370 protein-coding genes, 4 tRNA genes, 4 pseudogenes and 2 riboswitches are annotated in these 366,857 nt (G+C 65.7%); of the genes and pseudogenes, 195 read left to right on the top strand and 183 right to left on the bottom strand.

Features of this window, described 5'->3' with window-relative positions:
• Positions 1–364: 364 nt before the first annotated feature.
• On the bottom strand, positions 365–2,185 hold the full coding sequence (locus tag AR323_RS11480) for a serine hydrolase domain-containing protein (RefSeq protein ID WP_057884094.1): 1,821 nt from the start codon (positions 2,183–2,185) through the stop codon (positions 365–367).
• Positions 2,186–2,413: 228 nt separating this feature from the next.
• Between AR323_RS11480 and AR323_RS11475 the strand changes: the two genes are divergently transcribed.
• Genes AR323_RS11475 through AR323_RS11465 form a run of 3 tightly spaced genes read left to right on the top strand, consistent with a single transcriptional unit; the run spans position 2,414 to position 6,398 of the window.
• On the top strand, positions 2,414–4,501 hold the full coding sequence (locus AR323_RS11475) for a TonB-dependent siderophore receptor (protein ID WP_057884093.1): 2,088 nt from the start codon (positions 2,414–2,416) through the stop codon (positions 4,499–4,501).
• Positions 4,501–5,079, top strand: coding sequence for a hypothetical protein (locus AR323_RS11470; protein WP_057884092.1), 579 nt, complete (start codon positions 4,501–4,503; stop codon positions 5,077–5,079). The genes AR323_RS11475 and AR323_RS11470 overlap by 1 nt, the downstream gene beginning before the upstream one ends.
• Positions 5,076–6,398: a PepSY-associated TM helix domain-containing protein gene (locus AR323_RS11465; protein WP_057884091.1), complete on the top strand. Its 1,323-nt coding sequence runs from the start codon at positions 5,076–5,078 to the stop codon at positions 6,396–6,398. Before AR323_RS11470 ends, AR323_RS11465 begins: the two co-directional genes overlap by 4 nt.
• 39 nt (positions 6,399–6,437) lie before the next feature.
• Here AR323_RS11465 and AR323_RS11460 read toward each other — a convergent pair whose 3' ends face one another.
• From AR323_RS11460 to AR323_RS11435, 6 genes are all read right to left on the bottom strand, one after another.
• Entirely contained in the window at positions 6,438–7,853 is a 1,416-nt protein-coding gene (locus tag AR323_RS11460; RefSeq protein ID WP_057884090.1) for an alpha,alpha-trehalose-phosphate synthase (UDP-forming), read from the bottom strand.
• Positions 7,854–7,862: 9 nt separating this feature from the next.
• The gene (locus tag AR323_RS11455) at positions 7,863–9,662 is read right to left on the bottom strand and encodes a glycoside hydrolase family 15 protein (RefSeq protein ID WP_057884089.1); all 1,800 of its coding nucleotides are present in this window, start codon (positions 9,660–9,662) and stop codon (positions 7,863–7,865) included.
• Positions 9,659–10,402 (bottom strand): trehalose-phosphatase, encoded by a 744-nt coding sequence (otsB, locus tag AR323_RS11450; protein ID WP_057884088.1) that lies wholly within the window; start codon positions 10,400–10,402, stop codon positions 9,659–9,661. The genes AR323_RS11455 and otsB overlap by 4 nt, the downstream gene beginning before the upstream one ends.
• Before the next feature lie 63 nt (positions 10,403–10,465).
• Positions 10,466–11,626, bottom strand: coding sequence for a thiolase family protein (locus AR323_RS11445; RefSeq protein WP_235510581.1), 1,161 nt, complete (start codon positions 11,624–11,626; stop codon positions 10,466–10,468).
• Positions 11,627–11,633: 7 nt separating this feature from the next.
• A complete protein-coding gene (locus AR323_RS11440) occupies positions 11,634–12,863 on the bottom strand; it encodes an acetyl-CoA acetyltransferase (RefSeq protein WP_057884086.1) in 1,230 nt (409 codons plus the stop codon).
• Between the two features lies 1 nt (position 12,864).
• The gene (locus AR323_RS11435; protein WP_083495388.1) at positions 12,865–13,494 is read right to left on the bottom strand and encodes a class I adenylate-forming enzyme family protein; all 630 of its coding nucleotides are present in this window, start codon (positions 13,492–13,494) and stop codon (positions 12,865–12,867) included.
• Here AR323_RS11435 and AR323_RS11430 point away from each other — a divergent pair.
• The 3 genes from AR323_RS11430 to AR323_RS11420 are packed head-to-tail and all read left to right on the top strand — an operon-like array spanning position 13,452 to position 17,753.
• Positions 13,452–15,533, top strand: coding sequence for a TonB-dependent receptor (locus AR323_RS11430; protein ID WP_235510575.1), 2,082 nt, complete (start codon positions 13,452–13,454; stop codon positions 15,531–15,533). The two genes, AR323_RS11435 and AR323_RS11430, sit on opposite strands and share 43 nt — an antisense overlap.
• Before the next feature lie 4 nt (positions 15,534–15,537).
• Entirely contained in the window at positions 15,538–16,848 is a 1,311-nt protein-coding gene (locus AR323_RS11425; RefSeq protein ID WP_057884084.1) for a serine hydrolase domain-containing protein, read from the top strand.
• Positions 16,845–17,753 carry a winged helix-turn-helix transcriptional regulator gene (locus tag AR323_RS11420; protein ID WP_057884083.1) on the top strand — a complete coding sequence of 303 codons (909 nt, stop codon included), beginning with the start codon at positions 16,845–16,847 and terminating at the stop codon, positions 17,751–17,753. Before AR323_RS11425 ends, AR323_RS11420 begins: the two co-directional genes overlap by 4 nt.
• Here the strand turns inward: AR323_RS11420 and AR323_RS11415 are convergent.
• Together AR323_RS11415 and AR323_RS11410 are read right to left on the bottom strand one after the other, a co-directional pair.
• On the bottom strand, positions 17,750–19,783 hold the full coding sequence (locus AR323_RS11415; RefSeq protein ID WP_057884082.1) for a TonB-dependent receptor plug domain-containing protein: 2,034 nt from the start codon (positions 19,781–19,783) through the stop codon (positions 17,750–17,752). The two genes, AR323_RS11420 and AR323_RS11415, sit on opposite strands and share 4 nt — an antisense overlap.
• Complete coding sequence (locus tag AR323_RS11410) at positions 19,780–21,066, bottom strand: acyl-CoA dehydrogenase family protein (RefSeq protein ID WP_057884081.1); 1,287 nt, start codon at positions 21,064–21,066, stop codon at positions 19,780–19,782. Before AR323_RS11410 ends, AR323_RS11415 begins: the two co-directional genes overlap by 4 nt.
• A gap of 58 nt (positions 21,067–21,124) precedes the next feature.
• On the opposite strand from AR323_RS11410, the gene AR323_RS11405 reads away from it, so the two are divergent.
• The 6 genes from AR323_RS11405 (at position 21,125) to metH (ending at position 28,227) form a co-directional block, all read left to right on the top strand.
• A complete protein-coding gene (locus AR323_RS11405) occupies positions 21,125–22,195 on the top strand; it encodes a phosphotransferase family protein (protein WP_057884080.1) in 1,071 nt (356 codons plus the stop codon).
• On the top strand, positions 22,185–22,535 hold the full coding sequence (locus AR323_RS11400) for a DUF6285 domain-containing protein (RefSeq protein ID WP_057884079.1): 351 nt from the start codon (positions 22,185–22,187) through the stop codon (positions 22,533–22,535). Before AR323_RS11405 ends, AR323_RS11400 begins: the two co-directional genes overlap by 11 nt.
• 79 nt (positions 22,536–22,614) lie before the next feature.
• Positions 22,615–23,628: an ArsR/SmtB family transcription factor gene (locus tag AR323_RS11395; RefSeq protein WP_057884078.1), complete on the top strand. Its 1,014-nt coding sequence runs from the start codon at positions 22,615–22,617 to the stop codon at positions 23,626–23,628.
• Positions 23,625–24,530 carry a methylenetetrahydrofolate reductase [NAD(P)H] gene (gene metF, locus AR323_RS11390; protein WP_057884077.1) on the top strand — a complete coding sequence of 302 codons (906 nt, stop codon included), beginning with the start codon at positions 23,625–23,627 and terminating at the stop codon, positions 24,528–24,530. Before AR323_RS11395 ends, metF begins: the two co-directional genes overlap by 4 nt.
• Positions 24,527–25,573 carry a homocysteine S-methyltransferase family protein gene (locus AR323_RS11385; RefSeq protein ID WP_057884076.1) on the top strand — a complete coding sequence of 349 codons (1,047 nt, stop codon included), beginning with the start codon at positions 24,527–24,529 and terminating at the stop codon, positions 25,571–25,573. The genes metF and AR323_RS11385 overlap by 4 nt, the downstream gene beginning before the upstream one ends.
• A 20-nt stretch (positions 25,574–25,593) precedes the next feature.
• Complete coding sequence (metH, locus tag AR323_RS11380) at positions 25,594–28,227, top strand: methionine synthase (protein ID WP_057884075.1); 2,634 nt, start codon at positions 25,594–25,596, stop codon at positions 28,225–28,227.
• A gap of 9 nt (positions 28,228–28,236) precedes the next feature.
• Here metH and AR323_RS11375 read toward each other — a convergent pair whose 3' ends face one another.
• Entirely contained in the window at positions 28,237–29,790 is a 1,554-nt protein-coding gene (locus AR323_RS11375) for an MFS transporter (protein ID WP_057884074.1), read from the bottom strand.
• A 152-nt stretch (positions 29,791–29,942) separates the two neighbouring features.
• Positions 29,943–30,038: riboswitch (glycine riboswitch) on the top strand.
• A 148-nt stretch (positions 30,039–30,186) separates the two neighbouring features.
• Here AR323_RS11375 and gcvT point away from each other — a divergent pair.
• From gcvT to AR323_RS11350, 5 genes are read left to right on the top strand one after another with little or no spacing between them, the layout of a single operon-like run.
• A complete protein-coding gene (gcvT, locus tag AR323_RS11370; RefSeq protein ID WP_083495378.1) occupies positions 30,187–31,326 on the top strand; it encodes a glycine cleavage system aminomethyltransferase GcvT in 1,140 nt (379 codons plus the stop codon).
• Positions 31,323–31,694, top strand: a complete 372-nt coding sequence (gene gcvH, locus AR323_RS11365) for a glycine cleavage system protein GcvH (RefSeq protein WP_057884073.1) — start codon at positions 31,323–31,325, stop codon at positions 31,692–31,694. Before gcvT ends, gcvH begins: the two co-directional genes overlap by 4 nt.
• An 11-nt stretch (positions 31,695–31,705) precedes the next feature.
• Positions 31,706–33,067 carry an aminomethyl-transferring glycine dehydrogenase subunit GcvPA gene (gcvPA, locus tag AR323_RS11360; RefSeq protein ID WP_057884072.1) on the top strand — a complete coding sequence of 454 codons (1,362 nt, stop codon included), beginning with the start codon at positions 31,706–31,708 and terminating at the stop codon, positions 33,065–33,067.
• Positions 33,064–34,671: an aminomethyl-transferring glycine dehydrogenase subunit GcvPB gene (gcvPB, locus tag AR323_RS11355; RefSeq protein WP_057884071.1), complete on the top strand. Its 1,608-nt coding sequence runs from the start codon at positions 33,064–33,066 to the stop codon at positions 34,669–34,671. The genes gcvPA and gcvPB overlap by 4 nt, the downstream gene beginning before the upstream one ends.
• Before the next feature lie 5 nt (positions 34,672–34,676).
• Complete coding sequence (locus AR323_RS11350) at positions 34,677–35,132, top strand: ABA4-like family protein (protein WP_057884070.1); 456 nt, start codon at positions 34,677–34,679, stop codon at positions 35,130–35,132.
• A 49-nt stretch (positions 35,133–35,181) separates the two neighbouring features.
• Here the strand turns inward: AR323_RS11350 and AR323_RS11345 are convergent, their stop codons facing one another.
• Together AR323_RS11345 and AR323_RS11340 are read right to left on the bottom strand one after the other, a co-directional pair.
• Positions 35,182–35,310 carry an entericidin A/B family lipoprotein gene (locus tag AR323_RS11345; protein WP_057884069.1) on the bottom strand — a complete coding sequence of 43 codons (129 nt, stop codon included), beginning with the start codon at positions 35,308–35,310 and terminating at the stop codon, positions 35,182–35,184.
• A gap of 92 nt (positions 35,311–35,402) precedes the next feature.
• Positions 35,403–36,329 carry a DMT family transporter gene (locus tag AR323_RS11340; RefSeq protein ID WP_057884068.1) on the bottom strand — a complete coding sequence of 309 codons (927 nt, stop codon included), beginning with the start codon at positions 36,327–36,329 and terminating at the stop codon, positions 35,403–35,405.
• Positions 36,330–36,383: 54 nt separating this feature from the next.
• Between AR323_RS11340 and AR323_RS11335 the strand changes: the two genes are divergently transcribed.
• Complete coding sequence (locus AR323_RS11335) at positions 36,384–36,617, top strand: hypothetical protein (RefSeq protein ID WP_057884067.1); 234 nt, start codon at positions 36,384–36,386, stop codon at positions 36,615–36,617.
• A gap of 1 nt (position 36,618) precedes the next feature.
• On the opposite strand, the gene AR323_RS14995 is transcribed toward AR323_RS11335, so the two are convergent.
• On the bottom strand, positions 36,619–37,239 hold the full coding sequence (locus AR323_RS14995; protein ID WP_057884066.1) for a hypothetical protein: 621 nt from the start codon (positions 37,237–37,239) through the stop codon (positions 36,619–36,621).
• Between the two features lie 194 nt (positions 37,240–37,433).
• Between AR323_RS14995 and AR323_RS14480 the strand changes: the two are divergent.
• The 36 genes and pseudogenes from AR323_RS14480 to AR323_RS11160 all read left to right on the top strand — a co-directional run.
• A pseudogene (locus AR323_RS14480) lies at positions 37,434–38,132 on the top strand (DUF5131 family protein); the annotation flags it as partial.
• Positions 38,132–39,265 carry a three-Cys-motif partner protein TcmP gene (tcmP, locus tag AR323_RS14475; RefSeq protein ID WP_083495376.1) on the top strand — a complete coding sequence of 378 codons (1,134 nt, stop codon included), beginning with the start codon at positions 38,132–38,134 and terminating at the stop codon, positions 39,263–39,265. The pseudogene AR323_RS14480 and the gene tcmP, both read left to right, overlap by 1 nt.
• Positions 39,266–39,754: 489 nt before the next feature.
• Positions 39,755–40,126 (top strand): 30S ribosomal protein S12, encoded by a 372-nt coding sequence (rpsL, locus tag AR323_RS11325; RefSeq protein WP_006831873.1) that lies wholly within the window; start codon positions 39,755–39,757, stop codon positions 40,124–40,126.
• 69 nt (positions 40,127–40,195) lie between these two features.
• A complete protein-coding gene (rpsG, locus tag AR323_RS11320; protein WP_057884065.1) occupies positions 40,196–40,666 on the top strand; it encodes a 30S ribosomal protein S7 in 471 nt (156 codons plus the stop codon).
• Positions 40,667–40,757: 91 nt separating this feature from the next.
• Complete coding sequence (gene fusA / locus AR323_RS11315; protein ID WP_057884064.1) at positions 40,758–42,890, top strand: elongation factor G; 2,133 nt, start codon at positions 40,758–40,760, stop codon at positions 42,888–42,890.
• 92 nt (positions 42,891–42,982) lie between these two features.
• Positions 42,983–44,173, top strand: coding sequence for an elongation factor Tu (gene tuf, locus AR323_RS11310; RefSeq protein WP_057884063.1), 1,191 nt, complete (start codon positions 42,983–42,985; stop codon positions 44,171–44,173).
• A gap of 332 nt (positions 44,174–44,505) precedes the next feature.
• A complete protein-coding gene (rpsJ, locus tag AR323_RS11305) occupies positions 44,506–44,817 on the top strand; it encodes a 30S ribosomal protein S10 (protein WP_034905023.1) in 312 nt (103 codons plus the stop codon).
• A 177-nt stretch (positions 44,818–44,994) separates the two neighbouring features.
• Positions 44,995–45,873, top strand: a complete 879-nt coding sequence (gene rplC / locus AR323_RS11300) for a 50S ribosomal protein L3 (protein ID WP_057884062.1) — start codon at positions 44,995–44,997, stop codon at positions 45,871–45,873.
• 3 nt (positions 45,874–45,876) lie between these two features.
• Entirely contained in the window at positions 45,877–46,500 is a 624-nt protein-coding gene (rplD, locus tag AR323_RS11295) for a 50S ribosomal protein L4 (RefSeq protein WP_057884061.1), read from the top strand.
• Positions 46,493–46,807 (top strand): 50S ribosomal protein L23, encoded by a 315-nt coding sequence (locus AR323_RS11290; RefSeq protein WP_057884060.1) that lies wholly within the window; start codon positions 46,493–46,495, stop codon positions 46,805–46,807. The genes rplD and AR323_RS11290 overlap by 8 nt, the downstream gene beginning before the upstream one ends.
• Before the next feature lie 4 nt (positions 46,808–46,811).
• On the top strand, positions 46,812–47,648 hold the full coding sequence (rplB, locus tag AR323_RS11285; protein WP_057884059.1) for a 50S ribosomal protein L2: 837 nt from the start codon (positions 46,812–46,814) through the stop codon (positions 47,646–47,648).
• Between the two features lie 5 nt (positions 47,649–47,653).
• Positions 47,654–47,929, top strand: a complete 276-nt coding sequence (gene rpsS, locus AR323_RS11280; RefSeq protein ID WP_057884058.1) for a 30S ribosomal protein S19 — start codon at positions 47,654–47,656, stop codon at positions 47,927–47,929.
• Complete coding sequence (gene rplV, locus AR323_RS11275; RefSeq protein WP_057884057.1) at positions 47,929–48,306, top strand: 50S ribosomal protein L22; 378 nt, start codon at positions 47,929–47,931, stop codon at positions 48,304–48,306. Before rpsS ends, rplV begins: the two co-directional genes overlap by 1 nt.
• 3 nt (positions 48,307–48,309) lie before the next feature.
• Positions 48,310–49,014, top strand: a complete 705-nt coding sequence (rpsC, locus tag AR323_RS11270) for a 30S ribosomal protein S3 (RefSeq protein WP_057884056.1) — start codon at positions 48,310–48,312, stop codon at positions 49,012–49,014.
• 15 nt (positions 49,015–49,029) lie between these two features.
• Positions 49,030–49,464: a 50S ribosomal protein L16 gene (rplP, locus tag AR323_RS11265; protein ID WP_057884055.1), complete on the top strand. Its 435-nt coding sequence runs from the start codon at positions 49,030–49,032 to the stop codon at positions 49,462–49,464.
• A gap of 65 nt (positions 49,465–49,529) precedes the next feature.
• Positions 49,530–49,718: a 50S ribosomal protein L29 gene (gene rpmC / locus AR323_RS11260; protein ID WP_123321856.1), complete on the top strand. Its 189-nt coding sequence runs from the start codon at positions 49,530–49,532 to the stop codon at positions 49,716–49,718.
• A gap of 10 nt (positions 49,719–49,728) precedes the next feature.
• Complete coding sequence (gene rpsQ / locus AR323_RS11255) at positions 49,729–50,019, top strand: 30S ribosomal protein S17 (protein ID WP_057884053.1); 291 nt, start codon at positions 49,729–49,731, stop codon at positions 50,017–50,019.
• 63 nt (positions 50,020–50,082) lie between these two features.
• Complete coding sequence (gene rplN, locus AR323_RS11250) at positions 50,083–50,451, top strand: 50S ribosomal protein L14 (protein WP_057884052.1); 369 nt, start codon at positions 50,083–50,085, stop codon at positions 50,449–50,451.
• Positions 50,451–50,771: a 50S ribosomal protein L24 gene (gene rplX, locus AR323_RS11245; protein ID WP_057884051.1), complete on the top strand. Its 321-nt coding sequence runs from the start codon at positions 50,451–50,453 to the stop codon at positions 50,769–50,771. Before rplN ends, rplX begins: the two co-directional genes overlap by 1 nt.
• A complete protein-coding gene (rplE, locus tag AR323_RS11240; protein ID WP_057884050.1) occupies positions 50,764–51,354 on the top strand; it encodes a 50S ribosomal protein L5 in 591 nt (196 codons plus the stop codon). Before rplX ends, rplE begins: the two co-directional genes overlap by 8 nt.
• A gap of 29 nt (positions 51,355–51,383) precedes the next feature.
• Positions 51,384–51,689: a 30S ribosomal protein S14 gene (gene rpsN / locus AR323_RS11235; protein ID WP_057884049.1), complete on the top strand. Its 306-nt coding sequence runs from the start codon at positions 51,384–51,386 to the stop codon at positions 51,687–51,689.
• An 11-nt stretch (positions 51,690–51,700) separates the two neighbouring features.
• Positions 51,701–52,096, top strand: coding sequence for a 30S ribosomal protein S8 (rpsH, locus tag AR323_RS11230; RefSeq protein ID WP_057884048.1), 396 nt, complete (start codon positions 51,701–51,703; stop codon positions 52,094–52,096).
• A complete protein-coding gene (gene rplF / locus AR323_RS11225; protein WP_057884047.1) occupies positions 52,096–52,629 on the top strand; it encodes a 50S ribosomal protein L6 in 534 nt (177 codons plus the stop codon). Before rpsH ends, rplF begins: the two co-directional genes overlap by 1 nt.
• A gap of 1 nt (position 52,630) precedes the next feature.
• The gene (rplR, locus tag AR323_RS11220; protein WP_057884046.1) at positions 52,631–52,975 is read left to right on the top strand and encodes a 50S ribosomal protein L18; all 345 of its coding nucleotides are present in this window, start codon (positions 52,631–52,633) and stop codon (positions 52,973–52,975) included.
• 2 nt (positions 52,976–52,977) lie between these two features.
• Positions 52,978–53,763 (top strand): 30S ribosomal protein S5, encoded by a 786-nt coding sequence (rpsE, locus tag AR323_RS11215; RefSeq protein WP_407701076.1) that lies wholly within the window; start codon positions 52,978–52,980, stop codon positions 53,761–53,763.
• Between the two features lie 5 nt (positions 53,764–53,768).
• Positions 53,769–53,954, top strand: a complete 186-nt coding sequence (gene rpmD, locus AR323_RS11210) for a 50S ribosomal protein L30 (RefSeq protein ID WP_057884045.1) — start codon at positions 53,769–53,771, stop codon at positions 53,952–53,954.
• 68 nt (positions 53,955–54,022) lie between these two features.
• Complete coding sequence (gene rplO, locus AR323_RS11205; RefSeq protein ID WP_057884044.1) at positions 54,023–54,547, top strand: 50S ribosomal protein L15; 525 nt, start codon at positions 54,023–54,025, stop codon at positions 54,545–54,547.
• A 103-nt stretch (positions 54,548–54,650) separates the two neighbouring features.
• Positions 54,651–56,015 carry a preprotein translocase subunit SecY gene (secY, locus tag AR323_RS11200; protein ID WP_057884043.1) on the top strand — a complete coding sequence of 455 codons (1,365 nt, stop codon included), beginning with the start codon at positions 54,651–54,653 and terminating at the stop codon, positions 56,013–56,015.
• 28 nt (positions 56,016–56,043) lie between these two features.
• Positions 56,044–56,691 carry an adenylate kinase gene (locus tag AR323_RS11195; protein WP_057884042.1) on the top strand — a complete coding sequence of 216 codons (648 nt, stop codon included), beginning with the start codon at positions 56,044–56,046 and terminating at the stop codon, positions 56,689–56,691.
• 52 nt (positions 56,692–56,743) lie between these two features.
• Positions 56,744–57,439 (top strand): SRPBCC family protein, encoded by a 696-nt coding sequence (locus tag AR323_RS11190; protein WP_200956701.1) that lies wholly within the window; start codon positions 56,744–56,746, stop codon positions 57,437–57,439.
• 305 nt (positions 57,440–57,744) lie between these two features.
• Complete coding sequence (rpsM, locus tag AR323_RS11185; protein ID WP_057884136.1) at positions 57,745–58,113, top strand: 30S ribosomal protein S13; 369 nt, start codon at positions 57,745–57,747, stop codon at positions 58,111–58,113.
• Positions 58,114–58,189: 76 nt separating this feature from the next.
• Positions 58,190–58,579, top strand: a complete 390-nt coding sequence (gene rpsK, locus AR323_RS11180; protein WP_057884041.1) for a 30S ribosomal protein S11 — start codon at positions 58,190–58,192, stop codon at positions 58,577–58,579.
• 101 nt (positions 58,580–58,680) lie between these two features.
• A complete protein-coding gene (locus AR323_RS11175) occupies positions 58,681–59,733 on the top strand; it encodes a DNA-directed RNA polymerase subunit alpha (RefSeq protein ID WP_057884040.1) in 1,053 nt (350 codons plus the stop codon).
• Between the two features lie 80 nt (positions 59,734–59,813).
• Complete coding sequence (rplQ, locus tag AR323_RS11170) at positions 59,814–60,239, top strand: 50S ribosomal protein L17 (protein ID WP_057884039.1); 426 nt, start codon at positions 59,814–59,816, stop codon at positions 60,237–60,239.
• 206 nt (positions 60,240–60,445) lie between these two features.
• Entirely contained in the window at positions 60,446–60,994 is a 549-nt protein-coding gene (locus AR323_RS11165; protein ID WP_057884038.1) for a hypothetical protein, read from the top strand.
• 122 nt (positions 60,995–61,116) lie between these two features.
• Positions 61,117–61,857: a hypothetical protein gene (locus tag AR323_RS11160; RefSeq protein WP_057884037.1), complete on the top strand. Its 741-nt coding sequence runs from the start codon at positions 61,117–61,119 to the stop codon at positions 61,855–61,857.
• Positions 61,858–61,860: 3 nt separating this feature from the next.
• On the opposite strand, the gene AR323_RS11155 is transcribed toward AR323_RS11160, so the two are convergent.
• From AR323_RS11155 to AR323_RS11085, 16 genes are all read right to left on the bottom strand, one after another.
• Entirely contained in the window at positions 61,861–62,475 is a 615-nt protein-coding gene (locus AR323_RS11155; protein ID WP_057884036.1) for a trimeric intracellular cation channel family protein, read from the bottom strand.
• A 10-nt stretch (positions 62,476–62,485) separates the two neighbouring features.
• Positions 62,486–62,938, bottom strand: a complete 453-nt coding sequence (locus AR323_RS11150; protein ID WP_057884035.1) for a hypothetical protein — start codon at positions 62,936–62,938, stop codon at positions 62,486–62,488.
• Complete coding sequence (locus AR323_RS11145) at positions 62,935–63,636, bottom strand: PepSY domain-containing protein (protein WP_235510572.1); 702 nt, start codon at positions 63,634–63,636, stop codon at positions 62,935–62,937. Before AR323_RS11145 ends, AR323_RS11150 begins: the two co-directional genes overlap by 4 nt.
• 3 nt (positions 63,637–63,639) lie before the next feature.
• Positions 63,640–64,971 carry an amidase family protein gene (locus tag AR323_RS11140; RefSeq protein WP_057884034.1) on the bottom strand — a complete coding sequence of 444 codons (1,332 nt, stop codon included), beginning with the start codon at positions 64,969–64,971 and terminating at the stop codon, positions 63,640–63,642.
• A gap of 39 nt (positions 64,972–65,010) precedes the next feature.
• Entirely contained in the window at positions 65,011–66,489 is a 1,479-nt protein-coding gene (locus AR323_RS11135) for a DUF4403 family protein (RefSeq protein WP_057884033.1), read from the bottom strand.
• A gap of 68 nt (positions 66,490–66,557) precedes the next feature.
• Positions 66,558–67,961, bottom strand: a complete 1,404-nt coding sequence (gene lpdA / locus AR323_RS11130) for a dihydrolipoyl dehydrogenase (protein WP_057884032.1) — start codon at positions 67,959–67,961, stop codon at positions 66,558–66,560.
• Positions 67,954–68,295 carry a hypothetical protein gene (locus tag AR323_RS11125; protein WP_152980330.1) on the bottom strand — a complete coding sequence of 114 codons (342 nt, stop codon included), beginning with the start codon at positions 68,293–68,295 and terminating at the stop codon, positions 67,954–67,956. Before AR323_RS11125 ends, lpdA begins: the two co-directional genes overlap by 8 nt.
• A gap of 14 nt (positions 68,296–68,309) precedes the next feature.
• On the bottom strand, positions 68,310–69,563 hold the full coding sequence (gene odhB, locus AR323_RS11120) for a 2-oxoglutarate dehydrogenase complex dihydrolipoyllysine-residue succinyltransferase (protein ID WP_057884030.1): 1,254 nt from the start codon (positions 69,561–69,563) through the stop codon (positions 68,310–68,312).
• 11 nt (positions 69,564–69,574) lie between these two features.
• Positions 69,575–72,418: a 2-oxoglutarate dehydrogenase E1 component gene (locus tag AR323_RS11115; protein WP_057884029.1), complete on the bottom strand. Its 2,844-nt coding sequence runs from the start codon at positions 72,416–72,418 to the stop codon at positions 69,575–69,577.
• A 76-nt stretch (positions 72,419–72,494) separates the two neighbouring features.
• The gene (gene sucD, locus AR323_RS11110; protein WP_057884028.1) at positions 72,495–73,385 is read right to left on the bottom strand and encodes a succinate--CoA ligase subunit alpha; all 891 of its coding nucleotides are present in this window, start codon (positions 73,383–73,385) and stop codon (positions 72,495–72,497) included.
• Between the two features lie 74 nt (positions 73,386–73,459).
• The gene (locus AR323_RS11105) at positions 73,460–73,945 is read right to left on the bottom strand and encodes a hypothetical protein (RefSeq protein ID WP_057884027.1); all 486 of its coding nucleotides are present in this window, start codon (positions 73,943–73,945) and stop codon (positions 73,460–73,462) included.
• 1 nt (position 73,946) lies between these two features.
• Positions 73,947–74,909 carry a malate dehydrogenase gene (gene mdh / locus AR323_RS11100; protein ID WP_057884026.1) on the bottom strand — a complete coding sequence of 321 codons (963 nt, stop codon included), beginning with the start codon at positions 74,907–74,909 and terminating at the stop codon, positions 73,947–73,949.
• Between the two features lie 179 nt (positions 74,910–75,088).
• Positions 75,089–75,247: a hypothetical protein gene (locus tag AR323_RS14840; protein ID WP_161808739.1), complete on the bottom strand. Its 159-nt coding sequence runs from the start codon at positions 75,245–75,247 to the stop codon at positions 75,089–75,091.
• An 85-nt stretch (positions 75,248–75,332) separates the two neighbouring features.
• Positions 75,333–77,288 (bottom strand): putative bifunctional diguanylate cyclase/phosphodiesterase, encoded by a 1,956-nt coding sequence (locus AR323_RS11095; protein WP_164461530.1) that lies wholly within the window; start codon positions 77,286–77,288, stop codon positions 75,333–75,335.
• 27 nt (positions 77,289–77,315) lie between these two features.
• Positions 77,316–77,654, bottom strand: coding sequence for a hypothetical protein (locus tag AR323_RS11090; protein WP_057884025.1), 339 nt, complete (start codon positions 77,652–77,654; stop codon positions 77,316–77,318).
• Positions 77,655–77,757: 103 nt separating this feature from the next.
• The gene (locus AR323_RS11085; protein ID WP_235510570.1) at positions 77,758–78,867 is read right to left on the bottom strand and encodes a cell wall hydrolase; all 1,110 of its coding nucleotides are present in this window, start codon (positions 78,865–78,867) and stop codon (positions 77,758–77,760) included.
• 191 nt (positions 78,868–79,058) lie between these two features.
• A riboswitch (cobalamin riboswitch) is annotated at positions 79,059–79,255 on the top strand.
• Positions 79,256–79,349: 94 nt separating this feature from the next.
• Here AR323_RS11085 and AR323_RS11080 point away from each other — a divergent pair.
• From AR323_RS11080 to AR323_RS11065, 4 genes are read left to right on the top strand one after another with little or no spacing between them, the layout of a single operon-like run.
• Positions 79,350–81,200 carry a TonB-dependent receptor plug domain-containing protein gene (locus tag AR323_RS11080; protein WP_057884024.1) on the top strand — a complete coding sequence of 617 codons (1,851 nt, stop codon included), beginning with the start codon at positions 79,350–79,352 and terminating at the stop codon, positions 81,198–81,200.
• The gene (locus tag AR323_RS11075; protein ID WP_235510568.1) at positions 81,197–82,033 is read left to right on the top strand and encodes an ABC transporter substrate-binding protein; all 837 of its coding nucleotides are present in this window, start codon (positions 81,197–81,199) and stop codon (positions 82,031–82,033) included. Before AR323_RS11080 ends, AR323_RS11075 begins: the two co-directional genes overlap by 4 nt.
• Position 82,034: 1 nt before the next feature.
• The gene (locus tag AR323_RS11070) at positions 82,035–82,988 is read left to right on the top strand and encodes a FecCD family ABC transporter permease (protein WP_057884023.1); all 954 of its coding nucleotides are present in this window, start codon (positions 82,035–82,037) and stop codon (positions 82,986–82,988) included.
• Positions 82,988–83,713 (top strand): ABC transporter ATP-binding protein, encoded by a 726-nt coding sequence (locus AR323_RS11065; protein ID WP_057884022.1) that lies wholly within the window; start codon positions 82,988–82,990, stop codon positions 83,711–83,713. Before AR323_RS11070 ends, AR323_RS11065 begins: the two co-directional genes overlap by 1 nt.
• Here AR323_RS11065 and thpR read toward each other — a convergent pair.
• A complete protein-coding gene (gene thpR, locus AR323_RS11060) occupies positions 83,710–84,255 on the bottom strand; it encodes an RNA 2',3'-cyclic phosphodiesterase (RefSeq protein WP_057884021.1) in 546 nt (181 codons plus the stop codon). The two genes, AR323_RS11065 and thpR, sit on opposite strands and share 4 nt — an antisense overlap.
• Positions 84,256–84,292: 37 nt before the next feature.
• The gene (locus AR323_RS11055; RefSeq protein ID WP_057884020.1) at positions 84,293–86,359 is read right to left on the bottom strand and encodes a M13 family metallopeptidase; all 2,067 of its coding nucleotides are present in this window, start codon (positions 86,357–86,359) and stop codon (positions 84,293–84,295) included.
• 200 nt (positions 86,360–86,559) lie between these two features.
• Between AR323_RS11055 and AR323_RS11050 the strand changes: the two genes are divergently transcribed.
• Together AR323_RS11050 and uvrA are read left to right on the top strand one after the other, a co-directional pair.
• Positions 86,560–87,279 (top strand): VIT1/CCC1 transporter family protein, encoded by a 720-nt coding sequence (locus AR323_RS11050; protein ID WP_057884131.1) that lies wholly within the window; start codon positions 86,560–86,562, stop codon positions 87,277–87,279.
• 125 nt (positions 87,280–87,404) lie between these two features.
• A complete protein-coding gene (uvrA, locus tag AR323_RS11045; RefSeq protein ID WP_057884019.1) occupies positions 87,405–90,332 on the top strand; it encodes an excinuclease ABC subunit UvrA in 2,928 nt (975 codons plus the stop codon).
• Between the two features lie 183 nt (positions 90,333–90,515).
• Here the strand turns inward: uvrA and AR323_RS14470 are convergent, their stop codons facing one another.
• Positions 90,516–92,120 carry a reverse transcriptase domain-containing protein gene (locus tag AR323_RS14470; protein WP_083495373.1) on the bottom strand — a complete coding sequence of 535 codons (1,605 nt, stop codon included), beginning with the start codon at positions 92,118–92,120 and terminating at the stop codon, positions 90,516–90,518.
• Positions 92,121–92,462: 342 nt separating this feature from the next.
• Here AR323_RS14470 and AR323_RS11040 point away from each other — a divergent pair, with 342 nt between their 5' ends.
• Complete coding sequence (locus tag AR323_RS11040; protein WP_057884018.1) at positions 92,463–93,530, top strand: hypothetical protein; 1,068 nt, start codon at positions 92,463–92,465, stop codon at positions 93,528–93,530.
• A gap of 231 nt (positions 93,531–93,761) precedes the next feature.
• On the opposite strand, the gene AR323_RS11035 is transcribed toward AR323_RS11040, so the two are convergent.
• Together AR323_RS11035 and AR323_RS11030 are read right to left on the bottom strand one after the other, a co-directional pair.
• Positions 93,762–94,298, bottom strand: a complete 537-nt coding sequence (locus AR323_RS11035; RefSeq protein ID WP_057884017.1) for a septal ring lytic transglycosylase RlpA family protein — start codon at positions 94,296–94,298, stop codon at positions 93,762–93,764.
• Between the two features lie 868 nt (positions 94,299–95,166).
• On the bottom strand, positions 95,167–96,381 hold the full coding sequence (locus tag AR323_RS11030) for an argininosuccinate synthase (protein WP_057884016.1): 1,215 nt from the start codon (positions 96,379–96,381) through the stop codon (positions 95,167–95,169).
• A 14-nt stretch (positions 96,382–96,395) separates the two neighbouring features.
• On the opposite strand from AR323_RS11030, the gene AR323_RS11025 reads away from it, so the two are divergent.
• Entirely contained in the window at positions 96,396–96,887 is a 492-nt protein-coding gene (locus AR323_RS11025; protein ID WP_321164549.1) for a DUF1801 domain-containing protein, read from the top strand.
• Here AR323_RS11025 and AR323_RS11020 read toward each other — a convergent pair.
• The 9 genes from AR323_RS11020 to rlmN all read right to left on the bottom strand — a co-directional run bounded on the left by AR323_RS11020 (position 96,875) and on the right by rlmN (position 104,549).
• Positions 96,875–97,780 carry a haloalkane dehalogenase gene (locus AR323_RS11020; protein ID WP_057884015.1) on the bottom strand — a complete coding sequence of 302 codons (906 nt, stop codon included), beginning with the start codon at positions 97,778–97,780 and terminating at the stop codon, positions 96,875–96,877. The genes AR323_RS11025 and AR323_RS11020 overlap by 13 nt on opposite strands.
• A 26-nt stretch (positions 97,781–97,806) precedes the next feature.
• Positions 97,807–98,649, bottom strand: a complete 843-nt coding sequence (locus tag AR323_RS11015; RefSeq protein WP_057884014.1) for a phytanoyl-CoA dioxygenase family protein — start codon at positions 98,647–98,649, stop codon at positions 97,807–97,809.
• A gap of 95 nt (positions 98,650–98,744) precedes the next feature.
• The gene (locus tag AR323_RS11010) at positions 98,745–100,028 is read right to left on the bottom strand and encodes an SAM-dependent methyltransferase (protein ID WP_057884013.1); all 1,284 of its coding nucleotides are present in this window, start codon (positions 100,026–100,028) and stop codon (positions 98,745–98,747) included.
• A 19-nt stretch (positions 100,029–100,047) separates the two neighbouring features.
• Positions 100,048–100,782 (bottom strand): molybdopterin-dependent oxidoreductase, encoded by a 735-nt coding sequence (locus tag AR323_RS11005; RefSeq protein WP_057884012.1) that lies wholly within the window; start codon positions 100,780–100,782, stop codon positions 100,048–100,050.
• Positions 100,772–101,440 (bottom strand): cytochrome b/b6 domain-containing protein, encoded by a 669-nt coding sequence (locus AR323_RS11000; RefSeq protein ID WP_057884011.1) that lies wholly within the window; start codon positions 101,438–101,440, stop codon positions 100,772–100,774. The genes AR323_RS11005 and AR323_RS11000 overlap by 11 nt, the downstream gene beginning before the upstream one ends.
• Positions 101,437–102,216: an SDR family oxidoreductase gene (locus AR323_RS10995; RefSeq protein WP_057884010.1), complete on the bottom strand. Its 780-nt coding sequence runs from the start codon at positions 102,214–102,216 to the stop codon at positions 101,437–101,439. Before AR323_RS10995 ends, AR323_RS11000 begins: the two co-directional genes overlap by 4 nt.
• Positions 102,217–102,309: 93 nt before the next feature.
• Positions 102,310–102,630, bottom strand: coding sequence for a glycine zipper 2TM domain-containing protein (locus AR323_RS10990; RefSeq protein ID WP_083495372.1), 321 nt, complete (start codon positions 102,628–102,630; stop codon positions 102,310–102,312).
• A gap of 225 nt (positions 102,631–102,855) precedes the next feature.
• Entirely contained in the window at positions 102,856–103,209 is a 354-nt protein-coding gene (locus tag AR323_RS10985) for a glycine zipper 2TM domain-containing protein (protein ID WP_057884009.1), read from the bottom strand.
• A gap of 104 nt (positions 103,210–103,313) precedes the next feature.
• Positions 103,314–104,549 carry a 23S rRNA (adenine(2503)-C(2))-methyltransferase RlmN gene (gene rlmN / locus AR323_RS10980; protein WP_057884008.1) on the bottom strand — a complete coding sequence of 412 codons (1,236 nt, stop codon included), beginning with the start codon at positions 104,547–104,549 and terminating at the stop codon, positions 103,314–103,316.
• 296 nt (positions 104,550–104,845) lie between these two features.
• On the opposite strand from rlmN, the gene AR323_RS10975 reads away from it, so the two are divergent.
• A complete protein-coding gene (locus tag AR323_RS10975; RefSeq protein ID WP_057884007.1) occupies positions 104,846–105,514 on the top strand; it encodes an outer membrane protein in 669 nt (222 codons plus the stop codon).
• A gap of 55 nt (positions 105,515–105,569) precedes the next feature.
• Here the strand turns inward: AR323_RS10975 and AR323_RS10970 are convergent, their stop codons facing one another.
• From AR323_RS10970 to AR323_RS10960, 3 genes are read right to left on the bottom strand one after another with little or no spacing between them, the layout of a single operon-like run.
• Positions 105,570–106,064, bottom strand: coding sequence for an invasion associated locus B family protein (locus AR323_RS10970; protein ID WP_057884006.1), 495 nt, complete (start codon positions 106,062–106,064; stop codon positions 105,570–105,572).
• Positions 106,057–106,533 carry a GreA/GreB family elongation factor gene (locus AR323_RS10965; RefSeq protein WP_057884005.1) on the bottom strand — a complete coding sequence of 159 codons (477 nt, stop codon included), beginning with the start codon at positions 106,531–106,533 and terminating at the stop codon, positions 106,057–106,059. The genes AR323_RS10970 and AR323_RS10965 overlap by 8 nt, the downstream gene beginning before the upstream one ends.
• 33 nt (positions 106,534–106,566) lie before the next feature.
• Positions 106,567–108,543, bottom strand: a complete 1,977-nt coding sequence (locus tag AR323_RS10960) for a lytic transglycosylase domain-containing protein (protein WP_057884004.1) — start codon at positions 108,541–108,543, stop codon at positions 106,567–106,569.
• A gap of 101 nt (positions 108,544–108,644) precedes the next feature.
• Here AR323_RS10960 and dapA point away from each other — a divergent pair, with 101 nt between their 5' ends.
• From dapA to alaS, 10 genes are all read left to right on the top strand, one after another.
• The gene (gene dapA, locus AR323_RS10955) at positions 108,645–109,526 is read left to right on the top strand and encodes a 4-hydroxy-tetrahydrodipicolinate synthase (RefSeq protein WP_057884128.1); all 882 of its coding nucleotides are present in this window, start codon (positions 108,645–108,647) and stop codon (positions 109,524–109,526) included.
• 29 nt (positions 109,527–109,555) lie between these two features.
• Positions 109,556–110,827, top strand: coding sequence for a hypothetical protein (locus AR323_RS10950; protein WP_235510567.1), 1,272 nt, complete (start codon positions 109,556–109,558; stop codon positions 110,825–110,827).
• Positions 110,828–110,872: 45 nt separating this feature from the next.
• Entirely contained in the window at positions 110,873–111,355 is a 483-nt protein-coding gene (smpB, locus tag AR323_RS10945; RefSeq protein ID WP_057884002.1) for an SsrA-binding protein SmpB, read from the top strand.
• Positions 111,356–111,394: 39 nt separating this feature from the next.
• Entirely contained in the window at positions 111,395–111,994 is a 600-nt protein-coding gene (locus tag AR323_RS10940; protein WP_057884001.1) for a DUF2062 domain-containing protein, read from the top strand.
• A complete protein-coding gene (locus AR323_RS10935) occupies positions 111,991–114,450 on the top strand; it encodes a hybrid sensor histidine kinase/response regulator (RefSeq protein ID WP_057884000.1) in 2,460 nt (819 codons plus the stop codon). Before AR323_RS10940 ends, AR323_RS10935 begins: the two co-directional genes overlap by 4 nt.
• A gap of 81 nt (positions 114,451–114,531) precedes the next feature.
• Entirely contained in the window at positions 114,532–116,049 is a 1,518-nt protein-coding gene (locus tag AR323_RS10930; RefSeq protein WP_200956700.1) for a DUF4139 domain-containing protein, read from the top strand.
• 11 nt (positions 116,050–116,060) lie between these two features.
• On the top strand, positions 116,061–117,653 hold the full coding sequence (locus AR323_RS10925) for a DUF4139 domain-containing protein (protein ID WP_152980328.1): 1,593 nt from the start codon (positions 116,061–116,063) through the stop codon (positions 117,651–117,653).
• Between the two features lie 123 nt (positions 117,654–117,776).
• The gene (recA, locus tag AR323_RS10920; protein WP_057883998.1) at positions 117,777–118,847 is read left to right on the top strand and encodes a recombinase RecA; all 1,071 of its coding nucleotides are present in this window, start codon (positions 117,777–117,779) and stop codon (positions 118,845–118,847) included.
• A 156-nt stretch (positions 118,848–119,003) separates the two neighbouring features.
• Positions 119,004–119,828 (top strand): class I SAM-dependent methyltransferase, encoded by an 825-nt coding sequence (locus AR323_RS10915; RefSeq protein WP_057883997.1) that lies wholly within the window; start codon positions 119,004–119,006, stop codon positions 119,826–119,828.
• 72 nt (positions 119,829–119,900) lie between these two features.
• Positions 119,901–122,570: an alanine--tRNA ligase gene (alaS, locus tag AR323_RS10910; protein ID WP_057884126.1), complete on the top strand. Its 2,670-nt coding sequence runs from the start codon at positions 119,901–119,903 to the stop codon at positions 122,568–122,570.
• A 9-nt stretch (positions 122,571–122,579) separates the two neighbouring features.
• Here the strand turns inward: alaS and AR323_RS14835 are convergent, their stop codons facing one another.
• From AR323_RS14835 to cpdR, 6 genes are all read right to left on the bottom strand, one after another.
• Positions 122,580–122,744 (bottom strand): hypothetical protein, encoded by a 165-nt coding sequence (locus tag AR323_RS14835; protein ID WP_161808738.1) that lies wholly within the window; start codon positions 122,742–122,744, stop codon positions 122,580–122,582.
• A gap of 40 nt (positions 122,745–122,784) precedes the next feature.
• Positions 122,785–124,548, bottom strand: a complete 1,764-nt coding sequence (locus AR323_RS10905) for a cation:proton antiporter domain-containing protein (RefSeq protein ID WP_057883996.1) — start codon at positions 124,546–124,548, stop codon at positions 122,785–122,787.
• A 276-nt stretch (positions 124,549–124,824) separates the two neighbouring features.
• Positions 124,825–126,504 (bottom strand): bifunctional GNAT family N-acetyltransferase/carbon-nitrogen hydrolase family protein, encoded by a 1,680-nt coding sequence (locus tag AR323_RS10900; RefSeq protein ID WP_083495371.1) that lies wholly within the window; start codon positions 126,502–126,504, stop codon positions 124,825–124,827.
• 120 nt (positions 126,505–126,624) lie between these two features.
• Entirely contained in the window at positions 126,625–127,848 is a 1,224-nt protein-coding gene (locus tag AR323_RS10895; protein ID WP_057883995.1) for an NADP-dependent isocitrate dehydrogenase, read from the bottom strand.
• A 137-nt stretch (positions 127,849–127,985) separates the two neighbouring features.
• A tRNA-Val gene (locus AR323_RS10890) sits at positions 127,986–128,060 on the bottom strand.
• Between the two features lie 54 nt (positions 128,061–128,114).
• A complete protein-coding gene (gene cpdR / locus AR323_RS10885) occupies positions 128,115–128,504 on the bottom strand; it encodes a cell cycle two-component system response regulator CpdR (protein WP_057883994.1) in 390 nt (129 codons plus the stop codon).
• Positions 128,505–128,599: 95 nt separating this feature from the next.
• Here cpdR and AR323_RS10880 point away from each other — a divergent pair, with 95 nt between their 5' ends.
• Positions 128,600–129,541, top strand: coding sequence for an N-formylglutamate amidohydrolase (locus tag AR323_RS10880; RefSeq protein ID WP_057883993.1), 942 nt, complete (start codon positions 128,600–128,602; stop codon positions 129,539–129,541).
• A 184-nt stretch (positions 129,542–129,725) separates the two neighbouring features.
• On the opposite strand, the gene AR323_RS10875 is transcribed toward AR323_RS10880, so the two are convergent.
• Together AR323_RS10875 and AR323_RS10870 are read right to left on the bottom strand one after the other, a co-directional pair.
• Positions 129,726–130,508: a SapC family protein gene (locus tag AR323_RS10875; protein WP_057883992.1), complete on the bottom strand. Its 783-nt coding sequence runs from the start codon at positions 130,506–130,508 to the stop codon at positions 129,726–129,728.
• A gap of 67 nt (positions 130,509–130,575) precedes the next feature.
• Positions 130,576–132,027: an FAD-binding oxidoreductase gene (locus tag AR323_RS10870; protein ID WP_057883991.1), complete on the bottom strand. Its 1,452-nt coding sequence runs from the start codon at positions 132,025–132,027 to the stop codon at positions 130,576–130,578.
• A gap of 117 nt (positions 132,028–132,144) precedes the next feature.
• Here AR323_RS10870 and AR323_RS10865 point away from each other — a divergent pair, with 117 nt between their 5' ends.
• From AR323_RS10865 to AR323_RS10855, 3 genes are all read left to right on the top strand, one after another.
• Positions 132,145–132,702: a hypothetical protein gene (locus AR323_RS10865; RefSeq protein ID WP_057883990.1), complete on the top strand. Its 558-nt coding sequence runs from the start codon at positions 132,145–132,147 to the stop codon at positions 132,700–132,702.
• 146 nt (positions 132,703–132,848) lie between these two features.
• Entirely contained in the window at positions 132,849–134,258 is a 1,410-nt protein-coding gene (locus AR323_RS10860; RefSeq protein ID WP_057883989.1) for a DEAD/DEAH box helicase, read from the top strand.
• Positions 134,259–134,390: 132 nt separating this feature from the next.
• Complete coding sequence (locus AR323_RS10855) at positions 134,391–135,407, top strand: sensor histidine kinase (protein ID WP_057883988.1); 1,017 nt, start codon at positions 134,391–134,393, stop codon at positions 135,405–135,407.
• On the opposite strand, the gene AR323_RS10850 is transcribed toward AR323_RS10855, so the two are convergent.
• Complete coding sequence (locus AR323_RS10850; protein ID WP_057883987.1) at positions 135,408–135,812, bottom strand: response regulator; 405 nt, start codon at positions 135,810–135,812, stop codon at positions 135,408–135,410.
• A 91-nt stretch (positions 135,813–135,903) separates the two neighbouring features.
• On the bottom strand, positions 135,904–138,210 hold the full coding sequence (locus AR323_RS10845; protein ID WP_057883986.1) for an ATP-dependent helicase: 2,307 nt from the start codon (positions 138,208–138,210) through the stop codon (positions 135,904–135,906).
• Positions 138,211–138,319: 109 nt separating this feature from the next.
• On the opposite strand from AR323_RS10845, the gene AR323_RS10840 reads away from it, so the two are divergent.
• Complete coding sequence (locus tag AR323_RS10840) at positions 138,320–138,907, top strand: hypothetical protein (RefSeq protein WP_057883985.1); 588 nt, start codon at positions 138,320–138,322, stop codon at positions 138,905–138,907.
• Positions 138,908–138,968: 61 nt separating this feature from the next.
• Here AR323_RS10840 and rsmD read toward each other — a convergent pair whose 3' ends face one another.
• From rsmD to AR323_RS10825, 3 genes are read right to left on the bottom strand one after another with little or no spacing between them, the layout of a single operon-like run.
• Entirely contained in the window at positions 138,969–139,517 is a 549-nt protein-coding gene (gene rsmD, locus AR323_RS10835) for a 16S rRNA (guanine(966)-N(2))-methyltransferase RsmD (RefSeq protein WP_057883984.1), read from the bottom strand.
• Positions 139,514–140,311 (bottom strand): pseudouridine synthase, encoded by a 798-nt coding sequence (locus AR323_RS15155; protein ID WP_057883983.1) that lies wholly within the window; start codon positions 140,309–140,311, stop codon positions 139,514–139,516. Before AR323_RS15155 ends, rsmD begins: the two co-directional genes overlap by 4 nt.
• Positions 140,312–140,329: 18 nt before the next feature.
• Positions 140,330–141,487, bottom strand: coding sequence for an aromatic ring-hydroxylating oxygenase subunit alpha (locus AR323_RS10825; RefSeq protein WP_057883982.1), 1,158 nt, complete (start codon positions 141,485–141,487; stop codon positions 140,330–140,332).
• A 73-nt stretch (positions 141,488–141,560) separates the two neighbouring features.
• On the opposite strand from AR323_RS10825, the gene AR323_RS10820 reads away from it, so the two are divergent.
• Entirely contained in the window at positions 141,561–143,327 is a 1,767-nt protein-coding gene (locus AR323_RS10820; protein ID WP_057883981.1) for an AmpG family muropeptide MFS transporter, read from the top strand.
• Between the two features lie 66 nt (positions 143,328–143,393).
• Here the strand turns inward: AR323_RS10820 and AR323_RS10815 are convergent, their stop codons facing one another.
• The 9 genes from AR323_RS10815 to purB form a co-directional block, all read right to left on the bottom strand.
• Positions 143,394–144,719 carry a bifunctional folylpolyglutamate synthase/dihydrofolate synthase gene (locus AR323_RS10815; RefSeq protein ID WP_057883980.1) on the bottom strand — a complete coding sequence of 442 codons (1,326 nt, stop codon included), beginning with the start codon at positions 144,717–144,719 and terminating at the stop codon, positions 143,394–143,396.
• A 28-nt stretch (positions 144,720–144,747) separates the two neighbouring features.
• Positions 144,748–145,596 carry an acetyl-CoA carboxylase, carboxyltransferase subunit beta gene (gene accD / locus AR323_RS10810; protein ID WP_057883979.1) on the bottom strand — a complete coding sequence of 283 codons (849 nt, stop codon included), beginning with the start codon at positions 145,594–145,596 and terminating at the stop codon, positions 144,748–144,750.
• Complete coding sequence (trpA, locus tag AR323_RS10805) at positions 145,593–146,387, bottom strand: tryptophan synthase subunit alpha (protein ID WP_057883978.1); 795 nt, start codon at positions 146,385–146,387, stop codon at positions 145,593–145,595. Before trpA ends, accD begins: the two co-directional genes overlap by 4 nt.
• Complete coding sequence (locus AR323_RS10800; protein WP_057883977.1) at positions 146,384–146,581, bottom strand: hypothetical protein; 198 nt, start codon at positions 146,579–146,581, stop codon at positions 146,384–146,386. Before AR323_RS10800 ends, trpA begins: the two co-directional genes overlap by 4 nt.
• Complete coding sequence (trpB, locus tag AR323_RS10795; protein WP_057883976.1) at positions 146,578–147,789, bottom strand: tryptophan synthase subunit beta; 1,212 nt, start codon at positions 147,787–147,789, stop codon at positions 146,578–146,580. The genes AR323_RS10800 and trpB overlap by 4 nt, the downstream gene beginning before the upstream one ends.
• 50 nt (positions 147,790–147,839) lie before the next feature.
• Complete coding sequence (locus AR323_RS10790; RefSeq protein WP_057883975.1) at positions 147,840–148,475, bottom strand: phosphoribosylanthranilate isomerase; 636 nt, start codon at positions 148,473–148,475, stop codon at positions 147,840–147,842.
• Positions 148,476–148,479: 4 nt separating this feature from the next.
• Positions 148,480–149,154 carry an orotidine-5'-phosphate decarboxylase gene (gene pyrF / locus AR323_RS10785; protein ID WP_057883974.1) on the bottom strand — a complete coding sequence of 225 codons (675 nt, stop codon included), beginning with the start codon at positions 149,152–149,154 and terminating at the stop codon, positions 148,480–148,482.
• Positions 149,151–149,525 (bottom strand): DUF1049 domain-containing protein, encoded by a 375-nt coding sequence (locus AR323_RS10780; RefSeq protein WP_123321834.1) that lies wholly within the window; start codon positions 149,523–149,525, stop codon positions 149,151–149,153. The genes pyrF and AR323_RS10780 overlap by 4 nt, the downstream gene beginning before the upstream one ends.
• A 74-nt stretch (positions 149,526–149,599) precedes the next feature.
• A complete protein-coding gene (purB, locus tag AR323_RS10775) occupies positions 149,600–150,910 on the bottom strand; it encodes an adenylosuccinate lyase (RefSeq protein ID WP_057884124.1) in 1,311 nt (436 codons plus the stop codon).
• 186 nt (positions 150,911–151,096) lie between these two features.
• Between purB and AR323_RS10770 the strand changes: the two genes are divergently transcribed.
• Entirely contained in the window at positions 151,097–153,871 is a 2,775-nt protein-coding gene (locus AR323_RS10770) for a DUF3857 domain-containing protein (RefSeq protein ID WP_057883973.1), read from the top strand.
• On the opposite strand, the pseudogene AR323_RS10765 reads toward AR323_RS10770, so the two are convergent.
• The 4 genes and pseudogenes from AR323_RS10765 to AR323_RS10750 form a co-directional block, all read right to left on the bottom strand.
• Positions 153,864–154,223 (bottom strand): annotated as a pseudogene (locus AR323_RS10765) (JAB domain-containing protein); the annotation flags it as partial. The gene AR323_RS10770 and the pseudogene AR323_RS10765 overlap by 8 nt on opposite strands.
• A 64-nt stretch (positions 154,224–154,287) precedes the next feature.
• The gene (locus AR323_RS10760; RefSeq protein ID WP_057883972.1) at positions 154,288–154,818 is read right to left on the bottom strand and encodes a hypothetical protein; all 531 of its coding nucleotides are present in this window, start codon (positions 154,816–154,818) and stop codon (positions 154,288–154,290) included.
• A 620-nt stretch (positions 154,819–155,438) separates the two neighbouring features.
• On the bottom strand, positions 155,439–155,801 hold the full coding sequence (locus AR323_RS10755) for a hypothetical protein (protein ID WP_152980327.1): 363 nt from the start codon (positions 155,799–155,801) through the stop codon (positions 155,439–155,441).
• Positions 155,802–155,900: 99 nt separating this feature from the next.
• Positions 155,901–156,350: pseudogene (locus tag AR323_RS10750) on the bottom strand (JAB domain-containing protein); the annotation flags it as partial.
• 56 nt (positions 156,351–156,406) lie between these two features.
• Between AR323_RS10750 and AR323_RS10745 the strand changes: the two are divergent.
• From AR323_RS10745 to AR323_RS10710, 8 genes are all read left to right on the top strand, one after another.
• A complete protein-coding gene (locus tag AR323_RS10745; protein WP_057883970.1) occupies positions 156,407–159,616 on the top strand; it encodes a YdbH domain-containing protein in 3,210 nt (1,069 codons plus the stop codon).
• 47 nt (positions 159,617–159,663) lie between these two features.
• Entirely contained in the window at positions 159,664–159,882 is a 219-nt protein-coding gene (locus AR323_RS14990; RefSeq protein WP_057883969.1) for a YnbE family lipoprotein, read from the top strand.
• The gene (locus AR323_RS10735) at positions 159,882–160,265 is read left to right on the top strand and encodes a YdbL family protein (RefSeq protein WP_123321833.1); all 384 of its coding nucleotides are present in this window, start codon (positions 159,882–159,884) and stop codon (positions 160,263–160,265) included. The genes AR323_RS14990 and AR323_RS10735 overlap by 1 nt, the downstream gene beginning before the upstream one ends.
• Before the next feature lie 187 nt (positions 160,266–160,452).
• Positions 160,453–161,811, top strand: a complete 1,359-nt coding sequence (locus tag AR323_RS10730) for a glycosyl transferase family protein (protein ID WP_235510562.1) — start codon at positions 160,453–160,455, stop codon at positions 161,809–161,811.
• 401 nt (positions 161,812–162,212) lie between these two features.
• Positions 162,213–162,914, top strand: a complete 702-nt coding sequence (locus AR323_RS10725) for a hypothetical protein (protein WP_057883966.1) — start codon at positions 162,213–162,215, stop codon at positions 162,912–162,914.
• Positions 162,915–162,961: 47 nt separating this feature from the next.
• Positions 162,962–163,876 (top strand): sulfite exporter TauE/SafE family protein, encoded by a 915-nt coding sequence (locus AR323_RS10720; protein ID WP_057883965.1) that lies wholly within the window; start codon positions 162,962–162,964, stop codon positions 163,874–163,876.
• On the top strand, positions 163,873–164,643 hold the full coding sequence (locus AR323_RS10715; protein ID WP_057883964.1) for a TIGR02186 family protein: 771 nt from the start codon (positions 163,873–163,875) through the stop codon (positions 164,641–164,643). Before AR323_RS10720 ends, AR323_RS10715 begins: the two co-directional genes overlap by 4 nt.
• An 84-nt stretch (positions 164,644–164,727) precedes the next feature.
• Complete coding sequence (locus tag AR323_RS10710) at positions 164,728–166,413, top strand: ATP-binding protein (protein WP_057883963.1); 1,686 nt, start codon at positions 164,728–164,730, stop codon at positions 166,411–166,413.
• A gap of 24 nt (positions 166,414–166,437) precedes the next feature.
• Here AR323_RS10710 and AR323_RS10705 read toward each other — a convergent pair whose 3' ends face one another.
• The 3 genes from AR323_RS10705 to AR323_RS10695 form a co-directional block, all read right to left on the bottom strand.
• Positions 166,438–166,737, bottom strand: coding sequence for a putative quinol monooxygenase (locus AR323_RS10705; RefSeq protein WP_057883962.1), 300 nt, complete (start codon positions 166,735–166,737; stop codon positions 166,438–166,440).
• Between the two features lie 57 nt (positions 166,738–166,794).
• Complete coding sequence (locus AR323_RS10700; RefSeq protein WP_057883961.1) at positions 166,795–167,529, bottom strand: 7-carboxy-7-deazaguanine synthase QueE; 735 nt, start codon at positions 167,527–167,529, stop codon at positions 166,795–166,797.
• Between the two features lie 174 nt (positions 167,530–167,703).
• Positions 167,704–170,469, bottom strand: a complete 2,766-nt coding sequence (locus AR323_RS10695) for a valine--tRNA ligase (RefSeq protein WP_057884123.1) — start codon at positions 170,467–170,469, stop codon at positions 167,704–167,706.
• A gap of 97 nt (positions 170,470–170,566) precedes the next feature.
• Here AR323_RS10695 and AR323_RS10690 point away from each other — a divergent pair, with 97 nt between their 5' ends.
• From AR323_RS10690 to AR323_RS10670, 5 genes are read left to right on the top strand one after another with little or no spacing between them, the layout of a single operon-like run.
• Positions 170,567–171,679, top strand: coding sequence for an MlaE family ABC transporter permease (locus AR323_RS10690; RefSeq protein ID WP_057883960.1), 1,113 nt, complete (start codon positions 170,567–170,569; stop codon positions 171,677–171,679).
• Positions 171,679–172,635, top strand: a complete 957-nt coding sequence (locus AR323_RS10685; RefSeq protein WP_083495368.1) for an ABC transporter ATP-binding protein — start codon at positions 171,679–171,681, stop codon at positions 172,633–172,635. The genes AR323_RS10690 and AR323_RS10685 overlap by 1 nt, the downstream gene beginning before the upstream one ends.
• Before the next feature lie 9 nt (positions 172,636–172,644).
• Positions 172,645–173,610, top strand: a complete 966-nt coding sequence (locus tag AR323_RS10680) for an MlaD family protein (RefSeq protein ID WP_057883959.1) — start codon at positions 172,645–172,647, stop codon at positions 173,608–173,610.
• A gap of 19 nt (positions 173,611–173,629) precedes the next feature.
• A complete protein-coding gene (locus AR323_RS10675) occupies positions 173,630–174,217 on the top strand; it encodes an ABC-type transport auxiliary lipoprotein family protein (protein ID WP_083495367.1) in 588 nt (195 codons plus the stop codon).
• A gap of 36 nt (positions 174,218–174,253) precedes the next feature.
• Complete coding sequence (locus AR323_RS10670; protein ID WP_057883957.1) at positions 174,254–174,589, top strand: hypothetical protein; 336 nt, start codon at positions 174,254–174,256, stop codon at positions 174,587–174,589.
• A gap of 30 nt (positions 174,590–174,619) precedes the next feature.
• Here AR323_RS10670 and AR323_RS10665 read toward each other — a convergent pair whose 3' ends face one another.
• The 10 genes from AR323_RS10665 to crcB form a co-directional block, all read right to left on the bottom strand.
• Positions 174,620–175,300 (bottom strand): aquaporin, encoded by a 681-nt coding sequence (locus tag AR323_RS10665; RefSeq protein WP_200956699.1) that lies wholly within the window; start codon positions 175,298–175,300, stop codon positions 174,620–174,622.
• Positions 175,297–175,800, bottom strand: a complete 504-nt coding sequence (locus tag AR323_RS10660; protein WP_057883956.1) for an arsenate reductase ArsC — start codon at positions 175,798–175,800, stop codon at positions 175,297–175,299. The genes AR323_RS10665 and AR323_RS10660 overlap by 4 nt, the downstream gene beginning before the upstream one ends.
• Positions 175,797–176,246, bottom strand: coding sequence for an ArsI/CadI family heavy metal resistance metalloenzyme (locus AR323_RS10655; protein ID WP_057883955.1), 450 nt, complete (start codon positions 176,244–176,246; stop codon positions 175,797–175,799). The genes AR323_RS10660 and AR323_RS10655 overlap by 4 nt, the downstream gene beginning before the upstream one ends.
• On the bottom strand, positions 176,243–176,584 hold the full coding sequence (locus AR323_RS10650; RefSeq protein WP_057883954.1) for an ArsR/SmtB family transcription factor: 342 nt from the start codon (positions 176,582–176,584) through the stop codon (positions 176,243–176,245). The genes AR323_RS10655 and AR323_RS10650 overlap by 4 nt, the downstream gene beginning before the upstream one ends.
• Before the next feature lie 143 nt (positions 176,585–176,727).
• The gene (locus tag AR323_RS10645) at positions 176,728–177,429 is read right to left on the bottom strand and encodes an ATP12 family chaperone protein (RefSeq protein WP_057884120.1); all 702 of its coding nucleotides are present in this window, start codon (positions 177,427–177,429) and stop codon (positions 176,728–176,730) included.
• Positions 177,426–177,662, bottom strand: a complete 237-nt coding sequence (locus AR323_RS10640) for a hypothetical protein (protein WP_057883953.1) — start codon at positions 177,660–177,662, stop codon at positions 177,426–177,428. Before AR323_RS10640 ends, AR323_RS10645 begins: the two co-directional genes overlap by 4 nt.
• Positions 177,655–178,305: an HAD-IA family hydrolase gene (locus AR323_RS10635; RefSeq protein ID WP_057883952.1), complete on the bottom strand. Its 651-nt coding sequence runs from the start codon at positions 178,303–178,305 to the stop codon at positions 177,655–177,657. The genes AR323_RS10640 and AR323_RS10635 overlap by 8 nt, the downstream gene beginning before the upstream one ends.
• Positions 178,302–178,913 carry an FMN-binding negative transcriptional regulator gene (locus tag AR323_RS10630; RefSeq protein WP_057883951.1) on the bottom strand — a complete coding sequence of 204 codons (612 nt, stop codon included), beginning with the start codon at positions 178,911–178,913 and terminating at the stop codon, positions 178,302–178,304. Before AR323_RS10630 ends, AR323_RS10635 begins: the two co-directional genes overlap by 4 nt.
• A complete protein-coding gene (locus AR323_RS10625) occupies positions 178,913–180,094 on the bottom strand; it encodes an RluA family pseudouridine synthase (RefSeq protein ID WP_057883950.1) in 1,182 nt (393 codons plus the stop codon). The genes AR323_RS10630 and AR323_RS10625 overlap by 1 nt, the downstream gene beginning before the upstream one ends.
• Positions 180,091–180,495, bottom strand: a complete 405-nt coding sequence (gene crcB / locus AR323_RS10620; protein WP_057883949.1) for a fluoride efflux transporter CrcB — start codon at positions 180,493–180,495, stop codon at positions 180,091–180,093. The genes AR323_RS10625 and crcB overlap by 4 nt, the downstream gene beginning before the upstream one ends.
• Before the next feature lie 198 nt (positions 180,496–180,693).
• Between crcB and rpsU the strand changes: the two genes are divergently transcribed.
• From rpsU to gatB, 6 genes are all read left to right on the top strand, one after another.
• Positions 180,694–180,900, top strand: coding sequence for a 30S ribosomal protein S21 (rpsU, locus tag AR323_RS10615; protein ID WP_057883948.1), 207 nt, complete (start codon positions 180,694–180,696; stop codon positions 180,898–180,900).
• 104 nt (positions 180,901–181,004) lie between these two features.
• Positions 181,005–181,604, top strand: coding sequence for an FKBP-type peptidyl-prolyl cis-trans isomerase (locus AR323_RS10610; RefSeq protein WP_057883947.1), 600 nt, complete (start codon positions 181,005–181,007; stop codon positions 181,602–181,604).
• An 85-nt stretch (positions 181,605–181,689) separates the two neighbouring features.
• Complete coding sequence (locus AR323_RS10605) at positions 181,690–183,384, top strand: DUF4153 domain-containing protein (protein ID WP_057883946.1); 1,695 nt, start codon at positions 181,690–181,692, stop codon at positions 183,382–183,384.
• A gap of 9 nt (positions 183,385–183,393) precedes the next feature.
• A complete protein-coding gene (gene gatC / locus AR323_RS10600) occupies positions 183,394–183,696 on the top strand; it encodes an Asp-tRNA(Asn)/Glu-tRNA(Gln) amidotransferase subunit GatC (protein WP_057883945.1) in 303 nt (100 codons plus the stop codon).
• Between the two features lies 1 nt (position 183,697).
• A complete protein-coding gene (gene gatA / locus AR323_RS10595; RefSeq protein WP_057883944.1) occupies positions 183,698–185,182 on the top strand; it encodes an Asp-tRNA(Asn)/Glu-tRNA(Gln) amidotransferase subunit GatA in 1,485 nt (494 codons plus the stop codon).
• The gene (gatB, locus tag AR323_RS10590) at positions 185,179–186,678 is read left to right on the top strand and encodes an Asp-tRNA(Asn)/Glu-tRNA(Gln) amidotransferase subunit GatB (RefSeq protein WP_057884119.1); all 1,500 of its coding nucleotides are present in this window, start codon (positions 185,179–185,181) and stop codon (positions 186,676–186,678) included. Before gatA ends, gatB begins: the two co-directional genes overlap by 4 nt.
• A gap of 24 nt (positions 186,679–186,702) precedes the next feature.
• Here the strand turns inward: gatB and AR323_RS10585 are convergent, their stop codons facing one another.
• The 10 genes from AR323_RS10585 to hisG all read right to left on the bottom strand — a co-directional run bounded on the left by AR323_RS10585 (position 186,703) and on the right by hisG (position 197,187).
• A complete protein-coding gene (locus tag AR323_RS10585; protein ID WP_083495366.1) occupies positions 186,703–187,575 on the bottom strand; it encodes a GGDEF domain-containing protein in 873 nt (290 codons plus the stop codon).
• A gap of 263 nt (positions 187,576–187,838) precedes the next feature.
• A complete protein-coding gene (locus tag AR323_RS10580; protein WP_235510557.1) occupies positions 187,839–188,486 on the bottom strand; it encodes a helix-turn-helix domain-containing protein in 648 nt (215 codons plus the stop codon).
• Between the two features lie 74 nt (positions 188,487–188,560).
• Entirely contained in the window at positions 188,561–189,466 is a 906-nt protein-coding gene (locus AR323_RS10575) for an acyl-CoA thioesterase (RefSeq protein ID WP_057884118.1), read from the bottom strand.
• A 33-nt stretch (positions 189,467–189,499) separates the two neighbouring features.
• Entirely contained in the window at positions 189,500–190,384 is an 885-nt protein-coding gene (locus AR323_RS10570; RefSeq protein ID WP_057883941.1) for a hypothetical protein, read from the bottom strand.
• A gap of 5 nt (positions 190,385–190,389) precedes the next feature.
• Positions 190,390–191,523 (bottom strand): GNAT family N-acetyltransferase, encoded by a 1,134-nt coding sequence (locus tag AR323_RS10565; protein ID WP_057883940.1) that lies wholly within the window; start codon positions 191,521–191,523, stop codon positions 190,390–190,392.
• Between the two features lie 112 nt (positions 191,524–191,635).
• Positions 191,636–193,804, bottom strand: a complete 2,169-nt coding sequence (locus tag AR323_RS10560) for a sodium-translocating pyrophosphatase (protein WP_057883939.1) — start codon at positions 193,802–193,804, stop codon at positions 191,636–191,638.
• A 134-nt stretch (positions 193,805–193,938) separates the two neighbouring features.
• Positions 193,939–194,817: a thiamine-phosphate kinase gene (gene thiL / locus AR323_RS10555; protein WP_057884117.1), complete on the bottom strand. Its 879-nt coding sequence runs from the start codon at positions 194,815–194,817 to the stop codon at positions 193,939–193,941.
• On the bottom strand, positions 194,814–195,263 hold the full coding sequence (nusB, locus tag AR323_RS10550) for a transcription antitermination factor NusB (protein ID WP_057883938.1): 450 nt from the start codon (positions 195,261–195,263) through the stop codon (positions 194,814–194,816). The genes thiL and nusB overlap by 4 nt, the downstream gene beginning before the upstream one ends.
• A complete protein-coding gene (gene hisD, locus AR323_RS10545; RefSeq protein WP_057883937.1) occupies positions 195,260–196,549 on the bottom strand; it encodes a histidinol dehydrogenase in 1,290 nt (429 codons plus the stop codon). The genes nusB and hisD overlap by 4 nt, the downstream gene beginning before the upstream one ends.
• On the bottom strand, positions 196,546–197,187 hold the full coding sequence (gene hisG / locus AR323_RS10540; protein WP_057883936.1) for an ATP phosphoribosyltransferase: 642 nt from the start codon (positions 197,185–197,187) through the stop codon (positions 196,546–196,548). The genes hisD and hisG overlap by 4 nt, the downstream gene beginning before the upstream one ends.
• A 44-nt stretch (positions 197,188–197,231) precedes the next feature.
• Between hisG and AR323_RS10535 the strand changes: the two genes are divergently transcribed.
• On the top strand, positions 197,232–198,326 hold the full coding sequence (locus AR323_RS10535) for a DUF2332 domain-containing protein (protein WP_057883935.1): 1,095 nt from the start codon (positions 197,232–197,234) through the stop codon (positions 198,324–198,326).
• Here AR323_RS10535 and AR323_RS10530 read toward each other — a convergent pair.
• The 4 genes from AR323_RS10530 to AR323_RS10515 are packed head-to-tail and all read right to left on the bottom strand — an operon-like array spanning position 198,323 to position 201,181.
• Positions 198,323–199,213: an alpha/beta fold hydrolase gene (locus AR323_RS10530; RefSeq protein WP_057884116.1), complete on the bottom strand. Its 891-nt coding sequence runs from the start codon at positions 199,211–199,213 to the stop codon at positions 198,323–198,325. The genes AR323_RS10535 and AR323_RS10530 overlap by 4 nt on opposite strands.
• A gap of 2 nt (positions 199,214–199,215) precedes the next feature.
• Positions 199,216–200,028 (bottom strand): SDR family NAD(P)-dependent oxidoreductase, encoded by an 813-nt coding sequence (locus AR323_RS10525; RefSeq protein WP_057883934.1) that lies wholly within the window; start codon positions 200,026–200,028, stop codon positions 199,216–199,218.
• A complete protein-coding gene (locus tag AR323_RS10520) occupies positions 200,025–200,906 on the bottom strand; it encodes a pirin family protein (RefSeq protein ID WP_057883933.1) in 882 nt (293 codons plus the stop codon). The genes AR323_RS10525 and AR323_RS10520 overlap by 4 nt, the downstream gene beginning before the upstream one ends.
• Positions 200,903–201,181 (bottom strand): BolA family protein, encoded by a 279-nt coding sequence (locus AR323_RS10515; protein WP_057884115.1) that lies wholly within the window; start codon positions 201,179–201,181, stop codon positions 200,903–200,905. Before AR323_RS10515 ends, AR323_RS10520 begins: the two co-directional genes overlap by 4 nt.
• A 52-nt stretch (positions 201,182–201,233) precedes the next feature.
• On the opposite strand from AR323_RS10515, the gene AR323_RS10510 reads away from it, so the two are divergent.
• Entirely contained in the window at positions 201,234–201,824 is a 591-nt protein-coding gene (locus AR323_RS10510; protein WP_057883932.1) for a J domain-containing protein, read from the top strand.
• A 6-nt stretch (positions 201,825–201,830) separates the two neighbouring features.
• On the opposite strand, the gene AR323_RS10505 is transcribed toward AR323_RS10510, so the two are convergent.
• Genes AR323_RS10505 through AR323_RS10465 form a run of 9 tightly spaced genes read right to left on the bottom strand, consistent with a single transcriptional unit; the run spans position 201,831 to position 207,142 of the window.
• Entirely contained in the window at positions 201,831–202,460 is a 630-nt protein-coding gene (locus tag AR323_RS10505; RefSeq protein ID WP_057883931.1) for a glutathione S-transferase family protein, read from the bottom strand.
• Between the two features lies 1 nt (position 202,461).
• Complete coding sequence (locus AR323_RS10500; protein ID WP_057883930.1) at positions 202,462–202,941, bottom strand: GFA family protein; 480 nt, start codon at positions 202,939–202,941, stop codon at positions 202,462–202,464.
• Positions 202,942–202,997: 56 nt separating this feature from the next.
• Positions 202,998–203,669: a glutathione S-transferase family protein gene (locus AR323_RS10495; protein WP_321164547.1), complete on the bottom strand. Its 672-nt coding sequence runs from the start codon at positions 203,667–203,669 to the stop codon at positions 202,998–203,000.
• Positions 203,669–204,346 (bottom strand): dihydrofolate reductase family protein, encoded by a 678-nt coding sequence (locus tag AR323_RS10490; RefSeq protein ID WP_057883928.1) that lies wholly within the window; start codon positions 204,344–204,346, stop codon positions 203,669–203,671. Before AR323_RS10490 ends, AR323_RS10495 begins: the two co-directional genes overlap by 1 nt.
• 4 nt (positions 204,347–204,350) lie before the next feature.
• The gene (locus tag AR323_RS10485) at positions 204,351–204,830 is read right to left on the bottom strand and encodes a VOC family protein (protein ID WP_057883927.1); all 480 of its coding nucleotides are present in this window, start codon (positions 204,828–204,830) and stop codon (positions 204,351–204,353) included.
• Between the two features lie 4 nt (positions 204,831–204,834).
• Positions 204,835–205,644: a VOC family protein gene (locus tag AR323_RS10480; RefSeq protein WP_057883926.1), complete on the bottom strand. Its 810-nt coding sequence runs from the start codon at positions 205,642–205,644 to the stop codon at positions 204,835–204,837.
• 3 nt (positions 205,645–205,647) lie between these two features.
• Positions 205,648–206,010, bottom strand: coding sequence for a DUF1428 domain-containing protein (locus AR323_RS10475; RefSeq protein ID WP_057883925.1), 363 nt, complete (start codon positions 206,008–206,010; stop codon positions 205,648–205,650).
• Between the two features lie 3 nt (positions 206,011–206,013).
• Positions 206,014–206,691: a glutathione S-transferase family protein gene (locus AR323_RS10470; protein WP_057884114.1), complete on the bottom strand. Its 678-nt coding sequence runs from the start codon at positions 206,689–206,691 to the stop codon at positions 206,014–206,016.
• Between the two features lie 10 nt (positions 206,692–206,701).
• Positions 206,702–207,142, bottom strand: a complete 441-nt coding sequence (locus AR323_RS10465; RefSeq protein WP_057883924.1) for a VOC family protein — start codon at positions 207,140–207,142, stop codon at positions 206,702–206,704.
• Between the two features lie 72 nt (positions 207,143–207,214).
• On the opposite strand from AR323_RS10465, the gene AR323_RS10460 reads away from it, so the two are divergent.
• Positions 207,215–207,907, top strand: a complete 693-nt coding sequence (locus AR323_RS10460; protein WP_057883923.1) for a winged helix-turn-helix transcriptional regulator — start codon at positions 207,215–207,217, stop codon at positions 207,905–207,907.
• Positions 207,908–207,916: 9 nt separating this feature from the next.
• On the opposite strand, the gene AR323_RS10455 is transcribed toward AR323_RS10460, so the two are convergent.
• Positions 207,917–208,762: an oxygenase MpaB family protein gene (locus AR323_RS10455; protein WP_235510555.1), complete on the bottom strand. Its 846-nt coding sequence runs from the start codon at positions 208,760–208,762 to the stop codon at positions 207,917–207,919.
• Positions 208,763–208,794: 32 nt separating this feature from the next.
• Positions 208,795–209,364, bottom strand: coding sequence for a TetR/AcrR family transcriptional regulator (locus AR323_RS10450; RefSeq protein WP_057883921.1), 570 nt, complete (start codon positions 209,362–209,364; stop codon positions 208,795–208,797).
• Between the two features lie 155 nt (positions 209,365–209,519).
• On the opposite strand from AR323_RS10450, the gene cobS reads away from it, so the two are divergent.
• A complete protein-coding gene (gene cobS, locus AR323_RS10445; RefSeq protein WP_200956698.1) occupies positions 209,520–210,509 on the top strand; it encodes a cobaltochelatase subunit CobS in 990 nt (329 codons plus the stop codon).
• A gap of 33 nt (positions 210,510–210,542) precedes the next feature.
• On the top strand, positions 210,543–212,687 hold the full coding sequence (locus AR323_RS10440; RefSeq protein WP_057883920.1) for a transglycosylase domain-containing protein: 2,145 nt from the start codon (positions 210,543–210,545) through the stop codon (positions 212,685–212,687).
• Between the two features lie 4 nt (positions 212,688–212,691).
• On the opposite strand, the gene AR323_RS10435 is transcribed toward AR323_RS10440, so the two are convergent.
• From AR323_RS10435 to AR323_RS10420, 4 genes are all read right to left on the bottom strand, one after another.
• Positions 212,692–213,087: a PaaI family thioesterase gene (locus AR323_RS10435; protein WP_235510549.1), complete on the bottom strand. Its 396-nt coding sequence runs from the start codon at positions 213,085–213,087 to the stop codon at positions 212,692–212,694.
• Positions 213,084–213,536 carry a PaaI family thioesterase gene (locus AR323_RS10430; RefSeq protein WP_057883919.1) on the bottom strand — a complete coding sequence of 151 codons (453 nt, stop codon included), beginning with the start codon at positions 213,534–213,536 and terminating at the stop codon, positions 213,084–213,086. The genes AR323_RS10435 and AR323_RS10430 overlap by 4 nt, the downstream gene beginning before the upstream one ends.
• Positions 213,537–213,664: 128 nt before the next feature.
• Complete coding sequence (locus AR323_RS10425) at positions 213,665–213,880, bottom strand: hypothetical protein (protein WP_057883918.1); 216 nt, start codon at positions 213,878–213,880, stop codon at positions 213,665–213,667.
• Between the two features lie 286 nt (positions 213,881–214,166).
• Positions 214,167–215,849, bottom strand: coding sequence for an amidohydrolase (locus AR323_RS10420; protein ID WP_057883917.1), 1,683 nt, complete (start codon positions 215,847–215,849; stop codon positions 214,167–214,169).
• Between the two features lie 90 nt (positions 215,850–215,939).
• On the opposite strand from AR323_RS10420, the gene AR323_RS10415 reads away from it, so the two are divergent.
• The 4 genes from AR323_RS10415 to AR323_RS10400 all read left to right on the top strand — a co-directional run bounded on the left by AR323_RS10415 (position 215,940) and on the right by AR323_RS10400 (position 224,564).
• Complete coding sequence (locus AR323_RS10415) at positions 215,940–217,193, top strand: threonine ammonia-lyase (RefSeq protein ID WP_057883916.1); 1,254 nt, start codon at positions 215,940–215,942, stop codon at positions 217,191–217,193.
• Between the two features lie 183 nt (positions 217,194–217,376).
• Positions 217,377–218,219 carry an arginyltransferase gene (locus tag AR323_RS10410; RefSeq protein ID WP_057883915.1) on the top strand — a complete coding sequence of 281 codons (843 nt, stop codon included), beginning with the start codon at positions 217,377–217,379 and terminating at the stop codon, positions 218,217–218,219.
• A 22-nt stretch (positions 218,220–218,241) separates the two neighbouring features.
• Positions 218,242–220,365, top strand: a complete 2,124-nt coding sequence (locus tag AR323_RS10405; RefSeq protein WP_235510547.1) for an autotransporter assembly complex protein TamA — start codon at positions 218,242–218,244, stop codon at positions 220,363–220,365.
• Positions 220,365–224,564 carry a translocation/assembly module TamB domain-containing protein gene (locus AR323_RS10400; protein ID WP_057883914.1) on the top strand — a complete coding sequence of 1,400 codons (4,200 nt, stop codon included), beginning with the start codon at positions 220,365–220,367 and terminating at the stop codon, positions 224,562–224,564. Before AR323_RS10405 ends, AR323_RS10400 begins: the two co-directional genes overlap by 1 nt.
• Before the next feature lie 54 nt (positions 224,565–224,618).
• Here AR323_RS10400 and AR323_RS10395 read toward each other — a convergent pair whose 3' ends face one another.
• The 3 genes from AR323_RS10395 to AR323_RS10385 form a co-directional block, all read right to left on the bottom strand.
• Complete coding sequence (locus AR323_RS10395) at positions 224,619–225,179, bottom strand: fasciclin domain-containing protein (protein ID WP_057883913.1); 561 nt, start codon at positions 225,177–225,179, stop codon at positions 224,619–224,621.
• Between the two features lie 11 nt (positions 225,180–225,190).
• Positions 225,191–226,204 carry a hypothetical protein gene (locus tag AR323_RS10390; RefSeq protein WP_057883912.1) on the bottom strand — a complete coding sequence of 338 codons (1,014 nt, stop codon included), beginning with the start codon at positions 226,202–226,204 and terminating at the stop codon, positions 225,191–225,193.
• A gap of 104 nt (positions 226,205–226,308) precedes the next feature.
• Positions 226,309–226,932 (bottom strand): lysozyme, encoded by a 624-nt coding sequence (locus AR323_RS10385; RefSeq protein ID WP_057883911.1) that lies wholly within the window; start codon positions 226,930–226,932, stop codon positions 226,309–226,311.
• Positions 226,933–227,102: 170 nt separating this feature from the next.
• Here AR323_RS10385 and AR323_RS10380 point away from each other — a divergent pair, with 170 nt between their 5' ends.
• From AR323_RS10380 to AR323_RS10370, 3 genes are all read left to right on the top strand, one after another.
• Positions 227,103–228,341, top strand: a complete 1,239-nt coding sequence (locus AR323_RS10380; protein ID WP_057883910.1) for a hypothetical protein — start codon at positions 227,103–227,105, stop codon at positions 228,339–228,341.
• A gap of 117 nt (positions 228,342–228,458) precedes the next feature.
• Complete coding sequence (locus AR323_RS10375) at positions 228,459–228,665, top strand: helix-turn-helix transcriptional regulator (protein WP_057883909.1); 207 nt, start codon at positions 228,459–228,461, stop codon at positions 228,663–228,665.
• Positions 228,662–229,324 carry a hypothetical protein gene (locus AR323_RS10370; RefSeq protein WP_057883908.1) on the top strand — a complete coding sequence of 221 codons (663 nt, stop codon included), beginning with the start codon at positions 228,662–228,664 and terminating at the stop codon, positions 229,322–229,324. The genes AR323_RS10375 and AR323_RS10370 overlap by 4 nt, the downstream gene beginning before the upstream one ends.
• A 63-nt stretch (positions 229,325–229,387) precedes the next feature.
• Here AR323_RS10370 and glnA read toward each other — a convergent pair whose 3' ends face one another.
• The 5 genes from glnA to AR323_RS10345 form a co-directional block, all read right to left on the bottom strand.
• Positions 229,388–230,797 carry a type I glutamate--ammonia ligase gene (gene glnA, locus AR323_RS10365; RefSeq protein WP_057883907.1) on the bottom strand — a complete coding sequence of 470 codons (1,410 nt, stop codon included), beginning with the start codon at positions 230,795–230,797 and terminating at the stop codon, positions 229,388–229,390.
• Between the two features lie 49 nt (positions 230,798–230,846).
• Positions 230,847–231,185: a P-II family nitrogen regulator gene (locus tag AR323_RS10360; RefSeq protein ID WP_057883906.1), complete on the bottom strand. Its 339-nt coding sequence runs from the start codon at positions 231,183–231,185 to the stop codon at positions 230,847–230,849.
• Between the two features lie 272 nt (positions 231,186–231,457).
• Complete coding sequence (gene argC / locus AR323_RS10355; RefSeq protein ID WP_057883905.1) at positions 231,458–232,396, bottom strand: N-acetyl-gamma-glutamyl-phosphate reductase; 939 nt, start codon at positions 232,394–232,396, stop codon at positions 231,458–231,460.
• A 4-nt stretch (positions 232,397–232,400) separates the two neighbouring features.
• The gene (locus AR323_RS10350) at positions 232,401–232,748 is read right to left on the bottom strand and encodes a hypothetical protein (protein WP_057883904.1); all 348 of its coding nucleotides are present in this window, start codon (positions 232,746–232,748) and stop codon (positions 232,401–232,403) included.
• A gap of 64 nt (positions 232,749–232,812) precedes the next feature.
• A complete protein-coding gene (locus tag AR323_RS10345) occupies positions 232,813–234,195 on the bottom strand; it encodes a leucyl aminopeptidase family protein (RefSeq protein ID WP_057883903.1) in 1,383 nt (460 codons plus the stop codon).
• A gap of 36 nt (positions 234,196–234,231) precedes the next feature.
• Here AR323_RS10345 and AR323_RS10340 point away from each other — a divergent pair, with 36 nt between their 5' ends.
• Genes AR323_RS10340 through AR323_RS10330 form a run of 3 tightly spaced genes read left to right on the top strand, consistent with a single transcriptional unit; the run spans position 234,232 to position 236,415 of the window.
• Positions 234,232–235,035 carry a DUF4163 domain-containing protein gene (locus tag AR323_RS10340; RefSeq protein ID WP_057883902.1) on the top strand — a complete coding sequence of 268 codons (804 nt, stop codon included), beginning with the start codon at positions 234,232–234,234 and terminating at the stop codon, positions 235,033–235,035.
• 44 nt (positions 235,036–235,079) lie between these two features.
• Entirely contained in the window at positions 235,080–235,904 is an 825-nt protein-coding gene (gene map, locus AR323_RS10335) for a type I methionyl aminopeptidase (RefSeq protein ID WP_057883901.1), read from the top strand.
• 25 nt (positions 235,905–235,929) lie between these two features.
• Positions 235,930–236,415 (top strand): TspO/MBR family protein, encoded by a 486-nt coding sequence (locus AR323_RS10330; protein WP_057883900.1) that lies wholly within the window; start codon positions 235,930–235,932, stop codon positions 236,413–236,415.
• Here the strand turns inward: AR323_RS10330 and AR323_RS10325 are convergent.
• Both AR323_RS10325 and ccmA read right to left on the bottom strand, forming a co-directional pair.
• A complete protein-coding gene (locus AR323_RS10325) occupies positions 236,412–237,068 on the bottom strand; it encodes a heme exporter protein CcmB (protein WP_057883899.1) in 657 nt (218 codons plus the stop codon). The genes AR323_RS10330 and AR323_RS10325 overlap by 4 nt on opposite strands.
• A complete protein-coding gene (gene ccmA, locus AR323_RS10320; protein ID WP_057883898.1) occupies positions 237,065–237,640 on the bottom strand; it encodes a heme ABC exporter ATP-binding protein CcmA in 576 nt (191 codons plus the stop codon). Before ccmA ends, AR323_RS10325 begins: the two co-directional genes overlap by 4 nt.
• Before the next feature lie 102 nt (positions 237,641–237,742).
• Between ccmA and AR323_RS10315 the strand changes: the two genes are divergently transcribed.
• The gene (locus AR323_RS10315) at positions 237,743–239,089 is read left to right on the top strand and encodes an APC family permease (RefSeq protein ID WP_057883897.1); all 1,347 of its coding nucleotides are present in this window, start codon (positions 237,743–237,745) and stop codon (positions 239,087–239,089) included.
• Complete coding sequence (locus tag AR323_RS10310) at positions 239,071–239,364, top strand: 4a-hydroxytetrahydrobiopterin dehydratase (RefSeq protein ID WP_057883896.1); 294 nt, start codon at positions 239,071–239,073, stop codon at positions 239,362–239,364. Before AR323_RS10315 ends, AR323_RS10310 begins: the two co-directional genes overlap by 19 nt.
• Here AR323_RS10310 and AR323_RS10305 read toward each other — a convergent pair.
• From AR323_RS10305 to AR323_RS10290, 4 genes are all read right to left on the bottom strand, one after another.
• Positions 239,353–240,159: an SDR family oxidoreductase gene (locus tag AR323_RS10305; RefSeq protein ID WP_057883895.1), complete on the bottom strand. Its 807-nt coding sequence runs from the start codon at positions 240,157–240,159 to the stop codon at positions 239,353–239,355. The two genes, AR323_RS10310 and AR323_RS10305, sit on opposite strands and share 12 nt — an antisense overlap.
• 84 nt (positions 240,160–240,243) lie before the next feature.
• The gene (locus AR323_RS10300; RefSeq protein WP_057883894.1) at positions 240,244–240,975 is read right to left on the bottom strand and encodes a 2OG-Fe(II) oxygenase; all 732 of its coding nucleotides are present in this window, start codon (positions 240,973–240,975) and stop codon (positions 240,244–240,246) included.
• A gap of 218 nt (positions 240,976–241,193) precedes the next feature.
• Positions 241,194–241,694: a hypothetical protein gene (locus tag AR323_RS10295; RefSeq protein WP_152980326.1), complete on the bottom strand. Its 501-nt coding sequence runs from the start codon at positions 241,692–241,694 to the stop codon at positions 241,194–241,196.
• Between the two features lie 60 nt (positions 241,695–241,754).
• Entirely contained in the window at positions 241,755–242,372 is a 618-nt protein-coding gene (locus AR323_RS10290) for a DNA-3-methyladenine glycosylase family protein (protein ID WP_057883892.1), read from the bottom strand.
• 92 nt (positions 242,373–242,464) lie between these two features.
• Here AR323_RS10290 and AR323_RS10285 point away from each other — a divergent pair, with 92 nt between their 5' ends.
• The 30 genes from AR323_RS10285 to AR323_RS10140 all read left to right on the top strand — a co-directional run bounded on the left by AR323_RS10285 (position 242,465) and on the right by AR323_RS10140 (position 273,385).
• A complete protein-coding gene (locus AR323_RS10285) occupies positions 242,465–242,782 on the top strand; it encodes a 2Fe-2S iron-sulfur cluster-binding protein (protein ID WP_057883891.1) in 318 nt (105 codons plus the stop codon).
• A 100-nt stretch (positions 242,783–242,882) separates the two neighbouring features.
• On the top strand, positions 242,883–243,881 hold the full coding sequence (locus AR323_RS10280; protein ID WP_057883890.1) for a cysteine synthase A: 999 nt from the start codon (positions 242,883–242,885) through the stop codon (positions 243,879–243,881).
• A 47-nt stretch (positions 243,882–243,928) separates the two neighbouring features.
• Positions 243,929–244,267, top strand: coding sequence for a hypothetical protein (locus tag AR323_RS10275; protein ID WP_057883889.1), 339 nt, complete (start codon positions 243,929–243,931; stop codon positions 244,265–244,267).
• Positions 244,257–245,003: a DUF4350 domain-containing protein gene (locus tag AR323_RS10270; protein WP_057883888.1), complete on the top strand. Its 747-nt coding sequence runs from the start codon at positions 244,257–244,259 to the stop codon at positions 245,001–245,003. The genes AR323_RS10275 and AR323_RS10270 overlap by 11 nt, the downstream gene beginning before the upstream one ends.
• Before the next feature lie 324 nt (positions 245,004–245,327).
• Positions 245,328–245,807, top strand: coding sequence for a division/cell wall cluster transcriptional repressor MraZ (locus AR323_RS10265; RefSeq protein WP_235510546.1), 480 nt, complete (start codon positions 245,328–245,330; stop codon positions 245,805–245,807).
• Positions 245,804–246,739, top strand: a complete 936-nt coding sequence (rsmH, locus tag AR323_RS10260) for a 16S rRNA (cytosine(1402)-N(4))-methyltransferase RsmH (protein WP_057883887.1) — start codon at positions 245,804–245,806, stop codon at positions 246,737–246,739. Before AR323_RS10265 ends, rsmH begins: the two co-directional genes overlap by 4 nt.
• On the top strand, positions 246,739–247,230 hold the full coding sequence (locus AR323_RS10255) for a hypothetical protein (protein WP_057883886.1): 492 nt from the start codon (positions 246,739–246,741) through the stop codon (positions 247,228–247,230). The genes rsmH and AR323_RS10255 overlap by 1 nt, the downstream gene beginning before the upstream one ends.
• Positions 247,227–248,948: a peptidoglycan D,D-transpeptidase FtsI family protein gene (locus tag AR323_RS10250; RefSeq protein ID WP_057883885.1), complete on the top strand. Its 1,722-nt coding sequence runs from the start codon at positions 247,227–247,229 to the stop codon at positions 248,946–248,948. Before AR323_RS10255 ends, AR323_RS10250 begins: the two co-directional genes overlap by 4 nt.
• Entirely contained in the window at positions 248,945–250,474 is a 1,530-nt protein-coding gene (locus AR323_RS10245) for a UDP-N-acetylmuramoyl-L-alanyl-D-glutamate--2,6-diaminopimelate ligase (protein ID WP_057883884.1), read from the top strand. The genes AR323_RS10250 and AR323_RS10245 overlap by 4 nt, the downstream gene beginning before the upstream one ends.
• A complete protein-coding gene (locus tag AR323_RS10240) occupies positions 250,471–251,928 on the top strand; it encodes a UDP-N-acetylmuramoyl-tripeptide--D-alanyl-D-alanine ligase (RefSeq protein WP_057883883.1) in 1,458 nt (485 codons plus the stop codon). Before AR323_RS10245 ends, AR323_RS10240 begins: the two co-directional genes overlap by 4 nt.
• 16 nt (positions 251,929–251,944) lie before the next feature.
• Positions 251,945–253,015, top strand: a complete 1,071-nt coding sequence (gene mraY, locus AR323_RS10235) for a phospho-N-acetylmuramoyl-pentapeptide-transferase (RefSeq protein WP_057883882.1) — start codon at positions 251,945–251,947, stop codon at positions 253,013–253,015.
• Positions 253,012–254,283 (top strand): Mur ligase family protein, encoded by a 1,272-nt coding sequence (locus AR323_RS10230; RefSeq protein ID WP_057883881.1) that lies wholly within the window; start codon positions 253,012–253,014, stop codon positions 254,281–254,283. The genes mraY and AR323_RS10230 overlap by 4 nt, the downstream gene beginning before the upstream one ends.
• Positions 254,280–255,503 (top strand): FtsW/RodA/SpoVE family cell cycle protein, encoded by a 1,224-nt coding sequence (locus AR323_RS10225; RefSeq protein WP_057883880.1) that lies wholly within the window; start codon positions 254,280–254,282, stop codon positions 255,501–255,503. The genes AR323_RS10230 and AR323_RS10225 overlap by 4 nt, the downstream gene beginning before the upstream one ends.
• Positions 255,500–256,708: an undecaprenyldiphospho-muramoylpentapeptide beta-N-acetylglucosaminyltransferase gene (murG, locus tag AR323_RS10220; RefSeq protein WP_057883879.1), complete on the top strand. Its 1,209-nt coding sequence runs from the start codon at positions 255,500–255,502 to the stop codon at positions 256,706–256,708. Before AR323_RS10225 ends, murG begins: the two co-directional genes overlap by 4 nt.
• Positions 256,705–258,120: a UDP-N-acetylmuramate--L-alanine ligase gene (gene murC, locus AR323_RS10215; protein ID WP_057883878.1), complete on the top strand. Its 1,416-nt coding sequence runs from the start codon at positions 256,705–256,707 to the stop codon at positions 258,118–258,120. Before murG ends, murC begins: the two co-directional genes overlap by 4 nt.
• A 68-nt stretch (positions 258,121–258,188) precedes the next feature.
• Complete coding sequence (murB, locus tag AR323_RS10210) at positions 258,189–259,085, top strand: UDP-N-acetylmuramate dehydrogenase (protein WP_057884109.1); 897 nt, start codon at positions 258,189–258,191, stop codon at positions 259,083–259,085.
• The gene (locus tag AR323_RS10205; protein WP_057883877.1) at positions 259,082–260,044 is read left to right on the top strand and encodes a D-alanine--D-alanine ligase; all 963 of its coding nucleotides are present in this window, start codon (positions 259,082–259,084) and stop codon (positions 260,042–260,044) included. The genes murB and AR323_RS10205 overlap by 4 nt, the downstream gene beginning before the upstream one ends.
• On the top strand, positions 260,037–260,960 hold the full coding sequence (locus AR323_RS10200; RefSeq protein ID WP_057883876.1) for a cell division protein FtsQ/DivIB: 924 nt from the start codon (positions 260,037–260,039) through the stop codon (positions 260,958–260,960). The genes AR323_RS10205 and AR323_RS10200 overlap by 8 nt, the downstream gene beginning before the upstream one ends.
• Entirely contained in the window at positions 260,960–262,240 is a 1,281-nt protein-coding gene (ftsA, locus tag AR323_RS10195; protein WP_057883875.1) for a cell division protein FtsA, read from the top strand. Before AR323_RS10200 ends, ftsA begins: the two co-directional genes overlap by 1 nt.
• Positions 262,241–262,341: 101 nt before the next feature.
• Positions 262,342–264,027 (top strand): cell division protein FtsZ, encoded by a 1,686-nt coding sequence (ftsZ, locus tag AR323_RS10190; RefSeq protein WP_057883874.1) that lies wholly within the window; start codon positions 262,342–262,344, stop codon positions 264,025–264,027.
• 70 nt (positions 264,028–264,097) lie between these two features.
• Positions 264,098–265,855 (top strand): tetratricopeptide repeat protein, encoded by a 1,758-nt coding sequence (locus tag AR323_RS14670; RefSeq protein WP_057883873.1) that lies wholly within the window; start codon positions 264,098–264,100, stop codon positions 265,853–265,855.
• A gap of 140 nt (positions 265,856–265,995) precedes the next feature.
• The gene (locus AR323_RS10180; protein ID WP_057884108.1) at positions 265,996–266,505 is read left to right on the top strand and encodes a type III secretion system chaperone family protein; all 510 of its coding nucleotides are present in this window, start codon (positions 265,996–265,998) and stop codon (positions 266,503–266,505) included.
• Between the two features lie 33 nt (positions 266,506–266,538).
• Positions 266,539–267,348, top strand: a complete 810-nt coding sequence (locus AR323_RS10175; RefSeq protein WP_057883872.1) for a pyrroline-5-carboxylate reductase family protein — start codon at positions 266,539–266,541, stop codon at positions 267,346–267,348.
• Positions 267,349–267,442: 94 nt separating this feature from the next.
• Positions 267,443–268,174 carry a Bax inhibitor-1/YccA family protein gene (locus AR323_RS10170; protein WP_057883871.1) on the top strand — a complete coding sequence of 244 codons (732 nt, stop codon included), beginning with the start codon at positions 267,443–267,445 and terminating at the stop codon, positions 268,172–268,174.
• A 181-nt stretch (positions 268,175–268,355) separates the two neighbouring features.
• Positions 268,356–269,219 carry a hypothetical protein gene (locus tag AR323_RS10165; RefSeq protein ID WP_161808736.1) on the top strand — a complete coding sequence of 288 codons (864 nt, stop codon included), beginning with the start codon at positions 268,356–268,358 and terminating at the stop codon, positions 269,217–269,219.
• An 88-nt stretch (positions 269,220–269,307) separates the two neighbouring features.
• Positions 269,308–269,383, top strand: a tRNA-Ala gene (locus AR323_RS10160).
• 312 nt (positions 269,384–269,695) lie between these two features.
• A complete protein-coding gene (obgE, locus tag AR323_RS10155; protein WP_057883869.1) occupies positions 269,696–270,766 on the top strand; it encodes a GTPase ObgE in 1,071 nt (356 codons plus the stop codon).
• Between the two features lie 37 nt (positions 270,767–270,803).
• On the top strand, positions 270,804–271,937 hold the full coding sequence (gene proB / locus AR323_RS10150; protein WP_057883868.1) for a glutamate 5-kinase: 1,134 nt from the start codon (positions 270,804–270,806) through the stop codon (positions 271,935–271,937).
• Positions 271,934–272,866: an NAD-dependent epimerase/dehydratase family protein gene (locus AR323_RS10145; protein WP_057883867.1), complete on the top strand. Its 933-nt coding sequence runs from the start codon at positions 271,934–271,936 to the stop codon at positions 272,864–272,866. The genes proB and AR323_RS10145 overlap by 4 nt, the downstream gene beginning before the upstream one ends.
• 105 nt (positions 272,867–272,971) lie before the next feature.
• On the top strand, positions 272,972–273,385 hold the full coding sequence (locus tag AR323_RS10140; RefSeq protein WP_057883866.1) for a hypothetical protein: 414 nt from the start codon (positions 272,972–272,974) through the stop codon (positions 273,383–273,385).
• A gap of 55 nt (positions 273,386–273,440) precedes the next feature.
• On the opposite strand, the gene AR323_RS10135 is transcribed toward AR323_RS10140, so the two are convergent.
• The 9 genes from AR323_RS10135 to AR323_RS14985 form a co-directional block, all read right to left on the bottom strand.
• Positions 273,441–274,241 carry a phosphoadenylyl-sulfate reductase gene (locus tag AR323_RS10135; protein ID WP_057883865.1) on the bottom strand — a complete coding sequence of 267 codons (801 nt, stop codon included), beginning with the start codon at positions 274,239–274,241 and terminating at the stop codon, positions 273,441–273,443.
• Positions 274,234–274,683, bottom strand: coding sequence for a DUF934 domain-containing protein (locus tag AR323_RS10130; RefSeq protein WP_057883864.1), 450 nt, complete (start codon positions 274,681–274,683; stop codon positions 274,234–274,236). Before AR323_RS10130 ends, AR323_RS10135 begins: the two co-directional genes overlap by 8 nt.
• A complete protein-coding gene (locus tag AR323_RS10125; protein WP_057883863.1) occupies positions 274,676–276,310 on the bottom strand; it encodes a nitrite/sulfite reductase in 1,635 nt (544 codons plus the stop codon). The genes AR323_RS10130 and AR323_RS10125 overlap by 8 nt, the downstream gene beginning before the upstream one ends.
• Entirely contained in the window at positions 276,310–276,609 is a 300-nt protein-coding gene (locus AR323_RS10120) for a DUF2849 domain-containing protein (RefSeq protein ID WP_057883862.1), read from the bottom strand. The genes AR323_RS10125 and AR323_RS10120 overlap by 1 nt, the downstream gene beginning before the upstream one ends.
• Entirely contained in the window at positions 276,606–277,361 is a 756-nt protein-coding gene (gene cobA, locus AR323_RS10115) for a uroporphyrinogen-III C-methyltransferase (protein ID WP_057883861.1), read from the bottom strand. The genes AR323_RS10120 and cobA overlap by 4 nt, the downstream gene beginning before the upstream one ends.
• A 97-nt stretch (positions 277,362–277,458) precedes the next feature.
• Positions 277,459–278,505, bottom strand: a complete 1,047-nt coding sequence (locus AR323_RS10110; protein WP_057883860.1) for a mechanosensitive ion channel family protein — start codon at positions 278,503–278,505, stop codon at positions 277,459–277,461.
• A complete protein-coding gene (gene metC / locus AR323_RS10105; protein WP_057884107.1) occupies positions 278,502–279,701 on the bottom strand; it encodes a cystathionine beta-lyase in 1,200 nt (399 codons plus the stop codon). The genes AR323_RS10110 and metC overlap by 4 nt, the downstream gene beginning before the upstream one ends.
• Positions 279,702–279,703: 2 nt before the next feature.
• Positions 279,704–280,573 (bottom strand): 3-mercaptopyruvate sulfurtransferase, encoded by an 870-nt coding sequence (sseA, locus tag AR323_RS10100; protein WP_321164546.1) that lies wholly within the window; start codon positions 280,571–280,573, stop codon positions 279,704–279,706.
• Between the two features lie 29 nt (positions 280,574–280,602).
• Positions 280,603–281,736: a hypothetical protein gene (locus AR323_RS14985; RefSeq protein ID WP_057883858.1), complete on the bottom strand. Its 1,134-nt coding sequence runs from the start codon at positions 281,734–281,736 to the stop codon at positions 280,603–280,605.
• A 106-nt stretch (positions 281,737–281,842) separates the two neighbouring features.
• On the opposite strand from AR323_RS14985, the gene queF reads away from it, so the two are divergent.
• Both queF and AR323_RS14980 read left to right on the top strand, forming a co-directional pair.
• Positions 281,843–282,301, top strand: a complete 459-nt coding sequence (gene queF / locus AR323_RS10090) for a preQ(1) synthase (RefSeq protein ID WP_057884106.1) — start codon at positions 281,843–281,845, stop codon at positions 282,299–282,301.
• Positions 282,302–282,432: 131 nt separating this feature from the next.
• Positions 282,433–282,606, top strand: a complete 174-nt coding sequence (locus AR323_RS14980) for a hypothetical protein (protein ID WP_164461528.1) — start codon at positions 282,433–282,435, stop codon at positions 282,604–282,606.
• A gap of 122 nt (positions 282,607–282,728) precedes the next feature.
• Here the strand turns inward: AR323_RS14980 and AR323_RS14450 are convergent, their stop codons facing one another.
• Entirely contained in the window at positions 282,729–283,268 is a 540-nt protein-coding gene (locus AR323_RS14450) for an ArsC/Spx/MgsR family protein (protein ID WP_235510545.1), read from the bottom strand.
• Between the two features lie 536 nt (positions 283,269–283,804).
• Between AR323_RS14450 and fumC the strand changes: the two genes are divergently transcribed.
• Positions 283,805–285,193 carry a class II fumarate hydratase gene (gene fumC / locus AR323_RS10080; RefSeq protein WP_057883856.1) on the top strand — a complete coding sequence of 463 codons (1,389 nt, stop codon included), beginning with the start codon at positions 283,805–283,807 and terminating at the stop codon, positions 285,191–285,193.
• A gap of 75 nt (positions 285,194–285,268) precedes the next feature.
• On the opposite strand, the gene AR323_RS10075 is transcribed toward fumC, so the two are convergent.
• The 3 genes from AR323_RS10075 to AR323_RS10065 form a co-directional block, all read right to left on the bottom strand.
• A tRNA-Thr gene (locus AR323_RS10075) sits at positions 285,269–285,344 on the bottom strand.
• A 101-nt stretch (positions 285,345–285,445) separates the two neighbouring features.
• Positions 285,446–286,321, bottom strand: a complete 876-nt coding sequence (locus tag AR323_RS10070; RefSeq protein ID WP_057883855.1) for a hypothetical protein — start codon at positions 286,319–286,321, stop codon at positions 285,446–285,448.
• Positions 286,318–287,637, bottom strand: coding sequence for a replication-associated recombination protein A (locus tag AR323_RS10065; RefSeq protein ID WP_057883854.1), 1,320 nt, complete (start codon positions 287,635–287,637; stop codon positions 286,318–286,320). The genes AR323_RS10070 and AR323_RS10065 overlap by 4 nt, the downstream gene beginning before the upstream one ends.
• A gap of 101 nt (positions 287,638–287,738) precedes the next feature.
• Between AR323_RS10065 and AR323_RS10060 the strand changes: the two genes are divergently transcribed.
• Positions 287,739–288,410 carry a PadR family transcriptional regulator gene (locus AR323_RS10060; protein ID WP_235510544.1) on the top strand — a complete coding sequence of 224 codons (672 nt, stop codon included), beginning with the start codon at positions 287,739–287,741 and terminating at the stop codon, positions 288,408–288,410.
• Between the two features lie 70 nt (positions 288,411–288,480).
• Positions 288,481–288,954 (top strand): hypothetical protein, encoded by a 474-nt coding sequence (locus AR323_RS10055; RefSeq protein ID WP_057883853.1) that lies wholly within the window; start codon positions 288,481–288,483, stop codon positions 288,952–288,954.
• Position 288,955: 1 nt separating this feature from the next.
• Here the strand turns inward: AR323_RS10055 and AR323_RS10050 are convergent, their stop codons facing one another.
• A complete protein-coding gene (locus AR323_RS10050) occupies positions 288,956–290,104 on the bottom strand; it encodes a glycosyltransferase family 4 protein (protein ID WP_057883852.1) in 1,149 nt (382 codons plus the stop codon).
• Positions 290,105–290,276: 172 nt separating this feature from the next.
• Between AR323_RS10050 and AR323_RS10045 the strand changes: the two genes are divergently transcribed.
• The 3 genes from AR323_RS10045 to AR323_RS10035 all read left to right on the top strand — a co-directional run bounded on the left by AR323_RS10045 (position 290,277) and on the right by AR323_RS10035 (position 294,270).
• Positions 290,277–291,407, top strand: a complete 1,131-nt coding sequence (locus tag AR323_RS10045; RefSeq protein WP_057883851.1) for a phosphoserine transaminase — start codon at positions 290,277–290,279, stop codon at positions 291,405–291,407.
• 61 nt (positions 291,408–291,468) lie between these two features.
• Positions 291,469–293,064: a phosphoglycerate dehydrogenase gene (serA, locus tag AR323_RS10040; RefSeq protein WP_057883850.1), complete on the top strand. Its 1,596-nt coding sequence runs from the start codon at positions 291,469–291,471 to the stop codon at positions 293,062–293,064.
• Between the two features lie 99 nt (positions 293,065–293,163).
• Complete coding sequence (locus tag AR323_RS10035; protein ID WP_057883849.1) at positions 293,164–294,270, top strand: ATP phosphoribosyltransferase regulatory subunit; 1,107 nt, start codon at positions 293,164–293,166, stop codon at positions 294,268–294,270.
• Here AR323_RS10035 and trhO read toward each other — a convergent pair.
• Positions 294,267–295,310, bottom strand: a complete 1,044-nt coding sequence (gene trhO, locus AR323_RS10030; RefSeq protein ID WP_083495359.1) for an oxygen-dependent tRNA uridine(34) hydroxylase TrhO — start codon at positions 295,308–295,310, stop codon at positions 294,267–294,269. The two genes, AR323_RS10035 and trhO, sit on opposite strands and share 4 nt — an antisense overlap.
• Positions 295,311–295,407: 97 nt before the next feature.
• Here trhO and AR323_RS10025 point away from each other — a divergent pair, with 97 nt between their 5' ends.
• The 6 genes from AR323_RS10025 to AR323_RS10000 all read left to right on the top strand — a co-directional run bounded on the left by AR323_RS10025 (position 295,408) and on the right by AR323_RS10000 (position 299,670).
• Complete coding sequence (locus tag AR323_RS10025; RefSeq protein ID WP_057883848.1) at positions 295,408–296,697, top strand: adenylosuccinate synthase; 1,290 nt, start codon at positions 295,408–295,410, stop codon at positions 296,695–296,697.
• A 2-nt stretch (positions 296,698–296,699) separates the two neighbouring features.
• The gene (locus tag AR323_RS10020) at positions 296,700–297,188 is read left to right on the top strand and encodes a L,D-transpeptidase family protein (protein ID WP_057883847.1); all 489 of its coding nucleotides are present in this window, start codon (positions 296,700–296,702) and stop codon (positions 297,186–297,188) included.
• Between the two features lie 65 nt (positions 297,189–297,253).
• Positions 297,254–298,213, top strand: coding sequence for a winged helix DNA-binding protein (locus AR323_RS10015; protein ID WP_057883846.1), 960 nt, complete (start codon positions 297,254–297,256; stop codon positions 298,211–298,213).
• 85 nt (positions 298,214–298,298) lie between these two features.
• Positions 298,299–298,619, top strand: a complete 321-nt coding sequence (locus AR323_RS10010; protein WP_235510542.1) for a hypothetical protein — start codon at positions 298,299–298,301, stop codon at positions 298,617–298,619.
• Positions 298,616–299,074 (top strand): response regulator, encoded by a 459-nt coding sequence (locus AR323_RS10005; protein ID WP_321164545.1) that lies wholly within the window; start codon positions 298,616–298,618, stop codon positions 299,072–299,074. The genes AR323_RS10010 and AR323_RS10005 overlap by 4 nt, the downstream gene beginning before the upstream one ends.
• Before the next feature lie 221 nt (positions 299,075–299,295).
• The gene (locus AR323_RS10000; protein ID WP_057883845.1) at positions 299,296–299,670 is read left to right on the top strand and encodes a hypothetical protein; all 375 of its coding nucleotides are present in this window, start codon (positions 299,296–299,298) and stop codon (positions 299,668–299,670) included.
• Here the strand turns inward: AR323_RS10000 and AR323_RS09995 are convergent.
• The 4 genes from AR323_RS09995 to argH all read right to left on the bottom strand — a co-directional run bounded on the left by AR323_RS09995 (position 299,631) and on the right by argH (position 303,394).
• Positions 299,631–300,449, bottom strand: coding sequence for a precorrin-2 dehydrogenase/sirohydrochlorin ferrochelatase family protein (locus tag AR323_RS09995; RefSeq protein WP_057883844.1), 819 nt, complete (start codon positions 300,447–300,449; stop codon positions 299,631–299,633). The two genes, AR323_RS10000 and AR323_RS09995, sit on opposite strands and share 40 nt — an antisense overlap.
• Positions 300,440–301,699 carry a diaminopimelate decarboxylase gene (gene lysA / locus AR323_RS09990; RefSeq protein WP_057883843.1) on the bottom strand — a complete coding sequence of 420 codons (1,260 nt, stop codon included), beginning with the start codon at positions 301,697–301,699 and terminating at the stop codon, positions 300,440–300,442. The genes AR323_RS09995 and lysA overlap by 10 nt, the downstream gene beginning before the upstream one ends.
• Before the next feature lie 82 nt (positions 301,700–301,781).
• Entirely contained in the window at positions 301,782–302,018 is a 237-nt protein-coding gene (locus tag AR323_RS09985; RefSeq protein ID WP_057883842.1) for a hypothetical protein, read from the bottom strand.
• Entirely contained in the window at positions 302,015–303,394 is a 1,380-nt protein-coding gene (gene argH / locus AR323_RS09980) for an argininosuccinate lyase (protein ID WP_057883841.1), read from the bottom strand. Before argH ends, AR323_RS09985 begins: the two co-directional genes overlap by 4 nt.
• Between argH and AR323_RS09975 the strand changes: the two genes are divergently transcribed.
• Complete coding sequence (locus AR323_RS09975; RefSeq protein WP_083495358.1) at positions 303,393–303,989, top strand: TlpA family protein disulfide reductase; 597 nt, start codon at positions 303,393–303,395, stop codon at positions 303,987–303,989. The two genes, argH and AR323_RS09975, sit on opposite strands and share 2 nt — an antisense overlap.
• 17 nt (positions 303,990–304,006) lie before the next feature.
• Here AR323_RS09975 and AR323_RS09970 read toward each other — a convergent pair whose 3' ends face one another.
• A complete protein-coding gene (locus AR323_RS09970; protein WP_057883840.1) occupies positions 304,007–305,206 on the bottom strand; it encodes a pyrophosphate--fructose-6-phosphate 1-phosphotransferase in 1,200 nt (399 codons plus the stop codon).
• An 81-nt stretch (positions 305,207–305,287) separates the two neighbouring features.
• A tRNA-Val gene (locus AR323_RS09965) sits at positions 305,288–305,363 on the bottom strand.
• A gap of 73 nt (positions 305,364–305,436) precedes the next feature.
• On the opposite strand from AR323_RS09965, the gene AR323_RS09960 reads away from it, so the two are divergent.
• Complete coding sequence (locus tag AR323_RS09960) at positions 305,437–306,414, top strand: asparaginase (RefSeq protein ID WP_057883839.1); 978 nt, start codon at positions 305,437–305,439, stop codon at positions 306,412–306,414.
• A 12-nt stretch (positions 306,415–306,426) separates the two neighbouring features.
• Here the strand turns inward: AR323_RS09960 and AR323_RS09955 are convergent, their stop codons facing one another.
• From AR323_RS09955 to fmt, 3 genes are all read right to left on the bottom strand, one after another.
• On the bottom strand, positions 306,427–307,539 hold the full coding sequence (locus AR323_RS09955) for a zinc-binding dehydrogenase (RefSeq protein ID WP_057883838.1): 1,113 nt from the start codon (positions 307,537–307,539) through the stop codon (positions 306,427–306,429).
• 73 nt (positions 307,540–307,612) lie between these two features.
• The gene (gene truA, locus AR323_RS09950; RefSeq protein WP_057883837.1) at positions 307,613–308,362 is read right to left on the bottom strand and encodes a tRNA pseudouridine(38-40) synthase TruA; all 750 of its coding nucleotides are present in this window, start codon (positions 308,360–308,362) and stop codon (positions 307,613–307,615) included.
• Positions 308,359–309,276 carry a methionyl-tRNA formyltransferase gene (gene fmt / locus AR323_RS09945; RefSeq protein ID WP_057883836.1) on the bottom strand — a complete coding sequence of 306 codons (918 nt, stop codon included), beginning with the start codon at positions 309,274–309,276 and terminating at the stop codon, positions 308,359–308,361. Before fmt ends, truA begins: the two co-directional genes overlap by 4 nt.
• Positions 309,277–309,329: 53 nt before the next feature.
• Here fmt and recR point away from each other — a divergent pair, with 53 nt between their 5' ends.
• Positions 309,330–309,926, top strand: coding sequence for a recombination mediator RecR (gene recR, locus AR323_RS09940; protein WP_057883835.1), 597 nt, complete (start codon positions 309,330–309,332; stop codon positions 309,924–309,926).
• A gap of 45 nt (positions 309,927–309,971) precedes the next feature.
• The gene (locus AR323_RS09935; RefSeq protein WP_057883834.1) at positions 309,972–310,535 is read left to right on the top strand and encodes a peptide deformylase; all 564 of its coding nucleotides are present in this window, start codon (positions 309,972–309,974) and stop codon (positions 310,533–310,535) included.
• Positions 310,536–310,577: 42 nt separating this feature from the next.
• Here AR323_RS09935 and AR323_RS09930 read toward each other — a convergent pair whose 3' ends face one another.
• Positions 310,578–310,982 carry a four-helix bundle copper-binding protein gene (locus AR323_RS09930; protein WP_057883833.1) on the bottom strand — a complete coding sequence of 135 codons (405 nt, stop codon included), beginning with the start codon at positions 310,980–310,982 and terminating at the stop codon, positions 310,578–310,580.
• A gap of 93 nt (positions 310,983–311,075) precedes the next feature.
• Between AR323_RS09930 and AR323_RS09925 the strand changes: the two genes are divergently transcribed.
• Together AR323_RS09925 and AR323_RS09920 are read left to right on the top strand one after the other, a co-directional pair.
• Positions 311,076–312,449, top strand: coding sequence for a DNA recombination protein RmuC (locus AR323_RS09925; protein WP_057883832.1), 1,374 nt, complete (start codon positions 311,076–311,078; stop codon positions 312,447–312,449).
• Between the two features lie 37 nt (positions 312,450–312,486).
• The gene (locus AR323_RS09920; RefSeq protein ID WP_057883831.1) at positions 312,487–313,203 is read left to right on the top strand and encodes an SH3 domain-containing protein; all 717 of its coding nucleotides are present in this window, start codon (positions 312,487–312,489) and stop codon (positions 313,201–313,203) included.
• On the opposite strand, the gene AR323_RS09915 is transcribed toward AR323_RS09920, so the two are convergent.
• The 7 genes from AR323_RS09915 to AR323_RS09885 form a co-directional block, all read right to left on the bottom strand.
• Positions 313,200–314,015, bottom strand: a complete 816-nt coding sequence (locus tag AR323_RS09915; RefSeq protein ID WP_057883830.1) for a TrmH family RNA methyltransferase — start codon at positions 314,013–314,015, stop codon at positions 313,200–313,202. The genes AR323_RS09920 and AR323_RS09915 overlap by 4 nt on opposite strands.
• A 13-nt stretch (positions 314,016–314,028) precedes the next feature.
• Positions 314,029–314,307 (bottom strand): HPr family phosphocarrier protein, encoded by a 279-nt coding sequence (locus AR323_RS09910; RefSeq protein WP_057884101.1) that lies wholly within the window; start codon positions 314,305–314,307, stop codon positions 314,029–314,031.
• A complete protein-coding gene (locus tag AR323_RS09905) occupies positions 314,304–314,732 on the bottom strand; it encodes a PTS sugar transporter subunit IIA (protein ID WP_057883829.1) in 429 nt (142 codons plus the stop codon). The genes AR323_RS09910 and AR323_RS09905 overlap by 4 nt, the downstream gene beginning before the upstream one ends.
• Before the next feature lie 76 nt (positions 314,733–314,808).
• Complete coding sequence (gene rapZ, locus AR323_RS09900; protein ID WP_057883828.1) at positions 314,809–315,735, bottom strand: RNase adapter RapZ; 927 nt, start codon at positions 315,733–315,735, stop codon at positions 314,809–314,811.
• 28 nt (positions 315,736–315,763) lie between these two features.
• Complete coding sequence (locus AR323_RS09895; protein ID WP_057883827.1) at positions 315,764–316,210, bottom strand: HPr kinase/phosphorylase; 447 nt, start codon at positions 316,208–316,210, stop codon at positions 315,764–315,766.
• Positions 316,211–316,220: 10 nt separating this feature from the next.
• Positions 316,221–317,780: a sensor histidine kinase gene (locus AR323_RS09890; RefSeq protein WP_235510539.1), complete on the bottom strand. Its 1,560-nt coding sequence runs from the start codon at positions 317,778–317,780 to the stop codon at positions 316,221–316,223.
• 8 nt (positions 317,781–317,788) lie between these two features.
• Entirely contained in the window at positions 317,789–318,556 is a 768-nt protein-coding gene (locus AR323_RS09885) for a response regulator transcription factor (RefSeq protein ID WP_057883825.1), read from the bottom strand.
• 206 nt (positions 318,557–318,762) lie between these two features.
• Here AR323_RS09885 and AR323_RS09880 point away from each other — a divergent pair, with 206 nt between their 5' ends.
• From AR323_RS09880 to AR323_RS09870, 3 genes are all read left to right on the top strand, one after another.
• Positions 318,763–320,376: a phosphoenolpyruvate carboxykinase gene (locus AR323_RS09880; RefSeq protein WP_057884100.1), complete on the top strand. Its 1,614-nt coding sequence runs from the start codon at positions 318,763–318,765 to the stop codon at positions 320,374–320,376.
• 112 nt (positions 320,377–320,488) lie between these two features.
• On the top strand, positions 320,489–320,809 hold the full coding sequence (locus AR323_RS09875; protein ID WP_057883824.1) for a hypothetical protein: 321 nt from the start codon (positions 320,489–320,491) through the stop codon (positions 320,807–320,809).
• Between the two features lies 1 nt (position 320,810).
• On the top strand, positions 320,811–321,353 hold the full coding sequence (locus AR323_RS09870) for a DUF937 domain-containing protein (RefSeq protein ID WP_057883823.1): 543 nt from the start codon (positions 320,811–320,813) through the stop codon (positions 321,351–321,353).
• A 111-nt stretch (positions 321,354–321,464) separates the two neighbouring features.
• Here AR323_RS09870 and AR323_RS09865 read toward each other — a convergent pair whose 3' ends face one another.
• Positions 321,465–321,854, bottom strand: coding sequence for a DUF3597 domain-containing protein (locus tag AR323_RS09865; RefSeq protein ID WP_057883822.1), 390 nt, complete (start codon positions 321,852–321,854; stop codon positions 321,465–321,467).
• A gap of 107 nt (positions 321,855–321,961) precedes the next feature.
• Here AR323_RS09865 and AR323_RS09860 point away from each other — a divergent pair, with 107 nt between their 5' ends.
• Positions 321,962–322,165 carry a hypothetical protein gene (locus AR323_RS09860; protein WP_057883821.1) on the top strand — a complete coding sequence of 68 codons (204 nt, stop codon included), beginning with the start codon at positions 321,962–321,964 and terminating at the stop codon, positions 322,163–322,165.
• 21 nt (positions 322,166–322,186) lie between these two features.
• Here AR323_RS09860 and AR323_RS09855 read toward each other — a convergent pair whose 3' ends face one another.
• On the bottom strand, positions 322,187–322,858 hold the full coding sequence (locus tag AR323_RS09855) for an energy transducer TonB (protein ID WP_057883820.1): 672 nt from the start codon (positions 322,856–322,858) through the stop codon (positions 322,187–322,189).
• An 88-nt stretch (positions 322,859–322,946) separates the two neighbouring features.
• A complete protein-coding gene (locus tag AR323_RS09850; RefSeq protein ID WP_057883819.1) occupies positions 322,947–323,603 on the bottom strand; it encodes an alpha/beta hydrolase in 657 nt (218 codons plus the stop codon).
• 98 nt (positions 323,604–323,701) lie between these two features.
• On the opposite strand from AR323_RS09850, the gene AR323_RS09845 reads away from it, so the two are divergent.
• The 4 genes from AR323_RS09845 to AR323_RS09830 all read left to right on the top strand — a co-directional run bounded on the left by AR323_RS09845 (position 323,702) and on the right by AR323_RS09830 (position 328,138).
• Positions 323,702–324,793: a cysteine desulfurase family protein gene (locus AR323_RS09845; RefSeq protein ID WP_057884099.1), complete on the top strand. Its 1,092-nt coding sequence runs from the start codon at positions 323,702–323,704 to the stop codon at positions 324,791–324,793.
• Positions 324,790–325,863, top strand: coding sequence for a cysteine desulfurase family protein (locus tag AR323_RS09840; RefSeq protein ID WP_057883818.1), 1,074 nt, complete (start codon positions 324,790–324,792; stop codon positions 325,861–325,863). Before AR323_RS09845 ends, AR323_RS09840 begins: the two co-directional genes overlap by 4 nt.
• Entirely contained in the window at positions 325,860–326,189 is a 330-nt protein-coding gene (locus AR323_RS09835; protein WP_057883817.1) for a 2Fe-2S iron-sulfur cluster-binding protein, read from the top strand. The genes AR323_RS09840 and AR323_RS09835 overlap by 4 nt, the downstream gene beginning before the upstream one ends.
• A 101-nt stretch (positions 326,190–326,290) precedes the next feature.
• Entirely contained in the window at positions 326,291–328,138 is a 1,848-nt protein-coding gene (locus tag AR323_RS09830; protein ID WP_057883816.1) for a DUF885 domain-containing protein, read from the top strand.
• Between the two features lie 57 nt (positions 328,139–328,195).
• Here AR323_RS09830 and AR323_RS09825 read toward each other — a convergent pair whose 3' ends face one another.
• A complete protein-coding gene (locus AR323_RS09825; RefSeq protein WP_057883815.1) occupies positions 328,196–328,741 on the bottom strand; it encodes a type 1 glutamine amidotransferase domain-containing protein in 546 nt (181 codons plus the stop codon).
• A gap of 89 nt (positions 328,742–328,830) precedes the next feature.
• On the opposite strand from AR323_RS09825, the gene parC reads away from it, so the two are divergent.
• Positions 328,831–331,131, top strand: a complete 2,301-nt coding sequence (gene parC, locus AR323_RS09820; RefSeq protein ID WP_057883814.1) for a DNA topoisomerase IV subunit A — start codon at positions 328,831–328,833, stop codon at positions 331,129–331,131.
• An 83-nt stretch (positions 331,132–331,214) separates the two neighbouring features.
• Here parC and AR323_RS09815 read toward each other — a convergent pair whose 3' ends face one another.
• The 6 genes from AR323_RS09815 to AR323_RS09790 all read right to left on the bottom strand — a co-directional run bounded on the left by AR323_RS09815 (position 331,215) and on the right by AR323_RS09790 (position 336,052).
• Entirely contained in the window at positions 331,215–331,727 is a 513-nt protein-coding gene (locus AR323_RS09815; protein WP_057883813.1) for a hypothetical protein, read from the bottom strand.
• Between the two features lie 214 nt (positions 331,728–331,941).
• Positions 331,942–333,138: a CCA tRNA nucleotidyltransferase gene (locus AR323_RS09810; protein WP_057883812.1), complete on the bottom strand. Its 1,197-nt coding sequence runs from the start codon at positions 333,136–333,138 to the stop codon at positions 331,942–331,944.
• The gene (locus AR323_RS09805; RefSeq protein ID WP_057883811.1) at positions 333,131–333,730 is read right to left on the bottom strand and encodes a CoA pyrophosphatase; all 600 of its coding nucleotides are present in this window, start codon (positions 333,728–333,730) and stop codon (positions 333,131–333,133) included. Before AR323_RS09805 ends, AR323_RS09810 begins: the two co-directional genes overlap by 8 nt.
• Positions 333,727–334,272 (bottom strand): DUF1285 domain-containing protein, encoded by a 546-nt coding sequence (locus AR323_RS09800; RefSeq protein ID WP_057883810.1) that lies wholly within the window; start codon positions 334,270–334,272, stop codon positions 333,727–333,729. The genes AR323_RS09805 and AR323_RS09800 overlap by 4 nt, the downstream gene beginning before the upstream one ends.
• Positions 334,273–334,297: 25 nt before the next feature.
• Positions 334,298–334,825 (bottom strand): GNAT family N-acetyltransferase, encoded by a 528-nt coding sequence (locus AR323_RS09795; RefSeq protein WP_057883809.1) that lies wholly within the window; start codon positions 334,823–334,825, stop codon positions 334,298–334,300.
• A 42-nt stretch (positions 334,826–334,867) separates the two neighbouring features.
• Positions 334,868–336,052 carry a PQQ-dependent sugar dehydrogenase gene (locus AR323_RS09790; RefSeq protein ID WP_057883808.1) on the bottom strand — a complete coding sequence of 395 codons (1,185 nt, stop codon included), beginning with the start codon at positions 336,050–336,052 and terminating at the stop codon, positions 334,868–334,870.
• Between AR323_RS09790 and AR323_RS09785 the strand changes: the two genes are divergently transcribed.
• The gene (locus tag AR323_RS09785; RefSeq protein WP_057883807.1) at positions 336,051–336,680 is read left to right on the top strand and encodes a ribonuclease HII; all 630 of its coding nucleotides are present in this window, start codon (positions 336,051–336,053) and stop codon (positions 336,678–336,680) included. The two genes, AR323_RS09790 and AR323_RS09785, sit on opposite strands and share 2 nt — an antisense overlap.
• Here the strand turns inward: AR323_RS09785 and AR323_RS09780 are convergent.
• Entirely contained in the window at positions 336,677–337,372 is a 696-nt protein-coding gene (locus AR323_RS09780; protein ID WP_057883806.1) for a sulfotransferase family protein, read from the bottom strand. The genes AR323_RS09785 and AR323_RS09780 overlap by 4 nt on opposite strands.
• Positions 337,373–337,632: 260 nt before the next feature.
• On the opposite strand from AR323_RS09780, the gene AR323_RS09775 reads away from it, so the two are divergent.
• Together AR323_RS09775 and folP are read left to right on the top strand one after the other, a co-directional pair.
• Positions 337,633–338,769, top strand: coding sequence for a site-specific DNA-methyltransferase (locus AR323_RS09775; protein WP_057883805.1), 1,137 nt, complete (start codon positions 337,633–337,635; stop codon positions 338,767–338,769).
• Positions 338,770–338,800: 31 nt separating this feature from the next.
• Positions 338,801–339,913 carry a dihydropteroate synthase gene (gene folP / locus AR323_RS09770; protein ID WP_057884098.1) on the top strand — a complete coding sequence of 371 codons (1,113 nt, stop codon included), beginning with the start codon at positions 338,801–338,803 and terminating at the stop codon, positions 339,911–339,913.
• Positions 339,914–339,930: 17 nt separating this feature from the next.
• On the opposite strand, the gene AR323_RS09765 is transcribed toward folP, so the two are convergent.
• Genes AR323_RS09765 through AR323_RS09755 form a run of 3 tightly spaced genes read right to left on the bottom strand, consistent with a single transcriptional unit; the run spans position 339,931 to position 342,701 of the window.
• Positions 339,931–340,440, bottom strand: coding sequence for a hemerythrin domain-containing protein (locus tag AR323_RS09765; protein WP_057883804.1), 510 nt, complete (start codon positions 340,438–340,440; stop codon positions 339,931–339,933).
• A gap of 59 nt (positions 340,441–340,499) precedes the next feature.
• Positions 340,500–341,264, bottom strand: a complete 765-nt coding sequence (locus AR323_RS09760; RefSeq protein ID WP_057883803.1) for an SDR family NAD(P)-dependent oxidoreductase — start codon at positions 341,262–341,264, stop codon at positions 340,500–340,502.
• 18 nt (positions 341,265–341,282) lie between these two features.
• Complete coding sequence (locus tag AR323_RS09755) at positions 341,283–342,701, bottom strand: sigma-54-dependent transcriptional regulator (protein WP_057883802.1); 1,419 nt, start codon at positions 342,699–342,701, stop codon at positions 341,283–341,285.
• 145 nt (positions 342,702–342,846) lie between these two features.
• Between AR323_RS09755 and AR323_RS14445 the strand changes: the two genes are divergently transcribed.
• The 5 genes from AR323_RS14445 to AR323_RS09735 are packed head-to-tail and all read left to right on the top strand — an operon-like array spanning position 342,847 to position 346,352.
• Positions 342,847–342,972, top strand: a complete 126-nt coding sequence (locus tag AR323_RS14445) for an aa3-type cytochrome c oxidase subunit IV (RefSeq protein WP_083495356.1) — start codon at positions 342,847–342,849, stop codon at positions 342,970–342,972.
• An 11-nt stretch (positions 342,973–342,983) separates the two neighbouring features.
• On the top strand, positions 342,984–344,114 hold the full coding sequence (locus AR323_RS09750) for an NAD(P) transhydrogenase subunit alpha (RefSeq protein ID WP_057884097.1): 1,131 nt from the start codon (positions 342,984–342,986) through the stop codon (positions 344,112–344,114).
• The gene (locus AR323_RS09745; protein WP_057883801.1) at positions 344,111–344,485 is read left to right on the top strand and encodes a hypothetical protein; all 375 of its coding nucleotides are present in this window, start codon (positions 344,111–344,113) and stop codon (positions 344,483–344,485) included. Before AR323_RS09750 ends, AR323_RS09745 begins: the two co-directional genes overlap by 4 nt.
• Positions 344,485–344,793, top strand: coding sequence for an NAD(P) transhydrogenase subunit alpha (locus tag AR323_RS09740; RefSeq protein ID WP_057883800.1), 309 nt, complete (start codon positions 344,485–344,487; stop codon positions 344,791–344,793). The genes AR323_RS09745 and AR323_RS09740 overlap by 1 nt, the downstream gene beginning before the upstream one ends.
• Complete coding sequence (locus AR323_RS09735) at positions 344,790–346,352, top strand: NAD(P)(+) transhydrogenase (Re/Si-specific) subunit beta (protein WP_057883799.1); 1,563 nt, start codon at positions 344,790–344,792, stop codon at positions 346,350–346,352. Before AR323_RS09740 ends, AR323_RS09735 begins: the two co-directional genes overlap by 4 nt.
• Before the next feature lie 12 nt (positions 346,353–346,364).
• Here AR323_RS09735 and AR323_RS15150 read toward each other — a convergent pair.
• Positions 346,365–347,138 (bottom strand): annotated as a pseudogene (locus tag AR323_RS15150) (SDR family NAD(P)-dependent oxidoreductase).
• Between the two features lie 129 nt (positions 347,139–347,267).
• Positions 347,268–347,633, bottom strand: a complete 366-nt coding sequence (locus AR323_RS09720) for a hypothetical protein (protein WP_057883796.1) — start codon at positions 347,631–347,633, stop codon at positions 347,268–347,270.
• Positions 347,634–347,742: 109 nt separating this feature from the next.
• Between AR323_RS09720 and AR323_RS09715 the strand changes: the two genes are divergently transcribed.
• The 8 genes from AR323_RS09715 (at position 347,743) to ribB (ending at position 356,225) form a co-directional block, all read left to right on the top strand.
• The gene (locus tag AR323_RS09715; protein WP_057883795.1) at positions 347,743–348,939 is read left to right on the top strand and encodes a parallel beta-helix domain-containing protein; all 1,197 of its coding nucleotides are present in this window, start codon (positions 347,743–347,745) and stop codon (positions 348,937–348,939) included.
• On the top strand, positions 348,936–349,943 hold the full coding sequence (locus AR323_RS09710) for an SO2930 family diheme c-type cytochrome (protein ID WP_057883794.1): 1,008 nt from the start codon (positions 348,936–348,938) through the stop codon (positions 349,941–349,943). Before AR323_RS09715 ends, AR323_RS09710 begins: the two co-directional genes overlap by 4 nt.
• Positions 349,940–350,920, top strand: a complete 981-nt coding sequence (locus AR323_RS09705; RefSeq protein WP_057883793.1) for an alpha/beta fold hydrolase — start codon at positions 349,940–349,942, stop codon at positions 350,918–350,920. Before AR323_RS09710 ends, AR323_RS09705 begins: the two co-directional genes overlap by 4 nt.
• 44 nt (positions 350,921–350,964) lie before the next feature.
• Positions 350,965–351,660 carry an aspartate/glutamate racemase family protein gene (locus AR323_RS09700; protein WP_057883792.1) on the top strand — a complete coding sequence of 232 codons (696 nt, stop codon included), beginning with the start codon at positions 350,965–350,967 and terminating at the stop codon, positions 351,658–351,660.
• A 110-nt stretch (positions 351,661–351,770) separates the two neighbouring features.
• Complete coding sequence (locus AR323_RS09695) at positions 351,771–352,898, top strand: S8 family serine peptidase (protein WP_083495354.1); 1,128 nt, start codon at positions 351,771–351,773, stop codon at positions 352,896–352,898.
• A gap of 140 nt (positions 352,899–353,038) precedes the next feature.
• Positions 353,039–354,199 carry a deoxyguanosinetriphosphate triphosphohydrolase gene (locus AR323_RS09690; RefSeq protein WP_057883791.1) on the top strand — a complete coding sequence of 387 codons (1,161 nt, stop codon included), beginning with the start codon at positions 353,039–353,041 and terminating at the stop codon, positions 354,197–354,199.
• The gene (locus AR323_RS09685) at positions 354,192–354,887 is read left to right on the top strand and encodes an NAD(P)H-binding protein (protein WP_057883790.1); all 696 of its coding nucleotides are present in this window, start codon (positions 354,192–354,194) and stop codon (positions 354,885–354,887) included. Before AR323_RS09690 ends, AR323_RS09685 begins: the two co-directional genes overlap by 8 nt.
• A 48-nt stretch (positions 354,888–354,935) precedes the next feature.
• Complete coding sequence (ribB, locus tag AR323_RS09680) at positions 354,936–356,225, top strand: 3,4-dihydroxy-2-butanone-4-phosphate synthase (RefSeq protein WP_057883789.1); 1,290 nt, start codon at positions 354,936–354,938, stop codon at positions 356,223–356,225.
• Here the strand turns inward: ribB and ruvX are convergent.
• Genes ruvX through pyrE form a run of 7 tightly spaced genes read right to left on the bottom strand, consistent with a single transcriptional unit; the run spans position 356,222 to position 361,583 of the window.
• Entirely contained in the window at positions 356,222–356,737 is a 516-nt protein-coding gene (gene ruvX / locus AR323_RS09675) for a Holliday junction resolvase RuvX (RefSeq protein ID WP_407701075.1), read from the bottom strand. The two genes, ribB and ruvX, sit on opposite strands and share 4 nt — an antisense overlap.
• Complete coding sequence (locus AR323_RS09670; protein ID WP_057883788.1) at positions 356,719–357,873, bottom strand: DUF3089 domain-containing protein; 1,155 nt, start codon at positions 357,871–357,873, stop codon at positions 356,719–356,721. Before AR323_RS09670 ends, ruvX begins: the two co-directional genes overlap by 19 nt.
• Positions 357,873–358,994 carry an AI-2E family transporter gene (locus AR323_RS09665; protein ID WP_057883787.1) on the bottom strand — a complete coding sequence of 374 codons (1,122 nt, stop codon included), beginning with the start codon at positions 358,992–358,994 and terminating at the stop codon, positions 357,873–357,875. The genes AR323_RS09670 and AR323_RS09665 overlap by 1 nt, the downstream gene beginning before the upstream one ends.
• Positions 358,987–359,865, bottom strand: coding sequence for a signal peptidase I (gene lepB / locus AR323_RS09660; protein WP_083495353.1), 879 nt, complete (start codon positions 359,863–359,865; stop codon positions 358,987–358,989). The genes AR323_RS09665 and lepB overlap by 8 nt, the downstream gene beginning before the upstream one ends.
• Complete coding sequence (acpS, locus tag AR323_RS09655) at positions 359,862–360,263, bottom strand: holo-ACP synthase (RefSeq protein ID WP_057883785.1); 402 nt, start codon at positions 360,261–360,263, stop codon at positions 359,862–359,864. The genes lepB and acpS overlap by 4 nt, the downstream gene beginning before the upstream one ends.
• Positions 360,260–361,003 (bottom strand): pyridoxine 5'-phosphate synthase, encoded by a 744-nt coding sequence (locus tag AR323_RS09650; RefSeq protein WP_057883784.1) that lies wholly within the window; start codon positions 361,001–361,003, stop codon positions 360,260–360,262. The genes acpS and AR323_RS09650 overlap by 4 nt, the downstream gene beginning before the upstream one ends.
• A gap of 1 nt (position 361,004) precedes the next feature.
• A complete protein-coding gene (gene pyrE, locus AR323_RS09645; RefSeq protein WP_057883783.1) occupies positions 361,005–361,583 on the bottom strand; it encodes an orotate phosphoribosyltransferase in 579 nt (192 codons plus the stop codon).
• Between the two features lie 187 nt (positions 361,584–361,770).
• Between pyrE and coxB the strand changes: the two genes are divergently transcribed.
• The 4 genes from coxB (at position 361,771) to AR323_RS09625 (ending at position 366,812) form a co-directional block, all read left to right on the top strand.
• Positions 361,771–362,856 (top strand): cytochrome c oxidase subunit II, encoded by a 1,086-nt coding sequence (gene coxB / locus AR323_RS09640; protein WP_057883782.1) that lies wholly within the window; start codon positions 361,771–361,773, stop codon positions 362,854–362,856.
• Positions 362,857–362,887: 31 nt separating this feature from the next.
• Positions 362,888–364,609, top strand: coding sequence for a cytochrome c oxidase subunit I (gene ctaD / locus AR323_RS09635; RefSeq protein ID WP_057883781.1), 1,722 nt, complete (start codon positions 362,888–362,890; stop codon positions 364,607–364,609).
• A 74-nt stretch (positions 364,610–364,683) separates the two neighbouring features.
• Entirely contained in the window at positions 364,684–365,643 is a 960-nt protein-coding gene (locus tag AR323_RS09630) for an alpha/beta fold hydrolase (RefSeq protein WP_057883780.1), read from the top strand.
• A 215-nt stretch (positions 365,644–365,858) separates the two neighbouring features.
• Positions 365,859–366,812 carry a VOC family protein gene (locus tag AR323_RS09625; RefSeq protein ID WP_057882603.1) on the top strand — a complete coding sequence of 318 codons (954 nt, stop codon included), beginning with the start codon at positions 365,859–365,861 and terminating at the stop codon, positions 366,810–366,812.
• Positions 366,813–366,857 lie beyond the last annotated feature (45 nt).

The following is a 366,857-nucleotide window of genomic DNA, read 5'->3' as shown; positions in this document are numbered from 1 at the left end:
GGTGGGTGAATTCCCTGTTCCGGGCGCAGGGAATTGGCATCAGGAAATGGCGGAATTCCGCGGGTTATAGGCGATCTACATTGACCGGATCAGCCCGGAAAATGTCAATTTCCCTGTAGATTCCCTGTATTTCAGGGAAAACAGCGTAGAGACCGGTTCGCTCGCGACTGCGTCGCGCACCAGTCTTTCAGCAGGGAAGTCCAGTGGGTTAAGCGCAAGGGACTCTCGGCTAGGTCTGCCGCTTGGGGCCTGTTTGGGGCAATTTGCGTAGGAAATTCGGCTTTACCCACAGTATACCCACATTAGGTTGGATGACCTGCGTTCTCCCAGCACAATCATGTCGTGACGAGAGGTCCATGAAAGATCATCGACGCTTTGCATAGCGCACGCCTTTGACCCTTGAATCGTCCAGAACGAGTCCTGTGATCTCGCCGGCTTCATTCCGCTCAAACTTCGCGACATATGTGCCGGGGAGGCGAAGTTCGTCCTTGTTTGCCGTGGGGGTAATTGCTTCCTCGGGAAAGCCGGAACTCGCGAGCAGCAGGCGCTCGTTTTCGGCACGAAGGTACAGGGTCGCCTCGACCCTCTCGCCGACATACACGCCAGAATAAGGCTGCAGATCTGCGGCAGTTAGTTGCGCGGGGATCGTAAGTCTCAGATCTGGCCCACCCGACTCCCCGGTGGGCGCGTCCCACGAGGACAGGACGACCTCATCGCCGTCACGCTTGAAAGCGACGATAAACTGAACATCTTCTACATAGGTTTCGAATAGGCCTTCCCCGATCGGTCTCAGCGCCGGAAAGGCGGCCCTTCCACGAGGGGTCACAACCAAACTCCCATCAACGAGAGAAACGTCCACGGGACCAATTCCCGGTGCGCGGTAGTCGCCAGTAAGGGCTGCAAGTTCAGAAGCCGGCACTGTGACCGTGGGCTGGCCGGGAGGAATTATTGGCCGATCCGTTGAAGCCGACCTTTGTCCTTCTTGGCTGTCAGGGCTCCCGGCAAACATCCAGACGAGCTCCGGTCCGAATTGCCACATATCGTCGTAAGCATTGCATAACGTCGCTACGGATATGTCGTGGTCTGGTGCTTGGACGAGATAGTTGAAGTCGCCCACTCCGCGATATTCAATGAGTGGGATGCCCTTGTGCGTTCGCCGATACTTACCGAACACAAACCCGCTCGTGCCGTCGTCGTCGGCCTTGGCGGTAGCTGCCCCATCCTCGAGCGGTTGCAGAAGCTCCCGTATGGACAGCTGGTTCTCTCTCAGCGCCCGATCCCAAACGATCAGATCGTCGAGGCTTGTCGTAACTGAAATGCCTCCGACGGGGGAGACCCGGTAGCGCAGCACCTTTCGAGAACCCCCGGCTGAAAATTCATGGAAAAGGGCATGGTTCGGGACGACTTGGGACTGGTCGAAGCCCATGCGGGTCGACTTCATTCCCAAAGGCGAAAAAAGGCGGTCACGCAGAAACCCATCGAGGGACTTTCCGCTAACCCGTTCTACGACTATCTTCAACAGCGCATAGTCGGTGTTGGAGTACATCTCTCCCTTGCCGGGTTCGAAGCCTAGCTGTCCCCAATGCGAAAGCATCCGGAAGAATTCGTCCTCCGAAAGCCGGTCGCGAATGTCGAAGCCCGGTCCTGCCAGCACCCCGTAATCTGCAAGCCCGCTGGTGTGGTGGATCAGGTTCCGAATTGTGACGTCGCGCGCATATTCGGGGACATCCGGCACGTAGCGGCGGACCGTCGAGTCGAGCGATATAGCCTGATCTCGCGCCAGCATCCCGATCGCTACGGCCAGGAACACTCGAGCCTCAGAATAGGGTATCCACGAGCTTGTGGTGCTTTTCATGGGCACGCCCAATGCAGGGTCGGCCATGCCGTAACTCTTCAGGAAAGCCACTTTTCCGGACTGGATGACTGCCACGCTGCATCCTGGCGTGGTCTCGCTGTCATATCGCTTGAAGAGTGCGTCGATGTCCTTCGCCGAGGGCGCGGGCAACGGTGTTTGAGCACTCCCTGAGACGCTGGCATACGCCGTGATCTGCGTCGCATTCCGAGCGCGATCTGCGCCTTCATCCGCCGCACTCTCCATATCCTGGGCGACAGCGTTGGTGCCGCAGGCAAGGAGTAGTGCTGCGCCGATGCAGGGAATCATCGATTTCGAAAAACTGATCGCCATTCCGGAATATCCCTTCGTTCGCTTGCACGATGGCCGGGTGACACGATGCCGAGCCCAGGCTTGTACTTCCAATGCGCGACCGTGTGATTTTCCGGCGTCCAGAGTGCCCCAAGCTTCGAGAATTGGCACCCATCATTTTTCTTAGCCCGAAAAAATCTCATTGAGACTTGCGAATGCGAATGATTCGCAATAGCGACGGACTATCGATCGTGATGGGGTGTCCAGACAATGCGAGTTCTCAAGTCCGCTTTCCTTTGTGCCGGTGCCCTCGTTCCGGTCGCGGCCCATGCCGAAAATGCTTCGGCGGACGCAGAGCAGCGGGTCATCGTCGTGACGGGCGCGCGGGAAGAAACCACCACCGCGACCAAGACCGACACGCCGATTCTCGAAACGCCGCAGCCGATTACGGTGATCGACGACGAGCTTTTCCTGGCGCAGGGTGCGGTCAGCGTGGGCGACACGCTCAACTACGTGTCCGGTGTCACCGCCAATCCTTATGGCCCCGACAGCCGGGTCGACGGAGCGTTCGTGCGTGGGATCAACGCACTCCAGTTCCGTGACGGAATGCGCGACATCTTCAGTTTCTACGCGAGCATTCGCGCCGACCTCTACAACTTCGACCAAGTCGAACTCGTCCGCGGTCCGGCCTCGGTCCTGTTTGGACAGGGCGCGCTCGGCGGGATCGTCAACCTCGTGTCGAAGCGACCCGAGTTCGAATCCGAGGGCGAGATTTCAATGCGATACGGGTCGTTTGATCGCAAGGAAGCGCTCGTCGACCTCACCGGCCCTCTGGGTGATGCGGTCGCAGGTCGGATCGTTGCGCGCGTGCGCGATTCCGACACGCAGACCGATTTCGTGCCCGACGACCGCGTGATGGTGTCGCCGTCGATCACGTTCAGGCCTTCGCCCGACACCGATTTCACGCTGATCGGCCTCTACCAGGAAGACGACGGCGGCTCGACGTCGCAATTCCTCCCGCTGGTCGGCACAATCCTGCCCAATCCCAATGGACGGCTGCCCAACGACTTGTTCGTCGGCAAGCCCGGATGGGATCGCTACGACGGCCGCCTGCTGCAGGGTACCGCGCTGTTCGAGCACCGTTTCGGGGACACGGCGCGGCTCAATCTGAAGGCGCGCTACATCGACAGCGACCTGACGTATTTCACGCACTACCCAGACAATTACACCAATCCTGCCAATCCCTTCCTAGACGCCGACCAGCGCATCATGGGTCTCTACGTCGACGGAAGTATCGCGCGGATGGAGATATTCTCTACCGACAACAACGTAGAATTCGACTTCAACACAGGGTCGGAGGTGAAGCACAGCGTGCTGGCCGGGGTAGACTACAGCTTCAACTCGGTCCGCAAGACCGGCGGGTTCGCGTACGAGACGTTCGACATCTACGATATCGATTACGCCGCATTGTCGGACTACGGCGGCGGCCTGCCGACCCCGACCTATGTTGCCGAAGACGTCGATCAGGATCAGGTCGGCGTGTACCTGCAGGACCAGATTCGTTTCTTCGACCGCTTTTCGGTCGTGCTGGGTGCGCGCCGCGACTGGACGAGCGCGCAGAGCATGGGCGGTCCCACCCGGTACGATGCGGCGACGACCTTCCGCGCAGGCATCATCGGCGAAGTCGTGCGCGGCGTGTCGCCGTTCTTCAGCTATACCGAAAGCTTCGAACCCATCGCCGGGACCGCGAGCGACGGCAGCGCCTTCATCCCCAAGGCCGGCCACCAGTTCGAAGCCGGGGTGAAATTCCACCCGGCGGATTCCATCCTGCTGACGGTTACCGGATACCGGATCAGGGAGACCAACCGCCCGGTTTCGGACGACACCACTCCCGACCCCTTCGACCAAGTGCAATTGGGATCGCTGACCTCGAAAGGCATTGAGTTCGAGGGGACGGCCGCGCTTCCCGGCGACCTCAACGTGATCGCTGCCGCCAGCTACAACGAGGCGGAGCTCGACGGCACGGGTCGCCAGCTCGACAACGTGCCCAAGTTCAATGCGTCGCTCTGGGCCACGAAGGGCATCCCGCTCGGGCCCGACACTTCGCTGCTGCTGGGCGGCGGGGTGCGCCATGTGGGTGCCAACCGATCCTACGGCCCGGCGTTTCCGGACGGTATCGTCACGCCGGCGTTCACCCTGGTCGATGCGCTGGCCGAGGTGGCGTATGCCAACTGGAGCCTCGCCCTCAACGCGACCAACCTGTTCGACAAGCGCTACTACTCGGCCTGCCTGGCGCGCGGCGACTGCTTCATGGGCAGCGAGCGCAACATCATGGGCACCGTGAGCTACCGGTTCTGATGGCGCAGGAGGGTCTCCTTCTGACGGGTGCGATCGCGGCGATCGCCGCGATCGGAGTGCTGCGCCTGTCGTGGGGCCGGGATCACCGGTCGGCGACGCTCAACACCGCGGGATGGGCGTTGCTCGGCGGCGGGACGGTCGCGGGCTGGCTGGCTGCCGGTGCCTGGGGAGCGACCGTCGTGTCGTTGTGGGCGATGGGCGCGGCGCTCGTCTGCCTTGCTGCAGCCGCGTGGATTTCACCGCCGGCCCGGCGCGCTGCGTCGAAGCGCCGTGCAGGCGTGCTTCCCGAAGGCGACGAGCCGCTGGGGCTGGGGCGGCGCGCAGCCACGTTCCTGCTTGTCGCCGGCGCAGGGCTGGTGTCGTCGATCGCGCTGGGGATCGCGGCGCACTGGCTGGCGCTGGCAATGGGTGCGAGCGAGGCCGATGCGAACGTGATCGCGCTGTTCACCGTCCCGGTCGCCTGGACGATCCTGGCCTTCGCCGTTCTGATGTCGACGACCCGCAAGCGCCAGGTTGCCATCCTTGTTGCGCCCCTGATCGCCGCCCTGCCATCCATCGCCAGCGGGAGCCTGCTGTGACCCGACCAATCGAAGCCACTACCGTCAAGAAATCGCTCTCCGCCCATGCAGCCATCGGCCTGCTCGCCAGCGCGCTGCTCTACATCGTGTCGTTAACCGGATCGGTGGCGGTCTTCTATCAGGAGCTGCAGCGGATCGAGCAGCCCGGCGCGCCGGAAATGGCGACGCTTACCCCCCAGGCCGCGCAGCGCGGGGTGGAAGCCGTGCTGGCGACCGAAGCCGGAAAGCCGACCACGACGCACCTCTACGTCCATATGCCGATCGAGGACCTGCCGCGTGCAACCGTCACGACCGACACGCAGGCGTTCCATCTCGATGCCGATGGAGCGATCGCGGGCCCGGAGCAGATCGCCTGGTCCGATTTCCTCGTCAAACTGCACTACACGCTGAACCTGCCGGCGTTGTGGGGTATTACGATCGTCGGCATTCTGGGCGTGATGATGCTTGCGCTGACGGTCAGCGGCGTCGGCGCGCACCCCCGCATCTTCCGGGACGCATTCCGGCTCCGCGCGCGTAGCGGCAACGGCGCGGGCATCACCGACTGGCACAATCGTCTGAGCGTGTGGACGCTGCCGTTTTCGGTCGCGATCGCGTTCACGGGCGCGATGATCGGGCTGGCCACGGTGACCGCCTATGCACTCGCGGAAACGCGCTACGATGGCGAAGTCGAAGCGGTCTACGGTCCGATCTTCGGTGAGGAGGGAGCGGCCGATCCGGCCCCCGCGCCGGTGCCCAATGTCGCCGCCGCACTACAGCACATGCGTAGCGAATATCCGCATGTCCGCGTCACCTATGCGATCCTCCACGATCCGTTGACGAAGGGCCAGCACGTCCAGATCGTGGGCGAGCATGACAAGCGCCTCATCTTCGGCGAGTACTACGGTTTCGACGCGCAAGGGCGTTTCCATCATACCGCGGGCATGGCGGACGGCACGCTTGGTCAGCAGGCGGCCGCCTCGACCTACAAGCTGCATTTCGGAACCTTCGGCGGCTTGCCGGTGAAGCTGGCCTACCTCGTGTTCGGGATCGCGCTGACGGCGATCTGCGCGACGGGGACCTACATGTGGCTGGGCAAGCGCGCCCGGCGCGGAATCCATTCGCCGCGAATGACGCGTGCGTGGCACGGTGTCGTGGTCGGAACGCCGGTGGCCCTGCTGGCCACGGCGACTGCGCGGATCGTCGCGGGCAACGACTTCCCGTTCGCGCTTGGATTTTGGGTCGTCTTCGCGGCCATCGTGACGGTCGCCGCCTTGAGCGCGAAGGGCAGCAACGCTCGGGCACAGCACTGGGAGGCAGGGGTTCCGGGCACCGTTCGCTGATGCGGGATTTGCGGCGACGCAACGCGTGCCACGGATCCGTCAATGCACCGCGGTAAGTCCCTTCGAGGCGCCGGAGGGCGCGGCCGACAAGTCGGCGAGGATATCGCGCGTCCAGGTCTGCACGTTCTCGTCCCGAACGCATTCGAACATGGGTTTCCAGCGGGCCTTGCGCTCGTCCAGCGGCATGTCGAGCGCAAGGCGGATGTTGTGCGCGATATCGTCGGGGCTGTGGGGATTAACCAGCAAAGCCCCTTTCAGCTGCTGTGCCGCTCCCGCGAACCGGCTCAGGATCAGAACCCCCGGGTCGGCGGGATCCTGCGCCGCGACGTATTCCTTCGCGACCAGGTTCATGCCGTCGCGTAGCGGCGTGACCAGCCCGATCTTGCACGCGTGGAACGCCCCGTAGAGTTCCGCGGGCGAATGCCCCTGGTTGACGTACCTTACCGGAACCAGGTCGATACTGCTGTGTGCGCCGTTGATCTGGCCGGCCTTCTGCTCGAGCAGCGCGCGTATCTGCTGGTAGCTGTCGATATCCTCGCGGCTCGGCGGGGCGATCTGGATGAACACGAGGTCGCGGACCCTGTCGGGATGCCTCTCGAAGAAGCGACTGATCCCATCGAGACGTTCGGGCAGACCCTTCGAATAATCGAGCCGGTCCACCCCGATCATTGCGGTCCGGCGGCGCGTGCTCGATAGCACGCGCTGGGCGGTCTGGCGCGCTTCGCCGGTCCGGCCCTGCGACGTGAAGTGGTCGAAATCGATTCCGATCGGATAAGCCTTGGCAATGACCGAGCGACCATCGATCGAAATCCGGTTCGTCGACGGGTCGACATCGGCCCCAAGTTCCGTGCGGCAGTAATCCAGAAAGCTGTCGAGCCATTCGTCGCACTGGAAGCCGATGACATCGTACGACAGCAGCGATCGGACCAAACGCTGGTGGTAGGGAAGCGAAACGAACAGCTGCGTCGGCGGCCAGGGGATATGGAGGAAGAAGCCCATCCGGTTCCGACAGCGGCGCCTGCGCAACGCGTCTCCCAATGGGATGAGATGATAGTCGTGGACCCAGATCTGATCGTCCGCAGCGATCAGTGGCGCGACGCTATCTGCGAACCGCTCGTTCACGCGTTCGTACCCGATCGCGGTCAGTCGCTCGTATTCGGTAAGGTCCATCCGGTAGTGGAACAGCGGCCAGAGCGTCGAATTGGCGTAACCGTAATAGTATTCGGCAACGTCCTGCGGGGTGAGATCGATGGTCGCCATCGTGACACCATCGGCCTCGATCAGGTGGGGCTCCGTCGAGGGTTGCTCGCTTTCCTTGCCGGACCACCCGAACCACAGTCCGCCCGCATCCTTCAACGCAGCATTGAGAGCCCCTGCCAGACCGCCTTGAGCCCCGGCGGCACCCCGAGCTGTCGGGATGGCGACGCGGTTCGATATGACGACGAGGCGGCTCACGGTAAAACCCTATCGGAGGGTGTTCCAGCTTCTGGACAACAGCACGGCGCAGTTGATCACTCCAACCAGCGAATAGGTCTGAGGAAAGTTCCCCCATAGCTCGCCAGTCTCGAAATCCATGTCTTCCGACAGGAGGCCCGACGATGTCGAATGGTCGAGCATGCGTTCGAAAAGGGCGCGCGCCTCGTCGTCTCGCCGCGCCAGATGCAACGCCTCGATGAGCCAGAACGTGCAGACATTGAACGCGGTCTCGGGCGTACCGAAGTCGTCCTCGGCGGCATATCGCAGCATGTGTTCGCCGCGGCGCAGTTCGCTCTCCACCGCCCACAGGGTCGATTGGAACTTCGGGTCTTCGGCGGCGATATAGCGGACCTCGGCCAGTTGCAGGAGGCTGGCGTCGAGATAGTCGCTCTCGAAGCTGGCCTTGTAGTGCCCGCCGTCCGGCCCATCGACCCAGGCGCGTGCCTCGATCGTGGTGCGGATCGCATCGGCACGCTCGGCCCACAGCGCGAACCGGTCGGCCAGGTCGAGTTCGCGGGCGACGTTCGCGAGCCGCTGGCAGGCCGCCCAGCTCATCACGGCCGAATAGGTGTGCACTTCGGTGCGGGTGCGGAATTCCCACAGGCCGGCGTCGGGCTGGTCGTGCATCTTCCACGCCATCTCGCCCACTTCTTCGAGGCTGGCGAAATCACCCGCGTCGCTCATCCGCAGCAGGCGGCGGTCGAAAAAGGCGTGCGCGCTGGGCAGGACGATCTGGCCGTAGCAATCGTACTGCCGCTGGAGATAGGCGGCATTGCCGACCCTGACAGGGCCAGTGCCCCGATATCCGGCGAGATCGGGGGCAATGCGCTCGTCCAGGCGCCCTTCGCCCATGACCGAATAGAGCGGCTGGATGTCCCCGTCGCTTGCGTTGGCGACCACGTTTCGCAGGAATCCCAGGTATTTCTCGAGCACGTCGAGCGCGCCCAACCTGTTGAGCGCCTGGATCGTGTAATAGCTGTCGCGGATCCAGCAGTAGCGGTAATCCCAGTTCCGCTCGCTGCCCGGCGCCTCGGGAACCGATGTCGTCAGCGCGGCAACGATCGCACCGGTTTCCTCGTGCTGGCACAGTTTGAGCGCGATCGCGCAGCGGATGACCTCGTCCTGCCATTCCAGGGGTATCGCGAGGCCGCGGACCCACATCTGCCAGTACTTCCTCGTCAGTTCTTCCATGTGGCGGATTTCGGCCCGCAGGTTGCCGCTGAACGGCTCGTCCGGACCGAGGAAGAAATGCTGGTCGCTTTCGACCCGGTAGGCCCGGCCCTCCAGCACGTGTCCCACCGGCGCATCCGTCGACAGGCGCAGCCCTTCGCCGACGCCAAGGAAACGCACATGGTTGGTCCCGCGAACGGTTTCGGGTTCGCTTGCGCCATATCCGCGCATCGGACGCATGGTCACCTTCAGCCGGGGAGCGCCAGCGACAGGGCGCACGGTGCGGGCGTAGGCCACGGGGCGGTACATCCGCCCCGAGCGCTCGAAGCGGGGGCAGAAGTCGGTTATCTCGACCGCGCTGCCGTCGGCTGCCTCGAGCCGGGTGACCAAGATCGGCGTATTGCGGACGTACGACTGGCTTGCGCCGACCTGGCCTTCGAGCTCGAAACGCCAGACGCCGCGGTCCTGCACGTCGCCGCCCAACAGGCTGCAGAACACCGGGTCACCGTCGACCTGGGGCACACAGCCCCAGACCAACCCGGCATTGTCGTCTATCAGGCCGGAAACCTGGCAGTTGCCGATGGGCCAGAGGTCGAGTGTCGATTGGGAAACAGTCACAAGCCCAGCCAATGGTGGACCGCAGCTGGATCGGCAAGGCCATAGGCGGCAAGCCGGCTGTCTCGCGGGCCGACCGTGACGGCATGGCCCCCATGGCGCATGGCTTCGGCAAAGCCGTCTTCGTCGGTCACGTCGTCGCCGACGAACACCGGCATCGCTCCTGCAAATGGTGGTGCCGACATGAAGGCACGTACCGCTGCGCCCTTGTCTGCCCCCGGACGCACCAGTTCCGCCACGAATTTGCCCCGCTTGACGGCAAGACCGTGGCGCGCGGCGAGGTCGTCCAAAAACAGCGCGCAGTGCTCCTCGATCGGGGGATTGGCGCGCGAATGCAGCGCGGCGCCGTGCGCCTTGGGTTCGAAATCGGCGCCGGTTTTCGCCGCGAACGCCTGAACCTCGCGAACGACCGCGTCATCGAGCGGAACCGCCGGCTCACCGAATCCCGTACCGTCCGCACCTCTCAGCGCAGCTCCATGCGAACCTGCGCTGGCCAGATGCAAGGGGCCGAGATGCAACTCCAGATCGTCGAGCGATCGCCCGCTAACCAATGCGAGCCGCCCGCCGATACGGTTCGATACTGCGGCGAGCCGGCTGGCCAGGCCCGGCGATACCGTGATCGCGTCCGGCGTGTCGGCGATTTCGATCAGTGTCCCGTCGAAATCCAGGAACAGGGCAACCGGGCCGGCATCGACGATCGCGTCGAGCGACGGGGGCGGCGGAAGATCGACAGCGCGAGCCATTGGTGCCGCGATGTAGGGTCCGGGCGATCCGGGTCAACCGCAAGCAGCGGTTGTGATCGCAGACTAGCGAGCGATCCGCTCAACCACCATCGCTGCGCCGATGCCCATCGCCCCCGTGGCGACGACGAGGCCATATCGCCCCTCGCAGGCGTCGAGGGCGTCGAGCAGCGTAGAAGTGAGGATGGCGCCGGTCGCTCCCATCGGGTGGCCTTTGGCCAGGTGGCCGCCGCTCACGTTGACGCGGACAGGGTCGGGCGTGCGATCGCGCATGAACTTTGCGATCGTGACCGCGAACGCTTCCATGAACTCGATCCGGTCCATCGCATCGAGCGACAGGTCGGCGCGGGCGAGAGCCTTGTCCATCGCGAGCAACCCGGCGGTGAGGGATGCCGCCGGGTCTCCGCCGCTTTCCGCATAGGCCACGACCCTGGCACGCGGCGCGGCTCCGAATCCTTCCGTCGCTATGACTGCCAGACCGGCGCCATCGCAGACGGGCGGGGCGTGGGCGAGGGTATGGAGCGGCTCGAACGTCGTGCCCTCAAGCGCGGAGATATGCGCTTGCTGGAGCGCGCCGAACGCAGCCGGCATGGCTGCGAGTCCTTCGCGCGTGGTGCCCGGTCGTATGCATTCCTCGCCTGCGAGCGAACCTGCGGCGATCCGGGATGCCTGCAATGCCGGATCGAGATCGCTTGCTGCAGCGCGATGCTGCGACACGAGCGCACAGGCATCGAGCTCGTCGCGGCCGATCGCCTCGGCATAGGCGAGCCGGTCGGCGGCGAGAACGGGCGGCACGAAGCGCTGGCGTGGCGGCAGGTCTTCTGCCGAATAATAGGCCGCCCGATCGCTGAGGAACGGGGCGCGGCTCATCATCTCGACCCCGCCGGCCAGTACGGCGGCCTCCTGGCCGGAGACGACCTTGGCAACCGCGTGGCCGATCGCGCTGAGTCCCGAGGCGCAGTAGTTGTTGAGCGAGTGCGCGACGCAGCTATCGGGCAGGCCTGCCGCGAACTTCGAAGCGAGCGCGATATGGCCGCCCTGGTCCTCCGCCTGCGTGACGCAGCCGAGGTAGAGCGCCCCGATCCGGTCCAGCCTGTCGTCGCGCCTGTCGCGCAAGGCGTCCGTGAGATTGGCGACCAGGGCGGCCGGGGTCAGCGCGGCCAGCCCGCCATCGGGGCGCGCCTTGCCCCTGGGGGTGCGGATGGCATCGTAGATGAAGGCGTCCACCACGTGGTCAGACGCCGACTACGAAGCTCACCGAAGTCGTCGCGCTGCCGCCGACATTGAAGGTGGCGAAGTTCCGCGCACCTTCGACCTGGTAATCCCCGGCATTGCCGGTCACCTGCCGCCAGGCGTCGAGGGTCATGCGCACACCGGTCGCGCCGACCGGATGGCCCAGGCCGATCAGGCCGCCGGACGGGTTGACCGGAAGCCTGCCGCCGAGCGCGATCGTGCCGTCCTCGACCGCGCGCCAGCTTTCGCCCGGCGGCGTGATTCCGAAGTGATCGATCGCCATGTATTCGGTGATCGAGAAGCAATCGTGCACCTCGACCCCGTCGCAGGCGTAGATGCCGTCCATCCCGGCGCGGGTGAGTGCGTCCATCATCGCCTTGCGGACGGTGGGGAAGACGTAAGGCTGGCCGCGGCTGGCGGCGACCTTCGTCGAATAGAGCAGCGGCGCGGTTGCGTGGCCCCAGCCCTTGAGCCGCGGGATGCTGTCGATCGAGATGCCCAGCCGCTTTGCGTGGCGTTCGGCCACCTCGCGCGACGCGAGGAAGATCGCCGCCGCGCCGTCGGTCACCTGCCCGCAATCGGCCTTGCGCAGGGTGCCTTCGATCGGCGGATTCAAGTCGTCATTGTCGCCGAAGTGATCGGGCGTGATGGCCCAGTTGCGGGTCTGGGAGTTGGGATTGCGTTTGGCGTTGGCAAAAGCAATTTCCGAAATGCCGCGCAGGTGGGCGCGGTCGAGGCCGAAGCGTTCCTCGTACTCCGCGGCGAGGTTCGAAAACATATGCGGCCACAGGTACCGGGCGCCTTGCGCCTCGCGTCCCGCCCAGGCGGCCGAACCCAGGTATTCGGCGGCGCGCTGTCCGGGCACGTTACGCATGAGCTCGATGCCGAGAACCAGCGCGAGGCCGTAGCGCTCGGCCTCGATCTCGGCGCTCGCGGCCAGGATCGCAACGCTGCCTGAGGCGCAGGCGGCTTCGTGGCGAGAGGTCGGGATGCCGGCAAGGTCGGGGTGGACGTGCCCGAAGAAGCCGCCAAGCTGACCCTGGCCCGCGAACAGTTCGCCCACGAAATTGCCGACGTGCGCGGTTTCGACGTCCGCCGGCGCGATGCCGGTCGCTTCGAAAGCGGCCTCTGCTACATCGCGGAACAGTTCGAACATGCCGCCGCCCTCGCGGTCGATATTGCGGGCGAAATCGGTCTGGGCGCCGCCCAGGATGAACACCTCTCGGGCCACGTCAGGCTCCTTCCTCGATCATCGCGAGCGCCATGTCGCGCACTTCGCTGCGCATGACCTTGTTGGTTACGTTGCGCGGCAGGCTGTCGAACACGAACAGGCGTTCGGGCAGCTTGAACACTGCAAGGTCCTGTTCGCGCAGGTATGCGGTGACGGCATCCAGGGTCGCCTCCGAGCCGGGCCGCGGCACCGCTGCGACACCGATGCGCTCTCCCATGACGGGGTCGGGCAGGGCGAACACGCAGGCTTCGGCAAGGTTCGGATGGCCGCCGAGAAGCTGGTCGATCTCTTCGGGCGAAATGTTGACCCCGCCGCGGATGATCAGGTCCTTGCAACGCCCGACAAAGCGATAGAAGCGTCCGCCCTGTTCGATCTGGAACAGGTCTCCGGTCTTGAAGAAGCCGTCGTCGGTAAATGCCTCTTCGGTCCGGTCGGGCGCGCGCCAGTATCCCTCGAATACCGCCGGGCCCCGTATTTGCAGTTCGCCCGGCACGCCTTCCTCGGTAATCGTGTCGCCGCCGCCCGGCGGAACGAGGCGCGATTCCATGATCAGTGCGGGTGCGCCGCCGTGGTATGGCGGCAGGTGTAATGCGCCCGGAAAGAAGCTCGCCCGCTCGACCGGATCGGGCACGTCGTCGGGCCCGGTGGATCGCGATCCGCGGCATCGCGTCGGGCGACAACAAGGGTTTCGAGCAGTCGGTCGCGATGTTCGTCGACGGCATCTATTATGGCCGCGACCAGCTCAGCCGCATGCCGCTGGTCGATCTGGAGCGCGTCGAAGTCCTGCGCGGGCCGCAGCCGACGCTGTTCGGCAAGAATGCGATCGCCGGCGCGGTGAACGTCGTCAGCCGGCGACCGGGCAACGAGCTCGAGGGTTCGGTCAACGCGATGTACGAATTCAACCACGACGAGGCGAAGGTCACTGCCGTCCTGTCCTCGCCCCTGACCGAGAGCGGCCTCGGCGCGCGGGTGGTGGGTTACTACCGGACGATGGAGGGGTATTTCTTCAACACGCGGCAGAATCGACGCGAGCCCAACGTGCGCGAAATCTTCACGCGTGGCATCCTCGCGTTCGAGGGCGATTCCGCGCTCTCGGCCGATCTCAAGCTCGAATACGCGGACTTCAAGACGAAGGGCCAGCCGCGCGAGATCTTCGGCGCATTCGGCAGTTACAACACGATTTTCGCCGGACCGCTGTTCGTCGACACCAAGGAAGATTACGTCCGGGCCGACGGCGGTTACGAAAGCCGGAACAAGATTTTCAACGCGGTGATGACCGCCAATCTCGAGCTTGGCGCCCATACGCTCACCTCGGTCAGCGGCTATCTCGACTACGATGTCACCGAGCAGGTCGACGTCGACTTCGTGGCACCCGTCTTCCTCGACGGCACGGTCCAGACCGAGGATTATCGCCAGCTCTCGCAGGAATTGCGCATTGCATCGCCCGGCGACCAGGCGTTCAACTACATCGCCGGCGTCTATTACCAGAACACCAAGCTCGGCGTGACCGACGTGGTGCGCTTCAACCCGACGTTCTTGGGCTTCGGCCCTCCGTTCAACGCGCTCGGCGATACCACCAACGACCGCGATTACAGTCAGAGTTCGGACCTGATATCGGTCTTCGCGCAGGGCGAGCTGTCGCTGACCGAGGCGATCAGGCTGACGCTGGGCGCACGCTTCAATCATGAAACGAAAGAGGGCAGCCGGGTTCTGACGGTCAATCGCGGCTCGCTTAACACGTTTCCGCTTCCCGTGGTCGTGGGCACGTTCCGCGCGCTCAACATCGAGGCGCATTCGATCTCGGGCAAGTTGAGCGAGGATTCGTTCAACCCGATGGCCAACATCCAGTTCGACGTGACCGACGACCTGATGGTCTATGCCTCGTTCGCGCGGGGCACCAAGGCGGGCGGTTTCGACGTGCGTTCGAACTCGCTGCCCAATTCCACCACCGTCGCGCGGCCCGGTGCCTTCCAGTTCGATTCCGAACGGGCGGACAACATCGAGGCCGGCCTGAAGTACAAAGGCCGCGATCTGGCGCTGAACGTCTCGCTCTACCGGACCAAGTACAAGGACCTGCAGACCAACGTGTTCGACGGCACGCTGAACTTCAACGTTCGCAACGCGGCCGGTGCGACGACGCAGGGGGTCGAGGGCGACTTCCGCTGGGCGGTCGACCGCCACTTCACCCTGAGCGGGGCGCTCGCCTATCTCGACTTCAAGTTCACGAACTTCACCGACGGGCAGTGCTATTTCCAGCAGGTGCCCGATGTTCCAGGCGGCTTCTGCAACTATTCGGGTAAGCGTAACACGCTGAGTCCGGAGTGGTCGGGCAACCTAAATGCCGACTTCAGCCACGAGATCGGCCGGTCGCTGAAGTTCGGCGCCAACCTGAACTTCGACTACTCGTCGAGCTATATCGCCGCCGCCAACCTCGATCCGCGCACCACGCAAGACGCTTACCTGAAGGTCGGCGCGCGTGTATCGATCGGCGACATCGACGACCGCTGGGCGCTCTCGTTCATCGGTCGCAATCTCACCAGCGAACGGATCATGCAGACCGCCGGCGCGGTCCCGCTGGCGACCACCATCACCCGCAACACCGGGATCGCCTACAATGCCGTATACGACCGTCCTGCAAGCGTCGCGCTCGCCTTCGATTTCCGGTTCTAGGCGGATGAGGGCAATCTATCCGGCACTGCTTTCGGCTGTCATGGCCCTGTGCGCCTGCCCGGTGCTGGCGCAGCAGGCGCCGGCCAGCCCCGCCGAAAGCGACCCCGCGGCGATGGGCTGGATGGAAGGCAGCCCGCCGCCACCGGACAAGCGCGTACTGTTCCGCGACGGGGGCAGCAGCCAGTTCCCCAAGACCCGGTGGTCGTTCGCGCATATCCGCGAGCTGGCGCCGACCGCGCGGGTATCGCGGGGAACCGGGCCGGTGGCGAACCTGCCGGTCGCATTGCGCGACGACCTCGATGCGGTGACATTCACCCCGCTGGGCGGGACCGGCACGATGACCTGGGCCAAGGCGTTCGAGGATGTCTACGGCGATGCAGTGCTCGTGCTGCACAAGGGGCGCATCGTCTACGAACGGTACGCGGGCGTGATGGACCCCGATCAGCCGCACATCGCCTTTTCCGTGACCAAATCCTATGTCGGCACGCTCATGGAAATGCTCATCGCCGAAGGGCTGGTCGACGAACAGGCGCCCGTCAGCCGTTACGTGCCGGAACTGGCCGCCAGCGGTTTCGGCGATGCGACGGTGCGCCAAGTGCTCGACATGACCACGGCGCTCGATTTTTCCGAAGTCTACACCGATCCGCAGTCGGGCATCGCGCGGTTCGCGGTCGCGGCCGGAGTATCTCCTGCGCCTCCGGGATACGACGGCCCGCGCGCATCGTACGATTACCTGCCGACCATCGCGAAGTCCGGTCGGCACGGAGAGGGTTTCACCTATCGCTCGGTCAACACCGAAGTCCTCAGCTGGATCATCGCCAGGGTCACCGGCAAACGCGCGCACGCCGTGCTGAGCGAGCGCATCTGGTCGAAACTCGGCGCCGATCACGATGCCGATATCGTCGTCGACACGGCCGGCGCGCCCTTCACCGCAGGGGGCCTCAACCTGACGCTGCGCGACATGGCCCGCTTCGGCGAGATGATGCGGCAGGGCGGACGGTTCAACGGACAGCAGATCGTCCCCGTCGCCGTCGTCGAGAAGATCGCGGGCGGCGCAAGCAAGGCGGATTTCGCCAAGGCCGGATACGGCACGCTGCCTGGCTGGAGCTACAAGAGCCAGTGGTGGGTCTCCCACAACGCGCACGGGGCCTACACGGCACGCGGCATCCACGGCCAGGCGATCTACATCGATCCCAGGGCCGAGATGGTCATCGTGCGGTTCGCGTCCAATCCATCGGCGTCCAACGCGCGGTTCGATGCGATCTCGTTGCCCGCCTATCAGGCGATGGCCGAGAGGCTGATGCAGCAGCCGTGATCCACCAGACCATCCGGGCCTGCTCGATCTGGCGCGCGCTCGACGTGGTGGGCGACGTGCCCGTGTTGCTGATCCTCGAGCAGGCGTTCCTCGGCCAGCACCGTTTCGACGAGTTCGTCGAGGGGACCGGACTGGCACGATCGGTGGTCAGCAACCGGCTGACCAAGCTGGTCGAAGCGGGCGTGCTGGCCAAGGCCGCCCAGCGCCAGAAGGGCTATGCATTGACCGGAATGGGTCGGACCCTGTTCCCGGTCGCGCTGATGATCCTGCGCTGGCAGCACCGGTGGGAACCGGCGGGCCGCGGTTTCAGCGTCCGGCTGGTGCATCGCGATTGCGGCCATGCGATGGAGCCCGTTCCGAACTGCAGCGCCTGCCATCGCGAGATCGACCCGCGCGAGGTGGACTGGGCCCCGGGCCCGGGCCTGGCGCAGGTTACCCCTGCCTACACCCGCCGCCGGCAACAGACTGCCGCCGCCAGCGCCAAGCGGGGCAATCGCACGATGGTCGATTCGGTGATTGAACTGTTCGGCGACCGGTGGGCGACGCTGGTCGTGCGCGCGTGCTTCACCGGCATCCATCGCTTCGACGACATCCAGCGCGATACGCTGATGGCGACGAACATCCTCGCGGGACGGATCGAACGCCTGCTGGCGCAGGACATCATCAGGGCCGTCCCCTATTCCGCACACCAGGATCGCTTCGAATATCGCCTGACACGCAAGGGCCGCGACCTTTATCCCGTGCTGCTCGCTCTTTTGCAGTGGGGCGACGCCTGGTTCGCCGATGACAAGGGGCCGCCGCTGCTGCTGACGCACCGGACCTGCGGCCATTCGCTCGACCTCGCGCCGAGCTGCAGCGCGTGCGGCGGCGCTCTGTCGATCGCGAATACCGCTTTCGAGGTCTAGCGGCCGAGCTTCAGGCCGATCCAGAGTGTCCGGGGCGCGCCGAGGTCGATCGAGCCGCTCTGGTTGCGGGTCACCACATTCTCGTCGGTCAGGTTTTCGCCGCGCATGACCACCGCGAGCCGGCTTCCCAGCGGCAACTGGGCATAGGCATCCAGCGTGGTCGCTGCCGGCAGCACATCGCTTTCCAGATCGTCCTCGAACTGTGCGCCGACGTGCCGCAGCGTCGCGGAGAGCAGCCACCGCTCGCCCGGTCTCCAGCCAAGGGTCGCCGACGCCGCGATGCGGGGCGTCTGCGCGGGTCGCAGACCGTCGAGTGCCGCCGCCATCCCGGTTCCGCGCGCCTCTGCGTCGGTCCAGGCGAGCGAACCGTCGAGCCGCACCGGGCCTATGCCGACCCCGGCCGACGCCTCGATCCCGCGCGCCCGGATCGCATCGATGTTCTGCCGCTGGCGCAGGTTCGGGCCCACCGTCACGTTGGCGATCGCATCGCTCACGCGGTCGTCGAATGCGGTGAGGGACACCTCGATGGCGGGCGAGGGCGCGTAGTCGATCCCGGCTTCAAACCCTTCGAGCCGTTCGTTGCGCAGGGCGGCGTTGGCCTGCGTCGTCACCGGGAAGACCACGAACGGACGATAGAGTTCGTTGAGGGTCGGCAGGCGCAGGCCGGTGTAGCCCGCCGCGCGAAGCCGCAGGCCGCCGCCCGCATCGAAGGCTGCGCCGCCTCTCACCGAGGTTTCCCATCCCGCGCGATCCGGATAGCGCTCGTCGGTGATCGCCGCCCCCGCGGCGGTGCCTGCCCGGTAGAACCCGTCGCGGATCGTGAACCGGTCTGCCCGAACCCCTCCGGTCAACACCAGCTGCCCGATCGTCCGATCGAGTTCGGCGAACAGGCCGAGGTCGTCGTTCGTCCCCCCGGCCGTGCGGCGCTCGGTCACCGCGCCGGTGGCGGTCGAGATCGCGTCCTCGTAGAGCGTCCCCAATGCGCGGCGGTAGTCCATCCCAAGCCTGAGCACGCTGTCATCGCCGACCGGCGGGCGCACTTCGATCTTCCCGCCGATACCGGTCGCCGGGGTGTTTCGCTGGTCGAGCGTGGGCACGAAGCGGGTCGAGCTCACGACGACGTTCGTGAAATTGCGCGACTGGACATGGGCCAGTGCATCGAACTGCCATGCGCCGCGACCGACGAGCCGAACCGACGCGTCCTGCCCCTCGGTCGTGCTGTCCGCCCCGGCGAAGCGCAGGGTGCGCGCATCGTGCCAGGCGCTCATCCGCGCCTGCAGTTCGATCGCACTCCCGATCGGTGCCACGCCGCGCGCCTCGACCGACCACGCGTCGTAAGCCGCGCGCACGCTGGCGGGGACGCGCTGGGCCTCGGGCGTGGTCCAGAAACCCTGGCCCCGGTCCCAGCGACCGGAAACGCTTGCGAAGCCCTCGCCCAGCGGCGCGGCCAGCGTGGCGCTCGCTTCGCTTTCGCCCCGGTCGTTGACGAGCGCGCTGCCGCTGACCGAACCCAAGTCGGCCGCTCCCGCGCTGGCAAGCTCGATCGTGCCGGCGAGGGCGCCCGCGCCGAACGGCCCCGATCCCCCACCCCGCGTTACCCGCGCGCTCGCCAGCCGCTCGGGCGCGATCGCGCTGAAAGGCAGGTGCCCGAAGAACGGATCGGCGAGCGGCACGCCGTCGAGCAGGACCAGCGCCCTGCTCGAAGCGTTGCCGCCCAGCGCCCTCAGGGTGGCCCCTTGTGCGCTTGGGTTGGCCGACCGGCTGTCGGATCGCCGGAACTGCTGGAAGCCCGCGACCGATGCCAGCGCATCCTCGATCCGGCCCGATGCCACCGTCGTCAACCGCTCGCGGTCGATCACCTGCGTGCCGTAAGCCGACGCGGCCGGCGTATCGGGCAGGCCCGTGCCGGTGACCACGATTTCGGCCTCTTCCGCGCCTTCGTCTTCCGGTGCCGGCTCCTGGGCGGCAAGCGGGGCAGCAGATGCTAAAAGGACAGCGAGGGTGGGAAAATATCGCAGGCGTTGGCTCAACCGTATTTCCCTTTTCGCGGGCCGAGATAGCCGAACAGGTAGGCCCCGACCTTGCGCATCTGGATCTCCTCCGCGCCTTCGGTGATCCGGTAGCGGCGGTGGTGGCGATAGATATGTTCGAAGGGCTTGTGGCGCGAGTACCCGATCCCTCCATGCACCTGCATGGCGCGGTCGGCGGCCTCGCACACCAGGCGGTTCGCCCAGTAATTGCACATCGATACCTTGTCGGAGATCATCCGCTCGATGTCCTCGTGGGGCATGTTGTCCATCTCCCACGCGGTCTTGTAGATCAGCAGGCGCAGCATTTCGCACTGGGTGGCCAGTTCCACCAGCGGGAACTGGATGCCCTGGTTCCGTGCCAGCTCTTCACCGAACGGCTTGCGGGCACGGGCATAGCGCACGCTCTCCTCGATGCAGAACGTCGCCGCGCCCAGGCTCGATGCAGCCTGCCGGATGCGGTTCTGGTGAACGAAGCTCTGCGCCAGCGCGAGGCCGCGACCCTCGGCGCCCAGCATTGCGCTGTCCGGTACCCAGACGTCGGTGAGCGACAGGCGGGGGTGGTCGGTGGGCATGTTGAACGTCCACATCCATTCCTCGATTTCGAGGCCGGGGGTGGGATTGGGGACGAGGAAACAGGTGATCCCGCGCGCGTCGCCGTCCGCCCCGCTCGTGCGTGCGAACGTGGCGCAATGAGTGGCGACGTGCATCCCGGTGATCCACATCTTCTGCCCGTCGATGCGCCAGCCGGAGACGCCGTCGCGGGTCTCGCGCACCGCGCGGGTTTCCATCCACGTCGCGTCCGATCCGTGGTCCGGCTCGGTCAGGCCGAAGGCGACCCGGCGCGTGCCTTCGAACCCGCCGAGAATGTATTCCTGTTTCTGCTCCTCGGTGCCGAACGTCTCGAACATCGCGACGAACGGGAAGTTGCCGACGATCGAATGCTCGTTCTGCAGGTCGTTGTGCAGGCCCAGGCCGCGCTGGGCGAAGCGATCGCGGATGACCGCCATCGCGAGGTTCGACCCGTCCTGCCCGCCGTATGTCTTCGGTGCCGAAAAGCGCCAGTGGCCGGCCTTGTCCGCCGCCTTGCGCGCGGCACGCAAAAGGTCTTCCCAGTCGTGCCGCGGCAAGCCCCCGCGATCCCAATCGGTCCGCGCGTGTTCGCGCCGGTGGTCGAAGAAACGCACGTTGTCGTCCGCCGCGACGAGCGGCTCGATCTCGGCTTCGATGAACCGATCGAGGTCGGCGTAGTAGTCCTCGATTTCGCGCGGAACGGTGAAATCCATGCCAGTCTCCTCTTCCCGACGGGTGGACCGGACGCGGAAATTACGCAAGGTGTGCGGCATGGCAGATACCGCTTCCCCGCCGCCGCCCGCCGCCCTCGGCAGCGCAGGCGTCGCGCCGGTCGACGGTCTGGCCTTGCTGCAGGCGGCGCGCGATTCCGGGATGGCCGCTCTCGCGGTCGAGAACCTTGCCAGGCTCGGCGGCGGTGCCAGCAAGGACATGTGGCGGTTCGACCTTGTGCTGGAGCGCGGGGAGCGGCGCGCGCTGGTGCTCAGGCGCCAACCGCCGGGCCGCCCGCGTTCGACGCAGGGTCTGCCGAGCGTTGCCGCCGAGGCGGCGCTGGTGCGGCTGGCCGACGCCGCCGGGGTTCCGGTGCCGCAGGTGGCGTTCGAACTGCCCGAAAGCTCGCCGGCGGGCGACGGCTACGCGATGGAGCAGGTTGCGGGTGAGACCGTGGGCAGCCGCGTTTTGCGCCTGCCCGAACTGGCCGCTGCCCGCGCCGGGCTCGCCCGGACCTGCGGCGAGGTGCTTGCCCGGCTGCATGGGGTGAAGGGACACGAAGCGCTCGGCCTCCGCTCGCAGGGACCGGTCGAGGCGCTCGATGCGCTGGAGGCGCGACACCGGCAGACGGGGCAGGACCGCCCGGTCTTCGAATACGCGCTGCGCTGGCTGCGCTCCGCGATGCCCAACGAAGCGACGCGCGTTCTGCTGCACGGCGACTTTCGCACCGGCAACCTGGTGGTCGGGCCGAAAGGTCTTGTCGCCGTGCTCGATTGGGAACTGGCGCACGTCGGCCCGCCCGAATACGACCTCGCGTGGCTGTGCGTGCCGAGCTGGCGATTCCAGCGGCCCGATCTTCCCGTGGGCGGTTTCGGTGCGCGCGAGGACCTGCTCGCCGGCTACGAGGCGGCTGGCGGCACCCCGGTCGATCCGGGCGCTCTCCACTGGTGGGAGGTGTTCCAGACGATGAACTGGGGCGTGATGTGCGCCGGTGCCGCCAAGGCGTTCATGGACGGCGCGCGCAGCGTCGAAGGCGCGGTGATCGCGCGCCGCGCTTCGGAAACCGAATTCGACCTGATGCGAATGCTCGCCGCGGACCACCCGGCCTGGGAGACCGTACATGCTGGATGATCCGCCGGCCCGGCTGATCGAGGACGAGGTGCGCAAGGCTCGCGGTGCGGGGCAGACGTCGGCTTTCGCCGAGAAGGTCGCGGAAAACGCCCTCGGCATCGCCCGGCGAGAGCGCGAGTTGGGTCCGATCCTGGCCGCAGAGGAACGAGCCCGGTTGGGCGAACTATTGGGCGGGGAGGACGATCTGCCCACCCTCAATTGGGCGCTGGCAACGGCGCTGCGCGAGGGAACGCTCGATCTTCACGATGACGCGGTCACGGACCACCTGATCCGCACCGCTATCGCCAAGCTGCAAGTCGACCAGCCGACCTACCCGGGCTTTCGTGCTCTGTGCGATTGACATGAGGCTGGGAAATCCAGGGCATTTCGAATAGCGAATACGGTTGACATTCGGATATAAAGATACCTTTATATGTCGAATGACAATCGAAGCGATCATGCGCGCGCTAAGCGATTCCACGCGGCTCCGCATCATGCGGTTGATCGGAACGATGGAGCTTGCCGTGGGCGAGCTTGCGCACGTCCTCGGGCAAAGCCAGCCGCGCGTTTCGCGGCACGTCGCGATCCTGGCGGATTCGGGTCTTGCCGAACGGCGACGCGAAGGAAGCTGGGTGTTCCTGCGTCAGTCCGTCGCTGCGGGGGAACAGGTTTCGCGCGCAGTCGCGCGTTTGCTCGCCGCCGCGGAAGAAGAGGACGAAAGCTTCGCGCGCACCTGCGCCGACGATCGCCGGCACCTCGCCGCTATCCGTGAGGCACGCGAGGCGAGCGCGGCCGAATTCTTCGCCCGCCATGCCGGCGAATGGGACCGGCTGCGCGCACTGCTCGCCCCGGCCGAGGCGGTCGAGGCGGCTTTGCTCGCCACGCTCGGCGGAGATGGCCTGGGCGAATTGCTCGATATCGGCACGGGTACCGGCCGGATCGCCGAACTTCTCGAGCCTGCTTCGTCGCATGTCACCGGGTTGGACAAGAGCCCCGAGATGCTTCGCCTTGCAAGGGCGCGTCTGCAGAACCTGCCGACTGGCCGTGTGGAGCTTATCCAGGGCGATTTTGCCGCGCTTCCGTTCGCTGCGCAAAGCTTCGACACCGTCGTGTTTCACCAGGTGCTGCACTACGCGCACCAGCCCGACTACGCCTTGGCAGAGGCCGCTCGGGTATGCCGCGAGGGTGGACGCATAGCGATCGTCGATCTGGCGGCACACGACCGCGAGGACCTGCGCCGCACCCATGCCCATGCGCGGCTGGGTTTCGACGATGCCCAGATCGAAGCGATGCTGGGCCGGCAGGGCTTCGTCGCCGAGCCGGGCGCAACCGTCGACGGGGGCGAACTGGCGGTAAAGGTCTGGACCGGGCGGCGGATCGCGCCTGCCGTGCCGCAGATCGGACGAAAGTCCGCCGGCACCCGATCCTCCGCTACCAGGGCAGCTACACGATGAACGCCGAAATCGCTCACGCCGAACCGCTCTATGCCTCGCTTCCTGGCGACATCGGCGTCAGCTTCGAATTCTTCCCGCCCAAGACCGAGAAGATGGCCGAGACCTTGTGGGACAGCGTCCAGACGCTCGCCCCCTTGCGTCCCGAGTTCGTGTCGGTGACGTATGGCGCGGGCGGCTCGACCCGCGAACGCACGCACGCGGCGGTCGAACGGATCATCCGCGAAACGGGCATTCCCGCGGCCGCACACCTCACCTGCGTCGATGCGACGCGGGACGAGATTGATGCAATCGCTCGCGAATACTGGGACATCGGCGTGCGGCACATCGTGGCGCTGCGCGGCGACGTTGCCGAACCGGGAGCAGCCTATGCGCCGCACCCGCAGGGCTATGCCAATGCCGCAGAACTCGTGGCGGGCCTCAAGCGGATCGCCCCGTTCGAGATCTCGGTCGGCGCCTACCCTGAAAAGCACCCCGACAGCGCCGACGAAGTCGCCGATCTCGACAACCTCAAGCGCAAGGTCGATGCCGGTGCCAGCCGCGCGATCACCCAGTTCTTCTTCGAACCGGAATGCTTCTTCCGTTTCCGCGACAAGGCTGCAGCCGCAGGGATCGAGGCCGAGATTGTACCCGGGATCATGCCGGTGATGAGCTTCGCATCGGTGCAGCGGATGAGCGGGCTGTGCGGCACGGCGATACCCCCATGGATGGAACGTTTGTTCGACGGCCTCGACGAGCGGCCTGCCGCACGCCAGCTCGTGTCCGCGACCGTCGCGGCCGAACTGTGCCGCCGCCTCTACGCCGGCGACGTACGCAATTTCCATTTCTACACCCTCAACCGGGCCGAACTGAGCTACGCGATCTGCCACCTGCTCGGTCGCCGCCCGTCGGGAGACCCGGCATGACCAAGCGCGAACAGTTCCTCGCCGAGTGCGCCAAGCGCATCCTCATCACCGACGGGGCGTTCGGCACCGAAATCCAGAACTGGAAGCTGTCCGAGGCCGATTATGCGGGAACGCTCGACCTCGGCCACGACCAGAAGGGCAACAACGACATCCTCGCGTTGACCAAGCCGTCGGTGCCGGAATCGATCCACCGCGCCTATTTCGAGGCGGGCGCCGATATCGCCGAGACCAACACGTTCTCGGCGAACCGCATCAGCCAGGCCGATTATGGCGCGGAGCACCTCGTGCGCGATATCAATGTCGAGAGCGCGAAGCTGGCGCGCAAACTGGCCGACGAGTTCGCGGCAAAGGATGGGCGCCCCCGTTTCGTCGCAGGCGCGATCGGGCCGACCAACAAGACGCTGTCGCTGTCGCCCGACGTCGAAGACCCGGGCTATCGCGAGATCGACTGGGACACGCTGGTCGACGTCTATCGCGAGCAGGCCGAGGCGCTGGTCGCGGGCGGGGCAGACTTCATCCTGGTCGAAACGATCTTCGATACGCTCAACGCCAAGGCCGCGATCATGGCGGTGAAGCTGCTCGAGCGCGCCCTGGGACGCGAGGTGCCGATCATGCTGTCGATGACGCTGACCGACCTGTCGGGGCGCAACCTGTCCGGTCACACGGTCGAGGCGTTCTGGCACGCCGTCCGCCACGCAAAGCCGCTGACGATCGGCCTCAACTGCTCGTTCGGCGCAACCCAGTTGCGGCCGCACGTGAAGGCCTTGGCGGCGATCGCCGACGTGCCGATCATGGTCTATCCCAACGCCGGCCTGCCGAACGAACTGGGTGCCTACGACGAGCGGCCCGACCAGACGGCGGCATTCGTGCGCGAGTGGGCGGATCACGGCCAGGTCAACGTACTGGGCGGCTGCTGCGGTTCGACCCCCGCGCATATCCGCGCGATCGCCGACGCGGTGAAGGCGCTGACGCCGCGCGCATTGCCCACACCGCCTGTCGTCACCCGCCTCGCCGGCCTTGAACCCTTTACGCTGGCCGCCTGAGCCACATCCGGGAATTCCAATTGAACGCCGCTGCATCCTCGCGTTTCGTCAATATCGGCGAGCGGACCAACGTCACCGGATCGGCGGCGTTCAAGAAGCTCGTCATGGCCGGAGACTACGCCGCCGCCGTCGAAGTCGCGCGCCAGCAGGTCGAGAACGGCGCGCAGGTGATCGACGTCAACATGGACGAAGGGCTGCTAGACGCGGTCCACGCCATGACCACGTTCCTGAAATTGATCGCGGCGGAACCCGACATCGCCCGCGTTCCGGTGATGATCGACAGTTCCAAGTGGGAGGTTATCGAGGCCGGCCTCAAGTGCGTATCGGGTAAGCCGATCGTCAACTCGATCAGCATGAAGGAAGGCGAAGCGGCGTTCCTGGAACAGGCGCGGCTTTGCATGGATTACGGCGCGGCCGCCGTCGTCATGGCCTTCGACGAAACCGGGCAGGCCGATACCAGGCAGCGCAAGGTCGAAATCTGCAAGCGGGCCTACGACCTTCTGACCGGCATCGGTTTCCCGCCGGAAGACATCATCTTCGATCCCAACGTCTTTGCCGTCGCGACCGGAATCGAGGAGCACGATCGTTATGCGCTCGATTTCATCGAGGCGGTGGCGACCTTGCGCCAATTGTGCCCGCACGCGCATTTTTCCGGCGGGTTGTCGAACCTCAGTTTCAGCTTCCGCGGCAACGAAACCGTCCGCCGCGCGATGCATTCGGTGTTTCTCTACCATGCGATCCCGGCCGGGCTCGACATGGCCATCGTCAACGCCGGCCAGCTCGACATCTACGACCAGATAGATCCCGTGCTGCGCGAGGCGTGTGAGGACGTGATCCTCATGCGCCGTCCCCCCGCGGGCAGCGAGTTCGAATCGGCGACCGAACGGCTCATCGCCCTTGCCGAAAGCTACAAGGGCAAGACCAAGGAAGACGAAAAGGCCGCCGAGGAATGGCGCGGCTGGGACGTCTCGCGGCGGATCGAACATGCTTTGGTAAAGGGCATGGACGCCTTCGTGGTCGAGGATACCGAGGAGGCGCGCCAAGCCTTCGCGCGGCCGATCGAGGTGATCGAGGGGCCGTTGATGGACGGCATGAACGTGGTCGGCGACCTTTTCGGATCGGGCAAGATGTTCCTTCCGCAGGTGGTAAAATCGGCGCGCGTGATGAAAAAGGCGGTGGCGCACCTGATTCCGTTCATCGAGGCGGAGAAGGAGGCCTCGGGCCTCGCCGACACGTCGAAGGGCCGGATCGTGATGGCGACCGTAAAGGGCGACGTCCACGACATCGGCAAGAACATCGTCGGCGTGGTCCTGCAGTGCAACGGATACGAGGTCATCGACCTCGGCGTCATGGTCCCATGGTCGAAAATCATCGAGACGGCGAAGGAGCAGCAGGCCGACATGATCGGTCTGTCGGGTCTGATCACGCCCTCGCTCGACGAGATGGTGACCGTGGCCGAGGAAATGGCCCGCGCCGGGATGACCATGCCGCTGCTGATCGGCGGAGCGACGACGAGCAAGGTCCACACCGCGCTGCGGATCGATCCCAAATACGATGGGCCGGTGGTCCACGTGCTCGATGCCAGCCGAGCGGTCGGCGTGGCGAGCCGGCTGCTGTCGGACACCCAGCGCGACGATTTCGTCGCCGACACCGCCGCCGAATACGCCAAGGTGCGCGAGGCGCGCGAGGGCAAGGCGCAGAGCGTGCTGCTCACGCTCGAGGAGGCGCGGGCGAACTTCTACGATCCCAACTACGCCGACAAGCCGGCGCCTCCGGTGGCGCCCGGTGTTCACGCCTTTCCTGAATGGTCGCTCGCGGACTTGCGCGGCTACATCGACTGGACGCCGTTCTTCCGCGCATGGGAACTGCACGGCAACTATCCCTCGATCCTGAACGACGAGGTGGTGGGCGAGACCGCGCGGAGCCTCAAGGCGGACGCCGACGCGATGCTCGACCAGATGATCGCGGAGAACTGGCTCGTGGCAAAGGGCGTCGCCGGACTGTGGCCCTGCGCCCGCGACGGGGACGACGTGACCGTCCACCTCGTGGAGGAAGAGCGGCACGTCCTGTTCCCCTTCCTCCGCCAGCAGGTGAAGAAGAGCCGCGACCGGGCGAACATGTGCCTGGCGGATTTCATCGATCCGGCAGGCGACTGGATCGGTGGCTTCGCGGTCGGCATCCACGGGATCGAGCCGCACTCGGCGCGCTTCAAGGCCGACCGGGACGACTATTCGGACATCCTGCTCAAGGCCCTGGCGGACCGCCTGGCCGAAGCGTTCGCGGAGCGTTTGCACCTGCACGTCCGAACCGATTTGTGGGGCTATGCTCCGGGCGAACAACTCACCAACGAAGCGCTGGTGAAAGAGGAATACCGCGGCATCCGTCCGGCGCCCGGCTATCCGGCCTGCCCCGACCACAGCCTGAAGCCGATCCTTTTCGACTTGCTGGACGCGCCGCGCAACGCGGGTCTGACCCTGACCGAAAGCTTCGCCATGCTGCCGACCGCGGCGGTGAGCGGGTTCTACTTCGGCCACCCCGAAAGCCAGTATTTCGGTGTGGCGCGGATCGGCAGCGACCAGGTCGAGGATTATGCCGCGCGGCGCGGGGTCTCGATCGAGCAGGCCGAACGCTGGCTGCGGCCGAACCTCGACTAGCGGCGCGCGCTACGCCTCCAGTTCGCGCAGGCTCCGGCCGCGGGTTTCGCGTCCCGCCCAGGCGATCAGCGCTGCCGACAGGCCCATGGGCACCAGCAGCGCGAGCGCCGCGCCGCCGAGGGTCGGGATCAGCCCGAACAGGGCTAGGCCCTGTACCGCGACGCCGCCGAACTTGCTGCTCCCCGCGACGAGGCCGGTTGCCCTTCCGCGCACGCCGAGCGCGTAGTTTTCCGCCGTATACGGCAGGAGGGCCGCGATCATGCCGTTGGTCCCGACGATCAGCATGGCGATGACCGTCACCAGGACGGGAGGCGATGCGAGTATCCCGGCCGGCAGCAGGGCACCGACCAGGCCGAGCAACGTCAGCACGACGGTGCCCACCAAAGTCCATTTGCTGCTCCAGGCACTGTAGAGCCACGCTGCTAGCGCGACGGTGGGCAAGGCGAGAAGCGCCGAACTGGCAAGGATTCCGCTGGCGATCTCCGAACTGTACCCACGCGCCTGCAAGTCGGTCGGCAACCACAGGAGCAGCCCGAAATTGACGAAGCTCCACGATAGCGCAGCGATCACGAGCGCGGCGGTAAGGCGGGAATGCCGCGTGTGCGCCACGGGCGCATCGACGGGCGCCTCGACCCTGGGGATGGGCACGATACCGAAGCGCTCGCGCATCCGGTCGATTTCTTCGGTGCGACCCTGTTCGGCCAGGAAGCGCGGCGATTCGGGGATGAAGCGCGCCAGTGCGAGCAACAGCAAGGCACTCGGGAAGCCCTGCAGCCAGAGCACGCGCCAACCGTATTCGGGCTCGAACGCATGCGCGGCGGCGCTGGCGGCAAGGTATCCGCCCACAAGGCCCGTCCCGCCGACCAGCACCAGCACCCACGATCGGTGCCGGGGCGGCATGACTTCGGCAAGCAGGGTGTAGACGACCGGCAGCATCCCGCCCGCGGATGCGCCCATCAGGAAGCACATGACCAGGTTCCAGCCGAATGTCGGCATGGCACCGCAGATCGCGGTTGCCGCGAACAGGATCGTGGACAACAGGATCGACACCCGGCGGCCGTAGACGTCGGCCAGCCAGCCCCACAGGAAGGAGCCCACGGTCGTCCCTGCCAGCGCGACGAACGGCAGAAACGCGGCGGTCGATTTCGGGATGCCGTATTCTGCGGTGAGGCCGGGCAATACGAAGCCCAGCGTGGCGGGCTTCATCACGTCGATCACCAGACCCATCGTCAGCACCAAAAGGACGGCGGCGTGCCACCGTCCGAGCGGGGTCGTGTCGGGCGCCTCGTAATTGGTGCCGGCCGCATCGCCGTGAGGGGTGCGCTGCCCGGGCAACGCGCCCCAGCAGGCGAGCGGAACGCCCAGCGCGATGAGAGCCATGCCGAGGTACATCCACGGATCCATCGGCATGCCGGCGAGCCGATTGCCAGCCATGTGATGGGCATGGCCCAGCATGGGGAGGTGGAGCAGCACGCCCGCGCTGATCGCGGCGCATCCGGCCCAGAAATACGGTGCCCTGTCGCCGATGATCGAATTGCGCTGGCGCGGGAGGGCTGCTGTCATTCGCGTCGTCTATCCGTGCCGCCAAAGCCGCGCAATCGGGCCGGGCGAAATGTCCGTGTGGGAGTGAAATACACGCTGCCTCCGATCGCCCATTGACCGCCGCGCCGCGATGCAGCATCGCGCAGTCGTCGGCCGCAGAAGCGATTCCGCGGCAAGCGCACATGGGAGAGCCTGCGGGGGGAAACCCTCGCGGCGCCGAAGGAGCAACCGCCCCGGAAACTCTCAGGCCAAGGGACCGTGTGCCGCTATCGACACTCTGGAAAGCGCTCCGCCGCGGTGGCGGAGCCACCGACGGTGTAAGCCGGGTGCAATGCCCGGCCAAACTCTCAGGTTTCCCGACAGAGGGGGCAGCGGTTTCGAGGTGTCCCAGCCGGGCATCGGCCGCGCTGTCGGGATATGCGCGTGAGCGAAGACGAAGAGCAGATCGAACCCGAAGTCCTGCCGCTCGACGGCTGGCACCGCGCACGCGGCGCACGGATGGTGCCGTTCGCCGGCTACGACATGCCCATCCAGTATGAGGGCATCCTGGCCGAACACGAATGGACCCGTAACCACGCGGGCCTGTTCGACGTCAGCCACATGGGCCAGTTGCTGCTGACGGGAGAGGGCCTAGACGCCGCGATCGAGGCGCTGCTCCCGATCGACCTCGCCACCCTCAAGGTCGGCCAGCAGCGCTATTCGCTGCTGCTCGACGACAACGGCGGCGTGCTCGACGACTTGATGGTCCAGCGCTGGCCGGATGCGATCTATCTCGTCGTCAACGGCGCGACCAAGTGGGACGACATCGGCCACTTGCGCGAGCATCTGCCCGACGAGATCGGCCTCAATCACCTCGACGATCAGGCCTTGCTCGCATTGCAGGGACCGGAAGCTGCGACGGCGCTGGCGCGCCATGCAGTGGGCGACCATTCGCTCGACACGCTGACGTTCATGCAATTCGGGTCCTTCACCATCGCCGGACATCCGGCAACGATCAGCCGATCGGGCTATACCGGCGAGGACGGGTTCGAAATCTCGATCCCCGCCGAAGCGGCCGAGACCGTCGCCGATCTGCTTTGCGCCGAGCCCCAGGTGAAGCCGATCGGACTGGGCGCGCGCGATTCCCTGCGGCTCGAGGCGGGGCTTCCGCTCTACGGCCACGACCTGTCGCCCGAGACGTCGCCGATCGAGGCCGGGCTGACTTTCGGCATCAACAAGCGGCGACGGATCGAGGGCGGTTTTCCCGGAGCCGACCGCATCCTGCGCGAAATCGCCGAAGGGACCGCGCGCAAGTGGGTCGGCTTGGCGCTCGACGGCCGGCAGGCCGCGCGCGAAGGGGCCGAAGTGTTCGCCGGTAGCAACGCGGTCGGCAGCGTCACCAGCGGCGGCTTCTCGCCCACGCTCGGCCACCCCGTCGCGGTCGCCTATGTCGACGTCGGCCACGCCGCCGAAGGCACCGCGCTCGAAATCGAAGTCCGCGGCAAACCGCTGCCCGCACGGGTGGTCCCGCTGCCGTTCGTCCAACACCGATACCGCCGCAAGGGAACGACCCAATGACCCGCTATTTCACCCAGGATCACGAATGGGTCGAAGTCGACGGCGATACCGCCACCGTTGGCATCACCGATTATGCGCAAGGGCAGCTCGGCGACATCGTGTTCGTCGAAGTGCCCGCCGAGGGCACCGCACTGGCGAAGGGCGGGGAAGCGGCCGTCGTCGAGAGCGTCAAGGCCGCGAGCGACGTCTATTCGCCCGTCAGCGGCACCGTGACCGAGGGCAACCCTTCGCTGGAAGACGACCCCGCGTTGGTGAACACCGCGCCCGAGGGCGACGGCTGGTTCTTCAAGCTGACGATCTCGGATGTCGGCGAACTCGACGGGCTGATGGACGAAGCCGCCTACAAGGCATTCTGCGACACCCTCTGACGGGAAATCCCATGCGCTATCTTCCCCTGACCGACGCCGACCGTTCGGCCATGCTCAACGTAATCGGCGCTCCGTCGATCGACGCGCTGTTCGTCGATGTGCCGGACGGACTCCACCTCGACGGACCGATCGCGGGTCTGCCGCTGCACGCCAGCGAGATGGCGGTCGAAAAGCACATGCGGCGCCTGTCGAAGAAGAACCTGGCCGCGGCGGACGCGGCCTTCTTCTGCGGGGCGGGGGCCTATCGCCACCACGTTCCGGCGACCGTCGACCACGTGATCCAGCGCGGCGAGTTCCTGACGGCCTACACGCCGTACCAGCCCGAGATCGCGCAGGGCACGCTGCAGATGCTGTTCGAATTCCAGAGCCAGGTCGCCCGCCTCTATGGCTGCGCGGTCGCGAACGCCTCGATGTACGACGGCTCCACGGCTTGCTGGGAAGCGGTAGCGATGGCCGGACGGGTCACGAAGCGCGATCGCGTGGTGCTGTCGGGCGCATTGCACCCGCACTATGCCGAAACGATCCGCACGATGGCCAAGTTCACCGCCGACGAGATCGCCGATGCACTGCCTTCGATCCAGGGGGCACCCGACATCGAGGGGCTGATCGCACGGATCGACGACACGACCAGCTGCGTTGTCGTCCAGTATCCCGACATCCTGGGGCGCGTATTCGACCTGGCCCCGATCGCTGAGGCGGCGCATGCGAAGGGCGCGCTGCTGATTGCGGTCAATACCGAGCCGGTGGCGCTCGGCGCGATCAGATCGCCGGGCGAGATGGGCGCGGACATCGTGGTCGGCGAGGGCCAGTCCATTGGCGTCGGCCTGCAGTTCGGTGGTCCTTATCTTGGGCTTTTCGCCGTTCGCGATCCCAAGCACGTGCGGCAGATGCCGGGGCGGCTGTGCGGCGAAACGGTCGACGCAGAGGGCAAGCGCGGCTTCGTCCTGACGCTGTCCACCCGCGAACAGCACATTCGCCGCGAAAAGGCGACCAGCAACATCTGCACCAATTCGGGCCTGTGTGCGCTGGCGTTCACCGTTCACCTCACCCTGCTGGGGGAGGCCGGATTGCGCCGGCTTGCAGCGGAAAATCACAGGCTTGCCTGTCTGGCCGCCGATTGCCTGGCGCAGGTTCCGGGCGTCACGGTGCTGAACGATGCGTTCTTCAACGAATTCACGGTGATGCTGCCGGTCGATGCACGCACGGTGGTTCGTACTCTTGCAGATCGAAAAATCCTCGCCGGTGTGTCGCTCGGCCGTCTGTTCCCCGGCGTCGAAGCCCTGTCGAAGGGCCTCGTGATCGCGGTAACCGAAACCACGACCGAGGAGGACATCGAAATCCTCTGCTCCGCACTGAAGGAGGTGCTGGCATGAACGCGCCGAACAAGAGCGGCTGGCGGCCGGCACTCAATCTCGACCGTCGCGGCGGTGCCGGAACCGCCACGGGCAACAAGGCCCTGATGCTCGAAGAGCCGCTGATTTTCGAGATCGGCACTTTCGAGACGACCGGTGTCGACCTGCCCGACGTGCCGGATGATTTCGTTGGGGGTGCCAACCGCCTCGGCGGACTTGCCAGGTCCACCCCGATCGGGCTGCCGGGTCTGTCCGAACCCGAGACCGTGCGCCACTACACGCGCCTCAGCCGCCAGAACTACGCGATCGACCTGGGGCTATTCCCGCTCGGCAGTTGCACGATGAAGCACAATCCGCGCCTGAACGAAAAGGTCGCGCGGATGCCGGGCTTCCTCGACGTGCACCCGCTGCAGCCGGTCGATACCGTTCGCGGCGCGCTGGAAGTCATCAACGAACTGGCGTTCTGGCTGATCGAACTGACCGGAATGCACGGCGTCGCGATGACGCCGAAGGCGGGCGCGCACGGCGAACTGTGCGGCATCCTCTGCATCCGCGCCGCGCTCGAGGCGAAGGGCGATGCGCGCGAGGTCATCCTCGTTCCCGAAAGCGCCCACGGCACAAACCCGGCCACCGCGGCTTTCGCGGGCTACCGGGTCGAGAACATTCCCGCCACGAGCGAGGGCAGGGTGGACCTGGAAGCGCTGAAGGCGCGGCTCGGCCCCGACGTTGCAGGGGTGATGATTACCAACCCCAACACCTGCGGCTTGTTCGAGCGCGACATGAAGGCGATCTCCGACGCCGTCCATGCCGTGGGCGGATACGTCTATTGCGACGGGGCGAACTTCAACGCGATCGTCGGCCGGGTGCGTCCGGGCGACCTGGGCGTCGATGCGATGCACATCAACCTGCACAAGACGTTCTCCACCCCGCACGGCGGCGGCGGACCCGGGTCCGGCCCGGTCGTGCTGAGCGAGGCGCTGAGCCCGTATGGTCCGCTGCCGTTCACCGCGCGCCGCGCCGATGGCACCGTGGACCTGATCGAGGAGGAAAACGCCGGCGCCGAGCATCCGCACACTTTCGGCCGGATGAGTGCGTTCCACGGCCAGATGGGCATGTTCACGCGCGCGCTCGCCTACATCCTCAGCCACGGAGCGGACGGGTTGCGGCAGGTGTCGGGCGACGCGGTGCTGAACGCGAACTACCTGCTGCGCAGCCTGGACGACGTGCTCGACGCGCCGTTCGGTCACAGCGGGCCGTGCATGCACGAGGCGCTGTTCAGCGACAAGGAGTTCGCGGGCGGGCTCTCCACCCTCGACCTGGCGAAGGGCATGATCGACGAGGGCTTCCACCCGATGACGATGTACTTCCCGCTGGTGGTCCACGGCGCGATGCTCGTCGAGCCGACCGAGACCGAGAGCAAGGCGGGACTAGACCAGCTGATCGTCGCGCTGCGTTCGCTTGCCGAGCGCGCCCGGGCGGGTGACGAAACGCTGAAGAACGCGCCGATTCACGCCCCGCGGCGGCGGCTCGACGAAACGCTGGCCGCGCGCAAGCCGGTGCTGGCGTGGAGCGAGCCAGAGGTGCCCGGCGGCCCGCCGACGCGCAGCGAGCAGGGCGGGGCGTAACGCCCGTGTGGCAGGCGGTCTTCAGCCTGGCGAACCTCGTCGCGCTCGCGGCTTGGGTCGTGCTGATCGCCCTGCCGCGCAAGCCGCTCGCGCTGGCGAGCGTGCTCTATGCCGGGGTGGCGCTGCTGTGCCTCTTCTACACCGTCGGCCTGGTCACGGTCCTGACGCGCGGCGGGGGTGGGGGCGTGGATTTCACCACGGTAGAGGGCGTGCGATCGATCTTCGCGACCGACGCGGGGGTGGCGATCGGGTGGACGCACTACCTGGCGCTGGACCTGTTCGCCGGGCTGTGGATCGCCCGCGATGCCGACGCCAAGGGATTCTCCCGCGTGTTCCAGGCGCCGTTCCTGGTCGCCACGTTCATGGCGGGCCCGCTCGGCCTGCTCGCCTGGCTGATCGTGCGCGAGCGGCGCGCGCGCGCGGGCGGCTGGACCAGCAAACGAAAAACGCCCGCCGGCTAGGCCGACGAGCGCTCCTTGCGACCCTTGCGGGCTTGGTTATCGCAGTGAATTAGATCGCGCGGTCGCCCGCTTCGCCGACCGACTCGATGTCGCGGCCGACACCCTTCACGGTGTTGCAGGCGGTGGCGGTGAGCGTGATGGCGGCAGCACCTAGGGCGATGAGCAGCTTCTTGGCCATGGTCGATTTCCCTTTTCGAATGGATGGATGGGCGGCTGAATGTGTAAAGCTGAATGTCGAGTTGCTGAACGCGCCTGCGTTCCCCCGGTTCCCTACTCCCCCACCAGCGATCGCGCACGCTCGATCGACAGGCGATGCTCGCGCCACGCGATGACGAGGCCGGCCGCGACGATCAGCGGCGCGCCGAGCCAGGTCGCGGCGGGCGGCAGCCGGTCGAAGACCCACCAGCCCAGCAGGGTCGCCCAGATCAGCGACGAGTAATCCATCACGATCACGCTCGCCACCGCGCCGTATCGCAGCGCGGCGGTCAGCAGGAACTGGCCGAGCAGCCCGAACAGGCCGAGCCCGGCGAGCAGCGACCACTGGTACGGCGTGTGAGCGGTGGCCACGAACGGCATCGCCAGCGCGAGCAGCGGCAGGCTGAAGGCGGAGAACCAGAACACGATGGTCAGCGAAGGCTCGGTCCGCGAAAGGTCGCGGATCTGGATCGAGATCAGCGCGATCGTGAACGCCGCCGCCAGCGCCACCGCCGCGCCGAACAGGGGAATGTTCCCCTGCCCCGGCTGGGCGATCACGATCACCCCGGCAAAGCCCAGCAGCACCGCCGACCAGCGCCACAGCCCCACCCGCTCGCGCAGGATCAGCGCCGACAGGATCACCGCCCAGATCGCGGTGGTGAAATTCAGCGTCGTCGCCTCGGCCAGCGGAAGCAGGGTCACCGCGCCGAAGTTCAGGAACATGCCCAGCAGGCCCAGCGCCGCGCGGCGAAAGTGCGCGCCCAGCCGCCGCGTCTTCAGCGTGCCCAACTCACGGCGCATCGCGAACCACAGCAGCAGCACCGGCACCGTCGGCAGTTGCCGCCAGAACAGCGTCTCGGTCAGCGTCACGCCGGATTCGGTCACCAGCTTCACGAACACCAGCATGATCGTCAGCACGAATGCCGCGCCGAGCCGGATGAGCAGGGCGAGCTGCGGACGCTGGGCCTGTTGCGAGGGATTGGCGGAGGGCGACTGGCTCACGCCGCCGCCATACCCCCACTGGCGGGGGGCGCAACGCATCCCATATTGCCCGCCATGAAGTTGCCCGATGAACTGATGTTCGCCAGCGATGCCGAAATGGCGGTGATCACCGGAGGGGCTTTCCTGCTGCTGGCGATCGGCTGCCTGCTGATGGAGCGGCGCCGCGTGCGCCGCGCGGCGATCGACCGCGTGGGCTGGGTGCCGTGGACCGGGCTGTTCCTGATGTGCATGATCGTCGCCGGAGGACTGATCGCCCTCGGCCTGCCCGCCTGGATCGCGGGCCGCTAGGTCACTCCGCGCCCGGTGCGCCCTGCGCGGCCAGCACTTCGGCTCGGATGCGCTCGTAGACCGGATGGCCCGGCACGATCTCGCGCTCGTCGATGCGGAAGGCGCTGCGCAGGCGGATGAGGTAGATGAGCAGCCCGTCCGCGCGCCCCTTCCACCCGTCGAAGTCCCACTCCTCGCGCATCGCCCGTTCGAGCGCGCAATCCTCCAGCCGGTCGGCCCCCCACGCCAGCGCATCGTCCCACGCGGCGGCAAACCCTTCCGCGCCGGGGCGCGCCCGCAGCTTGTAGAGCGCCTCCAGCGACTTGCCGATCGATCGCGCCGCCTGGTTCACGATCCCCGTCGCCGCGAGCGTGGCGACGAACCGCCGCTGGAGACCGGGCGTGATCGAATTGCGCCGCGGCTGCGGGTGCAGGAACGGCGCGAAGGCGAGGAGGGGATCGTCGGCGGGCGGCTCGGGCGCGGGGGTGAAGGCGAGGGCGGACGTCGCCTGGCGCGCCACCCGCCGGGTGCTCACCGGCCGCGGTGCACGGGGAGCGAGGGGAGGCAGAGTGGAGGGAGCGGCTTCAGGGAGACGGTCCGCGGCGGGATCATCGAACGCATCGGCGCGGGTGGGGCGGGTCATTGCGTGCGGGTAGGTTGCAGATTTGGGGGGTGTAGGAAAATGGATCCAAATTTCTCCACCTGTTACCAACCCTTTGCAAAGACTCCCGAAATCAATCTCTTGTTGTAGGATTTCTCTTTTCGATTCATACCTTTGAATGAACCGGAGGAACTAACTTGGCCGACCAAAGTGCAATTGAATAGACGGACGCAACTTGGAACCCAGTGACAGGGTGCACCAAAATCACGGCCGGATGTGACAACTGCTATGCTGAACGATTTGCTGAGAGATGGCGCGGCGTCAAAGGGCATCCCTTTGAAAGCGGCTTCGACCTTACTCTCAGACCAGAGCGACTTGGCCAACCGATCCGGTGGAAAAGGCCGCGCATAATCTTCGTAAATTCGATGAGCGACTTGTTTCACAAAGAGGTGCCCGCGGTATTCATCGATCAAGTTTTTGATGCGATGGAGGAAGCGCATTGGCACACATTTCAAGTGCTCACCAAACGAAGCTCAAGGATGCGTGATTATCTGAATCGCCGCTACGCGAGGTCTGAGGCTCCGCCAAATATCTGGACAGGAGTATCCGTTGAGGATCGGAGAGGAGCAGCGAGGATCAATCATTTGAGACAGGCCAAATCAGCAGTTAGGTTTTTGTCTGTTGAGCCCCTTATAGGGCCGCTGGGCGCAATTGATCTCGACGGCGTCCATTGGGTGATCGCTGGCGGTGAAAGCGGACCAAATGCTCGAATTATGAACATCGAGTGGGCGCGCGAAATACGAGATGCTTGTCGTTCTCAAGGCGTACCCTTTTTCTTCAAGCAGTGGGGTGGTTTTCGACCCAAATCTGGAGGTCGCGAGTTAGACGGAAAAGAGTGGAATGAGTATCCAAAGGACATTAAGATCGCTGTTTAATGGCGATACAGATCGAGCACTACGCGGGACGTGAGCAAGCTTATGTCAAGCACACCTTCCTGGACAAATACCTCCCATCGTTAATCGGGAAGGTTTGTTCGCGTTACGACGAATTCGTTTATATCGATGGGTTCGCAGGACCTTGGAAGTCGAACGCGGGTGAGACGTTTGACGACACATCTTTCGGGATAGCGCTCAACCATATGACCGCAATTCGTCTGCGCTATTTAGCGCAAGGGCGAGACGTTCGAATGCGCGCGATATTGGTCGAGAAGGACCCAGGAGCTTTCGCGCAACTTACTGAAGCGATAAAAAGATTCCCGAAAGTAGACACTTTTCCCATTTGTGGCGAATTTGAATCAAAAGTGACCGGTATTTCGGCACTTGTTCCACATAATGCATTTGTCTTTTCACTAATCGATCCGAAAGGGTTCCCGGATATCGAGAAGTTGTTGCCGTTATTCGGTTTTGCGCATTGCGAGTTGCTCATAAATTTTATGTTCGATCACGCAAATCGTTTTGCCGAGACAGGCCTAATCAGTCGACTGGAGCGATGGCTGGCTGTTGGTGGCGGTCCCAATTGGGAAGCTCGACTCAAGGGACTTTCCGGCGCAGAGCGAGAAGCCGAAATAGAAAGTTTGGCTGTTGAAGGGCTCAGGAAAATTGGCAGGTTTACTTATTCGCCTGTGATCTCAATCGACAAGCCCTCGCAGGACCGAACGCTCTATAAACTGATTTACTTTTCACGACATGAGAAGGGGCTAGAAGTGTTTCGGTCTTCCGAAGCCAAGGCTCTGGAAGTACAGGCTCAAGTGCGGACATCATTGCGGGATAGAAAGCGGGAAGAGCGTTCCGGCATGGCAGATATGTTTCCCGGAAACGCCGACATTGATCGAAGTGCAAGAGCGTTGGCAGACGGGGCGGTCGAAGGACGGAGGCATCTCCTGCAAATTCTGGATAATTGCGGCACCGATGGCCAAAATTGGGGCCGATTGTGGCCGGTAATTTTGAACGAGGTTTCGATCACCAAATCGCGATTAGGTTTGATCATCAATGAGGCTAGGAAATCCACGCCATTGAAACGCCGAATTGGCCCAGTGAGCGGCATTCCCAGCCGGGTGACGCACAACTAATTCGCCGCTTATCGTGAAGCCACTCCACCTTGACCCCCCACCCGAATCCAACTAAGGGCGCCCCCATCCAAGGGCGGCTTCGGCTTTCCTCGGGCAGATAGAGCTGAACATTGCCGGTGTCGTCCCGGGGGCCTTGCGCGATTCGCAGAGGCCTTTTTCTATTGGAGCGCGGTCCCTCGTGGAAGCGCTTCGGGGCGGCCGACAAAGTAACCCGGTGTCCTGTGGCACGGGTGGAGTGTTTCAGGCTCGTACCTCATCCAGGCGGTCGCCTTCGGCGGCGTCCTGGTCAAGCTGGACCCCGGATCAAGTCCGGGGTGACGGTTTGGAGTTAGGCGCGAACCTTTCCCTCCACCTTCACCATCGATGCCAGCCCTGACCGGCAGAGCCGCGCCCCTTCAGGAAAAGTGGGCACCGGTTTTCCGCCCGGAAGGGGCGCCCCGGGCGCGCAGTGCGCGCGCACGGATAAACAGGTGAAGAGAGAAAGTCTTAATGCCGACGATCAACCAGCTGGTCCGCAAGGGCCGCGTTCCGCAGAAGGCCAAGTCCAAGGTCCCTGCGATGGAGCAGAACCCGCAGAAGCGCGGCGTCTGCACCCGCGTCTACACGACGACCCCGAAGAAGCCGAACTCGGCGCTGCGCAAGGTGGCCAAGGTCCGCCTGACCAACCAGCGCGAAGTCATCAGCTACATCCCGGGCGAAGGGCACAACCTGCAGGAGCACTCCGTGGTCCTCATCCGTGGCGGCCGCGTGCGCGACCTTCCGGGCGTGCGCTACCACGTGCTGCGCGGCGTGCTCGACACCCAGGGCGTCAAGGACCGCAAGCAGAGCCGCTCGAAGTACGGCGCCAAGCGTCCGAAGTAAGCACTCGCTTATCGAGGTTTCCGGTCGCGCGCGCACTGTCGCCGCGGCCCAGATGAAGGAATTAGCGACATGAGTCGTCGTCGTCGTCCCGAGAAGCGGGAAATCCTGCCTGATCCCAAGTTCGGTGATCAGGTGCTGTCCAAGTTCATGAACAACCTGATGCTCGACGGAAAGAAGTCCGTCGCCGAGAGCATCGTCTACGGTGCGCTCGACACGGTCGAGAACCGGGCGAAGGCCAACCCGATCGAGGTGTTCCACACCGCGCTCGAGAACATCAAGCCGCAGATCGAGGTGCGTTCGCGCCGCGTCGGCGGTGCGACGTACCAGGTGCCGGTCGAGGTTCGCCCCGAGCGTGCCCAGGCGCTGGCCATCCGCTGGCTCATCACCGCCGCGCGCGGCCGGGCCGAGACCACCATGGCCGCCCGCCTCTCGGGCGAACTGATGGACGCCGCCAACAACCGCGGCAACGCGGTCAAGAAGCGCGAAGACACGCACCGCATGGCGGACGCGAACCGCGCCTTCTCGCACTACCGTTGGTAACAGCGGGGCACTGGCAACGCCGCTGGTAACACCCATATGGGGGGCGCGCTCCTTCGCCGGAGCGGCCCCCTGACTACCCGAGGAATTTGAAATGGCCCGCGAATATCCGCTGGAGCGCTACCGCAACATCGGCATCATGGCGCACATCGATGCCGGCAAGACGACCACGACCGAGCGTATTCTCTACTACACCGGCAAGTCCTACAAGATCGGCGAAGTCCACGACGGCGCCGCGACCATGGACTGGATGGAGCAGGAGCAGGAGCGCGGGATCACCATCACCTCGGCTGCGACGACCACCTTCTGGACGCCCGAGGATCCCGCGATGGATCCGCGCTCGGACCCCGAAGCCCTCCGTGCCGACATGCCCAAGTACCGCGTCAACATCATCGACACCCCCGGCCACGTCGACTTCACCATCGAAGTCGAACGCTCGCTGCGCGTGCTCGACGGCGCGGTCGCAGTCTTCGACGGCGTAGCCGGCGTCGAACCCCAGTCCGAAACCGTATGGCGCCAGGCCGACAAGTACGGCGTACCTCGGATGTGCTTCATCAATAAGTTGGACCGTACCGGCGCCGACTTTTATTACTGCGTCCAGTCGATCATTGATCGCCTCGGTGCCAAGCCGCTCGTGCTCTACATTCCGATCGGCGCGGAAAGCCAGCTCAAGGGCGTGGTGGACCTCGTGAACAATCGCGGCATCGTGTGGCAGGCCGAAGACCTGGGCGCCAAGTACGAGTTCATCGACATCCCGGTCGACCTTGCGGACAAGGCCGCCGAGTATCGCGAGCAGCTGATCGAGACCGTCGTCGAGCAGGACGACGATGTCATGGAAGCCTATCTCGAAGGCAATATCCCCGACGTCGCGACCATCAAGAAGCTCATCCGCAAGGGAACCATGGCGCGCGACTTCGTGCCCGTGACCTGCGGCTCGGCGTTCAAGAACAAGGGCGTCCAGCCCCTGCTCGACGCGGTCGTGGACTACATGCCGAGCCCGCTCGACGTGCCCGCGATCAAGGGCGTCCTGCCCGACAGCGACGAGGAAGCCGAGCGTCCGTCGAGCGACGACGCGCCATTCGCGGCGCTGGCGTTCAAGATCATGAACGACCCGTTCGTCGGCAGCCTCACCTTCACCCGCATCTATTCGGGCAAGCTCACCAAGGGGCAGGTCCTGAACTCGGTGAAGGACAAGAAGGAAAAGATCGGCCGCATGCTGCTGATGCACTCGAACAACCGCGAGGACATCGAAGAGGCATTCGCGGGCGATATCGTCGCGCTGGCCGGCATGAAGGACACCACGACCGGCGACACGCTGTGCGACATGCAGAAGCCGATCATCCTCGAGCGGATGGAATTCCCCGAGCCGGTGATCGAGCTCTCGGTGGAGCCGAAGACGAAGGCCGACCAGGAAAAGATGGGCATCGCCCTCAACCGCCTGGCGCAGGAGGATCCGTCCTTCCGTGTGTCGACCGACCACGAGAGCGGGCAGACGATCATCAAGGGGATGGGCGAGCTTCACCTCGACATCATCGTCGATCGTATGAAGCGCGAGTTCAAGGTCGAGGCCAACGTCGGCGCGCCGCAGGTGGCCTATCGCGAATACCTCGCGAAGCCGGTGGACGTGGACTACACCCACAAGAAGCAGTCGGGTGGCTCGGGTCAATTCGGCCGCGTGAAGGTCAAGGTCACTCCGGGTGAGCGCGGCCAGGGCGTATTGTTCGAAGACAACGTCAAGGGCGGCAATATTCCGAAGGAATACATCCCGGCGATCGAAAAGGGCTTCCGCGAGCAGGCTGCCAGCGGCCACCTCGTCGGCTTCCCGATCATCGACTTCACGATCGAGCTTTATGACGGTGCGTACCACGACGTCGACTCGAGCGCGATCGCGTTCGAAATCGCCGGTCGCGGCGCGATGCGCGAAGTTGCCAGCAAGTCCGGCATCAAGCTGCTCGAGCCGATCATGAAGGTGGAAGTCGTCACTCCCGAGGATTATCTCGGCGACGTGATCGGCGACCTCAACAGCCGTCGTGGTCAGATCCAGGGCACCGACACCCGCGGTAACGCGCAGGCGGTCGAGGCCATGGTGCCGCTTGCGAACATGTTCGGCTACGTCAACGAACTGCGCTCGTTCACGCAGGGCCGGGCGAACTATTCGATGCAGTTCTCGCACTACGACGAAGTACCCGCGAACGTCGCGGCCGAGGTCAAGGAGAAGCTTGCCTAAGCAGGGGTGAGCGTCTAGGGGCGGCACCCGATTCACCGGGTGCCGCAGCCTGACTTGGTGAAATTCAAATCCAGACAGAGGTTAGAGTCAAAATGGCTAAGGAAAAATTCCAGCGGAACAAGCCGCACTGCAACATCGGCACCATCGGTCACGTCGACCACGGCAAGACCACGCTGACCGCCGCGATCACCAAGGTCATGGCCGAAGTGTACGGCGGCACCGCCGTGGACTTCGCGAACATCGACAAGGCGCCGGAAGAGCGCGAGCGCGGCATCACGATCTCGACCGCACACGTCGAGTACGAGTCGGACGCGCGCCACTACGCGCACGTCGATTGCCCGGGCCACGCCGACTACGTGAAGAACATGATCACCGGTGCCGCCCAGATGGACGGCGCGATCCTGGTCGTGAACGCTGCCGACGGCCCGATGCCGCAAACCCGCGAGCACATCCTGCTCGCTCGTCAGGTCGGCGTGCCGGCGCTCGTCGTGTACATGAACAAGGTCGACCAGGTCGATGACGAGGAAATCCTCGAACTCGTCGAGCTGGAAGTCCGCGAGCTCCTCTCGAGCTACGACTTCGACGGCGACAACATTCCGATCATCAAGGGTTCGGCACTTGCCGCTCTCGAAGGTCGTGATGACGCGATCGGCAAGGATTCGGTCGTTGCCCTGATCAAGGCCGTCGACGAGTACATCCCGCAGCCCGACCGTCCGGTCGACAAGCCGTTCCTGATGCCGATCGAGGACGTGTTCTCGATCTCGGGTCGCGGCACGGTCGTCACGGGTCGTATCGAGACCGGCATCGTGAACGTTGGTGACGAAGTCGAGATCGTCGGCATCAAGGACACCAAGAAGACGACCGTCACCGGCGTCGAGATGTTCCGCAAGCTGCTCGATCGTGGTGAAGCCGGCGACAACGTCGGTGCGCTGATCCGCGGCGTGGCGCGTGAAGAGGTCGAGCGTGGCCAGGTTCTCTGCAAGCCGGGTTCGGTCAAGCCGCACACCGACTTCGAGGCCGAGGTTTACGTGCTGTCGAAGGACGAAGGTGGCCGTCACACGCCGTTCTTCGCCAACTACCGGCCGCAGTTCTACTTCCGCACCACCGACGTGACCGGCGAAGTTGTCCTCCCCGAGGGCACCGAGATGGTCATGCCGGGCGACAACGTAACGATCGGCGTCAAGCTGATCGCTCCGATCGCCATGGACGAAGGCCTGCGCTTCGCGATCCGCGAAGGCGGTCGTACCGTCGGTTCGGGCGTCGTGTCGAAGATCACCAAGTAATCCTGGCGATCTGACAAGGGTTCAGGGCCCGGTCCTCCTCGCGAGGACCGGGCCCTTCTCCTTTTAATGAGGGCGTTAATCTCCCTCGGTTCGCCGCATGGACGGCCCGCCCGGCAAAATCCCCGATCGCCCAGCGATTCTAGGGGTTGCGCGGTCCCGGTCCTATCCGTATAGGCGCGCCACCGGATGGAGATTCGTCTCCTTCCAACGAAATTCGGGGAGGCCGCCCGTTTCCGGGAAACCGGATGCAGCGGGGCGCGCCTTTCTTTTTTGCGGGTCGTGAGGCGGAAACGTCGATAGCTCGCTTGGCTCTTTCGCATCGGTAGTAGGACATGGAAGCCCAGAATATCCGCATTCGCCTCAAGGCGTTTGACCATCGCGTACTCGACCAGGCCACTGGCGAGATCGCGGACACCGCCCGTCGTACGGGCGCGCTGATCCGGGGTCCCATTCCTCTTCCGACGCGCATCGAGAAGTTCACCGTGAACCGCGGCCCGCACATCGACAAGAAGTCGCGCGAGCAGTTCGAGGTGCGCACCTACAAGCGGTTGCTCGACATCGTGCAGCCCAACGCCCAGACCGTGGACGCGCTCATGAAGCTCGACCTCGCGGCTGGCGTAAACGTCGAGATCAAGCTCGCTTGATTTCGGCGCGGGGCCGCAGGGCTCCGCGGACAAGGGATACCTCCGGCAAGTTGCCGGGCAGCGTCCCCCGTCTCGCCTCTTCGGAGGCACTTTGGCCCGGACGGGGCGACGCATGACAATCTGGGCCAAGCAAGCACGAGGGAATGGTCCCTTGTGCCTCTGTAAGGAGAACGGATCATGCGCTCCGGCGTGATCGCTAAGAAAGTCGGGATGACCCGCCTGTTCCAGGAGGACGGCCGCCACGTGCCGGTTACCGTGCTGTCGCTGGAAGATTGCCAGGTCGTATCGCACCGTACCGATGACCGCGACGGCTACTATGCCGTCCAGCTCGGCGCGGGCGAGGCCAAGCACAAGAACGTCAACAAGCCGCAGCGCGAGCAGTTCGCCAAGGCGCAGGTTGGCCTGAAGATGCGCGTCGCGGAATTCCGCGTCGACGGCGAGGATGCTCTCATCCCCGTCGGCTCGACCATCTCGGCCGAACACTTCGTCGCCGGGCAGAAGGTCGACATCACCGGCCACACGCAGGGCAAGGGCTTTGCCGGCGCCATGAAGCGCTGGGGCTTCGGCGGCATGCGCGCGACGCACGGCGTCTCGATCAGCCACCGTGCCCACGGTTCGACCGGCAACCGCCAGGATCCGGGCCGCGTGTTCAAGAACAAGAAGATGGCCGGCCACATGGGCGACCGTCAGCGGACCCAGCAGAACCTCGAGGTTGTCCGCACCGACGCGGATCGCGGCCTGATCTTCGTGAAGGGCTCGGTTCCCGGCTCGAAGAACGGCTGGCTGCTCGTGCGCGACGCAGTGAAGATTTCGCTGCCCGAGGGTCTGCCGTTCCCCGGCGCGATCCTCGAGAAGAAGAACACCGCTCCCGAGCACGAGGAAGCGCCGGCCGGCATGGTCGAAGCTGCCGCCGAGCACGAAGTGGTCGAGCAGGTCACCCCCGAGATGCAGGAGCAGCTTGCTGAAGAGCAGCAGGCGGGCGCCGAAACTCCGGCCGAAGCAACCGACACCGCCGAGGGCACCGCGCCCGAAGGCGATGCGAACAAGGAGGGCTGATCCGTGAAGGTGAAGGTCCAGAAACTCGACGGCAAGGCCTCGGGCGACATCGAACTGAACGATGACGTCTTCGGCGTCGAACCGCGCCAGGACATCCTGCACCGCGTCGTCACGTGGCAGCTGTGGAATCGTCGTGCGACCGCGCGGCCGACCCGCGAGCGCAGCGACGTTTCGCGCACCGGCAAGAAGTTCGGCCGCCAGAAGGGCGGCGGTACGGCTCGTCACGGCGACCGCGCGGCCCCGATCTTCATCGGCGGCGGCAAGGCCCACGGTGCCAAGAAGCGCGATTTCAACATCTCGCTGAACAAGAAGATCCGCTCGCTCGGTCTGCGCATGGCGCTGTCGAGCAAGGCGAAGGACGGTCTCATCATCGTCGATACGCTGGAGCTGAAGGACGCCAAGACCAAGGCGCTCAAGGGTGCGTTCGACAAGAACGGCTGGAGCGGCAAGGTCTTGGTGATCGACGGCGACGCGGTCGAAGGTTCGTTCGCGAAGGCCGCAGGCAACCTGCCCGGCGTCAACGTGATGCCGGCGGTGGGTGCCAACGTCTACGACATCCTGAAGCACGACACGCTGGTCCTTACCAAGGCTGCGGTCGAGAAGCTGGAGGCGCGCTTCAATGGCTAAGTCAGCAAAGCCGGTCGACGCGCGTCACTACGACGTGATCGTCGCCCCGCACATCACCGAAAAGTCGACGCTCGCGAGCGAATACAACGCGATCGTCTTCAAGGTCGCGAACGACGCGACCAAGAGCCAGATCAAGGAGGCCGTCGAGGCCATCTACGATCGTAAGGTGGCGAAGGTGAACACCATCGTCGTCAAGGGCAAGACGAAGCGCTGGAAGGGCAAGCCCTACACGCGCACCGACATGAAGAAGGCGATCGTGACGCTGGCCGAGGGCCAGGACTCGATCGACGTCACGAGCGGGATCTGAGGCCATGGCACTCAAGAACTACAAGCCGACCAGCCCGGCCCGCCGCGGCCTGATCCTGGTCGACAAGTCCGGCCTCCACAAGGGCAAGCCGGTCAAGGCGCTTACCGAAGGCAAGCGCAAGACCGGTGGACGCAACAACAAGGGCCACGTGACCAGCCGCGGTATCGCGGGCGGGCACAAGCAGAAGTACCGCTACATCGACTTCAAGCGTCGCAAGTGGGACATGCCGGCCACCGTCGAGCGGATGGAATACGATCCCAACCGCACCGCGTTCATCGCGCTGGTGAAGTACGAGGACGGCGAGCTCGCCTACATCCTCGCACCGCAGCGCTTGGCCGTGGGCGACAGCGTCGTTGCGGGCGAGAAGACCGACACCAAGCCGGGCAACGCGATGCTGCTGGGCCAGATGCCGGTCGGCACCATCTGCCACAACGTGGAGATGAAGCCGGGCAAGGGTGGTCAGATCGCCCGTTCGGCAGGCACCTACGTCCAAGTCGTCGGTCGTGACCGCGGCATGGTGATCGTGCGCCTCAACAGCGGCGAACAGCGTTACCTGCGCGCCGACTGCATGGGCACCGTGGGCGCTGTGTCGAACCCCGACAACCAGAACCAGAACTTCGCGAAGGCCGGCCGTACGCGCTGGAAGGGCCGTCGTCCGCTTACCCGCGGTGTCGCGAAGAACCCGGTCGATCACCCGCACGGCGGCGGCGAAGGCCGCACCTCGGGCGGCCGCCACCCGGTCACCCCGTGGGGCAAGCCGACCAAGGGCGCCCGCACCCGCCACAACAAGGCGACCGACAAGATGATCATCCGTTCGCGTCACGCGAAGAAGAAGAGGTAATCGAGATGGCTCGTTCCGTCTGGAAAGGTCCGTTCGTCGACCTCCACCTGCTGAAGAAGGCCGAAGACGCTCAGGAGAAGAGCGCACGCGGTGCGATCAAGACCTGGTCGCGTCGCAGCACCATTCTCCCGCAGTTCGTCGGGCTGACCTTCAGTGTCTACAACGGCCAGAAGTTCATTCCGGTCTCCGTCAACGAAGACATGGTCGGCCATAAGCTCGGCGAGTTTGCGCCCACGCGCAGCTTCCCCGGCCACGCCGCCGACAAGAAGGGCAAGCGCTGATGGGCAAGGCAAAGTCCCCCCGCCGCGTAGGCGACAACGAGGCGCTGGCCGTCGGCACCACGATCCGTGGTTCGGCGCAGAAGCTCAACCTCGTTGCCGGTCTCATTCGCGGCAAGAAGGCCGAAGAGGCTCTGAACATCCTCGCCTTCTCGAAGAAGGCGATGGCCCGCGACGCATCGAAGGTGCTCGCGAGCGCGATTGCCAACGCCGAGAACAACCATAACCTCGACGTCGACGCGCTCGTCGTTGCCGAGGCGTCGGTCGGCAAGTCGGTCACCATGAAGCGCTTCCACACGCGCGGACGCGGCAAGAGCACCCGCATCCTCAAGCCGTTCAGCCGGCTGCGCATCGTGGTCCGTGAAAGCGAGGAGGCCTGAGTCATGGGTCACAAGAGCAATCCGATCGGCCTGCGCCTGCAGATCAACCGCACCTGGGACAGCCGCTGGTACGCCGAAGGGCGCGACTATGCCAAGCTGCTCAGCGAGGACATCGAGATCCGCAAGTACATCGTCGAGAACCTGCCGCAGGCGGCGATCTCGAAGGTGGTCATTGAGCGTCCGGCCAAGCTGTGCCGCGTGTCGATCTATGCCGCCCGTCCGGGTGTCATCATCGGCAAGAAGGGCGCCGACATCGAGAAGCTTCGTTCGAAGCTTGCGACGATGACCGCCAGTGAGGTGAAGCTGAACATCGTCGAGATCCGCAAGCCGGAAATCGATTCGAAGCTCGTCGCGCAGGGCATTGCCGACCAGCTGATCCGCCGCGTGGCGTTCCGCCGGGCGATGAAGCGTGCGATGCAGTCCGCCATGCGCCTGGGTGCCGAAGGTATCAAGGTGATGTGCGGCGGACGTCTCGGCGGCGCCGAAATCGCGCGTGTCGAACAGTACCGCGAAGGTCGGGTTCCGCTGCACACGCTGCGTGCGAACGTCGACTATGCCGAAGCCGAGGCCCTGACCGCCTATGGCATCATCGGCATCAAGGTTTGGATCTTCAAGGGTGAGATTCTCGGCCACGATCCGACCGCGCAGGACCGCTTGATGATGGAGGCCCAGACCTCCGGCGTCCGCCCCGCCGGCGACCGGCGCTAAGGTAGAGCTAGAGCAATGCTGCAACCGAAAAAGACCAAGTTTCGCAAGGCTTTCAAGGGCCGGATCAAGGGCGAGGCCAAGGGTGGCACCGACCTGAACTTCGGCTCCTACGGCCTCAAGGCGCTCGAGCCGGAGCGGGTCACCGCTCGCCAGATCGAAGCCGCTCGTCGTGCGATCACGCGTCACATCAAGCGCCAGGGGCGCCTGTGGATCCGCGTGTTCCCCGACGTGCCGGTGTCGAAGAAGCCTGCCGAAGTCCGTCAGGGCAAGGGCAAGGGTTCGATCGAATACTGGGCCGCCCGCGTGAAGCCGGGCCGGATCCTGTTCGAGCTCGACGGCGTTCCCGGCCCGCTTGCGGCCGAGGCGTTCAGCCGGGCAGCGATGAAGCTGCCGATCAAGACCAAGGTCGTTGCCCGTCTGGGCGACACCAGCCACCTGGGAGGCGAGTAATGGCCAAGGCTGCTACTAAGAAAGCCGCTGCGAAGCCGAATACCGGCAACGCGAAGGCTGCCGACATGCGCACCAAGACCGACGATCAGCTTTCCGAAGCGCTCGTCGATCTCAAGCGCGAGGCGTTCAACCTGCGCTTCCAGGCCGCCACCAACCAGCTGGAGCGCCCCGCGCGCATCCGCGAGGTGCGCCGCGACATCGCGCGCATCAAGACGCTGCAGGGCGAGCGCACTCGCACTGCCGAAGCGAAGTAAGGAAGGCCTGATGCCAAAGCGTATCCTCACCGGGACTGTCGTTTCGGACAAGACCGACAAGACCGTGACCGTGCTGGTCGAGCGCAAGGTTAAGCACCCGCTCTACGGCAAGATCATCCGTCGTTCGAAGAAGTACCACGCCCACGACGAGGGCAACGAGTACAAGCCGGGCGACGTCGTGCGGATCGAGGAGACCCGCCCGATTTCGAAGACCAAGACCTGGGCCGTGAAGGACCGGGTCGTCGCAGGTGGCGTGCAGGCGGTGGAAGCCGATCTGGACGTGGCCGAAGCCGGCAACTGAGCCAGTTGATTTAGGAACTGCCGGACTGGTTCCGGCAAGCCGAACGAGAAGGAAGACGGATCAATGATCCAGATGCAATCCAATCTCGACGTCGCGGACAACAGCGGCGCCAAGCGCGTCCAGTGCATCAAGGTACTGGGCGGCTCGAAGCGCCGCACCGCAGGCGTCGGCGACGTCATCGTCGTGTCCGTCAAGGAGGCGCAGCCGCGCACCCGCGTCAAAAAGGGCGACGTTCACCGTGCGGTGATCGTACGCACCAAGAAGGACGTCCGCCGTCCCGATGGCAGCGTGATCCGCTTCGACAGCAACGCTGCCGTGCTGGTGAACAAGAACGAGGAGCCGATCGGCACCCGTATCTTCGGACCCGTGGTGCGCGAACTGCGCGGCCGCGGCTTCATGAAGATCATCAGCCTCGCTCCGGAGGTGTTGTGATGGCTGGTGCGAAGATCAAGAAGGGCGACAGCGTCGTCGTACTCTCGGGCAAGGACAAGGGCCGCACCGGCACCGTCCAGGCCGTGATGCCGAAGGACGCCAAGGTCCTGGTTGACGGGATCAACGTGATCGCCCGTCACCGCAAGCCGACGCAGCAGAACCCGCAGGGCGGGATCGACCGCAAGCCGGCTCCGATGCACATCAGTAAGGTTGCGCTGGCCGATCCCAAGGACGGCAAGCCGACCCGCGTGCGCTTCGAAACCAAGGACGGCAAGAAGGTCCGCGTGGCCGTGAAGTCCGGGGAGACCATCGATGGCTGACACCAAGTACACCCCGCGCATGAAAGCCAAGTACGAATCCGATATCGCCAAGGCGATGACGGAGAAGTTCGGCTACAAGAACGCGATGGAAGTGCCCCGGATCGAGAAGATCACGCTCAACATGGGCGTGGGCGAGGCGAGCCAGGACAAGAAGAAGGTCCAGACCGCCGCCGAGGAAATGGCGCTGATCGCCGGCCAGAAGCCGGTCATCACGAAGGCGAAGAAGTCGATCGCGCAGTTCAAGCTGCGTGAGGGCATGCCGATCGGTGCGAAGGTGACCCTTCGCCGCGAACGCATGTACGAATTCCTCGACCGCCTGGTGACTATCGCCATGCCCCGCATCCGCGACTTCCGCGGGCTGAACCCGAAGAGCTTCGACGGGCGCGGCAACTATGCGATGGGCCTGAAGGAACAGATCATCTTTCCGGAAATCTCGTACGACAAGATCGAGAAGGTCCGGGGGATGGACATCATCGTAACCACCACCGCGAAGACCGACGACGAAGCGCGCGAACTGCTGCGCCTGTTCGGTTTCCCGTTCCCCCGCGAGGAAGCTGCTGAAGAGCAGCAGGCCGCGGCGTGATCCAGATTTGAGGAAGAGAGCTTAAGTCCATGGCGAAACTGAGTTCCATCAATAAGAACGAGCGGCGCAAGAAGCTCGTGAAGAAGTACGCGGGCAAGTACGCCCGGCTGAAGGCCATTGCCGACGACGAGTCGAAGGACGATGGCGAGCGCCTGATCGCGCGCCTGAAGCTGGCCGAAATCCCGCGGAACGCGAACCCGACCCGGGTGCGCAACCGTTGTTCCACCACCGGCCGCCCGCGCGGCTATTACCGCAAGTTCGGCCTTTGCCGCATCGAGCTCCGGGACCTTGGCAACAAGGGCATGATCCCGGGTCTCACGAAGTCGAGCTGGTGAGGATCTGACCGATGGCTATGACCGATCCCCTGGGTGACATGCTCACCCGCATCCGCAACGGCCAGCAGGCGAAGAAGGACTCCGTCCTGACTCCCGCCAGCAAGCTGCGCGCGAACGTGCTCGAAGTGCTCCAGCGCGAAGGCTACATCCGTGGCTACAGCGAAGACGCCTCGGGCAAGCATCCCGCACTGCGGATCGAACTGAAGTATTTCGAAGGCGAGCCCGCGATCAAGCACGTGGCCCGCGTTTCGAAGCCCGGCCGCCGCGTCTACTCGGGTTCCAAGGAACTGCCGACGATCCGCAACGGCCTCGGCATCACCATCGTCTCGACGCCCAAGGGCGTGCTCTCGGATGCCGAAGCACGTGTCCAGAACGTCGGCGGCGAAGTGCTGGCGGAGGTATTCTGATGAGCCGCATCGGCAAGCGTCCGGTGGCGATCCCCAGCGGGGTCACCGCGGACATCGACAATGGTACGCTCAGCGTGAAGGGTCCCAAGGGCACCCTTTCGATGGGCATGTCCGACCTCATCGACTACAAGGTCGAGGACGGTCAGATCGCGGTCAAGCCGGCCAACGATTCCAAGCAGGCGCGTGCCTTCTGGGGCATGCAGCGCACGTTGGTTTCGAACCTGGTCGAAGGCGTCACCGACGGTTTCACCAAGACGCTCGTCATCAAGGGCGTCGGTTACCGTGCACAGGCGCAGGGCAAGAAGCTCAAGCTGCAGCTCGGCTACTCGCACGACGTCGATCTCGACGTTCCCGAGGGGCTCGAGGTGAAGACGCCGGACCAGACCACCGTCGAGGTTTCGGGCATCGACAAGCAGGCCGTCGGCCAGTTTGCCGCCGAAATCCGCCGCTGGCGCAAGCCCGAGCCGTACAAGGGCAAGGGTATCGCCTATCGCGGCGAGTACATCTTCCGCAAGGAAGGAAAGAAGAAGTAAGATGGCCAAGCTTTCCCTCTTCGAGCGCCGCCGCCGCCGCGTGCGCACCGCGATCAAGTCGCGCGCCGGTACCCGTCCGCGCCTGTCGGTGCATCGCACCGGCAAGCACATCTACGCGCAGATCATCGACGACGCCGCCGGCAAGACCGTTGCCGCGGCCAGCACTCTTGGCAGCGATGCCAGCGGTGCGAACATCGATGCCGCCGCGAAGGTGGGCAAGGATATCGCCGCCGCTGCCAAGAAGGCCGGCGTTTCCGCCGTCGTGTTCGATCGCGGCGGGTTCCTGTTTCACGGCCGCGTCAAAGCGCTGGCCGACGCCGCCCGCGAAGGTGGGCTGGAGTTCTGATGATGGCTGACGAAAACAACAACGAAGCGACTGCCGCGACCGAAAACGCGGTCACCACCGAGCAGCCGGCAATCGCCGACACTCCGTCGGAAGCCGGTGCCACCCAGAGCGCGGAAGGCGGCGATCCGTCGCAGCCGCGCGGACGCGGTGCCCGTGGCGGCGATCGCGGTGGCCGGGGCGGTGGCAATCGTGACGGACGCGGCGGTGGCCGCGGTCGTGACGGCCGTCGCGACAACCGTCGCGAGGAAGAAGACGACGGCATCATCGAGAAGCTCGTCCACATCAACCGGGTGTCCAAGACGGTGAAGGGCGGCAAGCGCTTCGGCTTCGCGGCGCTGGTCGTCGTGGGCGACGGCGCGGGCCGCGTGGGCTTCGGTCATGGCAAGGCGCGCGAAGTGCCCGAAGCCATCACCAAGGCGACCGCTGCCGCCAAGAAGAAGATGATCCGCGTTCCGCTCAAGGAAGGCCGGACCCTGCACCATGACGGCAAGGGCCGCTTCGGTGCCGGCAAGGTCAACGTCCGCAGCGCGCCTGCGGGTACCGGCATCATCGCCGGCGGCCCGATGCGCGCCGTGTTCGAAAGCCTGGGCGTGGCCGACGTGGTGACCAAGTCGGTCGGCACCAGCAACCCCTACAACATGATCCGCGCCACGTTCGACGCGCTCACCAACCAGACTTCGCCGAAGTCGGTGGCGCAGCGTCGCGGCAAGAAGGTCGCCGACCTTCTGGGTCGTGGCGGCGCCAGCGCAGCCGAGGCGGAAGCCGACGCCGCGGCGATTGCGGAGTAATCCAGATGGCCAAGAAGAGCACCATCAAGATCAAGCAGATCGGCAGCCCGATCCGTCGTCCGGAAAGCCAGAAGAAGATTCTGGTCGGTCTCGGCCTGGGCAAGATGCACCGCGTGGTGGAACTGGAAGACAGCGCCGAAGTACGCGGCGCCATCGCCAAGCTACCCCACATGGTCGAAATCGTCGACTGACAACCTCTCGGCTCCGGGCTTCGGCCAGGGCCAATTAGCGCGACAAAAGCGAAAGCGAGTGCATTGACATGAAACTGAACGACATCCGCGACAACGAAGGCGCCCGCCACCGCAAGATGCGGGTCGGCCGGGGCATCGGTTCGGGCAAGGGCAAGACCGCCGGACGCGGCCAGAAGGGCCAGAAGGCTCGCTCCGGCGTGGCCGTCAAAGGCTTCGAGGGCGGCCAGATGCCGCTCCACATGCGCCTGCCGAAGCGCGGCTTCAACAACCCCAACGGCAAGGACTATGCCGAGGTGAATCTGGGTATGATCCAGAAGTTCATCGACGCCGGCAAGCTGGACGCCAAGGGCACTCTCGACCACGACGCGCTCAAGGCCGCTGGCCTCGCACGCGGCGGCAAGCACGGCGTGCGCCTGCTCGGCAAGGGCGAGATCACCGCCAAGATCAGCCTGAGGGTCGCAGGTGCGTCGAAGGGCGCGATCGAAGCGGTCGAGAAGGCCGGCGGCAAGGTCGAAGTCATCGAGGCAGGCAAGCCAGAGGCCGAAAAGAAGGCCGAACGCGCCGCCGCCAACAAGGCGAAGAAGACCAAGTAAGCGAAAAGTGTGGGCGCGGGGTTCGACATCGGACCCCGCGCTTCCTATGTAGCCTCCCTGTGCCGGGAGGGACCGGCGCGATAAAGGATTTTCGGGTAATCCCATGGCATCACGCGCCGACAACATTGCGAGCAGCCTCAGCCTCGCGAACTTCTCCAAGGCAACCGAGCTCAAGAACCGCATCTGGTTCACGATCGGCGCACTTATCGTGTTCCGCTTCCTGAGCTTCGTGCCGCTTCCGGGTGTGAACCCGCTGATCCTGGAGTCGCTCTACGAGCAGACCCGCGGCGGTATCCTCGACCTGTTCAACACCTTTTCGGGCGGCAGCCTCGAACGCATGAGCCTCATCGCGCTCGGCGTCATGCCGTACATCACAGCTTCGATCGTGATCCAGTTGGCCGCATCGCTTCACCCGGCGCTTGCCGCGCTGAAGAAGGAAGGCGCCACCGGGCGGCAGAAGCTCAACCAGTACACCCGCTACGGCACGGTGTTCCTGTGCGCGATCCAGGGCTGGTTCCTGGCTTCGGGTCTCGAAGCCTACGGCGCGTCGAGCGGCCTGCAGGCCGTGGTGATACCTGGCCTGACCTTCCGCATTACCGCCGTCATCAGCCTCGTGGGCGGAACGATGTTCCTGCTGTGGCTGGGTGAGCAGATCACCAGCCGCGGCATCGGCAACGGTGTATCGCTGATCATCATGGCGGGCATCGTGGCCCAGTTCCCCAGCTTCGGCGCGAACCTGTTCGAAGGCGCACGGTCGGGATCGATCAGCGGCTTCGTGATCGTCGGCCTGATCCTGATGATCGTCGGCCTGATCCTGTTCATCTGCTTCATGGAGCGCGCGCAGCGCCGCCTGCTGATCCAGTACCCCAAGCGTGCGAGCGCGAAGGGCATGATGCAGGCCGACCGCAGCCACCTTCCGCTGAAGCTGAACACCGCGGGCGTCATCCCGCCGATCTTTGCCAGCTCGCTGCTGCTGCTGCCGCTGACGATCAGCCAGTTCGCCGGTCAGTCGATCGATACCGAAAGCACCGCAGGCGGGATCATCACGTCGATGAACTTCTACCTGCAGCACGGGCAGCCGCTCTACCTGGCGCTTTACGCCATCGGCATCATCTTCTTCTGCTTCTTCTATACCGCGGTCGTCTTCAACCCCGAGGAAACCGCCGAGAATCTCAAGAAGAACGGCGGCTTCATTCCCGGCATCCGGCCGGGCAAGCGGACGCAGGACTATCTCGATTACGTGCTGACCCGCATTACCGTCATCGGCGCGATCTACCTGACGCTCGTCTGCGTGATCCCGGAATACATGTTCAGCCAGACCGGCGTCGCGATGGTCATGGGTGGCACCAGCCTCCTTATCGTCGTCAACGTGACGGTGGACACGATCAGCCAGATCCAGTCGCATTTGCTGGCTCACCAGTATGGCGACCTGATCAAGAAGGCGAAGCTCAAGGGTCGCCTGCGCTAACCTGACCAGACCCCGGGGGGACTCTGCCGTGAACATCATTTTGTTGGGTCCGCCGGGGGCGGGCAAGGGTACCCAGGCGCAGCGCCTCGTCGAGCATCGCGGCATGCGTCAGCTTTCGACCGGCGACATGCTGCGCGCCGCAGTAAAGGCGGGCACGCCTGTGGGTCTCGAAGCCAAGGCGGTGATGGAGCGCGGCGAACTCGTCTCGGACGAGATCGTCAGCAAGCTGATCGATGCGGAGCTGACCGCAATGGGTGCAGACGCCGGCGCGATCTTCGACGGTTATCCCCGCACCGAAGCGCAGGCGCACGCGCTCGACGCGCTACTCGCCCAGCACGGCCGCAGTCTCGATTACGTGATCGAACTCGAGGTGAACGAGGACGCGCTGGTCGAACGGATCACGGGCCGCTTCACCTGCGCCAATTGCGGCGAGGGCTATCACGACGTCTTCAAGCAGCCTGCGGTCGAAGCGACCTGCGACAAGTGCGGATCGCGCGAATTCAAGCGCCGGCTCGACGACAACGAAGATACGGTCCGCACGCGCATGGGCGAATACCGCGCCAAGACCGCGCCGATCCTCCCGGTGTATGAGGCTCGCGGCATCGTTCGCCGGGTCGATGGCATGGCCGACATCGGTACCGTGACCGACGCGATCGAGGCGATCCTCGCCGCTTAGCCCTTTTCCCCATTGCGCTGCCGTGGAATAGGGGGCGCAGGGGAGGGATGACATGATGAAATCGGCAATAGGCGCGATGGCGCTGCTGGCTGTTGCGGCACCGGCTAGTGCCGAGGTGGTGCAGAGTTCTGCCACCCACTTCGTGACGCGCGACAGCGTTACGGTCAAAGCGGCACCAAAGGCCGCCTGGCTCGCCCTCATTACGCCCGGCGACTGGTGGGCCGACGATCACACCTGGTCGGGCAAGGCGGCGAACCTGATGCTATCGCCCCAGGGCGGCGGCTGCTTCTGCGAGCGGATTCCCGAAAAGGACAGCGCGAGCGAGGTCGGTCTTGCTGGCAGCGCGCATCACATGACGGTCGTGATGGCGGAGCCGATGAAAGTGCTGCGGATGCGCGGCGGGCTCGGCCCGCTCCAGTCGGAACCGGTGGACGGCGTGCTGACGATAACGATGCAGGCAGACAAGGCTTCGGGCGGGACACGCATCGTCATGGAATACGTCGTCGGCGGCCACATGCGCTACGAAGTGCCGACGATCTCGAAGGCCGTTGACGGCGTGATGAGCCTGCAACTCGGACGTCTCGCCGACAAGCTCGGCCGCGTCGCGGAGCCTTCCACCGCAACTCCATCCAAGGCCGACCCGAAGCCGGCAGCGAAAGCGCCCGCAAAGGTCGAACCGCTTAAGGAGGAAGATGTCGGAGCCGCACTCGACGCGATGGACAAGCCGACCGAAAGGCCGGACGACTGACGTTGCCACGGGCTTTGACGCTGCGCTGAAACGGGTGTAACGCAAGTCCATCGATCGGGAAGCGGGGCCTACGGGGCTCTCGCGCTCGTTTTCGCGCGCTCGGGCATTGACGGCGCAGCCGAATCGCCTTAAGCGCGCGCACATTCGACAGAGCGGGTTCGGTCCGGCAGGCGACAGCCATTGTGCGCGCCATCCGGGCCTTTTGCCGTAAGGGCACCCGCCCGCGTCGAATGCAAGCGATGAGATGGGGACCGGCGTCCTTCGCGAAGATGGCGCCTTCGTCCCTGTGGAGCATGGAGAATAAAGTGGCTCGTATTGCCGGGGTAAATCTCCCCACCAACAAGCGCGTTATCATCGCGCTGACCTACATCCACGGGATCGGCCGTACGACGGCCGTGAAGATCGCCGACAAGCTCGGCCTCGATCACAGCCGCCGCGTGCAGGACCTGTCCGACGCCGAAGTGCTGCAGATCCGCGAGACGATCGATGCCGAGCATCAGGTCGAGGGCGACCTTCGCCGCGAAACCGCGATGAACATCAAGCGTCTGATGGACCTCGCCAGCTATCGCGGCCTGCGTCACCGCAAGGGCCTTCCGGTCCGCGGCCAGCGCACCCACACCAACGCCCGCACCCGCAAGGGCAAGGCCAAGCCGATCGCCGGCAAGAAGAAGTAAGCCTCTTTCGGCAAGCTCTCCGCGAGCGGACCCGATCGAGCAGCTGCTTTCTTGGATTTAGGACAGGAATTCCCACATGGCACGCGAACCCCAGCGCATTAAGCGCCGCGAACGCAAGAATATCTCGAGCGGCGTCGCGCACGTGAACGCCAGCTTCAACAACACCATGATCACCATCACCGACGCACAAGGCAACGCCATTTCGTGGTCGTCGGCCGGCATGATGGGCTTCAAGGGCAGCCGCAAGTCGACTCCCTATGCCGCCCAGGTCGCCGCCGACGATGCCGGCAAGAAGGCCGCCGAACACGGCGTCCGCACGCTCGAAGTCGAGGTCAAGGGCCCCGGCTCCGGCCGCGAAAGCGCGCTGCGGGCACTGCAGGCGGTCGGCTTCACGATCACCTCGATCCGCGACGTGACGCCGATCCCGCACAATGGCGTGCGGCCCTCCAAGCGCCGCCGCGTCTGACACCTGCCCGGCGGCAGGGTCGCTCCCCGCCGCCGTTTTTCCGCAGGATCGGACGCCACCAGGCGCCGGTCCCGTGACCATTTGAACCCCAGGGGATATCCATGGCCGTCAACACCAAGAACTGGCAGGAACTCAAGAAGCCCAACACCCTCGAGGTCAAGGACGCAGCGAAGGGCCGCAAGGCGACTTTCGTTGCCGAGCCGCTCGAGCGCGGATATGGCCTGACCCTCGGCAACGCATTGCGCCGGGTCCTTCTGTCCAGCCTTCAGGGCGCTGCGATCACCTCGATCAAGATCGAGAACGTGCTGCACGAATTCTCTTCGCTCGCCGGCGTGCGCGAAGACGTCACGGACATCGTGCTCAACGTCAAGCAGATCGCTCTCAAGATGGAAGGCGAAGGGCCCAAGCGCCTTCAGCTTGCGGCCACCGGACCGGGCAAGGTTACCGCCGGTGATATCGCCGTGTCGGGCGACATCGAGGTGATGAACAAGGATCTCGTGATCTGCCACCTCGACGAAGGTGCGAACCTCAACATGGAACTGACCGCCGACACCGGCAAGGGCTATGTCCCGGCCGTCGGCAACCGCCCGGTGGATGCACCGATCGGCCTGGTCCCGGTCGACTCGCTCTACTCGCCGGTCCGCCAGGTCAGCTACAAGGTCGAAAACGCCCGCGTCGGGCAGGAACTCGATTTCGACAAGCTGAGCCTTACGGTCGAGACCGACGGCACCGTGACCCCCGAAGATGCCGTGGCCTATGCCGCGCGCATCCTGCAGGACCAGCTCGCGCTGTTTGTCCACTTCGAGGACGGTGTGCCGGTTTCTTCGAGCCCGATGATCGGCATGGCTGCCCCGACCGAGGAAAGCGACGCCAACCAGCTCAACCGCTACCTTCTCAAGAAGGTCGACGAGCTCGAACTGTCGGTGCGTTCGGCCAACTGCCTCAAGAACGACAACATCATTTACATCGGTGACCTGGTCCAGAAGACCGAGGCCGAGATGCTCCGCACGCCGAACTTCGGCCGCAAGTCGCTCAACGAGATCAAGGAAGTCCTGAGCTCGATGGGTCTGCGCCTCGGCATGGATATCCCCGGCTGGCCGCCGGAGAACATCGAGGAAATGGCGAAGAAGCTCGAACAAGAGCTTCTGGGCTGAACGGGATTGGGCGGCGCCCGCTAACGCCGCCTGCATCGGGCTACCTGACACGGGCCCCCTACGAACGAAGGAACTGAGAAATGCGTCACGGAATCAAGGGCCGCAAGCTGCAGCGCAAGAGCGGCCACCGCGCCGCGCTGCTGCGCAACCTCGCCGCCGCGCTCATCAAACACGAGCAGATCCTCACCACCACGCCCAAGGCGAAGGAGCTGCGTCCCTACGTCGAGAAGCTGATCACCCTCGCCAAGCGCGGCGGGCTCAGCAATCGCCGCCTGGCGATGAGCCGCCTCGGCGACGACACCCAGCTCAAGAAGCTGTTCGACGTCCTGGCCGAGCGTTACGCTGGACGCGATGGCGGCTACACCCGCATCGTCAAGGCGGGCTTCCGCGAGAGCGATGCTGCTCCGATCGCGATCATCGAACTGGTCGACCGCGACGTTTCGGCCAAGGGCCAGGATTCGGGTCCGGTGATGAACCAGGACGAGGACGAGTTCGAAGACGCCTGATAGCGCCTTACAATACCAGACAAGCGAAGGGCCGGGGGGAGACTTCCGGCTCTTTTCGTTTGCACTGAGTGGCGATCATTCAGCGGAACGGCACTTTTCCTGAACGCCAGCTAACGTGCCAATTCAGCCTTCTCTCAAGCCGAATCGGCCAGAAGGGTGCCACGAAGCAGGGAAAACGCTTCCCTTAGACTGAATTGAGGTGAGCCATGAAGACCATTTCCAACGCCTTCGCCAAAGGCACTCTTGCCACCGTCGCGGCTGGCGCGATGGCTCTGGCTTCGGCATCCCCCGCCATGGCGCAGGATCGCTACCGCGACCGTGACGGCGGCATCAGTGCGGGCGAAATCATCGCCGGCGCGCTCGTGATTGGCGGCATCGCCGCCGTGGCGAGTTCGATCGGCAAGGACCGCAACTATCGCGGCACCTACGGCGAGCCGTATTACAACGGCAACTACAACAGCCGCTATGGTTACAACAACTATGGCAACCCGCGTCAGGCGGTCGAGCAGTGCGTCCGTGCCGCCCAGCGCGGTGCCTACGGCGCCCGCGTGACCGACATCCGCGACGTCGATCGCAAGAACTACGGCTACCGCGTCAAGGGTACGGTTGTCGTGAACGAGCGTGGCGGCGGCTGGGGCCGGGACTACAACTACCGCTACAGCGGCCGGAACTACGACCAGGGTCGTTTCACCTGCGACGTGCAGGGTAACCGGGTCGTCGGCCTCGATTACAGCGGCCTGCGTGGTTACCGCTAAGCGCGGGTCTGCGTAGACAATAGGCAAAGGGCGGTTCAGGCTGTTGCAAGCCTGGGCCGCCTAGTCGCATATGCACGATGCGGCATTTTCGCCGCACGATCTGTCTTGAGGGAACACAGGTCATGCTCTTCCGCTTCGCTTCCGCCGCCGCATTGGCCGCCAGTCTGTCGATGGCCGCGACGCCACTGTCAGCGGCAGAGTTGCCGCAGCTTGCCGGACATCGCGCGGTCGAGGCGCCGGGCGTTTTCGACGCCGATGCGGTCAATGCCGACGGTTATCGCCGCTGGCATCGCCGCGACCGGGTCGACGCGGGAGACGTGATCGGCGGCATCCTGGTGCTCGGCACGATCGCCGCGGTCGCAAGCGCGGCAAGCAAGGCCAGCCGCGATCGCGCCTATCGCACGCGCGGTTATCCCTATCCCAATCGCGACTACGACTATCAGCGCGATTACCGCAGCCGCCCCTACAATTCGCGCATGGACGACAGCCGCGGGATCGACCGCGCAGTTGACATGTGCGCGCGCGAAGTTGAGCGCAATGCGCAGGTCGAGACGGTCGATAGCGTGAGCCGCACCGGACAGGGCTGGGCCGTCACCGGCCAGCTTCTCACCGGGGCACCGTTCACCTGCTCGATCGGTCCCGATGGACGGATCGAGGGTGTCGATTTCGGCGCTCGCGGGGCGCAGGTCGAAGATCGCCAGTGGGACGACGATCGATACGCCGCAGCGCGTGCTGCCCAAGATGGGACGGGCACTCCAGCCTATCCGGGCGGTCCGCTGCCTGGCGACGAACCAGTGCCTTCGAATGACGATGGCGACGACGGCCGTTACCAGACCGCAGAGGCGCCCGACTTTCCGGGCTGAGAGCTAGCGTCCCTCGCGGTACGAGGGCAGCGCGAGCTTCCAGCGGATCGCCGCGCCGCGGGTGCCGAACCCGGCGGCCCACGCCAGCGTCCATGTGATTGCCGAGGGCAGCTCCGCTAGCGAACCTGCAACCGTGACCACCGCAGCGAGCGCGGCTGCGGTGACGTAAATCTCCGGCCGCATGATGATGGACGGAACGCCCGCGATCACGTCGCGCGCCACGCCGCCCGCGCAGCCGGTCACCACGCCCAGCACGGCCGCGGGCACCGGAGCCACGCCATAGGCGAGCGCCTTGGCCGTACCCAGCACCGCGAATGCCGCAAGGCCGGCGGCGTCGGCCCATTCCAGCAGTTCGTTCTCCCACCAGCGTCGCGGCGTGAACCAGGCGACCAGCGCCGTGCCAAATATCACCGGCGCGACCCACGGGTCGTGCAGCCAGAACGCTGGCGCGCCGAGCAGCATGTCGCGCAGCGATCCGCCACCGACCCCGGTCACCAGCGCGAAGAATGCCATCGTCACGAACGTCTGGTGAAGCCGAGCGGCGAGCAGGGCGCCAGTCAGCGCGAAGACCGCCGTTCCGGCAAGGTCGAGAACGGGGGGAAGGGCAGCCGGATTCATCGCTGCGCTTCTAGCCCTCTTCGCCATTCTGAGCGAGAGGCGGCCAAGGTAGCGGCGAGAGATCGGGCTCCAGCCACGACCTGCGCGCCTCGACGCTCATCAACCGGGCTTCGCTCCAGTAGGCGAGCGGCCAGCGTTTGTCGCCCAAGGGACCGGACATCAGCTTATCCAGGACGTCTGCTAAGCACCCGCCGGGGTTGGCAGCCAACATCGCCGCCGCCCCTCGCAGCGAGGCCTGCGTGATCGTCTCGTGATAGCCGCCGCTATCGGTGTTCCAAACGCCCGTCGCCTCGTTGTACCGCCGGATGACCGGCGCCATCCCGCCCGCTTTCACCAGCACGTCGGGATGGGAGAGCAACCAGAGCGCAGCGGCGAAATGCGCGCGGTGGGTCCACTCCTGCTTGGGCAGGGTGCGGTCGATCAGGCCGCATGCGATCCGTTCGATGCCCGCATCGTCGGTCACGCCCGGACCCGCCTTTTGCGGCGACGGAACAGTAGGATACTGCCCAGCACCGCTCCCGCCAACGCTAGGATGCCGAACGTGATCGTGAATGGATTGTGCGGCTGCTCGCGGGTTTCGAGGTCCATGATGTGCAGCCCCCACATTAGGTCGTAGAACCGCCACCAGCGGGTGCGCACCGCGTCGACCTCGCCGGTGGCGCGGTTGACGTAGACGCGGGTCCCGTCGGCAAGCGTCGCTTGCCACACCGCTTCGAGACGCCGGTAATCGAATGGCGTATCGTCCCCGTCGAATGCGCGCATCTCTGCGATGCGGTCACCGCCCCTGATCGAGGCGGCAACGACCGCGCGGGCCTCAGCCTCGTCGAGCGGCGGGAGGGACGCGCCCGTCTCGGCATCGTAGCGGGTTATCGTGCCGTCCGGTGCAGTGGCGAGCGTGATCGCGCGGCCCCGCTGAACGAAGCTGCGCAGCTCGACCACTCGAGGAGAGCCATCGAGCCGAAAAGCGATCGGGCGCGGATTGCCGCGAAGGGGTTCGCGCTCGTCCGGCTCGAGGCGTAGCGTGGTTCCGCGCACTTCCTCGATCGGCTTGGCCACCATGATCAGGCCGCTCGCCGTCCACAGGACCAGCGGGATCGCGATCAGCCAGCCCAGCCAGATGTGCCAGCGGGCAAAGCGCTGCATCCACTTGCCGTTTGCCAAGGCTCAGCGATCCATCAGCGCGCCGATCGCGCCCGCGGCGGCGATGCAGTCGAGGTCCGCCCATTCCGCGCCCATGACCTGCATGCCGCACGGCAATCCGCCGCTCTCTCCGACAGGGACGACCGTGGACGGCAGGTTGGGAAATGTGGCGAGACCGGCCCAGGCCAGCGCGTCGCCGAAGGCGCTGTCCTTGCCGTTGATCGCGATGCGCCGGTCGCGCAGCGGCGTATCGTCGTGGGTGTAGGCGACGAAGGGCAAGGGCGGCGCAAGGACGAAATCGTAGGCCGCGAACAGATCGGCCCAGGCGTAGCGATTGCGCGCCTGGCTATCGAGCAGCAGGTAATAGTCCGCCAGCGGCATCGCGTGGCCTCCCGGTCCCGCGTGTCCTCGCGCCATCGCGACGTTGAGCAGTCGCAAGTAATCGGCGTGCTGCGCGGCGAGATCGGGCAACAGGTCGCTCGTGCGGTCGACCCGCGCGCCGGCTTTTTCGATCTCGACCAGCGCCGCCTCCATCGGGCCGCGTACCGAAGCGTCCACCTCACTTGAGGGGTGATCGAGCACGGCGAGGAACCGCATCTGTCCGATCGACTTTCCGGTCCGACGGATCGGCTTGTCGGCGGTGACTTCGAGCAGGGTGGCGAGATCGTCCGCGCTCCTCGCGAGCGGCCCGACCACCGACAGCGGGCCGTCGTGAACGTCGCGGCCGCCAGCCATCGGATGGGTGTGTCCGCGCCGGCTGACCAGGCCGAACGTGGTCTTGTGGCCGTAGATCCCGTTGAAGTGGGCGGGGTTGCGGATCGAGCTGCCGATATCGCTGCCGTATTCGGCGGGGACCATCCCGCTCGCCACGGCGACCGCCGAACCGCCCGACGAGCCCCCCGACACGCGCGAGAGGTCGTGTGGGTTGTTGGTCCGGCCATAGACCGGGTTGTTGCTCTGCAGGTCGGCAAGATCCGGAGGGACGTTCGTCTTGCCCAGGATCACCGCACCGGCTGCCTTCAGGAGCGTGACGACGCGCGCATCGCGGTTCGGTCGGTGGTCTTTGAACTGCAGGTGCCCGAACGTGGTGGGAAGGCCCGCGACGTCGAAGCTTTCCTTGACCGTCATCGGCACGCCGAACAGCAGCCGCCCGGTCGGCGACACTCCGTCGAGCGCCTTCGCGGCGTCACGCGCCCGATCAAAATCGCGCACCACCACCGCATTCAGGGGGCCGTCGAGCGCCTCGATCCGCGCGATCGCGGCATCGACAGCCTCGATCGGCGACAGCTCGCCTGCTGCGATTCGGGCAGCGAGCGCGTTTGCGCCGAGTTCGTCGGTCAGGCGAGGTATCGTCATCGACAAGGCTCCTGAATAAGGCGTTCTGATCGGGGGGATCTAGCGCGGGGACAGCGTGATCGCGGCATTCCCGGTTCCCTCGACGGGCAGGTAAAGGCCCTGTCCGGCAGCCTTCAACCGACCGGTGCGGACATCGTCGATCGTCGCACGGATCATCAGGTCGCCTTCACGCTTGCTGGCGATCGCGCGGGTGATCTTGATCATCAGTTCGTCGTAATCCCGCTCGAAGTTCTGGGCCAGCGCGGCGCCGATCGTCTGCGCGAATCCAGGCGAGTTGGCCATGCTGAGCAGCAGGTCGGCCCCCGGACGGTCGGTATCACCGGTGATCTGCACGCCGTCGAAGGCGATCTTGCGCGAATTCTCGGCATTGACCGGTATGCCGGTCAGCCACACCTGTCCCTGCGCCTCGCCCAGAGAACCCTCCAGTTGCGTGGCCCTGAACGTGACGCCGACCGCTACCCGACCGCCTTCGGTTCCATAGACATCCACCGCGCCGAACTCGGCCCTGATCGGGCCAAGGCCTGGCACCTCGAACGGTCGCTCCGACCGGCGCACCAGCGCGCGCTGCACGACCGGCTCCAACTGGGCGTAGTCGGCGATCACCGGGATATAGAACAGCAGCTTGCCCGGCGCTGCGTCGAGGGGCGATAGCTGCGGCAAAGGCGTGGTCGGCGGATTGGGCGGGCGGTCTCCGACGAACGTCTCGGTCTGCGCCTTCAGCCCCAGCCGGAACGTCGCGGTGCGTCCGCTCAGGCTGTAGCCCCCATACTGCAGTTCCTTGGGCGTGATGCGCATCCACACGGGCGGGTTTGCGCGATTGAGTTCGAGCGATGTGAACGCCTTGCTCCAGAGCTGCTCGATCTCCCTGCGCAGGCCGAGCTTGGCGAGTTCGCGCGGCAGCGAGCGTTCGAACGAACTTATCGCGCCGCGCAATTCCTTGTCGGCGGCCTCGGTGAATTCGATCCGCTGGCCGAGGAAATCGACATGCGGTTCGTCCGACCAGGTATAGCGGATGTCGACCTTCCCGGTCGGGCTCCAGTCGCGATTGAGCGAAAGCCGCGCGACGATGCGGACATTGGCCGCCGCGGTTGCGGTTTCGCGCTTGAGGATCCCGCCGATATCGCGCGCCTCCACCGTAGCCCGAACGGGCAGGGTGATAACGAAATCCTGCCCGCGCCCGTCGAAGCGCATCGGACCCCGGGTGACCGTTCCGACGATGTCGCACTTGAGGCGCGGGGTCTTCAGCTTGACGAAGGCCACCTTCAACCGCTTCGGGGCGACGCACGTCTCTCCCTTGCGATTGATGCGCGCCAGCGTCCGGGGCACCTCACGTTCGAGTTGCCGGGTCAGCGCGGTGAGATCGGCCGTCACCGGAACGGCGATGACCGAATTCTGGACCGGAACCTCGATCTTGTCGTTCGCACGAGGCGGCGGGGCGAATGGCGCTTGCTGACGGCAACCTGCTATCGCCAGCAGGGCAGCAGCCACCAACGCCAGTTTGTGCACCGTGCCCCGCATCCACTTTCCCCCCGCGATCCGAGCTATGTGCCGGGAGACACGCGGCGAGGAAAGCGCAAGATCGCCAATCAGATGTGGATGGGCTTGCCCGTCACCGCCATCGCCGCTTCCTTGATCGCTTCCGAATGCGTCGGGTGGGCGTGGCAGGTATATGCGATATCCTCGCTGGTCGCACCGAACTCCATCGCCTGGGCTGCCTGCGCGATCATCGTGCCGGCCACGCTGGCGATGCACCAGACGCCAAGAACGCGATCGGTCTCGGCATCGGCAATGACTTTCACGAAGCCGTCCGGTTCGTGGTTGGTCTTCGCGCGGCTGTTGGCCAGCATGGGGAACTTGCCGACCCTGACCGGGCCTTTTTCCTTGGCTTCGTCCTCGGTCAAACCGACGCCGGCGAATTCGGGCCAGGTATAGACCACTCCAGGGATCACCGCGTGGTTTACGATGCCGGTCTGTCCGGCGACGTTCTCCGCGCAGGCGATGCCTTCGTCCTCTGCCTTGTGGGCCAGCATCGGGCCCGGGATAACATCGCCGATCGCCCAGACACCGTCGACCTTGGTGCGGAAATCGTGGTCTGTCTCGATCTGGCCGCGCTTGTTGGTTTCCAGCCCGATCTTGTCGAGGCCAAGGCCTTCGGTGTTGGGTCGCCGCCCGATCGACACGAGCACGCAATCGGCTTCCAGCGCCGTCGCATCGCCGCCGGCAGCGGGCTCGATCGACAACGTCGCCTTGTCGCCCTTCACGGTGCAGCCGGTCACCTTCGTGCCGAGCATCAGCGTCATGCCCTGCTTCTTGAAGATTTTCGCGGCTTCCTTGCGGATGTCCATGTCCATGCCGGGCAATAGCTGGTCGAGGAATTCGACCACCGTGACCTCGGCTCCCAGGCGCCGCCAGACCGAGCCGAGTTCCAGCCCGATCACGCCGCCGCCGATGACGACCATCTTTTTCGGCACCTTGCGCAGTTCGAGCGCGCCGGTGCTGTCGACCACGACCTGCTTGTCGTTGTCGACTTCGACGCCGGGAAGCGGCGTGACCGACGAGCCGGTCGCGATGATGACGTTCTTCGCGGTGATCTTTTCGCCGCCGACATCGACCGTGTGCGCATCGACGAAGGTCCCGCGGCCCTTTTTCCAGTCGACCTTGTTCTTCTTGAACAGGAACGCGATCCCGCCGGTAAGCTGCTTGACCGCGTCGATCCGCTGCGCGTGCATCGTGTCGAGGTCGAGCTTGGGCTCCACCACGACGCCCATCTTGGCCATGGTGCCGTTCGCGGCCGCGTCGAAGAACTCGCTTGCGTGGAGCATGGCCTTCGACGGGATGCACCCGACGTTGAGGCAGGTGCCGCCCAGCGTCTCGCGGCTTTCGACGCAGGCGGTCTTGAGGCCGAGCTGCGCGGCGCGAATCGCGGCGACGTAGCCGCCCGGGCCGGAGCCGATGATCAGGACGTCGTAGTCATAGGTCTGGTCAGCCACCGGCTTCCTCCGTGGGCAAAATCTGGTTGTCGACGGTCGCGGCGCCGATGCTGCGGGCGCAGCCGTTGACGATTTCCTCGACCCGGGCGCGGCTGATGTCCGCCACCGAGAAGTCGCGCGTGGCCAGCAGGGTTTCGGCGCTGCAGGCACACACTTCGGCGACCCGCGCCGCGACGATGCCCGCGCCTTCGGCCACCTGGCGGCACTGCGCGTCGATCGCATTGCGCGCTTCGCCTTCGACGGCTTCGCCCGCGATCTGGGTTGCTGCATCGCAGCCTACCAGCGCTAAAGCGCCTGCGCCGACGAGGAAAAGCCGCCCGATCGCGATTTTCATCTGCCCGCTCCGCATCACAGGTCGATCAGCATCCGCATCGGATCCTCGATCGCTTCCTTGATCGTCTTCAATGCGGTGACCGCCTCGCGCCCGTCGATCAAGCGGTGGTCGTAGGACAGCGCGATGTACATCATCGGACGGATGACGATCTCGCCGTCGCGGACAACGGGACGGTCCTCGATGCGGTGCAGGCCCAGCACGGCGCTCTGCGGCGGATTGATGATCGGCGTGGACATGAGCCCGCCGAACACGCCGCCGTTGGAGATCGTGAAGGTGCCGCCCGCCATATCGGCCATCGTCAGCGTGCCATCCTTGGCGCGCTTGCCGAAGTCGGCGATGTCCTTTTCGATCTGCGCGAAGGACTTGGCGTGCGCATCGCGCACCACCGGTACGACGAGACCGTTCGGCGCGCTGACCGCCACCGAAATGTCGACGTAATCGTGATAGACGATCTCGTCGCCGTCGATCTGTGCGTTGACCGCGGGAATGTCCTTGAGCGCGAGGCAGGCGGCCTTCGCGAAGAAGGACATGAAACCCAGCTTGATGTCGTGCTTCTTGGCGAACGTGTCCTTGTAGGCCTCGCGCGCGGCGATCACCGCGCTCATGTCGACGTCGTTGAAGGTCGTGAGCAGAGCGGCGGTATCCTGCGCGCTCTTGAGCCGCTTGGCGATCGTCTGGCGCATCCGGGTCATCTTGACCCGCTCCTCGCGGCGTTCGCCGGTCGAGGGTGCAGGGGATGGTGCAGGGGTGGCGCCAGGAGCCGGCGCCGGGGCGGGTTCGGCACTTTTCGCTTGCGCCGCGGCGAGCACGTCTTCCTTGGTCAGCCGGCCGTCCTTGCCGCTGCCCTTGATGCTGGAGGGATCGACGCCGTGCTCAAGAACCGCGCGGCGGACCGCGGGGCTGAGTGTCTGGGCGTCGCCCGCTTCTGCGGCCTTCGGTGCGGCAGGTGCAGGCGCAGCGGCGGGGACCGGCGTTTCCTTGGGTGCGGCAGCTTCGCGCGGTTCGACGCTGGTGGATTCGCCCGCGGCGACATCGTCCTCGATCGTCGCGATGACCGCGCCGACCTCGACCGTGTCGCCCACCGCGACCCGCTGCGTGCCCATCACGCCGGCGACCGGGCTGGGCACTTCGACCGCGACCTTGTCGGTTTCGAGGCTGGCGATCGGCTCGTCGACCGCGACCGGGTCACCGGGCTTCTTCAGCCATTCGCCGATGGTCGCTTCGGTGACCGATTCACCCAGCGTGGGGACTTTGACTTCCTTGGACATCTATCGCTTCCTCAGGCGGGTTTCTTCTTGGCCGGGCGACCGGCATTGCTGCGCAGCACGTCGCCGCCATCGTCTATGCCGAGCGCCAGCCCGACGAGCGCGCGCTGCTGCTCCTCGTGACGCTTGGCGAAGCCGGTGGCGGGCGATGCGGCCGCTTCGCGTCCGGCGTATATCGGCCGCATCCCGGACTTGCCCGCGGTCTCGGCGGCCTGCTCGATCAGGCGATCGACGAAGAACCATGCGCCGTTGTTGCGCGGCTCTTCCTGACACCAGACGATTTCCTGCAGGTTCGTCATGCGGCCCAAGCGGACCGCGAGCGGCTCTCCCGGGAACGGATAGAGCTGCTCGATCCGCACGACGGACACGTCGTCCAGCTTTTCCTCGTCGCGCCGCGTCATCAGGTCGTAGGCCACCTTGCCGCTGCACAGCACGAGCCGACGGACCTTGGCATCGGCGATCTCGGCATTGTCCGAAACGATCCGGCGGAAGTGGCTGTCGCCGGTGAATTCCTCGACGCCGCTCTTCGCCATCGGGTGCCGCAGCAGGCTCTTGGGCGTCATGATGACCATCGGCTTGCGGAACGGACGCAGCATCTGCCGCCGCAGGACGTGGAAGTAGTTTGCCGGAACGGTGATGTTGCACACCTGCAGGTTGTCGTTCGCGCAGAGCTGCAGGAACCGCTCGAGCCGGGCGGAGGAGTGCTCCGGCCCCTGGCCCTCGTACCCGTGCGGCAGCAGCATCACCAGGCCGTTGGCGCGCAACCATTTGGCTTCGCCCGCGGCGATGAACTGGTCGATGATGATCTGCGCGCCGTTGGCGAAGTCGCCGAACTGGGCTTCCCACAGTACAAGCGACTTGGGATCGGCCATCGCGAACCCGTATTCGAAGCCGAGCACGCCGTATTCGGACAGCGGGCTGTCGTAGACCTCGAACTTGCCGTGCGGCAGCTGGGTGAGCGGGATGTACTTGCGCTCGGTCGTCTGATCGACCCAGACCGCGTGACGCTGGCTGAAGGTGCCGCGACCCGAATCCTGCCCCGACAGGCGTACGCCGTGCCCTTCGGTGACGAGGCTGCCGAAGGCGAGGGCCTCGGCAGTCGCCCAGTCGAAGCCTTCGCCGTTCGCGAACATCGTCCGCTTGGCTTCGAGCACGCGTTCGAGCGTCTTGTGGACCGTCAGGTCGTCCGGCACGGTCGTCAGCGTGCGGCCGAGGCTGTCGAGCAGCTTCTTCGAGATGGCCGTGTCGACGTTGCGGCGCGCTTCTTCCGGATCGGCCGGCTTGTTCAGGCCCGCCCAGCGTCCGCCGAACCAGTCGGCGATGTTGGGCTTGTAGCTCTTCGCGCCCTCGAACTCGGTGTCCAGGTGGGCGTTGAACTCGTCGCACATCGCGTCGGCATCGCCGGGCTTGATCACGCCTTCGCCCTGGAGGCGTTCGGCATAGAGCGAGCTGACCTTGGGGTGCTGCTTGATTGCGGCATACATCAGCGGCTGGGTAAAGCTCGGCTCGTCGCCCTCGTTGTGGCCGAAGCGGCGATAGCACCACATGTCGATCACGATGTCGCGGCCGAAGCGCTGGCGGTATTCGATCGCCAGTTTGCACGCGAAGGTGACCGCTTCAGGATTGTCGCCGTTGACGTGCAGGATCGGCGCCTGGACGCCCTTGGCGACGTCCGAGGGATATGGCGAGGAGCGCGCGAACTGCGGGCTCGTGGTGAAGCCGATCTGGTTGTTGATCACGAAGTGCAGGCAGCCGCCGGTGTTGTACCCGCGCACGCCGGAAAAGCCGAGACACTCCCACACGATGCCCTGGCCCGCGAAGGCCGCATCGCCGTGGATCAGTACGGGCAGCACTTGCTCGTGCTTCTTCAGGTCGTCGCGGATCGCCTGCTGCGCGCGGGCCTTGCCCAATACGACCGGGTTGACCGCCTCGAGGTGCGATGGATTGGGCACCAGGCTCATGTGCACCTTGATCCCGTCGAACTCGCGGTCGGTCGAGGTGCCGAGGTGGTACTTCACGTCGCCCGAACCGCCGACGTCGTCGGGGTTCGCGCTGCCGCCGGAGAATTCGTGGAAGATCACGCGATAGGGCTTGGCCATCACGTTCGCGAGCACGTTGAGCCGGCCCCGGTGGGCCATGCCGTAGATGATCTCGCGCACGCCGAGCGCGCCGCCGTACTTGATGACGCTTTCGAGCGCCGGGATCATCGCCTCGCCGCCGTCGAGGCCGAAGCGCTTGGTGCCGACGTACTTCTTGCCGAGGTACTTCTCGTACTGCTCGCCGCGAATGACCGCGTTCAGGATCGCGCGCTTGCCCTCGGGGGTGAAGGTGATGACCTTGTCCGGCCCCTCGATCCGATCCTGGATGAAGCGGCGCTCCTCCACGTCGGAAATGTGCATGTATTCGAAGCCGACGTGGCCGCAGTAATTCTCGCGCAGGATCCGCACCAATTCCCCGACGCTCGCCCATTCGAGGCCCAGCGTGCCGCCTAGATATACCTGACGGTCGAGCGCATCGGCGGTGAAGCCGTGATACTCGGGAGTCATGTCGGCGGGCAGTTCGCGCTGGGTCAGGCCGAGCGGGTCGAGATCGGCGGCCAGATGACCACGCACTCGGTAGGTGCGCACCAGCATCATCGCGCGGATCGAATCCGCCGCCGCCTGTTCGACCGACTTGTCGTCGACCGGCTTGCCGGCCTTTGCCGCCGCCGCCTTGACCGCGAGCTGCATCGCGGTGGGGTCGAGCGCCTGGGTAAGCTCGTCCTCGCTCTCCCCGCCGACCAGCGGCCAGCGGGCATGGGCCCACGACGGACCCGGTTGCGGGTCGTCGGGAAGGAAATCGTGTGCTTCGTTACCCATCGTCTGGCCTACCCATGAAAGGGGAACGCCCGAACCTGCGCGGCGCTCCCGGGGAGGAGACGCGCCGCAAGTCAGGTCAGGCGAGTTCCTTCAGCAGTGCGTCGAGCGTGGTGCCCAGTTCGGACGGCGACGGCGACACGCGGATGCCCGCTGCCTCCATGGCCGCGATCTTGTCCTCGGCGCCGCCCTGTCCGCCCGAGACGATGGCGCCCGCGTGGCCCATCCGCCGTCCGGGCGGGGCGGTGCGTCCGGCGATGAAGCCGACCATTGGCTTGCGAACGCCCTTCTTCGCCTGGTGGGCGATGAACTCGGCGGCCTCTTCCTCGGCGCTGCCGCCGATCTCGCCGATCATGATGATCGACTTGGTAGCGTCGTCCTTGAGGAACAGTTCGAGCACGTCGATGAAGTTGGTGCCGTTGACCGGATCGCCGCCGATGCCGACCGCGGTGGTCTGTCCCAGGCCCACCATGGTGGTCTGGTGGACGGCTTCATAGGTCAGCGTGCCCGAGCGGCTGACGACGCCGACGGTGCCCTTGCTGAAAATGGAGCCGGGCATGATGCCGATCTTGCATTCGCCGGGGGTCAGGACGCCGGGGCAGTTCGGGCCGATCAGACGGCTCTTCGAACCGGTCAGCGCGCGCTTGACGCGCACCATGTCGAGCACCGGAATGCCCTCCGTGATGCAGACGATCAGCTCGACCTCGGCATCGATCGCTTCGAGGATCGAATCCGCGGCGAACGGCGGCGGTACATAGATGCAGCTCGCGGTGGCGCCGGTGGCGGCCTTGGCCTCGGCGACGGTGTCGTACACCGGCAGGCCGATGTGCGTGGTGCCGCCCTTGCCGGGCGTCACGCCGCCGACCATCTGCGTGCCGTACGCTAGCGCCTGCTCCGTGTGGAAGGTGCCGGTTTCACCGGTCATCCCCTGGGTGATGACCTTGGTGTTCTTGTCTACAAGAATCGACATTTAAAATTCCTAATCAAGAACTTGAGAAAAGCTGAAGTTTGGCGAATATTAGTCTTCAACTCTCGCTGATCTATTCAATTATTGCGACGGATCGTGTGAAAAATCGCACCCATCAGTTCCGCATTCGTTTGGCCATCTTTTTTGTAAGTTCGAAGGACTAGGCCTCGCTGGCCTTCCTTCGTATTTACGAACCACCCCATGCCCGATTGTGCGGAGAATTTCTCGGGCTTTGATTTAAGAGCTGCTTCAAGCTCTGCGCGGAGTAATTTGGCGTCGCTAGCAGATTCTAAGATGGATAGAACGACGCAGCTACGGCTGATGCCGTCTCTGTCGGCCTTGAATTTGATGGTCAGCGGTAGTTTGCGATGAGAATAGCTACCCTTTCCAACCAGCTCCCAAACTGACTCGTCGCTGAAGGGGGATTGGTCGGCGCCAGATTCGTTGGCGCTCACCATGCACATAAGCCCTGCTTTCGCAGTCTCGGAAACTCGATCACCGTTGGCATGCTCCGAAGCCGTGACCGAGCTTGTCCCAACTGCGGCTGCAAGAAAGAGGGCCATCTTATGCAAGGCTGCTATCCAGCGCCTTGCACGCCACCAGCAGTTCCTCGACCGCGTCGGTCGAGACCTTGAGGTTGGCCTTTTCCTCGTCGGACAGCTTGATCTCGATCACTTCCTCGATCCCGTTCGCGCCGATGACGGCGGGGACGCCGACGTAGAGTCCGTCGAGGCCGTACTTGCCCTTCACGTATGCCGCGACCGGCAGGATGCGCTTCTGGTCGCCGAGGTAGGCTTCGGCCATGGCGATCGCGCTGGTTGCCGGTGCGTAATAGGCGCTGCCGGTCTTGAGCAGGCCGACGATCTCGCCGCCGCCCGCGCGGGTGCGCTGGACCACTGCGTCGAGGTTGTCCTTCGACGACTTGCCCATCGCGACGAGGTCGTCGACCGGGATGCCGCTGATCGTGGTGTAGCTGGTGACGGGGACCATCGTATCGCCGTGGCCGCCGAGCACGAACGCATTCACGTCCTTGACCGAAACGCCGAACTCCCAGGCGAGGAACGTGGCGAAGCGCGCGCTGTCGAGCACGCCGGCCATGCCGACGACCTTGTTGTGCGGCAGGCCCGAGAACTCGCGCAGCGCCCAGACCATCGCGTCGAGCGGGTTGGTGATGCAGATCACGAAGGCATCGGGGCAGTTTTCGCGGATGCCTTCGCCGACCGCCTTCATCACCTTGAGGTTGATGCCGAGCAGGTCGTCGCGGCTCATGCCCGGCTTGCGCGGCACGCCGGCGGTGACGATCACCACGTCGGCCCCGGCGATGTCGGCGTAGGAATTGGTGCCCTTGATGCGCGCGTCGAAGCCCTCGATCGGGCCGCACTGCGACAGGTCGAGCGCCTTGCCCTGAGGAATGCCTTCGGCGATGTCGAACAGGACGATGTCGCCCATTTCCTTCTTGGCGGCGAGATGGGCGAGCGTGCCGCCGATCATCCCTGCGCCAACCAGCGCGATCTTCTTGCGGGCCATGGAGAAAGCGTATCCTTCGGTCGCGCGGGACGGGCCTCGAACGGGCGCGACTCCCTCCCGCGGGCGGAGGCGGCCTCTGGTGCGAGGGCGGACCTAGGCGCGCGGGGATGCGAATGCAACCGCGAAAGGCGGGGCGAAAGAACTATCTTTGCAAGTGGTTCGCAGTAGCAAGAAGCGCTTCAGGAACCCCAGTCGCCACCCCGCTCGCGAGGAGAAAATGAATCGGCGCTCGCTTGCGACACCGATTGGGCGGCGCGGCGGAAGTCGTCCGGGCGATATCCGAACGCTACCAGGCCAACCACGAATACGCCCGTGAGGAAGATGAGTTTCCAGACCATTGCACGCACAGGGTGCGGGATGGACGGTTAAGGACAGGCGAAGCGATTGGGTTTACGGGCGGGCAAGCCTGTGCGTCGCGGCTGCTTAGCCGGTTGCTCGCAACAGCTCCCCGCCGTGGCGCTCCTGGGCGAGCAGCATGGCGGCCAGGTAGTCGGGCACCGCGCGGCTGAAGTGATATCCCTGGCCCAGTGTGCATCCGGCAGCGCGCACCGCCGCCACTTGCTCCGGCGTTTCGAGCCCTTCGGCGACGATCTCCATGTCGAGCTGAGCGCCGAGTTCGGCGACCGCGCGGATGATCGCATCGCTCTTGCGGCCCACGCTCGGCCCCGACACGAAACTGCGGTCCACCTTGATCTTGCGGAAAGGAAAGCGATCGATGTAGCCGAGCGAGGAGTAACCGGTCCCGAAATCGTCGAGCGCGAAATTGACCCCGGCGGCAGAAAGCTCGCGGATGAAGTTGCCGGTGGTCGCCTCGTCCTCGAGGAACAGGCTCTCGGTCACCTCCAGCTCCAGCCGTGAGGGATCGAGCCCCGCCTCGCGCAAGGCGGACAGGATGCCGAGCGCGGCGCCGGGCGCCTTGATCTGCAACGGCGACAGGTTGACCGCCAGGTTGACGTCGTCGGGCCAGTGGACAGCAGTGCGCGCCGCCTGTGCGGTTATCCAGTTGCCGAGCGTGACGATTACGCCGGTTTCCTCGGCGACTGGAATGAATTCGTCGGGCTTCAGCTCGCCCTTTTCGGGGTGGAACCAGCGCACCAACGCCTCGAACGCACGGATCCTTCCGCTCTCGAGATCGACGATCGGCTGGAAAAAGATCGACAGTTCCTCGCGCTGCAGCGCGGCGCGCAGCTCCGCCTCGATCTCCTTGCGGCGGAGCAGGTTGCGGCTCATCGAATGGTCGTAGAACCGGCTGTGGTTCTTGCCGCCGACCTTTGCGTGATAAAGGGCAAGGTCGGCGCACTGCATCAGGGAATCGGCATCCTGGCCGTCCTCGGGCATTATAGCGATGCCCATGGACGCCGGCACCTCGAGCCGCTCTGCGTCGATCCGCAGCGGCCGCGTGACGTTGTCGAGCAGGCGCCCGGCCAGCCGCTCGCACGCCCGACGACTCTCCACCGGACAAATGACGATAAACTCGTCTCCCCCGAAGCGGGCTACGGTTGCACCGCAAGGCGCTTCGGCGGAGAGGCGCTTGGCGACTTCGGCCAGCACACGGTCGCCCACGGTATGACCCAGCACGTCGTTGACTTCCTTGAACCGGTCGAGATCGAGCCAGAACAACGCCAGGCTGGTGCCGTCCGGTAGTTCCGACACGGTCTGGCTCAGGGCATGGTTGAGACCGGCCCGGTTGGCGAGCCCGGTGACCACGTCGGTCCGGGCGAGCACCTGCATGCGCCCCGCCAACTGGGCGCTCGTTTCGGCGGACTCGATGGAATCGTGCAGCGAACGGTACAGCGTATGGATGATCGCGCCCATCGCCGGACCGGCCAGGATCATCGAGATCGCGAATGCGATGTACGTGGGCGAGCCGGTTTCCAGCAGCGCCGCGAAGATCGGGATGCCGACCAGCGCGGGTTGGCTAAGCGCCAGTGCGGGTCGCCCGGCGTCGCGGGCGCCAACCGCGATGGCATGGCCGATCCCGCTCGCCAGCATGATCCCCTGAACCGTGGTATCGAGGTCGAGGTAGAACGTCGATGCGGCGAATATGCCCAATCCGGCGGAGTGACCGAACGCCCCCACGGTGTAGAAAATCTCGAGCGTTCGAACGCTCTTGGTTTCGGCGACGCGCGACATGGTGACGATGGCCACGATGCGCGCGAGGCCGATCAAGCCCAGCACGATGCACCCACCCATCAGGGCGGAGGAGCCGCTCGCGATCGCCGCCGCGACCGATGTGACGGTGATCATGAGGATGGCGAACACGAGGCTGACCGGCTGTGCGTAAAGCGTCTGGAGCAGCTTGCGATGCACCTCCGGACTCAGTTTGCCCGACACCTTTTTGCGCCGGTTGAACCGGTTGAGAGCGACGACCCCGAACATACCGGACAGCCTAGTAGCGCCGGACCCTCACCGTTCGGTTAACGTGCTGCTTACCTTGGAAAAATTCCGCAGCCGTCGGTGCGCGCACAAGGGTGACCGATTGCCGAGCGCGCTGGACACGGCCTGCCAGTGATCGCGATCGACCGTGTTGCCGAGATCGCCCGCCTCGCCTGCATTGCGCGCAGCGATAGTTGCGGCCCCGAGGCCGTGCATCGCGAAATGTCGCAGCGCCGCCACGAGTATCGGGTCATCGCCGATGCCCGGGTCCGCATTGTCGTTCGCGGCCGGGGCCACCGTTCGGCGGGCCAACGCCCGGGCGATGGGCGAGCGGGCGGGCGTGCGGGCGGGGGCGAAGCGTAAGCTCATGGGAGGATTGTCGTTCCTGCTGCGATCCGGGAATGAGGTTGATAGCGCCAACCACCTAAGCCGGGGTTGGCCGACAAGGTTACGCGGGCAGTAACCTGCAAGGTTATTGCGTATTTACGTCTGCCGTCTTGGCGATTGCGGGACTCGCGATCCAGCGCCCGGAATTGGCGTATTCGGCCTTGACCCCGCTCGATTGCGGCAGATTGCCCGCGGCGTAAAGCCGTTCGCCGCCGCGTGCGGCCACCGGCGCCGAATAGACCGGCGGCGGCGGTGGTGCAAAGGCTGCCGCGGTCGATGCCGCCTTCATCCGCGCTGCTTCGTAGGCCTGCGCCAGCACCACCGGGTCGGGTGCCGAACCCGCAGGATCGCTATAGCTGCGCGGGTGGGGCGCCGCGACCGGCTCGCGCCCGGCATAGCGCGCGGCGAACGCATCCGAGCGACCCGCCGCTCCGCGCCACTTGTAGAACGTGTGGAGCCCGATGGTGCCCAGGTTCGTCAGGCTCGACGCCCAGTAAGGCAGGACGTAGGTCGCATGGTAATGCGTGGCGAAACCGATCGGCTCGTACACGTACCCCGCGAGAGCGGCGGCGGCGACCCCGCGCGCCCGGTCCCAGGTGGCACGGGCGGGCTTGCGGGCAAGGCTGCCGTCGCAGGTGAAGCTGAACTGGCACCCGGTCCTGCGCTCGCTGCCCTGGAATACGACCCCGCACACGCTGTTGGGATAGCTGGGGTGGGCCACGCGATTCAGGATCACCTGCGCGACCGCGCGCTGGCCCTCGGTCGGCTCGTTGGCGGCTTCGTAATAGAGCGCCAGCGTCATGCACTGCAGCGCGCGCGCCTTGTCGATACCGCTGCCCGACGCGAGGAACGCGCGGGCAGCAGACCCTGCCTGCGCTTGCCTAATCGGCCCGGCATCGGACTGTGCGCCGGTGTCGATCGGCGGAGGCACGCCGGTGTCGCCCACATCCTTCAGGACCGGCACGTCTTCGAGATAGAAGAACGCCGAGCCGGGAAAGCTTTCGCCGGGAGTTTCGAACGGCATCGGCGCGCTGACGGTATCCGTCGGCTCCAGCAAGGCGAACCCGTGCCAGTCGCCCGGTGCGGCCATCGCCGGGACCGCGATCGCAGCGGCCAGCGCCAGAATCCGCCGCCCGCGATGCGGCCCGCCGGCGAACGCCGAGCGCCAGCCGCGCCTGTGCAGCCGGCGCGGCATTTGGCGTGCGGGAGTTGCTGTCGGGTTCAAGGCGATCCTTGCGGGAATGAAAGAGCGTCGTCGTAGGCGCAGCGGCTGGTTACCTGAAGCCGCATTGCCACCGGTGTCCCTTGTCGGAACAGGCCGCAATGGGCGGTTAAGCGGACTGCTTTCGAACAGGTTACCTTGGCAATCGGCGCGGATCGGCCTATCGCGGCGGCCACGTCATGGGTTGTTCCCGCAAGGGAGCCGAAGAGGGAAGCGGGTGAGATACCCGCGCTGCCCCCGCAACTGTGACCGGGGAGCGATCCCGCCACATGCCACTGTCCCCGGCCATGCCGGGGATGGGAAGGCGGCGGGAAAGCGTCGATCCGGGAGCCAGGAGACCTGCCTGTGACGGTCGTTCCGCAGCCGGGCGGGGTGTACCGGAATGCAGCGAGGGCTCCCCGTGTCCGGGGTTCCTCCCGCCATGAACGGCGTGTTCGTTCATCGTGGGAGTATTCATGCGTAAATTTCTGTTTCTTCTGGGTTCGGCCTGCCTCGCGTCTCCGCTCGCGGCACAGGACGACGACACCGGCATCACCGTCACCGCCACCGGCGCGCGCGGCAACGTGACCGACACCGGCCAGTCGGTGACCGTCATCGGCGAGGACGAGATCGACGAGGTGCAGGGCGCCGACATCGCCCGCGTGCTGCGCCGCGCGCCGGGCGTGACGATTACCCGCAACGGCCCTCCGGGCTCGTTCACCGGCGTTCGCGTGCGCGGCGCGGCGGCTGAGCAACTGCTGGTCCTGGTCGACGGTGTGCGCGTGGCCGATACGGCGGCGCCGGGCGGCGGCTTCGATTTCGGCAACCTGGCTGCGGGCGAGGTCGAGAAGCTCGATCTTGTGCGTGGCTCAAACTCCACGATCTGGGGATCCGATGCGATCGGCGGCGTCCTGCTGGTGACCACGCGTGCCACGCGCGGCCTCAACGCCAGCGCCGAATACGGCGGCGACGACAGCACGTACCTGACCGCCAGCGGCGGCGCGGGATCGGACCGTTTCTTCATCGGCGGGTCGGGCGGCTGGCAGCGATCGGACGGCTTCTCTGCAGCCGCGACGGGCACCGAACCCGACGGTTTCGAGCAGTGGTCCGCCAATGGGCAGGTGCGCGCCTATCTGTCCGACCGGGTCGAGCTGTTCGCGTCGGGCCGCTATGCCAAGGGCGAACTCGACATCGACGGGTTTCCGCCGCCGCTGTTCGCGTTTGCCGACACCGCCGAGAGACAGGACACGCGGCAGTACACCGGTGCGACCGGGGCGATCTACGACAGTCCTCTGCTGTATCTGCGCGCGACCTATTCGTTCGCCGATACCGAGCGCGAGAGTTTCGATCCCGCCACTGGCGGCAGCGCGCCGACCTACGCCACCGACGGATCGTCGCGCCGGGCCGATCTGCGCGGGGAGTGGCGACCGATCGGGCCGGTCGTGGTTCACTTCGGCGGTGAGCGCGAATGGACCCGGTTCGAAACCGCGTTCGACGCGCCGCAGAAGACGAACATCTGGGGCGCCTATGCGCAGGCCGGAATAGAATTCGGTGGCATTTCGGCGCACGCCGGCGTGCGGCACGATCGCCACGCCCGGTTCGGCGGGGAGACCAGCCTGGGTGCCGATGCGAGCTATGGGCTGGGCAACGGCTTCCGTCTGCGCGCATCGTATGGAGAGGGGTTCAAGGCGCCCAGCCTGTTCCAGCTATTGTCCGACTTCGGCAACCCGGCCCTGCAGCCCGAGCGGAGCCGCAGCTTCGACTTGGGCCTTGCGTGGCGGACCCGCAGCGATGCGACCCACGCGGCGGTCACGTTGTTCCGGCGCGATGCGACCAACCTCATCGATTTCGTCTCTTGCTTCGGCATCTCCGGCGGCATCTGCACCGGTCGGCCGTTTGGGACTTACGACAACGTAGGCCGCGCGCGGGCCGAGGGTTTCGAAGTCGAGTTGGGCCTGTCGCCCGCGCCCGCGCTGCGCACGCAGGTCGCGTACAGCTTCACCAGGGCGACCGACCGGACCGCAGGGACCGATCTCGCCCGCCGTCCGCGCCATGCGCTGACCGGATCGGCCGACTGGCGCACGCCGCTGGCGGACGCGACCATCGGCGGTGACGTGCGGCTGGTGGGCGACAGCTTCGACGATGCCGCCAACGGCGTGCCGATCGACGGCCATGCCCTGTTCGACTTGCGCGCCAGCGTGCCGCTGGGCGAGCGGCTGGAGCTTTACGGCCGCGTCGAGAACCTGTTCGACACCGACTATGTCGAGGTCGCCGGTTACGGCACGCGCGGCCGCACCGCATTCGTCGGGGCGCGGCTCAAGCTGTGAGGGCAACGCTTGCCGCCTGTCTGCTTCTTGCCGGATGCGCCGCGCCTCCGCCGGAGCGGACGGGCGGCGGCGACGGTCTGCCGACCGTCGTCAGCCTCAACCCCTGCACCGATGCCATTCTCGCCGAAGTGGCCGACCCGGCTCAAGTGCTGGCGATCAGCCACTACAGCCACGATCCCGCCGCCACTTCGATGCCGCTGGGCGACGCCCGCCGCTTCCGCGCGACCGGCGGGACGGTGGAGGAGGTGCTCGCGCTCGATCCGGACGTTGTGGTCGGCTCCAGCTTCATGGCCCCCGCCACCCGCTCCGCGCTGGGTCGGCTGGGCCTGCGGGTCGAGACGGTCGGCATCGCCGCCACGGTCGAAGACAGCACGGACCAGGTGCGCCGACTGGCCGCAATTGCCGGTCATCCGGAGCGGGGCGAGGCTTTGGTTCGGCGGATCGAGGCCGCGGTCGCGGCAGCGCGACCCGATGGTCCGCCGGTTGCCGCCATTCTCTGGCAGCCGGACGGCATCGTTCCGGGCGAGGGCGCGCTCGTCAGCGACCTGATGGACCGCGCCGGGTTCGCCAATCACAGCGCCGCGCGCGGGATGGGGCAGGCGGATTACCTGTCGCTGGAAAGGCTCCTCGCCGATCCGCCACAGGTGTTGCTGGTCGCAGGCCAGGAGCGCGGACAGAAGCACCCTGCGCTGGACGCTCTCTCCGCGATGCGAACCGAGCCGTTCGATCCGTCGCTGCTCTACTGCGGCGGGCCCACGATAGTGCGGGTGATGGAACGCCTGACCGAGGTGCGGCGCGAGATATCTCGCCTCCCACAAGCGGGAGGGGTGTGACGTGAACCGCCCTGTCGTCGTCCTGATCGTCCTGCTGCTGGTCGCGGTGCCGCTGTCGCTGCTCGCCGGGCGCGTCTGGCTCGATCCGGAGGCCACACCCAACGTGGCGGTGATCCTGGCCGAGCTGCGGCTACCGAGGGCGATACTCGCGCTGGTGATCGGCGCCGGACTGGGCGCAAGCGGGGCGGCGATGCAGGGATACCTGCGCAATCCTCTCGCCGACCCGGGCCTGTTCGGCATCGCACCGGGCGCGGCGCTGGGCGCGGTCGCCAGCCTGTCGTTCGGCTATGCCGCCGCGCCGGTCCTGCTGCCGTTGTTCGCGCTGCTGGGAGCGGGCGGGGCGATGGCGCTGCTCGCGGCGATCGCGGGTCGGACGGGCGGGATCGCGCTGTTCACGCTCGCGGGCATGATGATCGCCAGCCTGGCCGGCGCACTGACGAGCCTCGCGATCAGCCTGGCGCCCAACGCCTTCGCGATGAGCGAGATCGTCACCTGGCTGATGGGCGCCTTGACCGACCGGTCGTGGAACGACGTCCTGCTCGCCGCGCCGCTGACGCTCGCCGGAATCGGCTGTCTCGCGATGGCCGCGCGCGGGCTCGATGCGCTGGTGCTGGGCGATGCCGCGGCGCGCAGCCTGGGGATGGAGCCGCGGCGGCTGCAGTTCTGGCTCATCGCGGGCGTCGGGCTGACGGTGGGGAGCGGGGTCGCGGTGGCCGGTATCGTCGGTTTCGTCGGACTGATCGTGCCCCATCTCGTGCGCCCGTTCACCGATCGCCGCCCCTCTCAACTCCTGTTGCCGAGCGCGCTGGCGGGAGCACTGCTGGTGCTGGTCGCGGACAGCCTGTGCCGCGTGCTGCCGCTAGTCACCGAGCTGCGCCTGGGCATCGCGCTGAGCCTCGTGGGCGCGCCGTTCTTCCTGCTGCTGCTCTTGCGGATGCGGAGGGGTCTGCTGTGATGCTCGCGATCGACAACGCTGCGCTGGCAGGGCGGCTGGCCGGAGTCTCCGCCGCGCTCGAGCCCGGCCGCATTACCGCGATCTGCGGGCCGAACGGCGCGGGCAAGTCCAGCCTGCTGCAATGCCTCGCGGGAATCCTGCGCCCCGATGCTGGTGCAGTCACCCTCCGCGGCGAGGCGATAGCGACCATGCACCCCCGCACCCGCGCGCAGGCGATCGGCTACCTGCCGCAGGACGGCGAGGTCGCGTGGGACGTTGCGGTCCGCAGCCTCGTCGCGCTCGGCCGCCTGCCGCACCGTGACCGGGGCGAGGCGCAGGTGGCCGCGGCGCTCACCGCGCTCGACCTCGACCATCTCGCCGACCGGCCCGTTTCGCGGCTGTCGGGCGGAGAACGGGCGCGGGCGCTCCTCGCGCGGGTGCTGGCGGGCACGCCGCGCTGGATCCTCGCCGACGAGCCGCTCGCCGCGCTCGACCTGGGCCACCGGCACAGCCTGCTGCGCCACTTGCGCGATGCGGCGGCGGGCGGGGCGGGGGTGGTGCTGGTGCTGCACGACCTGGCGCTGGCGATGAACCACGCCGACCGGGTGCTGGTGCTCGATTCCGGCAGGCTCGTCGCCGACGGACCGCCCGCCGATGCGCTGGACGTGGCGACGATCGAGACGATCTGGGGCGTCAAGGCCCGCTGGCTTGGCGAGCCCGGCGCGCGGGCGCTGCTGGCCGGCTAGTCCGCGAACCGATCGAGCGGCCACTCGGCAAGGTAGGTATAGACCGACCCGCCGCTGCCCATCCTGCTTTCGTAAAGCCGGAATGCGACCACCGGCCATATGGGCGCCGCCAGGTCTCCGTGCCGGGACAACCACTCGCCCGCGCCCGTCGCACCGCCCGAAAGCCGCGCGAGCGTCACGTGCGGCACGAACTTCCGTGTTTCCGGTGCGAGGCCGGCTGCGCGGCAGGCGCGCTCGATCCGGCCTGCGAGCAGGTCGAGCCCGGCACATGGCGCCAGCGCGGCCCACAAGGCGGTCGGGCGTCCCTTACGCTCGAAATGGCCCACACCGCGCACCGTCAGGTCGAAAGCCGGCGCCGATACGGAGCCGAGCGCATCGGCGAGGTCGTCGGCCTGATGCCGATCGACATCTCCGACGAAGCGGAGCGTCAGGTGGAGCTGGTCCTCGTCCTGCCAGCGCGCCCGTTCCACTTCGCCTTCGGCCGCGAGCAATGCGGCGCGAACATCGGGCGGGGGGCGCAGGGCAACGAACAGGCGGTGCATGGCCAAGGGGTAGCCAATGCACCGCCATCCGCAAGGGTCACCAGATCCGCACGCGATCCTCTGGCGCGATGTACATCGTGTCGTCGGCGGTCACGCCGAAAGCCTGGTACCACGCGTCCACGTTCCGTAGCGGCGCGATGGTGCGATAGCGCGCGGGGCTGTGCGGATCGGTCGTCACCTGGCTGCGCAGAGCATCTTCGCGCGCCTTCGCCTTCCACACCTGTGCATAGGCGAGGAAGAACCGCTGGTCGCCGGTCAGCCCGTCGATCACCGGCGCTTCCTTGCCGCCGAGCGATTTCTTGTAGGCATCGTGGGCCACCATCACGCCCGCCAGGTCGGCGATGTTCTCGCCCATCGTCAGGTCGGGGTTGATGAAGCTGCCCGGGACGACTTCGAACTTCGCATACTGCTCGCCGAACTTCTTGGCCTCGGCCTCGAACCGGGCGGCATCCTCGGGTGTCCACCAGTCGCGCACCGCGCCGTTCGCGTCGATCTTGCGGCCCTGGTCGTCGAAGCCGTGGCTGATCTCGTGGCCGATGACCACGCCGATCGCGCCATAGTTGACCGCCGGGTCGGCAAAGGCGTCGAAGAACGGCGGCTGCAGGATTCCGGCGGGGAACACCATCTTGTTCTCAAGCCCACCGTTGTAGGCGTTCACCGTCTGCGGGTTCATCACCCACTTCTTGCGATCGACCGGCTTGCCGAGGTCGGCCATCGCGTAGTCGGCGTTGAATTCGGTCGATGCGACGGCGTTGTCGTAGAGGCTGGTGCGCGTGATGGTCAGCGGATCGTAATTCCGGAATTCGTCCGGGTGGCCGATCATCACGTCCATCTTGTCGAGCTTCTCGAGCGCGGCGGTCTTGGTCGGCGCGCTCATCCACTCGTTGCCGCGAATGCGGTCGGCCATCGCCAGCTTCAGGTTCCTGACGAGATCGTCCATCCGTTGCTTCGCGATTTCCGGGAAGTATTCGCCCACATAGGCCTGTCCAACCAGCTCACCCAGCGAGGTGTTTACCATGTCGACCGCGCGCTTCCACCGGGGGCGCTGCTCCGACACGCCCGACAGCGAGCTGGTGAAGGCGAACCGGCTATCGACCATCGCCTTGTTGAGGTACGGCGTCGCCTGCGCCGCGACGTTGACTTCCTGCCACAGTTTCAGCGTGTCGAGGTCGGTGGCCGAATAAAGCTCGGCGAACGCCTTCACCGCCGTGTTGTCGGTCACGATCATCCGCTCCTGCGGCGGGATTTCGGCGCCGGCGAACAAAGCGGACCAGTCGATGCCGGGCGCATAGGATGCAAGCTCGGCGGACGACATCGGGTTGTTGACCTTGCCGATATCGCGCAGGTCGGCCGCGTCCCAGCTCAGCGATGCAAGGTAAGTCTCGAACGCCATGACGTCGCTGGCCTTGGCTGCGGCATCGCTGTGACCGAGCGTGCGCAGGGTCCGTTCCAGATAGGCCTGATAGGCCGTGCGCTGCTTCGCATAGTCCGGTTTGAAATAGTAATCCTTCTGCGGCAGCCCCAACCCGCCCGTGCCGACGAACAGCGCGTTCATCGTCGGATTGGCCGTATCGGCATAGACGAACGTGCCGAACAGGCTGGCCCCGAAGCTGTCGGTGGTATCGCCCATGAAACGGGCGAATTCGGTCTTGTCGCCGATCGCGCGGACCTTTGCGATGTCGCGCATCAGCGGAGCGATGCCCGCGCGCTCGACCGCGGCTTCATCCATGTAGCTGGCATAGAGCGCGCCGAATTTCGTGCCCGACCCGGACTCGATCAGTTCGCGGACGTTGGCCTGCACGTCCTCGTTCAGGTTGTAGAAGCTGCCCACGCTGGCCCGGTCGCCGGGGATCTGGGTCGCGTCGATCCATGAGCCGCTGGCGTAACGTTCGAAGTCGTCGCCCGGATCGGCGGTCAGGTCGCGCGCCGAAAGGTCCACCCCGAACGATCCGATCGCGGGCCTTCCGTTGACGACGATCTGCTGCCCGTCCTCGTCGGTGACGACCGCGCTGTCCTGTGCGGCAAGCGGTGCGCTCGTGACGAAAGCGAGCGCGGACGCAGCGGCAAGAAGCCGCGCGGATGCGGCGAAACGGAACGTGATCATCGGTGGGTCCCCTGCGACGAAAATAGGCGGCTGGTATCGCCGCGCAAACAATCGGTTAGGTATGATAGTTTCTCCGTGCAACGGGGAAGCGCCGGTCGATCAAACGGAGTCCGACCTCGACGAACGACCCGATAGATGGCGCATTGCCGTCTGCCTCGCCCGTGGTTATCCCGATGTCGGTCGCGCAACGGAGGGCAACCGTGCCTGCACCCGATCTCTCGCAACAGCCGAGCGCGCACGCCGAGCGCCATTTCGTCACCCGCACCGGCTGGCTGCGCGCGGCGGTGCTGGGAGCGAACGACGGGCTGGTTTCGACCGCCAGCCTGATGGTGGGCGTTGCCGCCGCATCGGTATCGGCGGGGCAGCTCGTGCTGACGGGCTTCGCGGGCATCGCCGCAGGCGCGATGTCGATGGCCGCGGGAGAATACGTCTCGGTATCAAGCCAGGCCGACAGCGAACGCGCGGACCTGGCCCGCGAAAGTGCCGCGCTGGTCGATACGCCCGAGGAAGAGCACGCTGAATTCGCGGCGATCTACGAACAGCGGGGGCTCGACCCCGACCTTGCCGCGAAGGTCGCCACCGGGTTGATGGCGCACGATCCGCTCGATGCCCATGCGCGCGACGAGATGGGCATTTCGGCCGCGGTCGCCGCGCGGCCCCTTCAGGCAGCGGGTGCCTCTGCCGCCGCGTTCGTGGTGGGCGGATTGCCGCCGCTGCTCGTCGCGCTGCTGCTGCCCGGCGCGCAAGTCATCTACTGGATGGTCGGCGTGACGTTGGCTGCGCTCGGTCTGCTGGGGGTGGCGAGCGCACGGCTGGGCGGAGCGCCGGCGGGGCGCGCGGTCGTGCGCGTGGTGGTGTTCGGCGGGCTTGCGATGGCGGTGACCGCACTCGTCGGTCGTTTGTTCGAAATCGCCGTCTGAGAGCGCACCTTCGCCGGTTGCAAACCGCCCGCCGGAACCCACATCGCAAGGCCGCCCGTTTCCTCCGGGCAAGACTCCCCCTGCCGCCTTGACCGGCGCGAACATTTGCGGAACACGGCTGACCTATGTCCCTTACCCACATTAGCGTCCGCGGCGCGCGCGAGCACAATCTCAAGGGGATCGATATCGATCTTCCCCGCGACAGCCTGATCGTGATCACCGGGCTTTCGGGCAGCGGCAAGTCGAGCCTGGCGTTCGACACGATCTACGCCGAGGGGCAGCGGCGCTATGTCGAGAGCCTCAGCGCCTATGCGCGGCAGTTCCTCGAGATGATGCAGAAGCCCGATGTCGAGCATATCGACGGGCTCAGCCCCGCGATCTCGATCGAGCAGAAGACCACCAGCCGCAACCCGCGCTCGACCGTGGCGACGGTTACCGAGATCTACGACTACATGCGCCTGCTTTGGGCGCGGGTGGGGGTGCCCTATTCGCCCGCCACTGGACTGCGGATCGAGGCGCAGACGGTGTCCAACATGGTCGACCGCGTCATGGCGCTGCCCGAAGGGACACGCGCCTACCTGCTCGCTCCCGTGGTGCGCGGGCGCAAGGGCGAGTACCGCAAGGAACTGGCCGAATGGCAGAAGGCGGGCTTCACCCGCGTGCGCATCGACGGCGAAATGTACGAGATCGGCGAAGCCCCCGCGCTCGACAAGAAGTACAAGCACGACATCGAGGTTGTGGTCGACCGCATCGCGGTGCGCGACGGGATCCAGACGCGGCTTGCCGACAGCTTCGAGCAGGCGCTGAAGCTGGCCGAGGGGCTGGTCTATCTCGACCTCGCCGACGGCGCGGTGCCGGGCCGGGAAAGCGAGGATGCTGCGGGCGGCGCGATGAAGGGCGCCGGCCTGCCCGCCAACCGCATCGTCTTCTCCGAGAAATTCGCCTGCCCCGTCAGCGGCTTCACGATCGAGGAGGTCGAGCCGCGGCTGTTCTCGTTCAACGCCCCGCAGGGCGCGTGCCCGGCGTGCGACGGCCTCGGCGAGAAACTGCTGTTCGACCCGCAGCTCGTCGTGCCGAACGAGGCGCTGACGCTGAAGCAGGGCGCAGTGGTGCCGTGGGCCAAATCCAACCCGCCGTCGCCCTATTACATGCAGGTGCTGAACTCGCTCGCCAAGGAATACGGCTTCGACCTCACCACCCCGTGGGAGGACCTCGCGCCCGAACACCGCGACACCATCCTGTTCGGCACGAAGGGCAGGGCGGTCCCGCTCACCTTCAAGGACGGGCGCAAGGAATACACCGTCAAGAAGGCGTTCGAGGGGGTGATCGGCAACCTCAACCGCCGGATGCTGCAGACCGAAAGCGCGTGGATGCGCGAGGAGCTGGGCAAGTACCAGACCGCGCAGGCGTGCGAGACGTGTCACGGCAAGCGCCTCAACGAAAAGGCGCTGGCGGTGAAGGTCGGGCAGGGTGCCAATGCCACCGACATCGCCACCCCCACCCAGATGAGCGTCGTCGCGGCGAAGGACTGGTTCCTCGCCCTGCCGGACCAGCTCACCGACACGCAGAACCAGATCGCCCGCGCGATCCTCAAGGAGATCAACGAGCGGCTGGGCTTCCTCGACAACGTCGGGCTCGACTACCTCAACCTCGACCGCACCAGCGGCACGCTGTCGGGCGGCGAGAGCCAGCGCATCCGCCTCGCCAGCCAGATCGGCAGCGGGCTGTCGGGCGTGCTCTACGTACTCGACGAGCCATCGATCGGCCTCCACCAGCGCGACAACGACCGGCTGCTCGAAACGCTGAAGCGCCTGCGCGACCTCGGCAACACGGTCATCGTGGTGGAGCACGACGAGGACGCGATCCGCACCGCCGACCACGTGGTCGACCTGGGGCCGGGCGCGGGCGTCCACGGGGGTGAGATCGTGGCGCAGGGCACGCTGAAACAGGTGCTCAGGGCGAAGAACAGCCTCACCGCCGATTACCTCACCGGTCGCCGCCGGATCGAGATCCCGGCCAAGCGCCGCAAGGGCAACGGGCACAAGATCACCGTCCACGGCGCGCGCGCGAACAACCTGCAGAACGTCACGGCCTCCATTCCTTTGGGCACGTTCTGCTGCATCACGGGCGTATCGGGATCGGGCAAGTCGAGCTTCACGATCGACACGCTCTATGCCGCCGCCGCCCGCACGCTGAACGGCGCGCGGATGATCGCCGGCGCGCACGACAAGGTCACCGGCCTCGAACACTGCGACAAGGTGATCGAGATCGACCAGTCGCCGATCGGCCGCACCCCGCGCTCCAACCCGGCGACCTACACCGGCGCCTTCACCCAGATCCGCGACTGGTTCGCCGGCCTCCCCGAAAGCCAGGCGCGCGGGTACAAGGCGGGGCGGTTCAGCTTCAACGTGAAGGGCGGCCGGTGCGAGGCGTGCCAGGGCGACGGCCTGATCAAGATCGAGATGCACTTCCTGCCCGACGTCTACGTCACGTGCGAGGAATGCCACGGCAAGCGATACAACCGCGAAACGCTGGAGGTGAAGTTCAAGGGCCTCAGCATCGCCGACGTGCTCGACATGACGATCGAGGACGCGGAGGGCTTCTTCAAGGCCGTCCCCCCGATCCGCGACAAGATGCACATGCTGAACGAGGTGGGGCTGGGCTACGTCAAGGTCGGCCAGCAGGCGACGACGCTATCGGGCGGCGAGGCGCAGCGGGTGAAGCTGGCCAAGGAACTCAGCCGCCGCAGCACCGGGCAGACGCTGTACATCCTGGATGAGCCGACGACCGGCCTGCATTTCGAGGACGTCCGCAAACTCCTCGAAGTGCTCCAGCGGCTGGTGGACCAGGGCAATTCGGTCGTGGTGATCGAACACAACCTCGACGTGATCAAGACCGCCGACTGGGTGCTGGACCTGGGGCCGGAGGGCGGGGTGCGCGGGGGTGAGGTTGTGGCGCAGGGGACGCCGGAGGCGGTGGCGGCCGAGCCGCGGAGTTTCACGGGGCAGTACCTTGCGCCGTTGCTTGAGCGGCAGAGCGTGGCGGCGGAGTAAGGGCAGGCGATCTTCCGGAACCTCGCAGCGCCAAAGCGATCTGCGCATTAGGTGGTCTAAGAAGGGTAATCGCTAGAAGATGCTAGTGAGACAAGGGCTAACAACCGTCAAAGCTGTGACAACAGTGGTCATTCCGCATCACGCTATACGCATGATATGAATAATGTTGGAAAACTCAATTCTTTACGACTGTAAGAATTTTTCGAAGCGAAAAAGCTCTAGGCAGCCGTTGAACGCCGCATTTGTTATCTCATGCGTGTCAATTCCGCGACTAGCTATACCGACCACCTGTCCGTCAATGTTGAAGACTGGTCCTCCGCTATTACCTTTTACGATCGGTACTGAAACTCGAAAGTATGTGATACCTTCAATCTTAGAAAATGCTCGGACTTCGCCAGTAGCTATCTGACAACTGTCTCCTAGCTGATAGCTTGGGAACCCTCCAACCTTGACGTCGTCGCCAACTTTGCATTCGGAGAAGCTCAATTCCGCACTTGCGGCAGCAATCGGCATTTTCCATTCAGGGTCAATTGGTTCCAATATTGCAACGTCTTTAGCGAAATCATGCTTTAATACTCGCATCGGCACGGGAACCGGAGCATTGTCAGTTAGATAAATCTCAATAATCGGTGCGACCGTGCCGCAAATTTCGATATTATGAAAATTCGTCAACACATTACCATTTGGTAATTTGATTCCTGATCCCTGATTGTACTCCATCAGTTCATCGTTTCCGCTTTCAACTCTGCAAACCGCAAGCGATAACCGATCTCGTTCATCTTTAGGTCTATCATATGAGATGCTTGAGTGGGCCCGATCAGGAAGATTGTTAAAACGATTAACAAGTCGCCACACCACCAAATCATCAGAACCGCGAATATGAATTACGTGCTGAATTCTGCCTCTCAAATGATTTTCAAAACTCTGCGACGATCGCCAGTTGTATTTTTCCTTAAAATACTGTTCTGATGCAATATGACCGTGCTTTTCCCACGCATTCAATGCGCCGCGTATCTCTCTCATAAATGAGCGAGGTACATTCAGAAATTGATTTATTACAACTCCGCTAACTTCTTGTCTTGAGCTCTTATCAAGAATGCGTGTCTTTCGCGGATTTACTATAAATCCTGCCTCTGTGACGGCGGCACTTATAAGTGCGCCAACTGCAGCTAATCCATTTTCGTGATCAACCGTCGCGAGGCTGTTGGGAAATGAGCGTCGATTTGTGGAGAACGTGATGTCGTCAGCATAGCGTGAGTAAAAGCAACCATGCTCTCGCGCCAAACGGGTTAGTAATCCATCAAGATGTGAGCAAATGATATTTGCTAAGACCGGCGAACTGGGCGCTCCTATCGGCAAATTTCCGTCTAGCGTACAGAGCCGAGCGATGGTTGTCGCGATAACGGCATTGAGTTGATAGGGACGAGCCCTAAGTCGCCCGCGTATTCGGCCAAAATGAATGGTAGGGAAAAAATCAGAAAGATCGAAATTAAGAAGAAGGCGTTTGCCGACATGTAGAGATGCATTATAGCGAATCCCCCGTCCTTTTACAAAGCCACTCACTCGACTTGATGGTTCGTATATTTCGTCAAGAAGATTTGCAAGGCGCGACTGAATATGCCGAAGTGGCCAGTGGGGGCTATATATTAGGCGGGTGCTTCCGTCGCGCTTCGGATACTCGTGCCGAGAGTATAAGATGTGTTGAGGAATCCCAAATGCCCGCCTTTCAAGCAGTTCTAGAGGAATGCCGATTGCACAAGCGAGGTCTTGCTTCGAATTAACTCGCAAAAGTGTGGGAGGTTGCGTTGCCAGATGTTCCTACCATCTCACCGTCGGGTGATCGCTCATCATAACGTTGGATGCGAGCACGTGTTTAGTTCCAGAATCATGCGCAGTAACAACGCACACAGCAACCAATCTGGCAACGCGTGCTCCTTTAGCATTTAGTCATCGGACATTGTCAACGCTTGAACCTGTTGATCTGCAAAACCTCGACGACCTGGTACGAGAATTGTGCAGTTGCTGACGACTTTGATTGACAAATTTGTGGGTGGGTCAAGTTCCATTTTCCTACAGCCCCCCATCCCGCATACATAACGCGGTCCATCTCCCCTCAAACGGACTGCCCCCATGAGCTACATCCCTGCCCACCAGGTCTTTCGCGCTCCCGCGCCTGCCGCCACGCCGGCACCCACTCCCACGCCAGCCCCGACCCCCAAACCCACGCTCGCGCAGCACATCGACGCGTTGCCCGACGCCGCCGCCTCCGCGTCGGAGTCCGGCGCAGGCTCTTGGCCGGAAACGCAGTTCACCCGCGCGCGGCAGGTCGAGTTCCTCCATGCGCTCGCTGATTGCGGGCAGGTGCGGCGGGCCTCGGCCGCCATCGGGATCAGCTATCGCACCGTCTATCGCGAGCGGCGCGCCAACCGCGCCTTTGCCCGCGCGTGGGATGCGGCGCTGCTCTCCGCCCGCGCGCTGGGCGAGGATGTGCTCGCCTGCCGCGCGCTCGACGGGGTGGAGGAGGTCGTGTGGTTCCGCGGCGAGGAGGTCGGCCGCCGCGTCCGCTTCGACAGCCGCCTGCTGCTCGCGCACCTCGCGCGGCTCGACAAACTGACCGAGGACGCGCGCACCCGCGCCTATGCCGACGACCTGGCAGGCGCGCTGGAGCGCTACGAGGCCGGGACCGACGATCCCGCGCCGGTCTGCGACGATTGCGGCACCGCGCTGCCGCTGATCCCGGACGAGCCGGACCGTAGTGAACGCGTCCTTCGACAGGCTCAGGACGAGCGGGCTCTTGCGGATCCCATTCCTGGGGCTCCTACTTTCTCCCCTGGACAGTGTGACATGTGTGACATGCCCTCTGCCAAGGCGGCGGCGGCGCGGGCGGCGAAGCGCGCCGAGGAGGAGCGGCTGGCTCGGTGGGAAACGCCGTGCGATCGCTGCGGCGGGCGCTGCAACGATCCCCGGGAGGAGCTCGACCCGGACGAATGCGGTTATATGGCGGACGAGCGGTTCGATGCGATGTGGGCTGCGCGCCCGGTCGGTGTGCCGACGCCGGAAGAGATCGATCCCGACAACGTCGAGGCGGTAGAGGACGCGCAGCTCGCCGCGTTCGAGGCGGGAGAGGACGAGTGGTGGCTCGTCGGCGCGCCGGTGGCGGGCGGAGCGTCAGGTGGCGTTCATGGCGGAATCGTGTAGGGGGTGCGCATCGCGGCGCCCGACCTTATGGCCTCGCCGCGACAGAGAGACGCCTCGTATGTGCTCCCGCCGTGTATTCCCCGGGAGTCGCAAATGTCCCAGACCATCATCGTCATCGTTGCCGTCGTCGGCACACTCATGCTGGCCATGCTGATCAGCGAATGGCTGATACGCCGCGATCGGGCGAGCGAGCAGGACTGACGTCCCGCGCTGGCGCCGGGGTTCTAAGGCTTAGTTGACGAGCGCGAGTTCGACGCGGCCGTGGCCGCGCTGGACGATGCCGAGCGTCGATGCGGCGGACTTCGTCAGGTCGATCACCCGGCCGCCGTGGAACGGTCCGCGATCGTTGATGCGGACCACGACCGACTTGCCGTTGGCGGGATTGGTCACGCGGACCTTGCTGCCGAAGGGCAGGCTGCGGTGCGCGGCGGTGTAGCCGCCGTTGTGGAAGGTCTCGCCGCTCGCGGTGCGGCGACCGTTGAACTTGTCGGCGTAGTAGCTGGCCACGCCGCTGCCGATCGGATCGCCCAGGCCGGGCTCTGCCGTTTCGGCCAGCTCGTCGGCGGGGTCGATCGTGCTGATGTCCACCGCGCCGGCTGCCGGGGTGTGGGCCTGCGGCACGGCGATGTCGGCGAAGTTGGCGGCGAAAACGGCCGTCTTGTCGTCGGCCAGCGCGGGCGCACTCGCCGACGCGGGCAGCACCAGCGCGGCGGCGATCGCCAGCGTGCGCAGCGCCTTCGCGGCATCGAAACGCGTGTTCCCGTCCATGGCGGGCGGTTTAGACCCCGGAATCGGACTCCGGCACCCCCTTGCGCTCGCTCCACCCCGACCGCGCCACCGTTCATCGTGGGGACTCGGAACCTTAACCATGATTCCGCTGACGACTCGCCGATCCGCTTTCCTACACCCTACGAGCCACGGCACGTGCCCGGCTTCCGAGTCGCGGCGCGGTTAAGGATGTCGGGGAATGGAGAGTTCGGTCTGCTTCAGCGACCGCGCGGTGCGGCGAAATTTCGGGACCGAAATGCAAATGGGGCCGACCCGAAGGTCGACCCCACTCTCACCAGCGCGTGGATCCCGAGGGATACTTGGCACCCAGTGTCGTTGCCTTTCTTTCCCGGTCGAAACCGGTTCCGTCGGGCTCTGTCACCGGCGCTCGCACCGGCATCCGGTTCCTTCAGGTGGTCGGTCCGGATCCGAAGATCCTTTCCTGTGCCGCCTGGCGGTTCCGAGACCGATTTCCCTGGCTCCCGCTTCGAACGGTTGCATCGTTCCGGCCGAAGCCTTCGCGACGCCTCCTCGGCGAAAGACCGGGTAGACCGGCCGATGGTGGTTTCGCCGGCGTTCCTCTCAAGCGATCCCCTTGCATCCGGCCGAAGCCTTTCGCAAAGCGATCTCGAAGACCGCGCGGACAGTTGCCGCCATCTCGGTTGGTAGGGAAAAACTTCGAACTTTCAGGCCGTTAGGCTTGTCGGTTCAGTGGCTTCCGTTCCCTTCCGATGACCTGAAGCTGCGCCTCCGAACCGAGTCGCGCAAGCATCGGGAGGGGTCATTTTTCCACCGCCGGGCGTTTTGCCTGTGGACACGAGTGGATAACTCAACCGTTCGTCGCGATTCCGTCAAACGACCGAATATTTCACCGATCGCGCTGCGCGAGCAACCTTAGCCGCAATGCGTTGAGCTTGATGAAACCCTGCGCGTCGGTCTGGTCGTAGGCCCCGGCATCGTCCTCGAACGTGACGTGGCGCTCCGAATAGAGCGAGTTGGGCGACTTCCTCCCGACGACCTGTGCCATTCCCTTGTAGAGCTTGAGCCGCACGGTGCCCGACACCTTCTCCTGGCTCAGGTCGATCGCCGCTTGCAGCATCTCGCGCTCCGGCGCGAACCAGAAGCCGTTGTAGATGAACTCGGCATACTTGGGCATCAGCTCGTCCTTGAGGTGCGCCGCGCCGCGATCGAGCGTGATCTGTTCGATCCCGCGATGCGCCCGGGCGTAGATCTCGCCGCCCGGAGTCTCGTACATCCCGCGGCTCTTCATGCCGACGAAGCGGTTCTCGACCAGGTCGAGCCGGCCGATGCCGTGCTTGCGGCCAAGGTCGTTGAGCGCGGCGAGCAGGGTCGCGGGGCTCATCGCCTCGCCATTCAGCGCAACGCCGTCGCCCTTTTCGAAGTCGATGGTGATGTATTCGGGCGCATCCGGCGCATCCTCGGGATTGTCGGTGCGCGAATAGACGTAGTCGGGCACTTCCTCCCACGGATCTTCCAGCACCTTGCCTTCGGACGAGGTGTGCAGAAGGTTGGCGTCGGTCGAGAACGGGCTCTCGCCGCGTTTGTCCTTGGGCACGGGGATCTGGTGCTGTTCGGCCCAGGCGATCAGCGCGGTGCGGCTGGTCAGGTCCCATTCGCGCCACGGGGCGATGACCTTGATATCGGGGGCAAGGGCATAGGCCGACAGTTCGAAGCGGACCTGATCGTTGCCCTTGCCGGTAGCGCCGTGCGCGATCGCATCGGCGCCGGTCTCGCGGGCGATCTCGATCAGTCGCTTGGAGATCAGCGGCCGGGCGATGCTGGTGCCGAGCAGATAGTCGCCCTCGTAACGGGCGTTGGCGCGCATCATCGGGAACACGAAGTCGCGCACGAACTCCTCGCGCAGGTCGTCGATATAGATGTGATCGTCCGGCACGCCCATCAGCTTGGCCTTGGCGCGCGCCGGCTCCAGTTCTTCGCCCTGGCCGAGATCGGCGGTGAAGGTGATGACCTCGCAATTGTAGGTCACCTGCAGCCACTTGAGGATCACGCTGGTGTCGAGCCCGCCGGAATAGGCGAGCACGACCTTCTTGATATCGGACATCGGAAAGCTCCGGATTGGTCTGGCGCGCGCCCTATGGCATGCTCGCGCAGGCGGCAAGGGAGGCGATGATGGGCAAGTACGAGGCGAAGACCAAGGCGACCGAGGTCGCGGTCGAGGACTTCATCGCCGCGGTGCCGGACCAACGGAGGCGCGAGGAGGCCGAGGTAATCGACAAGCTCCATCGCCGAGTGACAGGGCTCGACCCGAAGATGTGGGGTCCGTCGATGATCGGATATGGCAGCTATCATTACCGCTACGAAAGCGGGCACGAGGGAGACTCGATGCGTGGTGGCTTCTCACCGCGCAAGTCGGCGATGACGATCTACCTGATGGGCAATTACTGCGACCGGCAGCCTGAAGCCGACGCGCTGTTCGCCCGGCTCGGCAAGCACAAGACCGGCAAGTCGTGCCTTTACATCAACAAGCTGTCCGACGTGGATCTCGACGCACTCGAAGGGCTCGTCAAGCTGAGCTGGGACGTGATGAACGAACGCTACCCCGATTGAGATTGTTCCGCGGCTCGGGCGGTGTCGAGGATTGCGGCGACGAAGCCGTCGGGATCGTCCTCCTGGATGAAGTGACCGCCCTTCAGGGTCCGGTGGCTGCCCTTGGCGGCGCCGGGCACTCGCTCGCGGAATGCCGCATCGCCGCCGCGCGTGATCGGATCGCCGTTCGAGAAGGCGCACGTGAAGGGTTTGTCGAAAGTCTCGAGCACCGCCCAGGCACGCTTCTGGTCCGGGACGGCCTCATTCGGGCCGAGCGGAACGAGCGACGGGAAGATGCGCGCGCCTGCCTTGCTGGCGCGGGTCGGGAAGGGCGCGTCGTAGGCGGCAACCTCTGCAGGCGACAGGTCCCGCTTCGTCGCTCGCTGAAGGATACCCCCGATCGGGAACACCGGGCTCCATCTGGAAAAGCGGCGCCATGCGGCGAACGCGGCAGGAGGATCCTGACCTTCGGGAAGCCCTCCGTTCGACAGCACCACGCCGGCGAACCGGTCGGGAATGGCGGCGACGAGCCGCAGACCGACGAGCGAACCCCAGTCCTGGCAGGCGAGGATCACGTCGCGAAGGTCCAGCGCCTCGAACCACTCCTGCATCCATGCAACGTGACGGGCGTATGTGTAGTCGCCTTTGGAGGTCGGCTTGTCCGACTTGCCGAAGCCGATCAGGTCCGGCGCCAGGACGCGAAAGCCCGCTGCAGCGACTGGCGGGATCATCTTGCGATAGAGAAAGCACCAGCTCGGTTCGCCGTGCATCATCAGGACCGGCCGACCATCGCGTGGACCCTCGTCGATGTAATGGACGCGCAGACCGCTGGCCAACTCGCGGTAGTGCGGTTCGAACGGAAAATCCGGCAGGCCCGTAAACCGGTCGTCGGGCGTTCGGTAAACGGCGCTCATCGCGGAAGGCTATACCTTCGCTGACCTCAAGTGAAGTGCGGTCCCGGACGCTCGTAAAGTTCCTCGAAATGCACGAGGTTGGGGCGGGGGCCCAGCGGTTGCGGCTGGCCGCGACGAAACGCCCATTCGCCCCGGTCGCAGTCCTCGGCCCGCACGTATCCGTTGATGTAGAAGCGCCGGTAATGGTCCGCCATGTTCGAACCCGATCCGTGGACCAGGTAGGAACTCCACATCGCGAGGTCGCCCGGTTCCAGTTCGAGGTCGACGAGGCCGCCCGGATCGAGGCCGGCCGCCGCGAGGGTGTCGGTTTCGACCACGCTGCTCATCACCTCGCCGCTGGTCGGCAGGTCGATCGGGCCGCCAAGATGACTGCCTGGAAGCACGCGCATCGCTCCGCTCGACCGGTCGTGGCGGTCGATCGCGATGCCGGTCTGGACGTAGCTCGTTGCCAGATTGCGATAGGCGCTGTCCGGCCGGCGAAAGCGCGAATCCTGGTGAAAGGCGAAGTCGCCCTTTCCGCCCGGCTTCTTCCAGTGAACCTGGTTGATGATCTGCTTGATCTCGGTCCCGATGAGATCGGCGAGTATCGCCGCCACCCGGTAGTCGGTTCGAAAGCGGTCGAGCACGACGTTGTGGTACGACGGCCACTGGACCATCCGCAACTCGCCGCCATCCAGTCGGTAGTTGAGATTGCCGTACCGAAAGCTCGCACCCAGCGCCAATCCTTCGGCGTGGACTTCGTCGATCGCGGCGGACATTTCGGCGATGTCGTCCGGTCCGAACAATCCCCGGACTATCGCGTAACCATCCGCCCGAAAACGATCGGCAAGGTCCGCAGCAATGTAAGCACCAGGAAAAGAGGCGACCATGCGCCGGAGTTTCGCAAAGGATGGTGTCGGCACTCAACCCACAAGCCGCGCGTCGGGTATGCCTCATCGCTATGGCGCTGTGGGCATCGTGGGGCCTACTCGGCCGCCACGCGCTCGGCGGGGGAGAGATGCCATTCGGGCGCCACGTCGCCGGCCCGCAGGCGCGCGCTCTCGGTCTCGATGAACTCGCGGGTCATCGGGATCGCGGTGCGGTCCTTCACGTAGATCATCTGCCAGTTGACGAGGCTGCCGTTCCGGAACGCCTGCTCCGCTCCCGCTAGGTAGAACAGCCACATGCGATAGAACTGCTCGTCGTACAGGTCGACGATCTCGTCCCGGTGGAGAACGGTTCGGTTGTACCATTCCTCGAGCGTGTGGCTGTAGTGGAAGCGCATTCCTTCCACGTCCATGATCTGCCAGCCGGCCTTTTCGCTTTCGATCACGAGTTCGCTCAGCGCGGGGATGTAGCCCCCCGGGAAGATGTATTTGCGCGTCCAGGCATCGGTGCGTCCCGGCGGTCCCGCACGGCCGCAACAATGGCTGATCATCACGCCGTCGGGCTTCAGCAGGCGAGCCGTGTGCCGGTAGAACTGCGGATAGTGGGGTGTGCCCACGTGTTCGAGCAGGCCGACCGAGCTGATCCGGTCGAATTCGCCCGTAACGTCACGATAGTCCATCAACTCGAAGCGCACCTTGTCCGCGACACCGGCCGCCTCGGCCCGTTCGCGGCAGAAGGCGATCTGGTCCTCGGCCAGCGCGACGCCGAGAACCTCGCAGCCATAATGCCGGTTGAGATAGAGCGCGAATCCGCCCCAGCCGCAGCCGATATCGAGGACTTTCATCCCGGGCTTCAGGTACATCTTGGCCGCCAGGTGCGCCTTCTTGTCGAGCTGCGCCTGCTCCAGGCTCGTTTGCTCGGGATCGCCCCGGTAATAGGCCATCGTGTATTGCCGGTCTTCATCGAGGAAAAGCTCGTACAGCCGGCGCGTCAGGTTGTAGGTATGCTCGGCGTTCTTCGCCGCCTTGCCGCGCGGGTTGACGCTGTCGGCCATCGCGAGAAGGCGGTCGCGGGCACGCCGTAGCGGCCCTTGCGCCTGGATCGCCCGGTCGCCCTGACTGCTGGTGTTGGCCGTCACGAACAGCAGCAGGTCGCGGATATCGTGCGGCGCCTCGACGACAAGCCAGCCCCACATGAACGCCTCGCCCGCGCCGAGCTGGGGATACCGGGCGATGTGCGCGGCGGCGCGCTTGTCGGTCAGACGAATACGAATGGGATCGGCCGGGCCCGAACCGTATTCGTACGCCTTCCCATCATGGTCGGTCACCGTCAGCCGTCCATTGCGGATACCGCGCTTCAGAAACTGGTCGAGCAGCCACATTGTCGTTCGCGTCCCCCTGTCAGATGCCGGCGTACCAATGGTAGCCGCGGTCTTCCCAATAGCCGCCGTTGCCGCCTTCGATACCCTCGAGGCTGGCGACGGCCTCGATCCCGGTAAGGTACTTGGCGTGCTTGTATCCCAGTTGCCGCTCGACCCGCAGCCGTAGCGGGGCGCCGTTCCGCTCGGGCAGCGGCTCGCCATTCAGCGCGTGGGCGACGATGGTCTGCGGATGATACGCATCGTCGAGGTCGATGCTCTCGTAATAGCGCGATCCGTTGAGCGTGTCGGCGCACCGGAAGACGATGAATTGTGCGTCCGGAAGAAGCTGCGCGCCGTCGAGAATCGTCGACAGTTGCGGACCGGTCCACTCGCCGATCGCGCTCCAGCCCTCGACGCAGTCGTGCCGGGTGATCTGGCTGCGCTGCGGCAGGCGCTTGAGGTTATCGAGACTCAGCGACAGCGGGTTGGCGACCAGACCGGTCACGGTCAGCCGCCAGTCGGCAAAACCCGCAGCGCGCGACGCGGCATATGCGGGGGTATCGACCGTCTGCGAACCATTGCCGCGAAAGAAGGGCGAAATCTCGCTGCGGTCGTATTCCTTGACCAGGCCGCCCCCGCCCAGAAACCGGTGAGCGGCCCGGTTCCATCGCTCCGAAGCCCGAAACAGCGATTGCGCGGCCGGAGTGTCGGCGACCTTCGAGCATCCGCCGAGAAACAGCGCCGCCGCACCCACCATGAAGCCCCTACGCTCCATCACGCCCTCCAGTGATCATGTCGCGCAGCTGACGAAACGGGTTCGACAGCAGGACGAGAAGTACGTGGACGACGAAAAATCCGAACAGCAGCCAGGCGAAGATGAAATGCAGCGATCGGACCGACTGCCGCCCGCCCACCAGTTCGATCATCGGCGACAGCAGCGGTTCCATTCCCGGGCTGATGCCCATTCCGGTCGCGATCAGACCCGGCAGCAGAACGCCGAAGACGAGGCCGTAGGCCAGCTTCTGGAGGAAATTGAACTTCGATCCCGAGTGATGGAAATCGAGCCGCAAATGCTTGGCGATGTCGCTTCGGATGGCCGACCAGCGCCACTCGGCGCGTGACGTGGTGAGATCGCGGCTGAAGTGGCGATTCGCCAGCATGGCAATCCACACGAGCAGAAGGCCGAGCGCGAAGGGCCATGCCATGAGCACGTGCCATTCGCGCGCGCCCGCCAGGCTGTAGCGGCCCGGAATGGTCATCCAGTCGGGGAAACGCGGGACGATCAGCCACGCGTCCTCTGGCGCAAAGCCCCAGTCACCCCAGTAGAGACGCGGGTGGGCATTCGAAATGTTAAGCCCCGACATGAACAGGATCACCACGCAGACGAGGTTGATCCAGTGCCACAGACGGGTGCTGAGCGCGTGGCGCTTCATCCGGCGAGTTCCCTCCCAAGGTAGATCACGTCGCGTTGCTGGGACAGGAGATGCTGGCCGCTATCGACGAACAGCGTCTCGCCGTTGGCCAGCCAGCCTTCGGCCAGCCACAGACAGGCGTCGGCGATCTCCGATGCTTCCGTGCGGCGGCGCAAGAGGTTCAGCTTGTGACTGACTTCGATCTCGTCGGGAGTCTGGTCGTGGCTCGGCAGGATCGCTCCGGGGGCAAGCGCATAGACCCTGTCGCCCGGCGCGGCGGCGCCCATCGCAAGCATCGGGACGGTTGCCGCCAGCGCGTGCTTGCTCATCGTGTAGGTGAAGAAATCCGGATTGGGATTGGCGATCTTCTGATCGGTCAGGTTGATGACGCGCTTGCCGCCGGCGGATCGCGCGCTCGTCAGGAATGCCCGGGCCATGCGTGCGGGACTCCCCGCATTGATCCGCAATGTGCGCCGGAACGTTTCCATGTCGATGTCGCCGTCGTCGTCGGGGACGAAGATCGAGGCGTTGTTCACCAGCACGCGCCAGTCGGTCAGGTGCGCCGCGAGCCGATCGACCATGTCCTTCGCTGCGTCGGCGTCGGACAGATTGCAGTGGATGGCGATCGCGCTCGGCAATTCGGCGGCGAGCGCCTCCGCCGCGTCGGCAGACCGGCCGTAGTGGATGACGACGTGCCAGCCTGCGGTGCCGAACGCGCGCGATATCGCGGCACCGATCCGTTTGGCGCCGCCTGTCACGAGCACGGCAGGGCGGGAGTTTTTCTCCATGGCCGGCATGAAAGCACACAGCGGCCGGCTTCACAAAGCGAAAGGCGCGCCGACCGCATTTACGGACGACGCGCCTTCGATTGGAGGCAGTGGTTGGCCGATTTAGCGGCAGCGGGCCTTGCTGCGGTTCTGCTGGACTTCACGGCCCAGGAGAGCACCTGCGGCAGCGCCGATGATTGTGCCGGTTGCCCGCTCGCCGCGGGTATCGATCGCGCGGCCGATAAGTGCACCAGCAGCGCCGCCGACCAGCAAGCCGACCGTACCGTTCGAGCGCTTGCAATAGTAGCGACCATCGTCGCCGCGCCAGTAGTTCACGCCGTTATCGACGCGGTGCGAATGGCGGTAACCGGTATCGTGCGCCATCGCGGGTACCGCGGGAACGGCGAGGCCTGCGGCCGCAGCGATAAGAATGATCTTCTTCATGGGTCTTTCCTTTCCCTCAAAGGCGGGTCTGCTGTTACGACTCTCTGGCTGGCCTCTGGGTCCACAACGCCAGATGAACGGCTTGTTGTGTTGCGATTTCCACGACGAAATGCGCACTTTGGGCGATGGGCCGAGTGATCGGGGCGATCGCACGCGAAAACAAAGAAGCGCGCCGACCCCGGGTTAGGGGTGGCGCGCCTCGTTCAATCGCAATTCGTCAGCGGATCAGCGGCAGCGCACCTCACCGCGGTCGATTTGTCGTCCGAGCAGGGCGCCTGCCGCAGCACCAAGGATGGTGCCGGTAGCCCGCTCGCCGCGGGTGTCGATCGCGCGTCCGGCCAATGCACCGGCGGCTGCACCGATGATGAGGCCGGTCGTGCCGTTGGAGCGGCGGCAGTAATAGCGTCCGTCGTCGCCCTGCCAGTACCGTACGCCCTGCGGCGAATTGTAGTAGCGCGGCTGGTAGCCCTGCTTGGCGCGCTTGCCGTGTGCCGGCGCCCACGGCGGCGGATCGGCAAGGGCGGGGGCTGCGGTTACCATCATGCCGCCGGCGGCGACAGCGAGGATGATCTTTCTCATCGTCGTATCCTTCTGGGCAATTGAATCTACCGCACATTCGTCCGCGAACCGCGTCGAACCTGCGATGAACGAGATGATTTCAGCGCGCTCAAGCGATGGGGAAATCAGCCCGCTGCCGCGGCCTCGCGATCGCGCTCGGCGCGGCTCTTCTTTTCCGCCGCGGTCTTCAGCTGGCCACAAGCGGCATCGATGTCGCGCCCGCGCGGCGTGCGAACGGGCGCGCTGATGCCATGCTCGAACACGATCTCGGAAAAGCGCTTCACCCGCTCGGGCGTCGAGCATTCGTAGGTTGCGCCGGGCCAAGGGTTGAACGGTATCAGGTTCACCTTGGCGGGCAGGCGGTATTGCTTGAGCAGGCGGACGAGTTCGCGCGCGTCATCGTCGCTGTCGTTCTTGTCCTTCAGCATTACGTACTCGAACGTGATCCGCCGCGCGTTCGAGGCACCGGGATAGGCCGCACACGCGCTGAGCAGTTCTTCGATCCCGTACTTCTTGTTGAGCGGCACGATCTCGTCGCGCACGTCTTTGGTCACCGCGTGGAGCGAGACCGCCAGGTTAACGCCGATTTCCTCGCCGCAGCGATCCATCATCGGTACCACGCCGCTGGTCGACAGGGTTATGCGCCGTTTGCTGAGGGCAAGCCCTTCGCCGTCCATCACCAGCTTGAGCGCATCGCGGACGTTGTCGAAATTGTAGAGCGGCTCGCCCATGCCCATCATGACGATGTTGGTCAGCAGGCGACCATCGGACGAGTAGTGGCCGGCATCCTCGTCGGCGTCGAGACCGGCCATCGAGCCCCTCGGCCACTCGCCCAGCGCATCGCGGGCCAGCATGACCTGTCCCACGATTTCACCCGGGGTCAGGTTGCGCACCAGCTTCATCGTGCCGGTGTGGCAGAACCGGCAATTGAGCGTGCAGCCGACTTGGCTCGAAACGCACAGCGTTCCCCGGTCCGCATCCGGAATGAACACCATCTCGAAATCGTGACCGTCAGCCGTGCGGAGCAGCCATTTGCGGGTACCGTCGGTCGAATGCTGCGCCTCGATCACCTCGGGCCGTCCGACCACGAACCGTTCCGCGAGCCACGGGCGCATCGTCTTGGCGATGTCGGTCATGGCCTCGAACTCGGTCACGCCGCGGTGGTAGAGCCAGTGGAATACCTGCTTCGCGCGCAGCTTGGCTGCCTTGGCGTCGAGTCCGGCTTCGGCGAAGAGTTCTGTGATCCGCGCCCGCGACAGGCCGAGCACGTCGATCTTGCCGTCCGCGCGCGGGGTTACTTCCCGAGCGACGGGAACGGGATCGACGGCGCCGGGGATCGGCATGAGGGCGGTATCGGCCATGGCGTGGCGCATATAGGGTGAGCCGTCGCAACTGGCAAAGACCATCGACCGCACGAGAGATTCGAGCGGTGACGCGATACAATCTTACGCTTGCGCGCAACGCGCGAACACAGCTTTTCTCGGCTAGTTCCCGACCCTCGTCGTTCAAAATGAGCGCTTCGTCGACGCTGATGTGACGGAAAAGCCACAGAAATATCGTTGTGTGAGGTTCATGAAACCGGCCCCTTCCAGCCCCGTTGAGCGGGTCCATGGCACTGGCGAAACGCCGGTCATGAGTTGATAAACGGAGTACTGAAATGAATACCAAGATCGCAACGCTTCTGGCCGGTTCGCTGGCCGCACTCGCGACTCCCGCGTTTGCCCAGACGGCAGAAGCACCGTTCAGCGGCCTGCGCGTCGGTGCCGAAGTCGGCTACGACCACATCCGCTCGGGCAGCACCGAGGACGTCGACGATACCCGCGATCTCAAGCAGTCGATCGACGGTGTCGGCTATGGCGCGGTCGTCGGTTACGACGTCGCAGCCAGTGAGAACCTGCGCCTCGGCGCCGAGGCCAGCTACTCGGGCAGCACCGCGGGCCGTGACTTCGACAACGAGCGTCCGACCGTGTTCAACCTCGGCAACGTTCAGGCCGACCGCGAGATCTACGTCGGCGGCCGCGTCGGTTTCGTCACCAGCCCGACCACGATGGTCTATGCCAAGGGTGGTTACACCAACCAGCGCTTCACCGTCACGGGTAGCGACGGCACCGTCGACCTGAGCCAGAAGCTCGACACCGATGGCTGGCGCGCAGGCGCGGGCATCGAGAAGTCGGTGGGCCGCAATGCCTACATCGGCGCCGAGTATCGCTACTCGAACTACAGCAAGGGTGAAGTCGACTTCGAAGGTTCGACGCCGGACACCAGCCGGTTCAACCTCGACACCGACCGTCACCAGGTGATGGCGACTGCCGGCGTCCGCTTCTAAGCGGTATTGCCGACAGGCAAGGGAAGGGCGGGGCTTCGGCTCCGCCCTTTTCGCGTCAGCGGCGGATACGCGCACACCCCAGCGAAGCTGCGTCCAGGGCGGTGGCGGCTCCGGCAAGGCGATAGCGGTCCGTAAATCGCCGACCGCGCGCATCGACCGACGATACCGACATCGAGCTCGCCGACCGCATAGCCGCCATGATTGCAGCATCCATCGCCTTGTCCGCCGCCCAGGCATCGCCGCCACCGCCACTCAGGCGGAACCGCTGGCCGCCCACCGAGAGCGAGATCGCGGCGGTCGGGGCAATCTTGCGCGACAGGCGAACGTGCAGCTGATTCCGGACCGCGCGCTTCGGCCAGGTGCCGACACTTGCGTAGGCGACGTAATCACTGGTCCCGCTCCGCCGCTCGGCCTTGGCGATTGCATAGCAGCGGCCGGGCGCGGGATCGCGGAACGCGGCCCAGGCGTCGAATACGCCGAGATTGTCCTTCGCGCAGATCGGTGCGGCGGTCGCGAGGAGGGCGAGGCCCACGGCGAGATACCTATTCATAGGCGATACCTGCCACTTCCCACTCTTTAACGCCGCTGGGCAGGCGCACCGTCCGCAGGTCGCCGACCGACGCTCCCTTGAGCGCCTTGGCGACCGGCGACGACCATCCGATGCGGCCTGCGCCGACATCCTGTTCGTCGTCACCGACCAAGGTGACGACCATCTGCGCGTCGTCTTCGTCCAGCAGCGTGACGGTTGCGCCGAAGAACGCCCGCGACTTGTCGGGCTGGTCGGCGGGCAGGATCACGCGAGCGGCCTTCATCCTGCGGGCGAGGTGCGCCAGCTCCCGGTCGATTTCGCGCATGCGCTTGCGGCCATAAAGGTAATCGCCGTTTTCGCTCCGGTCGCCATTGCCGGCCGCCCAGCTGACGATCTCGACGATCGCCGGCCTCTCGGTGCCGAGCAGGTGGTCGTATCGCGCCTTGAGCGCGGCAAGTCCTGCAGACGTGATTGGGTTGGACGGCGTCATGACGCCGCCTCTAGCGGGAACGGGGCCCGCCGCTCAACCCGGTGTGCGTTTGCCGAGGAACTGGCTGACCCCGCGTGGACGTCCGCCGCCCCGTATCCTCTCGGGATTCAAGGCTTCATAGACGACCGCATTCTCGAGCACGCGATGGACGTAATTCTTCGTCTCGAAGATCGGAATCTGCTCGACCCACCGCAGCCAGTCGATACCTCCCGTGCGCGGATCGCCGTTGGCGCGCAGCCACTTGTTCACGTTGCCGGGCCCAGCGTTGTATGCCGCCACCGCGAGCGGATAGCTGCCGCCGTAATAGTCCATCATCCGCGCGAAATAGCCGTCCCCCAGGCGAATGTTGTACTGCGGGTCGGTCATCAGGCTGGCGCTCATGTAGCTCATGCCCATCTTGCCTGCCTGCTCCTGCGCGGTTCCCGGCATGAGCTGCATCACACCACGCGCGCCGGCATGGCTGATGCGATTGATGTCGAACTCGCTCTCCTGTCGGGCAATGGCGTGAATGATCGTGAAATCGGTGCCCGGAGGCGTCGGGATCACCGGGAACCCGACCCGGGTGAACCCCTCGATGCCCTTTTCCGGCGCGACGCGACCGACGACGACGGCCAGTTCCTCGAGCCCCAGCTCACGCGCCAGGTTGGCAGCAAGCTGCAGCTCGGTCGCATCCTTCGCGTTCTCCGCGAGGGCTACGAAAAAATACCGCTCGGTCCGCCAGTCGATACCCGTGCGGGCGATGGTGCGGATCGCTGCCGCCAGCGGACTGGCGTTGAACGCGGCCGCCTGCTGCGGATTTACCGACGCAAGCGACACTTGCTTGAATTGCGGTAGCGGTCGGCCGAGCCGTTCCAGAGCGAGCTGGCCGTAGAAATACTCCGGGTATTGAGCAGCCATCTCGAAATAGCGGTTCGCTTCGGTTGCGTTGCCCGCTCGCGCCGAGGCGTTTCCGGCCCAGTAGAAGCCTTTCGACCGGGTCTGCGGCGTGCGCGCGGCGTTGCCATAGCGGTAGAACAGCGGAGCGGCTTGGTTGCCGTCGCCCATGTCCCACAGCGCCTTGGTGCCGCCGAGCCACATCAACGAGGTATAGTCGTCGCGCAATTTGTAGCTGAGGCCCGAAATGTCTGTGCCCGGTGCGAACAGGTCGTCGACCTTGCCCGCGATCGAAGCCGCAACGCTTGCCCCGGCGCCGCGCGCCTGGACGAGCATTTCCGTCACCATCTCCTCCGCATCGTGCGGCGGACGAGCGAAAGCGCCCCGGGTCGCGAGCAGTTGCTGGCCGCGATAGCCTTCCCCGGTGCGGCGGTAATGGCGGGCCAGGCGATAGACGTAGCCGGGATCGCTCATCAGGTCGGCCGGCACCGACAGGCCGATCATCTGCGGCAGGTTGCCCTGCAGTAGGGCCAGGCTCGCCATGTAGCGTTCCCGGCGGTCGAGCGGGATCTTGTCCATCTGCCGCGCAGCAGCCTCGCCTTCGCCCTGCCAGATCAGCGCCCTGATCCGCTCTTCGTGATCGTTGGGCGTGAATGCGGTGCCGAACATGCCGGTCAGATAGGCTTCGGAAGGCGAACTCATCTTGCCGCCCTGCCATGCGGCGCGCGCGACATCGCGCGCCTCTGGCCGGTTGAGAGTGGACAGCGCCAGGGCGTATCGAGCCCGCGCGGGATTGGTCTGCGGCGGGAAGCGATCGAAAAACGCTGCGATCTGCTCGGGGCTGGGAGCGTCGCGGTCGAGGCTACGCTCGGCATACGTGCGGATAAGCTCCATCCGCGGATAGGTCGGATAGGCGAGCGCGAAGCCCGCATAGTCGGTGAAACCGAGCCGATCGTTAGTGGTGAGCTGCTGCCAGCGCGAGACCGCTGCGGCAGCTTGCGTGGGCTGCGAGGCGACCATCATCGCCCGGCCCGTGTCGCTACGGGATTGCGCGACAAGCGGTGCGGATGTGACAGCCAGAGCCGAGAGTGAAACGAAACCTGCGATCTTCAACGATTTACCGAGCATGCTGGACATTCTGCCTACCGGCTCCTTATCACGCGATGAATGCATGGACCCCGGGCGCGCAAGGCCACCCCCTTGGCGCGCACTATGGGGCAAACAAAGGCGATGCGGCAATGTTCTCGGGCTCGATTCCCGCTCTTGTGACTCCTTTTCGCGATGGGTCGTTCGACGAGCGTGCGTTTCGCCGCCTCGTCGACTGGCAGATCGAGCAGGGTTCGAAGGCACTGGTCCCTTGCGGCACCACGGGTGAGGCATCGACGCTGTCCAATGCCGAGCATCACCGGGTGATCGAGGTCTGCATCGAACAGGCCGCCGGCCGAGTCCCGGTTATCGCCGGATGCGGCAGCAACGACACGATGAACGCGTTGTTGCACATGAATTTCTCGAAGAAGGCTGGCGCCGCCGCCGCGCTGTGCGTCGCGCCCTATTACAACCGGCCCAAGCAGAAAGGACTGATCGCGCACTTCAGCTATTTGGCAGAACACTGCAACCTGCCGATCGTGCTATACAACGTGCCGGGCCGGACAGTTACCGACATCTTGCCCGAAACGGTCTGCGAACTGGCCAAGAAGTATCCGAAGCAGATCGTCGCGATCAAGGATGCGAGCGGCGACCTGTCGCGGGTCACCGACCACCGGATGGGCATCGGCAAGGATTTCTGCCAGCTGTCCGGCGACGACGAGCTGGCCCTGCCTGCCAACGCAGCCGGCGCGGTGGGGTGCATTTCGGTCACCGCCAACGTCGCCCCGGCACTGTGCGCGGAGTTTCAGGCCGCCTGTGCCGCAAACGACTTGGCCCGCGCGCGCGAACTGAACGACCGGCTCTACCCGCTGCACTATGCGATGTTCGAGGATGCGAGCCCGGCGCCGGTGAAGTACGCGCTCAGCCGCCTTTTCCCCGAAATCAGCCCGGCAGTTCGCCTACCGTTGGTCGAATGCAGCGACGAGGCGAAAAAGGCGGTCGACGACGCATTGATCCACGCGGGGTTGCTGTGATGCGCACGCTATCTATCGGAGTTCTCGCCATGACTTTGGGCGCCTGCGCCACGCTGCCTTCGGGGCAGGACAGCCTCGATGCGATCGCCGGAGACTATGTCCTCCTTCAATTGACGATCGGCGAAAAGGAAGCCGGCTACATCGACGCCTATTACGGCGATTCCGCAGTCATGGAGCGTGCCAAGACAGAGGCGCCCACGCAAACGCTTCCGCAACTGGCGCAGCGTGTCGCGGCCCTCGAAAGCCGCACCGCCCCCTTTATCGAGGACGGCGCTGCGGAAACCAGCATGGACGAGCGGCGAGCGCGCTTCCTTGCCGCCCAGCTCGCCGCTGCACGCACGCGGCTGCGGATGATGCAGGGCGAAAACCTTCCGTTCGTGGACGAGGCGCAAGGCCTGTTCGGCGTGAAGCCCGAACTGGTCGAGCTTGCGACGCTCGATGCGGTAGTGGCGCGTATCGACAGCCTGGTGCCCGGCGAAGGGCCGCTCTGGCAGCGGCTCGACACGTTTCAGTCGCGTTTCGATATCCCGGCGGACCGATTGAAACCGGTCATGGACGCCGCGATCGCCGAGTGCCGACGCCGCACGGCAGCGCATATCGCGCTTCCCGAGGGCGAGCGGTTCGAACTGGCGCTCGTTACCGACAAGCCGTGGGGCGGATACAATTATTACCAAGGCGACGCCCGCTCGAAGATCGAGATCAACACCGACCTGCCCGTCCGCCTCGACCGGGCGATCGACCTCGGTTGTCACGAGGGCTATCCCGGGCACCACGTGCACAACGCCCTGCTGGAGCGCGAGCTCGCCGGCCGTCGCGGCTGGACCGAGTATTCGGTCTATCCGCTCTACTCGCCGCAATCGTTCATCGCCGAAGGGTCGGCGAACTACGGGATCGAGCTGGCATTTCCCGGCGACGAGGCACTCGCCTTCAACCGCGACGTACTCGCGCCGATAGCCGGAATCTCTGCCGACGGACTCGATCGCTATGTCGAACTCGGCAAGCTCACCCCGCAGTTGCGCGCCGCCCAGTATGCCATTGCCGCCCGGTTTCTGGCGGGCGAGATCGGCGAACCGGAGGCGGCCGAACTGCTCCAGCGCTACACGCTGGCGTCTCCCCAACGAGCCACGCAGTCGCTGCGCTTCATCAAGTCCTATCGCAGCTACATCATCAATTACGGGCTGGGGCTCGATATGGTCCGCGCCGACGTGGAGGGTACGGGCAGCGATCCGGCCACGCGCTGGCGGCGGATGGAACAGCTTCTCAGCGAGCCGACGCTGCCAAGCGACCTGAAGGTGCGTTGAGCGGCCTTTCGCTTCGCGCGTAGCGCGCCTACATGGCCACCTCCCATGGCGCGTCCCAAACCCGAAACCTTCGACAAGCAGAAGACCGTCGCCGAAAATCGGCGCGCGCGGTTCGACTATTTCATCGAGGACAAGTTCGAGGCCGGCCTGATGCTCACCGGTACGGAGGTGAAGGCGCTGCGGGCGGGCGAAGCGACCATCGCGGAAAGCTATGCCGAGGTGCGCGGTGGCGAAGTCTGGCTGGTGAACGCGAACGTTCCCGAGTTCAGTCACGGCAACCGCAACAACCACGAGTCCAAGCGCCCGCGCAAGCTCCTGCTCAACGAGCGCGAGATCGCCAAGATGACCGGCGCGGTGGAGCGGAAGGGCATGACGCTCGTTCCCTTGTCGATCTATTTCAACGGACGGGGCCGGGCGAAGGTCGAACTGGCGCTGGCCAAGGGCAAGCAGGCGCAGGACAAGCGCGCGACGATGAAGGACCGCGACTGGAAGCGCGACAAGGCGCGCCTCCTGCGCGACCGCGGCTAGCCGCCGCCGCTCGCTTTGCCTAAGACAGAACCCGACACCATGTTCGCCAAGACTTCCGCCTGGATTCAGCGCAATCTGCCGACTCGCGAGCAGATGGAGCGCAGCCGATGGATTCGGCCTTTCGCGAACCGCGTGCTACGTTCTGATCTCTGGCGCTTTACGCGCCGCTCGGTGCCGCGCGGGGTTGCCCTTGGTATGATGGTGGGCATCATCGTGCCCTTTGCGCAGATGCTGTTTTCGGCGCTGCTCTGCCTTCCCGTTCGCGCCAATGTGCCGGTTGCCGCGCTGACGACGTTCGTCACCAACCCCGTCACCACGCCGCTGATCTGGATTTTGTCGTACAACGTCGGGTCATGGATGCTGCGGGTCGATGCGATGACCGTCGTCGCCCCGGTGAACAAGGCGATGGAGCACTCCGAGTTCGGCGACATGCTGCAGTGGCTGACCGGCGCGACGGTCGTCACCGCGTTCGGACTTGTCGTCGTCGCAGTCGTCGCGGCGGCCATCAGCTATGTCGCCACCAGCTTTACTTGGCGCTTCATCGTGGCCGCCAAGCGCAAACGGCGCCTGACAGAGCGGCGCGTCCGGCGTGAGCGTGAGAGCGATCAGGCGAAGTTTCCCGCGGCGGGGATCGAATGAGGACCGCCACCGAGCATCCGATGCCGCTTTACTACGCCATCGCCGCCGCCGTTCTGGCGAGCGGTGCGCTGGTCTGGGCCACGAGCGGAGAGCTGGTCGCCGCAGCATCGTTCCTTGGCGGAGTCGGCATCCTGATCGCGGCCGGTGCAGTGTTTGCCCGTACCCAGCCCACAGGTCTACGCGATGAACTCGCATCTCCCGACTGGTCGGTGACCGTCGCGGCGATCGAGCGTCCGGGAGAAGCAGTCGCTATCGTCGACCGAGCCAACAGGCTGGTCTGTGCCAATGCGACTTACGTCGACTGGTTCGGGGCGAGCAACGCGCCGCCAAACCTGCCGCTCGACCGCTCGGCGCTGGAGGCCCTGGCGCGCGCCGCGCGCGAAGCCTGGCGCGACGGAACGGGCGATGCCGGCTCGATCAACCGCGCCGATGGCTCGCGGCGCTGGTCGGCTTGTGCGCAGCGGGCTGGGCGCGGCGAGGACTATCTCGTCTGGCGCTTCGAAGGGCACGCGCAGGAGGACTTCATCGCGGATCTGGGGCGCGCTTTGACCGGCCCGCTTGGTCCTCTCCTGTCACGCAGCGGAATCGAAGCGGCGCTGGTCGCACACGATGGCCTCGTTCGCGCCGCAGCACCCGGTTTCGCGGTGCGCGCGGCAGGGGATTCGGCGGCTACGCTTGCGGGTCAGGATTTCGCGAGCCTGCTGCGTGCGGACGAGCGCGACCGCATCTTCTTCGCCCGCGAAGGGCGGCGCGGCAGCCCTCAGTCGTTGGTGCATGTGCCACTTGGCGAACCGGAGGCGGAGCGTGCGCCCGATGCGGACGCAGGCCCCAGCCTGATGCTGCTGATCGACGCCGGGGTCGGCCTCGGCGGCGCAGGCGAATCGACGGGAAGTGCCGCCACCCCGCAACTCGAGGCACTGCTCGGCGCGTTGCCGCTCGGCCTTGCGATGACCGACAGGGACGGCCGGTTCCTGTTCGCGAACACCCCGTTCCGCCGCGCTGCGGGGATCGAGGACAAGCCGCTGCCGCAGTTCCCGTCCGATATAGTCGTGCGCGAAGACAAGGCCACCGTGGTCGACGCGGTCCGCCGGTTCGGCAAGGGGCCGGCCAATTCGACCGACATGGCGGTACGGCTGCTCGGCGCGCCCGATGACCCGGTCTCGCTGGGAGTCGCGGGCGTACGCGGGCTGGGAGAGGCGGCAGTACTGCTCAGCCTCGTCGATTCGACCGAGGAAACGCGCCTCAAGCGGCAGGTCGCTCAGGCGACAAAGATGCAGGCCGTTGGGCAACTTGCCGGCGGCGTCGCGCACGATTTCAACAACGTGCTGACGGCCGTGATCGGCACCTGCGACCTCATGCTGTTGCGCCACACGCCAGGCGACAGCGATTACGACGACATCCAGCAGATTCGCGCCAATTCGAACCGCGCGGCCGCGTTGACCCGGCAACTCCTCGCCTTCAGCCGCCAGCAGACGCTGCGGCCGGAGGTTCTGCAACTGCCCGACGTCGTCAGCGAGGTCAGCCTACTCCTCAAGCGACTGCTGGGCGAGAAGATCGAACTGAAGGTCTATCATGACCGGGAGCTCGGCCCGGTGCGTGCCGATCCGCAGCAGCTCGAGCAGGTCATCGTCAATCTCGCGGTCAACGCGCGCGACGCGATCCAGTCGCGCGGGGACGGCTCTGGCAAGCTCTCGCTAGCGACGCGCCGCGTCACCGCGCGGGACGTGCGCAAGATGGGCAGCGAGATCATTCCCGAAGGCGACTACACCGCGTTGGTCGTGCAGGATTCGGGCGGCGGCATTCCGCCGGAGCACCTCGGCAAGATTTTCGAACCGTTCTTCACCACCAAGCAGCAGGGCCGCAGCGGGCCGCAGAGTATGACGATGGGCGGCACCGGCCTTGGCCTTTCGACGGTCTACGGCATCGTGAAGCAATCGGGCGGGTTCATCTTCGCCGACAACGTTCCTGCGACCGCCAACGCCAGAGCGGGCGCGCGCTTCAGCGTTTACCTCCCGGTGCATCAAGGCGAAATGCCGGCGCGCAAGCCAAAGGCCGAAGCCAAGCCCGCAGCCACGTGGTCGGGCGGCGGGCGTGTCCTCCTGGTCGAGGACGAGGACATGGTGCGCGCTGTCGCAGAGCGAGCGCTGGTCCGCTCCGGCTATACGGTCACCGCCTGCGCGGATGGCGAGGAAGGTCTCGTCGCAGTCGCAAACGGCGGTGAATTCGACGTAGTGGTATCCGACGTGGTCATGCCGGGAATGGACGGCCCGGCAATGGCGCGGGCGATTCGCAAGGCCCGGCCGACCCTCCCGATCCTGTTCATGTCGGGCTATGCCGAAGAGCAGCTTCGCAACGATATCGACATCGCCGATATGCATTTCATTGCCAAACCCTTCAGCGTGCAGCAGATTTCCGACAAGGTCGCGTCGGTCCTGGGGGCAACGCGCGGCACCTGATTCTCGTTCAGCTTGGCGCAAGTCGGACGATACAATGTTACATTGATCGTCCGCCGGGCGAGGGATTGAGGGGAATTGCCGATGCGATCGAAGCACCTTGGCCTCGTGGCGATCGTCGCCATTGCCGCCGCCACCGCATGTCCCTCGCTGGCGCAGACCGCCGTGGCCGAGCCGACCGCGCAGGGCGACCTCGATGTGACGATCTACAACAACGGGCTCGCGCTCGTGCAGGACGTCCGCCAGCTCGAGATCGCCAACGGTCGCAGCCGCATCGAATTTCCCGACGTCTCCGCGCAGATCCGGCCCGAAACCTTGAGCTTTAGTGCGGACGGCGCGGGTATCATCGAGCAGAACTTCGACTTCGACATCCTCACGCCCACTAAGCTGATGGAAAAGGCGATCGGCCAGACGGTGACGCTGATCCGCACCAATCCGGCCACCGGTGCCGAACTGCGCGAGCGCGCGACGGTGCTCTCCACCGCCGGCGGCGTTGTTATCCGTATCGGCGACCGCATCGAAGTTCTGCGCGACGATGGCCTTCCGGTTCGCGTGATCTTCGACCGGGTCCCGCCGAACCTTAGGGCACGGCCGACACTGTCGGTGACGGTCGAGAGCGATCGTGGCGGCACGCGTCCGGCCTCGATCCGCTACCTGTCGGGCGGGCTTGGCTGGTCGGCCGATTACGTCGCGCTCTACGACGAGGCGAAGGGCACCACCGACATGCAGGGGTGGATCACGCTCACCAACCAGACCGGGACGACGTTCCACAACGCCGATACCGTTCTTGTGGCGGGAAGTCCGCAGGCCAGCGGCGGCGGAAATCGCAACATCCGCCGCTCGATGCCGGCCCCGCCCAGGCCCGGCTCATTCGTGCCTGGAACAGAGACCGCCGACCGCGAGCGGCTGGGCGACTACTACCTCTACCCGCTGCCGGGTGGCACGACGATCGCGAACGCCCAGACCAAGCAGGTGAGCTTCCTTGACGTGCAGGCGGTTCCGGCGAAACGCGTCTATGCTCGCAGCGTCGGTTGGCTGGCGAGCGACGAGCAGCCGGTCAATGTCTCGAGCGCGATCGGCTTTTCGACTTCGCGTGAGCAGGGTCTTGGCGATGCTCTGCCCGCGGGCACGGTCCGCTTCTATCAGCGCGACCGCCAAGGCACGCCGCAGTTCGTGGGCGAGAGCCAGATCGGTCATACCCCGATGGGCAGCGCGCTGACGTTGACCACGGGCGAAGCGTTCGACGTGTTCACGCAAGCCGAAGTCGTTTCCCGCGAAAAGATCACGGCGAACGAATGGGAAGCCTCGAGCCGCTACCGGGTGATCGAGGACGGCGAGATCGTACGCGAAATCACGTCCGAACAGCCGGTCGAATACTGGCGCACGACGATGCGCTATACCTTCACCAATGCCAAGCCTACTCCAGTCCAGGTTGAGCTGACCCAGGCAGGACTCGACCGCGGTTGGTGGAGCCGCGACTTGCGCGTCACCAGCGAGGACGTGCCGGGCGAACAGATCAACGCCGATCGCCGCAAGTACCTCGTCACCGTGCCCGCCAACGGCAAGCGCGAGGTGCGCGTCACCTACGAGACGCGGTACTAGAGGGCGCGCAGGTGCGCCGAGCTCTCCTGCTGTTGCTGATCGCAAGCGCGGCTGAGCACCCGCTTGCCGCGCGCGAAGCGGTCGAGGCATCGGCCCCTCAAAAGATCGCCGTGACCGTCTATCGCGACCCCAACCGCGGTCCCGACGAAACGATGGACCGCGACTGGCCGCGCGGCTTTGCGATGATCAGCGAAACGCGCACCGTGACCCTGCCACCCGGAGAATCGACGATCCGGTTCGAGGGCGTATCCGAAGGCATGGTCGCGGTCACGGCGATCGTCACCGGCTTGCCGGGCGGGACGATCGAGAAGAACCGAAATGCCGACCTGCTGAGTCCGGGCGCGCTGGTCGACGGCATGCTGGGCAACCGGGTGACGATTACCCGCACCGATCCGGCGACCGGACGCGAAGCCAGCGAAGCGGCGATCGTTCGCAGCCGGGCCGATGGCGGACTGGTGCTCCAGACCGCTGAGGGTTTCCAGGCGGTGCGCTGCGCCGGAGTGCCCGAGCGGCTGACCTTCGATCGCATACCGGCAGGGCTGTCGGCACAGCCGGTCTATTCCATCGACACCGCGGCTCCGGTTGGTGGGACCTACACCGTCACGCTGACCTATCTGTCGTGGGGCTTCGACTGGCAGGCGCACTATGTCGCGACCCTCGCCGAGGGTGGCTCGGCAGACGACGTTCGGATGCGACTGACAAGCTGGCTGACGCTGGTCAACGACAATAACCAGAGCTTCGCCGACGCGGAACTTATGGCGGTTGCCGGACGCCTTCGAGTGACGAGCGACTATCGGGCGCTCTCGGATCCGCCGAATGGCAAGTCGCTGCGGATAACGTGCTTTCCGATCGGTAGTACCGCACGCGGATCGCCCGATCCTTACATGGGACCGCGTCCTGTGCCGCCTCCTCCGCCGCCTCCGCCCATGGCTGCGCCGGTCGCCTATTCGGACCGGTCCGAGGCAATCGTGTTGACCGGATCGCGTGTCTCGCGAGCGGCTATGGTCACCACCGAAGAGGACCTGGCCGATCTCAAGCTATACCGCGTTCCCGAACGGGTGACCGTTGCGGCGCAGAGCCAGAAGCAGATCGCATTCCTCGAGCGCGACGAGGTGAAGGGCAAGCTCTGGCATACCACAACGTGCACGCCGTGGGCGCTGGAGGAAGATCCGCAGCCAGCCCGGCTGGTTCTCGCGACGGTCAACGATGCGCGCAGCGGCCTCGGGGTCGCGCTACCGACCGGCGGGATAACGGTTTTCGAATCGACGACGGATGGTGAGTTGCTCGTAGGAGAAGAGCGGCTGCGCGACTACGCTTCGGGCCAGGACGTCGATATCGCACTTGGGGCCAGCTCTCAGGTTACAGTTGCGTGCTCGGTGGAAGACGATCTCGAACGCCGCCAGTCCGGTGACAAGGTGCCGATGCGCTTGGTCGTGACGAACGCCAACCCTGCACCCGCGAAGCTGCGCCTGACGCTCGGGGGGGCGGCGGCCAAAATCGGCGGCCTGCGCGGCGTGCGGATCAAGGACGGCGCGCGCATCTACGAAACATCCCTGCCCGCAAACGGAACGCGGGAACTGCGCTGGACCATCGTCAACGAATAAGCCTTTCGCAGGGTTGTTGAAAATATTCACGTTCCCCACTTGTTCTCTTGGAACAAACCAGATACATCGTCCTTCGGGTGACAGGTGGCCTGCGGGCCTAGTCAAAACGCGAAAGGGTGTGTCATGGCGGCTTCGAATCTAAAGCTGGTGGAAGGCAAGAACTTGGATACGGATCGTCAGAAGGCGCTCGACGCCGCGCTAGCACAGATCGACCGCGCGTTCGGCAAGGGCTCGGCGATGAAGCTCGGCCAGAAGGAAACGATGCAGGTCGAGACGATCTCGACCGGCAGCCTCGGGCTCGACATCGCGCTCGGCGTGGGTGGCCTGCCCAAGGGCCGCGTGATCGAGGTGTACGGCCCCGAAAGCTCGGGCAAGACTACTCTGGCGCTTCACGTTCTCGCCGAAGCCCAGAAGATGGGCGGCACGGTCGCCTTCGTCGATGCCGAGCATGCGCTCGATCCGGGCTACGCGAAGAAGCTGGGTGTTAACATCGACGAGTTGATCGTCTCGCAGCCCGACACCGGTGAGCAGGCGCTCGAGATCGTCGACACGCTGGTGCGTTCGAACGCGATCGACGTGCTGGTGGTCGATTCGGTTGCCGCGCTCGTTCCGCGCGCAGAAATCGAAGGTGAGATGGGCGATAGTCACGTCGGGCTTCAGGCCCGCCTGATGAGCCAGTCGCTGCGCAAGCTGACCGGCTCCATCAACCGGTCGAAGTGCATGGTGATCTTCATCAACCAGCTGCGCATGAAGATCGGCGTGATGTACGGCAATCCGGAGACCACGACGGGCGGCAACGCGCTCAAGTTCTACGCCAGCGTCCGTCTCGACATTCGCCGCACCGGACAGATCAAGGACCGTGACGACATCGTCGGCAACACCACGCGGGTCAAAGTGGTGAAGAACAAGGTCGCCCCTCCGTTCAAGCAGGTCGAATTCGACATCATGTACGGCGAGGGCATTTCGAAGATCGGCGAGATCCTCGACCTGGGCGTAAAGGCCGGACTGGTTGAGAAGTCGGGCAGCTGGTTCAGCTACGACAGCATCCGGATCGGTCAGGGCCGCGAAAATGCCAAGACGTACCTCAAGGAAAATCCCGAAGTTTGCGACAAGTTGGAAGCCGCGATCCGCGGCCGGACCGACGCAGTCGCCGAGGAGATGATGACGGGTCCGGACGCGGACGACGACGCCTGATCCTCAAGCGCGGGCGCGCGCCAGTTTAGCGCCCGGAAACCGGAAAGCCGGTGCGAGCGTCCCTCGGGGTCCGCACCGGCTTTTCCGTTTGTTCGCTCAAACTTGTGTGTCACAAGCTTCCGGCTCGGGATGATGCAGTTGTGAGCGGGGGACTCGATGACGGATCGCAGCGACTGGGAGGGTCGGATCGGCCGCAAATGGGCCGACGAATGGCGGCGCACCGATCGCAGCTTTGCCGGCCTGACCGAGCACCTGCTTCGCAAGGCACGAGGCGGTTCCCTCGACCGAATTCTCGACATCGGCTGCGGGGCGGGCGAATTATCCCTCGCCCTCGCAAGAGAGCATCCTGATTCCACGGTCGTCGGCATCGATATCAGCGAACCTTTGATCGCCGCAGCCCGCGAGCGCGGCGGTAACCTGTCCAACGTCAGCTTCGCCCTGGCTGACGCTGCGACCTGGGAATCTGGTGGTCGGGGACCCGACCTGCTGATGTCGCGCCACGGAGTCATGTTTTTCGATGATCCTGTCGCAGCGTTCGGCCACCTTCGTTCGGTCGCCGACCAGAAGGGACGTATTCTATTCTCGTGCTTTCGCGATCGGCGCGAGAATCAATGGGCGGACGGGATTGCCGCGTTGCTGCCTACCGGGGTCCAATCACTGCCGGAGCCGGGCGCTCCGGGACCATTCGCCTTCGCCGATCCGGCTTACGTGGGTGGGATCCTGTCTTCGGCAGGATGGCGCGATATCCAGTTCGAGAAGGTCGATTTCGCCTACGTCGCAGGGGCCGGCGGCGATCCGGTAAGCGATGCCCTGACCTATTTCCTGGCCATCGGCCCTGCCGCTGCGGCGGCTGCCGAACTCGAACCGGCACAACGGTCTGTGTTCATCGACCGACTGGAGGGATTCCTCGCCGAACACCGGGACGGATCGATCGTTGCCCTCCAAGGAGCCGCGTGGATCGTGACGGCCCGGGCGGCGTGATGGCGGACCTGCCATTTTTCGACCTTAATTACCTTGTCGCTCGCTGTCGCAGCATTTACCTGCGCTGATGCCATGACCACTACCAACGACATCCGCCGGGGCTTCCTCGACTATTTCGCGTCCGCCGGCCACCGCGTGGTGAGCAGTGCACCGCTCGTTCCTTACAACGATCCGACGCTCATGTTCGTCAACGCGGGCATGGTCCCGTTCAAGAACATTTTCACCGGTCTCGAGACCCCGCCGAGTGCGACAGCCGCCTCCAGCCAGAAGTGCGTTCGGGCGGGCGGCAAGCACAACGATCTCGACAACGTGGGTTACACCGCGCGGCACCACACGTTCTTCGAGATGCTGGGCAATTTCAGCTTCGGCGATTACTTCAAGGAGCAGGCGATCACCCACGCGTGGACGCTGCTGACGAAGGAGTGGGGCCTCGATCCCGACCGCTTGACCGCCACCGTCTATCACACCGACGACGAGGCGTTCGACCTTTGGCGAAAGATTGCAGGACTGCCCGACAGCCGGATCATCCGCATCCCGACGAAGGACAATTTCTGGGCGATGGGGTCGGACGGTCCGTGCGGCCCCTGCAGCGAAATCTTCTACGACCACGGAGACCACATATTCGGTGGCCCACCCGGTAGCCCGGACGAAGACGGCGACCGCTTTGTAGAGATCTGGAATCTGGTGTTCATGCAATACGAGCAGGCCGCCGACGAGATCGTCGGCGAACTGCCTAAGCCCAGCATCGATACCGGCATGGGCCTCGAGCGCATTGCCGCTGTCATGCAGGGGGTACCCGACAATTACGACACCGATACTTTCAAGGCGCTGATCGCGGCGAGCGAAAGCCTGACCGGGGTTCCCGCTCAGGGCGACTACAAGGCCAGCCACCGCGTCATCGCCGACCACCTGCGCTCCACGAGCTTCCTTCTAGCCGACGGCGTGCTGCCCTCGAACGAGGGCCGCGGGTATGTCCTTCGGCGGATCATGCGCCGCGCGATGCGTCACGCGCACCTCATCGGTGCGAAGGAGCCGCTGATGCATCGGCTCGTCCCCGCGCTCGTAACCGAGATGGGACAGGCATATCCCGAACTTGGCCGCGCTCAGCCGCTGATCGAGGAGACGCTCGAGCGCGAGGAAGCTCAGTTCCGTCGGACGCTGGCAAACGGGCTCCGGCTTCTCGACGATGCGACGGGAGCGATGGGCGAGGGCGGCGAGCTGGATGGCGAAACCGCCTTCAAGCTCTACGACACTTACGGCTTTCCTTACGATCTGACCGAGGACGCACTGCGTAGCCGTGGCATCGCCGTCGACCGCGCTGGCTTCGACGCGGCGATGGCGCGCCAGAAGGCAGCGGCACGCGCGGCGTGGAAGGGCAGCGGTCAGGCTGCCGACGGCGAACTGTGGTTCGACATCGCCGAACGCGAAGGCGGTACCGAATTCACCGGTTACTCGTCGACCGAAGGCGAGGGACGGGTTGTGGCGCTGGTTAGGGACGGCGCGGAAGTGTCGGCGGCCGGTGTGGGGGACATGGTCACCGTGCTCACCAACCAGACGCCGTTCTACGGCGAGAGCGGCGGACAGTCTGGCGATGCCGGAACGATCAGCACGCCCGAGGGTCTGCGAATCGCGGTCGAGGATACCGGCAAGCCGCTCGGCCGGTTGCATTCGCACCAGGGCACGGTCGAAGCCGGGACGATCAAGGTTGGCGACGTGGTTCACTTGCAGGTCGACGCGGACAGGCGCGATCGCATTCGCGCGAATCATTCGGCGACCCACCTCGTCCATGCGGCCCTGCGCCATCGGCTGGGCGAGCATGTCACGCAAAAGGGTTCGCTTGTCGCTGCCGAACGGTTCCGTTTCGACTTTTCCCACCCAAAGCCGTTGACCCCGGACGATATTGCCGCGGTCGAGGCCGAGGTGAACGCGGAAATCCGTGCCAACGAAAACGTCACGACCCGCCTGATGAGCCCTGACGATGCCATCGAGGCCGGGGCGATGGCGCTGTTCGGCGAGAAGTACGGCGACGAAGTTCGCGTGCTCAGCATGGGCCGCGCGGGCGACGAAGGTCGGCATTACTCCGTCGAGTTGTGCGGCGGGACGCACGTGCGCGCCACCGGCGATATCGGGGTATTCCGCATTGTTTCGGAGAGTGCGGTCAGCTCGGGCGTGCGGCGGATCGAGGCGTTGACGGGAGAGGCTGCGCGGCAGTGGCTCGTCGCTCGCGAGGATGCGCTCAAGGATGCTGCGGCGGCCATTCGCGCCACGCCGGAAGAAGTGCCGGGTCGGATCGCGGCCCTGCTCGACGAGCGCAAGCGGCTGGAGCGGGAACTCGCGGAGGCTCGCAAGGCGCTGGCTCTTGGAGGAGGCAGCGCGGGCAAGCCCGCGACGCTCGGAGAGGATGTGGCTGGCATCGCGTTTTCGGGCCAGGTCATCGACGGGCTCGAGGCGAAGGCGCTCCGCGGCCTGCTGGACGAGGCCAAGACCCGCATGGGTTCCGGGGTTGCCGCCATCGTCGCGGTCAACGACGGCAAGGCAACCATCGCGGCTGCGGTCACCGACGACCTGACTTCCAGGATCAGCGCGGTCGATCTCGTCCGCGCGGGCGTCGAGGCACTAGGCGGCAAGGGCGGCGGAGGCCGCCCCGACATGGCGCAGGGCGGCGGTCCGGATTGCACCAAGGGTACCGAAGCGATCGCCGCAGTGCGCGCCGTGCTGGCGGGGGCCGCAGCGCCCGCCTGACGGCGGAGCTTAGCCCCTGTGGCCGCTGGCGATTCGCGTCACCGTTTCGCTACCCCGCGCGGTATCGACGACTTGCGTGTTGTCGTCGGTGCGTTGCGGCTTCTTGATCTGCCCCTTTTCCTCGCCGGCCTGGTTGTGCGGGTCGGCTTCGGGCCGCTGTTTTGCATCGCTCATGATCGTCTCCTTCGCTTTACAAACGAGCGAGGGGGACGATCTATCCCGCCTCCGCGGGTCCGGTGCGTAGCTTGGGCTTGTGTTCCAGCTCTGCCTCGCGGCGAATTTGCTCGCGGAACTCATCGCGCTTTTCGTGGATCGAAGCGATAACGGGGCCCATCGCCACACCGAGATCGACGAGCACCGCCTCGCTGAGCTGGAGCGAGCTCTCAAGCGTTTCGGGGACGGCGTGCGAGGCACCGGCGCGATAGAGCGCGGTGGCATGGTTGAGGTCGCGCGCCCGCGCGATGATCGGCAGGTCGGGATATTCGCGCCGCAGCTTGGCGGTGAGCCGCTGGGCGAGCACCGGCTCGTCCATCGTCAGGATGACGGCCGGCGCCGTATTGATGCCAAGCCGGTCGAGCGCCCGGCCGCGCGCGGCATCGCCGAACGTGGCCTTGTATCCCTTGCGCCGTGCACGGGCGATGAGATCGGAATCGCTGTCGATCGCGACATAGGGCTTGCCGTGCACCGTCAGCATGTCGGCAACGAGGCGGCCGACGCGGCCTGCGCCCACGATGATGACGCGCGCATCGCCCGGTTGGTTCTCGGCCAGTTCGGCGGGAGTTTCGACATTGCGGGCAGCGATCCGGCCCAACCGCGCGAGCAACGGCGTGACGGTGAGGCCGATGGCGGTGACGATCTGCCAGAATTGCGCGGTCTCGCGGTCGATGATCAGCGCAGCGGACGCGGCGGCGAGGACGATTAGCGTCGTCTCGCTGGGGCTTGCCATCAGCATACCGGTTTCCGCCGCCGTGCTGCGCCGTGCGCCCATCAGGCGCAGCAGGAAGCCGGTGACGATTGCCTTGAGCGTCAGGACGCCAACGACGGCGATCGCGATCGATCCGATCTGCTCCCACACGACCTTCAGGTCGATGCTCATCCCGATGGTGATGAGGAATATGCCCAGCGCGAGCCCCTTGAACGGCTCGATGATCCCTTCCACCTCGCCGTGATATTCGGTTTCCGCGATCAGCAGGCCCGCGATCAGCGCGCCGACTATGGGTGAAAGCCCGACTGCTGCGGTGGCAAGGCTGGCGCCCATTACCACCAGAAGACTGGCGGCAAGGAACAGCTCCGGGCTTTTCGTGCGCGCGGCCTGCGCGAAAAGGCGGGGCAGGCCGAAGCGCCCGATCACCAGCAGCGCGACGATGACCAGCAGGCCCTGCCACAGCGTGCCGACAAGGCCCTCCCACCCGTCCGCCTGTGCATAGGGAGCCAATGCGCCGAGCACGAAGATCATCGGCACGATCGCGATATCCTCGAACAACAGCATCGACAGGGCGGCGCGCCCCACCGGGCTGGATGTTCCGGATATCGGCAGGACGATCGCGGTCGATGACAGCGCTAGCGCAAAACCGAGCGCGAGCGCCGCTGTGGCGCCGAGCCCGGTGAGCGACAGGACGCCCGCTAGTAGCGCCCCGATCAGCAGCAGTTCGAGCGCGCCGAGCCCGAACACCAGTTTCCGCATCGACCACAAACGGTTGAACGAAAGCTCCAGTCCGATGGTGAACAGCAGCAGGATGATGCCGAACTCGGCAAAGGGTTCGAGGGCCTCCGTATCGGTGATCGTGACATGGTAGAGCCAGGGTGCCTCCGCCACGAGCCGCCCGAGGCCGAACGGCCCGACCAGCAGGCCGATCAGGATGAAGCCGATCACCGGGGTGATGCGGAATCGGTGGAAGACCGGGATGACGATCCCGGCAGCGCCGAGGATCACCAGCGCATCGGACAGCGTGGTGGAATCGGTGAGGCCCTCCGTCACGTCGCACCAAGCTTTCGTGTCACGCTTTTCGGGGTATTTTCAAAACTCTGTTCGACCCCCGCCGCATCCGTAAAACGGCCATCGTAGCGCCCTGCGGTGTGACCTTCCGGAATTGCGCCCTTCCGACCCGAAAACGACATCGCTGTTGGCCAACCGGACATGGCTTGCCTGCTAACCTGTTCCGGCCCCGGTAGGAAAAGCAAATATGCCCTTGTCCGCCATTCTCTACCGACTGAAGCAGGTTCATGGCGACCGTCCTGCTGCGCGACGAGGCGATCAGCCGCCGCCCGGCGCCTTCGATCCGCCAAGCGGTTCGCGGCGCGGACGGGGCTTGCCGGGGTGCTTGCCGTCCTCGTCCCATTCGATGCGGTAGAGATCGAAACGGCGGTCGGCCAAGTTGCGCACCGTGCCTTCGGCGCGGGCCCAGCTCAGGTCGGCCAGGTTGATGTCGCTGATCGTCAGCGTCTCGACATTCTCGGTCGCCTCCGCCGCGATCCCGTCGCGAGCGAAGGGGAAATCGCACGGCGTCAGGATGCAGCTCTGCGCGTACTGGATGTCCATGTTGCCGACGTTCGGCAGGTTGCCGACGTTGCCGCTCAGGACGACGAAGCACTGGTTCTCGATCGCCCGCGCCTGTCCGCAATAGCGCACTCGCAGATAGCCCTGTCGGTTGTCGGTGCAGAACGGCACGAAAATGATCCGCGCGCCCTCGTCGGCGAGGCGGCGAGAGAGCTCGGGAAACTCGCAGTCGTAACAGATCTGCACGCCGATCGGACCGCAGTCGGTCTGGATGACGTCGATCTTGTCGCCACCCTTGATGTTCCACCAGTACCGCTCGTTCGGCGTGGGGTGGATCTTTTCCTGTTCGTGGACCGATCCGTCGCGCAGGCAGACGTAGGACACGTTGTGGATGTCGCCGTCGTCCATCATCGTCGGGTGGCTTCCTGCGATGATGTTGATGTTGAGCCGCATCGCCATGTCGGAAATGTCGGCTTTCAGCCGCGGCGTATATTCGGACAACCGCTCGATCGCCTCGACCGGCGAGAGTTCCTTCTTCTCGAAGCTGAGCAGCATCAGCGTGAACAGTTCGGGGAAGAGGATGAAGTCCGCTTCGTAGTCGCTCGCCACGTCGACGAAGTACCCCATCGTGGAGAGGAACTCGTCGTAGTCCTGCACCGCCCGCGCCTGAAGCTGGCAGGTGGCGACGCGGACCGCCTCGACGCCGCGGGGCAGGCGCTTTTTCACCGGCTGGTCGCTTTCGACGTAGGGATTGCGCCACACCATCATGACCGCGTTCGCCTCCGAGGCCATGTCCTCGGGCAGGTAGCCTTCGAGAATTCGGTTCGGCTCGAACCCGTTGGCGAGCTGGAAGCGCAGGACCGGATCGTGCAGCTTCCCGGCGACCACCTGGTCGAGGTAGTCCTGCGGCCCGGACACCTTGCGCTTGTTGCGGCGATAGTTGGGCATCCGGCCTGCGAAGACGATCCCGCTCAGGTCGCGCTCTTCGGCAAGGGCGCGGCGTTCCTCGTACAATCGGCGACCGATGCGGACCCCGCGCACCTTGGGATCGACGCACATTTCGTAACCGTAGAGCCAGTCGCCGGTCGGATCGTGACGGCTGCCGAAGCCATTCCCGGTGATTTCGTCCCACACGTGGTCCTGGAAGGCGAGCGCCTCTGCCACCTGCATCGTAGCGCAGTAGCCGACGACCTTCTCGTCCAGCAGGGCCACGAAGCAGCCTTGCGGGAAGTTGTTGATCTGCCCGCGGATTTCGCCGTGGGTATAGGCCGGCATGTCGTCGTACACGCGGCGGACGAGGGCGGCGATGCCGGGTATGTCCTTGGCCCGCGCATTGCGCACCTCCAGCCGGCGCGTGCCGAGCCGTTCGTCCGCCTTGCGCGCGGGGGCCCGCCGCTTCGGGGCGTCGGTTTTCCGGGGTTGCGCAGTCCTGGCCATGATCGTCCTTACTGTTCGTTCGATACGAAAAGACCGGGTGCAGCTCCTCGCCGACCCGGTCGTTTCGTCACATGGTCAAGGGAATGACCGAGAGGCGGGTTGGTTTCCCCCGCAGGCAATTCACGCCCAGGCGGCCATTTCCTTGTCGAGGTTCTCGACGATCGCCTCGAAGAACTTTTCGGTGGTCATCCAGGGCTGCTCGGGCCCGATCAGCAGCGCAAGGTCCTTGGTCATCTTGCCGCTCTCGACGGTCTCGATGCAGATCCGCTCCAGCGTTTCGGCGAACTTGACCACGTCGGGCGTGCCGTCGAACTTGCCACGATAAGAAAGGCCCTGCGTCCAGGCGAAGATGCTGGCGATCGGGTTGGTGCTGGTCGCCTTGCCCTGCTGGTGCTGGCGATAGTGGCGGGTGACGGTGCCGTGCGCGGCTTCCGCCTCCACGGTCTTGCCGTCGGGCGCCATCAGCACCGAGGTCATCAGGCCGAGCGAGCCGAAGCCCTGGGCGACGGTGTCCGACTGCACGTCACCGTCGTAGTTCTTGCACGCCCATACGAACTTGCCCGACCACTTGAGCGCCGAGGCGACCATGTCGTCGATCAGGCGGTGTTCGTAGACGATGCCCTTTTCCTTGAACTTCTCGGCGAAGCCCTCGGTGTCGAACACCTCCTGGAACAGGTCCTTGAAGCGGCCGTCGTAAGCCTTGAGGATGGTGTTCTTGGTCGACAGATACACCGGCCAGCCGAGGTTGAGGCCGTAGTTGAAGCTGGCGCGGGCAAAGTCGCGGATCGAATCGTCGAGGTTGTACATCGCCATCGCGACGCCAGCGCTGGGGAAGTCGAACACGTCGAGATCGATCTTCGTGCCGTCCTCGCCGTCGAACACCAGGCGCAGCTTGCCGGGGCCGGGGATCAGCGTGTCGGTGGCGCGGTACTGGTCGCCGAAGGCATGGCGGCCGACCACGATCGGATCGGTCCAGCCGGGCACCAGCCGCGGCACGTTGGAAATCACGATCGGCTCGCGGAAGACCACGCCGCCCAGGATGTTGCGGATCGTGCCGTTGGGGCTCTTCCACATTTTCTTGAGGCTGAATTCCTCGACGCGTGCTTCGTCGGGCGTGATCGTGGCGCACTTGACCGCCACGCCGTACTGCTTGGTGGCGTTGGCGGCGTCGACGGTGATCTGGTCGTCGGTCTCGTCGCGCTTTTCGACCGAGAGGTCGTAATACTTCAGGTCGATATCGAGGTAGGGCAGGATCAGCCGCTCGCGAATCCATTGCCAGATGATGCGGGTCATCTCGTCGCCGTCCATTTCGACGACGGGGTTCGCTACCTTGATCTTTTGCATGTGCATCCTGCTGCTGCCTGAAGGGGAGTTGCGCGCGCTTTAGCAGGGCACGCAGGGGGTGCAAGGGCACCTCCGGACAGCACTTGGCGGATACGAAAAAGGCCCCGGAAATCCGGGGCCCTTCGCCGAGGCTTCGATGGTGGGCGTAGCAAGGATTGAACTTGCGACCCCTACGATGTCAACATAGTGCTCTACCACTGAGCTATACGCCCACACCATCGAGCGGACGCGCATCTAGCGAGGGTCCTGCCGCTAGGCAAGGGGGGTCAGACGCGCGCAGCGGTTTCCGATTGGAACATCCGGTCAACCTCGAGCACGAGGTCCTTGAGATGGAAGGGCTTCGACAGCACCTTGGCGCGCGGCTGCTCACGGCTCGCCTTCAGGGTGACGGCGGCGAATCCGGTAATGAACATCACCTTCGTCGCGGGCGAAATTTCGTTGCAGCGCTGGGCGAGTTCGATTCCATCCATCTCCGGCATGACGATATCCGACAGGAGCAGGTCGAAGTGCGACGATTCGAGATGCGGTATCGCCTCGGTCCCGCGGTCGACGGCGACCACCGAATAACCGGCATTCTCGAGTGCGCGGGCAAGGTATGTGCGCATCGCTTCTTCGTCTTCGGCGAGCAGGATGCGGATGGAAGGCTGGTCGTTCATGCCGCTATCGCTAGCAGCATCAGTTTAAGAAATCTTTCGCAGTCGTCATCCGGATCGGCTTTGACAGGCGGGCTGTCATGGTTACCCTTCGCGTAATGAACGGCGAAACCGAAAGCTGGGCGATCAAGGGCGTCGGAGGGGGCGATATACCGGGTCTTGCGATCCCGGCTTTCACCCTGCGCCGGCCGGCGGGTGCGCCGATCCCGGTGGTCATCGCCGCACCTCACGGCGGGCGCGCCTATCCCGAGGCTCTGACGGACCGAATGCGCGACCCGGCGTTCGCGTCGCTCCGGCTGGAGGACAGGCACGTCGATCGCATGGCCGATGCCGTCGCCGCCGCGACCGGCGCCGCGCTGCTCGTCGCGCATGCGCCGCGCGCCATGCTCGACCTCAATCGCGCGCCGGAAGACATGGACTGGTCGATGGTTTCGGACAGCGCACCGCCAGGCACACGCCATTCGGCCGCCAACCGCCGCGCACGCAGCGGGCTGGGCCTAGTCCCGAGGCGATTGCCCGGTCTGGGCGAAATCTGGAAATCGCGGCTGACCACCGCCGAACTCGACGCGCGAGTCGCGGGTGTTCACCGTCCCTATCACGCGGCGCTTGCCGAGACGCTGGAGGACGTGCGCGACCGGTGGGGCGCGGTACTGCTGATCGACCTGCACTCGATGCCGCCGCTCGGATTGCGCCATCCGGGCGATCGCCCGACCGAATTCGTCGTAGGGGATCGCTTCGGAGCGAGCTGCAGCCATCGCCTGTCGGCCACCGCACTCGACTGGTTCGCGCGCGGGGGACGCGTGGCGGTCCACAACCGTCCCTACGCCGGCGGGTATGTCCTCGATCGTCACGCAGCGCCGGCGCGCGGGATACATGCCCTGCAGGTGGAGATTTGCCGAACGAGCTACCTCGATGCGCGGCTGGCGGAGCCGAGCGCGCGCTTCGGCAGCGTCGCGCGTACACTGGCGTCACTTGTGCGAACGCTCGCGGCCGACGTCTCCCTGATGAGTGGATCGCGCTTTCCGCTCGCAGCAGAGTAGGTGCCAAGAAAAAACCACCTGGTGCAATGCACCAGGTGGCCAAGGTTCAGGGAGGAGGTGCACCGCAGTGCACCAAGCCCGATCCGGCCATGAGGGAAGCGCGAACCGGGCACGCCATAAGTAGGCTTGAAATATGGGCGTTTCAACCCCCGTCCGGTCGCCCGGACGGGGCGTTCTGCCGCGTTCAGGCGCTCGGCTGGGCCGATTGCTCGGGCACTTTGCCCTGCGCCACTTGGCGGTTGAAAACGACGCGCATGCGGTCGAGCGAGAAGAGGTGCGCATAGAGCAGCGCGAGTAGGCCGTTCTCGCTCCATTCCTTGATCACGGCGGCGTCGAGCGCGCGGAATTTCTCCTCGTTCACCATCTGAAAGCCCCGGTAGATATAGGGCGTGTCCGGCTTGTCGTTTTGCGTGATGGCGACTTCGCCCTCCATCAGTAGCTCGTGCTTGGCCAGCTCTTCCATGAAGGCCTGAGTCCTGGCGCCGGCCTGTTCGAAATGCTCGCAGAATTCGAGCGCCGCCTGAACGGGCGCAGCAGGCTGGCCGTCATCGGTAAACAGCGCCTCGCCGTCCTTGTGCTCGCCAAGGGCATCGCAGGTCGGATCGAAGCACAGCGACAGGTCCTGCGCATCGGGGGTGAGGCGGGCGAGCAGGAACGGATACCGGCGGGCGTAAGCCGGCAGGTAGAATTCGCCGACCGGCTTGCCCTCGTCGTCGATGAAGGTGTTCACGCCTTCGTTCAGGCCCATCAAGGCCAGCGGAACGGGCTGGTCGCCGGCGCTGAAGATGATCGGAAAGTCGCGTTGCGCCTGGATGAATTCCTCGACGGTCAGCGGAACCGCGTGCTGGCCCTTGAGCCAGTCGATGGAGTCGAGCGGCCTACTGGTCCACTTGGCGTGGTCGCGGCTGTTAAGCGGCATAAGGTCGTTGTAGAACAGGGGCAGGGTGGGCTGCGGCGCGCTGGCCATGGGACTCTCCGGTGAGCTGAATGTCGGGTCGCGCAGCAGCGGGCGGCCGCGCACGGAAGCGGGCGCTTTAGTTGCTGGCGTGCACCGGCGCAAGCGGGACGAGTTTCCCGGGATTGAGGAGCCCGGCCGGGTCGAGCGCGTGCTTGACGCTGCGCATCATTGCGAGAGCGACGGGGTCCCCGAGCCTGCCCAACGTGTCGCGCTTGAGCTGTCCTATCCCGTGTTCCGCGCTGATCGATCCATCCCACTCGGTGACGAGGCGATAGACCTGCTCGCTGATCGCTTTGCCGTCGCCCTCCTGCCAGCCGATCGGGTCCACGCCGGGTGGGGCGATGACGTGAAAATGGACGTTGCCGTCGCCCAGGTGACCGAATGCGACCGCGCGCGTGCCTGGCCACGCCGCCTCGATTTGGGGAACGGCAGCGGCCACGAACGCCGGCATCCGGTCCACTGCGACGGAGATGTCGTGTTGCACCGCCGGCCCTTGTGCGCGTTCGGCGGGGGCGATGGAATCGCGCAAGGTCCAGAACGCTTCGGCCTGAGTCTCGTTGGCGGCGATCACCGCGTCTTCGAGCAGATCCCTTTCGAACGCGGTGGCGAGCAGGTTTTCCGCAAGGTCGCTGAGGCGTTCCGTTCCCCGTGCATCCGACACGAGTTCGATCAGCGCGTGCCATTCGTGGCGCCCCGACAGCGGTGCACGAGCGCCCGGCAGATGCGCGATGACATTGTCCAGCGTGTGCTGCGCCAGGACTTCGAACCCTTCCAGCGAACTTCCCGCCGACGCCTCAGCATGGAGCAACAGATGCCGCGCAGCTTCCAGCGACGGCACTCCGGCCCACAGCACCCGCCGGTCGGCTATCGCGGGAAGCAGGCGCAGGGTCGCCGCCGTGACGATCCCCAGCGTGCCCTCCGATCCGATCAGCAACTGCTTGAGGTCGAAACCGCGATTGTCCTTCTTGAGCGGGGTGAGAGCCGAGAACACGCTGCCGTCTGCTAGCACGGCTTCGATCCCAAGCACCTGCGCGCGCATCGATCCGTGCCGCAGGACTTGAGTCCCGCCGGCATTCGTCGAGATCAGCCCGCCGATCGTGGCGGAGCCCTTGCCCCCCAGGGTAAGCGGAAAGCGCAATCCCTCGCCCGCGGCAGTCTCGTGCAACGTCTGCAGGATCATCCCGGCCTCGCACACGATCTGACGCGCATCGCGGTCGAAGGAGCGAACCGCATTCATGCGCCGCAATGACAACAACAGCGCATCGCCGCTGGTATCCGGGGTGGCGCCCCCGCACATTCCGCTATTTCCGCCTTGCGGAACCACCGAGACGCCGTGTCGGGCGCATAATTTCATCAGCGCGGACAGTTCGGCGGTCGACCCGGGCGAGGCCATCGCCAGCGCCTTCCCGGTGAAACGACCGCGCCAGTCGGTGAGCCAGGGCTCGATCAATTCAGGATCGCGGGTCGCACCCCGTGCCCCCAGAAGGTCCTCGACCCGATCGAGGAAGATGGCGTGATCGCTTGGCATGGCAGCTTTATGGCATGAGGGCGGCTGGGGATGCCAGCGGTTCGCGGGCTTTCACGCGGGGATTAAGCCGGTATTCAACCCTGCGTCCTATCTGGACTAACGTTCACCAAATCAACCATGCACCCGTTGCTCGCTCTTCTCGGCCCGCTAGCCCTCTTTCTCCCCGTCGTCGGGGGGGATACGGACCCGTCGGCGGAGCAGGGCCTGCTTCCGGCACCAGATTCCACTGCGGCGAACCCTGCAGTCGGAGAGACGATCGAGGTGTTCGACTTTGTCGATGGTGCCAATGTGCAGCAGGTTCGGATCGAACAGCGGGTAACCATCCGCATCGCGCCCCGCGATCCCGCAGTCCGCCCGTCCATGCTCGCCGAAATGGCCCCTCGGTCGGGCGGTCCCGCACAGACGACCGAGCGGAAGATGGGCAAGTGCGTGCCCATTTCCGGGATCGCGGCGGTTCAACCGGAATCGGGCCGTCTCCTCCTGTTCATGCGCGATCAGCGACTGGTTTCGGCGGGTCTGGAAAAATCCTGCAGGGCCCGCGAATTCTACGCAGGGTTCTACCTCGAGCGGAACGGCGACGGGCTGCTGTGCGTGGATCGGGACAGGCTTCATTCGCGCGCCGGCGCGAGTTGCAAGATAAGCCGGATGCGGCAGGTCGTTGCGAAAGCCGACTGACCCCGCTCAACCTTGACTTTTCGCGCCCTGAAGGGCAAGGGCGCCCGCGGCGCGTTGACTGGTTATTCCTTCAGGATGCGCGCCGGGCGCCAGACGCCCTATAACCGGACCCAACGGTCCTCATTATTTCCGGAAATCCCAACCGCATGACATTTGCCGATCTCGGCCTCTCTCCCGAATTGCTCAAGGCGGTCGAAGCGGCCGGCTATACCGAGCCCACGCCGATCCAGGCGCAGGCGATCCCGCCGGTGCTCATGATGAAGGACATCGTCGGTATCGCCCAGACCGGCACCGGCAAGACCGCCAGCTTCGTTCTGCCGATGATCGACATCCTCAGCCACGGCCGTCGCCGTGCGCTCATGCCGCGCTCACTGATTCTCGAACCCACGCGCGAACTGGCCGCACAGGTCGCCGAGAACTTCGAGAAGTACGGCACCAATCACGATCTCAAGATGGCGCTGCTCATCGGCGGCGTGCAGATGGGCGATCAGCTTAAGGCGCTGAACGAAGGCGTCGACGTGCTGATCGCGACCCCCGGCCGCCTGATGGACTTGTTCGAGCGCGGCAAGATCATGCTCAACGGTTGCGACCTGCTGGTCATCGACGAAGCCGACCGGATGCTCGACATGGGGTTCATCCCCGATATCGAATTCATCTGCTCCAAGCTGCCCGAAGGGCGGCAGACGATGCTGTTTTCGGCCACGATGCCCCCGCCGATCGAGAAGCTGGCGAAGAAGTTCCTGACCAATCCCAAGCGGATCGAGGTCGGCCGCCGCGCTTCGAACAACGAGAACATTACCGCGTTCAAGGTGCCGGTGAAGGCGCGCGACAAGCGCGACACGCTGCGCTGGCTGCTGCGCAACGACATGGTCGAAACCGCGATCATCTTCGCCAACCGCAAGACCACTGTGCGCGAGATCAACAAGAGCCTGCAGAGCCATGGCTTCGCTTCGAGCGAGATCCACGGAGACATGGACCAGTCCAGCCGGATCAAGGAACTCGACCGCTTCAAGAACGGCGAGGTGAACATCCTCGTCGCCAGCGACGTCGCGGCCCGCGGGCTAGACATCAAGGGCGTCAGCCACGTGTTCAACTTCGACACGCCGTGGCATCCCGACGATTACGTCCACCGCGTGGGCCGGACCGGCCGTGCAGGCAACAAGGGACGGGCTTTCACACTCGTTTCGGAAGACGATGCCGAAGCGATCGAGAACGTCGAGAAGCTGACCGGATCGCCGGTGCCGGTTTTCGGCAAGAACGACGTGCGCGTCGAACTCAAGGCGCCAGAGCCGGTTGCCGAAAAGGTGGTCGAGCGCGCTGACGATTCGGTCGACGAGCCGGCCCCGAAGCGCGAAAGCCGCCCGCGCCGGACCCGCGACGACCGACCCGAGCGTCCGCGGACCGAGCGCGAACCGCGTGCCGAACGGTCTCCGCGTCCGGAACGAGCGGCGCGCGAAGATCGTCCGCGCCGCGACGACCGCGACGATGGCCCTCCGGGCAAGCCCGGCGAGTGGAACGGACCCGTGCCCGGTTTCCTGGACGTCGGCTTCGGGTGAAAGGCGACTGCGGGACACCGCGATCTCCTGCGCAGACGCCGTGCTTGGCAATCACTTCATCTCGTCGTAATTTCGGTGGCTTAATCTGGCGGGCCGAGCGCGTGTCCCTCGCCTCGATGTGAAAGGTCGCGTGTGAGCGCTTCGATTGCCGATCGACTGGATCAGGTCGCTGGCCAGATTTCCTTCCGCCAACTTGCGGATGCCATGCCGCAGATGATCTGGTCGACGCTGCCCGATGGATCGCACGACTACTACAACGCGCAGTGGTATGCGTTCACCGGCGTCCCCGAAGGATCGACAGACGGCGAGGGCTGGAACGACATGTTCCACCCTGACGACCAGGACCGCGCTTGGGGCGTCTGGCGTCACAGCCTGGAAACTGGCGAGCCATACGAGATCGAATACCGCTTGCGGCACCGGTCGGGCGAGTATCGGTGGACACTCGGCAGAGCCTTGCCGGTTCGGGGCGAAGATGGTGCGATCATCCGCTGGGTTGGAACGTGCACCGACATCCACGAGCACAAGCAGACGGCTGACCAGAACGAAATCCTGAGCCGGGAACTGAGCCATCGCATCAAGAACATCTTCGCGGTGATCAACGGACTGGTCGGGCTGTCGGCGCGTCAATTTCCCGATGCCAAGGCTTTCGCCCGGCAACTGCAGGCGCGCGTCGCTTCGCTTGGCAGGGCACACGATTACGTTCGACCGCACAGCGAGGAAAGCGCGCCGCACGACGGCCCGCGCACGCTTTCCGAACTGCTGAACCGGCTGTTGTCGCCCTATCCTGCGTTGGACGAGGGTCGTCTGACGATCGACGGCGACGACGTGCAAGTGGACGATCGCGGCGCGACACCCATCGGACTGGTATTTCACGAACTCGCGACCAATGCGTCCAAATACGGTGCCTTGTCCGTGCCGGACGGAAGAGTGCGCATCGCGACCGTCGCTCGCAATGGCCAAGTAACGATCACCTGGGAGGAAGCTGGCGGCCCGCGCCTGACGGAACATCCCGCAGCAGCAGGCTTCGGAACCCGCCTGACCGATCTCAGCATCACCGAGCAACTCGGCGGAAAGATCGAGCGAGAATGGCGGCCGGAAGGGCTGTGGGTGAAGGTAGAAGTTGCCGAAAAGCGGCTCAGCCGCGACTGACTATCCGAAGCAGCGGATGAACGGAGGAGCTTCTACCTGTTCGTCACCGCTCCGACGACGCGACGCATAGGCGACGGCGGTGAGCAGGCTGTCCTCGTCGGTCGGCTTTGTCAGCACGCCGATCGTTCCCGCGACCCCATCGCCCAGAAGGCGAGGGTTGGCAGTTACGAACAATACCGCGGCATTGTGCTCGTTGGCGAGCCGCTGTCCGATCTGCGGGCCGGTCAGTCCATCACGCAGGTTAAGGTCGACAAGAGCGAGATCTATCTCGCGCTCGGCGAAGCTCATGGCACCTTCAAGGTCGGCTGCAACGCCGACGACTTCATACCCTGCATCTTCGAGGATGCATTGCATCTCGAGCGCGACGAGAAACTCGTCTTCGACGATGAGGATACTCTGGGTCATACCGGACTAACGACCCAATCAGGCGGGGGTTCCGCACGTTTGATGCGTAACTGTGTTCGATTGCGTCTATCAAAAGCGGAGATGGAGACTGTCAGGCGGGGCTGATGAAGCTGTCGATGACCCGCTTTCGGCCCGCGGCCTCGAACTCTATTTCCAGCTTGTTGCCTTCCTGTCCGACTACTTCCCCATACCCGAACTTGTCGTGAAACACCCGCTGGCCGACCTCTATGTCGCCGCGCGGCTTCGCTGCGAAACTGGCTGCGCTGCGCGTGTTCTCCTTCACCCGTGATGGCGTCGAATCATACCCCGTCGTCAGCGCGCGTTGCCATCCTGGGCCGCGCGTGAGGGTACGGGCAGGCTGGGCACGGGCGAGGTGCGCGAACGGGTCGTCGTGCTCGCTCATCTGCGCGCGCCAGAGCGAGGCGCCGCCCGTGAGGGTCGTTTCCTCGGTCACGTGATCCGCCGGCAGTTCGCCGACGAAACGGCTGGGGATGCTGCTGGTCCATTGCCCGTAGATGCGCCGGTTCGCGGCATGGACGATGGTGCACCGCCGCCGAGCGCGGGTGATCGCGACGTAGGCGAGGCGGCGTTCCTCCTCGAGCGAGGCGAGGCCGCCCTCGTCCAGCGCGCGCTGCGAGGGGAACACCCCTTCCTCCCAGCCGGGCAGGAACAGGTGGTCGAATTCCAGGCCCTTCGCGGCGTGGATGGTCATGATGGTGACCTTCTCGCCCTCGTCGGCGCGCTCGTTGTCCATCACGAGCGCTACGTGTTCGAGGAAGTCGCCGAGTGTGTCGTACTCTTCCATCGCACGGGCAAGTTCGGACAGGTTCTCGAGGCGTCCCGCCGCCTCGGCGCTTTTCTCCGCCTTTAGCATCGCCTCGTATCCGCTTTCGGCGAGAACCGTGCGGATCAGTTCGGCAGGCGATGTCGTCTCCGCCAGCTCGCGCCAGCGCAGGAATTGGCCCATCAGCCCGGCGATGGTCCCGCGAGCGCGTGGCGACAGTTCGTCGCTGTCCGCCAGTTGCAGCGATGCAGCGGCCAGCGGCATGCCGGTCGCGCGCGCATGGCGATGCATTTGCTCGAGGGTCTTGGCACCAAGGCCGCGCTTGGGCTGGTTGTAGATCCGCTCGAACGCCAGGTCGTCGGCCGGTTGCGCAATGACCCGCAGGTAGGCCAGCGCATCGCGGATTTCGGCCCGCTCGTAGAACCGGAAGCCGCCGATGATGCGGTAATTGAGCCCGATCTGGATGAACCGGTCCTCGAACTCGCGCGTCTGGTATTGCGCGCGCACGAGGATGGCGACCTGGTCGAGGCCCGCGCCTTCGCGTTCGAGCCGCTCGATCTCCTCGCCGATCCGCCGCGCTTCTTCCGGGCCGTCCCAAACCCCGATGACACGAACCTTCTCCCCCGCCGGCATTTCCGTCCACAGCGTCTTGCCGAGCCGTTCGGAATTGGCGTTGATCAGGCCGGACGCGGCGGCGAGGATATGCGGCGTAGAGCGATAGTTCTGCTCCAGCTTGATGACCGCGGCGCCGGGGAAATCCTTCTCGAACTTCAGGATATTGGCGACTTCCGCGCCGCGCCACGAATAGATCGACTGGTCGTCGTCGCCCACGACGCAGATGTTCTTGCGCTCCTGCGCGAGCAGGCGAAGCCACAGGTACTGGACCTGGTTGGTGTCCTGGTATTCGTCGACCAGGATATACTTGAAGCGCTGCTGGTACATGGCCAGCACTTCCCGCTCGCGGCGGAAGATGTTGAGCATGTGGAGCAGCAGATCGCCGAAATCGCAGGCGTTGAGTGCTTTCAGCCGGTCCTGGTAAAGGCGATAGAACTGCTGGCCCTTGCCGTTGGCGTACGCCTCGTTCTCGACCGCATCGAGGTCTTCCGGATTGAGACCGCGGTTCTTCCAGCGGTCGATCAATCCGGCCAGTTGGCGGGCGGGCCAGCGCTTCTCGTCAAGCCCCTCCGCCACGATCAGCGCTTTCAGAAGGCGCAACTGGTCGTCGGTGTCGACGATCGTGTAGTTGGATTGCAGGCCCACGAGTTCGGCATGGCGGCGCAGCATCTTGGCGCCGATCGAGTGAAAGGTGCCGAGCCAGGGCATACCCTCGACCGCCTCGCCGATATGGCGACCAACCCGCTCGCGCATCTCGCGCGCGGCCTTGTTGGTGAAGGTGACGCAGAGGATTTCGCTCGGCCACGCCCTGCGCGTTGCGACGAGGTGTGCAAGCCGTGCGGTGAGTGCTGCGGTCTTGCCGGTTCCGGCTCCGGCCAGCATCAGGACCGGCCCTTCGGTGGTTAGCACAGCCTCGCGCTGAGGCGCGTTAAGCCCTTGTGCGTAAAGCGGAATGTCGGATTCGACTAGGGGGGAGGAGGGCGCTGGGACGGGGGTCATCGGAGGCGTGAACAGCTAGGGAACATCGCGCCTTCGCGCAAGGGCGGCGTCAGGAACCGCCTGCGAAGCGTGCGCGTAGATGCGGCAATCGGAAGTTCGGAGAATTGTAATGAAGACACTGATCCTTGCCGGTGCCGCGGCACTGGCTTTTGCCACTCCCGCCATTGCCCAGGACATGGCCGTGACCGCCACGGGCGACGTGTATGTGCTGACCTCGCCCCAGCAGGTGATTTACGATGGTTGGCCGGCGGACCGCCAAACAACCTACACTGCGTGGCCGAACGACTACAAGGTGTACTACTGGACGCTCACAGAACCCCAGCAGGAAGGCTGGTGGATGCTGACCGACGATCAGCGCACGCAGATCTACGCCATGGCTCCGGAACAGCGCACGAGTGCCTGGGCCGCGATCGAACGGCAGATGAGCACGATGCCGTCGGCCAGTGCCTCGACGACCGCACAGGTCGCGACGACGGCTGCGGCCACGAATACGGTTGCGGGTGAACCCCAGTTCGTCAGCACCTCGGTGGTCCAGACGACGCCTGCTGCAGCCAACGCTAACGCCGAATATCCTCCGTGCCGCGGAGAGATGCAGGATAGCTGCGTCAACCCGCGCGAGGCCGGGCTGAACTACGGCAACCGCCCGCTCAACTATTGGCCCGGGCAGCCTGCCAGCGAGATGAAGCCCAAGAACTGAGGCTTTCTCGATAACGAGATGAGGGCGCTACCTGCCGGGTGGCGCCCTTTTCGTATGAGGGTCAATCCTCGGCCAGTCGCAGAAGCCAGAGGCGCGCCTTGCCCACCTTGCGATCGGCATCGATTTCGAGACCGCGAACTTCCAGTGTTTCCTTGGCACTCGTCTCCGACGCTACCCAGGTGCCGGGTGCTATCCAGCCTAATCGCAGCAGCCGGTCCAGAGCGACGCCAGCGGCACCCGTGCCGTAGGGCGGATCGAGCATGATCAGGTTGTAAGTCGCTTTTGCCGGTCCCAGCGTCATCACCGATCCTGCGATCACGTTCGCGCGGGTGCGTGCGTCGAGCGCGGTGACATTGGCCCGGATCGCATCGAGCGCGGCACGGTCGTGTTCGACGAAGAGGCACGATGCGGCACCGCGCGACAGCGCCTCGAACCCGAGCGCGCCCGACCCTGCAAACAGGTCGACCACGTTCAATCCGTCGAAGCTGCCTAGGCGGCTCGTCAGCATGCTGAACAGTGTTTCGCGCGTGCGGTCGGCGGTAGGGCGGGTGGCCACGCCCTTGGGGGCGACCAGCTTGCGGCCGCGCCAGTCGCCGGCAATGACCCTCACGTCCGCAGACTCTTGCGCAGCCTTTCGACCTGCACCTGGGGGATTTCCGCCGCGGCGCCGCGGGGCAGGTCGCCCAAGTTGAACGGGCCGTAGCCCACGCGCAGCAGGCGGCTGACCTGCAGACCGAGATAGTCGAGCACTCGGCGCACTTCGCGGTTCTTGCCTTCGGTCAGCGTCAGCAGGATCCACTGGTTGCGTCCGCCGCCCGATTCCCGCGCGCCGCGTTCCAGATCGGCCTCGATCTTGCCGTAGCGCACGCCGTCGATCTCCACGCCCTCGATCAGTTCGTCGAGCTGGGCTTGGCTGACGGTGCCGAAAGTGCGGGCGCGATAGGTGCGAGGCACGCCCGAGGCGGGCAGCTCCAGCGCGCGCTTCAGTTCGCCGTCGTTGGTGAGGAGCAGCAGCCCCTCGGTATTGAGGTCGAGCCTCCCCACCGGCATCACTCGCGGCGCACCCTTGGGAAGGGCGTTGCGCAGCGCGGTGTAGATCGTCGGGCGTCCCTTGGGATCGCGCTCCGCCGTGATCAGGCCAGAGGGCTTGTGGAACGCGAACACCCGCGCCGGTTCGGCCTGCGCGACCGCTTTCCCGTCCACCGTAACGCCCTTGAGATTGGGCAGGATCGTCGCCGGGGTATCGAGCACCTTGCCGGCGATCGCGACGCGCCCCTCGGCGATCATCCGCTCGACCTCGCGCCGACTCGCCACGCCCGCGCGCGCAAGGAGCTTGGCGATGCGCTCACCGGAAGGGCGGTCGCCGGCGGGGGCAACGCCAGCGGGTTTGTCGGATTTCGGCATGGCGCGCGGGTTAGGCGTTCAATTGGCCGCGCGCAACGCCTCGCTCACCGTGTCGTGGAAGCGGCGGATACCGCCTTCCAGCGACCCGAGCGTCAGGTGCGGTACGGCCCCGGTCGAAAGGCCCTGCTGGCCGAGCTCGGCGGCGCGGAAATCCTCGCTTGCGAAGACCCCGCCGTCGAGCAGCGCCCAGCTTCGTTCCCAGTGGTCGCGGGCCTTGTCGGTCGCGGGCGGTTCGGGGATCAGCATGAAGTCCTCGACCAGCGTGTGGTCCACCGCCTGCGGCCACAGCGCCATCACGTTGATGTAATCCGGGCTGGGAATGATGATCGTCGCGGGCAAAAGCTGGTAGGCGAACGTGACCCGCCGGCGCAGCGCCGCCATGTCGGACAGGTCGATCCCGTCGAGTTCGTCTACCCGCCCCACTGCGCTGCGGGCGTGGGGCCCGATCATGTCGCCGCTGGTCACGCCGTCCTTGAAGAACGGCCCGATCGTCTTCGCGTGGAGCCGCGTGACGTGATAGCTTTCGAGGAAGGCATCCATGATGAGCTTCCAGTTTCCCGCGACCGTGTGGGTCTTGCGGCGGAACAGGAAGTGGTCGCGCGCTCCAAACGCATCCATGTCCTCGCCCAATGTCCGGGCGAACGTGAAGTCCGCGTCTTCGATCGGCGAGTACCAGATCAGGCCCCCTGCCTCGCAGCTCGGGAGTTCGACGAGGTGGTAGTCGCCCTTGTCGAGGCCCGGGAAGCTGTCCGGGCGGGGCAGGGCGAGCAGAGCACCGTCGAGGCGATAGGTCCACGCGTGATAGGGACAGACGAGCCGGGCGACGCACTCGGCCTCCTGCCCCTCGACCAGGCGCGTGCCGCGGTGGCGGCAGACGTTGAGGAAGACATGGACCGCGCCTTCCTTGTCGCGGGTCACGAGAAGTGGCTTGCCGGACAGATCGTGCGGCACCGCCATGCCCGGGTCGGGGATCAATGCGCTCGGCATGAGGACTTGCGGCAAGCGGCCGAACAAGGCGGCCTTCTCGCGCGTGAAATGATCGGGGTCGGTATAGACGCTGGCGGGCACCGTAGTGATGCCGCTTGCCGACCGCGTGTCGCCGCACGCCAGCGCTTCGGCGAGCGCAAGCTGGCCCGCGGTCGGCCTTTTCCCCGGCGCGGTTACGGCCTCGTTCATGCGACGCTTCCCTATTCCTCTTCCCACGCTAAGTGTCGCACGAATTGAAGGTCACGGGAAGGACGCGCGGGGAATGGCCGAAGCAGCAGCAGCGACGAAGCCGGGTTGGCGCACGCTCGCGCGGGCGATGAACAACCGAAAAAGCGGCTTCATGCTGCTGTTCGGCTTTGCCCAAGGGCTACCTCCCGCGCTGTTCCTCGGCACGCTCTACGCGTGGCTGAGCGAGGCCGAGGTCGATCTAGAGACCATGGGCGTGTTCAGCCTGGTCGGCTTGGCCTACGCCTTCCAGTTCCTGTGGTCTCCGCTGCTCGACAAGGTCGACATTCCGGTCCTGAGAAGGCTGGGCAAACGCAAGCAGTGGATCGCGCCGATGCAGTTGATAATCGGCATCGCGCTGGTGGTCATGAGTTCGCTCGACCCGAAGAGTGCGCTTGGGTTGTTCAGCCTGCTCGCAGCGATCGGAGCCTTCGCCAGCGCTACCCAGGACATCGGCATCAACGCCTGGCGGATCGACGTGGCGGACGAAGTGGCGACGATCGATATCCTGTCCACCATCACCCAGATGGGCTTCCGGCTTGCCTCGCTGGTCGGCGGGGCGATCGGTCTTATCCTCGCAGAACGATACGGCTGGCCGTTCATGTACGTGATGTTCGGCGGCTTCATGCTGGCGATCGGCGTCGCGGCGCTGTTCGCGCCCGATGCCCGCGTGTCGGGCGACCGGGTTGCCAACGCTGCCGCCAATCATGACGAGGTGGCCGAACTCCACAACCAGGGCGAAGTCGTAGAGTGGGTTCGCAACCGCGCTCTCCTGGCCGTCGGCATCCTTTGGGCGCTGGCGATCGGGACGGTGGTCGTGTTCATGGTCTGGTCGATGACGGCTACCCCAGAGAACCGTCCCGACGTGACCGAATTCACCACCACCTTCGGCCCGTTGATCGTTCTTGCGACCATCGTGCTGCCTGCCTTCATCGCCGCGTGGGTGGTCAAGCAGAAGCGGGACGGAATAAACGTGATTGCCGCCGCTCCCGGTGTCGGGGCGGGCCACGCGGTCAAGTTCACCGACCACCTGTACCGCGCGCTGGTGTTACCGCTGGTGGAATTCGTTTCCCGCATGGGCTGGTCGCTGGTGCTCATCCTTGCGCTGGTGTTGACCTATCGGATCACAGACTCGGTCTGGGGGGTGTTCGCCTATCCGTTCTATCTCGGCGAACTGGGCTATACCGGCGAAGAAGTGGCGTTCGCTTCCAAGATCCTCGGCATCTTCGCCATCCTGATCGGCCTGGCGCTGGGCGGATGGCTGATCACCGTGTTCGGGCGCATGTTCATGCTGACGCTCGGTGCGGTGATCGCCGCGGCTACCAACCTGCTCTACGCCAACCTCGCGGTGGGCGGGGCCGCGATGCAGGCAGGCAGCGATGCGATCGGCTTCACCTGGCTGGTGAACACTACGGCGAATTGGCTGGCACCGCTGTTCTTCGTCGCCGCGCCGCCGTCCGAAGGACTGGCAAGGCTGTCGTTCACCATCTTCTGGGAGAACCTTGCGATCGGCATCGCCGGGGCGGCCTACATCGCATGGCTTTCGAGCATCGTGGCCAAGAAATACGCGGCGGTGCAGTTCGCGCTTCTCGCATCCCTTACGCTTCTGATCGGCACACTGGGCCGCGGCGCGCTCGGCCAGATGATCGAAACGCGCGGATACTACTACGTGTTCATTTTCACCGCTCTGATCGGCGTGGTGGCGGTGGTCCTATGCGTGTTGGAGTGGATCCGCGAAGCGCGGGCCGGGCGCGAGAGCGGCGTGATTGCGCTCGACCCTGCGATTGCCGCATCGACGGCGTAGGAAGGTCGACCCCTCGTTGGGAACAAGTCGACGGTCGCCGCCGCGGCGCCGACCGGGTTCGACGGGTCAGTTCGGCACTTCGGCGTTCAGTCGAAGTACTTCACCCGCAAGGTAAAGCGAACCGGCGATCAGGATCGGTAGCCCGTCGTCGGGCAGGGCGAAAATGGCGCTGGCAACGTCGGATGCCGGGCGCGCCTCGGGCCCAAAAGCCGACGCACGGTGCCAGTCGTGCCCCGGCACCGGCACGGCAGTGATACTGGCAAGCGAGCCGGCGAGCGGTCCGATGATCGAGCCCGGATCCTTTCCCTCGATCATCCCGATTACAAGATGCAGGCGCTGGCTCGCAAACTGCTCTCCCAGCATTGCACCCGCCTGCGGATTGTGGCCGCCGTCAAGCCAGACCTCGCGGTTGCCCGTAAGCGGCCCGGCCGCAAGCCGCTGCAACCGCGCGGGCCAATCGGCCTTCGAAGGACCCGAAGCGAGCGCCGCCTGTCCGATGGAAAGGCGCCGCTGGTGGCGCAGCATCGCAATGGCCAGGCCGAGATTCGCCGCCTGGTGTCGCCCGTGCAGCGCCGAGCCGTGAACGATGAAACGGCCTTGCTCGTCGACATAGCTGACGCTCGCAGGGGAGCGCGCGAGCGGATCGACAGGCTGGGCGTCCCAGTGTTCGCCGCGCTGGAACAGCGGCGATCCTGCCTGCATCGCGACGATACGGATGGCCTCCGCCGCCTCGGGCGGATAGTCGTATCCGGGAGCGAGTGTCACCAGCGGCACGCCCCTTTTCGCGATCCCCGCCTTTTCGAAAGCGATGCGCGCCATCGGCTCGATCGGTACCCCGTCCTCCGGCGCGAGCAGGAACCGTTCGTGATCGATCCCCAGGGCGGCGATACCGCAGGCGGCGAGAACCTCCGGCCCCAGCACATTGGTCGCGTCGAACCGTCCGCCGAGGCCGACCTCGACGACACAGGCATCGGCCTCCGCGCGGCTGAAGGCGAGGAAGGCGGCGGCTATGGTGACTTCGAAGAAGCTAGGATTGAGCCCCTCGACTTGCCCGAGGACCTCGTCGAGCAGGGCAGCCAGATGGGCATCCTCGATCAGCTTTCCGGCAAGCCTGATCCGTTCGTTGTAGCGCACGAGGTGGGGGCTGGTAGTGACGTGGACCCGGTATCCTTGCGCCTCCAGCATTGCCCGCAGGAAGGCGCAGGTCGACCCTTTGCCGTTCGTCCCGGCGACATGGAAGGTCGGCGGCAGGCGCAAATGCGGATTGCCCAGCCGATTCAGCAGCGTGCGGATCGTCTCCAGCCCCAGCCGCCCGTCGGGCACGCTGAGCGCGGCGAGCCGGTCGAGCTGCGCCTGGACTGCGGCATCGGAAGAAGTGGCGAAGTCCTTCATGCGCCGCTCATGCCCCCGCTTGGATAAATCAGGCGGCCTTGCTGGGAGCCAGATAGTCGATCAGCGTCGCCAGCGTCGTCTTCAGGTCCTTCCGTTCGACCACCATGTCGACCATGCCGTGCTTGTGGAGATATTCGGCGCGCTGGAAGCCTTCGGGAAGCTGCTCGCGGATCGTGTCCTGGATCACCCGCTGGCCGGCAAAACCGATCAGTGCCCCCGGCTCGGCGATGTGGATGTCGCCCAGCATGGCATAGCTCGCGGTGACGCCGCCGGTCGTCGGGTCGGTCAGCAGCACGATGTAGGGCAGGCCGGCAGCCTTGAGGCGGCGGGTCATCACGGTCGCCTTGGGCATCTGCATCAGGGACAGAATGCCCTCCTGCATCCGCGCGCCGCCCGCTGCGGTCACCACGATGTAGGGGCACTTGCGGGTCAGCGCCCGCTCCGCTCCCGAGCAGAACGCGGTGCCGACCGCCATGCCCATGCTGCCGCCCATGAAGGTGAAGTCCTGCACGCCCACGACTGCCGGACGGCCGTCGATCGCGCCCGAGCCGACGCTGAAAGCATCGTGGTGGGCGTTCGCGGCGCGCGCCTTTTTGAGGCGGTCGGTGTATTTCGACGTGTCCTTGAACTTGAGCGGGTCTTCCTTGACCGTGGGCTGCGGCAGCAGTTCGAAACCCGGGTCGAGCAGCAGCGCAATCCGCTTGTCGGCATTGATGCGGCCGTGATGGTTGCACCGCGGGCAGACGTTAAGGTTGTCCTCGTACTCCTTGACGAACAGCATCTCCTGGCAGCTCGGGCACTTGATCCAGAGATTGTCGGGCGTGTCGCGCTTGGCGACGAAGGGAAGCGAGTTGCGGACGCGGCTCAGCCAGCTCATGCGGCGATCTCCTTGCGAGCGGTGTGAACGGCTTCGGCGAGCGAAGCGGTCAATGCGCGGATATGTTCGGGGGCGGCGGTGCCGTGCTTTTCGCACAGTTCGACCAGCGCGGAACCGACGACCACGCCGTCGGCAACCCGCGCGATGGCGCCGGCCTGTTCGGGCGTGCGGACGCCGAAACCGACCGCGATCGGCAGGTCGGTCGCCGCCTTCAGGCGGGCGACGGCATCCTCGATCGAGGCGGTGGCGGCCTGTTGCAGCCCGGTGATTCCGGCGACCGAGACGTAATAGACGAAGCCCGACGAGCCATCGAGCACGGTGGGCAGGCGGGCGGTATCGGTGGTGGGCGTGGCGAGGCGGATCAGATCGATCCCCTTCGCGCGAAGCGCGGGACCGAGCGCATCGTCCTCTTCGGGCGGGATGTCGACGCAGATCACTCCGTCGACGCCGCACGCGGCGGCCTCGGCGGCGAACCACTCGGGCCCGCGACGGATCATCGGGTTGGCATAGCCCATCAGCACCAGCGGCACGTCGGGGTGGCGCTCGCGGAACTCGTTGGCGATCAGCAGCACGTCGCGCGTGGTCGAGCCCACGCCCAGGCTGCGCAGATTCGCCGCCTGGATCGCGGGGCCATCGGCCATCGGGTCGGTGAACGGCATGCCAAGCTCGATCACGTCCGCGCCGCCATCGACCAGCGCGTCGAGGTTCGAGGCGGTGTCACCGTCGCCTGCGGTGATGAAGCAGACGAGCGCCGGGCGGCCTTTGGCGAAAGCGGAGGCGAGGCGGGTCATTCGGAGATCTTTCGCCTTTTCAGCCATCCGCCCATGATCGCGACCGCCACGCCGATCGCGACAGCGATATCGCCACCGCCGATATCTTCGCCAGCACCGTCGAAAAGCGCGACCCGGGCCAACTTGACTATCAGCAGCACGCCGAAAACGATCGAGATGAAGCGGCCCACTTCGGCCAAGGTGGGCTGCCTCACATCTCCACTCCCAGCGCCTCGGCCACGGTGAAGATGTCCTTGTCCCCCCGACCGCATAGGTTGGCGAGGATGATCGCGTCCCGGTCCATCTCCTTGGCGCGCTTGGCGACCGCGGCGATAGCGTGGCTGGGTTCGAGTGCGGGAATGATGCCCTCGGTGCGGCAGAGGAGTTGGAAGGCGTCCAGCGCTTCGTCGTCGGTGATCGAGGTGTATTCGACGCGGCCCGTTTCCTTGAGCCACGCGTGCTCCGGTCCGATACCGGGGTAGTCTAGGCCCGCGCTGATCGAGTGCGCCTCGGTTATCTGGCCGTCGGCGTCCTGCAGCAGGTAGGTTTTGTTGCCGTGGAGCACGCCGGGCGATCCGCCCGCGAGCGACGCGGCGTGTTCCTTGTCGAGTCCGTGCCCTGCCGCCTCGACGCCGAGCATCTTCACGTCCGCATCGTCGAGGAACGGGTGGAACAGCCCAATGGCGTTGCTGCCGCCCCCGATCGCCGCGACCAACAGGTCGGGCAGGCGGCCGGTGCGGCTCACCATCTGTTCGCGCGCTTCCTTGCCGATCACGCTCTGGAAGTTGCGCACCATCTCCGGATACGGGTGCGGACCGGCAGCGGTGCCGATGATGTAAAACGTGTCCTCGACGTTTGCGACCCAGTGACGCAGCGCCTCGTTCATCGCGTCCTTCAGCGTCGCCGCGCCGCTGGTGACCGGGATCACCTCCGCGCCAAGCAGCTTCATGCGGAACACGTTGGGTTGTTGGCGGCTGACGTCGGTCGCGCCCATGAAGATCGTGCAGGGCAGCCCGAACCGCGCGCAGACAGTGGCGGTGGCGACCCCGTGCTGGCCCGCGCCGGTTTCGGCGATGATCTTCTTCTTGCCCATCCGGATCGCGAGAAGGATCTGGCCGATGCAGTTGTTGATCTTGTGCGCGCCGGTGTGGTTTAGCTCGTCGCGCTTGAACCACACCTGCGCGCCGCCGAGCGCTTCGGTGAGCCGCTCCGCAAAATAGAGAGGGCTGGGACGCCCGACATAATGTTCCAGAAGGTCCTGAAACTGCGCGTCGAACGCCGGATCGGCCTGCGCCGCGCGGTAGGCGGTCTCCAGTTCGAGGATGAGCGGCATCAGCGTTTCGGCGACGTAGCGCCCGCCGTAGTCGCCGAAATGCCCGCGCTCGTCAGGCATGTTGCGGAAGGAGTTGGGTGTCGATTCCATCGAACGGTCCCTTGCCGTCGGCGGAACTGGAAGTCGAGAGACCTTTCCTGTCAGACGGCGTGGACCGCCTGAATGAAGGCCCGGATTCTACCCGCGTCCTTTACGCCCGGTGCGCTTTCCAGCCCGCTCGATGCATCGAGCAGTTCGGCGCCGGAAATGCGGATCGCCTCGGCGACGTTGTCGGGATTGAGGCCCCCTGCAAGGCCCCACGGCAGTTCATGCCGGAACCCGGCGAGCAGGGTCCAGTCGATCGCGACCCCGTTGCCGCCCGGGAGCACGCCCGGTGCGGCATCGTAGAGCAGCCGATCGACCGCGCCGCGAAACCGTAGTGCGTTCTGCAGCGAATCCGCGCTCTTCACGCCGATCGCCTTCCACAGCTCCTGCCGGACCTGCGGCTTGAGCAGGCCGAGCCACTGGGCCGATTCGCCTCCGTGGAACTGCACAACGTCGGGCTTCACCGCGTCGACCGCCTGAGCGGTGGGCGCGGGCTGCATGTTGACCAGCAGCAGCACCACCTTGGTCGAGGTCGGGACCCGCGCCTTGAGCGCCCGCGCCTGATCGAGCGTCACGTGCCGCGGCGACGGCTCGTAATGCACCAGGCCGATATAGTCGGCGCCGGCGTCGACTGCCGCATCGACGGCTTCGGGCGTATTGAGCCCGCACACTTTCGCTAGTCTCTTCGTCATGACGTCAGAGTGTCGCCTCGATCGCGCGGGCAGCCATCACCGGATCGTCGGCCCGGCTGATCGGACGGCCGACGACGAGGACGCTCGCTCCGTCGTCGCGCGCCTTGCGCGGGGTAACGACGCGCTTCTGGTCGCCGACACTGGCCTCGGGAAGGCGCAGGCCGGGTACCACGAAGAACCCCTGCTTCCACTCCTTGTGAACCGCGCCGACCTCGTGCCCCGAGCAGACGATCCCGTCGAGGCCGGCCGCCTCGGACAGTTCGGCGAGGCGCATCACCTGGTCGTGGGCGCTGCCGTTGACGCCTGTCCGCATGAGATCGCGCTCGTCCAGGCTGGTGAGCATCGTCACGGCGACCACCTTGGTCCCGTTGCCTGCCGCTGCCTTGGCATCCTCCATCATCGCGCGTCCGCCGGCGGCGTGGACGGTCACGATGGCGGGTTCGAGCACGTGAATCGCCTGCATGGCACCGGCCACGGTGTTGGGAATATCGTGCAGTTTCAGGTCGAGGAAGATCGGCAGGCCGATGTGCGCGATCTCGTGCACGCCGTGGTGCCCGTGGGCACAGAAGAATTCGAGACCGAGCTTGATCCCGCCGACATGCGCCTTGACCCGCGTCGCAAGGGCCTTGGCGTCGTCGAGCCGAGGCAGGTCGAGCGCAAGGTAGACCGGGTTGCTCACCGGTGCGGTTCGTCGATGTCGAGCGGGTCCGGGCGAGGCGGCTCTGGCGGTGTGCGCAGCGGCGCGGGCGACGGCGAGACCGGCGTCGGCTCGTCTGCAGGCACGGTCGTGGTCGGTGCCGCGACGGCGTTGTTGCGGGCGGCCGTCTCCAGTGCGGTTATGCGCCTGTGCAGCCGCCACTTCATGCCGCGGTGGATCAGCCACATCGGCACCAGTCCGATCAGGAACGACACGATGACGAGCGCCGGAACTTTGGTTTCCAGGACCAGGTTATCCCAGATCTGCACCTCGACCGGCTTCCAGTTGAAGAAGCTGAAGGCGAGCAGAAGAACGAGCAACAGAACCCAGAATATTGTGCGCACGATCTGCATTTCGGCATTGCTCCCCGGTGGTGCCTGTTGGCTGGCTTAACCGCGATGGCGGAAGTTGGGAAGGGTGGGCTGGTTCAGCCGAACACGCGGGCGAAGATCGTGTCGACCTGGCGGAAGTGGTACTCGAGGTCGAACTTCTCTTCGAGCTCCGCCGCCGAAAGCGCCGCGGTCACATCGGGATCGGCCTTCAACAGTTCGAGGAGGCTGAGCGCACCGTCCGACTCCCATACCTTCATCGCGTTGCGCTGGACGATAGAATAAGCGTCCTCGCGGCTGACACCCGCCTGGGTGAGCGCAAGCAGCACCCGCTGCGAGTGAACCAGGCCGCCCATCCGGTCGAGGTTCTTCTGCATGCGTTCGGGATAGACGAGCAGTTTGTCGACGACCCCGGTTAGCCGCGCGAGCGCGAAATCCAACGTGATCGTGGCATCCGGGCCGATGAACCGTTCCACCGAGGAATGGCTGATGTCCCGCTCGTGCCACAGCGCGACGTTCTCGAGCGCGGGCAGGGCATAAGCTCGGATCATGCGGGCCTGCCCCGTCAAATTCTCGGTCAGAATCGGGTTGCGCTTGTGCGGCATGGCTGAGGAGCCCTTTTGCCCGGGCGAGAAGTATTCCTCTGCCTCGAGCACCTCGGTACGCTGGAGGTGGCGGATTTCGACCGCAAGACGCTCGATCGACCCCGCGATCACCGCGAGCGTGGCGAAAAACATCGCGTGCCGATCGCGTGGGATGACCTGCGTGCTGACCGGTTCGACAGCAAGGCCGAGCTTCTCGGCGACGTGAGCCTCAACTTCGGGCGAGACGTTGGCGAAGGTGCCTACCGCGCCGCTGATCGCGCAGGTCGCGATCTCGGCCCGCGCGTTGACGAGCCGGGTGCGGCACCGCGCGAATTCGGCATAGGCCTGCGCCAGCTTAAGCCCGAATGTCACCGGCTCTGCGTGAATCCCGTGGCTGCGGCCGATGGTGGGCGTGTACTTGTGTTCTTCCGCACGACGCCGGATCGCGGCGAGCAGCTGGTCGAGGTCTTCGAGCAGCAGATCGCTCGCCTTGGCGAGCTGCATCGCAAGCGTCGTGTCGAGCACGTCCGAACTGGTCATGCCCTGGTGCATGAACCGCGCCTCGTCGCCCACCTGCTCGGCCACCCAGGTCAGGAACGCGATAACGTCGTGTTTGGTCACGGCCTCGATCGCGTCGATCGCCGCGACGTCGATCTCCGGATCGGTCTCCCACCAGTCCCACAGGGCCTTCGCCGCGCTTTCGGGAACGACGCCGAGCTCGCCCAGCTTCTCCGTCGCGTGCGCCTCGATCTCGAACCAGATGCGATAGCGCGCCTCCGGCTCCCAGATCGCGGTCATGGCGGGGCGGGCGTAGCGGGGGACCATCATCGACTCCGGTTGGGAATGTGCGAGGACCCGCTAGGGGCGCACGGCGGGCAAGGCAACCGCCCAGCGGGCCGCCAGAGACGGTCCGACCTCAGCCCGCTGACCGCGTGCGCCAACTTGTGCGAGCCGGATTGGTGCGACATACCATATGCTTGCGGCACGTTGCCGTAAAAGGGGGTCGTTCAAATGCTTCATCGCTTCGCTGCCGTAACGGCAATCCTGTTGGCGTCTGCCAGCCACGCATCGGATGTTCCGCAGTACGCCGCTGCACACGACTGGGTGGAGATTGCCGATCTGACCGCCGCTGCGCCCCGTGCTAGGGGTCCGGTGATCATTCAGGATATGCAGGTCCGAGTGGACGGCGATACCGTCACCAAATACATGGACCTTGCGATAAAGATCGAGACGCCCCAGCAGCTTACACGGCTTGGCACGCTCAACGCGCAATGGCTTCCGGACAAGGGCGACCTTATCGTCCACCGCGCCGCGCTGGTGCGTGACGGGGCAGAAATCGACCTGCTCGAGACGGCCCGTTTCACGGTTTTGCGCCGCGAGCAGCAACTCGAGGAGCGAACCCTTACCGGCCTGCTCACCGCAACGATGCCCGTGGCCGGGGCGCGTGTCGGCGATATCCTGCGTCTAAGCTACTCCGTTTCGCAGTCCGACAAGGCGCTGGCCGGGTTCGTTCAGGAGGTCAACGCGGTCCCATACATGCCGATCACTCCGGGGATCGGCAGACTGCGGATGAGTTGGCCCGAAGGTCAGCAGGTCAAGGTGTCCGCGGGTCCACGCTTCGCATTACCGGAGCCCACAACGCGATCGGGCTATCGGCAGGTCGAAGTGGTGGTTCCGCGTTCCAAGCCGGAAGAGATGCCCGGCGATGCACCACCCCGCTATCACGGTCCCACCCTGCTGCAGATGACTTCGTTCGCCGAATGGGCGCAAGTATCGCAGACGATGGCGCCGCTCTATGACACGTCCACGGCAATCGCCCCGGAGGGGCCAATCGCCGCCGAAGTCGCGCGCATCGCGGCTGCCAGTTCGGATCCCAAGACGCGCGCGGCCGCCGCGCTCAATCTGGTGCAGGACCGCATCGCCTACTTTGCAAACGGCCTCGACGGGGGAAATTATGTCCCTCAGACTGCGGTCGATACCTGGGAGATGAGATACGGCGATTGCAAGGCCAAGACGCTGCTCCTGATCGCAATGCTGCGCGAACTGGGCATCGAATCTGAACCGGTCATGGTCAGCACCAGCTTCGGCGATTCGGTGTTCGAACGGCTACCGATGCCAGGAGCTTTCGACCATGTCCTCGTGCGCGCTCGGATCGATGGGCGCGACCTGTGGCTCGACGGAACCGGGCTGGGTTCGTCGGTGGAACAGCTTGAAGACGTGCCGCCCTTCAAGTGGGCGCTTCCCGTTCGCTCGGAAGGCGCCGAATTGATGCGATTGGCCGACGTTGCGCCGGCAACGCCGACGTCCATCGTCGCCAACACCATCGACCTGTCCGCAGGAATCGATTTTCCGGCTTTGTTCGAGCTTTCGGCAAGCTATTCGGGACAGAGAGCTGCGATGCTCCAGCAGCTCGAGAAATTGCCCGACAGCAAGGAGCGCGACGAGATACTCGACCAATTGGCCATGTCGATCATGGGCCAATCTGCGATCTACGAGCGTAGCCTGACTACAGATCCTGCCAGCGGAACCGTCACCCTGCGCGCGAAGGGAATGGCCGATTCATACTTCAACCGCCAGGAGCGGCGGGCCGAATATGTTCCGAACCTTCCCTCGACGTCGCTTTCGTTCGAAGGAAACCGCAGTCGCGCGATCTGGCGGGACATCCCGGTCGTGCTGGGAGAAGCCGATCGCCGCCGTACCGAATTGATGGTCAAGTTGCCCGCAGTCGAAGGCTATACCCTCGATGGCGCAACGCTCCGCGGCAATGCTGCCGGCGCGACCATCGACCGCACCGCCAGTCTTTCCGGCTCCACCCTCCGCCTTGTCGAGGAAGTCGCTACGACCGGCGGCGAGATCGCACCGGACCAGATCGCGGGCGAGAAATCGCGATTTGCCGAGCTGTCATCCAACCGACTGCGACTGCGTGCGCCGGTCAATGCGAAACGCTCTTGGGACATGGGGCTGAAGGATCGCGAGCGCCTTGCGCCGATACAAAGGGCTTACGAAAAGCTGATCTCCGACAATCCGGACGAAGCCGGGTACCTTTTCGGCAGGGCCAGCTTCTGGTCGGGTCTGCGCGATTTCAAGCGGGCAATTGGGGACCTGGATGCGGCGATCGCTATCGACGCGAATGCCGATTATTTCGCTAGGCGTAGCAGCGCGAAGGAAGCGCTGGGCGACTTTGCCGGAGCAATTGCCGATAATGCCAAGGCCGCCGAACTGGAGCCTGGCGGCGCAAGGGTCGTGGACCTCGCGTATTCGATGGGACTGGGCGGACAGGCCGCCGAGGCACTCGCTTTGGTCGAGCGTGCGCTGGAAACCGCCGGAGACGATCGGCCCCGGCTCCTCAACGCCCGCGCAGACCTTTTGAGTCGGCTGGGCCGGGGCGACGAGGCGTTGGCGACGCTTGCCGAACTCGCAGCCGAGCGTCCTGGCGATGCCGCCATTCTGAATCAGCGCTGCTGGTTGTCAGGCATCTGGGAAATCGGACTGGACACCATCGCAGAGCATTGCGACGCGGCAGTGATCGCTGCGAACTATTCCCCTGCCGTGCTGGACAGCCGTGCGCTTGCCAATCTGCGCCTGGGCAAGCTCGATGCCGCACTGGCAGATGCAGAGGCTGTCCTCGCCCGTAATCCCGGACAGGAAGAAACGTTGCTGCTGCGAGGGCTGGTGCGTGAGAAGCTGGGCGACGAGGGCGGTGCGGTTGACCTTGCCGAAGCGTTCCGTCGGCGTCCGGGGCTCCGCGCCGAATATGCGCAGTACGGTCTGCTGAGCGCTAAATAAGGCCTTTCGCCTTCAGGCTCGAGTGGCCCTCTCGACCGACGATGACATGGTCGTGCACCACGATGCCGAGCAGGCGGCCGGCCTCGGCGATGCGGCGTGTGATCTCGATGTCGGCCCGGCTGGGCTCGGGATTCCCGCTGGGGTGGTTGTGCACGAGGATCATCGCGGCCGCACCCACGTCGAGCGCCTTGCGGACGACCTCGCGCGGGTGGATCGCCGCCTCGTCGATCGAGCCGTCGCCGACGTGATGATCCACTATCAAGCGGTTGCGGGTGTCCACATGGCTACGACTGAAAAAATCAAGCCATTTTCGTTGTTTTTCAACGGCTTGAGAGTGGTGCGTGTATTCCGCAAGAGTCGGTAGAATACACGCATTCGCCTCATTTTAAAGTGCTATAGCGAAATTCAGCGATGCGTTACTTTGCGTCCTTCGCACAATTAAAAGAATCGTCGTAACGTGAGTCCTGAAGTGTAATCTGCCCATTGCCGGGGAACAGGTTATAGGTGACAGAAAATTCGCGCTCTGGGTTTTCAAATCTCATTTCCAGCCCATTATTATCGGTCTTAGCTGCGTCGTTGTAGCCAGAGGCCACCTTGTAGTTCGAGAGCTTGAACCCTTGTTGGTTAACCCGCTCGCTCATCGATTTGAGAAGCTCATCGTTATTATTGAGAATCCAGGATGCGTAGGTCAGCTCCCCGTTGCAAAACATAACCCAATAGTCGGTGCCGCCAATCTTGACCCCCTTGGTGATGCTGTTGGGGATGGGATTTGTCACAACTGCCTTGTTGCTCACGACCGCAGCGTTGAACTCATCTTCCGTCATGCCTTGGTGAAGACCACCGAGCAGCCAAAAGCGCTTCCACGGCTCACCTGCTCCCTGACTGGCTGTTGGCCAGACAAGGATTGTCGCCGCTAAAGCAATTCCCAATTTGAGAATCCCGCTCATTATCGCGCATTTCCTTTGGCTTTGAAGAACCCACCCTATCTGAACCTCACAAAGGGCCGCAACCCGTTGGGATTTACCAGTGGGGTGAACGCCAGTGTCTTTGATTGGTGATACCGCCGTTAGACACAAATGGGTGGCAATTGCCCCCACGTGGCGTTTGGCCTTCGACGACAACCAAGGCATTGTTACGAAATCATCTTTTCCTAATCGGTAGGTCAAAGTGCCGGCGGGAGCCTGTGGATAGAGGCCGCGTGGGGAAAACTTTACCTTGCAAAGCGGGCTGATTCTGTGCGTTTCTTGGGGTGAGGGGAGGACTTCCTTAATCCCCTCGCACTGGACAGAAATTAAAGGGCGCACTGCGCCTTCTGACCGAGCGAGGAAATGGAAGTGCGCAACCCGAAGTCCAAGGACAACTTGCCCCAGCAGCCACAGGAAGCGCAGCGCCCTGCAGTGTCCTGGTATGTCCTGCCGCCCCACAAGCCTCCCCCAGAGAGACAAACCACTGTGCATCACCAGCACACTTGGGTTTGGCACAGCATCATCCGCTGGGTTATTTTCGGGGTGCTAGGATTAGTTGCGCTACTTAGGTGATAACGCTCAGAGACAGCAAAGAAGCGAAATCAAAATGCCCTTGCTGGGCTGTCTCCTAGTTTGCAGGTGACGACTTGCTCCTGCATTTTCTCATCTAGAATCGTGCGGCGAGCCACGAGCGTCACACGATTAACCTCGAAGACCTGTATCGAGTTCTTGGAAAATACAACGGTCTCTGGATTGTAGGTCGCACGAACTGTAGAATCGTATTTTGGCATAAGAGCATCCCGCACAGTGACGCTCTTCGTTTGCTCATCAAACACAAAAGTCATGGGCCAATCCTTGCCCATCCCGGTCTTGAAAACGCACTCGACCTTAGCGGGCGCAGCTTGAACACTTTGGGGCATAACCGCGCATGCAATGCAGACCAGAGCAACACTAAGCTTGTTCATGGTTCCCCCACACTCAATGTGATTTACGAACTATCACCGTAATGTCTGCGCGCCAATGAACACTGGCCCTTCTAGGTTTATCACCTGTGCGCGTTTGCGCAGAACCCTATTGCACGTGTCGAGGTAGAGAACGCGAACCCGTTCGACCGTCAGGTGGGCCATGTCGATCGTCAGGTAATCCAGCAGGGCTTGCCAGCTGCCCAGCACCGGCTTGTCCTGCACTTCGCCGCGCGCCATGCGCCGCACGGCCAGCGCCACCGCCTTGAGCGCGGCTGCACCGCCTTCGCCCATCCCATTGACCTGGGTAAGCGCGCCCGCTTCCGCGTTGAGCACGGCCGCCAGCGTCCCGAACCGCGCGAGCAGAGCCTTGGCGAGCGGTTTCGTGTCGCCTCGTGGATTGGCGGCGAACAATAGGTATTCGAGTACTTCGTAATCGGCGAGCGCTTCCGCGCCGCCCATCAGCAGGCGCTGGCGCAGCCGGGATCGATGACCCGCATGACCGTTATCGGACGCCTCGCCTTCAGCCTGCGGCAACCTTTCCCCCGTCATCGCGTTGATCTGCCAGCGCATTGCCTTCGGGCGGGCGCGCACGCAAGTGGGGGTCGATGGCCGAGGCCGAAAGCGAAGTGGAACAGGCCGTGTCAGCCCGACTGCGTCGGCGCTGGCCGCGCGTGCTCGCGTTCGTGGCGATTGCGCTGATCGTCGCGCTCGGCGCACTGTGGCTTTCGCGTGAGCGCATCGCAGGCAATTTCATCGAGGACCAGCTGAGCGCCTACGATATTCCCGCGACTTACGAGATCGAGCGGATCGGCCCCTATAGCCAAGTCCTGACCGATATAGTCGTAGGCGATCCCGCAGGCCCCGACATGACGATCGAGCGAGCCGAAGTGGCGATCCACTATCGCCTCGGCACGCCGACGCTCGGCCGCGTCACGCTCGTGCGCCCGCGGCTCTACGGCTCGCTGCGCGGCGGTACACTGAGCTTCGGTAGCCTCGACAAGGCGCTGTTCCGGGAGACAGGAAAACCGCCCGGACTGCCGGCACTGGACCTCAGGCTGGTCGATGGCCGCGGCGTGGTGGAAAGCGACTGGGGTCCGATCGGGATCAAGGCCGACGGAGCGGGTCCACTCGACAGCGGGTTTTCCGGTATTCTGGCGATGACGGCTCCGGCGATCGAAGCTGGCGGTTGCTCTGCACGTGGTGCGACGCTCTATGGCAAACTGACCACGGCGGGTGGCAAGCCGACGATCGACGGTCCGCTTAGGGTTGGGTCGCTGTCCTGCCCCACCCAGGGACTGAGTCTCGCGGACGCGAGTTTCGTGGTCGACGCCACGGCCGACAAGGACCTTGCCGGTATGGAGGGCGAGGGCCGCCTTCAGACCGGCGCGGTGTCTGGGGCAGGAACCCGGGCGAGTGGCATCAACGGCACGCTGACTGGGGCATGGCGCGACGGATCGTTGACCACGCGATACTCGCTCGCCGCGCGCGGGGTGGCCCATCCGCAGGCCCGGGCGGCGCTGGTTACTGCAAAGGGTACGATGCGCGGACGGGACGGTTTCGGCGCCATAGATGCGCAGGCCGATGTCGAAGGCAACGGCGTGCGGCTGGGCGACGGCCTAGACGCTTTGCTGGCCGGCACCGCGCGTTCGGCGCAGGACACCTTTGTCGCGCCACTTGTAAGCCAGACCCGCGCGGCGCTTTCCCGCGAAGCACGAGCGAGCAGTTTCGTCGCCACGATTTCGGCCCGCAAGACGGGTGACGTGCTGAGTCTGCAGGTGCCCCAGGCCGCTTTGCGCGGCGGGAGCGGGGCGACGCTGCTGTCGCTCAACCGTGTCGAGGTCACTTCCTCGGGTGCTGGCCTGCCGCGACTCTCCGGCAATCTGGCGACCGGCGGCGAAGGTCTACCGCGGATTGTCGGCCGGATGGAGCGTGCCACCGGCGGCAGCGCGGTGCTGCGGCTGCGAATGGCAGAGTATGCGGCAGGGGCCAGCTCTCTGACGGTTCCCGAGCTGGTCCTGGCTCAGTCTGCTGGCGGTGCGCTCGGCTTCTCGGGCAGGGTGATTGCCAGCGGTCCGCTGCCGGGCGGTGAGACGCGCAACCTGGCGCTGCCGATCAGCGGCAATTGGTCAACGCAGAGCGGCCTCGCACTCTGGAACCGTTGTATCGACGTGTCATTCGACAGGTTATCGGTCGCGTCCCTCGACCTCGAGCGCCGCGGGTTGACCCTGTGTCCCGCGACCGGTCAGGCTATCTTGCGCCAGGATGCGCGGGGATTGCGGATTGCCGCCGGTGCTCCCTCGCTCGACCTCGCGGGCACTCTGGCCGAAACGCCGATACGGCTGAAGACCGGGGCTGTGGGCTTCGCCTATCCCGGCGCGATGAGCGCGAAGGCGGTGGATGTGAGCCTGGGGCCGGTCGCGACCGCGAGTACGTTCCGCATTTCGGATCTCACCGCCACGCTGGGCCGCGACATATCGGGCCGCTTCGAGGACTCGGACATACGGTTGTTCCAGGTCCCGATGAACCTCGAGAACGCTTCCGGAGACTGGCGTTATGCCGACGGCGCGTTGAGCCTCGACGGCGCGAGTTTCCGCCTTGTCGACCGGCAGGCGTCACCGCGTTTCAATCCGCTGGTGTCGGAAGCGGCCACCCTGGCACTGCGCGACAACGTTATCGTTGCGGAAGCGACCCTGCTCGAACCCGCATCCCGGCGGGCTGTGACCGAGGTCGATATCGTCCACAACCTTGCCAGCGGAGTGGGCCATGCGGACCTAGCTGGACGCGACCTGCTGTTCGATAGGCGCCTGCAACCCGTAACTCTTACACCGCTTGCGCTTGGCGTCGTGGCGAATGCACGCGGATCGGTTCGCGGCACGGGACGGATCGACTGGAGCGCTGCAGGTGTGACAAGCACCGGCAGCTTCAGCAGCGACAGCATCGATTTTGCAGCCGCATTCGGGCCGGTCAAAGGGGCCAGCGGGACGGTCGAATTCACCGACCTGATCAACCTGACCACCGCGCCCGGTCAGCGGATTCGCATCGGCGCGGTCAATCCTGGCATCGAAGTCACGGACGGCGAACTCGTATTCGCCTTGCAGAATGGCCAGATACTGGGTGTCGAGGGCGCGACCTGGCCGTTCATGGGAGGAACGCTGACATTGCGCAGCACGAACCTTACGCTCGGCGCGAGCGAGGAGCGACGCTACATATTCGAGATCGAGGGCTTGGAGGCCGCCCAGTTCGTGCAGCGGATGGAATTGTCGAACCTCGCTGCGACGGGGACCTTCGACGGCACCATGCCGATCGTGTTCGACAGCAACGGCAACGGACGCATCGAAGGCGGCCTCCTGATCGCCAGGGAGCCGGGCGGCAACGTGTCGTACGTTGGGGAACTGACACGCGAAAACCTGGGCACGATGGCGAACTTCGCGTTTGATGCACTCAAATCGCTCGATTACCGCCAGATGTCGATCGCGATGGACGGCAATTTGACGGGTGAGATCGTAACCAAGGTGCGCTTCGACGGCGTCAGGCAAGGCGCCGGGGCGCAGCGCAACTTCATCACCCGGCGGTTCGAAAATCTTCCGATCCGCTTCAACGTCAACGTGACCGCGCCGTTTTATCAGCTGATCACGTCGATCAAGTCGATGTACGACCCGGCCTCCGTGCGCGACCCGCGTGAACTGGGATTGCTGACCGACGACGGTAAGGTCCTGCAGCGCGCCGTAAGGCCGCCGCCGCCAGCTGTCACGCCAGATGACCTTATTCCCGACCAACCGCCCGTTCAGACCTCGGAAAGCGAGACCGATCCATGATGCACTGCGAATTGACCAAGCCTTGCGGGCTTGCGACAACCCCCGGCATGATCGGGGGAGGGCAGAGGACCGCATGGCGCAAGGTGCCGGTGTTGAGCCGGGCTGCGGCCATGCTGGGCGTGGCGTTCGTGGGCGGATGTGTGCAGGTAACCGCTCCCGACAAGCCCATCGTGATCGAGCTCAACGTCAATATTCGGCAGGAAGTGATCTACCGGCTCGCGGCTGACGCGGGCAATACGATCGACGAGAATGAGGACATCTTCTGATGCGTAAGTTGTTGACCGGTGCGATTGCCGGGATTGCCGCGACCCTTTTGGTCGCCACACCAGCGCTCGCGCAGCGCGACCCGGCTTACGATGCCGCGCGCTCGGCCGGCCAGGTTGGCGAGAAGATGGACGGCTACTTGGGGATCGTGGGCGCGAGCAACGCGTCGCTCCAGCGCATCGTCGATGACATCAACATCAAGCGCCGGGCGGTCTATGCCGAAAAGGCGCGCGCGGCCAACGCGACGCTCGAGGAATATGCGTTGACTGCAGGCTGCCTCGCCATCGCGCGGACCGCTCGGGGCGAAAAGTATCAGGCGCCCGATGGCAGCTGGCAGACGCGCACCAGCGCGCCGCCGATGCGCGATAGCCGCTGTCCGGCGTAAGAAGACCGTTCGGTTCCTGAGTGATCGATTTTTCGATTGCGTCCGGTGGCGGCAAAATTGCTTAATATAGACAAAAGCCTAGCTGCATTCTTCGTTGCAAGTGCTATTTTAGGTCGTTAGCTCCCCTGTAAGGGCAATACAGGGGTCGCAATTGCCGAATGGGCTAGTCACGCCCGGTGAATGGCTTGTGCTTGTCGAGCACGAACTTCTGTTGTTCGCCGGCTTCTTTTTCCTCATTGGCGCCATCGACGAGTTTGCCGTCGATGTGATTTGGCTTGCCATGCGCGTGTCGGGTCGCGCGAAAACCCGGCGACTGCCCGCAACTGGCGCTGCACCCGTTCCGTTAGCCGGCGAAGCAGCGGTGTTCATTGCCGCCTGGCGTGAAGCGGGGGTGATCGGGGCGACCGTCCGCCACGCCCTGGCGGCGTGGCCACAGGCCGAACTGCGTCTGTATGTCGGCACATATCGCAACGACCCTTCGACGGCCGAGGCGGTAATCGAGGCTGCCGGCGGCGACACTCGGCTCAGGCTGGTCATTCACGATTGCGACGGACCCAGCACGAAGGCGGATTGTCTCAACCGCCTCTACCGAGCGCTCGAGCTCGACGAGCGGCGGAGCGGCCAGGCGGTTCGCATGGTGATCATGCACGATGCCGAAGACATGGTGGATCCGGCAGCCCTGGGCCTCCTCGACGATGCCATCGGCTCGCACGATCTGGCGCAGCTTCCCGTTCTCCCCGAGCCGCTGCCGCATTCGCGCTGGATCGCCTCGCACTACTGCGAGGAATTTGCCGAAGCGCATGGCAAGGCCATGGTCGTCCGCGATCTGCTGGGCGCGGGCATTCCGACTGCCGGTGTGGGCTGCGCAATACGCAGACCTATCCTGACCGAACTCTCGACCAAGCGAGGCGGCGACGGTCCGTTCGCGCCCGAATGCCTCACCGAGGATTACGAACTGGGTCTTGGCATAGCCGCGCTCGGCGGTCGCTCTCGCTTCGTTCGATGCCGGGGCGCCAACGGACGTCTGGTGGCGACGCGGGCCTGCTTTCCCGATACGCTGGAAGGCGCGCTGCGGCAAAAGACCCGATGGGTGCATGGCATCGCTTTCCAGTCGTGGGATCGCCTGGGCTGGCGCGCGCGTCCGATGGATATGTGGATGCGCATGCGTGACCGGACAGGGCCGCTCGCCGCGTTGATAATGGCGTCTGCCTACCTTCTTCTCCTGATATTCGCGGTCGCATGGCTCGCTCGGCGTGCCGATCTTGCCCCGCCGCTCGTTCTTTCGGCCGCTTTGTCTTCATTGGTTCTGGTGAACTTGGCCAGCTTCGTTTGGCGTGCGGCTTGGCGCTTCGCGTTCACCGCACGCGAGTATGGTTGGGCCGAGGGCGTGCGCGCAATCCTGCGAATCCCGATCACCAACATGATCGCGATTCTCGCCGGGAAGCGCGCGTTCGTCGACTATCTTGGGACCTTGCGCGGGGCTTCACCGCGCTGGAACAAGACGATCCACATGGTCCACCCGGCGCTTGCGCGGGCGTCCGGGTAAGGCTCGTGTCGTCCGCTGTTGCCCCCGTTCGCCGAAAAGGGCAGCCGATCATCGTTCTGGCCGCGGTGTGTGTCGGCTGGGTTTCGGCGCGGGCATTGCTTTGGAATCCGCCTTTCGATCCTGACGCAATCCGAGACAATCAGCCATCCAGTACTCTGTCCCCGACACTGGCTCTATCGCCGACGACAGAACCATCCAAAGGCCAGCGCGAACTCGCGATCGACGAATATATGCCGACAGAGGTGTGCGAGGCGGATCGATGCAGCGTTGCGGTTTCCCAAGCGACCGTCCCGACGATCCTTGGATCGCCGACTAAGGCGCGGGAAGTTGCCGACGCGCCCTTTGTAGCCCCGCCCTTCGTTTCCCGGCCACCAGACCGTCCAGCCTCCCTCCGGGTCGCTGTGGCAACTCCTGTCGAGCCGGCACGTCCGGTATTCACGACCGGCACCAAACGCTGGTCGGTCGACTCCTGGTTCTTCTGGCGAAGCGGGTCCGGGTTGCCGAGCGGGACGAACACTCAGTTCGGAGGGCGTTACGGCGCTACTCAGGCAGGCCTGGTCGCGCGTTACGATCTCGGCAGCGGTCGCCGCCGTCCGCAGGCCTATGTCCGCTTCACTCATGCCCCGGATCGGCCCGCGCAAAGCGATGTCGCCACCGGGATTGGGTTCCGACCGGTCCCCAGCCTCCCGATCAGGATGCAAGCCGAGGCGCGAGCGCTTCATACCCAGGGACGCACTTCGGTCGCCCCGGCTGTATTGGCGATCAGCGAATTGCCCGCTTTCGACCTTCCGCTCGGGTTCAGCGGCGAGGCCTACGGTCAGGCAGGCTGGGTCGGGGGCGATTTCGCTACGCCGTTCGTCGACGGACAGCTCCGCCTGGACCGGCGCGTATTGCATGCGGGTCCTGTCGAACTGCGGCTTGGCGGGGGCGTTTGGGGCGGCGCGCAGAAGTCCGCCGAAAGGCTCGACGCCGGGCCGGGACTGACGCTCGACTTGCGCGATGGAGGGGTGCCGGCGAGAGTGTCGGTGGACTACCGTTTCAAGGTCGCCGGAGACGCCAGTCCGGGCGATGGAATCGCGGTCACACTTTCGACCGGATTCTAGGGCGCCGCGCCTTTCGCTCGCTGCGCCAGTCGCGTAAGCGGACCGCGATGGACGTCTACCTTCCGATTGCGAACCTTTCGGTCAACGGACTGTTCATCGTCGCGCTCGGCGCTCTGACCGGCGTGCTGTCGGGCCTTTTCGGGGTCGGCGGCGGATTCCTCACCACGCCGCTGCTGATCTTCTACGGCATTCCTCCAACGGTCGCGGCGGCTTCGGCTTCTACCCAGGTGACCGGGGCCAGCGTTTCGGGGGTTCTGGCGCACAACCGGCGTGGCGGGGTCGATTACCGGATGGGCATGGTCACGGTGGTCGGTGGCGGCATAGGCAGCGCCATCGGAGCGCTTCTATTCCGCTTTTTCCAGTCGCTCGGCCAGATCGATACGGTGATCTCGATCCTCTATGTCGTGATGCTCGGGACCATCGGCATTCTGATGGCGCGCGAAGCCTGGACCGCGATCCGTGCCACCAAGGGTGGCGCGCAGCCGCCGGTCGCCAAGCGGCGCCATCATCCTCTGATCGCCGCGCTGCCCATGCGCTGGCGGTTCTACCGCTCGGGGCTCTACATCTCGCCGCTGGCGCCGCTGATCCTAGGCGTGGCGGTGGGCATTCTCACGATGTTGATGGGCGTCGGCGGCGGCTTCATCCTCGTTCCGGCGATGCTGTATATCCTCGGCATGAGCGCGGGAGTGGTGGTGGGCACCAGCCTGTTCAACATCCTGTTCGTGACGATGGTCACCACGATGATGCACGCGCTCACGACCAAGGCGGTGGACATCGTGCTGGCTGGATTGCTGCTCCTGGGATCGGTTTCCGGCGCGCAGATCGGCACTCAGCTTGCGCAGAAGGCCCGTCCCGAGTCGCTACGCCTCGTCCTTGCGGGAATCGTGCTTCTCGTCGCGCTACGGATGCTGTTCGGTCTCGGCGTGCGCCCCGACGAGATATATACGGTGAGCCCGCTGTGAGGCGCTTGCTGGCCCTTTTTGTGATAATCCTGCTGGCATCGGCGACTCCCGCGTCCGCGCAGCGCGATCCCATCCTCGTGCCCGAAGTCAGCCAGCACGAAGTTCGCGTGCGCCAGGGCTTTACCGGCACCGAGCTGCTTCTGTTCGGCGCGATTCTCGATCCGGCGGGCACGCGATCTGCGCGGGGATACGACGTGGTCGTGGTCCTCAAGGGACCGGCCCAGGCGATCCGACTGCGCGAGAAGTCCAAGATCGGCGGAATCTGGATCAACGCAGCGAGCACGGACTTCCGTTCGGCACCGTCCTATTTCGCGGTCGCAGCATCGCGCCCGGTCGACCAGATCGTCGACGAGAAGACCGCCGCGATTTACGAATTCGGTACTCGCTTCATCCAGTTGTCCCCGACCGGAGAGATCGACCCCGAAGAACAGGCGCGGTTCTCGTCGGGCCTTGTCGATTTCAAACAGCGCCAAGGCCTCTACAAGGAAGACATGAACGGCGTCTCGATCAGCGAGCAGGTGCTCTATCAGGCGCGCATATCGCTGCCTTCGAACGTGACGACCGGTACCTATACCGCCGAAACCTTCGCGGTGGCCGACGGGCGGGTCGTCTCCTCGGCAGTCGCCGAAGTGGAAGTGCGCAAAGTAGGGTTCGAGCGGCTGGTCGAGATTTTTTCGCAGGAGAATTCCTTCTTCTACGGACTGCTTGCGGTCGCTCTGTCGGTTTCGATGGGGTGGATGGCAGGCCGCCTGTTCGCACTCGTCTAGCGAAGACCCTGCCAACTATCGTTGACCCGATCTTAACCGCGTGCGGGCAATGTCCGCGCGGGCAATTATCGGGGTCAAATCGCGATGGGCGACATGGACAAGCAGAGTTTCCAGGATTTCACGCCGGCTGACGGTTCGGGAGAGGCTGCGCCTGCGCGCGTCGCAGGCGACAACGCCATGCAACCGATCGGCGTCGTCCTGGAAATCGCGGGTTCGGGTTCGCAGATCGCGCTCGATCTGGAGCGCCTGAACGAGTGCATGGAGGACGAGGACCCCTCGGTTGCGCTGGCCGGACAGGTCGGCAGCCAGGTCAAGATCCGCGTCGGCAATTCTTGGCTGCTCGCCAGCGTGCGTAACCAGAAGCAGGACCGCCGGGGCGGCGGCGTGCTCGCCAACATCGACTTCCTGGGCGAGGGGAACGAGGAGAAGCTCACCGGCCGGATTAACGGCTTCCGCCGCGGTGTGACGCGGTACCCGATCCCCGGCGCGATGATCTATCCCGCGACGACCGCCGACCTCCGGCAAATCTATGCCAGCGACGGACGCGCGAACATTCAGATCGGCACCGTCTATCCTACCAAGGACATTCGCGCGGGCCTCTATGTCGATGCCATGCTCGGAAAGCACTTCGCGCTCCTCGGCTCTACCGGTACCGGCAAGTCCACCAGTGCCGCGCTGATCCTGCACCGCATCTGCGATGCCGCGCCCGATGGGCACATCGTGATGATCGATCCGCACGGCGAGTATTCGGCAGCGTTCCGCAACACCGGCCTGATCCTCGACGTCAGTAACCTGCAGATGCCGTACTGGCTGATGAACTTCGAGGAGCACTGCGAAGTGCTGCTCACCACCAACGGGAACGATCGCCAGATCGACGGCGACATCCTTGCCAAGTGCCTGCTGAAGGCGCGCATGAAGAACCGGCTGTCCGAAACGATGGGCAAGCTGACGGTCGATTCCCCGGTGCCGTACCTCCTTTCCGATCTCGCCAACGAGATCCAGAACGAGATGGGCAAACTCGACAAGGCGACGAACACTGCGCCGTACCAGCGGATCAAGTCCAAGCTCGATGAGCTCAAGGCCGATCCGCGCTACCAGTTCATGTTTTCCGGAATGCTCGTCGGCGATACGATGGCCGACTTCCTCGGCAAGATCTTCCGGATGCCGTCCAACGGCAAACCGATCGCGATCATCGACGTGTCGGGCGTGCCGTCGGACATCACCTCGACCGTGGTGGCGGTGCTGGCGCGCCTGGTGTTCGACTTCGCGATCTGGGGCCGCGAGGAAAAGACCCGCCCGATCCTGCTCGTCTGCGAAGAAGCGCACCGGTACGTGCCGAACGAGAAGAACGCCGACGGATCGTCGGTGGGCAAGATCCTCAGCCGCATCGCCAAGGAAGGGCGCAAGTACGGCATCTCGCTCGGCCTCATCACCCAGCGTCCGTCCGACCTTGCCGAAGGCGTGCTGTCGCAGTGCGGCACGATCATCTCGATGCGCCTCAACAACGACCGCGACCAGGCGTTCGTGAAGGCCGCCATGCCCGAAGGCGCGCGCGGTTTTCTCGATTCCATTCCCGCGCTCCGCAATCGCGAGTGCATCATCTGCGGCGAGGGTGTCGCCATCCCGATCCGCGTAGCGTTCGACAACCTCGAAGAACAGAAGCGTCCAGCATCCGAAGATCCGAGCTTCGTCGAACTCTGGCGCCAGCACGGCGGCGAGGAAGAGCGGGTCCACCGCATCGTCCAGCGCTGGCGCAGCCAGGGCCGGTAGCGACGAACCGTGCGAAGCGGCCGGCTAGATGTCGGTCGCTTTCAGCTTGGTGATCTTCAGCGCCTTCGCGCCGCCCTTGAGCAGCGGCTCCAGCATTTCGGCGAGGCCCGTTTCCATGCGCCAGGCGAGGTAGGCGTCGTAATGCTCGAAGCTCTTCCATTTCTCGATCAGCACGAAGGTATCGCGCTGCGCGTCGTGAAAGACCTTGATGCCGCGGCAACCCTTGAAGGCGCGGGTATCGGGCAGCGCCGCCCTGAGTGCCGTTTCGAACTCGTCGCGCTTGCCCGCCTTGACGGGGAACTCCGCGATCACACGATCCTTCATGGCGGCGGTCTCCAGCAAGCGACCCGTTCAGCGCCATAGCACATGGCAGAAGCCGCGTCAGGTGCCCCGGGTGTCCCCGTAGAGGTGGATGTGCAGGCGGTCCGACAGGCGGAACCCGTGTTCGACGCACAAAGGCGCCAGCCATTGTTCACGCTCCCGCAGGACCGGGCTGGCGATGCCCTCGGGCATGAGGAAAATCCGCTCGCTCGCGATACCGAAACCCGCCTGAAGCGCCAGCACCTGCGTCACGTCGGCGGGCTGGGCGATCACGAACTTGAAGAACGCACGCGGCTCGGCGGCCCAGTCGACAAGGCGCTGAGGCGGTAAGGCAAGGCTCGCGGCGTTGCCGCTGTGCGCCAGCTTGGGGCTGACTGTGTACTGTTCGACGAACGCATCGATCCTTGCCGACGGCTCCACCGTGCCGTTCGTTTCCACCTCGATCGCGTGATCGGGCAGCAGTGCGGCCATCTCTGCCAGAGCGGCCGCTTGCAGCAGCGGCTCGCCCCCGGTCACCACGAGGCGGCGCGGCGGCAGCCGGTCGATCGCGCGCGCCGCTTCGAGCGGGGACAGCGAGACCTGGTTCGCCTTGCGGTCATAAGCGATCCCGTCGCGGTGCGGACGCTCATCGCCCGCAAAGCGCCAGGTGTAGGCGGTGTCGCACCACACGCACGCCAGGTTGCAGCGCGACAGCCGGATGAAGCTGCACGGCTTGCCCGCCGAGGGACCTTCGCCCTGCAGCGAGGCGAAGATTTCCGGCTCACCCCGGTCGTCGGTGGCAAGGGTCAGGTTCATCGGTTCACCGAGGGCATGTCACACTTGTCACACTGTCCAGAGGAAGGATTTGGCCTTGCGCCGGAAAGCGTCACCATGAGCGCGAGAGGCGCGAGGAATGCGGCGAGGGCGATCATGCCGCGGCTTTGGCACATTCGCGCGGTGTAGGAAATTTCTGCCCCATCGGGGGAGGAATCATCCCAGCCGCGCCAGCGCCGCCTTGAGCCGTTCCGCCTCGGCAGCGTGATGCGCGTGATCGGCGCGGGCCTTTTCGACCGCCTCGGGCTTGGCCCGCTCGACGAAGGCGGCGTTCGACAGGCGTCCAGCCAGCGCCGAGGCTTCCTTCTCGGAAACCGCAAGCGCCTTGGTCAGCCGGGCCTTTTCAGCCGCGATGTCGATCAGGCCTTCGAGCGGGATGACCAGCGCGTCGGACCCCGCGCCAACCTGCATCGCCGCGCCATCGGGGGCCGGGGCGACATGGACCGCGGTGAGCCGCGCCACGCGTTCGAGGCCTGCCGTGTTGCCCGCCAGCACCTTGCTCGCGGTGTCGGACGGGGTCGCCAGCCAAGCCTCGAGCTTCGCGCCGGGGGCGAGTCCGAGCTCGTTCTTCGCAGTGCGGAGCGACCGGGTGAGGTCGATCAACCACTCGACTTCGGCTTTCGCCGCCGCATCGGCGCTTGCGGCAGGTTTGGGCCACTTGGCGACGATCAGCTCGTACGGCCGCGTCCCTTGGGCGTGCCATAGCTCCTCGGTGATGAACGGCATGAACGGGTGCAGCATGACCAGGATCTGGTCGAGCACCCAACCGGCGACAGCCTTGGTCTCTTCGTCGACCTGACCCTTGATCAGTTCCAGATACCAGTCGCAGAAGGTGTCCCACGTGAAGCGATAGATCGTGTTTGCCGCCGCGTCGAAGCGCAGGTCTGCCATCGCCTTGTCGATCGCGGCGAGCGTGTCGACGACTTCGCCGACGATCCACTTGTTCACCGCCAGCGTGGCTTGGGGTGCGTGGAGCGTCTGCGATGCGCCGATGCCGTTGGCCTGGCAGAAGCGGGTCGCGTTCCACAGCTTGGTGGTGAAATTCCGGTATCCCTCGACCCGGCTCTCGTCCATTTTCACGTCGCGGCCCTGGCTCTCCATGGCGCACATGAAGAAGCGCAGCGCATCGGCGCCGTACTGGTCGATCAGGCCCAGCGGATCGACGACGTTGCCCTTGGACTTGGACATCTTCGCGCCGTCCGCCGCGCGGACGAGACCGTGAAGATACAAGCGCTTCCACGGCACTTCTTGCATGAAATGCATCCCCTGCATCGCCATGCGCGCGTCCCAGAAGAACAGGATGTCGAAGCCGGAAATCAGCAGGTCGTTGGGGTAGTGGCGGGCAAGCAACTCGGTCTGCTCGGGCCAGCCGAGCGTGGCGAAGGGCCACAGCGCGCTGGAGAACCACGTGTCGAGAACGTCGTCGTCGCGCGTGAGTACCGCGCCAGGACCGGCCAGCGCCAGCGCCTTGGCTTCGGTCTCGGCGACGTAGCACTTGCCCTCCGCATCGTACCATGCGGGAATCCGGTGGCCCCACCAGAGCTGGCGGCTGACGCACCACGGCTGGATGTTCTCCATCCAGTTGAAAAAGGTCTTTTCCCAGGTCTTGGGGACGATCTCGATCCGCCCATCGCGCACCGCCTCGATTGGCGCTTTCGCGAGCGTCTTGGCGTCGACGTACCACTGGTCGGTCAGCATCGGCTCGATCACCACGCCGCCACGGTCGCCGAACGGCTGCATGATCGGTTTGTCCTCGACCATCAGCATCAGGCCATCGGCGTCGATGTCGGCGACCACGCGTTTGCGCGCCTCGTACCGGTCGAGCCCGCGATATTCGTCGGGGACGAGGTTGAGCGCGTCGATCTCCTTGGCGTCGAACGAGGCGCCCTGGGCGATCTCACGCGCCCGTGCGGCCGCCTCGGCGTACGGCACACCGTCGGTCCGCATCGCGGCGACTTCGTCCATCAGCCGGTACATCGGGATGCCGTTGCGGCTCGCGACGCCATAGTCGTTCTCGTCGTGCGCGCCGGTGATCTTCACCGCGCCCGATCCGAAGTCGGGATCGGGGTATTCGTCGGTGATGATCGGGATTTGGCGGCGGTGCTCCTTCGGGCCCACGGGGATTTCGCACAGCTTGCCCACGATGGGGCCGTAGCGCGCGTCCGAAGGGTGCACCGCCACCGCGCCGTCGCCCAGCATCGTCTCGGGCCGGGTGGTGGCGATCGCGATGTAGTCGCGCTCTTCCTCGAGCGTCACGTTGCCGTCCGCATCGCGCTCGACGTAGGTATAGGTCTCGCCGCCCGCGAGCGGGTACTTGAAGTGCCACATGTGCCCCGGCACCTCGCGGTTTTCCACCTCGAGGTCGGAGATCGCGGTCTTGAGCGCCGGGTCCCAGTTAACCAGCCGCTTGTCGCGGTAAAGCAGGCCCTGGTTGTAGAGGTCGACGAACACCTTGGTGACGGCCGCGCTGAAGTGCGGGTCCATCGTGAACTGTTCGCGCGACCAGTCCATCGAGCATCCCAGGCGGCGAAGCTGGCCGGTGATCGCGCCGCCGCTTTCCGCCTTCCACTGCCAGACCTTCTCGACGAATTCGTCGCGAGAATAGTTGGTTCGCTTGTCCTGGCGTTCGGCCATCTGGCGCTCGACCACCATCTGCGTGGCGATGCCGGCGTGATCCATGCCGACCACCCACAGCGCGTCCTTGCCGCGCAGCCGCTCGTACCGGATGACGACGTCCTGCAGCGTGTTGTCGAGCGCGTGCCCGATGTGCAGGCTGCCGGTCACGTTCGGCGGCGGGTTCACGATCGTGTACGGCTGCGCCTCGGGCCGGTCCGGGCGGAACAGTCCGTTCGCTTCCCAATGCAGGTACCAGCGCGCCTCGATGGCGGCGGGGTCGAAGGTCTTGGATATTTCCTGGGTCATCGTGGGAACGGGCCATGCCAGCGCCTTTTCGCAGGTGCAACAGGGCTTCACGCATCCGCTTGTCGCGACGCGCTTTTCGCCCCATACGCGCCCCAGCATGAGCGATGGGGCAGAATTCGCGATCGAGGACGCAAAGGACGGGCGCCGCCTGGTGCTGTCCGGCAATTACCTCGTTTCCACGATCGGTGTCGCAGACGACGAACTGCGCGCGATCGAAGAGCCGATCAGCGAGATCGACCTCTCGGGCGTGCGCGAGATCGACACCGTCGGCGCGTGGGTCGCGCTGGGCCTGTCGCGCACCACCGGCGGCAAGATCGTGGGGGCGAGCAACCGCGCTGCCCGGCTGATCGGCGCGCTCGACGGGATCGAGGCGAGCGAGGGCAACCTGCATCCCGATCGGCCCGGCGCGGTCGCCCGCGTGCTCGAATCGACCGGCCAGCAGGTGGGCATCGCTCAGCGCGGAACGACCAAGGCGGTGGCCTTCATCGGACAGTTCATCGTCGCCACGGGATCGGTCATCCGCCATCCGCGGCGCTTCCGGACCACCGCCTTCGTCCGCCAGCTCGAACTGGTCGGCGTGTCGGCGCTCGGGATCATCGGCTTGATGAGCTTCCTGATCGGCATCGTCATCGCGCAGCAGGGCGCGGTCCAGCTCGCCCAGTTCGGCGCCGAGACGCTGACGGTGAACCTCGTCGGTCGCATAACCCTGCGCGAACTCGGCGTGTTGATGACCGCGATCATGGTCGCGGGCCGGTCCGGCAGCGCATTCGCCGCGCAGATCGGCACGATGAAGCTGACCGAAGAGATCGACGCGATGCGCACGATCGGCATCTCGCCGATGGAAGCGCTGGTGATCCCGCGCGTGCTGGCCGTCACGTTCATGATGATCCTGCTGGGTTTCTACTCGTCCGTCATGGCGATCATCGGCGGCGCGTTCGTCAGCGACCTTACGCTGGGCATCCCGTTTCTCACGTTCCTGGCCCGGGTCCAGGACGTCGTGCCGGCCTACGACCTTTACGTCGGGCTGGTGAAGGCCCCGGTGTTCGGCCTCATCGTCGGAATGACCGGCTGTTTCCAGGGCATGCAGGTCGAAGGCAATTCCGAAGAAGTCGGCAAGCGGACCACGAAGGCGGTCGTCGTGGCGATCTTCGCGGTGATCGTGCTCGACGCCTTCTTTGCGGTGTTCTTCACCAACATAGGGTGGGCGTGATGGCGGGGCAGGACATCGACCGGGCGGATGATCCCGTCGTCGATCCGGTCGCGGTCGAGGCATTCGGCGACCCCGACGTCAATCGCGCGTTCGAACGCTATCGCGGCAAGTATCCGATCGTCGTGAAGGACCTCAAGAACTGCTTCGGCGAGCAGGTCGTCCACGAAGGGCTTTCGCTCGAGGTCAATCGCGGCGAGATCATCGGCGTCGTCGGCGGATCGGGAACCGGCAAGTCGGTCCTGATGCGATCGATCATCGGGTTGCAGACACCCGACGAGGGCGAGATCGAGGTTTTCGGCCGTTCGATTACCCGCGGCAATCCGGAAGACGTCGTCGGCGTCCGCAATCGCTGGGGCGTGCTGTTCCAGGGCGGCGCGCTATTCTCGACCCTGACGGTGGGCGAGAACGTCGAAGTGCCCCTCAAGCAGTTCTACCCCGATATCCACCCGGCGCTGACGCGCGAGATCGCCCGGTACAAGATCATGCTGTCAGGCCTTCCCGAAGAGGCGGTCGCGAAGTATCCGAGCGAGCTTTCGGGCGGCATGAAGAAGCGCGCCGGCCTGGCCCGCGCGCTCGCGCTCGATCCCGAGCTTCTGTTCCTCGACGAGCCGACCGCGGGCCTCGACCCGATCGGCGCGGCGGCGTTCGACCGCTTGACCAAGGAACTGCAGGCGACGCTGGGGCTGACCGTTTTCCTCATCACCCACGACCTCGATACGCTGCACGAGATCTGCGACCGCGTGGCGGTGATCGCCGATCGCAAGGTGATCGCGGTCGATACCGTGCCCAACCTGATGAAGCTCGATCACCCGTGGATCCAGGAATACTTCAACGGGCCGCGCGGGCGCGCTGCACTTACCGCACAGGCACTCGACGAACTGCGCAAGCACATGGACAAGCCGATCGCGCTCAACGCCGTCAAAGCGTTGGACAAATCGGACGAGAAGAAGGCATAGGGCGGGCACATGGAAACCAGAGCCAATCATGTCTGGGTGGGTGCCGTCACGTTGGCCCTGCTCGTTGCGATCGCGCTCGCGATCGTGTGGCTCGTGGGCCTGAACAAGGGCGCGCAGAACGAATACGACATATTCTTCAAGCAGTCCGTCTCGGGTCTTGCCAAGGGGTCCGAAGTCAGCTTCGCGGGCGTCCCGTCGGGCCAAGTGAGCGAAATCCAGCTCTGGGCCAAGGATCCCGAGTTCGTGCGCGTGCGGGTCAAGGTGGACGAGGGCACGCCGATCCTCGTCGGCACCACCGCCACCATCCAGGGCTCGTTCACCGGGGTCTCGACTATCCTGCTCGAAGGCGCGCGTCGCGGTGCGCCGCCGATCACCTGCAACGGCGAGGGCATCGGCAAGACCGCTTGTCCCGAAGGCGTGCCGGTGATCCCGACCAAGCCCGGCGGCCTCGGCGAACTGCTCGCCAATGCGCCGCTGCTGCTCGAACGGCTGGCCACGCTGACCGAGCGGCTGACGCTAACGCTGTCGGACGAGAACCAGGCCTCGCTGCGCGGCATCCTCGCCAATTCGGAGCGGATGACCGGCGATCTGGCGCAGGCGACCCCGCAGGTGGAACGCACGATGGCCGAGCTTCAGGTGACCCTGCGCGAGGCGAGCGAGGCGCTCGACCAGTTCGAAAAAGTGACCGCATCGACCGACCGCCTACTCAATCAGGAAGGCCAGAACCTCGCCGCGCAGATGCGCGAGACGCTCAATTCGGCGGAGTCGGCGGCCAAGTCGCTCTCGGCCACGCTCGACGACGCGCGTCCCGCCGCCCGCCAGCTCAGCGAAAGCACGCTGCCCGCCGCCGAAGCGACCCTGCGCGACCTGCGCGAGACCAGCCGTTCGCTGCGCTCGGTCACCGAAAAGATAGAAACGCAGGGCGCGGGCGGCCTGATCGGCGGCCAGAAGCTGCCCGACTACAAGCCCAAGTGATTTGGCCGAAATGAGGCATATGATGACCACGACCCGGATCGCCCTTGCCTCCGCCGCCAGCCTGCTGCTGGCCGGCTGCATCAGTTTCGGCGCCAAGCCGCCCGAAAGCCTGCTCAGCCTCACCCCGACCTCCTCGGTCGCGGCCGGCACTGCGATCAATGGCGACGTTGCGCAGGCGATCCAGGTGGTCGAGCCAGAGGCGCCGGCCAAGCTCGCGGTCAACCGCGTGCCGGTGCAGATCGACGATACGCAGGTCGCCTATGTCGAGGATGCGGTCTGGGTCGACAAGCCCACGCGCCTGTTCCGCAAGCTGCTGGGCGAAACGATCCGGGCCCGGACCGGGCGACTTGTGATCGACCATGACGATCCGGCGTTGACGCCCACGAACCAGCTTCGCGGCAACCTGATCGATTTCGGCTACGACGCGCGCACCGCCAGCGTGGTGGTGACGTTCGACGCGGTGCGCGATACCAACGGCACCCAGGTCATGACCCGTCGCTTTTCGGCGACCGTTCCGGTGGTCACGCCCGAAGCCGGGCCGGTCGGCGCCGCGCTGAACCAGGCGGCGAACGATGTGGCGGGGCAAGTCGCCGACTGGGTGCGCTAGGTCCCGATGACCGACTGCCCCAAGTGTCGTGGACGAATGACGCAAGGGTACCTGTTCCTGCCCGATACCGGCGGACGGATTAAATGGATGGATGGCGCGCCCGGCTTCTGGAAAAGCATGATGGGAATCGGCGCGAAGTCCGCCGAGCTTACGTGCAAGAGGTGCGGATCCTGCGGCTTCGTGGAATTCTACGTCGATACCGATGCCAAGCCGGTCAAGACGCTGAAGGCGATCGACGACGAGAACGAGCGCCTGCGCAATCTGGTCACGAGGCTGCAGGAGCGCGTGGCCACTCTCGAGACGATCGCCACCGACCCGGCGGAACGCACCGCGCGCGCCATCGAGGACCTACGTTCGGCGCCGGACGACTAGCGACCGCGGTTCAAGGGCGGGCGAGCCGATCTAGCTCGCAGTCTCAGCTTTTTGAAATAGCCAGGAAGCCAGGATCGCCGCGACGGCTGCTCCCATCAACTGAGCGGCAATGAAAGCCGGAGCGTTGTGAGGGGCGATGCCGGCAAAGCTGTTGGTAAGGCTTCTTGCCACCGTGATCGCGGGGTTTGCGAAGCTTGTGGAACTCGTGAACCAGTATGCTGCAGTGATGTAGAGCGCGACGGCGGCGGCCACCGATCCTGTTCGATCGCGAACGGTGCCCAGAATGGTCAGGATCAAGCCGAAAGTCGCGATTCCCTCTCCCACCCATTGGCCGAGGCCCGTTCGCGCCTTGACCGAGAGTTGTAGCGTGGGGAGATCGAACATCAGGTGCGCGGCCCAGGCTCCCAAAATTCCGAAAGCGAATTGCGCACCGATATAACCGGATGCGTCCCGCCAGTTCAGCTCGCCGCGCGAAGCGACCACGATGGTCACCGCCGGGTTCATGTGCGCGCCGGAAATCGGCCCGAGCACGGTGATCAGCACGAACAATATCGCTCCGGTTGCCAGCGTATTGCCGAGCAGCGCGATCGCATCGTTACCTTGCGACAGGTTCGTCGCCATGATGCCCGAACCGATGACGCAGGCGAAGAGAAGGAACGAGCCGAGGCCTTCTGCCACCAGGCGTCGCGCCAGGGGCGGAGAGGTGGTCATGCCGCGCCTTCCATCTGGCCGATCTCGTGCAACTCCCGCTCCAATTCATCGTCCGCCATGGTTTCGAAGGGGAGCGCGAGGAACGCCTCGACGCGCTGGCGCAACAGGGTCCAGGTGCGCTGAAACGCCGCGTCCTCTGCCGCTTCGCCACCCGCTACCCCGGCCGGGTCGGCTAACCCCCAGTGCGTTCGAACGGCTTTGCCGGGGAATGCGGGGCATGCCTCACCTGCTGCGCTGCCACAGACGGTGACGACGATGTCAATGCGCGGTGCGTGGGGCGCGGCAAACTCATTCCAGCTTTTGGAGCGGAGGCCGGATGCATCTATCCCCTCGCGCCTCAGAAGCCGAAGAGCGCCGGGATTGACCGCGCCCGCCGGTTTGCTGCCAGCGCTGAACGCGCGCACCCGGCCTTTACCCAGTCGGTTGAACAACACTTCGCCCAGTATGCTGCGTGCCGAATTGCCGGTGCACAGGACCAGGACGTTAGGCGGCTCGCTCAAGCGACACCCGACGGGGCACAGCACTTCGCGGCTTCCGGTGCGCCCGCCAGCGTATCGAGCGCGGGGCTATCGCCGTAAACGGTCGCTTCGCCATTCGTGTGGAATGCTTCCCAGACCACGCCGTCCGGATCGGCGATCCAGCTTTTTTCCGACTTGGCGTAGCAGCAGGTGGTGGTCCCTTCATCGAGTACCGGGCGGTCGGCAGCCTTGAGCCGGCCATAGACCTCCGACAGTTCGTCCGGGCTTTCCGCCTGAATGCCGAGATGCTCGATCCCCTTGCGGGCGTGGTTGCCCGAGGAAATTGCGAAGTTGACCCGCGGATCGTCCAGCATCCACTTGGCGTAATCGTCTTTCACGACAGACGGCTCTGCCGCGAACAGCGTGGAGTAGAATCCGATCGACTGGTGGAGATCACTCACTCCCACATGCACATGCAGACGCTTCATGCCGACTTCCCTTCGATAACGGTGATTTCGCACGCGCTTTCGGCTTCGCAGCCGCTTCCCGCGCAACAGTTCTCTGTGAGGTAACCCAGCAGCGCATTCATCGCCGGATAGTTGGCGCGATAGATCAGCGAACGGTGCTGCCGCTCCTGCTCGATCAGGCCGGCGTTGCGCAACTGGGTGAGGTGAAAGGAAAGCGAGCTGTTCGGGATATCCAGAGCAGTTGCAATGGCACCCGCCGGCATGCCGCGATCGCCTGCTTGCACCAGTTGCCGGAAAACGGCCAGCCGATGCTCCTGAGCCAACGCGCCGAGCGCTTCGATCACGGATGCCGGTTCCATTTCGACTCACCTCACTTCGATGAGTCTAGAAATGACGCCCGGTTGCGGGTCGGTCAATCACATTTCGATAACGATGGAAATGAACTAGCGCCGCCATGTGTTCGCGTCGTGCTGGGACGCGAAACCGGCGGCATGCAGAGTGACTAAGTGTCTGCGATCGACCTCGCGAATTGCACCGCCAGCATGAAATCGGCCCGGCGCTTCTGACGCCTTGCTTCCGCAAGCGCATCGCTTCCCCAGAGCTCGACCTGCCATGCTTCTTCAAGTTCGGCGGCGGCCCACAACGCTTCGGCATCGGAGGCCGGATCGAGAGCAGAGAGGCCGACGCACAGCGAAGTGCTGAGCGAGGTCATCGCTTCCAGGGCGGCGAGGGTGAAGGGATCGAGCGCTTCGAGCCGGGTGCGCAGCGCGGCCAGCGTCGCTTCGGGTTGCTGCCGGTGGACGATGCCGCTGACCCGCTCCAGCCGCACGCCTTCGCGCGCCTCGAACGCGGTCACGATCGGCTCCCACACCGATTGCTGGCGTTTCCAAAGCGGCTCGTCCGGGTCGGCGCGATAGCACAGCGTGTCGGTCTCGGCGAAGCGCAGCAGCTTGTCGACCGTGTCATTGGGAGCATCGGCGACCTTGTCGATCGCGTAGTCCGCCATGTCGCGGCACTGGAACGCGCCCGCTTCGATCTCTTCGCCCTGCGCCGCCCATTCTTCCGCGAGCAGTTCCGCCAGCGCACGTGTGGGCACGACTTGCGGCGCGCCGCCGACTTGCGTGCGGATCGGTCGGCCGTCGAGCAGCACGCGCCACCCGCTGCCCAGATCCTCTACCGCGACGTCCTTCCAGAACCGCTTCATGCGGGCGGGGTCCGCCATTTGCGCGCGAGGACCAGCGGCATCAGGAAGACCTCTACCAGCCCCAACGGAATGAACACGTAGCCGACGACCCTGGGCAAATCGATCGCGCCGTTGACGATCAGGATGCCGATCAGGATCAGCGCCGCGCCGCTCAGCCGGATGACGTTGATCACCACAAAGCGGTTGCGCTCCTGCGCGGTCGGCGGGACGTGTTCGGGTGGGCGGCTAGCCATCGAGAAGTTCCTTCAGCCGGATCGTGTCGCCCGCAACCGCCTCGGCCCCTTCGGCGAGCAGTTCGGCGGCGGTGTGATAGCCCCATTCGACGCCGATCGCGCGAACCCCGGCGGCGCGCGCCATGGCGATGTCGAACGTCGTGTCGCCGATCATCACGGCCTGGTGCGTGGCGGCGCCGGCCTCGGCAAGCGCCGCCTCGAGCATGGCGGGATGCGGCTTGGAGGGATGCCGGTCGGCGGTCTGCAGGGATACGAACAGGTCTGCGATACCGTGTCCGGCAAGGCATGCGGCAAGGCCTCGGTCGGACTTGCCCGTCGCGACCGCCAGCGTCCACCCGTCGGCGGCAAGGGTGCGGAGGAGGGCGTCCATCCCTTCGAACAGCGGTTCTTCGAGCCGGCCTTCCTCGCGCGAGGCGCGGAAGGCGGCCTTGTATCCTTCGACGGCGGCGACCTGCCGCTCGGGCGGGGCGTCGGGCGCGAGATGGCGCACCGCCTGCGGCAGGCTGAGGCCGACGATCCGGCGCACATCGTGTCGTGCGGGGGCGGGGAGCCCGGCACTGGCGAACGCCAGTTCCATCGCCTCGCACACCGCCGCCTGTCCGTCGACCAGCGTTCCGTCGCAATCGAACACCGCCAGCTTCACGACACCAGCGTCCGCATGAGGTGGGCCAGCGCAGGGGCACCTGCCGCTTCGTGCCCGGTCGCGATCGTCTCGCGTTCGGTCGGCGACTTCTTTTGCGACAGCTTGATGGTCGGCCGCCAGGCGAGCACTTCCATCTCGAAACCCACGATGCCGCCATGTAGCTTTCGCCACAGGTCGGGCGGGGTTTCTTCCGAGCGCCAGCGGTCGCCGCCGGTCGCCTCGGCCAGCCGATCTTCCTGCTTGTCGATCAGCGCGTAGAGCAGGGCGTCGAGGCCCTCGCCGTCCATCTTGCGCACCCGACCTTCGAGTTCGAGCGCGACGTAGTCCCATGTCGGGACCGTCGCCCGGTCGGCGTACCACTTGGGCGAAACGTAGGCATCGGGTCCGTTGACCACTATCAGCGCAGTCTCGCCTTCGAGCCGCTTGGTGATGCCGTTACCGCGCGCGAGGTGGAACTGGATCGCGCCGTCTCCGGTCGAGAGCAGCGGTGTGTGCGCCACGCGCGGACCGTCGGGCGTGGTCAGAAAAACCATGCCGAAGCCGATCTCGTCGATCAGCGCCTCCAGCAGGGCGCGGTCCTCGCTGCGGAACAGCGGGTTGGGATGCATCAGCGCTTGGCCCCGCCCGGGGGAGGGGTGCCGGGTTTGGCGCCGCGCTTGCCGGACGGCTTCTTCTTCGGCGGGGTGTTGGCGTCGGCGCGCCCGCGACGGGTCGGTTTGCTCTTGCGGACCTGCTTGGCGTGCTGGCGGGCGGCCTGCTTCTTAGCCTCGCGCGTCGGGGGCGGCGGGCCCTCGGTGGGGGAGGCGTCGCTGAGGTTCACGTCGAAGCCGAGCTGGATCATCGTGGCCGCGAAATGATCGGGCAGGTCGGCGGTCACGTCGAGCTTCTGGCCGTTCGGGTGGTCGATGATCAGGCGGCGCGCGTGGAGGTGCATCTTGCGGCTGACGCTACCGGTCAGGAACGCCTCCTGCCCGCCGTACTTGCCGTCGCCGACGATGGGGTGGCCGATCGCGGCCATGTGGGCGCGAAGCTGGTGCGTGCGGCCGGTCAGCGGCTCGAGTTCCACCCAGGCGGCGCGGTTGCCCGCGCGATCGACCACGCGGTAGCGGGTCTTCGCGGGCTGGCCGTTCTCCTCGTCGACGTGCATCTTCTCGCCGCCGGTGCCGGGCTGCTTGGCAAGCGCCGCCTCGATCATGCCGTGATTGACGTCGGGGACCCCCGCGACGAGCGCCCAGTAGACCTTCTTCGCGCTGCGGCCCGAGAACCGCCGGGAAAAGAATGCCGCGCTGCCGGGTGTCCGGGCGACGAGCAGGACGCCCGAGGTGTCCTTGTCGAGACGATGGACGAGCCGCGGGCGCGGATCGCCTTCCTTCATGTAGGCGTCGAGCAGGCCGTCGACGTGGCTGGTCGTCTTGGTGCCGCCCTGGGTCGCGAGGCCCGGCGGCTTGTTGAGCACGATCGCCGCGGGGGTCTGGACGATGACCATCGATTCGGCGGTGGCCATTTCCTCTTCGGACAGTTCGCGGGTCTTGGGCGCCGCCTTGGACTTGGGCAGTTCTCCGCCCGGCGGTACGCGCAGGACCTGCCCGGTGGCCAGGCGGTCTTCGGGTTTGGCGCGCTTGCCGTCCACGCGGATCTGCCCGGTGCGGGCCCAGCGGCTGACCGTCGCGAAGCCGACTTGCGGGAGATGCCGCTTGAACCAGCGATCCAGCCGCACACCGTCGTCGTCTTCTCCGACAGTGAACTGGCGGACGTTTGCGGTTGCAGGAGTGGTCTCGGGCGCGGTCATGCCAGCCTCATCGCGATAAGGCCGATATAGAGGCCGGTGAGGCCCGCGAGCACCGAAATCGCGGCATAGGACAGGGCTGTGCCCGCCTGGCCTCGCTCGATCAGCAGCATCAGTTCGAGGCTGAACGCGGAAAACGTCGTGAAGCCGCCCAGCAACCCCACGCCTAGCAGCAGGCGCGCGGTCTCGCCGCCGCTGCCGAACTTCGCCAGCCGTCCCGCCAGCACCCCCATCGCGAGGCTGCCGGTCACGTTGACGGCCAGGGTCGCCCAGGGAAATCCGGACATGGCGGCAGGGCCGAAGGCATGCGACATCCCGCGTCCGACCTGATAGCGCAAGACCGCGCCGGCTCCGCCTCCGGCAAAGACGAGTGCGCTCGCGGCAAGGGGAGAGGGTTGGCTCATGCCGCGCGCCCTAGCCGCTGGACGTGCCTATGCAAAGTGTCGCCCGCACTTGCAGAATCGCATCACCCGCGTTAAGGGCGCCCCGGTTCGGTGCCTGCCGGGAACGGAAGCGCCGCTTTTTTCGTATGATTTCAAAGGGCGATATCCCGCCGAATGTAGCGGGCTCTGGGCTTTTTGCTGTGAGGTGTTGGACTTTTTATGCAGATCATCGTTCGCGATAACAATGTCGACCAGGCCCTCCGCGCGCTCAAGAAGAAGCTGCAGCGCGAAGGCGTCTATCGCGAGATGAAGCTGCGCCGCCACTACGAGAAGCCGAGCGAGAAGCGCGCCCGCGAAAAGGCTGCCGCCGTGCGCCGCGCCCGCAAGCTCGAGCGCAAGCGGGTGGAGCGCGACGGGGGCAAGTAAGCCCTACTTGCACCAGCCACAGCACTAAGGCATCGGGGCGCGGAGCAATCCGCGCCTCTTGTCGTTTTTGGCCCGAGTTCGGGCCGCCGTTTCAGGATCCCCGCATGACCGAGATCACCCGCGTACCCCTTCAGCCGATCGCCAAGGGATCGCTGATCAAGCTCTGGCTCGGCGTGATCGCCGCGGTCCTGCTGGGCGCCGGGATCGCCTGGGCCAGCGTGCCAGCAGGCGTGGAAGTGGACACGATCACCGAAGGTGCCGGGCCGACCCCGGGGCCGAGCGACGTGGTCTTCATCAAGTATGTGGGCAAGCTGGCGGATGGGACCGAGTTCGACCGGTCGCAGCAACTGCCGTTCCCGACGAACGGCATCATCCCCGACGGGATGCCGATGCAGGTATCGGGCGTGGTCCCCGGATTTGCCGAGGGCCTTCAGCAGATGCAGAAGGGCGGAAAGTACACCCTGCGTATCCCCGCCGACAAGGGATACGGCGCCACGCCGCCTCCCGGTGCGCCGATCCCGCCGAACGCCGACCTCGTCTTCGAGGTCGAGATGATCGATTTCATGAGCGAGGAAGACGCCCAGCGCCGTTTCCAGGTTCTCCAGCAGATGATGCAGGGCCAGCAGGGGCAGGGCGGGGCGCCGCAAGGACCCGGCGGCGGTGCTCCCGGTGATCCGCAAGCTGCGCCTGCCGCGCCGCAATAGGCGCTTTTCATCGAGTTCTCATCGATTGCTCATGGCTTCCCCGCGGGGTTAGGCTAGCCCTCGTCGCGAAAGCGAGGGGGTGAGCATGAGCGAACAGCACGGCGAACATGGCGAGTGGCCGCTGCGGCCATGGGTCCTGGCGGGTCTGCTCGGATTCGCCGGCCTGATGATCTACCTGTTCGCGGGCGAGGCCGGGCCGGACACGCGGGTCGGCTGGAGGGCCGCCGCGGCGGCTTTCTTCTTCTTCGGCGGGATCGCGCTGGCCTTCACGCTCGACCGCGATCGGTGGCGCGGCCCGGCCATCTTCGCCGGACTTGCCGGTCTGGTCATGGCGGGTCTTGCCTGGCGCGCGGTTGGCGCGGGCGATTCGCTTCCCGATCCGGAATACGGCTTCATGGCGGGCGTCATCGCCACCGGCCTTGCATTGCCGCTGTTTCAGGCAGGCTTCCATCGCACCCGGTGGGCGACACCGTACCGCGCTATCCATCACCACGTCTGGACCGATGCGATCTGCGCGGCGGGAAGCCTGGCGTTCGTTGGGGCGTCCTGGCTTTTACTGCTGCTCCTCAGCGAGCTGTTCCGGCTGCTCAAGATCGACCTGCTGCGCGACCTGATCGACAACGCGTGGTTCGGCTGGACCTGGTCGGGGGCCGCGTTCGGCGCGGCCCTGGGGGTTCTGCGGAACGAGATCGGCATCCTGTCGACGTTGAAGCGGGTGGTGATGGTCGTGCTGTCGATTCTTGCGGTGCCACTTGCGGTCGGGCTTCTGCTCTTCCTCGTCGCCATGGTCCTTTCGGGTCCGGAGGTCTTGTGGGCGGCGACGCGGAACGCGACCCCGATCCTGCTGCTCTGCGCTGCCGGTGCCTGGGTGCTGGCCAACGCCATCGTCCGCGACGACGATGCGGAAATCAGCGCAAACCGCCTGTTGCGCGCCGCCGCGCTGGTGCTGACCCTGGTCGTACTGCCGCTGACGGTGTTCGCCGCGATTTCGCTCGGCACCCGCGTCTCGCAGCACGGGCTCAGCCCCGAACGGCTCTGGGGCCTGGTCGCGATTGCCGTGGCCACCGCATACGGACTCGCCTGGTTCGTCGGGGTTTTGCGTGGCTGGCGGAGCGGCGGCTGGCGCGAGAACGTGCGCCGCGCGAACCTGCACCTGGCAGTGGTGATCAGCGGCGTGGCCTTGCTGCTCGCGTTGCCGATCCTCGATTTCGGCGCGATCAGTACCCGCGACCAACTGGCCCGGCTCGAGCGGGGAAAAGTCGACGCGAAGGATTTCGACTATTCGGCCCTGCGGTGGGACTTCGGCGACGCAGGTCGGCGCGCCTTGGCGCGACTGGAACGAAGCGACGACCGGGAAGTGGCAAAGCTCGCGGGTGAAGCAATGCGACAGACCTCGCGGGTCTGGCCGGGTAGCCCGTCGCCCGCCGAAATGGACTTGCGGGTCCAACCCGCCGACCCGGCGCTCGAGCGAATGGCACGCGACTGGCTTCGGCAGAACCCCTGGGCGTGTTCGGAGACTTGCGTCGTGCTCGAACTCGGCGACGCGCCGGCTGGCAAGCGGCGAGTGGCCGTGATCAACGGCCCCGGATATCAGGAAATTCTCCTGCCGAGCGAAGGTCGCGCAATCGAAATGGCCCCGGCCCAACCTGCGGTCACCCTTCGACCCGACAGCAAGGTGGAGCTCCGCACATTTGAGCGACGCTACATCACCGTGGACAGCGTGCCGATCGGACAGCCGATCGACGACAGCCGGGTTGTAGCGCCGCGCCCGCCTCGCTAGGGCGCGGGCATGTCCGTCACCCACGAAACAGTGGCCAAGATCGCCAACCTCGCGCGCATCCGCATGGATGACGCCGAGATTGCGAAGCTCGTGCCCGAATTCAACAACATCCTTGCCTGGGTCGAACAGCTCGGCGAGGTCGACACCAGCGGCGTCGAACCGATGACCGCGGTGATCGAAAACCACCTGCGCCTGCGCGACGACGTGATCGACGCCGATCCGCTGACCGGCGGCGGCGTGCGCGACGCGGTGCTGGCGAATGCTCCCGCGGCCGAGCACGGCTTTTTCGGCGTCCCGAAGGTGATCGAATAGCATGACAGACCTCACCGAACTGGGCGTCAAGGCGATCCGCGACGGCGTCGCCGCGGGCGATTTCTCCGCTCGTGAAGTGGCCGAGGCGTTCAACGCGAATGTCGAAGCAGCGCAGCAGGCTCTCAACGCGTTCATCGTCGCCACGCCCGAAAAGGCGATTGAGGCGGCGAGCGCGGTCGATGCCGCCCGCGCCAAGGGCGAAGCGCTCGGCAAGATGGCCGGCGTGCCGATCGGCATGAAGGACCTGTTCGCCACCAAGGGCGTGCAGACCACCGCGGCAAGCCACATCCTCGAAGGCTTCGTGCCCGAATACGAAAGCACCGTGTCCGCCAACCTGTGGAAAGCGGGCGCGGGGATGCTGGGCAAGCTGAACCTCGACCAGTTCGCGATGGGTTCGTCGAACGAGACGAGCTATTTCGGCAACGTCATCTCGCCGTGGCGAAAGGCCGGTAGCAATGCCGCGCTCGCACCCGGCGGCTCCTCGGGCGGCAGTTCCGCGGCGATCGCGGCGCGGCTGTGTCCGGCAGCGACCGGGACGGACACCGGCGGCTCGATCCGCCAGCCGGCTGCGTTCGTGGGCATCAGCGGCATCAAGCCGACCTATGGCCGGTGCAGCCGGTGGGGCGTGGTGGCTTTCGCCAGCAGCCTCGACCAGGCCGGACCGATGGCCCGCGATGTGACCGACTGCGCGATCATGCTCGAAGCGATGGCCGGGTTCGACCCCAAGGATTCGACCAGCCTGAACCTGCCGGTGCCGCAGTGGGAAGCCGGGCTGAACGCCGATCTGCGGGGCAAGAAGGTCGGCATCCCGCGCGAATACCGGATGGACGGGACCGATCCCGAAATCCTCGCCAGTTGGGATCGCGGGATCGAATGGCTGAAGGATGCCGGCGCCGAGATCGTCGACGTGAGCCTGCCGCACACCAAGTATGCGCTGCCCGCGTACTACATCGTCGCGCCGGCGGAAGCGTCGAGCAACCTCGCGCGCTACGACGGTGTGCGATACGGCCTGCGCGACCTGCCCGAGGGCGCGGGTCTGCAGGACATGTATGCCGCCACCCGCGCCGCCGGTTTCGGCGACGAGGTCAAGCGCCGCATTATGATCGGCACCTACGTGCTGAGCGCGGGCTTCTACGACGCCTACTACAACCAGGCCCAGCGCGTCCGCACGCTGATCGCGAACGATTTCAAGGCGGCATTCGAGCTGTGCGACGTGATCCTCGCGCCGACGACGCCGACCGCCAGCTTCCCGCTGGGCGACAAGGTGGACGATCCGCTGGCGATGTACCTGAACGACGTGTTCGCCGTACCCGCGAGCCTCGCCGGCCTGCCGGCGATGAGCGTACCGTGGGGCCTGAATAGCGATGGGCTGCCGCTGGGCTTGCAGATCATCGGCCGCGCTTTCGACGAACAGGGCGTGCTGAATGCAGGCCTGGCGATCGAGAGCCGCGCCATGTTCAACGCCAAGCCGGAGAAGTGGTGGTGACTTCGTACCGCATCCAGGGCGCAACCGGCGAATGGGAGGTCGTGATCGGCCTCGAAGTCCACGCGCAGGTCACCTCCAACGCCAAGCTGTTTTCCGGCGCGGCGACCGCGTTCGGTGCGGAGCCGAACAGCCAGGTCTCCCTCGTCGATGCGGCGATGCCGGGGATGCTGCCGGTGCCCAATCGCGAGTGCATCCGGCAGGCCGTGCGCACGGGCATGGCGATCGAGGCGCAGATCAACGCGTGGAGCCGGTTCGACCGGAAGAACTACTTCTACGCCGACCTGCCGCAAGGCTACCAGATCAGCCAGCTCTACCACCCCCTCGTGGGCGAAGGTTCCTTGACCATCGAGGCGGACGAGAAGGCCGGAATCCCGGAAGACAAGGTCATCGGCATCGAGCGAATCCACGTCGAGCAGGACGCGGGCAAGCTGATGCACGACCAGCATCCGTCGATGTCCTACGTCGATCTCAACCGCAGCGGCGTGGCGCTGATGGAAATCGTCAGCAAGCCCGACATGCGTTCGCCCGCAGAGGCCGGGGCCTACATGCGCAAGCTGCGCGCGATCCTGCGCTATGTCGGATCGTGCGACGGGAACATGGAGGAAGGCTCGATGCGCGCCGACGTGAACGTGTCGGTTCGCCGAGTTGGCGATGAATTCGGCACCCGAACGGAGACGAAAAACGTCAATTCCGTGCGTTTCGTCATGCAGACGATCGAGCACGAGGCGCGCCGCCAGGTCGACCTGATCGAAGACGGCGGCACCGTCGTGCAGGAGACCCGGCTGTTCGATCCCGGCACTGGCACGACGCGCTCGATGCGGTCGAAGGAAGACGCGCACGACTATCGCTACTTCCCCGATCCGGACCTGCTGCCGCTCGAACTGGACGAGGCATTCCTGGACGAATGCCGCGCGTCGCTGCCCGAACTGCCGGACGCGAAGCGCCGCCGCTATGTCGAGGGGCTCTGCCTGTCGGACTACAACGCGCGCGAGCTGACTGCCGAAGTCGAGACGTTTGCCCGGTTCGAACAGCTTCTGGCCGAGACTGCCACCAAGCTGGAAAAGAGCGAAACGGAGGTCGCGACCCAGGTCGCCAACTGGTCGCTGTCGGTGGCGCCGGGCGTGATGAACGCTCTCGGCAACGAGGCAAACCCGGCTCATGCCACGGCGAGCGCCCAGGCCGCGATTCTTGGAATGCAGGCCGCAGGCGACATTTCGGGCGGACAGGCGAAGGAAATCTTCGAGATCGTCCTGAAAACGGGCCGCGATCCGCAGGAAATCGCCGAAACCGAAGGCCTCAAGCAGCAGTCGGATACCGGTGCGATCGAGGCGGTGATCGACGACGTGCTCGCCGCGAATGCGGACAAGGTGGCCGAATATCGCGGCGGGAAGGATAAATTGTTCGGCTTTTTCGTCGGCCAGACGATGAAGGCCATGCAGGGCAAGGGCAACCCGGCCGTGGTCAATCAACTCCTCAAGGCAAAGCTGGACGGCTGACGGGCATCGGCCGCGCCTCTGGTATCAGTGCCAGCGACGCGACCGCTCCACACGGTTCCGTCCGCGCGACTTGGCGGAAATCAGCGCCAGCTCAGCCTCGCGCAGAGTGGCATCGGCCGAGATTGCAAACCGGGCGACGCCCGCGCTCGCGGTCAGGCGCTGCGTGCCGGCGCCATCATTCAGTTCGGCCATCGCCGCGACGACCCGCGAGCAGGCGGCGTCGGCATCAGCCGCGTCCACATCGGGCAGCAGGACGCCGAACGTGCCGCCTCCGATCCGGCTGAGGATGTCGTCGGCGCGCAGCAGCCCCTGCAGGAGCCGCGCAAAGGCGACGAGGACGCGGTCGCCTCCACTATGTCCGTGCTGCAGGTTGATCGTCCTGAAGTGATCGAGATCGAATAGGGCGATGTGTCCGCGAGCGCCGCTGTCGACGAGGTGACCGAGCATTCGAACGAACGCTTCGCGATTGGTCAGGCGGGTGAGGGGGTCTGTCATCGCCGCAACAAACAGCCGATCTTCAAGCGCACGCCTATCCTCGATCGAGCGGAGAAGGCCGAGCGCGCCCGACCGTTGCGGCAGGGCCCCTAGTTTCAGTTCCATCCAGCGATGCCCGCCATCCCGCAAGAGCGCGCGGACCTCCAGCCAGTTGCACCCGTCCCTTCCGGCGACTGCGGCGGCGTGCTCCGCCAGCACCGCCTCCCCGCAGGAAGGATGAAGGAAGTCCAGCAAATGGCATCCGATCGGATCTTGCGGAAAGGAAAGGCCAAGTTCCTCTGTCGCGGGCGTCGCGTGAACGATGCGACCCGCCCTGTCGGTCTTGAGTACAAGATCGGTCGGGCTATCCGCCACAAGCCGATATAGTGCCGAGGCTTCCCCCGGCGAAATTGTGCCCCACATACTGCCCGACGCCCCTGTCCGGCGCATTTCGAATCGGTCATTGCCCAATGCGAAAAACTAACGTTGCCCCGAATGCATCAGTATAGACTAACGCATTCAATCGATCGGAGTATGTTAACTCCGGATTGGCCAGTAGATCACGTTAGTTTAATCGTTAGCTTGAGATAACGACTTCAAGCGATTCAACGAACGTGATCTATTAACCACGTTCAACTTTGCCAATTGTGGATAACTTGCAAGTCAAAATTGCAGAACGATCAGTCCTACAGTTCGATCATGATCCGCACGCGTGACGGCTCAACGCCATAGGCCGCTGCGATCTGGCGGCGTCCGTGTTCGACCGCTTCGACCGGACCCGATTTCGCGGGTTCGAGCCCGCCGGGGGTGACGCCCAGCGCCTCCGCCAGTGCAGACAGGCGGCGTTCTACCGGGCGCGCCTTGCCGTGTTCCCATGCCCAGACGGTCGGCTTGCTGACGCCCAGGCGGTCGGCCACTTCGGCGAGCGACAGGCCCCGCTCGGTGCGGAGGCGATGAAGACGGGCGCCGAAGCCTTCACTCAGCGGCAAGGCCTCGCCTTCCGGCGTGCGAACGGCGCCCCGTAGCTGGGCTGCGCTCAGCGCGGCGGGCGGCAGGGGATCGTTGAACCGGCAGCCATGCATGGGTCCGTCGACCCATATGACGGTTGCGCCGCGTTCACCCGCCTCGGGGATATCGACCGAAATCGCTTCGCCCTCGGCCAATGGATCGTCGCATTCGACGAGCATCCCGGTGGCCGATATATTGTGCACGGTCGCCGTGCCCGACTGTCCTCCGGCGAATTTCCCGCTGACCCCCAGTCGCAACGTACGGCGCGGCGCCCCGCGGTCGTCGCCCTGTTCTTCGTCGGTGTCGAAACGTGCTTCGATAGACAAGTGGATGCGCTCCCGTTTTGTTCGGAGCGACGTTCGTTCATCGGGGTTAAGACCCGGTTAGCTTCTGGGCGATTCTATCGTGCGCGCGGCTCGGTCCGCCGGATCATGCCTTCTTGTGCCACGCTGGCCACCAGTCTTCCGTCCTGGAAGATCTGCCCGCGGTTGAATCCGCGACTGCCGCCAGACCACGGGCTGTCGCACGTGTAGAGCAGCCATTCGTCGGCCCGGAACGGTGCATGGAACCAGATCGCGTGATCGAGGCTGGCGCTCTTCACCTCGCCCCGCATCCACGAAAGTCCGTGCGGCATCACCGAAGTGCCGAGAAGTTGCATGTCGCTGAGATAGGCGAGGACCGCGCGGTGGACCCGCGGATCGTCGGGCAACCGGCTGCGGGCGCGGAACCAAGAATGCTGAACGGGTTCCTGCGCGCCTTCGGCCAGCCAGTGCCGACCGGTAGCTGCGCGCACCTCTATCGGACGGGGTTCGTTGAAAAAGGCGCGCACCCGCTCGGGCAGGGTCGGGGCGATCTCGGCGCGCAATTCCTCGTCGGAGCGGAGTTCTTCGGGTGCCGGCACCTTGGGCGGCACGGCCCGCTCGTGCTCCAGTCCCGGCTGATGCTTCTGAAAGCTGGCGGCGAGGTTCAGGATCGGCTGCATCGATCCATCGGCGCCCGGCTGGCTGGCCACTACCCGGCGGTTCGAAAAACTGCCGCCGTCGAGCTGCCGATCGACCGCCAGTTCGATGGGGTGATCTTCATTTCCGCCGCGCAGGAAATAGGCATGAAGCGAGTGCGCCGCGCGATCGTCGTCGACGGTTCGCTCGGCGGCTATGAGCGCCTGGGCGATGACCTGCCCGCCGAATACCCGGCCAACGCCGCCTCTCTTGCGCGGCCCCTCGAAGCGGTCATCGCCAAGCGGGGCGGGATCGAGAAGGGCGACGAGGTCGGCGATCAGCTGCTGGGAATTGGGCGTTTCGGTCATGGCCGAGCGCACTGCGGCAGCTTTACGCGGGAGTCAACTCGCCGAATTTCGAGTGGAGAACAATCGTCGCCACGCGCGCCATGCCAGCGCCTTGCCGCGATTGCGGGCCGGAAACCTTCCGGGAGGGCGGGGCGACCAACCCCACCTCCGCAGCTTCGCGTTCCAGCAGCGGGCGTCGGCCTCTTCGAAGGACCAGTCGCTACGCCAGGTGATCGACAGCGAGATCGAACTTCCGGGTCCGTTCCTTACGAAATGCGGCGCCATGACCGGGACCATCAGGGCCTGGCCGGGCCCGATCGCAAGTTCCGTTCCGCCGTCAGCGAGCTCATCCCGCCAGGTCAGTTCGCGCGGACCGCCTGTGTGGTAGCTTTCGTGCGTCGTGTCGGGTGCGAAGCGATCGTCGCCAGCCGGGAACTGGGTCATCGTCTTGGTGCCGACCAGTTGCAGAAGAATGTTGTGCTCCGGATCGAAGTGGTAAGGCGTCACCGCGTCGGGACTGGAGATGAACACATAGCCTTGCGGCCGCAGCATTGCGCCGGTCTTTGCCTCGATCACCGGTTTCAGTTCGTCGAGCAGGGCGAGCAGCAGCCCTTGGTATTCCGGGACCTGCTCGATATTCTTGAGGACGGCCCAGGAATTGGCGGTTGCTATGTGATGAATCGTGTCCTCGATGGAAACGCCGGTTCCGCCGGGTTTTCCGTCGACGCCGATCGGCAGATCGCCCCTGTTATATTCGATCGACCGCTCGGGCAGTTTGCCAGCCAGCACGGCGAGAGCATCGAGCGACAGCAGAGGATTGTCGCGCAGCCGATGTTCGATCACGCGCGGCGTTTCGGGATAGGCGGCTGCAAAGGCACATCGCGCGGCGGGTCCGAAGACCGCCGAATCGAGAGCGGTAAATCCGGTGCGAGCGTCCATGTCCGTCAGAGCCCCTGAAGCTTGGTGCCGGCTTCGGCGCGGAAGATGAGTGCGGCGGCAGCACGGCGGGCGCGTCCGCCGATCGCGATGCTGACCCGGGCGATGGGGCGCTTTTCCCGCCAGATCCGGTCGATCATCGGATGGTCGGCGGCAGCGCAGCTATCGGCCCACTCGATTCCGTCGCGGGCGAGCAGGGCAAGGTTCTCGCGCTGCAACAGGACGCCGGGCGAATATCGGGCCAGCGATTCGTCGTAAGTCGTCTTGAAACTGTACGCGCCGGGAGGACAGATGAAGTTCGCTAGCATGGCGATAGGGCGACCGCCGAGGGTAATCGAAAGCCGTTCGAGCTTGCCCGCGGTGGCAGCGCCCTCGATTGCGGAGCGAAAGAAGGCCGAGGTGTCGGGCGAGTTGGCGAGTGCGGAGTTCCCTGCGCCCTTCCATCCCTTGGCTTCGAGCCCGAGAAAGTCCTCGATCCATTTGTCGAGGCGATGCGCGTCCTCATGCCGTTCGAATGCGAGCGTGCCTTCTTCGGCCAGGCGATTGTACTGCCGCCTCAGTTCATTCCGCTTCTTGGCGGTCATAGAATGATCGAGGTAGTCGGTGGGCGCCAGGTCCGATCGCAGCATCGCCCGTTCGTGCCGGTGCACGATGGCGGCCCTACGTCGATCGAGCACGCAGACGTCGCGCAATGCGGCATAGAGTGGCCCGTCCTGCGGCAGGTTCTGGAGGTGCAGGAACATCGCGCTTCCCGCGTGCTTGTCGGCCCAAGCCAGCAAGGCGCGCCAGAATGCGTGTTCGTGTCCCGAAGCAACCAGCGGGGATCCGCAGAATGCGTTGGGGTGGGACCATCCGGCCAAGTGCGGCAACAAATATTGCTCGTACCGGGATCTGCGCGCGACAGCGGCGACGCCGCGCAGCTTTCCATCCATCCGGAGGGTCGCAATCATCGCCTTGCCGGCGCGATCGAACGCGCGCAGTCCGGCCTCCACGCACCACCGTTCGGCGAAGGGATTGGGTTCGGCAGCCTTGCGGGCAAGCTCGTCCCATCCTGATGAGTCGGCAAAGTCTCGCCACGGCACCACGGCGAATTCGCCGTCGTTCGCGCGCCCCTGCGCGGGAAGGCCGATGGGTTGGTCCATTTGCGCCCTCTAACCCATTCCTTTGGAAGAACATTTAACGCCGACAGCAAAAACCCCGCCCCGTTCCAAAACGGGGCGGGGCCTTGCAGTCCCGTTGAAGGTCTGAGGAGGGCTAGGCCGCTCCCCCCGCCAGCGCCGCGAGCAGCAGCAGCGCGACGATGTTGGTGATCTTGATCATCGGGTTCACCGCCGGACCGGCCGTGTCCTTGTAGGGATCGCCGACCGTGTCGCCGGTGACCGCGGCCTTATGGGCTTCGCTGCCCTTGCCACCGTGGTTGCCGTCCTCGATGTATTTCTTGGCGTTATCCCAAGCGCCGCCGCCTGCGGTCATCGACAGCGCGACGAACAGCCCGCCGACGATCACGCCCAGAAGCAGGGCGCCGAGCGCCGCGAAGCCGTTGGCCTGCCCGGCGATCGCAGCGATGATGAAATAGACCACGATCGGTGCCAGAACGGGCAGCATCGAAGGGATGATCATCTCCTTGATGGCGGCCTTGGTCACGAGGTCGACCGTGCGGGCGTAGTCCGGCTTGGTTTCATACGTCATGATGCCGGGGTTGGTGCGGAACTGCTCGCGCACGTCCTTCACCACGTCGCCTGCCGCGCGGCCGACGGCGGTCATGCCCATTGAACCGAACAGGTATGGCAGCAGCGCGCCGAGCAGCAGCCCGACGATCACGTACGGATTTTCCAGGCTGAAATCGACGTCGGTGCCCGGGAAGTACTCGGCCAGGTCGGCGGTGTAGGCGGCGAACAGCACCAGCGCGGCAAGGCCGGCCGATCCGATCGCATAGCCCTTGGTCACCGCCTTGGTAGTGTTGCCGACAGCGTCGAGAAGGTCGGTCTTCTCGCGGACGCTGTCGTCGAGGCCCGCCATTTCGGCGATGCCGCCGGCGTTGTCGGTGACAGGACCGTAGGCGTCGAGTGCCACGACCATGCCTGCCAGAGCCAGCATCGCGGTCGCCGCGTAGGCGATCCCGATGAGGCCTGCGAGCTGGAAGGCGATGATGATGCCCGCCACGATCACCAGCGTCGGCAGCGCGGTGGCTTCCATGCTGATGGCGAGGCCCTGGATCACGTTGGTGCCGTGGCCGGTCTCGCTAGCCTTGGCGATCGAGCGCACGGGGCGATAGTTGGTGCCCGTGTAATACTCGGTGATCCAGATGATCAGTCCGGTGATGACTAGGCCGAGCAGCGAACACCAGAAAAGGTCCATGCCGGTGAAGGTCCGCACCTGTTCGGTCAGCCCTTCCTCGGCGATGTTGCCTTCCTCGATGGTGAATGCGGCGTCGGCTACGGCCTGCGCTCCGATTTGTACATTCATGTCGCCGAGCGCGTAGTTGATCGCCCAGTAGATGAGCGGGATCGAGAGGACCGCGGTGACAAGGAAACCCTTGTACATCGCGCCCATCACGTTTTTGCCGCCGCCCAGGCGGACGAAGTACGTGCCGATGATCGAGGTCACGATGCAGACGCCGCCGATAAGCAGTGGCAGGCTCATAAGCGGCATCAGCAGATCGCCGAGGCCCTTCATCAGCAGAGCGGTGAGGACCATCGTGGCGCCCACCGTCACGACGTAAGTTTCGAAAAGGTCGGCGGCCATGCCTGCGCAGTCGCCGACGTTGTCACCGACGTTGTCGGCGATCACCGCAGGGTTGCGTGGATCGTCTTCAGGAATACCAGCTTCCACCTTGCCGACGAGGTCGGCACCGACGTCTGCGGCCTTGGTAAAGATGCCGCCGCCCAGACGCGCGAAGATCGAGATCAGCGATGCGCCGAACGCCAGCGCGACCAGCGCGTCGATCACGCCGCGACTGTTGGGTGCCAGCCCCATCGAAGTCGTGAGGACGTAGAAGAACCCGGCGATGGCGAGCAACGCGAGGCCGGCCACGAGCATTCCGGTGATCGCACCTGCGCGGAACGCGAGGGTAAGGCCCTGCTGCAATCCTTCCGATGCGGCCTGAGCGGTGCGAACGTTCGAACGAACCGAGATGTTCATTCCGATGAAGCCCGCGACGCCCGACAGGACGGCACCAAGCACGAAGCCGGTGGCCGAAATGGGACCAAGGAATACCGCCACGATGATCGCGACGACGACACCGACGATGGCGATCGTGGTGTATTGCCGCTTGAGATAGGCCTGTGCGCCTTCTTGGATCGCCGCTGCGATCTCCTGCATCTTGGCGTTGCCCGGCGATGCGCGCAGCACCTGCATGCTGGTGAACCAGCCATAGAGCACGGCCAACGCGCCGAATCCGATCGATAAAAGAACCAAGTCCACGGGTAAGTCCCCTCCTGCTTAACCTGGAAAACGCCGCGTCTCCCCCGCGGCATAGAGGCGGCGAGGTATAGGGCCGCGAATCGGGCGTGCAAGCCTGAAACCGCTCGTTTTCCCGGGGTTAAATCGGCGCGCGCTCAGGCGCGGTGGAGATAGCCGAGCGGCGTGTCATCTGCGGGCGGGGTGCCGTCCAGCAAAAGTGCCGCATCGCCGCGCGGCAGCACTTCGCCGATGCGGACTGCGGGAACCGGTGGCTGCAATCCGGGGGATATAGTGAACAGCAGCGCGTAATCGTCGCCCCAACGCAGCGCGTCAGCCCTGCGGTGCTCGGGCGCGGCAATGGCCACACTGGCAGGGGCAAGGTCGATGGTTACGCCGCTCGCATTGCACATCCGCGCGCAATCGAGCAGCAGGCCGTCGGACACGTCCATCATGGCGCTTATCATCGGCGCGAGCCGCTGGCCTTCCGCCAGAAGCGGGCAAGGCCGGCGGTAGGCCTGGCTATCCTCGCCGGTTCCGTCCCGCAGGGCCTCGAACCCCATCATCGCTGCGCCCACGGTGCCGCACATCCACACCGCCTCGCCCGCGCGCGCACCGTTGCGCGAAGGAACGGGCAGCGAGGTCGCGCGGCCAAGCGCGGTCAGGCCGAGCGTTCGCGGCGGGCCGCCCGAAACGGTGTCGCCGCCAAGCAAGGGGACTCCGTAGGCGGTCAGCACTTCGCCCAGACCCTCGACGAAGCGGGCATCGTCGCTACCCAGCATGTGGCCCAGTAAAACCCCGATCGGCTGCGCGCCCTTGGCGGCGAGATCCGACAGGTTCACCGCGACCAGCTTCCACGCCACGTCGGCCATGTCCTGTCCGGGCAACCAGTGGACGCCTTCGACCATCGTATCGTGGGTGACGACGATTTCATCGCCGCCGATCTCGATCACGGCTGCATCGTCGTTCAGGCCGCGGGCGGCGGGGTGCGTCGCCAGATGGCGCAGCGAGGCGATGAAGGCAGTCTCGCCGCTCAGCGCACGTCCTTCGCTACTGCGTCGAGGACGCCGTTGACGAACTTGGCTTCGCGATCGTCGAAAAAGGCCTTGGCCACGTCGACCCATTCGCTGATCGCGGCGGCCACCGGCACGTCGGCGCGTGCAAGCAACTCGTAAGCGCCGCCGCGCAGGATCTGCAGCATCGTCTTGTCGAGCCGCGCGAGGGTCCAGCCTTCTGCGAGCCGCGCGGTCAGCAGATCGTCGATCTCGCTTTTGCGGGCGATCGTGCCGCTGACGAGGTCGTCGAAGAAATCGACTTCGGCGTCGGCCAGCTCTTCCTCGTCGACGCTCACGCCGAGCCGATGCTGGTGGAATTCGTCGATCAGCCGCGCGGTGCCGGTGCCTTCCATCTGCTGCTGGTAGAGCGCCTGGACGGCGGCGAGGCGGGCGGCGGAGCGGGCCTGGCTGCGGGGGTTGCCGTTCATTTCAATCTCACTTCGATAGACCGGGCGTGCGCCTCGAGCCCTTCGGCATGGGCGAGCGCCGCGGCTGCGGGGCCGATGGCGGCCAGCGCTTCGGCGCCGAGTTCGATGAAACTGGTGCGCTTCATGAAGTCGAGGACCGAAAGTCCGCTGGAAAACCGCGCGCGGCGTCCGGTGGGGAGCACGTGATTGGGACCGGCTACATAGTCCCCAACCGCTTCGGGCGCCATCCGGCCCATGAATACGCTGCCGGCGTGCCGGATGCCGTCGAGGAACGGGGCCGGGTCGTCGACGGCCAGCTCGACGTGTTCGGCAGCCAGGGCATTGGCGAGCGGGATCGCCTGATCCAGGCGTTCGACGACGATGATGACGCCGTGATCATCCCAGCTTGCCCGCGCGACCGTGCGGGTCTTGAGCATGGCGCACTGCACGTCGATCCGGTCCTCGACCTGCTCGGCAAAAGCGGCGTCGTCGGTGATCAGGATCGACTGGGCGTCGGGATCATGTTCGGCCTGGCTGAGCAGGTCGGCGGCGATCCAGTCGGGATCGTTCGCGCCGTCCGCGATCACAAGAATTTCGCTGGGCCCGGCCACCATGTCGATGCCCACCACGCCGAAGAGCTGGCGCTTGGCCTCCGCCACCCACGCGTTGCCGGGTCCGGTGATGACGTCGACGCGCCGGATTCGCTGCGTGCCATAGGCAAGCGCGGCGATCGCCTGCGCGCCGCCGATGCGCCATACTTCGTCCACCCCGGCGACGTGCGCGGCGGCAAGGACGAGCGGGTTGGTCTTGCCGCCCGGCGTCGGGGTGACCACGGCCAGCCGCTCGACCCCGGCCACCTTGGCGGGGATCGCGTTCATGAGCAGCGACGAGGGATAGGCCGCGCGTCCGCCGGGGACATAGAGCCCCGCCGCATCGACCGGGCGCCAGCGCGCACCGAGGCGCACGCCGCTCGCGTCGGTCTCGTCGCGGTCGAGCGGAAGCTGCTTTTCGTGATAGATGCGGATGCGGTCCGCCGCGAGCGTCAGCGCGTCGCGCAGTGACGGTTCGAGACCCTCGAACGCGGCGCGGCAATCCGCAAGGTCGATCTGCCAGTCGCCATCTTCGGTCAGTTGATGGTCGTCGAAGCGATGGGTGTATTCGCTGAGCGCCTCGTCGCCCCGGGCTTTGACCCGCGCCAGGATGTCGGCGACGTCTCCGGCCACGTTCTCGTCGCTCTCGCGGCGGTCGTCGACGATCCGGCGGAATGCCTTCTCGAACCCGGGATCGGTGAAGATGAGGCGCTTCATGACGTGATCTCGCGGAAACGCTCGACCAGCGCGGAAACGCGCGGGTCGGTCTTCAAAGCGGCGCGGTTGACGACGAGCCGGGCGGTAATCTCCATGATCGTGCCGGTTTCGACCAGGCCGTTGTCCTTGAGCGTCTGTCCACTCGACACAAGGTCCACGATCCGGCCTGCGAGGCCCAGCGCGGGGGCGATCTCCATCGCCCCGTTGAGCTTCACGCACTCCGCCTGCACGCCGCGCGCCTCGAAGTGACGGCGGGTGAGGTTGGGATACTTGGTCGCGACGCGCACGTGCGTGCTGCCGTCGATCGAGGCGCCGCCCGCGACCGGTTCGGCTACCGACAGTCGGCAGTAACCGATGCCGAGATCGACTGGCGCATAGAGGTCCGAATAATCGAATTCGTCGATGACGTCGGCACCCACTATGCCCGCCTGCGCGGCACCGTGCGCTACGAACGTGGCGACGTCGAACGCGCGCACGCGAATGACCCGAAAATCGCCGCCCTCGCACTCGAATGCCAACCGCCGGTCGCCCTTGTCGTGGAAGCCCGCTTCGGGCACGACGCCGGCGCGCGCCATCAGCGGCAGCGCCTCGTCGAGGATGCGTCCCTTGGGAACGGCGAAGGTGATGGGCCCGGTCATGGCGCGGCGCACTTAGGGTGCGGGGCACGAAAGGGCAACGCAAGATGGGCGAAAGCAGGCCGAAGTACGAACTGGTCGATATCGACATGAGCGGAGAGGGCGCGGTCGCCCGCGCGTTCGAGAACCAGGTTGCCTATTGCACCGCCGCCTCCGCGCCGATCACCGCGCGGGTGGTCGCCGCGATTGCCGAACTTGTCGAAAGCGGCGAGCGCGGCGCGCTGCTCGACCGGATTCGCGCGTGGCAGGGCGCGCCGCTTGCAGACGCCTTGCCGCTGCGGATCGCGGGCGGGATCCACTCGCTATACCTGTCGGGTGCGGAACCCAAGCTGGGCACAATCTATCGCGGAGAGGCAGCGCACCGTGATGCGGACCTGATCCGTGAGGCCATCGCCGCGCACGAGGCCGGCCTGCTGCCGTGGCTCGACGGTCCGCCACAGACCAACGAAGCGGGGCGCTCCAGCAATTTCATGGCCGCGATGCTGTGGCTGGCCGACCGGGGGCTTCCCGCCCGGTTCGAGTGCCTGGAGATCGGGTCCTCGGCGGGTATCAACCTGATGATGGACCGCTACGCGTACGATCTCGGCGGCGTTGCCGTTGCACCCGCCGACCCGGTGATGCGGTTCGCTCCGGAGTGGCACGGCGATCCGCCGCCGGATCGTCCGGTCGAGATCGTATCGGCGCGCGGCTGCGACGTCTCACCGGTCGATCTCACCGACCCGGTCCAGGCCCTACGACTAAAGGCCTATATCTGGCCCGAGCACTCCGTGCGGTTCGAGCGGATGGAGGCGGCGGTCGCCGCCGCGATGGAGCGCGCGCCGGACATCGCGCAAATGGATGCGGCCAGCTTCGCTGAGAGCGCACTGGCGTCACCGCAAGCTGAGGGGACGACGCGGGTGCTGATGCACTCGATCGTCTGGCAGTACGTGCCGAAGGACCAGCAGGAGCGGGTCACCGCCGCGATGGAAGCGGCGGGCAGAGCAGCGACGCCCGAGCGCGCGCTCGCGTGGATTTCGGTCGAAGCGGACCGAACCATCCACCGCCACGCGCTCAAGGTGCGGTACTGGCCGGGCGGCTCGGAAGAGCAGCTCCTGGCCTGGTCGCATCCCCATGGGGCGGATATCGACTGGGTGGCGGATTAGGCTCCGCGCGCCAAAAAGGCGTCGAGCGCCTCGTTCACCGCGTCCGGGGCCTCCCAGGTCACGAAGTGCCCGGAGCCCGCGACCTCGACGAGCGTCAGGTCGTCGATGATGTCCGCCATTCCGTCGATATTCTCGGGCGGAAGGGCGGTATCCTCCATGCCCCAGACCACCAATGTCGGGATCGTCAGGGTCGGCAGGGCAGGGGGCATCCACCCCTCGGGCAATTCGTCGGGCGCATCGGGCGGCGGCACGTCGATGGGCGAGGCGCGATACCAGTTCAGCATTCCGAAGGCGGCATCGCGGTCCTGCCAGTCCTGCAGCAACTGTGCGCGCTCTTCGGGCTCCATCGCGTCGGGGCGATCCCACTTGATCTCCTGAAGCAGGATGCCGGCCAGCCCGTGCTCGCGCACCAAGGCGTCGTTGGCGGTGTCGCGAAAGCCGCGCATGTACTGGCTCGACAGGCGCTGGTGCCGATTGGTGTAGAGCAGCTTCTGGAAGATCGCGGGATGCGGCGCATTGGCCACGACCGCGCGGGTGACGCGGCCGTTCATCTGGCCTGCCAGCGCGACGCCCCAGGCGATCGCGCCGCCCCAATCGTGGCCGAGCACCGTGAACTTTTCGATCCCCAGCGCGTCGGCCAGCAGGAACACGTCACCGATCAGCTTGTCGGGCGTGTAGGCATCTACTTCTTGCGGCTTCGAAGACCCACGATAGCCGCGCTGGTCGGGCGCGATGCAGCGGAACCGGTCCTTCAGGTGCGTGACCTGATGATGCCAAGTGCGATGGCTTTCGGGAAAACCATGGAGAAAGATCAGCGCCGGCGCATCGCGCGGGCCTTCGTCGACGAAATCCAGTTCGATCCCGTTCGCCAGCGTCGCTCGCTCCATCGTCACCCCTCCTTGAGTTTGTCCATGTATCCGCGCGCAACCATAGCCGCGACCTGATCGAACAGCGCGTCGGGCGTGCGGCGCGATTCCCCCATCGCCAGTTCGGACCCCTGGGCGACGATGATCTCGCGCTGCCCGGCGGCGATCGCATCGAGCATCTGGGTTGCGGCGACGTCCGGGTCGAGTCCTTCGTCGATCGCCTGATCGCTCTTGCCGCGCGCCGTTCCATCGGCGGTGAGCGCATTGCGACTGACGTCGGTGCGGATCGACCCGGGGAAGATCGTGTGGACCGCGACGCCGCTCTGCGACAGTTCGCCGCGTAGCGCGTCGGCATAACCCGCCAGCCCGAACTTCGCGGCGCTGTAGGCGGTCCGCATCGGGACGCCGACCTTGCCCGCGACCGAAGAGATGAACGCCAAAGCCCCGCTACCGCGTTCGCTCATCGGGCCGATCAGACCCTGTGCGAAGGCGATCTGGGCGATCAGGTCGACCTCGATGATCTCGCGATAGACCTTCATGTCCGTCTCTACCGCTGCCGAGCGTTGCGAAATGCCGGCGTTGGCGACCGCCAAGTCGATCCCGCCCTTCCAGGAAAGTGCGGCTGACGTCGCCTCGGCCAAGGTGGCTTCGTCGCGGACATCGAACGGCAGCATCAACGTTTCGGTCTTGAGACGTTGCGCTACGTCGTCGAGCCTGCCGATGTCACGACCCGACAGGATCGTCAGACCTCCGCGTGCCGTCCACTGCCGGGCGAGCGCGGCACCGATCCCGCTCGATGCGCCGGTAATCCATGCGACCTTGCCTGCGAATGTCATGGGTAGCTCACTGTCTTGGGTTGGTCGGGAATGGGAATGAATTCGGCCTCGTCGCCCGGCACCTTGGGGAATTGCCCCGAGCGCCAGTCTTCCTTGGCCTGGTTGATGCGATCGCGGCTCGAGCTGACGAAATTCCACCAGACGTGCCGCTTGGTCGCGAACGCCTCGCCGCCCAGCAACATCACGCGGCCGCCTCGCTCGGACACCAGCCGCATGGGCGCGCCGGGGGCAAGGACGTTTAGGGTGTAGGGGGCAAGGGCCTGGCCATCGAGCGAGGCTTCTCCGCCCACCAGCATCACTGCGCGCTCGTCTGCCTCAGCGTCGATCGGCAACGCGCCGCCGGGGGCGAGGACGATCTCGGCGTAGATGGTCTCGGCGTGCGTCGTCGTCGGTGCGCGCTGACCCCACAAGGAACCCATGATGACGGTGGCTTTCGCACAGGTATCTTCCACGACCGGCAGGCCGATCTGCGCTTCGAACGCGGGATCGATCTCTTCCTGATCGTCGGGCAGGGCGAGCCAGGTCTGCATCCCATAAAGGCGGGGGCCGGACGCGCGTTCCTCGGCGGGTGAGCGTTCGGAATGGACGATGCCGCGTCCCGCGGTCATCAGGTTGACCTGTCCGGGCCGGATCGTCGCGAAAGTGCCCAGGCTGTCGCGGTGGTCGATCGCACCCTCGAACAGCCAGGTCACCGTGGCGAGGTTGATGTGCGGATGTGGGCGCACGTCCATGCCCGTGCCGATGTCGAGCTGGCCCGGACCGAACTCGTCGACGAAGATGAACGGCCCCACCATCGTGCGGCCGCGGTTGGGCAGAACGCGGCGGACCTCGAACTGGCCGAGGTCGTGCGTGACGGGTTCGATGGTGGTCTCGATCATGCGGCATCTCCCGGTGCGATTGCGCGGACGGCGAGGGCGTGGACCCGCTGGCCCGGAATGTCGCCGAGTGCGGCATTGACCATGCGCTGGCGGGCAAGCCGGGACTGGCCCGCGAACGCCTCGCTCTCGATCACGACGGTGAAGTGCGATTCGCCGCTGCCGTCGTCTCCGGTGTGTCCATGATGTTTGGCACTGTCGTTGATGACTTCGAGGCGAATGGGGGCGAACGCGGCGGTGAGCAGCGTTTCCATTTCGGTTTGCAATGGAGTCGACATCGGCGTTTCTTGGGGGTTGCGACACCGCTTGTCCATGCCCACCTCCGGCCCAATGCGGTCGATGAGATTCCACGGGCGGCACGACGACCGCATCCAGCAATGCCAGGCCCCCGGGTGCGACGAGCCCGGCCAATTCCGCGCGCCCGGACCGCGCGCGCCCGGGTTCGACGGACCGGGCGAATGGTTGTGGTTCTGCCTCGATCACGTGCGCGAATTCAACGCGCGCTACAACTTCTTCACTGGGATGAGCGCCGAAGAAATCGTCGCCGCACAGCACCCCGCCGCCGGGTGGGCCAATTCGAGCACGACGCGCGCCTTTCGCGCCGATGCGGGGGTGGGTGGCGCGCCGCGCTGGGCCGACTTTGCCGATCCGCTCGACGCGATCGGAGCGCGCGCGGCCGACATCCGCCAGCGGGCGCAGGGCAACGTCCACGCGGCACGCTTCACCCGCGACGAGCAGGCTGCGCTCGCGACCATGGACCTGTCTGCGGACATCGACCGCGCCGGGCTGCGCCGCCGCTATTCGGAACTCGTCCGGCGCTATCATCCAGACCGGAATGGCGGCGACCGCCGTCACGAAGACCGCCTGACGCGGGTGGTGGAAGCCTATCAGCTACTCAGGAAAAGCACGGCGCTGGCCTGACGAGGTTCAGGCCTGCGCTTCGGCGATTAGCTTGGCATCAATGGATCGCGCAGCACGGTACGCATCGCGGGTGCGGAGGCGGGCGGCGTAGGCTTCGAACGACGGCCTGGTCGGGATCGTGCCGAACTGCAGGCCCCAATCCACCTGGCTCCCGACATAGATATCGGCCATGGTGAAACGATCGTCGCATACGAAGTCGCGGTTGTCGAACCACCCGGCGAGCGCATCGATGGTCCGGTCGTAATTGCCGAATCCCGCCATCATCTCCCGTTCTTCGCCGACTTCCCAGCCCATCGTGCGGGCAACGACCGCTTGTTCGAGTGGGCCCGCGCCGAAGAACAGCCAGCGGAAGTAGCTCGCCCTTTCGTGTGCGTCCGGCAGCAGAGCAGGGGCGGCCGCTTCGGCCAGGTAATGGCAGATCGCGGCGCCTTCGGTCACGACGTGGTCGTGATCGCCGTGGTGGTGGACCAGAGTCGGCACCTTGCCCATCGGGTTGATCGCGCGGAACTCCGGCCCCGCCATCGAGGCGCCGTATTCCAGCAGCACCTGTTCGTAATCCGCACCGGCTTCGTGCAGCGCCCAGCGGGCGATCTGCCCGCGGCTCATCGGGTTGGTGTAAAACGTGTATTCGGCCATATCAGCCCTTCCGCAATGCGCGCCAACGCGCGGCGTTGTTCTCGCCGTAGAGCCGCACCACATCCTTGCCGGAATAGTACGCTGCAAACGCCTCGGCATCCATTGGCAGTGCGACCCACGGTTGCTTGCTGGCGGTAAAGATGTGGACATTCGGCGGGAATGCGTCCGGATCGTCGAGCGCGCCGACACGGATGAAATCGGCCTTTGCGCCCACCCCGGCGTAGTGGCTCCAAAGCGCAACCTTGCATACGGGGCAGCGGAACACCGCCTGACCCTTGCCGCTGTCGGAAGGCGTATCGATCCGCTCGGGAGCCCCGGACACCAGTTCGACGCTATCGGCTTCGATCACGGCGTTGAGTGCGAAGGCCGACCCGCTCTCGCGCTGGCATGATCGGCAATGGCAGCAGTGGACGACGATGGGATCGTCGGTCAGCCGGAAGCGGACGGTTCCGCAGGCGCAGCCGCCTTCGCGTGATCCCATGGTGGCTCTCCCCGAACGAATCGTGAGAGGGAACATTGCCGGAACATCGACAGGCGTCAATCGCGATCGGGGGCGCCGGGAGGAAAGTACGATCGATAGGGGCGCGCATCCTCGACGCAACGCGCCACGGCCGGCAAGGCAAGCAGTTCGGCACGCAGCGAAACGAGGCGCGGGCAATCGGTCGGGATGGGCTCGACCCAGTCGGCGTAGAACAGGCTCGGCGCCGCCGCGCAGGTGACCAGGCTTACGTGCGGGACAGGCGGGTTGGCCGACAGCCAGTCCTCCAGCCAGCGATAGGCGCGCAGCAGACCGGCCTTGCCCTTGGACACTTCGTCGGGGTCTGGGTCGCGCAGGCCGGACATGCCGTTGTCGCGCTCGACGAAATGCGCCGCGACCACGCGGTTCATCGACGCCATCACGTAATTGTCGAACACCCGGTCGAGCATCCGCGCGGTCACGGCATCCGCCGGATTTTCGGGAATCAGCGGAGCCGGACCCGGTTGATGCACGGCGAGGTACTCGATGATGGCCGTCGCCTCGACGATCGTGGTCTCGCCGTCGACGAGAATGGGAAACTTGCCTGCCGGGTGCTCTGCGGCGACGAACGCCCCGAAGTCTGGATTGCCGCTACCGAGATCGCGAAATTCGAACGCGGTTTCGTTCGCATAGAGCGGGATCAGCGCCTTCCATGTGTAGCTCGAGAACGGGTGGCCGTAGAGCGCGAGCATCACCAGATTCCTTCGGCCATCTTGCGCTGACGCTCGACTTCGCGGTCGCTCATCGCACCGATCGGTGGCTGCTGCGGATAAGGTGGCAGCGATCCGCCGGGGCGATAGGTGGCGATGACCGTGCCTGCCTCGGTTACCCGGCTTTCGGCCAGTTCAAGCTTGCCGGTAGAGGTACCTTCCCCGAACAGACGCTTGCCGTGACCCAGCACCACAGGGAAGGTCATCAGGATCAATTCGTCGATCAGCCCCGCCTCGAGCAACGCGGGGTAGATCGTGCTCGATCCCTGGATGATGATTTTCGCACCGTCCTGCGCCTTGATCCGGGCGACATCTTCGACGCCCGTCATCCTGTGGCTGTTCTGCCACTCGAGCCGCTGGGCGCCGCGGGTGAGCACATATTTGTTGGCGCGGTCGAACGCCTCGCGCATCGGCTGGTTCTCGGGCTCCTCGGCATAGGGCCAGTAGGCTGCAAATATATCGTAAGTGCGCCGGCCGAGCAGCAGGTCGTACTCGCCCGAGAACAGCGCGCCCAGCGTTTCCTCGATACCCGGATCCCAGAGCTTGAAGACCCAGCCGCCCTGGTCGAATCCGCCGGTTGGATCTTCGGTCGGACCGCCTGGAGCCTGCACGACGCCGTCGACCGATATGAAGGCGGCACCGGTTATCTTGCGTAGCATGGAGTCAGTCTCCTTTGCGGGCGACATCGATCGCTGCCACGTCGATTTTGTGCATTGTCATCATGGCGTCGAACGCGCGCTTGGCTTCGTCCCCGCCTGCCGCCATCGCTTCGGTCAGGGTGCGCGGCGTGATCTGCCAGTTGACGCCCCACCTGTCCTTGCACCAGCCGCAGGCGCTTTCGCTGCCGCCGTTGCCGACGATGGCGTTCCAGTAGCGATCCGTTTCCGCCTGGTCTTCGGTCATGATCTGAAAGCTGAAGGCTTCGGTCTGGGGAAAGTTGGGTCCGCCGTTGAGGCCGAGGCACGGAATCCCACACACCGTGAAGTCGACCGTCAGTTCGTCTCCCGCTTGTCCGCTGGGAAAGTCGCCCGGTGCGGTGTGGACCGCGGAAACCGTGCTGTCGGGAAAGACCGAGGCATAGAATTCCGCCGCCTCGCGCGCGCCTCCCTCGTACCATAGGCAGATCGTGTTCTTCGCCGGCATGGTTTCACTCCTTCCGCGGCCCGACGAGGCCGAAGGCCGCGCCTTGGGGGTCGATGCATTCCACCGAATACTCGCCGCCGGGTATCTGGATGATATCGCTCGCGAGAGTGCCGCCGCCATCGGTCGCCGCCCGGGCGGCGCGGTCGATGTCGTCCGCCCCGATGTAGAACGACCATACCGATCCCGGAGCCTGCGGCATCTCCGGCATGATCGCGCCGATCATCTGCTCTCCATGCTGGACGAACAGGTACTCGCCAAGGTCGCCCATCGGCATCGAGCCTTCCTGTCGCCAGCCGAAAAGGTCGGAATAGAGCGCGACTGCACCTGCAGGATCGGCTGTCCGCAGCTCGTTCCAGCGCATGTGTTGAGGTTTGTCGGCTGACCAGACATCGCTGGTCGCATCGGGCTCGTCGGCGGGCGGGGTGGGCGCCATCAGGTAGAACGTCGCGCCCCACGGATCGGCGACCATCGCCATCCGTCCCACGCCGGGCATGTCCATCGGAGGCAGGTGGACCGCGCCGCCCGATGCGGTTACCCGCTCAGCCGTTGCATCGACATCGGGCGCGTGGATGTAGCCGATCCATCCCGGCTTGCCGCCGTGATCTATCATGTCCTGCGACATCCCGAGCACGCCGCCCGCATGCTTTCCATCGCTACGGCCGATCATCCGGTAGGTCGATCCGGTGGGCAGCGCCATGCCCTCCGACTGCACCGACCAACCCACGACCGGATCGTAGAATGCCTTCGCCGCGTCCGGGTCCGGGGTCATCAGTTCGTACCAGATGAACGCGCCGCGATCGGTCGGGGCGGCCATCGGTCAGGCTTCCTTCCACATCAGCGGTTCGAAGCCGCCGAACACCATCCGCTTGCCGTCGAACGGCATGTCGGATCCGTCACCCCACTCCTTCATCCGCTCGTCGGCCATGATCTTGGCCTCGCTGGCATCGGCGGTTTCCTTGTCCGGCCAAGTCATCCACGAGAACACGACTTTCTCGCCCTCCTTGAGATCGACCGCCTTGCGGAAGTCGGTCCATTGACCGTCCTTGATGTCCGCTTCCCATGCCTCGACGTGGCTGAGTGCGCCGTAGTCCTTGGCGATCTCCCAGAATTTCTCCGAGATCTCGCGGTACTGTTCCTTCGCGCCTTCGGGCACGGGGACGAGAAATCCGTTGATGTACATGGGTCAGGCTCCTTCCATCTGTGGTTGCGGATGCCGCGCGAAGGCGGCGAGTTGGTCGGCGATCGCCCGCTGAAACGCGGGTCTGGCTTTTCCCCGTTCGACATAGGCGAAGGTGGCCGAATGCTCGGCCAGAAGGTCGCTGTCTTCGAGCGCGCGCAATGCCGAGACCATCGCGATGTCGGCAATGGTGAGAGCCTCGCCCAACCATTCGCTGGTCGCGAGCCGCCTTTCGAGCGGGGCGAGCCTAGTGCGGATAAAAGCCTCAAGGCTCGGCAATCGCAGCTTCGCCCATTCCTCCCCGGCAGCGAAGAGCGTGACATTGCCGTATTCCATCAGCGGCGGTTCGACGGTGTTGAACGCCGCGAACAGCCAGGAAATCGCCTCGCTGCGCCTCGCCGCGTCGCGTGGGAGCAGGGTTTCGCTTTTCTCGCCGAGGTGAAGCAGCGTCGCACCGCTTTCGAAAACGTGCAGGTCGCCGTGGCGCAGCGCGGGGACCTGGCCCCACGGTTGCTCGTCGAAATACCACGCGGGCTTGTCCATCACGGAGATCAGGCGCTCACGATAGGGAAGGCCGGCTTCCTCGCAGGCCCAGCGCGGGCGCAGATCGCGGACATGGCCCTGCGCGAAATCGGGTACCCATTCGAAGGCGACGATTTCGATCTGGGCTGCCGGATCGAGCATCGACACGCGACTATGCGTCCGCTTCGGCAGATTGGTCGCCGGGTCCATGTTCGGCCGCTGCCGGGTCCATCCAGAACGTTTCCCAGATATGGCCGTCGGGATCCTCGAAGCTGCGCCCGTACATGAAACCGTGGTCCTGGACCGGATTGCAGTCGGCGACCCCGCCCGCGCGAACTGCGGCATCGACCTGTGCGTCGACGTCCTGCCGACTTTCGCGGCTGAGCGCGTTCATGACTTGGGCGCTTCGCTTCGCGTCTGGAATTTCCTTTGCCGTAAAATCCTTCCACCGAGCGTGCGTCAGCAACATCACCACGATGGTTTCGCTAAGCTGCATTGCCGCGGCGGTATCGTCGGTGAACTTCGGTTCATTCGCGAACCCGATCGCCTCGTAGAAAGCCTTGGATCTGGGCAGGTCGGCGACCGGGAGATTTACGAAGATCATCTGCGCCATGGCGGGCACTCCTCTCCAAAGGCCGCGAATCGAACTTGCCATTGTTCTCACGCAAGGTTACCAAAAGCAACTATGAAGTTACCAAAAGAAACTTCAAGCTCCCAGCAACATGGTCGCTGGTATGGCGACGCGTGCGGCACGGCGTTCGCGATGGAACTGATCGGCGAACGTTGGTCGCTGCTAATCGTGCGCGAGCTTATGTTTGGAGGAAGGCGCTTTTCCGACATCCGCGCCAACCTGCCCGGAATTTCGGCCAAGGTGTTGACCGAGCGTCTGGAATCGCTCGAGCAATCGGGTGTGCTCGTTCGCCGCCGTCTTCCGCCGCCAGCCAGCGCGCAGGTCTATGAACTCACCGCGTTCGGATACGCGGCAGAACCGCTGATCCAGGAAGCTGGGCGGTGGGCAGCGCAGTCGAGCGCGCACGATCCCACGTTGCCGCTGTCTGCCGCCTCGCTGATGCTGTCGATGCGGGCCATGGTGGATAGAGCGATGTTACCGGGGCTGCGCGGGCGAGTCGGCTTCGTCATCGGTGAAGAGAGATTCGTTGCTGAACCGGGGCCCGGCGGACTGCCAATCCGGCGGGGCGACGTGCAGGGCGCGGATGCGGTCTTTCTTGCGAACGACGCGGCGATTATCGCGGGCGGAATCTACGCCGGTGTGCCCTGGGCTGATCTCGAACGGGAGGCGGGCCTTGTGATCGAAGGGGACCGCGATCTCGCCATGCGCTACGTCGCGATGTTCAGCCTTCCTCCGCCGCTGACCTGACGTCCACCTCTATCGCTGGCGGAACGCCCAGCGCAGTCCTTCGGACATGGTCCGTGTTGCCAACCGCGCGGGCAGGGCTGTCGCTCCCGGACGCTGGAGGTCCAGCATGGTGCGGGCGTAAGCCGGTAGTAGATCGACTGCCGAAGTGCCCAGCGCGCGCTGGATCGCGACCGGCGTGCCATCCGGTCGTTGCGAGAGCACCAGGCGGGCGACCTCGCGGGCCGCCTCGCTAGGGACCAGGTCGCCGCGCAGATCGAGCATGAGCGCCTCGGCCTCGGCGCGGGTCTCGGGCACGGGGTCGGCTCCGAGCGCGCGGGCGATCGTCGCAAACTGCCGGAAATACGCGTCTTGCTCGGCCAGCGGCATCGCCGGGCGGACGTACGCGAGATAGGCTTCGAGGAAGCTCGACGCCTCGGTCACGTGCACCCACGCCAGGGTGCGCGGATTTGTCGCGGAATACGTCGTTCCATCGGGCAGTGTGCCGGTCACGCGTGTATGGATGCGATTGACGCGGTCGATTGCCGTCATCGCTGCGTCGCGATGGGCAAAGGTTGTCAGGGCGATGAAGCGGGCCGTGCGGCGAAGCCGGCCATGCATGTCCGCACGGAAATCGGAGTGGTCGAGCACGCCCTGGAGCGCATGCGGATGGAGCATCTGCAACAGCAGCGAGCGGATGCCGCCTACCATCATCGACACGACGCCCGAATGGACCATGCGAATGGGAGAATCGCGTTCGAACAATGCATCGTCGCTGATCGCCACCGGCTGCTGGCCTGCCGCCACGTCGTTGAACGTCGCGCGCACCTTGCCGACGATGCGGCGGCGGACGAGTTCGGCGGGCGAGGGTGGCAGCATCGCGAAGGGCATAGCGCATTGTGCCCGATGCGTCAGTGGGCGGCCGTGCGCTTCTCCAGCGTGGCCAACGTACGGTCGAACACGGCGATGTCGCCAGCCGCGCGCGCGGCGATCTGCGCGCCTTCCACCTGCGACAAGACCGCGCGGGCTTCTTCCTCGATGTCCCCGGCCACGGCGATCGTCCGGTCGCGTCTTCCCGTCTGGAGGATCGCCGCGATCCGCCGCACGACCAGTTCGCGGGCACTGGCCAAAGCGGTCCGGGATTCCTTTTCGAGCGTCGGCGCATCGGCGGACAGGGAAGTGAGAAGATCGAGTGCCGTGCCTCCCCCCGACTGCTCGCGCCTTTCCCGCAGGAACTCCCTCATCGCCAGATAACCACGGCGCGTGTCCCCTTCCGCCGCGGCAAGAGCGCTTGTCAGTGCTTCGGTTTCGAGTGCAATCAAGGCTGCGCCGAAATCGGCCTTGGCAGGAAAATGGTGGTGGACGCTGGCCTTGCGAATTCCCGCGCGTAGCGCCAGTGCGCCAAAACTCAGGCCGCCAAACCCTTGCTTGCAAACGATTTCCCTGCCGATCTCGAGCAGGCGATGGCGGGATGTTTTCATGAACCTACCTACTAGTAGGTTTTGTCAAGAGTAGTCAATCGACTCGCCTACCTATGGGTAGGCTTGGCCCAGCTAACCTGACCGTCGCCGCGCTACTGCGACGCCAAGTCTAATTAGCGTTGCGGCCCCTCGCGCACGCGTCTACGCCGCGCGCGATGAACGACATGACCGACGCACTCGAGACCAACCAGCGCACAGTGCTTGCTGCGCCAGACACCACCGTCAACGCGCGCGAGGTGTTCGGCGTGAACGTCGATTGGCAGGTACCCGCTTTCTCGAAAGCGGACTCGCGCGTTCCCGATATCGACGAAGGTTACGTCTTCGACCCGGACACGACCCTCGCCATTCTCGCCGGTTTCGCGTTCGACCGGCGCGTGATGGTCCAGGGCTATCACGGCACTGGCAAGTCGACCCACATCGAGCAGGTGGCGGCGCGACTCAACTGGCCGTGCATCCGCATCAACCTCGATGCCCACATTAGCCGTATCGACCTGGTCGGGCGCGACGCGATCGTGCTGCGCGACGGGCTGCAGGTGACCGAGTTTCGCGAAGGCCTGTTGCCGTGGGCGCTTCAGCACCCCGTGGCGCTGGTGTTCGACGAATACGACGCGGGCCGCCCTGACGTGATGTTTGTGATCCAGCGCGTGCTCGAACAGCAGGGCAAGCTGACCTTGCTAGATCAGAACCGGGTGATCCGGCCCGATCCGCACTTCCGCCTGTTCGCCACCGCCAACACCGTGGGCCTCGGAGATACCAGCGGGCTTTATCACGGCACACAGGCCATCAACCAAGGCCAGATGGACCGCTGGAACTTGGTCGTGGCGCTCAATTACCTGCCCGCCGACACCGAGCAATCGATCGTGTCGGCCAAGAGCCCTGAGACCGACCCCAAGGTCGTGGCCGACATGGTCAAGGTCGCCGATCTGACCCGGCAAGGCTTCATCGGCGGCGACATCTCTACCGTCATGAGCCCGCGCACCGTCATCACCTGGGCACAGAACGCGGCGATCTTCGGCGACGTGGGCTTCGCCTTCAGGCTGACCTTCCTCAACAAGTGCGACGAGGCCGAGAGGGTACTGGTTGCCGAGTACTATCAGCGCGTTTTCGGGGTCGACCTTCCCGAAAGCGTCATCGGCAAGAACTAGCCAAGGCTGTATTGACCTGCTAATACACTAGCGATGTCGCCGCGCGATCTCTGGTCTCGCCGTAAACCGATCGAGCAGCCAGGCCCTCACGGGGGCTACTTCGCGCTGCACGAGGCTTATGGCGATGAACCGTCGGTTGCCGACCGGTTCGAGGACTGGGACCGACGTCTCGGCGACGAGACCCCGGGCAAGCGAACATGGTTCGGTCGCCGCAAGCGCTGGTGGATCGTTCGTGGTGTCGCTGCGCTGCTGGGCATTTTCATGCTGGTGGTTGCATGGCTCGCCGTCACGGCTCCCCTATCCAAATCACTCGAGCCGATCGCGCCACCCCAGCTCACGCTGCTGGCAAGCGACGGAACACCGATTGCCCGAAACGGCGCGGTGATCGACGAACCGGTGGTGGTTTCCAAGCTGCCGCCGCATGTCGTGGAGGCCTTCCTCGCCATCGAGGACCGGCGTTTCTATACCCACTGGGGCATCGACCCGCGGGGCATTGCGCGAGCGGCTTTCACGGGCGTGGGCGGCGGATCGACAATTACCCAGCAACTCGCCAAGTTCACGTTCCTGACGCCCGAACAGACACTGACCCGCAAGGCGCGCGAGATGCTGATCGCGTTCTGGCTGGAAGCATGGCTGACGAAGGACGAGGTACTCGAACGGTACCTGTCGAACGCCTATTTCGGAGACAACGTCTACGGCCTGCGGGCCGCAAGCCTGCACTACTTCTACCGCCAGCCCGAACGCCTGCGACCCGAGCAGGCCGCGATGCTCGCAGGACTTGTCCAAGCGCCATCTCGATTCGCGCCCACCAAGCACTATGACCGCGCGGCGCGCAGGATGGCGATGGTCAAGGCGGCGATGGTCGATGCCGGATACCTGACACCTGCGGAAGCTGCTGCCATGCGCCCACCGCGGCTCGACGTTCGCCCCGCGCCGAGCCTGCCGACGGGCACCTATTTCGCCGACTGGGCGCTACCGCAGGGCAGACGGTTGGCCGAGGCTGGCTATGGCGGGCAGACTTTGACCACCACGCTCGATTCGCGACTGCAGGCTATCGCCCGGCGGGCGACCTCGCGCGTTCCGGGCGGCGCGCAGGTCGCGCTCGTCGCGATGCGTCCCAACGGCGAGGTCGTCGCGATGATCGGCGGCAAGGATTACGCCAAGTCGCCGTTCAACCGCGCGACCCAGGCGCGCCGCCAGCCGGGTTCCACGTTCAAGCTGTTCGTCTGGCTGGCCGCGCTTCGGGAGGGAATGGAGCCGGGGGACCGGATCGACAATCGCCCGATCACCACGGGTGGCTATCGGCCCAAGAACGCACAAGGCAACTATTCCGAGAGCATCACGCTGGAAGATGCCTTTGCCCGGTCGAGCAACGTAGCCGCCGTGCGCCTGCTCCAGACGGTCGGCAGCGAAAAAGTCATTGCAACGGCGCGCGATCTTGGGGTCACCTCGCCGATGGCCGAGGGCGACCCGAGCCTCGCGCTGGGCACGTCGACGATGACCCTGCTGGAACTGACCTCGGCCTATGCCGGGGTCGCGGCGAACGACTTTCCGGTGATTCCCCGTGCCTTCGCGCAGCCGGACCGCGGCTGGCTGGCCCAAGCGTGGGACTGGAGCAATCGCGATCGCCTGTCCGGCCGGACGCATGGCGAGATCGAGCAGATGCTGCGTTCGGCCATCAACCGCGGAACTGGGCGGGCGGCATCGCTTTCGGTCCCGAACTACGGGAAGACCGGCACCAGTCAGGACTACCGCGACGCGTTGTTCGTCGGCTACGCGGGCGATCTTGTCGTCGGCGTCTGGGTGGGCAACGACGACAACACGCCGCTCGGCGGAATCACCGGGGGCAGCGTTCCCGCACGCATTTGGCGAAACTTCATGGTTCAGGCGCTGGGCGGAGCTGCGAATCGCCCTGCGCCGGCTCCCGATGTTCAGGACGATCCCGGAACCCCGGTCGAACCTATGGACGTGCCCGATCCCGGCTCGATCCCCGACGCCGAGTTTCCGATCGACGGGCGCGGCTCGCGCGTGCGGATCGGCGGAGAGGGCGTGACCGTGTCGACGGATATAGAAGGCGTGCCGCTCGATCTGCGGGTCGATCGCGATGGTGTGCGGATCGAGCCGGGGCAGGCATCTCAGCCGCCGCCTGACCAACCGCCGAATTCGGCGCCGCGTTAGCGGGTCAGTCGTCGATCATCAGCACGTTCATCACCGCGCTGGCGATGGGGCGGTTTGGATCGTCCTGCCACGCCTCGACCGACAGATTGGCGTTGCGCCGACCCAGGCGAACGATCCTGCCGCGCGCGAAGCTGGTTCGCGTGCGCCCAGTGGAAAGATACTGGACCGTCACGTTGATCGGCTTCAGCAGCGGCGCGCGCCCCGCTTCGACCAGCGCGCTTCGTAGCGCCGCATATCCCGCTGTTTCGAGCAGACCGGCAATGGCGCCGCCATGCCAGGCTCCCGGACGGCCCTCGAGATCATGCCGAAACTCCAGCGCCAGAAGCGGCGGCATACCGCCCTCTTGCCCGGCCACGACTATTCCCAGCGAACGGGCGTAAGCGGTGAGATAATCGGTCACGCCGCAACCATGCGGGCAGGATCGAGCGTCATGAACACGCCCGTCATTTCCGCCACCGGATCGGAAGGATCGCCATCGTGCGCGCTGCCGCGAACGAAGGCGGCGGAACGGGTGCGGCGGTAGCAGGTGACGCGTCCGATCACAGAGGAATGCGCTCGCGAGGGCCGAAGGTAGTCGACGCGAAGGTCGAGGGTCGCAACCGGCTTGAACTCGCCGTTGGCAACCCAGATCGCCATCCCCGCAGCCATGTCCAGCAGGCTGATGATCGGCCCGGAGGCCAGGACGGGCTGGGCCTCGTCGCCGATGAGATCGGGCCGCCATGGCAATTCCAGTTCGCACCAGTCGGGCCCGTGATCCCGGTAGGCAAGACCCAGCCAACCGGGGTGGGCCCGGGTCAGGATCCACCTGGAAAGTTGCGTCGCGTCGAACTGGCCGCCGAACGAATTCATGGCGTTGTCCTTACCGCGCGTTCCCGACTTGCCAACAAGAGATCGCGCGGACGGACGAAGTCACGTGGACCGCACATAAAAAAACGGGGCCCGCAGGCCCCGTTTCTCTAATTCTGGAAGTCAGAGCCTTACGGGCTGACCGGATCGTCGTCGCCGTCGACCGCGATAACGATCGCGCCGATGATGGCAGCGAACGCCAGGATCGCGAGGATCCACGACGAACCACCCATCTCGCTGCCTTCTTCGGCAGGACCGGCAGTGCGCTGCGGAGCAGCCTGAGCGACCGCCGGGGCCGCTACAAGCGTAAGAGCTGCGGCGGCGGCAGCAAGGTTGCGGATCTTCATATTCATTCTCCTCGAAGACTGGATCTCTTCAATCTCGTCCCCGCCCCCCTAAGGCAACCCCTTCGTAGAGGCAACCCGGATTGTGGCGGGATTATGCGAAAATTTCAGCCAATTGAGCCCTTTGAAACCATACAGATGCCTTTCGGCAACGGTTGGGGCGTCAAAGCCTTAGCCGCTACACCCGAACAACGTAACTAGAATTGAGTTCCTGAGCACAAGCGATTGATATTATTGTCGCGACCGATTTCCTTCGACCGGCAATGCCATGCGATAGGTTAATATCGCCTTACCGGCCCACAGGCGCCGATGCCGCCGTGGTGCCGGCCATGTACACCCGTTCACCCCCTACCCAAGTTTGCAGGACCTTGCTGCGACGCAGATCTTCGGGCGTTGCGAGCAAGGGATCACGGTCCAGCACGACAAAATCGGCCGGGAGGCCGGGTTTGATCTCACCGAAGCGCGATTCGCCGAAGCCCGCATACGCGCCCGCAGCCGTATAGGCGGCCAAGGCGGCTTCGCGGCTAACCGTTTCGCCGGGGAACCAACCGCCGAAGGGCTGGCCGTCGGGGCCGGTACGGCTGATCGCCGCAGCCAGACCCGCGAACGGATCGGACGATTCGACCGGGGCGTCGGTTCCGAAGACCAGCATCGAGCCGCCATTGTCGATGCTGCGCCAGGCATATGCTCCCGCCAGGCGCGACGGGCCCAGGCGCGCTTCGGCCATCAGCCGATCCGAGGTCTGGTGCACCGGCTGCATCGATGCGATCGTCCCGCTCTTGCCGAATCGCGCGATGTCCGCGGGGTCAACGACCTGCGCGTGTTCGATCCGCCAGCGGCGATCGCCCTTGTATGTTTCGCCGAGTTCCTCGATCGCGCTGAGCACTTCGGCATTGCCGCGGTCGCCGATGGCGTGGACCGCGACCTGGAACTTGTCGAGCGCGGCTCGGCTCATGATGTTCCGCAACTGCGTGCCGCTGACGATGGGCAGCCCCGTGTTTCGCGGATCGTCCGCGTAGGGCGCCTTGAGCCAGGCTCCGCGCGAACCGAGCGCGCCGTCCATGTAGAGCTTCACCCCGTTCAGCCGAAGCTTGTCTTCGTAAAGCCATGGGGAGGGGCCGGGGCCCCCTATAAGTTCCATCGCTTCGGGTCCGCCGGCATAGGCCATGATCCGCATGCGCAGCCAGCCAGCGTCACCTGCGCGGCGCATCGACTGCCAGTCCTCGATCGTCGTGCCCATGTCGGCGGCTGCGGTGATGCCGTTGGCGAGGAGGATTTCCTGCGCCTTAGCGAGAGCAAGATCGCGGTCGTCAGGGCGAGGTGCGGGGACGGCCGATGCGATGAGTCCCATCGCATTGTCCACCAGCACCCCGGCCGGCGCGCGCGAGCCAGCGATCCGTTCTATACGCCCGCCCGCCGGGTCGGCGGTTGTTGCGTTAATTCCCGCCGCCGCCAGTGCCGCGCTGTTCGCCCAGTGGGCGTGGCCGTCCACCCGTTCCATCAACACGGGACGGTCGGCGACTACGGCATCGAGTTCGGCTGCGGTCGGAAACCGCCCGAGGCCCCACGTTTCCTGGTTCCAGCCGCGTCCGACGATCCATTTGCGATCGGGGTTCTTCGCCGCGTAGTCCCGGATGGCTGCCTGTGCTTCGGCCAGCGACCTGGTCCCCGAAAGGTCGAGCGTCAGCGCGCCGAAGCCGATGCCCATGACGTGAAGATGCGAATCGACGAGGCCGGGGATGACGTACGCTCCCTTGCCGTCGACAGCGAAATCCGTGCCTTGGGGACGCTTGTCCCGGCGATCGAGCAGTTCCTTCACCCGCCCATCGTCATCGATCCAGATACCGGTAAAGCGGGTCACCTTGCCGTCCCGGTCGACCGATACCCCCTGGATATTGTCGACCAGCGTGTCGGCGACGGCGGGACTCGCACCAGCGAGAAGAAGCAGCGGAAGGATGTGAAGCGGTTTCATGGCGCTATCGGTTAGGCAAATTTCCCTGTGATGCAAATGAACACGCGCCGTGTTTCCCCACCGCCTCATTTCCCCTAGGGCGGCTGCACGATGAACCACACCACCACTTCGCCCGAAACTCTGGCGGCCACACTTCCGCTGACTATCGACGACGTTCGCGCGGCCGCTGCGCGGATCGAGGGCGCCGTCGTGCGCACTCCGACGATGCATTCGATCACTCTGTCGAAGATCGCCGGCGCCGAGATCTGGCTCAAGTTCGAAAACCTGCAGTTCACCGCCGCCTACAAGGAGCGCGGAGCGCTCAACGCCCTGCTTCAACTTACCGACGAACAGCGCGCGCGCGGCGTTATCGCGGCATCGGCGGGCAATCATTCTCAAGGGCTCAGTTATCACGGGACCCGGCTCGGCGTGCCCGTCACGATCGTCATGCCGCGTACCACGCCCAGCGTGAAGATCATGCAGACCGAAAGCGTGGGCGGAAAAGTCGTGCTGGAGGGCGAGACGTTCGACGAAGCCTATGCCCACGCCCGAAAGCTGGAAACCGAACTGGGCCTTACTTTCGTCCACCCGTTCGACGATCCGCACGTCGCAGCCGGAGCGGGCACGGTCGCTCTGGAAATGCTGGAGGATGCGCCGGAGATCGACTGCCTCGTCGTTCCCATCGGCGGAGGCGGCCTGATTTCCGGCATGGCTACCGTCGCCAAAGACCATCATCCTACGATCGAGGTCGTCGGAGTAGAGGCTGCGCTCTATCCCTCGATGTACGGCAGGATAAACGGCGTGCCGGTCAAATGCGGCGGCGACACGCTGGCTGAAGGTATCGCGGTGAAGGAACCGGGCGAATTTACCTCGCGCGTCATCGCCCAGCGCGTGGACGATATCCTGTTGGTGGAAGAAGACGCGCTGGAGCGTGCGGTCAGCCTGTTGCTCCAGATCGAGAAGACCGTGGTCGAAGGCGCGGGTGCCGCCGGGCTTGCCGCGGTGCTGGCGCATCCCGAACGCTTCAAGGGTCGCACGCTCGGGCTGGTTCTGTGTGGCGGCAACATCGACACGCGGCTGCTCGCCAACGTGCTGCTCCGCGATCTTGCGCGGTCGGGCCGCCTGGCGCGGCTTCGCGTCACCCTGCAGGACAGGCCCGGTGCGCTCTACAAGGTGATGAAGGAGTTCGACGCGCATTCGGTGAACATCATCGAGATCTATCACCAGAGGATATTCACGACGCTGCCGGCCAAGGGACTGATCACCGATATCGAATGCGAGGCACGCGACCGTGAACAGATCGATGCTCTGGTCGCCGCGTTGCGGGCCAAGGGCTATTCGGTCAGCCAGGTGGAGCTCAACTGACCTCCGAGCTCGTCGAGGCTAGGCTAAGTGACCCCGGAAACTATTTCGCAACTGTGCAAACTAAGTTTCCGTTAACCGCGATAGATGGTTAAAGGTGTTTTACCGCCGCGCTTGCCGAGGCATACGGTGGGTACGCCCCAAGGCCGCAAATCGTGCGGCGCATGAGAGGACCAGAGCACTTCCGTGACGGCTCCCGTTCGCTTTCCCCGTTTCTTCGTGACGAGCCCCGCGCCGTGCCCCTATCTGCCGGGGCGTAGCGAGCGCAAGGTGTTCACGGAGCTGAAGGGCCCGCACGCGGACCAGCTCAACGAAGCACTCGGGCGAATCGGTTTTCGCCGCAGCCAGACCGTGGCTTACCGGCCTAGCTGTTTCGATTGCCAGGCGTGTATCTCGGTTCGGGTGCCGGTGCAGGAATTCGCGCCCTCGTCGACCCAACGGCGCAACCTCAAGCGCAACAGCGACCTCGTGGCGACCGAATGCCGCCCGTGGGCGACCGGCGAACAGTTCGATCTGCTGCGCGCTTATCTCTGCCGGCGTCACCCCGGCGGCGGCATGGCTGCGATGGATGAAATCGATTACGCGGACATGGTGGAACACACGCCTGTAAGCAGCTATGTGGTTGAATACAGGGAGCCCTCGGACGGGCTGAGACCGGGCCGGCTTGTCGGTGCGTGCCTTACCGACCGACAGGGCGACGGGTTGTCGATGATCTATTCGTTCTACGACCCTGAGCATGAGGCGCGGACGGGTCTTGGTAATTATATCATCCTCGACCACATCCGGCGCGCGGCCGCCGATGGGCTTGGCTATGTCTATCTGGGCTACTGGGTCGAGGGGTCCGACCGGATGCAGTACAAGATCCGGTACCGGCCCATCGAACTGCTCGGTCGCGAGGGCTGGCAACGACTGTCGTCAGAGCGCCACGATTCTCTCATTGCTGCAGCTACCCTTGCTCAGCGCGGTCCGCGAGATGCGGCCAGTCCGGCCAAGGATGCGTCGCTTCCCCAGTTTGCGCTCGACGAATAGGCGCGCCCTTCTCGCCATAGCGGTGGCTGTAGGCGCCCTGGCGCCGGCGATGGTCCACGCCCAGAGCCGGCAGGCGCCTCAATCTCTCGAGGACTTGATCCCCGATGCGGCTGTCGAGAACCCCGAAGCCTGGGCGGAACAGGGTGCGCCACCTGAAGCTGACGACGATGTGCTGGACGACACCATTGCCGACGCGAGCGAGGTCGACCCCGATTCGCCGCTGGCGGAACAGCCGCCGATCGATCTTCCGTGGCCGGACAGCCTCGAGCTTCCGCAGTTCGCGCCGCTGGAGCCGGACGATTCGATCCAGTTCGCGGATGTGGAGGATGATGAGAGGCCGGTGACCGCCTTTGCCGACGCCGATGTGGTGGAAATCACGTCCGAACTGGTTCTGGCGTTTCCTCCGGACGATACGGCGTTCCCCGAGCGGGAGGCCTTTGCACAACGTTACCGCGACCTTTCGACCATCGCGGAGCTCGACGGCGACGAGGATAACATCGCGCAGATCGCGGCCCGTGCGAAGGCCGACGAGGAACTGCTGGCCACGATGCTGCGCGTCTATGGATATTACGACGCGCAGGTCCTCCGAACGATCGGAGCAATCCTGCCGGGCGAGGACACCGCAAGCGAGCGGGCCACTGTGCGCTTCGACATCATTCCGGGCACGCGGTTCCGCTTCGGCGCCCTCGATCTGGGCAATCTGACGGCGGCGGCAGATGGCCCGGCGCTTCGCCAGGCGTTCGAAATCCAGTCTGGCGACCCGCTGTCCAGCGATATGATCGTCGCGGAGCAGTTCGACCTCGATCGCGCGCTCGGAGAGCTGGGGTATCCGTTCGCGGCGATCAACGAACCGGAACTGCTGGTGGACCATGCCCGTGACGAGGGTGACCTGACGATGAAGGTCGAACCCGGCGGCAAGTTCGTGTTCGGCGAAGTGTCTTCGAACCTTCTCGACTTCCTGTCATCCGAACATCTGACGCGCATCGCGCGATTCGACGCTGGAGACGTTTATCAGCGAAGCCTGGAGTTCGATCTTCGACGGGCGATCGTGGCGACGGGGTTGGTGTCATCGGTCGCCATCACCCAGCGCAAGGTCAGCGAGCCGTCGGGCGATCGGCCCGGTGAGGTCGCGCTCGATGTCGAGCTGACGAAGGCACGATTGCGCACAATCGCGGGCGCGATCGGTTACGGCACGGGCGAGGGCTTCCGCGCCGAGGCGAGCTGGGAACACCGTAACCTGTTCCCGCCCGAAGGAATGTTGCGTGTACGCGGAATTGCGGGGACCCAGCAGCAGTTGGCCGGGGTGACGTTCCGGAAGAACAATTTCCGCGGACGCGACAAGGTTCTGACACTGGATGCCTTTGCCTCGACGATCTCCAGCCAGGCGTTCGAGGCGCGCACCGTTTCGGCCGTCGGCACATACGAACGACTGTCCACGCTCCTGTTCCAGAAGCCGCTGAGCTGGAGCATCGGCCTCGAGGCGGTCGCGACTCAGGAGCGGGCCAGGACGCGCGACGTCATCCTGCCCCGGCAGACATTCTTCGTCAGCGCATTGCCGGGTTATGCGCAGCTCGACACCACCGATGACCTGCTCGATCCGACCCGCGGCTTCCGCGTCGGTGCGAGGCTATCGCCCGAGGTGTCCCGCACGAACGGCACGGAAAGCTTCTACCTGCGCAGCCAGGTCGATGCGTCCTATTACCGCCAGATAAGGGACCGTTTCGTCGTTGCGGCCCGCGTTCGCTTCGGCGCCATTCCCGGCACCGAGATCGAGAACATCGCGCCGTCCCGGCGGCTCTATTCGGGTGGCGGCGGTTCGGTTCGCGGGTATGGATATCAGGCCATCGGACCGCGCGATGCTCTCGGCAGTCCGACCGGTGGACGATCGCTTCTCGAAGGTGCGGTGGAAGCGCGGATCGGGACCAGGTATTTCGACGGTGCGCTGTCGGTCGTGCCGTTCCTGGATGCAGGTTCGGTGGGGCAGTCGGTGCTGCCCGATTTCGATGTTGTGCGCTTCGGCGTGGGCGTGGGTGCGCGCTACGAGACCGGGTTCGGTCCGTTGCGCGTCGATGTGGCCACCCCGATCAATCCGGGCCCGGGCGACAGCCGTATCGCCGTCTACGTTTCGCTCGGTCAGGCCTTCTGATGTCCTCCGAAGACGACCCGCAGGCAACTCGGGACGAAGCGCCAGCCCCAGCACGGCGCCGCTTTTCAAAGACCCGTCGCGTAAGCAAGTGGCTGGTCGGCTCGATCGCGGCGCTCGTCCTGCTGGTAATCGCGGCGCTCGCGATCCTCAACAGTCCCATAGGTCAGCGCTGGGTCGTCGATCGCATTGCCCAGCTGGCGCCTGCCTCGGGATTGAAGGTCACCATCGGCCGGATCGACGGCAACTTGTACGGCAAGGCGCGCCTGCATGACGTGACCCTGGCCGATCCCAAGGGACCGTTCCTGACCGTACCGCTGGTCGATCTCGACTGGCGGCCGATGAGCTGGTTTGCCCGCGGCCTCGACGTGCGTGAGCTGACCACGCACCGCGGCACGCTGATGCGGTTGCCGGAACTCAATCCCGGCGACCCGGACGCGCCGATCCTGCCCAATTTCGATATCCGGATCGACAAGTTGGCGATCCGCGACCTGACGATTGCTCCCGGGCTCGCTGGCGAGGAATCGCAGAAGGTGAACCTGCTTGCGCGCGCCGATATTCGCGATGGACGGGTAATGGTATCTGCCGACGGTCGGCTCGGCAGGTTCGACCGTTTCTCCGCACTTGTCGACGCGATGCCCGATGCCGACAAGTTCGAGCTGAAGCTCGATTACATCGCACCCAAGGGCGGCGTGATCGCCGGTATGGCAGGAGCGGATGCAGGATACCGGGCGCGGATTTCGGGCGACGGTAGCTGGAGCCGCTGGAACGGCGGCGGCTATGTCACGCGGGATGGAGCAAATTTCGCTGCGTTCCGCCTTACCAACGAGGCGGGACGGTACACGATCGTCGGCCAAGCGAGACCGCAAGCGGCCATCGCTCCCGGGATCCTCCGCGATGTCGTCGGCGACACCGTGTCCTACAAGGCGGTCGGCACGTTGGGCGACAGCGTGCTGCAGGGAACCGTCCGGCTTGTAACCCGTGGTATCGCGGGAACGGCAACGGGGTCGCTCGATCTCGGCGAAAACACCGTCGACGGATTGGCGGTGCAGGCGCGCCTTCGCGATCCCGACATCTTCGGCCCCGGCACGAGGATCGAGGGTGCGCGACTGGGCGCAACGCTACGCGGACCGCTGCGCGATCTGACGATCGACCATCGTCTGACCGCAGACCGTTTCGTCACGGGAACAACCCAGATTATCGATGTCGCGCAGTCGGGTCGCGCACGATACGACGGTGCGCGCTGGACGGTCCCGTTGGATGCAAATGTCGCGCGGATAGTGACCGGCTCGGCGCAGGTGGACCCGCGACTGGTGGGCGGGACCGTTCGCGGTACCATCACGTGGCAGGGTAACCGGCTCGCGTCGGATCGACTGGCGATCGCGTTTCCCACGGCTAGTGGCGAACTGGCACTGCAAGGCGACACCGCGGCCAATGCCTATCGCGTCAGCGGTCCCGTTGTGGCCAACGGGCTCGTGATCGAGAATGTCGGCGCTGTCAGTGGTGGCGGAACCATTGTCGCGACATTCGGCAGCGCGCCTTGGACGCTTTCGGCGGACGTGCGCGGGCGCATTGCGCGCGTGACAAATGCCACGCTTGCCAACCTTGCCGGGCCGTCGATCAGCTTTACCGGCGGGATCACGACCGGAGGCGCTCGCCCGCTCGATTTCCGCGGAGTGAGAATCGACGCCGCCAAACTCAACGTCACACTCGACGGCATGTTCAGGCCCGACCGGACCAGCGTTGCCGGGCGGGGGCGTCATGTCGATTACGGACCATTCACGGTCGAGGGCGCCTATACGAGCCGCGGACCCGAGGCGGTGCTGGTTTTCGCCGACCCGCTGCCCTCTGCCGGACTGAAAGACGTGCGGGTGGCGATCGCGCCCATCGACGGCGGGTTCGGCATCGAAACGCGCGGTCAGTCGCTCCTCGGACCGTTCGACGGCACGATCGATCTCTTCGCTCCCGCCAACGGGCCTACACGACTGGCGATCCGCCGGCTGGACGTATGGCGGACATCGGTGACCGGCGAACTGACACTGGCGCAGGGCGGCGCAGCGGGCACTCTGGCGTTTGCAGGCGGGGGCATCGACGGCACTGTCGATCTCACTCCGCGAAATGGCGGGCAGGCATTCGACGCGGATATCGCCGTTCGCGATGCGACTTTCGGCGGCGAGACGCCGATCGCTATCGGTAGCGCTGATATCGAGGTAAGCGGACTGCTCGCTGACGGACGGACCACGATCGGCGGTAATGTGCTCGCTCAGGGCATCACTTACGGCAACCTGTTCATCGGACAGCTCGCCGCCCGGGCCGACCTGGTCGACGGACAGGGCACCGTCACCGCTTCGCTTGCCGGCCGCAGGGGCAGCCGGTTCGCGCTCCAACTCGTCGCGGATGTCGCCCCGGATCGCGTGGCGGTGGCAGCGCGGGGCAACTATGCCGGGCGTGCGATCACGATGCCCCGCCGCGCGGTCCTTACCCGCCAGCAGGACGGCGGCTGGCAACTGGCGCCGACGCAGGTCGATTTTGCGGGAGGGTCGTTGATCGGATCGGGCGAGGTGGGAGGCGCCCGCACCGCGATGTCGGTGCAGATGGCGGACATGCCGCTTTCGGTTGTCGACATCTTCACCGACCTTGGTCTGGGCGGCAAGATTTCCGGCGTCGTCGATTTCGCTTCGGGCGGGAATACTCCTCTCACTGGAGAAGCGCGGATCAAGGTCGACGGCCTCACCCGCTCCGGGCTGGTTCTCACGTCGCGACCGATGGACCTGGCGATGGTATTGCGGCTCACGCCGGACCGGTTGGAGACCCGCGCCGTAATCGACGAGGGCGGCCAGCGCCGCGGGCGCCTGCAGGGTCGGATCGTCGGCCTTCCGGCTGGCGGCGCGTTATATGATCGCCTGCGCGCTGGAGATCTGTTCGCGCAGCTTCGCTACAACGGTCCCGCCTCGGCGCTCTGGCGGCTTGCCGCGGTCGATGCCTTCGATCTTACCGGCCCCTTGTCGATCGCCGCCGATGTTTCTGGCTCGCTGGCCACGCCGCGGGTGCGCGGTTCGCTGGCCAGCAACGCCTTGCGCCTGCGTTCGAGCCTGTCCGGCACGGACCTGACCGGTGTCACTGCGCGCGGGACCTTCGCCGGCTCGCGCCTGCGCCTGACCAGCTTCCGTGGCTCCACGCCCAATGGTGGCACGGTCAGCGGCAGCGGCACGATCGTTCTGGAGGACTTGGGCGCACGCGGGCCGCAGCTCGATATCCGGGTCGCGGCTCGCAATGCGCGCCTGGTCGACGCGCGGGGGCTGAGCGCGACGGTCACCGGTCCGCTGCGCCTGGTATCGGACGGGGTGGGCGGCACGATCGCCGGCCGGGTGACCGTCGACCGGGCGAGCTGGGAGCTCGGTACTGCGGCGGACGATGTGCGCTTGCCTGTGATCCGGACGCGCGAAATCAACATGCCGTACGACATCGGGCCGCGCCGCGCTTCGTATGCGCCTTGGCGATACCTGATCGATGCGCGCGCTCCTGCACGGGTCGACGTCGACGGGATGGGCTTGGACAGCGAGTGGTCGGCCAACGTCCGGGTTCGCGGCACGACCGACGACCCCCGCATTGGCGGCGAGGCGCGGATGGTGCGCGGAGACTATACGTTCGCGGGAACGACATTCGAGCTGAAGCGCGGCATCATCCGCTTCGACGAGGGAACGGCGATCGATCCCCGGCTCGACATCGTTGCCGAGAGCGAATCGCTGGACATCGACGTCACCGTGCAGGTCCAGGGCAGCGCGCTCGAGCCCGAGATCACTTTTGCCTCGACGCCGGCGTTGCCCGAGGAGGAAATCCTCGCGCGGCTGCTGTTCGGCGGGTCGATCACGGAGCTTTCGGCCACCGACGTGCTCCAGCTGGGTTCGGCGCTGGCGTCGCTGCGCGGCGGTGGCGGGCTCGATCCGATCAACCGGTTGCGGACGGCGGTCGGGCTCGACCGGCTGCGGATCGTCAGCGCGGACCCGGCGCTCGGACGCGCGACATCCATCGCGTTGGGGAAGAATTTCGGCAGGAGATTCTACGTAGAAATCATCACCGACGGGCGCGGATACAGCGCGACCCAGGCAGAATTCCGGGTGACGTCGTGGCTGTCGATCCTCGGCAGCATTTCGACGATCGGCCGCGAGTCGATAGTCGCGGAAGCCAGCCGGGACTACTGACGGCAAGACGCCCGGGCCACCAGGACCCGGGCGCCGTATGCATTTCGCAGACCGTCAGGTCGAAGGAGTCGGCGGAGCCTTCTTCACCAGCCCGTCGAGCGGCAGGACCACACCGTTGCTGGCGATCAGCGCCTCGCCATCGATCGTCGCCTTTGACCCGTCGGCACCCGATACGGTGATCGCATCGCCTTCCGCCGCGAAGGTGACCTCGCCATCGTCCAGCGTCGTCATCGTGACGGGGCCGTTCTTGTCCGCGATGGCCTTGCGGATCGCTTCGGGCGTGAGATGGCCGGGCAGGATATGCCCGCGCAGCACCGCCACGAGCGCGGCCCGGTTTTCCTCTCCGGTCAACGCCTCGCCCGCCGGCGCGAACGCGTCGTCGACAGGGGCGAGCAGGGTGTAGCTACCCGGACCGTCGAACACCTCGCCAAGACCGGCTTCCGACAGGGAGTCGGAGACGGTCGTCAGGCCCGGCGCATCGCCGATAGCGCTGGCCAGCGTGCCGTCCACTTCCGCCGCGGTGGCTTCGTTCGTCGTTTCACCCTGCGAGCAGGCAGTCAGAGGAGCAAACAGTGCCAACGCCGCCGCGGCGGCGATCGATTTCATCTGGATCATCTTTCGCTCCCTCAGGTCAGCAGCTCGATGGCGGCGGTGATCAACTGGGTGGTCGGGTCGACTTCGTACACGTAGCCGTCCGAGTAGCGGTAGTTCGCATCGGGCGAATCGTAATAGCGATCCTGGTAGGGATACGGGACGTTGTAGATGTCGTATCCGCTGGGGATTTGCTGGCCGACCGAGAACTGGTCCCCGGTCAGCAGCGCGGCGATCGAAGTGATCGCCGAAGTCTGCGGATCGACGCGGTAGAGCACGTCATCGGCGTAGCGGTAGCCGCCACTCGGCCCGAGGTTGTAGTAATCGACGTAGTAGTCGGGGACCGAGACCGGCTCGTAATAGCTCGGCCACGGGTTGCCGACCGACAGCGCGCCACCGAGAAGCGGCAGGTAGCCGAGGATCGATCCGCCGTCGTTCACGCGGTAGAGATAGCCGTCGTCATAGTAGTAGCGGCCGTCTCCGATCGAGCGATAACCGTACCAGGACGGGCGGTAATACTCGTCGCCCCAGCCTGCGCGCTGCTTGGCGAGGCCCGGCGGCGTGCAGCCGTTGTTCTTCTTTGCGAGACCCGGAGGGCAGCCGTCGATGATGCCGTAATTCGTTCGGGCGTACGAGATCGTCCGCACGTTGCGCGCAGGCGACCCGCGATCGATTACGTCGCGGACGACGCGGCGTTCCACGCGATCGTTGCGATTGTCCGCCGAACGAGCGTTGCCCTGTCCGGGCCGGTCGTCGTTGGCGCGCTGCGGGCCGTTGCCGCGCTGCGGACCATTGTCCGCGCGTGCGGCAGGTCCCCGATCGACATTGGCAGCCTTCGCGGGCGGCCCGCGATCGGGCTGCGCCGCGCGCTGTTGCTGCGCCTGCGGACCGCGGTCGGGCTTGCCGCCCTGGTCCTTCATCGAAGCGGCGGCCGGGCCGCCCCCTTTGTTTCCGCCGCCGTTGCCGCCGCCATTTCCGGGGCCGGGCTGGGCGACCGCTCCGCTGGCGGCCAGGGCAATCGCCGCCGCACCTATCAGAAGCTTACGCATGGTGTGTCTCCTTTTGCCCGGGTGAACGGTGCGAAAGGTGCGACGGTTCCATGAACATTCGGCAACGAAACCTGATAATTGGCAATATCAGGCGTAAACCGGGGTCAGAATTCTTTTCGGTATAGCCGCGCTTCGGCTTCTCGGCGCCGGGTTAGGCCCGCCATCACGCGCCCGCCAGCGCGGTTCCAGCGGGCGAATTCGGCCGCCGCGCCCGCGAAATCGCCTTGCCGATGGCGCCGGGTCAGTGTCGCACGCGCAATCGCCCCGGTGTTGTAGTGAAAGCTGACCAGCGCATCGAACTGAGCCTGCGTCGTGGGTGCATCGCCGAGCGCCCGGACGACGTCGGCTGCATGACGCGCGACATCGATAGCGAGCCGCGCGTCGCATTCGGATCGCGTCCACACCGTGCCCGGGCCGATGTCGGGCCCGGTTGCGCCCCAGCCGATCGTCCAGGGCGCGCCGCCGGTGCCAGGATCGGGATAGGCCTCGACCAAGCCGTCCGGGCGCACCTTGGCCAGCCCTTCGAAGTCCTTGATGAGCGCCAACCCGGCCGGGCCGACTTTCGCGATCTGCCGTGGGTATGTCACACCTGTCACAGTGTCCTGGGGAGAAACTCCAGTCCCGGCGGCGGCGGCATCGATCGCCGCATCGAGCGCGGCCACTTCGCGCCTGGTGAATCCCCGTCGCAGCATGGTGCGCACGGCATCGAATATGGCTTTGCGATTCATGGAAGCGGCCTCGGCATGATGATTTGAGGCGGGCGTATTAGGCACAATTCTGGCTTGTAGGACAGGCCCAATCCGATGATCCAAAATGCCCTATCCCCGCCGTGTCCATCGCAGTATCGTGCCCCATATAGCGATAAGAGTCGGGCCGCTCCCACGGGACGGAGACAAGCATGGACTCGCATCTAAAAGCTCGCATAGCCGCCACTGCGGCGATCGCGATCGGGGCCGCACTCGTATCGGCGCCCGCTTTCACCCAAGGCAGCAACACACCGGTAGCGCGCTACACGCTCGACGCGGGGACGATCTCCGGAATGGGCGCGATGGGGCAGGGCGGCGGCGTGTCCGCGGCCATGGCCATGATGCGCGGGCAAGGGGGAGGAAGGGCGCACGAACTCGTCCTGCGATTGGGCTCGACCCGTTCGCCCACCGGATCGCCCGCAGCGACGCATACGCTTCCCTCGGGTGCCCGGTTCGGGCCAACCCTGCCGCTCGTCACCCCGCAGCAGGAAGGGCGCTCGGGCGAATATTCGCCGCAGACGCCGAAGGGCCGGCTGCTCCTTTACTGGGGCTGCGGCGAACGTGCCGGGCCCGGACAGCCGGTGGTGATCGACTTCGCCAAGGTCGCCAGCGGCCAGGTGCCGCCGGGCCTCTATGCGCAGCCGCTCGCCGTCGCGGAGGAATGGCGCGTCCAGCAAGCGAACAGCCGCACTTATGGCGACTGGCCCAACGGGACCGAAGCCAGGCCGGTACCCGCCAACGCTTCGCTTCTGGGAGCGCACAAGGTCAGCGGCAACTATACGCCGGACATCGGCTTCACGCTGGACACCGATTTCATGGCGCCGATCGCGCTAAGGAGCGAAGCGCTGGCGAGCGGGGCCTATGCCATGAACTGGAACCCGGTGCCCGACGCGACCGGGTACTACGCGTGGGCGTTTTCCGCCAAGACCACGCGGGGCGGCGAGGTTGCCGAAATGGTCTGGTGGGCTTCTTCGGCCAGCCAGGCGTTCGGCGGTCCGATGTGGGACTGGCTCTCGCCCGCCGCGGTCGCCCGGCTCATCACCGCGCGGACGGTCATGGCGCCATCGCAGACCCAGTGCACCGTCCCTGCGGAGGTCAAGCAGGCGGGGGGAGAGGTCACCATGGCGAGCCTCTATGCCTACGGCCCCGAACGCCATTTCGCCTATCCGCCGCGCCCGGCCAACGCGAAGACGCCGTGGAACCCGGAGTGGATCGCACGCGCGCGGTTCCGCTCGATGACCATGGCGATGCTGGGAATGGACATGGGCGCGATGGGCGCAGGCGACGACACCTCGGCAGGTCAAACTCGGGAGGCGCCCGCATCGGGCAAGCCCAAGTGCAAGAAGGGGCTTGCGGGCATGGCACAGCGCGCGGCGGGTCTTTGCGAGTAAGCGAACCCGCCTGCCGCGCATTCCGGTTACCAACCCGTTCATGGCAGCTGTAAAGAGCTCTTGACTGACAAGAGCTCTTTACAGTAAAGAGCTCTTTACAGGCAGTGGGAGTGAACGGTGCTCAACCGGTTGCGCGATCATCGGGAGGCGAAAGGCTGGAGCCAGGGCGAACTGGCCCGGCGCCTCGGCGTCTCGCGCCAGACGATCAACGCGGTCGAAACCGACAAGTACGATCCCTCGCTGCCCCTGGCGCTGCGCATGGCGAAGCTGTTCGCCGTGACGGTGCCCGATCTGTTCATCGACGAATGGGAGCCGGAGGAATGACGATGGTCGAAGGTCAATCGAAGCCGCTCTGGTCGGGCTGGAGGAAAGTCGCCGGTCTGTCGATCATAGGCGGGATAGGCGGGTATTTCCTCGGCAAGTTCGCTGCCGAAAGCGTCAACGACGGCGGTCCGCTGGCAAATCTCGTCGGCGTCGAGGTCGCCCTGCTCGTGTCGCTGCTCTACATCATGATGGGGCTGTTCGTCGGCCTCGGCTCGCTGTCGCCGCGCGTCGGTGCGGCCCTGCTCAACGTCGAGGATGCGGACGAGGTGCGCGAGGAAGGACCCACGCTGAGGCTCAGCGCGGCGGGGTGCATCCTGATCGGCATCAGCCTCGCCAGCATCGCACTGGGCGGTGCGGGAGGGCTTCTCGCTCCCACGATGGCGCTGCTGATCGGCGGCGTGTCGCTCTTTCTGGCGACCCTGCTGAGCGTTTCGATCATCCGCAAGTCCGAGGAGCTGATGCGCGCGGTGATGCAGGAGACCGCTTCGGCGTCGTACTACCTGCTCTTCGCGGTTCTCGGAATCTGGTCGGCAATCGCCTATCTCGGGATGGCCCCTGCGCCGCGCGCGATCGATGTGCTCACCGCGTTCTGGGCAGCGCCGCTGCTCGCGACCTTCTGGACGATCGGGCGGCGGGGGATGATGGCGCCCCGATCGTGACGAAGCAAAGGGGCGCCCGGATCGCTCCGGACGCCCCCAATTGCGTGGCTGCAGGCCTGAACGTCAGGCGCTGAAGTACATGTCGTATTCGACCGAGCTGGGGGTGGTCTCCCAGCGGCTGACGTCGGCCCACAAAAGCTCGGCGTAGGCGTCGATCTGGTCCTTGGTGAACACGTCGCCCTTGAGCAGGAATTCGTGATCCGCCTCGAGGCTTTCGAGCGCTTCGCGCAACGATCCGCAAACGGTCGGAACTTCGGCCAGCTCTGCCGGCGGCAGGTCGTAGAGGTTCTTGTCCATCGCTTCGCCAGGGTGGATCTTGTTCTGGATCCCGTCGAGGCCGGCCATCAGCATCGCCGCGTAGGCGAGATAGGGGTTGGCCATCGCGTCGGGGAAGCGGAACTCGACCCGCTTGGCCTTTTCGCCCGCGCCGTAAGGGATGCGGCACGATGCCGAACGGTTGCGCGCCGAATAGGCCAGCAGCACCGGCGCCTCGAAGCCCGGAACCAGCCGCTTGTAGCTGTTGGTCGTCGGGTTGGTGAAGGCGTTCAGCGCCTTGGCGTGCTTGATCACGCCGCCGATGAAGTAAAGGCACATGTCCGACAGGCCGGCATAGCCGTTACCCGCGAACAGCGGCCTCTTGCCCTCCCAGATCGACATGTGGGTGTGCATGCCCGAACCGTTATCTTCCTTGATCGGCTTGGGCATGAAGGTCGCGGTCTTGCCATAGGCGTGGGCGACCTGGTGCACGACGTACTTGTAGATCTGCATCCGGTCGGCGGTTTCGACCAGCGTGCCGAAGGTGAGGCCGAGCTCGTGCTGCGCGGCGGCGACCTCGTGGTGGTGCTTGTCGCACGGTAGGCCCATTTCGAGCATCGTCGTGACCATCTCGGCACGGATGTCGACCGCGCTGTCGACCGGGGCCACCGGGAAATAGCCGCCCTTGGCGCGGGGGCGGTGGCCGAGGTTGCCCGCCTCGTAGTCGCGGCCGGTATTGGTCGGCAACTCGATGTCGTCGATCTTGTAGCCCGAACCGTCATAGCCGTCGTAGAACTTTACGTCGTCGAACATGAAGAACTCGGCTTCCGGGCCGACATAGACGGTGTCGCCGAGGCCGGTGGACTTGAGGAAGTTCTCGGCGCGCTTGGCGGTCGTGCGCGGGTCGCGGGCGTACCATTCACCGGTCGACGGCTCGACGATGTCGCAGAACACGATCATCATCGGCGTGGCGCTGAAGGGATCCATGTAGACCCGCTCGAGGTCGGGCTTCAAAATCATGTCGCTCTCGTTGATCGCCTTCCAGCCGCCGATCGACGAACCGTCGAACATCAGGCCGTCCTCGAGCTCGTCCTCGCCGAGGATCGATGCGACCATCGTCAGGTGCTGCCACTTGCCGCGGGGATCGGTGAAGCGCAGGTCGACCCACTCGACCTCGTTTTCCTCGATCTGCTTGAGCACGTTCTTCGCGTTCGACATTCCATTTTTCCTTGTTGGTCCCCGTCCGCTGGCGGGAGGGGCAGTTTGATCAGATCGCCGCGTCGTCCTTTTCGCCCGTGCGGATGCGCAGGGCGGAATCGATCGTGGAGACGAATATCTTGCCGTCGCCGATCCGGCCGGTCTGCGCGGCGGAAGCGATCGCCTCGACCACGCGCTCGGCCTGGTCGTCGGGCACGACGACCTCGAGCTTCACCTTGGGCAGGAAGTCGACGACATACTCGGCCCCGCGGTAGAGTTCGGTGTGGCCCTTCTGCCGGCCGAAGCCCTTGGCCTCGGTCACGGTGATGCCGGACACGCCCACTTCGTGCAGCGCTTCCTTCACCTCGTCCAGCTTGAACGGCTTGATGATCGCTTCGATCTTTTTCACATGACCCCCGCTTCTCGTCCGTGGGTGCGCCCTGGACTGTTGCACCTTGAGCCGGCTCGCCCTTCCACGCGCGAACGTGGCAGCGACCGGTTCCGATTCATCTCACCTCCGAAGAGTATCAAGAATCGTGCCAAGGCCGATGTGCAGCGAGTAGGCCATCGGACCATCGGTTTAAAGGGCGCAAAGGGCAAGATTCGTGTCGTTCGGGCCGTCAGTGGGTAACAATCCGAACTGGCCGTAGGTTCGGTGCCCGAAGCGCACGCAGCAGGTGCCTATAAATTGGGCAGTCGCAGCCCCGCGGCCTCGTCGAGACCGGCCATCAGGTTGAGCGATTGCACCGCCGCGCCGCTGGCGCCCTTGCCGAGGTTGTCGAGCACCGCGACGAGGCGCGCTTGTGAGCCGTCGGTCGATGCGAAGACGAACAGGTCCATCGCGTCCGACGGTTCGCGCGATCCGCGCAGTAGCATCTCGCCGTCTTCGGGATCGCGGCCCATTCGCACGATCTTGCTGCCGTCGTAGAACGCTGCAAGCGCGTCGCGAAGGGCGTCCGGACTCGATGCGCCCGCGATCGCGGAAATCGGCAGCGGAATCTCGACGACCATTCCGCGGTGCGCGGGGACGACGGCCGGGGCGAACAGCGGCGCGACCGACAGGCCGCACTGCGCCTGCATTTCGGGCACGTGTTTGTGGCCGAGGCCGAGCGCGTAACCGCGCCAGGCGATGTCGAGATCTTGCTCGAACCGGGCGATCAGGCTCTTTCCGCCGCCCGAGTATCCCGAGACGGCGTTGCAGGTGTAGGGCCAGTCGGCGGGCAGCAGTCCCGCGCGGACCAGCGGCGCCAAGAGAGCGATGAAGCCGGTCGAATAGCAGCCCGGGTTGGACACGCGATCTGCTTTTGCAACTACAGCGCGACCGACGAGTTCGGGGAAACCGTAAGTCCAGCCGGTGGCCACCCGGTGCGCGGTCGAGGCGTCGATTACGCGCGTTCCGCTGGCCGGATCGATCAGCGCCACTGCCTCGCGCGCGGCATCGTCCGGCAGGCAGAGGATCGCGAAATCGGCCTCGTTGAGAGCCTCGCGCCGCGCGTCCGCGTCCTTGCGGCGTTCGTCGTCGAGGACGATCAGGTCGAACTCGGCGCGTCCGGCAAGCCGGTCGGCGATCTCGAGGCCGGTGGTGCCGACCGCCCCGTCGATGAATACGGTTGCCGTCACCGCGCTAGTCCGCGGGAACGAGGTCGGCGATCTTCAGGTATCCGCTCGGGCCTTCTGGTCCCAGGCAGCCCCAGCACCAAGGTCCGGCATAATCGAGCGCTTCGATGGCCGTGCCGGGAGCCAGGTCGATCACCACGTCCGATCCGTCGCGCGGGTGACAAAGGAATGCCGAAGCGTTCGCCCCGACGGTCCGCAGTTGCGGCACGACGTAGTGCGCGCACAGGTAGCGGTTGGCGAGGGCGATGTGCGCCAGGTCGCCGCGGATGGGGACGGTTCCGACCGCCGGGCGCGCGACGGGGCCGGCCAGCGAAAGCTGCCCCTCGGGTATCGGATACGCGCCGGCTTCGGTCACTGTGTTCGTCTGGCCCCTGCGAGGTGTTGCGCGCGCTTATAGCGCGAAGCGGTTATCGGCAAGTTTAGCCGTAGCGCGCCTGCAGCATGTGCCATGCCGCCCGCAGGCCGAGCGCCGCGCCGCCCTTGGGTCGTCCGGGCTTGGCCGCCGGACGCCAGGCGAAGGTGTCGAAATGCGCCCAGTCGATGTCCTTGCCGACGAACTTGTCGAGGAACAGGCCCGCCACGCTCGCCCCGGCAAAGGCATTGCCGTGCGCATTGTTGGTGTCGGCGATGTCGGATTTGAGCCATTCGGCGTAGGCCTCGGGCAAGGGCAGCCGCCAGCAGGCGTCGTCGCTGGATTTGCCCGCGGCAAGCAGCGCGTCGGCCGTCTCGTCGCGCCGCGCCATCAGGGCGGGGAGGTCGGGTCCCAGCGCGACCCGTGCCGCGCCGGTCAGCGTCGCGAAGTCGATAATCAGGTCGGGATTTTCCTCGCTCGCGCGGGTCAGCGCGTCGCCGAGGATTAGGCGCCCTTCGGCATCGGTGTTGCCGATCTCGACCGTCAGGCCCTTGCGGCTCTTCAGGACGTCGCCGGGGCGGAAGGCGTTGGACGAAATCGCGTTCTCGACCGCCGGGACCAGCAGGTGCAGCCGCACCTTCAGCCCCGCGCCCATGATCAGGCCGGCCAGCGCGAGCGCGTGCGCCGCCCCGCCCATATCCTTCTTCATGAGCAGCATTCCGGCGGACGGCTTCACGTCGAGCCCGCCCGAATCGAAGCACACCCCCTTGCCGACGATCGCGAGCACCGGGTCTTTTTCCTGGCCCCAAACGAGGTGCATCAGTCGCGGCGCGTGCTCGCGAGCGGCCGCGCGCCCGACCGCGTGGACCATCGGATATTCGCGCTCCAGCGCTTCTCCCTTCACGACCGACAGCTTGGCCTTGTGCGCCTTCGCCAGCGCTTCCATTTCGGCCTCGAGCGCGGCAGGCCCCATGTCCTCGGCTGGAGTATTCACGAGCGTGGCGACGTGCATCGATGCGCGGGCCTCCGCGAGCGCCGGCTCGATCGCCTTGGCGTCCTTCGTCAGCAGCACGCGCGGCCCCGGCGCTTTCTCGTCGTCCCTGTAGCGCGTGAACCGGTATTGCGCGGTCTGCCAGCCGAACAGCGCCGGGCCCGGTTCGCCTCCTTCACGGCGATAGGTGCCTTCAGGCAGAGATTCGGCCAGCTTGGCCATGCACCAGCTCGAAAGGCTGGCGGGATCGGCCACTCCGCCGACCGCGAACCATCCGTCTCCATCGGGCACGATGCCGACCTGATATCCGCCGCCGTCGAATTTCTGCGCGTCGAGCGAGGCGCGCTGTCCTTTGGTCAGCTTCTTCGCCCATTCGGCGAAGCCGTCCTTGTTGACGAGGTGAATGGCGATGGCGGACTGGCCGCGATCGGGCTGGATCAGGTCGATGGATTTGCTCATACCGCACCTCACGTAACGACTGGTTCGAGGATTCCAATGCCGCTTCGCCATTTCACTCTCGTCGCCCTGGTCCTGACGGCCGCCTGTTCCTCCCCTTCCGAGGTCGCCGAACGGACCGGTGTCGAGGCGGAGAAGGCAACTGCTACGAGCGCCTCAGCCACCGCCTCGAGTGCGAAGGGCGTCTCCGTTTCCGAAGATACCGAGCTGTTCCAGTTCGCGCTGGCCTATCCGGCGCAGGCTGCCGCGATACCGGCGCTGGCCGCCAAACTCGACGGCGACGCGAAGAAGGTACGCGACGAGATGACCGCCGATGCGAAGGAGTACCAGGCGGATGCGGCTGCGAACGGATTCCCGTTCAATCCATACAGCTATTCGGCCAAGTGGCAGGTGGTCGCGGACCTTCCCGGCTATCTGAGCATGTCGAACGATTTCGCGACCTACACGGGCGGTGCGCACGGCATGTACGGGGTCGAAGGCTACGTCTGGGACAAGGCGAAGGGGCGTGGCTTCGCGTCGGAGGAGATGTTCCTCTCCCCGGCGATCCTGGGTCAGGCCCTGGGGGATGTGCTGTGTCAGTCGCTCGACAAGGAGCGGCTCGAAAGGCGCGGAGGCGAGAGCGGCGGCGGCGGAACGTTCGACGACTGTCCGGGCCTCGACGAAGCGACGATCCTGGTCGGATCATCGAACCGCCGGACGTTCGATCGGATCGGAGTCTATTTCGGGCCTTACGTAGCCGGTCCCTATGCCGAGGGCGCTTACGAGCTCGACTTTCCGATGACCGCCGCGATGCTCGACGCGGTCAAACCGGCCTATCGGACGGCCTTCAGCGCAGCGAAATAGCGGCGCGGGTCGCATTTTCGCTTCGCACTCGCTATGTGCGGCCCATGACCGAATACCAGACCGTTACCGGCACCGAGACCGTCATCCGCGACGGCACCATCAAGCTCCACGGACCCGAAGGGTTCGAAGGCATGCGCAAGGCAGGGCGGTTGGCCGCCGAAATCCTCGATGCGCTGGTGCCGATGGTCCAGCCCGGTGTGACCACCGCCGAACTAGACGACGTCGTGCGGCAGATGACGCTCGACGGCGGAGCGGTGCCCGCGACGCTCGGCTATCGCGGCTACGCGCACTCGTGCTGCATCTCGATCAACCACGTCGTTTGCCACGGCATCCCGAGCGACAAGGCGCTCAAGGATGGCGACATCGTCAACATCGACGTGACCCCGCTCTTGGACGGCTGGCACGGCGACACCAGCCGGATGTATCTGGTGGGCGAAGTGCCGTTGAAGGCGAGAAAGCTGGTCGACGTCACGCACGAATGCCTGATGATCGGGATCGAGCAGGTGAAGCCCGGCGCACGGCTGGGCGACATCGGCGCGGCGATCCAGGCGCACGCGGAAAAGCACCGCTACGGCGTCGTGCGCGAATTCTGCGGTCATGGCCTCGGCCGCCTGTTCCACGACGCGCCCGAGGTGGTTCACGCGGCCAAGGCCGGGACCGGACCCGAACTGCGCCCCGGCATGTTCATGACGATCGAGCCGATGATCAACCTCGGCCGGCCGTGGGTGAAGCTGCTCAACGACGGCTGGACCGCGGTCACCCGCGACAAGAGCCTGTCGGCGCAGTTCGAGCATTCGATCGGGATCACCGAGGACGGCGTCGAGATCTTCACCAAGAGCCCCACGGGCCTCGACAAGCCGCCGTACTGACCCCGGCAAGCGGCCCTCCGGACACATGAGCTTCGAGACGATCTTCGCGATCGCGTGGGCGGTTGGGCTGGGCCTCGGCGGCGGGCTGCTGACCAAGATCGGTCAGTGGTATTTCGACTTGCGGAAGCCGGCTTGGCAGCCGCCGAACTGGCTTTTCGGTCCGGCATGGACCGTGATCCTGGGGCTGGCGGGCTGGGCCTTCGTACTGGCCTGGCGCGGCTCGGACAATCAGTCGGACCACGCGCTGCTGATCGGGCTCTATGCGATCAACGGCGTGTTCCATTTCCTGTGGTCGCCGCTGTTCTTCACGCTTCGGCGACCCGACTGGGCGTTATGGGAGGTTCCCTTCCTGTGGGCGTCAGTGCTGGCCCTGTGCGTCGTGCTGCGGGACTTTTCCGTGCTCGCAAGCTGGCTGATCGTGCCGTATCTGGCGTGGGTCACCTTCGCGGCGATCCTGAACTGGAAGATCGTGCAGCTCAACGCGCCGTTCGGCGGTGAACCGGCGCGCTAGCCTTCCCGCGCCGCCCGCACTGCCGCGCCACTCGCAAAGGGCGCCACCGCACACATCGCCAGGCTGATCGCCGCGCACAGCGCCAGTCCCTCGCCGTCGGGATTCGCCAAGGCTCCCGCGCCGAAGATCAGGATCGGCACGGCGAGCGGGATGAGCAGCAGCCCCCCCAGTGCCGCACCGCCGCGCAGCGATGCGGTCATGCTCGAGATGATGATGCCGATCGCGGCGAGGCCCGGCGTTCCGGCCAGCAGCCCCAGCAGGAGCATGCGGGCCGTGTCGCCCGGCAGGTTGAACAGCGCGGCGGCGGGCAGGGCCGCGATCAGCAGCAGCGGTCCGAAGGTGAGCCAGTGCGCCATCAGGCGGACGGCGAGCACCAGTTCCTCCGAGATACCCCGCAACGCGAACTGGTCGAAGAACCCGGCCTCGAGGTCGGGCGCGATCAGCCGATCGATCGGCAGGATCGCGGCAAGCAGCGCGGCGATCCACAGCACTCCGCCGCCGGTCCGCGCCAGCAAGGGCGCGTCGGGCCCTACCGCGAACGGGAACAGCACCGCCACCGCGACGAAGAACAGCACCGGCAGCCACGGGCCACCCCGGCCGCTTCCCAGAAGGAGGCCCAGGTCCCTCGCCAGCAGGGCGGAGAGCACCCTCATGCGGCATAGTCCGCAAGGGCGATCTGCCGTAGGTTCGCGATCGTAAGGGGCTGGTGCGAGGCCACCACCGCGATCCCGCCGCCGGCGCAGTGGCGGGCGATCCGCGCCTGCAATGCGCCGACCGCGTCGATGTCGAGGCCGTTCAGCGGCTCGTCGAGCAGCCAGATCGCGTTTGCGGCGGGATTGGATTGCAGCACCGCGGCGCGCTTGCGCTGGCCGGTGGAGAGGAACCGCACCGGGACGTCGGCCAGAGCGGCAAGGCCATCGTCGACCGCACTGACCCTCGGACGGTCGATTTTCTCCCAGAAACCGAGCGCCGTGCCGAGCGGAAGGTGCGCATCGAGCGGCAGGTTGCCGTCGAGCAGGGCGATATCGCCACCGCGCTCTACCGATCCGGAGAACGGCCGCAAGAGACCGGCAAGTATCCGGATCAGACTGGACTTCCCGGTCCCGTTCGCGCCCGTCACCTGGAGCGCGTCGCCCGCCGCAAGATCGAACGACAGGCCAGCGAACAGCAGCCGGTCGCCGCGGCGGCAAGCGATATCGTGCGCGGCAAGACGGGCCCCTTCCATCGTTGCCGCAATAGGCGGGGTGGCGGAATCTTCCAAGCGAGCGCTTGCCACGACTGTGCGCGCCGGTCACAACCCCACCCGGTCGCCTTTGGGGGAAGGCGTATGATACCGAAAAACAACGGCCTGCTGAGGGTGTTCGGCCTCGCATTCGGTCTGGCCGCCGTGGTCGGATCGATCGTTGGGCAAGGCATCCTGCGTTCGCCGGGCATCGTGGCCGAAGCGAGCGAGAGCCCGGCGGTGATCCTGGGGCTTTGGCTACTGGGCGCAGTCGTCGCGCTGATCAGCGCCGTGCCCTACGCCGAACTGGCCGCCGCCATCCCCAATGCGGGAGGGCCCATCGCCTATATCGAGCGCGCGTTCGGGCGGCGGTGGGGCATCGTCATGGCCCTGCTGATCATCGTCATGTATTGTTCGACCACCGCCATGCTCTGCTTCGTGGTCGGCGAATTCCTCGTGCGGCTGGGGGTGGGCGAAGGCTCGATGGGACCCGGCCTTCTCGGGTTGCTGACGCTGATCGTGCTGACGGTCGCCAATTCCGCCGGAGCCCGCACCACCGGCGCGTTGCAGGTCGTGCTGTCGAGCGCCAAGGGGGTCGTGCTGATCGGCCTCGTCGTGGTCCTGTTCGCCCAGCCTGGAGCGTCCCCTGCCGCCTCGGCCCCGGATGTTTCAGCCGGCTGGGTAGCGCTCGGTGTCGCAATGCTGGTCATCGTCGGCACCTACAACGGGTGGGGCGACCTGGTGATCTACAGCGAAGAAATGACCGATCCTGGCAGGATGGTCCCGCGGGCGCTGTTCGGCGGTATCGCCGGGGTCGCCGTGCTGTACCTGCTGGTGAACCTGGCAATCCTTCATGTGCTGCCCCCGGCCGAACTCGCCGGGTCCGAATTTGCCGCCGCCGATGCCGCGGGCAAGCTGTTCGGCGCCGATGCGGACACCGTTTTCACGGCCTTCGGAGTCCTTTCGGTCGGCGCATTGACGAGCCTGGGAGTGATGACGACCGGGCGACTGGTATTCGCCGCCGCGCGCGATGGCATTCTGCCGCGCGGGCTGTCGGGAGTCGACCGGCGGGGGACGCCGTTGGCCGCGGTGTGGGCGGCGTCGGCTTTCGCGGCGCTGTTCCTGCTGTCGGGCACCTACATGGCCCTGTCGTCGACTACGGTTTCGCTTGGGCAGGCCGTGTATCTTTCGGTCATGGCGTCGGCGGTGGCGCTACGGTTTCGCGAGCCGGATCTGCTGCGGCCCTGGCGGGCGCCCGCGTTCGGCCTGGTCGTGGCCGTGGCGATCACGATCAATGCCGCCCTGCTGATCGTATTCGTGATGCAGGATCCCTATTACGCGCTGCTCGGTTTCGCGCTGGTCGCCGCGCTCGCGGGCGGCTATTTCCTCTTCGCAGGAATGGGGCGCAAGCCTGCAACGACGGAACCGCTCGAGTGGCCATTGCCGAACTGACCGATAACGAACGCAGCGCCGCACTTGGCGAGTTGCCCGAGTGGACCCTCGCCCGGCAGGGCAAGGCGATCGCGCGGACGTTCGCGTTTGCCGATTTCAGCGAGGCGTTCGCCTTCATGACCCGAGCGGCGTTGCTGGCCGAAAAGGCCGACCACCATCCCGAATGGTTCAACGTCTACAACCGGGTCGAGGTGACGCTCACTACCCACGATGCGGACGGCTTGAGCCAGCGCGACGTGGCGATGGCCAAGGCGATGGACGCGCTAGTTTCCTAGCGGCCGCTTCGAAGCCCGCGCCATCTTCCGCATCCGGCCCGGCATCCACCGGCTGGCGAATGCCGCCCGGTGCGCGGTCTTCCCCACCAGGGTATGCAGCTTGTCCCCGTGCACGGCATCCCACGCTGCCTGGGCCACTGCCAGCGGCGGGGTAATCTCGAGCCCGCCTTCCAGCACCCGGCTGCGAATGGATTCGTTGCTGCCCTGATTGGGAGTCTTGTCGATCAGCGGCGTGTCGATGAAGCCAGGCATCAGGTCGCGCACGTTGATGCCGTACTCCGCCCATTCGGCATCGAGTGCTTCGGTCACCGCGCGCACGCCGAATTTCGTTGCCGAATAGACGCTCGCACCGCCGGTACCGTAGATGCCCGCCGCACTCGCGGTGTTGAGCAGACACGATCCGGGCGCGGTTTTCTTCAGGTGCGGCAGCGCAGCCTGCGCGCCGAACAGCACGCCCTTCAGGTTGATGTCGAGGCACCGCTCGATTTCCTCGGTCGTGTTCGTGTCGAGCGTCCCGCCGAGCGGTATGCCGGCGTTGTTCGCCAGCACGTCGATCCGCCCGCCCGATGCCATCGCGAAAGCGTCGAGCGCGGTGTCCCACGCCACCCGGTCGCGCACGTCGAAGCGGTGGGCGAACGTGAAGCCGTTTCCGATCCGCGCCTGCGTTTCCTGCATCCCAGCCGCGTCGATGTCGCCGAGTCCGACGAACCATCCACGCCCGCCGAAATACTCCGCAATCGCGCGGCCGATGCCCGATCCGCCACCGGTGATGAAAATCGCCTTGCGCGTGCTCACGTCAAATCCTCTCCCCCAAATCGCGTGCGATATGTGCGTTAGCGTGACGGGTTGCGGATTGCTACCGGGTGCACCCCGGTGAGATCACGGCTTGGGACCGGTGCGAAGCCAACCGGTCACCGAATAGCGTCTGCGCGGCGTGAACGGGGTCACCATCGTCACGCTATGCCGCTGCGGGACGCCGAAGAGATTAAGCGAATTGAATGTGGGGATGAACGCCTCGGCTATCGCATTCCCAGGCTCGTGGAACGCCAGCATACCGCCCCAGTCGGCAGACCAGTCCGCGCTGAGATTCATGACGAAGGCGGCCTGGCGGTTCTTGCCCGCGACCGCATCGTCGTGCGCTGTAAGGAAATGGCCGGGACCATACGCCGTTGCCTGCGCATCGGCGAACGCGAGGCCCGATCCTCCGATTACCGTCTGGAGGAACGCCAGCGTCGCATCGGACGAAAGGAACAACGCGAAATCATCAAGGATCGTCCCGCGGGCTATTCGCTCTCTCTCGGCATCGGGCACACGTAGCGTTTCGTACCGATACTGAAAGCCGTAGCGCGCCTTCGCATGGACCGCCTCGTCGAGCTGTCGCTGCTGCTCGGCGGTCAGGCTCGCCTGCGTCGGCCGATCCAGTTCGAACAGCTTGTCCTCCGCATTGACGACGAGCTTCCAGCCCGGGTCGCCCTTGAGATATTCGAGCAGGTTCCCGGCGCATTCGGGTTCGAGAAAGGACGGAATGTGCAGGCGGCGTCGCATAGCGAACGCCCGTGACAGATCTTCCGGATCGAGCGCCGGGTTGATGCGGAAAGAGGAGCTATTCATAACTATCCGACAATCTCAAAGCGCGGGATTGTTGTAGCAATGGAGGGCGGAAAATCCCCCACAAAATCTGTGAAAATACGCTTTCCGAGCGGGTTTCCCCCCAAGGCGACTCTCGATGAACGCTGAAACAATCCGGTGCCATTCCGTAATGCCGATGTTCGCTTTGAGGAAATCTGGCAACAGGGCCGAATGTCCGAAATTGGGGTGGGAAGCGGCCGTCAGGCCTCCCCGTTACATTGCGTGCTTTCAATCAGCTGTGACTGGGGATCGTATATGATCTCAATCAGACTGCAGCCGCCATCCATAATCATTGGCAAATCGCGGTAGTCGTCGAACCAACGCGACTGGTCGGCTTGTCCGAAAGAAGCTGCCATCACTTCGTCATTGGATGCAATCTCTGCCTCCTCGGCCTCGGTGCATGGTCGCGAATCCATGTCTTCGAGCATCACTTCGCAGCCGTCCTCGCTCCCGCGCGCTTCTGTTGGCAGGGGAGTGACATAAACCGCCATCACCTTTCCGTCGGGCCGCAGGGCGTAGTTGCGCGAGTATTCTTCAAGTGCCTCAGCCCCGACGGGTAGTTCCACGGCGGACTCGATCACGCGCATGATTACTTCTCGAACGGAGGGCCGCTCCGAGCTGGCTCCACCGATTAACAGCGCGAAGGCCAAGAAGGTCGCTTTCATCGGAGGAGAATAACGCAAACAGCTGATGGCAGCCATCGGGTCGTTAGCCGACAGGCAGCTTTCGACCCGCTCGATGGCAACCGATCCCCGACAATCTCAAAGCGCGGGATTGTTGTAGCAATGCCACGTGAAGATCGCCGTCGCTCCGCGGTGAGGGCGCCAGGGTTCGGCGAGGGCGCGGGTCTCTTTTTCGCTGGGTCGCTCCTCGAGCGAAAGGATCTTGCCCAAGCCCGCTTGCACGGCGAGGTCGCCGGCGGGCCAGATGTCCGGGCGGCCCTCGGCGAACAGGAGGTAGATTTCGGCGGTCCAGCGGCCGATGCCTTTGATCTGGGTGAGCTGGGCAATGGCCTCCTCGTCGTCGGCGGGGAGGGCGTCGAAATCGATCGCGCCCGCCGCCACGAGTTCGCACAGCGAACGGGCATAGCCCTGTTTCTGGCGCGACAGGCCGCAGGCGCGCAGGGTGTCGAAATCGCGGGCGAGCAGTTCGGCGGGATCGACATCTTCGCCCACTTCTGCGGCCAGCTTGTTCCACATGCTCGCGGCGGCGGCGACGCTGACCTGCTGGCCGACGATCGCGCGCAGCAGCGTCACGTGCCCGCGCTCGCGGATGCGCGGTTCGGGATAGCCGGCGGCGGCCAGCGCGCGGGCCATCGCCGGCTCCTGCGCCGCGACCGCGTCGAGGCCGTCCCTGATCTGGCTTGCGGTCAAACCCACGTGCGCTTTCCCAATCTTGCCAAACCTGCGGCCAGCCCCTAGCAGCCGCGCCGAATGCCCGACAGGGGGCACGTCTGAAGGATCCGCACACCATGCCCAAGCTGATCGTCGTCAACCGCGCGGGAGAAGAGAAGTCCGTCGACGTGGCCGATGGCCTGACCGTGATGGAAGCGATCCGCGACAACGGCTTCGACGAACTGCTCGCGCTGTGCGGCGGGTGCTGTTCGTGCGCCACGTGCCACGTCCACGTCGATCCGGCGTTCAAGGACCGGCTCCCGGCGATGAGCGAGGACGAGGACGACTTGCTCGAATCCACCGATCACCGCGACGAGAATTCGCGCCTCGGCTGCCAGGTCCCCTTCACGCCCGACCTCGACGGGATGCGCGTGACGATCGCCCAGGAAGATTGAGCGAAGCGCCGGTCCGCGACCCGTATCCGCAAGGCGGAGTAGCAGGTCGCAAACCGGAACTGCGTTGCCCGCGGCGCGGTGCGATCCTAGCTCGTCCGACATGACTGCAGCAGTGCGCGCCAAGGCGCTCGACCTCATCGGCAACACCCCGCTCGTCCGTCTCGCCGGCCCCAGCGCCGAAGCGGGTTGCGACATCTACGGCAAGTGCGAGTTCCTCAATCCCGGCGGCAGCGTGAAGGATCGCGCAGCGCTGGGCATCGTGCGCGATGCGGAAAATGCGGGCGAATTGAAGCCGGGCGGCACCATCGTCGAAGGGACGGCGGGCAACACCGGCATCGGCCTTGCGCTGGTGGGGAACGCGCTCGGCTATCGCACGATCATCGTGATGCCCGACAACCAGAGCAGCGAGAAGATGGCGACGCTGCGCGCACTGGGCGCCGAACTGGTGCTGGTGCCGCCGACCAAGTATTCGGACTGCAATCACTTCGTCCACACGAGCCGCCGCCTGGCGGAGGAAACACCCGGCGCGGTCTGGGCCAACCAGTTCGACAATACCGCCAACCGCAAGGCGCACATCGAGACGACCGCGGCCGAGATCTGGGACCAGATGGAAGGCCGGATCGACGGGTTCACCTGTGCGGCCGGGACCGGTGGCACGATCGCGGGCGTCGCGATGGGCCTCAAGGAACGCGACGAGAAGGTGACCATCGCCCTGACCGATCCGCATGGCGCGGCGCTCTACAGCTACTACGCCACCGGAGAACTGAAGGCAGAGGGCAACTCGGTCGCCGAAGGGATCGGGCAGGGGCGGATCACCGGCAACCTGGAAGGCGCGCCGATCGACACCCAGTTCCGCGTATCGGACGAGGAAGGGCTGGAATGGGTCGCCCGCCTGCTGCGCGAGGAAGGACTGTGCCTGGGCTTGTCGTCGGGCATCAACGTGGCCGGTGCGGTCCTCTTGGGCAAGCAGCTCGGCCCGCAGGCGCGCGTGGTCACGATCCTGTGCGACACCGGCTTCCGATACCTTTCGACCCTCTATTCCGCCGAATGGCTGGCGGCAAAGAAGCTACCGGTGTTCGACTGGCTCAAGCCCGACTGATGGCCGCGAAGTTGACTGGGCCGGGCCAGCGGCTAGCTTGGTTGCCTATGGCCGGACGATCGCCCGTGCAGGATACATCAGTCGATGCGTCGCTCGCACCGCTGGCCGGCACCCGCGCGCAGTCGCTGCAACGCCTGCAAGTGGGGGTCTCGCTGCTCCTCGGCATCGTCCTGATCGTGGGCCTCGCCAACGTGATCGAGGAGCGCGCCAAGCAATCGGACAGCGCGGCGGTGCCGGAAGCGGCCGCGACCGTGGCGCCCACACCTACATCCAGCGCGAACGACCCGCTGGCCGACGCTGGCGTGGTCCCGGACCTGCCGGCCGAGGCGGAAGTAAAAGTGCTCGACATTCCCGCTGCGGAGCCTGGCCCGGGCGATGCGAGGTAAGACGCAGTTGATCGCCGCGGGTCTCGGTGCTTTGCTGCTCGCCGCCGGTATCGCAGGACAGATACTACCCGGCCCGCCCGACGCCGGCGACAAACAACCGCTTGGGCTGTTCTCCTCGTTGCCGATCTATTGGAGCGAAAGCGACGATATCGGCGGCACGATCGACGGCGGAGGCGACAGCACGCACTGGGTGCGAACCGAACTCGAAAGCGGCAATCGCCTTGTCCCGCTCGACACGCTGGACGGAGGCGATCTGAAGTCCTTGAAGCGCCTTTTACTGGCCCAACCTCGGCCATTGGCGCCCGCAGAAAACGTCGCACTGGACGATTGGGTGCGGGCTGGGGGCAGGGCGCTGCTCTTCGCCGACCCGATGCTGACCGAACATTCCCGTTTCGCGCTGGGGGATCGCCGCCGCCCGCAGGACATCGCGGTGCTGTCGCCGATCCTGAAGCGCTGGGGCCTGGAGCTGCGCTTCGACGAGGACCAGCGTGAAGGTCGGCGGATGGTCGCGGACGGTAGCATCGAGATTCCGGTCGATCTTTCCGGCACTCTCGTCGCGGTAACTCCCGGGGCGCCGTCGAGGTGTTCGGTCGGCGACTCCGGCGTCACCGCCACCTGCAGAGTCGGGAAGGGCTCGGTCACGGTCGTGGCCGATGCCGAAGTGCTGGACCGTGAAGGCGGCGGCGAGGGGGATCTCCGGGCAATCCGCACATTGATCTCCCGGTCCATCGGATAAACCCTACGCGAGACGCGGGAAACCGCGGGACGCCATCGAAAATCGCCGGGATTCTGCCCTTTCGACATCGGTTCGAGGCGATCGCGCCTGCCATGTGGAAGTACTTTATCCACACGTAAAACCGGCATTAACCGTGTGATCCCGCGAATTCCCGCACTTTTCCCTTCCATCCCGGACCGGAGAAAGTTAATACCCTGCTCCATCGGACATTTGTTTCCACGGCGCACCGAATCGGGGCGTCACGTGCCCCTCGCGTTCGCGCTGGCGGCAGCGGGGAAGTCTTGTCCGTGAGGGGGTGGGCCGAGCGGCCCGGAACGGGGACAGGTGGCGGCTTTGCTATTCGGCGGTTTCAGTGGACAGGCCTTTTCGCCCCTCGGCGAGAAGGGTCGGTTCGTGCTGCCGCCGCTGTTCCGCAGCGCGGTCAAGGAATCGAGCGACGGTCGCGTCCTGTGCCTGGACAAGCACCCGCGCTTCACGTGCCTGGTCGGCTTCGGCCTGTCCCGCCAGCTTGAGCTCGAGACGCAGCTCGATCGCGAAGAGGACCGCGCCGGGCCCGACTTCGACCGCGATACCCGCGCGGCCCAATTGTTCGGTTACGCCCGCGTGCCGTTCGACGATTCGGGCCGGTTCGTGCTGCCCGATCACCTGCGGATGCTCGCGAACATCGACGATGCGCTGTTCTTCCAGGGCGGCGGGCGCAGCTTTACGATCTGGAATCCCGCCGAACTGATGAAGATGGACGACGCCTGGGCCGCGGCCAAGGCGGCCTGCGCGCAGTTTCAGGCAGAGGGGAAGGGCAAGTGACCCAACCTCACATTCCCGTCCTGCTCGACGAAGTCGTCGCGGCGCTGGCCCCGCAACCGGGCGACGTGATCGTCGATGCGACCTTCGGTGCGGGCGGCTATACCCGCGCGCTTCTGGCGGCCGGCGCGACCGTTCATGCCTTCGACCGCGATCCCGATGCGATCGCGGCGGGCGAAAAGTGGCCGGAAACTGCGGAAAACCCGCCGCGGCTGGTTCTCCATCCCCGTCGTTTCTCCGAAATGGTTAACGCGCTCGCCGATTCGGGTTTGGCGCGCGTCGACGGGATCGTGTTGGATATTGGCGTGTCTTCGATGCAGCTCGACCAGGCAGAGCGCGGCTTCGCGTTCTCGGCCGACGGTCCGCTCGACATGCGGATGAGCCAGGAAGGCGCCAGCGCGGCCGACTTCCTGAACGAGGCCGACGAGGCCGAGATCGCCGACGTTCTCTATACTTATGGTGAGGAGCGCCAGAGCCGCCGCGTGGCCCGGGCGATCGTCGCCGCGCGGCCGCTGACGACCACCGGCGACCTTGCCCGCGTGGTGCGCAAGGCGCTCGGCTATCGTCCTGGCGCGCCCAAGGACCCCGCCACGCGCAGCTTCCAGGCGATCCGCATCCACGTGAACGCCGAACTGGCCGAACTGGAATCGGCGCTGGTCGCTTCGGAGACCCTGCTCGACGAGGGTGGCCGGCTGGCGGTGGTCAGTTTCCACAGTCTCGAGGACCGGATCGTCAAGCGCTTCCTGCGCGATGCTTCGGCAGTTGCGGCTGGATCGCGTCACATGCCGATGGCGCAATCTGCACCCGCCACATTCGCGCATGTCTCGAAGGGCATCCGCGCTTCCGAGGCAGAGATTGCCCGCAATCCGCGCGCGCGCTCGGCGACCTTGCGCCATGCCGTTCGCACCGCTGCACCTGCGCGGGAGGCCGCTTGATGGCCAGCCGTCCCACCATCGGCGGTAGCCGTCTTCGCCAGCTGGGCTGGGCCGTGTCGCTGGCATTGTGCTGCGCGATCTTCGCCGCGCTCACGTTCAAGGTGAACTCGGTTCGCAGCCAGGTGCGCCTGGCCGAGCGGCAGATCCTCGCGCTCCAGCGCGAGAAGCTCCTGCTCGAAACCGAGTTCGAAACGCGGGCGAGCCAGCAACAGCTCGCCCAGTGGAACGCGGTCGATTTCGGCTATCAGGCGCCCGGTCCCGGTCAGTATCTCGAGGGCGAGCGTCAGCTTGCGAGCCTGGGCGAGCCGCGCCTGCCGGCTGCCCCGTCGCCGATCCGCGTCGCCCACGCCCCCGGCGCCGAAAGCAAGGCGCACTTCCCCGCGCTGGTCTCGCCGTTGACCGGCAAGCCGGTGCAGGTGGCCGACGATACCGCTTCGCTGGCCGACAAGCTGGCCAACGGCGGCGCCTTCCTCGCAGAGGCGGGGCAGTGAACGCGCTCACATATACCGCGGCCATTCATTCGGGCCGCGTCCAGCTCGTTTCCCTCCGCCAGAAATCGCTGACGGTGGCGCGCCTGCGGGTGCTGCTGGTCGCAGCGGTATTCGTTGCGATGGCGATGGCCGCGATCGTGCGGATCGGCTTTCTGGGGGTTACGGGAAGTGGCCGTGCGGTCACGTCTTTCGAAGACGCGCTGCTACCTTCGCGGGGCGAGATCACCGATCGCAACGGCGAGCCGCTGGCCCGCGCATTTCCCGCGTTCGCGCTGTGGTACAATCCCGAAGCGCTTGGCGAAGACAACCCGCTCGTCCGCTCTCCGCAGGCGGTGGCCAAAGAACTCGCCGCGATCTTCCCCGATATCGACGAGACCGAACTCGCCGACCGGTTGGCCAAGGGCAAGGCTGGTTACCTGCGCCGGCGCGTGCTGCCCGAGGAAGCCAACAAGGTGCAGGCGATCGGTGAGCTTGCTCTCGAACTGCCGAAGGAAACCGACCGTCATTACCCGCAAGGGTCACTGGGCGCTCACGTGCTCGGCTATGTGGGAGCGGACGGGCACGGCCGGGTGGGCATGGAAGCGGTTCTTGACAAGCAGCTGCTCGACCCCGCGACCCGCGGCCAGCCCATCCCGTTGTCGATCGACGTGCGTGTCCAGGGTGCGCTCGAAGACGAGCTGACCCGCGGGATGCGGGCGACGAATGCGCTCGGTTCGGCGGGTATCGTGCTCGACGTGGATACCGGCGAAGTCCTCGCGCTCGCCTCGCTTCCCGAGTTCGATCCGAACCACATCGACAAGGCCGGCGTCGCCAACATGTTTAACCGGGTGACCAATCAGGTCTACGAACTGGGTTCGACATTCAAGCCGCTGACGGTCGCTGCGGCGATCGATGCCGGGACGATCACCGATCTGGGTCGCCGCTATTCGGCACGGCCGTACCCTCTGAGCGGATACACCATCAAGGACAGCCACGATCTCGGCGCGTCGCTCAACACGCCCGAAATGCTGATGCATTCGTCCAACGTCGTCACCGGGCACATCGTCGCGGATCTGGGCACCAAGCGGCTCAAGAAGGTCTTGGTCGATCTCGGCATGAACGAGCGGCCCCATATCGAGCTTCCGGCAAAGGGTTTTCCGCTTTGGGTGGGCGGCGACTGGCCGCTGCTGCGCGGCGTGACCGTCGGCTACGGCCACGGCATCGCGGTAACGCCCCTCCACCTGGCCAGCGCATATGCCGCGATGGTGAACGGCGGCGTCTGGCGTCCCGCGACCATGCACAAGGTCGAGCCCGGCAAGGCCCCGAAAGGACGTCGAGTATTCAAGGCCAGCACGTCGGCGAAAATGAACCAGATGCTGCGCATGATCGTGACCTACGGCACGGGTCGCAAGGCGAATGCACCCGGCTTTCGCGTGGGCGGAAAGACCGGCTCGGCCGACAAGCCCGCAGGCGGCGGCTACAACCGCACTTCGGTCGTCGCGACCTTTGCGGCAGCGTTTCCGATGGATCGGCCGCGCTATGTCGTGATTGCCATGCTCGACGAGCCCAAGGGCACCGTCGCTTCGAGCTTCCAGCGCACGGCTGCCTGGAACGCCGCGCCGGTCGTCGGGCGCCTGGTTCCGCGCATCGGCCCAATCCTCGGTGTGGCGCCGGACTCTTCGCGCGACGTCGATCTGTCCGACCTCGCCCCGCTCGTGCCGCAGTCGAAAAAGCCATGAAGCTCGGACGGATCGCCGCCGCAGCGGGCGCGGACGCGGGCGAAGCGGCGGACACGCAGGTGACGGGCTTCGCAATCGACCATCGCAAGGTCGCGCCCGGCACCGTCTTCGGTGCGTTCAAGGGCGCGCGGGTGAACGGGGAAGACTTCATTCCCGCAGCCGTTGCAGCAGGCGCCGTGGCGGTGGTCGCGCGGCCTGAGGCCCATGTGCAGGGCGCGCTCCACATTTCCGATGCAGAGCCGCGCCGCGCCTTCGCACAGGCGGCAGCCGAATTCTTCGCGCCGGTCCCCGAAACGATCGTCGCCGTCACCGGAACCAACGGGAAGACGTCCACGGTCGAGATGACCCGGCAGCTATGGCGGATGGCCGGCCTGTCCGCCGCCTCGATCGGCACATTGGGCGTGACCACGCCGGACGAAAGCGTCTCGACCGGTCTCACCACGCCGGACATCGTCACGTTCCTCGCCAACATGGCCGGTCTCGCCCGCGAAGGCGTGACCCACGTGGCTTACGAGGCATCGAGCCACGGTCTCACCCAGTTCCGCAACGAGGGGCTGAACGTCGCTGCCGGTGCGTTCACCAACCTGAGCCGCGATCACCTCGATTATCACGCGGACATGGACGAGTATTTCGCCGCCAAGATGCGGCTGTTCGACGAAGTCGTGGCCCCCGGCGGGGCCGCAGTCATCTGGCGCGACGGTAATGGATGGGCCGAGCGCGCCGTGGAACACGCGAGCAAAAGGGGTCTCCGCGTGTTCCTGGTCGGGGGCATCCCTCAAAGCAGTACTTTGGCGGGAACCCTGAACGGGAGTGTGGACGGCGAGGGGGAGGGGATTCGCCTCGTCGCCCGCACTCCCGGATCGCTCGGGCAGGAGCTCGAGATCGAATACGGCGGCACGTCGCGGCGCATCAACCTGCCGCTGATCGGAGCCTACCAGGCCGCGAACGCGCTGGTGGCCGCAGGACTGGTCATCGCCACGGGCGGCGATCCGGCGGCGACTATCGACGGTCTCACCCGCCTGCAGCCGGTGCGCGGACGGCTCGAAAGGGCCGCGCTCAACCGGGCAGGCGCGCCGGTCTACGTCGATTACGCCCACACCCCTGATGCGCTGGAGGCGGCAATCGCCGCGCTGCGCCCGCACGTGTCGGACAGCCCCCGGGGCCGTCTGATCGTGGTGTTCGGGGCCGGCGGCGACCGCGACCAGGGCAAGCGGGCCGAGATGGGCCGCGTGGCGGCAGAGCGAGCGGACATCACTATCGTCACCGACGACAACCCGCGCGGCGAAGACCCTGCGGCGATCCGGCGGCAGGTGCTCGACGGTGCGGTGGGCGCACGGGAAATCGGCGATCGGCGCGCGGCGATCGCCGCCGCGATCGCGCTGGCGCAGGCGGGCGACATCGTCCTCGTCGCCGGCAAGGGACACGAACAGGGCCAGATCATCGGCTCGGGAGATACGATGAAGATACTGCCGTTCGACGATGTGTCGGTTGCGCGCGAAGCGGCTGCGGCGGGAGTATCGGCATGAGCCGGCATCCCGCCCTCAAGGCCTGGCCCCGCCAGAAGCGCGACGGCCTGCGGCTTGCGCTGTGGACCGCCGACGAGATCGCGGCCGCGTGTGGCGGTACCGCCAGCGGCGCGTTCCAGTGCGCGGGGGTCGAGATCGATAGCCGCGACGTGCGGTCCGGCGACCTGTTCGTCGCGCTCAAGGGCGAGGCGACCGACGGTCACCGCTTCATCGACAAGGCGTTCGCCAACGGCGCTTCCGCGGCGTTGGTCAGCGAGCCGGTCGAATGGCCGCACGTCCTGGTCGAAGACACCAGCGTGGCCTTGGCGATGCTTGCCGCAGCCGCGCGCGGACGCGCAGATGCGGTAAGGGTTGGCGTGACCGGCTCGGTCGGCAAGACCGGGGTCAAGGAGGCGATCTTCGCCGCGCTCGACCGGTCGAGCAGGGGCGCGGCGCACCGTTCCGTGCGGAGTTACAACAACCACGTGGGCGTGCCGCTGAGCCTCGCCCGGATGCCTTCGCGCACGAAGTTCGGCGTGTTCGAGATGGGCATGAACCACGCCGGAGAGATCGACGCGCTGACGGCGCACGTCCGTCCGCACGTGGCCGTAGTCACCACCATCGCCCCCGCGCACATCGAGAACCTGGGGTCGATGGAAGCGATTGCCGACGCGAAGTCGGAGATTTTCACCGGGCTGGTCGAGGGCGGTACGGCAATCATCCCGACCGATACGCCGCATTACGAGCGTCTGCTGGTCAACGCGCGCGAGGCCGGGGCGCGGGTCATGACGTTCGGCCGGGCTCCCGGATCGGACGCCCGACTGCTAGACGCGATCCCTTCGGCCAACGGGGGCTCGGTGGTCACCGCCGACATCGACGGGACGCGCCTGTGCTATTCGGTGGCGGAGCCGGGTGAGCACTGGATCCTGAACTCACTCGCCGTGATGGCCGCGGTAAAGGTGGCGGGCGGCGATCTTGCCGCCGCCGGCCTCGCGCTCGCCGAAATGGGCGGCCTGAAGGGGCGCGGCGCGCGTCACCGGATCGCGGTGCCCGGCGGGCACGCGCTGGTGATCGACGAAAGCTACAACGCCAATCCCGCCTCGATGCGGGCGACGCTGCGCCAACTCGGCCAGACCCCGGCGACCCGGCGTATCGCCGTGCTCGGCAGCATGAAGGAACTGGGCGACTTCGCCCCAGCCATGCACGCCCAGCTCGTCGAGCCGATCCGCGAGGCACACGTCGATCACCTGGTCCTCGTGGGCGACGAGATGCGCGCCCTTGCGCGCGAACTGGGGAAAGGCAACGTCGTCACGCTTGCCGCCCCCCTGTCGTTCGCGCATTGCGATGGGCCTGGCGAAGCGATCGCTGCGCTGGAGGAATACGGGCTCGCGGGCGGGGACGCAGTGCTGGTCAAGGGATCGAATTCGATCGGTCTCGGGAGGCTGGTCACCCATCTCGTCGACCGTGGACGTTAGGGGCCGGGAAGGCTGAATGCTGTACTTGCTCGCCGAGTGGATGAGTTTCGAGGGACTGTTCAACCTCGTCCGCTACCAGACCTTCCGCGCCGGCGCGACGCTGATGACCGCGCTGCTCATCGGCCTGATCATCGGCCCGCGCTTCATCGACCTGCTCCGCGTGCGCCAGGGCAAGGGCCAGCCGATCCGCGAGGACGGCCCGCAAACCCACCTCGCCAAGCGCGGCACGCCGACGATGGGCGGACTGATGATTCTCGTCAGCCTGTCCCTTTCCTTGCTGATCTGGATGGACCTGTCCAATCCGTTCGTCTGGGCCTGCGTCGCGGTGACGCTGGGCTTCGGGTTCATCGGGTTCCTCGACGATTACGACAAGGTGTCCAAGGCGAGCCACAAGGGGGTTTCCGGCAGGGTCCGGCTACTGATGGAATTCGTGGTCGCGGGCATCGCGGCCTGGATCATCGTCGGGCAGATCAACACGTTCCTCTACATCCCGTTCTTCAGCGGGCGCGGGATCGAGCTCGGCTATGCCTACTACATCTTCGCCGCATTGGTGATGGTCGGCGCGGGCAACGCGGTGAACCTGACCGACGGTCTTGACGGTCTCGCCACGATGCCGGTCATCATCGCGGCGGGCACCTTCGCGATCATTTCCTACCTCGCGGGCCGGGCGGACTACTCGGAGTATCTGGGCATCCCGCACGTGCCGGGCGCGGGCGAGCTGGCGATATTCTGCGCGGCGATCATGGGGGCGGGCCTGGCCTTCCTGTGGTTCAACGCGCCCCCGGCGGCCGTGTTCATGGGCGACACGGGCAGTCTTGCGCTGGGCGGCGCGCTCGGCGCAATCGCGGTCGCCAGCCATCACGAGATCGTGCTTGCGGTGGTCGGCGGGCTCTTCGTGTTCGAGGCGCTTTCGGTGATCATTCAGGTTGTCTGGTTCAAACGCACCGGGAAACGCGTGTTCCGCATGGCCCCGATACACCATCATTTCGAACAGCTCGGCTGGTCCGAGAGCAAGGTCGTGATCCGCTTCTGGATCGTCGCCATCGTGCTCGCGCTGATCGGTCTGTCGACGTTGAAGCTGCGGTGATCACGAGCCCCGCCTTCGCCGGAAAGCGATACGCCGTCCTCGGTCTCGCGCGCAGCGGGCTGGCGGTGGTGGAATCGCTCGTGGCGAGTGGGGCGCGGGTGACCGCATGGGACCGTCAGGACGTGGCGCGGGCCAAGGTCGATCCGGCGAACGTGCTTCTGGGCGATCCGCTCGAGATAGACCTCACCGGATACGACGGCGTGGTCGTGTCCCCCGGTGTCCCGCTCAACACCCACCCCATCGCCGTGCGTGCCGCGCAGTTCGGGGTACCGGTGATAGGCGACATCGAACTGTTCGCGCAGGCCCGCGCAAGCCTGCCGCCGCACAAGGTCGTCGGGATAACCGGCACCAACGGCAAGAGCACGACGACCGCGCTGGTCCACCACATCCTGAAGACGGCGGGCGTGCCGACGACGATGGGCGGAAACATCGGCCTGCCGATCCTCGCGCAGGACCCGCTGCCCGAAGGCGGGGTCTATGTGCTCGAGCTGTCGAGCTACCAGATCGACCTCACCTATTCGCTCGATTGCGATGTGGCGGTGCTTTTGAATGTTACGCCGGATCATCTCGACCGGTACGACAGCTTCGAAGCGTATGCGGGGAGCAAGGCGCGGCTGTTCGAGATGTCGACCGGCGCTCGCATATATGGGCGGGAAAATGCGCCGCTAATAGCCGACGCGCCTTCGCTCCAAGGGCCGCACAATGCACAGAACGGGGCAGCCGCATGGGAAGTATGCCGCGCTCTAGGGCTGGAGGACCAGCAGATTGCTGAGGGATTCCGCACCTTCACCGGCCTCCCGCACCGCATGGAGCGCGTCGCCACCCACAACGGCGTGCTGTTCGTCAACGACAGCAAGGCGACCAATACCGACAGCACCGCCCCCGCGCTCGCGGCCTATCCGCCCGAAGGCAATGGCCCGCGCATCCATTGGATCGTCGGCGGACTGCCCAAGGAAGACGGTCTCGGCGCGACCGAGGCGCACCTAGCCAACGTCAAGGCCGCCTACACCATCGGCGAGGCGGGGCCGAGGTTTGCCGAGCTGCTGGCGGGCCGCGTGCCGGTGACCAATGCGGAAATGATGTGCGCCGCCTTGCGCGAGGCGATGGCGGCGGCGGTGCCGGGCGACGTGATACTGCTCAGCCCGGCCTGTGCCAGCTTCGACCAGTTCAAGGACTACGAGCAGCGCGGCGAGCGCTTCCGGCAGTTCGTCGACGCGCTGATCGAGGATGCCAGCGTCGATCCCTGCGTGCAGGTGGGCGCGGCATGACCGAGCGGCCCTACATTCCCCGCGCCGGAGCAGCGGTCGCTTCGCAACCGCGCTATCCGGTTTCGACCGGCGCGCAATTCAAGGTGTGGTGGCGCGAGGTCGACCGGGTGCTGGTCGCACTGATCCTGTTGCTGATGGCGGTCGGGACGGCGGCGGTCTTCGCGGCATCGCCCGCGAGCGCGCACCGCCTCTCCACGGCGAGCATCAAGCTGCCCGAACTCTACTTCTACTGGGCGCACCTGCGGTGGCAGGCGGTCGGGCTGGTATTCCTGTTCGGGGCATCGGCGCTGAGCCGCGAGAATGCGCGCCGCGTCGGGATCGTGCTGGCGGGGACGATGCTCGTGTTCCTCTTGCTGGTTCCGATCGTCGGTAGCGAGGTCAATGGCGCGCGGCGCTGGATCAACCTCGGCATTGCCGGTTTCCAGCCCTCGGAGTTTCTCAAGCCCGGTTTCGCGATCCTGCTTGCGTGGATCGTGAGCTGGCGCCTGCGCGATCCCAACCTGCCCGTGCTCGTGCTGGCGACGGCGGCGATGGGGCTGGTGGCCGCGCTCATGATGATGCAGCCCGATTTCGGGGGCACGATCCTGTTCGCGGGCGTGTGGTTCGTGATCGTCCTGCTGGCGGGCGTGCCGCTCAAACGCCTCGGGATGTTGGCGGGGGCCGGGGTAGCCCTGCTGACCGCGACCTATTTCCTCTACGACAACGCCCGCCACCGCATCGATGCGTTCTTCGGCGGCGGCACCGCGTTCGATCAGGTGGACCTTGCCAGCCGCACACTCCTCGCGGGCGGGTGGACGGGAAGCGGTCTGTGGCTTGGCGTTCGCAAGATGAACCTGCCCGAGGCGCACACCGACTACATCTTCTCGGTCATCGGCGAGGAATTCGGCCTGATCGTCTGCGCGCTGGTGGTCGTCCTCTACCTCGCGATCGTGGTGCGCGTGCTGACTCGCCTGGTGGACGAGGAAGACCTGTTCACGCTCCTCGCCGCCGCGGGACTGACCACGCAGATCGGCGGGCAGGCGTTCATCAACATCCTCGTGAACCTGCAGCTGTTCCCGTCGAAGGGGATGACCCTGCCGCTGGTCAGCTATGGCGGATCGTCGACCATCGCGGTGTGCCTTGCGGTCGGCCTGCTCATCGCGCTCACCCGGCGCAATCCGTTTCTCTACCGCGAGACACCCGGCCTCAAGGCGCTGATCGCCAAGGAACTCAACGCATGACCCGCGCCAGCCGCCACTACGTCCTGGCCGCGGGCGGAACCGGGGGGCACCTGATCCCCGCGTTCGCTCTCGCGACGGAACTCGACCGCCGCGGGCATCATGTCGCGCTGGTAACCGATAGCCGGGGCGCATCGCTTCCCGGCAAGCCCGATTTCCTTCCCGCACACGTCATCCCCGCCAGCAAGCTGGGCAAGAACCCGCTGCGCTGGCCGCGCGGCATCTCCGCTATTCTCGAAGGTCGCCGTATGGCGATGCGATTGTACGAAAGCTTCGAGCCTTCGGCGGTGATCGGCTTCGGGGGCTATCCGGTGTTCCCGGCGCTGCTCGGCGCGATGGCCTGCGAAATTCCCACCCTGGTCCACGAACAGAACGCGGTGCTGGGCAGGGTCAACCGGTTCTTCGCCCGCAAGGTCGATGCAATCGCGACCGCCTATCCCGAGGTGGCGCGCCTCTCGCCGAAGAACGCGGACAAGGTCCACCTCGTCGGCAATCCGGTGCGGGCCGAAGTCCTGTCGCTGCGCGACGAACCGTTCCCGCCGTTCACCGCCGACGGCCTGCTGCGCGTGCTGGTGACCGGCGGCAGCCAGGGCGCGCGCGTATTGTCAGAGGTCGTGCCCGACGGGCTCGCCATGCTGCCGCCCGCGCTGCGCCAGCGGCTGCAGGTCACGCAGCAGTGCCGGGCTGAGGATCTAGAAGCGGTGCGCGCGCGCTATCGCGGCCACGACATTCCCGCCGAACTTGGCACGTATTTCGAGGACATGGCGTCGCGCCTTGCCGATGCGCACCTGTTCATAGGCCGCGCGGGCGCTTCGACCATAGCCGAACTGACGGCGGTCGGCCGTCCGGCGATCCTCGTTCCCTTGCCGATCGCGACCGACGATCACCAGGCCGCGAATACGCGCGAGATCGTCAAGTCCGGCGGGGCGCGGATGATCCGGCAGGAGAAATTCACCGCGAAGGAACTGGCCAAGCAGATCCAGGCGCTTGCCCAGCGTCCCGACACACTGGCGACGGCGGCCCACGCCGCGTGGAACTGCGGACGGCCCAAGGCCGCGCAGGACCTGGCCGACCTTGTCGAAAGCTTCGGCGGCAACGAGTTGATGGACGTCATCCGCGTGGGCGGCAGCAACGATCGCGGCGCGAGCCAAGGCGTGATCGCCGGGCAGGGTGCCGCCATGACCGGCGCGGTGGGGGACCTGTCGTGAAGGGCGTTCCTACCGACATCGGCACCGTGCATTTCGTCGGCATCGGCGGCATCGGCATGTCCGGCATTGCCGAGGTGATGAAGAACCTGGGCTACGACGTGCAGGGCTCCGACCTTGCCGAAGGGCCCAGCGTCGAACGGCTGCGCAAGCGCGGGATCACGGTGCATATCGGACACCAGGCAGACAACGTCGAAGGGGCCGGCGTCGTCGTCACATCGACCGCGGTAAAGCGGACCAATCCGGAAGTCGTCGCCGCGCTGGAAAATCGCATTCCGGTAGTGCGCCGGGCCGAAATGCTCGCCGAACTGATGCGGCTCAAGAATACCGTCGCCGTGGCCGGAACGCACGGCAAGACGACCACGACCAGCATGATCGCGGCATTGCTCGATGCGGGCGGGGTCGACCCCACGGTAATCAACGGCGGCGTGATCGAGCAGTACGGCTCGAACGCACGGCTCGGCGATTCCGACTGGATGGTGGTCGAGGCGGACGAGAGCGACGGCAGCTTCCTGCGCCTCGACGGGACGATCGCGGTCGTCACCAACATCGATCCCGAGCACCTGGACCACTACGGCGATTTCGACGCCGTGCGCCGGGCGTTCGTGGAATTCATCCACAATGTCCCGTTCTATGGCGCTGCGGTGCTGTGCATTGATCACCCCGAAGTCCAGGCGGTGATGGCGCAGGTCCGAGACCGCCGGGTGGTGACCTACGGTTTCTCGCTTCAGGCAGACGTCTGCGCGGTCAACGTCACGCCCGAGGCGGGCGGCAGTCGGTTCGACGTGATCGTCCGCCGGCGCGGCGAGGAGGATCGGCGGATCGCCGGTGTCCATCTGCCGATGCCGGGACGTCACAACGTTCAGAACGCGCTGGCCGCCATCGCCGTCGCGCTCGAGATGGAATGCGGCGACGAGACGATCCGCACCGGTTTCGGACAGTTCACCGGCGTGCGGCGCCGCTTCACCAAGACCGGCGAGGTCCGCGGGGCGACGGTGATCGACGATTACGCGCACCACCCGGTCGAAATCCGCGCGGTGCTCGCCGCCGCGCGCGAAAGCGCCGGGGCCAGCGGTGGCCGGGTGATCGCCGTGGTCCAGCCGCACCGCTTCACGCGGCTGCGCGATTTGATGGACGACTTCCAGAACGCCTTCAACGACGCCGACCAGGTTTTCGTGACCCCGGTCTACACCGCAGGCGAGGAGCCGATCCCCGGCATCGACGCCGAAGCGCTGGTCGCGGGGCTGAAGTCGCGCGGGCACCGCTCGGCGGCGACCATTCCCGATCAGGACGCCCTGGCGCAGGCGCTGGCGACCGATATCGAGCCGGGCGACTTCGTGGTCTGCCTCGGGGCGGGCGACATCACGCGCTGGGCGGCCGCGCTGCCCGCACGTATCTCGGATTTCGCGACATGAGCCCCCAGATCGGCGATCGGCGCGGCTGGCGCCATGGCTCGGCACCATCCTCGGCGATCGAGGAGAACATGACGGTGCCGTTCGCCACCGACGGAATTCGGGGAAGGATCACGCAGAACGCCCCGCTCGCGCCGCTGGTATGGTTCAAGACCGGCGGCACCGCAGACTGGCTGTTCGAGCCCGCAGACCTCGAAGACCTACGTGAATTCCTGTCGCGCATCGGCGGGCGCATGCCAGTCATGGCGCTGGGCCTTGGATCGAACCTGATCGTGCGCGACGGCGGAGTTCCGGGCGTGGTCATTCGCCTCGGCAAGGCGTTCGCGACGGTCGAGGCGCGGCGCGACAAGGTGCTGGAATGCGGCGGCGGGGCCAGCGGCATACTCGTGTCTTCGAAGGCCCGCGACGCCGGGATAGCCGGGGTCGAGTTCCTGCGCGGCATTCCCGGCACCGTCGGCGGTTTCGTGCGGATGAACGGCGGAGCCTACGGCCGCGAGGTCAGCGACGTGCTGATCGATTGCGACGTCGTGCTGCCCACCGGCGAGTTCGTGACACTGCCCGCGCGCGACCTCGAATACAGCTATCGCCACTCGAACCTCCCAGAAGGCGCGGTGGTCGTCGCCGCGCGTTTCCAGGGACGCGAGGGCATCCCCGCCGAAATCGGCGAGGAAATGGACAAGATCGCCGCCGCGCGCGAGGCGAGCCAACCGCTGCGGACGAAGACCGGCGGTTCCACCTTCAAGAATCCGCCGGGCGAAAAGGCGTGGGAGCTCGTCGACCGGGCGGGTTGCCGCGGCCTGACGCTAGGCGGTGCGCAGGTGAGCGAGAAGCACACCAACTTCCTCATCAACACCGGCGACGCGACGAGCGCCGACATCGAGGGTCTCGGAGAACTCGTGCGCGAGAAAGTCTATTCCAGCACCGGCATCAGCCTAGAATGGGAAATCCAGCGGGTGGGTCGGCCATGACGGAAAAGCATCATGTCGCCGTGCTGATGGGCGGCTGGGCCAACGAGCGCCCGGTCTCGCTGATGAGCGGTGAGGGCGTGGCGAAAGCGCTCGAAGCCCGCGGTCACCGTGTTACCCGCATCGACATGGACCGGAAGGTCGCAGCGCGCATCGCCGAGGCCGGGCCCGACGTCGTGTTCAACGCGCTGCACGGCGTTCCGGGCGAAGACGGCACGGTGCAGGGGATGCTCGACCTGATGGGCGTGCCCTATACCCATTCCGGCCTCGCCACGTCTGTCATCGCAATCGACAAGGAACTGACCAAGCAGGCGCTCGTCCCGCACGGCGTGCCGATGCCCGGTGGCCGCATCGTCGACTGCGAGAGCCTATACGAAAAGGACCCGCTTGCGCGGCCCTACGTGCTGAAGCCGGTCAACGAAGGCAGCTCGGTCGGGGTCGCTATCGTCACCGACTCCAGCAACTACGGCAACCCGATCCGCCGGGACGCGAAGGGGCCGTGGCAGGAATTCGACCGGTTGCTCGCCGAGCCCTACATCAAGGGCCGCGAGATGACGGTGGCCGTCCTCGACGGAGCCGAAGGTCCGCGCGCTCTGACGGTGACCGAACTGGTGCCCAAGTCGGGTTTCTACGATTTCGACGCCAAGTACACCGATGGTATGACCGACCACATTTGCCCCGCGCAGATTCCGGACCGGATCGCGGACCTGTGCAAGGGCTATGCCGTCCAGGCGCACACGCTGCTGGGCTGCAAGGGGTGCAGCCGGACCGATTTCCGTTGGGACGACGAGTTGGGCGAGGACGGGCTGTTCGTGCTCGAAACAAACACCCAGCCGGGGATGACGCCGCTCAGTCTCGTGCCCGAGCAGGCGAAGTATTGCGGGATGAGCTACGAAGACCTGGTCGAGGCGCTGGTCGAGGAAGCGCTGAGCCGAGCGAGCACCGGGGGGCGCAATGGCTGAAACGATCAATCGCAAGGGCAAGGGCGTGCGCCGTTCCGCCGCGGCGCAGAGCCGAGCGGCGACCGCGCGCAAGGCGAAGGCGCGCACATCGGGCGCGGTCGGTGGCGCGCTGGCGCTTCTGCCGTTCACCGAGGAACAGCTGCACAAGGTGTTCCTCGCGATGATCCTGGGCGCTGCGGTCGCGCTCGCGTGGTTCGTCGCGAGCCTGGCCGGCGTTCCGGCGCTGGCACAGGCGCAAGTCGCCGCGGTCGCGAGCGATGCAGGGTTCGAGGTTCGCCGGGTCAACGTGACCGGCGTCGAGCGAATGAACGAACTCAAGGTCTATGAGCGCGTTCTGACAGAGCGCGACAGGCCGATGCCGCTGGTCGATGTCGCCGCCATCCGGGCCGACCTGCTGGCGCTGTCGTGGGTGGCGGATGCGCGGGTCAGCCGCCAGCTTCCCGACACGCTTGTGGTCGATGTCGTCGAACGCACCCCGCGCGCGGCTCTGAGGAAGCCTGACCGTCTGGTCCTGATCGACGGGCAGGGTCACGAACTCGAGCCGGTGTCCGAGGCCAACGCCAAGGGCATGCTAAAGGTCGCCGGCCCGGGTGCCGCACGACAGGTCGCGGCGCTCGACGAACTGCTCGATGCCGCTCCGGCGCTGAAATCGCAGGTGGCCGAAGCCGAATGGATCGGCAATCGTCGCTGGAACCTGACGTTCAAGACCGGACAGGTGCTCGCCCTGCCGCACGGGCCCGACGCATCGGCCGGTGCGCTGGTCCAGTTCGCGCGGCTCGACGGGTCCAACCGACTGCTCGGCGGAAAGGTCGCGGCGTTCGACATGCGCGCACCGGACCGCATCTACATGCGCATTCCCGGCCGGGCGCAGCAGGCGCTCGACGCCCAGGCTGCGAAGACGGCAGGGGCCGAATAATGGCACTCCCGCGCATCGCTAGGGTCTTCGGCGCCGTGAACGTCGGATCGTTCCGCATTTCGGCGATGATCATGGGGCTGTCCGAAACCGGCGAGCTGATCGTGCTCGGATCGGGCAATAGGGCGAGCCAGGGGATCAAGCGCGGCTATGTCACCGACATGGCGGCCGCGACTTATGCGATCCGCGATGCGGTGGAGCGCGCGGAGAAGAACGCCGGGACCAGCGTTTCGAGCGTCTGGGTCGGTTGCTCGGGCGCGGGCCTCGCAAGCCGCGTCGCCAAGGTCGAGATCGATATCGGCGGGCGGCGGATCGAAGAAGACGATATCGAGCACCTGCTCGTCGCCGCACGCGACAGCATCCAGCCCGACGGCCGGATGGTGCTCCACGCGCAGCCTGCGCACTACACCCTCGACGGGGCGCACGGCGTGGCCAACCCGCGCGGCCTGCATGCCGAGCGGCTGGGCGTCGATATCCACGTCATGCTGGCCGACGGTGCCCCGGTCCGCAACCTGATCGAAGCGGTGCAGAACGCGCACCTCGATGTCGAAGCGGTCGTCGCGGCACCGATCGCGGCGGGCCACGCCTGTCTCACTCCTGAAGAGCGCGAACTGGGTACCGCGTTGGTCGAGATCGGCGGCGAGGTCACCAACGTTGCGGTCTATGCGGGTGGGATGCTGCTCGGCCTGACGGCGATCCCCTTCGGATCGTCGGACATCACCGATGCGGTGGCCGGCGCGTTCGGGGTCAAGCGGTTGCAGGCCCAGCGGCTCAAGAGCCGATACGGATCGGCCATCGCGTCTCCCAGCGATTACAAGGATATGGTGCCGGTCAACGGACCCGGCGACGAGGGCGCAGGTCCCGCAGCGCGCGGCGCCGACGACCAAAACCGCGTCCCCCGGGCCGAACTCGTATCGGTGATCACCGAGCAACTTTCGAAGCTGACCGACGAGGTCGGCCGCGCGCTGAAGGCGATGGGTTTCACCGGCGCCAAGGGCGGACAGGTGGTCGTTACCGGCGGCGGCTCGGAGCTCGCGGGTATTGCGGAATTCCTGCAGAGCGCGCTCGGCCGGCCGGTGCGCGTGGGCAAGCCGCCCGCGCTGCGCGGACTTGGCGAAGCCAACGCCACCCCCAGTTTCGTTACGCTGGCGGGCCTGTGCCTCTATGCCGCGGACGACCCGGTCGACATCCGCTCGATCGGTCCCAAGCACACCGCGACGACCCGCTACACCGGCGTCGGACTAGTGAACCGCGTGGTTCGCGCCATGCGCGAGTATTTCTGATGGGCGTTAACCCCTGTGGATAAGGGATTTCGTCCTATGCCGAGACGAATCGGTTCGTGTAAGACTGGCCACAAGCAACTTTTTCCCCGGAGGGGCACCCCATGAGCATCAACATCGGTCCACCCGCTACCGACGACCTTCGTCCCAAGATCATGGTGATCGGCGTCGGCGGCGCAGGCGGTAACGCCATCGCCAACATGATCGCCGCCGAGATCGAAGGCGTCGACTTCATCGTCGCCAACACCGACGCGCAGGCGTTGAGCAACGCGAGCGCCGACAAGCGCATCCAACTCGGTCCCGACATTACCGGCGGACTCGGCGCGGGCGCTCGCCCCGAAGTGGGCAAGGCGGCGGCGGAAGAAACCGTCGGCGATATCGAAGACGCGCTGGAAGGCGTGAACATGTGCTTCATCGCCGCGGGCATGGGCGGCGGCACCGGCACCGGCGCGGCGCCCGTGATCGCCGAAGCGGCCCGCCGCAAGGGCGTGCTGACGGTCGGCGTGGTAACCAAGCCGTTCCTGTTCGAAGGCACGCGCCGGATGCGCGCGGCCGAGGCCGGCATCGACGAGCTGCAGAAACACGTCGATACGCTGATCGTCATTCCGAACCAGAATCTGTTCCTGGTCGCCAAGGCGGAAACGACTTTCAAGGAAGCCTTCATGCTGGCGGACGAAGTCCTGCAGCAGGGCGTCCGTTCGATCACCGACCTTATGGTCATGCCGGGCCTCATCAACCTCGACTTCGCCGACGTCCGTTCGGTGATGCAGGAAATGGGCAAGGCGATGATGGGCACCGGCGAGGGCGAGGGCGAGAACCGCGCACTCGAGGCCGCCGAACGCGCGATCGCCAACCCGCTGCTCGACGGCGTGAGCATGGCCGGCGCCAAGGGCGTGATCATCTCGATCATCGGCGGCGAGGACATGAAGCTCCTCGAGGTCGACGAGGCCGCGAACCACATTCGCGAACTGGTCGACGAAGACGCGAACATCATCTGGGGTTCTGCGTTCAATCCCGACCTCCAGGGCAAGATCCGCGTGTCGGTGGTCGCCACCGGGATCGACGGAACCGGCGAGACCCGCGCGGCCGAGCCTCGCTCGTTCTCGCTCGGCGCCAGCCGCGCGCCCAAGCGCCCGGTTCTCGAATTGCCGGCCGAAGAGGAATACCAGGAGGAAGACACCCTCGGCCAGGGTGGATCGACGCCTGAGTCCTACGTGGCTTCCGCCGCTGCGGACTCAGATACGGACGAACTGGTGCTCTCCTCGGACGAGGAAACGGCCGACGGCGCGCCGCTCGACCTGGGCGGATTCGGTGCGGGTTCCGACGGCGGGGACACTGGGGACGAGGCCGAGGACTTCGACGATGTCGACGGGATCGTCGATCCGCTGGCCGGCCTGCGGAATGCCGACGACGACGCTGCGGAAGAGGACGGCTTTGGCGATGACGAGTGGACGGGCGGCGACGCACGCACCGACGATGCCCCGCTCGACCTCACACCGCCTTCGTCGGGTGTTCAGGATGATCTCCTGGGCGATGCCGACCGACTGGCAGAGCGTGACGAACCGGTCCAGGCCAAGCTTGGCGGCGGTCGCCGCCGGGGCCTGGTGTCGGGCGATGGGGCAAGCGAAGGCGGCGGGGCTGCGCCCAGCGCCGGAAGCACGCTGTTCGAACGGATGGCAAACCTGTCGCGTGGCGGTGCCAAGCCGGACGAGGACGAAGACGATGACGACGATGCCGGTTCGGCCTCGCTCAGCATTCCGCGCTTCCTCAATCGCCAGAACAATCAGTAATCGGTCTGGTCCCACGCGTCGGGCGTCCGTTACACGCGGGTTCAGCCGCGCGCGGGCATGAGGCCGGGTCATGGGTGAACGAACGTTGACTTCGCGCAACCGCCATGCGGCGGCGATGCTGGCGGTGCTGCCCTTCGCGCTCGTTTCGGCGCCACTGGCAGCACAAAGCTATGCCGTCGTGCAGGCGGTGCCGGGACCGGCATCGGGCGAACTGAGTTCCGCCTTGCAGCGGCTGGCGCGCAATCCGGCCGATTTCGAAGCGCTCGTGGCGGCCGGCCGAGCCTCGCTCGCACTCGACGATGTCGACGCCGCGATTGGGTTCTTCGGGCGTGCGGAGACCGTGCGTGCCGGCGATCCCCGGGTAAAGGCGGGGCTGGCTTCGGCCAATCTCAAGTCGGGGCGCCCGATCGAGGCGATCGACTTGTTCGCGCAGGCGCAGGCGTCCGGCGCACAGGTCGAGGCGATCGCGGCGGACCGCGGTCTCGCTTACGACCTGGTGGGCGACAATGCCTTGGCTCAGGGCCAGTATAAGCTGGCACTCAGCCGGAACCGCGACGACGAAATCGTGCGGCGCATGGCCATTAGCCAGGCGATTGCAGGCGATACACGTGCGTTCGAGGCCACGTTGCTGCCCCTGCTGCAGCGCCGTGACCTCGCCGCCTATCGCGCGCGGGCGTTCGGCCTGGCGATCCTCGGGCGGGAGGACGAAGCGGTCGCGATCGTCGAGGCTGTGATGCCGCGCGACATGGCCGACCGGATGTCGCCATACCTGCGCTATATGCCCAAGTTGACCCGCGCCCAGCAGGCGGCCGCAGCGAACCTCGGCAATTTCCCGCGCGCGGCGCAGATCGGCCGCGACGATCCGCGCCTTGCCCAGTACGCCGGGACGACCACGGCTCAACCTGTCGCCGTGCCTGCGGGGACTGCCGACTCCCGACTTGCGCCCCAGGGCGAGCCGCTGGGCCCGCGCACGCGGGTCGCCCGGCGGAACGAGCGGCGCCAGACTGCCACGGCGCCCACTCGCGCGCCTACGCCTGCGCAAGTCGCCGCCGGGGCGCGAGAGACCACGCCGGTGCGGATCGCACAGGCGGATGTGCCGCGTCCAGCGCCGACGCCTCCTCCGCCGCCCCCGCCGCCACCACCTCCGCCGCCAGCGTCACCGCTGCCGACCGTAACCACGCCGACACCAGTTGCCGTGTCACAGACGAGCGAGCTTCCGCCTGTGCGGGAAGCGTCCGCGCCGGTCGTCGTCGCAACCTTGCCGCAGCAGCAGGGGCCCGGTTTCGAACTGAGCCGGGTCAGCGCCGCACAGACGAACCCTGCGCCGCCGGTCGTCATCGTCCCCGCTCCCGTGCCGGCCTCGGTGCAGGCCGTGCAGACGGTTCAGGCCGCGCCGGAGCCCGAGGATCTCGCGGATGCGTTCGCCGAGTTCACCGCGGCAAGCACCGCGCGTGCGCCTGCGGCCGGTGCGGTCGACATCACGGCCATCAAGCCGAAGCGCGAAGTTGCCCAACCTCCTCCGCCCCCGCCACCGCCACCCCCTCCGCCCAAGCCCAAGGCGCCCAGCCGGATCTGGGTGCAGGTCGCCACGGGTAAGGACTTGAAGGCGCTGGCGTTCGATTGGCGTCGTTTCGAGAAGAAGGCGCCCGAACTCCTGGGGAAGCGCGACGCTTTCACCGCCAAGTGGGGCGTCTCGCAGCGCCTGCTGACCGGTCCGATCGATTCGGCGCGCGCGGCTAATAAGTTGGTCGCCGATTTGAAGGCGGAGGGTATCGATGCCTTCACGTTCACCAGCGAGGTCGGCGAGGAAGTCGCCCCTCTCAAGTAGAGTGCACAGCGCTTCCACCGCTTTTGCACAGGCTGTGAACAGGGTTATCGCGTTGTCCCCAGCCGTTAGCCGCACCGCGATTGCGGGTCGGCGGGCCACGCTGCATCCACCCGTTCGATGACGCAAAAGAGATCGCCACGATGAGAACCGGGCAGGACGATTACGAGACTTCGGTCGAGGACGCGGCACCCGTCGACATGCTGGCGGCGCTGTTCGAGGCGCGCGGGTGGGCGCACGAGATCGTGTCGGCGGACGAGATCTCGGCCGAGATCCAGGGCAGTTGGACCAGCTACCAGGTCCGCGCGATCTGGCGAGCCGACGACAACGTCCTGCAATTGCTTTGCTTGCCGGATATCCGCGTGTCCGACGACAAGCGCCGCGCGGCGCACGAATTGCTGGCGCTAGTCAACGAACAACTCTGGCTCGGCCACTTCGACGTGTGGTCGCAGGGCGGGATGCTGGTCTATCGCCACGGCCTGCTGCTGGGAGACGAAGGGCTGCTCGGGCTCGGACAGGCGCAGGGTCTGATCGAAACCGCGGTCGACGAATGCGACCGGTTCTATCCCGCGTTCCAGTTCGTGCTGTGGGGCGACAAGAGCCCGCAGGACGCGCTAGCCAGCGCTATGGTCGATGCCGCGGGCGAAGCGTAGAGCGGACACTCGTTTCCCGACCGCGAGACCCGAATGGCTGCCTTCCGATCCATCCTGATAGCCGGATACGGTGCGATGACCGGGGCGATGCTGGAGGGCTGGCTGGTTTCCGGCATTACGCCGGGCACGTTCACCGCTTACGGCCCCCGCGCCAAGACGGTGCCGGACGGTGTTCGCTTCACGGCGCAGGTACCGGACGGACCGTTCGATGCGATCGTTCTTGGCTTCAAGCCGCAGATGCTGGCGGATGCCGCTCCTCAGCTAAAGCTGCTCGCAGGTTCGGAGACGACCGTGATCTCGGTTCTGGCGGGAGTGGAACTGGCCAGCCTGGCGCGCCATTTTCCGCAGGCTGGCGGCGTCGTACGCCTGATGCCCAACCTCGCTGCCGCCATCGGCAAGTCGCCCAATGCGCTTGTCGCCACCGGCCTCGACGATGAGCGGCGCATCGCCGTGACCGATCTGGCCGAACGGCTGGGCAGCGCCGAATGGCTTGCCGACGAGGGGCAGTTCGAACTGGTGACCGCGCTTGCCGGATCGGGCCCGGGCTTCGTCTATCGCTTCATCGACGCGCTCGCGGCGGCGGCGACGCGGCTGGGGCTGGAGGCGGATCAGGCCGAACGGCTCGCGGTCCAGATGGTCGAAGGCGCCGCCACGCTGGCGTCCGCAGCTGACCTTTCGCCGGCGGAACTGGCCCGAAAGGTAGCCAGTCCCGGCGGAATGACGCAGAAGGGCCTCGACGTCCTCGACGAGGGAGAGGCTCTCACGCGGCTGGTGACCGATACCCTGCGGTCCGCGCGGGACCGGGGCCGGGAAATGGCGGCGGAGGCCCGCGAGCAGGGTTAATGCGACGGCGTCCGGTTTTCCTTGAATCCGGGGCGTAATATCCCGATATTGCACCTACCGGCTTGTCGTCGCTCGGCGCCGGAATGGAGATTGTATGGCAAATTTGAACGATCCCCGCCCGACGAGCACCGCCTTCGGGTCGGTGCCGCGCGCTGGTGGGCAGGTCGTGTTCGACGCGGGCCTGCGCAAGCACATGCTCTCGATCTACAACTACATGACCAGTGGCGTGCTGCTGACGGGTATCGTCGCGCTGCTCACGTTCAATTCGGGCCTGGCGATCAATTTCGCCTCGGGCCCGATGATGTGGATCGTGGCGCTGTCGCCGCTCGCGATCGTCTTTGCGATGAGCTTCGGTGCGAACCGGTTCAGCAAGACGACCCTGCAGATGATGTTCTGGACCTTCGCGGCTCTGATGGGCCTGTCGATGTCGACGATCTTCCTCCGGTTCACCGGCGGGTCGATCGCGGTGACGTTCTTCGCGACTGCAGCGGCGTTCGCGGGGCTTAGCCTGTTCGGCTACACCACCCAGAAGAGCCTGAGCAGCTGGGGCAGCTTCCTGATCATGGGCGTTGTCGGCCTCATCGTCGCGACGATCGCCAACATGTTCCTGCAGAGCCCGGCGCTGATGTATGCGATCAGCTTCATTGGTGTGCTCATCTTCGCGGGCCTCACCGCCTACGATACGCAGCGCCTGAAGAACGAGTATGCGGTTCTCCGCGGCACCGAATTCGCCGGCAAGGCGATCGTGCTTGGCGCCCTGACGCTCTACCTGGACTTCATCAACATGTTCCAGTTCCTGCTGAGCTTCCTGGGCAACCGCGAATAGTCGCACGCAGGACTCGTTTCATCGTGCCCGGGGGACGACGTGTTCCCCGGGCATTTTCTTTGTCCCGACCCCACGTTAGGGCCGGTTTGCTTCAGCCGCGCGAAAGGCGCGCGCTGTCATTCCCTATGCGGGCAGAGGAGGGCCGCGCCGCATGATTTCCAGTTCACCCGTACGCATCCGAATGATCGCTCTGGCCGCAGGGGTGGCCATGCTGGGCGCTTGCGCGACGCCACCTCCTCCTCCTCCGCCTCCCCCGCCGCCGCCGCCGCCGGTGGAAGTCATTCCGTATCGCCCGCTTCCGCCTGGCAGCGCGGCTTACATCATGAATATTCCCGGTCGCGGACCAGACGGGCAGCGGCTCACCCCGCTCAAGAACCTGAACGACGACCAGCGCCTGTGGTATTTCCGTTCGGCATGGAACGTCGCCGCGCTCAACTGTACGGCACCGGGCGATGAGCCGATCCTGGAAGGGTATCGCTCGTTCCTGACCGGGAATGCCAAACTGCTGCGCGAAACCAACCAGCGGCTCGATCGCGCTGCGCAAAGGGAATTTCCGGGACGCAACCAGGCGGTCGCAGGGCGCGAGCGTCTGATGACGACGATCTACAATTACTTTGCCCTGCCGCCCGCTCGCACCGAATTCTGCCAGGCAGCCCTCCGCGTGGCCGCCGCGCAGGCGGCAATGCCCAAGGCGGATGGCGCGGCGCTGGCCGCAGCAAACTTCGTCCAGTTCGAGATGCCGTTCGAGAACTTCTTCACGGCCTACGAGCAGTACCAGCGCGAATCCGCGGCGTGGGATGCGCAATACGGCGCGCGTTACGGGGCTTCGCAACCGGGCTTCGTGGCCGTGCAGGCAGCGCGACTTGCGGGCGTTCCGCAAGTCGGCGTCAGTGATCCGACCACGACGACGACGCAGCCTGTCGTGACGTCGGGGGTCGTGACGGACGCGGAGACCGGCGCCTCGATCCCGGTACTGAGCGTCCCCGAAAGGGATGAGGCGGTGCCCGTGGTGCAGCCGGTGCCCAAGGATCCTTCGAAGCTCTAGGCGCGGCTCACAAAGGGCTTTAATTCCCGGGTACGGTTCGCTAAGCGGCGCGCTCGCTGGCGGGTGCCCGGCAGCGAGGGACTGGAACGGGGCCGTAGCTCAGATGGGAGAGCGCGTCGTTCGCAATGACGAGGTCAGGGGTTCGATCCCCCTCGGCTCCACCAATTCCCGATCTTCGATCGGGGATTGGTGATTTCCAGTTTTTTCGCACTCGCCTCCGCGAGCGCGTCCTCGGTGCAATTCCTCCGCTTCGCTTCGGAGCACCTGCGGGCGGCCGTTCGGCCTTGCGGACTTGCTGGTCGCAAGTCCGGAATGTGTATACTGGCGACGGTGAATTGAAATCGGTCCGCGACCAGCGGACCGCTAGCGCGAACCCGCGCCCGTAGCGGCCCGAGCCCGACTTGTTCGGGCACGGAATAGCCGCGAAGGATAGCCAAGGCTGCGGATGCAGCGCCGGCGCTTGAGGCAAGACTAATATGCACTTTCTCGACCAGGCCAAGATCTACATCCGCTCCGGCGCAGGCGGCCCTGGGGCCGTGTCGTTCCGGCGCGAGAAGTACGTCGAATACGGCGGACCGGACGGCGGCAATGGCGGCAAGGGCGGCGATATCGTCTTCGTGGCCGTCCAGGGCCTCAATACCCTGATCGACTTCCGCTACACCCAGCACTTCAAGGCCGCCCGTGGCGGGCATGGCATGGGCAAGGACCGCACGGGTGCGTCGGCGCCCAATCTCGTGATCGAAGTGCCGGTCGGCACCCAGGTCCTGTCCGAGGACAAGGAGGAAGTGCTCGCCGACTTCACCGAGGTCGGCCAGCGGGTGACCCTGCTCGAAGGCGGCATGGGCGGTCGCGGCAACGCGAGCTACAAGACCAGCACCAACCGCGCCCCGCGCCAGCATCAGCCGGGCATCCCGTCGGAAGAACTGTGGGTCTGGCTGCGGCTCAAGCTGCTCGCCGATGTCGGTCTGCTGGGCCTGCCGAACGCGGGCAAGAGCACCTTCATCAACCAGGTGTCGAACGCCCAGGCCAAGGTCGGCACCTATGCGTTCACCACGCTCGTGCCGAAGCTCGGCGTCGTGCGCCACCGGGGGCGCGAGTTCGTGCTAGCCGACATTCCGGGCCTGATCGCGGGGGCTGCCGACGGTGCCGGGATCGGCGACCGTTTCCTGGGCCATATCGAACGCTGCCGGGTGCTTATCCACCTGATCGACATTTCCGGGGTCGATCCGGCCGAGGCGCTTGCCATCGTCGAGGAAGAGCTGTCGGCCTACGTCGCCAAGGAAGGCGTGGCGCTCGACGAAAAGCCGCGGCTGATTGCGCTGAACAAGGTCGATCTCGCCGATGCCGAACTGGTGGCGGCGTTCGAGAAGGAACTGCTCGCCGCGGGCGCGGAGGCGGTGTTCCCGATCTCGGGCGCGACGGGCGAGGGGATCGATGCCCTGCTCGATGCAGCGCTCGCCTACCTTCCCGATCGCACTGCGACCGAAACGAAGGGCAGCCAGGTCGAGGACGTTCCCGAAGGCGGAGGCGATTGGTCGCCGATCTAGGTGACGTTTCGCCGCGGCTTCGCTAAGCGGCCCGCGCATGACTATCGCCGCACTATCGCAGATCGCCGATCCGGCCGCCTGTCCGCGCCTTGTCCTCAAGGTCGGCTCGGCGCTGCTCGTCGAGCGCGGCGGGACCTTGCGGCGCGACTGGCTGAAGGCACTGGCGGGAGAGATCGCCGAGGCACGGGTACGCGGGCAGCAGGTCGTCGTCGTCAGTTCGGGCGCGATCGCGTTGGGCGCGGCCCGCCTTGGGCTGACCGCCGGAGGGCGCGCCAACCTGGCGGACGCGCAGGCGGCGGCGGCGGTCGGCCAGATCGAGCTCGCGGGTGCGTGGGCAGAGCTTCTCGGCCAGCAGGGCCTCGTCGCGGCGCAGCTTCTCCTGACGCTCGACGACCTCGAGGATCGGCGCCGCTACCTCAACGCATCATCGACGCTGGCTCGACTGCTCGACCAGGGCGCGGTGCCGGTGGTGAACGAGAACGACAGCGTCGCGACTGCGGAAATCCGCTTCGGCGATAACGACCGCTTGGCCGCGCGCGCCGCGCAAGCGGCGGGGGCCGATGCCGTGGTGCTGCTGAGCGATGTCGACGGCCTGTTCGATCGCGATCCCAAGGACCCGGCGGCCGAGCTCGTTCGCGAAGTCGGCGGGATCGACGAGAGCGTCCGGGCGATGGCCGGGGCCAGCTCGGGATCGGGTATGGGCTCGGGCGGGATGGTGTCGAAGCTGCAGGCGGCCGAGATCGCTGGACGCGCCGGGATCGCGCTCGCCATCGTCAACGGCACGCACGACCGCCCGCTCGCCACCGCGATCGCGGTGGACCGGGGGACGGTGTTCCTGCCGCAACGCCGCGACGGCGGGCGCAAGGCCTGGCTGGGTGGCCGTATCGCGCCGGCGGGCGTCCTGACGGTCGATGCAGGGTGCGCCGACGCGCTGACTGGGGGATCGAGCCTGCTGGCTGCCGGACTCGTCGCAGTCGACGGAGAGTTCGCGCGCGGCGATCTGGTGACGATCCATTCGTCCAAGGGCGACCGGCTGGCGCAGGGGCTGGTGGAATATACGTCCGCCGAATGCCGCGCGATCGCCGGGCGCAAGGCGGCTGAGCAGTCCGCACTGCTCGGCTACTCGCCGCGTGCGGCGGTGGTGCACCGCGATCACATGGTCCTGCTATGAGCAACGGGACCGAGGCAAGGCCGCTGGTCGCGCTGACCGGCGCGACAGGCTTCGTCGGGCGCGCGACGCTCGCCGCGCTGACGCGGGCCGGGGTCGAGGTGCGTGCGCTGGCGCGGACCGTTCCGGCCGATCGGGGCGGCGCCGAGTGGGTGCGGGGCGATCTATCGGACACGGCGGCTCTTGCCCGGCTGGTCCGGGGCTCCGAAGCGGTGATCCACGTCGCCGGCCTCACGACCGCGCCCGATGCCGCATCCTTCGAAGCGGCAAACGTGGCGGGCACCCTGAAGGTCGTGAAGGCGGCGACCGAGGCCGGCGTTCCGCGCCTCGTGTGCGTCTCGTCGCTGGCTGCGCGTGAGCCTTCGCTTTCGGCCTATGGCGCTTCCAAGGAACGCGCCGAGCGGCTGGTGGCCGCGAGCGGACTCGATTGGACGATCGTGCGCCCGCCGGGCGTCTATGGACCGTGGGACCGCGATTACCTCGAGATGTTCAAGCTTGCGCGCAGAGGGGTCGTGCCGGTGCCGCCGCCGGGACGCAGTTCGCTGATCCACGTGCAGGACCTCGCCGAATTGCTGGTGGCGCTGCTGCCGGGCGGCGAAGCCGTAACCCACCGGACGTTCGAGCCGGACGACGGGCACGCGGGCGGTTGGTCCCACCGCGAACTAGCGCGGGTAATCGGATGGGCTGTCGGGCGGCGTCCGTGGGTCATCCACCTGCCCCGGCCGCTCCTCGAGCAGGCGTCGCGCGCCGACAGCCTCGTGCGCCGCTCGCGTGCGCGGCTGACGAAGGACAGGGTCGGCTACATGACCCATCCCGACTGGGTGGCGCGGCCCGAGTTCGCGGTGCCTGAAGCGCTCTGGCGACCGAAGATTCCCACGCGCGAGGGACTTCGCGCCACCGCGCGCTGGTACCGCGAGAAAGGCTGGCTTTGACGCGTGATTCGACTTGCGCGCGCGAGGGTGCATAGTCGCGCCACGGGATCGCGAGTCGCATCGGTGGCAACGACCACTTCACCGCGTCACGTAAAGGGGAAAACCATGAAAAGACTGATCGCGATGGCCGCGCTGGCCTCGCTCGCCGCGTGCAGTCAGCCTGCGCCGGAGCCGGAAACCGCTGCAACCGAAGCCGCCGCGCCTGCCGCGGCCGAAGCCGCCGGGCCCTTGGCCGCCGACGGCAAATCCTCGGTCGGCATGTACAAGGTGACGACGGCGGAAGGCGTCGAGTTCATGGAAGACGTGAAGGCCGACGGCACCTATTCGCAGACCGACAAGGACGGCAAGGTCGTCGAAACCGGAAAGTGGGTCCAGGAATCGCCGACCGAGTACTGCACCACCGCCGATACCGAAGGTGCGGTGGAGAAGTGCAATGTGGAAGGCATCGATGCCGCCGGCGTATGGACGTCGAAGAATGCCGAGGGCCAGGTTGCCACGGTCGAGCGCGTCGAAAGCTGATCGATACGGATGGGAAACGGGCTCCGGGGGTGCGCCTCCGGGGCCTTTTCTTGTCCTAGAGGAAAGGTTCGTAGCCCGGCGGCAGTTCGCCGTCCGGCCCCAACGGGACCGGCGTATGGATGCCGCATTCGGTCTTGTCCCAGCCCTTCCAGCGGCCTGCGCGCGGGTCTTCGCCCGGTGCGACCTTGGTGGTGCAGGGAGAGCAGCCGATCGAGGGGAAACCCGCTGCCACCAGCGGGTGCGGCGGCAGGTCGTGCCTGGCGATGTAATCCGCCAGGTCGGCAGCCTGCCAGTCGATCAGCGGGTTGATCTTGAGCCTGCCTGCGCTGTCCGACAGGTCTATTTCGAAACGCGGCAGGTTCGCCCGGGTCTGCGACTGGAACGCCTTGCGGCCCGTCAGCGAGGCATCGAACCCGGCCAGCGCCGCCGCGAGCGGGCGAACCTTGCGGATCTCGCAGCAGCCGTCTGGATCGTAGGACCAGCGCAGCCCGCTTTCGTCGCGGCTCCGCAGGTCGGTTTCGGCGGGTTGCAGCACGACCAGGTTCGTCAGGCCGAGGTGCGCGACAAGCTCGTCACGGTAGGCCAGCGTCTCGGGAAAATGCTTCCCGGTGTCGAGGAAAAGCACCGGAGTGGCCGGTGCGACCTGGGCCACCAGATGGAGCAGAACCGCGCTCTCCGCTCCGAAGCTGGACACCAGGGCCACCTGCCCGGCAACGCCTTCGTTGAGGACCGCGTCGAGCAGGCCCGCGGTGTCCGCAACGGCATAGCGGGTATTGAGGCGCGCGGCATCGTCTGCCGAAAAGCGCGGCGCGGTGTCGATCCTGTCGACGAACCGGGCCACGCCCAGATCAGCCATGGCGCAGCTTCCAGATCGGCACCCGATCGTCGGCGGCGGGAACATAGACGTGGTCCCAGCGCGACAGCGCGGCCTCGGCATCCGCAGGGTCGAATGGCTTGTCGGGCGCGAAGCTGTCGAAACCGCAGCGCCGCATGAAGAAGATGAGGTCGACCAGCACGTCTCCGGTCGCCTTCAGCTCGCCCGTATAACCCGCCTCGCGCAGCATCCGCGCGGTCGAGAACCCGCGTCCGTCGCGGAACCGCGGGAAGTCGACCTCGATCAGGCGCACGCGGTCGAGGTGCGGGAACAGCACGGTTACGTCCTCGCCCGCCTCGATCCGCACCGAGTCCGCCTCGCCCTGGTCGAGGAACGCGTCGAGCGAGACGGAGGGTTCGTCCGCCGCTGCATCGTCGCGAAAGCGCAGCGAGGTGGGAAAGGCCTGGTTGCCGGGCTCAGCCATAGATCGCCTCCTTGAACCCATCCATGCCGACGCGGCGGTAGGTGTCGATGAACCGCTCGCCCGGTTCGCGGATGGTCCGATATTGTTCGACCGCCCGTTCCACCGCATCGACGATGCCGTCCTCGTCGAAGCCGGGCCCGGCGATCTTGGCCTGCGTGGTCACCTCGTCGCCCGATCCGCCGAGCAGGAGCTGGTAGCTTTCGCTGCCCTTCCGATCGACGCCCAGGATGCCGATGTTGCCTGCATGGTGATGCCCGCAGGCATTGATGCAGCCCGATATCTTGATCTTGAGTTCGCCCACGTCGGCCTGCCGCGCCGGATCGGCGAACCGCTCGGCGATCTTCTGCGCGACGGGGATCGAGCGCGCGTTGGCGAGGCTGCAGTAATCGAGGCCGGGGCAGGCGATGATGTCGCTGACGAGGTCCAGGTTGGCGTCGGCCAGTCCGGCCTCGACCAGCGCCTGCCAAACCGCGTGGAGGTCGGCCTTGCGAACGTGCGGCAGGACGAGGTTCTGCGCGTGTGTCGCCCGCAGTTCGTCGAAGCTGTACCGCTCGGCCAAATCGGCGACCACGTCCATCTGGTCGGCCGAGATGTCGCCGGGAATGCCGCCGACGGGCTTCAGGCTGATGTTGGCGATCGCATAGCCGGGCGCCTTGTGGGCGATCACCTGCCGGTCCACCCACGCGGCGAATGCGGGGTCGGACAGGTCGATCTCGTCGCTCAGGCCCTGCTCGAAAGGCGGCGGCGCGAAGTAGGCAGCGATCCGGTCGTATTCGGCCTGCGGGAAATCCTCGGCCAGCGACAGGAAGTGCTCGAATGCTTCTTCGACCTGGCGGGTGAATTCCTCCTGGCCCAGGTCGTGGACCAGGATCTTCATCCGCTGCTTGTGGATGTTGTCGCGGCGCGCGTGGCGATTCCACACACGAAGTACGGCCTGCAAGTAGCTGAAAAGCTGCGAGGTCGGCAGGAATTCGCGGATGCGATAGGCGATGAACGGGGTGCGCCCCATTCCGCCGCCGGCATAGACCTCGAAGCCGATTTCGCCGGATGCGTTCTGCACGATCCGCAGCGCGAAGTCGTGCCACCGCAGCGCCGCGCGGTCCTCCGCACTGGCAATCACCGCGATCTTGAACTTACGCGGCAGGTAGCTGAATTCGGGCATGAACGTGGTCATCTGCCGCAGCATCTCGCACCACGGGCGCGGGTCGATCAGTTCGTCGGCGGCGGCGCCGGCATACTGGTCCGAGCTGATGTTGCGGATCGATTCGCCGCTCGTCTGGATGGCGTGCATCTCGACCTTGGCGAGATCGGCGAAAAGGTCGGGCGCCTCGGCCAGCTTGATCCAGTTGTACTGGATGTTCTGCCGGGTCGTGAAATGCCCGTAACCCCGGTCGTATTTGCGCGCGATGGCGCCCAGCGCGCGCATCTGCGCCGAATTGAGAGTGCCGTACGGAATCGCGACGCGCAGCATGTATGCGTGGAGTTGCAAGTACAGCCCGTTCTTCAGCCGCAGCGGCTTGAACTGGTCGTCGTCGAGCTTGCCCTCGAGCCGGCGGCGGACCTGGTCGCGGAATTCCTCGACCCGGGTGTCGACCATGGCCTGGTCGTATTTGTCGTAGCGGTACATCAGATCACCCAGTTTCGTGCATCGGGGTCGGCGGGCTTCAGGGTCAGGTCGGGGCGGACGGTCGGGCCGAGCGCGCGGATGCGGTCCTTGATGTGCGCGGGGCGCACGCTGCCGTCGGGGGCTTTCTCGCCGTCGATGGCATAGGGATTGTTGACCCGGCAGGCGGCCGCCTCGCGCGCGAGGATAGCATCGGCCTGGTCGCCTGCGTCCACCGCGTCCTCGACGTGAATCGACCAGTCGTAGCCGGTCCACCAGGTGACCGCGCCGGTCTTCAGATCGTTTCCGGTCAGGATTCTCATGCGTGTGCCTCTACCAGGGCGGCCACGGCCGCATCTTCGCGTGCGGTGACTTCGCCGATGACGATGAGCGCCGGGCTCTTGACCCGCTCGCGCGCGACGAGGTCCGGTAACGCCGCCAGAGGACCGCGCAGCACGCGCATCTGCGGGCGAGCGGCTTTCTCGATCACCGCGAGCGGCATGTCGGGCGCGAGCCCGTCGGCCATAAGCTTTTCAGCGATTTGCGGGGCGGTCTTCACACCCATGTAGATCACCAGCGTCCGGCCTTTTCCGGCGAGGCCAGCCCAGTCCTGCTCGCTCAGCCCCTTGCACTGGCCGGCGACGAAGCTGACCACGCTGGACGCATCGCGATGGGTAAGCGCGATCTGCGCCGCAGCCGCCGCCCCGTTGGCCGCACTGATGCCGGGGACGATCTGGACCGGAACACCGGCGGCGCGGCACGCTTCGGCTTCCTCGCCGCCGCGTCCGAAGACCAGCGGATCGCCGCCCTTCAACCGCACCACGTCGCGTCCGGCCAAAGCCTCGCGAACCAGCAGTGCGTTGATCGCGGCCTGCGGCAAGGTATGCCGTGCGCGGCTCTTCGCGACCGAGACGAGCTCGGCGCCCGGGTTTGCCATCGCGAGGATCAGCGGATCCACGAGGCCGTCGTGAACGACGATCTGCGCGCCCTCGATCAGACGGGCAGCGCGCAGGGTCAGCAGGTCGGGATCACCCGGACCCGCGCCGACCAGAAATACGGTTCCAACCTTTGCCATTCCTGCGAAATGCGCGTGGCGCTGGTTGTTCGCCAGCCAGATTGCCTGTCAGGACGGGAAGGGAGGATTTTGAAATCTGCGGTTGGCGGGCGCGAAGCTAGCCTTCCGCCTTCGCATCCTCGTCGGGCTGGTCCATCCGCTGGGCAATGGCCGCGACGAGCTGCTGAAACTGGGCATTGTCGCGCAGGTTGATGTCGCGTTGCGGGAAGGGGATTTCGATCCCGCTTTCCTTGAACAGCTTCCACAGTCGCTTGAGCACGTCGGACCGCACGTTGCCCACGCCTTCCTCGGGGTCGTTGATCCAGCAGTGGATCTTGAAGTCTACGGAGCTTTGTCCGAACCCCTCCAGCCAGACGACCGGCGGCGGCGTGGCGAGGACCCGCTTTGCGCCCTTCGCGGCTTCGAGCATCAGCTTCTCGGCAAGTTCGAGATCGCAGTTGTAGCCGACGCCGACCGGCACCTGGATGCGGACGTTGCGGCTGGAATAGGACCAGTTCTCCACCTGATTGATCATCAGGTTCTCGTTTGGGATCAGGTATTCGCGCTGGTCGCGGGTGGTCAGCGAAACCGCGCGGATGCCGATCTTGCGGATCTGGCCGAAGGTCGAAACCCCCGCCTGGTCGGCAATGGCGATCACGTCGCCCGGCTTGATCGAGCGGTCCATCAGGAGGATGATGCCCGCGATCAGGTTGCCGAACGTCTTTTGCAGGCCGAAGCCGATCGCAAGGCCGAAGGCGCCCGAGAACACAGCGAGCGCGGTGAGGTCGATCCCGAGGATGTCGATGCCGAGCATGATCGCGATCGCCCAGACCGCTATGGTGACGAGCTTTTCGGCCAGCAGGCGCTGGGTTTCGTCGAACTTCGTCAGGCGGCGCAGCAGCCGCCGTGCCAGCCGGCTGAGGAACCACGCCGCGACGAGGATGGCGACGAGGACCGCGACGAACACGATCGTGTCCCAGACGGAAATGCGGAACGAGCCCAGGTCGATCGCCCAGCGGTCGAGCGTATCGACCACGCCGGCTGCGGTGCCGCTCCGTTCGGAAACGGCGTCCTTGAGCCCTTCAGCCACTTCGACCCCCTGCTCGGAGGGCGTGGGTTCGGGTTGCGGAGCGGGTGTGGACTTGGGGATCAGCGCGGAATTCATTGTTTCTCCATCGCGGCGAATGCCTGCTCGATATCCGCGATCAGGTCTCGCGGATCCTCAAGGCCGATGGAGAACCGTATCGCCGCGCCCGCGCCATCTGGCAGATCGGAGGGTGGAAACTCGCTCGCGGTGCGCTTCGGGTCGGCCGGGACGACGAGGCTTTCGTATCCGCCCCAGCTATAACCGATGCCGAACAGTTCGAGCGCATCGATGAAGGCGGCGCGCCCGTCCGGTCCGCCGCCAGCAAGGATGACGCTGAACAGCCCGCATCCGCCGGTGAAGTCGCGCGCCCACAGGTCGTTCCCTGCCGCGCCCGGCAGCATGGGACACAGCACGCGGGCCACTTCCGGCCGGGTTTCGAGCCAGCGGGCGATCTCCAGCGCGGAGGCGGTCGACTGGGCCAGGCGAACGCCCATCGTCCGCAAGCCCCGCAAGGCGAGCGAGGCATCGTCGGGCGATACCACGTTGCCGAGCGACTGAGCCGTGGGGCGTAACCGAGAATGCCAGGCCTCGCCCGCACTCGCCGAACCCATCATCAGGTCCGAATGCCCGCCGACGTGCTTGGTCAGGCTCATGACCGAGATATCGCACCCGCGCTCCAGCGCGGGAAAGCCCAGCGCGCTCGCCCAGGTATTGTCGATCACGCTCACCGCGCCCTTTTCGCGGGCGGTGCGGGCGAGGGCGGGGATGTCGCATACCTCCATCGTCAGGCTGCCGGGACTTTCGAGCATGACCGCCGCAGTCCGTTCGCAGAACAGCGCCGCGTAACCCTCGATGTCGAGCGGGTCGAAGTATCGAGTCTCGATACCCATCCGCTTGAGCAATCCGTTGGCGAGCGTCCGCGTCGGCTCGTACGCGTTGTCGGTGACGAGCAGGACATCGCCGGGCTTCAGGACCGTCAGCAACGCCCCCGCGATGGCCGCCACCCCGCTGGGATAGAGGACCGTCCCTGCCGCGCCCGGCTCGATCTCGGTCAGCGCTTCGGCGAGCGCCCACTGGGTCGGCGTGCCGCGGCGACCGTAATAGAAATGACCGTCTGCGTTCGGCCTGCCTGCGGCGAGGTCGGCGCTGTCTTCGTACAGATGCGTGCTCGTGCGCCAGACGGGCGGGTTGACCGCGGCGCCGGTCCATTCGGCGCGGCGCCCCGCGGTGACGAGCCTCGTTCCCGGCCTTTGCCTGCCGCTGCCCTTGGCCATGCTCAGGCAGCCGCCCCGGTTTCCTTCGGCGTCGCGGGGTCGGCGCCCCATTCGCTCCAGCTTCCGTCGTAGAGCGCCGCGTCCTCGATCCCCAGGCGGTGCAGCGCGAACAGCAGGACCGATGCCGTCACTCCGCTGCCGCACGAAGCGGCGATCGGGCGCGACAGGTCCACCCCTGCGCGTTCGAATGCCGCTCGCAGTTCGTCGTCGGAGCGGAAGGTGCCGTCGGCATTGTAGAGATCGCGGAAGAACAGGTTGCGCGCGCCGGGGATGTGTCCGCCCGGCAGACCGTGGACGGTATCGACCGTCTCGCCGGTGAAGCGCCCGGCGTCGCGCGCGTCGATCACCTGCTCGCCCGCGTCGGAGATGTTGGCGAGCATCTGGTCCTTGGTGCGTACGCGGCGCCAGTCTGCGGTCAGGGTGGGGGCCTCGGTTGGCGCGGCATTGGCTTCGCCATTTTCGATGGGCCGCCCTTCGGCTTTCCACTTGGCGATTCCGCCGTCCAGGATCGCGACCTGGGCCAGGCCGTTCATCCGCAGCATGAACCACGCGCGGGCGGAGGTCTTCACCGCACTGTCGTCGTAGAGCACGACCGCATCGGGCCGGGCGATGCCGAGCGCGGAGAGGCGCGCCGCGACCTGTTCGGAGGTGGGCAGGGCGTTGGGTACGGGCGAGCCGCTATCCTTCAGCGTCGCGAGGTCGAGGAAACGGGCACCCGGAATGTGACCGGCGGCAAATTCGGCACGGGCGTCGCGGGTCGGATCGGTCGCATGCGCGGTCGCGTCGAGCACGACGACGTCGCCGCTTTCGATCGCGTGCGCGAGCCAGTCTGTCGAAACGAGGGTGTCCATCCGCGCAAGGCTAGCGGCCACGCAACGCGCAATCCAGCCCTAGTCTGCGGTTAGTCGAGCGCGGTCTGGCCCACGGCGTGGTAGGTCTGCGGCATCTCGTCGAGCCGGAACGGCTGGAGGCGCTGGGCGCCGGGCTGCTTGAGCCCCACCACGAACGTGCGCGCGACGGGTGCCATGCCGGTCGCTTCCGCCCGAACGCGGAGCAGGGGCACATAGACCACCGCCTTGCCGTGCGGGATCGGCCGGATTTCCTCGACCGGGAGGCGGAATTCGCCGGTGAACTCGGCGCTCTCACCCGGATCGAGCCGTTCGATCGAGCGCACCGGCGCAAGCGGCACCGCCGGATCGGCGAGCTGCGCCTGCGTGGGAACGCGCGCATGCGCGGTGACGAGGTCGCCGCCGAACGTGACGCTCTCCAGCGGATGCGCCCCGCGATTGGTCACGCGCAACTGGTAAGACAGCGTGGCGAAGCGCATGGAGCGGGCAAGCTGCTTCACCTGCGCCTCGATCAGCAGCGGCGGTCCCGTCAGCGCCGCGGCGGGTGGAGCGGCGGGTGTCGGAGCCGGCTGGCCGACAGGGCGCGGCGGCTCGATCGCGGGTGCCGGTGCATGCTCGCTCGAGCGGCGGCGGCGGAACCACAACGCCGCACCTATGCCCCCTGCTGCGATCAGGCCTCCCAGGGCCAGCAGCCAGCCGGGCAGTCCTTCGTCGGCAGGAGCCGGCGACGGCGCACTGTCCGGTGTCGCAGGAGCGATGTCGACCGGAGCCGCCGGAAGATCGGTCGATGGCGCCGCGGTGGTGATCGGCGGGAGTGGGCTGGGGGCCGATGTGATGGCCTCCCTTTCTTCCTGCGTGATGGCCGATGGCGGGGTGAAGCGCGGCGGCAGCGAACTGTTGCGCGGCGGCGGGACCGTGCGCGGCGACGGGGCCGCGGTCGGCTGGGGCGCGGGGGTCGGCGTGGGCGTGGCGGTTGCGCGCGGGGTGGGTGTCGGCGTGGGCGCGCGCGGCCGGGTCAGGATCGGGGCATCGGGATCGACCGGCCCCTGAATGTCGGTCGGCGTCGGCGTGGCCGTGGGGGTCGGCAAGCGGAATCCGCCCGGCGACTGGGTGTCCTGCGCAAGCGACGGCACGGCGGACGTGCCCACGGCGAGTGCGAACAGGCTGGCGGTTGCGAAGTGTCTCATGATTCCCGGTGGCGCTTCCGAAGCGTCCGAAGGGCTGAATAGGCACTGAATTGCGCAAGTCCACCGCCGCCTTGCGATGAAACGCGATTCGCGCCAGATGCGCGGCATGAGCGACACACCTGCCACATTGCACCTCGGCCAGTCGAGCGCGCTACCCGCTTCGCCCGAGGCGGCGACGCTCGACTACGTGCCCAATCCGCGCACCGGCGCGCTGTACCTCGTGCGTTTCGCGGCACCGGAATTCACCTCGCTCTGCCCGGTCACCGGCCAGCCAGATTTCGCGCATCTCGTGATCGACTACGCACCCGGCGACCGGATCGTCGAATCGAAAAGCCTCAAGCTGTTCCTCGGCAGCTTCCGCAACCATGCGGGCTTCCACGAGGACGTGACGGTCGGAATCGGCCAGCGCCTGGCGGACGAGATGCAGCCCACGTGGCTGCGCATCGGCGGCTACTGGTACCCGCGCGGCGGCATCCCGATCGACGTGTTCTGGCAGACCGGCGCGCCGCCAGAGGGACTATGGGTGCCGGAGCAAGGCGTGGCAGGGTATCGCGGGCGGGGGTGAGGCGGCCTGAGCGGCAGATTTCGGCAATTCAGGGAAGATGCGGAATTGCCGCAACGTGAGTGGAAAGCTGACGGCATTAGTCTGACGCAGAGATCGTTGGCTTAGACACCTCCCGTAAGGGAGACCAAATCATGAAATTCGTCCTGCTCAAGTCGCGTGGTGGTGATTATATGGTAATCGCCGAAAACGTAGCGTGGCTGCGTTCGCACGAGAATGATCAAACCAAGGTTGGTATGGTGGGAAGCGATGCAATTCTCGTTGCTGGAAGCATCGAGGAGACTGCTGCGACCCTTCTGGCTGGCTAGGCGCCGTTTGATGCTTACTCAACCCGGTCCGACCCTCGCAATCCATGCCCGGCCTGACGCCTGCGAGTCTCATATTCACCTGTAGTCGAGGCCGACAATCCTTCTCACGATCTCCAGCAGGCTCACGCCAACATGGCTACCCACTCGGCAGGGTGGAATCCGACAAGAACCCCGCCGGGATGACGGGTCACTGGGCTCCTGATGCACGAAGGCCGGGCGATCATTAGCCTGATCGCCTTTTCAGCATCCAAATGTTCTTTCTGGCTGGCTTCGAGCTCGCGGAAGGCCATGCACTGGCGGTTAAGCGCCCGCTCCCAGCCCACAGCAACCACCCAGCCTCGAACAAGGCCTTGGGTGGCGCCTTCCTTCTCGAAGTCATGGAAGGTATGCACAAGGCCATTATCGTCGAGCCATTTGCGTGCCTTTCTGACGGTGGCGCTGTCAGGAACTCCATAAATGTGGATCGTCGTGCAGCGCCCGTCCTGGAGAGGCGCACGCGCAGGACCGACAATGGGACCGGTCTGATCGGCCCGTCTTACGCGGATAAGTTCACCGAGGAAAAGCGCTTGGGCTGCATGCTCGCTCCGCAGCTCCGCCGAATCAGCGTGACGCGCTTTGATCTGAGCAACGCCATGGTCATGATAAAGCTGAATGAGACGCACCTCGTCGCTCCCGTGTAATGGAGGCACCATTATTGTCTCACTGCGGTCAGTAAGGAATTATACCTGTTATTCTGCTAAAATAGGATGCGAGTACAAGATTTGTAAGTCGCGGAACATCGGGCAGTGGCCATTTATTTTCGCGCGGCGAAATCGTTGCTAAACAGTCGAATGAGCGAGAAGAGACCGGGCGACCCGAAGAATTTGGTGAAAATCGAATTCTCAACTTTTAGACCCCGCTCCGTGTGGGGTCTTTTTTCTGTAGATCCGAGATGACCATATCTACTCGGGTGTCCGATATGGGGTCGTTTGCCGACAGGCAGCCTTGCGCGCGAAATCGGTGCGGCTGGACATTTTCCTACACACCCGCGCCTGTGACAACAGGTGCTCATGGCCGACCCGCTACGACCCCCAATCGCGCATACAGAACGGCGGATCGAGGGGAACACCAGTTTCACTCCTGGACACTGTGACATGTGTGACATGCCCTCGGCGTTCGCCGCCTTGCACCGCCGCCCCGCGAGGGCCAGAACCCCCACATGATCACCCGCACCGAAACCGATACCTTCGGACCAATCGAGGTCCCCGCCGATCACCTGTGGGGCGCGCAGACCCAGCGCAGCCTGCAGAATTTCCGCATCGGCGGAGAGACGATGCCGGTGCCGCTGGTCCGTGCGCTGGGCGTCATCAAGCGCGCGGCGGCCGAGGCCAATCGCGAGCTCGGGTTGCTCGACCCCGCGATCGCCGATGCCATCGTCGAGGCGGCGCAGGAAGTCATCGATGGAAAGCTGGGTGGCGAGTTTCCGCTGGTCGTCTGGCAGACCGGATCGGGCACCCAGTCGAACATGAACGCCAACGAAGTTATCGCCAACCGGGCGATTCAACTGCTCGGCGGCCAGATCGGCTCGAAGGCGCCGGTCCACCCGAACGACCACGTGAACATGAGCCAGAGCTCCAACGACACGTTCCCCAGCGCGATCACCGTCGCGGCGGCGGGCGAGGTCGTCCGGCACCTTCTGCCCGCGCTGAAGGCGATGCACGCCGACCTGGCCGACAAGGCGGCGCGCTGGGACGATATCGTCAAGATCGGGCGCACGCATACTCAGGATGCCACACCTCTGACGCTGGGACAGGAATTCTCGGGCTACGCGGCGCAGGTCGAGGCGGGGATCGCGCGGATCGAGCTGGCGCTGCCCGGTCTGTACGAGCTGGCGCAGGGCGGGACTGCGGTGGGCACCGGCCTCAACGCGCCCGCCGGGTTTGCGGAGCTGGTGGCCGCTAAGGTCGCCGCGATCACCGGACTGCCGTTCGTCACCGCGCCCAACAAGTTCGCCGCACTGGCCGCGCAGGACGCGCTGGTGTTCGCCCACGGCGCGCTCAACGCGCTTGCGGCCGGCCTCTACAAGATCGGCAGCGACATTCGGCTGCTGGGCTCCGGTCCGCGAGCGGGACTAGGCGAACTGGCGTTGCCGGAGAACGAGCCGGGCAGCTCGATCATGCCGGGCAAGGTCAATCCCACCCAGGTCGAGGCGCTGACCCAGGTCTGCATCGAGGTGTTCGGCAACCATGCCGCGATCACCTTCGCGGGTAGCCAAGGGCAATTCGAGCTCAACGTCTATCGCCCGGTCATGGCGTGGAACTTCCTGCGCTCGGTCCGACTGCTGGCCGATGCCGCGACGAGTTTCACCGACAACCTGCTGAACGGCCTCGAGCCGCGGCGCGACACCATCGCCCGCGGGGTGGAGAACAGCCTCATGCTGGTCACCGCGCTCGCGCCCGAGATCGGCTACGACAGGGCCGCCGCGATCGCCAAGGCGGCGCACACGTCCGGCAGCACCCTGCGCGAAGCGGCGCTGGCGGCAGGCGTCAGCGCGGCGGACTTCGACCGACTGGTGCGGCCGGAGGACATGGTGGGGCGCGGGAATTAAGGCGCGATACCCTTCGCTATCGCTCGGGAGTTTCGACCCAAAACCATCCCCCGGATGATTTTGTGCAGTCGAAACTGGTGCCGGCTGCAGGATTCGAACCCGCGGCCCCCTGATTACAAATCAGGTGCTCTACCAACTGAGCTAAGCCGGCGTAACGTGGAGGTGGGCCACTAGGACAACCTGTCTCCGCCCTCAAGTAGCGAAGCGATTGGGCGAACTAAAGACCCTCAAGTAGCGAAGCGATAGGGCGAATTAAAGCGCGCCGAAAGTCCAGCCTTCGGTGCGGGCAATGTCGGGGGTCATCTGGGGAGGGCTCCAGTATGCGGGCCGGTGCGCGACCTGGCGCAGCCACGCCGCGGCCAGCAGCGCGTCGGACCGGTGATCGTCGATCGGCCCGCGACCGCGTACGGGCTTGCTGCCGACCGCCACGAGCGCCTCGTTCAGTTCGGCGTAGGAGCGCAACTTGCTTCGCCCCGCCGGTCGTCCCGCGGCGACGGCGGCGATGGTGGTGTAAATCTCGACCGCGACCGATCCGTGCGGGGGCAGGGGGTCGAACGGCCACAGCGCGACGTGGCCGGCGATGCGGTGCAGCACGCGCATCCCGGTCAGGCTCGCCTTGCCGACCTGGCTCGCGCCGACGAGGTTGAAATTGCTGGTCGGGCGGCAGCCGAGCGCAGTCTGGCCGATGTGCTCGGTCACGCGAAGGCGGCCGATGCCCCCGCCGAACCGGTCGCCCTCGCGCCCGCCGTGCCGGCGAAAGTGGCGGGCGATCTCGGGGTGGTCGACGAACGCGCCGGCGGCGAGGTGGGGTTCGGTTTCGCACTGCGCCTCGACGGCGGCCCACAGGCTGCGCGCATCGGGCGGGCTCTCAGGCCAGCCGGGAAAGAAGGCGCCGCGATCGGCGAACGCGAGCGATCCCGAGATGTCGAGGCCGACGAGCGTTTCGGCGGGCATCTTGCGGACGATCCAGTCGGCGACCTCGGCGCGCGACCAGCGGTGGCCGGGGCGGACCACGCGGGGCGGGGCGTCGCCCGGCTCGCAGATCGCGAGCGCGATGCCCGCGTGGCGCTCGCCCGCGGCGCCCGACCAGTCGATCGCGGCGAAGTGCGCGAAGCGGTCCGGCCTCACGCCCCGCCGCGCTCGCTGCGCAGCTTGGCCCAGTAATCGAGCCGCTTGCGCACCTCGCGCTCAAACCCGCGCTCGGGCGGGTCGTAGAACGTCTGGCGACCGATCTCCTCGGGCCAGTAATCGGCGCCCGAGAACCCGTCCTCGGCATCGTGATCGTAGGCATACCCCTTGCCGTAGCCTACGTCCTTCATGAGCTTGGTCGGAGCGTTGAGGATGTGCGCGGGAGGCATCAGGCTCCCGGTCTCGCGCGCGGTCCTCCAGGCGGCCTTGTGCGCCTTGTAAGCAGCGTTCGATTTGGGGGCGGTCGCGCAATAGAGGCACGCCTGCACGATCGCGAGTTCGCCCTCCGGACTGCCGAGGAAGTCGTAGGCGTCCTTGGCTGCGAGACACTGGACGAGGGCCTGGGGATCGGCGAGGCCGATATCCTCGACGGCCGCCCGGACCAAGCGTCGCAGCACGAACAGCGGCTCCTCTCCCGCGACGAGCATCCGCGCCATGTAGTAGAGCGCAGCGTCGGGGTCCGATCCGCGCAGCGCCTTGTGCCACGCGGAAATGAGGTTGTAGTGCCCTTCGCGATCCTTGTCGTACACCGCCACGCGGCGCTGGAGGAACGAACCCAGTCCGGCCGGATCGAGCGGCTGGAGTATGTTCGCCGCATAGAGCGTTTCGGCCTGGTTGAGCAGGAAGCGCCCGTCGCCGTCCGCGCTCGCGATCAGCGCCTCGCGCGCCTCGTCGGTAAGCGGTAGCGGGCCTTCCAGCGCTTCCGCCTTGTCGAGCAACTGGCCGAGCGCATCCGCATCGAGACGCCGCAGGATCAGCACCTGCGCCCGCGACAACAACGCCGCATTGAGTTCGAAGCTGGGGTTCTCGGTCGTCGCCCCGACGAGGGTGACCGTGCCGCGCTCGACGAACGGCAGGAATCCGTCCTGCTGCGCGCGGTTGAAGCGATGGATCTCGTCCACGAACAGCAGGGTGCGCTGGCCGGCCTGCGCCGCCTTGTCGGCTTCGGCAAAAGCTTTCTTCAGGTCCGCGACGCCACTGAATACCGCGCTGATCGCGGCAAAGCGCATTCCCACCGCGTCCGCGAGCAGCCGGGCGATGCTGGTCTTGCCGGTGCCGGGAGGACCCCACAGGATCATGCTCGACAGCCGCCCAGCGGCCACCATCCGGCCGATCGCGCCTTCGGGACCGGACAGGTGCTCCTGGCCGACCACGTCTGCCAGCGAGCGCGGGCGAAGCCGATCGGCGAGCGGCGCGTCGGCGCGGGGCTCGTCGCTGGGCGCGGCGGGAAGACTATCGGGAAACAGATCGGCCATTGGCGGAGATGTAGGAACTAGTCCGTCCGGCGGCGAGGGGTCTTGCAATTCGACGTATCTAAGATATATCGTGAGTTATCGTAGTGAAGGAAGTTGAAGATATGAGACACGGATACCAGCGCGACATCAGGCGCGCGATGAAGGCCGCAATGGCCGCGAAGATGGCCTCCCGGATGGCAGGGCGCGGGTGGAACGGGGACGTGTTCGGTCCCGACGGGCCGTTCGGACCCGGTGGACCGTTCGGGCCTTCCGGACCTTTCGGACCCTCGGGCCCCTTCGGGCCGGGCGGACCCGGTGGTCGCGGTCGCCGCGGCAGGATGTTCGGACAGGGAGAGCTGCGTCTCGCGATGCTCAAGCTGATCGCCGACCAACCGCGGCACGGGTACGAGCTGATCAAGGCGATCGAGGAACTGACCGGCGGCGGCTATGCCCCCAGCCCCGGCGCGGTCTATCCGACGCTGCAACTCCTGGCCGACGAGGGCATGATCGGCGAGCAACTGGACGACACCAGCGCGCGCAAGCCGTTTGCGGCCACCGACGCAGGACGCAAGGAACTCGAAGAGAGGGCCGATGAAGTCGACGCGCTGTTCGAACGGCTTTCGGATCACGGCGAACGCCAGCATCGCGGCCGCTCGCCCCACGTGGCGCGGGCGATGGGCAATCTGGCGCAAGTGCTCAAGCACAAGGCGCGCGCCGGCGAACTGGGCGAAGAGGCGATCGACCAGATCGTCGACATGATCGACGAGATGGCCAAGCGTATCGAAAGGCTCTGACCGTTTGGTGCAACCGCGGCGGCGTGATATCCTCGCCGCCGCGGGCCGCATTCGAGGGGGGAGTGCAAGCATGGACGAGTCAATCGGGACGACTGATGCCGTTGCCGCATCGCCTTGGCATCTCTGGGTCGTCGGTGGGCTGTCGTTGTTGTGGAACTCGTTCGGCGCCTACGACTACACGATGACCCAGTTGCGCGACCGGGATTACATCGCCAGCGCGGTCGAACCGCTGGGTTTCGACGTCGAAACCGCGATCGCCTATTGGGACGGCTTCCCGATCTGGGCCGATTTCTTCTGGGCGCTGGGCGTCTGGGGATCGGTCGCCGGATCGGTACTGCTGCTTCTGCGGAGCCGCTTCGCGATGCACAGTTTCGTGATTTCGCTGATCGGCCTGATCGGCGGCATGGCATACCAGTTCACTAACCCGATGCCGGGCCTGACGGATTCGACGATCCCGATGGTGTTCACGCTGGTGATCTTCGCGATCATCATCGCACTGGTATGGTACGCGAACCGCATGACCGCGACCGGAGTGCTGCGCTAGGTCAGCGCTTCCTGGCGCCCAGCACCCAAACGTAGGTATCGGCGACCGCCCGGTTGATCGTGTCCCATTCGAACGCTTGGGCGCGGTCAGCGCCGACCTGCCCGTGCGCCGATCGCAGGTCCGGATCGGCCACGTAAGCCTCGATCCGGTCCGCATAGTCGCCGATCGCTCGCGGCGGCACGAGGTAGCCGTTCACCCCGTCCTCGACCAGGCTGGCCGCTCCCGTCGCGTCGGCGGCGACCACCGGCACGCCGCAGGCCATCGCCTCGAGCGTGACGTTGCCGAACGTCTCGGTCACGCTCGGGTTGAGCAGGACGTCCATCGAGGCGACCGCGCGGCCGAGGTTCATCCCGCCCTGAAATCCTACGAAACAAGCGCCCTTCATCTTGTCGGCGAAAGTCGCCCGTGCCGGCCCGTCGCCGATCACCAGCACCTTGTGCGGCACGCGGCGCCGGCCGAGTTCCGCGACCACTTCGGAAAAGACGTCGAGACCTTTTTCGAGCACGAGACGGCCAAGGAAGCCGACCACGATGTCGTCGTCGGCGAAGCCCAGTTCGCGCCGCCAGGCCGAATCGCGGCGACCGGGATTGAAGATCGTGTGTTCGACCCCGCGCGACCACAGGCCGATGTCGTCGTTCATCCGCTGCTCGCGCAGTGTCTCGATCATGCTTGGCGAAGGCGTGATCAGTGCATCGCAACGCCGATACAGGCGGCGAAGCCAGCTCTCCAGCGCGGGTTCGAGAAACCCGAGGCCGTAGTAGCGCGGATACGTCTCGAACCTGGTGTGTACGCTGGCGACTACGGGAATGCTCCGGTCGCGCGCCCACCGCGCCGCTTCGCGCGCGGCGAAGTCGGGCGAGGAGATGTGGACGATGTCGGGGGCGAAAGCCTCGAGGTCGGCGCGCACGCGGGAACCGAGCCAGGTCGGCACCCGGTATTCGCTGCGACCGGGGATCGCGACCGACGGCAGGCTGACCAGTTCGCCCTTCGGCTCGAACGGAGGATTGGCGATGGTTGGCGAATAGACCCGCACCGTAGTGCCCTGGCGCAGAAGGTAGTCGACCAGCCGGTTCAGCGCCTTGTTCGCCCCGTCCACCGTCATGGCGTAGTTGCCGCTGAACAATGCGACGCGAAGATCGGACACCTGCATCGGGTGGCCATATTGATATCAAAGGCGATTGGCGAGGGGGGAACCGTCCGTGCGCGAAACCGCTTGAGCGCATAACCTGATTGCGCGCTTGACTCGCTGCGCCGCAACATTAGTGCGGCCGACGGGCCACGCGGTCCCAACGCCGCGCGTGCTCTCTGCAAGGAGAGACTACATGACTGATACCCCGCCGCTGCCGGCAATGAAGCCGGCGCGCCCGTACTTTTCTTCCGGTCCCTGCGCGAAGCCGCCGGGCTGGTCCCCCGAAAAACTGGCCACCGAATCGCTCGGGCGTTCGCATCGCTCGAAGATCGGCAAGGCGCGCCTGCAGCAATGCATCGACCTCATCCGCGAAGTGCTCGAGGTGCCGGACACGCACCGGATCGGGATCGTCCCCGGTTCGGACACCGGCGCGGTCGAAATGGCGATGTGGACGATGCTCGGCGCGCGCGGCGTGACCACGCTGGCGTGGGAAAGCTTCGGCGAGGGCTGGGTGACCGACGCGGTCAAGCAGCTCAGGATCGATCCGACCGTGATCCGCGCAGATTATGGCGAGCTGCCCGATCTCGGGCAGGTCGACTGGTCGACCGATGTAATCTTCACATGGAACGGCACCACCTCGGGCGTTCGCGTCCCGAATGCCGACTGGATCGCCGCCGACCGCGAAGGCCTGTCGATCGCCGACGCCACCAGCGCGGTGTTCGCGCAGGATATCGCTTGGGACAAGGTCGATGTGCTGACGTTCTCCTGGCAGAAGGTGCTGGGCGGAGAGGGCGCGCACGGCGTGCTGATCCTCGGCCCGCGCGCGGTCGAACGGCTCGAAACTTATACCCCCGAATGGCCGCTGCCCAAGGTCTTCCGCCTCGTTTCCAAGGGCAAGCTGGCCGAAGGCGTGTTCAAGGGCGAGACGATCAACACCCCGTCGATGCTGGCGGTCGAGGACGCGATCTTCGCGCTCGAGTGGGGCAGGTCGCTCGGCGGCCTGTCGGCGCTGAAGGCGCGGGCCGATGCCAACGCGGCGGCGCTCGACGCCATCGTCGGCGCGCGCGACTGGCTGCACCATCTCGCCGCCGATCCCGCAAGCCGGTCGAACACCAGCGTCTGCCTTACGGTGGACGGTGCCGACGAAGCGCGGATCAAGGCAATGGCCAAGCTGCTTGAAGAGCACGATGCCGCCTACGACGTCGCGGGTTATCGCGACGCGCCGGCGGGCCTGCGCATCTGGTGCGGCGCCACGGTCGAGACCGCCGACATCGAGGCGCTCGGTCCGTGGCTCGACTGGGCCTACGCGGCGACAGCAGCCTGATTTCAGCGTGAGCGGGCCCCGTTGCCCGCCGCGTTTCCCCTTTCATTCAAGGAGGCCGAAGATGGCCCAGAGCAATACCAAGCCCAAAGTCCTCATTTCCGACAAGATGGATCCCAACGCCGCGAAGATCTTCGAAGAGCGCGGCTGCGACGTCGACGTGATCACTGGCGAAACGCCCGAACAGCTCATCGCCCGGATCGGCGAATACGACGGTCTGGCGATCCGCAGCTCGACCAAGGTCACGCGTGAAATCCTCGACGCCGCGACCAACCTCAAGGTCATCGGCCGCGCCGGCATCGGTGTCGACAACGTCGATATCCCCTATGCCAGCGGCAAGGGCGTGGTGGTGATGAACACCCCGTTCGGCAACTCGATCACCACCGCCGAACATGCCATCGCGCTGATGTTCGCGCTCGCGCGGCAGATCCCCGAAGCCAACGAGCGCACCCAGGCGGGCGAGTGGCCCAAGAACGGGTTCATGGGCGTCGAGGTTACCGGCAAGACGCTGGGCCTGATCGGCGCGGGCAACATCGGCTCGATCGTCGCCAGCCGCGCGCTGGGCCTCAGGATGAAGGTCGTCGCCTACGACCCCTTCCTGACCAAGGAACGGGCGGTCGAACTGGGCATCGAAAAGGTCGATCTCGAAACGCTGCTTTCGCGGGCCGACTTCATCACGCTGCATACGCCGCTGACCGACCAGACCCGCAATATCCTCAGCCGCGAGCGGCTCGAAAAGACCAAGCAGGGTGTCCGCATTGTTAACTGCGCGCGCGGCGGTTTGATCGACGAAGCGGCATTGAAGGATGGACTCGACAGCGGGCACATCGCGGGTGCTGCTTTGGATGTATTCGCCACCGAGCCAGCGACGAATTCATCGCTGTTCGGGACGAAGAATTTCATCTGCACGCCGCATCTCGGCGCGAGCACGACCGAAGCGCAGGTCAATGTGGCCCTTCAGGTTGCCGAGCAGATGGCCGACTACCTCGTCAACGGCGGGGTCACCAACGCGCTCAATATGCCGTCGCTCAGCGCGGAGGAAGCGCCCAAGCTGCGCCCCTACATGAAGCTCGCCGAAAACCTCGGAAGCCTCGTGGGACAGCTTGCCCACGGCAACCTCACGCAAATCTCGATCGAGCGCGAAGGCGCGGCGGCGGAACTGGCCGGAAAGCCGCTCGAAGCGGCCGTGCTGGCTGGCTTCATGAAGCAGTATTCTGACAGCGTGAACATGGTCAACGCGCCGTTCCTGGCGAAGGAACGCGGGCTGGACGTGCGATCGATCCGGCACGAGCGCGAAGGCGCGTACAGCACCCTGCTGCGGGTCACCGTGGGCACCAGCCAAGGCGATCGGTCGGTGGCCGGCACTCTCTTCGGGCAGGATACCGCGCGCCTGGTCGAGATCTTCGGCATCGGCATTGAGGCCGAGCTTGCCGGACACATGCTCTACATCGTGAACGAGGACGCTCCCGGCTTCATCGGCCGCATCGGTACGCTGCTGGGCGAAAGCGGCATCAACATCGGCACCTTCCATCTCGGGCGCCGCGATGCCGGGGGCGAAGCGGTCCTGCTGCTCAGCGTCGACCAGCCGATCACCAAGGACGTGATCGACAAGGCCTGCCAGTTGCAGGGCGTGAAGACCGTCAGGGCGCTGTCGTTCTGAACCGCGCGCCTATTGCATAACCGCCTCTGCGCCGCGAAAGCGGGCGTCCGGTTCGCCGCCGGACACCCGCGCTCGCGAAACTGATCGAACGGGACTGAGATGACCGATCCGACCGCCGACCTGCTGCCTGTCGGGCTGGAAGACCGCCTTCCAGCCTCTGCGCGCGCACTCACCCGCGCGCGCCGCGCGGCGCTCGATGCGATGGACGCGCACGGATACGACCGGGTCATCCCGCCGTTGATCGAATTCGAAAAGTCGATGGCCACGCGGATGAGCGGGGTCGCCACACGGCGGATGTTCCGGTTCGTCGATCCGGCCAGCCTGCGCACTCTGGCGTTGCGGAGCGACATCACCGTGCAGGTGGGGCGCATCGCGGCGACGAGCATGGCCACGGCGCCCAGGCCGCTGAGGCTGTGCTATGCCGGCGAAGTCACGGTGATCGCCAGCGACCAGCTCGATCCGGCAAGGCAGCGGCTGCAGATCGGCGCCGAACTCATCGGCAGCGACAGCGCGGCGGCCGCGGCGGAAATCGTCGATGTGGCGATCGAGGCGCTGAGCGCGGCTGGCGCGCAGGGAATCTCGGTCGATTTCACGCTGCCCGACCTCGTCGACACGCTTGCCGAAAGCGCCTTGCCTCTTTCGCCCGAGAAAGTGGAGGATGTGCGCCGGGAACTGGATGCCAAGGATGCCGGCGCACTCAAGGCTGCGGGGGGCGAGGCCTATCTTCCGCTGCTCTATGCGGCCGGTCCGTTCGACGAGGCATCTCGGCGGCTGGCCGCGATCGATGCAGGCGGCGCGCTCGCGACGCGGCTGGAGGGATTGCGGCAGATCGCCGCGCGCGTCGAAGGCAAGGCGCGCGTTACTCTCGATCCGGCAGAACGCCACGGCTTCCAGTACCAGAGCTGGTTCGGCTTTACCCTCTATGCCGAAGGTGCACGCGGGACGTTGGGGCGCGGCGGAACCTACCGCGTTGGAGGCGGGGAGCCGGCGACCGGGTTCTCGCTGTATATCGATCCACTGGTCGATGCGCTCGGCGATGCCCCGGCGGGCGACCTACTGTTTCTTCCTGAAGATCACGATCGGGATGCTGCCGCACGGCTCCGGGCGATCGGCTGGCGTACGCTTGCCGCACTGGACGGGACCGAGGACGCCGCAGGGCTGGGATGCACCCACCGCCTGGTGGGCAGGGAACCGCAGCCGGTCTAGCTGTCCGAAGACGGTAGCCGCGCGCCGACATGTTCGTAGCCCCGTCGGGCAGCTAATGCTTCCTGCCGCTGGCGCTCGGCATAGCGCGCCCGCTGTTCTTCCGTTCGCTCCGCCGCGCAGTGCGGGCAGCTTACGCCGTCCTCGAACAGCGGTGAGGAACGATCATCCTCTCCCAGCGGCATCCGGCAGGCACGGCACAGCGTATGGGGTCCGGGGGTGAGTCCGTGACCCACGCTCACCCGTTCGTCGAACACGAAGCACTCGCCGTGCCACCGGCTGTCGCTGGCAGGAATGTGTTCGAGGTAATTGAGGATCCCGCCCTTGAGGTGGAAAACCTCCTCCACCCCCTCGCTCTTGAGGAATGCCGTCGACTTCTCGCAGCGAATTCCGCCCGTGCAAAACATGGCGATGCGCGGCGTCCTGCCGTCATTTTCCAGTTCGGCCCGCCGGCCTCTGAACCAGGCGGGAAATTCGCTGAAGCTGTCAGTTCCCGGATCGATCGCGCCTGCGAAGCTGCCGATGGCCACCTCGTAGGCATTGCGGGTGTCGATGACGATCGTGTCGGGATCGTCGATCAGGGCGTTCCAGTCTTCCGGAGCGACATAGGTGCCGGTGCCTGACAACGGATCGAGATCGGGCTGGCCCATCGTCACGATCTCGCGCTTCAGCCGCACCTTCATGCGGTGGAAGGGCATTGAATCGGCTCGCGAAAACTTGACCTCGATTTCCGCACATCCCGAAAGGCTGCGAATGTGATCGAGAACGGCGGCGATACCGTCTTCGCTGCCCGCGATCGTCCCGTTGATGCCTTCGCGTGCGAGGAGCAGCGTTCCGCGAATGGCGGCGGCTTCGCACGCGTCGACAAGCGGCTGCCTGAGCGAGGCAGGATCGTCGAACCGGGTGAAATGATAGAGCGCGGCGACCTGAACGGGGTCATGCCGGGCGGGGGCGGATAGGGGCACGTGAAACCTGCTGCGGATGGGTGGATTGAAGCGGCCGATAGCAGCTTGCCGAGCCTCGCGCACCTCGGTCCGATCCATTGTGGCGCATTGCACACGGAGTCGCCTTGCCCCTGCCGCTCGCTTGCCCTAGGGCGCGGCACGGTTTTCGCCCCCCGATGGAAGGACCGTTTCCCAAGTGGCCAATGTAACCGTGATCGGCGCCCAGTGGGGCGACGAAGGCAAAGGCAAGATCGTCGACTGGCTGGCCAGTCGCGCCGATGCCGTCGTACGCTTTCAGGGCGGGCACAACGCCGGCCACACACTCGTCGTTGGCGAGAAGGTCTACAAGCTCAGCCTGCTTCCCAGCGGTATCGTGACCGGCACCTTGTCGATCATCGGTAACGGTGTGGTGCTCGATCCCTGGCATCTGAAGTCCGAGATCGAGAAGCTCGAAGGGCAGGGCGTCGTCATCAATGCCGAGAATTTCGCGATCGCGGACAATTGCCCGCTGATCCTGCCGATCCACCGCGACCTCGACGGCTTGCGCGAAACCGCTGCCGGATCGGGCAAGATCGGCACGACCGGGCGGGGCATCGGCCCGGCCTACGAGGACAAGGTCGGCCGCCGCGCGATTCGCGTGTGCGATCTGGCGCACCTCGACCAGCTCGAACCGCAGCTCGACCGGCTCTGCGCGCATCACGATGCGCTTCGCGCCGGGTTCGGCGAGCCTCCCGTCGATCGCGCCCGCTTGCTGGCGGACCTCGCCGAGATCGCCCCCTATGTCCTGCAGTACGCGCAGCCGGTGTGGAAGCGCCTCAAGAAGGTTCGCAAGGCGGGCGCGCGTATCCTGTTCGAGGGCGCGCAGGGCGTTCTGCTCGATGTCGATCACGGAACCTACCCGTTCGTCACCAGCTCCAACACCGTCAGCGGCACCGCTGCATCGGGATCGGGCCTGGGCCCGGCATCGACCGGGTTCGTGCTCGGGATCGTCAAGGCCTACACGACGCGCGTCGGTAGCGGGCCGTTTCCGACCGAGCTCGACGATGCGACGGGCCAGAAGCTGGGCGAGCGAGGGCATGAATTCGGCACCGTCACCGGGCGCAAGCGCCGCTGCGGCTGGTTCGACGCCGTGCTCGTGCGTCAGTCGTGCGCGATCTCCGGCGTTACCGGCATCGCGCTGACCAAGCTCGACGTGCTCGACGGGTTCGACACGGTGAAGATCTGCACCGGCTACCGCCTGCACGGCAAAATCCTCGACTATTTCCCGAGTCACTCGGCCGATCAAGCGGCGGTCGAGCCGATCTACGAGGAAATGGACGGGTGGCACGAGACGACGGCTGGGGCCCGTTCGTGGGCTGACCTTCCGGCACAGGCGATCAAGTACATCCAGCGCGTGCAGGAACTGATCGAGACCCCGGTCGCGCTCGTTTCGACCAGCCCGGAACGCGAGGATACCATCCTCGTCCGCGATCCCTTCATCGACTGACGATGCGGCGGTTCGTCGTCATGCTGGGGACGGCGCTGGCATCCAGCGCCCCCGGCCTGGCGAACGAACCGGTCGCCGATTTCGTGCTGGTCGACAAGTCCGACCGGACTCTGACCCTTTATGCAGTCGGTCAGCCGATCCGGACGATAACCGGCATTCAGCTTGGTGATGCGCCGGTCGGCCACAAGCAATTCGAGGGGGACGAACGCACTCCAGAAGGCCGGTACACGATCCACACGCGCAATCCGCGCAGCGCCTATCGCCTCAGTCTGCAGATCGACTATCCGAACGCGACCGATCGCGCGTTCGCGGAGTCATACGGGCTGTCTCCCGGCGGCGACATTTTTATCCACGGTCAGCCCAACCGAATGCCGGTGGATGACAGGATGGAGGGGGACTGGACCGACGGGTGCATCGCAGTCTCCAACGCGGAGATCACGTTGTTGTGGGATGCGATCGAAGATGGCACGCCGATCGAGATAAGGCCTTGAGAAATATTGACTTCGGTTCGGCCCGTTCTACGCCTGTTGCTAGGTAGAACCACGGAGCCGCGGGCATGAGCCAGGCCGATTTCGCGTATGCAACTAGCCTCAGCGACGCGATCTCGCTGATGGTGGGGGTCTATTCCGCACGCCTCGCGACCGCAGCCGATTTCCGCGACGACGCGGTGACTGCCGGGTTCGGATGGGTCAGCTACGACCTGCTCGCCGAACTGGACGACAACGCCCCTCCGCTGCCTGCCGACGTCATTCTGGTCGATAGTCCGGTGGCCGACGGAGCCACTTTGGCCGCGCTGATGCATCTCGACCAGCGGGCCGCAGAACGAGGCGTGCCGTTGGTCGTCGCCACCACCATGTCCGCCCTTGAGGCCGTGTTCGCCTGTCTCGACCGTTCGGGCGCCGACATAGTTATCGAGCCGACTAGGGGAGAGCGCGTAATTGCCCTTGCGCGCACCTTGCCCAAGGTTGCCCGCATGAGACTGCGCGAACTCGACGAGCAGGACCGCGAAACCTTGCATCGGTTGACCGAGCAGGTTGCCCAGATCGCGGCGCAGATCGACCGGCTCTCGACCGACGAGGGCAGCGCGTTCCGGCTTCAGTCGCCAACCGATGACTTCTCGGGCGATGGCGATGCGGAGCGCAAGCTTATCCGGCCGTCGCGTCCGCCTCTGCCCGATCCCCGGCTGGTGCGGAAGATAATCAGGCAGCGCCAGCTCCGTAGCGAGTTCCTCGGCGGGGAGCTTTTTGCCGACCCGGCCTGGGACATCCTGCTCGACCTTACTGCCGCACGCGCCGAACACACGCGAGTGTCGGTTACGTCCCTCTGCATCGCCAGCGGCGTTCCCCCGACCACCGCGCTGCGCTGGATAAGCCAGATGGTCGAGGCGGGCCTCCTCGTGAGGGTCGAGGACGAGAGCGATCGGCGCCGCGCCTTCATCGAGCTCAGCGACAAGGCCGCCGACGCTATGGCGCGCTATTTCCACGAGCTGGGCAAGGCAGCGAAATCGGCGATCTGACCATAAGGCACGGCTCGCGCGCCGGAGTTGAAACTTCGGCAACCATTTCGATTTAGGGTCGCCTTCAAGCAAGGGGTGCGCGCCGGTGATCGAAATCGAAATCCAGAACGAAACGCATCAAACCCAGCACAGAATCCGATTTGCCGCGGTTCCGCGAATCGGCGAAGGCGTTCGATTGCTTGAACCGGATGGCTGCTGGGCCAGCTACGACGTGCTCGACCTGTGGTACCAGAAGGCCGATTTCGGCGATGTCTGGGTGCCCTATCTCCATGTCTGCATGACGCCTTCCGAATCGGCATCGAAGGCTCCGGCGAGTGCCGCGCAGCGGCCGATCGGGGATACCGAGATCGCTGGCGACGAGCGCCCGGTCTATGGCGAAGAGGAGTTCGTGTCATTCACGGGTTGATCAAGCGCCTGAACACTGGTGATGCCGCAACTGCGCCGCATGTCGCGTCGGCCGAAGCCGACCGCCCCGCATCGCCACCGCAACCGTCGCAGCGCATCTGCCTGATCGTCGACGATTCGCGCATGATCCGCAAAGTCGCCCGCCGGATCGTGGAGAGCGTGGGCTATGCGGTGGTCGAGGCCGAGAACGGCGAGGAAGGCCTCGCCCGCTGCCGTGCGGCCATGCCCCATCTCGTGATCACGGATTGGAACATGCCGGTCATGAGCGGCATCGACTTCGTGACCGCCCTGCGTGCGATCCCGACGGAGCGCCGTCCCCGTGTCGTATTCTGCACCACCAATTCCGGCGCTCGCGACATTCACAAGGGCATAGAGGCCGGCGCGGACGAGTACGTCATCAAGCCGTTCGACGATGCATCGCTGGTAAGCAGGCTGCAGGCGATCGGCGCCGCCTGAAGGCAGCGACCTCTGCGCACGCCCGAGGCGTGACAAGTTCGCAGCGGGGCTTCATAGGCGGATCTATCATGCGAAAATTCCAAGCTTTGGCCGCTCTGGGGTGTGCACTTTGTGTCGGTGTGTCGGCAAACCTCGCCACCGCGGCGCCGCTCACTTTCGATTGTGACGCGGCCGCGAACCGTAGTTCGTCGATCACGAGTCCGGCGGGACCGTCGGTTAGGATGAAATCCATCCTGCGGGCCGTATCGTTGCAGTCGGGTCGGATCGTGCCCAATGCGGGGATCGTGCTTAGCTCTGCCGACAACGCGAATTCGCTCGGGTTCCAGATCAGTTTGCCCGCGGCCGGCGCGCAGGCTTTCCAGCTTCTGCTGGTCGGCCGCGCAGACGGGAAACCCATCCGCCAGGCGATTGCCGAGGTGCCGATCGCGAACGTGATCGATTTCGAGATGCAGGTCGATGCGGCGGGGCAGGGTCAGGTGCGCTTCGGCACGCAGGTGGCGCCGCTTCGCCTCGGTAACCTGGGGCTTGGCAAGGCGACCGTGTTCTGCGGCTCAGGTCAATTCCGGTTCGAAAACCTGGAGATCGTTTCGCCCTGATCGCCGGGTGCGTGCAAGCGCACTGTCAGCGCGGCTTGCGTCGGTATCTTCTCACCCGCTCCCAAGCGGATCGCGTCGGCGCGTGCGCGGGACAGTATCGCGTCGTGCACTCCCGGTCCGGCGACGACCGCGTCGGCCTCTCCCAGAGCCCTCGCCTGACGGAGCGTCAGGTCATCGGGATCGTCGCTGGCCAAGTAAACGTCGATTATGCCTGAGGCGGACGCCGCTTCATCGCCATTCAGCCATGCCTGGACATGATCGGCGGATTGGGCGCGCAAGGGGTCGAGCGGACCACCGGACGTCAGCGCGCTGTCTAGAGCGCGGCGTCTTGCGCCGCCGTCGGGCCAGCGCGTGCGCAAGGCGTCACGCGCATCCGATAGCGCCGATGCCAGCGCCCCGAGCGATGGAGGCAGCAATCCCTCGAGCCGCAGGCGCAGCTGCTTGGCAAGACCGGCAGAGGCTCCTCCGGTGCCCACCGCCACGATAACCGGATCGCGGTCCAAGATGCTGGGCACGGTAAAATCGCACAGTTCGGGCCGGTCGGTCACGTTGACCAGCAGGCCCCTGCAACGCAGCCGGATCGCCGCCGCTTCCCCGGTCTTGGCGTCGTCGATCGCCACGAAGGCGAGCCGCGCATGGTGCGCTTCGGGCTCGCCGCAGCATATCCCGCCGGCGCGCTCCACCAGCCTGCGCTTGGCGTCTGCCGCGTCGCCGTCGCCAAGCACCACCACCCGCTGTCCGCTGACGCGGTGAAACAGCGGCAGCGAGTTCAGAGCCATTCGGGGACCCGCTCGGCATCCATGATCGAATGCGGCATGATCCGGTCCGCCACGACCGCGAACCGATCGCCGTCCACCAGCACTTCGGCGACGTAGCCCCGGCTGTTGTAGCTCGATGCCATCGTCGCGCCATATGCGCCCGCGGTGCGGAACACCGCGAGGTCGCCTGCGCCGATGGCATCGATCTCGCGGTCCATGGCGAAGGTGTCCCCCGTCTCGCAGATGGGGCCGACTATGTGCGCCGTCATCCGCTCGCCGGTCGGCTGCACCGCGTCGAAATCGTGCCAGGCGCCGTACATCGCCGGGCGGGCGAGGTCGTTCATCGCTGCATCGACGATCACGAAGGGCGGGCCGTTCCCACTCCGCTTGGACCGGATGACCCGGGTGAGCAGCACGCCCGCGTTGCCCGCGATCACGCGCCCGGGCTCGAAGGACAGCCGAACGCTCCAATCGGCGGTAACGCGCGCGACCATCGCGCCGTATTCGGCTGGAGTTGGAAACACCTCGTCCTTGCGATAGGGAACGCCGAGACCGCCTCCGAGGTCGGCATGGGTGACCGACTGACCCTTGCCGCGCAGCTCCGCGATCAGGGCACCCAGTTTGCCGAACGCGGTTTCCAGCGGCTCGAGATCGCCGAGTTGACTGCCGATGTGTACCGCCACGCCGCGCATATCAAGGCCCGGCTTGTCGGCCAGTGCTGCATAGATAGATGCGGCCCGGTCGAGCGGCACGCCGAACTTGTTCTCGCGCTTGCCGGTAGAGATTTTCTCGTGAGTCCGGGCATCCACGTCGGGATTAACACGCAACGCGCAGGCGACGCGGACCCCTCGATCCTGGGCGATGGCGGAAAGCTCGTAGCCTTCCTCCTCGCTCTCGATGTTGAACTGGCCGATTCCGGCCTCGATCCCCTGGACGAGTTCCGCGTGGGTCTTGCCGACACCGGAGAACACGATGTCCGCCGGCTTCATCCCGGCGGCGAGCGCGCGGGTCAGTTCGCCGCCGCTGACCACGTCGGCGCCGAAGCCTTCCTTCGCCAAGACCCGAAGTACCGCGAGGTTGGGGTTAGACTTCACCGCAAAGGCGATGTGCGGGTCCGAGAGGCCTGACAGCCCGTCGCGAAAGACCTGGGCGTGACGCACCAGCGTAGCTCGCGAATAGACGTATACCGGGGTGCCGACGGCTTCGGCGATCGCGGGAAGGGGTACGTCCTCGACGTGGAGGATGCCGTTGCGGAGCTGGAAGTGGTCCATCGGCGGGGCGATTAGCCTTGTAGGGGAGGTCGGCCAAGCAAGCCTTGCTTGGCCGGTCATGGCCGCAGGTTATCGGCCGAAGCTATTCCGGCGGCAGGTCGAATGGGTCGTCGGCGCGTTCCTCGGACCGTCTGCGCAGCTCGACCGAGCGCTCCGGCGCGGCGAGCGGGTCCGGCTTGAGCAGGTCTTCCGCGTCAGGCTGGGATTGCGAACCATAAGGCGCGGGGGGCAAGGCTTGGCCCGGCGGCGGCGCCAGCACGGCCTTCTGCCCACAGGCGGCAAGAAGGACGACGGCGGAAAGAACGGCAATGCGCTTCATGGGGTCTCCATGCCCAGCGCCTTGCGCGCCGCGGCCACCTGTTCCCTTACCCGCACCGGCGCGGTCCCGCCATAGCTGGCGCGCGCAGCGACCGATGCGTCGACCGAGAGCGCCGCGAACACGCGCTCGTCGATGCGCGGGTCGATCGCCTGCAGGTCCGCAAGCGAAAGCGCATCGAGTGCCATGTTGCGGCTTTCGGCGAGCTTCACTGCCGCGCCGGTGATGTGATGCGCCTCGCGGAACGGCACGTCGGCCTGCCGCACGAGCCAGTCGGCCAGATCGGTCGCGGTGGCATAGCCGAGCTCCGCGGCGGCGCGCATCCGGTCGGGGCGGAACCTGCTACCGGCGATCATCCCGGTCATCGCCGCGATCGACAGGGCGAGGAGCCCGTGCGCCTCGAACACCGGCGGCTTGTCGTCCTGCATGTCCTTCGAATACGCGAGCGGCAGGCCCTTCATCGTCACCATCAGGCTGGTGAGGCAGCCGACGATCCGCCCAGAATGGCCGCGCACGAGTTCTGCGGCGTCGGGGTTCTTCTTTTGCGGCATGATGCTGCTGCCGGTGCTTAGTGCATCGGGCAGGCGGACGAAGCCGAAGGGCTGGCTGGCCCACAGAATCAGCTCTTCGGCGAAGCGCGAGAGATGCAGCGCGCACTGGGCGGCCGCCTGCAGGTAATCGAGCGCGAAATCGCGGTCGCTCACCGCGTCGAGGCTGTTTGCGGTCGGCCGGTCGAACCCGAGCGCGGCGGCGGTCGCGTCGCGGTCCAGCGGGAAGCCGGTTCCGGCCAGGGCCGCGCTGCCCAGCGGACTTTCGTTGCCCCGGACGCGGGCGTCGGCGAAGCGCGAGCGATCGCGGCGCAGCATCTCGTAGTAGGCGAGCAGGTGGTGGCCCAGCGTAACCGGCTGCGCGGTCTGCAGATGGGTGAAGCCGGGCATGATTGAATCTGCGTGCTCCCCGGCGCGAGAAACCAGCACGCGCTGAAGGTCGGCCAGCCCGGCGTCGACCTGGTCGATCGCGTCGCGCACCCAGAGGCGGAAGTCGGTCGCCACCTGGTCGTTGCGGCTGCGGCCGGTGTGCAGTCGGCCCGCTGGGGCGCCGATCAGCTCGGCCAATCGGCTCTCGGTGACCATGTGGATGTCTTCCAGGTCCCAGTCCTCGGGCACGCCGTTCGCTTCGTACTCGGCGGCGATGTTGTCGAGCCCTTGGGAAATGGCGCGGGCATCGTCCGCTGAGACGATCCCTTGTGCGCCCAGCATTGCCACGTGCGCCTTGCTCGCGGCAATGTCCTGCCGCCACAGTGCCTTGTCGAACGGGATCGAGGCGTTGATTTCGCGCATGATGGCGCTAGGCCCCTCTGCGAAGCGTCCGCCCCACATGGAGTTTGCCCCCTTGCCGTCACTGTCCTTGCGACTGTCGTTCACGCTGGTTCTTTCGGCTTGCCTGGTTGCCGGGTGCAGTAGGGAAGAGCCTGCCGACCCGCAAGAACAGGCGGGAGAACAGACGGCCCAAGGCACCCTGACCGGCGAAATCGACCGCAGCCGCGCCGGGGAACTGATGCCCGCGGTGGCGCTCGTCGATCCCGACGACAAGCAGCTCAACACCGCGGCGCTTTCGGGCAAGCCGGTGCTGCTGAACCTCTGGGCGACCTGGTGCGCGCCGTGCGTGGAGGAAATGCCGCTGCTCGACGGGCTGGCGGCCGACTATGGCGACAAGTTGCGCGTGGTCGTTGCGAGCCAGGACCTTTCTGGCGCCGAAAAGGTCGTTCCGTTCTTCGAAAAGGCGAATTTCGCCCGCCTCGAACCGTGGCTCGATCGGGAAAACGCGCTGAGCACCGCGCTCGGCGGCGACGGCGTCCTGCCGACGACCGTACTCTACGATGCCAGCGGGGTCGAAGTGGCGCGCGTGGTGGGCGGATACGACTGGCAGAGTGCAGAAGCCAAGGCGCTCGTCGACGAAGCTATCGGCGGCTAGTCCAAGCCGAGGAAGTCTCAGGCCTGACCGATCTCGCGCAGCAATTGCGCGAACCACGGCGTATCGACATCGAAAGTCTTGCCGCCCCTGATCCGCTCGAACTCGATCACCCGCAATTCGTCGCCGCGATCCTCATCCTGGCCGACGACGCCCGATTCGCCGGTCAGCGCGGCGTCCACGGCGCGCTCGACGCATGACTTGATCAACGCGAGATCGGCACCGTTCGCGGGCGCCGAGCGCGAGAAATAGCCGCTCTTCTGTACCAGCACCTTTTCCGCGCCCAGCGCTTCGGCGAAGCGGCCACCGAACCACTGGCCCGGATTGATCTTGTCGAGCTGTACGTGGCCGAAGGGGTCGCGCGGAACCGCCTCGCGCGTCGCTTCGAGTGCCGCGACGATTTCCGCCACCCCGGCTCCCTCGGAAACGAACAGGTTGACGCTGCCATGCTCGTTCATGACGGCGCGCAGGCGGCTTGCCTCGGCGGCGATGTCGAAAGGTCGCTCGGGCACGAACACGCCGTGGACGTCCCAGCGGGCCGCGGCGTTTTCCATCCATTCGGCGAAGGGCGCGCTCTTGACCCATTCGTGGTGGGCATGCGCCGTGGCGGCGGTCAGCCAGCCGCAGTTGCGTCCCATTACTTCGTGCACGGTCAGCATCCGCGGGTTCGAGGTGTGTTCGGCGATCACGTTTCGGGCATAGATGGCGCCCTGTTCGGCGGCGGTCCACGCACCGAGCGACTGGCGGATCGGGATCACGTCGTTGTCGATGGTTTTGGGAAGTCCGACAACGGTGAGGTCGTAGCCATTGCGGGCCAAGTATGCAGCCAGTTCGGCCGCGGCGCCGTTGGTATCGTCCCCGCCGATCGTGTGCAGCACGTCGACATTGTCGCGGCTGAGCTGTTCGGCAGCCACGTTCAGCGGATCCTGTCCCGGCGCGACCAGCCCGCGCGCGACGCAATCGGCGACATTGGTCAGCTTGACCCGGCTGTTCCCGATCGGGCTTCCCCCGAACGCATGGAGGCGCGAAGCCGCAGCGCGCACCTTGTCGGTCGCCTCGACCCAATCACCCAGCAGCAGCCCGGCATAGCCGTTGCGATAGGCGATGATCCTTACGTCGGGAGCAACGGCGGTATATCGCTCGATCAGCCCGCCGACCGCAGACGAAAGACACGGCGCGAGACCGCCGGCGGTGAGAATGGCTACGGTGGAAACGGCCATGCGCGAACTCTGCCGCTTCCCGGCGAGCAGGGCTAGCCCGCTGTCGCAACGATTACGTATGCGGATCGCCGGAGAATTGTGTGGTGGGCGCTGACGGGCTCGAACCGCCGACCCTCTCGGTGTAAACGAGATGCTCTACCAACTGAGCTAAGCGCCCGCATTGCGGGACCACGCAGCGCGCGCTTCTAGCCGGGTTTCGCGCCGGGTCAATCGGGGCTAGGGCGCCGTCGATGACTTCCCCCCGTATTCGCATCCTCGCCACCGGCGGTACCATTGCGGGCAGCGCGGGTTCGGCGATCGAACGGGGATACCGGCCCGGCCAGATCGGCGTGGCCGAACTGCTCTCGGCGGCACAGGCGCTTGGTCTCGACGCGCGATTCGACGGGCGGGACATCGCCGCGATCGGTTCGCAGGACATCGGCTGGGCCCACTGGAACGCGCTGCATATGTCGATATTCGACGCTCTTTTGGATGATGATACCGACGGAATCATCGTTACTCACGGTACCGATACTGCAGAGGAAACCGCTTTTCTGCTCGATTTGACGCTACAGGCAGGAAAGCCGGTGGTTCTGGTCGGCGCGATGCGTCCGGCAGACGCGGTCGGCAGCGACGGGATGCGCAACCTGTCCAATGCGGTGCGTGTAGCGGGCGACGAACTGGCCGCCGGACGCGGCGTCCTGGTGGTAATGAGCGATCAGGTTTTCGCCGCGATCGACGTTCGCAAGGCAGCGACTGGCGGGGCCGAGGCGTTTCGCGGGTTTCCGCGCGGTCCGATCGCGAACGTCACCCCGACATCGCTCGACTGGTTCGGTCCACCGGACCGGACGGGGAGGGGTGCCCGCTTCGCCTGGCCGGATGGACTGCCCAGAGTGTCGATCCTGACGGCCTATGCCGGGATGGAACCCGACGCGGTCCAGTGCGCGCTATCGGGCGGAGCGCAGGGCTTGGTGCTTGCCGGCCTGGGTCAGGGCAACGCGCCTACGCCGGTGCTGGACGCGCTGGCGAAGGCAGGCGTGCCGGTCGTCCGGTCGAGCAGGGTCGATCAGGGTTCGGTCGATCGCAACCTGGAGGTCGACGACGACGCGCTGGGCTTCGTCGCCGCCCGCGGGTTGGGGCCGGCCAAGGCGCGCATCCTGTTGCAGGTGCTGCTCGCGAACGGGATCGCCGACCCCGTCCGCATGCAGGCCGAATTCGACCGGCGCTAACCGCGCCCCTCCTCAACCCCAGGGCGTAACGAGGTACTTTTCGCCGGTCTTCATCCGACGGTAATCGAGGATCGCGTCCTTCATCAGCATGCCGTCGAGATCGACCTTGCTCTTGTAGTGGCTTGCGAAGGTGGTCGTCAGGTTGTCAAGCACGCGCTTGCGCATCCGCATGGTCGTTTCCATCCCCGCCATCTGCAGGAACGGCGTCAGCAGCCAGCCCGACAGCGTCCAGCCGAAGCCGTACGAGGGCGTCAGCGTGGTCGGACTCATGTCGAGGCGGCCGTAGATGAACATCCGCTTCGGCTGCGTCGAACCGTAGCGCGAGTATTCTTTCATCTTCGACACGGCGACCTGTTCCATCGCCTTGAAGCAGGTGTCCACCATGGTTCCGCCGCCGACCGGGTCGAAGCCGTAGAAGGCGTCGGTCGCGTCGATCGCGTGCCGCAGGTTCGCCATGAAATCGCCGTCCGACGAATTGACCACCCATTCGGCGCCCTGGGCCTTGAGCTGGGCGACCTGCTCGTCCTTGCGCACGATGTTGACCAGCGGCATCCCGTCCTCGCGGCAGATGCGATCGAGCATCAGGCCGAGGTTCGACGCGCCAACGGTGTGGAGAATCGCCTTCTGGCCGTCGATCTTGGCGTTCTCGACAAAGCCGAGCGCGGTCATCGGATTGACGAAGCTCGATGCGCCCGCTTCGGCGGTGTGATCGCCCAGCGGCAGGCACATCGCGGCGTCGGCGATGGCGTATTGCGAAAACGCCATGCCCGGAACGCAGGCGACCCGCTGTCCCATCAGCGCCTTCGCCATGTCCGAGTCGCCGGTGGCGACGACGGTGCCCGCGCCTTCGTTACCCGCGGGCAGGCGCTGGCCGTGGCGTGCCTTTTGCCCGGTGTTGAACGGTTCGGGCATCTTGGCCACGACCTTGCCCGCGGAGTATTCGGCATTCTCGAAATCGGCCGCGCTCGTCAGGATCGCCAGGTCGCTCGGGTTGATCGGCGCGGCTTCCATCTTGACCAGCACCTGGTTGCCCGTGGGCTCGCGAAACGTGGTCTCGACCACTTCCAGAGTCAGGGTTCCGTCGGCGGTAAGTGTGGTGAAAAGCTGCTTGCCGGTGGTGGCCATGATCGTGTCTCCCAGTTTCGTATTGCAACTGTCGCTAGCGGCGCGCGCGGCGAATGGCTAGGGCCGAGGCCGGCTAGTCAGCGTCCGGATACGTCGCACGGACGAAATAGAGGCCCTGCGGCGGCGCATTGAGGCCCAGCGCCTGTCGGTCGCGCGCGGCGAGCGCTTCGGCCACCTGCTCCTCATGCCAGCGGCCCATGCCGACGAGCGCGAGGCAGCCGACCATGCTGCGGACCTGGTGATGGAGGAAGCTGCGCGCGGCCGCTTCGACGATCACGTGATCGCCTTCGCGCCGGACGTCCAGACGGTCGAGCGTCTTCACCGGGCTGGGCGACTGGCACTGGACCGAACGAAAGGTCGTGAAATCGTGCAGGCCCACGAGCGACTGTGCCGCCCGGTGCATCGCCTCGGCATCGAGCGGCGGCGCGAGTTGCCAGGCCCGGCCCCGTTCCAGCGTCAGCGGCGCGCGGCGGTTGCAGATGCGGTATTCGTACGCCCGGCCGATGCACGAAAAGCGCGCGTGCCAGTCGTCGGCCACCGACTCGCACGCGATCACTGCGATCGGATCGGGCCGCAGGTGCGCGTTGAGCGCCTCCATCAGGCGGAACGGCTCGATCGGCTTTTCGATGTCGATATGCGCGCGCATCGCCAAGGCGTGGACCCCTGTGTCGGTCCGTCCCGCTGCGTGAAGCGTGGCCTGCTCGCCGGTGACAGCCTGTGCCGCCTCCTCCACCGCCTGCTGCACGCTGGGGCCCGTCGCCTGGCGCTGGAGGCCGAAGAACGGCGTCCCGTCGAATTCCAGAGTAAGGGCAAAGCGAGTCATGCGTCCGTCTGTGCGATCATGGTGCCTGCCGGGATCGGCTTGCCGCGCAGGAACGCGTCGACGTCCATCGCCGGCTTGCCCGCGCGCTGGATCCGAAACGGCCGCAGCGCGGCGTAACCGCAGGCGATGGTGAGATCATCGTCCAGGGTCGTACCCGGCTTCCCCTCGCGCGCGACGACCTGCGCCTTCAGCACCTTGATCCGCTCGCCGTCGAGATCGAACCACGCGCCCGGGAAGGGGGCGAGGCCGCGCATCTTGCGCTCGATCGCCTCGGCATCGCCCGACCAGTCGATGCGTGCTTCCGCCTTGTCGATCTTCGGGGCGTAGCTTGCCTCGGCATCGTCCTGCTCGATCGCGTGGAGCATCGGCAGGTCGATCAGCGTGCCGACCATCAACTGCGCGCCGATTTCGGCGAGTTCCTCGGTCAGTTCGCCGGCGGTCTTGTCGTCGATCGGCGTGCGTGCGGTGGCGAGCATGGGACCGGTGTCGAGCCCGGCCTCCATCCGCATGATCGTGATCCCGGTGACTGGGTCGCCCGCCATGATCGCGCGCTGGATCGGTGCCGCGCCGCGCCATTTGGGGAGCAGGCTGGCATGCACGTTGAGGCAGCCCTGCTTCGGGATATCCAGTACGGCTTGCGGCAGGATCAGGCCGTAGGCGGCGACGATCGCGATATCGGGCTCGAACGCGGCGAGTTCGGCCTGCGCTTCAGGCGACCGCAAGGATGGCGGGCATCGAACCGGCAGGTGGCGGATGTCCGCTTCCACCTGGACGGCGCTGGGCTGCAACTGCTTGCCGCGGCCCGCCGGGCGCGGGGGCTGGGTATAGACTGCGACGATCTCGTGCCCCGCCTCGTGCAGCGCGGCGAGCGTCGGGACGGCGAAGGCCGGCGTTCCCATGAAGACGATGCGCATAAGCGGTGGGCCTGACCTTTCGCGGAGGGAGGGCAGCCCCTATCTCCGCCCCCATGGCATCGCAAGAGATCGAGAACCTGGCATCCGCGCTCGCGCGCCTGCCGGGGCTTGGGCCGCGCAGCGCGCGGCGCGCGGTGCTGTGGCTGGTCAAGCGGCGCGAAACCTCGCTCCGCCAGCTCGTCGCCGCGCTTGCCGAGGTGCAGGACAAACTTGTCGAATGCGCCACCTGCGGCAACGTGGACACCACCGATCCGTGCGGCGTGTGCACCGATCCGCGCCGCGATCAGCGATCGCTTTGCGTGGTCGAGGAAGTCGCCGATCTCTGGGCGCTCGACCGCGCCAGGCTGTTCACCGGCCGCTACCATGTGCTTGGCGGGCGGCTGAGCGCGCTGGACGGCGTCCGGCCGGAAGACCTGACCATCGGCAGCCTGATCGACCGGGTGACCAAGGGCGGGATCGACGAGGTCGTCCTCGCCATGAACGCCACGCTCGAAGGGCAGACGACCGCGCACTACATCGCCGAACGGCTCGAGGGACTGTCGGTGCGTCTCACCCAACTCGCGCACGGCCTGCCGGTCGGCGGGGAGCTGGATTACCTCGACGAAGGCACGCTGGCGCAGGCCCTGCGTGCGCGCCGCCCGGTGGGTTAGCAGCGCTCACTTGCCGTTCAGCGGCAGTGTGCCTATTTGGCCGTCATGGCTATCCGTGAAATCCTGGAAGTGCCGGATCCCCGGCTCAAGGTCGTGTCCGAACCGGTCACCGAGTTCGACGACGAACTGAAGACGCTCGTCGAAGACATGTTCGAAACCATGTACGCCGCGAACGGCATCGGCCTCGCCGCCATTCAGGTCGGCGTTCCCAAGCGCCTGCTGGTGATCGACCTCCAGCCCGAAGACCCGGATGCCGAGCCCGAACCGTGCAACCACGACGGCCATCATCACCATCACCAGCCGACCAAAAAGGAACCGCGGGTGTTCGTGAACCCCGAGATTCTCGATCCGGCTGACGACCTGGCGACTTACCAGGAGGGCTGCCTCTCGGTCCCCGACATCTACGCCGATGTCGATCGTCCCGCGACGTGCCGGGTGCGCTGGCAGGACCTCGAAGGCAAGGCGCACGAGGAAGTGATAGAGGGGCTGGCCGCCACCTGCATCCAGCACGAGATGGACCACCTCGAGGGCATCCTGTTCATCGACCACCTCAGCCGCCTGAAGCGGCAGATGGCGCTCAAGAAGCTGCAGAAGCTCCGCGCTGCCTGAGACGAATAGCGGCACCGCGCTCATCGTGGTGCCGCAATCGACTTATGCGTGAACCTCGTCGTTGAGGGCTACCAGCGCCCGGCGACAGTCTTCGGCACATTCGCGGCACATCTGCGCGCAGCGCTGGCAGTGCGCGTGATCGTGCCTGGCGCATTCGGCCGCGCACGTCTCGCAAGCTTCGACGCAGACCGCCAGAACCGAGCGGATGAGCTGGCGATTCTCGTCGGTGCGGCGGCTGGCGACGCGATAGGCCATCGTGCACACGTCCGCGCAGTCGCTGCACAGGCGGATGCAGCGCCGCATGTCCATGTCCTCTGCGCTGCAGGCGTCGGCGCACGAGTTGCAGATCGCCGCGCAGTACATCGCGTGCTTCACCGCCTCAGCCAGGGTTTCGTTGTAGTCGGCACCCACGCTTGGATGCTCGCGGATCATTTCCTTGATCGACATGGAATGTCTCCTTCCGAAGACCTGACGGTTGAGCGCGGTGGATAGTTCCACAGCCCTCTTTCGCGTCGCGGTCGTTCCGCCTATGTTCCCGGGATGGAAACTACTGCAATCGTTCTGATCTTCGTCGCGCTCGCACTCGGAGCGCTGGCCGGATGGTTCTTCGGCTCGCGCCCCGTCGCCGACTGGAAGGCGCGTCATGCCGAGCGTGAGGTAGAGGCGAGGGACCTGTCCGAGAAGCTGTCGCGTATGGCTCCCGAGCTTGCGACGATGAGCGAGCGCGCGGCGCGTGCGGACGCGCTTGCCGCATCGCTCGATGCCGCGCGCGAGGAATTGTCGGGCCTCAAGGCGCAGGCCGCAGGGTTTGCCGAACAGAAGCGACTGCTCGAGGAAAGCCGCACCAACTTGCTCAAAGAATTCGAGAACACCGGGGCGAAAGTGCTTGGTGCAGCTCAGGAAAAACTGCTCGAGGCAGCGGCTGCGCGAATGGGCCACTCGGAAAAGGCGTCCGAAGAAAAGATCAGGGCCTTGCTCGACCCGGTGGGCGCGAAGCTCAAGGCCTACGAAGAGCAGGTTGCCGCGCTTGAGGCCAAGCGGGTCGATTCATTCGGGCAGCTCACGGGGCTGATCGAATCGATGAAAGCGGGCCAGGAGGAGGTCCGGCGCGAGGCCGCGCGCCTCGGCAATTCGCTGACCAACGCACCCAAGGCGCGGGGCCGTTGGGGCGAGCGCGCGCTGCAAAACGTGCTGGAGCAGTGCGGCCTTGCCGAGCACACCGACTTCACGCTCGAGCATTCGATGGAGACCGAGGACGGTCGCCTTCGCCCCGATGCGATCGTCAACGTGCCCGGGCAGAAGAAGCTGGTCATCGACGCCAAGGTTTCGCTCAACGCCTACCAGGCCGCCTTCGAATGCGAGGACGAGGACGAGCGGCGCCGCCACCTCGACCTGCATGCCAAGTCGATGCGCGGGCACGTGCAGACGCTCGGCGCCAAAAGCTACCAGAGCCAGTTCGAGGAAGCGCCGGACTATGTCGTGATGTTCGTGCCCGGCGAACATTTCGTCGCCGCTGCGCTCGAACACGATCCCGAATTGTGGGACTTCGCGTTTCGCAACAAGGTCTTGCTGGCGACACCTACCAACCTGGTAGCGATCGCGCGAACGGTGGCGCAGGTCTGGCGGCAGGACACCATCGCCCGCGAAGCGGTCGAAATCGGCCGCGCGGGCGCCGAGCTTTACGATCGGCTGGCGGTCGCCGCCGAGCATATGAAGCGGGTCGGCGGCGGGCTCGAGACCGCGGTGAACAACTACAACAAGTTCGTCGGCAGCTTCGAACGCAACGTGCTGTCGGCCGGGCGCCGGCTCAAGGACAAGGGCATCGAAATCGGCAAACGCGAGATCGAAGAGGTTCCGCTGGTCGAGGCAGCCCCTCGGTACGTCGAGCTTGCGGATGGAAATACCGACGATTGAGTTGCGTTTCGTGCATTGCGGCGGTTACTGAAAGCGCATGAGATCAATCGCCTCCATCGCCGCCCTGACGCTCGCGCTGGCTGCCTGCAGCCAGGAAAACGCCCCGTCGGAGGCGATCAGCAAGGCCGCGAAGAAGGTGGCCGAAAAGGTCGAAGGGGCCGAACCGCCCAAACTGGCCGAAGGTCCCTACGCCCCGCGCGACGAATGCGGCGATGTCGCGGGCGCGACCGCATTCCGGGCGCAACTGACCGATGCCGTAAAGGCCCGCGACGCCGATGCGCTGCTTGCGTTGGCGGCCCCCGATATCAAGCTCGATTACGGCGGAGGTTCGGGCAAGGCCGAACTGCGCAAGCGTCTGAGCGATCCGGCCTACGCGCTGTGGGACGAACTCGATACGCTCGTGACCCTCGGATGCGCGAAAAGTGCCGAGGGCGGCGGGATCACCCTGCCGTGGTATTTCGCGCAGGACTTCGGCCAGCTCGACGTTCTGAATTCGATCATCGTCATGGGTGAAGACGTGCCGCTGCGCGAGGCGGCTGACGGGTCCAGCCCGGTTGTGGCGCCAGTGTCGTGGGATGCGGTGACGGTCGTCGGCCGGTTCAAGCCCGATGCCGAATTTTATCAGGTGAAGACCCGCGACGGCAAGATCGGCTTCATCGCCGCCGACAAGCTGCGGCCCATCGCCGGATACCGCGTCCTCGCGTCGAGCCGCGACGGCAAGTGGAGCGTGACCAGCCTGATCGCAGGCGACTAGCCTTCCAGGCTCGCGAGCACTTCGTAGGCGAGCACGGCAGCGGCAACAGCCGCGTTGAGGCTGTCCGCGCGGCCCTTCATCGGCATCGTCACGCGCAGATCGCACGCCGCCTCGTACTCCTCGGGCAGGCCGCGCGATTCGTTGCCGACCAGCACGAAGCACGGTGCGGCATAGGGCGCACCCCGATACGGTACCGCGTCGCGCAAACTGGCGGCGACCAACTGGCCTTGTCCTGCGCGCAGCCACGGCAGAAACTCGTCCCACGTGGCCTGTGCGATCTGCTGGGTGAAGACCGCGCCCATGCTCGCGCGGACCGCCTCCACCGAGAAGGGATCGGCGCAATCGTCGATCAGGATCAGGCCGCCCGCTCCGACCGCGTCGCCGGTTCGCAGCATCGTGCCGAGATTGCCGGGATCGCGCAGCGCCTGCGCGACGAGCCAGATCGGCGAACGGTCTCGGTCGATGGCGGCAAGCGATGTGTCGAACTCCGCGAAGACTCCCGCCACCGCCTGCGGATTTTCCTTTCCGGTGATCTTGCCGAGGATGTCGGCGCTGGTTTCGATCACCTCGCCGCCGGCCGCGATGACATCCGCTTCGAGCGCGGCCAAAAGCGGATGCGGCTCGCGCCCCAGTGCCATCACCAGCGTTTCGGGCAGGCGGCCGCTTTCGCGCGCATCGGTCAAAAGGCGCAGACCCTCGGCGAGGAACCTGCCCTCGCGCTTGCGGTGCTTCTTTTCGCGCAGCGCGCGCAGCGCCTTGACCGTGGGATTGGAAAAGCCGGTGATCGATCGCCGGCCCGAATCGGACGTCACCGGACGGCTTTCATCAGTCTTCGCCGAAGCCGTCGTCGATCATGGCGCACAACTGGTCGAGCACGCTTTCCGCACCCTCGCCGGACACGATCACGTCCACCTTGTCTCCGCGCGCCGCGCCCAGCATCATGAGGCCGAGGATCGAGCCGCCGACCGCCTCGTTGCCGTCCTTGGCGACGCGCACCGTGCAACCGTCGGGCAATGCTGCCACAGCATTGACGAACTTCGCGCTCGCCCGCGCATGCAGGCCGCGTTGATTGACGATGGTGCAGGTCCGCCGGACCTCGCTCACGAAGCGGCCTTCTTCTGCGCGCACGCGTCGGCGGACAGGAATTCGGATGCGATCGTGATGTAGCTCTTGCCCGCGTCGCGTGCGGCGCGGACCGCCGCGGTCACGTCCATCGCCTTGCGCGCGCCGGCCAGCCGGATGAGCATGGGCAGGTTGATCCCGGCGATCACCTCTACCTGGCCCGCTTCCAGCAGCGAGATCGCAAGATTCGAGGGCGTTCCGCCGAACAGGTCGGTGAGGACGATGACGCCCGCGCCCGTATCGACGCGCGCGATCGCGCTCGCGATCTCCTCGCGCCGCTTTTCCATATCGTCCTGCGGGCCGATGCAGATCGTCGCGATGTCCGACTGCGGACCGACTACGTGCTCCATCGCGCTGATGAATTCCTCGGCCAGACGGCCGTGGGTGACCAGGATGAGTCCGATCATTTGCTAGGGGTGCTCTGCCTGCGACAAGTTTGCGCGGCGCCGGCTGATTGTCGGTCGCCCATGAAAAGCGGGATCGTCATACCTGCGGCTGCCCTTCGAACTGATCTGCAGCGCGTGACCCCAGGTTACGATGGATCACAGTGGGGGAAAATCCTGCCGCGCGCAAGGCCTCGGCAATGGCCTCTGCGGTGTGGACCGATCGATGCCTGCCCCCGGTGCAGCCGAACGCGATGTTGACGTATGTTTTTCCCTGGGCGGCATAGCGCGGCAGCAGCAGCAGCAGCAGATCGCGGATACGATCGAAGGCCTCGGGCCATGCTTCATCGCGCTCGATGTGCGCGGAGACGTCGGCGTCGAGCCCGGTTTGCGGACGCAATTCCGCAACCCAGTGCGGATTGTCGAGAAAGCGCATGTCGAACACCAGATCGGCGAGCGGCGGCATTCCCCGTGCGAAACCGAAGCTGGAGACGGTGACCGTCATGGCATCGTCCGGGGAATCGGAAAAACGGGTGCGGATCGCCTGCTGCAGGTCGTGCGAGGTCATCCCGCTCGTGTCGATCACGGCTTCCGCCCAGCGCCGTAACGGTTCCATCAACTCGCGTTCGGCTTGAATGCCCTCGATCACCGGGCGCCCCTGCGCCATCGGATGACGGCGCCGGGTTTCGTTGTAGCGTCGTTCCAGCTCGGCGCTGGTGCAATCGAGAAACAGGGTGGTGACCACGAGGTCGTTGCGATCGGAGAGCTTCTTCGCGCGACTGATGATCGCGTGGGGAATGAAGCCGCGCGTGCGCGAATCGAAGCCCACGGCCATGGGTGGCCGGGAATCTTCCACATGACCTTCCGCGCCGACGAAACGATCGAGCAGGCGAATGGGAAAATTGTCGATCGCTTCCCAGCCCAGATCCTCCAGCACGCGCAGTGCAGTCGTCTTGCCGGCACCCGACAGTCCGGTCACGAGCACGACGCGCTGGCGATGCGCCTCGACGGAGGGCTGGTCGGTCATTCGGCGGTCAATGGAGCAACCGACGGATTTAGGGAAGGGTGCCTGGTCCGCTTGCCCCGGGGTGGGTCAGGCCATGCATTGCCAGCGCATACTCCGCCCTGACGGCCGCGGTCGACGCGCGCAGGTCGAACGGCAGAACGGGGACGCTGGTGCCCTGCCAGTCGCGCAATGCCGCCTGCTCCACGAAACGCGGCGGTGCATCGCTGGATTCCAGCAGCAACGCGACCGGAGCAGCGGTGGCGGGCAACTCGATCAACCCTACGCCGCGCAATTCCAGCAGGCCGAGCGTCGCGTCGGGAGGGCTCGCCCAGAGGGTCCCGGCACGGATTTCGAGGCGCACCCCATCGTCCCCGATCAGCGTGGCGCCCCGGTCGATCAATGCGAGCGCGAGCGAAGACTTGCCGCTTCCCGGTGGTCCCTCGATCAGGATGGCGCGACCGTCCACCGCGACTGCTGTGGCCTGATGAAGCGTCACCTCATCGGCCTTACCTGCGGACCCTGGCTTCCGGCAGCGTCATGACGAGGCATGCGCCTTCGTCTCCGTCCGCCCGGGATTCCGCTATCAAGGTGCCGCCATGCCCTTCCGCTATGGTGCGTGCGATCGCCAGGCCCAGACCGCTGTGCTGCCCGAAGCCTTCATCCTCGGGCCGGTCCGAGTGAAAGCGCCGGAACACCTTTTCGCGCGCTTCGGGCGGAATGCCGGGTCCGTGGTCGCTGACTGCCAAGGTGACGAGGCCGTCGGCTTGTTCGATCGATAGCTCGATCGGCGCGGCCTTCGGAGAGAACGAGACCGCATTGTCGAGCAGGTTATCGATGACGCGCTCGAGCCGCACCGGAACCCCCAGGACGTGCACACCGCCGTTCGGCAGGCTCATCGCGACCGGTCGTCCGTCGTTCTCGTCCCGGGTTTCGCGCCGACCGACGATGTTGGAAGCCAGTGCGGCAAGATCGATCGGCTCGAACGTGGCTCGCGAAAGTTCGGCATCGATCCGGCTCGCTTCGGATATCTCGCTCACCAGCCGGTCGATCCGGCGCACGTCATGCGCGGCGATGGCGTTGAGTTGCTGGCGGAGATCCTTGTCTTCGACCGTGCCGAGCGATTCGAGCGCGCTGCGTAGGGATGCGAGCGGGTTCTTGATTTCGTGCGCCACGTCGGCGGCGAAATGCTCGACCGCGTCGATCCGCTGGCGCAGCGTGTCGGTCATGTCGGCGATCGCCCGCGCGAGCTGGCCGATCTCGTCGCGCCGACCGGGCAATCGGGGCACGTCCACTTCGCGCTCGCGCCCCTGCCGGACCCGGTTCGTCGCGCTGGCAAGCATGCGGAGCGGGGTGACGATCGTGCGCGCCATGTAGAGCGACAGCATTGTGGACATCACCAGCGCGAGGAGGACCGCGGAGATCAGGGTCGTGCGCGCTTCGCGGACTTCCTGCGTGATATCGACCGCGTTGCGAGTCGTAAGGAGCGTGGCGCCGCGCAGTCCGACGGGGGCGGCCGTGTTGATGACCGGCGTGCCGTCGCTCGCATCGCGAAGCTGGATCCGCGTCAGGTTCTCTTCTCGCGCGCGGCGCAGTTCGGGCCAGGCGTCGGCGATCTTCTCTTCGGGCTCGACGTAGTCGGGCACGGACGGAGCGCCGGCGATCGTGTCGACCGCACGGTCCAGCCAGCGGGCCAGGTTCTCCTGCCATGTCTCGTCGCCCGGGGTGTCGAAGGCGAAGCTCGGCTCGGCCAGTTCGAAACTGTCGGCCCACAGGTTTCCCTCGGCATCGAACATGCGCAGGCGCATCTTCTGTTCCTTGCCGATCTGGATCAGCAGGGCTTCCTGCCGTTCGCGGCTGGCGCCCGCCAGCGCCTCGGCGGTGATCTGCGCCTCCACCCGCGCGAGCTTGTAACGTTCGTTGAGCAGTTGCTTGCGATAGCTGTCGAGGTAGAACACGCCGCCGCCCAGCAACAGCAGCGGCAGGAGGTTGATGATCAGCAGCCGCGGGGTCAGCGACAGCCTTCGGCCGGGCGAAAACCGCAGGATTCCCGCCGGTGCCTCAGCCACGGCGGGCGTCAGCCATCGGCGAAGCTGTAGCCTGCGCCATAGAGGGTTTCGATGGCGGCGAATTCGTCGTCCACGCTGCGGAACTTGCGTCGCATCCGCTTGATGTGGCTGTCGACGGTGCGATCGTCGACGAACACGTCGTCGGGATAGGCGGCGTCCATCAACTGGTTGCGGCTCTTGATGACGCCTGGACGCTGGGCGAGCGCTTCGAGAATGAGGAACTCGGTCACCGTGAGCGAAACCGGGCGACCTTCCCAGGTGACCTGATGCCGCGCGGGGTCCATCCGCAAACGACCGCGTTCGATCACCGGGCCGGGCTCCGCCGCGGGTCCGCCGCCCGGTTCGGGCAGGTCGGTCGCGCCGCTGCGCTTGAGGATGGCGCGGATGCGGGCGATCAGCAGGCGCAGGCTGAACGGCTTGGCGATGTAATCGTCCGCGCCCATCTCGAAACCGGCCTGCTCGTCCTCCTCGTCGTCCTTGCTGGTGAGGAAGATGACCGGGAGGGCGGGATGCTGCGCGCGCACGCGGCGGAGAAGCTCCATCCCGTCCATCCGCGGCATCTTGATGTCGAACACCCCGAAGTCCGGCGGGTTTTCGCAGATCGCCTTGAGCGCGGCCTCCCCATCGGAATAGACCCGGGTGGCAAAGCCTTCGGCCTGGAGCGCGATCGAAACGGTGGTCAGGATGTTGCGGTCGTCATCGACCAGGGCGATCGTCGTCCGGTCCGATACACGGGGTGCGCCAGCGGGAAGGGGCTCTGTCGCGTCTGCCTGCATGACGGTTGCCTAGCCGCTGCGAGCGCCCGTCGCAACGCGGCAATGCTGCATCCTTCGCTTGCTCGAACATTCCATTGTCGAGGTCGGTTTGACGAGAATCGGATTGGCGACTATGCGCCCCGCAACGGGCGCGCGCATTCGTATGCACGATGCATGGCAATGCTCCGCCGGTCGCACCGAATTCGATCATTGCCTGGAGAAACCGAGTGACTGCCGCGCTTGCTCACCCCCTGTCCGCACAGGGCTTCGAGACTACCGCCGACATCCACGCCAACCTGGGCACTGCCGCGCTCGTCGAAGAGGCGCTCAAGCGGGGCGAGGGCCGCCTGACCAAGGACGGCGCGCTACTCGTCGATACTGGCAAGTTCACCGGCCGCAGCGTCAAGGACAAGTATATCGTCCGTGATGCCACGACCGAGGACAGCATCAACTGGGGCGCAATCAACCAGCCCATGACGCCTGCCCACTGGGCTGTTCTCAAGGAGGACTTCCTTGCCGAGCTGAAGGGTCAGGACGAGTTGTTCGTCGCGGACCTGTTCGGCGGTAGCCAGCCGGAATATCGGGTCAACGTTCGTGTCGTGAACCAGCTTGCCTGGCACAACCTGTTCATCCGCACCCTGCTCGTGCGCCCGACTGCCGAAGAACTGGCGACCTTCACCCCCGAATACACGATCATCAATCTGCCCAGCTTCAAGGCCAACCCGGAACGCCACGGCTGCCGCAGCGATACCGTGATCGCAGTGAACCTGACCGAGAAGATGATCCTGATCGGCAACACCGAATACTCGGGCGAGATGAAGAAGGGCGTGTTCGGCCTGCTGAACTACCTGCTGCCCGCGCAGGGCGTCATGCCGATGCACTGTTCGGCGAACATCGGCGCCGACGGCAAGAGCGCGATCTTCTTCGGTCTGTCGGGCACTGGCAAGACGACGCTTTCGGCGGATGCCAGCCGCACGCTGATCGGCGACGACGAGCATGGCTGGTCGGACACTGCCGTCTTCAACTTCGAAGGCGGTTGCTACGCCAAGATGATCAATCTTTCGGCCGAAGGCGAGCCGGAGATCTACGCGACCACCAAGATGTTCGGCACGATCCTCGAAAACGTGACGATGGATCCGGAGACGCGCGAACTGGACTTCACCGACGACAGCAAGACCGAGAACACCCGCGGGGCCTATCCGATCGAGTTCATCCCGAACACGAGCGAGAAGAACCTCGGCCCGCCGCCCTCGAACATCATCCTGCTGACCGCCGATGCGTTCGGCGTGCTACCCCCTATCGCGCGGCTCACGCCCGAACAGGCGATGTACCACTTCCTGTCGGGTTACACCGCCAAGGTCGCCGGGACCGAGATCGGCGTGACCGAGCCGACCGCAACCTTCAGCACGTGCTTCGGCGCCGCGTTCATGCCGCGCCATCCCAGCGTCTATGGCAACCTGCTCAAGAAGCGCATCGCCGACGGCGGGGCGACCTGCTGGCTGGTCAACACCGGCTGGTCAGGCGGCAAGGCGAGCGAGCCGGGCATCAAGCGGATGCCGATCAAGGCGACCCGTGCGCTCCTGAATGCCGCACTCGACGGCAGCCTGAACGACGTCGAGTTCCGCAAGGATCCCAACTTCGGTTTCGAGGTGCCGGTGAGCGTGCCGGGTGTCGATGCCAACCTGCTCGACCCGCGCGCCGCCTGGGCCGATCGCGACGAATACGACCGGACCGCGGAAAAGCTCGTCCAATTGTTCGTCGACAACTTCGCGCAGTTCGAAGCGCACGTCGATCAGGGCGTGCGCGATGCCGCACCGACATTGCAGGCCGAAACCGCCTGAACCGACTTTTACGGTTGGAGAGGAGAGCCCCGGCCGGGAAACCGGACCGGGGCCTTTTCTTTGCCGTCGAAAGGCGCAAAGAGATCGGGTCGCATCACCGGAGGAGAGCATCATGAGCTTGTTCGACACCATACTGGGCGCAGCCCACAACCATCCGACCCTCAAGAACATGGCCGACAAGCTGGGCATCGACCCAGCCGACGCGGAGAAAGCGGTCGCGGCACTCGGCGAGGCGCATCGCGCTCCGGGCGACACGGTCGAACTCGCGGCGGCCAAGACCGGTATGTCGCAAGGCACCTTGAGCCAGATCGTCGAGCAGATTGGCGGCGAGGGATCGCTGAGCAAGTTCGCCTCGATGCTCGACGCGGACCACGACGGCAATCCGCTGGATGACATCGCCGGGTTCGCGGGCAAGCTATTCGGAAAGAACTGACATGAACCTTGGCCAGATGTTGCAGCAAACCGGCGCAATCGATTCGATGGCGCGCGAACTCAACGTAAGCCCCGATGTCGCGAAGACCGCGGCGGGCGCGCTGCTCCCGGCGATCGTCGCGGGGCTTGGGCGCAATCAGGTGGGCGCGGGCTCTTCGCGCGCGAACAGCGGCGGCCTGGGCGATGTTCTCGGAAGCGTTCTGGGCGGAGCGGGGGGCGGAGCCGCAGCGGGCGGCTTGGGCGGTCTCGGCGGCATCCTGCTCGACCAGGTGCTGCGGCAGGAGCCCACGCCGACCCAACCGGGTAACGACATTCTCGGCCAGATTTTCGGCAGCAAGGATGTCAGCCGCGGCGTGGCGGAAGAGGTTGCCGGATCGACTGGACTGCCGCCTGAACTGCTCAAGAAAATGCTGCCGATTCTCGCCATGGCGGTGGTCGGTTACATGATGAAGGGCAAAGGCGACGGCGATGCTGGCGGTAGCCCGCTCGGCGGTGCGCTGGGCGGCATTCTTGGTCAGGTCGTGACCGGAATGATGCGGCGCTAGAATACCCGCGCTGCCGCCCACGAAAACGCCGCCAAGTCATTCCCGACTTGGCGGCGGTTGCGATTCGGTCGCCACGACGAGGGGCCTCCCTCGATCTGGCGATCCGAACGATCAGTCGAGGAATTCGGCCGGAACCTTTCCGCCGTTGCGGGAGAGTTCGCCCATTACCTTGCGATGGAGCCAGACGTTGTCTTCCGCGGTGCCGGAATAGTCGGTGCGGCCCAGTTCCTGCGCTAGGGCCTTGCGGCTGTCGTAATCGGAATCGACCCCGATCAGCTTCATCAGGTCGACGATCGAGGTGCGCCAGTTGAGGCGATCCGCGCCGGGCATCGAATCGAGACTGTTCGTCACGTCGATTTCGGTCACTGCTGCAGTCGTCGATGGAGCAGGGGTCGGTGCGGGTGTTCCCGGAACCTGCGTCGTGTCGATGGTGGGAGGAGGAGCAGGCTCTGCGTGCGCCTTGCCGAAAATAGCGTCCTTGATCTTGCCGAAAATGCTCATGCATGGCTCCCGTCGCTAGTCAGCGGGCGACTCGTCCGCCCGCGTGATGAGGAAACTGCCACCAGTGCAGGCTGTTCCGCAATCGCGATCACGTTTATGGCGATGCAATGCTTTCGACGGTCCTTTCGGTGCTCGTGCTTGCCACCTTTGCCCTTGTCGGGGGCGCAATCTGGTTGTGGAACCGTCCCGGCATGCGGCGGCAGGCGATGCTGATGCTCGTTCTGGCGGGAATCGCGGTCGTGAACGTGGCGATCTGGACCTTGCCCGACAGCGAGGGGCGCTCGCCGATCGGGCAGGTCGCGGATCGATAGGTCGGTTCGTCCGGCAAGGATCTATTCGGGCAATTCCCAGCGAACCGAACTCACGTAACTGCCTGTAACGCTTGCCCCGGTCCCGTCCTTCGCGGGTTCGAACCGTGCCCGCTGGGTGACGAGGCTGCAGGTCGCCCGGTCCAGCTCGGCGTGGCCGCTGGAGGCGGTGATCGTGCAGTTCTGAACGCGCCCGCTGGAGGCGACTTCGAGGCGAAAGCGCGCTGTGCCTACCATTTCGCGGTTGATCCAGCTGGTTCGGTAGTCGTCTACCGTGACCCAGGTGCCCGGATTGCCGCGAGGCTTGGCGGCGACCGGATTGAACGACGGCCCGGCCGGTGTTGTGCTGGGCGTCGGTCGTGGGGCAACGTAAGGCGTGGTGTCCGGCGTCGGAATGATGACCGGAGTGGTATCGATGTTGGGCTCGATCGGATTGACGTCGATGATCGGCTTCGGCGCGACAACGGGTTTGTCGACGACCGCTTCGTCGGCGCGAGCGTCCGGTTGTGGCGGCGTCGGGGGAGGGGGCGGAAGCGGGACGACTACGTCGATGGCCTGCGGATTCTTCACCCGCTCCACGATCTGGGTAAAGTTCAGCCCGGTGACGAGCGCGTATCCAATGACGGCATGGATCGCGACGACGCCGACCACGGCTCCGGGGCGATCCTTCCAACTCCGATGTTGCAAATAGGCCATTGCGGCTCTCCTCTCGGCCGCAATGTTACAACATCACATATCCGCAGCAAGCGCTTTCGCGTTGCTTCCGGCTACCGAATGAACGGTATCAGCGGATCGGGCAGTCCGGCGAAAGGCGGAAGTCGAGGTATTTGTCGACCGAAAGCATCATGTCTTCCAGCTCGTGCTCGAAGAAATGGTTCGCCCGCGGAATCTCGTCGTGGTGAATCGTGATGTGCTTCTGCGTGCGCAGCTTCTCGACCAGCTTGCCGACCGAACTCGGCTGCACGACGGTATCCTGCGCGCCGTGCACGAAGATGCCGCTCGCCGGGCACGGGGCGAGGAACGTGAAGTCGTACATGTTCGCCGGAGCCGATACCGAAATGAACCCGCGAACCTCGGGGCGCCGCATCAGCAGCTGCATCCCGATCAGCGCGCCGAAGCTGACGCCCGCGACCCAGGTCGTCTGCGCTTCGGGGTGGACCGACTGCACCCAGTCGAGCGCCGATGCCGCATCGGACAATTCGCCCACTCCGTTGTCGAAGCTGCCCTGGCTGCGGCCGACCCCGCGGAAGTTGAACCGCAGGACGGCAAAGCCGCGATCGACGAAGGTCTTGTAGAGCCGCTGGACGATCCGGTCGTTCATCGTGCCCCCGCCGTGCGGGTGCGGGTGGAGGATCATCGCGACCGGCGCGCGCGGACGCGGTCCGGGGCTGAAACGGCCTTCGAGGCGGCCTTCGGGGCCGGGGAAGATCACTGAGGGCATGAAATCGCCTTATCGGAACGGTTTGCGTCGGGCACGCTGGTGCCCCACGGGTGGGCGGCTATATAGGCGTGAAGGCGAAAACCGCAATCGTGACGAACATCCCCCGCATCTATCTCGACCACGCAGCCACCACTCCGCTGCGACCGCAGGCGCGCGCGGCGATGGAGGAAGGCTTTGCGCTGTGGGCCAATCCGTCGAGCCCGCATGGCGAAGGACGCAGGGCGCGCGCCGCGCTCGAGGATGCGCGCGAGCGGATCAAGGCGTCGCTCGGATGGTCGGGGGAAGTCATCTTCACATCGGGCGCGAGCGAGGCGGCCGAACTGGCGCTCGATGCCGCAAACGCCGTCCACGACATCGCCAGCGCGGTGGAGCACGATGCCGTCCTGCGCGGCGATCGTCCGGAATGGACATTGCCGGTGCGTCCGGACGGGGCCGCCGACCTTCGGGCACTGTCGGCCGAAAGCCGCCCGTCGGACCTGCTGGTCGACGATCCGGAAAACCGCTCGCTGGTCGCGGTCCAGCACGTCAATTCGGAAACGGGCAACCGCCAGCACATCGGCTTTGCGGCCGAGGTCGTCCACGACAACGGCGGCCTGCTGCTGATCGACTGCGCGCAGAGCGCGGGCAAGTTCGCGATCCCGCAAATGGCCGACCTCGCGATCGTGTCCGCGCACAAGTTCGGCGGGCCGGTGGGCGTGGGGGCCTTGCTGGTGAAGGATTATGCGATGCTGCACCCGTCGGGCGGGCAGGAACGCGGATACCGTCGGGGGACCGAGAACCTTCCGGGCGTGCTCGCGATGGCGGCCGCGCTCGAAGCGTGCGGCGATCCCTATGTCGACCCCGGCGTGATCGAACCGCTCGATAGCTTCGCGAGCGAGGTGAGGGCGCTTGGCGGCGAGTGGCTGTCGGATCGCCTGTCCGACCCCACGCCCTATATCCGCGCGATCGCGATGCCGGGTATCTCGGCGCAGGCCCAGCTCATGCGGTTCGACATGGCGGGTATCGCCGTCAGCCAGGGATCGGCGTGCTCGTCGGGCACGATGAAGCGCAGCCATGTCCTGACCGCGATGGGCCTACCCGACGAGCTTGCCGACCGCACGATCCGCGTCAGTTTCGGCTGGACCACCACGCGCCAGGAGGTCGAGCGGTTTTGCGAGGTCTGGCTGGATATGGCACGGCAGGCGGGATGATCTACCTCGACTACCAGGCGACGACGCCGCTTGCGCCCGAAGCGCGCGAGGCCATGCTGCGCTGGCTCGATGGCCCCGGCGGCGACGGGTTCGGCAACCCGCACTCGGCCCACCGCATGGGCCGCATGGCAAAGGCCGCTGTCGAACTTGCGCGCGATCAGGTCGCGGCGCTGATGCCGCCGGGTGGCCGGGTCGTGTTCACCTCGGGCGCGACCGAGGCGATCAACCTCGCGATCCGGGGGACCGGCGGTCCGGGCAATGTCGCTGTGTCCGCGATCGAGCACGCGGCGGTGCTGGATACCGCGCCCGGCGCCCATCGCCTGGCGGTCGATGGCGAGGGGATCTGCGATCCGGAACAGCCGTTGCCCGCCGGCACGCGGCTTGTTGCAGTGATGCAGGTCAACAACGAGATCGGCACGATTCAGCCCACCCTCGCATGGCAGCGCAGGGCGAAAGCCGCAGGGGCCCTGTTCCTCTGCGACGCCGTGCAGGCATACGGCAAGATAGACGTGACGGGAGCCGACCTCATCGCGATCAGCGCGCACAAGCTCTACGGACCCAAGGGCGTGGGCGCGCTTTGGGTGCGCGACGGTGTGGACATCGCCGAGGTCCAGACGGGCGGCGGGCAGGAGTTCGGGCTGCGATCGGGCACCGTCAGCCCCGCGCTCGTCGCCGGTATGGGTGCGGCAGCAGCCTTGGCCAAGGATCAGATGGCCGCCGATGCCGAACACATCAACGGCTTGTGGGACAGGGCGGCGGAACTGTTTGCGCACTGGGACCTCAACGGTAGCGCATCGAGGCGGTGGTTCGGCAATCTCAACGTGCGGCTCGACGGCCTCGACGTCGCTCGCCTGATGAGCGATTGCCGGTCGATCATGTTCTCCGCCGGGTCCGCCTGCGCGAGCGGATCGGGGCGGCCGAGCCACGTTCTCAGGGCCATCGGTCTGTCCGACGCCCAAGCCAAGAGTTCGATCCGTCTCGGCTTCGGCCGCTATACCACGGTCGGCGAGATCAAGGAGGCTGCGGCCTTGATTAACGCCGCCGCCGCGGCACAAGGTATCCCGGCATGATCAGGGTTTCCTTCACCGATCCGCGCGGAACCGTCGTCGAGGCCGAGGCAGAGCCTGGCGACAACCTGCTGCGTCTGGGTCAAGCTAAAGGCTTGCCGCTTGAGGGCACCTGCGAGGGACAGATGGCCTGTTCCACCTGCCACGTGATCGTGGCGCCCGAATGGTTCGATCGTCTGCCGCGCGCCAGCGAGGAGGAAGAGGACATGCTCGACCTCGCTGCCGGAGCCTGCCGCACCAGCCGTCTTGCCTGTCAGATCGACCTGAACGTGTCGCTTGATGGCCTTGCGGTCACGGTCCCGTCCGAAAGCTACGACATGCGCCGCTGATGTTGGTCCGGCTCGGTGGGTAGTCGGTCGATTGGAATTGGTCCGCCGGGCTTGCTGCGGTAGCGAGCCGACACGGAGTTCAGAATACCGGGAGAGAATTGATGCGTTTTGCCTATGCCCTTTTGCTTGCCGCCGCGCCGGTCGCGGTCATGGCACCCGCAATTCCCGCCTTTGCGCAGGACACTGCGGCGCAAGCGGCTTCTGTACCGAACAATGCCGCGCTGCGCGCATGGTTCGAAGCGAAGTACGAGGAGCAGATACTCGACAGCCCGCTCCGTCTTACGAGCCTTGGCCGCAAGGAACGCTACGGCGAGATCGACGATCTCTCGCTCGCGGCGCAGGACAAGGATCTCGCCTGGGCGAAGGCGAGCGTGGAAGAGATGGAGCGGACGTTCGATTACGCCAGCCTCAACGCAGCCGACAAACTCTCGTACGACTTGTGGAAGTACGAGTACGAGCAGGCCGCGAAGGCCGCCGAGTGGCGCGACAGCGGCTACGTGTTCACGCAGATGCAGGGCATCCACGTGTTCCTGCCCACGTCGCTGATCTCGCAGCATCGGGTCGATACGGCGCAGGACATGCGCGATTACATCTCGCGCGTCGGCGGTATCGGCCGGGCCATCGGGCAACTGGTCGACATCGCCGAGCCGCGCGCGGCGAATGGGGTGCGCCCGCCCTATTTCGCCTATGACTTCGTGATCGCCGAGGCGACGAAGCTGAAGTCCGGCGCTCCGTTCGACGGCGGCGCGGACAATGCCATCTGGCAGGACGGCAAGGCCAAGATCGCCAAGCTGGTCGAAGCCGGGACGATCACAGCGGCCGAAGGCGATGCGATGCGCGGCCAACTCGAGGCCGCGCTCAAGGGCGGCTACAAGGCGGGTTACGACCGGCTGGTGAACTTCATGACCGCCGACAAGCCCAATGCCGCCAAGGTGGCGACCGGGGTCGGCGCGTTGCCGAACGGCCAGGCCTATTACGCCCACCGCCTCGCCGCCTCGACGACAACCGACCTCACCCCCGAACAGGTCCACCAGATCGGCCTCGACGACGTGAAGCGCATTCATGCCGAGATGGAGGCGATCAAGGACAAGGTGGGCTTCGAAGGCGATCTGAAGGCCTTCTTCGAGCACGTGAAGACCGATCCGGCGAACTATTATCCGCAGGGCGAGGAGGGGGCGAAGGCCTATATCGACGCGGCAACCGCGGCGATCGACAACATCGAAAGCAAGCTGCCGCAATACTTCGGCCTGCTGCCGAAGGCCGCGCTGGAGGTGAAGCGGGTCGAACCGTTCCGCGAGCAGGCCGGAGGGGCGCAGCATTACCGTGCGGCGACGCCCGATGGTTCGCGTCCCGGCGTCTATTACGCGCACCTGTCCGACATGAGCGCGATGCCCAAGAACATGCTCGAGGTGATCGCCTATCACGAAGGCCTGCCGGGCCACCACATGCAGATTTCGATCGCGCAGGAGCTCGAAGGCGTGCCGACGTTCCAGACCCAGGTGGGATACGGCGCGTTCTCGGAAGGCTGGGGCCTTTATTCGGAGCGCCTGGCGAAGGAGATGCCGGGGACGTACACCGATCCCATTTCCGACTTCGGTCGCCTGAGCTCGGAACTCTGGCGCGCTATCAGGCTCGTGGTCGACACCGGCGTGCATTCCAAGGGATGGACCGAAGACCAGGCGATCGCCTATTTCACCGCCAACTCTCCGCAGAACGCGGAAACGGTGCGCAACGAAGTACGGCGCTACATCGTCTGGCCGGGCCAGGCGACGAGCTACAAGATCGGGATGAACAAAATCCTCGACCTGCGGGCCGAGGCCGAGCGCGAACTGGGCGCGAAATTCGACATTCGCGGTTTCCACGACGCGGTGCTCGGCGGCGGGTCGCTGCCCCTGTCGCTGCTCGAACGCCGGGTCCGCGGCTGGATCGCGGAGCGCAAAGCGGCGTGACGCAGAAACGGCCCCGCCGCATGTTTGCAGCGGGGCCATTGTCGCGAAACCGAAGCCTCAGGCGTCTTCGGCGACCTTCGCGTCCTGAAGCATTGCGATCAGCGCCTTGCTGAAGGCAGGGATGTCGTCCGGATTGCGGCTCGTGATCAGGTTGCCGTCGATCGCGACTTCCTGATCCACGACCTTGCCGCCCGCATTTTCCAGGTCGGTCCGAACCGAAGGCCAGGCCGTGACGGTGCGCCCGTCGACGATATCGGCCTCGATCAGCAGCCACGGGGCGTGGCAGATCGCGGCGATCGGCTTTCCGGCATCGTTGAAGTCCTCGATCAGGTCGATGACCGTATCGTTCATCCGCAGGATGTCGGGGTTCATCTGGCCGCCGGGAAGCAGCAGGGCATCGTAATCGCCTTCGCTGACTTCATCGACCGTCATGTCGACCTTCACCGAACGGCCCCAGTCCTTCTGGTCCCAGCCCTTGATCTCGCCGTCCTCGAGGCTGGCGACGATCGTCTCGAAACCCGCGGCTTCCAGGTTGGCCTTCGGCTTTTCGAGTTCCGACTGCTCGAAGCCGTCGGTGGCGATAATGAGTACGCGCTTGGTCATTGGGGATCTCCTTTGCCCACCATACGCGTGGGGATAGCGAGACGTTCCGCCGTTGAGCGCCGGGCCGTGGCGCTGCTAGGGCCGCCGGCATGGCAGATATCATCGAAGCCGAGAAAGACCCGTTCGACGCGATCGTCGACGCCCCGTTCGATAGCGCGCTGTCTGAGCGGTATCTCGTCTATGCCCTGTCGACGATCACCGCCCGCTCGTTGCCCGACCTGCGCGACGGACTGAAGCCGGTCCACCGCCGCCTGTTGTGGGCGATGCGGCAATTAAAGCTCAACCCCACCGACGCGTTCAAGAAAAGCGCCCGCGTGGTCGGCGACGTGATCGGCAAGTATCACCCGCACGGCGACGCATCGGTCTATGACGCGATGGTCCGCCTCGCACAGAGTTTCGCGCTGCGTTATCCGCTGGTCGAGGGGCAGGGCAACTTCGGCAACATCGACGGCGATAACGCCGCGGCCTACCGCTACACCGAGGCACGCCTCACGCGCACCGCGATGCTGCTGATGCAGGGACTCGACGAAGGCACGGTCGATTTCATCCCGACCTATAACGGGGAGGAGGAAGAGCCGGAAATCTTCCCCGGGCTGTTCCCCAACCTGCTCGCCAACGGATCGAGCGGGATCGCGGTGGGCATGGCGACCAACATCCCGAGCCACAACGTGGCCGAGGTGATCGACGCATCGCTCGAACTGCTCGACAATCCGCACGCCGAACACGGGCGGCTGATGGAGCTGTTTCGCGGACCAGACTTCGCCACCGGCGGGCTTGTGGTGGACAGCGCGGCGACGATCTCAGCCGCTTACGAGACGGGCCGCGGCAGCTTCCGGATGCGGGCGCGATTTCACGCCGCCGAGGCGAAGGATGAGGCGGACCGGCTGGCCGGGATCGAGCGGCTGGGCAGCGGGCAATGGCAACTCGTCATCAGTGAAATTCCCTACCAGGTCGCCAAGGGCAAACTGATCGAGCAGGTCGCGCAGCTGATCGCCGACAAGAAGCTGCCGATCCTCGAAGACGTGCGCGACGAAAGCGACGAGGCGATCCGTATCGTCTTCGTGCCGCGCAGCCGCAACGTCGACCCGGAACTGCTCAAGGAATCGCTCTACAAGCTGACCGATCTGGAAACGCGCTTCGGCCTCAACCTCAACGTGCTCGACGCCCAGGCGGGCGTGGGGCGGGTACCGATGGTCATGGGGCTGAAGGAGGTCCTGCTCCACTGGATCGCGAGCCAGATCGACATCCTGCAGCGCCGCAGCCGTCACCGGCTCGAGCAGATCGCCAGGCGTCTCGAGCTCGTCGAAGGCTACATCGTCGCCTACCTGAATCTCGATCGGGTGATCGAGATCATCCGTACCGAGGACGAGCCCAAGCCGCTGATGATGGCCGAGTTCAACCTGACCGACCGGCAGGTCGAGGCGATCCTCAACATGCGGCTGCGCAGCTTGCGCAAGCTCGAGGAGATGGAGCTTCGTGGCGAGCGCGACGCGCTGATGAAGGAGCAGGAGGAACTCGAAAAGCTGCTCGGCTCGCCCGCGCGCCAGCGCACGCGCCTGCGCCGCGACCTGGAGGCGCTGCGCAAGGAGTACGGACCCGATACCCTGCTCGGCGCGCGGCGCACGACCATCGCCGAGGCTGCTCCGACGGTTGAATTCAATCCCGATGCGATGATCGAGAAGGAGCCGGTCACGGTCATCCTGTCGCAGCGCGGCTGGATTCGCGCGGCGCGCGGACATCTGCCGCTCGATCAGGACTGGAAGTTCAAGGAGGGAGACGGGCCGGCCTATGCGCTCCACGCGCAGACGACCGACAAGATCCTGCTGGCCGGCGACGACGGTCGCTTCTTCACGCTGGGCGCCGACAAGTTGCCCGGCGCACGCGGGTTCGGCGAGCCGGTACGCACGATGATCGACATCGATTCCGAGGCGACGGTGGTCGCGGCACTGGTGCACAAACCCAAGGGCCAGTTGCTGCTTGCCGCATCGAGCGGGAAGGGGTTCGCCGCCGAGACCGACGAACTCCTCGCTGAGACGCGCAAGGGCCGCCAGGTCGTGAACCTGAAGCCGGGGCAGAAGGTGGTGGCCGTGCGCGAGATCGCGCCCGAACACGATCACGTCGCGGTCGTCGGCGACAACCGCAAGCTGGTGGTGTTCCATCTCGAGGAATTGCCGATCCTCGGGCGCGGGCAGGGCGTTACCCTGCAGCGCTATCGCGACGGCGGCCTTTCGGACGCGACCACGTTCAGGCTGGAAGACGGCCTGAGCTGGGCGATGGGTGGCGAAACCGGGCGCACGCGCACCGAGGGCGACATCTGGCAATGGAAAGTCGCGCGCGGCGCTGCGGGTCGGTTGCCGCCACAGGGCTTCCCCAAGAGCAATCGCTTCTGACAAAAAGAACGGGCCGGCCGCGGATTTTTCCGCTGCCGACCCGTTCGCGACCCGAAGGGCTCGAGGGGTTTTGAGCCGTCCGGTTATTCGCTCGCTTGGCCGGTCGAAGCGGCGGCGGCAATCTGGTCTGCGGTGAACAGTGCCACCAACGCGCCCTGCGCATTTACCGCGAAGTGCTCGCGCTTCAGCGCCACGGCGCCGCTCGGACTTTCGAGCACGACGGCATCGCCTTCGACGGACTTGATGGTGCCGGTCGGGGTACCGTTCGCGGTGGCGACAGCGGTGCCCGCGACGAGCGCGGCATCGCGCTTGGCCGCTGCGGCTGCAAGCTGTTCGGCCATCATCGAATCGACCTGAGCCTTGGTGACGGTGATCGTCGGACCCTTGTCGCTGGTTGCGAACGCGTTTTCAGGCAGGGGTGCCTTGTGAGTCCCGGTGTCGACGGTCACCACGCCGCCTGCGACGCTGACGACCGTACCCACTTCCGCACCGTCCGATCCATAGACTTTCGCACCGGCGGCAACCTGCGCGAACGCTGCAGCAGGCAGGATAACGGTGGCGAGGGCGGCCGAAACGGCCAGTCTTGCAAGCTTCATGATCTTTGTCTCCGTATTCGACGCCCCCGGTCGTAAGACCTTGCGGGGCAGGAAAGGGGTGTGCGTTGAAAAGCCTTGCGTTTCTGGCAGGCATGGCGCCCTGCGAGGCAGGGCCACGACCGGACGGTCGCTCGCACAAGATGGCCGCGATGGGCCAAGATCAAGAAAGCGTTGGGGCCGCCCGCAGGCAACCTTCGAGGGGGCAGGCTGACGGTTAAACGGGACGGGCCGACAGATATTCCGCCAGGATCGCCTCGACCCGTGCGCGATCGGGAAAGCCCTCGTCGACCCACTGGCGCTCGACGGAGCGCAGGATGCGGGCGACTTCCGGCCCCGCCGCAACACCACTGGCCACGATCTCGCCACCCTTGAGCGGCAGCATCGGCGGCTCCCAACCAGTCAGCGGTGCGGGGTCGGCTCCCGTCATCAGCAGGCGGTCGATCGCGCAGGGCACGCCCACGGCGTAAGCGAGCGCGCGGGGATTGTCGCCGTCGCGCATGTCGCGCGCGGCAACGCAGGCCAGCCGCTCGCGCTGGCTGCGCGACAGCCGCAACCGGGCCGCGACGCTTTCACCCACGGGGGGCACCGCCGGTAGCAGTGCCGCAAGCCGCCTCATCGCGTCGGGCGCGACGCCGTGGGCGGTTTCGGCCGCCACGAGCTGGCCCAGCCGCTCGACCTCATGCTTGCCCGCTTCGGGCAGGATCACCTGCAACACGCCCAGTTCGCGCATCCGGGCGACGGTTGCCGAAGGATCGGGCAGGGCCAAGAGGTTCTGCAACTCCCAACCAACTCGCTCGCGGCTCAGGCCCTTCAGGCTCGATGCGAGCTCGGCGCAGGCCTCTTCCGCCTCGGCATCGAGCTGCGATCCGAACCGGGACTGGAAGCGAAAGTAGCGCAGGATCCGCAGGTAATCCTCGCGAATGCGCTGGCGCGCATCGCCGATGAAGCGCACGCGGCGGGCGGCAAGATCCGCCACGCCGCCGAAGTAGTCGTGGACCTCAAGCGTGTGCGGATCGGCGTAGAGCGCGTTGATCGTGAAATCGCGCCGCGCCGCATCGTCCTTCCAGTCGCTCGCGAAGGCGACGGTGGCGCGCCGCCCGTCGGTCGAGACGTCGTGTCGCAGGGTCGTGATCTCGACATTGCCGCCCTCGACGATCGCGGTCACCGTGCCGTGATCGATGCCCGTGGGGATCGTGCGGATCCCGACTGCGTCCAGCCGGTCGATCACCTCCACTGGCTTGAGCGGCGTCGCCGCGTCGATATCGTGGACGGGCGCACCAAGCAGCGTGTCGCGCACCGCCCCACCGACCCACCGGGCGTTGCCCGGTCCCAGCGCCTCGACGAGTTTCGCGAGCTGCGGCCGCGATGTCCACTCGGCTGCTGGCAGGCTTGTGGGAGTCGATTCAGCCATCGAACAGCTCGGCCAATTCGAGGCGCCGCGACAGGTTGCCGATGATCGCGGCGGTCACGCCCCAGATGCGGTGCTGCTGCCAGACGATCTCGAAATAGGTGCGCGGCGCACCTTCCCATTCGACCGTTCGGGGCGTGCGATTGGCGGGGTCGAGCACATACGCCAGCGGCGGCTCGAACCAGTCGGCCACCTCGTCGGGGTTCGGGACGATCGGCAAGTCGGGCGGGACGACCGCTAAAACCGGTGTCACGTCGTAGCCGGTGCGAGTCCGGAAAGGGTCGGAGGCGCCAATCACGCGGACGTCGCGCGGGTGGATGCCCAGCTCCTCGTGCGCCTCGCGCAGTGCGGCCTCAATCGCGTCCTCGCCAGGATCGATCTTGCCGCCGGGAAATGCGGCCTGGCCCGCGTGGCTGCGCATCGTTTCGGGGCGGTGGGTCACAAGCACGCCCGGCTCGCCTCGTTCGGTGACCGCGATCAGCACGGCCGCCGGACGCAGCAGGTCGGGCGGCGCCATCACGTCGGTCAGCAGCTCGACGTCGCGCGCATGACCGGCCTCGAACACGCGCGTCAGCCGGTCGAACAGCGCGCTCATTCTGGCACCAGCGAAAAGGTCGAGCCCTCGCTCGACACCCACCAGCCGTCGCCCCGGTCGATCGCGAGCCGGGCGAGCTGTTCGTACGTCGACCGGTTGAGCCGCGCCTCACACCCCCGCCGAACACCGAGGTAGAGCGCGGGCGTTTCGGCGTCGCCGCGAGCGATCAGCGGGTGATCGGGCCCGGCGATCACGATCTCGTCGGTGTTGAGCCGAAAGGCGAGCGCGCCGTCGCGTTCGACCAGGTCGGTCGCGACGAAAGCCGCATCCTCGACATCGATCGACAGCTTCTGCACCGGGGTCACCAGCCAGTGGCCGTCGCCGTCTCGCACCAGAAGCGAGGCGAACGAACGGACCATCGCGGGTCGGGAGATCGGACTGCCTTCGTGGGTCCAGCTCCCGTCGGCCCGGATCGCCATGTGGCTATCGCCGGTCGCGGCGGGAGACCACTGCTCGACCGGGGGCAGCTTGCGGCTTGCCACCGCCTCGGCCAGTTGGGCGAGCGACAGTCCGGCAATCTCGGGGGGCGGCTCGTATGGCATCGGTCTGGGCGATGCCAGAAGCGCGTCAGTTCGCCAAGTCGTGCCTGTCGCTCGGGAACCACGGGCCGAGCGAACCGTGCTTGGGCAGCACGGCAGAATTGGCGCACCGCACCAGCAGGCGCGCAGGGTCCCACGGCCCGGGACAGGTCCATCCGCGCGGCGCCTCGGCGAACCCGAACCGGCCATAATACGGTGCATCGCCGATCAGGACCTGGGGCAGGGCGGCCGCCGGATCGATCGCGCCGAGCGAGGCGGCCATCAGCGCCTTGCCGTATCCTTCGCCCTGGTGGCCCGGCATCACCGCGACCGGTCCCACCATCAGCAACGGATGCGCCTTGCCTTCCGGTGCGCGCAAGGCGACCGGCCAGACCTGGATAGAGCCCACCAGCCAGTCATCGTCGTCGAGGGCAGCGAAACTGAGCGCGGGCAACCACTCCACGCCCTCGCGGATGCGATACGACATACGCTGCCGGCGCTCGGGCTCGAACGCGGCATCGAGCAGTTGCTCGACCAGTTGCGGTTCTACCGCGGACAGGGGCACGATCGTCGGCATTGGGCGCGGGCCGATAGGGCCGCGCTTGCCGACTGTCGAGCGTTAACGCGTGGGTCGAATTTCCAGCAAGCGTCCGCCGGCCTTGTCTTCCAGCAGCCACAGCGCGCCGTCGGGGCCTTCGACCACTTCGCGAATGCGCCGATCCATCGGCACGCGAGCGACTTCGCGGCCCGTCGTGCCGTCGAACGCCACGCGGACCAGCGCGCTCGGCTTCATCGCGCCGATGATGGCCTGGCCCTTCCACTCGGGCCACAGCTTGCCCGAATAGATGACGAAGTCTCCCGGCGCGATGACGGGGTTCCAGCTGATCGCGGGCGCGGCGAATTCGGGCCGGGTCGAATGCGGCGGAATCTCGCGCCCATCATAGTGATCGCCTTCGGAGACCACGGGCCAGCCGTAATTCGCGCCCTTGCGGATCAGGTTGATCTCGTCGCCGCCGGCCGGTCCGTGTTCGATGTTCCACAGGCGCCCCTGGCCGTCGAACGCGATGCCCAGCGTGTTGCGGTGGCCATAGCTCCAGATGTCCTGCGCCTTGCCGGCCTGGCCCGCGAAAGCGTTGTCCGCGGCGGGGGTGCCATCGAGGTTGAGGCGGACGATCGAGCCAATGTTGTTCGACGTGTCCTGTGCCGGGTCCATCTTCTGCCGGTCGCCGCTGGCGACGAACAGGTGGCGGCCGTCCGGCGAAATGGCAATGCGGTGCGAATAGTGCCCGCGTCCGGTTACTTTCGGCTGGCGCCAGATGACCTGAAGGCCACTGATCGACGCGCTGCCTTCATTGATGGTGAGGACGCCGCGCCCCACCGCTGCCCCGCGCGTTTCGCCGTCACCCGCTTCCGCCCAGCTCAGATAGACCGGATAGCTGGAACCGCCGCCGCTCGCCGGGAGGAACGCGATATCGCCAAGGCCGCCCTGGCCGCCGTAGTCGACGGCCGGCGCACCCGAAACTTCCCGGATCGTACCATCGGGCCAGCGCAGCTTGATCTTCCCGCCCCGTTCGGTGATCGCAAGGTATTCGGTACCCGGAACGAACGCCGCGGCCCAAGCCTCGTCGAAAGTGCCGTGTTCTTTCGTCGAAAAATCGCGTGCGGTGCTGACCGCAGCAGCCGTCGACGGCGCCTGCGTTGAGCGCGCCTCGGCAGAGGTTTCCCCCGTTGCCTGGGCGCCGCAGCTTGTTGCAGCGAATGCGCTGATGGATATGAGGGCGAGAACGCTGGGTCTGTAGGTCATGTTGGCAGGAACACCTCAATTGGAGTTTGGGTCCGGCCCGATCGTAGTCGGGGTCGACGAGGCCGGGCGCGGTCCGCTCGCAGGGCCGGTTGTCGCCGCGGCGGTCGTGCTATGCAAGCCCCGTCCTGCGGGCCTCGACGATTCCAAGAAGCTGTGCGCAGCCACCCGCGCCGTGCTCGACCAGCGGGTCCGCCGCCGCTGCGCTTGGGCGGTCGGCGTGGTGGAGGTCGAGGATATCGACCGGCTCAACATCTTCGGCGCCACGATGCTGGCGATGACGCTCGCGGTAAGCCGCTTGGCGGAGGTGCTGGGCCGCGATCCCGACGACGTGCGGATCGACGGCAATCTCACGCCCCAGGGCAGACGCCCAGAATGGCGCTGGCCGGCGCGCCCCATCGTCGGCGGAGACGGCAAGGATCCGGCGATCGGCGCGGCGAGCATCGTCGCGAAGGAATGGCGCGACCGCCTGATGCGCGACTATGCGCAGGCGCATCCGCATTATGGCTGGGAGCGCAACAAGGGGTACGGCTCGCCCGAGCACCTCGCGGCCCTGCGCGAGCACGGCCCGTGCCCGCTCCATCGCCGCAGCTTCGCACCCGTGGCGCAGGCAGACCTGTTCGCCGCCTAGGCGAAGGCCTTAGCGCGCAATTCCTCGATATAGCGCCTGCCGAATTCCTCGGCGCTGATCGGATCGGAAGGTATCCCGCCCGCTTCCGCGTTCGCGTGCTGCAGTTCGTCGCGGCTGTTCACCCGCGGGAAGGATTGCGCGGGGACCGGCACTCCCAGAAAGCCGCACAGAGGCTCCCAGCCGTCGCGCGGGTGGAACACCAGCAACCGCTCTTCCGGCAAGCCGTCGATAACGCTCTGGTTCCGACGGACGTACCAGTCTGTCATGAAAGCGCGATCGGTGATGTCGCCGCCGCCGAAATGCGCGAATATGACCCCCTGCATCATGGCACCTGCGGGAGTTCCCTTCAGCCCGTCCTGCATCGCTTCGGAGAAGATCGTCTCGCTGACGGACTCGAACCAGCTATCGGGATCGCGAACCGTGAGCACGACTTTCGCTTGCGGATAATGATCCGCAAGCTCGCGCCAATAGCTGCAGGCCGGGTAATCGGTGGTGGACCGAAAGCCGCGAAAAACTTCCTCCCAATCCGGCCGCCCGGCCACCACATCGAGCCACAGCGGCAGCTGTCGCCGCGCGTCGGCGAAGACTTCGGACATATGGTGGCACGGACCGAACCCGAGATGTTCGAGCGCAAATTTGGTAGAGAATGTCGCATTTCGGCCCAGGCCGGCGCCGATCACTTCGATAGCCATGGTCGTTCCCCAAGCGACCCGTGGAGAAGCTGGACCCCGCGGGGGTGGGAGGCAAGGGAAAATCCGTCAGGCGAGTCTTCGCGGCAACACCGCAGGATATCGAGTCGCCGGATTCGCAGCAGACTCAACATCTTGTGCCGGACACCTTCTGTTCTCTCTAAACCACTGATGCCTGCGTGCGTCGGCGAAGAACTCCCCGCTTGACGCGGACTCTCCAAGGACTCACCCTGTGGATAAGTTGAATCAGGGGGAATGACGGGATGGGGGTCTTGGAGACCACGAAGGTCCGCGCGCGCCGCGCGCCGGAAGCGCAGCGGGTTCCGGTCGAGCTGCCCGTCGGACGCATCCTGGCGGGCGACTGCGTGGAGGCGATGCGGCGGCTGCCCGACGCCTCGATCGATCTCGTCTTCGCCGATCCGCCGTACAACCTTCAGCTCGGCGGCGACCTGGCGCGGCCCGACGGCAGCCATGTCGATGCGGTGACCGATCACTGGGACCAGTTCGCCAGCTTCAAGGCCTACGACGATTTCACTCGCGCCTGGCTGACCGAGGCGCGCCGGGTGCTGAAGCCCGATGGCGCGTTGTGGGTCATCGGCAGCTACCACAACATCTTCCGCGTCGGCGCGATCCTGCAGGACCTTGGGTTCTGGATCCTCAACGACGTGGTCTGGCGCAAGACCAACCCGATGCCCAATTTCAAGGGCACCCGCTTCACCAACGCGCACGAAACGCTGATCTGGGCGAGCCAGGGCGAAAAGAGCCGCTACCATTTCAATTACCGTGCGATGAAAACGCTCAATGATGAGCTGCAGATGCGCAGCGACTGGGTGATCCCGATCTGCGGCGGGCAGGAACGGCTCAAGGAAAACGGCCACAAGGCGCACCCGACGCAGAAGCCGGAGGCGCTGCTCTATCGGGTCCTGCTGGCGACGACCGAGAAGGGCGACGTCGTGCTCGACCCGTTCTTCGGCACCGGCACCACCGGCGCGGTCGCCAAACGGCTCGGCCGCGAATGGATCGGCTGCGAACGCGAGCCTGCCTATCGCGAAGTCGCGACCAAGCGCATCGAGAAGGAACTCCCGCTCGACGAAAGCGCGCTCGCCACGATGCAGTCGGCGCGCACCGCGCCCAAGGTGGCATTCGGCGCCGTGGTGGAGGCCGGCCTGCTGCCGCCGGGCACGCAGGTGTTCGACAAGCGCCGTCGGTGGACCGCGACCGTGCGGGCCGATGGATCGCTGGTCCACGAGAAGGCGACCGGATCGATCCACGGCCTCGGCAAGGAACTGCAGGGCGCACCAAGCTGCAACGGCTGGGCGTTCTGGCACTACGACGATGCGGGCGAGATCAAGCCGATCGATGCCGCGCGCCAGCTCTACCTGCTGAGCGTGGAGGATTGATGTCGTTCGCGGCATGGGCGATGGCCCGCGCATGACCGAACGACTGTATCTTTTCCCGATCGGACTTGCGGCCAATCCGCAAGGCGAGGACGGCGACGCCGTGCGGCTTGCTGGCGGACTCGTTTACGCGCATCGCTTCGCCGCGATCGTCAGGCGCGGGGGCAGGGTGGTGTCGAGCCAGCGCTTCACGCCCAGGGATGCTGCCGAGACCTTCGCCGGCCTGCCTGAAAGCCTCGGCGCCGAGGCGGAAGCGCAGTGGGCGAACCTGCGCATGGCGCATCCGCCGCTCCAGCTCGGCGAGCGGACGATCCGGCTCGATCAGCCGCAAGTGGCGGGGATCCTCAACGTCACGCCCGACAGCTTCTCGGACGGCGGCGCGTTTTTCGACCGACCGGAGGAAGGCGCTGCCCATGCGGCGCGGATGCTCGAAGCAGGGGCGGCCCTGGTCGATATCGGCGGCGAAAGCACCCGGCCGGGCGCGGCAGCGGTCTGGGAAGGCGACGAGATCGCGCGTGTGATTCCGGCCGTCGAATACTGCGCGGCTATGGGGGCCGCAATCAGCGTCGATACGCGGCGCGCGGCCGTACTGAACGCCGCGCTCGACGCCGGGGCGCACATGGCGAACGACGTATCCGCCTTGCGGCACGATCCGACGATGACGGAGCTGGTGGCGGCACGTGCGTGCCCGGTCGTGCTGATGCACGCGCCCGGAAACGGCGACGACCTGCACTCGGACGGCGATTACGACAATGTCGTTTTCGATGTGTTCGACTGGCTCGCGGGCCGGCGGGACGAGGCGATCGCGGCCGGCATCCCGCGGGACAGGATCGTCCTCGATCCGGGTATCGGGTTCGGCAAGACCCTTGGCGACAACCTGGCGATCGTGAACGCGCTTGCGCTGTTCCACGCACTCGGGCAGCCGCTGATGTTCGGCGCCAGCCGCAAACGGATGATCGGCGCATTGTCGGGCGAGGTCGCCGCGCACGAACGGTTGGGCGGAAGCATCGCGCTCGCCGTGAAGGCCATGGACGCCGGGTTCCAGCTCATCCGCGTCCACGATGTCGCCGAGACGGTTCAGGCGCGCAATGTGTGGCGCGGCCTTCGCGATGCGGCCCTGACCGATTTCTCGATGCTGGCGGAGTAACCCCCGGCCGGTCCTGCCTAGTCGTTCTTCTCGATGTAGGTTTCGGGGTCCTTCACCTTGCGCTCGTAGTCGTCCTCGTGCGCGGACTGGAAGGCGAGGTACTGGATCGCGAGTTCGACGCGGGTCTTGAGCGGAACGGTGCGGCGGAAATCGGTGAGGCCCTGCCGCTCCTCCTCGCTCATGTGCGACGAGTTGTTGCAGTTGCACTGGTCGACCCAGTGCCACCACATTTCCGAGCCCGGCTTGTGGCGCATGGCTTCTTCCGCGGCGATGGCGATCTTGTTGTGATCGTCGATCGCGTCTTCGGTGGTCTCTTCCGCGCTGTCTGAATCGAGCGCGCCTTTGCCCTTCTTGAGCAGGGTGGGGTAGAAGAACCGCTCCTCCGCCTCGGCATGGGCTTCCAGATAGTTCTTCAGCTTGGTGAAGATCTTGCCGAGCGCGTCGGGATCGTCCTTCGCCTCGTCCAGCGCGGAAAACATCATGCGCTGGCGCGCGTGGTCGGCGTAGATGCAGTCGACGATATCCACCGTGAAACCCCTGTTCCGTTTGCTCTGCTCGTGAACGGCGTGGGGGCCTAGCGGTTCCGCTAGAGCGAGTACCCGCCGTCGGTGTTCAGCACCACGCCGGTGACATTGGCTGACATGTCGCTCAGCAAGTATCCGATATCGCAGGCGATTTCGTCGGCCGTGGCAAATCGCCCGCGCGGGGTCGTTCCGCCCATCGCGGCGATGGCGGCCTCCCGCCCGTGGGCGGCGACCGCCTCGCGAAATGCCTCACCCGATTCCCAGATCGCCGTATCGACGCCGCCGGGAGCGACCGCATTGACGCGGATGCCGAGCGCGGCGTTTTCCGCCGCGGCGATCCGCGCCATGTGCGCGACGCCTGCCTTGGCGACGCCATAGGCGCCGATGCCCGCCACCGGCTTGATCGCGGTGATCGAGCTCGTCACGACCGCAGACCCTTTGCCGTTGGCGCGCATCAATCGAAGGGAAGCAGCCAGGGTCAGGAATGCGCCGTCGAGGTTGACCGCCATGACCCGGCGCCAGTCCTCGAACGATTGTTCGGCAATCTGCCCGCCGCTGCCGATCCCGGCGTTCACGACGGCATGGTCGAGCTTGTCCGCAAGCCGCTCGAACCCGCCCCAGAACTGGGGATCGGACACGTCGTGAATATGGGCGTGGACCGTGCAGGCGAGGTCGAGCGCCTCGATCCCGTCGGCCTTTATGTCGACCAGGTGGAGCGTTGCGATGCCGTGCGCGTCGAGCCAGCGGGCAACGGCGGCGCCGATGCCGGAGCCTGCGCCGGTGACGAGGGCGGAGCGCCCGCCGAAATCGAGTTTGGGTTCGGTCATGCCCGCCCGCTAGGGCGGTCAGGCGGCGTTGTCGATCCCGAGATCGCCGAGCTTGCGATAGAGCGTGGAGCGCCCGATCCCGAGGCGTCGTGCCACTTCGGTCATCCGTCCGCGATAGTGCCCGATCGCAAGGCGGATCACGTCGGCCTCGATGTCTTCCAGGCTGCGCAGGTTCCCGTCCTCGGTATAGAGCATCACGCCGACGCCATCCTGCTTGGGGTCGCGGCTCTCGACCGTTTCGCCCAGCATTTCGGAGAGCTGCGGAAAGCTGTCCGACGTAAGCGCGTCGCCGTCGCAGAACACCGCGGCGCGGAACAGGACCGCCTGGAGCTGGCGCACGTTGCCCGGCCAGTCGAACGCGGCAAGCAGCGCCAGCGCCCCGTCGGTGATCGTCAGGCTCCGCAGGCCGGGCTGCTCGCCGATCCGGGTTAGGAAGTGGCGGGCGAGGGCCTGGATGTCGCCGGTCCGCTCGCGCAATGGCGGCAGGGCGATCGTGGTCGCGGCAAGCTGGGCGTGCAGTTCGGGGTGGAAGTACCCGGCATGGCCCAGCGAATTGAGCGGCAGGTTGCTGGCCGAAATGACCCGCAGGTCGATCTTGAACCCGTGGCGGGCGCCGATCGGCCGGACGACACCGGTCGCGAGAACCTCGGCAAGCCGTTCCTGCACGTCCATCGACAGGCGGTCGACCTCGTCCAGCACGAGCGTGCCTCCGTCGCATTGCTGGATCGCGCCGACCTGCCGTTCGAAGGCGCCGGGAAAGGCGTTCTGCTCGTGCCCGAACAGCACCGATTCGATCGAATTGGCAGGCACCGCACGCGCATTGATCAGCCGGAACGGGGCCTTCGCGCGCGGACTGGCCGCGTGCATCGCGCGCACCAGCATTTCCTTGCCGGTGCCGGTCTCGCCCTCGATCAGGACATTGCCGTGGCCGCGCGCGGACTTGGCCGCCTTGGCGAGCGCGGCGCGGAAATTCGGTGCGGTGCCGATCATCGCGTCGAAATCGAGGACCTGGCCGAGCTTTTCGGTGAGCGGCTGGAGTTCGTCGCGCGGGGCCTCGCGCTTGGACGCGGTGCGCAGCGCCTGCATCAGCCGGTCGGGCGCGACGGGCTTGATCATGTAATCGGTGGCGCCGGCCCGCATCGCCTCGACCGCCAGAAGCGGGGACGCGCTCGCCGTGAGCATCAGGATCGGCAGCGCCGGTCGGCGCGCCTTGAGTTCCTCTATCAGCCGGCAAGCTTCGTCGCCCGGCACCCATTGGTCGAGGATGATCGCGGACAGCTGCATCCCCTGGCGGGTGCCCAGCGTAGCGATCGCGGTCTCGGAATCGCTTACCACGATGGTGCGCCAACCCTCGCGCGCGGCAAGCGCGGAGATCAACCGGCTCTGCGCCGGTTCGTCGTCGATCAGCATCAGCAAGCGGTTGTCGCCGTCGTTCATCGTCCCACGAGTCCCATCCCGAAACAGACCGACCCAATAGGGGACAGGTGTAAAGGTCCGCTTAAGACAGGATGCAGGCTTGAGCGTGCGAGCGGGTCACGATAGGACACTCACGAAATACCAATCCTGAGGTGTGAGAATTATCATGGCAACCGGCAACGACTTGAAAGCGCACGAAGGCACTTACGGCGGTTTCATCAGCCTGCTGAAGTGGTCCGTCCCGATCCTGGCGATAATCACCCTGCTGGTCGTCGTAGCCATCGCCGAGTGACCGCCATCCCCCTGCGGATCGCAGTTCTCAAGGAAACCGCGCCGGGCGAGACCCGCGTGGCCCTGACACCCGAAACGGCGAAGAAGTTCATCGCCCTGGGTGCGAACGTCGCGATCGAAAGCGGGGCCGGGATTGCGGCGAGCATCCCCGACGCGGCATATGCCGAAGCGGGCGCCGAGGTCGGACCCGCCGCGCAGGTGGTCACGGGCGCCGATATCGTCATGGCCGTGCAGGCGCCGGACCCGGCGACGCTTGCTGCAGCTAGTCCCGGCGCGTGGGTCGCGGCGACGTTCGATCCGTTCGGCCGCAAGGATCGCGTAGATTGCTACGCCAGGGCCGGACTCGAGGCGCTGGCTATGGAATTCATGCCGCGCATCACCCGCGCACAGTCGATGGACGTGCTGTCGAGCCAGTCGAACCTTGCAGGCTACAAGGCGGTACTGGCCGCTGCCGACGCCTATGGCCGCGCATTCCCGATGATGATGACGGCGGCCGGCACGGTGCAGGCCGCAAAGGTCTTCGTCATGGGCGTCGGCGTAGCGGGCCTGCAGGCGATCGCGACCGCGCGGCGGCTCGGCGCGCAGGTTTCGGCAACCGACGTGCGTTCGGCGACGAAAGAGCAGATTTCATCACTCGGAGCGAAGCCGATATTCGTCGAATCCGTCGCCGGGATCGAGGGCGAGGGCGCTGGCGGCTATGCCACCGAGATGTCCGAAGAATACCAGAAAGCGCAGGCCGAACTGGTCTCCGGTCATATCGCCAAGCAGGATATCGTCATCACGACCGCGCTCATTCCCGGCCGCGCCGCACCGCGCCTGGTGTCCGACGCGCAGATCGCGACGATGAAGCCCGGCAGCGTCATCTACGATCTTGCCGTGGCGCAGGGGGGCAACGTCGAGGGTTCGGTCGCCGACCAGGTCACCGAAAAACACGGCGTCAAGATCATCGGCTACTCGAACACGCCCGCGACGCTCCCCGCCGACGCCTCGGCCCTCTACGCCCGCAACCTGTTCAATTTCCTCTCCGCTTTCTGGGACAAAGAGGCCGGCAAGCCCATTCTCGACGAGGAAATCGGCGACGCGGTGCGGCTGACGCGGGGCGGACAGATCGTCAACGACCGTCTGCGGCCAGACCCGACTTGAAGGGCGAATTGATCTCGGCCGGCAAGCGCGAAGCGGATAAGGCGCTGGCGCTGCAAGAAGCCGTCGACCGCCAGATCGCCCCAGGCGAGGTGATCCTGCACCAGCAGGATGACGGCAAGGAGCACATCGCGGTGACCGACCGGAGGCTCGTGATCACGAAGGTCGGCAAGTGGCTGGGCGAACGATCGGAATCGATACCGCTGGCCGCGATCACCGGCCTTTCGACCCATCTCAACGACGGCAAGGTGATCCTGTTGCAGATCGCCGTTCCCGGCCGCTCGATGGGTGAAATTGCGCTTGGCGGCGATGACCTGTCGCAAGTCATGGCCGCACTCGTCACCGCGCTGCCCAGCTATGGAGGGGCCCGATAGTGGACTTCATCTCGATCCTGTCGATCTTCGTGCTGGCCTGCTTCGTGGGCTATTACGTGGTCTGGTCGGTCACCCCGGCGCTGCACACACCGCTGATGGCGGTGACCAATGCGATCTCCTCGGTGATCGTTGTGGGCGCCCTTATCGCGGCGGCGGCGGCAGGTAGTCCGAGTGCCAAGTGGCTCGGCCTGCTGGCGGTCGCGCTGGCGAGCGTGAACATCTTCGGCGGCTTCGCCGTGACGGCGCGGATGCTCGCGATGTACAAGAAGAAGGACAAGCCCGCGCCCGTGCCGGAGAAGAAGGCGTGAGCGTTCTCCCCGCCGACCGGGTGACCGACTTGTCGATCGCCGCCGATGCGGCCCATGCCGTGAACCCGTGGGTGGCGCTGGCCTATCTCGCGGCGGGCGTGCTGTTCATCCTGGCGTTGCGCGGCCTGTCGTCGCCGGCGACGAGCCAGCGGGGCAACCGCTTCGGCATGGCGGGCATGCTGATCGCGGTGGTGACGACGCTGGTCACGAATTTCCCATGGATAGACCCAAACAACTGTCCTCAGCCTGTAACCACAGATGGGGCGACCTTCACATTCGATCCCTGCGGCACGGTATACGGGCCTGACTGGGCGACTGGCCTAGAAATCCTCGCCGCAATCGCCATCGGCGGCGCGGTCGGCTGGATCATTGCGCGGCGCATCGCGATGACCGCGATGCCGCAGCTCGTCGCCGCGTTCCACTCGCTCGTCGGCCTCGCCGCAGTGCTCGTCGCAGTAGCCGCGTTCCTCAATCCCGGTGCGTTCGGCATACTCGGCTTGGACGGCAATATCCTCGCCGTCAGCCGGGTCGAGATGGCGCTGGGCGCAGCGATCGGGGCAATCACCTTCTCTGGCTCGGTGATCGCCTTCGCCAAATTGAACGGCAACATGAGCGGCGCACCGATACTGCTGCCGGGGCGGCACGTGATCAACCTTGGCACGCTGGTGGCGATCCTCGGTGCCACCGCGCTCTATGCCCTGTCGAACGACGCCGGTGCGGGCGAGGGGTGGCTGTTCTGGGCACTGCTCGCCGCGGCCTTCGTGATCGGTTTCCTCCTGATCATCCCGATCGGCGGGGCGGACATGCCGGTCGTGGTGTCGATGCTGAACAGCTATTCCGGCTGGGCCGCGGCGGCGATGGGCTTCACGCTGCACAACACCGCGATGATCGTCACCGGCGCGCTGGTCGGCAGTTCGGGCGCGATCCTCAGCTACATCATGTGTCGCGCGATGAACCGCAGCTTCATCAGCGTGATCGCGGGCGGCTTCGGCGCCGATGCGGCCGTCGCGGGCGAGGCGCGGGAGCAGCGCCCCTACAAAACCGGCAGCGCGGCCGACGCGGCGTTCATGCTCGAACAGGCGGAAAAGGTCATCATCATCCCGGGCTACGGCATGGCGGTCGCGCAGGCGCAGCACGCGCTGCGCGAAATGACCGACGTGCTCGAGGAAAAGGGTGTCGAGGTGAAGTTCGCCATCCACCCGGTCGCCGGGCGGATGCCGGGGCATATGAACGTGCTGCTGGCCGAAGCGCAGGTGCCCTATGACAAGGTGTTCGAGCTGGAGGACATCAACTCGGAATTCGCGCAGGCCGACGTCGCGTTCATCATCGGCGCGAATGACGTGGTGAACCCGGCGGCCAAGACAGACAAGACCTCACCCATCTACGGGATGCCGGTGTTCGACGTCGACAAGGCAAAACAGGTCTTCTTCATCAAGCGCAGCATGGGCGGCGTCGGTTATGCGGGCGTCGACAACGACGTATTCTACATGGACCAGACGATGATGCTGCTCGCCGACGCGAAGAAGATGGTCGAGGATATCGTCAAGGCGTTCGACTAGCCCCGCCGCTTCTCAGTACAGCCGCGAGTGATCGCCGCCCTGGACCGGGATGGCGGCCCCGCTGACGAAGCTCGCCTTGTCCGACAGCAGGAACTCGATCGCGTCGGCGACAACGTGGCTTTCGGCGATCTTGCCCGTCGCGGTATAGCGCTCGAGCAGCTTCTCGAAGAGCGCAGGCTCGGCTTCGGCATAGGGATCGACCATTTCCGAATGGCAGTAGCCCGGGCAGATCGCGTTCACCCGGATGTTCTGGCGGGCGTAATCGATTGCGGCGGTCTTGGTCAGGCCGATCACGCCCCATTTGCTGGCGACATAGCCGCAGTTGCCGATGTCGCCGCCGTTCTATCCGTAGGCGGACGAGATGTTCACGATCGACCCGCCTCCGCTGGCGAGCATGGCGGGAATCTGCGCGCGCATGCTCATGAATACCCCGGTGAGGTTGGTATCGATCACGCTTTGCCAGTCGTCGTCGCTGAACTCGGCGACCGGAATGAAGACACCTCCGGTCACGCCGGCGTTGTTGACCGCCCCGTCGAGGCGCCTCCAGCGACCGAGGGTTTGTGCGACCATCGCATCCACGTCGGCCTGAACGGTGACGTCGGCCTTCACGAACAGCCCTTCGCCCCCGGCAGCTTCGATCCGATCGACCACGGCTTGCCCTTGCTCGAGGCGCCGTCCGGTAATGGCCACCTTGGCGCCCTTGGCGGCAAGTTGCACGGCCGCCGTCGCTCCGAGCCCGGAGGTTGCGCCGGTTATCAGGAATACTTTGCCGCTGAAGTCGGACATCGCGTGCACCATCTACTTGCTCGATGGCGCGATGCCATGGAGCGGGGTGCGAACCCTGCGCCCGGGTCAGCATCCGCCTAGTCAGGGACGGCCGCAAGCGGAAAATCGGCGCGGGGGCTAGGCGCGGGCTCAGGTCCCCTTCAGCGTGGGGGTACCTCCGTTGAGAGCGAAGTCGCCGAACGCGAATTTGCACGCGTCGAACCCGGTCCAGACGATCGGCGTCTCATCGCCCTCGAAGGTCAGCCGCACGTCGTAACGGCAGACCTTGGGGTCTTTGTCGAAATGGACGGTGTAATCGTCGCCCGGCTTGATGGTCTTCGCGCCGAAGTCCTCGTCGCGCTTGTCCTTTTTCCAGTCGGCGGCGCCGGCCTGGGAGACCTCGACAAGTTTGATCGTCTTGCCGGTCTTGTTGACGAGCACGAAATCCCAATCCTCGGCCAGAGCGGGGGTTGCGATCGCCATCAGCATCCCCCCCGCAAGCAACTTGATGCGCATGGCATTTGCTCCCGGTGCTGTAACCCGCTGAGGATGCGCCGTGAAATCGAGTCGCGCAAGTATCATGGCGCGGATTGACTTACAGTCCTGTCAGCAGCAGGTTTCTCGCATGAGGATGACCTGTCTTGCAGCGCTGGCTCTCGCCGGCGCCGCTTCACCCCTTGCCGCCGCCACGCACGAGGTCGCCGCCGGCGACGGTGCCCAGACCCGGCTGCAGGAGGCCCTGATCCTCGCCCAACCGGGTGACGAGGTCGTGCTGGGTGCCGGTCGTTTCGCGATAGGTGACGGTCTCAGCCTCGATGTGGACCGGGTCACAGTGCGCGGGGCGGGGATGGATGCCACGATCCTGGACTTCACCGGCCAGGCAGGCTCGGGCGAGGGCCTCCTCGTGACCAGCGACGGCGTGACGCTGCGCGACTTCGCGATCGAGAATCCCAAGGGCGACGGGATCAAGTCCAAGGGCGCGGACGATATCGTCTATCACCGCGTGCGTGTGACGTGGACGGGCGGGCCGCTCGCCACCAACGGCGCATACGGGATCTACCCGGTCGAAAGCACCAACGTGCTGATCGACGGGGTGCAGGTGTCGGGAGCCTCCGACGCGGGCATCTATGTGGGGCAGAGCCGCAAGATCACCGTCCGCAATTCGGTCGCCCAGGCGAACGTCGCCGGGATCGAGATCGAGAACAGCCGCGATGCGCTGGTCGAGGCGAACCTGGTGACCCGCAACACCGGCGGAATCCTTGTGTTCGACCTGCCGAGCCTGCCGGTGATGGGCGGGGGCAACGTGCTCGTCCGCGACAACCTGGTCGTGGACAACGATACGCCCAACTTCGCGCCCCCGGGCAATATCGTGGCGGGTGTACGCCGCGGCACCGGCATCATGGTCATGGCCAACGACGCGGTGACCGTCGAGCAGAACACGATCATGGGTAATCCCACCTCGGGCGTGATGGTGGTCGCCTATCCGCTCGCGTTCGAAGACGCGCGCTACAACCCCTATCCGCGCAAGGTGGCCATCGGTCCCAACCGGGTGAGCGGCAACGGAACCGAGCCGCAGATCGGCGGCGGGGACCAGCTCGTCGCGGCATTCGGCGGCGCTCTGCCGCCGGTCATGTGGGACGGGCTGGGCGAAGGTGCGATCACGGTCCATCCTTCGATGACCGGGTGGACCCTCGCATTAACCGCGCAGGGGCAGGGTCCCGACGACGCGACGCCTGCGCCGGCCACGTTCGCCGCCTACGTCGACGCGGTCGATCGCGGCGCAGTCGGATCCTCGCCGGAGCTTGACGCGCGTCTGAAATGATCCGCCCGGTCGCCATCCTGCTTGCGGGTGCGCTGGCATTCGCCGGTGCGCTTGCGGTGCGTGCGCAACCGACCGCGACCGTCGACGCGGCGACCGTCGTGGCTGACGGGATGCCGCGCAATCTATCGGCTTTCGGCTTCTTCGCCGATGGGTCGGGGCAAGTGCCGGTGCGGGGGGTCGTGCCTTATCGGTTGAACACTCCGCTCTATTCCGACGGGGCTGAGAAACTGCGCTTCGTCTATGTGCCTCCCGGCCAGCAAGCCAAGGCAGGCGGAGAGGGTCTGCTCGACCTGCCGGTGGGGTCCGCCCTGATCAAGACGTTTGCGTTCACCGAGGGTGGCAAGCGCCGCCTGATCGAAACCCGGTTGCTGCTTCACCGCGCCGAGGGCTGGGTCGCACTGCCCTACCTATGGAACGCCGAGCAGACCGAGGCAACGCTGGCGCTGGCAGGGGCACGCGTGGCCGCGATTACGCCTGCGGGCGAAGCGATCGATTACCGTGTGCCCAACAAGAACCAGTGCAAGGAATGTCACGGCCTCAATGGCGCGGTGGTGCCGATCGGGCCGAAGGCGCGCAATCTGTCGCGCTCATGGCTCGCGGATTTCGCCGACGCAGGCCATCTCGACAAGGTGCCCGACGTGTCCATGAGCCTACCTGTGTGGGAGGCGCGCAATGCGGCTCCTGTGGAGGCAGTCGCCCGCGCCTACCTCGATGTGAATTGCGCCCACTGCCACCGGCCCGGCGCGACCGCTTCGAACTCCGGACTGGATCTGCGGTGGGAGCAGGGCGATCCCAAGGCGCTGGGTGTGATGAAGCGACCCGTCGCCGCGGGTCGCGGGGCGGGAGCGCACCTCTTCGACGTCGTGCCCGGCAAACCCGGGGAATCTATCATGACCTATCGTATGAAAAGCCTCGAGGGCGGGGTCGCGATGCCGGAGCTTGGCAAGTCCACCGTCGACCGGGAGGGCGTCGAAGCGGTCGAACGCTGGATCGCCGGTCTGTGAAGCGTCTGCTTAGGATCGTCGGCATCCTTGTGGCGCTACTCGTGGTTGCGTTTCTCGTGGCGCGCACGCCGGATACCGACGCGGCGGAAATGCGCGCCAAGTACGGCGCGCCGCCATCGCAATTCGTGAAATTGCCGGACGGTCGCACGATTCACCTCCGAGACGAAGGACCGCGCGATGCACCGGCCATTATACTGCTGCACGGATCGAACGCGGACCTGCACACCTGGCAGGCCTGGGTCGATGGACTGAAGGCGGATTACCGTGTGATCCGCTACGACCAGCGCGGACATGGCCTGACGGGGGCGGCGCCCGACCGTGACTACCGGACCGAGCGTTTCGCCGAGGATATCGGCGCGGTCGCCGATGTGCTTGGCCTCGACCGCTTTGTCCTCGCGGGCAACTCGATGGGCGGGGCGATCGCCGCCCGCTATGCGATGGATCACCCGGAGCGGTTGATCGGCCTTGCGCTCGTCGATGCCGGCGGCGCGCCGGTCAAGCGCGAGGGCGGCGGCAACCTCGCCTTCACGCTCGCGCGAATTCCGGGCGTCAATCGGCTCGCCTTCGAGATCATGCCCCGCTCGATCATTGAAAAAAGTCTGACTCAGAGCGTTGCGCGCGAGGAGGTGGTCACCCCCGCGGTCGTCGATCGGTACTGGGAACTGGCGCGCTATCCCGGGAACCGCACGGCGACGCTCGACCGCTTCGGCGTGGGACAGATGTTCTCGCCGCAACAGGTCGCGGCGATAGACGTGCTGACGCTGGTGATGTGGGGAGAGGAGGACTCGCTCATCCCGTTCTCGGCCGCAGGCTGGTATATGGACCACCTGCCTGCCGCGAAGCTGGTGAGCTATCCGGGCATCGGTCACCTACCCATGGAGGAATCGCCCGAGCGTAGCCTGGCGGACTTGCGCGCATGGCTATCGGGTCTTTCCCCCGATCCCGCACTCCCAGTCGCTGGACGCGACGCCACCTGACACGCTAGCCCTCCAGCTTAGGTTCGTCGGAGGGAGACTACCAGTTGCGCAAGTTGGGGATGATCGGGGGAATGAGCTGGGCCTCGACCCGCGATTACTACGAGCTGATCAACCGCGCGGTGCAGCGCAAGGTTGCGCCTGAAGCCAGCGCGCCGCTCCTGATCGAAAGCCTCGACTTCTCGGCCCTACGCGCGATCGAAGACGATTCCGGTTGGGATCACGCCGCCGACGTCCTGTCCGAAAGCGCCCGGCGGCTCGTCGATGCCGGCGCGGGCGCATTGGTCATCTGCGCCAACTCGATGCACAAGGTCTATGACCGGGTGGCCGATGCCGCGGGGGTTCCGGTGCTGCACATCGCCGATTGCGTAGGGCGCGAGATGCAGGCGGCGGGCATCAAGAGCGCCGCACTGGTCGGAACCCGCAACGTCATGACCGAGAGCTTCTACCGCCGCAGGCTGGTGAGCTATGGGGTCGATCTCGTTCCGCCCGACATGGAGCAGGTCGAGGTCATCGACCGGATCATCTACGACGAATTGATGCGTGGAAAGGCGACCCGTGAGGCGGAGCGCACCATGAAGACCTGGATCACGCTGAAGGAGCGCGCCGGGGCCGAGGCGATCGTGCTTGCCTGCACCGAGTTGTCGATGATCGTCGATGTAGATGCCAACGTCTTGCCGATCTTCGATTCGACCCGCGCCCATTGCCGGGCAGCGGTCGAATGGCTCATTTCGGACCAATAGTTACGGCGCTGCGCCGAACTGTGGAGTTACCTGCCGGGTAACGTACTTTTCCTAGTCCAATCGGTCGCAATTGAGGCATTCTCCCGTTTCCTTTTGAGGGAGGGACTACAATGCACAACCGGGTTGCCGGCCGCCTTGCGGCCGTGGGTATTGCCGCACTGGCGATGGGGATTGCCGCCACGCCGGCCCATGCCGAGAAAATCGCGAATTCCTATATCTGCGTCTTCAAGAACGACCGAGTCGCAAAGAACGATGTTCCGGGCCGAGCCAATGCCGCCGCCAAGGCGCAGGGCGGGGCGGTGAAGCATATCTACCGCAACACGATCCGCGGCTTTTCCGCCAATATGAGCGAGCAGGCAGTCACCGCCATGCGCCGTGCAAACCCGTCGATTGCCTATTGCGAGCAAGACCAGGTGGTCACGCTCGGACCGATCCGGGCCGAAGCGCGTCCGGGCGGCGGGGGAACCCAGCCCGCCCAGACGACACCTTGGGGCATCACGCGCGTCGGCGGGTTTGCAGACGGCACAGGCAAGAGGGCATGGATCATCGATAGCGGGATCGACGGTAGCCATCCTGATCTGAACGTCGATACGGCGCGCAGCAAGGACTTCACCGGATCGCGCAGCGGCTGGAAGGACGAAAGCGGTCATGGCACGCACGTTGCCGGAACCGTTGCTGCAAAGAACAATTCGGTCGGGGTCGTGGGCGTGGCCGCAGGTGCCTCGGTCGTCGCGGTGCGTGTGCTCGATCGCCGCGGTTCGGGCTCGTACTCAGGCGTGATTGCGGGCGTCGAATATGTCGCATCCAATGCGGGTGCGGGCGATGTTGCCAACATGAGCCTCGGCGGACCGGTCTCGCAAGCGCTCGACGATGCGGTAATCGCCGCCGGCGCCAAGCTGGCGATGGTCCTCGCGGCCGGCAACGAAAGCGATAACGCCGCCAACCATTCGCCGGCTCGTGCCGGCGGGGTCAGCAAGACCGACAGGGTTTATGCTGTGTCGGCCAGCACGCAGACCAACGCCCTTGCCAGCTTCTCCAATTACGGCCTCGGCGTCGAATGGGCGGAGCCGGGCGTCGGCATCCCGTCGACGTACAAGGACGGTGGCTACGCCTCGCTCAGCGGGACTTCGATGGCGGCGCCGCACCTAGCGGGCATCCTGTTGCTCGGAGCGCCCAAGATCGGCGGGACGATCAGCGGAGATAGGGACTCCAGCCCTGATCCGATCGGGGTTCGCTGAACGCTCCCATATTAGCTAAGGCACTCAGAGCGGGCCGCGCGTCGAAACGATGCGCGGACCGTTTTATCGGGCGGAAGCGCGGTGTTCCGCTCCTGTTCCCGTTGCCCGCGTGCACCGCGCCGCCTAACCGCGGCTGACCGATGACGCTTGCTCCCTACGCCGCCGATCCTGCCGCCAGTCGGGGCCGCGAATTCGCGGAAGACCGCGAGGGCGCGCGCGGTCCGCGTAGCGAGTTTCAGCGGGATCGGGACCGCATCGTCCATTCGATCGCCTTTCGCCGGCTGAAGGCGAAGACCCAGGTCTTCATCGCCCCCGACGGCGATCACTATCGCACCCGCCTGACCCACAGCATCGAGGTGGCGCAGATCGGCCGGGTGATCGCGCGCGCGCTCGGCCTGGACGAGGATCTGACCGAGGCGCTTTGCCTGGCACATGATATCGGTCATCCGCCGTTCGGGCACGCCGGCGAAGAGGCGCTGCGCGAAGCGATGGCGATTCGCGGCGGCTTCGACCACAATGCGCACACCCTGCGGGTGCTAATGCGGCTCGAAAGCCCCTACTGCGATCACCCGGGTCTGAACCTTTCGTGGGAACTGCTCGAGGGGCTTGCGAAGCACAACGGACCGGTCGCGACGCCGAACTGGGCGCTTGGCGAACTGGACGAGGCGTTTCCGCTCGATCTGGGCGCCTGGCCCAGTCTCGAGGCGCAGGTCGCGGCAATCGCCGACGACATCGCCTACGACAATCACGACATCGACGATGGGCTGCGGGCGGGCTTCCTGGTTCTGGAGGACCTGCTCGAACTGCCGCCGATCGCAGCGCAGTATCGTGCGATCGAGGCACGCTACCCTGGCGCCTCGAACGACCAGCGCTTGCGCGAACTCGTCCGCAGCCGGATCGGACTGATGGTCAACGACGTGATCGAGACGACCCGCGCGAACGCGCAAGGCCTGCGCAGCGTCGCGGACATTCGCGCCCATCCTGCGCCCCTCGCCGGATTCTCTCCTGCGATGGCCGAGGAAGAACGGGCGCTGAAGGGGTTCATGTACGAGCGGCTGTATTATCATCCCGAACAGCTCACCGCGGCTTCGCACGCGCGCGACGTCGTTTCGCGCCTGTTCGCGGCATACGACCAGGATCCGGGTGCGCTGCCGGACGAATGGCGTGCGGCACTTCCCGAAGAGGAGCCCGAGCGCAGCCGGCATCTGGCCGATTTCATCGCCGGCATGACCGATCGCTTCGCGATCCGCGAATGCGCCCGGATATTCGGCCGCGCGCCCGAAGGACTTCGCAATGTCTGAACCCCTGCGTGTCGCGCTGGTCGGTTCGACCGGGCTGATCGGCGGCGAAGTGATGCATCTTTCGGTCGGGCGCGAAGATATTCGTCTGGTAGCGATCGCCCGCCGCGAAGCGCCATTGCCCGCAGGCGCGCGCATGGAGATGTTCGTGGCCGACCCTGCAAAGTGGGGCGAGGTGTTCGAAGCCATCAGACCCACGGCCGTGATCTGCGCGCTGGGCACGACGTGGAAGAAGTCGGGTCGCGACGAGGAAGCATTTCGGGCCGTGGATCACGATCTCGTTCTCGACACGGCGCGCGCCGCGAAGGCGCAAGGGGTGGAGCGCTTCGTCGCGATCGGTTCGGCCGGATCGGATGCGCTTTCGAAGAACCGCTATCTGCGGACCAAGGGTGAGGTCGAGCGGGAACTGGGCAAGATGCGGTTCAAACGGCTGGACGTTTTGCGACCGGGATTGCTCAAGGGGCAGCGCCGCGGGGAACTGCGGGTGGCCGAACGCATCGGTATCCTGCTCAGCCCGCTTGCCGACCTTGCGATGCAAGGCAAATACGGGGCATTCCGCTCGATCCGGGCGGACGTGGTCGCCAAAGCCGCTTTGGCGCTCGCGATGCGCAAGGCGGCGGGCCGCTTCGTCCACGATAACGACGGCATCGTGCGAGCAGCGGCAGGCCTTCCCGTCCGCCACACCGACTGATCACATTTCACTGTGGCCATCACATTGCGATGTGATAGGGCGAGTCGCATGACGAATCAGATCATCGAGCGGGTCCGCAACCTGGTTGCCGACAACCGCATGAGCCGCACCGCTTTGGCCCGCGCCGCCGGCCTACACGCCAATTCGCTGCGCGATTGCCTGGAGCCGGGCTGGAACCCGACAGCGGACACCTTGGGCAAGCTTGACGGATTCCTCTCTGCCAACGACGAGCGTCCGGTCATCGTCTCGGCGGAAGAAATCATCGACGAAGCGCGCAACGGGCGCATGTTCATCCTGGTGGACGACGAGGACCGTGAGAACGAGGGCGATCTGATTATTCCCGCGCAGATGGCCACGCCCAACGCGATCAACTTCATGGCGATGCACGGCCGGGGCCTCATCTGCCTGACGCTGACCCGGCAGCGGGTCGAGCAGCTCGGCCTCGACCTGATGAGCCGGAACAACCGCACGCGGCACGAAACGGCTTTCACCACCTCGATCGAGGCGCGCGAGGGGGTTTCGACCGGCATCTCTGCCGCCGACCGGGCGCGTACCGTGTCGGTCGCGATCGATGGGACCAAGACGCGCGACGATATCGTGACGCCCGGGCACGTCTTCCCGCTGGTCGCGCGTGATGGCGGGGTGCTGGTGCGGGCCGGGCATACCGAGGCTGCGGTCGACATATCGCGACTGGCGGGGCTCAACCCATCGGGGGTGATCTGCGAGATCATGAACGAGGATGGCACGATGGCCCGCCTCGACGACCTCGTTCGGTTCGCGAGGCTGCACGATCTCAAGATCGGGACCATCCGCGATCTCATCGCCTATCGCCGCAAGCACGACCATCTGATCGAGCGGCGCGCGGAGCGGCGGTTCACCAGTCGCTGGGGCGGCGAGTGGCAGGCGGTGGCGTTCTTCAACAAGGCGACCGGCGAGGAAACGCTGGCGCTGGTGAAGGGCGCGGTGCGCCCCGACCGCCCGACGCTGGTGCGGATGCACAGCCTGTCGCTGTTCCCCGACGTTTTCGGCGAAGAAAACAAGCGTTCGCGCATGGTCGAGCGGGCGATGGAGATCATCGGCGAAGAAGGGGCGGGGGTGATCGTGCTCATCAACCGCCCGATGCAGGACTATGTCAGTTCCTCGATCCGGCTCGGCGAGTTGGGTGAGCGGTCGGAAGCCGTGCAACCGTCGAGTGAGCAGCGCGACTACGGCGGTGGTGCACAGATCCTCGCAGAACTGGGCGTGCACGACATGGTCCTGCTGACCAATACCGAGCATTCGCTCGTCGCGCTCGAAGGATACGGCCTCAGCATCGTGGGCCAGCGCTCGCTCGACTAGATCGAGGCTCCCGCCAGGGCGTCGATCGCTGCCTGCAGGATCACCGCGGCCGCATGGGAGTCGATCCGCTCCTTGCGTTTGCCGCGGCTCATGTCCTGTTCGATCAGCGATCGTTCCGCGCTCACGGTCGACCAGCGTTCGTCCCACAGCAGGATCGGCAGGTCGAGCGCGGCCGAGAGGTTGCGGGCATAGGCGCGGCTCGCCTGCGCGCGCGAACCCTCGCTGCCGTCCATGTTGCGCGGCAGGCCGATGACCACACCCCTGACCGATCGTTCGCGGCAGATCGCGGCAAGCGTGTCCCGGTCTCGCCCGAACTTCCCGCGCTCCAAAGTCTTGCCCGCCGTCGCAAAGCGCCAACCGGCGTCGCACAGCGCGATGCCGATGGTTTTCGTACCGAGATCGAGGGCGAGCAGCGCGCCACCCTCGGGCAGAGCGGCAGCGAAATCCCGTGCGCTGTCGGTGATGGGCGGGCCAGCATTTAGCGGGCCGGCATTCAGCGAGGCATCGTCCACGCGGACACCCGGCGTCCCACATCAGCCCGCAGGTTCGACCAGAACAGCGGGATGTCGTAGACGTGATAGTTGTTGCCCGGCAGCACCGCGTTGCCCATCTCGGGCGGGTCCCCGATCAGCAGCAGCCCGCGCTCGTCGCACCGCGCAGGGACAAGGCCGCGCACCAGCGTGCCGTTCTCCAGCCCCTCGTGCGGCACCAGTGTGCCAAGGTTGAGGTCCGCGGTGCCCTCGTCCCGGACCGCGCCGGTCAGGGGATTGGTGCACAGGATGGCACTGTCGCCGCGTGGCTGCCCGTCGAAGCCGATCGATTCGCGATAGGTCTCGAGTAGCGGTTCGGGATCGGCGGGTTCGGCATAGCTCGACCAGCTCATCATGCAGCCCGCCTGGTCCGCACTCGCGCAGGGCGGAAGGCCGAGGGAGGGCAAGTCGTTCTCGAGCGAGATCGGCCAGCCGACCGCGTACACCGCCGCCACCCGGCCCGCGAGCGGCTTGCCGTTCACCTCCTCGCGAATGAGGCGCAGGAGATGGAGCGAGCCCTGGCTATGGCCGGCCAGCACGATCGGATCGTCGGGATCGACGCTGGCGAGGAATACGCGGAACGCGTCGCGCACGTCCCGGTAGGCGGCATCGATCGCCTTCGTCGCCTCGGCGCTGTCGGTCAGGAAAGCGCCGAATGTCGCCTGGCGATAGCGCGGAGCCCAGATCTCGCTCGCCTGGTTGAACGGGCTCGCCATGCCCTTGACGTAGACGTTGGCGACGCGGTTCGCTTCGGCATCGTCGAGCGAGGCGTTCCAGCGGTCGCGGTCCAGAAAGCTGGTCGGGTGGACGAAGAAGACTGCAAAATCGCGCGGTTTGGCCTCGTCCGCCGGTGCGGGCGTGGCGGTGGACTGATCGGTCTCCGCTTCCTCGAATGCCGGCTGCCAGCGCGCTGGGTCCGAAACGCCCATGCCCGGGCGCGAAAGCCACATGGCCGGATCCTGGTAGGCGTTGCTCGCCAGCGGCGACTGCTCGACGAACCGGCCCGAAGGCACGAAGGCGAGCCGCGTCAGCTCCTTCGACCAGATGTTAAGGACGAACGCCCCCGCGATTACCAGGACGATCAGAAACGCGATGAAATAGAGAAACTTGCGGGCCATTACGCAGGCATTGTCGAAGGCGCGGATGCGTCGCCGTCCGCCACCGACTGGTCTTCGCCTTCGTCAAGACGATGCGACCGCCGTTCGAGTGCCACCTTGATCATTGCGAGCATCGGGTCGGCGAAGGTCAGGCCGAGGACGCCGAACAGCACGCCCATGACGAGCTGGAAACCGAGCACGAGGGCGGGTGCGAGATCGACCGTCTTTTTGGCGATCATGGGCACCAGGATGTACCCGTCGAAATTCTGCACCGCGAGATAGATCGCGATGGTCCACAGGCCCATCTCGGTGCCGCCCGAAAAACCGACCAGCACCATCAGGATGCCCGAGACGATCGCCCCGATGTTGGGGATGAACGCCAGAATGCCGGTGATCAGCGCGAGAAGCGCCGCCATTGGCACTCCAACGAGGGTCAGCGCGATATAGGTGAACAGCCCCTCGGCCACCATGCCGACCAGGCGCCCGGCGAGCAGGCGCCGCATGCTGTAGGCCATATGGTCGAGCGTCTCATTGAGTTCGGCGCGCTTGTTCTCCGGTACCATCCACGACAGGCCGCGCTCGTACGGACGCGGGTCGACGGCGAGGTAGATGCCGATGATGACGATCAGCAGCAGCGTCGTCAGCGCGCCGACCGCGCCGCCGATCGCGCGGGTCACCGTTCCCACGCCGCTCATAAGGCTGCCCGCCATGCCCTGGATGTCATCCTGGCTGATGGCGAAACCCATGTCGCGTAAATATGCGGTCAGGCGGCCCAGCTGTTCGGTGATCAGGGCCGGGAATTCGGCGGCCTCGCTCGCGATCTGGGATCCGGCGAAATAGAACATCCACACCGCGAACGCCGTTGCGAGCAACAGGACGATCGCGACACGCCAGCCCCGTCCGATCGGCACGGCGCGGCCGAGCAGGCGCGCCCCGCCGTCGAGCATCGCCGCGAACACGAGCGCGCCGAAGATGACCAGTAGAGTGTGCGCCAGATAGACCGCGAGTACGGCAAGGCCGATGACCGCCGCCCAGATGACCGCACGGTTCGCCTCATGCCGCAGCGCGGGATTGGAGATGCGCGTGGGACTCGCGCCGACCTCCTTGTCGACTCCGTCCGTATCTTCGCGGTGGTCAGTCATTGGATGCGGCCCCCTGTACGATCGCCGGACGCAGTGTCGACCAGGCGCGACCGTCGCGGAGCGAAGTCCACCACGATACCGGGTTGAGCGTGGTCGTTCCGTCGAGCGAGAACGTGATGAATTCCGCGCGTCCGCCGACATTCGCCAGCGGAACCGGGCCGCCCAGGCCGCTTTCCCAGGTCTGAGCGCGGCTGTCGGCGGAATGATCGCGGTTGTCGCCCATCAGGAACACGTGGCCTTCGGGCACGCGCACCTCGGCCATGTCGTCGAGTGGCTGTTGGCGGTGATCGACGATCCGGTAGGTCGCGCCGTTCGGCAGGGTTTCGCGCCGGGTAGGTACCTCGTAATAGTCCTTGCCGTCAGGCGAACGCACCCGGAACCCTTCGAAATAATCGAGGCATGGCGTGCCGTTGCACACCTGCGAATCGACCGGCAGGCGGATGTCGGGCTCCACCTTCTGCGGGACCGGCTTGCCGTTGAGCACGATCTGGCCGTTGACCACTGCGATCGTGTCTCCGGGCAGGGCGACCACCCGCTTGATGTAATCCTCGTCCCGGGTGGGCGGCACGGCGATCACGACGTCGCCGTATTCGGGCGTCGAAGCCCAGATGCGCGTGTCGCTGCGCGGCAGGACGTGGAAGGAGGCGGAGACCCAGCTCCAGCCATAAGGATACTTGGACACGACCAGCCGGTCGCCGACGAGCAGGTTGGGGACCATCGAGGTCGACGGGATATAGAACGGCTTGGCGACGAGGCTGTGGAACGCCAGCACCGCAAGCAGCATCAGCGCAAGGCCGCGCATCTCGGCCAGCCAGTCGATCTTCTCGCGCTTCTTTTCGGATGTGTTCAAGGATTTGCTCAAGCTGGTCATCGGGGAACGGCCTCGATCACGACGAAGGCCTGCGCCCATGGATGGTCGTCGGTTAGGGTCAGATGAATGCGGACCTCATGGCCGTCCGGTGTCAATTCGGCAAGCCGGTTGGCGGCCCCTCCGGACAGCGCAAGGGTCGGCGCGCCCGATGGCGCGTTCACAACGCCGATGTCCTTGTGGAACACCCCGCGACGAAAGCCGGTGCCGACGGCCTTCGCATAGGCCTCCTTCGCCGCCCAGCGCTTGGCGAACGTGCCCACACGGGTGAAAGGGCGCTTGGCGGCCTTGGCGCGCTCGACATCGGTAAAGCATCGCGCCTCGAACTTCTCGCCCCACCGCTCGAGCGAGGCTGCGATGCGATCCATGTTGGTGAGGTCGGAGCCAAGACCGATGATCACCGTGCTTCGTCCATCAGGTCGCGCATCTGCCGCACGGCCGCTTCCAGCCCGACGAACACCGCCTCACCCACCAGATAATGGCCGATGTTCAGCTCGGCGAGGTGGGGGATGGCGGCGATCGGCTGAACGTTGTCGTAAGTCAGGCCGTGGCCGGCGTGCGGCTCGATGCCGTTCTTGGCGGCGAGAGCGGCCATGTCGGCCAGCCGCCGCAGTTCGATCGCCACTTGTTCGCCCGTCGCGTGGGCATATTCGCCGGTGTGCAGTTCGACCACCGGCGCGCCGAGCAGTAGCGCGGCTTCGATCTGGCGCTCTTCGGGAGCGATGAACAGGCTCACGCGAATGCCGGCATCCGCCAGTCGGTTGACGATCGGGGTGAGGCGGTTGTGCTGGCCCGCTGCGTCGAGGCCACCCTCTGTCGTGCGCTCCTCTCGCCGCTCGGGCACGATGCACGCGGCGTGCGGTTTGTGGCGCAGCGCGATCGCGAGCATCTCGTCCGTCGCCGCCATTTCCAGATTCAGCGGCAGGTCGGTCGCAGCCTGGATGCGCGCGAGATCGTCGTCGCGGATATGCCGGCGATCCTCGCGCAGGTGCGCGGTGATCCCGTCGCCGCCGCAGCGCGCCACGATCTCGGCCGCGCGAACCGGATCGGGATGATCCCCGCCGCGCGCGTTGCGAATGGTGGCGACGTGATCGATATTGACGCCCAACCGCAGCGGATTGGGGCGCAGGCTGGCGTTCATCCTACTTGCGGCTCCCCGGCTTGGTCACGGGGATAGCGGCGAGTTCGGGCGGAACTTCGTCTTCGGCATAGCTGGGAAAGTTGATGTCGATCAGCGGATAGAACGGCACGCCGAGATCGGCCGATCCATGCGAGCGATCGACCAGCGCGGCTTCTGCGATCACCTCGCCCCCTTCGCGGGCCACCGCCGCGATCGCCTCGCGGCTGGACAGGCCCGTGGTGACGACATCCTCGACCATCAGCACTTTGGCGCCCGGCTCCAGACGAAAACCGCGGCGGAGTTCGAAGGTGCCGTTCGGGCGTTCGAGGAACAGCGCATCCTTGCCCAGCGCGCGGCCCATCTCGTGCCCGATGATCAGGCCGCCCATTGCCGGGCTGACGACCACGTCGATCGCGGCGCGCAGGTCGCGCGGCAGTTTCTGGGCGAGGGCGCGGGCCAGCCGACCGGCACGGTCGGGGTTCATCAGCACGCGGGCGCATTGAAGATAGTGCGCGCTGTGCCGACCGCTCGACAGCTTGAAATGCCCTTCGAGCAGGGCTTCGCAGCTACGGAATTCGTGCAGGACTTCTTCGTCGGTCATCGGCGGTTCGCGCAGGCTCTGTCTGGGGTGGGGAAATGCGGGCAAAAATCTCCCTAGAAGCGCTTGAGGCATGGGGCAAGCGCGCGTATAGGCCCGCCCAAAGCCCCGTCCGGGGGACTATCCGGCCTGCCTTGAGGGCGGAAAACCGGGCACATGAAAACAGGCTAAGACGGAAAGCTTCGCACCGATGAACCTCGGCAAATCGACCGCCCGCATTTTCGCTCCGATCGGGGCCGCGCTGCTCCTCGCCCTCGCGCCGCAAGGTGCACTGGCGCAAGAAGCCGCACCGGCCGTCGAACGCGCTGCGGCGACCGAAGCGGCCCCGGCCGCTGCCGAGACCGGCGCAGCCGCCATCGGTGCCGTCGACGACAAGGCCGATGCCTCGACGACCGACGTGGCGGAAGGCTCCTCGGCCTACACGCCGCTCGGGCCCGAGTGGATCAAGGGCCAGCCGACGCCCGGCGGCATCGACGTGCAGAAGCAGTATTCGCCGATCGGCGAGCAGGCCAAGCCGTTCCACACCGCGCTGGTCTGGATCATGGCGATCATCTGCATCTTCGTGCTCGGTCTGATGCTCTTCACCATGTGGCGCTTCCGCCGCAGCGCCAATCCGGTGCCTTCGCGCACGACGCACAACACGCTGATTGAAGTGGTGTGGACTCTGCTACCGGTGCTTATCCTGGTCGGCATCGCTATCCCATCGATCAGCCTGCTGTCGGCGCAGTACAAGTCCGCGCCCGAGGATGCCGTCACGGTCAAGGTGACCGGCTATCAGTGGTACTGGGGGTACACCTATCCCGACAACGGCGGGTTCGAGGTGATCTCGAACATGATGCCCGAGGACGAGGCGCGCTCGAAGGGCTTCCCCGCGCAGCTCGAAGTCGACAACCGCATGGTCGTTCCCGCGGGCGAATGGATCCGCCTCCAGACCACCGCCGCCGACGTGATCCATGCCTTCGCCGTGCCGAGCCTCTGGTTCAAGCTCGACGCCGTGCCCGGCCGCCTCAACGAGAAGCGGCTGATGATCAAGGAGCCGGGTATCTATTACGGCCAGTGCTCCGAGCTGTGCGGCGCGAAACACGGTTACATGCCGATCGCGGTCGAGGCTCTGCCCCGTCCGCAGTTCGAGGCGTGGGTCCGCGCCCAGGGCGGTACCGTCGGCGAACCTGAAGAGGCCGCCGCTCCCGCCGCCGCGCCGGTCCAACAGCCCGAAAGCGCCGCGCAGCAGCCCGCTGCCGAAGGTGCTGCTCCCACCGCCGCTCCCGCCGCCTGATCACTGACATTCGAAGCGTAGAGACCTTATCATGGCCACCACCGCCAACACCTTCCAGGCTCACCACGACGATCACGCGCACCACGACGCGGATCACAAGCCGGCGTTCTTCGCCCGCTGGTTCATGTCGACGAACCACAAGGACATCGGCACGCTCTACCTGATCTTCGCGATCATCGCGGGTATCGTGGGCGGTGCGATCTCGGGCGTGATGCGCGCCGAGCTGGCGCAGCCGGGCATCCAGGTCCTCGGTTCCTGGGTGAGCATGATGGGCGGCGCCGAAAGCTTCGAGGCCAACCTCCACGCGTGGAACGTGCTCATCACCGCGCACGGTCTGATCATGGTGTTCTTCATGGTCATGCCCGCGATGATCGGCGGCTTCGGCAACTGGTTCGTGCCGCTGATGATCGGCGCGCCCGACATGGCGTTCCCGCGCATGAACAACATCTCGTTCTGGCTCACGGTCGCCGGCTTCGTCTCGCTGTGTATCTCGCTGTTCCTGCCGGGCGATGCCACGGGCATGGGCGCGGGCACGGGCTGGACCGTCTATGCGCCGCTCTCGACGAGCGGTTCGCCGGGCCCGGCCACCGACTTCGCGATCTTCGCGCTGCACCTTGCCGGTGCGGGCTCGATCCTTGGCGCCACGAACTTCATCACCACGATCTTCAACATGCGCGCGCCGGGCATGACCCTGCACAAGATGCCGCTGTTCGTGTGGTCGATCCTCGTCACCGCGTTCCTGCTGCTGCTGGCTTTGCCCGTACTGGCCGCGGCGATCACCATGCTGATCACCGATCGCAACTTCGGCACGACGTTCTTCTCCGCCGACGGCGGCGGCGACCCCGTGCTGTACCAGCACCTGTTCTGGTTCTTCGGTCACCCGGAAGTGTACATCATGATCCTGCCGGGCTTCGGCATGATCAGCCAGATCATCGCGACGTTCAGCCGCAAGCCGGTGTTCGGTTATCTCGGCATGGCCTATGCGATGGTCGCGATCGGCGTCGTCGGCTTCATCGTCTGGGCGCACCACATGTACACCGTGGGCCTCGACGTAAATACGAAGATGTATTTCACCGCGGCCACGATGGTCATCGCGGTGCCGACCGGCGTGAAGATCTTCAGCTGGATCGCCACGATGTGGGGCGGATCGATCGAGTACAAGAGCCCGATGGTCTGGGCGCTCGGCATGATCTTCCTGTTCACCGTGGGCGGCGTGACCGGCGTCTATCTGGCCAACGGCGGCATCGACGACGTCGTGCACGACACCTACTTCGTGGTCGCTCACTTCCACTACGTGCTGTCGATGGGCGCCGTGTTCTCGATGTTCGCGGGCTTCTATTACTGGTTCCCGAAGATGAGCGGGCGGATGCACTCCGAACTGCTGAGCCACCTCCACTTCTGGGGCTTCTTCATCGGCGTGAACGTGATCTTCTTCCCGCAGCACTTCCTGGGTCTGCAGGGCATGCCGCGCCGCTACCCCGACTACGCCGAGGCTTACGCGTACTGGAACGAGATCAGCTCGCTCGGCTACCTCATCATGGCCGGTTCGATGATCTTCTTCTTCGCGAACATCGTCTACGCGTTCGTCGCGGGCAAGAAAGCTCCGGCGAACTACTGGGGCGAGGGTGCGACAACTCTCGAGTGGAGCCTGTCGAGCCCGCCGCCGTTCCACCAGTTCGAAACGCTGCCGGTGATCGAGGACGACCACGATTACCACAACCACATGCCGAAGGGTTCGCCGGCCACGGCCTGATCCCTTCGCATGTGAAGCAATCCACAGACGGCCGGTCCCGAAGGGGCCGGCCGTTTGCTTTGGGGAGTTAGACCATGCCCGAAATGCGCCTGATCGACACTGGCGAGGTAACGCTGCGCTGCGCCATCGAAGGTACCGGCCCGCTGGTCGTCTTCGTCCACGGGTTTCCCGAAAGCTGGTATTCGTGGCGCCACCAGATCGGACCGGTGGCCGGTGCAGGGTTCACCGCCTGCGCGATCGACGTGCGCGGCTACGGCGGGTCGGACAAGCCGCCCGAGGTGGCCGATTACACCCTGGAAAAGATCGCCGGCGACCTCGTCGGGCTGGCCGACGCGCTGCAGCCCGGTGCGCCCGCGATCCTGGTGGGCCACGATTGGGGCGCGCCGATCGTGTGGAATACCTCGCTCACCCATCCCGACCGGTTCCATGCCGTGGCGGGCCTCTCGGTTCCGTTCGCGGGCGTGCCCAGCCGCCCGTTTACCGACGTGTTCCGCGAGCACTTCACGAGCCAGGGCAAGTTCTTCTACCAGGAGTACTTCCAGCAGCCCGGCGTCGCCGAGGCGGAGGCGGAGGCCGACCCGCAGGGCTTCGTCCACCGGATGATGTATTCGATCTGCGGCGACGTTCCGCCCGGCGCCTATTGGGACAAGCCGCTCGGCGCGACCTTCCTCGAAGGCCTGCCGGACCCGCAGCCCGTGCCGTGGCTGACCGACGAGGACATCGCGTTCTACGGCAACGAGTTCAGCGCAAGCGGCTTCCGCGGCCCGCTCAACCGCTACCGCAACCACGAGCGCGATTACGAATGGCTGCAGGGCTGGAAGGGCAAGCGCATCGAACAGCCGTGCCTGTTCATCGGCGGCGACCGCGATCCCGCGACATTCCTGTTCGGGGCCGTGACCGACCCCGTCGCGGTCATGCGGATGTTCGCGCCGAAGGTGGAGGGCCACATCCTGCCCGGCGTCGGCCACTGGACGCAGCAGGAACGACCCAACGAAGTCAACGCGCTGCTGCTGGATTGGTTGGGGCGAGTCTAAAGCGGTTGAGTGTTAGGTCAAAATGTCTGCAATGAGGGTGGAAAGCTGACATTGAGCGGCACAGAAAGAGCGCGTAGCATCTGATCGGGCGCTTCCTGCTCTAGGAAAGAGCTGCGGTTGCACCACGGGGAATTACCGGTGCAACAAGCTCCGGAGTCAGTTGGGGAGATCGCGGCATGAGAATCCAGTCACTTAGCTTGGCGATTGCCACAGCCATGCTATACCTTCCGGTCACGAGTGCTGCATCCTCCGCACACCATGGTTCCGTGGGCGGACTCGACCATGTTCTCATCTGGTCTCGCAACATCGACCAGATCACGTCGGTCATGGCAGTGAAGCTGGGCTTTCAGGTGCGGCCGGGCGGTGATTTCGGCGACGGTGTCGCCAACCGGATTATCCCGTTTGCCGATAGGTCCTACTTAGAGTTGCTGTATTTCACGCGTCCCGAAGTCCAACTGACCGACGAGGTGCGGAAGCATTATGCAGCGACCGAGCGCGGCGCGATGTCAAACATGTTTGCGTTGGAAGCGAACGATGTCGACGGAGTGGAGCGCCAACTTGAGAGAGAGGGCTGGGACCTCGCCCCAAGCTCGCCGATGACTTACGATCCTGATGGCGATGGACCGCAGCCGCCACGCGAGAGCATGTGGAGGACGGTAGGGTTCAAATCACCGCCGTTGGCCGGAGCTGATCTGTTTTTCATAAAATATGCGCCGGGAGCATCGGCACCAGTCGATCAAGCTGACCAGATTGTTTTCAGACGACACCCGAACACGGCGCAACGAATCTCGGCAGTTTGGCTTCTCGACGCCAATGCCAAGGTCACAAGCGACCGGCTTTCTCGCATGGGCTTCAAGCGGACCGGAGAGGTCAGCCTGCCAGAGCAGGGCCTGCGCGGCTTACGTTTCGATTCAGGCGGCGAGACAATTCTCGCTCTCGAACCATTAGGCCCAGGTCCTGCCGCTGACGCCCTCAAGGAAAGAGGGCCTCACATTTACGGAATCAGCATTGCCGTAACCGACGTCGGCCAAGCTCGCCGAATTTCCGAATGGGGCTATGGCCGAGAGATGAAACGTTATCAGGGACTGCTAGGCGATTCCTTTGCGGCTCCGACGACCGCGGACTTCGGCTTTTTAGTGGAGTTTCACCAGCTGGCACCGCCTCGATAAGAACAGCATCCCGCCCGTCGCTGGCGGAGTCTGGCTAATGTCCGC

The sequence above is a fragment of the Tsuneonella troitsensis genome, assembly GCF_001441535.1.
In the GTDB taxonomy this organism is placed as follows: domain Bacteria; phylum Pseudomonadota; class Alphaproteobacteria; order Sphingomonadales; family Sphingomonadaceae; genus Tsuneonella; species Tsuneonella troitsensis.
The sequence above is the reverse complement of the archived record's forward strand: the minus strand, read 5'-3'. Positions and strand labels throughout refer to the sequence as shown.

What these genes read in the sequence shown, in the direction of transcription:
- AR323_RS11480 (WP_057884094.1), bottom strand. Translation starts at nt 2,185, where the DNA reads ATGGCGATCAGTTTTTCGAAATCGATGATTCCCTGCATCGGCGCAGCA.
- AR323_RS11475 (WP_057884093.1), top strand. Translation starts at nt 2,414, where the DNA reads ATGCGAGTTCTCAAGTCCGCTTTCCTTTGTGCCGGTGCCCTCGTTCCG.
- AR323_RS11470 (WP_057884092.1), top strand. Translation starts at nt 4,501, where the DNA reads ATGGCGCAGGAGGGTCTCCTTCTGACGGGTGCGATCGCGGCGATCGCC.
- otsB (WP_057884088.1), bottom strand. Translation starts at nt 10,402, where the DNA reads ATGGCTCGCGCTGTCGATCTTCCGCCGCCCCCGTCGCTCGACGCGATC.
- AR323_RS11430 (WP_235510575.1), top strand. Translation starts at nt 13,452, where the DNA reads ATGCGCCCGGAAAGAAGCTCGCCCGCTCGACCGGATCGGGCACGTCGT.
- AR323_RS11425 (WP_057884084.1), top strand. Translation starts at nt 15,538, where the DNA reads ATGAGGGCAATCTATCCGGCACTGCTTTCGGCTGTCATGGCCCTGTGC.
- AR323_RS11410 (WP_057884081.1), bottom strand. Translation starts at nt 21,066, where the DNA reads ATGGATTTCACCGTTCCGCGCGAAATCGAGGACTACTACGCCGACCTC.
- AR323_RS11405 (WP_057884080.1), top strand. Translation starts at nt 21,125, where the DNA reads ATGGCAGATACCGCTTCCCCGCCGCCGCCCGCCGCCCTCGGCAGCGCA.
- AR323_RS11400 (WP_057884079.1), top strand. Translation starts at nt 22,185, where the DNA reads ATGCTGGATGATCCGCCGGCCCGGCTGATCGAGGACGAGGTGCGCAAG.
- AR323_RS11395 (WP_057884078.1), top strand. Translation starts at nt 22,615, where the DNA reads ATGACAATCGAAGCGATCATGCGCGCGCTAAGCGATTCCACGCGGCTC.
- metF (WP_057884077.1), top strand. Translation starts at nt 23,625, where the DNA reads ATGAACGCCGAAATCGCTCACGCCGAACCGCTCTATGCCTCGCTTCCT.
- AR323_RS11385 (WP_057884076.1), top strand. Translation starts at nt 24,527, where the DNA reads ATGACCAAGCGCGAACAGTTCCTCGCCGAGTGCGCCAAGCGCATCCTC.
- AR323_RS11375 (WP_057884074.1), bottom strand. Translation starts at nt 29,790, where the DNA reads ATGACAGCAGCCCTCCCGCGCCAGCGCAATTCGATCATCGGCGACAGG.
- gcvT (WP_083495378.1), top strand. Translation starts at nt 30,187, where the DNA reads ATGCGCGTGAGCGAAGACGAAGAGCAGATCGAACCCGAAGTCCTGCCG.
- gcvH (WP_057884073.1), top strand. Translation starts at nt 31,323, where the DNA reads ATGACCCGCTATTTCACCCAGGATCACGAATGGGTCGAAGTCGACGGC.
- gcvPA (WP_057884072.1), top strand. Translation starts at nt 31,706, where the DNA reads ATGCGCTATCTTCCCCTGACCGACGCCGACCGTTCGGCCATGCTCAAC.
- gcvPB (WP_057884071.1), top strand. Translation starts at nt 33,064, where the DNA reads ATGAACGCGCCGAACAAGAGCGGCTGGCGGCCGGCACTCAATCTCGAC.
- AR323_RS11345 (WP_057884069.1), bottom strand. Translation starts at nt 35,310, where the DNA reads ATGGCCAAGAAGCTGCTCATCGCCCTAGGTGCTGCCGCCATCACGCTC.
- AR323_RS11335 (WP_057884067.1), top strand. Translation starts at nt 36,384, where the DNA reads ATGAAGTTGCCCGATGAACTGATGTTCGCCAGCGATGCCGAAATGGCG.
- AR323_RS14995 (WP_057884066.1), bottom strand. Translation starts at nt 37,239, where the DNA reads ATGACCCGCCCCACCCGCGCCGATGCGTTCGATGATCCCGCCGCGGAC.
- tcmP (WP_083495376.1), top strand. Translation starts at nt 38,132, where the DNA reads ATGGCGATACAGATCGAGCACTACGCGGGACGTGAGCAAGCTTATGTC.
- rpsL (WP_006831873.1), top strand. Translation starts at nt 39,755, where the DNA reads ATGCCGACGATCAACCAGCTGGTCCGCAAGGGCCGCGTTCCGCAGAAG.
- rpsG (WP_057884065.1), top strand. Translation starts at nt 40,196, where the DNA reads ATGAGTCGTCGTCGTCGTCCCGAGAAGCGGGAAATCCTGCCTGATCCC.
- fusA (WP_057884064.1), top strand. Translation starts at nt 40,758, where the DNA reads ATGGCCCGCGAATATCCGCTGGAGCGCTACCGCAACATCGGCATCATG.
- tuf (WP_057884063.1), top strand. Translation starts at nt 42,983, where the DNA reads ATGGCTAAGGAAAAATTCCAGCGGAACAAGCCGCACTGCAACATCGGC.
- rpsJ (WP_034905023.1), top strand. Translation starts at nt 44,506, where the DNA reads ATGGAAGCCCAGAATATCCGCATTCGCCTCAAGGCGTTTGACCATCGC.
- rplC (WP_057884062.1), top strand. Translation starts at nt 44,995, where the DNA reads ATGCGCTCCGGCGTGATCGCTAAGAAAGTCGGGATGACCCGCCTGTTC.
- AR323_RS11290 (WP_057884060.1), top strand. Translation starts at nt 46,493, where the DNA reads ATGGCTAAGTCAGCAAAGCCGGTCGACGCGCGTCACTACGACGTGATC.
- rplB (WP_057884059.1), top strand. Translation starts at nt 46,812, where the DNA reads ATGGCACTCAAGAACTACAAGCCGACCAGCCCGGCCCGCCGCGGCCTG.
- rpsS (WP_057884058.1), top strand. Translation starts at nt 47,654, where the DNA reads ATGGCTCGTTCCGTCTGGAAAGGTCCGTTCGTCGACCTCCACCTGCTG.
- rplV (WP_057884057.1), top strand. Translation starts at nt 47,929, where the DNA reads ATGGGCAAGGCAAAGTCCCCCCGCCGCGTAGGCGACAACGAGGCGCTG.
- rpsC (WP_057884056.1), top strand. Translation starts at nt 48,310, where the DNA reads ATGGGTCACAAGAGCAATCCGATCGGCCTGCGCCTGCAGATCAACCGC.
- rplP (WP_057884055.1), top strand. Translation starts at nt 49,030, where the DNA reads ATGCTGCAACCGAAAAAGACCAAGTTTCGCAAGGCTTTCAAGGGCCGG.
- rpmC (WP_123321856.1), top strand. Translation starts at nt 49,530, where the DNA reads ATGCGCACCAAGACCGACGATCAGCTTTCCGAAGCGCTCGTCGATCTC.
- rpsQ (WP_057884053.1), top strand. Translation starts at nt 49,729, where the DNA reads ATGCCAAAGCGTATCCTCACCGGGACTGTCGTTTCGGACAAGACCGAC.
- rplN (WP_057884052.1), top strand. Translation starts at nt 50,083, where the DNA reads ATGATCCAGATGCAATCCAATCTCGACGTCGCGGACAACAGCGGCGCC.
- rplX (WP_057884051.1), top strand. Translation starts at nt 50,451, where the DNA reads ATGGCTGGTGCGAAGATCAAGAAGGGCGACAGCGTCGTCGTACTCTCG.
- rplE (WP_057884050.1), top strand. Translation starts at nt 50,764, where the DNA reads ATGGCTGACACCAAGTACACCCCGCGCATGAAAGCCAAGTACGAATCC.
- rpsN (WP_057884049.1), top strand. Translation starts at nt 51,384, where the DNA reads ATGGCGAAACTGAGTTCCATCAATAAGAACGAGCGGCGCAAGAAGCTC.
- rpsH (WP_057884048.1), top strand. Translation starts at nt 51,701, where the DNA reads ATGGCTATGACCGATCCCCTGGGTGACATGCTCACCCGCATCCGCAAC.
- rplF (WP_057884047.1), top strand. Translation starts at nt 52,096, where the DNA reads ATGAGCCGCATCGGCAAGCGTCCGGTGGCGATCCCCAGCGGGGTCACC.
- rplR (WP_057884046.1), top strand. Translation starts at nt 52,631, where the DNA reads ATGGCCAAGCTTTCCCTCTTCGAGCGCCGCCGCCGCCGCGTGCGCACC.
- rpsE (WP_407701076.1), top strand. Translation starts at nt 52,978, where the DNA reads ATGGCTGACGAAAACAACAACGAAGCGACTGCCGCGACCGAAAACGCG.
- rpmD (WP_057884045.1), top strand. Translation starts at nt 53,769, where the DNA reads ATGGCCAAGAAGAGCACCATCAAGATCAAGCAGATCGGCAGCCCGATC.
- rplO (WP_057884044.1), top strand. Translation starts at nt 54,023, where the DNA reads ATGAAACTGAACGACATCCGCGACAACGAAGGCGCCCGCCACCGCAAG.
- secY (WP_057884043.1), top strand. Translation starts at nt 54,651, where the DNA reads ATGGCATCACGCGCCGACAACATTGCGAGCAGCCTCAGCCTCGCGAAC.
- AR323_RS11190 (WP_200956701.1), top strand. Translation starts at nt 56,744, where the DNA reads ATGATGAAATCGGCAATAGGCGCGATGGCGCTGCTGGCTGTTGCGGCA.
- rpsK (WP_057884041.1), top strand. Translation starts at nt 58,190, where the DNA reads ATGGCACGCGAACCCCAGCGCATTAAGCGCCGCGAACGCAAGAATATC.
- AR323_RS11175 (WP_057884040.1), top strand. Translation starts at nt 58,681, where the DNA reads ATGGCCGTCAACACCAAGAACTGGCAGGAACTCAAGAAGCCCAACACC.
- rplQ (WP_057884039.1), top strand. Translation starts at nt 59,814, where the DNA reads ATGCGTCACGGAATCAAGGGCCGCAAGCTGCAGCGCAAGAGCGGCCAC.
- AR323_RS11165 (WP_057884038.1), top strand. Translation starts at nt 60,446, where the DNA reads ATGAAGACCATTTCCAACGCCTTCGCCAAAGGCACTCTTGCCACCGTC.
- AR323_RS11160 (WP_057884037.1), top strand. Translation starts at nt 61,117, where the DNA reads ATGCTCTTCCGCTTCGCTTCCGCCGCCGCATTGGCCGCCAGTCTGTCG.
- AR323_RS11155 (WP_057884036.1), bottom strand. Translation starts at nt 62,475, where the DNA reads ATGAATCCGGCTGCCCTTCCCCCCGTTCTCGACCTTGCCGGAACGGCG.
- AR323_RS11140 (WP_057884034.1), bottom strand. Translation starts at nt 64,971, where the DNA reads ATGACGATACCTCGCCTGACCGACGAACTCGGCGCAAACGCGCTCGCT.
- AR323_RS11135 (WP_057884033.1), bottom strand. Translation starts at nt 66,489, where the DNA reads ATGCGGGGCACGGTGCACAAACTGGCGTTGGTGGCTGCTGCCCTGCTG.
- AR323_RS11125 (WP_152980330.1), bottom strand. Translation starts at nt 68,295, where the DNA reads ATGAAAATCGCGATCGGGCGGCTTTTCCTCGTCGGCGCAGGCGCTTTA.
- odhB (WP_057884030.1), bottom strand. Translation starts at nt 69,563, where the DNA reads ATGTCCAAGGAAGTCAAAGTCCCCACGCTGGGTGAATCGGTCACCGAA.
- AR323_RS11115 (WP_057884029.1), bottom strand. Translation starts at nt 72,418, where the DNA reads ATGGGTAACGAAGCACACGATTTCCTTCCCGACGACCCGCAACCGGGT.
- sucD (WP_057884028.1), bottom strand. Translation starts at nt 73,385, where the DNA reads ATGTCGATTCTTGTAGACAAGAACACCAAGGTCATCACCCAGGGGATG.
- AR323_RS11105 (WP_057884027.1), bottom strand. Translation starts at nt 73,945, where the DNA reads ATGGCCCTCTTTCTTGCAGCCGCAGTTGGGACAAGCTCGGTCACGGCT.
- mdh (WP_057884026.1), bottom strand. Translation starts at nt 74,909, where the DNA reads ATGGCCCGCAAGAAGATCGCGCTGGTTGGCGCAGGGATGATCGGCGGC.
- AR323_RS14840 (WP_161808739.1), bottom strand. Translation starts at nt 75,247, where the DNA reads ATGGTCTGGAAACTCATCTTCCTCACGGGCGTATTCGTGGTTGGCCTG.
- AR323_RS11095 (WP_164461530.1), bottom strand. Translation starts at nt 77,288, where the DNA reads ATGTTCGGGGTCGTCGCTCTCAACCGGTTCAACCGGCGCAAAAAGGTG.
- AR323_RS11090 (WP_057884025.1), bottom strand. Translation starts at nt 77,654, where the DNA reads ATGAGCTTACGCTTCGCCCCCGCCCGCACGCCCGCCCGCTCGCCCATC.
- AR323_RS11085 (WP_235510570.1), bottom strand. Translation starts at nt 78,867, where the DNA reads ATGCCGCGCCGGCTGCACAGGCGCGGCTGGCGCTCGGCGTTCGCCGGC.
- AR323_RS11080 (WP_057884024.1), top strand. Translation starts at nt 79,350, where the DNA reads ATGCGTAAATTTCTGTTTCTTCTGGGTTCGGCCTGCCTCGCGTCTCCG.
- AR323_RS11065 (WP_057884022.1), top strand. Translation starts at nt 82,988, where the DNA reads ATGCTCGCGATCGACAACGCTGCGCTGGCAGGGCGGCTGGCCGGAGTC.
- thpR (WP_057884021.1), bottom strand. Translation starts at nt 84,255, where the DNA reads ATGCACCGCCTGTTCGTTGCCCTGCGCCCCCCGCCCGATGTTCGCGCC.
- AR323_RS11055 (WP_057884020.1), bottom strand. Translation starts at nt 86,359, where the DNA reads ATGATCACGTTCCGTTTCGCCGCATCCGCGCGGCTTCTTGCCGCTGCG.
- uvrA (WP_057884019.1), top strand. Translation starts at nt 87,405, where the DNA reads ATGTCCCTTACCCACATTAGCGTCCGCGGCGCGCGCGAGCACAATCTC.
- AR323_RS11040 (WP_057884018.1), top strand. Translation starts at nt 92,463, where the DNA reads ATGAGCTACATCCCTGCCCACCAGGTCTTTCGCGCTCCCGCGCCTGCC.
- AR323_RS11035 (WP_057884017.1), bottom strand. Translation starts at nt 94,298, where the DNA reads ATGGACGGGAACACGCGTTTCGATGCCGCGAAGGCGCTGCGCACGCTG.
- AR323_RS11030 (WP_057884016.1), bottom strand. Translation starts at nt 96,381, where the DNA reads ATGTCCGATATCAAGAAGGTCGTGCTCGCCTATTCCGGCGGGCTCGAC.
- AR323_RS11020 (WP_057884015.1), bottom strand. Translation starts at nt 97,780, where the DNA reads ATGAGCGCCGTTTACCGAACGCCCGACGACCGGTTTACGGGCCTGCCG.
- AR323_RS11015 (WP_057884014.1), bottom strand. Translation starts at nt 98,649, where the DNA reads ATGGTCGCCTCTTTTCCTGGTGCTTACATTGCTGCGGACCTTGCCGAT.
- AR323_RS11010 (WP_057884013.1), bottom strand. Translation starts at nt 100,028, where the DNA reads ATGTGGCTGCTCGACCAGTTTCTGAAGCGCGGTATCCGCAATGGACGG.
- AR323_RS11005 (WP_057884012.1), bottom strand. Translation starts at nt 100,782, where the DNA reads ATGGAGCGTAGGGGCTTCATGGTGGGTGCGGCGGCGCTGTTTCTCGGC.
- AR323_RS11000 (WP_057884011.1), bottom strand. Translation starts at nt 101,440, where the DNA reads ATGAAGCGCCACGCGCTCAGCACCCGTCTGTGGCACTGGATCAACCTC.
- AR323_RS10995 (WP_057884010.1), bottom strand. Translation starts at nt 102,216, where the DNA reads ATGCCGGCCATGGAGAAAAACTCCCGCCCTGCCGTGCTCGTGACAGGC.
- AR323_RS10990 (WP_083495372.1), bottom strand. Translation starts at nt 102,630, where the DNA reads ATGAAGAAGATCATTCTTATCGCTGCGGCCGCAGGCCTCGCCGTTCCC.
- AR323_RS10985 (WP_057884009.1), bottom strand. Translation starts at nt 103,209, where the DNA reads ATGAGAAAGATCATCCTCGCTGTCGCCGCCGGCGGCATGATGGTAACC.
- rlmN (WP_057884008.1), bottom strand. Translation starts at nt 104,549, where the DNA reads ATGGCCGATACCGCCCTCATGCCGATCCCCGGCGCCGTCGATCCCGTT.
- AR323_RS10975 (WP_057884007.1), top strand. Translation starts at nt 104,846, where the DNA reads ATGAATACCAAGATCGCAACGCTTCTGGCCGGTTCGCTGGCCGCACTC.
- AR323_RS10970 (WP_057884006.1), bottom strand. Translation starts at nt 106,064, where the DNA reads ATGAATAGGTATCTCGCCGTGGGCCTCGCCCTCCTCGCGACCGCCGCA.
- AR323_RS10965 (WP_057884005.1), bottom strand. Translation starts at nt 106,533, where the DNA reads ATGACGCCGTCCAACCCAATCACGTCTGCAGGACTTGCCGCGCTCAAG.
- AR323_RS10960 (WP_057884004.1), bottom strand. Translation starts at nt 108,543, where the DNA reads ATGTCCAGCATGCTCGGTAAATCGTTGAAGATCGCAGGTTTCGTTTCA.
- dapA (WP_057884128.1), top strand. Translation starts at nt 108,645, where the DNA reads ATGTTCTCGGGCTCGATTCCCGCTCTTGTGACTCCTTTTCGCGATGGG.
- AR323_RS10950 (WP_235510567.1), top strand. Translation starts at nt 109,556, where the DNA reads ATGACTTTGGGCGCCTGCGCCACGCTGCCTTCGGGGCAGGACAGCCTC.
- smpB (WP_057884002.1), top strand. Translation starts at nt 110,873, where the DNA reads ATGGCGCGTCCCAAACCCGAAACCTTCGACAAGCAGAAGACCGTCGCC.
- AR323_RS10940 (WP_057884001.1), top strand. Translation starts at nt 111,395, where the DNA reads ATGTTCGCCAAGACTTCCGCCTGGATTCAGCGCAATCTGCCGACTCGC.
- AR323_RS10935 (WP_057884000.1), top strand. Translation starts at nt 111,991, where the DNA reads ATGAGGACCGCCACCGAGCATCCGATGCCGCTTTACTACGCCATCGCC.
- AR323_RS10930 (WP_200956700.1), top strand. Translation starts at nt 114,532, where the DNA reads ATGCGATCGAAGCACCTTGGCCTCGTGGCGATCGTCGCCATTGCCGCC.
- recA (WP_057883998.1), top strand. Translation starts at nt 117,777, where the DNA reads ATGGCGGCTTCGAATCTAAAGCTGGTGGAAGGCAAGAACTTGGATACG.
- AR323_RS10915 (WP_057883997.1), top strand. Translation starts at nt 119,004, where the DNA reads ATGACGGATCGCAGCGACTGGGAGGGTCGGATCGGCCGCAAATGGGCC.
- alaS (WP_057884126.1), top strand. Translation starts at nt 119,901, where the DNA reads ATGACCACTACCAACGACATCCGCCGGGGCTTCCTCGACTATTTCGCG.
- AR323_RS14835 (WP_161808738.1), bottom strand. Translation starts at nt 122,744, where the DNA reads ATGAGCGATGCAAAACAGCGGCCCGAAGCCGACCCGCACAACCAGGCC.
- AR323_RS10900 (WP_083495371.1), bottom strand. Translation starts at nt 126,504, where the DNA reads ATGGCCAGGACTGCGCAACCCCGGAAAACCGACGCCCCGAAGCGGCGG.
- AR323_RS10895 (WP_057883995.1), bottom strand. Translation starts at nt 127,848, where the DNA reads ATGCAAAAGATCAAGGTAGCGAACCCCGTCGTCGAAATGGACGGCGAC.
- cpdR (WP_057883994.1), bottom strand. Translation starts at nt 128,504, where the DNA reads ATGAACGACCAGCCTTCCATCCGCATCCTGCTCGCCGAAGACGAAGAA.
- AR323_RS10880 (WP_057883993.1), top strand. Translation starts at nt 128,600, where the DNA reads ATGAACGGCGAAACCGAAAGCTGGGCGATCAAGGGCGTCGGAGGGGGC.
- AR323_RS10875 (WP_057883992.1), bottom strand. Translation starts at nt 130,508, where the DNA reads ATGGCCAGCGCGCCGCAGCCCACCCTGCCCCTGTTCTACAACGACCTT.
- AR323_RS10870 (WP_057883991.1), bottom strand. Translation starts at nt 132,027, where the DNA reads ATGCCAAGCGATCACGCCATCTTCCTCGATCGGGTCGAGGACCTTCTG.
- AR323_RS10865 (WP_057883990.1), top strand. Translation starts at nt 132,145, where the DNA reads ATGCACCCGTTGCTCGCTCTTCTCGGCCCGCTAGCCCTCTTTCTCCCC.
- AR323_RS10860 (WP_057883989.1), top strand. Translation starts at nt 132,849, where the DNA reads ATGACATTTGCCGATCTCGGCCTCTCTCCCGAATTGCTCAAGGCGGTC.
- AR323_RS10850 (WP_057883987.1), bottom strand. Translation starts at nt 135,812, where the DNA reads ATGACCCAGAGTATCCTCATCGTCGAAGACGAGTTTCTCGTCGCGCTC.
- AR323_RS10845 (WP_057883986.1), bottom strand. Translation starts at nt 138,210, where the DNA reads ATGACCCCCGTCCCAGCGCCCTCCTCCCCCCTAGTCGAATCCGACATT.
- AR323_RS10840 (WP_057883985.1), top strand. Translation starts at nt 138,320, where the DNA reads ATGAAGACACTGATCCTTGCCGGTGCCGCGGCACTGGCTTTTGCCACT.
- AR323_RS15155 (WP_057883983.1), bottom strand. Translation starts at nt 140,311, where the DNA reads ATGCCGAAATCCGACAAACCCGCTGGCGTTGCCCCCGCCGGCGACCGC.
- AR323_RS10825 (WP_057883982.1), bottom strand. Translation starts at nt 141,487, where the DNA reads ATGAACGAGGCCGTAACCGCGCCGGGGAAAAGGCCGACCGCGGGCCAG.
- AR323_RS10820 (WP_057883981.1), top strand. Translation starts at nt 141,561, where the DNA reads ATGGCCGAAGCAGCAGCAGCGACGAAGCCGGGTTGGCGCACGCTCGCG.
- AR323_RS10815 (WP_057883980.1), bottom strand. Translation starts at nt 144,719, where the DNA reads ATGAAGGACTTCGCCACTTCTTCCGATGCCGCAGTCCAGGCGCAGCTC.
- accD (WP_057883979.1), bottom strand. Translation starts at nt 145,596, where the DNA reads ATGAGCTGGCTGAGCCGCGTCCGCAACTCGCTTCCCTTCGTCGCCAAG.
- trpA (WP_057883978.1), bottom strand. Translation starts at nt 146,387, where the DNA reads ATGACCCGCCTCGCCTCCGCTTTCGCCAAAGGCCGCCCGGCGCTCGTC.
- trpB (WP_057883976.1), bottom strand. Translation starts at nt 147,789, where the DNA reads ATGGAATCGACACCCAACTCCTTCCGCAACATGCCTGACGAGCGCGGG.
- AR323_RS10790 (WP_057883975.1), bottom strand. Translation starts at nt 148,475, where the DNA reads ATGACGAAGAGACTAGCGAAAGTGTGCGGGCTCAATACGCCCGAAGCC.
- AR323_RS10780 (WP_123321834.1), bottom strand. Translation starts at nt 149,525, where the DNA reads ATGCAGATCGTGCGCACAATATTCTGGGTTCTGTTGCTCGTTCTTCTG.
- purB (WP_057884124.1), bottom strand. Translation starts at nt 150,910, where the DNA reads ATGGTCCCCCGCTACGCCCGCCCCGCCATGACCGCGATCTGGGAGCCG.
- AR323_RS10770 (WP_057883973.1), top strand. Translation starts at nt 151,097, where the DNA reads ATGCTTCATCGCTTCGCTGCCGTAACGGCAATCCTGTTGGCGTCTGCC.
- AR323_RS10760 (WP_057883972.1), bottom strand. Translation starts at nt 154,818, where the DNA reads ATGAGCGGGATTCTCAAATTGGGAATTGCTTTAGCGGCGACAATCCTT.
- AR323_RS10755 (WP_152980327.1), bottom strand. Translation starts at nt 155,801, where the DNA reads ATGAACAAGCTTAGTGTTGCTCTGGTCTGCATTGCATGCGCGGTTATG.
- AR323_RS10745 (WP_057883970.1), top strand. Translation starts at nt 156,407, where the DNA reads ATGGCCGAGGCCGAAAGCGAAGTGGAACAGGCCGTGTCAGCCCGACTG.
- AR323_RS14990 (WP_057883969.1), top strand. Translation starts at nt 159,664, where the DNA reads ATGATCGGGGGAGGGCAGAGGACCGCATGGCGCAAGGTGCCGGTGTTG.
- AR323_RS10735 (WP_123321833.1), top strand. Translation starts at nt 159,882, where the DNA reads ATGCGTAAGTTGTTGACCGGTGCGATTGCCGGGATTGCCGCGACCCTT.
- AR323_RS10720 (WP_057883965.1), top strand. Translation starts at nt 162,962, where the DNA reads ATGGACGTCTACCTTCCGATTGCGAACCTTTCGGTCAACGGACTGTTC.
- AR323_RS10710 (WP_057883963.1), top strand. Translation starts at nt 164,728, where the DNA reads ATGGGCGACATGGACAAGCAGAGTTTCCAGGATTTCACGCCGGCTGAC.
- AR323_RS10705 (WP_057883962.1), bottom strand. Translation starts at nt 166,737, where the DNA reads ATGAAGGATCGTGTGATCGCGGAGTTCCCCGTCAAGGCGGGCAAGCGC.
- AR323_RS10700 (WP_057883961.1), bottom strand. Translation starts at nt 167,529, where the DNA reads ATGAACCTGACCCTTGCCACCGACGACCGGGGTGAGCCGGAAATCTTC.
- AR323_RS10695 (WP_057884123.1), bottom strand. Translation starts at nt 170,469, where the DNA reads ATGACCCAGGAAATATCCAAGACCTTCGACCCCGCCGCCATCGAGGCG.
- AR323_RS10690 (WP_057883960.1), top strand. Translation starts at nt 170,567, where the DNA reads ATGAGCGATGGGGCAGAATTCGCGATCGAGGACGCAAAGGACGGGCGC.
- AR323_RS10685 (WP_083495368.1), top strand. Translation starts at nt 171,679, where the DNA reads ATGGCGGGGCAGGACATCGACCGGGCGGATGATCCCGTCGTCGATCCG.
- AR323_RS10680 (WP_057883959.1), top strand. Translation starts at nt 172,645, where the DNA reads ATGGAAACCAGAGCCAATCATGTCTGGGTGGGTGCCGTCACGTTGGCC.
- AR323_RS10675 (WP_083495367.1), top strand. Translation starts at nt 173,630, where the DNA reads ATGATGACCACGACCCGGATCGCCCTTGCCTCCGCCGCCAGCCTGCTG.
- AR323_RS10670 (WP_057883957.1), top strand. Translation starts at nt 174,254, where the DNA reads ATGACGCAAGGGTACCTGTTCCTGCCCGATACCGGCGGACGGATTAAA.
- AR323_RS10665 (WP_200956699.1), bottom strand. Translation starts at nt 175,300, where the DNA reads ATGACCACCTCTCCGCCCCTGGCGCGACGCCTGGTGGCAGAAGGCCTC.
- AR323_RS10655 (WP_057883955.1), bottom strand. Translation starts at nt 176,246, where the DNA reads ATGAAGCGTCTGCATGTGCATGTGGGAGTGAGTGATCTCCACCAGTCG.
- AR323_RS10650 (WP_057883954.1), bottom strand. Translation starts at nt 176,584, where the DNA reads ATGGAACCGGCATCCGTGATCGAAGCGCTCGGCGCGTTGGCTCAGGAG.
- AR323_RS10645 (WP_057884120.1), bottom strand. Translation starts at nt 177,429, where the DNA reads ATGAAGCGGTTCTGGAAGGACGTCGCGGTAGAGGATCTGGGCAGCGGG.
- AR323_RS10640 (WP_057883953.1), bottom strand. Translation starts at nt 177,662, where the DNA reads ATGGCTAGCCGCCCACCCGAACACGTCCCGCCGACCGCGCAGGAGCGC.
- AR323_RS10630 (WP_057883951.1), bottom strand. Translation starts at nt 178,913, where the DNA reads ATGCATCCCAACCCGCTGTTCCGCAGCGAGGACCGCGCCCTGCTGGAG.
- AR323_RS10625 (WP_057883950.1), bottom strand. Translation starts at nt 180,094, where the DNA reads ATGACCGCGCCCGAGACCACTCCTGCAACCGCAAACGTCCGCCAGTTC.
- crcB (WP_057883949.1), bottom strand. Translation starts at nt 180,495, where the DNA reads ATGAGCCAACCCTCTCCCCTTGCCGCGAGCGCACTCGTCTTTGCCGGA.
- rpsU (WP_057883948.1), top strand. Translation starts at nt 180,694, where the DNA reads ATGCAGATCATCGTTCGCGATAACAATGTCGACCAGGCCCTCCGCGCG.
- AR323_RS10610 (WP_057883947.1), top strand. Translation starts at nt 181,005, where the DNA reads ATGACCGAGATCACCCGCGTACCCCTTCAGCCGATCGCCAAGGGATCG.
- AR323_RS10605 (WP_057883946.1), top strand. Translation starts at nt 181,690, where the DNA reads ATGAGCGAACAGCACGGCGAACATGGCGAGTGGCCGCTGCGGCCATGG.
- gatC (WP_057883945.1), top strand. Translation starts at nt 183,394, where the DNA reads ATGTCCGTCACCCACGAAACAGTGGCCAAGATCGCCAACCTCGCGCGC.
- gatA (WP_057883944.1), top strand. Translation starts at nt 183,698, where the DNA reads ATGACAGACCTCACCGAACTGGGCGTCAAGGCGATCCGCGACGGCGTC.
- AR323_RS10585 (WP_083495366.1), bottom strand. Translation starts at nt 187,575, where the DNA reads ATGTGGGGCACAATTTCGCCGGGGGAAGCCTCGGCACTATATCGGCTT.
- AR323_RS10575 (WP_057884118.1), bottom strand. Translation starts at nt 189,466, where the DNA reads ATGACCGAAACGCCCAATTCCCAGCAGCTGATCGCCGACCTCGTCGCC.
- AR323_RS10570 (WP_057883941.1), bottom strand. Translation starts at nt 190,384, where the DNA reads ATGGACGCTCGCACCGGATTTACCGCTCTCGATTCGGCGGTCTTCGGA.
- AR323_RS10565 (WP_057883940.1), bottom strand. Translation starts at nt 191,523, where the DNA reads ATGGACCAACCCATCGGCCTTCCCGCGCAGGGGCGCGCGAACGACGGC.
- nusB (WP_057883938.1), bottom strand. Translation starts at nt 195,263, where the DNA reads ATGAACGGCAACCCCCGCAGCCAGGCCCGCTCCGCCGCCCGCCTCGCC.
- hisD (WP_057883937.1), bottom strand. Translation starts at nt 196,549, where the DNA reads ATGAAGCGCCTCATCTTCACCGATCCCGGGTTCGAGAAGGCATTCCGC.
- hisG (WP_057883936.1), bottom strand. Translation starts at nt 197,187, where the DNA reads ATGACCGGGCCCATCACCTTCGCCGTTCCCAAGGGACGCATCCTCGAC.
- AR323_RS10535 (WP_057883935.1), top strand. Translation starts at nt 197,232, where the DNA reads ATGGGCGAAAGCAGGCCGAAGTACGAACTGGTCGATATCGACATGAGC.
- AR323_RS10530 (WP_057884116.1), bottom strand. Translation starts at nt 199,213, where the DNA reads ATGGAGCGAGCGACGCTGGCGAACGGGATCGAACTGGATTTCGTCGAC.
- AR323_RS10525 (WP_057883934.1), bottom strand. Translation starts at nt 200,028, where the DNA reads ATGACATTCGCAGGCAAGGTCGCATGGATTACCGGCGCATCGAGCGGG.
- AR323_RS10520 (WP_057883933.1), bottom strand. Translation starts at nt 200,906, where the DNA reads ATGATCGAGACCACCATCGAACCCGTCACGCACGACCTCGGCCAGTTC.
- AR323_RS10515 (WP_057884115.1), bottom strand. Translation starts at nt 201,181, where the DNA reads ATGTCGACTCCATTGCAAACCGAAATGGAAACGCTGCTCACCGCCGCG.
- AR323_RS10510 (WP_057883932.1), top strand. Translation starts at nt 201,234, where the DNA reads ATGCGGTCGATGAGATTCCACGGGCGGCACGACGACCGCATCCAGCAA.
- AR323_RS10505 (WP_057883931.1), bottom strand. Translation starts at nt 202,460, where the DNA reads ATGGCCGAATACACGTTTTACACCAACCCGATGAGCCGCGGGCAGATC.
- AR323_RS10500 (WP_057883930.1), bottom strand. Translation starts at nt 202,941, where the DNA reads ATGGGATCACGCGAAGGCGGCTGCGCCTGCGGAACCGTCCGCTTCCGG.
- AR323_RS10495 (WP_321164547.1), bottom strand. Translation starts at nt 203,669, where the DNA reads ATGCTCGCGCTCTACGGCCACCCGTTCTCGAGCTACACATGGAAGGCG.
- AR323_RS10490 (WP_057883928.1), bottom strand. Translation starts at nt 204,346, where the DNA reads ATGCTACGCAAGATAACCGGTGCCGCCTTCATATCGGTCGACGGCGTC.
- AR323_RS10485 (WP_057883927.1), bottom strand. Translation starts at nt 204,830, where the DNA reads ATGCCGGCGAAGAACACGATCTGCCTATGGTACGAGGGAGGCGCGCGC.
- AR323_RS10480 (WP_057883926.1), bottom strand. Translation starts at nt 205,644, where the DNA reads ATGGCCGCCCCGACCGATCGCGGCGCGTTCATCTGGTACGAACTGATG.
- AR323_RS10475 (WP_057883925.1), bottom strand. Translation starts at nt 206,010, where the DNA reads ATGTACATCAACGGATTTCTCGTCCCCGTGCCCGAAGGCGCGAAGGAA.
- AR323_RS10470 (WP_057884114.1), bottom strand. Translation starts at nt 206,691, where the DNA reads ATGCTCGATCCGGCAGCCCAGATCGAAATCGTCGCCTTCGAATGGGTA.
- AR323_RS10465 (WP_057883924.1), bottom strand. Translation starts at nt 207,142, where the DNA reads ATGGCGCAGATGATCTTCGTAAATCTCCCGGTCGCCGACCTGCCCAGA.
- AR323_RS10460 (WP_057883923.1), top strand. Translation starts at nt 207,215, where the DNA reads ATGAAGTTACCAAAAGAAACTTCAAGCTCCCAGCAACATGGTCGCTGG.
- AR323_RS10455 (WP_235510555.1), bottom strand. Translation starts at nt 208,762, where the DNA reads ATGCTGCCACCCTCGCCCGCCGAACTCGTCCGCCGCCGCATCGTCGGC.
- AR323_RS10450 (WP_057883921.1), bottom strand. Translation starts at nt 209,364, where the DNA reads ATGAAAACATCCCGCCATCGCCTGCTCGAGATCGGCAGGGAAATCGTT.
- cobS (WP_200956698.1), top strand. Translation starts at nt 209,520, where the DNA reads ATGAACGACATGACCGACGCACTCGAGACCAACCAGCGCACAGTGCTT.
- AR323_RS10440 (WP_057883920.1), top strand. Translation starts at nt 210,543, where the DNA reads ATGTCGCCGCGCGATCTCTGGTCTCGCCGTAAACCGATCGAGCAGCCA.
- AR323_RS10430 (WP_057883919.1), bottom strand. Translation starts at nt 213,536, where the DNA reads ATGAATTCGTTCGGCGGCCAGTTCGACGCGACGCAACTTTCCAGGTGG.
- AR323_RS10425 (WP_057883918.1), bottom strand. Translation starts at nt 213,880, where the DNA reads ATGAAGATCCGCAACCTTGCTGCCGCCGCCGCAGCTCTTACGCTTGTA.
- AR323_RS10420 (WP_057883917.1), bottom strand. Translation starts at nt 215,849, where the DNA reads ATGAAACCGCTTCACATCCTTCCGCTGCTTCTTCTCGCTGGTGCGAGT.
- AR323_RS10415 (WP_057883916.1), top strand. Translation starts at nt 215,940, where the DNA reads ATGAACCACACCACCACTTCGCCCGAAACTCTGGCGGCCACACTTCCG.
- AR323_RS10400 (WP_057883914.1), top strand. Translation starts at nt 220,365, where the DNA reads ATGTCCTCCGAAGACGACCCGCAGGCAACTCGGGACGAAGCGCCAGCC.
- AR323_RS10395 (WP_057883913.1), bottom strand. Translation starts at nt 225,179, where the DNA reads ATGATCCAGATGAAATCGATCGCCGCCGCGGCGGCGTTGGCACTGTTT.
- AR323_RS10390 (WP_057883912.1), bottom strand. Translation starts at nt 226,204, where the DNA reads ATGCGTAAGCTTCTGATAGGTGCGGCGGCGATTGCCCTGGCCGCCAGC.
- AR323_RS10385 (WP_057883911.1), bottom strand. Translation starts at nt 226,932, where the DNA reads ATGAATCGCAAAGCCATATTCGATGCCGTGCGCACCATGCTGCGACGG.
- AR323_RS10380 (WP_057883910.1), top strand. Translation starts at nt 227,103, where the DNA reads ATGGACTCGCATCTAAAAGCTCGCATAGCCGCCACTGCGGCGATCGCG.
- AR323_RS10370 (WP_057883908.1), top strand. Translation starts at nt 228,662, where the DNA reads ATGACGATGGTCGAAGGTCAATCGAAGCCGCTCTGGTCGGGCTGGAGG.
- glnA (WP_057883907.1), bottom strand. Translation starts at nt 230,797, where the DNA reads ATGTCGAACGCGAAGAACGTGCTCAAGCAGATCGAGGAAAACGAGGTC.
- AR323_RS10345 (WP_057883903.1), bottom strand. Translation starts at nt 234,195, where the DNA reads ATGAGCAAATCCATCGACCTGATCCAGCCCGATCGCGGCCAGTCCGCC.
- AR323_RS10340 (WP_057883902.1), top strand. Translation starts at nt 234,232, where the DNA reads ATGCCGCTTCGCCATTTCACTCTCGTCGCCCTGGTCCTGACGGCCGCC.
- map (WP_057883901.1), top strand. Translation starts at nt 235,080, where the DNA reads ATGACCGAATACCAGACCGTTACCGGCACCGAGACCGTCATCCGCGAC.
- AR323_RS10330 (WP_057883900.1), top strand. Translation starts at nt 235,930, where the DNA reads ATGAGCTTCGAGACGATCTTCGCGATCGCGTGGGCGGTTGGGCTGGGC.
- AR323_RS10325 (WP_057883899.1), bottom strand. Translation starts at nt 237,068, where the DNA reads ATGAGGGTGCTCTCCGCCCTGCTGGCGAGGGACCTGGGCCTCCTTCTG.
- ccmA (WP_057883898.1), bottom strand. Translation starts at nt 237,640, where the DNA reads ATGGAAGGGGCCCGTCTTGCCGCGCACGATATCGCTTGCCGCCGCGGC.
- AR323_RS10315 (WP_057883897.1), top strand. Translation starts at nt 237,743, where the DNA reads ATGATACCGAAAAACAACGGCCTGCTGAGGGTGTTCGGCCTCGCATTC.
- AR323_RS10300 (WP_057883894.1), bottom strand. Translation starts at nt 240,975, where the DNA reads ATGAATAGCTCCTCTTTCCGCATCAACCCGGCGCTCGATCCGGAAGAT.
- AR323_RS10295 (WP_152980326.1), bottom strand. Translation starts at nt 241,694, where the DNA reads ATGGCTGCCATCAGCTGTTTGCGTTATTCTCCTCCGATGAAAGCGACC.
- AR323_RS10285 (WP_057883891.1), top strand. Translation starts at nt 242,465, where the DNA reads ATGCCCAAGCTGATCGTCGTCAACCGCGCGGGAGAAGAGAAGTCCGTC.
- AR323_RS10280 (WP_057883890.1), top strand. Translation starts at nt 242,883, where the DNA reads ATGACTGCAGCAGTGCGCGCCAAGGCGCTCGACCTCATCGGCAACACC.
- AR323_RS10275 (WP_057883889.1), top strand. Translation starts at nt 243,929, where the DNA reads ATGGCCGGACGATCGCCCGTGCAGGATACATCAGTCGATGCGTCGCTC.
- AR323_RS10270 (WP_057883888.1), top strand. Translation starts at nt 244,257, where the DNA reads ATGCGAGGTAAGACGCAGTTGATCGCCGCGGGTCTCGGTGCTTTGCTG.
- AR323_RS10255 (WP_057883886.1), top strand. Translation starts at nt 246,739, where the DNA reads ATGGCCAGCCGTCCCACCATCGGCGGTAGCCGTCTTCGCCAGCTGGGC.
- AR323_RS10245 (WP_057883884.1), top strand. Translation starts at nt 248,945, where the DNA reads ATGAAGCTCGGACGGATCGCCGCCGCAGCGGGCGCGGACGCGGGCGAA.
- AR323_RS10240 (WP_057883883.1), top strand. Translation starts at nt 250,471, where the DNA reads ATGAGCCGGCATCCCGCCCTCAAGGCCTGGCCCCGCCAGAAGCGCGAC.
- mraY (WP_057883882.1), top strand. Translation starts at nt 251,945, where the DNA reads ATGCTGTACTTGCTCGCCGAGTGGATGAGTTTCGAGGGACTGTTCAAC.
- AR323_RS10225 (WP_057883880.1), top strand. Translation starts at nt 254,280, where the DNA reads ATGACCGAGCGGCCCTACATTCCCCGCGCCGGAGCAGCGGTCGCTTCG.
- murG (WP_057883879.1), top strand. Translation starts at nt 255,500, where the DNA reads ATGACCCGCGCCAGCCGCCACTACGTCCTGGCCGCGGGCGGAACCGGG.
- murB (WP_057884109.1), top strand. Translation starts at nt 258,189, where the DNA reads ATGACGGTGCCGTTCGCCACCGACGGAATTCGGGGAAGGATCACGCAG.
- AR323_RS10205 (WP_057883877.1), top strand. Translation starts at nt 259,082, where the DNA reads ATGACGGAAAAGCATCATGTCGCCGTGCTGATGGGCGGCTGGGCCAAC.
- AR323_RS10200 (WP_057883876.1), top strand. Translation starts at nt 260,037, where the DNA reads ATGGCTGAAACGATCAATCGCAAGGGCAAGGGCGTGCGCCGTTCCGCC.
- ftsA (WP_057883875.1), top strand. Translation starts at nt 260,960, where the DNA reads ATGGCACTCCCGCGCATCGCTAGGGTCTTCGGCGCCGTGAACGTCGGA.
- ftsZ (WP_057883874.1), top strand. Translation starts at nt 262,342, where the DNA reads ATGAGCATCAACATCGGTCCACCCGCTACCGACGACCTTCGTCCCAAG.
- AR323_RS14670 (WP_057883873.1), top strand. Translation starts at nt 264,098, where the DNA reads ATGGGTGAACGAACGTTGACTTCGCGCAACCGCCATGCGGCGGCGATG.
- AR323_RS10180 (WP_057884108.1), top strand. Translation starts at nt 265,996, where the DNA reads ATGAGAACCGGGCAGGACGATTACGAGACTTCGGTCGAGGACGCGGCA.
- AR323_RS10175 (WP_057883872.1), top strand. Translation starts at nt 266,539, where the DNA reads ATGGCTGCCTTCCGATCCATCCTGATAGCCGGATACGGTGCGATGACC.
- AR323_RS10170 (WP_057883871.1), top strand. Translation starts at nt 267,443, where the DNA reads ATGGCAAATTTGAACGATCCCCGCCCGACGAGCACCGCCTTCGGGTCG.
- AR323_RS10165 (WP_161808736.1), top strand. Translation starts at nt 268,356, where the DNA reads ATGATCGCTCTGGCCGCAGGGGTGGCCATGCTGGGCGCTTGCGCGACG.
- obgE (WP_057883869.1), top strand. Translation starts at nt 269,696, where the DNA reads ATGCACTTTCTCGACCAGGCCAAGATCTACATCCGCTCCGGCGCAGGC.
- proB (WP_057883868.1), top strand. Translation starts at nt 270,804, where the DNA reads ATGACTATCGCCGCACTATCGCAGATCGCCGATCCGGCCGCCTGTCCG.
- AR323_RS10145 (WP_057883867.1), top strand. Translation starts at nt 271,934, where the DNA reads ATGAGCAACGGGACCGAGGCAAGGCCGCTGGTCGCGCTGACCGGCGCG.
- AR323_RS10140 (WP_057883866.1), top strand. Translation starts at nt 272,972, where the DNA reads ATGAAAAGACTGATCGCGATGGCCGCGCTGGCCTCGCTCGCCGCGTGC.
- AR323_RS10135 (WP_057883865.1), bottom strand. Translation starts at nt 274,241, where the DNA reads ATGGCTGATCTGGGCGTGGCCCGGTTCGTCGACAGGATCGACACCGCG.
- AR323_RS10130 (WP_057883864.1), bottom strand. Translation starts at nt 274,683, where the DNA reads ATGGCTGAGCCCGGCAACCAGGCCTTTCCCACCTCGCTGCGCTTTCGC.
- AR323_RS10125 (WP_057883863.1), bottom strand. Translation starts at nt 276,310, where the DNA reads ATGTACCGCTACGACAAATACGACCAGGCCATGGTCGACACCCGGGTC.
- AR323_RS10120 (WP_057883862.1), bottom strand. Translation starts at nt 276,609, where the DNA reads ATGAGAATCCTGACCGGAAACGATCTGAAGACCGGCGCGGTCACCTGG.
- cobA (WP_057883861.1), bottom strand. Translation starts at nt 277,361, where the DNA reads ATGGCAAAGGTTGGAACCGTATTTCTGGTCGGCGCGGGTCCGGGTGAT.
- AR323_RS10110 (WP_057883860.1), bottom strand. Translation starts at nt 278,505, where the DNA reads ATGAATTCCGCGCTGATCCCCAAGTCCACACCCGCTCCGCAACCCGAA.
- metC (WP_057884107.1), bottom strand. Translation starts at nt 279,701, where the DNA reads ATGGCCAAGGGCAGCGGCAGGCAAAGGCCGGGAACGAGGCTCGTCACC.
- AR323_RS14985 (WP_057883858.1), bottom strand. Translation starts at nt 281,736, where the DNA reads ATGAGACACTTCGCAACCGCCAGCCTGTTCGCACTCGCCGTGGGCACG.
- queF (WP_057884106.1), top strand. Translation starts at nt 281,843, where the DNA reads ATGAGCGACACACCTGCCACATTGCACCTCGGCCAGTCGAGCGCGCTA.
- AR323_RS14980 (WP_164461528.1), top strand. Translation starts at nt 282,433, where the DNA reads ATGAAATTCGTCCTGCTCAAGTCGCGTGGTGGTGATTATATGGTAATC.
- fumC (WP_057883856.1), top strand. Translation starts at nt 283,805, where the DNA reads ATGATCACCCGCACCGAAACCGATACCTTCGGACCAATCGAGGTCCCC.
- AR323_RS10065 (WP_057883854.1), bottom strand. Translation starts at nt 287,637, where the DNA reads ATGGCCGATCTGTTTCCCGATAGTCTTCCCGCCGCGCCCAGCGACGAG.
- AR323_RS10060 (WP_235510544.1), top strand. Translation starts at nt 287,739, where the DNA reads ATGAGACACGGATACCAGCGCGACATCAGGCGCGCGATGAAGGCCGCA.
- AR323_RS10055 (WP_057883853.1), top strand. Translation starts at nt 288,481, where the DNA reads ATGGACGAGTCAATCGGGACGACTGATGCCGTTGCCGCATCGCCTTGG.
- AR323_RS10050 (WP_057883852.1), bottom strand. Translation starts at nt 290,104, where the DNA reads ATGCAGGTGTCCGATCTTCGCGTCGCATTGTTCAGCGGCAACTACGCC.
- AR323_RS10045 (WP_057883851.1), top strand. Translation starts at nt 290,277, where the DNA reads ATGACTGATACCCCGCCGCTGCCGGCAATGAAGCCGGCGCGCCCGTAC.
- serA (WP_057883850.1), top strand. Translation starts at nt 291,469, where the DNA reads ATGGCCCAGAGCAATACCAAGCCCAAAGTCCTCATTTCCGACAAGATG.
- AR323_RS10035 (WP_057883849.1), top strand. Translation starts at nt 293,164, where the DNA reads ATGACCGATCCGACCGCCGACCTGCTGCCTGTCGGGCTGGAAGACCGC.
- trhO (WP_083495359.1), bottom strand. Translation starts at nt 295,310, where the DNA reads ATGGATCGGACCGAGGTGCGCGAGGCTCGGCAAGCTGCTATCGGCCGC.
- AR323_RS10020 (WP_057883847.1), top strand. Translation starts at nt 296,700, where the DNA reads ATGCGGCGGTTCGTCGTCATGCTGGGGACGGCGCTGGCATCCAGCGCC.
- AR323_RS10015 (WP_057883846.1), top strand. Translation starts at nt 297,254, where the DNA reads ATGAGCCAGGCCGATTTCGCGTATGCAACTAGCCTCAGCGACGCGATC.
- AR323_RS10000 (WP_057883845.1), top strand. Translation starts at nt 299,296, where the DNA reads ATGAAATCCATCCTGCGGGCCGTATCGTTGCAGTCGGGTCGGATCGTG.
- AR323_RS09995 (WP_057883844.1), bottom strand. Translation starts at nt 300,449, where the DNA reads ATGGCTCTGAACTCGCTGCCGCTGTTTCACCGCGTCAGCGGACAGCGG.
- lysA (WP_057883843.1), bottom strand. Translation starts at nt 301,699, where the DNA reads ATGGACCACTTCCAGCTCCGCAACGGCATCCTCCACGTCGAGGACGTA.
- AR323_RS09985 (WP_057883842.1), bottom strand. Translation starts at nt 302,018, where the DNA reads ATGAAGCGCATTGCCGTTCTTTCCGCCGTCGTCCTTCTTGCCGCCTGT.
- AR323_RS09975 (WP_083495358.1), top strand. Translation starts at nt 303,393, where the DNA reads ATGGAGTTTGCCCCCTTGCCGTCACTGTCCTTGCGACTGTCGTTCACG.
- argH (WP_057883841.1), bottom strand. Translation starts at nt 303,394, where the DNA reads ATGTGGGGCGGACGCTTCGCAGAGGGGCCTAGCGCCATCATGCGCGAA.
- AR323_RS09970 (WP_057883840.1), bottom strand. Translation starts at nt 305,206, where the DNA reads ATGGCCGTTTCCACCGTAGCCATTCTCACCGCCGGCGGTCTCGCGCCG.
- AR323_RS09960 (WP_057883839.1), top strand. Translation starts at nt 305,437, where the DNA reads ATGACTTCCCCCCGTATTCGCATCCTCGCCACCGGCGGTACCATTGCG.
- AR323_RS09955 (WP_057883838.1), bottom strand. Translation starts at nt 307,539, where the DNA reads ATGGCCACCACCGGCAAGCAGCTTTTCACCACACTTACCGCCGACGGA.
- truA (WP_057883837.1), bottom strand. Translation starts at nt 308,362, where the DNA reads ATGACTCGCTTTGCCCTTACTCTGGAATTCGACGGGACGCCGTTCTTC.
- fmt (WP_057883836.1), bottom strand. Translation starts at nt 309,276, where the DNA reads ATGCGCATCGTCTTCATGGGAACGCCGGCCTTCGCCGTCCCGACGCTC.
- recR (WP_057883835.1), top strand. Translation starts at nt 309,330, where the DNA reads ATGGCATCGCAAGAGATCGAGAACCTGGCATCCGCGCTCGCGCGCCTG.
- AR323_RS09935 (WP_057883834.1), top strand. Translation starts at nt 309,972, where the DNA reads ATGGCTATCCGTGAAATCCTGGAAGTGCCGGATCCCCGGCTCAAGGTC.
- AR323_RS09930 (WP_057883833.1), bottom strand. Translation starts at nt 310,982, where the DNA reads ATGTCGATCAAGGAAATGATCCGCGAGCATCCAAGCGTGGGTGCCGAC.
- AR323_RS09925 (WP_057883832.1), top strand. Translation starts at nt 311,076, where the DNA reads ATGGAAACTACTGCAATCGTTCTGATCTTCGTCGCGCTCGCACTCGGA.
- AR323_RS09920 (WP_057883831.1), top strand. Translation starts at nt 312,487, where the DNA reads ATGAGATCAATCGCCTCCATCGCCGCCCTGACGCTCGCGCTGGCTGCC.
- AR323_RS09905 (WP_057883829.1), bottom strand. Translation starts at nt 314,732, where the DNA reads ATGATCGGACTCATCCTGGTCACCCACGGCCGTCTGGCCGAGGAATTC.
- rapZ (WP_057883828.1), bottom strand. Translation starts at nt 315,735, where the DNA reads ATGACCGACCAGCCCTCCGTCGAGGCGCATCGCCAGCGCGTCGTGCTC.
- AR323_RS09885 (WP_057883825.1), bottom strand. Translation starts at nt 318,556, where the DNA reads ATGCAGGCAGACGCGACAGAGCCCCTTCCCGCTGGCGCACCCCGTGTA.
- AR323_RS09875 (WP_057883824.1), top strand. Translation starts at nt 320,489, where the DNA reads ATGAGCTTGTTCGACACCATACTGGGCGCAGCCCACAACCATCCGACC.
- AR323_RS09870 (WP_057883823.1), top strand. Translation starts at nt 320,811, where the DNA reads ATGAACCTTGGCCAGATGTTGCAGCAAACCGGCGCAATCGATTCGATG.
- AR323_RS09865 (WP_057883822.1), bottom strand. Translation starts at nt 321,854, where the DNA reads ATGAGCATTTTCGGCAAGATCAAGGACGCTATTTTCGGCAAGGCGCAC.
- AR323_RS09860 (WP_057883821.1), top strand. Translation starts at nt 321,962, where the DNA reads ATGCTTTCGACGGTCCTTTCGGTGCTCGTGCTTGCCACCTTTGCCCTT.
- AR323_RS09855 (WP_057883820.1), bottom strand. Translation starts at nt 322,858, where the DNA reads ATGGCCTATTTGCAACATCGGAGTTGGAAGGATCGCCCCGGAGCCGTG.
- AR323_RS09850 (WP_057883819.1), bottom strand. Translation starts at nt 323,603, where the DNA reads ATGCCCTCAGTGATCTTCCCCGGCCCCGAAGGCCGCCTCGAAGGCCGT.
- AR323_RS09840 (WP_057883818.1), top strand. Translation starts at nt 324,790, where the DNA reads ATGATCTACCTCGACTACCAGGCGACGACGCCGCTTGCGCCCGAAGCG.
- AR323_RS09835 (WP_057883817.1), top strand. Translation starts at nt 325,860, where the DNA reads ATGATCAGGGTTTCCTTCACCGATCCGCGCGGAACCGTCGTCGAGGCC.
- AR323_RS09830 (WP_057883816.1), top strand. Translation starts at nt 326,291, where the DNA reads ATGCGTTTTGCCTATGCCCTTTTGCTTGCCGCCGCGCCGGTCGCGGTC.
- AR323_RS09825 (WP_057883815.1), bottom strand. Translation starts at nt 328,741, where the DNA reads ATGACCAAGCGCGTACTCATTATCGCCACCGACGGCTTCGAGCAGTCG.
- parC (WP_057883814.1), top strand. Translation starts at nt 328,831, where the DNA reads ATGGCAGATATCATCGAAGCCGAGAAAGACCCGTTCGACGCGATCGTC.
- AR323_RS09815 (WP_057883813.1), bottom strand. Translation starts at nt 331,727, where the DNA reads ATGAAGCTTGCAAGACTGGCCGTTTCGGCCGCCCTCGCCACCGTTATC.
- AR323_RS09810 (WP_057883812.1), bottom strand. Translation starts at nt 333,138, where the DNA reads ATGGCTGAATCGACTCCCACAAGCCTGCCAGCAGCCGAGTGGACATCG.
- AR323_RS09805 (WP_057883811.1), bottom strand. Translation starts at nt 333,730, where the DNA reads ATGAGCGCGCTGTTCGACCGGCTGACGCGCGTGTTCGAGGCCGGTCAT.
- AR323_RS09800 (WP_057883810.1), bottom strand. Translation starts at nt 334,272, where the DNA reads ATGCCATACGAGCCGCCCCCCGAGATTGCCGGACTGTCGCTCGCCCAA.
- AR323_RS09795 (WP_057883809.1), bottom strand. Translation starts at nt 334,825, where the DNA reads ATGCCGACGATCGTGCCCCTGTCCGCGGTAGAACCGCAACTGGTCGAG.
- AR323_RS09785 (WP_057883807.1), top strand. Translation starts at nt 336,051, where the DNA reads ATGTTGGCAGGAACACCTCAATTGGAGTTTGGGTCCGGCCCGATCGTA.
- AR323_RS09790 (WP_057883808.1), bottom strand. Translation starts at nt 336,052, where the DNA reads ATGACCTACAGACCCAGCGTTCTCGCCCTCATATCCATCAGCGCATTC.
- AR323_RS09780 (WP_057883806.1), bottom strand. Translation starts at nt 337,372, where the DNA reads ATGGCTATCGAAGTGATCGGCGCCGGCCTGGGCCGAAATGCGACATTC.
- AR323_RS09775 (WP_057883805.1), top strand. Translation starts at nt 337,633, where the DNA reads ATGGGGGTCTTGGAGACCACGAAGGTCCGCGCGCGCCGCGCGCCGGAA.
- folP (WP_057884098.1), top strand. Translation starts at nt 338,801, where the DNA reads ATGACCGAACGACTGTATCTTTTCCCGATCGGACTTGCGGCCAATCCG.
- AR323_RS09760 (WP_057883803.1), bottom strand. Translation starts at nt 341,264, where the DNA reads ATGACCGAACCCAAACTCGATTTCGGCGGGCGCTCCGCCCTCGTCACC.
- AR323_RS09755 (WP_057883802.1), bottom strand. Translation starts at nt 342,701, where the DNA reads ATGAACGACGGCGACAACCGCTTGCTGATGCTGATCGACGACGAACCG.
- AR323_RS14445 (WP_083495356.1), top strand. Translation starts at nt 342,847, where the DNA reads ATGGCAACCGGCAACGACTTGAAAGCGCACGAAGGCACTTACGGCGGT.
- AR323_RS09720 (WP_057883796.1), bottom strand. Translation starts at nt 347,633, where the DNA reads ATGCGCATCAAGTTGCTTGCGGGGGGGATGCTGATGGCGATCGCAACC.
- AR323_RS09715 (WP_057883795.1), top strand. Translation starts at nt 347,743, where the DNA reads ATGAGGATGACCTGTCTTGCAGCGCTGGCTCTCGCCGGCGCCGCTTCA.
- AR323_RS09710 (WP_057883794.1), top strand. Translation starts at nt 348,936, where the DNA reads ATGATCCGCCCGGTCGCCATCCTGCTTGCGGGTGCGCTGGCATTCGCC.
- AR323_RS09695 (WP_083495354.1), top strand. Translation starts at nt 351,771, where the DNA reads ATGCACAACCGGGTTGCCGGCCGCCTTGCGGCCGTGGGTATTGCCGCA.
- AR323_RS09690 (WP_057883791.1), top strand. Translation starts at nt 353,039, where the DNA reads ATGACGCTTGCTCCCTACGCCGCCGATCCTGCCGCCAGTCGGGGCCGC.
- AR323_RS09685 (WP_057883790.1), top strand. Translation starts at nt 354,192, where the DNA reads ATGTCTGAACCCCTGCGTGTCGCGCTGGTCGGTTCGACCGGGCTGATC.
- ribB (WP_057883789.1), top strand. Translation starts at nt 354,936, where the DNA reads ATGACGAATCAGATCATCGAGCGGGTCCGCAACCTGGTTGCCGACAAC.
- AR323_RS09670 (WP_057883788.1), bottom strand. Translation starts at nt 357,873, where the DNA reads ATGGCCCGCAAGTTTCTCTATTTCATCGCGTTTCTGATCGTCCTGGTA.
- AR323_RS09665 (WP_057883787.1), bottom strand. Translation starts at nt 358,994, where the DNA reads ATGACTGACCACCGCGAAGATACGGACGGAGTCGACAAGGAGGTCGGC.
- lepB (WP_083495353.1), bottom strand. Translation starts at nt 359,865, where the DNA reads ATGACCAGCTTGAGCAAATCCTTGAACACATCCGAAAAGAAGCGCGAG.
- AR323_RS09650 (WP_057883784.1), bottom strand. Translation starts at nt 361,003, where the DNA reads ATGAACGCCAGCCTGCGCCCCAATCCGCTGCGGTTGGGCGTCAATATC.
- pyrE (WP_057883783.1), bottom strand. Translation starts at nt 361,583, where the DNA reads ATGACCGACGAAGAAGTCCTGCACGAATTCCGTAGCTGCGAAGCCCTG.
- coxB (WP_057883782.1), top strand. Translation starts at nt 361,771, where the DNA reads ATGAACCTCGGCAAATCGACCGCCCGCATTTTCGCTCCGATCGGGGCC.
- ctaD (WP_057883781.1), top strand. Translation starts at nt 362,888, where the DNA reads ATGGCCACCACCGCCAACACCTTCCAGGCTCACCACGACGATCACGCG.
- AR323_RS09630 (WP_057883780.1), top strand. Translation starts at nt 364,684, where the DNA reads ATGCCCGAAATGCGCCTGATCGACACTGGCGAGGTAACGCTGCGCTGC.
- AR323_RS09625 (WP_057882603.1), top strand. Translation starts at nt 365,859, where the DNA reads ATGCTATACCTTCCGGTCACGAGTGCTGCATCCTCCGCACACCATGGT.